Here is a 461373-nt window from a genome sequence, read left to right as displayed (position 1 = left end):
GTCTCGTTGAGAGATCACCCCAGCCTCGCGCAGGGTTTTGAAGTGGCCGCTTTGGGTGGACTTGCTGACCGGCAGCGCGAACGTGGTGCACGCCAGTTCACCCCCGGGTCCCGCATCGGCGAGCCGAGAGACGATCGCCAGTCGGATGGGATCGCTCAGCGCGGTCATCGCGGTCGTGAACTCCAACTCGTCGCGAGCCGGGTGCACGAGAGTGGTTGCGGTGCGGCTGGCCATGCCGTCTACTCTACCAAGCATGTTCGGAACACTCGAACATCTGTTATGTTCGGGATCGGCGAACATAATTGGACGGGGAGCGCATGCCGACCGACCCCAGCGCAACCGAAGTGCCCGTCTGTTCGCGCGGGCTGGCGGAGCCGTCCGGCCGCGGCACACGGGCGAGTAGGGCGAGCGGGCGGCGGTTCTGGGCCACGGCCTACACGCTGCTGATCCTGTTGACCGGAACGAACCTGCCGACGCCGCTGTATCGCAGCTACGCAACGAGGTTCGGCTTCTCGCCGTTCGTCGTCACGCTGATCTTCGCCGTCTACGTGGCCGTGCTCATCCCGTCTCTGCTGGTGGCCGGTCCGCTCTCGGATGCGATCGGGCGACGCCGCGTACTGCTGCCCGCCATCGTGCTGGCGGCCCTGGGATCGCTCGGGTTCGCGCTCGCAACCAGCACAGGGTGGCTGTTCGCTGCTCGGATACTGCAGGGCTTGGCCGTTGGCGCGGCATCTGGAGCGTTGACTGCCGCACTCAGCGAACTCGAACCCTCCGGCAGCCGCCGCAAAGCTGCTCTTGTCTCGACAGTGGCATCGGTGGGCGGACTGGGTCTCGGCCCAGTCCTCGCCGGACTACTCGCCCAGTGCGCACCGGCACCTGACGTGGTGCCCTTCGTCGTCGAAATCGTGCTGCTGATCCCAGCAGCCATCACCGTCATGCGGATGCCGGCCACGCAGCAGGGGGCCCGGTGGCGGCCTCGCCGCCCACAGATTCCGCGCGGGATGCGAGCGGTGTTCGCGACCAGCGGGACAGCCAACTTCTCCGCCTTCGCGGTGATCGGACTGTTCCTCACTCTCATTCCGACCTACGTCGTCGCACTCACGAACAGTACGAACCTGCTACTCGGCGGAGGAACGGCGGCACTGATGCTGGCCTGCTCAGCCGTCGTTCAGCTCCTCGCCTACGGACGACCACCGCGCCGCCTCCAGCTCGTTGGCCTGCCGGTCTTGGCGCTGGGCCTCGGACTTCTTGTGCTGGTCGGGAGCGCGCCCTCGCTCGCGCTGCTTCTGGGAGCGACGCTCCTGGCAGGCATCGGCCACGGGTTGGTGTTCCTCGGCGGACTCACCACGGTCAACAACGCGGCTCCTGACAGCAGCCGCGCCGAGGTGCTCTCGAGCTTCTACGTCATCGTCTACACCGGCGTCGGACTGCCCGTCCTCGGCGTCGGACTCCTCGCCACCACGATGAGCCTCACCACTGCTGTGAGCTGGTTCGCCGGAATCGTCGCAGTCCTGTCCCTGCTCGTGCTCATCGCGCTCAGCCGCACCAACCGCCACGCACCCACCGATCCCGGTAACTGACCACGAGTAACTGGCGCCGGCAACCCTCACAAGAGAAGGCCCCGTGGACACCACCCAACTTGAGGCTGCCTATCGCGGCCTACTGACCATTGCCGAGTCAATCCCGGACACGACCAGCTACCCGGCACCGGCACAAGACGACATCGACTGGACCCTCAGCCATCTGGCGCTCAGCGACCCGATCCTGCACTGCTGCAGCCCGCGACATCCTTCAAGGCCACCCAGCAGTCGTCGACAATCAGCACGCGATGGACGAGGGCGCCATCGCCGAACTCATCGCCTCGACCAGCCACCAGCATCGTGTTGCGATGATCCGGGCCCACGCACTTGAGCTCGGCGAGGTGCTCCGGGAAGTCCCCGACCGGGCCGCTGTGAGGCCGGTCTTGCTGCACCTCTTCAGCCGCGACGGCGAGTCCCTCCTCGAACGACGAATGCCCTGGCGCGACCTGATCGAACTCCGCGCCACGAGACACATCCCCGGCCACGCAGCCCGCATCGCCGCGTACGCCTCAGCCCATGACGAGAGGTCTCACCGTGCATAAGAACGCGCCGCTGACGCCAGAGGGCAGGTGCAGGCTCATCGACCGATGCCGCACCCAGCCGATCACGCACGAGGCCGACCGGTGCATCGGTCAGGCCCTAGCTGTATGGCCCGGTGAGTCCGGCTTCCAGTCCTGGACGAGAAGACCGAGCAGCACCTCGTCCAGGAACTCGCCCATCACCCAGGCCGAGGCGCGCAGCACCCCTTCGCGGACGAAGCCGTTGCGCTCGGCGGAGCGCAGCATCGCTGTGTTGTCCGACAGCGTCTCGATCTGCAGCCGGTGCAGGCCGCGCACGACGAAGCCGTAGTGGCACAGCGTCGCGACCACGTCGGCGCCGTAGCCCTTGCCGCGCGATGACGGCAGCAGCCCGACGCCGATGTGCGCGGACCGGTGGTGGGTGTCGATGCCCCACAGCACCGCGGCGCCGACCAAGGTGCCGCCGCCCAACTCCACCACGGAGAACGGGACGCTTCCCCGGTCCGTGTCGTCCACCACGAGCCGCGGGTCCTTCGAGCCCGGCGTGATCGGCCGCCACGGCCCGCTTTCCGCCCGCGAGGCGTTGACCACGTCGTCGTAGAGCTCAGCCCGCAGGATCGGGATGTCGTCGTCGTGCCGGGCCCTGAGCCCGACCTTTTCGCCCCGTAGCATGCAAGCTTCTTATCCGACCGGGCCCGGCGACGGCAATCCAATAAGTCACCCGCGGCACCGCCACCTCCGACACCGCTTCCTCGCGGAGTTCGTACTCACCAGGGTGGCCGGGGCGGCCGTGGCCGGTGCCCGGCGGTCGCGGACCGGGACCCGGCTATCGTTGGCCCGCATGACCCACGCCGACACGGAGATCACCGCGGAGCTGGTCCGGGAACTGCTCCGCGACCAGCACCCCGACCTGGCCCGTCACCCGATACGGCTCGGCGCGCGCGGTTGGGACAACCAACTGTGGCGGCTCGGCGACGACCTCGCCGTACGGCTGCCGTGGGCGACGGAGTCGGCGGACGAGTTGCTGCGCAAGGAGTACACCTGGCTGCCCTCGCTCGCCGAGGGCCTTCCGCTGCGGGTGCCCGTTCCGCAGCGCCTCGGTGAGCCCTCCGCGCTGTTTCCGCGGCCCTGGATCGTCACCACTTGGGTGCCGGGCGAGCCCGCCGACCGCGCTCCCGCCACGCGCGGGGAGGAGGCGGCCGACGCTCTGGCCGCCTTCCTGACGGCCCTTCACCGTCCTGCGCCCGAGGGCGCGCCCAGCGGACGGGGCCGCGGGGGAGCGCTGGCCGACAGTACGGAGGGCTTCGTGCGGGGGCTCGCCGCTGCCGTCGAGGAGGGACTGGTCTCCGACCCGGACAAGGTGCGCGCGGTCTGGGACGACGCGGCCGCCGCGCCCGAGTGGGACGGTCCGCCGCTCTGGCTCCACGGCGACCTGCATCCGGCCAACATCCTTACCACGGACGGCACTTTCTCCGGCGTGATCGATTTCGGCGACCTCTTCGCGGGCGACCCGGCCTTCGACCTCGCCGCGGCGTGGATTCTGCTGCCGGACGGCGCCGCCGACCGCTTCCACACCGCCTACCGGCCGGCTCCGGACGCCGCGACCTTGCGACGCGCCCGCGGTTGGGCGGTGGGCCGCGCCCTCGCCTGCATCTCCATCGGCAACGCCGGCGTGCACGGCCGCCCCGGCGGCAAGCCCACCTGGGGCCCACCCGGACACGCCTCGCTCCGGCGCCTCACCGCATAGCCGAACCGTTTCCCCGTTTCCCCGAAGCCCCCGGGCCCCGGGCCCCGGGCCCCAAGTCCGAAGCGGGAAGCGGGAAGCGGGAAGCCGGGTCGGCTCCCGACCTCGCCCCGGGCATACCTCGCGCCGCGAAGAGACATCCGACGTCTGCGGAGCGGGCCACGCCCATCCGTATGTGTGCGCTCGTGGTGGATCGTGGTGCGGTGCGGCGGAAAACGGGAGCTCGGCACCCGGCCCGTTCCCGGCCGCGCGACCGCCGCGCGATCGCCGAGCCCCGCCACGCGAAGAGGGCGCCGGCTCGCCCCCGGGCACCCCACCCCGGTGTGGCCGGCCCCCACCTGGGAAGAGTGCGCCCGATGAGACGCGTGTGCCGAAGGAGTCCGCACGGGGCCGGAGGGACCCGGGTGGACCCGCGCGAGTCCACCCGGGTCCCCTCCGGCGACTCCCGGCCGAACGGCGCCCCCACTTCGCACCCCCGCCCTATCCCCGGCCGAACGGCACCCCCGCCCCCGAGTGATCCGACCATCCGCGCGGGTTATTGACGCGCCCTCACCCGCTGGCTAGCTTCCGACGAGAGCGCTCTCCCCCCAGCGCCCCCCAAGTGGCGTGCCCCGTGCGCCAGGCCAAACGCTCAGGAGCCCCCCATGCGTGCAATGAGACCACTGCGCATCGCCGTCCTCGCGGCCGCCCTGACAACGATGTCAACCGCCGTGGCGCAAGGCTCGGCGCCACCGGCGGAGGTGGCGTCCGCGGCGCCCTCGGTGAGCGCGGCCAGCACGATCTGCAACACGTACTGCGACGCCCGCGACCCGGCGCTGAGCACGCAGGACCGGCAGCCGGTGAGCACGTCGGTCAACTCGCGTTCGATCGTGTTGCACGTCGACGACGCGGACGCGATGGCGTGGGCGTCGATCGACAACGGCGGCGCGGGCGACGAGGTGTGGCTGGACCGTTCGATGGACGGCGGCCGGACCTGGAGCGACGGCAGCAAGCTCGGCGACACCTCGGTGCCGTCCGGGTCGGGCGGCTGGCGCACCCTGATGTACAACGTCGACGACTGGAACAACGAGGGCGTCGGCGCGGTGCGGGCCTGCGGCCAGGCGTCCGGTTCGAGCGACATCGCGTGCACCTCGTGGGCGCGCACCACCTGGAACGCGTGGTCCCGGGGCACCGCCGCGGCGACCGCGCTGATGATGTCGTACGACCGCGGCACCAAGCTGTTCGGCGGCAACGGCTGGTGGACCAGCGCCAACGCGCTCACCGCGATCATCGACGACGCCCGGATCAGCGGCATGCCGAGTTACAAGTACGCGATCAGCGAGACGTACGACGCGAACATCAACGCGCAGGACGGGAACTTCACCAACAGCTATCTGGACGACACCGGTTGGTGGGGCCTGGCCTGGGTCGACGCCTACGACGCGACCGGTGACAGCCGCTACCTGAACACCGCGCGAGCCGACGCGGACCACATGTTCGACAACTGGAACGACACGTGCGGCGGCGGGGTGCGCTGGAACACCGACGGCGAGTACAAGAACGCGATCACCAACGAGCTGTACCTGTATCTGAACGCCGCGCTGCACAACCGGATTTCGGGTGACACCAGCTACCTCGGTCGGGCGAACACCGAGTGGTCGTGGTTCCAGAACAGCGGCATGATCAACGGCGACCACATGATCAACGACGGCCTGAACGACTCCTGCGTCAACAACGGCCAGACCACCTGGACGTACAACCAGGGTGTGGTGCTGGGCGGGTTGACCGAGCTGTACAAGGCGACCGGTGACTCGGGGCTGCTGGACACCGCGCGCACCCTCGCCGACGCGTCGACCGTCGACCTCCAGTCCGGCGGGGTGCTGCGCGAGCCCGGTGAGGGTGACGGCTGCACCGGCGACGGCCCGAGCTTCAAGGGCGCGTACGTGCGCGGGCTCGGCAAGCTGAACAACCAGCTGTCCGACCACCCTTACGCGGCGGATCTCACCGCGTGGGCGAACTCGGCGTACGACAACGACCGCAACTCCCTCGACCAGTACGGCCCGCACTGGGCCGGTGGCGCCGGCAGCAGCGACTACGGCTGCCAGCAGAGCGTGCTCGATCTGCTCAACGCGGCCGGCTGACCGGGCCGTTCGACCTTCGCACGCCCTGTTCCCCCCACTTCTCGTGAAGGAGCGTGGCACCACGATGAGACGACCTCCCTTACTGTTCGCGCTGGCGCTCGCCGCCGCGTTGGGTATCGGCGCCGGCACCGCGCTGCCGGCCGGCGCGGTCGGCAGCCAGCACCGGACCGCACCGGCCGCGCACGCGTCCGCCGCCGACGCGTCGAGCCTGCGGGTGATGCCGCTGGGTGACTCGATCACCTGGGGCGTCGGCAGCAGTACCGGCGACAGCTACCGGGCCGCGCTGGGGGACGAACTGTCCGCCGACGGGCACGCGTTGGACTTCGTCGGCACGGGCCGCAACGGCACGATGGCCGACCCGGACAACGAAGGCCACTCCGGCTGGCGGATCGACCAGATCGCCGGCATCGCGGACAGCGTGCTCGACCGCTACCGGCCCAACGTCATCACCCTGGAGATCGGCACCAACGACCTCAACCAGAACTACGAAGTGCCCACTGCCACCGACCGGTTGCACGCGCTGATCGACCAGATCACCGCGGACGCGCCGTACGCGACGGTGCTGGTCGGCTCGCTGATCGTGTCCACCAACCCGGTGGAGGAGCCCAACCGGCCGGCCTTCAACGCGGCCGTGCCCGGCATCGTGCAGGCCGAGCAGGCGGCGGGCAAGCACGTCGGGTTCGTCGACATGAGCGCCCTGACCGCCGACGACCTGTCCGACCAGCTCCACCCCAACGACGGCGGCTACCAGAAGATGGCCGACGCCTTCCACGCCGGCATCCAGGCCGCCGACGCCGCCGGTTGGATCACGCCCCCGGTGCCGGCCGGTGGCCCGGTGCAGTCCGGCATCGCGGGCAAGTGCCTGGACGACAACGGCGACAGCGCTACGAACGGCACCGCCGTGCAACTGTGGTCGTGCAACGGCAGCGACGCGCAGTGGTGGCAGTTGCGGACGGACGGAACCCTGCGGGCGGTGGGCAAGTGCCTCGACGCCGACGCCGGCGGCACCGCCGACGGCACGAAGGTGCAGATCTGGGACTGCAACGGAGGCGCCAACCAGGTCTGGCAGCCGTACGACGGCGGCTACCGCAACCCGGCGTCGGGCCGCTGCCTCGACGACCCGAGCTCCTCCACGGCCGACGGCACCCAGCTCCAACTGTGGGACTGCAACGGCACCGAAGCGCAGAAGTGGACCACGCTCAGCGCGATCTGACGCACTTGCGTGTGAGCGGCGGACGCGGAAGGACGACGGCGGCGCGCGCCGGCCACGGGGCACCCTCCCGTGGCCGGCACGCGCCGCTCGACGTCTGCGCGGGCCCTGACGGGCCTGACCGGTCGCTCAGACCCGGTCGGCCACGATCAGCAGGTACTGGAAGCTGCCGTTCTTGTAGGCCGTCAGAAACGGTTCTTCAACGCCGGTGACCAGGTGGTCGGCCTCCTTGCGCAGCTCCCAGTACGGGATGGCCGTCGCGGTGAGGTCCTCGACGTGGACCGGGACGAGCCGGTTGGCCGCCATCGCCCGGAAGTACGCCGAGCGCGGGTGGATGTCGCAGATGTAGTGGGCGTTGATGAGGGACACCTCGCGGGACGCCCGCCCGTAGGTGTCGTTGTAGCAGCCGGTGATGGTGACGTAGCGTCCGCCGCGGCGCAGCAGCCGGGCGTGCTCGGCGAAGAGCAGTTCCAACTCGACGTACATCGTGGACTCGTTGTTCCAGGAGGCCGCGTAGCCGCCGGTCTGGAAGCCCGTGTCGAGCATGTTGCGGTGGTGGTAGCGGACCTTGCCGTCGATGCCCCGGGCGCGGGCCTGCGCGTTGGCGAACGCGGCCTGCTTGGTGGAGAGCGTCACGCCGTCGGCGGAGCAGCCGTAGCGCAGGTGCGCCACGACGCTGCCGCCACCGCGCCCGCAACCGGCGTCGAAGACCCGGTCGGTGGGGGAGAGCGGCCCGAGGTGGGTGGCGAGCAGTTCGGCCTGGGCGTGCTCCAGCCGGTGGAGTTCCGCGGTGATCCGCTCCCGGCGCACGCCGGGGTCGGTCTCGTCGAGCACCGACCAGTCGGCGTCGCCGACGCCGTAGTGGTGGTGGTAGAGGTTGTCGATCTTTCCGAGTTCGAGGTTGACCGGGTTCTCCTCGGCGTTCCAGTAGTCCGCGACGCGGGTCTGGTACGAGGACTGGGCCGGCACCGGTGCTGTGGTGGTGCCGCGGTGGGTCGTGGTCAACGCTGACTCCTTTGGTACAGGGTGCTGTTGGTGGTGCGGGTGAAGCGAACTGCGCCTACCAGTAGTTCGGCAGGTGGTAACGGTGGGTGTTGGTGGCGTGCCACTCGTGGTTGCCGGCCACCCAGTCCGACAGCCCGCGGGCGTAGCGGCCGACGACGGGTGAGGTCGCCGACAGTGCGGCGGCCTCCTCCTCGAAGGACGCCATGATCTGGTTGTGGATCTCGACGCTGCGCAGATAGGCGGCCTTCAGCCCGCACCGCTCGTTGGCGGCCACGACCTGCGGCAGGTTGAGATGGTGCGGATCGGTCTCCAACTCCTTGGTGAACGAGTAGAGGTCGTTGACGATGGTCGTCGCGTTGCAGGCGAGCGCGGTGATCCGCTGGATCTCCGGGCGGGAGTAGACCGGTTCGGGCAGTTCGTAGCCGTCGACCGCGTCCACGATCGACAGGCAGGGGCGGAAGTTGTTGAACTGGCGCATCACCAGGTACTCCCACACCTTGGGCATGAACCGGGTCTCCGCCCAGGCGGCTTCGGCGAGGTAGCCCAGGTGCAGCCGGGCGATGTCGTGGACGAAGCGGGTGGTCTGGCTGGGCGTGGCGAAGCCGGCGTAGCCCTTCATCGCCCAGTGGTACGAGCGCAGTGGCCCGTCGGCCTGCATGCCCTGCCGCCAGTCCTCCTCGGCCTCCGGCGTGCCGTGGAAGGGGTCGATCGCCGACTGGGCCATGATCAGCGGGCCGCCGAGTCCGCGGTGCGACCCGCCGCGGTCCTCCTCTTCCTCGCAGTAGCAGTCGTCCACGAGGTTCTCGGCGAGCAGGAGTTGCCCCGCGACGGTCAGGCGGTCCAGATCCGCCGCGCCGGGGTGCTGGAGTACGACGGCCCGGCCGAACTGGAATCCGGCGAAGTCGCCGGTCCAGGCGGTGGGGAACAGGTCGAGTTCGCGTGCCCACGCCTCGAGACGGCGGTCGATCTCCTTGACCTTCTCCGGGTCGGCGGGCGTGGCCGGCTGGTACCTGAGTCCGGGGATCGCCCCGGTGGGGCGGGCGGACGCGGGACGCGGGAAGCTCGGCGGCCGGGGCAGCAGCGGGCGCGCGGGGGCGGCGTCGGGGGGAGTGGCCATCGCGAACTCCGCTCGGTCGCTCGGCGCGGTCACTCGACCCGGCCGAGCTGGACGTTCTCCAGGATGCCGACCGCGTCGGGCACCAGGATCGCCATCGAGTAGTAGGCGGTGACGAGGTAGCTGATGATCGCGGCGTTGTTGACGCCCATGAAGCGCACGTTCAGGCCGGGTTGGTACTCCTCGGGGATGCCGGTCGCGTGCAGGCCGACGACGCCCTGGTCGGCCTCGCCGGTGCGCAGCGCGATGATGCTGCTGGAGTGCTGCGGGCTGATCGGGATCTTGCCGCACGGGAAGATCGGGACTCCGCGCCAGGCGGGGACCTCGTGGCCGTCGACATTTGCGGTGCCGGGCACCAGACCGCGCTTGTTGCACTGCCGGAAGAACGCGGCGATCGCCTTCGGGTGGGCGATGAACAGCCGGGTCTTGCGGCGCATGGCGAGCAGGTCGTCGAGGTCGTCGGGGGTCGGCGGGCCCGAGAAGGTGCTGATCCGCTGGCCGTAGTCGGCGTTGTGCAGCAGGCCGAACTCGCGGTTGTTGACCAGCTCCCACTCCTGGCGCTCGCGGATCTCCTCGATGGTCAGCCGGAGTTGCTGCTGGGTCTGGTCCATCGGGTCGTTGTAGAGGTCGGCGACCCGGCTGTGCACCTTCAGGACGGTCTGGGTGAGCGACAACTCGTATTCGCGCGGCGCGAGTTCGTAGTCGACGAAGCCGCCGGCGATGGACGGCTCACCGGAGTGGCCGGCCTGCAGCGGGATGTCGGCCTCGCCGCGGCGGTTCGTGGGCAGCCGCTGCTGCTCCGCGTACGCCGCCAGGTGCTCGGCCAGCGACGGCTCGCGGGCGATCAGCTCGCGGGCCGTCTGCCAGGGCAGGACCAGCAGCACGCCCGCGGTGTCGGCGCGCACCGAGGTCGTCCACCGCGGGTCGGTCCGGCCGATGGCCTCGTCGCCCAGCTGGTCGCCGTCGGTGACGACCCCGACGATCCCCTCCTCGCCGTACATGCCGGCGGTGTAGCGGGTGAGCCGGCCGTGGACGACCAGATAGGTGTCCGTCACCGGCTGCCCGGCCTCGAACAGCACCTCGCCGGGGCGTACTTCCTTGACCTGGAAACGGGCGGCGAGTTCCGTGAGCACGCCGCCGGTGTCGGTGTAGCCGTGCAGCGGGGGCAGCTCGGTGAGGGTCTCGGGGATGACCCGGACGTCGTCGGCGCCGTTCTGCTCGAACTCCACCCGGCCGCGGCCGACGCGGAGTTGGCGGCGCCGGTTGACCCGGTAGGTGCCGCCCTTGATGTCCAACCAGGGCAGCATCCTGATCAGCCAGCGCGAGCTGATGCCCTGCATCTGCGGTTCGGACTTGGTGGTGGTGGCGAGTTGGCGCGCCGCCTGGGTGCTGAGACTGGTGAGCCGTGCGCCGCTCGCTGGTTCGGCGGCGGGGTCGTCGGTGGTGGCGCCGGTGGTGCGTACCGATTCGGGCACGTTTTCTCCCGGAAGATGAGCTGGACAAGCAGCGTGAGGAGAGGTGAGCAGGGGTGAACGGCGGTGGTGGACAAGGGCGTTGACGAACGCTGACGGTCTGGCGGACGTGGGCGGGCGCTGGTGGCAATGCGGCTGGATTCCGCGCAGGGACCAGCCAAGCAGCCCCGGACCGGCCCGCGGTATAGCGTGCGGGGGGCGGCTTCGCGCCCCCGGTGGTGTAAACCTCCGTGGTGAGGCGGGCCGCGGGAGTGCGCTCGCGTGCGTGCCGCCCGCGCACCCCGCGCTCCGGCGCGCGGAGGCACCCACCCGGCGCGCGAACCACCCCCACGCGCCGGGGAGAGAGGGCGCGGCCCGCACGCGTCGCCGGTAGGCCCACGAGAACGGTGCCTGCCACCGAACGGACGCCGCCCGGACGCTGACCTGAGCTGACCTGACCTGACCGGGACGGGCTGGGCTTCCCTGGCCTGACTCTCCGTCAGAAGGGTGGCGCGGCCGCGGTGGTGGCGAGTGCCTCGGCGCGCAGCGCGGCGGCGACGCGGCTGACGGACTGCTCCGGCGGGTGGGGGAGGCGGGCCAGCAGCAGCCGGCGCTGTTCCTGGGGGCCGCCGCGGACGGGCAGGACGCGCACGCCGGGCGGCGCGACGGGCGCGAGGGTGGCCGGCACCGTCGTCAGCCCGCAGCCGGCGGCGACGAGATGGAGCTTGGCGAGCCAGTCGCGGGCGGTGAGGGCGATCTCGGGCCGCTCGTCCAGGCCCGGCCAGACGCCCATCAGCCGTTCCTCTCCCGAGGAGGAACTGGCGATCCAGCGCTGTCCGCGCAGGTCGGCGACGTCGACGTACTCGCCGCGGGCCAGCGGGTGGGCGGCCGGCACCGCGAGGTACAGGGGGCGTTCGGTCAGGGTCTGCAGGGCGAGCGGGGGCGACTCGGTGTCCGGTGCGCGAAACGGCGGTCCGGAGGCGAGTAGGGCCAGGTCGATGCTGCCGGCTCGCAGGGCCCGAGCCAGTGCGGGGGTGCCGCCCTCACGCCCGACGACGTTCAGGTCGGGGTCGGTGCGCCGCAGCTCGGCCAGGGCGCGGGCAACCAGCACGGCGCCCGCGCTGGGCACCCATCCCAGGCGTACTGTCCCGCCCTGCGCCGGCAGGCCGGACAGCTCACGCGCGGTGGCCTCGATCTCGTCGAGTACGGTCGTGGCCCGGCGCATGACGATGCGGCCCGCGTCGGTGAGCCGGACGCCGTCGCGGCGCCGTTCCAGCAGTTCCGCGCCCGCGGCCCGCTCGATCGCGGCGATCTGCCGGGAGACCGCGGACTGGGTGTACCCGAGCGACGCGGCGGCCGCGGTGAAGGTTCCCTGCTCGGCCACGGCGCGGAAGACCCGCAGCGCGGTCAGCGACACTTCGGTGAAGTCCATGACGTCTACGCATACCACCAGTGCGGAACTCTCGTTGGACTCATGGACGCGGGGTTCCTAGCGTGGAGGCATGAACACTTCGCACATCGCCCTCGTCACGGGCGCCAACCAAGGGCTCGGCCGGGCCCTCGTCGAAGGGCTCGCGGCCCGCATGGACCAGGACGACCTGGTCCTGCTCACCGGCCGCGACCGGCAGCGGGTGACGGAGGCGGCACACGAGGTCGCACAGGCGCCCTCGACCCGGGCACGCGTCGAGGGCGAGGTCCTGGACGTCACGGACGCCGCCGCCGTCTCCCGCCTCGCCGAGGACCTGCGGGCCCGCCACGGCGGGGTCGACATCGTCGTCTCCAACGCGGTCGCCCGCCTGCTGCCCGGCGAGTCGCAGGCCGAGCGGGCCGACGAGTTCATCGACGTGTCCAACTCCGCCACCCACGCGGTCCTGCGCGCCTTCGGCCCCGTCCTGCGCCCCGGCGGCCGGCTGCTCGTCGTGGCCAGCAGCCTGGGCACCCTCGGCCACCTCGCTCCGCGGCTGCACCGCCTCTTCGACGGCGCGTCCCTGGACCAGGTCGAGTACGCCGTCGAGTCCTGGCGCAGCGCCGTCCACCACAGGACGGCCACGGAGGACGGCTGGCCGCTGTGGCTGAACGTGCCCTCGAAGGTGGCCCAGGTCGCCGCCGTGCGCGCGGTCGCCGCCGACCGCCGCGAGCGCGACCTGGCCGACGGCACCCTGGTCGCCGCCGTCTGCCCCGGCATGGTCGACACCCCCACCTCGCGCCCGTGGTTCGGCGACTTCAGCCAGGCCCAGTCGCCCGCGCAGGCCGCCGAAGCAGTGCTCGACCTGATCCTCGCCGACCGCGTCGACCCCGCCCTCTACGGCGAACTGGTCCGCTTCGGCAAGGCGCTGGACTGGCACGCGGGCACGCCGCCGACGGAGCAGGACCGCCTGCTCACGCCCTGACCGCACCGCAGCCACGCTCTACCGCACCCGCGAGGAGCCCACGCTGCCAGCACCCCCCTCACGAATGGTGCGGGTGCGTTCCGGCCCGCCGGACCGGATCTCCGCTCACGCGGGTCCGACGTGGAACGCTCCGCCCGGGCCGAACACCAGCCGGGCGAAGTTGTCGCCGATCCGTTGGTGGGCCTCGGGGGAGGGGTGCACCTCGTCGGGCAGCGGCAACTCCGCGTAGTCCGCCGCTCCGTAGAGCTCGCGACCGTCGAGGTAGTGCAGTTGGGGGTCGTCGGCGGCGCGCTGCTCGACGATCCGGGCGAGTTCGTCGCGGATGACGTGGAGCGTGAGGCGCCCTGCGGCGCGTTCGGCCGGGTCGCCGGTGGCCTTGAACCGGAAGACCCCGTCGCCGAAGTCGGGCGCGAGTGGACCGGGGGTGTCCTCCTGCACGGGGCACAGGATGGACGACACCACCAGCAGCGGCGTGTCCGGGTGCCCCTCGCGGATGGTGTCGAGGAACCCGTGCACGGCGGGGCCGAACGCGCGCAGCCGCATCAGATCGGCGTTCACGATGTTGATGCCGAGCTTGACGCTGATCAGGTCCGCGGGGATGTCCCGCATCGCGCGCGCGGTGAACGGGTCGAGCAGCGCGCTGCCGCTGAACCCGAGGTTGACCAGGTCGACTTCGCCTCGTGACGCGGCGAGCGCCGGCCAGATCCCCGTCGGGTGGGCGGCGTTCGAGCCGTGGCTGATCGAACTGCCGTGGTGCAGCCACACCTTGCGCCCACTCTCCGGCGCCGGTTCGAGCGGCGCGTCGGTGCGCAGCGCGACCAGCTCGGTGCCTTCGTTGTGCGGCAGCCAGATCTCGACGTCTTTGTCGTACGGCGGCAGGTCCGCGAAGTGGGCGGTTCCGGCGGGCCCTTCGCGCACCTCGGCGGCCTGGGTGGCCATGTCGATCATGCGGAGCCGCCCGCCGGGCACGGTGGCCTGGCCGGCGAGGACCCCGTCGACCAGCAGGTCGTACACGCCGTCCGGGGGGAGCGGCGCGCCGACGTACGCCCGCTTGGTGGGCAGCGCGTCCAGTTCGACGGTGGTCGCCCGGGTGCGGAAGACCAGCCGTACCCCGGACGGCTGCGCCTCGGCCATGGCCAGTTGCTCGTCGGGGAACTGGCGGCGCGCGGAGGCGGGCAGCCGGTGCGGGAGCAAGCCGTGCGGCGTGCGCTCCACCTCGACGGCGCCGCGCAGCATGCCGGCGGTGAGGGGGGTGGTGGTCCAGTCGTGCTCGGTGTTCATGGTCCTTGCCTGTCGATCACGGTCCCGGTGGCGGTCGTGTGCACGGGGGTGACGGTCACGGGGACGACGGTTGCGGGTGGGCGGGGAGGGTCCGGTTGCGCAGCAGGGCGTCGAGGGAGTCCACCATCCAGTCCCAGGACTCCTGGGGATCGACGGCGGTGTGGCTGAAGCCTCCGCTCATCTCCAGGCTGATGTAGCCGTGGAAGACGCTGCCCAGCATCCGGACCGCGTGGGTCTGGTCCGGCTCGGTCAGGTCGTACCCGCGCAGGAGCGCCCGGGTCATCTGGGCGTGCCGGACGCCCGCGCTGGAGGCCGCGGTCTGCGGGTCGAGCCGGAGCCGGGCGGCGTCGTACCGGCCCGGGTGCTCCCGGGCGTAGTCGCGGTACGCGTCGGCGAACGCGGCCAGCGCGTCCTTGCCCGCGCGGCCCGCGAGCGCGGCGGCGACCCGGTCCGCGAGTTCCGCGAGAGCGAACAGCGCGATCCTGGTCTTGAGGTCCTGTGAACTCTTCACGTGCGAGTACAGGCTCGCGACCTTGACGTCGAACCGCCGGGCGAGCGCCGAGACGGTGACCTGGTCGAAGCCGACCTCGTCGGCCAGCTCCGCACCCGCCCGGGTCAGCCGCTCAGCCGTCAACCCTGCGCGCACCATAAGCTTCCTCCCGTTTGCCGATACCCATCATGCACATACCTAAGACCTTTAGGCAAACACCTGAGCGTTGCAGGCGGCGATGGGCAGGCGGGACGGATCGGCGCGCGCGGAAGCGCCCCTGGAATCCGCCAGGCCGGGGGAGGGGCTCGGTGGACGCGTTCTAGAAGGAGTCGCCGTACCAGTGGAAGGCGCCCGGCGCGGTGACGGTCGCGAGGACCTCGCCCGCGGTGGCGAGCACCGGGCGGGCCATCCCGTAGTGGGTGGCCTCGGGAACGGTCTCGGCGAGGAGGTGGGGGAGCGCGCCGACGACGGCGGGCTCGGCGGGCAGCCGTACGGTCGCGGACGTGGCGCCCGCCGCGCGCGCCCCGACCGCGGCGGCCGACAGCAGGGCGCCGGCCGCGTCCTCCTCCCGGCCGGGGGCGAGGGCGATCTCCGCGAGCTCGACCTGATCGGGGGCGGGGCGGCGGAGCACGGCGAAGCCGAGCGGGCGGCCGGACGGCGCGAAGGGAGCGGCGGGGGAGGGGAGTTGGCCGGCCCGGTCGGGTTGGCCGGGTCCACCGGGTTCGCCGGGTCCACCGGGGAAGAGGGGCGCCCCGGGCTCCGGGTGCCTGCCGCTTCCCCCATGTCCGCTGTCCTCCGCGACCAGGATCTGCGCCGGGGCCGCGTACCAGACAGGCACCCGGTGCTCCCAGTCGTCCGCGCCGCGCACCGTGGTCAGCGGCCGGACCGCGTCGAAGCCGTCCCGCAGTGCCCGCAGGGCCGGCAGGTCGGCGCGGGTCGAGGGGCGTACGGCGGCGGCGCCGGGGTGCGGCGCGCGGTCGGTGAGCGGGCCCGACCAGCCGGGGGCGGCGAAGGACCGCCACCCCGCGCCCTCGTAGACCCGCGGGGTGGCGGTGAACAGCAGCGACCAGGCGCACCCGTCGGCCGTCATGGCGGCCACCGCCGCCGCGAGCAGGTGCCGGATATGGCCCTGGCCGCGCGCGTCGGGGTGGGTGGCGACGCTGCCGAGGCAGCCGACGCGCTGCGGGCGGCCGGTGGCCGAGCGGATCGGCCGCGGCAGGTAGTGGAGCACCGAGACCAGCCGCCCGCCGTCGTCCTCGGCGACGAACGTACGGCTGTGGCGGCCCGGGTCGCGGCCCCACAGCGCGACGACCGTCGCCGCGTCGGGGAAGGCCGCCGCCCACAGGGCGTGCAGCGCCGGCTCGTCCGCCGGGGCGGCGGTGCGATAGCGCATGGCGACGGCCTTCCCTTCGCTACGGTCACAGGGCCCCGCGGTCCTGCGGCTCCCTACGGTCTTGCGGTTCCTCACGGACTCGCGGTCCTACGGTGAAGGGCGGCGGCGGGCGCACGACGCACGACGCACGGCCGGCTCGGCAATGCCCAACCGGCCGCGCCCACCGCCTCGTTCGCTCGGCGCACCCAGCACTCGCCGCACCCGCCCCGCACGCCGCGAACTCAGAGGACGAGGTTGCCGGTTGTCGCGCTGATCCTCTTCCCGTCCGCAGGCAGCCCCTTCCGGGCGACACCGTCCTCGGTGCACGCGGTGTGCAGGAGTGACGACGTGTCGCCGAACGCGTCTGCCGCCAGAGCGAGTTGGCCCCCGGTAAGCCGGGCGCCGACCGCCGTGTAGCGGTTGTGGCCGTCCGCGACGCGCACATGCGCGGTGTCCGCGTCGGCCGCGCTGCTGCGCAGGTCGGCCAGGTCCCAGGTGACGGTGGCACCCGTTCCGGCGTCGCGGGAGAGCAGCGCCTTGGCGGTGTTGGTCCCGGACAGGGCGGTGCCGCCGCCGACGCTGATCCGCTGGTCGCGTACGGCGCTCAGCGCGATGCCGGTGTCGGTGAGGCTGCCGCCGTCCACGGTGACCTCGGACGCCCCGACCGCGAGCGGCGCCGCCTCGGGGCTGCCGACCAGCCGGCAGTCGGTGAAGTGGACCGGGCCGCTGCCGCGCAGCACGTTGCCGTCCAGCCCGGTGAACGTGGTGCGGACGAAGTGCACGGGCGCGGTGACCGGGGTCTGCACGAGCACGGACGCCTTCGGCAGGTCGAAGGTGCAGTCGGTGACGGTGGTCGGCCGGGTGGAGCGCGCCGACTGCTGGGCGACGGCGAAGAAGGAGGCGGTGCAGCCGCGCAGTTGGGCGCCGTCGGCGTTGATCACCAGGGTGCCGGCCGGGTCGAAGGTCGGCCGGGCGATGACCTTGACGTTCTCCAGTGTCAGGTCGGTGATCTTGGTGTTGGCGGTGAACCAGGAGCAGACGTGGTTGCGCACGGTGATCCGCTTGGCGGAATCGCCCCACTGGGCACCGGAGTTGGCGATGTCCATCAGGCCGGAGTTGCCGTCGAAGAGCAGGTCGTGCTCGTACTGCCCGTGGGTCGTGAAGGGGTTGCCGCCCTCGTCGTCGCCGTCGCCGTGGCAGTTGACGACCTGGCAGTAGGCCGACGCCGTCAGGTCGTTGAGGTGGCGGACGTTGCTGCTGGTGCAGTCCGCGACGTGGCCGTACAGACAGTAGATCTGCTGGGTGAGGTAGCCGGCGCCGCCGTACATCACGGTGGGCGGGTTCTTCAGCCCGCACTGGATCGTGCGGTAACGGGTGCACCAGCGCCGCATGATGACCGGCCAGAACGTGCCGGTGGCCTGGATGCCGGAGACGTCGCAGTCCGCCGCGTACTCGTACGCCACCGGGTGCGATCCGGTGTACTCGTCGTCGACCGCGCCGGTGTCCTGGCCGGCGCCGAGGAAGACGAGGTGGTCCACCCGGACGCCGACCACCGGTTCGACCCGGCGCCAGGTGAGCTTGCGGCCGGCCGCCAGCGGCCAGCCGTTGAGGTAGTCGACGCGGATGTGGGTGCCGTCGATGATCTCGGTGACCTCGACCATCTTCTGCAGCTCGCGCTCGTCGCTGCCGCCGCCGGCCACCTCGTCGCTCTGCACCGCCCACCACTGGCCGACCTTGAAGGCGCCGGAGTCCGGCACCGGGAAGGCGTCGGTGAGTTCGATGACCTCGGCGGACAGCGCATGGCTGACGGTGTCGCCGGTGACGGTGCCCTGGAAGAACAGGACGGCGCCGAAGGGGTTGTCGTGGGTGTTGCGCTCGATGCCGCCGGTGTGGACGGTGTGGCCGCCGAAGTCCAGCGCGAGCCGGGAGCGGTGGTAGGTGTGGCGGCGCTGGAAGAGCAGGTCGGTGTGGGCCTCCACCCGGTGCACCGACGGGTCGTCGACCATGGCGTCGAGCGCGTCGTCGGCCGGGGCGGAGGCGTCGAACAGGCCGAAGCCGCGGAAGTCCAGCACCCCGTCGTGCAGTCGGCGCCAACGGCCGTGCGCGGGGCGGTCGTTCGGGCGCAGCACGGTGCCGCCGTTGGGCGCGCGGGTGCTGCCGGCGTCCCACCGTACGGTCATGCCGCCGCCGTCGCCGGGGGCGCGGTAGCCGGCGACCACCGTCACCGTCCCGTCCCGCAGCGACTTCGACGGGGTGGCGAGCAGGTCGGCGACGGTGGCGGAGGTGGTGGCGGGCTGCCCCGCCGTACCGCCGCCCTTGCCGCCGCTCTTCCCGTCGCCGCCGGTGCCCTTGGCGCTGCCGGCGGGCGCGGCCGCCTGCGCCGGAACGGTGGTCAGCGCGCCGGCCGCGACGGCGGCCGCACCGATACCGCCGGAACGGAGCAGGTGTCTGCGGGTGGTGGTCATGGAGTGGTGCCGTCCTTCCGCTGGGGGCCGAGCGACGTGCGGTACGGGGGCATGAACGCGGTGCGCGGCATCTGGTCGGCCAGGACCCCGCCGTCCACCACGATCCGGGTGCCGGTCAGATAGGCGCCGTCGTCGCCGGCGAGCAGCAGCAGCGCGCCGGTGCACTCCTCGGGCCGCGCGTAGCGGCCCAGCGGGATGCGCTGACGGTACGCCGCCTCGAACGCCTCGCGGTCGAAGGGGAATTCGCCGTCGATCGGGGTGTCCACCATGCCGGGGGCGAGGCTGTTGACGGTGATGCCGTGCGGGGCCAGCTCGACCGCGAGGGTCTGGGTGAGCAGGTCCACCGCGGCCTTGGAGGCGTTGTAGTGCGCCAGCCCGGCCTCGGCGACCAGCGCGTTCTTGGAGGTGATGTTGACGATCCGGCCGGGCAGGCCGTCGGCGACCATGTGCTCGGCGACGCGCTGGGTCAGGAAGAACACCGCGTCGAGGTTGACCCGCATCACGCGGTACCAGCTGTCCGGGGTGATCTCGTTGAACCGTTCCAGGGCCGCGGTGCCGGCGTTGTTGACCAGGATGCGGATCGGTCCGGCCTGCGCGCGCACCCGGTCGGCGAAGTCGTGCAGCGCCGCGGTGTCGGACAGGTCCTGCTCGACGACGAGCGCCCCGCGCCCCGACGCGCGGACCAGCGCGGCGGTGTCGGCCAGCCCTTCGGCGCCGGGCAGGTCGGTGAGGACCAGGTCGGCGCCGGCCTCGGCCAGCGCCACCGCGAAGGCCCGGCCCAGGCCGCGGGCGGCCCCGGTGACCAGCGCGGTGCGACCGGTCAGGTCGAAGCGCGCCGCGGCGGGGCCGCCGGCGGAGGTCACGACTGCCCCAGCCCGAGCAGGTCCAGCGACGGGCGGTGGATCAGCGCCTCCACGGCGTCCTGGTCCAGCGGGTCCAGACCCGGGATGCCGGGGATGCGGGCGATCCGGCGCAGCCCTTCCACCGAGTCGTTCACCGTGGTGAAGGGGTAGTCGCTGCCGAACAGCAGCTTGTCCCACACGCCGTAGTCCTGCACCAGGCGCAGGCTGTGCCACAGCTGGAACGGCCGGTAGTGCAGCGCGCTGATGTCGGCGTAGACGTGCCGGTGCTTGCGGATCACCGCGATGCACTCGCCCTCGAAGGGGTGGCTGAGGTGCGCCAGCACCATCCGCAGCTCCGGGTGGCGCATGGCCACCCAGTCCAGGTGCCGCGGCATGGCGTACTCCAGCGGCGCCTGCGAGACGAAGGTGGTGCCGGTGTGCACCAGCAGCGGCAGGCCGTGCCGCTCGGCGTAGGCGTAGAGCGGTTCGTACGCCTCGTCGGCGGGATCGAACCCGGCGTACATCGGCATCAGTTTGATGCCGCGCAGGCCCAACTCCTCATGTCCGTAGCGGAGTTCGTCCTGCCAGCCGGGCTGGGTCGGGTCGATCGAGAGGTAGCCGATCAGCCGGTCGGGGTGGTGCGCGACGTAGGCGGCGACGGCCGCGTCCTCCACCCACAGCCCGCTGCGGCGGGCCTTGCCGCCGACCACCACGGTGCGGGTGTTCTCCGGCGCGCTCGCCGCGTAGTCCTCGTACCGGACGGTGAGGTCCACCTCCCCGGCGTGCGCACGGGCGGACTCGGTGCGGAAGGCGTCGTCGAAGTCGTGGCTGTGCCGGAAGAGATGGGAGTGCACGTCGACGATCATGTGCGGTTCCTCTTCTCCCAGCCGTCCGCGAACATGTTCCAGAAGCGGTGGGTGGGCGGGTGCTCCGCGAAGACCTCGTCGACCAGTTCGATGCCGAGCCCGGGCGCGGTCGGCAGCTCGATGTGGCCGTCGGTGATCGGGAGCGCGCCGCGGACCGCCTCGAAGACATACGGTTCGAGCAGCCCGTCGAAGGTCTCCAGGATCTTGAGGTTGCTGATCCCGAGCGTGGCGTGCACCGAAGCGGTGGTGCACAGCGGCGAGTTGGAGTTGTGCGGGGCGACCAGCATGCCGTGCGCGTCGGCCTGCGCGGCGATCTTCCGCAGCTCGGTGAAGCCGCCGGCCATCGACAGGTCGGGCTGCACGATGTCCACGGCGTTGGTCGCGAAGAGCTGCTTGTACTCGTAGCGGTTGTGGAAGTGCTCGCCGCCGGAGATCGGGAAGGTCGCGATCTGCCGCAGCTCGGCGTAGCGCTCGATGTGCGTCCACGGCAGCGGTTCCTCGAACCAGCCGATGTCGTACGGCGCCAGCTCGTGCACCAGCCGCCGTGCGGTGGCCATCGCGAACCGGGCGTGCCCCTCGACGAAGAGGTCCACCTCGGGGCCGACCGCCTCGCGCACCGCGGCGACCAGCGCCAGCGAGCGGCGCAGCTCGCTGCGTTCCAGCTCGTGCAGGCCGGCGCCGAACGGGTCGAACTTCAGGGCGGTGAAGCCCTTGGCGACGGTCTCCTTCGCCTTGGCGGCGAACTCGGCCGGCTCGCGCTCGCCGGTGTACCAGCCGTTGGCGTAGACCCGGACCCGGTCGCGGGTGGCGCCGCCGGTGAGCCGGTAGGCGGGCACGCCCAGCGCCTTGCCCATCAGGTCGTACAGCGCCTGGTCCACGCCGGAGACGACGACGCCGCCGATGTCGCCGCCGCGCAGGAAGTCGCCCTGGTACATGCGCAGCCAGAGCTCTTCGACGTCGAACGGGTCGGCGCCCAGCAGGTGCCGGTGGCCCATCGCCTCGGTGAGCCGGCAGGTCTCGTCCACCCGGTAGGGGTGGGTGATCTCGCCGACGCCGGTCAGGCCCTGGTCGGTGTGAATCCGGACGTAGCCGAAGTCGCGCCAGGCAGTGCCGAGTTGGAGCGTCTCGACCTTGCTGATCCGGCCGGCCGGGCCGGCCGGCCGGGTGGTGTTCACGGTCAGCATCAGCGGGCCCCCGTCGCGGTGCCGGCGCCGCCCATGGTGGAGACGTGCGCGAGGTCGCTGGGGCCGCCCTCGGCCAGGGTGCGGGTGACGGCCGCCTCGGTCGCCTCCAGCAGGCGGTCCACGTCGGCGTCGGTGTGCGCGTAGGACAGGTGGCTGCGCTTGAGGTTCAGCGGCAGCTCGAAGACGCCGTGCTCGATGAGGTGGCGGCGGTAGCCGACGAAGAGCGCGGTGTCGTTGGCGAGCAGGTCGTCGTAGCTGAGCGGCGCCGGGCCGGGCATGAAGTAGCTGACGAAGACCGAGCCGTAGCCGGTCACCACGGCGGGCACGCCGATCCGCTGGTAGAGCGCGGTGAGTTCGGTGCGCACCCGATCGCCGAGCCGGAAGACGTGCTCGTGCACCGGCTGCTCGCGCAGCTTGCCGATGGTGGCCAGGGCGGCGGCGACCGGCAGCGGGTGGCCGTTGTAGGTGCCGGCGAAGAACACCGGGCCGCCGGGACGGCTGCTGAACTGCTCCATCAGGTCGGCGCGGCCGCCGAGCGCGCCGATCGGGGCGCCGTTGGCGATGGCCTTGCCGAGGGTGGTCAGGTCCGGGGTGACGCCGGAGATCGCCTGGTAGCCGCCGAGGGCGTGCCGGAAGCCGGTGATCACCTCGTCGAAGACCAGCACGCTGCCGGCCGCGGTGCACTCCTCGCGCAGCGTGCGCAGGAACTCCTCGGTGGGCAGCAGCGCGCCCACGTTGTGCGGGATGGGCTCCACGATCACCGCGGCGATGTCGGTGCCGTGCTCGGCGAACGCCTGGCGGACGGCGGCGACGTCGTTGAAGCGCAACACCAGGGTGGCGTCGAGGACTTCGGGCAGGATGCCGGTGGAGGTCGGGTCGTGCCGGCCGACCCGGTCCGGGGCCGAGATGACGTTGAGGCTGACCGCGTCGTGCCAACCGTGGTAGCAGCCCTGGAACTTCACCACCAGGCGGCGCCCGGTGGCCGCGCGGGCCACCCGCAGCGCGTGGAAGGTCGCCTCGCTGCCGGTGCTGGTGAGCAGCACCTGCTCGATCGACGGGATCAGTTCGGCCAGTTGCTCCGCGAGGACCACCTCGGCCTCGGTGACCGCCACCCCGGTGAGCCCGAGCCGGCCGGACGCGTCCGCGACCGCGGCGGCCACGTCCGGGTCGTTGTGGCCGAGCAGCGGCGGCCCGAACGCGGCGTGGTAGTCGGTGAATTCCCTGCCGTCGCTGTCCCAGAACCGGGACCCCGCGGTGCGGGCGATCACCAGGTCGGTGAGGCCGGGAATGCTGCGCTGGCCGCTGTTGACACCGCCCGGTATCACCCGGCGGGCCCGCTCGGCGAGCGTCATGTGGTGCTCCTCGCGTCGATGCTGTGGGTGACGGTCCCGGCCCTGCCCGGCCGGGACCGCAGGACGCCATCCGCCCGGCAAGTCGTCGCAGGATTCGTTCGCTGCACTGAAGGAACGATTTTCAAGAACACTGTTCTGAATATCCGAACAGTGGGCTGATCTTAGATCCGGTTTAACCCTCGGTCAAGGGGGGTCCGGTGGTAACCTGTTTTGCTATGCAGAACAGTGTTGAGCGCGGCGCGGATGACGAGCGGGGCCGCGCGGCGGGGGCCGAGCCGAAATACCTGGTGAAGACCGTGGCGAGGGCCGCGGAGCTGCTGGAGGTGCTCGCCGCCGGAGGACCCGGAGCAGGACTCAGCGTGACGGAGGTCGCCCAGCGCAGCGGTGTCTCGAAGAGCGCCGCCTTCGGCCTGCTGCAGACCCTGCGGCACTACGGCCTGGTGGCCGACGAGGGCGAGGGGATGAACCGCCGCTACCGGCTGGGGATGTCGCTGGCCCGGCTCGGTGACCGGGCCCAGGCGCAGATCTCGCTGCGGGACGTGGCCCGCCCGCTGCTGCGCGAGCTGACCGCCGCCACCGGCATGGCCTCGCGGGTCGCGGTGCCGCAGGAAGGCCAGGCGGTGATCGTCGACCAGGTCGACTCCGGCGGCGGCCTGCGGCTCGACCTGCGGATGGGCGCCCGCGAACTGCCGCACTGCACCGGGATCGGCAAGGCGCTGCTGGCCGCGATGCCCGAGCAGGAGGCCAGGGAACTCGTCGCCCGCACCGGGCTGCCCCGCCGCACCTCGCGCACCATCACCGACGAGGCGACGCTCTTCGCCCACCTGTCCGACGTCCGCGCCACCGGCTACGCGCTGGACGACGAGGAGGACGCCGACGGGATCTTCTGCATCGGCAGCGTGGTCCGCGACCACCGGGACCGGTGCGTCGGCGCGATCAGCATCACCGGCCTCAAGCTCGATCTGCCCGGCTGGCGGTTCCGCGAACTCGGCCTCCAGGTAAGGGACTTCGCCGATCGGATCAGTCAGAGCCTGGGGCACGGCAACGCCCCGGCGACGTCCGGCGGCCGCACAACGGCCACCGCGGGGTCTTGACCGATTCACCGACGGCGGGCTAGCGTCTCGCCCCGTCGGACGGTGTCGCGCAAGCACCCTGCCCCTGGTCTGCGCTTTTCCCGCACCGGTCCGCACCGCCATCCGCACTTCCGGCAAGCGTCACGGTTTCGTCCTCACCCCAGGCCCATCGAAGGCTGAGGCACATCGTGAACGTTCCCCCTGGCCCCGTGCCGGGTTCCACCAACGACCAGAGCCCCGAGTCGAGCCCCGAGCAGAGCCGTACCGACACCTCCCGCCGCAGGCTGCTGCGGGCCGGCGGTATCGGCGGTCTGCTGCTCGCGGCCACCACCACGGCGGTCGCCGCCGGCACCGGCACCGCGTCCGCGGCCGGTTCCGGCTCCGGTGCCGCGAAGCCGGCCGGCCACCCGGCCGCGCCGCTCACCGCCGACTCCGTCGCCCGGCTGCTCGCGCTCGACCCCAGGTCGCTCGCGAACGGCACGGTCGCGCTGGTCTCCGGTTATCGCGCACCCGGCGACGGCGGCGGCCTGGTCGCCCGCTGGGACGCGACCGCGACCACCGCGCCCAACGGCGGCACCGTGCTGCGCCCGGCCGGCCGGACCGGCAAGGGCCGCTGGCGCATGGTCCACGACGGCCTGCTGGACTTCCGCCAGTTCGGCGTCTTCGACGCCTCCACCCCGGCCGACGCCGCGCTGGACGCCATGGTCGGCGACCCGGCCGTGTACCGGATCGAGGCGCACACCGACCTCAACTTCACCAAGCGCCACACCTTCACCCGCTCCCGGCTCGAACTCGACTTCGGTGGCAACAAGGTCACTACCACCGGGATCGAGAAGAACGCGTACAACAACCCGTTCGGCGCGGTGCTGTACTTCCTCGGCAAGGTGACCAGCACCACCGTCAAGTCCCAGCTGTCCGCCGCGATGCCCGACCTCGCCGACATCTTCGAGGTGCCGTCGAGCAAGTCCTTCACCGTCGGCCAGTGGTGGAGCGTGGAGATCGACGCGGCCGCCGGCACCGGGCTGTACGAGAAGGAGGTGCAGAAGCTCGTCCAGGTCACCGAGATCGTGGACGGCACGCACATCCGCGTCAACTACAAGATCGGCTGGGAGCTGGCCGCCGGGCGCACCTTCACCTGGACCCGGGTCGAGCCGGTCGAGCGCGTCCACGTGCGCAACATGGTCTTCGAGGGCGTGCCGGACGTCGCCGACGACGACACCGAGACCGGCTCGCACCCGCTCGCCTACGAGTACGCCGTCTCCTGCGACGTCTCCGGCATCGACGCCACCGGCACCTTCTGGCCGGTGATCATCCGCCGTTGGTGTACGTACTTCCGCACCTCCGAGTGCCAGTTGAAGAACCCGGCCTCGGTCACCTACGGCGGCGCCGGCTACCTCACCCAGCAGATCTACTGCCTGTACGGCCACGTCGAGGACTGCCACGTCGCCAACGCCCGGCACCTCAACGACTGGACGGCCTCCGCCTACGGCTACGTCACCAACTGCCACGGCGACGGCGACGACCAGGGCCCCTTCGTCACCCACGGCCAGTTCGAGCACGACCTCACCTACACCGGCAACTCCGGGCTGATGACCTTCGCCAACTCCGGTGCGGCCTGGGGCGGCGCGGCCAAGCGGATCACCGTCCGCAAGCACGCCTGCTCGTGGTTCGTGGCCAGGACCAACATCACCGACCTGACGCTGGAGGACATGCTGGTCATCGGCAACGCCCAGCCGAACTCGGGGATGATCTGGGTGAACTCCGACGGCGCCCAGCTGCGCGGCTGCGTCGCCTCGGGCCCGCTGGTGATCTCCCAGTCCTCCGCCAAGTCGAAGCGGCCCACCGTGATCGCCGACTCGGCCTTCACCCAGGGCAAGGCGTCCGAGGTCACCGCGGCCACCGTCAGCTCCGACGTGCACCTGCTGCGGGTCACCCTGAAGGACCTGGACGGCGCGCAGTTCAACGGCACCGGCGACCTCGTCCTCGACCACTGCACGTTCACCGGAACCGGCGCGGACGCCGGCCCCAGCACCGTCGCGCACGCCGACACCGCGGTGCACGGCGGCACCTTCACCGACACCGGCCTGGTGCTGAAGTCCGCCAAGGACCAGCGGCTGTGGATCGACGGCGGCGCCCGCTTCGGCGGCGGAAACAGCTCGGCGGCCTTCCTCGCCCGCAGCGGCGCGGACCGCACCGTCAGCTGGCAGCTCGACGGCGTCGACTCCCGCGCCGCGGACCAGAAGACCGCGCACCTGCTGATCACCGACGGCGTCAACCACTACCGCGCGGGCGGCTCGGCCTTCTCCGGCGGCCGTATCGAACTCGACCCGGCCGCCTTCACCGGGGACAGCCACCTGCTGCACACCGGCTGCACCGAGGACGGCGTGACCCGCACCAAGATGCCCGCCGAAGGCGACCGGGTGCGGCACACCGCCGGGAACCTGCTGATCTGAGAGCGCCGGCCGGGCCCGTCACGAGCCCGGCCGGCCCCGGCCCGACCGCCGCCCAACGCGGCGTCCGGGCAACGCCGTTGACCAACACCGGCACCGCGCAGGCCACTTGTGTTCCGCGGCCCCTTCCCGCCGATCCGTCCCGCCGACCCTTCGCGCCCACCGTGAGAGAGAGACCATGGCCACCGACCAGACCAGCACCGCCGGCACCCCGATCGAGGGGCGTCCGGTGCGGATCGCCCTCGTGGGCGCCGGCAACCGCGGGCTGACCTACGCCGCATGGATTCGCGACCACCCCGAGCGCGCCCGGATCGTCGCCGTCGCCGACCCCCGGCCCGAGGCACGCGCGCTCGTGCCGACGGCGACCGGGTACGGCGACTGGCGGGAACTGCTCGCCGCCACCGAGGCGAACGGCGGACCGCTGGCCGACGGCGTGATCGTGGCCACCCAGGACCGCGAGCACGCCGAACCGGTGCTCGCCCTGGCCCGGGCCGGGTACGGCGTGATGACCGAGAAGCCGCTCGCCCCCACGGAAGCCGAGTGCCGCACCATCGTGGAGGGCGTCGAGGCGGCCGGCGTGCCCTTCGCCGTCTGCCACGTGATGCGCTACACCCCCTACACCGACCTGGTGAAGAGCGTGGTGGACAGCGGTGTCCTCGGCACCGTCACCGGACTCGACCACCTGGAACCGGTCGGCTGGTGGCACTACGCGCACAGCTACGTCCGCGGCCCGTGGCGCCGCGAGGACCACTCCTCACCGATGATCCTCGCCAAGTCCAGCCACGACCTGGACTGGATCGCCTACGTCACCGGCCGCCGGATCGAGACCGTGGCGAGCTTCGGCTCGCTCGCCCACTTCCGCCCGGAGAACGCCCCGGCGGGCGCCGCCGCCAACTGCCTGGACTGCCCGGTCGAGCCGAGCTGCCCGTACTCCGCGCCCAAGCTGTACTACCCGGCGCTGCGCACCACCGGCGGCGCCTGGCCGATCGACCACGTGACCGCGCACGCCACCGGCCCGCAGGACGAGGCGGTCCTCACCGAGGCGCTGCGCACCGGCCCGTACGGACGGTGCGTGTACCGCGCGGACAACGACGTGGTCGACAACCAGGTGGTCGCCATGCAACTGTCCGGCGGCGCCACCGCGGTCTTCACCATGACCGCGTTCACCGAGCAGACCCACCGCCAGACCCGGATCTTCGGCAGCCACGGCTGGCTGCGCGGCGACGGCGAGCGGGTCACCGTGCACGACTTCCGCGACGACACCACCCAGGTGCACGAGGTCGGCGCGAGCGGCTCCAACGCCGCGGACGGCCACGGCGGCGGCGACTCGGTGCTGGTCGAGTCCTTCGTCACCGCGCTCGCCACCGGCGACCGCTCCCACATCCGCTCCGGCCCGGTCGAGTCCCTCGGCAGCCACCTCGCGGCCTTCGCGGCCGAGCGGTCCCGGCACCAGGGCACGGTCGAGACGGTGCCGCCCCGCTGACCGGCCGCACGCCGTACCCCGACCGCGCCCGCACCCGGCGCCACCAGCAGCACCCGCACCCGGCGCCACCAGCAGCACCCGCACCCCGCACCACCCGCACGCTTCGCCCGCACGGCACCGCGGCCCCACCCGCGCCCGTACCACCGACCACCGCCACGCACCACGCTCCGGAAAGCGAGAACCACCGTGAGACGCCGTAACACCGCCGCCCTCGCCGTCGCCGCCGCCCTTGCCGCCACCGCCGTGGCCGGCTGCGGTTCCAGCACCGGTTCCGGGTCCAGCTCGAAGAAGACCATCAACACCTGGGTGTACCCGGTGATCAACGACCCGAAGGCCAACTCCGCCTACTGGGACGGCCTGGTCAAGGGGTTCGAGAAGGAGAACCCCGGGGTGACCGTGAAGGTCTCCACCTACCCGTGGGCCAACCGGGACACCGCGCTGGCCACCGCGCTCGCGGCCGGCAAGGGCCCCGACGTGGCCTACCTGATCCCCGACCAGCTCTCCGCGTACCAGCGCAACCTGATCCCGGCCGACAAGTGGATGCCGGCCGCGGACAAGGCGGCCTACCGCCCGGCCGCGCTGAAGGCGGTCACCGTGGACGGCCAGCCGCTCGCCGCCCCCGTGCTGATGTCCAGCTACCCGCTGCTGTGCGACAAGAAGGTCTTCGACGCGATCGGCGAGACCTCCTACCCGGCCACCTGGGACCAGCTCGCCGCGCTCGCGCCCAAGCTGAAGGCCAAGGGCTTCTACGCGACCAGCTACAGCGGCGACACCACCGCCACCCTCAACATGACCTTCTACCCGCTGCTGTGGCAGGCCGGCGGCGACGTCTTCTCCGCCGACGGCAAGAAGGCCACCTTCAACAGCGCGGCCGGCGTCAAGGCGCTCACCTGGCTGAAGACCTTCGTGGACAACGGCTGGACGCCCAAGGACCTGGTCACCACCACCCCGCAGATCGAGCAGACCGACCTCGCCAAGAACAAGGTCGCCTGCACCTGGCAGAACACCGCGGCCGAGGTCGAGCCGTTCTGGGGCAAGGAGAACATCGAGGTCGGCCCGGCGCTGAGCAGCACCAAGTCGGTGGCGTACGGCACCGTCGGCACCCTCGCGGTCTTCAAGGGCGCCAACCAGAAGCTCTCCGGCAAGTGGATCTCGTACGTGTCGCAGCCGAAGAACACCGCGGGCCTGCAGAAGCCGGGCGGGTACTTCTCGCCGCGCGCCGACGCGACCGCGCTCTACCCCGGCGACAAGCTGCAGGAGGCGACCGAGAAGGTGCTGAGCAGCACCGACGTCGGCCCGCTCAACAAGTCCGCGCGTGACGTGATGGGCCTGCTCGCCCCGCAGATCCAGGCCGCGCTGCTCGGCAAGACCAGCCCGAAGAAGGCGCTCGACGACGCGGCCCAGGCCGCGGACCAGCTGATCGCCCGCAAGCGCTGACCGCGCGCGGGCGGTCGTCGCCGGCCGGCGCTGACCGCCCGCACGTTCTGACCGCCCGCACGTGCCGATCGTCCGCACGTGCTGACCGTCCGCACGTGCTGACCGTCCGCACGCTCTGATCGACCGTCCCACCAGCCGGCGAGGTCCGGCAGCACCCGTCGCTCCCGAAGGAGGTCCCGTGGCCGCAGTCGCGGAACGTACCACCCGCCCGCAGAAGAACCGACGCGGACCACACGCGCGCCGGGAGGCCCGGATCGGGCTGCTGTTCGTGCTGCCCTGCTTCCTGCTCTTCCTGGTCTTCCGGTTCGGACCGGGCATCGCCGGGCTGGTGCTCGGCTTCACCGACTACACCATCGGCGACAGCACCCACTTCACCGGACTGCAGAACTTCCAGCGGATGATGCACGACCCGCTGTTCTGGTCCTCGCTGCGGGTCACCGTCGTCTACAGCGTGATGGCGGTGCCGTTCACCATCCTCGCCTCGCTGGGGCTGGCGCTGCTCACCCGGCGGGCCTTCCGCGGCTCCCGGCTCTTCCGGTCGATCTTCTTCCTGCCGGTGGTCACCAGCCTGATCCTGGCGTCCACCGTCTTCATCTGGATCTTCTCCACCAAGGGCCCCTGGTCCGACATCATGGGCTGGCTCGGCCTGCCGGACCAGTCCTGGCTCACCGACTCGGCCCTGGTGCTGCCGGCGATCGCCCTGGTCGGCATCTGGTCGCGCTGCGGCTACGGCATGCTCATCCTGCTCGCCCGACTCCAGGACGTCCCAAGGGAGTTGGAGGAGGCCGCGCTGATGGACGGCGCGGGGCCCTTCCAGCGGTTCCGCTACATCGTGGCCCCGCAGCTGAAGCCGGCCTTCTTCTTCCTGGCGGTCATCGAGACCACCAACAGCTTCCAGATCTTCGACGCCATCTACGTGATGACCGGCGGCGGCCCGGCCAACGCCAGCTACAGCCTCGTGTACCAGCTCTACGACGCCGGCTTCAAATACAGCGACCTCGGCTACGCCAGCGCGATCGGCTGCGTGCTGTTCGTGATGACCGTGGTCGTGGCGCTCGTGCAGCGACTGGTGCTCGGAAAGGAGAAGTGACCATGGCGAACACGACCGCCCAGGCCGCCGAGGCGGGCGCGGGCTCCCACCCGGGCCCCGGAGTATTCGACCCGGCAGCCGCCGACGACCGTGCCGCGCGCGGCAGTCGGCCGCGCCGCTCCGGTCGCACCCGCGAGCCCCGCGAGCGCGACACCATACCCAGGGCGCTGCGGCCCAGCCCGGGCGGGCAGATCGTCCGCGGTGTGCTGCTCGCGGTGGCGGCCGTGGTGACGGTCTTCCCCTTCTACGCGATGCTCGTGCTGTCGCTGAAGCCCGGCGCCGCGGTCTCGCTCCCGGGCAGCCTCCTGCCCTGGCACCTCAGCGGGTCCTCCTACAGCGCCGTGCTCGACGCCCAGGACGTGCCGCGCTGGCTGCTCAACACCCTGATCTACTCGCTGGTGTCGGTGGTCGGCGTGCTGGTGCTGGCCGCGCTGGCCGGCTACGCCTTCGCGAAGAAGCGGTTCCGCGGCAGGGAGGCGATGTTCTGGTCCTTCCTGTCCATGGTCATGGTCCCGTACCACGTCACCATGATCCCGACCTTCATCATGATGGCGAAGCTCGGCGGCGTGGACACCTACTGGGGCCTGATCATCCCGACCCTCGCCAACGCCCAGGCGGTGTTCCTGATGCGGCAGTTCATCAAGGACCTCCCGGACGAGATGTTCGAGGCGGCCCGGCTGGACGGCTGCAGCGAACTGCGGATCTTCGTCAGCATCGTGCTGCCGCTGCTCAAGCCGATCCTCGCCACCCTCGGCACCTTCGTCTTCCTGTGGCACTGGAACGACTTCCTGTGGCCGCTGATCATGGGCCAGAGCAGCGGCATGCGCACCCTCACCGTCGGCATCGCGTCGCTGCAACAGCAGCAGGTGCCGCTCAGCCAGGTGCTCGCCGGTTCGGTGATCGCCTTCGTCCCCATCTTCGCCGCCTACCTGGCGGGCCAGCGGTACTTCACCGAGGGCGTCACCGGTTCGGCCGTCAAAGGATGACCACGCTCATGCCCCACAGCTCCCCGTCCACGCCCACGCCCGCGGCGCTCGCGTCCGTACGCCCCGGCCTGGCCGACTTCCCCGCCGGCGAGCAGCAGCTCGAAGACCTGCTCGCCACCCCTTCGCCCGCCCTGGTGGCCGACGTCGCCCGTCTCGAGGGCGACCTGGTCGTGCTCGGCGCGGGTGGCAAGATGGGCCCCAGCCTGTGCCGGCTCGCCCGCCGGGCGCTGGACGCGGCCGGCCGCACCGACGTCGCCGTGCACGCCGTCTCCCGCTGGTCGGACCGGGCTGCGGCCGACGCGCTCGCCGCCGAGGGGGTCCGTCCGGTCGCCTTCGACCTGCTCGACGGTGACCCGGCCGGGCTGCCCAACGCGGGCAACGCGGTCTTCATGGTCGGCGCCAAGTTCGGCTCCGCGGGCAACCCCGCCCACGCCTGGGCGGTCAACGCGGCGCTGCCGGACCGGATCGCGCGCCGGTACCGCGACGCGCGGATCTCCGCGTTCTCCACCGGCAACGTCTACCCGCTGGTCGACACCGCCTCGGCCGGCTCCACCGAGACGGACCCGGTCGGCCCGGTCGGCGAGTACGCCATGTCCTGCCTCGGCCGCGAACGGGTCTTCGGTTACCACGCGGCCGAACACGGCACCCGCGTCGCGCTCCTGCGGCTCAACTACGCGATCGACCTGCGCTACGGGGTGCTCGCCGACATCGCCTCGGCCGTGCACGCCGGGCAGCCGGTGGACGTCACCACCGGCCACGCCAACGTGGTCTGGCAGGGGTACGCCAACGAAGTGGCCCTGCGCGCGCTGCTGCACGCCGACGCGGAGGCGTTCACCGTCAACCTCACCGGGCCGGAGACCGCCTCGGTGCGGCGGCTGGCCCAGCTGTTCGGCGAGGAGTTCGGCCGGACCGGCGCCGCCGCGGGTTCGGTCACGTCCGCCGAAGCGGCCTCGGAACAGGCATCCTTGACGACGGGTCAGGAATCCGGCACGGCGCTGCTGTCCGACGCGAGCCGCTGCCACGCGCTGTTCGGCTATCCGCCGGTGCCGCTGCGCACGCTGGTCGGCTGGCAGGCCGAGTGGATTCGGCGCGGGCTGCCGCTGTCGGGCCGGCCCACCAAGTTCGACGTCCGCGACGGAAGGTTCTGACCCACCGTGTCCTCCCGCAACCACGAGACCGCCACCGTTCCGGCGGGCCTCTCCCCAGACGGCACCCCGGGCGAAGCGGCGAGCCCGCTCGACCTGCTCGCCGCCGGGACCGTCATACCGGCCCACCCGCTCGCCCTCGACGCCGAGCGCCGGCTGGACGAGCGGCGCCAGCGCGCGCTGACCCGCTACTACCTGGCGTCGGGCGCCGGCGGGATCGCGGTCGGCGTGCACACCACCCAGTTCGAGATCAGGGACGCCGCCGTCGGGCTGCTCCGCCCGGTGCTCGAACTCGCCGCCGAGACCGCCGACAAGGAGGCCGGCCGGCCCGTGGTGAAGGTCGCCGGCGCCTGCGGCTACACCGCGCAGGCCGTCGCCGAGGCCGAACTCGCCGCCGAACTCGGCTACGACGCGGTGCTGTTGAGCCCCGCGGTGCCCGGCGCCGACGAGACCGGGCTGCTGGACCGGGCCCGCGCGGTCGGCGAGGTGCTGCCCGTCGTCGGCTTCTACCTCCAGGAGGCCGTCGGGGGACGCTACCTGTCCGCCGACTACTGGCGGGCGTTCGCCGACATCCCGTCGGTGGTGGCGATCAAGGCCGCGCCCTTCGACCGGTACCGGACCGCCGAGGTGATCGCCGCCGTCGCCGCGAGCGACCGCGCCGGGGACGTCGCCCTCTACACCGGCAACGACGACGCGATCCTCACCGACCTGCTCACCCCCTACCGCACCTCCGGCGGCGACCTGCGCTGGTTCGCCGGCGGGCTGCTCGGCCAGTGGGCCGTGTGGACCTCCAGCGCGGTCGGGATGCTGGCCCAGGTGCGCGCGGCGCGCGCGGGCGACCAGCAGCTGATGACCGATCTGCTGCGCAGGGCACCGCAGTTGAGCGAGGCCAACGCGGCGGTCTTCGACGTGCGCAACGCGTTCCGCGGCTGCATCCCCGGCGTGCACGAAGTGCTGCGCCGCCAGGGCCTGCTGGCCGGCACCTGGTGCCTCGACCCCGCCGAACGGCTCTCGCCACGGCAGGCAGAGGAGATCGCCCGGGTCGCGGCGGCCTATCCGTGGCTGACCGACGACGCGTTCGTGGCGGAGCACCGTGATGACTGGCTCCGCTGACAGCGGGCCGCGTCCCGTCGCCGTGGTGGCGATGGCGCCCGCGCTGCGCGAGCAGTTGTTCACCGCGGACGCCTGGCAGCGGCTGACCCGCCTGGCCGACCCGGTGCTGCTCGACCGGCCCGCCGACCGGACCGCGCTGGCCGCCGCGGTGGCCGACGCCGACATCCTTGTCACCGGCTGGGGAACCGCCCAACTCGATGCCGAACTCCTCTCCGGCGCACCGCGGTTGGCGCTCCTGGCGCACACCGGCGGCGCGGTCAGCCCGTACGCGACCCAGGCCGTGTTCGACCGGGGGGTCCGCGTCACCCAGGCGGGCGCCGCGATGGCCCGCCCGGTCGCCGAGGTGGCCCTCGCCTTCACCCTCGCGCTGCTGCACCGCATCCACCGCTTCGACCACGCGCTGCGCGGCGGAGTGCCCTGGGAGCAGGCCGAGGAGGCGCCCGAGCGCCACCAGATCCTCGGCTGCCCGATCGGCGTGATCGGTGCCTCCCGCACCGGACGCGCCTACATCGCACTGGTCCGGGCGCTGGGCGCCGAGGTGACCGTGGCCGACCCCTACCTCGGGCCGGAGGACGCCGACGCGCTCGGCGTCCGGGTCGCCGGACTGGACGAGGTGCTGGCCACCAGCCGGATCACCGCGGTGCACGCGCCCGCGCTCGCCGAGACCCGGCACCTGCTGGGCCCGAGGGAGCTGGCCCTGCTCCCGGAGGGCGCCGGACTGGTCAACACCGCCAGGTCGTGGCTGGTCGACGAGGCCGCGCTGCTGGCCGAGCTGCGCACCGGCCGGATCGACGCCGCGCTCGACGTCTACGACGCCGAACCGCTGCCCGCCGAGCATCCGTTGCGCACCCTGCCCAACGTTCTCCTGACGCCTCATCAGGCCGCCGCGACGGTCGAGGGCCGCCAGGCGCTGGGCGACAGCACCGTGGCGGAGATCGAACGCCACCTGGACGGACTGGAGTTGCTGCACCAGGTGGGTCGCGACGCCCTGGAGAGGGTCGAATAGCCGCGCGGTCAGCTCAGTTGGGGAGGTCCGGTTGCCAACCGGCGACGGCCCGAACCTTTTTGACGAGCCGCGGTGTCTTCGTGACCCGCAGCCGCATTCGCGTGGCCCGAACCCTGAACCCCGAACTCCCGCACCCGCACCGTACTCACGAAGAGAGAGAACACCTATGCGCCTGATGCGCCTGGGGCCGCCCGGTGGCGAGCGCCCCGTCCTCGGCACCGCCGACGGCCGGACGTACGACCTGTCCGGCCTCACCGCCGACCTCGACCCCGCCTTCTTCGCGACCGACGGCGTCGCGCGGGCCCGGGAGGAGCTTGCCGCCGGCCGGCTGCCCGAGCTGTCCGCGGCCGATGTCGCCGGACAGCGCACCGGCGCCCCCGTGGCCCGGCCCGGCGCGGTGCTGTGCATCGGCCAGAACTACGCGGCCCACGCCCGCGAGTCGGGGGCCGAACCGCCCACCGAGCCGATCCTCTTCCACAAGAGCCCCAACACCGTGGTCGGTCCGAAGGACGCGGTGCTGATCCCGCGGGGCTCGAAGAAGACCGACTGGGAGGTGGAGCTGACCGTGGTGATCGGCCGCCGCGCCCGCTACCTCGCCGAGGACGACGACCCGCTGGCGTACGTCGCCGGGTACGCGGTCGGCAACGACGTCTCGGAGCGGGCCTTCCAGCTGGAGACTCCCGGCGGCCAGTGGTCCAAGGGCAAGAGCTGCGAGACGTTCAACCCGCTCGGCCCGTGGCTGCTGACCGCCGACGAGGTGCCCGACCCGCAGGCGCTGCGACTGCGTTCGTGGGTCAACGGCGAGCCCCGGCAGGACTCCTCGACCGCCGACATGATCTTCGGCGTCGCGGAGATCATCCGCCATCTGTCCCAGTACCTCGTCCTGGAGCCCGGCGATCTGGTCAACACCGGTACGCCCGAGGGCGTCGCGCTCTCCGGCCGCTTCCCGTACCTGTCCGCGGGCGACGTGATGGAGATGGAGATCGACGGCCTCGGCCGGCACCGCTCGGTGTGCGCCGATGCGTGAGCACGCGCGGCCGGCCGGGAGCGCGCCGCGCTCCGGCGCCGCCGTGAGGGCCACGGTCGGGGCCGTGCGGTGACGGGGTGCTGACGTACGACGCCCACCCGGTGCTGACCGGCGGCTTCCGGCTCGCCGAGGGCCCGGTCTGGGACGCCCCGCGCGAACGGCTGCTCTGGGTCGACATCGAGGCCGGCCAGGTCCACGAGGGGCGGCTGCGGCCCGACCGGGTGGAGGTCGTCCGGCGGCACCGCCTCCCGGGCCCGGCCGGCGCGGTGGCCTGCGCCGCCGACGGCGGCCTGCTCGTCGCCGGCCGGTACGGCGTGACCGTCCTCCGCCCGGACGGGACCCGCCGGGCCGGCGCCCGGGTGCTGCCGCACGGCACGCCCGGGCGGCTGAACGACGGCGGCTGCGATCCGGCGGGGCGGTTCCTGGTCGGGAGCACCGCGCTCGACGGCCGCCGCGGCCAGGACGTCCTGGTCCGGCTCGCCGGCGACGGGCGGCCCGCCGTCCTCGACACCGACCTGACCTGCTCCAACGGGCTGGCCTGGTCGCCCGACGGACGGCTGATGTACAGCGTGGACACCGGCGCCGGCCTGGTCCGGGTACGCGGATACGACCCCGCGGACGGCCAGGCCGGCGAGCGCCGCGACTTCCTCGCGGTCGACGGCGGGCTGCCGGACGGCCTGTGCGCCGACCGCGACGGCAATCTGTGGCTGGCGGTGTGGGGTGCCGGCGAGGTGCGCTGCTACTCGCCGGCGGCGCGGCATCTGGCCACCGTCCGGGTCCCCGCCGCGTACGCCGCCGGCGTGGCCTTCGCCGGTCCCGACCTCGCCACCTTGCTGATCACCGCGGGCGGCCCCGACGGCGGCCTGTTCGCCGCGCGCCCGGGCGCCCGCGGCGCGGCCGTCCCGGCGTGGAACGGCGTCAGCCGCTGAGCCGGGACGGCCGCGGGGCCCGGCGTCAGAAGGTGGTGGCCGGGTTGAGCTGGGAGGTGCTGATTCCGGTGCCGGGCACCCCCCACTTGGCGAAGATCCTGGCGTAGTCGCCGTCGGCGATCAGCTTGTTGACCGCGTCGCGCAGCGCCGGGGCCAGCGGCGACTTCTTCGCGGTGACGAAGCCGACCGTGGTGGTGCTGATCTCGCCGAGGAACTTGGTGCCCGGGATGCGGGTCGCGTCGTACTTCAGGCCCAGCGTCGGGCCGAACATGACGTCGACCTTGCCGTTGGACAGCCCGAGGAAGATCGGGGCGGAGTCGGCGAAGTACTGCACCTTGTAGGGCTTCTTGCCGATCTTGGCGCAGTCGCCGGCGCCGTCGGTGAGGATCTGCTGGAACGTCGAGCCGGGGGAGGTGGCGATGGTCAGGCCGCACAGGTCGGTGAGCTTCTTGACGGAGTCGACGGAGACGTTCCTGGAGCCGAGGAACGCCTGCCCGTCGTCGAGGTAGGAGGCGAAGTCCACCACCTGCTCGCGGGCCTTGGTGGCCCCGAAGTTGTCCTGACCGACGTCGTAACGGCCATTCTGCACACCGGGGATGACGGTGGGGAAGGTGCCGTACTGCACGTCCCACTTGACGCCGAGCACCTTGGCGACGGCGTTGCGCAGGTCGACGTCGAGGCCGACGGGAGTGCCGTTCTGCTCGCCGGCGTGCGGCAGGCCCTGCACGCCGGGCTGCCGGGTGGTGCCCAGCGTGAGGGTGCCGCTGCTGCGGATCTTGGCGGGCAGTTCCGCCTTCAGTTTCGGGTCGGCGGTGATCGCGGACACCACGTCCTGGGTGGGGATGGCGGTCGAACCCGCGCCGCCCGCGCTCGGCTTGGCGGCGGCCCCGGCACCCGTGGCGGCCGGCGCGCCGGAGGAGGAGTCGTCGGAGGAACCGCCGCAGGCGACGAGCAGGGCCAGCCCGGCGCCGGCGGCGACAGTGGCGACGGCGAGTCTCGGGGCGCGGCGGTGGGAACGGCGTTCGGTGGTCACGGGAGTGCCTTTCACAAGGGGGAGCTGCGGGGGACCTGGGGGAACCGGAGCGGGAGCGCTCACCCGCGGGCGCCGGCTCAGAGCACCGCGGCCAGGAAGGACCGGGCCCGTTCGTGGCGCGGATCGCTCAGCACGTCCGCGGGGGCACCGGACTCGATGATCCTTCCGCCGTCGAGGAAGACCACCGTGTCGGCGACCTTCCGGGCGAAGCCGATCTCGTGCGTGACGACGATCATCGTCATGCCGCTGAGCGCCAGGTCCTGGATCACCGCGAGGACCTCGCCGACGAGTTCGGGATCGAGCGCGCTGGTCGGCTCGTCGAAGAGCAGCAGGCGCGGCTCCATGGCCAGCGCGCGGGCGATCGCCACCCGCTGCTGCTGGCCACCGGACATCTGCCGGGGATAGGAGTCCTCCCGGCCGGCCAGGCCGACCCGTTCGAGCAGCTCACGGGCCCGCGCGGCGGCCTGCTTCCTCGGCACGCCGCGCACCGCGACCGGCGCCTCGGTGATGTTGTCGAGCACCGTCAGGTGCGGGAAGAGGTTGAACTGCTGGAAGACCATGCCGACATCGGCCCGCTGCCGGGTGATCGCCCGGGCCCGCAGTTCGTGCAGCCGCCCGCCGTCGTGCCGGTAGCCGACGAGGTCGCCGCCGATCTCCACGAAGCCGGCGTCCGGCTTCTCCAGGTGGTTCACGCAGCGCAGCAGCGTGGACTTGCCGGAGCCGGACGGGCCGAGCAGGACGGTCACCTCGCCCTCGCGCACGTCGAGGTCGACGCCGTCCAGCACGACGTTCGCGCCATAGCTCTTGCGCAGGCCCCGGACGCGCACCAGGGGCCGCTCGTCGTCGCTCATGACAGCCCCACCGCGGGGGACTTGGCCGGGCCGAACAGCGGGATGTTGGCGCGGGCCACCTGCCAGAACCCGCGCGGCGGCCTGCCGCCGGACCGGTTGTTGCCGCGGGCGTAGTGGCGCTCGACGTAGAACTGCCCGATCGACAGCAGCGTGGTCAGGATGATGTACCAGATGGTGGCGACCAGCAGCAGCGGCATGATCAGGAAGTTCTGGTTGTAGATCAACTGGCTGGAGTAGAGCAGGTCCTGTACGGCGATGACGCTGACGATCGAGGTCGCCTTGAGCATGCCGATCAGCAGGTTGCCGGAGGCCGGGATGATCGCCGGCATGGCCTGCGGCAGCACGATCCGGCGGAAGATCCGTCCCTCGCCCAGCCCCAACGCCCGTGCGGCCTCGCGCTGTCCGGGGTCGACCGACAGGATGCCGCCCCTGACGATCTCCGCGGAGAGCGCGGCCACGTCGAGGGTGAGCCCGACGTACGCGGCCAGGATGCCGCTGAACAGGTGCGCGGTCCTCACGTCCGCGAACTCCGGTCCGAACGGCACCCCCACCGACAACCGCGGGTAGAGCGAGGCCAGTTCGTACCAGAAGAGCAGTTGCACCAGCGGCGGGACCGAGCGCACCAGCCAGACGTAGCCGAAACTCAGGGTGCGCAGCACCGGGTTGCGCGACAGCCGCATCGCGGCGACGCCGACGCCGAGCAGGTAGCCGCTGGCCATCACCGCGCCGGTGAGCCACAAGGTGAGTTCGAGCCCGTGCAGGATCGAGCCGCTCAGGAAGTAGTGGCCGACCACGTGCCATTGGAAGCGGGGGTTGGTCACCAGGGTGTGGACGAGCATCGCGAACAGTACGAGCAGCACGGCCGCGGAGATCCACTGCCCCGGGCGGCGCAGCGGCACCAGCCGCGCGGCGAGCAACTCCCGGTCGGCCGGGCGGGTGTCCAGGTGCCGGGGCCGGGGCGCCCGAGCCGTGCCGTCGGTTACGGGCGGGGGATGGTCGGGCGCGGCCGTGGCCGGACCTGAGGTGTCGTGCTGGGGCATGTCGGTGTTCCCGTCTCGTCGGGGACCGCGGCGACGGCGCGTGCGGACGCGACGGCCCCACGCGGGGGCCGGTCTGCCGCAGCGGGCCACCGGGAGGGAGGGGAGGAAGCCGGGTGAAGTCGAGGGAGGTCGGGGAGAGTCGGGGAAGGTGCCGCCGCGAAGGAAGAAGGCGTACGCGGTCCGGCCGCGCGTCGATCACGGAGGCCACGTCATCCGCGGTGCATTGGAAGGGAGTTCGGGGTGGGGCAGGGCCGTGCGTCGGCCGGGCCGACCCGGATACGGGGGAGGGGCGCCGTACGCGGACGGACGGCGGTTCCGCGGGTCCACGCTCAGGCGGGCGGCGTTGCCTCGCCCGAGCGATCAGCGGATGTCAGCCGGCAGCGTTCAACCAGCGTTCGGACAGCGGTTTTCCGAGTGCCGGCAGCGGTCAGCGGACCGCGGGCGTTCCCGGACACAGCGCGCTGCAGACCCGGAGCAGATCGACGTGCCGCCGGACCACCCGGGTCTGGGCGAAGCCACGGGGGCAGAGTGCGAGGTCGCGTCGATGTGTGTCCATGCCCGTCCCCTCGCTCTCGCGGTGCGGCCGGCGTCGGGTGTCCCGGCCGGTCGTGTCGGTCGCATCGGGCCTGTTGACAGCACCCGTGTCCACAGCACGTTAACCGCAGGGCGGCGGTCAGACAATCCCCCTCGGTGCCGCACGCCGTCCGGAGCGACGGACGTCACTCCCGCCGGGAGGGGATTGTGTTCGACCGCGCGACGGAGTTACCGTGCTTGCAGGTCATGAGCGTCAGCAACCAAGGCCCTGGCCGGCTGACCGGCAACCCTCCTGTCGCGGTGGGGTGCTCCAGGTGACGACCCGGCGGAGCCGAAGACGGCTCGGCAAGCGCGAGCTCGAACAGGCGTGAGCCGATCGAGGTGGGAGGTGGCGAAGTGCGCGGCAGCAGCGAGCAGTTGATGTCCGGCAACGCCCCCGTCACCGCCTCCGGCATCGTCACGTACTCACGGCGCCACATCGACCTGCAACGTGTCGCCGGCGCCCTGTGTCCGGGCGCGTCGACGGTCCGGCCGCCGCGTCAGGCCGGCTGACCCTTCCGCACCCCGCGCTCCGCGCACCCCTCCCTTCCGCCGACCCACCCGGGGACCCCGTTCCCGGCGCGGGCCCCGTCCGGTACCCGTTCGGCCTGCCCTCGTCGTACGCGGCACACGGCACGACGCGCATGCCGTGCAGGCCGTACCCCGCACTCCGTACGCCCCGCACGGTCCCGTCGGCCCCGCGCATCACGTACTCCGTCCAGTGCCGTACGGCGTACACCCCCGTCGTACGCCCACGCCGTACGCCCCGCCCACCTCACGCCCCGACCTCCACGTCCCGGCCACGCGCCCGCGGCCGTCCGAGCAGGAAGCGGTACGTCCATGTCCCGATCCACCACCCCCCTCCACCTGGCCGTCGCCCTCGACGGCGCCGGCTGGCACCCCGCGGCCTGGCGGGAGCCCGAGGCCCGGCCCGCCGACCTGTTCACCGCGTCGTACTGGGCCGAGCTGGCCGCCGAGGCCGAACGCGGCCTGCTGGACCTGGTCACCATCGAGGACTCGCTCGGCCTGCAGTCCGCCCTGCCCACCGGCCCCGACGAGCGCACCGACCAGGTGCGCGGCCGGCTGGACGCCGTACTGACCGCGGCCCGGATCGCGCCGCTGACCCGGCACATCGGCCTGCTGCCGGTCGCGGTGGTCACCCACACCGAGCCGTTCCACCTGTCGAAGGCCGTCGCCACCCTCGACTACGTCAGCGGCGGCCGGGCCGGGGTGCAGGTGCGGGTCTCCGCCCGGGCGGACGAGGCCGCGCACTTCGGCCGGCGCAGCCTGCCGCGGCTGCCGGTCACCGAACTGGACTCGCCCGCCGGACGCGCGCTGCTGGCGGAACTGTTCGGCGAGGCCGCCGACTACGTCGAGGTGGTGCGCCGGCTGTGGGACAGCTGGGAGGACGACGCGGAGATCCGCGACGTGGCCACCGGCCGCTTCATCGACCGCGACAAGCTGCACTACATCGACTTCGAGGGCCCGCACTTCAGCGTCAAGGGCCCCTCCATCACGCCGCGCCCGCCGCAGGGCCAGCCGGTGGTGGCCGCGCTCGCGCACCGCACCGAGCCGTTCCGGCTGGTCGCCGGATCGGCCGACCTCGGCTTCACCACCCCGCACGACACCGGCCAGGCGACGGCGATCGTCACCGAGATCCGCGAGGCGCAGGAGCAGGCCGGCCGGGCCGGCGAGACCGTACACGTCTTCGCGGACCTGGTGGCGCTGCTCGACGAGGAACCCGGCCGCGCCGCCGAGCGCCGGGCCCGGCTGGACGCCCGGCTGGACGCGCCGTACGCCGGCGACGCCCTGGTCTTCGCCGGCACCTCCGCCGAACTCGCCGACCTGCTGGAGGAGTTCGCCCGGTCCGGGCTGACCGGGTTCCGGCTGCGGCCGGCCACCCTGCCGTACGACCTGGCGCGGATCAGCCGCGATCTGGTGCCCGAACTCCAGCGCCGCCGGGCCTTCCGCGAGGCGTACCAGGCCGACACCCTGCGCGGCCTGCTCGGACTGCCGCGCCCGGCCAACCGCTACGCCCCCGCCTGAGCCCCACCCCGCGCGAAGCCCCAGGAGGCAGACCCCGCATGAGCAGCACGCCCAAGCAGATCCATCTCGCCGCACACTTCCCCGGCGTCAACAACACCACCGTGTGGAGCGATCCGGCGGCCGGCAGCCAGATCGACTTCAGCTCCTTCGTCCATCTGGCGCAGACCGCGGAACGCGCCAAGTTCGACTTCCTGTTCCTGGCCGAGGGGCTGCGGCTGCGCGAGCAGGGCGGCCGCATCCACGACCTGGACGTGGTCGGCCGGCCGGACACGTTCACCGTGCTCGCGGCGCTCGCCGGTGTCACCGACCGGCTGGGGCTGGCCGGCACCATCAACTCCACCTTCAACGAACCGTATGAGGTGGCACGGCAGTTCGCCTCGCTCGACCACCTGTCCGCAGGCCGCGCCGCCTGGAACGTGGTCACCTCGTGGGACGAGTTCACCGGGCAGAACTTCCGCCGCGGCGGCTACCTGGCCCGCGAGGACCGCTACGAGCGCGCCCGCCAGTTCCTCGCCGCGGTAAGGGAGTTGCTGGACTCCTGGCAGGGCGACGAGATCGTCGCGGATCGGGCGGACGGCACCTTCCTCCGCGCGCCCGGGCCCGGCCGGTTCGACCACCGCGTCGACCAGTTCGACATCGGCGGCCACTTCAACGTGCCGCGCAGCCCGCAGGGCCACCCGGTCGTCTTCCAGGCCGGCGACTCCGAGCAGGGACGGGAGTTCGCGGCCTCGGCCGCCGACGCCATCTTCACCCGGCACGGCACTCTGGAGGCCGGCAAGGCGTTCTACGCCGACGTCAAGGGCCGGCTGGCGAAGTACGGCCGGACGCCCGAGCAGCTGCTGATCCTGCCCGGCGTGACCTTCGTGCTCGGCGACACCGAGGCCGACGCCCGCGAGAGGGCCGACGTGATCCGGCACCAGCAGGTCAGCGGGGCCACGGCGATCACCTTCGTGGAACGCCTGTGGAACCGCGACCTGAGCGCGTACGACCCGGACGGGCCGCTGCCGGAGGTGGAGCCGCGCTACGACGACAGCGCGGAGCCGATCGTGCGCGGCCGGGCCGACGCCAACCGGGACGACCGCCGGGAGACCGTCGCCCGCTGGCGGGCCGTCGCCGAGGAGAAGAAGCTCTCGCTGCGCGAGCTGGTCATCGAGCTGACCGGGCGGCAGTCCTTCATCGGCACCCCGTCCCACGTCGCCCAGGAACTCGACGCGTTCGTGCAGGCCGACGCGAGCGACGGCTTCATCCTCGCCCCGCACCTGACCCCCGGCGGCATCGACGAGTTCGCCGACACCGTGGTGCCGCTGCTGCAGGAACGCGGCGTCTTCCGCACCGAGTACGAGGGTGAGACGCTCCGCGACCACCTGGGCCTGGCCCACCCGGGCCGGCCGGCCGCGGCCGGCCGGACGAAGGCGGCGTCGTGAAGTTCCTCGCCATCACCCTGATCGTGCACGCGCCCCACCCGGTCACCGGCGTGCGCACCTCCACCCGCGACCGGTTCCGCGAGGTCGTCGACAACGCCCTACTGGCCGAGGAGTTGGGCTTCGACGGGTTCGGCGTCGGGGAACGCCACGAGCGCCCGTTCATCTCCTCCTCGCCGCCGGTGGTGCTCAGCCACCTCGCCGCCCTCACCTCCCGCATCCGGCTGTTCACCGCGGTCACGACGCTCAGTCTGCTCGACCCGGTGCGGGCCTACGAGGACTACGCGACGCTCGACCATCTCTCCGACGGACGGCTGGAGTTGATCGTCGGCAAGGGCAACGGCTCCGCCCAGCGCGAGCTGTTCCATGTCACCACCGACGACCAGTGGGACCGCAACGCCGAGAGCTACGAACTCTTCCGCACCATCTGGCGGCAGGACCGCACCACCGCCAGCCCGCGGTTCCGGCCCGAACTGGACGACGCCGAGGTGTGGCCGCGCCCCCTCCAGCAGCCGATCCGGGTCTGGCACGGCAGCGCCACCAGCCGGGAGTCGGTCGACCTGGCCGCCCGCTACGGCGACCCGCTCTTCTCCGCCAACGTCACCAACCCCATCGAGCCCTACGCCGAACTGGTCCGCTACTACCGGGAGCGGTGGCAGCACTACGGCCATGATCCGGCGCTGGCCACCGTCGGCGCGGGCAGCGCCGGCTACTACGCGGCCCGCACCTCGCAACAGGCGATCGCCGCGTACCGCCCGGTCTTCGAGGGCCGGCTCGCCTTCCAGAAGCAGCTCGGCGTGGAACCGGTCTTCCCCACCCTGGAGGACTTCGTCGAACGCAGCTCGGCGCTGATCGGCAGCCCGCAGCAGATCATCGACAAGGTCCACCGCTACCACGAGCAGTTCGGCCACTCCGTGCTCCACCTGCACGCCGACGCCGACGGCCTGACCGACACCCAGCACCGCGACGCGCTCGCCCTCTTCCAGTCCGACATCGCCCCCACCCTGCGCCGGGACATCCCCGACCCGCCGTGGACCTGGGGCCCGGTCGGCGTCGAGGCCGCTGCCGGCACTCCGGAAGCCACCCCGGAATCCACTTCGCCAGGCGCTCGGGAAGCCACTTCGGCAGCCGGCGCCGCAACCGGTACCGCAGCCTCCTCCGCCGCCACCGCCTGACAAGGAGCACCACCGTGGCACACACCCCGCTCGCGGTCCTGGACCTCGTGCCGATCTCCTCCGGTTCCACCGCAGGCCAGGCGCTGCGCAACAGCATCGACCTGGCCCAGCACGCCGAGCGCCTCGGCTACACCCGCTACTGGTTCGCCGAGCACCACCTCAACCCCGGAGTCGCGGGCACCTCCCCGGCCGTCGTGCTCGCCCTGACCGCCGCCGCCACCAGCACCATCCGGCTCGGCGCCGGCGCGGTGCAGCTCGGCCACCGCACCGCCCTGTCCACGGTCGAGGAGTTCGGGCTGCTGGACGCCCTGCACCCGGGCCGGTTCGACCTGGGCCTGGGCCGCTCCGGCGGGAAGACCCCGCCGGCCGCCGCCCGGCAGCCGGCGCTGACCGCCACCACCCCGGTGGTCGACGGCCGCACCCCGAACGGCCTGCGGATACCCGCCCGGTTCTCCTTCGAGCGGCTGCTCACCTCGCCCCGCTTCGTGCTCCACCAGAAGCTGCTGGCCCAGCCGGGCGCCGAACCGCAGCCGTACGACGAGCAGATCGCCGACATCCTCGCGCTGCTGGCCGGCAGCTACATCGCGGACAACGGGGCCGCCGCGCACATCGTGCCCGGCGAGGGCGCCGACCTCCAGGTGTGGATACTCGGCAGCAGCGCCGGGGTCAGCGCCCAGACCGCGGGCGCCAACGGCCTCCGGTTCGCGGCGAACTACCACGTCAGCCCGGCCACCGTACTGGAGGCGGCGGAGGGTTACCGGGCGGCGTTCGTGCCGTCGGCGGAGCTGGACCGGCCCTACGTGAGCGTGTCCGCCGACGTCGTGGTGGCCGAGGACGAGGGCACCGCAAGGGAGTTGGCCACCGGCTACGGCCCCTGGGTGCACAGCATCCGCACCGGCGCGGGCGCCATCCGGTTCCCCACCCCCGACGAGGCCCGGGCCCGCGCTTGGAGCGAGGAGGACCGGGCACTGGTGGCGGACCGGGTCGAGACGCAGTTCGTCGGCACCCCGCAGCAGGTCGCCGACCAGCTGGAGACGTTGCGCGACGCCACCGGCGCCGACGAGCTGGTGGTCACCACCATCACCCACGACCACGCCGACCGGGTGCGTTCCTACCAACTGCTGGCCGAGGAGTGGAAGCGACGATGACGACGACCAGGGCGCAGTGCAGGGACGAGCGGCGCGAGACGCACGGCCCGCGGCAGCCGGTCCGGCCGCCCGCCGCCGCGCACCGGGCCGAGGGCACCGGACGGACGCCGGTGCCCGCCCGGCCTGAGCGCCAACTGCCCTCCGAGGAAGGTGCGTTCGCCTCCACCGAACTCCGGCGGGTGTTCGGCGCGTTCCCGACCGGCGTGACCGCGATCGCCGCCCTGGTGGACGGCGCGCCCGTGGGCCTGGCGGCCAACTCCTTCACGACGGTCTCCCTCGACCCCCCGCTGCTGTCGGTCTGCGTGGCGCACACCTCCACCACCTGGCCTGCGCTGTCCGACCGCACCCGGATCGGCGTCACGGTGCTCGGCGCCGACCAGGAACGCGACTGCGCCCAGCTCGCCGCGCGGGGAGCCGACCGGTTCGCCGGCCTCGACTGGCACGCCACCGCCGACGGCGCCGTGCTGCTGGACCGCGGCAGCGCCTGGTTCGACTGCTCCATCGAGCAGCACATCCGGGCCGGCGACCACGACATCGTGCTGCTGCGGGTGCACGCGCTGGACGCCGACCACGACGCGCCGCCGCTGGTCTTCCACGCCAGCCGGTTCCGGCGGCTCGAAGAGGCCGCCGGCCGCGCCGAAGCCCCGGCCGGCGCCACGCCCCCGGCCGGCCCCGCCCCGCAGGCCCACCCGGGCCACCCCGCGCGCCCCCTTCCATCCGACCGCGCCGATCACCCCGACCGCGCCGCCCTCTCCGCCCTCCCCGTCGAAGCCAAGGAGCCGAAATGACCGCACAAACCGAAGAGACCGACCGCGCGAGCTTCGCCCAGGAGTGGGAGGAGTGGCACGCCGCACACGAGCGGGTGCTGGCCGACCCGCACGGCTTCCTCGCCATCACCAGCCTGCGCTGGCTGGACGCGACCCCCACCCGCTTCCCGGACGCCCCCGGCGCCTGGTCGAGCACCAATGACGGCGTGGTGGTGGAGCTGGACGACGGCGAGGAACTGACCCTCGACGGGCAAGTTCTGCGCGGCCGCCACGACTTCGGGGTGATCGCCGAGCGCGGCGGCCTGTTCCCCGCCGCCGGGGACGCGGTGATCGAGGTCGCCAAGCGCGGCGGCCACGACATCCTGCGCCCCCGCCACCCCGACAACGGCCTGCTGACCGCCTTCACCGGCACCCCCGCCTACGCCCCTGACCCGCGCTGGGCACGCACCGGCCGCTACCTGCCGTTCGACGCCCCGCGCCCGACGACCGTCGGCGCGGTCGTCGAGGGCCTCCAGCACGTCTACGACGCCCCGGGCGAGGTCGAGTTCGACCTGGACGGCACCACCCACCGGCTGACCGCCTTCAACGGCCGGACCCCCGGCAGCCTGCTCGTCCTGTTCACCGACGCCACCTCGGGGGTGACCACGTACGCGGCGAACCGCTCGCTGTCGGTGGCCGCGCCCGACGCCGACGGCACCGTGCTGGTCGACTTCAACCGGGCCGCCAACCTGCCCTGCGCCTACACCGACCTGGCCACCTGCCCGCTGCCGCCGGCCGAGAACCGGCTGCCGGTGGCGATCGAGGCCGGCGAGAAGACCCCGACCGGCGCGGCGCCCGGCCACGCCTCGTCCTGACCCGCGGCCGACCCGCCGGCGCCGCGCGGCGCCGGCGGCGGTCCCGCGGGCGGGGATACCACCGGCCGGCCCGCGCGCGGGGCAGCGTACGCTTCGTGCAGCGCGCCCCTGCCGGGTGCGTGACAGCCGCGGACCAGCGGCTTTTCGACCACCCACCTGGAAAGCCCGCAGATGAGCACGGAGCAGCGCCACCTCCTCGTCATCGGCATCGGAGCCGGCGACCCCGACCACCTGACGCTCGGGGCGGTGCGGGCCATCCGCCGTACCGACGTCTTCTTCCTCATCGGCAAGGGCCCGGCGAAGTCGTCGTTGACGGACTTCCGGCGCAGCGTGATCGACGAGCACACGGACGGGCCGTACCGCGTCGTCGAGCTGGACGACCCGCCGCGCGACCGGTCGGCGGCGGGACGCGAGGCGTACACGGCCGCGGTCCACGACTGGCGGACCCGGCGCGCCGACGCCTGCGAGCGCCTGATCCGGGACGAGTTGGCGCCCGGCCAGTCCGGCGCGTTCCTGGTCTGGGGCGACCCGGCGCTGTACGACGGCACACTGAGCATGCTCGACGAGATCGCCGCGCGCGGCACGGTCGGCTTCGACGTCGAGGTGGTGCCCGGGATCAGCAGCGTCTCCGCGCTGGCGGCCCGGCACCGCACCAGCCTCAACCAGGTCGGCCGGCCCGTCCACATCACGCCCGCGCGCCGGCTGGCCGAGCTCTTCCCGACCGGCGAAGGCGACGCGGTCGGCGACGGAGCCGGCGAGGGAACCGGCAGCGGCGGCGGTGACCGCCAGGGCGACGGCGACGTCGTGGTGATGCTCGACGCCCACGAGTCGTTCACCCGGATCGAGGGCGACGACGTGTGGATCTACTGGGGCGCCTACATCGGCACGCCCGACGAGCTCCTGGTCTCCGGCCGGCTCGCCGACGTCGCCGACCGCATCCGGCAGGTCCGCGCGGAGGCCCGCGCCCGGCACGGCTGGATCATGGACACCTACCTGCTGCGCCGCACCGGCCGCACCGAGGACGGCCGCGCCTGACCCACCGGGCCGCCCCTGACCCACCGGCCGCGGCCGAGCGACCGCCGCCCGCGACCGTGCCCGGCGACCGCCGCCCAGCACCGCCGCCCGGGTCCCGCCGCGGCCCCGGTATCACCACGTGGACGGTCCGCCGAAGGCCGCCGCCAGGCCGTTAACCTGCACGTATGGCTTACGGGGTGCCCAGCACGCAGGCGGAACACGCACCGTCCATCCGCGATCTCCTCGCGGCGGGCGGCCGTTCCTACTCGTTCGAGTTCATGCCCCCGCGCAGCGCCGCCGCGGAGGCCGGCCTGTGGACGGCGATCCGCCGGCTGGAGGCGCTGGCGCCGACCTTCGTGTCGGTGACCTACGGCGCGGGCGGCTCAACGCGCGGCCGTACCGTCAACATCACCGGGCGGATCGCGCAGGAGACCACGCTCACCCCGGTCGCCCACCTCACCGCCGTCGACCACAGCGTCGCCGAACTGCGCCACGTCCTGGGCCAGTACGCCGACCAGGGCGTCCGCAACGTGCTGGCGCTGCGCGGCGATCCGCCCGGCGCCCCGCTCGGCCCGTGGGTGCAGCACCCGCAGGGCGTGGCGTACGCGGCCGAACTGGTGGAACTGGTCAAGGAGTCCGGCAACTTCTGCGTCGGCGTCGCGGCCTTCCCCGAGCGGCACCCGCGCTCGCCCGACTGGGACAGCGACATCCGCCACTTCGTGGCCAAGTGCCGGGCCGGCGCCGACTACGCGATCACCCAGATGTTCTTCGACGTGGACGCCTACCTGCGCCTGCGCGACCGGGTGGCGGCCGCCGGGTGCGCGACGCCGATCATCCCGGAGATCATGCCGGTCACCACGATCCGCTCGCTGCGCCGCATCCCGAGCCTGAGCACCGCCGCCTTCCCGCCCGGGCTCGCCGAGCGGATGCTCGCGGCCGAGGACGACCCGCGGGCCGTCAGGGCGATCGGCATCGAGCACGCGACCGAGATGTGCCGCCGGCTGATCGCCGAGGACGTCCCGGGCCTGCACTTCATGACGATGAACTTCTCCAAGGCGACCACGGAGATCTACCAGAACCTCGACCTGCGCCCGTAGGGCCGGCGCCCGTAAGGCCGGAGCCCGTCAGGCCGGCACCTGTAAGGCCGGCACCCGTAGCCCGCGCCCTTCCGGTGGCCGCGGCGGCAACCCCCGCGCCGGGCGGGCCGGGAGGGAACCGCGCGGCTCCCTCCCGGCCCACCGGGGCTCAGGCGGTGGGCAGTTCCGCGCGGACCGTGCGGGCGGCGGCGACCAGGTTCTCCAGCGACGCCTTGGTCTCGGGCCAGCCGCGGGTCTTCAGCCCGCAGTCCGGGTTGACCCACAGGCGCTCCGCGGGGATCGCCTCCAGGCCCTTGCGCAGCAGCGTGGCCGCCTCGTCCGCGCCGGGCACCCGGGGGGAGTGGATGTCGTAGACGCCGGGACCGGCCTCCCGCGGGTAGCCGTGGCCGGCCAGTTCGTTGGCCACCTGCATGTGGGAGCGGGCGGCCTCCAGGCTGATCACGTCCGCGTCGAGGTCGTCGATGGCCTGCACGATGTCGCCGAACTCGGCGTAGCACATGTGGGTGTGGATCTGGGTGGCCGCGCCCACCGCGCCGGTGGTCAGCCGGAAGGACTCGGTGGCCCAGGCCAGGTACGCGGGACGGTCGGCGGCCCGCAGCGGCAGGGTCTCGCGCAGCGCGGGCTCGTCGACCTGGATCACCGAAGTGCCGGCCGCCTCCAGGTCGGTGACCTCGTCGCGCAGCGCGAGGGCGACCTGGCGGCCGGTGTCGCCGAGCGGCTGGTCGTCGCGGACGAAGGACCAGGCGAGCATGGTGACCGGCCCGGTGAGCATGCCCTTGACCGGGCGCGAGGTGAGCGACTGGGCGTAGCTCGTCCAGCGCACGGTCATCGGCTCGGGCCGGGAGATGTCGCCGGCCAGGATCGGCGGGCGGACGTAGCGGGTGCCGTAGGACTGCACCCAGCCGTGCTGGGTGGCGAGGTAGCCGGTGAGCTGCTCGGCGAAGTACTGCACCATGTCGTTGCGTTCGGGCTCGCCGTGCACCAGGACGTCGAGGCCGGTCTGCTCCTGGAAGGCGATCACCTCGCCGATCTCGGTCCTGATCCGCTCCTCGTAGCCGGACCGTTCGATCCGGCCGGCCCGCAGGTCGGCGCGGGCGGCGCGCAGTTCGCCGGTCTGCGGGAACGACCCGATGGTGGTCGTCGGCAGCAGCGGCAGCCCGAGGTGGGCGCGCTGGGCGGCGGCGCGCTGCGGGTACGCCTGGGCGCGGCGGCCGTCGGCGTCGGTGACGGCCGCGACCCTGGCGCGTACCGCCGGGTCGCGGGTGATCGGCGAGGCCGCGCGGGAGGCCAGGTCGGCCCGGTTGGCGGCGATCTGCGCGGCGATGGCGTCGGTGCCCTGCGCCAGGCCCTTGGCGAGCGTGACGATCTCGGCGGTCTTCTGCCGGGCGAAGGCGAGCCAGCGCAGCACCTGCGGGTCGATGTCCTGTTCGGGCGCGGTGTCCAGCGGCACGTGCAGCAGGGAGCAGGAGGCGGCCACGTCGACCTGGCCGGCGAGGCCGAGCAGGGTGGCCAGGGTGGACAGCGACTTCTCGTAGTCGTTGATCCAGATGTTGCGGCCGTTGACGACGCCGGCCACCAGCCGCTTGCCGGGCAGCCCGCCGACGGCGGCGAGGTCGTCGAGGTTGGCGGCGGCCGCGCCGGTGAAGTCGACGGCCAGGCCGTCGATCGGGGCCCTCACCAGGATCGGCAGCGCCTCGCCGAGCCGGTCGAAGTAGGAGGCGACGAGCAGCTTCGGCCGGTCGGTGAGGGTGCCCAGCTCGCGGTAGGCGCGGGCGGCGGCGTCCAGCTCCGCGGGCGTACGGTCCTGGACCAGGGCGGGCTCGTCGAGCTGCACCCACTGGGCGCCGGCGGCCCGCAGGTCGGCGAGCACCTCGGCGTACACCGGCAGCAGCCGGTCCAGCAGGGTCAGCGGTTCGAAGTCGGCCGGCACCCCGGGGGCGGGCTTGGCGAGCAGCAGGTAGGTGACGGGGCCGACGAGCACCGGCCGCGGGATGTGCCCGAGCGCGAGGGCCTCCCGCAGCTCGCCGACCTGCTTGGCGGAGTCGGCGGCGAAGACCGTGTTCGGGCCCAACTCGGGCACCAGGTAGTGGTAGTTGGTGTCGAACCACTTCGTCATCTCCAGCGGCGCCACGTCCTGGGTGCCGCGGGCCATCGCGAAGTAGCTGTTGAGCGGGTCGGCACCGACGGCGGCACGGTGCCGCTCGGGGACGGCGCCGACCATGACGCTGGTGTCCAGGACGTGGTCGTAGTACGAGAAGTCGCCGGTGGGCACCTCGCGGACGCCGGCGTCGGCGAGCTGCCGCCAGTTGGCGCGGCGCAGTCCGGCCGCGGTCTCCCGGAGGGCGTCCGCGGTGACACGGCCCTTCCAGTAGCCCTCGACGGCCTTCTTCAGTTCCCGGTGCTGTCCCTGGCGGGGGTAGCCGTACACGGTGGCCCGTGCTGCCGCGGCTGCGGGCTTTGCTGACACGGAAATCTCCTTCGCGAGATGTCTCCCTGGCATCCCGGAGACGGGACGCGGACGCGAAGGCGGCGAACAGGACGGACCGAACACGCCCGATTCGAGGACGCTCCACCGCCTGATATGTGCGCCGACCCGCCCACGAGGTCACCGGGACATCCGCACGCGATCGGTCGCGTACGGGCAACGGGCAGGTCTTCGGACTCGTGGGCACGCCTGCCGGGGCAGGCACCTACTGGCCGTCGCTTCCCAGGTCCGCGCCGCGGACCCAGTGCTGATGACGGCGATCGTTCCCACTTACCGCTGCGGGGCAGTCCCGGATTCCCACCGGGTTCCCTCTTACGACGCGCCTACCTGGCGGGCAGGGCGAACCAGCTGCACCCGCCAGCCTAGATCGCCCGCGTGCCTTTGGCTCGGCACTGCTCACATCCCGGAACGTGCCAGGGGTGATCCGGCCCGCTGGGCAGCAGGCACGGGCCGCCCCGGCCGAATGTCGGACTTTGCCGATCCCGTCGCACCCCCGACCGTACGCGGGCGATCCGCGCACAAGGGGTCAGCTACGCAAGGGAGCCCATACACGACCGATACGTGACCGACGCGTCACCGACCGTGTCCGCCCGGCCGCGGCGGGCCGTCGATGCCGGCTTCGTAGACCGTCAGCGGCATCGGCGCGCCCTCCAGCGCCGCCGGGCCGGCGGACTCGGTGAGCGGCCGTGGATCGGACGGCCGCACCCCCAACTCCTCGGCCAGTTCCCGGCGCAACGTCTCCCTCGGCTCCTCGCCGGGGTCGGGCTTTCCCCCGGGCAGATGGAAGACGTCGGGGGCCGCGCGCTTGCTCACCAGCAGAAGGCGCCCCTCCCGAAGCGCTGTCGCGGCCACCACGATCACCGGGGTCCTGTCCCTCGCGCACCGGCGGGCCCGGCGTGCCGTTCTCCTGCTTCATACGCCCCGGTTCTCGCTGCGGCCCCCAGTGCGGTGCCGCCGCCCCCTTCCGGGCGGCGCCGGTACCCGCAGACGGGTGAGTGCCTCGCACGTTCGGGTCAACACGGCGATTTATCCTAGTTGTTGGATATTGTGCGGCGTACGTTCGGCGGTGCCCATGCGTCTCCCCGCACATCTGGAACAGGAGAAGTCCTTTGGCGACATCCGCTGCTCTTCCCACCCTCCGCAGCCGCATCATCGTCGGCGCGAGCGCGCTGACCACCGCTGTGGCGCTCGGCACCACGCTGCTCGGCGCGACGGCCGCCCAGGCCGCCACCCCGGCCCGCCCGTACGGCACCGTCGTCGCCGGTGCCGGCGTCGTCCAGCGCCAGTTCCCCAGCACGGACTCGTCCGTGAAGGGCTCGCTCGCCTACCACCAGCAGGTCGGCCTGCGCTGCAAGGTCCACGCCCAGAACATCGAGGGCAACGACATCTGGTACCTGCTGCGCGACAACTCCAACTGGGTCTCGGCGAAGTACGTGGACAACACCGGCACCGTGGACCTGTGCAAGGACGTCCTGCGCAGCAGCACCGCCGTGATGAACGCGGTGCCGAAGGGCGCCAAGGGCTGACCGTCCTACGGTGTACGGGCATCCCGGAGCCGCGGCAGGTCCCGCGCGCGGCTCCGGGCCGCCACGTCGGGTTCCCCGCGTTCGCCGGGTTCCGCGCGTTCGCCGAGTTCCCCCGTTCCCCGCGTTCGGCGCGCGACCGGCGTACCCGAGCCCGCTGTCGGGAGCCCTGGCGGCGGCCGGTCAGTCGGAGTTCAGCCACACCAGCGTCGCGGGGCCGTCCGGTGTGATCACCGGTACCCATGCCTCGTCGGCCGCACCGAACCGGCTGTCGTCCAGCCGCAGGGGGTGCGGCTCCTCGCTGATCCCGTCGGACACCCAGTAGCGGAGGGCCCCGATGATGCCGCGAAGCCGCTCCCGTTGGGCCTCCGGCCAGGTGATGTGCCGGGTGCCCGCACCGCGGAAGTCCCGCTCGAACAGCTCGCGCAGCGCGTCCAGCCCGTCCGGCTCGAAGAGCGGCACCAGGAAACCCTCGACCTGCCCCTGCCGGCAGGCGGTCCCGCCGTACTGCTGCTGGTAGACCACTCCGGTCGCCGCCTCGACGACCGCGTACAGCCACCCGCCGGCGCTGCCGTCGGGGTCGAGGAAGACGAAGCGCCGGGGGCCCATGACGGCAGTCTCCCGGGCCGGCGCCCGCGCGCTCAACGGCGTTTCCCGCGAGGCGAGTCGGCACGGCCGCCGGGCGACGTACGTCAGAGCGTCCGGCCGGCGGGTCCGGCGAGTCCGGACAGGATCGGCAGCGTCAGCGCGAGCCACGCCGTGCCCAGCAGCCAGCCGCCCAGCTCGTCGGTGGGCCACTGCACGCCGAGGTAGATCCGGGTGGCGCTGATGGCGGCCGCCCACAGCAGGCAGGCCAGCACGTCGAACCGGACCGCCCCGCGGGGCGCGTCGCTGCGCAGGACCGCCCAGGCGAGAAGTCCCGCGGTGAGCACGGACGTCGTGGCGTATCCGGAGGGGAACGCCCAGTCGGTGCTGAGCACCGCCCAGTCGGTCACCGGCGGTCGGGGCCGGGCCAGCGCGAACACGACCGCGAGGCGGACCGCCTGCCCGGTCAGCAGGATGACGACCGCGCCGAGGGCCGCCGACACCTCCCGCCGCGAAGCCGTCCGGTGCGCGCACCCGGTCCAACCGGCCAGCATCACCGCGATGTACGGCAGCGGGCCGGCCCCGGTCGAGTCCAGCAGGTGGGCGACCGCGGTGAGATCGGCCGACCGATGGGCCACCGCCCAGTGGTGCAGGACCCGGTCGGGTCCGATCGGTGCGCCGTCGCGCGCGCTCAGCGCCCACAGCAGCAGCCCGAACAGGGCCGCGAACAGCGCGAACAGGGCGAGCGCCGGACCGACCCGGCGGACCCGACCGGGCCGCGGCCCGGAACCGGTCCGACCGCACGGCGAGCCGCCGCGGTGCGGGGCGCATCCGCACAGGGCGACCGCGACCCGCGTACGGCGTGGCCACAGGCCGCGCCGGTGCCGGGGCGAGGCCCCGCTGACGGTGGACGCTGGGATCATCGTGCTGCCGCTCCGCATCCGTTGCCGGGTCGGGCCGCTTCGGCGGACCCGAATGTCTACAGCACTGTAGACGTTCGGCGCGGCGGTGGACAGCGAGGGGCGCGCGTCAGGCGCCGAGAAGTCCGCGTCCGAGCCAGTCCTTCGCGTCGCGTACACCCGGCAGTGCGAAGAAGTACCCGCCGCCGACCGGGGAGATGTAGTCGACCAGCGGCTCGTCGACGAGCCTGGTCTGGGTGGCCTCGAACTGCCGGACCACGTCCTGCTGGTAGCAGCAGAAGACCAGGCCCATGTCGAGATCGCCCACCGCGTCGATGCCGCGGTCGTAGTTGAAGCCGCGGCGCAGGATGCGGGAGTCGTCGCTCCGCGCGGTGCGCGGGTTGGCCAGCCGGATGTGCGCGTCGAGCGGGATCGCGTTGCCGTGCGGGTCCTTGGCGTACTGCGGCGTGTCGCCTTCCTGGGCGCCGTCGAGCGGGGCGCCGGTGTCCTTGCGGCGGCCGAACATCTTCTCCTGCTCGGTGAGGGAGACCCGGTCCCAGAACTCGACCAGCATCCGGATGATCCGGATCACCTGGTAGCTGCCGCCGCGGGCCCAGGCGGGTTCGCCGAGCGCGTCGGTGACCCAGACGAGCCGGTCCATCTCGCGCCCGGACGCCACGTCGGGATTGGCGATGCCGTCCTTGAAGCCGAGCAGGTTGCGCGGGGTCCCGGTCGGCCGGGGCGCGCTGTGGAAGCCGTCGACGCGCCACTTGACCTGCATGGCGCCCCGCGTGTGCCGGGCGATGTCACGCAGGGCGTGCAGCACGGTGTCGGTGCTGCCGGCGCAGATCTGCAGGCTCAGGTCGCCGTGGCTCTCCGCCGCTTGGAGGTTGTCGTTGGGGAAGGTGCGCATGGGCGCGAGCCGGCCCGGCTTCGCGGCGGACAGGCCGTAGCGGTCGTCGAACAGGGACGAGCCGACGCCCACGGTCACCGTCAGCGCGTCCGCGGGGACCGTGGGGCCGAGGATGCCGTTGTCGGAGGGCGGGGCGCCGACGCCGAGGTCGGCCGGGGCGCCGCCGGCGGTCAGGAAACGCGCGCGGTCGGTGATCGTGCGGAACAGGCCGGCGAGTTCGGCCCTGGTGTCGGCGATGACGTCGAACGACACGAAGGCCGCGGCGGCCGGCGTCGGCGTGGTGATGCCGGCCTGGTGGGCACCGTGGAAGGCGACCGGTGCCGCCCGGCCGGGCTCGGCCGCGTGCGCGCTGTCGCCACCGAGCGCCGTGGTGACGGCGGCGCCGCCGCCGGCCAGGGCGGTGGCCCCGGCCCCGACACCGAGCGCCGTCCTCACGAACGACCGGCGGCCGGCGTCCCTCGGGCAGACCCCCTGGGAGGGTTCGGGGTGAGCGGAGTCGGGCATGGACGGCGTCCCTTCCGGACCTCCCGAGCGGCGCTGCCGGTCGAGCGGTCCACGGATGTGGTCATACGGGGGTGGTCGGTCCTACGGATGCGGTCGTGCGGACGCGGAGGTACGGACACGGTCGTGCCGACGGCGGTGCGCGGGTCGGCGGGACGCCGAAGTGGCCGCGGATCAGCCGGACTTGCGGACTTCGAGCAGATCGGGGATCGGGGCGAGGTCCTCCAGGAGCTGTCCGGTGGCTCCGTTGATCCTCGCCCGGGCGGTCGGGTCGAGCGACTCCACCGGAGTCCATCCGCCGCTGTTTCCGGAACCGCCCTTGCCCGAGGCGCCCTTGCCCGAGGCGCCCTGGTGGGCCGCGTCCAGCAGTGCCTGCAGGCGCGCGACATCGGCGTCCACGGTCGCCGGCAGCTGCGGATCGCGCGCGGAGACCAGCGGCCGCAGCACGCGCAGCAACTCCTTCGTGCCCGCGAGGTCGGCGTCCGCGGTGGCCAGGTTGGTCCCGCTGCCCTGGTCCGTGTCACCGGTCAGCTCGAACTGGAGGGTGTTCTCCAGGATCTCGTGGCAGCGCAGCGGCAGGTCCGACGGGTCGAAGTCCTGTCCGGGGAAGGCCGTGCGCAGCCCGCGGACGTCGCTGCCGAGCCGTTGCACGTACGGCATCAGGCCGGCCGCCGACTCGCCGTGCCACAGGCCGTACTCGATCCGGTGGAAACCGGTGAAGCGCGGGTCCCCGATCCCGCCCGACAGCCCGTCGGGACGGCCGTCGATCTTCCCGTCGAAGTCGGCGAACGTGCCGTACGCGGCGCCGAGGGACGCGTAGGTGCGGTGGGCGGTGAGCCAGTCCGCGCGTGCCGCGGCGAGCCGACCGCCCCGGACGTCGGCCGTGAGCGTGTCCGTCTGGCGGACGAGGGTGGTGAGACCGGCGGCCACGTACGCCTTGTAGGCCGCGAGGGGCGGTCGCAGGTCGGACTCGGCGAGCGGGAGCACGGCCCGGGCGGTACCGCTGCCGCCGACCCGTACCGAGGCCGAGGTGACGGCCTTGCCGCCGGTCGGCACGCAGCGCCAGGCGTAGGTGCCGGCGCCGACGGTGGCGACCAGGTCCCGGGTGGTGCCGGGGGCCAGCCCCTCGATCTCGCCGTAGACCGCGTTGGTGGCCGGGTCGACGAGGTAGACCTCGGACGTCCTGCCGCCGGTGTTGTGCATCTGGAACGTCCGGCGGCCGGTCCCGGGCGCGGTGAAGCCCTTGCCGCAGTCCGACTCGGAGACGGCGACGGTCTGCGCGCCGGCGGGCTTGCCGTCGCTGAGGGCGACGACCAGGCCGGCGACCAGCGCGGGCACGGCGATCACCGTGACGGGAACGGCCCAGGCGGGGCGCCGCCGTGTTCGGCCCGTGGCGGCGGGGGAGGGGCCGGCCGCTGGTGCGGGAGCGGGCCCGGCGGCGGGTGGCCGTTCGACCGGTGCGCGGGGCGCCCTGACACCCCGGACGAAGAGCGTCATCACCACCGCCAAGTACACGACGTAGGCGGCGACTTGGAGCCACGTCATGGTGGGGGTCAGATTCAGCACGCCCTGGACGAGGGTGGCGTACCAGGAACCGGCGTCGACGTGGCCGCTCAGGTCGACGGCGTACGCGGTGCGGCCCGGCAGGACCCGGCCCTCCTGGAGGTCGCGGAGGCCGTAGCCCAGCACCCCGGCGGCGATCACGATCAGGACGGCGCCGGTCGCGGTGAAGAACCGGGTGAGGTTGATCTTCAGCACCCGGCGGTACAGGCCCCAGCACAGGCCGGCGGCGATGACCAGGCCGATGCCGGCGCCCAGCATCGGCCCGGTGGACTCGCCCGCGGCGCGTGCCGTCGTCCACAGGAAGAGCGCGGTCTCCAGGCCCTCCCGGCCCACCGCGAGGAAGGAGGTGACCACCAGCATGCCCGAGCCCATGGCGAGCGCGGCGGTGACCTTCTCCCTGATCTCCCCGGACAGATGCCGTGCGGAGCGGCGCATCCAGAAGACCATCGCCGTGACGAACGCGACGGCCAGGACGCTCAGCGTGCCGCCGAACGCCTCCTGCGCGGTGGCCGACAGGCCGGCGGCGGTGAAGGTGAGGACCGCGCCGAAACTCATCGCCAGGGCGACCGCGGCCAGCACTCCCGTCCACACCTGCGGCAGCCGCGTTCTCGCGTCGGCGCGCACCAGGGTGGCGATCAGGATCGAGACGATCAGGCCCGCCTCAAGTCCCTCACGCAGCCCGATCAGAAAGCTCGGGAACGCGTCGTCCCACATGTGTCTCGCTCCTCGTAGCGGACCGGCGGGTCCGACCGTTCTTAGCGAAGGCATACCTTAGTCAGAACGAGGCGCTTACGTCTACACGCCTGTAGTCGGGTGGGTTCCGCGGTGCCGCGGAGTCCGGTCGGCCGGGTGGGCCGGTGCGCCGGGTGGGCCGGTGCGCCGGGTGAGCCCGGTCGGCCGGGTCGATCCGGTGGTCCGGTGGCCCCGACCGGACCGGTCCGACCTCCGATTCCGCGTCGCGTTCACGGGCGCCACTCCGGGGATTCCGCGGCGCGGCGCGCATGGCGTAACCACCCGCTTTCGCTGCGTGATCGATCTTGCGAGCAGAGCGGCTTCGAGTGTTATTCAATGGGTGTGCGGTAGGGGATCTCGGGGCTTCTTCGCACGTGGAAACTCGGGTATGCCTCCGGTCGTGCGCCGGGGGCTGGCGAGCGAGCTGAGAGAGCCGTATGGACTCGACACCATCCCCCTCGTCTTCGTTGCCGTCCGATCAGGTCAGCCGCGCCCTGGGGAACTACGGCCCGCAGGGCGGCCGGACGGCGGTCGGTCCTGCCGCTTCGCAGAGCGCGGGAGGGTCGGACGGTGCCGAGCCCGCCACCGAGAGCCAGGAGCAGATCCTCGGCTCCGTCGACGTCGACCGGGACCTGAACATCACCCGCTGCAACCTGGAGGCCCCCGCTTTCGAGGGGCTGACGGTCGCCGCCGGCCGGCCGTTCTCCGACCTGCTTCCCCCCGGGGACATCCCGACGGTCACCCGGCGGCTGCGGCAGGTGATGGAGACCCGGGAGCCGCACGTCGCCCGGGTCCAGCGGCTGCGCAGGGACGACGGCACGGAGCTGGTGGTCTCCATGAGCATCCTGCCCGCCGCGGCGCCCCAGGAGGGGCTCACCGTCTCCCTGATCGCCATGGCCAAACGGCTGCACCTGTACGTCTCGGAGACCGCCATCGGGACCTCGCTGGACATCGGCGAGACCGCGCAGTCCCTGGCCCAGTCCCTGCTGGCCTGGGCGGACGTCGCCGCGGTCGACCTCGACTACGCCGTGTGGACCGGCGAGGCCGTCACCGAGCAGCCGCTGGGGCGCATCCGGCTGCGGCGGGCGGCCCTGGTGCCGGACCGGGCGTGGCCGGACGGCTATCTGACGCCCGGCGACAACCTCCCCGGCGAGGCGAGCCGCCTGCTGGCCATCGCGGTCCGACGCCAGGACGTCGCGCGGCCGATCGTCATCCCCGACCGTGAGGTGATCGAGCGCGCGCTCCGCGATCCGCGGCTGGTGCGCGCCCTGGTGCCCGGCGACCGGCCCGCCAGCCTGGTGTGCATACCCCTGGTCCTGGAGGGCCAGGGCGGCAGGCCGCCCATCGTGCTGGGCGTGGCGGAGATATGGCGGCGGCCGGACCGGCCGTTCCGGGAGAGCGAACTGCTCGACCTGCAGGAACTGGCGGCCAGGACCGCCCACCACGTCGACCTGGCCCGCCAGCACCAGCGCGAGCACGCCCAGGTGCTGGCCCTGCAGCGCCGGCTGCTGCCGCGCGCCGGGAGCGACACCATCGAGGTCGCCAGCGTCTACCAGCCCACCACCCCGGACAGCGCGGGCGTCGGCGGCGACTGGGTGAACAGCTTTCCGCTGCCGGGCGGCCGTACCGCGCTGGTGGTCGGCGACGTCGTGGGGCACGGCCTGGCGGCCGCGGCGGCGATGGGACAGCTGAGCATGGAGGCCCGGGCGCTGCTGTCGGCGGGACTGGCGCCGGACGAGGTGCTGGAGCACCTGGACGAGACGGTCACGCTCCTGGACGACGCTGAGGCGGGCCTGGCAGCCGGCTACAGCGCCCTCGGGTCGACCTGCTGCATCGCCGTGTACGACCCGGTCGGCCACCAGGTGGTGATGTCCAGCGCGGGCCACCTCCCGCCGGTGCTCGTGCTGCCCGACGGGACCCCGGAGATCCTCTCGGTGCCGCCCCACCCCGGCCTGGGCACCGAGTTCGCCCTGCGCGAGCCGTTCGTCACGCACACGTTCGCCGCGCCCCCCGGATCACTGATCGCCCTCTACACCGACGGGCTGGTGGAGGACCCGGCGGTGTCGATCGACGAGGGCATCGAACGGCTGGCGGACACGGTCAGCAGGGTGCACCCGTGGGACGACCTCCAGCAGGCCACGCGGCGGCTGGTGACCGAGCTCACCACGCGCAGCCGGCTGCGCGACGACATGACGCTGCTGATCGCCCGGATGACCGGCCGTCGCAAGCGGGACATCGCGACCTGGCGGCTGCCGGCCCGCGCCGACGCCGCGGCCCAGGCCCGCGCCCTGGCCGCCACGCGGCTGCGGCAGTGGCAGGCCAAGGACGAGACCCGGGACAACGCGCTGCTGCTGATCAGCGAGCTGGTGACCAACGCCGGCCGCTTCGCCACCGGGCCCATCACCGTACGGCTGATCAAGGACGGTCACGGGCTCCTGTGCGAGGTGGGCGACACCGGCAACGGCCGGCCGCGGCTGGGCCGCACCGGGCTGCTCGACGACAGCGGCCGCGGCCTGTACGTCGTGCACAAGGTCACCACCCACTGGGGGGTGCGGTGGACCGACACCGGCAAGGTCGTCTGGGCCGAACTCGCCTGGTAGCGGGGGCGGTTGGTGCGGGGGCCGGGCGGCGCCGGACGCGCGGCTCGGTGCGGGGAGCGCCGCTCGTACGGGACAGGTGGCTCGGCAGCGGACCCGCGCCGCTCGGTGCCGGACCCGCGCGGGTCGGCAGCGGACCCGCGCGGAAGGCGTCCGCGCGCTACAGCCACTCGCCTTCCACGGCCGTGGCGGTGAGCCCCGGCGCCGCCGCGTACAGCACCGTACGGCTGCCCGGCTTCTGGCCGGCGTCGTGCGCGCGCCGAAGGATGTCGAACACGGCCGCGCCCCCGCGGTTGCCGGTGGTGTAGCTGTCCCGGCTGTAGGTCAGCATCCCCTCCGGCCACTCCTCGGGCATCGTCTGCTCCATGTACTCCAGCACCCGGGTCCCGCCGGGGTGCGCGAGCAGCAGGTCGGGGTGCCAGGGGGTGGCGTCGTTCTGGTGGCGGCGACCCAGCCACTCCCACATCGCGGTGACCGTGCTCTGCACCGCGCGCGGCCCGCGCCGGTCCATCACGAAGTGCGTGCCGTCGCTGCGCGTGTCCAGCCGGTGCAGGTCCTGGGTGCCGGGCAGCGTGTGGTGCCAGGTGGCGTCGAGCCGCAGTACGGACTGCGGCCGCTGCCGGCCGGTGACCACCACGGCGACGGCGGTGTCCGCGAACAGCAGGCGGACGATCAGGGATTCCAGTGTGTCGTCCGCGGGCTGGTAGGTGGTGCTCAGCGCCTCCGAGATCACGACCAGCACCACGCGCTCGGGGTCGGCGGCGACCAGGTCGGCGGCCAGCGCGAGCGAGCGGGTGCCGGCGATGCACGCCCACTGCGCGGCCGGGAGCAGCAGCACGTCGTCGCGCAGCGGCAGCCGGTTGGCCAGCGTGACGTCCAGGCCCGGGAGTGCCGGGGTGGTGGAGTTGCTGGTGATCAGGCAGTCGACGTCGGAGGCGTCGAGGCCGGCGCTCTGCAGGGCCCCGCGCGCGGCCCGCTCGCCGTACGCCTGCACGGCCTCCCAGGCGGGCGCGGTGCGCTCCTGCACGGTCTGCGGTGCCGGTATCGCTTCGAGCGCGGCGATCGCCCGGTCCACGTCCTGCTCGGCGAACCCGTCACGGGCCAGCGCCTCCCGGGCCGGGGCGACACCCGGCGTCCGCAGGCCGCCCTCGGCGCTGGGCGCGACCGCGGCGCTCAGCGGCAGCATCCACCCGCGGGAGGCGATCCCCGTGGAGTCCGCGATGCCCTCGATCCGCGACAGCCACGGTGCGTGGGGGTGCCGGTCGCGAACTTCGGCCAGGATCTGGCCGGTCTGCACGGCGTGCTCGCCGTGGATCACCGCGGGCGGGCAGAGGTAAGCGGCCACAATACGCACCTTTCTACGCAGGACGATGAAATGCCGCGAAGCATATGAAATCGGTCACTTCGCCAGTGATGATCAAGTAGCTCCCGTTGCGCACCACTTCGGAAGTTATAACCCGATTTCGAATGGATGGGCCCCAGAGGACGCCTTTCTGTGGCCGATGCCACTGCAATCACCGCGCCACGCCGAGCCCCATGTGAGCCGGGGCACACCACGGGCGGTTCGATTCATTCGCTCCGGACGCACGCGGGAAGGGGACTTCCGGGCTCGTCCAGCCAATACGACTGCCGGTCCCGGGTGATCGTGGCGCCGAAGCGGTCACGCGACGGGTGACCATGCTTCTCGTACCAGGCGTGGGCGAGTTCCAGCGTGTCCCAGAGCTTTCGCGGGCCTGCCTGCCTCACCTTGGCGCCCTCCACTCGGGCTACAGAGCCGTCTCCCGTCCAGACCCGGTACCTGACGGAGTTGCCGTCGTCGTCCAACTCCGTGGCTTCGCCGAACTCGCCCAGGACGAGGGACTGCACGAAGCGGAACATCTCGACGTCGAGAACGTTGTGATCGATCCCGGCAGTCCGACCCGTGAACGGGCCCGCGTCGCGGGGATAGGCGACGCTGCCGCTGCCGCCCTCGTCGCGGGCCTTCATGAAATACGAGCCATGGGCCAGGAATCGGCCATTCAAAACCCCGCCCGCGCCCATGACGAGACGGGCGTTGCCCCACCCCAGAGGGCACACCACGACGCCGCCGTGCTTTACGCCCCGCGCCAGGGCGTAAGGGAAGACATCGAAGCCGCACGTCACGATCAGGCGGTCGAGCATCGGATTGTCGGGGAAGCCCTTTCGTGCGTCTCCGGCCACCACACGAGGGGAGTACCCATCCGCGCGCAGTCGCTTCTCGGCGAGTCGGGAAAGCCTCGCATCGATCTCGATCGTGATGAAGTTTCTGTCGCCGACGCGATGACAGATCAGGCCGCCATTGTATCCAGTCCCCGTGGCGCCTTCGCCGACCCTGTCACCGTCCTCGATCCCGAGTGCTTCCAACATCTCGAGCATGAGGCCGGGTTGACTCGAAGACGACGTGGCGCGGCCGTTGACGACTTGAGTGGTCAGGGCCTCGTTTCCGTACACGGCGTCGAAGTAGCCAGGGGATTCCGCGGTGACTGGGTCCCAAGCGCCTTTCACCTGCCGGTAGAAGACCGGCACGTAGAGGTGGCGCGGAGTCTCCTCGACGGCCCGGCGCCATTCGGGAGACCGCAGCGAGCCGTCGTCGGCAAGCTGCTGCGCGAGCGCGGCACGCAGTGTTCTCGTGGCCTGGTGGTCCGGGCGGCTCAAGTGATCGCTCCTGTGAGAAGAGAGGCGTGGGCCTCGGCAATGGGAAGGCCGGTGGCCGCGGCGATGAACTGCCACTGGCCGGAGGGGTTGCACTCGTAGAACACCCACTGGCCGTCCGGTAGGACGGCGAAGTCGAACGCCCCGAGCGCTACTACCTCAAGGCCCTGGAGTTGGCCGGGGCCGCGCAGGACCACCTCACGTACTGCACCACGCTCCGAGGCATGTCCGTACAGTCCGTTGGTCTGGGTCACGGCCGGCACGCCATGCAGTTGGCAGATGCGGCCGCGGCAGCCTCACCCCAGGCAGGACCCCGAATGCGGGCCTTCCTGGCAGGGCAGCAGGCCCACTCCGCAGCCCGGGTCGGAAACGCCACCGAGGCCCTGCGCTTCATGAACGAGGCCGAGAAGGCCATGGATGTGGCGGAGTCCCAGTCGAAAGCCTTCGGCTCGTACGACCCGGCCGCACTGATGTATCACCTGTCGCAGGTATGCCACGAACTCGGTGACGACGTCGGGGCAGTTCACGCGATGCGGGAGTCGACGAAGCTTGCGTATCCGCAATACCGGCGGACCCGGGTGCGCCACAACAGCCTGACGGCTGAACGCCAGCTTGACATCGGGCACCTTGAAGCGGCCTGCGCGTCCTGGGATCGAGCGCTCGACGACTACCCCCTCGTCCAGTCGGGACGCTGCGACGCGAAGATGCGGACCATGGTCGCACGCCTCTCTCCGCATGCGAACAATTCCCACGTCAAGAAACTCTTCGAGCGAGCCAGGGCCAGCGGCGTCAACCTGCCGGCCTGAGATTCGCCTGCATCCGGCAACGGGCCGCGTCCGCGGGACCGCATCGGGTCCATCGCGCTCGCCTTGAACAAGATCGCCGACGGGTTGGCCGCCGCGTGTGGTCGCGCGGACCACCTGAAAGCAGAAATCCCCTGCTCGCAGGGGATTTCTGATGGTGTCCGAGGGGGGACTTGAACCCCCACGCCCGATAAAGGGCACTAGCACCTCAAGCTAGCGCGTCTGCCATTCCGCCACCCGGACGGGGTGTGTCACCGCGGCGACGGGGCCGGGGCGACGAGGTAAACCATAGCAAAGATCCAGACCGGGAAATCACGGCCGTAGGCCGGGGCCGGGAGGGCGCGTTGAGGGGGCGGTGCAGGGGCGGTGAGGGTGCGCGGGAGGGGGGAGCGCGAGGAGCGGGGGAAGGGGAGGGGAAGGCGCCGAGGCAGGCGGGGGTGGGAAGACGCCGGGCGGCGAGGGAGGATGGGAGACGCATCGGTCGCGGTCGCCGCGGCGGGGAACGAGCGAGGAGACAGCGTGAGTGAGTCGGGGCCCGCAAGGGCGGACAGCGGGAGGATCGCGGGCGAGGACGAGGTCGTCGACCTGTGTGCTGAGCTGATCCGGATCGACACGAGCAACTACGGCGACCACTCGGGCCCGGGGGAGCGCGCCGCCGCCGAGTACGTGGCGGAGAAGCTGGCCGACGTGGGCCTCGCGCCGGAGATCTTCGAGTCGCACCCGGGCCGGGCGTCCACCGTGGTGCGGATCGAGGGCGAGGACCGCAGCCGGCCCGGGCTGCTGATCCACGGCCACACGGACGTGGTCCCGGCGAACGCCGACGACTGGAGCCAGCACCCCTTCGGCGGCGAGGTGGTCGACGGCTGCGTGTGGGGACGCGGCGCGGTCGACATGAAGGACATGGACGCGATGACCCTCGCGGTCATCCGCGACCGGGTGCGCAGCGGGCGCAAGCCCCCGCGGGACATCGTGCTGGCGTTCCTCGCCGACGAGGAGGCCGGCGGCACCTACGGCGCCCGGCACCTGGTGGACAACCACCCCGGGCTCTTCGAGGGCGTCACCGAGGCGATCGGCGAGGTCGGCGGCTTCTCGTTCACCGTCAACGAGAACCTGCGGCTGTACCTGGTGGAGACCGCCGAGAAGGGCATGCACTGGATGCGGCTCACCGTGGACGGCACCGCCGGCCACGGCTCGATGACCAACAAGGACAACGCCATCACCGAGCTGTGCGAGGCGGTCGGGCGGCTGGGCCGGCACCAGTTCCCGGTCCGGCTGACCAAGTCGGTGCGCGGTTTCCTCGACGAGCTGTCCGACGCGTTCGGGGTCGAACTCGACCCGGAGGACATGGACGAGACCCTCGCCCGGCTCGGCGGCATCGCCAGGATGATCGGCACCACCCTGCGCAACACCGCCGCCCCGACCATGCTCGGCGCCGGCTACAAGGTGAACGTCATCCCCGGCCAGGCCACCGCCCACGTGGACGGGCGCTTCCTGCCCGGGTACGAGGAGGAGTTCCTCGCCGACCTCGACCGGGTGCTCGGCCCCCGGGTGAAGCGCGAGACGCTCCACACCGACAAGGCGCTGGAGACCGACTTCGACGGCGCGCTGGTCGACGCGATGCGGGCCGCGCTGAAGGCGGAGGACCCGATCTCCCACACCGTGCCGTACATGCTCTCCGGCGGCACCGACGCCAAGTCCTTCTCCGACCTGGGCATCCGCTGCTTCGGCTTCGCCCCGCTGCAGCTGCCGCCCGAGCTGGACTTCGCCGGGATGTTCCACGGCGTGGACGAGCGGGTCCCGACCGAGGGCCTGAAGTTCGGGGTGCGGGTGCTGGACCACTTCATCGACAACTGCTGAGCGACAGCGGGAGATCGAGCAGCGCGCGGGCGGGTGGCGGGCGGCGGCCGGTGGACACGGCCCCGCCCGCCGCCCGCCCGCGGCCGTACGGCGGCGGCCACCCGCCCGCGCCCACCTCACCCGCGCCCACCCTTGCCCGCGGTCGTACGCCCACGGCCGTACGGCGGTCGAACGCTCGCTCGTCTGTGCCCGTACCCCCGGCCCGGATCGCCAGTACGAGTGAATGACCGGGTTCGTTCGTTGCCGTGTTTCCTCCGCGTCGTTACGACGGGTGTGGTCCGCGGCTCTGGGGCCACGTTGGTCCCATCCAGGAGGAAGCAAATGCTCAAGAAGGTCGTCGCCACTGCGGCTGCCACCGGTGGTCTGGTGCTCGCGGGCGCGGGTCTGGCGTTCGCCGACGCCGGCGCGCAGGGTGCCGCCGTGCAGTCCCCGGGCGTGCTGTCGGGCAACGTCGTCCAGATCCCGGTGCACGTGCCGGTCAACCTGTGCGGCAACTCGGTCAACGTGGTCGGGCTGCTCAACCCCGCCTTCGGGAACACCTGCGTCAACAGCTAGCAGGACCCTCCGCGGCCGCCACCCGGCCGCGGTTCGGGAACCCTCCCACGCCCGGCGGCGTGGGGGAGGCCGGCCCCGGACGCCGCTCACGGCGCTCCGGGGCCGCTCGCCATTTCCGGGGGGTGCGGGGCATGGATGTTCCCTACCGCTCCGGTGAAGAGTCGCAAGAAGGTAGGAACGAATCCATGCGTCAGGTCACGAAGAAGGGCCTGCTCACCGCGGTCGCCACGGGCGGGGTGCTCGCCGCGGCCGGCGGGCTCGCCCACGCGGACGCGGGTGCGGGCGGCGCGGCGGTCGGCTCGCCCGGCGTGCTGTCGGGCAACACCGTCCAGGCCCCGGTGCAGGTGCCGGTGAACGTCTGCGGCAACACGGTCGACGTGCTGGCCCTGCTGAACCCGGCGTTCGGCAACGACTGCGGGAACAGCGACACGGGTACGGGCACGCCGGGCACCCCGGGTACGCCCGGTCACCCGGGTACGCCGAGTCACCCGGGGAAGCCGGGCCACCCCGGCACCCCCGGAAATCCCGGCACCCCCGGCACCCCGACGAACCCCGGCACCCCGACGAACCCCGGCACCCCGACGAACCCCGGCATCCCGGGCGGAGCCACCCCCGTGTCGCAGACCGGCAGCCCCGCCGGCGCCACCACCCCCACCCTCGCCCACACCGGCGCGGACGACATGGGAATGATCGCGGGCGCGGCCGGCGCGCTGCTCCTCGGCGGCGCCCTGCTCTTCCGCCGCGGACGCGCCGCGCGCTGAGCGGGGGACCTCAAGCCCAGCCCCTGTCAGCAGAGCCCGCACCTTGCGGTCCGTGGGTGGGTCGCTCGCCCCGTTCTCCCCCCAGGGCCTGACGGCCCCTGGGAGGTACCCCCGCGCGCCCCCTGATCACTGCGGGCGCCCCCGGCGCGAGCACTGCGGCGGGCCGCGGTTGCCCAGGGGCGGGGGGAGAACGAAGTGAACAACCGTCCGCGGACCGCAAGGTCCGGCAATCCACCGGGCGGGGCTACCCGGGCGGTCCCGTCACCCGACGCACCGGACTTCTCACCACGTGGCCCGCACCTGGCGGATGATCCGGCGGCGCAACCGCACTCTTCGGCTGCCGTCCGGGTACAACCGCACCCGGTCCAGCTCCCAGTGCCTGTACTCGGCTTCGTCGGTCAGCAGACGTGCCGCGTCCTTGCGCGAGGTACCGCGCGGCACGTACATCTCTCTGAATTCGTATTCCGGCATCGCAATCTATTGTGCGGGCAACGCCCCTGTGCGGATAGCGTCTGCTCCATGTCTGATGACGTGCAGCCCACCGTTGCCGAGGTCCGTGCCGCGGTTGAAGCGCTCAAAGCCGCGCTCGACCGCCACCTCGACGCGATCGAGAACCGTGCCGGGGACGACGACCCGTCCGTCTACACGGCGTTCGAAGCTCTGGCCTCGGCCGCCGAGTCGTACGACGAGCTGCTGTACGACAGGTACGACGAGGTGACCCCGTTCGAGGTGCCCGCGGGCGACGGGGCGCCGGAGTACCTCGGCCCCGAGGACCCGGAGGCGATCAGCGTCCTGATCCGGCGCGACTACACCGTGGTTGAGCCGGAGCGGCTGCTCGCCCAGGCCCGGCGGGCCGCGGAGGGCGACGCGGAGGCCGGTGAGTCGGTCAACGCGGCCGTCGCGGCGGTCTTCGGCGAGTACGAACCCGACGAGATCGCCCAGCGGCACAAGGAGTTCGGGCTGGAGGAGGGCGACTCGACGCTGTGGGTGTGCGCCGCCGAGCCCACCGAGCCGGGGGAGTGGCTGGACGCGCCGTTCGACCAGGCCGACCCGCAGCTCGCGCTGTGCCGCTTCGACATGAGCCTGGTCTTCGAGGACGAGCTGGGCGCGCTCGACCCGGAGTGAGCCGGGCGGCGGGGGCCGCCACACGGCCCCCGCCGCGGCTTGCGCAGCCGTACCGCCGCCCCGCCTACTCCGCCGCCAGCTCCCGCAGCACCGCCGCCAGCCGGGTCGTACGCTCCTTCGCCACCGGCCCGGCCACCGCGGCGGCCAGCGCCTGATCCGCGCCCTGCACGACCGACAGGTGCCGCTCACCGCGGCCGAAGGCGGTGTAGACCCAGCCGCGGGTGAGCAGCGGGCCGGCGTCGCCGGGCACCACCACGACCGCCGCGGGCCAGCGGATGCCGGCCGCCTGGTGGCCGGTGACCGCCCACCCGTGCCGTACGGTCGCCGCGACCTCCGCGCGCGGCACCAGCACCGGGCCGTCCTCGCCCGCGAGCCGCAGCCCGTCCGGCTCGGCGCCGACCACCGTGGCCGGGTGCGTACGGCCCGGGGCCGGCACGTGTACCACCCGGTCGCCGGGGTCGAAGCCGCCGAACCGGCCGGGGCCGGGGTTCAGCCGCTCCTTGAGGGCCGCGTTGAGCGCGCGGGTGCCGACCGGGCCGCCGTGCGCGAGCGTGATCACCTGGGTCTGCTCCGGCGGCACCCCGAACGCCCGCGGCACCGAGTCCGCGACCAGTTGCACCGCGCGGTGCACCGCCTCGCCCGGCGCGCGCACCGGGACCACCACGACCTCCTTGTCCGGCGCGTCGACCGGCGTGAGCTCGCCGATGGCCACGCAGGAGGTCAGCTCGCCGATCGGCCCCGGGTCGGGGGTGCGCGAGGTGACCCGGGGGCACGCCTTCGCGGCCAGCAGGTCGGCGAACGCGCGGCCGGGTCCGGCCGACCACAGCGCGTGCGGGTCGCCGCTGAGCACCAGCCGCGCGCCGTCCGGGACCGCCTCGACCAGCGTGGCGGCCTCCTCGACGGACAGTTGGGGCGCGTCCAGCACCGCGAGCAGGTCGAGCGGGAGGCTGCCGTCGGGGGCCCGGCCGCCCGCCAGCAGGCCCGCGACGGTCAGCGCGCCGTCCTCGCCGATCCCGGGGACCGCGGCCAGCCGCCGCCTGCCGCTGTCGGTGTAGGCGGCGGCGTACGCGCGCAGGCCCGCCGCACGGGCGGCCGCGACCAGCGCGGCCGGTTCGGCCCGGGCCGCCTCGCCGCCGGTGTGCAGCACCAGCCCGCTGCCGGCGGCCACGCGGATCAGCTCGGCGGCGGAGGGGGAAGGGGCGGCAGCCGCGGCGGCCTCCCAGTCGGGGGCCGAACTCCCCGCCGACCCGCCCGCCGAACCACCCGCAGCGTCCCCTGAGCCGTCCTCTGCGCCTTCAGCGCCGGCCGCGGCACCCGCGCCGCCCGGGGCGCCCTCGAAGGAGCGCAGCAGCCGTACACAGCCGTCCGCGAGGCTCTCCTCGGCCAGGGCGTACCGGTCCAGGCCGAACAGCAGGGGTACGGGCGCCGGTTCGTCGTCCTCGTCGTCCTCCGGGGCCCCGGCCGCGCCTTCGGGTTCCGCGCGGAAGACCAGCACCCGGCCCTCCTCGACGGCGGCGGCGATCGCGGTGTCCGGGTCGGGTACGGAGTAGCGCGCCAGGGCGGTCCGCAGCGCGTCCCCGTCGAGGGCGGTGTGGCCCTGCTCGGCGGCCCGGTCCAGTACGTGGCCCACCAGCGCCCGCACCCGCCGCTCGTCGCCCGGACCGACCGCCCCGCCCAGCACCGCCCGGGCGAACGCGTCCACCTGCTCCACCCCGACCCGCACCCCCGGCAGACCGAGCACCCCCCACGGGTCCTCCCGCACCAGCGCGGCCGCGCCCTCGCCCAGCGCGCGTACGACCGGCTCGGCCAGTTCCCCGGGCGCCCCGCCGCCCGCGAGCACCTGCCGGGCCGCGTCCACGGCGGCGGCGTCGAGCGGTGCCCGGGCGGCGCTCGCGGGCGCCGCGGCGGGGCGTTCCGCGCGGGCCGGACGCGCGCCGGCGGGCCCGCCTTGCGCCGAAGTCACCTGCTCGGCCGGGTCGTTGCCGGGTTCGGCGCCCGCCTCGCCGGTCGTACCCGCCGCGGTGGAGGGCAGATCGGCGTCGCCGGGCTCGGGCGCGTCACCGGGCTCCGGCACGTCGGTCGGCTCCGGCGCGTCTCCCGCCTCGCCGTCGCCCCCCGCGTCCGCCGGCTCGGCCGGCCCGTCGCCGGACCCGCCCTCGGACGCCGCCTCGCCCTGCTCCGCGGTCGCGCCCGGCGTGGTCCCGCCCACCATCTCGGCCGCTTCCAGGGCCTGGAGCCGGGCCGCCTCCTCCGCCATCGCCTCGCGGCGCTTGCGGCGGGCCTCGGCCGCGTCGCCGCGCGGGGCGGGCGCCGCCGGGTTGTCGCCGCGCTCGATGGACCGCATAGCCGCCGCCAGGCTCGCCAGATCCGGCTTCCCGGCCGGGCCGGGGCGCGCGGCGGGCACGGCGCCGCCGTCCGCGAGGGCCGCGGGAGTCCCGGCAGCCGTTGGAGCGGCGGCCTGCGCGGCGGGAGCGGTGGAGTCGTCGGGCGGGGTGGGGGTGGTCACGCTGGAAGCCTCCGTGGAGCGGAACGGCCGCGACTCGCAGGACTCAGAGAGTGGTCCAGTCGTGGTCCGGGTAGCGGTGCAACGGCGCCGAGACGTCGTCAAGGGCCGAGCAGATCTCTTCCGGCAGCGTAAGGCCCTCCACCGACAGAGCGGCGCCGAGCTGCGCGGCGTTGCGCGCGCCGAGAATGGGCGCGGTGACGCCCGGCCGGTCCCGCACCCAGGCGAGCGCGACGTGCAGCGGCGACACGGCCAGGCCGTCGGCCGCTATGGCCAGCGCGTCCACGATCAGGCGGGCGGTGTCGTCGAGGTACGGCGCGACGAAGGCGGCCATGCCGGAGGAGCCGCCGCGCGAGTCCGCGGGGACGCCGTGCCGGTACTTCCCGGTGAGTACCCCGCGCCCGAGCGGCGACGACGGAAGCAGCCCCACGCCGAGGTCGACGGCCGCGGGCAGCACCTCGCGTTCGATGCCGCGCTGGAGCAGCGAGTACTCCATCTGCGTGCTGGCCAGCGGGGTGCGGCCGGGCGTGGCGAGCTGCCAGGACGCGGCCTTGGCGAGCTGCCAGCCGCAGAAGTTGGAGACCCCGACATAGCGGGCCCGGCCGCTGCTGACCGCGATGTCCAGGGCCTGGAGTGTCTCCTCCATCGGCGTGCCCGGGTCGTACGCGTGCACCTGCCACAGGTCGACGTGGTCCGTGCCGAGCCGCTGGAGCGAGGCGTCGAGCGCGGCGAGCAGGTGCCCGCGGGAGGTGTCGAAGCGCCGGTCGGGGTCGGGCACGCTGCCCGCCTTCGTGGCGATCACCAGGTCGGAGCGCGGCACCAGGTCCTCGATCAGCCGCCCGAGCAGGTACTCCGCGCCTCCGTCCGCGTACACGTCCGCGGTGTCGACCAGCGAGCCGCCCGCCTCCCAGAAGGACTTGAGCTGGTCGGCGGCGTCCCGCTCGCCCGTGTCGCGCCCCCAGGTGAGCGTGCCGAGTCCGAGCCGGGACACGCGCAGGCCGGTGCGGCCGAGATGCCTGTGCTCCATGACCGCTGAGGCTAGCGCCCGGCCCTCCAAATGGGGAGCAGTGACGTACCCGACAGGCGCGTTCGGCCGGACAAGGCGCTAAAGTCCGGGGGGACAACGACGTTACTGGCCAGTACGTACTAAGGGGAGCGGTATGCGGCTCGGGATCAACCTCGGCTACTGGGGCGCCGGCATGGACGCGGACAACCTCGCCGTCGCCCAGGAGGCCGACCGCCTCGGCTACTCCGTCTGCTGGGCCGCCGAGGCGTACGGCTCCGACGCGCCGAGCGTGCTGTCGTGGGTGGCCGCGCAGACCGAGCGGATCGACGTGGGCTCGGCGATCCTCCAGATCCCGGCCCGCACCCCGGCGATGACCGCGATGACCGCCGCCACCCTGGACTCCCTGACCGGCGGCCGGTTCCGGCTGGGCCTCGGCGTGTCCGGGCCGCAGGTCTCCGAGGGCTGGTACGGCGTCAAGTTCGACAAGCCGCTGGCCCGCACCCGCGAGTACGTCGAGATCGTCCGCAAGGCGATGTCCCGCGAGCGGCTGTCGTACGAGGGCGAGCACTGGACGCTGCCGCTGCCCGGCGGCCCCGGGAAGGCGCTGCGGCTGACCGTGCACCCGCAGCGCGAGCACATCCCGCTGTACATCGCGGCGATCGGCCCGAAGAACCTGGAGCAGACCGGCGAGATCGCCGACGGCGCGCTGCTGATCTTCCCGTCCGCCGCGCACCTGGAGGACACCGCGATCCGCCCGCTGCGGGCCGGCCGGGAGAAGGCCGGGCTGACGATGGACGGGTTCGACGTGTGCCCGACGCTGCCGCTGGCGCTCGGCTCCGTGGCGGATCTGCCGAAGCTCGCGGACACCTTCCGGCCGTACACCGCGCTGTACGTCGGCGGGATGGGGAGCCGCAAGCAGAACTTCTACAACCAGCTGGCTCAGCGCATGGGGTACGAGCAGCAGGCCGCGGACATCCAGGACAAGTATCTGGCCGGGGAGAAGGACGCCGCCGCGGCGGCGGTGCCGCAGGAACTCATCGACTCCACGTGCCTGTTGGGGCCGGTGGAGCGGATCGCGGACCGCATGAAGGAGTACGCCGCCGCGGGCGTGACCACGCTCTCGCTGGCGCCTTCCGGGTTCAGCCTCGAGGAGCGGGTCGCGGGGTTGCGGGCGGGGATCGAGGCTCTTTCGCTGGCGGGGCTGGGGTAACGGGACCGCCCGGACCACCTGTCGGTGGGCGGCTGGACGCGCAGTTCTCCCCCAGTGCTTCGCCTGGGTGGGGGTGCCCCCGGCGGAGCCCGGGGGAGTGCCCCCACGCGCCCCTTGTCGGTTGCCGCTCTCCGTTGCCGTTACCCCGCCGGGACGAGGCGGCCCAGGAGGCGGCCGAAGTCGATCAGGCGGGCTATCTGGCCGGGGCCGCCGTCGTCGAGGGACTTGCTGAAGCGGAAGGACTCGGGCCGGATCTTCGCGGAGGCGACCGGCAGCGGAGAGTCCGGATCGGCCTGGGCCGCGCTGAGTTCGTGGGGCATCACAGTGGCGAGGACCAGGTAGACCCCGCGGTCGATGCGGCGCCCGCGCTCGTCGCGCCCGACGAGCGTGCGCATGCCGACGTGGCCGATCGCGTCCAGCGGGAGCACTTGCACCGAGGAGTCCAGCACCGTCCCTCCGGGCGCGTTCGCGTCGGCCAACTCCTCGCTGTGCCACAGGATCAGCCGCCGCCCGTCGCAGACCGCCGCCTCCTGCCACACCGACGCGCCGGCCTCGGTGAGGTCCACCACGCGCTCCAGCGTGAAACCCCGCACCCGGCGCCGGCCGAGCACCCCCGTGATCGCGTCCATCGCGATGTCCGGGTGCAGGAAGTACGCCCCCGCCGCGTCCTGCAGCCGGGCGTAAGGAGACCAGTCCGCTCCCGCGGTACCTACGCCCGGCTCGGTCATCGGGCGGCTCCTCGTCGCCTTGCTGAACATCTCCACCTGCTTCGCGGTCCCGACACATCGGGCCGTCTCGACTCGACCCCTGCTGCACCCTACCCACGGGGAGTGACAGGCCGGGACCTGACCGCAAGGACAAGCACACCGTAAGCGGCCGCCGGACGCACGGCTCTCGCCCTGCATGTAAAGCGGAGACAACGGGCCGTCAGGTACGAGCAAAACGCCGGAAGCGGTGAGCAAACGCGCTCGGAAAGCGGGACCCGGCAGGTGCGGCTGCCTCCCGGGGCCTTCCCGGCCCTTTCCGGGGCCCTCGCGCGGCCCGACCGCCGCCCTGACACCCGGCCCGGCACGTGGACCGGCCGGTGACGTTCGCGGCCGTGGTGGGGGCTCGGGGGGATCTTCCCCGCCACGGCCGTCACCCAGCACAACGCGCGTCCCCGGAAGGGGTTACGGTGGCGGACATGCCCACCGTGATCCTCGTCCGGCATGGCCGTTCGACCGCCAACACCGACGGAGTACTGGCCGGCTGGAGCCCCGGCGTCGCCCTCGACGACACCGGCCGTGCCCAGGCCACCGCGCTCGCCGCCCGGCTCGCCGCCCTCCCGCTCGCCGCCGTGGTGAGCAGCCCGCTGCAGCGCTGCCAGGAGACGGTCGGACCGCTGCTCGCCACCCGGCCCGAACTGCCCCTGCACACCGACGACCGGGTCGGCGAGTGCCACTACGGCGACTGGACCGGGCGGAAGATCCGCGAGTTGGCGGAGGAGCCGCTGTGGGCCACCGTCCAGCGGCACCCCTCCGCCGCCGTCTTCCCCGGCGCCGAGGGCGAGTCGCTGCGCGCGATGCAGGCCCGCGCGGTCGACGCCGTACGCGACTGGAACGCGCGGATCGAGGCCGAGCACGGCGCGGACGCGCTGTACCTGCTCTGCTCGCACGGCGACGTCATCAAGGCGCTGGTCGCCGACGCCCTCGGCACGCACCTCGACCTCTTCCAGCGGATCAACGCCGATCCCTGCTCGGTCACCGTCGTCCGCTACACCCCGCACCGCCCGTTCCTGCTGCGGCTCGGCGACACCGGCGACCTCACCGCGCTGATCCCCCCGCCGCCGGCCGAGGGCGCCGCGGACAGCGCGCCCGGCGGAGGCTCGGCCGACGCCGCCCGCTCCAAGGGCCGGCTGGACCCGGGGGACGCCGTGGTCGGCGGTTCGACCGGCACCTCGTGATCGGCTTCCGCAGTAGGGTGGATGCCCGGTGGCCCGTGCCCTGACACACCGCACGCGCGGCGCGGCACAGCCGTCACAGCAGCCGAGCAGCAGTCAAGCACCAGCACAGTCGATCAAGCCGAGCAAACGGAGCAGGACGTGCCCCGCCAGGTCTTCTTCTACGAACACCCGGAACGCTTCGTCGCCGGGACCGTCGGTCAGCCCGGACAGCGGACGTTCTTCCTCCAGGCCACCGCGTTGGGCCGGACCACGAGCGTGGCCCTGGAGAAGACGCAGGTGGCCGCGCTCGCCGAGCGGATCGACGAACTCCTCGACGAGGTGGTGCGCAGGACCGGTGGAAACGCCTCGGTCCCCGCCGTCGCCCCGACCGAGATGCTGGACGCCGGTCCGCTGGAGGTGCCGGTGGATGAGGAGTTCCGGGTCGGCACCATGGCGCTGGCGTGGGACGGCGCCCACGAGCGGATGGTCATCGAGGCGCAGGCCCTGGTCGAGCTGGCCGGCGAGGACGAGGAGGACCTGGAGGCCGCCGAGGAGGAACTGCTCCAGGACGACGAGAACGGCCCGCCGCTGCTGCGGGTGCTGCTGACCGGCGCCCAGGCCCGTTCCTTCGCCAAGCGCGCGCTCGACGTGGTCTCCGCCGGCCGCCCGCCCTGCCCGCTGTGCAGCCTCCCCCTGGACCCGGAAGGACACGTATGCCCGCGCCAGAACGGGTACCGGAGGTCGGCCTGAGCACCGGCACGGACCCGCGGGCCGCCGTGGGCGCGGACGCGGCCGCCGTCCCGGGTACGGACACCGGCACCGGGGTCGATCTGCGCGACGTCGAGGCGCTGCGCCACGGCGAACTGGCCGTACGCGGCCAGATCCGTGACGCCTCCAACGCCGTGCTGCTCTGCGAGAGCACGCACCAGGGCCGCACCGTCGCCTGCGTCTACAAGCCGGTCCGCGGTGAGCGGCCGCTGTGGGACTTCCCCGACGGCACCCTCGCCCAGCGCGAGGTCGCCACCTACCTCGTCTCCGAGGCCACCGGCTGGGGCCTGGTCCCGCCCACGGTGCTGCGCGACGGGCCGTACGGCGAGGGCATGGTGCAGCTGTGGATCGAGTCCGCGGCCGACGGCGGGAACGAGGAAGGCAACGGCGAGGACGGGGCCGGCGGCGAGGACGACGACGGCGAGGACGGGCCGGGCGCGCTGCTCGCGCTGACCGAGGACACCGAGCCGGCGCCGGGCTGGAAGGCCGTCGTCGAGGCCCAACTCGAAGGCGGCGGCACCGCGCTGCTCGTGCACGCCGACGACATACGCCTGCGCCGGCTGGCCGTCCTCGACGCGGTGGTGAACAACGCCGACCGCAAGGGCGGCCACCTCCTGCCCGCCGCCGACGGGCGGCTCTACGGCATCGACCACGGCGTGACCTTCCACACCGACGACAAGTTGCGGACGCTGCTGTGGGGATGGGCGGGCGAGCCCCTGCCGGCCGAGGCGGTCGCGGTCCTCACCCGGCTCGCCGCGGACCTCTCCGGCGCCCTCGGCGAGCGGCTGGGCACCCTGATCACCCCCGCGGAGACGGCCGCGCTGCGCTCCCGGGTCGACCGGCTGCTGGAATCCGGCGTCCACCCGGCCCCGTCCGGCGACTGGCCCTCGATCCCCTGGCCGCCGGTCTGACGACGCCCCACCCGGGGGCGCGCGGTCCCGCCCGGTGCGGCCGCGCCGGAAAGGCACCCATCCCACCGGAAGTGGTCGACCACCGGCCCGGTTACCCTCGTCTCATGCATGCCTGGCCAGCTTCCGACGTCCCCGCCCTTCCGGGCACCGGACGCCCTCTTCGTCTGCACGACACGTCGACCGGTGGACTCGTCCCCATCGAGCCCGGTCCGGTCGCCCGCCTCTATGTCTGCGGGATCACCCCGTACGACGCCACCCACATGGGGCACGCGGCGACCTACAACGCGTTCGACCTCGTGCAGCGGGTGTGGCTCGACACGAAGCGCCAGGTCGAGTACGTGCAGAACGTCACGGACGTGGACGATCCGCTGCTGGAGCGCGCGGCGGACACCGGCGACGACTGGACCGCGCTCGCCGAGCGCGAGACCGCGCTGTTCCGCGAGGACATGACCGCGCTGCGGCTGCTGCCCCCGGCCCACTACATCGGGGCCGTCGAGGCCATACCCGGCATCGTGCCGCTGATCGAGCGGCTGCGGGAGACCGGCGCCGCGTACGACGTGGACGGCGACGTGTACTTCTCGGTCGAGTGCGACCCGCACTTCGGCGCGGTGTCCGGGCTCGACGCCGCCGCGATGCGGCTGCTCGCCGCCGAGCGCGGCGGCGACCCGGAGCGGCCGGGCAAGAAGAACCCGCTCGACCCGATGCTGTGGCGTGCCGAGCGGGACGGCGAGCCGAGCTGGGACGGCGCGTCCCTCGGGCGCGGGCGCCCCGGCTGGCACATCGAGTGCGTCGCGATCGCGCTGGACCACCTCGGGATGGGCTTCGACGTCCAGGGCGGCGGCTCCGATCTCGCCTTCCCGCACCACGAGATGGGCGCGTCGCACGCCCAGGTGCTCACCGGGGAGTACCCGTACGCCAAGGCGTACGTCCACGCCGGGATGGTCGCCCTGGACGGCGAGAAGATGTCCAAGTCCAAGGGCAACCTCGTCTTCGTCTCCGCGCTGCGCCGGGCCGGCGTCGACCCGGCCGCGATCCGGCTGGCGCTCCTCGCGCACCACTACCGGGCGGACTGGGAGTGGACCGACGACGTCCTCGCCGACGCCGTGGCCCGCCTCGGCCGCTGGCGCGAGGCCGTCTCCCGCCCCGACGGGCCGGCCGCCGACGCGCTGCTCGACGAGGTGCGAGCCGCTCTCGCGGACGACCTCGACGCGCCGCGTGCGCTCGCCGCCGTCGACGCCTGGGCGGTCACCCAGGCGTCGGAGGGCGGCACGGACCCGGGCGCACCCGGGCTCGTCTCCCGCGCGGTGGACGCGCTGCTGGGCGTGGCCCTCTAGGACCGCGTGCGCGGGGGTGGCCGCCGTCCGGGAAGGCGGTCACCCCCCCAGGGGCGCGGCCCCTCTTACGCGCCGTCTGCCTCTTACTCGCTGTCGTCCTCGCCGTCGTCCTCGTCCTCGTCCGAGGAGGAGGGGTTCGGGTCCTCCCGGGGCGCGGGTTTGCCGCGGAAGTGGGGGACGCCGTCCGTGCCCTCGCTGGACGCGTAGTCCCCGGGGTCCCGCCGCCTCAGATACCGCTCGAACTCCTTCGCGATGGCCTCGCCGGACGCCTCCGGCAACTCCGCGGTGTCCCGCGCCTCCTCCAGCGTCTGGACGTACTCCGCGACCTCGCTGTCCTCCGAGGCGAGCTGGTCGACGCCGACCTGCCAGGCGCGGGCGTCCTCGGGGAGCTCGCCCTGCGGGATGCGCAGGTCGAGCAGGTCCTCCAGGCGGTTGAGCAGGGCCAGCGTGGCCTTGGGGTTGGGCGGCTGGGAGACGTAGTGCGGCACCGCGGCCCACAGGCTCACCGCGGGGATGCCGGCGTGCGTGCACGCCTCCTGGAGGATGCCGACGATGCCGGTGGGGCCCTCGTACCGGGACTCCTCCAGGTTCATGGTGGTGGCCAGTTCGGCGTCGGAGGTGACGCCGGAGACCGGGACCGGACGGGTGTGCGGGGTGTCGCCGAGCAGCGCGCCGAGGATGACGACCATCTCGACGCCGAGTTCGTGCGCGAAGCCCAGGATCTCGTTGCAGAACGAGCGCCACCGCATGCTGGGCTCGATCCCGCGCACCAGCACCAGGTCGCGCGGCTTGGGCGACTGGATGCGGACCACCGACAGCCGGGTGGTCGGCCAGGTGATCTTGCGGGTGCCGCCGTCCATCCAGACCGTGGGCCGGTTGACCTGGAAGTCGTAGTAGTCCTCGGCGTCGAGCGCGGCGAAGACCTCGCCCTTGAACTCCCGGTCGAGGTGGTCGACCGCGGTGGAGGCCGCGTCCCCGGCGTCGTTCCAGCCCTCGAACGCGGCCACCATGACCGGATCGATCAGCTCGGGAACACCCTCCAGCTCGATCACCCAGCTTCTCCTTCCGGCGTACTCCTGCGTGCGGGAACCAGCCTACGGCGTAACGGACGGTGCGCCGCAGCCCGCGCCGTGACCGCTGCTCCTCACGGCGTGCCCCAGCCGGCCCGGTACGCCGCCCAGTCGGCGGGGTCGGCGGCGAAGTCGACGTACAGCGCGAGACCGAAGGCGGCGCGGTCGCGGTCGGTGCGGGCGAGCGCGACGCGGGCGCCGCGCACCGCGGCCGGGACGGTCTCGGCGTAGCCGTGGTGGCCGAAGTTCTCGGTGTGGTAACCGGGCAGCCCGATCAGGAGGTTGGTGGCCTTCGGGGTGACCTGCAACGCGAGGGAGGTCTGCTGCGCGATGTAGCCGCCGAACAGGGACGAGGCGGGCAGCGCGGTGTCGTAGGCCATCAGCGCGATCTGGTCGACCCGCCGGGCGACCTGCCCGAAGTACCGCTGGGACCACCACTTCGGGTGGCTGAACGGCAGGTGGGAGACGGCGTGCAGGCCGGGCAGCGGGTCGATCTGGGGCACCGCGGCGGACAGCGGCACGCCGCGGGCGACGGTGAGCGCGCGCACCGTGTCGAGGGTGCGCAGAAAGCCGCCGTCGCCGGACGGCACCGGCTCCAGGTCGAGGTGGACGCCCGCGAAGCCGGCGTCGAGCACCTGCCGCGCCGAGCCGCGGATACGGGCGCGGACCGCGCTGTCGTCCAGACGCAGCCCGGGCGTGCCGCCGTGGGCGACGGTGTCGCCGAGCCACGCCTGGACGCGGACGCCGGGCAGTTCGCGGCGCACGTCGGCGAGGAACGCGGCCGCGGTGGGGTACAGGGCCGGGTCGAGGCTCCCGTCGGCCGAGAGCGGACCGGTGTGGACGTACAGGTCGCGGATGCCGCTGCCGCGCACCCGGTCGCGCAGCAGGGCGAGTTCGGCCGGTGTGCGGGTGCCGTCCACCCAGGCGTGGCCGAGCCAGACCGCGTCATTGCCGCGGGTGCGGCCGGCGGCGGACGGGTCGCCCGCGTACTGCGCCCGCAGCGCGCCGCCCGCGCCGAGCATCGCCAGTACGGTCAGCGCGGTGCCGCCGATCACCGCACGTCGGAGCCACCGCAGCGCCGTACGCCGGGTCGGCATGCGTCTCACCAGCCACGACGCCAGCGGCCGCCACCGTTGAGACATCCGATCTGTAATCGACAAAATTCGCGCTCCCCCCTGGACGAACCCCACCGCGCACGGCTATACATCGGATCATCGAAAAAAGATCCGATGTCTCGCGACGGGAGTGTGCATGAGTCCGACCATCACCGAGGTCGACGTGTACGACATCCGCTTTCCGACCTCGGAGCAGCTCGACGGCTCGGACGCCATGAACCCCGACCCCGACTACTCCGCCGCTTACGTGGTACTCCGTACCGACGCGCCCGGGGGCCTGGCGGGATACGGCCTGTGCTTCACGATCGGGCGCGGCAACGACGTCGTCGCCGCGGCGATCGCGACGCTCCGACCCTATGTGGTCGGGCGCACGGTGGACAGTGTCACCGGCGATCTCGGCGCCTTCTACCGGCTGCTCACCCACGACTCGCAACTGCGCTGGCTCGGCCCGGAGAAGGGCGTGATGCACATGGCGGCCGGCGCGGTCGTCAACGCCGCCTGGGACCTGGCCGCCCGCCAGGCCGGCCGCCCGGTCTGGGAGTTGCTGGCCGGGATGACCCCGGAGGAAATCGTCGACCTGGTCGACTTCCGGTATCTGAGCGACGCGCTGACCAGGGACGAGGCGCTGGAGATCCTCCGCCGCGCCGAACCCGGCCGCGCCGGGCGGGCGGAGGAGTTGCGCCGCCGCGGCTACCCCGCCTACACCACGGAGCCCGGCTGGCTCGGCTACTCCGACGAGAAGCTGACCCGGCTGGCGAAGGAGGCGGTCGCGGCCGGCTTCACCCAGATCAAGCTGAAGGTCGGCGCCGACCTCGACGACGACCTGCGGCGGATGCGGCTGGCCCGGGAGGCGGTCGGCCCCGGCATCCGGATCGCGGTCGACGCCAACCAGCGCTGGGACGTGGCCGAGGCCGTCCACTGGATGCGGGCGCTCGCGCCGTTCGAGCCGTACTGGATCGAGGAGCCCACCAGCCCCGACGACGTGCTCGCGCACGCCGCCGTGCGGGCCGGCCAGCCGATCCGGGTCGCCACCGGCGAACACGTCGCCAACCGGGTGGTGTTCAAGCAGCTGCTGCAGGCCGGCGCCGTGGACTTCGTGCAGATCGACGCGGCCCGGGTGGCCGGCGTCAACGAGAACGTGGCGATCCTGCTGCTCGCCGCCAAGTTCGGCGTGCCGGTCTGCCCGCACGCGGGCGGGGTCGGCCTGTGCGAACTCGTCCAGCACCTCTCGATGTTCGACTACGTCGCCGTCTCCGGCAGTTGGGACGACCGCATCATCGAGTACGTTCCCCACCTGCACGAGCACTTCACCGACCCGGTGGTGATGGAGAACGGCCGGTACCAGGCGCCCACCGCCCCCGGCTTCTCCGCCCGCATGGTCCCCGAGACCCTCACCGACTACCGCTACCCGGACGGCCCGGTCTGGGTGGCCCGACAGGAGCTCGCCCGATGACCGACACCCCCTCCCACGAGACCGCAACCGCCCTCCACCCGCAGGACCTGGCCGGGCTGACCGCCCTGGTCACCGGCGGCGCCTCCGGCATCGGGGCCGCCACCGCCCGGCTGCTGACCGCCCGCGGCGCGCGGGTCGCCGTCCTGGACCGCGACCCCTCCGGCGCGCCCGAGGGCACCGTCCCGGTCCGTGCCGACGTCACCTCCGACCAGGCGGTCCAGGCGGCGGTGGCCGAGGCGGTGGGGGAGCTGGGCAGCCTGCACATCCTCGTCGGCAACGCCGGGATCGGCGCCGTCGGCACCGTCGAGGACAACGCCGACGACGAGTGGCAGCGGGTCATGGACATCAACGTCCTCGGCCTGGTGCGGGCCGCGCGCGCCGCGCTGCCGCACCTGCGCAAGGCCGCCGTGGCGCGGCCCGGCAGCGCCTCGATCACCCACACCTGCTCCATCGCGGCCACCGCGGGCCTGCCCCAACGGGCCCTGTACAGCGCCAGCAAGGGCGCCGTGCTCTCGCTGACCCTGGCGATGGCCGCCGACCACGTGCGCGAGGGCGTACGGGTCAACTGCGTCAACCCCGGCACCGCGGACACCCCGTGGGTCGGCCGGCTGCTCGACCAGGCCGACGACCCGGGCGCCGAGCGGGCCGCTCTCAACGCCCGGCAGCCGATGGGCCGGCTGGTCAGCGCCGACGAGGTCGCCGCCGCGATCGTCTACCTGGCGAGCCCGGCGGCGGCGAGCGTCACCGGAGCCTCCCTCGCCGTGGACGGCGGCATGCAGGGGCTGCGGCTGCGCCCGGCGGCCGACTAGCGCCACCAGCACCACTCGCTCTACCCGCTCCGCCCGCTCCACCCTTCGCAGAGCCGACATCACCCACACCCGGAAGGGCAGGACTCGACGATGAGACTGCGCACGACGACCGTGGCCGCCTGTGCCGCGCTGCTCGCGGTCACCGCGCTCGCGGGCTGCAACAGAGGCAGCGAAAGCAAGGCCGGAGGAAGTTCGGGCAAGGTGGGTATCGACCTGCCGCGCTCGGACAGCGACTTCTGGAACTCGTACAACGGCTACATCGAGAAGGACATCAAGGCCGGCGCGGTCTCCGCGCTGCCGCGCACCAACTCGCAGAACGACATCGGCAAGCTCGTCGCCAACGTGCAGAGCTTCGCCAACGAGGGCGCCAAGGCGATCGTGATGGCTCCGCAGGACACCGGTGCGATCGCCTCCACCCTCGACCAGATGGCGAAGAAGAAGATACCGGTGATCAGCGTCGACACCCGCCCGGACAAGGGGCAGGTGTACATGGTGGTGCGTGCCGACAACAAGGCGTACGGCACGAACGCCTGCAAGTACCTGGGCGCGCAGCTCAAGGGCAAGGGCAAGGTGGCCGAGTTCGAGGGCGACCTGTCCTCCATCAACGGCCGGGACCGCTCGGAGGCGTTCGCCTCCTGCATGAAGACCAACTTCCCCGGCATCAAGGTGATCCCGCTCGTCACCAACTGGGACGGCGCCACCGCGTCGGCCAAGCTGCAGACCACGCTGGCCTCCAACCCGGACCTCAACGGCCTCTACATGCAGGCCGGCGGCGTCTTCCTGCAGCCCACCCTCGCGCTGCTGAAGCAGAAGGGCCTGCTCAAGCCGGCCGGTACCGCGGGCCACATCACCATCATCTCCAACGACGGCATCCCGGAGGAGTTCAAGGCGATCAAGGCCGGCCAGATCGACGCGACGATCTCCCAGCCCGCCGACACCTACGCCAAGTACGCGCTGTACTACGCGAAGGCGGCCATGGCGGGCAAGACCTTCAAGCCCGGCCCGACCGACCACGGCTCGAACATCATCAAGATCCCGAACGGCCTGGAGGACCAGCTGCCGGCGCCGCTGGTGACCAAGGCCAACGTGGACGATCCCAGCCTGTGGGCCAACCAGCTCGGGAAGAGCTGACCCATGGCCGAGGCCGTACCGCCCGCCGCGGTCCACGCGGAGGGCATCGTCAAACGGTTCGGGGCCACCGTGGCCCTCGACCGGGTGGGCATCACCGTCGCGGCCGGCGACTCGCACGCGCTCGTCGGCCGCAACGGCGCCGGGAAGTCCACCCTCGTGTCCGTGCTGACCGGGCTTCAGCACCCGGACGCCGGCCAGGTCCGGTTCCAGGGCGAGCCGGCGCCCGCGGCCGGCGACACCGCCGGCTGGCAGGCGAAGGTGGCGTGCGTCTACCAGAAGTCCATGGTGGTCCCGGACCTGACCGTCGCGGAGAACCTGTTCCTCAACCGCTTCGGCGGCGGGCGGATCAGGTGGTCGGCGCTGCGCACCCGGGCCCGCGACCTGCTGGGCGAGTACGGCGTCGACGTCGATCCCAACGCGCGGGCCGGCGATCTCACCGTGGAGCAGGGCCAGTTCGTGGAGATCGCCCGGGCGCTGTCCTTCGGCGCCCGCTTCATCATCCTCGACGAGCCCACCGCGCAGCTCGACGCGGCCGGCATCGACCGGCTCTTCACCAAGCTGCGGGAACTCCAGCGGCAGGGCGTGGCGTTCCTCTTCATCTCGCACCACCTGCAAGAGGTCTACGACCTGTGCACCACGGTCACCGTCTACCGCGACGCGCGGCACGTGCTGACCGCTCCGGTCGCGGAGCTCGGCAAGGACGCGCTGGTGGAGGCGATGACCGGGGAGGCATTCGGCGGCAACGCGGCGTCCTGGCATGCGAAGTCGGCACCGTCCGGGGCCATCTCCGGCAAGGACGGCCGCGGCGGCGAAGGCGGCGGTGACGGCGACGGTGCCGTGCTGCGGGCCGACGGGCTGTCCCTGGCGGACGCCTTCGAGCCGGTCGACTTCGCGGTGCGCCCGGGCGAGGTGCTGGGCCTGGCCGGGGCCACCGCGAGCGGCAACACCGCGCTCGGCGAGACCCTGGTCGGGCTGCGCAAGGCCACCACGGGCCGCACCCTGGTCGGCGGCAAGCCGGTCAAGCCAGGCAGCGTCCCGCACGCGCTGGGCGCCGGCATCGGCTACGTACCGGAGGACCGGCACCGCCAGGGCCTGGTCCTGAACCGCAGCGTCGCGGAGAACGCCACGCTGTCGGTGACCGACCAACTCGGCCCGTACGGAACGGTGTTGCCCGGCCGGACCAAGGCCTTCGCCCAGCGCATGATCAACTCGCTGGACATCAAGACCTCGGGGCCGGCCCAGCCGGTCTCCGACCTGTCCGGCGGCAACCAGCAGAAGGTCGTCATCGCCCGCGCGATGGCCCGCGAGCCGCGGGTGCTGGTGGCGATCCGGCCCACCGCCGGCGTCGACGTGAAGTCCAAGGACGCGCTGCTCGGCGTGGTGCGGGGGGTCGCCGACCGCGGTGACGCGGCCGTCATCGTCTCCGACGAACTGGACGACCTGCGGGTCTGCGACCGGGTGATCGCGCTCTTCCACGGGCGGGTGATCGCCGAGTTCGGCAGCGGATGGAGCGACCGGGACCTGGTCTCGGCGATGGAAGGGCTGCCCTCGGGCGGCCACGAGGAGACCGAGGAATGAGTGACGTGAGCCAGTTGACCGCGGAAGCGGCCGCCCCGGACCAGCCGAAGCGGGCCGTGGCGCGGCTCAGGGTCGCCAACTACCGCGACCTGTCCCTGATCCCGGTGATCTTCATCGTGGGCGTGGTCGGATTCATCGTCTCGCCCACCTTCCTGACCTCCGACAACCTGATCGGCGTCCTCCAGCAGTGCAGCGAGCTGAGCCTGCTGGTGCTCGGCGAGGCGATGATCCTGATCCTCGGCCGGATGGACCTGTCGCTGGAGTCCACCATCGGGGTGGCCCCGGTGATCGCCATGTGGCTGGTGATGCCCAGGACCGGCTCGGCGACCTACCACGGCATCGGGCTGCTGCCCGGCTGGACCTCGATCCCGATCTGCCTGCTGGTCGGCGTCGTGGTCGGCGGGTTCAACGGCTTCATGATCCTCAAACTGAGAGTCAACGGCTTCATCGCCACCCTCGGCATGCTCACCATGCTGCGCGGGCTGCAAGTCGGCATCTCCCAGGGCAAGTCCATCGTCGAGGTGCCCAAGTCCTTCTCGTACCTGGGCGGCGCGTCCTGGCTCGGCGCCCCTGCGGCGATCTGGATCTGCCTGGTGCTGTTCGTGGCCGGCGGACTCGCCCTCGGCTACCTGCGGCACGGCCGCGCGCTGTACGCCATCGGCGGCAACAAGGAGGCCGCCCGCGCGGCCGGCATCCGGGTCGACCTGATCACCTGGTCGGTGCTGGCCATCGCCTCGCTGCTCGCCGCCTTCGCCGGCATCCTCTACGTCGGCCACTACGGCGCGATCTCCTCCACCCAGGGCCAGAACTGGATCTTCCAGGTCTTCGCGGCCACCGTGATCGGCGGGATCAGCCTCAACGGCGGCCGCGGCACCCTCTTCGGCGCCCTCACCGGAGTGGTCGCCCTCCAACTCGTGGTGAACGTGATGACGCTCGGCGGGGTGCCGCCGCTGTGGAACCAGTTCCTCTACGGTGCGATCATCATCGTCGCCCTGATCATCTCCCGGTTCGCGAGCGGGGAACAGGAGGACTAGCCCGCAGTCAGCAGCCGGCCGGGGGCAGACCGCCCCCGGCCGCTTCCGGCCGTCCCCGGCACCGTACCGACGCACACCGCAAGGAGAGACCCACCCCATGCCCGTACCGGCACTGCCCCGGCTCGGCCTCGGCTGCGCCCCGCTGGCCAACCTCTACACCGCGATCACCGACGAGCAGGCCGAGGCCACGGTCTCGGCGGCGTTCGACACCTTCGGCGGGGAGGTGACGTACCTCGACACCGCGCCGCACTACGGCATGGGCCGCTCCGAGGAGCGGCTGGGCCAGGCGCTGGCCGGGCGGGACCGGGCGTCGTACCTGCTGTCGACCAAAGTCGGCCGGCGGCTGCGCGACCTCGGCCCCGGCGAGTCCCCGGACGAGCAGGGCTACGTCGACAGCCCCGCCCGGGCCCGGGAGTGGGACTTCACCGCGGACGGCATCAACGCCACCCTGGAGGGCTCGCTGAAGCGCCTCGGCGTGGACAGCGTGGACATCGTCTACCTGCACGACGTCGAGGACCACCTGCGCGAGGTCCGCACCAGCGGCTTCCCGGCGCTCGCCGCCCTGCGCGACCAGGGCGTGGTCAAGGCGATCGGCTTCGGCATGAACTACAGCGGGGTGATGGCCGGCCTCGTCGCCGACCTCGACGTCGACGTGGTGCTGTGCGCGGGCCGTTGGACGCTGCTGGAGCGCACCGCGTACGACGACCTGCTGCCGGTCTGCGAGCGGCGCGGCACCCAGGTGGTGGTCGGCGGCGTCTACAACTCCGGGCTGCTCGCCGACCCCAGGCCCGGCGCCCACTACAACTACGAGGCCGCGCCCACCGACCTGATCGAGCGGGCCCAGCACATCCAGCGGGTCTGCGCGGAGTTCGGGGTGCCGCTGCGGGCGGCCGCACTGCGCTACCCCTTCGCGCACCCCTCGGTGGTCTGCGCGGTGGTCGGCGCGGCCAACGAGGCCGAAGTCCGGGACAACGCCGCGCTGTTCGACCACGCGATCCCCGACGACCTGTGGCACGCGCTGGTCGAGCGGGGACTGCTCGACGCGGACGTGCCCCTGCCGCTGACGGGGAAGTGAGCGGACCCATGCGAATCGACGCGCACCACCACCTGTGGGACCTCGGCCGCCGCCCGCAGCCCTGGCTGAAGGGCGACGCCCTCGAACCCATCAACCGCACCTTCGCGCTGTCCGAGTTGGAGCCGCTGCTCGACGCGCACGACATCGCCGCGACCGTCGTCGTGCAGTCAAGCTCCTCGCTCGACGAGACCCGCGAACTGCTCGCCATCGCCCGTGGTTCGCACGGCCGGATCGCCGGGGTGGTCGGCTGGGCCGACCTCACCGACCCCGACGGGCTGCCCGCGGTGCTCACCGAACTCGCCGCGGCCGGACCGCTGGTCGGCATCCGCCACCAGATCCAGGACGAGGCCGACCCGCAGTGGCTGGACCGGCCCGACATCCGCGCCGGGCTGCGCGCCCTGGGCGCCGCCGGTCTCGCCTACGACCTGCTCGTCACCCCGCGCGAACTGCCCGCGGCGCTCGCCGCCGTCGAGGAACTGCCCGAGGTGCGCTTCGTGCTGGACCACGCCGGCAAGCCGCCGATCGCGGCGGGGGAGTGGGAGCCGTGGGCCGAGCAGATCGCCGGCATCGCCGACCACCCCAACGCGATGTGCAAGCTGTCCGGCCTGATCACCGAGGCCGACTGGGAGTCCTGGCGGCCCCAGGACGTCCTGCCCTACGCCCGGCACGTGCTGGCGGCCTTCGGCTCCGACCGGGTGCTGTTCGGCTCCGACTGGCCCGTCTGCACCCTCGCCGGCCGCTACTCCGACGTGTTCGCGCTCGCGGAGCAGGCGACGGCCTCCCTGGCCCCGGAGGAACGCGAGGCGGTGCTGGGCGGCAACGCCATCCGTGCGTACGGGTTGGCCTGACCCCCCGTGGTGGGTGGTTCCGTCGGTTGAGGAACCACCTGCCGGTGGTGGGCTGGTCGCGCAGTTCTCCCCTGGCTTCGCCGGGAGGTGCCCCCACGCGCCCCTGGTGTGGTGCGGCTCCTTCCGCGAAAGGAGCCGCACCACACCAGGGGCACCGTTCTTACAGGGTGGAGCGGAGCCACTGCTCGACGCTGGCGACGTGGACCGTCGCCCAGGACCGCGCCGCCTCGGCGTCGCGGTCGCGCAGCGCCGCAAGGATCGCCCGGTGCTCGTGCAGCGTGCGGCTGACCGCGTCCTCCTGGGTGAGCCCGCGCCAGACCCGGGCACGGGTGGTCGGACCGGAGAGCCCGTCGAGCAGCGAACAGAGCACGGAATTGCCGGAGCCCTGCACGATGCCGCGGTGGAAGTCCAGGTCAGAGGCGACCAGTTGCTCCACGGACGGGGTGGGGCCGAGGGCGTCCAGCTTGCCCTCCAGCGCGTCGAGGGCCTCCGGGGTGATCCGTACCGCCGCCATCGCGGTGGCCGCCGGTTCGAGGATGCGCCGCACCGCGAGGAACTCCAGCACCGTGTCGTCCCGGTGGAAGTCCACCACGAAGCTCAGCGCCTCCAGCAGCAACTGGGGGTCGAGGCTGGTGACGTAGGTGCCGTCGCCCTGGCGCACGTCGAGGATGCGGATCAGCGACAGCGCGCGCACCGCCTCGCGCAGGGAGTTGCGGGACAGGCCCAACTCGGCCGCGAGCTCGCTCTCCTTGGGCAACCGGTCTCCCGGCCGCAGCGCCCCCGAGACGATCATGTCCTTGATCTTCTCGATCGCCTCATCCGTGACCGCCATCCGGGCCCTCCCCAGTTCCACATCTCCTGGCACCACGCCGTGCCAGACCTCCGATGTATCTCCATTATGAGCCACAACCCCGCCGCCGACCTAACGGTCGCCCCCACCAGTTGCGCGGATCACCGCCCGGCGTAGTGCGTCGGCGGTACTCCGGTGGCAGCGGTGAAGTCGCGGATGAAGTGCGACTGGTCCGCGTAACCGAGCTCGGCGGCGAGCGCCGGCCAGTCGAGCCGGGTGCCCTCGTCGGCCCGCGCGGCGGCTTCGTGCAGCCGGGCCCGGCGCAGTACCCACTTCGGCGACGCTCCGACGTATTCGGCGAACAGCCGCTGGAGGCGCCGCACCGGCAGACCCGACTCGCGGGCCACCGCGTCCACCCGCAGGGTGCCGGGGTCGGCGGTGAGGCGCTCCACGAGCGCGCCCGCCCGCGCGACCCGGGGATCGGGCACCGCGGGCAGGAACCCGAGCAGGAAGCGGTCCACCGCCGCGGACATCGCGTCCAGGTCCTCCATCGCCAGCACCTCCCGGCCCAGCGCCTGCGCCTCGGCCCCGAAGTACTCGGCGGCGGGCACCGAGCGGTCCACCAGCTCCGCCACCGGCCCCCGGGCGAACGGCCGGAAGGCCCCCGCCCGGAACCGCACCCCGAACGCCTGCCCCCGTCCGTGCAGCACCCGCCGGTACAGCGCCCGCTGCACCCCGTACACCAGCGGCACCGGCTCCTCGAAGACCAGGTGCACGTTCGGGTGCGCGAGCACGTCCTGCACATGGTCGGGCCGGCCGCGCAGGTCCCAGCGCGGGTTCCAGTAGTACTCGACGTACGGCGCGAGGGCGGCGGCCGGCGGGTGCAGCGGGACCGTGAGGTGGGCCGCGGCCGTCGCCGGACGCAGCACCCCGCGCCCCATCCCGTGCCTGCTCATGGCCCCAGCCTAGGAAGCCGCGGGCCGCCTGTCGCGTTTGTTCAAGACCGGCCGCGCGCCGCGACCTAGCGTCGGAACCATGAACGCCATCGACTCGCACCGCACCCTCCACCCGCAGCTCGCCGACGCCGCCGCCGAGGCCGCCCGGATCACCGCGGCGGTCACGCCCGGGCAGCTCACCGGCCCCACGCCCTGCCCCGAGTTCGACACCCGCGCCCTGGTCAACCACCTCGTCGCGTACACCGGACTCGGCATGGAGCTGCGCGCCCGCCGCGAGCCGCACCCCGACGACCTGGCGACCCGCGACTTCACCGCGGAACCGGAGTGGGCCGCGGCCTACGCGCGGCAGCTCGACCGCGCGGTGGCCGCGTGGGCCGAACCCGCCGCGTGGGAGGGCGAGATCCCGATGGGCGAGGCGGCCATGCCGGCCGACGCCACCGCGCGCATGCTCTTCCTCGAACTCGCCCTGCACGGCTGGGACCTCGCCAGGGCCACCGGCCAGGACTACCGCGCCGACGACGCCACCGTGCGGCTGCTGCGCGACGTGGTCGGGGAGTTCGCCGACATGTACCGCCAGTACAAGGGGTTCGCCGAGCCGGCCACGGCCCGCCCCGGCGCCACCGCGCTGGAAATCGCTGTCGCGGCATCCGGCCGGGACCCATACTGGCGCGCGTGATCCAGTACGAACTGATCGACCGGGTGCGGGCGCTGTGCCGCGCCGACGAGACCATCCGCGCGGCCCTGATGTACGGCTCCTTCGCGGCGGGCGAGGGCGACGCGCACAGCGACGTCGAGTTCTGGCTGTTCCTCGACCCGAAGGCGCGCGCCGCCCTCGACCCCGCGGCCTGGTGCGCCGAGGTCGCCCCGGTCCACCTCGTGCTGCGCAACGAGTTCGGCACCCATGTGGCGCTCTTCCCCGGGCCGGTGCGCGGCGAGTTCCACTTCGCCACCACCGAGGACATCGCGTCGGTGGGGGAGTGGCCGGCCCGGGGCGCGGCGGTCGACGCGATGGTCGTGGTGGACCGGGACGGGGCGCTGACCCCGGTGCTCGCCGCGCTGCCCGAGCAGGCGGAACTGCCCGCCGGGGCCGACGAGATCGCCGACCTGTGCGGGCGGTTCGTGAACTGGATGGTGCTCGCCGCCCACGTCGCCGCCCGCGGCGAGCGGCTGCGCGCCCAGGACGCCCTCGCGCACGCCGCCCGCCACCTGCTGTGGATGGCCCGCCTCGCCGAGCACAGCACCGCGCACTGGCTCACCCCGTCCCGCGCCGCCGAGGCCGAACTGCCGCGCCGTACGGTCGACGCGGTCGCCGCCGGCACCCTCGCCGACCTGTGGCGGGAGGGCCGGGAGCGCTGGCTGGCCCTGCTGGAGCGGATCGGCCACCCGCGCCCCGCCGCCCTCCTGGCGGAACTCGACGCGCTGCTGATCCCCGGGCCCCCGCCCCCGCCCGCCAACGGCTGAACGAGGGCCGCGCGCTCAGTCCCTGCGCGCCCGCAGGATGCGCTCGACCCCTGCTCGTACCTCCGGGGTGTCCAGGCCGCGGATGGTGAGGGTGGTCCGGCGGCGCAGCACGTCGTCCACGTCGTACGCCCACTCGTGGTCGCGGGCGTAGACCACCTGCGCCCAGATCTCCGGGGCGTCCGGGTGGATGCGCGTCGCCAGCGCCGGGTCCTCGTTGGCGAGGCGGGCGATGTCGAAGGCGAGCGAGCCGTAGTGCCCGGCGAGGTGGCCCGCGGTGTCGCCGGCCATCCGCGGGCCGGGCGCGATGCCGTCCACGACCAGCCGGTGCGCGACCGCGCCGGGGCTGGCGAACCCGGGCAGCGGGGCGTGCCTGGGCAGCCGGTCCAGCGGCTCCATGTCGTCGGCGAGCGGGTGCCCGGGCAGTTCCGCGAGCTTCGCCAGCACCGTGCGGCCGATGTGCCGGAAGGTCGTCCACTTGCCGCCCGCGACCGACAGCATGCCGCCGCGGCCCTCGGTGACCACCGTCTCCCGCTTCGCCTTCGCGGTGTCGCCAGGACCGCCGGGCAGCACCCGAAGCCCGGCGAAGGAGTACGTGATCAGGTCCCGGGTGAGCTGCCGGTCCCGGACCGAGAAGGCCGCCTCGTCCAGGATCTGGGCGATGTCGGCCTCGGTGACCGCCACCTCGCCCGGATCACCTTCGTACGCCTCGTCGGTCGTGCCGAGCAGCAGCATGCCCTCCCACGGCAGCGCGAAGGTGATCCGGTACTTGTCGATCGGCGTGGCCAGAGCGGCCCGCCACGGCGAGGTCCGCTTCAGCACCAGGTGGGCGCCCTTGGACAGCCGGATCGACGGGTCCGCGGCCGCGTCCTCCATCCGCCGCAGGTGGTCCACCCACGGGCCGGTCGCGTTGAGCACCAGCCGGGCGTCCACGCCGAACTCGGTGCCGTCGGTGCGGTCGCGCAGATCCGCGCCGGTCACCCGGCCGCGGGTGAAGCGCAGCCCGGTGACCTCGGCGTGGTTGAGGACGGTCGCGCCCGCGCCGACCGCGGCCCGCACCGTCATCAGCGCCATCCGGGCGTCGTTCATCTGCCCGTCCTCGTAGACCGCGACCGCGCGCAGGTCGTCGGTGCGCAGCTCGGGCACGTCGCGGGCGGCCCTGGCCGGGCTGATGACGTGCCCGACGCCGTCGCGGAAGGCGGACAGCGCGGAGTACGCGAACACGCCCGCGCCGAGCTTGGCCGCACCGTGCGGACCGCCCTTGTACACCGGCAGGTAGAAGGTGAGCGGGTTGGCCAGGTGCGGCGCCACGTCGCGGGAGACCGCGCGCCGTTCGACGTGGTTCTCGGCGACCAGCCGCACCGCTCCGGTCTGGAGGTAGCGCAGGCCGCCGTGCAGCAGCTTGGAGGAGGCGGAGGAGGTGGCGCCGGCGAAGTCGCCGGCGTCCACCATCGCCACCCGCAGTCCCGACTGGGCGGCGTGCCAGGCGGTGGTGATGCCGAGGATGCCGCCGCCGATCACCAGCAGGTCGTACGTGGCGTGCCCGAGCAGGTCACGGGTCTGGGCCCGCCCGGGGTTCGCGCCGGCGGTCGGGTGCGTCCCCAGGGCGGGGACGCGTTGCAGGGTGGTCATGGCGTTTCTCAGTGCTCCTCTTCTTCGATCCAGCCCATGGTCCGGGTCACGGCCTTGCGCCAGTTGTGGTACTCGCGGTCCCGGTCGGCGTCGGCCATCCGGGGCGTCCACTCCGCTGCCCGCTTCCAGTTGGCGCGCAGCGCGTCGGTGTCCGGCCAGAAGCCGACCGCGAGGCCGGCGGCGTAGGCCGCGCCCAGGCAGGTGGTCTCGGCGACCATGGGGCGCACCACGGGTGCGGCCAGCACGTCGGCGAGGGTCTGCATGAGCAGGTTGTTGGAGGTCATGCCGCCGTCGACCTTCAGGGCCGCCAGCTCGACGCCGGAGTCCTTGGTCATCGCGTCGGCGATCTCGCGGGTCTGCCAGGCGGTCGCCTCCAGGACGGCGCGGGCGATGTGCGCCTTGGTGACGTAGCGGGTCAGCCCGGCGATCACCCCGCGGGCGTCGTCCTGCCAGTAGGGCGCGAACAGCCCGGAGAAGGCCGGCACGAAGTAGGCACCGCCGTTGTCCTCGACGGTCAGCGCCAGCGTCTCGATCTCGGCCGCCGTGCTGATCAGGCCCATCTGGTCGCGCATCCACTGCACCAGGGCGCCGGTGACCGCGATCGACCCCTCCAGCGCGTAGACCGGGGCGGCGTCGCCGATCCGGTAGCCGACCGTGGTGATCAGGCCGTTGCGGGAGTCGACCGGGGTCTCGCCGGTGTTGAGCAGCATGAACGTGCCGGTGCCGTAGGTGGACTTGGCCTCGCCCGGCGAGAAGCAGGTCTGGCCGAAGAGCGCGGCCTGCTGGTCGCCGAGCGCGGAGGCCACCGGGACGTCCGACAGGCCGCCGATGTCCGCGGTGCCGTAGACCTCGGAGGAGGAGCCGATCCGGGGCAGCACCGCGGCCGGCACGCCGATCGCGTCGAGGATGTCCTGGTCCCAGTCGAGGGTGCGCAGGTCCATCAGCAGCGTGCGGGAGGCGTTGGTGACGTCCGTGACGTGCACGCCGCCGTTCGCTCCGCCGGTGAGGTTCCAGATCACCCAGGAGTCCATGGTGCCGAAGAGGATGTCGCCGGCCTCGGCCCGCTCGCGCAGGCCGTCCACGTGGTCCAGCAGCCAGCGGATCTTGGGGCCGGCGAAGTACGACGCGAGCGGCAGCCCGGTGGTGGCGCGGAACCGGTCCTGGCCGACGTCCCGGCCCAGTTCGCGGCAGAGCGTGTCGGTGCGGGTGTCCTGCCAGACCAGCGCGTTGTGCACCGGCTCGCCGGTGTGCCGGTCCCACAGCAGCGTGGTCTCGCGCTGGTTGGTGATGCCGATCGCCTTGACGTCGGCGGGCTGGAAGCCGGGGATGTCCTGGGTGGCCTTGCGGATGGCGCCGGCCACCACCTCCTGGACGTTGGTCCAGATCTCGGCGGCGTCGTGCTCCACCCAGCCCGGCTTGGGGAAGATCTGCTCGTGTTCCTTCTGGTCGACGGCGACGATCCGGCCGTCCCGGTCGAAGACGATGCAGCGGCTGGACGTGGTGCCCTGGTCGATGGCCGCGATGAACGGCCCGGAGCCGTGGGAGGAGCCGGCGGAGCCGCCGGCGGCCTGAGTGGCGGAGGCGGTGCCGGCGGCGGTGTCGGTGCCGGTCGGGGTGTCGGTCACGGTGAGCTCCTGCTGGGTCTGGCGTCCTGTGCGGGCGGGGCTTGGCGAGGCGGTGGGCGAGGGCCGGCAGCGGTGCGCGGTGCGCGGCGGGTGGTGCGGGTCGGTACGGCGGCGCGGTACGTCCGTACGGCGCGGTCGCACCGTACGGACGCGGGTCCGCGCTACATGAAGGCCAGCCTGTACAGCCCGCCCGCGATCGCGGCGCCGACAAGCGGGCCGACCACCGGAATCCACGCGTATCCCCAGTCCGATCCGCCCTTGTTGGGCAGCGGCAGCAGCGCGTGCACGATCCGCGGGCCGAGGTCGCGCGCCGGGTTGATCGCGTACCCGGTGGGGCCGCCGAGCGACAGGCCGATGCCGACCACGAGCAGCGCGGTGAGCAGGATGCCCGTGCCGTTGAGGGCCAGGCCCTTGGTCATGCCCTGGGTGAGGATGAACAGCACCAGCACCGCGGTGGCGATGATCTCGGTGAGCAGGTTCTGCACCGGATTGCGGATCTCCGGGCCGGTGGAGAAGATGCCGAGCACCGGGCCGCCGGGCTGCGCCTGGTTGCCGGTGGTGGGCCCGGCCGGGTCGGCCTTCGGCGCGGACGCGGTGTCCACCGCGGTCGCGTGCGCGGTGCCGGACGCGTCGCCGGTCTCGCCCTCGGCCGGGGCGGCCGGCGCGCCCACCACCGCGGGGTCGGTCAGATGCGCGTGGAACTGCCCGAGGTAGGCCGCCCAGACCAGCACCGCGCCGATGATCGCACCGCCGAACTCGCCGATCAGGTAGTAGGGCATGGTGCTCCAGTCGCCGGTCTTGATGGCGATGCCCAAGGTGACGGCCGGGTTGAGCTGGCCGCCCGAGTAGCCGTTGGCGATGTAGGCGCCGCCCAGCACCGCGAGGCCCCAGCCGAAGGAGATCGCCACCCAGCCGGCGTCCTTGGCCTTGGATCTCTTGAGCGTCACCGCGGCGCAGACGCCGCCGCCGAGCAGGATGAGAACGGCGGTACCGAAGAGCTCGCCGATGACTATGTGGCCGTTGGACACGTCGACTCCTTTGTCCCAGTCCCTGAGCCGCGATCCGACTTCCGTCCGTTGTTCGACATTGTCGACCGCAGGTCGAAAGTCTCGCCCTCCGTGCTGACCAGGTCAAGAGTGCTGTGACGGAGCAGACGCCCGCCGTGCCGCCAGGAGGGCCGGGCGGGGTGATCGAACACCGCCCCGCGCCCAGGTCGCGGGCGGTTCAGAACCGCCCCGCGCCCAGGTCGCGGGAGACCGCCCGCGCGCAGTCCCGTACCGCCGCGACCAGCCGCGGCCTGATCCCGCTGTCGTCGCAGACCCGCTCCACCGCGCCGGTGATGCCCACCGCGCCGACCGGCATCCGCCGCCGGTCGTGCACCGGCGCGGCGACCGACGCCACGCCGTCCCAGGTCTCCTCCAGGTCCGCGGCCCACCCCCGGGCCCGGGTCAGGTCGAGCACCGCCTCGAAGTCCGCGGCGGACGTCACCGTGCGCCCGGTCAGCGCGGCCCGCTCGCCCTCGGCCGCCTCGCTGTGCGCGACCGGGTCGTACGCCGCCAGCACCTTGCCGAGCGCGGTGCTGTGCAGCGGCTGCATGGCGCCGACCTCCAGCACCTGGCGGCTGTCGTCCGGCCGGAAGACGTGGTGCACGATCAGCACGCCCTGCTGGTGCAGCACCCCCAGGTACGCGGCCTCGCCGCTCGACCTGGCCAGGTCGTCGGTCCACACCAGGGCGCGGGCCCGCAGCTCGTGCACGTCCAGGAAGCTGTTGCCCAGCCGCAGCAGCTCCGCGCCGAGCTGGTACTTCCCCGACACCGGCTCCTGCTCGACGAAGCCCTCCTGCTGGAGGGTGCGCAGGATGCCGTGCGCGGTGCCCTTGGCCAGGCCGAGCGAGGACGCCACGTCCGACAGCCCCAGCCGCCGCTCACCGCCCGCCAGCAGCCGCAGGATCGCCGCGGCGCGTTCCAGTGACTGGATGGGACCTGGCATGGCGGGCGCTCCAAGAAGTACGGGACGGTGCGGGTCGCCGACCGGTGCTCGCCGGCGGCCGGATGCGGCCGGGGCGGGCACGGTCGACGATGCTCCGGGTCGACAATGTCGACCTTCATCATTCTTCATCATGGCAGAGCGGGGTGGGCACCTCACCAGCGCCACCCGTCCGCTCCCTGGAATCGGCCGAGCCGTTCCGGCCGCGCCCGCTACCCTGGCGGAGTGCGTGCCGTGCAGGCGCGGCCTTTCCCGGGCCGGCCCGCGCGGCCAGCGCATAGCCGACAGCCGTCGCACTCCAGGGAGCAGTCCATGGCTTTGCCGTCCCCCTCGTCCAGCCACTCCTCGTCCGCGTACGACGCGGCCCGGGTCACCGCCTTCCGTGAGGCGCTGGCCTCCCGCATCGTCGTCGCCGACGGCGCGATGGGCACGATGCTCCAGGCGCAGGACCCGACGCTGGACGACTTCCAGCAGCTCGAAGGCTGCAACGAGATCCTCAACGTCACCCGCCCGGACATCGTCCGCTCCGTCCACGAGGCGTACTTCGAGGCCGGGGTCGACTGCGTCGAGACCAACACCTTCGGCGCCAACCACTCGGCGATGACCGAGTACGACATCCCCGAGCGGATCGAGGAGCTGTCCGAGGCCGGCGCCCGGCTGGCCCGCGAGGTCGCCGACGGCTTCGCAGCCGACGGCCGCCGCCGCTTCGTGCTCGGCTCGATCGGCCCCGGCACCAAGCTGCCCACCCTCGGCCACACCGACTACGCCACCCTGCGCGACGGCTACCAGGCCAACGCGGCCGGCCTGATCGCCGGCGGCGCCGACGCGCTGGTCGTGGAGACCATGCAGGACCTGCTCCAGGTCAAGGCCGCGCTGGTCGGCTCGCGCCGCGCGATGGCCGCCGCCGGCGCGAACGTCCCGCTGATCTGCTCGGTGGCCGTCGAGACCACCGGCACCATGCTGCTCGGCTCCGAGATCGGTGCCGCCCTGACCGCGCTCGAACCGCTCGGCATCGACCTGATCGGCCTGAACTGCTCCACCGGGCCGGCCGAGATGAGCGAGCACCTGCGCTACCTCGCCCGCCACTCCCGCATCCCGCTGACCTGCATGCCCAACGCGGGCCTGCCGGTGCTGACCAAGGACGGCGCGCACTACCCGCTGTCCCCGTCCGAACTCGCCGACGCGCACGAGACGTTCGCCCGCGAGTACGGCCTGTCCCTGGTCGGCGGCTGCTGCGGCACCACCCCCGAGCACCTGCGCCAGCTGGTGGACCGGATCGGCGGCCACGACATCGCGCCGCGCGACCCGCGTCCCGAGCCGGGCGCCGCCTCCCTCTACCAGACCGTGCCGTTCCGCCAGGACACCTCGTACCTGGCGATCGGCGAGCGGACCAACGCCAACGGCTCCAAGAAGTTCCGCGAGGCGATGCTGGAGGGCCGCTGGGAGGACTGCGTGGAGATGGCCCGCGACCAGATCCGCGAGGGCGCCCACCTGCTCGACCTGTGCGTGGACTACGTCGGCCGGGACGGCGTCGCCGACATGGCCGAGATCGCCGGCCGGTTCGCCACCGCCTCCACCCTGCCGATCGTGCTGGACTCCACCGAGGTGGACGTGCTGCGGGCCGGGCTGGAGAAGCTCGGCGGCCGCGCGGTGCTCAACTCGGTCAACTACGAGGACGGCGACGGCCCCGAGTCCCGCTTCGCCCGCGTCACCGCGCTCGCCGCCGAGCACGGTGCCGCCCTGATCGCGCTGACCATCGACGAGGAGGGGCAGGCGCGTACCGTCGAGAAGAAGGTCGAGATCGCCGAGCGGCTGATCGACGACCTCACCGGCAACTGGGGCATCCGCGAGTCCGACATCCTCATCGACTGCCTGACCTTCACCATCTGCACCGGCCAGGAGGAGTCCCGCAAGGACGGCATCGCCACCATCGAGGCGATCCGCGAACTCAAGCGCCGCCACCCCGACGTGCAGACCACGCTCGGCCTGTCCAACATCTCCTTCGGCCTCAACCCGGCCGCCCGTACCGCGCTGAACTCGGTCTTCCTCGACGAGTGCGTCAAGGCCGGGCTCGACTCCGCGATCGTGCACGCCGCCAAGATCCTGCCGATCGCCCGCATCCCCGAGGAGCAGCGCCAGGCCGCGTACGACCTGGTCTACGACAAGCGCGCCGAAGGGTACGACCCGCTGCAGAAGCTGATGGAGCTCTTCGAGGGCGTCGACTCCAAGTCGCTGAAGGCCGGCCGCGCCGAGGAGCTGATGGCGCTGCCGCTGGACGAGCGACTGCAGCGCCGGATCATCGACGGCGAGAAGAACGGCCTGTCCGCGGACCTGGACGAGGCACTGGCCGAGCGCTCCGCCCTGGACATCGTCAACGACACGCTGCTGGCCGGCATGAAGGTGGTCGGCGAGCTGTTCGGCTCCGGCCAGATGCAGCTGCCGTTCGTGCTCCAGTCCGCCGAGGTGATGAAGACCGCGGTCGCCTACCTGGAACCGCACATGGAGAAGGTTGCCGACGGCGAGGATGCCGGCAAGGGCACGATCGTGCTGGCCACCGTCCGCGGCGACGTGCACGACATCGGCAAGAACCTGGTCGACATCATCCTGTCCAACAACGGCTACAACGTGGTCAACCTGGGCATCAAGCAGCCGGTCTCCTCGATCCTGGAGGCAGCCCAGGAGAACCGCGCCGACGTGATCGGGATGTCCGGGCTGCTGGTGAAGTCCACCGTGATCATGAAGGAGAACCTGGAGGAGCTCAACCAGCGCGGCCTGTCGGCGAAGTACCCGGTGATCCTCGGCGGCGCCGCCCTCACCCGCGCCTACGTCGAGCAGGACCTGCACGAGATCTACGCCGGCGAGGTCCGCTACGCCCGCGACGCCTTCGAGGGGCTGCGGCTGATGGACGCGCTGATCGGCGTCAAGCGCGGGGTGCCCGGCGCGGCGCTGCCGGAGCTGAAGGCCCGCCGGGTGCCCAAGCGGGAGCAGCCCGAGCAGCCCGAAGAGCCCAACCTGGGCCAGGTCCGCTCCGACGTCGCCGTCGACAACCCGGTGCCGGCCCCGCCGTTCTGGGGCAGCCGGGTGGTCAAGGGCATCCAGCTCGCCGACTACTCCTCCTGGCTGGACGAGGGCGCCCTCTTCAAGGGCCAGTGGGGTCTGAAGCAGTCCCGCGCGGACGGCCCGAGCTACGAGGAACTGGTCGAGTCCGAGGGCCGCCCCCGGCTGCGCGGCCTGCTCACCAGACTCCAGTCCGAGCACCTGCTGGAGGCGGCCGTCACCTACGGCTACTTCCCGTGCGTCTCCAAGGGCGACGACCTGATCGTGCTGCACGAGGACGGCACCGAGCGCACCCGCTTCACCTTCCCGCGCCAGCGGCGCGGCCGGCGGCTGTGCCTGGCCGACTTCTTCCGCCCCGAGGACTCCGGCGAGACCGACGTGGTCGGCTTCCAGGTGGTCACCGTCGGCAACCGCGTCTCCGAGGCCGCCAACGAGCTGTTCGCCGCCGACTCCTACCGCGACTACCTGGAGCTGCACGGCCTGTCCGTGCAACTCGCCGAGGCGCTCGCCGAGTACTGGCACGCCCGGGTCAGGGCCGAACTCGGCTACGCCGGCGAGGACCCCTCCGCCGTCACCGACATGTTCGACCTGAAGTACCGCGGCGCCCGCTTCTCGCTGGGCTACGGCGCCTGCCCCGACCTGGAGGACCGGGCGAAGATCGCCGACCTGCTGGAGCCGGAGCGGATCGGCGTCAAGCTCTCCGAGGAGTTCCAGCTCCACCCCGAGCAGTCCACCGACGCGATCATCATCCACCACCCCGAGGCGAAGTACTTCAACGCCCGCTGACCAGCGGTTCATCTGTCGTTCAGCGGTCCGCAACGGCCCGACGTACACTGGTGGGTCCGGCAAAGGCCGGTCGCCTCCCCGCGCTGTCAGCGGGGTGCGGCGACCGGCCTCTGTGTCCCCCAGAACCGAGGAGTGGGGCCTATGACGAGCAGCATCCCGGTCGCCGACACCCGTGCGGCGAAGGGGCCCGGCGGGCCCTGGGCCGTGCTCCTGGACCTGGACGGCACCCTGGTGGACACCGAGGGCCTGTGGTGGGCGGCCGAGTCCGAGGTCTTCGCGGACCTCGGCCACGTGCTGGACGAGGCGCACCGCGCGGTGGTGGTCGGGGGCCCGATGGCCCGCAGCGTGGGCCACCTGATCGACGTCACCGGCACCACCGCTCCGGCGGCCGAGCTGATGACCGCCATCAACAGCCGCTTCGAGCACCTGGTCGCCCAGGGCGCGCCGCTGATGCCCGGTGCCCGCCGGCTGCTGACCGACCTGGTCGCGCACGCCGTGCCCACCGCGCTGGTGTCCGCGTCGCACCGCCGCACCATCGACGTCATGCTGCGCTCGCTCGGCCCCGAGCACTTCGCCTTCACCCTGGCCGGCGACGAGATCGGCCGCACCAAGCCGCACCCGGACCCGTATCTGGCCGCCGCCGCCCGGCTCGGTACCGACCCCGCGCACTGCGTGGTCGTCGAGGACACCCTCACCGGCGTCGCGTCCGCGGAGGCGGCCGGCTGCCGGGTGGTCGCGGTGCCGTCGGTGGTGCCGATCCCGCCCGCGCCGGGACGGACCGTCGTCCGGTCGCTGGAGGACCTCAACGTCCCTTTTCTGCGCTCCTTGCGCACGTCCCTTCACTGAGTGTGCCGCCGGGGCGGTTCCGCTCGTCGGGACCGCCAACTTTGGCCACCCGTTGGTGCTGATCACCGGCAACCTCGGTATCGTCGCCCCAGCGTGCCCCGCGCTGCCTCCAGCCCGTACACCTGCGATCCGGGTGCGCGGGCGGCCTTGTTGGGCCTTATGGGCGCGTCACGAGCCCCCGGCACATGCGCAAGAGGAGAACGACCAACGATGAACCGCAAGCTTCTGGTGCTGCCGGCCCTGCTCGGCGCGTTGGCACCCGCGATCACCGGGTGCGGCAGTTCCGGCGGCAGCGGCGGCAGTGGCAAACCCATCGTCGTCGGTACCACCGACAGCATCGAGCTGACCAAGGACAACCCGGCGCCGCTCGACCCGGCGACGTCGTACGACAGCGCGACCTGGAACGTGTTCTACAACACCTTCCAGATGCTGCTGACCTACCAGCGCGGCAGCACCACGCCTACCCCCGACGCCGCCAAGGAGTGCCACTACGCGGGCACTTCGGGTCTGACGTACCAGTGCACGATGCGGGACGGCGAGAAGTTCTCCACCGGCCGTTCCCTCACCTCCACCGACGTGAAGTTCTCCGTCGACCGGATGCAGAAGATCCACTGGTCCGACGGCCCGTCGTCGCTGATATCCGACGTCAAGAGCGTGGACGCGCCCGACCCGCAGACGGTGGTCTTCCACCTCAAGCATCCCGACGCGACGTTCCCGGCGAAGCTCGCCACCCCGGCCGCCGCGATCGTGGACAGCACGGTCTACCCGGCGAAGAAGCCGTACACCGGCTGGCGGCTGGTCGGCTCCGGCCCGTACAAGCTGGACTCCTGGACCGCGGGCAAGCAGGCGGTGTTCTCCAAGAACGCGCACTACGACGGCACGCTGAAGATGCACAACAGCGCCGTCACCCTCAAGATGTTCGCGGACTCCAACAAGATGGAGGACGCGATCAAGTCCGGCCAGCTGGACGTGATGAGCCGGCAGCTGTCGCCGGACCAGATCCAGGCTCTGCAGAGCAACCCGGACCCGGACTTCAAGCTCACCCAGTCCTCCGGCGGCGAGGCCCGCTACCTCTTCCTCAACACCGACGCGCCGTCGCTGAAGAAGGTCGCGGTCCGCCAGGCGATGGCCCAGATCATCGACCGGCAGGCGATCACCCGCGACGTCTACCAGCGCACCGCGGTGCCGCTGTACTCGGTGGTCCCGCAGGGCATCACCACGCACGTCAACTCGTTCTACGACACCTACGGCGAGCCGAGCGTCAAGAACGCGCAGAAGACGCTCACGGACGCCGGCATCACCAGCAAGGTGCCGCTGACCATCAACTTCCGCCGCGACAACGGCGGCACCATGAACAAGGCCGAGGCCGAGGCGATCGCGAAGCAGCTCGACGCGTCCGGGCTCTTCGACGTCCACGTCGAGGCCGAGCAGTGGAACGCCTTCCTGAAGGCCGCCGGTGAGGGCAAGTACCAGGTCTTCGCGCTGAGCTGGCTGCCGGACTTCCCGGACCCGGACAACTACATCGCCCCGTTCTTCGACAAGGAGACGTTCATCCCGCTGCCCTACAACCTGACGGAGATCCGGAACACGATCCTGCCGGAGACCCGCAGCCAGGCCCAGCGCAGCGCCACCACCGACGCGTTCGGCGCGGCGCAGAAGCTGGTCGCGGAGCAGGTGCCGATGCTCCCGCTGTGGCAGGCGAACCAGTACATCGCCGCCCGCGACGACATCACCGGCGCGGAGTGGGCGCTCAACGCCTCGACCACCACGCAGTTCTGGGAGCTGGGCCGCGGCGCCTCCGGCTGACCGCGCACCCGCCCCACGGCGAACGCCCCCGCGACGAGCCCGGAAGGGCCGCGCGGGGGCGTACGCGCGTGCGGGTGGCCGCCCGCGGGTGTACGGGGGACCCGGGCGCGCCCGGGTCGGGGCATCGGCTCAGCTCGCGCCGGGGCGCACCAGGCCGCTCTCGTACGCGTACACCGCCGCCTGCACCCGGTCGCGCAGGCCCAGCTTGGTGAGCACATGGCCGACGTGGGTCTTCACCGTGGTCTCGCTGACGAACAGCTCCGCGGCGATCTCCGCGTTCGACAGGCCGCGGGCGACCAGCTTGAGCACCTCGACCTCGCGCTCGGTCAGCGCGTGCAGCGGCTGCGGCACCGACTCCTCGCCCGACGGCAGCCGGCCGGCATACTTGTCCAGCAGCCGCCGGGTGATGCTCGGCGCGAGCATCGCCTCGCCGGCGGCCACCACCCGGATCGCCTGCACCAGTTCAGCGGCCGGTGCGTCCTTGAGCAGGAAGCCGCTGGCCCCGGCGCGCAGCGCCTCCACCACGTACTCGTCCAGGTCGAAGGTGGTCAGCACCAGCACCTTCGCCGGGCCCGACCGGTCCGGGCCGGTGATCTGCCGGGTCGCCTCGACGCCGTCCATCCGGGGCATGCGGATGTCCATCAGCACCACGTCGGGCTGCAACGCCCGCACCTGGTCCAGCGCCTGCTGGCCGTCACCCGCCTCACCGACCACGGCCAGGTCCGGCTCGGCCTCCAGGATCATCCGGAAGCCGGTGCGCAACAGGGGCTGGTCGTCCACCAACAGGACGCGGATCGCCACGAGTACTCCTTCGCTAGACCGGACCATTCTCGCCCACGGCGGGCCCGGTCCCGGCGATGCGCGCCAGCGGGTACGGCGGGGGAGTCCCGCCGAACTCCGGGCACAGCGCCTGGTGGTCGCACCAGCCGCACAGCGGGGTGCGCCGCGGCCGCCAGTCACCGCTGGCCGTCGCCTCCTGGATCGCCTCCCACAGCGACAGCAACCGCCGCTCGGTGCGCAGCAGGTCGGCCTCCGACGGGTCGTAGGTCCGTACGTCGCCGCTGCCGAGGTAGACCAGCTGGAGCCGGCGCGGCACCACCCCGCGCAGCCGCCACAGCACCAGGGCGTAGAAGCGCATCTGGAAGAGCGGCTCGTCGGCGTACTCGGGGCGGGGGGCCTTGCCGGTCTTGTAGTCCACCACCCGCAGGTCCCCGGTGGCCGGCGCCACGTCCAGCCGGTCGACGTAACCGCGCAGGGTCAGGCCGGACTCCAGCACCGTCTCCACGTACAGCTCGCGCTCGGCGGGCTCCAGGCGGGTCGGGTCCTCCAGGGTGAACCAGCGCTCCACCAGCCGCTCGGCGCTCTCCAGCCAGGCCGACAGCGCCGCCGCGTCGAGCGCGCCCTCGGCCGCGGTGAACAGCCCGGCCAGCTCGGGGCGGGCCGCCAGCAGCCGCTGCCACTCGCCGGGCACCATCGCCCGGGCCCGCTCGGGTGTGCGCTCCACCGCCGGGGCGTCGAACAGCCGCTCCAGCACCGCGTGGACGACGGTGCCGCGGGTCGCCGCCTCGCTCGGCTTCTCCGGCAGCCGGTCGATCACCCGCAGCCGGTACAGCAGCGGGCAGCGCATGAAGTCCGCGGCCCGCGACGGCGAGAGCGACACCGGCGGGCGCGGCGGCAGGCCACCGCGAGGCCCGCTTTCCGGGGGCACCGGCCCGCTGTCCGGCCCGCTCGGCCCGGCCTCCGGGGAGGTCCGCCCGGGCGGGACCAGCCCGGCCGCGAGGTCGGGCGGCGCGCCCTCGGGCGGGACGGGGCCGGGTGACGCGCTGTCGGGAGTTCGGGTGCTGTCGGCGGGGGTCCCCATGGCAGACGACCTTACGGCCTGGCACCGACACGGACACGCGCCGGTGTGCGCCGATCGGCTGGGCAATATCATGGGGGCGATGCCCCTCGTGCCGCATGATCGGCACGGGGGTCTGTTTTCAGAAGGGGAACCAGTGAGCGAGAGCGGCCGTCCGCCGTCCCAGAACACCCGCACCCCGGGCCGAGGTGGCGACGACGGCACCGACAAGCAGCCGAGGGAGCCCGGCGGCGGCATCCTGATGGGCCGGTTCCTCGGCGTCCCGATCTACGTCGCCCCGAGCTGGTTCCTGGTCGCCGCCCTGATCACCTGGGTCTTCGGCGGGCAGCTCGACACCGTGCTGCCCGAACTCGGCCGGGTCCGCTACCTCGTGTCGCTCTTCTTCGCGGTCGCCTTCTACGCCTCGGTGCTGGTGCACGAACTGGCCCACACCGTGGCCGCGATCCGCTTCGACCTGCCGGTGCGCCGCATCCAGCTCCAGTTCTTCGGCGGCGTCTCCGAGATCGAGAAGGACTCCGACACCCCTGGCCGCGAGTTCATACTCGCCTTCGTCGGGCCGCTGCTGTCGCTGGTGCTCGCCGGTGTCTTCTTCGGCGGGATGCAGCTCGTCGAGCGCGGCACCGTGCCCGGGGTGCTGCTCGCCGGGCTGATGATCAGCAACCTGATCGTGGCGATCTTCAACTTCCTGCCTGGGCTGCCGCTGGACGGCGGCCGCATGCTGCGGGCCGTGGTCTGGAAGTTCAGCGGCAACCCCATGAAGGGCACCGTCGCCGCCGCCTGGGCCGGCCGGGTGCTGGCCCTGGCCGTCCTGATCGGGCTGCCGATGCTCTCCTACGCCCGGGGCAACGGCGAGAGCGGCGCGGACTCCCTCACCGACGCGCTGCTCGCCGCGGTCCTCGCCGCGATCATGTGGACCGGCGCCGGCAACGGGCTGCGGATGGCCCGGCTGCGCGAGCGCCTGCCGGACCTGCGGGCCCGTACGCTCACCCGGCGGGCGGTCCCGGTCTCCTCCGACACCCCGCTGTCCGAGGCGCTGCGCCGCGCCAACGAGGCAGGCGCCCGCGCCCTGGTGGTGGTGGACGGCAAGGGCGACCCGACCGCGCTCGTCCGGGAGTCGGCGATCATCTCGGTGCCCGAGCACCGGCGCCCCTGGGTCGCGGTCAGCGGCCTGTCCAACGACCTGCGGCCCGGGATGCGGGTCTCCGCCGACCTCACCGGCGAGGAACTCCTCGACACCCTGCGGGCCAACCCCTCCACCGAGTACCTCGTGGTCGAGCCCACCGGAGAGATCTACGGCGTGCTGTCCACCGCCGACGTGGAACGCGCCTTCGTGGCCGCCATGTCCCGGGCGGCCTGAGCCGGGCGGCTCGACCCGAGCTGCTTGACCCGCACGGCTCGACCCGAGCCGCTTGACCCGCGCGGCCTGATCGGCCGCCCGGTTCGCCGGCGGGCCCCGGGCCCGTCCGGAGCGGCCCCGGTCAGCGACTAGGGTGGTCCCATGTCCGAACCGACTGGTGCAGCCCGCAGGCGCGGGCCTTTCAGAGTCGGGGACCAGGTCCAGCTCACCGACCCCAAGGGACGCCACTACACGTTCACGCTCGAAGCCGGAAAGCAGTTCCACACCCACAAGGGCGCTTTCCCGCACGACGAGCTGATCGGTGCCCCCGAGGGCAGTGTGGTGCGGACCACGGGAAACGTCGCCTACCTCGCGCTGCGCCCCCTGCTCCCCGACTACGTCCTGTCCATGCCCCGCGGCGCCGCCGTGGTCTACCCCAAGGACGCGGGGCAGATCCTGGCGATGGCCGACATCTTCCCCGGGGCCCGGGTGGTCGAGGCAGGCGTCGGCTCCGGCTCGCTGAGCAGCTTCCTGCTCCGCGCGATCGGCGACCACGGCATGCTGCACAGCTACGAACGCCGGGCGGACTTCGCCGAGATCGCCACCCAGAACGTCGAGCGCTACTTCGGCGGGCCGCACCCGGCCTGGCAGCTCACCGTCGGCGACCTCCAGGACCACCTCTCCGACACCGACGTCGACCGGGTCATCCTCGACATGCTCGCGCCCTGGGAGTGCCTGGAGCCCGTCGCCAAGGCGCTGGTGCCCGGCGGCATCCTGTGCGCCTACGTGGCCACCACCACCCAGCTCGCCCGCACCGTGGAGGCGATCCGCGAGCACGGCACGTTCAACGAGCCGGCCGCCTGGGAGTCGATGGTGCGCACCTGGCACGTCGAGGGACTCGCGGTGCGCCCGGACCACCGGATGATCGGCCACACCGGCTTCCTGCTCACCGCCCGCCGCCTCGCCGACGGCGTCGAGCCGCCGCTGCGCCGCCGCCGCCCCGCCAAGGGCGCCTACGGCGAGGACTACACCGGGCCGGGCAGCGGCAGTGGCGGCGGGAACGGCACAGCCGAAGCCGAGAGCTGAGGTCCGTTTTCGGCCAACTTCACCGCGCCGCCGCTGGTTTGTCCTTCCGGACACCGGCGGCGGCGCGCCACGTTTCCGGCCGCCCCGGCTCGCGCCCCACGGGAACCCCCACCGGATCGCCCCGGCACCCCGCCGTTCCGCGCCGATGTGACGTGTGGCACCATGCTGGCCACCCCCGCAGACCAGAACCCCCCAGGAGTCAGGCGAGTGCAGCCCTCCGCAGGTCCGGCCCTCCCGCACACGCACAGCCGCGCCGTGCACTGGATCACCACCGCCGCGGCCCTGGGCGCCCTGGTCGCGGCCGTGGCCGTGGTGCAGCCCGCCGACGCCAGCCCCAAGGCCGACGCCAGACCGCCGGCGCCGTCCGGGCCGCCGGTGCCCGCCCCCGACCCGCACGCCGCGACCTACCCGCTGACCTGCGCCCCCGGCGCCAAGGCCGAGGTGATCTCGCAGGTCAGCGCCGACTTCGACGGCGACGGGCGCCCCGAGACCGCCGTGGTGGTCCGCTGCCACTCCGACACCGGCACCCCGCCCAGCGGCGTGTACGTCCTGTCCGCGCCCGCCCACCCGGGCGGCGCCCCCACGATCGCGGTCACGCTGGTCAACCCCAAGGACGACCGGCAGATCTCCGACTTCCGGCTCGACGGCGACAGCGTCAAGGCCACCGTGCTCGGCTTCTCCAGCGACGACACCCCGCGCTGCTGCCCCGACCTGAAGCGCACCTACACCTGGGAGTGGCGCGACGGCCGCTACGTGGCGCTGCCCGGCCCGGCCTCCAACGCCATCTGACGGCGCCCTGGCCCACCGGCCGGCCCCGCCCGGGGCCGGCCCCCCGCTCAGTCCGCCGCCGGGCCGTACACCTCGACCTGGTCGGCGGCCCGCCGCACGTGGATGCACTCGCCCGGGCACTCCTTGGCCGAGTCCACGACATCCGTCAGCAGCGGCAGCGGTACGGGTACGGTGGCACCAGGGGACTGGAGCAGCTCGTCGTCCGAACCCTTGACGTACGCCAGGCCGTCGATGTCCAACTCGAAAACCTCGGGCGCGTACTGGACGCAGATCCCGTCGCCCGTACACAGGTCCTGGTCGATCCAGACCTCAAGCGCCTCGGCTGTGCCCTGGCCCTGGCTGTCGCTCACGGAACCCATCCCTGCCGTTCGTCGTTCGGGAATCATCGGGGAAGCAACAGCCCTCGGCGGCTGTTGACCGAAACGACGATACAACCGGCGGCTTTCGGATGGAGATCGGCGGGTATCTCAGTGGCGAAGGGACGTGCGCAAGGGTGAAGATCGGACACACCGCGATCGTCTTTGTGATCTAGGGGTTTCAACCCCTACCAGCCCAGGTAGGGTCTGGGAACGTCCAGCTCCCCTTGGAGGAGGTGAGGACCGTGGCGGCCCACGACGACGAATTCAACCGTGGCGGCCGACCCGCTCGTGGTTCGGAAGACCCCATGAGCCAGGTCGCCTTTCTTGAGCAGGAGATCGCCGTCCTGCGACGCAAGCTCGCCGACTCTCCGCGGCACACGAGGATTCTCGAGGAGAGGATCGTCGAGCTGCAGACCAACCTGGCCGGCGTCTCCGCACAGAACGAACGGCTTGCGAACACGCTCCGCGAGGCCCGCGACCAGATCGTGGCCCTCAAGGAGGAGGTCGACCGGCTCGCGCAGCCGCCGGCCGGCTTCGGAGTGTTCCTCCAGGCCAACGAGGACGGCACCGCCGACATCTTCACCGGCGGCCGCAAACTGCGGGTCAACGTCAGCCCGTCCGTCGAACTCGACGACGTCAAGCGCGGCCAGGAGCTGATGCTCAACGAGGCGCTGAACGTGGTCGAGGCGATGGAGTTCGAGCTGGTCGGCGACATCGTCACGCTCAAGGAGATCCTTGAGGACGGCGAGCGCGCCCTGGTGATCGGGCACACCGACGAGGAGCGTGTGGTCCGGCTCGCCGAGCCGCTGCTCGACGGCACCCTGCGCACCGGCGACGCGCTGCTGCTCGAACCCCGCTCGGGATACGTCTACGAACGCGTGCCCAAGAGCGAGGTCGAGGAGCTGGTCCTCGAAGAGGTCCCCGACATCGACTACCGGCAGATCGGCGGCCTCGGCAACCAGATCGAGCAGATCCGCGACGCGGTCGAACTGCCCTACCTGCACGCCGACCTCTTCAAGGAGTACGAACTCCGTCCGCCCAAGGGTGTGCTGCTGTACGGCCCGCCCGGCTGCGGCAAGACGCTCATCGCCAAGGCGGTCGCCAACTCGCTGGCCAAGAAGGTCGCCGAGGTCACCGGCCAGCCGCAGGGCAAGAGCTACTTCCTGAACATCAAGGGTCCCGAGCTGCTCAACAAGTACGTGGGCGAGACCGAGCGGCAGATCCGCCTGGTCTTCCAGCGGGCCCGGGAGAAGGCGTCCGAGGGCACCCCCGTCATCGTCTTCTTCGACGAGATGGAGTCCCTCTTCCGCACCCGCGGCTCCGGTGTCAGCTCCGACGTGGAGAACACCATCGTCCCCCAGCTCCTCGCCGAGATCGACGGCGTCGAGGGCCTGGAGAACGTCATCGTGATCGGCGCCTCCAACCGCGAGGACATGATCGACCCCGCCATCCTGCGGCCCGGCCGCCTGGATGTGAAGATCAAGATCGAGCGTCCGGACGCCGAGGCGGCCAAGGACATCTTCACCAAGTACCTCCTCGACACCCTCCCGCTGCACTCCGACGACCTGGCCGAGCACGGCCAGTCCCCGGCCGGCACCGTGGACGCCATGATCCAGTCGGTGGTCGAGCGGATGTACTCCGAGACCGAGGAGAACCGCTTCCTGGAGGTCACCTATGCCAACGGTGACAAGGAGGTCCTGTACTTCAAGGACTTCAACTCCGGGGCGATGATCCAGAACATCGTGGACCGTGCGAAGAAGATGGCCATCAAGGACTTCCTCGACCACGACCAGCGCGGGCTCCGCGTCAACCACCTGCTCGCCGCCTGTGTCGACGAGTTCAAGGAGAACGAGGACCTGCCGAACACCACCAACCCCGACGACTGGGCGCGGATCTCCGGTAAGAAGGGCGAGCGGATCGTCTTCATCCGCACCCTGGTGACCGGAAAGCAGGGGGCGGACACCGGACGCTCCATCGACACCGTGGCGAACACCGGACAGTATCTGTAGGCACTACCCTCCGGCTGCGGGTCCCGACCAGCGGGTACCCGCAGCCGGTGTGTTTTCGGCTCGGATGGGCCGGAGCAGGGCAAGGAGGGCCGCATGACCGTACGGCGAGTAATGGGCATCGAGACGGAGTACGGCATCTCCGTCCCCGGCCACCCCAACGCCAATGCCATGCTCACCTCGTCCCAGATCGTCAACGCCTACGCGGCGGCGATGCACCGGGCGCGGCGCGCCCGCTGGGACTTCGAGGAGGAGAACCCGCTGCGGGACGCCCGCGGCTTCGACCTCGCCCGGGAGGCGGCTGACTCCACCCAGCTCACCGACGAGGACATCGGCCTCGCCAACGTGATCCTCACCAACGGTGCCCGGCTCTACGTCGACCACGCCCATCCGGAGTACTCCTCGCCGGAGATCACCAATCCGCGCGACGCGGTGCTGTGGGACAAGGCCGGCGAGCGGATCATGGCCGAGGCGGCGGTGCGCGCCGCGCAGCTGCCCGGTGCCCAGCAGATCCTGCTCTACAAGAACAACACCGACAACAAGGGCGCCTCCTACGGCACCCACGAGAACTACCTGATGCGCCGGGAGACCCCGTTCTCGGACATCGTCCGGCACCTGACGCCGTTCTTCGTCTCCCGGCAGGTGGTCACCGGCGCGGGCCGGGTCGGCATCGGCCAGGACGGCCACGACGACGGGTTCCAGCTCAGCCAGCGCGCGGACTACTTCGAGGTCGAGGTCGGCCTGGAGACCACCCTCAAGCGCCCCATCATCAACACCCGCGACGAGCCGCACTCCGACGCAGAGAAGTACCGCCGGCTGCACGTCATCATCGGCGACGCCAACCTGTCGGAGATCTCCACCTACCTCAAGCTGGGCACCACCTCGCTGGTGCTGTCCATGATCGAGGAGGGGTTCATCAAGGTGGACCTCGCGGTGGACCAGCCGGTGCGGACCCTGCACGAGGTCTCCCACGACCCCGGGCTGCAACGGCTCGTCACGCTCCGCAACGGCCGGAAGTTGACCGCTGTACAACTTCAGATGGAGTACTTCGACCTCGCCCGCAAGTACGTCGAGGAGCGCTACGGCAGCGACGCCGACGAGCAGACCAGGGACGTGCTCGCCCGCTGGGAGGACGTCCTGGGCCGCCTGGAGAGCGACCCGATGAGCCTGGCCGGCGAGCTGGACTGGGTGGCCAAGCTGGAGCTGCTGGAGGGTTACCGGCGCCGCGACAACCTGGACTGGGACGCCGCCCGCCTGCACCTGGTCGACCTCCAGTACGCCGACGTGCGTCCCGACAAGGGCCTGTACAACCGCCTGGCGGCCCGCGGACGGATCAAGAGGCTGCTGACCGAGGAGGAGGTCCTGCGGGCCGTACAGCGGCCGCCGGAGGACACCAGGGCCTACTTCCGAGGCCGCTGCCTGGAGCAGTACGCCGACGACGTGGCCGCCGCGTCCTGGGACTCGGTGATCTTCGACCTGCCGGGCCACGACTCCCTGCAGCGCGTCCCCACCCTCGAACCGCTGCGGGGCACCCGCAACCACGTGAAAGAGCTGCTCGACCGCTGTCGTACGGCCGAGGAGCTGGTCCGCATCCTGTCCGGGGGATGATCCGCGGCTGAAACGGTCCAGAACCGGGAATCAAGTCCGTAGCACTCGGACGTTGTCGTATTCGAGGGCCGCAGTCGGACCCTCCTTGTAGGGTCTGATCTTGTACGCACGCAACCGAGCGGGGTGAGGGACATGGCTACCAAGGACACCGACGGCGGACAGCAGCGGGCTACGCGTTCCACGGACGAGGTCGAGGAGGTCCAGGAGGACGCCAAGGCCGCCGACGACCTCAAGGAACGCCAGGAGAAGCTTTCGGACGACGTGGACTCGGTTCTCGACGAGATCGACGACGTCCTGGAGGAGAACGCCGAGGACTTCGTGCGCTCCTTCGTCCAGAAGGGCGGCGAGTAGCCGCTCGCCGTCCGTCCGCCCCGCGTCCCTCGGACCGCGGGGCGGATGGACGCCGGGCCCATGGGTAGGGTCCGTAGCAAACACCATGATCGTGTGGAAGGAATCGCGTGGAAGCCAACACTCGTAAGCCCGGGCATCTGCCGGCTGCCTTCCTGACGCCCGGCTCGTCGTCGTTCCTCGACTTCCTGGGCGAGCACTCGCCCGAGCTGCTGCCGGGGAACCGCACGCTGCCCGCGGTCAAGGGAGCGGTCGAACTGCCGCACGGCACCACCATCGTGGCCGCCGTCTTCGACTCCGGCGTCGTGCTCGCCGGTGACCGCCGCGCCACCATGGGCAACGTCATCGCCCAGCGGGACATCGAGAAGGTCTTCCCGGCCGACGAGTTCTCCGCGGTCGGCATCGCCGGCACCGCCGGCCTCGCGGTCGAGATGGTCAAGCTCTTCCAGCTGGAGCTGGAGCACTACGAGAAGATCGAGGGCGCCACCCTCTCCCTGGAGGGCAAGGCCAACCGGCTGTCCACCATGATCCGCGGCAACCTCGCGATGGCCCTGCAGGGCCTCGCCGTGGTCCCGCTCTTCGCCGGCTACGACACGGACCGCGCCAAGGGCCGGATCTTCTCCTACGACGTCACCGGCGGCCGCAGCGAGGAGGCGAACTTCGCCTCCACCGGCTCCGGTTCGGTCTTCGCCCGCGGCGCCCTGAAGAAGCTCTACCGCAAGGACCTGACCGAGCAGCAGACCGTCACCGCCGTCATCCAGGCGCTGTACGACGCGGCCGACGACGACTCGGCCACCGGCGGCCCCGACCTGACCCGGCGGATCTACCCGATCGTCACCGTCATCACCGAGGACGGCTTCCGCCGGCTCGACGAGTCCGACGTCGCCGCGATCGCCCGCTCGGTGCTCGACGGCCGGCTCGAACACCCCGACGGCCCGCAGGCCGAGGTGCTGTGACGCCCGTTCACCCGCCGCGCCCCCCGCGCCCCTTGACCCACCACGCAGCGCCGACGACAGCAGAAAGGCACGGTTGAGCCGGTGTCCACGCCGTTTTACGTTTCGCCCCAGCAGGCAATGGCGGACCGCGCGGAGTACGCCCGCAAGGGCATCGCGCGCGGCCGCAGTGTCGTGGTCCTCCAGTACACCGACGGCATCGTCTTCGTCGCCGAGAACCCGTCCCGGGCGCTGCACAAGGTCAGCGAGATCTACGACCGGATCGCCTTCGCCGCCGTCGGCAAGTACAACGAGTTCGAGAACCTCCGGATCGGCGGAGTCCGCTACGCCGACCTGCGCGGCTACACCTACGACCGGAACGACGTCACCGCCCGAGGCCTCGCCAACGTCTACGCGCAGACCCTCGGCACCATCTTCTCCAGCGTCGGCGAGAAGCCGTACGAAGTGGAGCTGATCGTCGCGGAGGTGGGTGCCGCTCCCGAGGACGACCAGATCTACCGCCTGCCGCACGACGGTTCCATCGTCGACGAGCACGGCGCGGTCGCCGTCGGCGGGAACTCCGACCAGATCGGCAGCTACCTCGACCAGCGGCACCGCGACGGGATGACCCTCGCGGAGGCGCTGGCGCTGGCCGTCGAGTCGCTCGGGCGGGACTCCAACGGCAGCAGCGACCGGCAACTCACCGCCGAGCAGCTCGAAGTCGCGGTACTGGACCGGACCCGGCCGCAGCAGCGGAAGTTCAAGCGGATTCTGGGCCGCCAACTGTCCCGCCTGCTCGACACCGAAAGCGCGTCCACCACGAAGACGGACGAGCCCTCCGACGACGAGGAGTAGGGCGACTGACCCTCCGGGGTGGTGGGTTCTGTCGGTTCAGGGACCACCTGCTGGTGGTGGGTTGCGCGCGCGGTTCCCCGCGCCCCTTGGTGGTGACCCTCCCTTCGCGGAGGAGCCGCACCGACTCAGGGGCGCGTGGGGGCACCTCCCATTCGGCGGCGAACCCCTACGGCGCCGGCGGGAGCCCCGTAGAACCCCGGACCACAAGCTCGACCGGGAGCTCGACCGGGGCGACGGGTACCCCGTCGAGCGCCGCCAGCAACGCCGACATTCCGCGGGCACCCACATCCTCCGCGGGAAGCCGGACCGAGGTGAGCTCCGGGTCGAGCGCGGTCGCCAGCTCCAGATCGTCGAAGCCGGAAACGGACACCTCGTCCGGCACCCTCAACCCGAGCCCGCGGGCGGCCTTGCAGGCGCCCGCGGCGAGAACGTCGCCGTCGCACAGGAGAGCGGTGGGGCGGTCGCCGGAAGCCGTGAGCGCACGCACCGCGGCCTCACGCGCGGAGCGGACATCCAGCCCGCACCGCTCGGTCGCCAGGCGCGCGCCGTCCACTCCGCCCAGCTCCTCGCGGACCGTCTGCGCGCGGACCCGGAACGTCCAGGTGTCCACATCGGCGGCGAGATGGGTGATCCGGCGGTGGCCGAGGCCGACCAGGTGCCGTACCACCTGGCGGATGCCGTCCGCGACGGCGAGATCCACCGTCGGCGGTCCCCCCTCCGTACCGGGCCCGCTGTCCAGCATCACCAGCGGCAGCCCGCCGTCGGCGATCCCGGCAAGCGCGTCCGCCGCCATGGAGGAGGCGATCACCCCGTCGATCGCGGCGCGCGCGGAGCCGAACGGGTCGCGGGCCGGGCCGACCCCCTCGGGTGACGGGTACAGCACCACCCCGAAGCCGTGCGCGTCGGCCACCCGCGCCGCGCCCGCGTAGACCCGGGCGAAGTACTCGTGGGTGAGCGCGGGCACCACCAGCAGCGCGGTCCTGGTCCGGCCGAGCCGCAGGCTGCGCGCGGCCAGGTTCGGCCGGTAGTCCAGCTCGCCGGCCGCCGCGCGCACCGCCAGCGCGGTGCGCTCCGAGACCCGCCCGCGCCACTTCCCGCCGAGCACCAGCGACACCGTCGCCTGCGACACGCCGGCCACCCGCGCCACATCCCGTGAGGTGGGTCGATCGCTTCCGGCCACACCGCCCGCCACCTTCCGGAACCTGTCCCACGGCCTGGACCCGTGAGCTGCCGTCATGGTACGTATGACGCTGACGTTATACGTAACACTTGACTTGGGGAGGGGCAATGGCGAGCGGTTACGCCGACCTGCTGCGGGCCCGGCACGCGGTACGGCTGCTCGGCGGGACCCTGCTGGGACGGCTGCCCAACGGGATGTCCGCGCTGGCGATCGTGCTGTTCCTGCGCGCGCACGGCGCGGGCTACGGCCTGGCCGGCGCCCTGTCCGCGCTCTACGGGCTCGCGGTGGCCCTCGGCCAGCCGCTGCTCGGACGGGCGGTGGACCGCCGGGGGCAGCCGCGGGTGATGGCGTCGGCGGCGCTGCTGGCCGCGGCCGGCTTCGCGCTGCTGGCCGTCAACGGGCCGCGCCCGCTGCCGGTGGCGATCGCCGCGGTGCTGCTCGCCGGGGTCGCCACGCCGCCGCTGGAAGGCGGCCTGCGGGCGCTGTGGCCGATGGTGCTGGACCACGAGGAGCAGGTGCAGCGGGCCTACGCGCTGGACGCGGCGGCCCAGGAGGTGCTGTTCACGCTCGGCCCGCTGCTGGTCACCGCTGCGGTCGCGGTCGCCTCGCAGGCCGCCGCGCTGGTGCTCGCCGGGCTGCTCGGCGTGGCGGGCACCCTGATCGTCGTCACCTCCGGGCCGTCCCGGCAGTGGCGCGCCCAGGCACGCGAGCCGCACTGGCTGGGCGCGCTGCGCTCACCCGGGCTGCTGGCGCTGCTGGGTTCCTGCTTCTTCGTCGGCATCGCCCTGGGCGCCTTCTCGCTGGCCGCGGTCGCCTACGGGGACGACCACGGCGGCGGTTCCGCCGCGGCGTACCTGCTGGCCGCCAACGGGGCCGGCGCGCTGGTCGGCGGGCTCGTCTACGGCGGGCGCTCGTTCGCCGGCGCCCCCGAGCGGCGGCTGCGGCTGCTCGCGGTGGGCCTGGCGGCCTGCTACCCGCCGCTTCTGCTGGTCCCCGCGCTGGGCTGGATGCTGCCGCTCGCATCGCTGGCCGGGCTCTTCCTGGCGCCGACCCTCGCGTGCGGCTTCCTGGTGGTCGACCGACACGCCCCGCCGGGCACGGTGACGGAGGCGTTCTCCTGGGTGGTGACCGCGATGGGGGTCGGCGCGGCGCTCGGCACGGCGGTCGCCGGGGTGGTCGCGCAACACGTCGGAACCTCCGCGGGATTCGGTGTTTGCGCGGTGTGCGGTGCCGTGGCGCTGGGCGTACTGCTCTCGACCGGGCGAATCCTGACGGTGCGGGAGGTCGAAACCGATCGGGGCGTTGCGGAAAAAGATCCAAACCGTGGCCCCGATCCCCGTTTCAGCACGTCGCATCAGGCGTAATGTTCAGACATGGACCGCCGCATTTTCGGGCTGGAGAACGAGTACGGCGTCACATGCACGTTCAGGGGACAGCGGCGTCTGTCCCCTGACGAGGTGGCGCGGTACCTCTTCCGCCGTGTCGTGTCATGGGGCCGCAGCAGCAATGTTTTCCTCCGCAATGGGGCCCGCCTCTATCTCGACGTCGGCTCGCACCCGGAGTACGCCACTCCCGAGTGTGACAACGTCACCGAACTCGTCACGCACGACAAAGCCGGTGAACGCATCCTTGAGGGCCTTCTGGTGGACGCCGAGCGGCGCCTGCACGAGGAGGGCATCGCGGGTGATGTCTACCTGTTCAAGAACAACACCGACTCGGCCGGCAACTCCTACGGTTGCCACGAGAATTACCTGGTCGCCCGGCACGGCGAATTCTCCCGGCTGGCGGACATCCTCATTCCGTTCCTCGTCACCCGTCAGTTGCTGTGCGGCGCGGGCAAGGTGCTGCAGACCCCGCGCGGTGCGGTCTTCTGCGTGAGCCAGCGCGCCGAGCACATCTGGGAGGGCGTCAGCTCGGCGACCACCCGGTCCCGTCCGATCATCAACACCCGTGACGAGCCGCACGCCGACGCCGAGCGGTACCGCCGGCTGCACGTCATCGTCGGGGACTCCAACATGTCGGAGACCACGATGCTGCTCAAGGTCGGCGCCACCGACCTGGTGCTGCGGATGATCGAAGCCGGCACCGTGATGCGCGACCTGACACTGGAGAACCCGATCCGGGCCATCCGCGAGGTCAGCCACGACATCACCGGCCGCCGCAAGGTCCGGCTCGCCTCCGGCCGGGAGGCGTCCGCGCTCGACATCCAGCAGGAGTACTACTCCAAGGCCGTCGAGTTCTGCGAGCGCCGCGGCATCCGCAGCGGCGTCATCGACCAGGTCCTGGAGCTGTGGGGCCGCGCCCTGGAGTCGATCGGCAGCGGCGACCTGTCGAAGATCGGCACCGAGATCGACTGGGTGATGAAGTACCAGCTCATCGAGCGCTACCGGAACCGCGACAACATCACCATGTCCCACCCGCGGGTCGCGCAGATAGACCTCGCCTACCACGACATCCACCGCCGCCGCGGGTTGTACTACCTGCTGGAGCGGAAGGGCCAGGCCAAGCGGATCTGCAGCGACCTGAAGATCTTCGAGGCCAAGTCGGTGCCGCCGCAGACCACCCGGGCCCGGCTGCGCGGTGACTTCATCCGGCGCGCCCAGGAGCAGCGCCGCGACTTCACCGTCGACTGGGTGCACCTGAAGCTGAACGACCAGGCGCAGCGCACCGTGCTGTGCAAGGACCCGTTCCGGTCGGTGGACGACCGGGTGGAGAAGCTGATCGCCGGGATGTGACCCGGCGGGAGGTGACCCGGTGTGAGGTGACCGGGCGTATCCACCACAGCATCCACACAGGCCCCGTGCGTATCTCGTACGGGGCCTGTCGCACGCCGTAGGGTATGGGGCTGTACTTGTGTTCCCCCCATGATCCACCCGTCAGTCCCCAGCACGCCCCCCACCCCGACGACAGTAACGAGGAACTCCGTGCGCCGACGCTCAGCACTGCTCGCAGTCCCCGCGCTCATGCTCACCGCCGCCGGCTGCGGCAAAGACAGCAAGAGCGGGTCGGCGAAGCCCAGTTCGACGCCCTCGACGACGACCTCGACGACGCCGCCCACGTCGCCGACCACCTCCGCGACCCCGAAGGCGGAGATCGTCTCCGGCCCGGTGCCGGCGATCACCACGGGCACGGCCTTCGACCAGAAGCCGACCATCGCCAAGGGCACCGGCACCCCCTCCACCAAGCTCGCCGTCAAGACGGTGATCAAGGGCGACGGGCCGAAGATCGTCAGCGGCGACTATGTCCAGGTCAACTACCTGGGCCAGATCTGGAACACCGCGAAGGTCTTCGACACCTCCTTCGGCAAGAGCCCGTACACCAACGTGATCGGCCAGGGAAAGCTCATCCCGGGCTGGGACCAGGGCCTGGTCGGCCAGCAGGTGAAGAGCCGGGTGGAGATGGCGATCCCGCCGTCGCTGGGCTACGGCAGCAGCGGCAACTCGCAGGCCGGCATCAAGGGTACCGACACGCTGGTGTTCGTCATCGACGTGCTCAACCGCTTCAACGGGAAGAGCTCGTCGACCGGGAAGGTGGTGCCGCAGACCAACGCGGACCTGCCGAAGTCCGGCACCAACACCGACGGCAAGATCCCGTCGCTGACCATCCCGAAGGGCGTCAAGGCCCCCACCAAACTCGTCTCCGCGTACATCCTCGAAGGCGACGGCCCGGTGATCAAGTCCACCGACGCGGTGCTGGCGCAGTACCAGGGCAAGGTGTGGAGCACCGGCAAGGAGTTCGACTCCAGCTACAGCCGCGGCGAGCTGGCGGCCTTCGAGCTGAGCCAGCTCATCCAGGGCTGGCAGCAGGGCCTGGTCGGCAAGAAGGCCGGCAGCCGGGTGCTGCTGGTGACGCCGGGCTCGCTCGCCTACGGTGCCAACCCGCCCTCGGGCAGCGGCATCCCGAAGAACGCGACGCTGGTGTTCACGCTCGACGTGCTGGCCATCCTGTGAGGTCTGCAAGACTGTCCAGGTTGCCCGCAACAGCACAAGGAGCACCGCAGTGAGCATCGACAAGCCCGAGATCGACTTCCCGGGCGGCGAGCCGCCGGCCGACCTGGAGGTCAAGGACATCTGGGAGGGCGACGGCCCGGTCGCGAAGGCCGGCGACACCGTCTCCGTCCACTACGTCGGCGTGGCGTTCTCCACCGGCGAGGAGTTCGACGCGAGCTGGAACCGCGGTACGCCGCTTCAGTTCCAGCTCGGTGTCGGCCAGGTCATCGCCGGCTGGGACCAGGGCGTGCAGGGCATGAAGGTCGGCGGCCGCCGCCAGCTGACCATCCCCTCGCACCTCGCCTACGGCGACCGCGGCGCCGGCGCCGCGATCCGCCCGGGTGAGACCCTGATCTTCGTCTGCGACCTGGTCGCCGTCTGACCCCCCTTTTGTGTTCGCTCGCCTCCGGGTGCTTGAACCCGGTGCCGACGGTCGATCATGCTCAGCCCCTCCTTCTGGGCCTCCGCGTGTTCCTCCTTTCGACACCGGCGCGCCTTTGGCTCGCTCACCGGGGCGACCTGGATACGTTCACGTGTGAACCCAGGGCGCTGCCCGTGACCGCGGCCCCCGCCCACCGGCGGGGGCCGCGGTTTTGGGTCGACGCCCAGGAGCGGTACGGTCAGCGGGCGAGGGCGCAAACGGAGGGCTTGCAGATGGCGATTGCCAAGGCTGAGCGGTTGATGAACCTTGCGCTGTGCCTGATGAACACCCGGCGCCCGGTCAGCAAACGTGAGCTGCGCGCGTCGATCGAGGCGTACCACGAGGTCACCTCGGACGAGTCGTTCAACCGGATGTTCGAGCGCGACAAGGACGACCTGCGCGAACTCGGCCTGGTCATCGACACCGTGGAGAGCATCGACGGCGACTTCGGGTACCTCGCCCGTAGCGACCGCAACCGGCTGCCGGACATCGCCCTGGACCCGGAGGAGGCCGCCGCGCTCGCGCTGGCCGCGAAGGTCTGGCAGCAGGCGCGGCTCGCCGAGGCCGCCAGCGGGGCACTGCAGAAGCTGCGCGCGGCCGGTGTGCCGTACGAGGACGCCACCAGCGCGCTGGAGCCGCGGATTCCGGCCCCGGAACCGGCCTTCGAGGCGCTGATGGTCGCCACCCGTGAGCGCAAGGCGGTCGCCTTCGACTACCGCAAGGCGAACGCGGTACGGCCCGAGCCGCGGCTGGTCGAGCCGTGGGCGCTGGAGTGCTGGCGCGGCCACTGGTACCTGGCCGGCCACGACCGCGACCGCGGCGACGTCCGGGTCTTCCGGCTGTCGCGGATCTCCGGCCGGGTCAAGGTGCGCGGGGCGTTCACCGCCGAGGTGCCCGACCACATCGACGTCCGCGAGACCGTGGCCCGTTGGGCCGGCGAGGGCGCCACCGCCGCCACCGCGCGGATCAGGCTGCGCCGGGACAGCGGCTACCCGCTGCGCGCCCGCGCGGTCGCCACCACCCCGGTCGACGCGGACTGGGACGAGCTGGAAGTCCCGTACGGGCACGGCCTGGACGCATGGCTCGCGGAGTTCGGCCCCGACGTGGTCGTGGTGGCCCCCGAGGAGCTGCGCGCGGACCTGGTGGACCGGCTGCGCGCGGTGGCGAAGGGCTAGGCGATGGCCGAGACATCCCTTCAGCACCATGTGCGGACCCGGCCCGAGCGACCTGTGAGCCAGTGGGGGAGTGACCGATGAGCAACGCGATCGACCAGACCCGCAGGATGCTGTCCCTGGTGACGTATCTGCGCGAGCGGCCCGGGGCGCGGGTGAGCGAGGTGGCGCGGGCCTTCGGGGTCAGCGAGGCCGAGCTGATCGGCGACCTGAACGTGCTGCCGCTGTGCGGCACCAGCTTCAGGGGCGGCGACCTGCTGGACATCGACACCGACGGCGAGCGGATCTGGTGGCACAACCCGGGCACCGCCGACGACGTGGCGCAGCCGCTGCGGCTGGCCGCCGACGAGGCGACCGCGCTGCTGGTGGCCGCCCGGGCGGTGGCGAACCTGCCGGGGCTGCGCGAGGGCGACCGGCAGGCGTTGCAGCGGGCCGCCGCGAAGCTGGAGACGGCGGCCGGTGAGGCGGCCGGGGCGAGCGGGCGGCTGTCGGTGACGTTCGAGTCGGAGGGCAGCGTGTTCGCCACCGTGGACCGCGCGCTGACCGAGCGCCGCCGGCTGTGGATGCGCTACTACTCGCCGGCCCGCGACACCCTCACCGACCGCGAGGTGGACCCGATCCGGCTCTTCGCGGTCGGCCACACCTATGTGGAGGGCTGGTGCCGGCTGTCGGAGGACCGCCGCACCTTCCGGCTGGACCGGGTCGCCGAGATCCGGCTGCTCGACGAGCCGTCCGACCCGCCGCGGATGGAGCCGCGCGACCTGTCGCAGGGGCTGGTGCAGCCGGCCGGCGACGACCCCGAGGTGGTGGTCGAGGTGGGGCCCGGCGGCCGCTGGGTCGCGGAGTACTACCCGCACGACAGCGCCGAGGAGCTGCCCGACGGCGGACTGCGGATCACCCTGCGCACGCCCGACCCCGGTTCGCTGCGGCGGCTCGCGCTGCGGCTGGGCCGCGACGGCCGGATCGTCTCCCCGCCCGACCTCGCCGACGGCGCCCGCGAAGCGGCGGTGCGGGCCCTGGCCGCCTACGGTGAGTGAGGGGACGAGCGGCGGTACGGCCCCGGTGGAGTGCCCGCCGCAGAACGGCCCGCAGTCGCCGTCACAACCGCCGTCGGCGTCCGCGGTGCCCGCCGTGCCTGCCGTGCTGTTCCGCGCGAACTGCACGCACTGCCGCAGCAGCTTCGAACTGGACGCCGCGGCCCTGCGGCTGGCCATCGGCGCCTCGTCCCGCACCACCTTCTACTCCTTCACCTGCCCCGAGTGCGGCGAGGCGGTCCGCAAGCCGGCGGGGGAGCGGATCATCGAGCTGCTCACCGGCGGCGGGGTCCCCACGATGCGGCTGACCGGCCGCTGAGGCCCCGCACGGGGCGATCGCACCAGGCCGGGCGGTCCACCGATAGGCTCGCGGCCCATGTGGTGGCTTTTTCTCTACGTCGGCCTGTCGACCGCGGGACTCCTGGTGCTGGGGGTGCTGGCGGTACGCGTCTTCGCGGCCGTCCAGGCGCTCGCCCACCAGGTCGCCGCCAGCACCGAGGCGCTGACCGCGGCGAGCGAGCGGTTGCGGCGGGCGGCCCGGCCGTTGGCCGAACGGACCGGAGAGATCTCGCGGCCCTGAGCCCTGCCGCGATTCCGGCAGGTGAGGGTACTCTGGCCCGGGCGGCCCGCGAACGACGCGCGGCTCGGGCCGCAGCCGGATGGACGACGGTGCTCTCTCCGCCGTTCACCGCCGCGCGCTACGATCACTGCGCGGCACGGCTCCGGGCACCCGCCCGGCTCCGCACCGCGGACGCACGGACCACGCCGCCAAGGTGAGAAGGTAGACCTCTTATGCTCGGCAACCTCAAGCCCCTGGAAATCCTCCTCATCGTCGCCGTCATCGTCGTCCTGTTCGGTGCGAAGAAGCTTCCGGACCTGGCGCGTTCGGTCGGCAAGTCCGCCCGCATCCTCAAGAGCGAGGCCAAGGCGATGAAGAACGACCACGCGTCGTCCTCGGCCGAGGAGCCCGCCGCGCCGCAGACCGCCGCTCGTACCATCCAGTCCGCCCCCGGCGACACCGCCAGCGCCCGCCCGGTGAGCGAGCCGGAGCGCACCACCAGCCAGAGCTGATCCGAGACCGATTACCGCGTCCGGCCGTCCCCTGCGGCGGCCGGCGACAGGTGAAGGACCAAGCCGGGACCGGTCGCGCCGGTGACGGCTGCCGCACGAGACGAGGACGTGGGTGCTCAAGACTGCCCGCAAGCAGACCAAGGACCCCGAGGGCCGGATGCCCCTCGCGGACCATCTGCGTGAGCTGCGCAACAGGCTGTTCAAGTCGGTCTTGGCGATCCTCGTTGTCACGATCGTGGCAGCGGTGTTCTACAAGCACATCATCGAGCTGCTCCAGCACCGCATTCCGGCCGGTGTGCGCTGCGTGAACGGCGCGATGCCCGCGTCGCAGCAGAAGGAGCACACCGAGGCGTGCGCGCAGATGACCGTCAGCGGTCTGCTGGGCGGCTTCTCGATCGCGCTGAAGGTCTCGCTGATGGCCGGCGTGGTCGTCTCCTCCCCGGTGTGGCTCTACCAGTTGTGGGCGTTCCTGGCGCCCGGCCTGCACAAGAGCGAGAAGCGCTACACGCTGGGCTTCGTCGCCGCCGGTGTGCCGCTGTTCCTGGCGGGTGCGGTGCTCGCCTACGCGATCCTGCCGCAGACCGCGCGGATCATGATCGGCTTCGTGCCGAGCGACACCACCAACCTGCTGCCGCTCGACGACTTCCTGGACCTGGTGGCCCGGATGATCGTCGTGTTCGGCCTCGCCTTCGAGCTACCACTCGTGCTGGTGCTGCTGAACTTCACCGGGATAGTGACCGGGCGCCGGATGCTGGGCTGGTGGCGCGGGATGGTCATCGGCATCACCGTCTTCGCCGCGGTCGCCACGCCGACGGGTGACCCGCTGACCATGTCGCTGCTGGCCGCGCCGATCGTCCTGCTGTACTTCCTGGCGATGGGTGTCTGCTTCTTCAACGACCGGCGCCGTGACCGCCGCCGCGCGGCCGACCCCGATTTCGGGCTCGACCCCGATGAGGCTTCCGGCCTCGACTACGTGCCCGAGCAGATCGATGCGCAGGCGTTCGACGCGGACGCCGAGCGGCGGACCGCGGACGACGACTACGACGACGCGACCTGAGCGGATTCTTTTGCCGCCGTACGGTTCCCCGCCGTGAGGGTTCCGGTCCGCTGCCGGGTGCGCCCGGTGGGGGGCGCGTGCGGTTCCCCGCTGTGACGGTTCCGGTCCGTTGCCGGGCGCGCCCGGTGGTGGGCTGGTCGCTCCGTTCTCCCCCAGAGCTTCGCCTGGGAGGTATCCCCACGCGCCCCTGAGTACGTGCGGCTGCTCCGCAGCGTACCGCTGCGTACCCGGGCACGGGCCACCCGCGCTTGACGATGGCGAGCAGCCCAATCAGGGGCGGGTGGGGAACGGAGCTACCAGCTACGGCGGACCCGCGGACGGTAGGGCACCGTGGGGGGCATCTGGATGGTGCCTGGATCTACCGCGGGGGGTCCGCGGAACGATATCGTCGCGCCGGTGACCAGCGAGATCACCCTTTTCGTCAACCCGTCCGCCGGCCGCGGGCGGGGTGCCCGGGCGGCGCAGCCGGCCGCCCGGGAACTCAGGGCGGCCGGCTTCGCCGTCCGCACGGTGGTCGGCACCGACGCGGGGGACGCGCTCGTCCGGGCCCGGGCCGCGGTCACCCGCGGGACGGGGGCCCTCGTGGCGGTCGGCGGCGACGGCCTGGTGTCGCTGGCGCTGCAGGCCGTGGCGGGCACGGCCACCCCGCTGGGCGTGGTCGCGGTCGGCACCGGCAACGACTTCGCGCGGGTCAACGGCCTGCCGGTGCGGGACCCGGCCGCCGCGGGCAGGGTCGTCGCACGGGCGCTCACGGAGGGCCGTACGAGGTCGCTGGACCTCGGGCGGGTCGGCGGCGGGCCGGGCGGCCACCGCTGGTTCGGCACGGTGCTCGCCTCCGGCTTCGACTCGCGGGTCAACGACCGCGGCAACCGGATGCGCTTCCCCGGCGGCCGTTTCCGGTACGACGTGGCGATGCTCGCGGAACTGGCCGCGCTGCGCCCGATCCGCTACACCGTTGCCTTCGACGACACCGACGAGCGGGAACTGGAGGCGACCCTCATCGCGGTCGGCAACGGCTCCTCCTACGGCGGCGGCATGCGGATCTGCGCCGACGCGCAGATGGACGACGGGCTCTTCGACGTGTGCGTGGTCGGCCCGTGCAGCCGCACCACGCTGCTGCGGGTCTTCCCGCGGGTCTACCGCGGCACCCACCCCAGCCACCCGGTGGTCACCGTGCACCGTGCCGCGCGGGTGCGGCTGGCCGCGGTCGGTGTCACCGGTTACGCCGACGGGGAGCCGGTCGGGCCGCTCCCGCTGACCGCGCAGACCGTGCCGGGCGCGCTGCGGCTGCTGGTCTGAACGGCGCGCGGACCGGCCGCGGGGGTGCCGCGGCGGGCCCGGAACCGTATCCGGGAGGGCAGCCGGGCGGTAAAGGTCACGCACGGTGTCGGTGCCCCCGGGTAGGCTCGTGCGGGAGATGACCGAAGAGATGTCGCCAGCCGAGCGCTACGCCGCCAGCCGTCGCCGCGCTGAAGAGAACGCCACCGCGCTCGCGCAGTTCCGCGAGCTGTACGAGTTCGGCCTCGACCCGTTCCAGATAGACGCCTGCCGGGCCCTCGAGGGCGGCAGCGGTGTCCTGGTCGCCGCGCCCACCGGCTCGGGAAAGACCATCGTCGGCGAGTTCGCCGTCCACCTGGCCCTGGCCGAGGGCCGCAAGTGCTTCTACACCACGCCCATCAAGGCCCTGTCCAACCAGAAGTACAACGACCTGGCGAAACGCTACGGCGCCGACAAGGTCGGCCTGCTCACCGGCGACAACAGCGTCAACGGCGACGCGCCCGTGATCGTCATGACCACCGAAGTCCTGCGCAACATGCTCTACGCGGGCTCTCCCGCACTCGACGGCCTCGGCTACGTGGTGATGGACGAGGTGCACTACCTCTCCGACCGCTTCCGCGGCGCCGTGTGGGAAGAGGTGATCATCCACCTGCCGCAGTCGGTGACCCTGGTGTCGCTGTCCGCGACCGTCTCCAACGCCGAGGAGTTCGGCGACTGGCTGGACACCGTCCGCGGGGACACCAAGGTGATCGTCTCCGAGCACCGGCCGGTGCCGCTGTGGCAGCACGTCCTGGCCGGGCGGCGGATGTACGACCTGTTCGAGGAGAAGTCCGGGCCCGCCGACCCCGGCGGGCGCCGCGAGGTCAACACCGACCTCGAACGCCTGGCCCGGATGGAGAACCAGCGCACCTACCCGCGCGGCAAGCGCGGCCGGGAGGCGGACCGGGAGCGCGAGCGGCGTTCCCGCAGCCGGATCTGGACGCCCAGCCGGGCCGAGGTGATCGACCGGCTCGACAACGAGGGCCTGCTGCCCGCGATCACCTTCATCTTCAGCCGGGCCGGCTGCGAGGCCGCCGTCCAGCAGTGCCTGTACGCGGGCCTGCGGCTGAACAACGACGAGGCCAGGGCCCGGGTGAGGTCCATCGTCGAGGAGCGCACCCGCGCCATCCCCGACGAGGACCTGCACGTCCTGGGCTACTTCGAGTGGCTGGAGGGCCTGGAGCGCGGCATCGCCGCCCACCACGCCGGCATGCTGCCCACCTTCAAGGAGGTGGTCGAGGAACTGTTCGTCAAGGGCCTGGTCAAGGCGGTGTTCGCCACCGAGACACTGGCACTGGGCATCAACATGCCGGCCCGCTCGGTGGTGCTGGAGAAGCTGGTGAAGTGGAACGGCGAGACCCACGCCGACATCACCCCCGGCGAGTACACCCAGCTCACCGGCCGCGCCGGGCGGCGCGGCATCGATGTCGAGGGCCACGCGGTGGTGCTGTGGCAGCGCGGCTTCGACCCGACCGCCGTCGCCGGCCTGGCCGGCACCCGCACGTACCCGCTGCGCTCGTCCTTCAAGCCGTCGTACAACATGGCGGTCAACCTGGTCGGGCAGTTCGGGCGGCACCGCTCCCGGGAACTGCTGGAGACGTCGTTCGCGCAGTTCCAGGCGGACCGCTCGGTGGTCGGCATCTCCCGGCAGGTGCAGCGCAACGAGGAAGGGCTCGACGGCTACCAGGAGTCGATGACCTGCCACCTCGGCGACTTCGACGCCTACATGCGGCTGCGCCGCGAGCTGAAGGAGCGCGAGGCCGAACTGTCCCGGCAGGGCGCCGCGCAGCGCCGGGCGGCCGCCTCGGACGCGCTGGAGAAGCTGAAGCCCGGCGACATCATCCATGTGCCGGCCGGGAAGTACGCCGGCCTGGCGCTGGTGCTGGACCCGGGGGTGCCCGCCGGGCGGGCCGCCGGTCCCCGGCGCGGCGAGGAGTACCACGACGGGCCGCGCCCGCTGGTGCTCACCGCCGAACGCCAGGTCAAGCGGCTGGCGCAGATGGACTTCCCGGTGCCCGTCGAGGCGCTGGACCGGATGCGCATCCCCAAGTCGTTCAACCCGCGCAGCCCGCAGTCCCGGCGCGACCTCGCCTCGGCGATGCGCACCAAGGCCGGCACCGCCGGCTGGGCGGCGCCGGCCCGGCACCGCAAGCAGCGTTCGGCCGCCGCCGACGACACCGAGATCGCCCGGCTGCGCAGCGAGATCCGCGCGCATCCCTGCCACGGCTGCGCCGACCGTGAGGACCACGCCCGGTGGGCCGAGCGGTACCACCGACTGCGCCGCGACACCCAGCAGTTGGAGCGGCGGATCGAAGGCCGTACCAACACCATCGCGCGGACCTTCGACCGGGTCTGCGCGGTGCTGGCCGAGTTGGACTACCTCGACGGCGACACCGTCACCCCCGAGGGGCGCCGGCTGGCCCGGCTCTACGGCGAACTCGACCTGCTGGCCAGCGAATGCCTGCGGGATGGGGTGTGGGACGGCCTCGGCCCGGCCGAACTCGCCGCGTGCGCCTCGGCGTTGGTCTACGAGTCCCGGCAGTCCGACGACGCCGTGATGCCGAAACTCCCGACCGGCAACGCGAAGGCGGCGCTCGGCGAGATGGTGCGGATCTGGGGCCGGCTGGACGCGTTGGAGGAGGACCACCGGATCAACCAGACCGAGGGCGTGGGCCAGCGCGAGCCCGACCTCGGCTTCGCGTGGCCCGCGTACCGCTGGGCGTCCGGCCACGGCCTGGACGCGGTGCTCTCCGACGCCGACATGCCCGCGGGGGACTTCGTGCGCTGGTGCAAGCAGCTCATCGACGTGCTGGGCCAGATCGGCAACGCGGCGCCCGAGGGCAGCCCGGTGCGGCGCAACGCCCGCAGGGCGGTGGACGGACTGCTGCGCGGCGTGGTGGCGTACTCCTCGGTCGGGTGAACTTCGCCACGCCGCGTTGACGGCAGCGGCGGGCCGCCCGATCCGGGCCGGTCCGCCGCTGCCGTCCGGCGAGTCCTCGCCAACTCCCCGGCGGCCTGCCGCGACTTGGGTCCGCAACGGGTTTCCAGGACGCCGCCGTGACCTGCCACTCGGCGCGTGCCACCGGCTCTGAGCTGTGCGGATCGTGTGAGAACACGGTTCCGTTTTATGGGGCGTTTACCAGAACACTGCTTGGCTGAGGCGAATGTATTTGCCATCAATCAGCGATAGCAGGGAAGCGGTACCTGCGTGAGCAGTCAACCCCCCACCAGCACGCGCCAGGACAGCGGCCAACGAGAGGCGGCAACAAGAGGACCGGAGACCGCGCCCTTTCCCTCGGCGGTCAGGACCCCCGGCAAGCGGGTCAACGGCATCGACGGGCTGCGCACGCTGGCCGTGATGCTCGTCATCGTCTACCACTTCAACCCGGACAAGCTGCCCGGTGGCTCCATCGGTGTGGACGTCTTCTACACCATCAGCGGTTTCGTGATCACCCGGCTGCTCATCGCGGAGTTCGCCAGGACCGGCGACATCAGCCTGCGGCAGTTCTACCGCCGCCGCTGGCTGCGGCTGGTGCCCGCGCTCCTGGTGGTCTGCGCCGTGACCGCGCTGCTGAGCTTCGCGCCGGTGCAGTCCTTCCGGCACGGCGTGTCGGCGGCCCTGCTGGCCGCGTTCTCGCTGGTCAACCTGGTCCGCGCGGCCCAGTCCGGCGCCTACACCGGTGTGACCGCCCCCCTCGGGCACACCTGGTCGCTCGGCGTCGAGGAGCAGTTCTACCTGCTGTGGCCGCCGGTGCTCCTCCTGCTGCTGCGCCGGCTCAGGGCCCGTACGGTGCTGATCGCCGCGGCCGTGCTCACGCTGCTGCCCGTGCTGTGGCGCTTCCACCTGTGGAACGCCGAGGCCGCGCACCGCATCTACAACGGGCCCGACACCCGCGCCGACCAGCTGCTGGCCGGTGCGGTGCTGGCGATCGTGCTCGCCCGGCTCGCCCCGGACGACCCCTGGCGGGAGACGATGCGGACCTGGTCGGCGCGGCTGTGGGTGCCCGCGTTCGCGCTGCTGGGCCTGATGGCCTGGCAGCTGCAGATCACCGGCGACAGCGGGTGGATCGCGCCGGAGTACACCGTCGGCTTCCTCGTCACCGCGCTGCTCGCGGTGGTGCTGCTGACCTCGCTGGAACTCCTGCCGGGCTCGCCGCTGAACAAGGTGCTCTCGCTCGCCCCGCTCGCCTGGATCGGCCGCAACCTCAGCTACGGGCTCTACCTGTGGCACTACCCGCTGATGCACCTGCTGAGCGACCTGGGTGTCCAGCGCATGCTCTTCCCCTCCACGCTGCTCGCCACCTTCATCATGGCGCTGGCCTCCTACTTCCTCGTGGAGGAGCCGTGCCGGCGCATCAAGCAGCGCGGCCGCGGCACGCCGACCGGGCGGAGCGGGGGAGGGCTGCGCACACCGGAGCAGGTCCTGCCGACGTCGGTGGGCGCCCCGGGCCGGGCCCGGTAGCAACTCGCGCCCCGGGCGGCCCTGTTCTCGCCCCCGTCACTCGGGTTGCGGGCGGGCCCCCCGGCTTCGTCGCCGGGGGCCGGTGACTCGCGCGGATCGGGCCCGCGGGCCCGCGGGGTTCGCGTAGGTTCTGGCGCATGGCCACTACGGTGCGGCTCAGTCCGCTGCTTGAGGAGCATTCGAGGGCGCTCGGCATCGACCTCGGGTACTTCGTCGTCGTGTACGCGGTGGTGGCGTTCTCCACGCACACGGACGTGCGCGGCTGGTGGGCGTTGGCGGTGCTGGGGTCGGTGGTGGTCTTCCACTGGCTCCAGATGCGGTTCCTGGTGAAGCTGGTCTTCGACGACCAGGGCGTCACCATCCAGCGGGTGGTGCGCCGCCGGCGCTTCCCCTGGGCGGACATCGCCGGCCTGGTCTACTCCGAGCGCGGGTCGGGCACCGCGAACACCCCTTCCACGTACCAGTTGCGGCTGGTGCTGCGGGGGCAGGAACCTCCGCTGGGCCGGTTCCTGACCCAGGTGCAGCGCCAGGACTACTGCGGGGGACCGGTGTTGATGGCGCTGGCGACCCTCGACGACGACGGCGAGAGCAAGGGCGACCACCAACGGCGCCTGATCCTCAAGGAGTTGGAGAGGCACGGCTTCCCTCCTCCGGCGATGAAGCCGTGGGAGTTCCGCACCCCGCGGTTCAGCGCCCGGGCGCTGACCGCGGCCGTCGCGATGGACCTGCGCGGCACCCATGCGGTGGCCGTACGGCACGGCGCGGGGGTCTCCGCGGAGGAACGGCCTTTGCTGGCCCGTACGTTGCCGGAACTGGCCGAGGCGAACGGCGGGGCGGACACCACGTTGCGCGAACCGGACTTCGTCAGCTTCTTCTTCGAGGGCCCGGCGGCGGCCGATCGCGCGGCGGCGTTCCTGGCCGCGGCGCGCGAGGTGGTGCCCGCGCACTGGGGGGTGACGGCGGGGACGCTGCCGGCGGAGGAGGAGCCGTCGGGAGCGGTGGCGCCCGGTGCGGTGGGGCCCGCGGGGACCAGGGCCGCGGTGCGCGCGCCCGTCTCCGCAGCGGCCGAGCGCGAAAAGGGCGCCCGATGAACCGCCGTCTTCCGTGGTGGAGTTGGGGCTTCGTGGTGGGCGGGGTGGCCGGCTTCCTCGGGCTGGTCACCCACTGGTTCAGCACGGTGCCGCCGAGCGGGGCGCCACTCGGTACCGGTGGCCATGGCTACGGCGCGTTCTCGGTCCACTGGCTGGGGGCGCTCGGGCCGGTGTTCATGCTGCTGGAGGGCGGGCGCTGGTTCGGGGCGCTGCGCGGCTGGTGGCGGGTCCCTGCGCTGTCCGACTGGCGGCGCGGCGGCTCCCGCCCGGCGGATCGGACGGCTCCGGTGGCTTCGGCCGCGTCCCCAGCGTCTCCCGCGTCCCCCACGTCCCCCGCCTCCTCGGCGGACTCCGCTCCCCAGGACGACGGTGACCCGGGCGAGGGCGCCGGCCCCGGCGGGCTGATCGGCCTGGCTGCCCTCATCCTGCTCGGGATCAGCCGCGCGGCCGTACCGACCCACCTCACCGTCTTCGCCATCGGCGGCACCGACCCCGGCCGCCGGGACATGGCGTACGCCGTCCACGTCGACTTCGGCTTCTGGTGCATGCTGGTCGGCTCGCTGCTCTTCGTCGCCTGCGGCGCGCTCGGCTGGTTCACCCGCGAACGGATCTTCCGCCCCTCGTCCGTGCCCGTCCCGGACTAGGCCCCGACCAGGGCCGGATCAGGGCCCGGACCAGAGCCCGGCCCTGGGGCGGCGAGGCGTTCACGCGGGCGCGGGCCTGGCAAGGGTGCGTCGCGGGGGACGGTCCGGTTCCGGTCAGCTTCGATAATGCTCCGGGGAAGGGCGGCGGAAGGAGCGGGGATGGCGGAGACGTTCAAGCGGCGCACACCGAGCCAGTGGGGTGAGGGGGCCGCGCTGAAGACGGAGATCCTGTCGGCGGCGGCGCGGCTGCTGGCGGCGGCCGGGCGCGAGGACGCGGTGTCGCTGCGCGCGGTCGCCAGGGAGGTCGGGATCTCCGCCCCCAGCATCTACCTGCACTTCAAGGACCGTTCCGACCTGGTGGCGGCCGTGACGCAGCAGGCGTACGAGACGCTGGTCGCCGACCTGCACGCGACGTGGGACCGGCAGGAGCACTCCGGGCCGCCGGCGGCGCTGCGCGCGATGGCCCACCGGTACTGCGGGTTCGCGCTGGAGAACCCGACGCGCTACCGGCTGATGTTCGGTCTGGAGCGGGTCACGGCGCCCCGCGAGCAGTCCCCGCAGCACCCGGTGTGGCTGCTGTACGGGGTGTGGCAGGACGCGGTGGCCGCCTGCCGCACCGCCCGGCCAGGTGCGGAGCGGGACCGCAAGGACGCGCTGCTGCTGTGGTCCGCCCTGCACGGGATCGTGGCCATCACGATGGCCCTGCCCTTCGAGGCGGACCTGGAGAGCATCGCGCACCGGGCGGACGACCTGCTCGACCGTGTGATGGCCGAATAGCGACGACGGTGCCCTGCGTGGTGTTGATGTGACGCACGGTGTCGATATCGTTGCCCATGGCACCTAACGCCGTTAGGGATGTTGGGTGGCCACTCCTGCCGAGGAGGCACGTATGGCCGAGATCTCGACGGTCACGCCGTCCGAACACCTCGAACACCCCGACTACCCGATGCCCCGAGCGGCCGGGTGTCCCTTCGACCCGCCGCCCGCACTGCTGACCCTGCAAGAGCAGAAGCCGCTCGCCCGGGTGCGCATCTGGGACGGCACCAGCCCCTGGCTCGTCACCCGGTACGACCACATGCGCGCCCTGCTCGGCGATGCGCGGCTGAGCGCCGACACCACGAACCCCGGCTATCCGTACCGCAACGCGGCGGGTCGGGCCGGCGACCAGATCCGGCGGACCTTCCTCACGATGGACGACCCGGAGCACGCGCGGCTGCGGCGCATGGTGACCGCTCCCTTCGCCATCAAGAACGTCGAGGCGCTGCGATGGTCCGTGCAGACCATCGTCGACGGGCTGATCGACCGCCTGCTCGACGGTCCGCGGCCGGTCGACCTCGTCGAGGCGTTCGCGACGCCGGTGCCCAGCCTGGTCATCTGTGAACTGCTCGGAGTGCCGTACGACGACCACGACTTCTTCCAGCGCAACACCAGGGTCATCGTCCGCCGCACCTCGACGCCCGAGGAGGTCGTCGCCGCGCAGAACGCCCTCGTCGACTACCTGGACGACCTCCTGGGCGACAAGCAGGCCCGGCCCGGCGAGGACCTGCTCTCCACGCTCGCCGGGCAGCGCGTGGACGCCGGGCAGATGACGCGGCGCGAGGCGGCGCAGATGGGTGTCCTCCTGCTCAGCGCGGGGCACGAGACGACGGCGAACATGATCGCGCTCGGCACGGTCGCGCTGCTGCGGCACCCGGACCAACTCGCCCTGCTGCGCGACACCGACGACCCCAAGGTGGTCGCCGCGGCGGTGGAGGAACTGCTGCGCTACCTCACCATCGCGCACTCCGGGCGCCGCCGCGTGGCGCTTGAGGACATCGAGATCGACGGCGAGGTGATCCGCGCCGGCGACGGCGTCATCCTGGCCGGCGAGGCCGCCAACCGCGACCCGCGGGTCTTCCCCGACCCGGACCGCCTCGACGTCACCCGCGACGCCCGGCAGCACGTCGCCTTCGGCTTCGGCGTCCACCAGTGCCTGGGCCAGCCGCTGGCCCGGGTCGAGCTCCAGGTCGTCTACAGCACCCTCTACTCCCGCATCCGGACGCTGGAGTTGGCCGTGGACGAGGACCAACTGGACTACAAGCACGACGGACTGGTCTACGGCGTTTACGAACTCCCGGTCACCTGGTAGCAGTTGCCCTTTCGAAAGCGAGGCATCCCATGCGTGTCGAAGTGGAACAGCCCAAGTGCGTGGCGTCCGGGCAGTGCGTGCTGGCGGCGCCCGACGTGTTCGACCAGGACGACGAGGGCATCGTGGAGATGCTGACGGACCGGCCGGGAGCCGACCGGTACGAGGACGTGAAGGAGGCGGCCGCGCTCTGCCCCGCCGCGGCGATCCGGCTGGTGAGTGAGTGACCAGCGGTCCCCCGCGCCGCGTGGTGGTCGTCGGGGCCTCGGCCGCCGGGCTGGCGGCGACCGAGACCCTGCGCCGCGACGGGTACGACGGCGCCCTGACCCTCGTCGGGTCGGAGAAGCACCTTCCGTACGATCGGCCGCCGCTGTCCAAGCAGGTCCTCACCGGGCAGTGGCCGGTCGAGCGCACCGCCCTGCGCGGGCCGGCCGATCTGGACGCCCTCGACGTGGTCCTGCGGCTCGGCGTGCCGGCCGCGGCCCTCTCGGCGGCCGGCCGCACGCTGACCCTGGCGGACGGCGCCGAACTCGCCTACGACGGACTGGTCGTCTGCACCGGAGTCCGTCCGCGCCGCCTGGCCCCGTCCGGCACCGCCGGCCTCCACGTCCTGCGTGACCTGGAGGACGCCGTGGTCCTGCGGGACCGGCTGGCCGCCGGGCGGCGCCTGGTCGTGGTGGGCGGCGGGTTCCTCGGCACCGAGGTGTCCGCCGCCGCCCGCGCCCTGGGCGCCGCCGTCACGCTCGTCGAGCCGTCCGCCGTGCTCCTCGCCGACGCGCTCGGGCACCAGGTCGGCGCCCACCTGGCGCAGGTGCACCGCGAGCAGGGCGTGGACCTGCGGACCGCGACGGCGGTCGCGGGGATCACCGCGGAGGAGGGCCGGGTGACCGGAGTGCGGCTGGCGGACGGAACCGTCCTCCCGGCCGACGACGTGGTCACCGCGATCGGCTCGCTCCCCAACACCGAATGGCTGCGCGGCAGCGGACTGGGCGTGGCCGACGGGGTCGAATGCGACGAGTACAGCGCCGCCGCACCCGGTGTGTACGCCGCCGGGGACGTCGCGCGATGGCTCAACCCGCTCTTCGGCACCCGGATGCGGATCGAGCACCGCACCAACGCGGCCGAGCAGGGCATGGCCGCCGCCCGCAACCTCCTGCACCCGCAGGAAAGCCGGCCCTTCGCCCCGATCCCGTACTTCTGGTCCGACCAGTACGACGTCAAGATCCAGGCGTACGGCATGCTGCGCGGCAGCAGCCAGGCGCAGGTGGTGGAGGGCGACCCCACGGACGGCCGCTTCCTCGTCGCCTACCGCTCCGGTGAGACGTTGACGGGGGTGCTGGCGATCGGCATCCCGCCGCGCACCCTGCGCCGGTGGCGTACCGCCGTGGCCGACCGCACCGCATGGCAGGACGCGCTGACCATGGCGTGAGCGGGTGACCGGGGGCTTGGTCGCCCGGCTGCCCGGCCGCCCGACTACACGGCCGCCCGGCTGATCCGCGAGCGCCGGGACCCGGCGCGGCGTGCGCGCAGCCCGGGACGAGCCCGGCTCCGCTCGGCACCTCCAACGTGCCGAGCGGAGCCGGGCTTTCGCGTTCCCGTGCGCGGGGCGGACGAGGGCGAGCCGGGAGCGGCGGCCGGGGCCGAGCCGGGAGCGGGAGGGCCACATCGCCGGCCCGCGAAACTCGCGATACATCGCACTTGTCGGATGCTGACAGTCGCGATATATTCGTACCCGGATATACGGCGACGAGTGAGGAGGTGGGTACCGGTGGCGCGGCGCCGCAAGCTGACGAATCCGCTGGCCCTCGCGGTGATGGTGACCCTCGCCGAGCGCCCGATGCACCCGTACGAGATCGCGCGGCTGCTGCGTCAACGCGGCAAGGAAAACAGCATCAAGATCAACTTCGGTTCGCTCTACACCGTGGTGCAGAACCTCGAAAAGCACGGCTTGGTCGAGGTCGCGGGCGTGCAGCGGGACGGCAACCGCCCCGAGCGGACCGTCTACGGGCTCACCGATGACGGCCGGATCGAGATGCACGACTGGCTCGCCGACCTGGTCGCCGTGCCGGCGCAGGAGTACCCGCTCTTCGAGACCGCGCTCTCGCTGATGGGCGCCCTGCACCCGGACGAGGCGACCGACCTGCTCAGGGACCGGCTGCGCGCGCTGGAGGTCCAGGCGGCCGGGCTGCGCGGGGTGCTGGACGCGCTGGACGGCGAACTCCCGCGGATGTTCGTCATCGAGATCGACTACCAACTCCACATGGTGCGGGCGCAGATCGCCTGGCTGCGCGCGACATACCAGGAGTTCGCCGACGGCACCCTCGACGGGATCGGGCAGTGGCGCAGCTGGCACGAGACCGGCGAAATGCCGGACGAGTGGTCCCGTCTGGAGGAACGGCTGGAGGGCTTCGACCCGGCCGAGGCGGCCGGGGCGGCCCAGGCGGCCGACCCGCCCGGGGAGCACAAGGAGAGCGGGTGACCCCGAACCCGACCTGACCAGACGCGACTTGGCTCTCTGACCCTGACGCTCTGATCGGACCCACCCCCTGGCCCGCGGCGCTGCCCGCGGGTCGGAGCCGGCCACCCCGTCGGTACGGCATGACGGCACCGGGGGAGAGGACCCGCCGGTGCCCCCTCGCGCACGACCGTGCGGGGCCCGGGGGCAGGCCGGCCCGGGAGCAAGACCGGCGCCCGCTGCTGCAACAGCGGACGCCGGAACACCAACCACGACCGTCCCCAGAGCCTTCTGGGGGCACTCCGCGCATGAGCGGGTGCCAGGTGATCGAGGTGCGGCACACCCACGATAGCCCGGCTCCTCCTTCGGGAGCCGCTCATGCCTCCGCCGACCGGCGGCGCCCTCGCGCGCCCCGGCCACCCTTCCCACGGAGGAACCCTCATGAGCACGCACCCGCCCGCCGTGGCGGCCACCGACCTGGTCAAGACCTACCCGGGCGACGTCCGGGCCCTGGACGGCATGTCCGTCACCGTCGCGCCCGGCACCGTCTTCGGCCTGCTCGGCCCGAACGGCGCCGGAAAGTCCACCACCGTCCGGGTCCTGACCACCCTCGCCCGCCCCGACTCCGGCGCCGTCCTGGTCGCCGGGCACGACGCGCTGCGCCACCCGGAGCGGGTACGGCGCGCCATCGGCGTCGTCGCCCAGCATTCCGGCGCCGACCCGGTCGCCACCGGCCGGGAGAACCTGCTGCTGCAAGGCCGGCTGTACGGGCTGCGCGGCGCCGCCCTGGCGCGGCGCGCCGACGAACTGCTGGACCGGTTCGACCTGGCCGGCGCAGGGCGCCGCAAGGTCAACACCTACTCCGGCGGCATGCAGCGCCGGCTCGATGTCGCGCTCGGCCTGGTGCACCGCCCCGAGGTGCTCTTCCTGGACGAGCCCACCACCGGGCTCGACCCGGAGGCGCGCACCGCGATGTGGGCCGAGATCGCCCGGCTGGCCGGCGACGACGGCCTGACCATCCTGCTCACCACGCACTACCTCGACGAGGCCGACCGGCTCGCCGAGCGGATCGCCATCGTGGACCGCGGCCGGGTCGTCGCCGAGGGCACCCCGGACGCGCTCAAGGGCGAACTGCGCGGCGACGCGGTCCATGTGGAGCTGCGCGACGCGCCCGGCCCGGTCGACGCCGGGCTGCTGCGTACCGCGCTCGACACCTTCGCCGGGGTGCGGGAGGTGGACGTCGACGGCCGCCGGGTCAGCGCCCGTGCCGACGACGGGCCCGCCGCCGTACCGCACGTGCTGGCCGCGCTGGAGCGGCAGGGCGCGGCGGTCGCGGCCGTCACCGTCGCCCGGCCGTCGCTCGACGACGTGTATCTGCGGTACGCCGGGCGGCGGTTCGCCGAGGCCGGCGCCGACGCGGGCGCGGGCCCCGGCGGGACCCGAGCCCTCGCCGACGCCCGTACCACCGCCACGAACCCGCCCGCCGACTCCCGTACCGCCGCCACGACTTCCGGAGACGCCCGATGAGCACCGCGACCCCGCACACCTCGGCGCCCGGCGGGTCCGCCGGCTCATCCGCCGCCTCCGCTGCGACCGACGCAGGAAGGGTCCGGCGCGGGGGTGAAGTCCTGGCCCAGACCTGGTACATGACGCAGCGTCAGATCGTCGCGATCGTTCGCCAGCCGGTCGTGGTCGTCATCACGCTGGTCCAACCCGTCATCTGGCTCTTCCTGTTCGGCTCGCTCTTCCGCAAGGTCGTCGAACTGCCGGGCTTCGGCGGCGGTTCCTACCTGGACTACCTCGTGCCCGGGGTGGTGGTGATGAGCGCGGTGTCCTCCAACATGTGGGCGGGCATGGGCATGTTGGAGGAGATCGAGCGCGGCACCCTCAACCGCTTCCTGATCACCCCGGTCAGCCGGGCCGCCCTGATGAACGCCGGCGTGGTCCAGCAGGGTCTGAGCACCGCGCTCCAGTCGGTGGTGATCATCCTGCTCGGCAAGGCGGGCGGGGCGCACTACCCGGGCGGCGTCGGCGGGTTGGCGCTGCTCGTCGTGGCGTCCGTCCTGCTCGGCACGGTCTTCGGCGCGTTCTCCAACGCGTTGGGCATGCTGGTCAGGCAGCGCGAGAGCATCATCGGCATCAACACCTTCCTGCTGCTGCCGCTGACCTTCCTCTCCTCGGCCTTCATGGCCCCTGGCCTGATGCCCTCCTGGATGCGGCACGTCGCTGCCGTCAACCCCGTCAACTGGGCGCTGGTCGCCGGGCGTTCGGCCATGGCCGCGCACCCGGACGGTTCGCTGGTCCTCACCCGCGGCGGCGCCCTGGTCGCGCTCGCCCTGGCCGCGGTCTGGCTCTCCACCCGCACTCTGCGGTCGTACCAGAAGGCCGTCTGATCCTCCGGGACCGGGCGGGAGGCGGCACCCTTCGGCGGGTGCCGCCTCCCGTACGTCCTGCCGTTACGAGGCGGCCGGTGCGCCCTCCTGCTCGCGCTCGACCTCCGCGTTCCACTCCCGCTTGGAGGACTGCCAGCCGTCCTCGTCCTTGCCGCGGCGCCAGTAACCCGAGATGGACAGGTCCTCGCGCGGGATGCCGCGGTCCAGGCGCAGGTGGCGGCGCAGGTCGCGGACGAACGTGGCCTCGCCGTGCACGAAGACGTGCACGCGGCCGGCCGGGAAGTCGAGCGCGGTGACCGCGTCGACCAGTGCGGCGCCGACCTGGCCGGTGCCGCGGTGCAGCCACACCACCTCGGTGCCGGGGCCGACGTCGAACTTCTGCTCCTCCTCGGGCCCGGAGACCTCGATGAAGACCTTCGCGGTCGCGTCGGCCGGCAGTCGGTCGAGCGCGGCGCCGATCGCGGGCAGCGCGCTCTCGTCGCCGGCGAGCAGATGCCAGTCGGCGGCCGGGTCGGGGGCGTACCCGCCGCCCGGACCACTGAAGTACAGCACCTCGCCGGCCTGCGCCCGGGCCGCCCAGGGACCGGCGACGCCCTCGTCGCCGTGGACCACGAAGTCCAGCGCCATCTCGCGGGTGCCCGGGTCGTAGGACCGGACGGTGTAGGTGCGGGTCCGGGGCCAGCGCTCCCGGGGCTGGTCGCGGCGGATCGCCTCGATGTCCAGCGGCTCGGGGAAGGTCTCGCCCTCGGCGGGGAAGAGCAGTTTGACGTAGTGGTCGGTGTACTCCCCGATGTCCAGGGCGGCGGCCGGGTCCACGGCCAGCACCACCCGGACCATGTGCGGGGTGATCCTCTCGCCGCGCAGTACGGTCGCGCGCTTCGGGGTGGGGGTCCTGCGTTGCGGTCGTTCCGCCATCGATGCGCCCGCTTCCTCGCGCTGTCTCGCGCGCTCGGCTGTCCGTGTGCCTCGTGCATGCCGTGCGCACGCTCCGGGCGGCCTCCGCGATGCACGCCCGGGCCGCCAGGCACTTAGGTAAGCCTAACCGACGACGCTGTGCGGTCGCGTGGCGAACGGTGCCGGGGTGGCCCGGATTTCGTGCCGGGGCGGTCCGCGCGTGCGCAGCCCGGGGCGTTCCACGTGTGCCGGGCCGGCATGTCCGCGCGCGGCGCCGCGCCCTCGCCGCGGGGTCCGGTGCTGAGACCGGTGGGCCCGCATGTCGAGTGTCACGTATCCGAGGCTGAAGCCGGCCGGTCATCACGTTCAGAGAGCATCTTCGGTCGCCGCCGCACCGGCGCGGCGGTCATCCGGGGGCTGACTGCGAAGCGAGGCGCTCGGCCGGCGCTCGTCCCTGCCGCTGAGAGCGGTCACCTGCCGCTCCTGGCCGAGCGGCAGGTGACGGAAATTCAGCTTCTCCTTGCTCACGCAGGTCCCGCTCCGTCCGGCTCCGGTGCGCCGTCCGGTTGCCGGGCCGTGGCTGCGCGCCGTGGCTGCGCGGGTGTCAGCAGCGCGGCGAGCCGGTGGGTGTCGGCGAGGTAGCGCTCGTAGGGGAAGCCGGCCTGCAGGAGGGCGGTGCGGAGTTCCTCCTCCAGGGGCTTGCCCTCGGCCAGGAAGGTGTCCTGGCCGATCGGGGTGAGGGTGACCAGGCGCCGGCGCCGGTGGGCGGGGTCGACGGTGATCGTCACGTACCCCTGCGCCTCCAGTGGGCGCAGGGCGCGGCTGATGGCGGGGTCGGACAGGGCCAGGGCCTCGGCGAGCTGGTGCTGGGTGGCGGGTTGGATCTCCTCAAGGGTGCCCAGCAGCCGCAGTTGGCTGTGGGAGAGGCGCTGGTTCGGGCCGGAGCGGCGCCGGGCCGCCTCGCCCATCAGCATGACCACGCGGTACAGGAGCTCTGCCAGTCCTTCGTCCATGCGCCTACTCTACCGGACTCTTGCGCCGTTAATATTAACCATGCAACACTCAAGTCATGGACGCCCTCCCTTATGCCGTTCGGACCACGTTTCCGCTCCTCTTCATGCTGGTGCCCGCGCTCGGGGCGCTGCTGAGCTGCCGTCGCCGCGCCCCGGGCCGGCCGGCGGCGGAGATCTGGCAGCGCTGGTGGGCCGTCGGCGCCGTCGGCATCGGAAGCCTGTGGATCACGATCTCGTTCCTGGCGGTCCCGAAGGACATGGCCGACACCATCGGCTTCGCGCACTCGCCGTTCCAGTTCGAGATCGCCTTCGCCAACCTCGGCCTCGCCGTGCTGGGCTTCCGTGCCGCGTCCGCGTCGCCCCGCGAGCGCCTCACCAGCGGGCTGGCGGCCGCTGCGTTCCTCTGGGGAGCCACGATCGGCCACGTCTACCAGTGGTTCGCCAACGGCGACCACGCCGCCGGAAACACGGGCGGCATCCTCGCCAACGACATCCTCATTCCCGCCGTCATGATCGCCCTGGCCGCCCGGGACATCCACCGCACCGGGCCGGGCCGCGGCCACACCGCCCGGTCGTCGCGGAGCCTCTGAGCTACCTCCGGTTGACCATGGCCAAGCCGGTCTTCGAGGCGGCCCACCAGCGATCTGCCGTGGTCGGCGCCGCACCCTCAGTCGGGCCTGCTCGGCAGAAGGTCGGTGTCGTCCAAGGCGGTGCGAGCAGCCGACGTGAAGCCGCCGAGGCGCTCGGAGACCGTGGTCACCTCGACGGCGTGACGCTCGACGAAGTTGACGTTCCGATCCGGGGCGGCCGAGGAGTCACGCCAGGCGAGAAGAGTCGTATGCATCGAGTGGAGCCCCAGGTGGACGCTGTGGGCCGCCTGCTCCACGGACTCGGGCCCCTCGACCGCGAGGCCGGCCCAAGCCGCCTGCACCAGAGCCAACTGATCCTGCCCGACCTGGAGCCGCCGATCGGCCTCGGCGACATCCGGGGCATCGCCGACCAGCGCTCGTGCGGCCATCTTCAGAGCGGTGCGCGACTTGTTGGCCGGGGCCAGGAAGGCGATTTACGCGTCTCGCCGCAGTTGCCTGCGCCACTGGGAGTGCTCGACCTTGGCCTGTCCCTCCAGCTGCCGCCGTGTCGCCCCACTGGAGATCGCCGATGCCGCGACCGTCCCGACGACACCTACCGTCGCACCCAGTAACGCAGCAAGTCCCTGGTCCATGCGGGGCATTATTCACCCCGGTGCGCACACACGGTCACCGGTAGGGCCGGCTTCACGGAGACGGACGCGGGCGCGGCCGGTCGGACCCGCGCAGCCGGGCCCACCCGTTCGCCCCGGCCCGGGCATTCCGCCAACTCCCCTCTGCGCTTCACCTCTTGAACCCTGCGCGGCCCCTTGACGGCCGAAGCCCAACCTCGCTTCCATACAGGGTGGCGCGGCTTGGGAGCGCTCCCACAGCTCACCGCTCCTCCGCCGCGCCCTCCCCCCACCGAGAGGAATCACCACCGTGGTCCCCTACCCGGGCTCCCCGAGCCCCGAGACCTCCCCGAGTCCCACGAGAACGCGCGTGACGCCCGCCCGGCTGCGGGCCGTGCTCGCCGGCCTCGTCGCCGCCGCGCTGATGGCGCTGTTCGCGGTGGCCGGCCAGCCGTCCGCGACGGCCGCCGCCGACCCCGCCGCGGCCGACGGGCGCGCCACGACCGCCGACGCCGGCACCGGCTACTGGCACACCAGTGGCCGGCAGATCCTCGACGCGAACGACCAGCCGGTCCGGATCGCGGGCGTCAACTGGTTCGGCTTCGAGACCGACAACCATGTGGCGCACGGCCTTTGGGCGCGCGACTACAAGAGCATGATCGACCAGATGAAGTCGCTCGGGTACAACACCATCCGGCTGCCGTACAGCGATGACATCTTCAAGCCGGGCACGATGCCGGACAGCATCAACTTCTACAACATGAACGCCGACCTGCAGGGCCTGGACTCGCTCCAGGTGATGGACAAGATCATCGACTACGCCGGGTCGATCGGCCTGCGGGTGATCCTGGACCGGCACCGGCCGGACGCGAGCGGGCAGTCGGCGCTCTGGTACACCGCGTCGGTCCCGGAGAGCACCTGGATCACCGACCTCAAGGCGCTCGCCACCCGCTACCAGGGCAACCCGGCGGTGATCGGCATCGACCTGCACAACGAGCCGCACGATCCGGCCTGTTGGGGCTGCGGTGACACCAGTATCGACTGGCGGCTGGCCGCCGAGCGCGCGGGCGACGCGGTCCTCGGCGTCAACCCGGACCTGCTGATCTTCGTCGAGGGCATCCAGACCTACAACGGCACCTCGGGGTGGTGGGGCGGCAACCTGATGGGCGCCGGCCAGTACCCGGTCGAACTCGACGTGCCGAACCGGGTGGTGTACTCCGCGCACGACTACGCCACCAGCGTCGCGCAGCAGAGCTGGTTCGACGACCCGACCTTCCCGGCCAACATGCCCGGGATCTGGTCGAAGTACTGGGGCTACCTCTTCGAGCAGAACATCGCCCCGGTGTGGGTCGGCGAGTTCGGCACCACGCTCCAGTCGACCACCGACCAGCAGTGGCTCAAGGCGCTGGTGACCTACCTGCGTCCGACGTCCACGTACGGCGGGGACAGCTTCAACTGGACCTTCTGGTCGTGGAATCCGGACTCCGGTGACACCGGCGGCATCCTGGAGGGCGACTGGCAGACGGTGGACACGGTCAAGGACGGGTATCTCGCGAGCATCAAGGCACCCGCCTTCGACGGCGGCGGTACGTCCGGCGGCGCGTCGTCGGGTACCTCCTCGGGCGCGTCGTCCGGTACGTCGAGCGGCGCCAGCGCGGGTACGTCGTCGGGCACCTCGTCGGGGACGTCCGCGGGCTCGACCGGCGGTGACACCGGCGGGGCCGGGAGCGGCGGGTGTACCGCCGCCCTGCACGTGGACAACCAGTGGGACGCCGGCTTCACCGCGACCGTGACCGTCACCGCGGGTGCGGCGGCGGTCAACGGGTGGACGGTGAAGTGGAGTTGGCCCGGTGGCCAGCAGGAGACCAGCGGCTGGGGCGCGGACCTCGCGCAGTCCGGCAGCGCCGTGACGGCGACGAACCTGTCGTACAACGGCGCGTTGCCGGCGGCGGGTTCGACCACCTTCGGCCTGCAGGGCACCGCCACCGGCGCGTTCACGGTGCCCACGCTCAGCTGCACCGCCTCGTGAGGGGCGCGGGCAGTCGCTGAGCTTGATCCGTACGGTGGTTCACCCGGCGCCGAGCGTCGGGAGCCGGCGGACGGGCCGGCCGCTCCTCGGAACGGCCGGCCCGGGTGCGTGCCGTCAGGGGCCGCGGGTCAGGCGGACGCTGGGGGAGAGGACCACCGGCCGAACCACTGTGCGGCGCCCCACTCCTCGAACCGTTGCACCTCGACGAACCCCAGCTTCGCCGCGAGGCGTATCGAGCGGTCGTTGGCGGTCTGGGTGACGAGCGCCACCGGTTCGCCGGGAAGCGCGGCGGCGAACCAGTCGAGTGCCGCCGCGCACGCTTCGGCGGCGTACCCGTGCCCCCACGCCCGCGGCAGGAAGAGGTAGCCGAGTTCGGCCTCGCCGTCATCCGGGCGGACCTGGCTGCGATGGTCCGCGTCGCGGCGGTTGAGTTCGATGGTGCCGATCATCGCTCCGTCGAGGTCGACCACGAAGAGCCCGGGGCGCCGTTTCGGCACCTCGGGCACCACGCGCTCGAGTTCCTCGCGGGGCCGGGCGCCGCCGGTGTAGGTGCCCACCTCCGGTGCGGAGAACAGCTCGACGATCGCCGTACGGTCCCGGGCCTCGGGCTCGCGGAGCACGAGCCGCTCGGTCCTGATCGGGGCGGGCGGCCAGACATCTGGTCCAAGCTCGGTCATGGCGGGGAACATAGCGCACGCCCCGTGACGAGGCCGATTCGAGGAAGCGGCGCGCGGGAATCCGAGCCGGTGCGGGGCACGGCCCGGGGGTGTTTCACCGGGGGCGGTTCAACAGTCTGCCGCGGCTTCGTGCAGCGGCCGCTTGTAGTAGCGCCAGGGGAACCAGCCCGCGCCGACCGGGACCCACCCTTCGGCCTCCATGCGCCGGCGCCGGGCGGCGGCCGCGATCGTGACCCGGCAGTGCTCCCAGCGGCGGTCGGATGCCTCGACCTCGTGGTACAGGGCGCCGTAGCCGACCAACTGCCAACCTTCCGCGCCGGCTTGGGCGAGCGCCGCCATTTCGTTGAACGCGGTCAGCGGGGTCAGGACGCGTCGCTCCGGACCGTCGGGGCTGTGGGTGCCGGGGCTGCGGGTGCCGGGGTCGGCGGAGACGGCGTCGGCTGCCTTGCCGGCGAACCTCTGCTGGGCGGCCTGCCGGCTCACGCCCAGCACCCGGCCCACGGTGTCCCAACTGTGGCCCGCGGCCCGGGCGCCCTGGACCGCCTCGCGCAGCAGCCGGTTCGTCTCCTCGGCGCCGATCCGGGTGGCGTCCACCAGGCGCAGGAAGCCCGTCGCGTCGTCCTCCAGGGACTCGGCCAGCCCTTCGGGGGCCCGTAGGACGGCCTCCGCGACTCCCTCACGGACCCGAGCGGTCTCCTGGGCGTCGAGCAGTTCTTCGCCGTTCATCGCGTCTGCCTCCGGGGGAGTCGTGCCGCGGCGGTCCGAGGCCGCCGGGTACCCGTCGGCGGGAAACGGCGGGGCCGGCTCCGTGTCAAGGAGACCTTGACGCGCCCGCGTTGTCAAGGTTCCCTTGACGTCTGGTGGGGCGGGGCGCCTTGGGGGCCTGGCGGAGCTGTGCGGGGATCGGCGCCCGATCGCCGTCGGGTCAGCCCTTGCCGGCGTAGCTCCACCGCTGCGCGGCGTCCGTGGAGTCACAGGCGGTCACCTCCGCGGAGGCGGCCAACTGCATGCACTGCCAGTAGGTGGTGTTCTCCAGCGTGCTGCCGGAGGACTTCGTGGCGCCGATCCGCCAGTACTGGCCGGAGTTGGAGCCGCACGCGTCCATGTTGATCCAGCCGCTGGCCATGAACGCGGTGAGGCAGTCACCGGTGCCCTTGTTGATCACCTTGAAGGTGCCGTTCGGGCCGGGCGAGAAGGTCCATTCGTAGTATGGGCTGTACTCCGACCCGCAAGAGCCGCTCACCGCGTATGCACTGGGGCCGCCGCTGCTGGTGTCCTGCGTGAGGCAGCCGCCGTCGGCCGCGTCCTTGATGCGATAGGTCCCCGCCGAGCCGATCTTGGTCGTGCCCCCACCGGACCCGCCGGAGGAGGACCCGCCCGAGGACGAGGACGAGCCCCCCGACGAGGACGACCCGCCCCCGGACGTGCCCCCGCTTCCCCCGCTGGTGCCGCTGGTGCCGCTGTGCGAGCCGCCGGTTCCGCCCGCCGACCCCGTTCCCGACTTCTTCGAGCCCGAGCCCGAGCCCGACTTCGCGCCCGCGGCGGAGGAGTGCCCCGAGGCCGACGCGGACGCCGACGTCGAGTGGCCGGGGTGCGCCGAGGACGACGGCCCGCCGGGGTCGGCGGACGGCGACACGGACAGCCCCGACGAGGAAGCGGCGGACGGCTTCCCGTTGGTGTGCGAGAACGCGTACGGCAGGAGGGTGACGGCGGAGACCCCGCCCGCCGCCAGGACGATCGGGATGATCAGGACGAGCTTGCGGGAGCGCCGCTTGGGCGCTTCGGGCGGGCGTACGCGCTTCTCGGGGTCGCCGCCGACTTCCGGGGGGCCGGCGGGTGGCGGCTCCGCCGACGTGCCTTCCTGCCCGGCCGCCGCGGCGCCCGCGATCGCAGCAGCCGGCGCGGCGGGAGGCGCCGGTTTCAAGTCCACCGTGGCGGAGGTGAGTTCATCGAGTGCGGGCACGGCGGCGGCGAACGCGGCGCGCCGCTCCAGCTGTTCGGCGACCGCGGCCGGCCAGGCCGCGGCGGCGGGAGCGGCGCCTTCCGCGACGCGGTCGAGCAGGTCCGCCGCGGTGGGCCGGGCGGCGGGGGACTTGTCGAGGCACGCGGCGACCAGGTCGGCGAGTTCGCGGTCCAGGCCGCGCAGCGCGGACAGGTCCGGCTCGGTGTGCACGATGCGGTAGAGCACTTCGAGGCCGGAGCCCGTGCCGAAGGGCGAGGCGCCGGTCGCCGCGAAGTAGAGCAGGCTGCCGAGCGCGAACACGTCGGCGGCCGCGGTCAACGGGCGTACGGCTTGGGCCTGTTCGGGTGCCATGTACTCGGGCGTGCCGAGCACCATCCCGGTCTTGGTGAGCCGGCTCTGGTCGGCGGCCCGCGCGATGCCGAAGTCGATGAGGGCGAGCCCGTCGAGCGTCAGCATCACGTTGGACGGCTTGACGTCCCGGTGCAGCATATCCAGGGCGTGCAACGCCTTGAGCCGGGCGGCCAGTTCACGCAGCAGGTACCACAGCGCCGCCCGGGGCAGTGGTCCGCCGTGCAGGCGTACCGCCTCGGTGAGGGTGACCCCGGGGATGTACTCCGTGGCGAACCACGGCGGGTTCGCGGTGCGGTCGGTGGCCAGCAGCGGGACGCTGACGCCCGCGGGAAGCCTGGCCAGGTTGTCGAGTTCGTGCTTGAAGTGCCGCAGGAAGTCCGGGTCCTGGGCCAGCACCGGATGGACCCGCTTGACCGCGGTGTAGCGGTCCTCCGCGACCCCGAGGTACACCCGGCCCATCCCGCCGACGCCGAGCAGCCCGACCACCGGGAACGCGCCGATCCGGCGCGGGTCCTCCGAGGTCAGCGGTGTCGCACCGCTCCCGTCGAGATCGAAGCTCCGGCCCTCGTCCTGCCCCCCGTGCGCAACCATGCCGGCACCGTATCCGAGATCGGTCGGCGCCGGCCATCGTGAACCAGCAGTCCCACAGGGCTTGTTACGACCCTTCCACAAAGTCCGTGGGCGGTAACGGGCGCGCGGCCCGGACCGGCGCACCTTCCCCGTCACGCTCGACGTCCTTTCCCCCGTCCGCCCGACGCGCTTCCCCCCCGTTCCGGATGCGCGCACCCCCTAGGCATACCGACTGGTCGGTACTACCCTCACCGCAACCTCGGCCGTGGTCCCGCGGCACGTGTGCCCGGGGTCCAGCACTCCAGGAGGAGCCGTATGTCCGCCACCCCGACCTCGTTCGAAGCCGACAGACCCGGCCCCGGCGCACCCGGCGCCGGCCCCCGCGGCGCACTCACCCGGCTCTACCGGCGCGACCTGGTCGGCTACCCGCCCACCGCGCGCCGGATCGGCTGCCTGGCGATCGTGGTGCTCACCACGATCGTGCTCTACTACATGCTCTACGTGCAGTACGCCGTGGCGACGTCGATCATCACGCACTTCGGGATGACGTACCGCTACTTCGTGTGGGTGTCGGTGATCGGCAACGCGGTCGGCGCGTTCGCGTCGCTGCTGGCCGGGCTCGCCGACCGGTGGGGCCGGGCGAACATGGTGGTCTACGGGCTGCTGGTCGCGTCGGGGCTGGTCTTCTTCGGGCTGCCGCACGCGGGCGGCAAGGCCACCTACCTGGTGCTCTTCGCGCTGGTCAGCTTTGTCGAGGGCATCGTGCTGGTGGCCACGCCCGCGCTGATCAGGGACTTCTCGCCGCAGCTCGGGCGGGCCACGGCGATGGGGTACTGGACGATGGGGCCGGTGATCGGCAGCCTCGTGGTCACCATGGTCACCAGCCACACGCTGGACAGCGCGAGCTGGCAGGACGAGCTGCGCTACTCGGCGATCGCGGGCTTCGCGGTGTTCGTGGTCGCGCTCGTGGCGCTGCGCGAGCTGGCGCCGGCGGTCCGCGACCAGATCATGGTCAGCCTGCGGGACCGGGCGCTGGTCGAGGCGCGCGCCAAGGGCATCGAGCCCGCCGTCTCCCGGCGCGGCGAGTGGCGCGGGATGCTGCGGCTGGACGTGGCGGGCTCGGCACTGGCCATCGCGCTGTTCCTGCTGCTGTACTACGCGGCCGTCGGCAACTTCGTGGTCTACTTCGCGACCACCTTCGGCTACAGCGAGCAGCGCGCGAACGCCCTTGCCAACTGGTACTGGGCGGCGAACGCGATCGCCCTGGTCGCGGTCGGGCTGCTCTCGGACCGGCTGAAGGTCCGCAAGCCGTTCATGGTGGTCGGCGCGGTCGGATCGATCGCGGTCACCGCGGTGTTCGCCTCCCGGGCCACCCACCAGAGCACCGGCTACTACACCTTCGCCTGGCTCTTCATCGGCATCGGGGTCTTCAGCGGCATCGCCTACGGGCCGTGGATGGCGGGCTTCACCGAGACCGTGGAGAAGCGCAACCCGGCGGCGACCGCGACCGGACTGGCGGTGTGGGGCTGGACGGTACGGATCGTGGTGGCCGTGTCGGCCGCGTTCATCCCGGTGCTGGTCACCTCGGTCACGCCGCTGGTCGACCACGGCACGCAGGTCACCGCGGCCTCGCAGGCGGCCGGGCCCGCGCTGGCGATCGTCAAGCAGCACCCGCAACTGTTCGCGGAACTCGGCAAGTACCCGCCCGGCAAGGCCCCGGCGGCCCTGACCGCGCAGGCCGTTCAGCAGGTCGGGCCGGACGGCCTGGCCGTGGTGGCGAAGGCGCAGCCGCAGCTCGCGGTGCTCGACTCCTATGGTGCGAAGGTGCAGAAGGCGTCCGCGGACGGGCCCGGGCAGTGGCGCGACTGGTGGTGGATCTGTGTCGGTGGCCAGGTGCTGTTCGTGCCGTTCGTGTTTGTGATGGCCGGGCGGTGGAGCCCGAAGCGGGCCCGCGAGGACGCCGAGGCGCACGAGCGGGCGGTGGAACGGGAGCTGGCGTCGCTCTCGGCCGAGCGGGAGTGAGTCGAGCGGGATTGGGTCGAGCGGGGGTGAACGGCCCGGCCGCGGCGGGCACTTGGGTCCGCCGCGGCCGGGTGGACACGGTCGGTGACCTGTCGGTCACGTATCGGTCGTGTATGGGCTCCCTTGCGTAGCTGACCCCTTGTGCGCGGATCGCCCGCGTACGGCCGGGGGTGCGACGGGATCGGCAAAGTCCGACATTCGGCCGGGGGCCGGGGACTACAGTTCACGATCATGACCGAACGCCCGTTTGAAGCACTCGGGTTGAGTGCCCACGCGGACCGGGCCTATCCGCTGCTGGTGGCGACCAGGGGAGTGGCGGTCGCCGAACTGGCCCGGCAGGCGGGGCTGTCCGAGGAGGCCGCGCGGGCCGCGTGCGTGGAACTGGCCGCACGCGGCCTGGCCCGGCTGGGCCTGGACGACCGCTGGTACCCGCTGCCGCCGCACGAGGGGCTGCTCCCGCTGCTGTCCCGCGTACAGGAGCAACTGGTGCGCGGCCGGGCGCTGTTCGACCGGCTCGCGGTGGAGTACCAGCGGGTGCACGAGGGCCACCGGGCCGAGGAGGTGGTCCAGGCCGTAGAGGGCGCCGAGGCGGTACGGGTCCGGCTGGGCGCCGTACTGCGGCAGGCCCGGGGGGAGTTGCTGGTCTTCGCACCCGGGGGCACGGAGGTGGTGGAGCCGGAGTTGCCCGGCGGGCAGGGTGATCCGGATGATCCGGATGATCCGGGTGAGCTGGGCGCGTCGGGTGGGCCGGGTGAGCTGGGCGCTGCGGGTGGCCCGGGCGCGTCGGACGGCCCGGACCGGGCGGGCGGGCAGGCGGGCGCGGCGGATTTCGCCGGAGCGGGCGGGCCGGCCGGGTTCCTCCAGGCCATCGGATCGGGGGTGTCCACGGTCCGCCGCCGGGTCGTCGTCGAGCGCGCCGCGGTGCAGAAGGAGCCCGACGGCGTGGACGGCGCCCTCGACAGCCTGCCAGCGGGTGCGGACGTCCGCGTGGTCGACCGGCTGCCGATCCGGATGTGCGTCGCGGACCGCTCGGTGGCCCTCGTCCTGCTCGGCGCCGACACCCTGCCGCCCGAACCGGTCATGCTGGTGATCGGTGCGAGCGGCCTGCTCGACGCCCTGGTGATGCTCTTCGAGAGCGTCTGGTCCGGCGGGGTGCCGCTGGCCCGCCCCGGCACGGGCGACGGCACCCTCCAGCAGCGCATCCTCGCGATGCTCGTGATGGGCAGCACCGACGCCGCCATGGCCCGCTCGCTCGGCGTCGCGATCCGCACCGTCCAGCGCCGGATCGCGGCGATGCAGCGTACGGCGGGAGTCGACAACCGCATCCAGCTCGTCTGGCACGCGGCGCGCAACGGCTGGCTGGACTGACCGGAAAGGCCGCCGGGTCCGGGTCGAGGGGTCCGGGTCCGGGCGTACGCGACCTCGCGGCCGGAACTCGACTGCGACGTCCTGGCCACCCACCGGGGCACCTTGCGGATCGTGGTCCACACGACTGCGCCCGGCGGCGAGGCGGACAGCGAGCTCGCCCTGCTCGCGGGGGTGGGCACGCAGGAACCGGCCTGATCCGAGGGCGGGTTCACCGCAGGTCGGCGGCCTGCGTCAAGAGGCGTGTGGTGTGGGTGCGGTGGTGATCCGCTGCGGGTGTGGTGAGGGTGCCGTGTGGGCGCGGTGAGCCGGGTGGCGTAAACGTGACGGTCCGGCGCGTGGCAACGATGTCAGGTATCCGTCAATGCGTAAAGGATTCCCATGGGGTCGGTGATGCACAGGTATACGCCAGCGGTTCGATCGGGCCGCAGCCGGCGAACACCCGGCATCAGGTCACGCCCAAGGGAGACCCACCTTGCGCATACCCTTCCTCAGACGCGGCGTGGTCGCCGCGCTCACGACCGCCGCGCTTGCCGCGCTGGGGCTGCAAGTGCCCCTGGCGGCAACGGCATCGGCCGCGCCCGCGGCCACCAAGTCCCACACCGGCGCGGTCCGTGCGTGCGGCACCCCCAAGCCCGGCCAGTTCTCCTGCTTCGCGCTGCGGCGTACCGACGTGCCCGCCAAGAAGGGGGTCCAGCCGCACGCCGCCACCCCGGCCGGCTTCGGGGCCGGCGACCTGCAGAGCGCCTACGCGCTTCCCGCGGACGGCGGTGCGGGCCAGACGGTCGCCATCGTCGACGCGTACGACGACCCGAACGCGGCGGCCGACCTGGCCGTCTACCGCGACCAGTTCGGGCTGCCCGCGTGCACCGTGGACAGCGGCTGCTTCACCAAGGTGAGCCAGCGCGGCGGCACCGACGACCTGCCCTCGCCCGACCCCGACTGGTCCGGCGAGATCTCCCTCGACATCGACATGGTCTCCGCGGCCGCACCGAACGCCCACATCCTGCTGGTCGAGGCGGACACGGCGAACTTCGAGGACCTCGGCGCCGCGGTGGACGAGGCGGTCGCGCTCGGCGCGAAGTACGTCTCCAACTCCTACGGCACCGGCTACGACTCCACCCCCGGCAGCGGCGAGGACCCCTCCGAGGCGACCTCGATGGACCCGTACTACAACCACCCGGGCGTGGCGGTCGTGGCCTCCTCCGGTGACGGCGACTACGGGGTGAGCTACCCGGCCGCCTCGCAGTACGTCACCTCCGTCGGCGGCACCGCACTCACCAAGGACACCGGCACCAGCCGCGGTTGGTCCGAGTCGGTGTGGAACAACGCCTACGGCGGCCCCGGTTCCGGCTGCTCGCTCTACGAGCCCAAGCCGGCCTTCCAGACCGACACCGCCTGCGACAACCGCACGGTCGCCGACGTCTCCGCGGTCGCCGACCCCGAGACCGGCGTCTCGGTCTACCAGACCTACGGTGGCGGCGGCTGGTCGGTGTACGGCGGCACCAGCGCGTCGTCCCCGCTCATCGCGGGCGTCTACGCGTCGGCCGGCACCCCCGGCGACGGCACGTACCCGAACGCGTACCCCTACGCCCAGGCCGGCGCGCTCAACGACGTGACCACCGGCAACAACGGCAGCTGCACCCCGGCTGCCCTGTGCACCGCCGGTCCCGGCTACGACGGCCCGACCGGGCTCGGCACGCCCAACGGCCTGGCCGCGTTCCGCAGCGGCCCGCACGGCGTGATCAGCGGCAAGGTCACCGACCACGCCACCGGCGACCCGATCTCCGGCGCGATCGTCAAGGCCGGTGACCACAGCGCCACTTCGGGCGCCGACGGCAGCTACAAGCTGGACATCCCGCCGGGCGCCTACGACCTGACCGCCTCCGCGTACGGCTACGCGGACGGCTCGGCCACCGGCGTGCAGCTCGACGACGGGGCCACCGTCACCGAGTCGTTCGCGCTGGACTCGGTGCCGCAGCAGACCGTCTCCGGCAAGGTCACCGACGGCTCCGGCCACGGCTGGCCGCTGTACGCGAAGATCACCGCGGCCGGCGTGCCCGGCGGTCCGGTCTTCACCGACCCGACCACCGGCGACTTCTCCCTGAAGCTGCCCCAGGGCAGCTCGTACACGCTGCACGTGACCGCGGACTACCCCGGCTACCAGGCCGTGGACAAGACGGTCACCGTGGGCACCGCCGACCAGACCGCCAACGTCACGGTGCCGGTCGACCCGGCCTCCACCGACGCGCCCGGCTACTCGGTCTCGCTGAGCGGACCGACCGAGCCGTTCACCTCCACCACCGGCCCGCCGGACGGCTGGACCGTCTCCAACGCCGACGGCAGCAACGGCGGTTGGACCTTCGACGACCCGGGCTCCCGCGGCAACCTCACCGGCGGTGACGGCGGCTTCGCCATCGTCGACAGCGACCACATCGGGCAGGGGGCGAGCCAGGACACCTCGCTCGTGTCGCCGTCCTTCGACCTCAGTTCCGCCAGCGGCCCGCTGCTGAGCTTCGACACCGACTACAAGTCGTACACCGGCTCCGTCGCCGACGTCGACGTCTCCACCGACGGCGGCGGCACCTGGTCCACCGTGTGGCACAAGACCACCACGGCCGTGAACGGCCATGTCGAGGTGCCGCTGACCGACTACGCGGGCAAGAGCGACGTCAAGGTGCGCTTCCACTACACCGGCGACTGGGCCTACTGGTGGGAGCTGGACAACGTCTTCGTCGGCCAGCGCAGTTACGACCCGGTGGCCGGCGGCATCGTGGTCGGCAACGTCACCGACGCCAACACGGGTGCCGGCGTCAACGGTGCCACCGTCACCAGCGGTGACGCCCCCGCCGACCACACCACCACCGTGGCCACGCCGGACGACCCCAACGTGGGCGACGGCTTCTACTGGCTCTTCTCGCACAAGACCGGCAAGCACCCGCTGACGGCGGCGGCCTCGCACTACACCTCCGCCACCGCCACCTCCAACGTGCCGTCCAACGGCGCCGTGGACACCGATCTCACCCTCAAGGCCGGGCAGTTGAGCGTGACGCCGGCCTCGATCGACAAGACCGTCGCCTGGGGCAAGAGCGCCACGCAGAAGGTCACCGTGAAGAACACCGGCACCGCTCCGGCCACCGTCACGGTGGGCGAGAACCCCGGCGGGGTCACGGTGCAGGCCAAGGGCGCGCCGCTCAACCTCGTCAAGGGCGACTACTCGCCGCTGGCCCTCGCCAAGCACGGCAGCGCCGCAGCCAAGCCCGGTGCGGGCAAGGCGGGTTCGGGCAAGGCCGGTGCCACGCCCCAGGCCGCGACCGCGGCGCAGGGCGCGGCCGGTGACGCCTGGCAGACCGTCCCCGACCTGCCGGTCGCGACCGGTGACAACACGGTCGACACCTGGCAGGGCACCGTCTACTCGGCGTTCGGCTTCACGGGCGCCACCGACACCAGCGACCTGTACGCGTACAGCGCGGACAGCGGCGCGTGGACGAAGCTGGCCTCGGCCGCCGACACCCGCGAGTCGCCCGCGCACGGGATCATCGACGGCAAGCTCTACGCCGCCGGTGGCTGGGGCCCCGACGGCTCGCCCGACGCCAAGCTGGAGATCTACGACATCGCCGGCAACACCTGGTCGACGGGTGCGAACTCGCCCAAGCCGTACGCCGGTTCGGGCACGGCCGTACTCGACGGCAAGCTGTACTCGGTCGGTGGCTGCACCGCCACCGCCTGCGGCACCACCGACGTGACCGTGTACGACCCGGCCAGCGACTCCTGGTCGACGGCCGCGGCCTACCCGGAGTCGGTGGCGTGGGAGTCCTGCGGCGCGGTCGCGGGCAAGCTCTACTGCGCGGGCGGCACCACCGACGCCGGCAGCATCACCCACGGCTACGTCTACGACCCCGCCGCGGACTCCTGGTCGCCGATCGCCGACCAGCCCACCGACGCGTGGGGCTCCGCGTACACCGCCGCGAACGGCCTGCTGCTGGTCGAGGGCGGCGCCGTCAACAACGCCGCCGCGCTGACCAACCAGACCTGGGCGTACGACCCGACCGCCAACTCCTGGAGTGCGCTGCCCAACGCGAACTCCTCGCTCTACCGGGGTGGCGGCTCGGCCGGCTTCTACGCCGTCGGCGGTCTGGTCGGCAGCACGCCGGACGGCAGCGCCGAGGTGCTGCCCGGCTACGACCAGGTCGGCTCCACCGACGTCACGTGGCTGTCGGAGAGCACGGACACGGTGACCGTGCAGCCCGGCAAGAGCGCGAGCTTCACGGTCACGCTCGACGCGTCGGTGCCCGAGATCACCCAACCCGGCACCTACACCGCGTCGTTGAACCTCGCCAGTGACACGCCGTACCGGGTCGCCCCGCTCGGCGTCTCGTTCACCGTCAAGCCCCCGGCCACCTGGGGGAAGATCACCGGCGTCGTCTCAGCCTCCGGGGGCGCGCCGCTCGCCGGCGCGACGGTCCAGATCGACACCTGGGCCACGCACTACACCCTGAAGACGGCCACCGACGGGAGTTACGCGCTCTGGCTCGACACGCGTAACAACCCGCTCCAGCTCATCGTGGCGAAGGACGGCTACCAGCCGACCGTGGCCACGGTGAAGATCATCAAGGGGGCCACCACGACGACGAACTTCGCGCTGCTGAAGGACTAGCCGCTGAAGGACTTGCGGCTCCCCGCGGCCCCCGTCGCCCGCCTTGCTGGTGGGCGACGGGGGCTCGCGCCGTTCCTCCGGGGCCGCTGAGTCATCCGGGGAGACCGGTGACCCGCAGCGTCAGGTTCAATCGCCCTGAGGCGAGGCCCGTTGCCGGATCTCCGGTACGGGGGCGGACCTTGGGGACACCGTGGTGGGCGTAGCGCGAGGCGCCGCCGAAGACGAAGAGGTCCCCGGACTCCAACTCGACGTCGGTGTAGGGCTTCGTGCGGGTGCGGGTGTTGCCGAAGCGGAAGACGCAGGTGTCGCCGATGCTCAGGGAGACCACGGGGGCGTCGGAGCGCTCGTCCTTGTCCTGGTGCATCCCCATCGTGGCGGCGCCGTCGTAGAAGTTGACCAGCGCCGTGTCGGGTGCGTACCCGGTGCCCGCCGCCGGGTCCTGGTAGGCGTCGACCACCGCCGCACGTCCCAACTCCGCAAGCCAGGAGGGGAATGCGGCCACCTGGGCACCGTTCACGTCGGGCGCGGTGCGGGAGTAGGCATAAGGGTGCCAGTGCCAGCCGACACAGACGGTCTGTACGGACATCACCCCGCCGCGCGGCAGGCGGGTGTGCCGCATCTGTACCGGCCCGCTCGCCCATTCCCGGCAGGCGGCGACCAGTTCGCGCTGACGGTCCGGGCCGAGCCAGCCGGGCACGTGGACCGCGCCGGGTGCCGGGCTGCTGCGCGGTCGTGGCAGCAACGCGGTCACGACGGGTCGTCCTCGCCGTGCGGGTGACGATCCCTCAGGTGGGCCTGGGTGGTGGAGAGTTCGTCACGCAGCACGCGCGCCGCGAGATCGGGTTCGCCCGCGGCGATCGCCTCCACCAGTGCCGCGTGCGCGGCCTCTCCGTGCTCCTCGTCGTGGGTGCGCACGTCCATCAGGTCGAGAAGCGCCAGCATGTTCTCCCGCAGCACGGGCGCGAACTCGGCGAACAGGTCGGTGAGCACGGGGTTGTACGCGGCGGCGACCACGGCGGTGTGCAGCGCGATGTCCGCGTCGATGAAGGCGGCGCCCGGCCCACCGGCCGCCCGGCCGCGGTTTCCGTTTCCGCCGCCTCCGTTTCCGCTGCCGTCCCCGTCCCCGCCCTCGTCCGTACGGTCCGTGCCGTCCGCGCCGTAGACGTCGTCGGCCGCCGCGGTCCGCACCGTGAGGGCCGTCCGCAGCGCCGCCACGTCCTCCGGTCTGCGCCGGACCGCCGCCAGCCGCGCGGCCTGGACCTCCAGCATCGCGCGCACCTCGTAGACGTCGGCCAGGGCGGCGCGCCGCAGCCGGGCCGGCCAGTCCTGGACCGGGCGGTCGGCGATGACGAAGACCCCCGCGCCCTGCCGGGTCCGCACCATCCCCGCGCCCGCCAGCGCCCGCAGCGCCTCGCGCACGGTGGAGCGGCCCACCCCCAGCAGGGTGGCGAGCGTGGTCTCACCCGGCAGCTTCGTGCCGACCGGCCACTGCCCGCCGGTGATCTGCTCCCGCAGCCGCTCCGCCGCCTGCTCGACCAGCGGGCTGGGCCGTAGCGAACCGAGCGCCATTGCCGTCTCCACCTCTCCGTCCACCCCTCGGGGCCCCGACTCTATCGGCTGGGATGACCTCTCAGCTTGTCTGAGGACCTGAGATGTGGCTAAGGTGTCCGCCATGACGCAGCGGAGCCTTCTTCTCGGCCGCCGCGGCGGGGCCTGAGGAGACCGGCACCCCGCCGCGGGGTTTGGTGCTGCCGGTCGACCAACCGGCGACCACGAACGGATCGGCCCCACCATGACCACGCACCCCGCACACCACCCGGCCGGCGGCGCCTGCCCGGGCGACTCGCGCCCCGCCCAGCGACCGGCCGGCGCCGTACCCGCCGCCCGGCCCGACGCCTCCACCGGCAGCGCCCCCGGCGACGCCGCGGTGCCCGCGCTGCGCACCCCGGCCGGCCCGGTTCCCGCCGGCGCCCCCTGGTGGAACCCGCAGCGCGGCAGCGCGATGCCGTACCACCGCTACCGCCCCGCGCGGGAGCGCGTCGAGGTGCGGACCACCGGCGGACGGTACTGGCCCTCCCAGCGGATCGAGCACGCGCCGCTGTGGGTCCCGGTGGACCTGCGGGACGGCAACCAGGCGCTCGCCGAGCCGATGGACCCGGCCCGCAAGCGCCGGATGTTCGACGTCCAGGTCGCGATGGGCTTCAAGGAGATCGAGGTCGGCTACCCCTCGGCGAGCCGCGCCGACTTCGACTTCGTCCGCCACCTCGCCACCTCAGGCGCCGTACCCGACGACGTGACCGTGGTCGTGTTCACCGCGGCCCGGGCCGACCTGATCGAGCGGACCTTCGCCTCGATCGCCGGCCTGCCGCGCGCGGTGGTGCACCTGTACACCGCGACCGCGCCGGTCTGGCGCGAGGTCGTCATCGGCCGGGAGCGGGCCGAACTGCGCGCGCTCATCGAGGAGTCGGCCACCTTGATGGCCCGGCTCGGGGACGGGCGGCCCGGCGTGCGCTTCCAGTTCTCGCCCGAGGTCTTCAACCTCACCGAGCCCGACTACGTCCTGGAGGTCTGCAACGGCCTGACCGCGCTGTGGGACGCCGCCCCGGACCGCCCGGTGATCCACAACCTCCCGGCCACCGTGGAGATCGCCACACCCAACATCTACGCCGACCAGATCGAGTACATGCACCGCCACCTCGACCGCAGGGACGCGGTGATCCTGTCGGTGCACCCGCACAACGACCGCGGCACCGGCGTGGCCTGCGCCGAACTCGCCCTGCTCGCCGGGGCGCAGCGCGTCGAGGGCTGCCTGTTCGGCAACGGCGAGCGCACCGGCAACGTGGACCTGGTCACCCTCGCGCTGAACCTGCACACCCAAGGCGTCGACCCCATGCTGGACTTCTCCGACATCGACGCGATCCGCGCCACCGTCGAGTACTGCAACCGCCTGCCGGTGCCCGGCCGCCACCCCTACGTCGGGGACCTGGTGCACACCGCCTTCTCCGGCACCCACCAGGACGCCATCAAGAAGGGCTTCGAGCACCACGCCCGCCGCGCCGCCGAGTTGGGCCTGCCGCCGGCCCAGGCGCCCTGGGACGTGCCCTACCTGCCGATCGACCCCGCCGACCTCGGCCGCGACTACGAAGCGGTGATCCGCGTCAACAGCCAGTCCGGCAAGGGCGGTATCGCCTACCTGCTCAAGGACCGGTACGGCCTGGACCTGCCGCCGGCCCTGCGCGCCGACTTCTCCCGGATCGTGCAGGCCGCCGCCGACGACAGCGGTGAGGAGGTCACCGCGAAGGCCCTGTGGGACCTCTTCCAGGCGGCCTACCTCATGCCCGCCGACCGCGGCCCGCTCACCCTGACCGGCTGGCACGCCGCCGAAGTCGCCCCGGGCCGGCACGAGTTCACCGGCACCCTGCACGACGCCACCGGGGCTGACCCGGCGGACCCGGACCGCGGCCGTACGGTCACGGGCGCCGGCAACGGGCCGCTGTCCGCGCTCACCGACGCGCTGGCGACCGCGGGCGTCCCCGTGCACATCGAGCACTACGCCGAACACGCCACCGGCCCCGGCCCCGACAGCGCGGCGGTCGCGTACGTCCGGATCAGGTCGGGCGAGGACACCTGGTGGGGCGCGGGGCAGGACACCTCGGTGCTCACCGCCTCGGTCCGCTCGGTGCTCGCCGCCGTCAACCGGGCGCGCGGGAAAGCGTCCTGACGGTCGCCAACGCGACCTCTGAGAAACAGAAGTGACGCCGTGTCACATCGCTTGGCCCCGCCGCGCACACCGCGTGGCGGGGCCGAACGGGCCACGGGTAATACGGACTTCGGGGTTCCTGGTGACGCGGATCGCGGTCGGCGGGAGCATGGCGCCATGCAGTACGTGGGATCGTCGAGCTGGCTGATAAGAATCGACACGCCTGTCGGTCTCCTGATGGGGTTGTACCTCCGTGATGCCGCCGGTCTGCAGCCGGTCGTGGCGGTCGAGGTGCCAGCCGTGGTGCCCGCCGTCGCGATCCGGGCGGACCTCGCTCCGCTCGCCGTTCCGGCGGCGTCGGTGCAGTGGGCCCGGTGGTGGGACCAGGAGTTGGCGAGGCAGGACGGACCCGGGCGAGGTTTCTTCCGGCCGGACCGCGGGTTCAAGGGCGCGGAACTCGGCGCGCTGGTGGACGCGTGCCATGACGACGCCGCGCGGTGGAGCGCCGACCGGCACCACGAAGCCTCGCCGCTCAGGACACCCGGCAGCGAGAACGGCCTCGTGGCCGCGGTGGAGGCGGAGATCGGCCGCAGGGCCCGCCCGTTCGAGCTGACGATCACCGTGTTGCCGGTCGCGGGATCGGCCGGCTGGCGGGTGTCCGCGGGCCATGTCGTGGTCAGCCGCGCCTTCCGCACGGACCAGGCGGCCTACCGCCCGTGGCTCACCCAGGTCCTCCGCGAGTTGGCCTGAGCGCCAGGGCGCGCGCCTCTGCGCCCCTCGAAGGGCGAGCGCCGGGGCGGTGGACCCGAGGGCTCAGGTCGTGCCGCTTCCGGGTGGGGCCGCGGCTCAGCCCAGTGCCGCGAGCAGGCGGGAGAGCGGGTTGGCCAGTCCCCAGCGCTCGGTGAGGGCCGCGAGGGCGGCCGGGTCCGCGGGCCGGGACGGAAGCGTGGCGTCGAACGCGGGAAGCGGAACGTCGGTGGCGACGCGCACCACCTTGGGGGCCACGTCGAGATACCCGGAGGCCGCGAGGATGTTCCGGCGGCGGGCCGGAGTGAGCTTGGAGAACGGCTCGTCGGCGGCGGAGCGGACACCGGCCAGGTCGCCGTAGAGGGTGACCAGTTCGGCCGCGGTCTTCTCGCCGATGCCCTTGACCCCCGGCAGTCCGTCGCTCGGGTCACCGCGCAGCGCGGCGAAGTCGGCGTACTGGTCCGCCCGGACCCCGTAGCGGGTCGCGATGGCCTCCGCGTCGATCACGTCGCAGTCGCCGACGCCCTTGCGCGGGTAGAGCACGCGCACCCCGCGGTCGTCGTCGACGAGCTGGAAGAGGTCGCGGTCGCCGGTGACGATGGCCACGGGCCCGGTGGAGGCGGTGGCGAGGGTGCCGATCACGTCGTCCGCCTCGTAGTCCGGCACGCCGACCCGGGCGATGCCGACCGCGTCAAGCACCGCCTCGATCACCGGGACCTGCGGGGAGAGCGTGTCGGGCACCTCCTCGCTGCCCGCCTCGGGGTCGGCGACGCGGTGCGCCTTGTAGGAGGGGATGAGGTCGACCCGCCACTGGGGCCGCCAGTCCGCGTCCATGCACGCCACCAGCGCGGTGGGGGAGTGGTCGGTGACGAGCCGCGCGATGAAGTCGATCAGGCCGCGCACCGCGTTGACCGGGGTGCCGTCGGGCGCCCGCACCGACTCCGGCACCCCGAAGTACGCGCGGAAGTAGAGGCTGGCGGTGTCGAGCAGCAGCAGCTCCCCGCCGGTGCGGTCGCCGCCGCCTGGCTTCTCGTTCGTCACGCGGCCAGCATCGCACGCCCCACCGACAGGCCGCCGTACCGTGGGGTGATGACCGAACAGGAGCCCGTCCGGCCGGCGGTACGGCGGGTGGTGTCCCTGGTGCCGTCGCTGACCGAGGCGGTCGCCGCGACCGCGCCCGGTCTGCTCGTCGGCGCCACCGACTGGTGCACCCACCCGGCCGACCTGGACGTGGTGCGGATCGGCGGCACCAAGAACCCCGACACGGCCGCCGTCGCCGCCCTCGCCCCCGACCTGGTGATCGCCAACGAGGAGGAGAACCGCGCGCCGGACCTGGCCGACCTGCGGGCGGCCGGGCTGCGGGTGCTGGTCACCGAGGTCCGCTCGCTGCCGCAGGCGTTCGCCGAGCTCCACCGGGTGCTGGTCGACGGCTGCGGCCTGCGCCGGCCCGGCTGGCTGGACGCCGCCGAGTCCGCGTGGCGCGACCTGCCGCCCGTGCGGACGGACGAGCAGGACGGCCCGCGGCCGGACGGGCACGACAACGTACGCGCGCCCGCGTCCCGCGACGTACCGGCCGGCGTACCCGCCGACGGGCCGCAGCACGTACGCCCCGGCGGGCCCGCTCCGGCGGCAGGGCGGCGGCTGCGCGCGGTCGTCCCGATCTGGCGGCGCCCCTGGATGGCGCTCGGCCGCGACACCTTCGCCGGCGACCTGCTCGCCCGCCTCGGCATCGACCACGTCCTCGCCGGCCACGACGAGCGCTACCCGCGCTTCGACCCGGCCGACCTGCCCGCCACCGACCTCGTCGTGCTGCCCGACGAGCCTTACCGCTTCACCGCGGACGACGGCCCCGAGTCGTTCCCGGGGCTGCCCGCCGCGCTGGTCAGCGGACGGCACCTGACCTGGTACGGACCCTCGCTCGTGGAGGCGCCCGCGGTCCTCGGGGCGGCGCTGCGCGGCGCCCGGGCGTACCCCGCGCCGCCGGCCGGCGGCAGGCGCCCGCGGCGCACGCGCGACCCCGGCGGCACCGGACCCGGGGCGTGACCGGGATGTGACCCCCGTCCTTACAGGATTCTCATGCTGGGGCCATAAGGTGACGCCGTGACGACGACGACCCCGCCCGGCTGGTACCCAGAGCCCGGGCACACAGGCAACGGCCCGGCCATGGAACGCTGGTGGGACGGGACCACGTGGACGGAGTACACCAGGACGGCGCCCGTGCCGACCGGTGCCCCCGCGAACGGGCAGCAGCCCTACGGCGGCCAGCCCTCGTACGCGCCGTACCCCTCGGGCGACGTCATAGGCTCGCCGGGCGGCGGCAACCGGCGGCCGCGCACCGTGGCGATCGCCATCGTGGTCGCGCTCGTCGTCATCGGCGGCATCGTCGCCGCGGTCGTCGCGGTGGGCAACAACGGCAGTGACAGCGCCGACAAGAAGAACAGCCCGACGCCGAGCGCCACCCTGCCGCAGCACACCGGCGGACCGCAGGACCCGCAGTCGCAGAACCCGGACGACCCGACGGACCCCGGCGCCCCCTCCGACGGCGGCCCGGCCGTGGACCTCCTCGACGGCATCAGCCTGCCCGTCCTCGACGGCTGGACCGGCGGCACCTCCCAGGACGGCAGCGCAAGCGTCTCCACCGGCAGCTACGACTGCCCCAACGACACCACCGGCCAGCAGTCCTGCTCGCTCGGCGGCGCCTACTCGGAACCCGCGAAGTCGCTGAAGATCACCGCGACCACGGCCGAGGCCGCCGCCAAGCAGGACATCGCGGGCAACGCGTCCTCGTCCTACAACTCCGACACCTACGGCGCGACGACCTCGCACCAGCAGCTCCAGTCCAAGGCGGTCACCGTCGCCGGACAGCAGGGCTACCTGGTCCGCTGGAAGATCAGCACCAAGTCGGGCACCGGCGGCTACGTCGAGTCGCTCGCGTTCCCTTCACCGAGCCACAGCAGCCAGATCGTCATCGTCCGCTTCGGCTTCGACATCACCGCCAAGGCGCCCGGTCAGGACGTCATCGACCAGATCACCCAGGGCATCAAGGCCGACAGCAGCGCCGGCTCCGGCGGGAGCACCGGCGGCACCGGCGTCTGACCGGCGGCCCGGGCGCCTGACAGCCCCGGCCGCCGCCGATCCGGCAACGAGGTGGCGGCTCCCCGACCGTTCGGGGGTCGCCACCGCGCCGCTCACAGGAACGTTTTCCCCTCGCCCCGGTACGTCGGCACCTCTGCCACCACCCGGTCGCCCTCGATCAGCCGCAACCGGTCGAAGCGCTCGCACAGTTCGCCCGCCTTCGCGTGCCGGAACCACACCTTGTCGCCGATCAGCAGGTCGTCGGCGGCCGAGCCGAGCAGCGGGGTCTGCACCTCGCCCGGCCCCTCCTGCGCGTCGTAGCGCAGCCCCTCCGGCAGGTACGGCACCGGCAGCCGGTCGGCGCCCGCCGCGCCCGAGGCCGGGTAGCCGCCGCCGAGCACCGTGACCACGCCGACGCCGGGGCGGCGCACCACGGGCAGGCCGAACAGCGCGGCCGGGCGGCCCCGGAAGGACGTGTAGTTGTCGAACAGCCGCGGCACGTAGAGGCCGGAGCCGGCCGCGATCTCGGTGACCGCGTTCTCCGCCGCGGTGGACTGCACGCTGCCGGTGCCGCCGCCGTTGACGAACTCCAGGTCGGGCACGACCGCGCGGACCGCCCGTACCGCCTCCGCGCGCCGCGCCGCCAGCTCCCGGCGTGCCGCGGACTGCATCAGCCGGATCGCCAACGACCGTGCGGGGCGGCCCTTCAGCGTGTCACCGACCCCCGCGATGTGCCCTTCGTAGGCCATGATGCCGACCACCCGGAACCCCGGCCGGGCGCCGATCGCGCGGGCCGTGTCGGCTATGCGCTCCGGCGAGTGCAACGGCGAGCGCAGCGCGCCGATACGCAACCGGCCGCCCAACTTCCGCAGACTGGTGTCGAGTTCGAGACAAACGCGGACCGTCTCGGTGCCGCCCGCGCCGCGCGCCGCGTCGATCAGGTCGAGCTGCGCGAGGTCGTCGACCATCACCGTGACCGTACGGGCCAGCTTCGGGTCGGCGGTCAGCTCGGCGAAGCCGTCCCGGTCGGCGGACGGGTAGGCCAGCAGCACGTCGGTGAAACCGGTGCGGGCCAGCCACAGCGACTCGGCGAGGGTGAAGGACATGATGCCCTCGAAACCCTCACGGGCCAGGGCGCGTTCGAGCAACGCGCGGCAGCGCACCGACTTCGACGCGATCCTGATCGGCTTCCCGCCCGCCCGCCGGACCAGGTCCGCGGCGTTCGCGTCGAAGGCATCGAGATCGACGATCGCCAGCGGCGCGTCGAGGTGCGCGGTGGCCCGGTCGTACCGGACCCGGTCGGCAGTGCGGTGGGCCATGGACGCAGCCTGCCAGACACACCTACCGAGCGGTAGACCCCTCGGCTCCGCCCAGTGGCAACCGCACCCCGCAGCAACCCCGTAGAGTGACGCGCACATCGACGGGAACGGTCACGAGGGAGCGCCGGGTGAGCACCGGAGTGGACAACGGAAGCACCCCGCCTGCTTCCTTCCCCACCCTCCATCCCACCGCCGGCCGATCGCCGGCCGGGCCGCCCCCGCCACCACTCGGCCCACCCGGCCCATCCGACCCACCCGGCCCACCGGAACGGGAGCGCTCAACTCCCGTGCCCCCGCCGCCTTCCGCGCCGCCCCGGCCCGCCGCGCAACCGCTGCCGGCGGAGCAGCCGCACCCGGCGCCGCCGTCCGCGGTCCCGCCCTCGGCGTTTCCGCCCCCGCCGGCCGGACCACCGGCCACGGCGACCCCGCGCACCTCTCCCACGACGCCCCCGGCGCCGCCGTCCCGCCGCCCGGCGACCGCGGCGGCCCCCCTCATACCGCCGCCGCCGGCATCCCCGCCGCCCGCACGGGCCGTTCCCCCGGCGCCCGTTGAGCCGCCTGCCGCGGCCGCGTCCGTGCCGCCGCCGGCGCCGCCCGCGCCTCCGTACACGCACCCGGCCGTCCCCGCGTCATCCGCCAGGGCCGCCTCCACCCGCAGCCGGCGGGTGCTCGCCGCCGCGTGCCTGGTGGTCGGGCTCGGCCTGGTCGGCGGGGCCGTCGCGGGCGCCGTGATCACGCACACCCCGCACCCGCCCGCGCCGGTCGCGGACGGCAGCCCGCAGGCGTTCGCGCAGGCCCGCGACGTGTGGCGCAACACCCCGGTGGACAAGCTGTTCCCGCCATCCGTCGACGGCAAGAACGGCGGGCCCGGCGGCGCCGACCGCTCCTGGACCCGGATCGGCGTGGCCGCGCCCGCGAGGTGCACGGGAGCCTTCGACCCGCTGCTCCAGCAGGTGCTGGCGCCGGCCGGCTGCGCACGCCTGCTGCGCGCCACGTACGTCGACAGCACCTCGACCACCGTCACCACGGTCGGCCTGCTCGTCGGCTCCGGCCAGGCCCCGGCGATGAACGCGCTCGCCAAGCGGTGGACCGACCAGCACCTCGGCGAGCGGATCGACCTGCTGCCGAAGCCCGTCGCGTTCCCGGGCACCCCCGCCGCCCGCTTCGGGGACCGCCAGCGCGGGAGTTGGGACGTCCAGGTCTCCGCCGACCTGCCGTTCGTGGTCTACGCCGTCAGCGGTTTCGCCGACGGCCGCACCGTCCCCCAGCCACAGCCCGCGGACAAGGCCGACGCGCAAGGCGCCACCACCGCGCCCGCGCAGGCCGGGCTCGGCTTCGACGCCACCGGGCTCGCCTCCGCCGTCGACGACCACCTGCAGACGGCCGTCGCCGCGCTGCGCCACCCGCCGACCACCGGCTCGGAGCACCACGGATGACCCCCGCCCAGCGCGCGCGCAGCGCAGCGACTCCGGCCGCCACCGCGCCCTCCGCCACGCCCGCTCGTCGCCGCGCACGCGCCACCAGCGCCGCCGTCCGCGCCCTCGCCGCGCTGGTGGCGGCCGGTGCGACGGTCGCGCTCGCCGCCGCTCCCGCCGCCGCCGACAACGCACGCGCCTCCGACTGGGCGCTGTCCGCGCTGCACGCGCAAGCCGCGTGGCGGACCACCAAGGGCGCCGGCGTCACCGTGGCGGTGCTGGACACCGGGGTCGACCCGACCCACCCCGACCTCACCGGCCAGGTGCTCAAGGGCAAGGACGAGGTCGGGTTCGGCGCGAAACCCGGTGACAAGGCGTGGGCCAAGCACGGCACCGGGATGGCGGCGATCATCGCCGGACACGGCCACGGCCCGGGGCACGGCGACGGCGTGCTCGGCATCGCCCCGCAGGCCCGCATCCTGCCGGTCCGGGTGATCCTGGAGGACAAGGACCCGCAGCGGCAGAAGGCCAGGACCGACCGCGGCGACGCCCTGCCCGCCGGCATCCGCTGGGCCGTCGACCACGGCGCCGACGTCATCAACCTCTCGCTCGGCGACGACAGCGCCACCGCGGCGCCGGTCGCCGCCGAGGACGACGCGATCCGCTACGCGCTGAGCAAGGGCGTCGTGGTCGTCGCGTCCGCGGGCAACGGCGGCGACGCCGCCGACCGCTCCTCCTACCCCGCCGCCTATCCCGGGGTGATCGCCGTGGCGGCGGTCGACCGGCACGGCGAGCACGCCTCCTTCTCCACCCACCGCTGGTACGCGTCCGTCTCCGCGCCCGGCGTCGAGGTCGTCATCGCCGACCCCGACCGGACCTACTACAACGGATGGGGCACCAGCGCGGCCTCCGCGTACGCCTCGGGGGCCGCCGCGCTGATCCGCTCCGCGAACCCGAAGCTCAGCCCGGCACAGGTCAAGCAGGTGCTGGAGGACACCACGCTGGACAAGCCCCCGGGCGGGCGGAACGACGAGGTCGGCACCGGGCTGATCGACCCCGCGGCCGCGCTCGCCGCGGCGAAGAAGCTCAGGCCGGCCCCGGTGCTGCCCACGCCCGCGGCCTACCCGCACGCGTACTTCGCGCCCGGCCCGACCGCCCCGCCCGCGGCCGCCTCCTCGTCCCAGCTCCTCGCCAACGGCGCGGCCACCGCCTTCGCCGCGGTCGGCGCCGCACTCATCGCCGTGGCGGGCCTGCTCTACTTCCGGGTCCGCCGGCGGGCCTGAGAGCGGGTTCGCACCGCGCGGCACGGCGGAAGGCGCGGGGCGTCGGTGGGCGGCCCGGGCTGTTCGGTGGGCGGTCCGGGCTGTGGTGTGGCGGCGCCGGCGGTACCGCGCCGGGGTGCGCCGGGCACGGCGGATAGGGTGCCTTCGTGGCGTTGAAGAATATTCCGGACTCCGGGTTCGCGGAGGACGACGGGTCGGCGGACGTGGCGCTGGCCGAAGCACTCGCGGCCTACGCGGCGGGGCGGGCCTCGGACGCGGACGTGGTGGCGGCGCTGCACGGGGCACGGCTGCTCGTCCCGGTCGTGGCGGTGCTCGGCGAGGCGGAGACCGGACCCGACGGGCTGACCCGGGAGAAGAGCAGCGACATGGCGGTGCCGACCATCCAGGCGCCGGACGGGCGGCGCGCGCTGCCCGCCTTCACCTCGACCCGGTCGCTGGCGAGTTGGCGCGCGGACGCCCGCCCGGTGGCGGTGCCGCTGCACCAGGCCCTCCAGGCGCTCGCCCACGAGCAGGCGGACACGCTGCTGATCGACCTGGCCGGACCGGTGACGTACGAACTGACCGGTGCCGCGCTGCGCGCCGCCGCGGCCGGACCGGCCCGTACCGACCCGCTGACCGACCCCGAGGTGCGGTCCGCGCTGCGAGCCGCCGTCGCCGCCGAGCCGGGCATCGCCCGCGCCCACCTCACCCCCGGCGGCCCGGGCACCGACGGCACCTTGACCCTGGTGCTCGCCGAGGGCGCCGACGTGACGGCGGCCGCGAACCGGCTGGCCGGGGCGCTGGCCGGCGACGAGACGCTGCGTGCCGCACTGGTCCAGGGCCTGGACCTGGCCCTCCTCCCGCCGACGGCGAGCCTCCCGGGAGAGCCGCTCTTCACCCGCTGATCGCCTGCCGGGCGCCGCCGCTCCGCCGCGCCCGCGTTCCAGCCGGGCCCGTCCGCAGCCCCGCGCCCACCGCCCCCGCGCCGAGGCCCGGCGTCGGTCAGCCGCCAACCGGCCCCGAGCTGGGGCCCCGCGCCGCTCACCCGTCCGTTCCCCACACCGGACGGGCGCCGCATATGCCCCGAGATGTGCGATTCACCCGTTGTGCCGACAATGCAGAGGCAGGTTTGATCATTTCGAGGAGGCGCGATGGATCGGCCAACCTTCACCGCCGCGGACGTGATGAACTACCGCCCCACCGACACCCGCGCTGTCATCTGTGAATTCGTGGGCACGCTCGCGCTCGTCTTCTTCGCGGTCGGCGCCGCGGTGCTGTCCGGCTCGTACATCGGCACCCTCGGCATCGCGCTGGCCTTCGGTTTCGTGCTGCTGGCCATCGCCTACGCGATCGGACCCATCTCCGGCAGCCATGTCAACCCGGCGGTCACGCTCGGCATGCTGCTGGCCGGGCGGATCGAACTGCGCCGGGCGGTGGAGTACTGGGTCGCCCAGTTCGTCGGCGCGATCGTGGGCGCCGCACTCCTGCTGCTGGTCGCCGAGCAGGTGCCCGGCTTCAGGCGGTACGGCGCGTTCGGCACCAACGGCTACGGCACCCGCTCGGCGGTCGGCATCAACATCTTCGGCGCCTTCGTCGCCGAGGTGATCCTGACCTTCCTGCTGGTCTTCGTGGTGCTCGCGGTGACGCACAAGATCGCCGTGGTCGGCTTCGACGGCCTGCCGATCGGTCTCGCGCTGGCGGTGATCCACCTGGTCGGCATCCCGCTGACCGGTACCGGCGTCAACCCTGCCCGCAGCCTCGCCCCGGCGCTGTTCGCCGGCAGCCCCGCGCTCACCCAGGTGTGGCTCTTCCTGGTCGCCCCGCTGGTCGGCGCCGCGATCGCCGCGCTCGTGCACCAGACCACCCACCCGGCGATGGCCGCCGCCAAGGCCGCCCGCGCCGCCGCCGTCGAGGCGGAGAACGCCGCCCGCACCCAGGAGGGCGGGGCGGCGTAGAAGCGCGGCGGTCAGCCGTAGACCGGTCCGGTGAACTTCTCGCCCGGGCCCTGGCCGGGCTCGTCGGGCACCACCGACGCCTCGCGGAAGGCGAGCTGGAGCGACTTCAGCCCGTCCCGCAGCGGGGCGGCGTGGAAGGAGCTGATCTCGGTGGCGCTGGCGCTGACCAGCCCGGCGAGCGCCTGGATGAGCTTGCGGGCCTCGTCGAGGTCCTTGTGCTGCTCGCCCTCCTCGGCCAGCCCCAGGTTCACCGCGGCGGCGCTCATCAGATGGACCGCTACCGTGGTGATCACCTCCACCGCCGGGACGTCCGCGATGTCGCGGGTCAGGTCGTCGAAGTCGGGTGCCGCGGCGGGGGCCGAGGCGTGAGTGGGGGCCGGTGCGTCGCTCATGGCGGCCACGATATGCCCCGTCCGGCCGATTACTGCCTTGGGGTCCGCGCTGCTATGCTTGGTTAACGACCGGTCGGACATCATCGTGTCCGGCCACCAAGTGGAGGCTCCGATCTCCCACCTGTTCGGCCCGTCGGCCGACGGGTCCCCGGTCAGACGGCTTCGGTCGGCGTGTCGCGCGCCCGGCTCCCGCCGTCCGATGCGCCCCGCGGAATAACGCGGCGGTGCTCCCGGTTGTGAGGAGCCCGCCTGTGTGCCGTACGGGGCGTTTTTGACGTTCGGGCACGACGCACAGGGTAGTAGCAGAAGACGACCCAAAGCGCGGCTGTCGGCCAGTCAGTCGCGTCGTGCAACCGAGGAGGCCCCATCAGCGCCGAGCCCCGCATCAACGACCGGATTCGCGTTCCCGAGGTGCGACTTGTCGGTCCCAGTGGCGAGCAGGTAGGCATCGTGCCGCTTGCCAAGGCACTGGAGCTTGCGCAGGAGTATGACCTCGACCTGGTCGAGGTCGCGGCGAACGCCCGTCCGCCCGTGTGCAAGCTCATGGACTACGGGAAGTTCAAGTACGAGTCGGCCATGAAGGCCCGTGAGGCGCGCAAGAACCAGGCGCACACGGTCATCAAGGAGATGAAGCTCCGGCCGAAGATCGACCCGCACGACTATGACACCAAGAAGGGTCACGTCGTCCGGTTCCTCAAGCAGGGCGACAAGGTCAAGATCACGATCATGTTCCGTGGCCGTGAGCAGTCCCGCCCGGAGCTGGGCTACCGCCTGCTCCAGCGGCTCGCGGAGGACGTCCAGGACCTCGGGTTCATCGAGTCGAACCCGAAGCAGGACGGCCGCAACATGATCATGGTCCTCGGTCCGCACAAGAAGAAGACCGAGGCCATGGCCGAGGCCCGCGAGGCCCAGGCAGCCCGCAAGGCGGAGCGCCAGGGCGACGCCGGCCACGACGGTGACGACGGCGAGATCGCCGAGGCGGAGGAGCAGGTCGAGGCTCCGGCCGACGCCGGCTGACACCGCGGCTCGAGTAGTACCCCGCAAGCACCGCCCGCAGAAAGCGGGCGGCTTCGGGTGGTAATAGCAGGACTGACGCTCCCCGTACGCCCTTGACCGGGCGCCCGGGAGGGCCAGCGACGAGGAGACCACGGCGCCATGCCGAAGAACAAGACCCACAGTGGTGCGAGCAAGCGCTTCAAGATCACCGGTTCCGGCAAGGTGGTCCGTGAGCGCGCCGGCGTTCGCCACTACCTGGAGCACAAGCCGTCCAGCAAGACGCGCGCCCTGAGCGGCACCGTCGAGGTGGCCCCGGCCGACGCCAAGAAGATCAAGAAGCTTCTCGGCAAGTGACCAGCGCGCCCCCGAGCGGGGCGCGCGGTCCGATCCGGGACCCCCATCGCTTTCGGACCGCGTGACCAGTACCGCGGTCCCCTAGAAGGAGTTATCAAGTGGCACGCGTCAAGCGGGCAGTCAACGCCCAGAAGAAGCGCCGGGCGATTCTTGAGCAGGCCAGCGGCTACCGCGGTCAGCGTTCGCGCCTGTACCGCAAGGCCAAGGAGCAGGTCACCCACTCCCTGGTCTACAACTACAACGACCGCAAGAAGCGCAAGGGCGACTTCCGCCAGCTCTGGATTCAGCGGATCAACGCCGCGGCCCGTGCGAACGGCATCACCTACAACCGCTTCATCCAGGGTCTGAAGGCCGCCAACGTCGAGGTGGACCGCAAGATCCTCGCGGAGCTGGCCGTCACCGACGCGCCCGCGTTCGCCGCGCTCGTCGAGGTCGCCCAGAAGGCGCTGCCCTCCGACGTCAACGCGCCGAAGGCCGCGTGACGCTGCGCTGGGCTCAGCCGGTTTAACGGTGCTTTACGGGGTGCCCCGGTTCCTCTGGGGTGCCCCGTTCTGTCGGTTGAGGGACCACTCACCGGTCGGCATCCGGCAGCGAACGCGGGCCTCCACGGCGCAGGCCGAACCCCCGCACGACGACCGCACGACGACCGCACGACGAAGAGAAGGCCAAGCCCGTGACCAGCCCACCCGCGGATCTGACCTCGTTGCGCTCGGCGCGGGTGACCGCCGCGCGGAAGCTGGCCAAGCGGTCGTTCCGGGCGAAGGAGCGCCGGTTCCTGGCGGAGGGCCCGCAGGCGGTACGCGAAGCCGTCGCACACCAGGGTGGCCCGGAAGGGCGGACACTCGTCGAGTTGTACGTCACGCCGGAGGCGGAGGAGCGGCACGCCGAACTGATCGCGGCTGCCCGCGCGGCAGGGGCGTCCCTGCTGCGAGCCACACCGCAGGTGATCGCGGAGATGTCGGACACCGTCACCCCGCAGGGGCTGATCGGGGTCTGCCGGTTCCTGGACACGCCGTTCGAGCAGGTGCTGGCCGCGCGGCCGCGGCTGGTCGCGGTCCTGGCGCACGTCCGCGACCCCGGCAACGCCGGCACGGTGCTGCGCTGCGCCGACGCGGCAGGCGCGGACGCCGTGGTGCTCACCGACGCCTCCGTGGACCTGTACAACCCCAAGGCGGTACGGGCCTCCGCCGGCAGCCTCTTCCACCTGCCGGTCGCGGTGGGCGTGCCGGTGGAGACCGCCGTCGCGGGGCTGCGGGCCCAGGGCGTCCGGGTGCTGGCCGCCGACGGCGCGGGGGAGCACGACCTGGACGCGGAACTCGACGAGGGCCAGATGCTCGGCCCGACCGCCTGGGTGTTCGGCAACGAGGCGTGGGGACTTCCCGAGGAGACCAGGGCGCTCACCGACGCGGTGGTGCGGGTGCCGATCCACGGCCGGGCCGAGAGCCTGAACCTCGCGACGGCCGCCGCGGTGTGCCTGTACGCCTCCGCCCGGGCGCAGCGCTCGCCCGCGGGGTGCCGCAGCGTCACTTCAAGCTAGTAGGGTGGCCGCCCGGGGGCCCTGAGAGGGGGGTGGCGGGGTTGGACGTAATGCCGCAGAACGGCATGCGCGGTGTGCCGGCGGGATGGGCCGCCTCCGCACCCGCGCCCGGTCAGGAGCCGCCCGCGGTACCGGCGGCCGGATCGGCCACCGACCCGTACCAGCTGGGCATCGACCCCGACGACCTGCCCGACGGCCTGGTGGTCGCCGACGAACACGGCCGGGTGATCTGCTTCAACGCCGCGGCCGCCCGGATCACCGCGCTGCGTCCCGCCGACGTGCTCGGCCGCCCGATGGAGCAGGCGCTGCCGCTGGAGGACCTGGACGGGCGCCGCTGGTGGCAGCTCACCGACCCGTACGGGGGACTCGCCATCCGTGTCGCGCAGCCCGAGCGGAACCTGCTGCTGCCCGGCGGGCGCGAGGTGCTGGTCTCGGCGCGGTACGTCCGGCAGCGGCCGCGCGGGCCGGTGCGGCGGCTGGTGGTCACGCTGCGCGGCACCGAGGCGCGGCGCCGTACCGAGCGCTCGCACGCCGAGCTGATCGCGACCGTCGCCCACGAACTGCGCTCCCCGCTGACCTCGGTCAAGGGCTTCACCGCCACGCTGCTGGCGAAGTGGGAGCGGTTCACCGAGGACCAGAAGAAGCTGATGCTGGAGACCGTGGACGCCGACGCCAACCGGGTCACCCGGTTGATCGCCGAACTCCTCGACATCTCCCGGATCGACTCCGGCCGGCTGGAGCTGCGCCGCCAGCCGGTGGACATCGCCGCGGCCGTCCGGCACCACGTCGAGGCGCATGTCGCGGCCGGGCAGAGCGCCGAGCGGTTCGCGGTGCGGGTGCCCGGGCCGCTGCCGGCGCTGTGGGCCGACCCGGACAAGATCGACCAGATCCTGGGCAACCTGCTGGAAAACGCGGTGCGGCACGGTGACGGGACTGTCACCATCGAGGTGACCCGCGCCGCCGGCATCGGCGGCGACGACCGTACGACGGAGGGCACGGCAGTCACCGTGAGCGACGAAGGCCCCGGCATCCCCGAGGAGTCGATGGGCCGCGTCTTCACCCGCTTCTGGCGGGGGAGCAAGCGCGGCGGCACCGGCCTGGGGCTGTACATCGTCAAGGGCATCGTCGAGGCGCACGGCGGCACCATCCGCGTCGGGCGCGCGCCCGGCGGCGGCGCCGAGTTCCGATTTATCCTGCCCGTCGGGGCCCCCGCGTATCTGTCCTAGCCGCACCGGTGAGTCCACCGGCCCGGGCGGACCGCGGAGAAGCCGTCCCGACGGGCGCCACCGCCGGTAGCCGAGCGGAACCGCCATGGCCGATAGACTCGGCCTTTGGCATGGGTCCGGTCGGGCAGATCCTCCCCCGGAGGCACCGCCTCGGGGTCACCGCCAAGAGCATCCGAATTCGGAACGGGAAGAGATGTCGGCACCGAACAAGTCGTACGACCCAGTCGAGGTCGAGGCGTTGCAGCCGGAGCGGATCGAGCGGATGCGCGACGACGCGCTCGCCGCGATCGCGGCCGCCGCCGATCTGGACGCGCTCACCCACGTCAAGACCGCGCACGCCGGTGGCGGTTCGCCGCTCGCGCTGGCCAACCGCGAGATCGGCGCGCTGCCTCCGCAGGCCAAGGCCGAGGCGGGCAAGCGGGTCGGCCAGGCCCGCGGCCAGGTGAACAAGGCGCTCGCCGCCCGCCAGACCGAGCTGGAAGCCGAGCGCGACGCGCGGGTGCTGGTCGAGGAGGCGGTCGATGTCACGCTGCCCTACGGCCGGGTCCCGGCGGGCGCCCGCCACCCGCTGACCACCCTGGGCGACCGCATCGAGGACATCTTCGTGGCCATGGGCTACGAGGTCGCCGAGGGGCCCGAGGTCGAGTCCGAATGGCTCAACTTCGACGCGCTGAACTTCCCGCCGGACCACCCGGCCCGCGACGCCCAGGACACCTTCTTCGTGGCCGGCCCCGACGGCGCCGAGCCGTCCGGGATGGTGCTGCGCACCCACACCTCGCCGGTGCAGATCCGCGCCCTGCTGGCGCGCGAGCTGCCGGTGTACGTGATCGCGCCCGGCCGGGTCTACCGCTCCGACGAGCTGGACGCCACCCACACCCCGGTGTTCGCCCAGGTCGAGCTGCTGGCCGTCGACGAGGGCCTGACCATGGCGGACCTCAAGGGCACGCTGGACCACATGGTGGTCGCGCTCTTCGGCGAGGGGATGACGACCCGGCTGCGGCCGAACTTCTTCCCGTTCACCGAGCCGTCCGCCGAGATGGACATGCTCTGCTACGTCTGCCGCGGCGCGTCCGTCGGCAACCCCGACCGTCCCTGCCGCACCTGCTCCTCCGAGGGCTGGATCGAGCTGGGCGGCTGCGGCATGGTCAACCCCAAGGTGCTCATCGCCTGCGGTGTCGACCCCCAGAAGTACAGCGGCTTCGCGTTCGGCTTCGGCATCGAGCGGATGATGATGTTCCGCCACAACGTCGAGGACATGCGAGACATCGTCGAGGGTGACGTGCGTTTCACCCTTCCGTTCGGGATGGAGATCTGATGCGGGTCCCGCTTTCTTGGCTGCGGGAGTACGTCGACCTGCCGGCCGGCACCACCGGCCGCGACGTCCAGGCCAAGCTCATCTCCGCCGGTCTTGAGGTCGAGGCCGTCGAGCACGTGGGCGCCGGGCTGCAAGGGCCGCTGATCGTCGGCCAGGTGCTGACCATCGAGGAGCTGGAGGGCTTCAAGAAGCCGATCCGGTTCTGCACCGTGGACGTCGGCAAGGCTGGGGGCGCCTCCCAGGCCGACGGCTCTGGGGGAGGGTCCGGCGAGCCGCAGGAGATCGTCTGCGGCGCGCGGAACTTCGCGGTCGGCGACAAGGTCGTGGTGATCCTGCCCGGCGGGGTGCTGCCCGGCGACTTCCGGATCTCCGCCCGCAAGACGTACGGCAAGACCTCGCACGGCATGATCTGCTCGGCCCGCGAGCTCGGCATGGGCGACGACCACGACGGCATCGTGGTCCTCCCGCCCGAGCACGAGGTCGGCACCGACGCGATCGGCCTGCTCGAACTCGTCGACGACGTCCTGGACATCGCGGTCACCCCCGACCGCAGCTACTGCCTGTCGCTGCGCGGCGTGGCCCGCGAGGTCGCGACCGCGTTCGGGCTGCCGCTGAGTGACCCCGCGCTGATCGACGTGCCCGGCCCCAAGGAGGGCGGCTACCCGGTGCAGGTCTCCGACCCGGCCGGCTGCGACCGCTTCACCGCCCGCACCGTCACCGGCGTCAACCACGAGGCCCGCTCGCCGATCTGGCTCCAGCGCCGGCTGCAGAAGGTCGGCATGCGGCCGATCTCGCTCGCCGTGGACATCACCAACTACGTGATGTTCGAGGTCGGGCAGCCGCTGCACGCCTACGACCGGACCCGGCTGACCGGCCCGATCGGGGTGCGCCGCGCCGAGGCCGGCGAGAAGCTGACCACCCTCGACGGCGTCGAGCGGGTGCTGGACGCCGAGGACCTGGTGATCACCGACGCGACCGGGCCGATCGGCCTGGCCGGCGTGATGGGCGGCGCGCACACCGAGATCGCCGACTCCGGGGTCGACTCCGGCACCAGCGAGATCGTCATCGAGGCCGCGCACTTCGACCCGGTGTCGATCGCCCGCACCGCCCGCCGGCACAAGCTGAGCTCCGAGGCGGCCCGCCGCTTCGAGCGCGGCACCGACCCGCAGGCCACCGCCGCCGCCGCGCAGCGCGCGGTGGACCTGCTGGTGCTGCTCGCCGGCGGCGCCGCGGAGCCCGGCGTCACCGACGTCGCGGTGCCCTCCGAGCCGCGCACCGTCGCGATGCCCGCCGACCACCCGGACCGGGTGGCCGGCACCGCGTACGGCCGCGAGACCGTGGTGCGCCGCCTCCAGCAGGTCGGCTGCCACGTCACCGGCTCGGACGACCTGGTCGTCAGCGTGCCGAGCTGGCGGCCCGACCTCGCCTTCCCCAACGACCTCGCGGAAGAGGTCATCCGGCTGGAGGGCTACGAGAACCTGCCCTCCACCCTGCCCAAGGTGCCCTCGCAGCGCGGCCTGACCGACTCCCAGCTGCTGCGCCGCCGGATCGGCCGCGCGCTGGCCGGCATCGGGTACGTGGAAGCGCCGACCTACCCCTTCCTCGGCGCCGAGGTCTTCGACGCGCTCGGTCTCGACGCGGACGACCCGCGCCGCCGCACCGTCCGCCTCGCCAACCCGCTGTACGACAACGAGCCGGCGCTGCGCACCACCCTGCTGCCCGGGCTGCTCGGGGCGCTGCGCCGCAACGACGGGCGCGGCACCCACGACCTCGCGCTCTTCGAGACCGGCCTGGTCTTCCACCCCAAGGACGGCGCCGGCAGCCCGCCGCGGCTGCCGGTCGACCGCCGGCCCACCGCGGAGGAGATCGCCGCGCTGGAGGCCGCGCTGCCGGACCAGCCGCGGCACGTCGCCGTCGTGCTGGCCGGCGCCCGCGAGCCCGCCGGCTGGTGGGGCCCGGGGCACCCGGCCGGCTGGGCCGACGCGATCGAGGCGGCCCGTACGGTCGCCCGCGAGGCCGGGGTCGAGCTGATCCTGCGTCAGGACCGCCACGCGCCCTACCACCCCGGCCGGTGCGCCGCCCTCTACTCCGTCGCCCCCGACGGCACGGAGCTGCTCATCGGGCACGGCGGTGAACTCCACCCGCGCGTTACCAAGGCGCTCGGCGTGCCCGAGCGCACCTCGGCGATGGAGGTCGACCTCGACCTGATCGAGTTCGCCGGGGCCGGGCACCGCCCGGCGGGGCCGCGGGTGTCCACGTTCCCCGTCGCGACGCAGGACGTCGCGCTCGTCGTCGCGGCCGACGTGCCCGCCGCAGAGGTCGAGACGGCGCTCCGTGAGGGTGCCGGTGAACTCCTCGAGTCCCTACGGCTCTTCGACGTCTTCACCGGGTCGCAGATCGGGGAGGGGCGCAAGTCCCTGGCGTATGCGCTGCGCTTCCGTGCGCACGATCGGACGCTCACCGCGGAGGAGGCGTCCGCCGCGCGCGATGCGGCGGTCGCCCGCGCGGCAGAGCGCACCGATGCGGTGCTGCGGAGCTAGCGGGACCCTCCCGGGTGCCCCCGTCCTGTGGGGTCCCGGGACCACCCGCCGGTGGGGGGTTGCTCGCTCCGTCCTCCCCCCGAGCTTCGCCTGGGTGGTACCCCCACGCGCCCCTTCGGCTGTGCGCCGTTGGGGCGCGGTGCGTTCCCGGCCTCGGGCGGTGGTCTGCTGAGCGCACAGTTGCCCGCGCCCCTTGGTAGGTGACCCTCCTTTCGGGGGGAGCCACATAACTCCGGGGCGCGCGGGGCTACTTCCCCTGGCTTCGCCGGGGAACCTCACCCAGGCGGGGCTCCGGGGGAGAACGGAGCAAGCAGCCCACCACCGGCAGGTGGTCTCGGGGCCGGCGGAGCGGGGGAACTCGGGGGGTCAGGGGCGCCCTGGGTCGCGGAGGTATTGGAGGACTGCCAGGACTCGGCGGTTGTCGTCGGGGGCTGTCGGTAGATCCAGCTTCGTGAAGATGTTGTTGATGTGCTTGCTGACGGCGTTCTCGGTGATGACGAGGGCGGAGCCGATCCCGGCGTTGGAACGGCCCTGCGCCATCAGGGAAAGCACCTCGCGTTCACGGGGGGTGAGCCGGGTGAGGGGTTCGTGGCCGCCGAGGCGGGTGACCATCGCGGCCACCACCTTGGGGTCGAGCACCGTCGCTCCGCCGGCCACTTGTCGTACGGTCTGCACGAAGTCCGGGACGTTGCCCACCCGGTCCTTGAGGAGGTAGCCGATGGCGCCCTCGCCGGACTGCAGCAACTCGCGGGCGTAGAGCTGCTCGACGTACTGGCTCAGCACGACCACCGGCAGGCCGGGGCGCCGTTCACGCGCCTCCAGCGCCGCGACCAGCCCCTCGTTGGTGAAGCTCGGCGGCATCCGGACATCGACGATCGCGACGTCGACCTTCTCGCGGGCCAGGACCTCCGCCAGTGCCTCGGGATCGCCTACGGCTCCGGCGATCTCGAAGCCGTGGGCGCCCAGCAGCCGGGTCAGGCCGTCCCGGAGGAGGGCGAGGTCTTCGGCGATGACAACGCGCAAGGTACCTCCATCGCCACCCGGGTCGGGCCACCGGGCGGGCTGTCCACTGTGACGGTGCCGTCGAAGACTTCCAGCCGGCGGGCCACCCCGCTCAGCCCCGTGCCGGCGCCGGGTGCGGCGCCGCCGACCCCGTCGTCACCGACGACGACCGACAGGGTATCGGCGCGGTGGTCGAGTTGGACCCACGCGCCGGCGGCCCGGCTGTGCTTGACGACGTTGGCCAGGCATTCGTTGATCGCGAAGTAGACCGCCGACTCGACCGGCGCTTCGAGTCGCCCGGGTACGTCGGCGGTGACCTCCACCGGCAGTGCCAGGTCGAGCGCGACCGCCTCGACCGCGCCGACCAGGCCCCGGTCGGCGAGGACCGGGGGCTGGATGCCCTCCATGACGGTGCGCAATTCCTCCAGCGCGGTCAGGGTGGTGCCGCGGGCCTCGACGAGGAGTTCGGCCACGGCGTCCGGGTCGCGCGACAGCAACTCGCCGGCCAACCCCAGGTTCATCGCCAGCGACACCATCCGGGCCTGCGCCCCGTCGTGCAGGTCCCGCTCGATCCGCTTGAGTTCGGCCGCCTGCACGTCCAGCACGCCGCTGCGGGTACGGCGCAGCGCGGCGACCCGCTCGGTCAGTTCCCGCTCCCGCTCCCGGGCCAGCGGCAACCACCAGGCGTGCGCGAGCAGTGCCAGCGTCACCACCGGGATGGTGAACACCGGCCAGAAGAATCCGCGGCCGGACAGCGCCCACACGGTGACGTCGAGCGCGATGTACACGGCGCTCAGTGCGGCCTGCACCGTGAACGCCCGGCTGCGGCCCGGTGGCCGGTCCAGCGCCCACCGCAGCGCGCACTGCGTCACGAGGTTCAGCCCCAGGCCGAACCACACCCAGCGCGGCCAGAAGTAGTGCGACGGGCCCGCCATCCACACGATGGTGGGGGCGAGTCCGAGGGGCACGGAGGCCGCCGCCTGCCACCACAGCAGCGCACCCCAGCCGGGCCGGCGCCGCCGCTCGCCCGCCCGGAGCGCACCGGGGTCGGTGGTCACGACGCCACCGCTCCCCGCAGCACGGCGGTGGCCGGGACGCGGGTGGTACGGCGGGCCGACCCCAGCCCGGCGGCGAGCGTCAGAACGGCGACACCGGCCACCACGGCGACGTAGATCCCCGGTGAGGTGTCGGGCACTGCCTTGTCGGTCACGGCCAGACTGTAGGGCACGATCGACAGCAGCGCGGCGAGCGAGCCGAACAGCACCCCGGTGACCAGCGTCAGTACGGTCTCCGCACCGACCAGCCGGAGGATCTGCTGCGGTGTCGCTCCGGTCAGCCGCAGCTGTGCGAACTCTCGGTGCCGCGCGCTGGTGTCGGCCACGATCAGGTTCACCAGCATCACGGCGGCGAACACCGCGAGCATGCCGACCACCACGTAGTTGAGGGTCGCGGTGCTCTTGTCGTCGGCGTTCATCACCGGGTGCGCGGAATTCCAGATCGCCTGCATGTAGAGGGTGCCGACGGAGATCGCCGTGCACACCACGATCGGCATCATCGGGGTCGCTGCCCGCTGGAGCCGCCGGCGCACCCCCAGCACGCCGAGCTGGCCGCCGGCGCCCAGGGTTTCCAGCAGTGGCCCGAGCACGGCGACCGCCGCGCGCAGGATCACCGGTGCCAGCAGCGCGAAGCCGATCGAGGAGAGGATCGCGCCCTCGCCCGCGACGGACTGGCTCTGGAGCTGCTTGCCGTCGAGCACGGTCGCGGTCAGCACCGCGCAGTTCGCACCGGCCAGGACCAGCACCACTCCGGCGACCAGGCGGAACCGGCTGGTGCGGTGCCCGCCGCCGGCGGCGTCGAGCTGGGCGTCCCGCACCCGGCGGCGGGCCGTGCGGCGCGCGGTGATCCAGGCCGCGGCCAGCGCCGCCAGCAGGCAGCCGCCGGCACCGACCGCGAGCGCGGCCGTGCCGAAGCGGTAGCCGATGCCGTGGTGCACCTGGTCGGTGTCCTGGAGTATGCGCAGCAGTCCGTATCCGCCGCCGTATCCGAACGGGATCGCGAGCAGCGCGCCGGCCGCGCCGACCAGTGCCACCTCGCCCACCACCAGCCGCACCGCCTGTCCGGGCGTGGCGCCCAGGCTGCGCAGCAGCGCCAGTTCGGCGGCGCGCTGCCGGGAGGCGACCGCCAGGGTGGTGCCGACGGCGGAGGCCACCACGATCGCGCCCCAGCCGCCGACCACCATCGCCATGATCGTCAGTGTGGTCCGGTCGGTGCCGTGCACGCCCGGGCCGCCCGCGGTGTCGAGCATCGAGGCGAACGCCATAAGGATCGCCGCGCCGAGGAAGACGGAGAGGAAGCCCGCCAGGAAGCCGCTGCGCCGGTGTCGGACGGAGGCACGCGCCAGTCCGGTCGCCATCACGCCACCGCCTTCGGGGCGAGGCCGGTCACGCGGGTCCCCACGGTCGCGGCAGCGGAGTGGGGAGGGGTGCCGGTGGTCCGGCCGGCGGCGGCCGTCGCGGCCCGCGCGTCCAGGTGCGCCATCCGCCGGGCCACCTCGTCCGCGTCCGGGTTCGGCAGTTCGTCCACCAGCGCGCCGTCGGCGAGGAAGAGCACCCGGTCCGCGTACGACGCGGCGACCGGGTCGTGGGTGACCATGACCACGGTCTGCCCGAACTGCTGGACGCTCTCCCGCAGCAGCGCCAGCACCTGCCGCCCGCTCGCGGTGTCCAGGGCGCCGGTGGGCTCGTCGGCGAAGAGCACCGCCGGGCGGCTGACCAGGGCCCGGGCGATCGCGACGCGCTGCTGCTGGCCGCCGGACAGTTCGGCGGGCTGCCGGTCGGCGAGGTCGGCGATGCTCAGCCGCGCAAGGACCGCAGCCACTTCGCCGCGGCGCGCCCGTCGACCCGCCAGCCGCTGCGGCAGCATCACGTTCTGCGCCACCGTCAGGTACGGGATCAGGTTGTAGTGCTGGAACACGAAGCCTATCCGGGACCTGCGGAACCTGGTCAGTTCCGCCTCGCCGCCGCCGGGCAGTTCGTCGCCGGCCACCAGGACCCGGCCCTCGGTCGGCCGGTCCAGTCCGGCCGCGCACTGGAGCAGGGTGCTCTTGCCGGAGCCCGAGGGGCCCATCACCGAGGTGAAGGTGCCGCTTGCCAGGGTGAGCGAGACGCCGTCCAGAGCGGTGACGGGGTGACCCGCGCCTTCGTACACCTTCGTCACCGATGAGAGGCGCAGTGCCTCCCGGGTGGTTCCTCCTGTGCCCTGCGAGCTGGCGGTTTTCGACCCGACCCCGTTGCCGCGCATTGTTCCGACCTCTCCTCGAATCCGTTTTCCCGTCGAGTTCGACGCTACGGATTGCGGGGGCGCGGCAACATGAAGTCAGCATCCCGCTTTCGTACTACAGCTAACCCCACCCCCCGGGTGCCCCCGTCCTGTCCGTCCCGGGACCACCGGCCGGTGGGTGGTTGTTCGCGGCGTTCTCCCCCAAAGCTTCGCCTGGGTGGGGGTGCCCCCGGCGGAGCCAGGGGGAGTGCCCCCACGCGCCCCTGGGTTGGTGCGGCCATTCCGGGGCCGGCTGTGGTGGTTGCTCGTCGTTGTCGGGTGCGGGTGGGGCGTACGTATTTCGGGGCGCGAGGTATTGGTCTTCGGAGGTGGGTCCGGGTGGGTGGGTGTGGCAGCTGGGTGGAGTCGGGCGTTGTGGGGGGTACGTAAGAGGGCGAAATGCGCGAAGGTGGTGAATGGTGGCTCACGGAGGAGTGGAAACGTGGCGGATGAGGGCGCTGGGCGTGGGGGCGGGGATGCGGGTGAGGTGGAGCGGATGGCGCGGATCGAGCGGATGGAGGAGTTGGAGCGGGCGGAGTCCGAAGAGGCGCGGGCGGAGATGGATGAGGCCGCGCCGACGCGGTTGGCGGCTGAGGAGGGGGCGGAGGCGGAGGCCGACGGGTCGGCCGAGGGCGGGAGGGAACGCGGGGGGCCGGTGCTTCCGCTCGTTCCGACGGTCGTGGTGGACGATTTGCACGTGGTGTACCGCATCCACACCGCGGGATCGGGCCACAGCAACGCGGCCACGGCGCTGGCCCGTATGGTGCTGCGGCGCGGCTCGCCCAACATCCACTTGGTGCACGCGGTGCGCGGCGTGTCGTTCACCGCGTATCGGGGCGAGGCCATCGGCATCATCGGGTCGAACGGCTCCGGCAAGTCCACGCTGCTCAAGGCGATCGCCGGACTGCTGCCGGCCGAGCGCGGCCGGGTCTACACCGAGGGCCAGCCGTCGCTGCTGGGGGTGAACGCCGCGCTGATGAACGACCTGACCGGGGGTACCAACGTGGTCCTCGGCGGTCTGGCGATGGGCATGACCCAGGAGGAGGTCCAGGCCCGCTACCAGCAGATCGTCGACTTCTCCGGCATCAACGACAAGGGCGACTTCATCACGCTGCCGATGCGCACGTACTCCTCCGGCATGGCGGCCAGGCTGCGCTTCTCGATCGCCGCCGCCAAGAACCACGACGTGCTGATGATCGACGAGGCACTGGCCACCGGCGACCGCGCGTTCCAGAAGCGCTCGGAGGAACGCATCCGGGAACTGCGCGAGGAGGCCGGCACCGTCTTCCTCGTGTCGCACAACAACAAGTCCATCCGTGACACCTGCGACCGGGTGCTGTGGATCGAGAAGGGCGAACTCCTCATGGACGGACCCACGGACGAGGTCGTGGACGCGTACGAGAGGAGCTGACCGGTGAAGGGAAAGGGAGCCGGCCGGGGATGAGCGGGAAGGCGGCTCAGTCCTGGAGCAGGCCGGCGAGTTCGGTCAGCGAGTCGACCCGGAAGTCCGCCGCCGCGACCACCCGCGGGTCGTCCGCCCACAGGTGCCCCCACGGGCCGCGCCTCAAGTGCGCGGTGCGCAGGCCCGCTTCCTTGGCCGGGTGGATGTCGTTGGCCGGGTGGTCGCCGACGTAGAGGGTCTCGGCGGCCGGTGTGCGGGTGGTCTCCAGCAGGCGGACGAAGAACGCCGGGTCGGGCTTGGCCACGCCCCACTCGCCCGACGTCGCGACGCCGTCCGCCGGCAGGTCGAGGTCGCGGAGCAACTGCCCTGCCCTGGCGGTCTGGTTGCCCGCCACCACCACCCGGACGCCGGCCTGCCGCAGCGCGGCGAGCGAGGGCCGTACGTCCGGGTAGAGGTCCGTCTCGTCGAGGTGTTCGCCCCGCCCGGCGGCTTCGCGGGCCGCGTAGGCGGCGTCCATGTCCAGGCCGGGTCGCAACAGCCTTATGGCGTCCGCGTTGTCGTCGCCGCGTGACACCACCGCTCCCACCAGCGCGGAGACGGTGTGCCGGGGCACGCCGAGCCAGTCGGCCCACCCGGCCCAGAAACGGCTGTCGGACACGAGGGTTTCGCCGATGTCGAGGGCGACGGCTTTGATCACGTTGCCACATTAGGCGCATACGGTCGGTAGTCACGCAAGACCGCGCCGCCCGCGCGCCCGGGACCGGGGGAGTGCACGCAGCCACGTCACAGCCGTATCGGTCACGCCGTGCCGGTCACGCCTTGGCGGCCGGCGGGCGCGAGGCGTTCCAGGTGTCGAGCCGCTGCCGGTAGGCCGCTTCGACGACGGGATAGGGGCAGGTGCCGAGGAAGAGCCGGAGCGGCGGTTCGCCGGTGTCGACGAGTTCGAGGGTGACGTCGGCGCTCGCCCCGATGTACGAGCCCGGGCGCAACCTGGTCCGCGACGTGTGCCTCGCCCGCGAGATCCGCCGGCTGTTCCCGAAGTGGCCGGAGGTCGCCGCGCAGACCGCCGCCGCACTGCGCGCGGAGGGCGACCCGCGCGACCCCGAAACCGCCCGGCTCGTCGACGAGTTGACGGCGGACGCCGACTTCCGGCGGCTGTGGGCGCGGCACGAGGTCCGCCCGTCGCGCGACGAGCTCAAACGGTTCGCGCATCCGGTGGCCGGGGAGTTGGCGGTACGGCGGCAGGCGCTCACGGTCGCGGGCGCCGAGGGGCAGGTGGTCATCGTCCACCAGACGGCCCCGGGCAGCCCGTCCGCAGACGCCCTCAAGCGGCTGAGCGGCGCGGCGGGCACTCGCTGAGCGGCGGAGCGGGCGCCGAATAATCGGGCTGGCGTGCTATGGGTGAATCCCCGCCGATCTTCCTGTGCCCGGGCCCCGGGGTGGGCACTCTGCTGAGTGCCGAACCGATCGCGGTCGGGCCCTGCCGGGCCGGTCCGCGGCGGGGGGAGTGTGCGCGGACAGCGGGGGGCACATGTGACGGTCGACGAACGAGACGGTGCGGCCCCGATTCCGGCCCCAGTTCCGGCCCCGGACTCAGCCTCAGCCCCGGTCGCCGCGCCGCCGGCGGACCCGGCCGCCTCCGCGCTCCCGGCGCAGGCCCGTCCGCATCCGTCCCGCCCGCCCGACTCTCCCCGTCCCCCCGGCGCGGGGCGGCCGAGGGCCGTACCGCGGCACGTCGCCTGCGTGATGGACGGCAACGGCCGATGGGCCGAACAGCGGTCCCTGCCAAGGACGTCGGGCCACCGGGCGGCCGAGACGCCGGTGATCGAGGTCATCGAGGCGGCGCGGTCGGCCGGGGTGAAGTGGCTGAGCCTGTACGCGTTCTCCACGGAGAACTGGCGCCGCCCGAGCAGCGAGGTCGACTTCCTCATGCGGCTGGTGCGCCGGGTCGTGCGCAAGCACGCCGCGCTCCTGCACGCGCGCGGCATCCGCTGCCGGTTCCTGGGCGTCACGGACCCGAGGATTCCGGCGCCACTGGCCCGCGACTTCGCCGACCTGATGACGCTGACCGCGCCGAACCGGGGCATGACGCTGACCGTGGCGTTCGACCACGGCGGCCGCCGGGACATCGTCGAGGCGGCGCGCTCCCTCATCCGCAGCGCGACCCCGGCCGAGGACGTCGACGAGCGGCACTTCGCCGCCCATCTGCCGTTCCCCGACACCCCGGACGTGGACCTCGTGATCCGTACGTCCGGCGAGCAGCGCATCTCCAACTTCATGCTCTGGCAGGTCGCCTACGCCGAGTGGATCTTCCCGCCGGTGCTCTGGCCCGACTTCCGCGCGCCGCACTTCCTGGAGTGCGTACGCGCCTACCAGCACCGCGATCGCCGCTTCGGCGGCGTGACCCCGCACCCGAACGGAGAGACCCACCTGTGACGGACGTTGGCAGCAGCAGCGGCGCGAGGCGCACCGGCCCCAGGAGCGGCGGCCCGACGAACACCGGTCCGGGCGGCGCCCCTTCGGCGCCCCGACCCGAAGTCCCTGCGGACGAGTCCCTGTTCGGCCCCGACTCGCAGTTCCACCGGTTCTTCGACGACCCGCGCTGGGCGCTGGCCGTGGTCAGGGCCACCGTGCTGGAGGCAGCCCACCCGCAGGTGGGTGCCGCCCTGATCGACAACTCGACGTTCGTCGCCCATCCGTGGCGGCGGCTGCGCAACACCCTCGTCAGCCTGCAGCGGATGTTCGGCCCCGACGAGCACATCCGGCAGCGGGAGGCCGCGCGCCTCAACCGCCTGCACGCCAGGCTGTCCGGCACCGACGCCCAGAACCGCGCCTACGACGCCATGGACCCCGAGGTCCGCGCCTGGGTGGTCGCCACGCTCTTCGAGAGCTCGGTCACCATGTGCCGGCTGAGCGGACAGCCGCTCGACCAGGCCACGATGGCGCGGCTGTACGCCGAATTCCTCGCGTACCTGGCCGCGTTGGGTGACACGGGCGGTCATCTGCCGCCCACCCTGCCGGAGTTCTGGCGGTACTACGACCGCGTGGTCGAGGAGGAGCTGGAGAGCACGGACGCGGTGCGCGTCATCCTCTACAAGCTCTTCGACCACCTTCCGGCGCCGCCCCTGCTGGACGCGCTGCCCACCGTGTGGGCCGCGGGCCGCGCGCTCGCCGGACCGGTGATCGGCACGATCACCGTGGCGTCCCTGCCGGAGCCGTTCCGCCGCCGGGCCGGGCTGCCCGAGACGCCGGGCGCCCAGACGCTGATGCAGGGTGCGTACATGGCGGCCGGCCTGGCCCGTTTCCTGCCCGAGGGCTGGGTGCGGACCGAGAGCGTCACCAACCTCCTCTACCTCACCCCGGACAGCGACGACCCCCAGGCGGCGACGCTCAACGCGCTGCGCGACCAGGTGAAGCGGGCCGGAGCGCTGTTCCGGCTGGTCGTGCCGCTGCCCGGGCCGCGCGGCCACGAGCACGACGAGGACCTCGGTCCCGCACGGGGAAGCGAGCAGGACCGGGACCGGGAGCGCGGTCCCGTACGGGGGGAGGCCGGGACCAGGAGCGCCGCCGAGTTCTTCACCGAGGTGCTGGACCAGACCGGCGACGGCTATCTGGACTGGCCCGATCTCGCCGCGATGGCACGGGAGTTGTCCTCCCGGCTCGATCTGGACGAGCCGGAGGAGACCCGGCTCTACAACGCCTTCGCCGCCTGGTGGAAGGAACTCCAGTCCGACCTCGACATCGACGGCGACGGCCGGATCAGCGCGGAGGAGTACGCCGCCGCGGTGCCGTCCCTCGCCGGGCCCGCGCTGATCCGTGTCGCCGAGGTGCTCTTCGACGTCACCGACGCGGACGGCAACCAGGTCATCGACGCGGAGGAGTACCGGGCGCTGTTCCGTACCGGATTCCGCCGCACCATGACGGACGGTGAAGTCCGGTACTCCCGAAGCGCGTTCGTGCAGGATTTCCTCTCCTTCATGGCGGGCCGGGCCCGCTCCACCGCCTACGACCCGCTCCTCAGCGAGGCGTAGGGCACAGGCCGGGGAGCGGAACAGGGACCGGGTAGGGACCGGTACAAGGAACAGGGCAGGGACAGGAAACTCCCCGGCCCGCGGCGGGTCTGCCGTTCGTTGGAAGGTCCCGCCCGCGGCGGATCTGCGGCTCGTTGCAACCACGGCTACCCGTGTGTCGTCTGGCAGAGTGAAGATCATCCTCACTCGCCACAGCCGACACACCCGTACCGACAACGCAAGCGGAGTCCCGTCGTGCCTTCTCGATCCACCGGTGCCAAGCGCCGCTCCCTCGTCGTGGCGGCCGCCGCGGTTGCCCTCGCCTCGACCGTGTTCGCGTCGGGCTCGGCGGGCGCCGCCCCGGCGACCGCCCTGCCCGCGCCCGACTACACGGGCCTGCAACAGGCGTTGCAGAACGTCGTCACCGCCGGCGCGCCCGGCGCGTTCGCGCTCGTGAGCGACCGCGGGGGAGCCGGCGGCACGGCCAGTGCCGGGACCGGCGACCTCGCCGCCCAGACGCCGGTCGACCCCGCGGGGGAGTTCCGTATCGGCAGCATCACCAAGAACTTCGACGCCGTGCTCACCCTGCAACTCGTTGCCGCGCACCAGGTCGACCTCGACGCCCCCGCCGCCGGATACCTGCCCAGCGGGGTGCTGCCGGCCGACTCGCCGATCACGGTGCGCGAACTGCTCGACCACACCAGCGGGTTGTACGACTACACCAACGACCTGCCGGGCATTCTCGTGGGCGACACCGTCACCGGCTTCCAGCAGTTCCGCGACGAGACCTTCGACCCGGCCGACCAGGTCGCGGACGCGCTCACCCACGGGCTGCAGTTCACCCCCGGCACCCAGTACCAGTACTCCAACACGAACTTCGTGGTGCTCGGCCTGCTGATCGAGCACGTCACCGGCAAGCCCTTCGCCGAGAACCTCCAGCAGCGCGTGCTGCGGCCGGCCGGTATGACCGACACGCGGTACGTCGTGCCCGCAACGGGCCTCGGCGGCCCGCACGCCACCGGCTACCTCACCCAGGACGACCGCTCCAAGCCGCTCTTCGACGCGACCGAGCAGACCGCGTCGTGGATCGGGACCGCCGGCGCCGCCATCTCCGACACCGCGGACCTCAACAAGTACTGGCGGGCGCTGACCGGCGGCACCCTGCTGCCCGCGACGCAGCTCGCGCAGATGGAGACCATGCACCCGGAGAACACCGCCGGGACCTCGTCGTACGGCCTCGGCATGCGCGAGTACACCCTGTCCTGCGGCACCCAGGTGTACGGCCACGACGGCATCGTGCAGGGCTACCAGACCTACTCCTACACCACGGTCGACGGTGCGCGGCAGGTCACCATCTCGGCGAACGCGTCCAACAACTCGACGGTCTTCGCCGCCGAACGGGCCGCCCTGGACCCGGTGTTCTGCGGCACTCCGGCGAACTCCGCGGCGACGCGGCAGGCGTCCGCGGACTCCGCGCACGTCGCCCAGGAGGAGACCACCGGTGTCGCGCCGGAGGCGATCCGCGAGTAGCGCCGCTTCCGCAGGCCGAGCAGGCGTATCCCCGCACGTGAAGCGGCGGGAGCCGCCACGCGTCACCGTCCGCCCCGCCGGGTTCGCCCGAGCGGGGCGGTCGCGCGTCCGAGGGGCGAGCGGGACGGCGGAACATCCGTGCGCGGCCGGTGACTTGGGCGGCTGGGGACCCGCATGTCGCGGGTTGCCGCAGGGGGTTGACGGTCTGACACGGGCGCCCCTAGGGTCACCGGTACACATAAGACATCAGATGTCGGTTGTCCTATCCGGTGGGCCAAAGGGTGTCCCCGATGCCGCCGGCCCCGCCCCGCCTTTCGCCCGGCGCGCCGTCCCGAGGGAGCCCCCCATGAGCCGTTCCGACGCAAGCGCCCCGTCCCGCCGCCGGGCCCTGACCGGGCTCGGCCTGGCCGCGGGCGCGGCACTGACCACCACGCTGGCCGCCACCTCCGCCCCGGCCGCCACGCCGACCGGGGCGCTCCCCGTGCTGCAACCCGGCGACGACTGGGCGGCGGTCCTCGCCGCGACCCCGCAGATCCAGCTCCTGCCCGGCGCGACCTACACCCTCGCCGCCGCCGTCGCACTCCCCGACGGTTGCCACATCCAGGGCAACGGCGCCACGGTCACGGTCGCCGACGACACCACCGGCGCGCTCACCGCCACCGGCAGGAGCACGATCACCGTCACCGGCGTGCGCTTCCTCGGCCGCGCCGGCAACCCCCTCGACACCGCGCCGTCCTTCCACCACGTCGCCGTCGCGCTGACCCGCAGCACCGACATACGCATCAGCGACTGCGACTTCACCAACTGGCGCGGCGCCGGCGTCACCGTCGACGGGTCCAGCGCCGACGACTACTTCGCCTACCGGGTCAAGCTCACCGGCAACGCCTTCCTCAACTGCTACTTCGGCGTGTCCGCGGCCGACCGCAGCGAGTACTCCCAGCTGACCGCGAACAGCTTTGCCTACTGCCGGCTGGCCATCTGGAACTCCTCCGGCAACTGGACCATCCACGGCAACAGCGTCGTCGGCTGCCACGGCGCCTACTACTCCTTCGCCCGGACCAGCCCCTACGGCGCCCTGACCTCCGACAACTGGGCGCACGGCAGCCTGACCGGCAACACCTTCAACCACTCCAACGGCGGTGCCGGGGAACTGTGGAACGCCGGCACCGCCTTCCCGATCGGCGGCACCAGCCAGGACCCCGGCAGCGGCGTCGTCGTCAGCGGCGTGCTGCCGCCCACCTTCACCGGCAACACCCTCTGGTACACCGACGTCTCCGCCACCGACCTCGCCGGCACCCGCTGGCTGCTGTCCGGCAACACCTTCTCCAACCTCACGATCACCTGCACCGGCACCACCCCCGTCGCGCTCGCCGGCACCCAGTCCAACGGCGCCGCCAACGCCCCCACCCTGACCGGCAACGTCAAGGACCTCTTCGCCGCCCTCTACTGACGGCGCCGCACTTTACTGACGCGGCGAAGAGGCCCGCTCACCACGGCTGGGCTTTGAGGTGCGCGGCCGGTACGTGACGGCGTGCCCCGATCGGTCACGGATAGGGCGATGAGTTTTCCCGGCCGGAGGAGTCTCATCACCGAGACACCCACCAAAGCAGGAGGAAACCCATGGCCCAGTTGCTTCGCGTGCAGAACTTCACCGTCTCCGCCGACGGGGTCGCCGCCGGGGAGGACCAGACCCTGGAGCGGCCGTTCGGCCATGTCGATCCCGGGAAGATGTTCTCCTGGGCCGGCGCCACGGCGAGCTGGCCGATGCGCACCGACTCCGGGGGCAGCCGCGGGCTGGACGACTACCTCACCCGGGACTTCAGCCACAACATCGGCGCCGAGATCATGGGCCGTAACAAGTTCGGGCCCCAGCGCGGGCCCTGGCAGGACCACGAGTGGCAGGGCTGGTGGGGCGACGAACCCCCGTTCCACACCCCGGTGTTCGTCATGACCCACCACGAGCGTCCCTCGTTCACCCTCTCCGACACCACGTTCCACTTCGTCGACGCCGACCCGGCCACGGTCCTCGCGCGGGCCCGCGAGGCGGCGGGGGACAGGGACGTCCGGCTCGGCGGCGGGGTCACCACCATCCGGGAGTTCCTCGACGCCGACCTCGTCGACACCCTGCACGTCGCCGTCTCGCCGGTGAAGTTCGGGACCGGGCTGCGCCTCTGGGAGTCGCCCGACGAACTCCTCGACCGCTTCCACCTGGACGTCGTCCCCAGCCCGAGCGGGGTGACGCACCATCTCTTCTGGCACAAGTAGGCCCGTGGAGAGGCGCCCGTCGGGGCACGCGTCGAGGGCGCCCCGAGGAGCGACCCGAAGCGTGCCCGGACGGGCCACCCGCAACGCGCCCTCGATGTCATCCGGACGTCATCCGGCGTGGTCCGCAGCCGCACTCCACCCGGCTTCGCGCAGCGGCGTCCAGGTGGAGCCGGCAAGGGCGGGCGTCGAGCCCGCGGGCGGGGTGACCCCCTCGATCGTGCCGTCCCAGGCGGTGACCTGGAGCGTGAGGTCGGCGAGGGCGGTGTCGTCGAGGTCCATCAGGTCGAGGGACCACGTCTCACCGTGGTAGAGGTCGTCGGCGATCGCCGTCCCTCCGGACAGGAGGGTGGCGTCGCCGCCCCGGTAGTCGAGTTCCAGGCGGGCTTCCGCCAGGCCGGCGAACGTCGAGGGGTCGGCGCTGATCCGCCACCGGCCGGTGCCCGTGGCGGTGATCCGCGGCGCGGGCGGCGCCGCGGCGAGCCGGTAGGTGAAGCGGGCGAACGGCGTGGCCTGGCCGCCGGCGCTCTCCCAGCCGGCGGCCGGCGCCAGCCCGCCGGCCGGGAGGACGTCGGCACTGATCGTCGCATCCGCGGCAGCGGCGAAGCGTACGGTCGGCTGCACGCCGGTCACCTGGCCCGCGGTGGTGATGATCAGCCGGTCGCGGCCGTTCAGCGGCGCGACGGTCGCGTCGAGCGACTCGGCCTCGGTCAGCACGACGATCCGGGCGCAGGGAGCGGCGGTCGCGGACGCGTGCACCAGCAGCGAGGTGCGCCGGCCGGCCGGGACGGTGACGACGAGTTCGGTGCCGGTGATCTGCCGGGTCGTGGTGCCCCACTCGTCGGTGAGGGCGACGGACCGGTCGAAGGCGAGGGCGCGGTCGGTCCAGTCGGGGGCCCAGTAGACCCAGGTGGGGAGGTCGTCGCCGGCGAGCTTGGCCAGGGGTTCGACGGTGGCCCAGCGCAGGTCGACACCGCCGAGGTCGGTCATGACGGGGAAGAAGGTGCTGCGGTCCGGTGGCATGGTCAGCGGCGCGGCGGGGAGGGAGACGGTGCCGCCCGCGGTGTGGATCTGGAGCTGGACGTCGCTTCGGCTGGGCATGGTGACGTTGCGCTGGGTGTTGTTGACGAACACGAAGCCGCGGCCGTCGGTGTCGAACCGGCCGATGTAGCGCAGCCGCCGGGTCTGCGTGGGGTCGAGGAGCTGTCCGGGGTCCCGGCTGATCCTGGTGCGGACCAGTTCGGTGGCGCAGGTGGTGACGAACGTGTGCAGTCGCCGGTAGCGGCGGTAGGAGTCCCTGGTCCGCCCGAACTCGCCCAGCGGTGCCTGGAAGTCGTAGGTGAGCGGCCAGGTCCCGGACAGGCCCGCGACCTGGGTGCCGCCGTGGAACATGTAGTAGCCGAGGTAGTTGGCCCCGCGGCCGACGCTGTCGTACGCCTGTCCCACGACGTGGTCGGGCTCGACCAGGAAGCGGTCGGTGCCGCGCATCGGGCTGCCGGTGCCCAACTCGCAGAAGCCGCGCGGGTAGGCGAGCGTGTCGTAGGTGGCGCCGCCGAGGTCGGTGTCGGCGGTCCACTCGTCGGTGCCGTAGACGAAGCCGGAGACCGCCTCGGTGCCGGCGCCGGTCTCCCAGCCGCGGTAGCAGTACGAACCCTGCAGCGGGATCGCGGTGTCCGGCGCGAACACCGAGTTGGCGGTGACCGAGTAGTAGGGGACCACCATGCCGTGGTCGGCGCACATCGTGCGCAGCGTGGTGATGTGGGCGGGGTCGCCGGAGGCGTACTCGTTCTCCAGCTGGATGCCGACGATCGGGCCGCCGTCCTTCGCGAACAGTCCGTCGGCCTGCGCGGCGAGCTGGGCGAAGTACGCGTCCACCTTGGCCAGGTAGCCGGGGTCGTTGCTGCGCGCACCGGGCAGGGCGAAGTCGGGGATGCCGCCGTTGGTGGTCTCGGCGTTGATGTAGGGGCCGACGCGCAGCCAGACCAGCAGGCCCTGGCGCTGGGCGGCGGTGAGGAAGGCGCGCAGGTTCCTGCGCCCGGTCCAGTCCCAGGTTCCTTCCGGCTGCTCGTGGTGGTTCCAGAACACGTAGGTCGACACGATGCCGAGGCCGGCGGCACGCAGCTTGCCCAGCTCGCGTTCCCAGCGCTGGTCGGAGCAGCGGACGTAGTGGAGTTCGCCGCTGACGGGATACCAGGCGGCCGCGTTCCTGGACCAGCCGTTGCGCGTCACGCCGTAGCTGACACCGGCGGCGACACCGCCGGCGCCGGCCAGCGGGTCGTCGGTGCGCGCTTCGGTGGTCGTGGCGTCGAGCCGGTACGGGGCCGTGGCGACGGTCCACCACTGGCCGGGGTCGCCGGCGTCGGAGCGGATCTCGACCGTGGCCCCGGGGGCGGTGGCGTCGCCCGTGACGGTCAGCAGTTTTCCGCTGGGCCTGCTGACGATCTTGAACCGCCCCTGGCCCGCGTCGTCCAGCCGCCATTCCTGGTTGGGGCCTCCGGTGGGGTGCCACTGGATGACCTGCGCGCCGTCGTCCGTCGATCCGCCGCTGACATCGAGCCTCGTGCCCGAGTGCATGGGGCTGAGGGCGGTCCATCCGTCGCCCTGGTCGAGCAGGGTCCACTGCTGGTTGGCCGCGCCACTGGCCGTCCACTGGATGACCTGCGCGCCGTCCGCCGTCGATCCGCCGTAGACGTCGAGCAGGCAGCCGCTGCCGACGTTCGTCAGCGTCACCGGCGCGCCCACGGTGCCCGTCGCCGCCACCGCCCGGGACGGCCACAGCAGGGCCCCGGCGATCTGGGCGCTCATGACCGCCGCGGCACCGCCGCCCAGCAGTCTGATCGCGCCGCGGCGGCTCAGCCCGCCGCTTCCTGGCGTTGCCGGCTGGTCCATCTCTACTCCCGCGGGTCGGAAGGTTGACCGGAGAACCAACGCAGTCAACCGAAAACACTCACAATCGAACGTGGCGGGCTCAGGGAACTGCGTCGGCGGACGCGCGTCAAGTGTTTACGCAAACTTCGCCCGCACTCTGCGACAACCCTTGACTGCTACGACGTCTCGGCGCTACCAATGGCGCACTCACAGCCCGTGTTCGGTCACGGCTTGTTGTGATCGATCTTGTTTGAAGACGAACGGGGTGCCGCCCTCGCCTGCCCGCGTGCCCCTCGTTCGTCTTGTGCGCCTCGGACGTCCCGCGCTTCGCCAGGTGCTCCGCGCCGAGCGCTTCCGTCGCAGGCGGCACCACCAGGACCCGGCATTGGAGAGCCATGTCATGACCCCTCGCACGATCGTTCTCGGCACCGCGTTCGGCCTCGTCCTGGCCCTGCTGGGCGCCTTCGGACCCGCCGGGATCGCCCCAGGCCGGTTCACCGCCCACGCCGCCTCCGGTAGCGCCGCCTCCGGTACCACCGCCTGGCAGGCCGGGCGATTCACGGTGGACACGCCCGACGTGGTGCGCCGGTCCGATGTGGTCCTCGGGCGTCCCAACACCACCCCCGCGCAGGCGATGCCGCTCGGCAACGGCACGATGGGCGCGGCGGTCTGGGCGGCGGGCGGCTTCACCGCGCAGCTCAACCGCTCCGACACCCTCCCCGACCGCAAGTCCCCGGGCCGGGTGACCGTCCCGGGCCTGTCCCGGCTGACCGACGCCGCCGACTTCTCCGCCCACCTCGACCTGTACGACGGCACCCTGGTCGAGTCCGGCGGCGGCATGACCGCCACCATCTACACCCGCGCGGACAAGGACGAACTCGTCGTCGAGGTGACCGGCGCCGATCCCGCGGTCACCCAGACCGCGCGGCTGGGCCTGTGGTCGGGGCGTTCCCCCCAGGCGCAGGCGGGCGGTGGGATCGGCACGCTCGCCGAGACCTGGAAGGACACCGGCCGGCCCGGGTCGGGCGGCGCCACCTTCGGCTCGCTCGGCGGCATCACGGCCGGCGGCCAGGGCGTGAGCGCGAGCGTCGTCGACGACCGGACGGTCCAGGTCTCCTTCACACCGCACCCGGACGGCTCGTTCCGGGTGATCGCCGCCGCGCCGCACTGGGCCGGCGGCGACGCCCAGGCCACCGCCTCGGCACTCCTGGGCGGCGATGCGACCGCCGGCGCCGCCACCCTCAGCGCCGGACACCTGTCGTGGTGGCACACCTTCTGGAACGGAGTGGGCCTGACCGAGTTCTCCTCGGCGGACGGCAGCGCGGACTACATGGAGAACCTGCGCACCCTGGACCTGTACGACGCCGCCGCCGAGAGCCGGGACACCTATCCCGGCTCGCAGGCAGGCGTCGCGGACCTGTTCTCCCCGTACCAGGACTCCCACCAGTGGGACCCGAGCGCGTACTGGCAGTGGAACCTGCGGATGCAGGTCCAGGCGAACCTGTCCGCCGGGGCGTTCGCGCTCAACGACCCCTACTTCCGCCTCTACCGGGACAACCTCCCCGCCATCCAGACCTGGACCACGGCGCACATGGGCGGCCGTGCCGGCGCGTGCGTGCCGGAGACGATGCGGTTCAACGGGCAGGGCTACGAGTACGAGACCTGGCTGTCCTCGCCGGGCCTGAACTGCGACGCCGGCTCGGGCCCGTACTACAACGCCCGGACGATCAGCACCGGTGCCGAGGTCGGGCTGTGGGTGTGGCAGCAGTACCGGATGACCGGCGACCGGTCGTTCCTCACCGCGAACTACCCGCTGATGGCGCAGGCGGCCCGCTTCCTGCTGGCGTACGCGACCACGGGCTCCGACGGTGACCTGCACACCTATCCGTCCAACGCCCACGAGACGCAGTGGGACGTCCACGACCCGACCACCGACATCGCCGCGATGCAGGCGCTGTTCCCCGCGACGGTGCAGGCCGCCCGGCTGCTCGGCCAGGACGCCGACCTCGTCACCCGACTCGACGCCGCCATCCCCGAGATCCGCCCCTACGCCCGCACCGACGCCGCCACCCGGACCCAACTGCTCACCCCCGCCGACGACGCCGCCGGCGCGGATGTCATCGCCCCCTCCTACGACCCGGCCGCGAGCGCGCACAACTCGGAGAACGTCGGCCTGGAACCGGTCTGGCCCTACGGCCTGATCGGTGACGCGAGCCCGCTCACCGACCTCGCCAAGCGCACCTACGCCGACCGGCCCGACAAGCTGACGAACGACTGGTCCAACGATCCGCTCCAGGCCGCCCGGCTCGGCCTGGGCAGCGAGGTCGCGAGCACCCTCACCGGCATCACCGAGGCATACCAGAAGCTGCCCTCGGGGCTCGCGACCTTCGTCGGGAACGAGCCGTACGCCGAACAGCAGGGCGTGGTGGCGGCGACGCTGGACGAGGCGCTGGTCCAGGACTACGACGGCCTGGTGCGCATCGCGCCCGCGCTGCCGCCCGGTTGGGACGCCGACGGCACCGTCTTCATCCAGGGCGGCAGCAAGGTCTCCGTCCAGGCCCATGGCGGCGTCGTCACCACGGTGGGGATCAACGCCGGCTCCACCGGAGCCATCAAGGTCCGCAACCCCTGGCCAGGACACCAGATCCAGGTGGTCGACGGCACGGACGAGAAGACCGTCGTCGTCGCCTCGACCGGAAACGCGCAGATCTCCGTTCCGGCCGTCGCCGGCTCCTCCTACCTGGTCCAGCAGGTCGCCGACCCGGTCGGCGCCAGGCCCGTCGCCGCGGTCACCGGGACCCCCGCCACCCAGGCGCGCACCCTCGGCCCGGTCACCATCGGCCTGCTTCCCGGCGGCCCTGTCGTCGGCGCCGCCTCGGGCCGCTGCCTCGATGATCCGGGTGCCGTCACCGCCCCCGGCACCAAGGTCGACATCTGGGACTGCGACGGAAGCGTCAACCAGACCTGGACCCGCGAGCGCCACGGCACCCTCACCGTGCAGGGCATGTGCCTCGACGCCTCCGACGGCGGCACCGCGCCGGGCACCGCGGTCGTCCTGTGGACCTGCACCGCGGGCGCCGCCGACCAGCAGTGGACGCTCGGCCCGGACGGCACGATCCGCAACACCGCCTCGGGCCTGTGCCTGGACGTCACCAACGCCGGCACCGCGAACGGCACGCCCGCGGAGCTGTGGACCTGCAACGGAGGTGGCAACCAGCAATGGGCCACCGGCTGAGCCGTGTTCCGGCGGCGGCGCCGCCCGTGCGGGCCGGGCCGGGCGGCCATCCCTGACGTTCTGCCAGCGAACGAATCCCCTCACCCACCCGCGGTCCCCCCGGACCGCCGACCCTTCCCGAGGACCCCTCATGCTCCCCTTGCGACATGCCCGAACCGGACGTGCCGGAACCCGACATGCCCGAACCGGCGGGCCGCGCAGAGGCCGCGCCGCGACCTTCACCGCCGCCCTCGTCACCTGGCTGGCCGCGGTGCTGGCCTTCGCGCTGCCCTCGACCGCCGCCCACGCGGCGGCGACCGCGCAGTTCAACCCCGGCCAGACGTGGCAGGACAGCGCCGGCGGGGTGCTGCAACTGCACGGACTGGGCATCGTCAAGTCCGGCTCGACCTGGTACGGCTTCGGCGAGGACAAGACCGGCGAGAACTCCGGCGACGCGTCCTTCCAGGACATCCCCTGCTACAGCAGCACCGACCTGGCGCACTGGACGAAGAAGGGCCAGGCGCTGACCCGGCAGGCCGACGGCGACCTGGGCCCGAACCGGGTGGTCGAGCGCCCCAAGGTGATCTACAACGCCTCGACCCACACCTACGTGATGTACCTGCACATCGACTCCTCCTCCTACGGCGACGCCAAGGTGGGCGTGGCCACCAGCAGCACGCCCTGCGGGCCGTACACGTACCGCGGCAGCTTCCGGCCGCTCGGCTTCGAGAGCCGTGACCTGAACATCTTCCAGGACACCGACGGCACCGCCTACCTGCTCAGCGAGGACCGCTCCAACGGCCTGCGGATCGACAAGCTGTCGGCCGACTACCTCTCCGTGACGTCCGCGGTCGCCGTCCTGCCCGACTACGAAGCCCCCGCGATGGCCAAGGTCGGCGGCCGGTACTTCCTGCTCGGCTCGCACCTGAGCGGCTGGAGCACCAACGACAACGACTACGCCACCGCCACCTCGCTCGCCGGCCCCTGGTCCGGCTGGCGCCCCTTCGCCGCGGCCGGCACCAGCACCTACGACAGCCAGACCGCGAACATCATCCCCGTCCAGGGCTCGTCCGGGACGACGTACATCTACGCCGGCGACCGCTGGAACACCTCCGATCTGGGGTCCTCCGCGCTGGTCTGGCTGCCCATGACGATCAGCGGCAGCACCCTGTCGGTCGGCTGGCAGAACTCCTGGACGCTGGACTCCGCGGCCGGCACCTGGTCCAACGGCTCCTCCAACCCCGCCGACGGCACCATGACCCTGGCCAACGCCAACAGTTCGCTGCTGATGGACGTCAGCGGCGGCTCCACCGCGGACGGCGCCGCCGTGATCCAGTGGGGCGCCGACGGCGGCGCCAACCAGCAGTGGACGATGTCCAGGGTGGACGGCAACGTCTACACCCTGGCGAGTGCGGCCAGCGGCAAGTGCCTTGAGGTGCCGGGCAGTTCGGCCGACCAGGGCACGCAGCTCGACCAGCGGACGTGTGACGGCGGCAGCAACCAGCGCTGGGCGGTGGAAGCCGCGGGGACGTACACCTCGCCCACCGACTCCTGGTTCGTGCTGGTGAACCTGGCGACCGGCTGGGTCGCCGATGTCGCCAACCAGTCCACCACGGCGGGCGACCCGGTCGTCCAGTGGGTGGGCAACGGCGGCTACAACCAGATCTGGGCGCTCGGCTGAGCACCTGACGGCGCCACCACCGCTCCGGCCGCCACCCCGGCCGCCACCCCGGCCGCCACCCGGTCAGCCGGGCTGGTGGCCGGGGTGAGGCTCGTGCCCGAGGTGCGGTTCGTGCCCGGGGTGCGGTTCGTGCCCGGGGTGCGGCTCGTGTTCGGCGGACGCCTGGGACGCCGTCATGTCGAGCAGCTGCATCGCGTCGTGGTCGGGGGTGCCGGGGCCGGCGGAGTAGACGCCCATCCGGTGCCCGGGGGTGCCTTCGAGCGCCATGCCCTGGAAGGCGAGCGTGATCTCCCCGACCTGGGGGTGCAGAAAGGTCTTGGTGAGGTGCTTGCGGCCGGTGACCTCGTAGCGCTCCCACAGACCCGCGAAGTCCGGGCTCTTCAGCAGGAGTTCGCCGACGAGCTGGGCGAGGTCGGGCGCGTCGGGGTCGGTGCCGGCCAGCGCGCGCAGCCGGGCCACGCAGCCGCGGACCTGGTTGCCCCAGTCGGGGAAGAGCTCGCGCGCGGTCGGGTGGAGGAAGAGGTAGCGGGCGAGGTTGCGCTGGGTGGCGGGCCAGTCGTCCATGCCGCAGTAGAGGGCGAGCCCACCGGGGTTGTGGGCGAGCAGGTCCATGCTGCGGCTCAGGACGTACGCGGGGTTCGGACGTACCGTCTCCAGCAGCAGCTTCACCGGGGAGCGCACCGCGCGGGTCGGGGCCGGGACGGGCTGCGGCGCGTAGCGGGCGGCGCGCACCGCGAGTTCGCGCAGGTGCTGGTGCTCCGCGTCGTCCAGTTGCAGGGCGCGGGCGAGGGCGTCGACCACCGCGGGACTCGGGCGGGTCTCCTTGCCGCGTTCCAGGCGGGTGTAGTAGTCGATGCTGACGCCGGCGAGCGTGGCCAGCTCCTCGCGGCGCAGGCCGGGGGTGCGGCGGATGCCGGGCCCCGGGGTCAGGCCGACGGCCTGCGGGCTGGTCTGGGTACGGCGGGCGCGCAGGAAGCGGCCCAACTGCTCGCCGCCGCTGTGGCCGCCGCCGTGCTGCTCGGGTGCCATGGCTCCAGTCTCCCGCCGCCGTCAGCCCGACACGCCCGAGGTGGGGGGCCCTGTCACACCCCTGCTGGCCGTTCCCCGGCAGATCCCGCCCTGCCGGAAGCGCCCGCGCGGGTGCACGCTCGTAGGTGTGGAGCGATATCCGTACGGGACCGCGGCCGGCCCCGTCGTCCGTGCGCGGCGGGTTCCGCCCTCCGTGCGGGACGACCCCGCGATCCGTGCCGGGCGGCCTCCGCCACCCCGGAATTCCCCGCCCGCCACCGACCGTTCGTACCACCGAGATCATCAGGAGAATCGAGAAGCGATGAAGCACATCAAGCTGCGTGACCTGGACGTCTCCCGCATCGGCCTGGGCGCGATGGGCATGTCCCACGGCTACGTCGGCGCGGGGACCGACGACGCCGGGTCGATCCGTACCATCCACCGGGCCCTGGAACTGGGCCTGACGTTCATCGACACCGCGGAGGTCTACGGCCCCTACGTCAACGAGGAACTCGTCGGGCGGGCGCTGAAGGGCCACCGGGACGAGGTGGTGCTGGCGACGAAGTTCGGGCTGATCTCGCACACCGGCCGCCAGGACGGCACCGACAGCAGCCCGGCGAGCATCCGCACCGCGGTCGAGGGCTCCCTGAAGCGGCTGGACACCGACTACATCGATCTGTACTACCAGCACCGTGTCGACCCGGGCACGCCGATCGAGGAGACGGTCGGGACGCTCGCCGAGCTGGTCACCGAGGGCAAGATCCGCGCCATCGGCCTGTCCGAGGCCGGACCCGACACGATCCGCCGCGCCCACGCCGTCCACCCGGTCACCGCGCTCCAGTCGGAGTACTCGCTGTTCACCCGTGACCCCGAGGCCCACGTGCTGCCGGTGCTGCGCGAGCTGAACATCGGCTTCGTACCGTTCTCGCCGCTCGGCCGCGGTTTCCTGACCGGTACCATCCGCTCCACCCACCAGATCGACCCGGCGGACTTCCGCGCCGACAACCCCCGGTTCACGGAGGAGAACTTCCAGCACAACCTCCGGCTGGCCGACGCGGTCGCCGCCGTCGCCACCGAGATCGGCGCCACCCCGGCCCAGGTCGCGCTCGCCTGGCTGCTGGCCCAGGGCGACGACATCGCCCCCATCCCCGGCACCCGTCGCGTGGCCCGGGTGGAGGAGAACATCGGCGCTGACGAGGTGCGCCTCGACGAGGAGCAGCTCGCGCGGCTCAGCAGCCTGCCCCCGGCCGCGGGGGACACCCACAACGAGGCCCAGATGCGCCTGCTGGAGCGCTGACCGACCTCTCGCCCCACGGGCCCGGCGGCATCCGTCGCCGGGCCCGTCCGTGCGACCCGATGCCGCCGGGCCCGTGCGACCCGATGCCTGGCGCGTCGGTGCGACGCAGCGGCGCGGACCACCGCGCGGTGCACCAGGTTGTTACCTCTCGGCTGCCCTCCTCGTCCAAGGAGGCGGAACGCGGCGGGCCGGGGACGTCCGACCGTCCCCGGCCCGCTACCGCCCACCCGCTCAGCACCCGCCTGAGGACACGTCGAGGAGAGATCACGTGAACACCGCTCTGTGGATCGTCGCCGGGCTGCTGGCCGCGGCCTTCCTGGTCGCCGGCGCCAACAAGCTGTTCATCCCCCGGGAGAAGCTGGCCAAGGCCCCCGGCGGGGGATGGGCCCTGGACTTCGACGCCGGGTTCGTCAAGGCCCTCGGCGCCGTCGAGGTCCTGGGCGCCGCCGGCCTGGTGCTGCCCGGCTGGCTCGGCATCGCGCAGATCCTGGCGCCGAGCGCCGCGGTCGGCCTGGGCCTGATCATGATCGGCGCGGCGGTCGTGGAGTCCCGCCGCCGGGAGTTCGTGCACGTCCTGGTGAACGTGGTCTACCTCGCCCTGATCCTGTTCGTGGCGGTCGGCCGCTTCGGCCCCGAGTCCTTCACCAAGTAGCGGGCCCTGAGCGCCGGTCGGGGCTCAGTGGGGCTCTTCCTCGGGGAGGTCCTGTTCGACCCAGATCGTCTTCCCCTCCTCCCCGTAGCGGGTGCCCCAGCGGCTGGCCAGGGTGGCGGCGATCAGCAGGCCCCTGCCGCCCTCGTCCTGCGCCCGCGCGTGCCGCAGGTGGGGGGAGGTGGTGGAGTCGTCCGAGACCTCCACGGTGAGGTGTTCGTCCCGGATGAGGCGGACCCGCGGTTTCCCGCCCGCGTGCTGGAGCACGTTGGTCACGAGTTCGCTGACCACCATCTCGGTGGCGAAGACCTGGTCCTCCAGCCGCCATGCCTCCAACTGCTCGCGGGCGCGGGCCCGGCAGTCGGCGACGGCGGCGCGCTCCCGGGGCGACGTCCACGACACGTGGTCGTCCGGGGCGAGCCGTCTGACCTCCGCGGTCAGCACCGCACCGCCGTCGCGGGCGCCGCCGACCCGGTCGCCCATGAGGGCGTAGACGATGTTGTCGCAGGCCACTTGGGCGTCGCCGGCCGACCTGCCGGCCGCGCGCCGGAGCAGCGCGAGGGCGTCGTCGTCGCCGGGCGGGTGCAGCATCGAGGCCGAGTAGAAGGTCAGCAGCGTGTCCGGCGCGAGTGTGGTGCGGGCCGTCTCGTAGCTGGAGTGGTGGCCAAGCGCGGGGCCCAGCGGCACCTCGATCGGGGTGGTGACGCCGTCCGCGGTGGTCACCAGCGGTGCGGGCCAGTCCGCGGAGGCGAGCGCGAGGCCACCCGCGATCGGGTCGTAGATCGCGTACAGGCAGCGGGTTTCCCCCGCGGCGGGGCCGGCGGCGCTGCCGTTGTCCGCTCGCGCCTCGGGCGACGCCGCGTCCTCCTGCTGGATCGTGTGGGCCACGTCGTCCAGGTGCGCCAGCAGTTCGTCGGGGGTCAGGTCCATCCGGGCGAGCGTGGCGAACGCGGTCCGGAACCGCCCGATGTCCACCGAGGCGCGCAGGCCGTGCTGCGGGATCTGGCCCATGGCCAGGCCCACCCGGGCGCCGGACAGCGGGATCACGTCGAACCAGTGGGTCTGGTGGCTGCTCGGGTTCCAGAAGTACGCCGTGCGGACGGCGGGCACCTCGGGCAGGCGCTGCGGCAGCAGCCTGCGCTGCAAGGTCGTCGCCGCGTTGAGCTCGCGGGTGTAGCGGCGCGCGTTCTCCATGTGGACGGCCGCCCGGGCGGTGATCTGCTCGGCCAGCGCCAGGTCGTGCCGATCGAACGGCGTGGTGTCCCGCCCGGCCCGGTAGAAGCAGGCCAGCCCCAGCACGCGGCCCCGCTGCACCAGGGGCGCCAGGATCATCGAGTGCACACCCGCCGAACGCAGGATTCCCGCGCGGGCGGCGTCGTGCATGTGCCAGTCCGACGGGCTGCTGCGCGGGTCCACCAGCCGCGGCTTCGTGTCCGCCAGCGCCTGGCTGTACGGGGTGGGGAACGCGAAGCGGCTCGGCTCACCGACCGCGTACAGGCTGGTGAACTCCGTGACGGAGACGAACGCGGCCCGGCGCAGCGGGGAAGTGGCGCTCAGCGGCGGCAGCGGGGCCTCCTCGCCGTGGAAGAGGGCCTCCGCCAGGTCGACGGAGACGACGTCGGCGAACTCCTCGGTGGCCGCCGACGCCAGCTCCTGCGCGGTCTGCATCACGCCCAGTTCCGTGCCCAGCTTCTTGTGCATCGTGACGAGCAGTCGCTCCGCGTCCCGGGACCGGACGCTCTCCGTCACGTTGTGCATGATCGTCGCCGCCCCGACGACATCCGTGCCCTCGCGCAGCGGAAGAGCCAGCACGGAGTAGACCTCCGGCCCCTTCCGGACGTCCTGGACGACGACCGGGCTCGCGCCGGCGGCCCGCTCCTGCGACATGGCCCGGGCGACCAGCGGGCTCAGCGGCAGCGTGGAGTCGAGCTCTTCCACACGGTGACCGACGACGTCGTCGGCCGGCAGGCCGCGCACGGCCAGGCAGGCCGCGTTGCTGCGCACGACCGTCTGCCCGATGTCGTACAACTCCAGGCCCGCGACGGCGTTCTCGAACGCCGACGGCATGTAGGCGCTCTGCACCCGGGCCGTTCCCGGGCTCGCCGCCGATCCGACCGCGGACAGCACGGTGCCCTCGTCGCTCCGCCAGGCGTCGAACTGGACGACCGGCGTGCCGTCCGTCTCGCTCGCTTCCAGCAGGTCCCGCAGCACGTGCAGGGCGGACTCGCCGACGGCGCCGGCCAGGGCGGTCGGCGGGATCTGCGCGGAGCTGCGTACGGCCGTCACCCGCCCCCGGGCATCGAAGCTGAAGGAACCGCTGTCGGGCATCTCGGACCTCTCCTTGCGTGAGGTGCGCGGCCGATCCCCCCACCGGCTCACCACCATTGTCCCATCAAGGCCCTTGCCCACAACCTCGACGAGTCCGTCGGCTGCACGAACCAGAAGACCGACGGCATGGGCGACCTCACCTGCACCACCGGCAGCAAAGTCGACCACGCCCCCCACTGCGCCACCCTCGCTCTCTACGGCACCACCGCACGCAACGACGCCCTCCGCAACGCCACCGCCTGGAAAGGCGGCCCCGCCTACCTCGTCACCGCGGCCAACTGGACCGTCAACCTCTGCGACTACAACCTCGCCGACACCGTAGCCACCGAGGCCCTGCCCCCACACCGCAGATTCGGGGGAACCGGGACAGCGAAAGACCGCGTCTGGCACAGTGCAGCAACAGGCAAAGCACGATGCGGTGCGGTGCCTGCTGCGGCAACCCGACCCGATGGGGGATCATGCGAAGCGGTGACGTAGGGAGCGAGAGCGGCTACTGGGACCCTGCCCACCCTGTCCTCGAGGTCTTACGGGCCCGCCGAGCCGAGGGCAGCCTGCCCGGGCACCGGAGCGACGGTGCGAAGGTGGCGCTCGCCATCGAGGGCGGCGGCATGCGTGGCGTCATCTCGGCAGCCATGCTCACCCAACTCGAGGACTACGGCTTCAAGAACGCCTTCGACACGGTCTACGGCTGCTCCTCGGGCGGGATCAACGCCGCGTACTTCCTCGCCGGCGAGACCTGGTACCCGCTGTCCATCTACTACGACGATCTGACGACCAAGCACTTCGTGGACTTCGCCCGGGTCTTCCGGCGGCTGCCGATCCTGGGCCTGGACTACGCCTTCGACCACGTGATGGAGCAGCTGAAGCCGCTGGACTACGAGGCGGTGCTCCGTTCGGACATCCCCCTGGTCGTCCCGGTCACGGATGTCGATGCCCTCAAGACCGTACCCCTGCGGGACTTCTCCACCCGCGCGGAGCTCAAAGCCGCGCTGCGCGCCTCCGCGTGGCTGCCCATCGCCCTTCCCGGCACGGTTCAGATGGCCGACGGGCGCCGCACGCTGGACGGCGGAGTTCTCACCGCGCTTCCGTTCCGGCTGGCGGTCAAGGACGGCTGCACCCACGTCCTCTCCCTCAGTACGCGGCCGATGCGCCCGGCGAGCAGCGGCTTCTCGCTCCTGCACCGCTACACCTACCTGTACCTCGAACGCATCAGGCGGGGTCTGGGCCGGGGCTATCTGACCGCGATCCGCCAAAAGCACCGGGACCAGGACTGGCTCCACCGCGTGCGCACCGCTCCTACGCAGGACGCGCCCCATGTGCTCGATCTGGCGCCGCTGCCGTGGATGACCGAACTGAAGCGCCACGAACTGGACAAGCACCTCCTGCTGGAGAATGCGCGGACCGCCTACGAAGTGGCGTTCTGCGCGACGGAGGGGCGGCCGGTCGAACTCATCCGCCAGGGAAGCGTCCGGGCCATGCCCAGATTGACGATAGTGGACTCCACTGATGACCACTCAGAGCGTGACGCTGGACCAACTGATCCTGGCAATCAGGGACGTGACGGCGTATAGCGACGCGCAGACCGCGGGCCCGGTCGCACTGCTGGGCCTGACCGACACCGGCCGGCCGGAGACGTCCAGGGACCGGAACCGGCGGCTCCGCTCCTGGCGCCGCCTGCTCCAGGAGATCCCGCTGGACGAGCGTTCGTTCGACGACCGCTTCGGGCTCGCCGGGAGGGCGGCCCTCATCACCGCCCTGTCGGACTGGTGCCGCGGCTACCGTGCACAGAGCGACGAATGCCGGGCGAGATTGGCCGGGCTCTTCGGCTTCACCGGCCTGCTGCTGGTCACCCTGCTCAGCCTCGCCGAGTCAGAGGCGCAGCGCTCCGTGCCGCATGCCTCCACGGTGCCCGCCCAGCAGGGCCGCGCGCTGACCCACGACTGCGCGGACACCTGCGGTGCCCTGGTCACCGAGCCCGCCGTGGCAAGGGCCATTGCGGAGGTCTACCGGCCGGACCCCCCGACCGGGGGGCGCCGCTCCGCGGCGGCCGGGCCGGCGGAGCAGGAGTGGGGCGCCGTGGAGCACGAGCCGCTGAGCTTCCACCGGCACGGCAGCACCTCGCTGATCCTGCGCGGCGTGACCTCCCGGGCCGTGCACGGGAACCGCTCCCCGTTCGCCCTCAAGCTGATCATCTACCCCTTCACCAAGTTCCAGACCATCGCGCATGCCACCCGCGAGTACGCCCAGCGGTACGGAACCTCGGCCGCCGGCGCCCGGCACCTGGTGCACGTCTGGGCCAGCTTCGACAGCTGGATACTGATGGACTTCGTCGCGGGGAAGACCCTCGCGGAGACTGTCAGGGAGGAGCAGGCGCAAGAGGCGGCGGACGGTGAGGAGTTACGGTCGCTGCGGCTGGACCGGCTCAAGGCGCGCGGCCTACGCCTGTTCGAGGCGATGGAGGAACTGCAGAGTGTCGCGCGGGCCGACCCGTTGCCCGACCGGTTCACGGGCGTGCACGCGGACCTGTCGCCGTCCAACATCATCGTGTCCGACACGGACGACACCTTCAAACTCATCGATCTCGGGCGCAACTATCTCTACACGCACACCGTCACCGGGACGACGGGCGCGGACTCCTCGTACATCGCGCCGGAGGTCAGGGCGGGTGACAGCGAGATCGGGCGGGCCGACCTGTACTCGGTCGGCCAACTGCTCGTCCTGATCGGCTGCGGCCGGACGAGCACCGACGGCGTGGTACCGGACATCTTCTACATGCGGGCGATGCTGCTGGCGCGCTTCGTCGAGGATCTGATCGACGCCGATCCCGCCCGCCGATTACTCATCTTCCCCGCGGGCCCGGGGACGACGTTCTCGTTCACCGAACTCAAGAACAGCTTCCTGGCCGAGTTCGAGATGGCGCAAGCAGCAGAGCGAGGAGCCGACACGCTGCGGGTCGAGTCGGGTTGGCGGATGTCACGCGAACTGCTCCGCCCGCTGGCCGGGGACCCGGGCCGGGAGTGGCGGCTGTGGCGCATGCGCAGGCAGCAGAGCGCGCGTCCCGCCGCCAACCGCGGCCTGTTCTCCAACTGGCTGCTGGCCTGGTCCTTCGTCGCCGCCGTGGTGTGGGCGGTCACCAACACGGTCGTCATCACCTGGCTGTTGCGGGACCTGAACCTCGGCTGGGGGAACCGTACCGTCGAGCTGGTGCAGCACCTCACCCACGACCCCACTGGGCTGCCCGTCGTCGACGCGTGGCGGCGCGGCGACTACCACGTCCCCGACTGGCGGGCGAACCTCCCGGCACGGATCGTCGGCTTCTCCTACGCGCTGGCGGCGCCGAAGTACTACGAGATCATCTCCTCGGGCCTGACGCCCCTGGTGGTCGGTCGCCGGGCCGGCGCGATGAGCTGGCTGGCCCTGGCCACCGAGGCGGTGATGCGCATGATGGCCTTGCTGCCGTGCGGACTCGTGCTGGCGTGCACGCTGGTCGAACCGCGATGGTGGCCGATCAACTCGGCGATCGGCCAGTTGTCGCTCTGCCTGACGAACTACACGACGCTTTTCTTCGCCCGTACAGTGATTGCCCGCTCCCGGCGCCTCAAACTCAGTACCGTCCCCACCGACGACAGCAAAATCACGGGGCTGTCCTCCTTCACCCAGTGGGCGCCCACCTCGCTCTTCTACGCCACGGCCGTCCTGACCATCGGTGTCCTCCTCTACACGCACGTCCTGGAGGACACCTACGTCTACGCGCTGGGCGCCGCGGCGACCAACATCTTCGTCTTCTACGTGATCAAGACCGGCACCGGCGGCCCGATGATCCGCGTGGCGATCGTCCGCACCCACCTGGCCGCCGAACGCGTGGCAAGAGCCACCGCCCTCCCGCCCCCACCAGCAGCGCCGCCAACGCCGCCACCACCTCCTCCCTGAGCCCTCCCCAGCTCCGGCGCCCCACCCCGCCGTCGCCGTACCCGGCAGCGGCGCACAAGCCGAACGCGCACCAGGAAGGCGGTGGCCGACGCGGACGATCCCGGAACGGCGGCCCGGAAACTGGCCGACCTCCTGGCCCGCGCCCAAACCGGTCTCACCGACGCCACCCCCACCCAACCGTGAGACCGGGCGCGGCGGTTCACCTTGGTTGATCGGGCGTGGCCGGGGGGCGGAGGCGGCCGTCGTGGATTTCGGCGATCCGGTCGGCCGCGGTCAGGTGGGCGTGGTCGTGGGTGACCAGGACGGTCGCGGTGGACCGGTGGCGGGTGAGGCGGGCGATCAGGTCGATGACGGCGGCGCCGCGTTCCTGGTCGAGGGCGCTGGTGGGTTCGTCGACCAGGAGCACGGTGGGGTCGTTCATCAGGGCGCGGGCGATGTTGACGCGCTGGCGCTGGCCGCCGGAGAGCTGGTGGGGGCGGCGTGCGGCCTGGTCGGCCAGACCGACGGCATCGAGCAGGTCCATGGCCCGGTTCCTGGCCGTACGGGGCCGGCGGCCGTCGATCCGCGCCATGACCTGGAGCTGTTCGGCGGCGGTGAGGGCGGGCAGGAGGTTGGGCTGCTGGAAGACGATGCCGATCCTGCGGCGGCGCAGGCCGGCGAGTTCGCCGCGGGTCAGGGCCTCGGTGGGCGTGCCGTCGATCGTGACGGTGCCGGCGTCGGGGGTGACGAGGGTCGCGGCCACCGCGAGGAGGCTGGACTTCCCGCTGCCGGAGGGGCCGATGACGGCGGTCAGCGTGCCCTTGGGGACCTGAAGGGTGACCTGGTCGAGGGCGGTCAGGCGTGACCCTCCGTCGGGGTAGGTGAGGGTGACGCCGGTGACGTCGAGGCTCATCGGGCGCTCCCCAGGGCGGTCAGCGGGTCGACGGAGGTGATGCGCCGGACGGACAGGGCGGCGCCGAGCGCGCCGAGCGCGATCATCACGGCGGCCGGGACCAGGACGGTGGCGGGTTCGAGGAGGAAGGGCACGGCCGAGCCGGCCACGAGGGCGCCGACGCCGGCGGCGATACCGGTGCCTGCCAGGGTGCCGCCGACCAGCAGGACCAGGGCCTGTCCGAGGGCGTCCCCGAGCAGGCCGGCGGTGGACGCGCCCAGCGCCTTGAGGACCGCGACGTCTCCGCTGCGCTGGATGGTCCACACGGTGAAGAAGGCGCCGATGACCAGCGCGGAGATCGCGAACAGGAAGCCGCGCATCAGCTGCAGGGAGCCGTTCTCGGAGGTGTAGGAGCCGATCGCGGACAGCGAGTCGTCCTTGCCGACCGTCCTCGTGCCCGCGGCCGCGTCGGCCGCCTTCACGTCGACACCGGGAGAGGTCGTCAACGCGATGACCGTGGCGGTCGGCCCGCCGGCCCTGCCCGTTGGGGGTGCGGCCTTCCGCCAGGTGTCGAGGCTGGTCCACAGGACGGGGACGTGGCTGAAGGAGGCGTTCCCGCGCACCGCCGCGACGGTGACCTGCCGGCCGGCGAGGGCGATGCTGTCGCCCGTGGAGACGCCGAGGTGGTCGGCGGCGGCCGTGGACAGGACCACCGCGTGGTCGTCGATCTCGTCGCTGTCGGGGGCCAGCGGGGAGCGCGGCCGTACCCCGAAGGCCGACACCCCGGTGCTCCGGTCGCCCGCGGTCGCCCTGGTGGTGGTGATGCCCAGCGGTTCCGCGCTGCTCACGCCGGGCGTCCCGGCCCACCGCCGCCACTGCTCCTCCGTGACGGTGGAGTCGGCGTACGACAGCGCTTCGCCCGTGGCCGGCACGCCGAAGGCGATCCGGTCCGCGGGCAGGCCGGTGATCGCGGAGATGTTCTGCCGGCCCAGCCCGGCGGTCAGCCCCGACAGCAGCCCGACCAGCAGGGTGATCAGCACGATGACGGCCCCCATCAGGGCAAAGCGCCCCTTGGCGAACCTGAGGTCTCTCCAGGCGACGAACACGGCTGGGGCCTGCCTTTTCATGGGGTGCCGCGGCGGTGGAAGCGAGGTGCGTCACGTTCGCCGGGCGGGTGGACGCGGTGTGCCGCCGCCGGCGGGGTGGACGCGGTGTGCGCCTCCACCGTCGCCGTCAGGACCGCACCCGGGCATCTGGCCCAGGGCAGCACTTGGCGCACCGAAAGGCCGCACCCGGTCTGTAACTTTCGACGGAGGCCGGGAGCGGCCGCGTCTGCTTAGCCTGGAGGGACTGTGAACATCACCGCCCCCGCGAACGTCACCGCCCCCGCCTTGACCCCGACCACCCGCGCCCTGGCCTGGTGCCTGCATCTGCTGGTCGTCGCCCTGCTCGCCCTGGCCGCCGGCCAGGCCGTGATCGACCACCGCCCGCACGCCGGAGCGGTCATCGCGGCGGCCGCGGCGTGCGCCGTGACGTACGCGGCCGGACCCGTGCTGCCCCGGGTGCACAGCTCGCGCCGGGCCGCCGCACTGTGGCTGGCCGCGATGGGCGCCGTCTGGCTGGTGCTGCTGGCCCTGTCCTCCGACGGGGTGTGGCTGGCGTTCCCGCTGTACTTCCTCCAGCTCCACCTGCTGCCCCGCCGCGCCGGACTCGCCGCGGTCGCGGCCACCGCGGTACTGGCCATCGCCGGCTTCTCCGCACACCAGGGCTCCTTCAGCGCGGCCATGGCGATCGGACCGGCCCTCGGCGCCGCCGTGGCGGTGGCAGTGGTCTGGGGCTACCAGGCCCTGTACCGCGAGAGCGAACACCGCAGGCGCCTGGTCGAAGAGCTCACCGCCACCCGTGCCGACCTGGCCGCCGCGCAGCACGCCGCCGGTGTGCTGGCCGAACGCGAGCGCCTGGCCCGCGAGATCCACGACACCCTCGCCCAGGGCCTGTCCAGCATCCAGTTGCTGCTGCGCGCCGCGGAACGGGCCCTGCCGCACCGGCCGGACACCGCCGCGCGCTACGTCGACCAGGCACGGAACGCCGCCGTGGACAACCTCGCCGAGGCGCGGCGTTTCGTCGTCGCCCTCGCCCCGCCCGCTCTGGAGGGCACCACCCTCGCCTGCGCCCTGGAACGCCTGTGCACCGCCACCAGCACCCGGCACCAGCTCACCGCGCGCTTCCAGCTCGTCGGCGACCCCGTGACGCTGCCGACCGCGCACGAGGTCGCCCTGCTGCGCATCGCCCAGTCCGCCCTCGCCAACACCGTCCGCCACGCCGCGGCCACCACCGCCGAGGTCACCCTCAGCTACCTGGACGACCGCATCGCCGTGGACGTCGTCGACGACGGGCACGGTTTCGACCCCGGGCGGCTGCCCGTCCAGGACCCGGAGGCCGGAGGGTTCGGGCTGGCGGCGATGCGGGCCCGCGTGCACGCCCTCGGCGGCGCCCTCGCCGTCGAGTCCGCTCCCGGCCACGGCGCTTCCGTGGCCGCCCGCCTTCCGCTCGCACCCGCAGCCGAGGCCCGCTCGTGACCGACCGCCCCATCCGCCTGCTCCTGGCCGACGACCACCCCGTCGTACGGGCGGGGCTCCGCGCCGTGCTGGAGACCGAACCCGGCCTCGTCGTGGTGGCCGAAGCCGCCACCGCCGAGGAGGCCGTCACCCGCGCCGTCCGAGGAGACATCGACGTCGTCCTCATGGACCTCCAGTTCGGCAAGGGGATGAACGGCGCCGAGGCCACCGCCGCCATCACCGCCCGCCCCGGCGCGCCCCGCGTGCTGGTCGTCACCACCTACGACACCGACGCCGACACTCTGCCCGCCATCGAGGCCGGCGCGACCGGCTACCTGCTCAAGGACGCCCCGCCCGAGGAGCTGGCCGCCGCCGTACGCACGGCCGCCGCGGGCCGTACCACCCTGGCGGCCACCGTCGCGGACCGCCTGATGCACCGGCTGCGCACCCCCGGTGCCACTCTGACCCGGCGCGAGACCGAAGTCCTGGCCCTGGTCGCCAAGGGCCTGTCCAACGGGGCCGTCGGCGACCGGCTCCACCTCACGGAAGGAACCGTCAAGTCCCACCTGGCGCACATCTACGCCAAGCTCGACGTCGACTCCCGCACCGCCGCCGTCGCCACCGCGACCGAACTCGGCCTCATCCGCAGGCGGTAGCGAGCGCGGCACTCCAGCGCCTGCCTCAACGCCTCGGTGACTTGACGCCTCACTGCCTCACTGCCTCACCGCGTCATCGCCTCACCGTGTCAGCCGGTCCGGACGGGGAGGGACACCAGTCCGCGCATCAGGCGGGTGCGGCGCCACTCCAACCGGTCGACCGCTTCCCGTCCGAACCGGCCTCCCGGTCCGAACCGGCTTCCCCGTCCGAGCCGGCGGGCACGGCCTGGACCGGGTACGCGGAGCGCATGGCCGCGTACGTCGGGTACGGGTCGCGGGTGGGGGCGGTCATGTGATCACGCTCCAACAGGCGTCTCGCGGCCGGCACCCCCGCACGACGGCGGCCTCGACGGTCGCCGCCGGCTCCTCCTTCGTCCCCCTCGTCACGGCGTCGGCGGCGCGCTGGACCGTCTCCCGGACCTGCCCGGAGCGGCAGGGGCGAAGAGCGAGACTACCGCCGCTGGTCTCGCCGACCCGGTGTTGGCACAGGCGGGTCGAGCGTGTCGAATGCTCGTCGAGGCACCGGGATCGCTGTTCGCGCGGCAACCGGGGGAGTACGTCGCGACGTACAAGCCGGCGATGGTCGGCGGCACCGTCGCGCTCACTGCGACGGTTCCTGGTGCGACGGTTGCCCGCAGGCTCACCGACGCAGTATGTATTAACCAGATAGTTCATTCGTGCGATCGGAGTGGGACGATGCGCCGAACCCTAGCGACTGTATGCCTGAGCGGGACGCTCCCGGCGAAGCTGGCGGCAGCCGCCGCGGCGGGGTTCGACGCTGTGGAGCTCTTCGAACCGGACCTGGTCTCCACGCCGTTGGGCCCGGCGCAGGTTCGGGAACGCTGCGCCGACCTCGGTCTGGGGATCGATCTCTATCAGCCGTTCCGGGATGCCGAAGGGCTCACCCCGCCGGTGTTCGAGCGCGTGCTGCACCGCCTGGACGCGAAGTTGGCGGTCATGCGGCAACTCGGCACGGATCTGCTGCTGGTGTGCTCCAACGTCGGCCGGGACAGCATCGCCGACGATTCGCTGATCGCCGAACAGCTGGTCCGGATGGCCGACCGTGCGCAGCAGGCCGGTGTCCGTCTGGCTTACGAGGCCCTGGCCTGGGGCCACCACGTGAACACCGTCGATCACGCCTGGCGAATCGTCAAAAGCTGCGACCATCCCGCTTTGGGCCTGTGTCTGGACAGCTTCCACATCCTGGCTCGCGGCACCGACCCGGCGCTGCTCGCCTCGGTTCCGGGCGAGAAGATGTTCTTCCTCCAACTCGCCGACGCGCCCCACATCGGCGTGGACATGCTGCAGTGGAGCCGCCACTGGCGATCCTTCCCCGGACAGGGCGACTTCGACCTGACCGGGTTCATGACACGGGTCCTCGAAGCCGGCTACCGCGGACCGTGGTCCCTGGAGGTCTTCAACGACGTCTTCCGGCAGGCCGACACCACCAGTACGGCCGTCGACGCCATGCGTTCGCTGCTGGCCCTGGAGGACCAGGTTCGTCCCGGGACCCTGCCCGCGGCCGCGCCGCCGCACGAGGTCTGCTTCGCCGAACTCGCGGCGGCGGACCCCGAGCCGTTGGTCGGTCTGATGAGGGGGCTCGGGTTCACCCGCGCCGGCCGGCACCGGGACAAGCCGGTGGACTTGTGGGAACGGGGCCGGGCCCGGATCTTGCTGAACACCGCCGGGTACCGGCGCCGGGACGGCGCCGCCGTGGCCGCAATCGGGCTGGAGACGCCACAGCCGCAGTCCCTTGCCGCTCGTGCCGAGGCCCTCAAGGTCCCCGCGGCATTGCGCCGGCAGGCACCCGGCGAAAGCGAGGTCCCCTGCGTGGAAGCCCCTGACGGTACCCAGATCTTCCTGTGCACCACCGACCGCTCCGACCTCGGGAGCTGGATCGCGGACTTCCCGCCGCCGCGCCACAGCGCCCCGAGCACGGACGCCTCAGCCGCGGCCGGGGAATCGCCCCCGCAGATCATCGGTATCGACCATCTGGCGCTGACCCAGCCATGGCACCGCTTCGACGAAGCCGTCCTGTTCCACCGTGCCGTCCTGGGGCTGGCCGTCCACCCGCAGTTCGACCTGGCCGACCCGCACGGTCTCTTCCGCAGCCGCGCCATGACCAGCGCCGGCCGGCGGGAGCAGCAAGGCGTCCGTATCGCGCTCAACGTCGCCCCCGCACCTGACCAGCACGTCGCGGCCGACCAGCACGTCGCCCTGGCCTGTCGGGACGTGCGGGCGGCAGTCCGTGATGCCAGGGCCCGTGGTGTCGTCTTCCTGCGGATTCCCGAGAACTACTACGCCGATCTCGCCGCACGGTTCGACCTGGACGAGGCGGTGCTGGGCGAACTGCGCGACCTGCGGCTGCTGTACGACCGTGACGAGGGAGGAGAACTGCTGCACTGCTATACGGCTTCGGTCGGCCGGGTCTGTATCGAGTTGCTGGAGCGGGTGTCCGACTACCGGGGTTTCGGCGCCGTCAACGCGCCGGTGCGCCTGGCTGTCCAGCACACCGGCTGAACGCCGGCGCTGCCGCCGTCTAAACTGGCCGCGCTTTCCGCGGGTATTCCCCCGATCGAGTTTTGGAGCCGCATGCCTGCCGTCGATGCTGACAGCCCCCGGCCGCGACGTACCCGAGACCCGGCAGGCACCCAGGCGGAGATTCTGCGAGTGGCTCGCCGGGAGTTCGCCAGACTCGGCTTCCACGGGGCCCGTGTGGACGAGATCGCCGCGCAGACCCGCACCACCAAGCGGATGATCTACTACTACTTCGGCAGCAAAGAAGCGCTGTTCGTGAAGGTCCTGGAGACCGCGTACGAGCAGATCCGCATGGCCGAGAGCAACCTCGACATCGAGCACCTCGATCCCGAGGCCGCGATTCGCCGGCTCGCCGCGCTCACGATGCAGCACCACGAGGACAACGAGGACTTCGTCCGTCTGGTGGCGCTGGAGAACATCTACGAGGCTGCCCACATGCAGGCCGTCCCGGAGTTCGCCGCGTCCAACTCGCCGGCTCTGACGGTGGTGGAACGCATCCTGGAGGCCGGTTGCGCGTCCGGCGTGTTCCGCAAGGACGCGGACGCGGTGGACGTGCACGCGATGATCAGCAGCTTCTGCTTCTTCCGCGTCGCCAACCGGCACACCTTCGCCGCCCTGTTCGGCCGGGACCTCGCGGCGCCGGCGCTGCGGGAGCACCACAGCACTCTGCTCGGGGACATGGTCGTCGCCTACCTGACGTCCGCTCCCTCCGCGGAGCCGGTGGCGACGACCGGAGCAGGGACGTTGCGGTAGGAGCGTGGCACCGGCGCCTCGTCGCCGGTGTCGTGGAGCACCTCGCGGAGAAGGCCGTGGTCGGGGGAGAGGGAGCAGGCCGGATCGGTCCGCCCGGCATCCGCGGTCAGTGCGAAGGCCTGGCAGCGGCATCCGCCGAAGTCCTCCTCCTTGCGTGGACAGCTCCGGCACGGCGACGGCAGCCAGTCCGTGCCGCGGTAGGCGGTGAACGCGGGCGAGCGGTTCCAGATGTCCGCCAGGGCCAGCTCCCGGACGTTGTCGAACGTCAGCGTGGTGATGGACGCGGCCGCGGGGCAGGGCAGGACCGTTCCGTCCGGGGCGACCGTCATCGAGACCGCGCCCCAGCCGCCCATGCACGGTTTGGGCGTGCCGTCGAGGTAGTCCGGCACCACCCACACCAGTTCGAGCCGGGACCCGAGCCGGTTACGCCAGGCGTCGACCTGAGCGGCTGCCCGGCGCAACTGCGCCACGGTGGGCAGCAGTGTGCGGCGGTTGAGCTGCGCCCAGCCGTAGAACTGGGCGTTGGCCAGCTCCACCCGGTCGGCTCCCCACTCCAGGGCGAGTTCGATGATGCGGTCGAGGGCTTCGATGTTCCGGCGGTGCAGGACGACGTTGAGGCCGAAGGGGAGGCCGGCGGCGCGGATGACCGCGGCCGCGGCCTGCTTCTCCGTGAAGGCACGACGCCCCGCGATGGAGTCGTTGGCGTCCGCGTCGGGATGCTGCACGGACAGTTGCACGCAGCCCAGGCCGACAGCGGTGAGCTCGCTCAGCCGCCGCTCGGTCAGCCCGACGCCGCTGGTGACCAGCTGGGTGTAGATGCCGGCCTCGCCGGCGGCCCGGGCGATCGGTACCAGATCGGGGCGCAGCAGCGGCTCGCCGCCGGAGAGGTGGGCCTGGACGACGCCCATGGCACCGGCCTCGCCCATCACCCGGCACCACTGATCAGTGGTCAGCTCCGAGTGCGGGCGGACGAGTTGCAGGGGGTTGGAGCAGTACCCGCACTGGAGCGGGCAGGCATGGGTCAGTTCGGCCAGCAGCGCCCAGGGCGGGGGCACGGGAGTCATGTCAGCCATCCTCGGATGCGGACCCGCTCCAGGAAGGCGGGGACCTCGCGGTCGATGGGGGCGTCGGGGTGCGCGGCGCTGAGTTCGCCCACGATCACGTCGACGCTGCGGATGCCGTCGCACAGCCGCAGGATCTCGGCGGCGCTGCCTCGCAGCACCACGACCCGCTCGGGCAGGAGCAGCAGGTCGGCGTCTCGCACCGGGTCGTGGCGCAGGCGGACGTGGCGGGCGAGGGACGGGTTCCAGGTACTCAGCACGGCGATCCGTCCGGGCCGAGGGCGACGGCGTCGAGCAGGCTCCACAGGACCTCGCACTTGTAGGCCAGGGCGTCGAGGGCGGCCTGCTGCCGGCCGCGGGTTCGCGCCCAGGACAGGACGAGGGCGAGAGCTTCGCGTCCGTCGCGGGTGCCCTGGTCGACGCGGCGCTCGAAGTAGGCCAGGCCCTCGGGCTCGATCCAGGAGTAGTGGTCCTGGAAGGCACCGATGCGGGTGACCATGATCGTCGGGGCGACCAGCTCGGTGAGGGAGGAGGCGACCGCCTCCAGCACGGGCCGGTTGCGGCACAGGTCGACATAGCCCTGGACGGCGAAGCGGACGCCGGGCAGGACGTGTTCGGCGGACCACAGGTCTTCGCGGGCCAGGCCGGCAGCCTCGCCGAGGCGGAGCCAGCGTTCGATGCCGCCGTCGTCTCCTTCGCGTCCGTCGTGGTCCTGGATGCGCCGCAGCCAGGCGCGGCGCAGGTCCGGACGGTCGAGTTTGGCCAGGATCAGGGCGTCCTTGACGGGGATGTGGCGCTGGTAGTGGAAGCGGTTGACGATCCAGCGGCGTAGTTCGTCCGGGCTGAGCCGGCCTTGGTGCATGCGCTGGTTGAAGGGGTGGCGGTCGTGGTAGCGGCTGGTCGCGAGTTCGCGCAGACGCGCTTCGAACTCCGGCTCGGGCCAGGGAAGCCGATCGCCGGTGGAAAGGTCCGGCAGGGTGGGCGCGGTCACAGGTCGATCACCATTCCCTCCGCTGCCACGTGGAGTCCGGCTTCGGCGAGCACGCGGTTCTCCTCGGAGGCGGGGTCGTTGAGGGGGTTCGTGTTGTTGAGGTGGGTGTAGTAGACGCTGCCCCGCGCGGATCGGGCCAGACGGACGGCGGACCCGTCGGCCCCGGTGACCGGCAGGTGTCCCATGCCGGTGGAGGTGGCGGGGCTCATGCCGTTGCGGCCGGGCTCGTCCTCGTCCCAGAACGTGCCGTCGAGGATGACGCAGTCGGCTTCCGCGACGGCGTCGCCCAAAGCCGGTGTCCACGCTGCCACGGACGGGGCGTACAGCAGAGTGCGGCCGGTGGCGGTGTCGTGCAGGCGCAGGGCAACCACCCAGTCCTGGCCGTCGAGGTCCAAGGTCCGGGCGTAGCGCGGTCGTTTGCTGCTGACGGGTACGGCGGAGACGTCGACGGTTCCGGCCAGGTCCGGGTCCATTCGGACCGGTCGGGGGCCGATCGGCCGGTGGCGCAGTTCGGTGTAGGGGGACAGGACGCGGTCCAGCCCCAGCCCGTCGGTCACCGCACGGTAGGTGGTGGGGGAGGACCAGATCTCGACGGCCTCGCCTTCGCGAAGCCGGGCGATTCCGAGGGTGTGGTCGAGTTCGGCGTCGGTCAGGACGACGCCGGCGAGAGGGGTGTGGCGCCGGGCCGGCCCGGGATGGAGTTCGGGGTGGGCCTCGATCTGCTCTCCCAGGTCGGGAGTGGCGTTGACGAGGTACCACCGGCCGGGTGAGGTCTTGAAAGCCAGGGAGGCGTGGCGCCGGCGGAGCTCGGGGTGGGCGCGTGCCCCGGCGCAGCCGGGGCACGCGCAGTTCCACTGAGGCAGTCCGCCGCCGGCCGCGGTCCCCAGGACACGCAGTCGCACGGCGCGCCTGTCAGCGGGTGCTGAGCGAGTAGGCGGTGACCTCCAACGCGGTGTCGACGACCTCGAAGTCGGGGGTCTGCCAGGTGGAGGTGGTGGTGTCGGTCATGAGATTCCTTTCGAGCGGGTTGTCCGCGGGGAGGGATGGGGCGTTCGCCGGCTGTCAGCCGACGACGATCTTTCCGGTGGCCTGCGGGTATTCGGGATCGTTGAAGAAGTACTCGCCGGCCTTGGTGAAGGTGTGGGTGAAGGACTGGCCCGGCGTCAGTTGTCCGCTGTCGAACTCGTTCTCGAAGAACGAGACCGCGCCGTGGGCCTGCGCGTTGCCGGACGGGTTGAGGAACGTCACGGTGGTGCCGACCGGCACCGTCAGCGACTGGGGGGCCATCGCGCCGGTGGAGACGAGGTTCTCGGTGGTGCTCGGCGCCTTGGTGGTCGAGGACCAGGTCCGTCCCAGGGTGATCGTGTTGTTGACGGAGCTGCCCGCGACCGGGGTGGTGGTGATGTCGTTGCGGGGGTTCGGCGGTTCGGGGGTCGGCGCGGGGGCGACCTTCCCGCCCAGCTTGAACGCCCACAGGTGGTCGCCCTTGGGGATGTCGGGGTAGGGCAGGCCGTTGCCGCCGGCCAGGATCGCGACGTACTGCTCGCCGTCGATCTCGTAGGTGACCGGGCAGGTGTTGGCTCCGGCCCCGCACTGGAAGGTCCACAGCTCCTGGCCGGTGGCGTCGTCCAGCGCGCTGAGGACACCGTCGAGGCTGCCGCGGAACAGCAGCCGCCCGGCCGTGCTGAGGAAGCCGGTGCCGTGGGACAGGGCGGTGGGGTGGTCGCGTTGCCAGACCACGGTGTTGGTGCGCGGGTCGACTGCGGCGAAGCCGCCGCTGTTGTACTGGCCGAGCGGGCGGGCGGTGTTGACACGCCCGCCGTGGGTGTTGGAGTAGGAGGAGTTGATCAGGCCGTAGCCGACGTAGACGTAGCCCGTGGACTCGCTGAAGGAGTGGGCGGCCCAGTCGGCCCCGCCACCCGCGCCCGGATAGACGATGGTCGCCCGGTCCCAGAACGGGGTGAAGCGCCCGCCGTTGGGGTAGAACGGCACCGGCCGGGTGGTGTTCTCCGGGGTGGGGAAGGACGCTGGGATGAACGGCTCGCCGCCCGGGTAGGGCTGGGTGGGCCAGGTCAGCTGCTCGGCCTGCTGCGGGACCGGCCGCTCCTCGATGCCGTGGATTCCCTCGCCGGTGTGACGATCCAGGATGTAGAACATCCCGACCTTGCTGCCGTAGACCACGACCTTGCGGGTCTTCCCGGAGATCCGCAGATCCAGCAGCAGCGGGGACATGACGTTGTCGTAGTCCCAGATGTCGTGGTGCACGGACTGGAAGTGCCACTTGCGTTTACCGCTCTTGGCGTCCAGTGCCAGAAGGCAGTTGGCGAACAGGTTGGTGCCCATGCGGCTGGAACCGTCGGTCCTCGGGTAGGGGTTGCCGAACGCCCAGTAGACGGTGGAGGTGTCGGGGTCGACGGCAGGGTGCAGCCAGCACACCGCGCCACCGGTCTGCCAGCTGTCCCCGGCCCAGGTGTCGTTGCCGTACTCGCCGGTGCCGGGGCAGCTCCAGAAGGTCCAGGCGACCTTGCCGGTCCTGGCGTTCAGGGCGTAGGCGCGCCCGCGGGCGCCGGCGGTGCTGCCCTGCATGCCGACGTAGATCAGACCGTCCCAGTGGACGACCGCGCCGGCCAGGGTGCCGACCGTGCCGCCGCACTCGCCGCCGGGGTCGCAGCCGCCGGTGTCGCCGCCGCCGCTGCTGGCGTCCTCGTTCATCAGCTGCGTCTTCCAGACCACCTTGCCGGTGGTCTGGTCGAGGGCGTGGAGGATGTTGGCGCCGGATATCGAGAAGACCAGGCCGTCCCCCAGGGCGACGCCGCGCATGTTGGTCCTGGACGTGCCCACGTTGGTCTTCCACAGCACCGTCCCGGTGCGGCCGTTGACGGCGAAGACGTTCTGCTGGGTGGTCTGGACGTACAGGACGCCGTTCTGGGCCACCACCGTGGACTGCTGGCCCTGGGAGGTGTCCCCGCCTTCCAGGTTCGTGTGCCAGGCACCGCCGAGCTTGGTGACATTGCGGCGGTCGATGCGGGCGAGGGTCGAGTAGTTCTTGTTGCCCAGGTCGCCCCCGACCTTGGGCCAGTTCTGCCGCGGGGCCGCCAGGCTGACGGGCTGCTGTGGGACGGGCAGCGCCAGGTTGTCGGCGGATGCGGCTCGTGCGTCAGTCGCCAGCGTCACGCTCGTGGTGGCGACCGCGGCCGTGGCCGCTGCTCCTGTCAAGAACCTGCGTCTCTCCATCGGTGCCGTGCCCTTCTGGATGGGGGTGCGCGATCGATGGTCTGTCTGGTGGACCAATCGATCCGTTAGATGGATGGAAGTTAGTCCTCCTCGCCGCGAACAACAAGACTTCCGCACCTGGTTGGTGTTCGGTTAGCGTTGCTGTCAGATTTCGCCCAGAAAAACGGGCTCACTGGTCCGCTCTACGGACCTCACTCATGAGAGGGCTGTACAAGGGTGTCCACACCATTCAGCAAGATCCGGGACCGCCTGCGGTCCAGACGGCTCACCGCCCTGGTGGCCGCGGTGCTCGCGTCCCTGGCGGTCTTCACCGTGATGACCGCCGGCGGCGCCAACGCCAACCAGGGCGGCAACGGCCTGCCGTACTACGCCAACGGCGTCGACCCGCAGTTCGGGGTGTGCCGGGGCATCGACCCGTCGTGCTACCACAAGTGGGTCAACTTCAACCCGGCCAAGAACGGGTACCACGTCCTGGTCTTCACCAAGACCGCCGGGCCGCGCCACGCCGACCTCGGCCCCGCGCTGGGCCCGGGCCTGGACCCGCCGCTGACCGCCGCCAACGCGGTGCAGAACGGGATGGTCGCGCTCGGCAAGGCCAACGGCTTCTCCGTGGACTGGACCGAGGACACCAGCGTGTTCGCCAATCCCGCGACGCTGGAGAAGTACAACGCGATCCTGTTCTTCACCTCCCGGACCGCGCTCGACGACGCCGCCCAGACCTCGCTGCGCATCTACATGGAAGCCGGCGGTGCGTTCATCGGGGTCCACAACGCCTTCGGCACCGAATACAACTGGAACTGGTACCTGGGCCTGCTCGGCAACGCCCAACTCTTCGACCACGGGCCGCTGCAGACCGGCACGGTCAGCGTGACGGCCAAGGACAGCTCCACCCGGAGCCTTCCGCACTCCTGGACCGGTGAGGACGAGTGGTACAACCTCTCCAGCCGCCCGACCGGAGTGAAGATCCTGGCCACCGTCAGCGAGAAGTCGATGCCGACGAACCCGCCGGCCGGCTACAACGGCAGCCCGGGCATGGGCAGTTTCCACCCGGTCGCCTGGTGCCAGTACTACGACGGCGGCCGAGCGTTCCTGACCACCCTCGGCCACGACGCGCAGGACTGGACGATCGGCTCCAGCTACCCCGGAGCCGCCCAGTTCCAGAGCCTGCTGGTCAACGGCATCAAGTCCGCCATGGGCCAGACCCCCTTCTGCACCGCCTGACCTCCTTGCGGCGACGCGATCACCGGTGGCGTTCCCTCCCGGCTCGGGAGGGAACGCCACCGGCGCGCGGGCGGCAGGCGCCGCGCCGTTCACCTCCCGGCCGACGCCAGCAAGGCGACATCGGCGAGCATCAGTTCCCGGTGCGGTTCCAGGCCGGTGAACAGCTGGAACGCGTCCGCCGCCTGCAAGGCCACCATGCCGCCACCCCCCAGAGTCCGGGCTCCGACCGCGCGCGCCGCCGTCAACAGCTCGGTCAGCATGGGCCGGTAGACGATGTCGGCCACCCACAGCCCGTTCCGCAACAAGGCGGCGGGCAGCGGCATGCCGGGGTGGCCGACCATTCCGGTAGGGGTGGCGTGGACCAGCCCGTCGGCGTCGGCGAGCAGCCGGGCCAGTTCCGCGCTGCCGGCGCTGGTCACCTGGGCGGTACCGGCGCGGGCGGCAAGAGCCTTCGCCAGGCCGGCGGCGCGCCGGATGTCGGTGTCGACGATGTACAGGTGCTCGGTCCCCATGCGCAGCATCGCGTGGGCGACGGCGGCGCCCGCGCCGCCGGCGCCCAACTGGACGACTCTGCGCCGTGGGGCGTCGGGCAAAGCGCGGACGAACGAGGAGCCGAAGCCGGTGACGTCGGTGTTGTGGCCGACCGTGCGGCCGTCGGAGAAGACGACGGTGTTGACCGCTCCCAGCGCGGCCGCGTCCTCGGAGAGCCGGTCCAGGTGGGGAACGACCAGCTGCTTGCACGGGTGGGTGATGTTCAGGCCGTCGAAGCCGCTGTCCTGTGCGGCGTGCAGCAAGCCGACCAGGGCGTCGGCCGGGTCGCCGTGCCCGTCGATGTCGAGTATCCGGTACACCAGCCGGATGTGGTGGCGGTCGGCCTCGCGGTGATGGAGCTCCGGGCTGAACGACGTGCCGATCCCGGAGCCGATCAGCCCGATCAGATAGGTGGAGCGCTCTGCCATGGGGTCATGCCTCCTCAAGCGGGGGAGAAGGGCCCGGGCCCGGCACCCGGACGTGGGCAGCCCGGAACCCGACCGGGCGCTGAGGGTGCGCGCCCGGCCGGCGGTCATGCAGGGGGGACGGAACGGTCAGCCGTCCTGGCCGAGATGGGTGGGCAGCACGTCACGGGGGATGGGCCCCTTGTTCCGCAGCCCGGACTGGCTCTCCTCCCAGGCGTGGGCGAGGATGCCCACGCTGCGACTGAGCACGAAGAGGCCCCGGGCCAAAGGCGCCGGGAAGCCGAGTTCGGCGTAGATGACGGCGGTGGCGCCGTCGATGTTCATGGGGATCGGCCGGGCCCGGCCCCGGTTGATCTCCGCCTCGACGGCAAGGGCCGCGGTCGCGTGCAGCCCTTCGACCTCTCCTGCGGCCACTGCCGTGTCGACGAGCGAGAGCAGAGGCGCACGGCGGGGATCGACGGGGTGGAAGCGATGCCCGAACCCGGGCAGGTACCGCGTGTGCTCGCGCCACCGGGCCACCACAGCGGCCGCGGCCGCCTCGGGGGACTCACCCTGCGAGGTGAGGGCGACGACCTCGTGGAGCAGTTCCACGCACTGCTGGCCGGCGCCGCCATGTGAGTCGCCGAGCACGTTGATGCCGCTGGCCATCGCGCTGTTGAGGCCGACACCGCAGGTGGCGGCCATGCGGGCGATGGCCACCGAGGGCGCCTGCGGACCGTGGTCGACTCCGGCGACCAGCGCCGCCTCCAGCAGACGGGCCTGACCCGCGGTGGGCTCGGTACCCAACAGCATCATCCAGATCAGCGCGGGGAAGGAGGACGAGCCGATGAGGTCCTGCACCGGGCGTCCGCGCAGTTCCACCACACCCGGCGCCATCCGGATCACCGAAGTGGCCCACCAGTCGGCCGCCTTGCGGTCCCCCTGCTCCACTGCCGTCGCGGTCATGAGCGCAACCACCTTTCCGTGAGCTCGGCCAACTGGTCGTTGTGCTCACCCAGCAGCGGAGCCGGACTGAGCGGGCGGAGGGCTTCACCGTCGAACTGGACGCCGGTGCCGCACACCCGCACCGAGCGCTGCGACCCGTCGGGGAACGGGACTTCGGAGACGAACCCGCGGTCGACCAGCTGCTCCAGGGCCAACGTCTGGGCGACCGTGGTGATCCGGGCCGCGGGAACACCGACGGCGCCCAACTCGCGCTCCCAGTACAGGCAGTCCTTGCGTTTGAGGGCGACGTTGATCTCGGCGTTGAGCTCTTCGCGGTGGACCTTGCGTGACTCGCGGTCGGCGAACCTGAAGTCGGTGACCAGGTCCACCCGGTCGATCGCCCGGCACAGGTTCTCGTACTGCCGCTGCTGGTTGGCGGCGATGTTCAGCGGGCCGTCCGCGGCGGTGAACGTCCCCGACGGCGCGGCGGTGGCGTTCTGGTCGCCCATCGGCTCCGGCTCCACACCGCACACCAGGTAGTTGGAGACCGGCCAGCCCATCGCGGACACCGACGCCTCCAGCATGGAGACGTCGATGAACCGGCCCGCGCCGCCGCCGGCCCGGGAGGCCAGGGCCGCGCAGATGGACATCGCCCCCATCAGGCCGCCGAGCGTGTCGGCGACCGGAAAGCCCACCCGCAGGGGAGCCGTGTCGGGGGTGCCGGTGATGCTCATCATCCCCGACAGCCCCTGGATGACCTGGTCATAGGCGGGAGCGTCGCTCATCGGTCCGCTCTGCCCGAACCCGGAGATCGCGCAGTAGACCAGGCTGGGGTTCAGCACCCGCAAGCGCTCCCAGCCGTACCCCAGGCGCCCCATCACGCCGGCCCGGAAGTTCTCGACCAGCACGTCGGCCCCGCGGACCAGGTCCTCGAAGCGTGCGCGGTCGCCGGGTTCCTTGAGGTTGAGTTCCACGGACTTCTTGCCCGCGTTCTGGGCCAGGAACGACGCGCCGATCCCTTGCCGGTTCAAGGCAGGGTCCGCGCCCAGCCGCCGGGCCAGGTCACCCTGCCCCGGATTCTCGATCTTGAGTACTTCCGCACCCAAAAGGGCGAGCTGATAGCTACAGTACGGACCGGATAGTACATTCGTCAGGTCGAGGACGCTGATGCCACTCAACGGTCGGGGCTGCACTTGGCGTGCTCCTTCCTTACGTCGCTGCCGCGAAGGGGTGGTCGAACCCGCGCTCTGAGACGTGCTGGGCGGCCCGGGTGAGTTCGCCGGCGAAGCGCGTCACCGCTTCGTCGGTGAACCTCACGGACGGGCCGCTCAGCGACAGCGCGGCGACCACCGAACCCGATCTGCCGCGGATCGGCACCGCCACCGCGGACAGTCCCTGGTCACGCTCGCCGTGACTGACGGCCCAGCCGGTGTGCGCGGCCTCGTCGATCCACTCCGTCAACCGCCTGACATGGCTCGGGCCGTACGGCGAGGTGGCGGCGACTCTGGCCAACTGATCCTCGGAGGCGCTTTGCAGCAGAATCTTCGACGCCGCGCCCATCCACAGCGGCAACTCGTCGCCGACGTGCACGACATGCCGCAGCGGCTCGGGGCTCTCCTGCTGCGCGACCACCACCCGGTGGACGCCGCGGACCATGTACAGGTTCACGGTCTCGCGCAGATCGGCGGCCAGGTCGCGGATGACCTTGCGCGTCTCCGGCGGCAACTCCCAGCTGAAGCGCGCCAGATGGGCCCAGCGCCATAGCCCGGGCCCGGCCATGTAGCCGCCGTCGGTCGCCCAGAGCATGCCGTTCTGCTCCAGGGTCTGCACGATCCGCAGCACCGTGGTCTTGGGCAGGCCGGTCGCGTCGGTGATCTCCCGCAGCGTGACCGATGGTCGTTCCTCCGTCAAGAGTCCCATGATGTCGAGCGCCCGCTGGACACTTCGGACTCCTTGTGTGTCTTCCGTGGTCAAACTTCCGTCACCTGCCCCTAACTTCTCGGCGCCCTTGGCTTGTCGGCCGCCTTCTCGGTCAGTACCGTACTCGGAGTCTGCACAGCGGTCCACTTGTTCCGCCTAGCGGTTCTATGGAGGATGCATGATCGATCCGAAGAACACCGAAGACGCCCTCCCTGTCGATGCACCCGCGCTGATAGCCGGCGAATGGAGGGAGGATGGGGACCGGTTCGAGCGAACCGGTCCCTATCTCCGCCGGACCGTCAGCCGGGCACGATCGACCACTTTGAAAGAGGTCGACGAGGCACTTGAGTACGCCCGTGGAGCGCGCGCCAGGATCGCCGCCCTCGCTCCCGCCACACGGGCCTCCATTCTGGAGCGCGCCGCGGCCCTGGCGATGGAGCGCCGCCCGGAACTGGCGAGGCTGCTGGGTTGGGAGCTGGGCAAACCCGTCAAGGACGGCTCCGGAGAGATCCTCCGCGTCGCGGACACCTTCAGGGTCTGTGCCGCCGAGGCCCGCCGCCTGTCCGGCGAGGTCCTGCCGGTGGCCGGCTGGGAGCGCGGCGTCGGCAACACCTCCCTGACCTACCGGGCACCGGTCGGTGTCGTGCTGGCCATCACCCCCTTCAACGCTCCCGCCAACCTGCTCGCCCACAAGCTCGGAGCCGCGTTCGCCGCCGGCAACACCACGGTCGTCAAGCCCCCGCCGCAGGCTCCGGCCACCTCCGCCGCCGTGGTCCGGCTGCTTCTGGACGCCGGCATGCCGCTGGAGGCCGTGCAACTCCTGCACGGTGGGGCCGACATCGGGGCCGGCCTCTCCTCGGACCCGCGGATCGACGCCATCAGCTTCACCGGGTCCTCCACGGCGGGCGCCGCGGTCGCCCGCGCGGCCGGACCGCGCCGCACCGTCCTGGAGCTGGGCGGCAACGCCGCCACCATCGTCTGCGAGGACGCCGACATCGCGGCCGCCGCCGCGGTGTGCGCCCGTACCGGTTACAGCAACTCCGGCCAGAGCTGCATCTCGGTGCAGCGTGTCTACGTCCACTCCTCGCGCTACGAGGAGTTCCTCGACGCCTTCACCACCCAGGTCAAGGCGCTCAAGGTCGGAGATCCCCTCGACGAGGCCACCGACGTCGGCGCCATGGTCACCGAGGACGCCGCCGAGCGGGTGGTGAGCTGGGCGGAAGAGGCTCGCGCCGCCGGCGCACGGCTCCTTGCCGGAGGCACCCGCGACGGCGCCACCGCCGCACCCACCATCGTCGCAGGACCGCCCGCCGACGCCCGCGTCATCACCGAGGAGGTCTTCGGCGCGCTGGTCGCCGTCACCCCCTTCGACGACTTCGCCGCCGTGCTGGTCCAGTGCAACACGAGCCGCTTCGGGCTCCAGGCCGGCCTGTTCACCCATGACCTGACCAAGGTCTTCACCGCATGGCGGGAACTGGAAGTCGGCGGCCTGATCGTCAACGGCTCCTCCAACTACCGCCTGGACCACATTCCCTTCGGCGGTGTGAAGGACTCCGGCATCGGCCGCGAGTCCCCCCGCTGGATGCTCGACGACTTCACCGTCACCAAGACCCTGACACTGCGCCAGCTCTCGATCTGGGGTGAGGACTAGCCCATGACCGACACCGAGACCACCACCCCCGCGGCGATCTCCGCCGCCGACGCGCTCACCCGGCAACTGGAGTCCTTCGGCGTCGACACCATCTTCGGCACCTGCGGACACACCAACATCGCCCTGCTGGACGCCCTGTCACGCTCCAGCATCAGGTTCGTCATCGCCCGCCACGAGCAGGCCGCCGCCCACGCCGCCGACGGTTACGCCCGCGCCTCGGGCAAACCCGGCGTGGTCCTCGTCCACGTCGGCCCCGGCATGATGAACGCCGTCACCGGTGTCGCCTCCGCCGGCTTCGACTCCGTGCCGCTCATCGCGATCAGCGGCGACATCCCCACCTACTACCACGGCCGCCACCCGCACCAGGAGGTCAACCTCCACCAGGACGCGGACCAGGGCTCCATCTACCGGCCCTTCGTCAAGCGGGTGTGGAACGCGCACCGAGCCGAGGACCTGCCGAGGTTCCTCGAGCGCGCGTTCTGGACCGCCACCAGCGGCCGCCCCGGGGCCGTGCTGCTGAACATCCCCATGGACCTGTTCAACCGCGAGATCCCCGCCGCTCTCGCCGACGCCCACCCCCTGGTCCGTGAGCGCGCGATCCCCGACCTGCCCGCCGACACCGCCCGCCGTATCGCCGGTCTGCTGGTCGAGGCCGAACACCCGCTGGTGTACGTCGGCGGCGGCCTGCGCGGACCGGCCGGCCGCGCGGCCATGATCTCGCTGGCCGAACACCTGGACCTGCCCGTCGCCCACTCGCTGATGGGCAAGGGCACCCTCCCCGACCAGCACCCCCTGCTGCTCGGCATCACCGGCTTCTGGGGCAGCGAGCAGGCCAACCGCAGCACCCGCGAGGCGGACGTCGTCCTGGCGCTTGGCACCCGTTTCGCGGAGACCGACTCCAGCTCCTGGGAACCGGAGTACACCTGGGCCTTCCCGCCCGCCAAGCTCATCCAGATCGACATCGACACCGACGAGATCGGCCGCAACTACCCGGTGGAGATCGGCGCGGTGGCGGACGCCGCCGCCGCGGTCGCCGCCGTCGACCGGGCGGTCCGTGAGATCCAGCCGGAGCCCGTACGGCGCGAGGGCCTTCGCGAGCGGATCACCGCCTCCCGGCGCGAGGTCTTCGACGGAGCCCGCGAACGCGGCCGCAGCGACGCCTTCCCGCTGGCTCCCGAGCGGATACTGGCCGACCTGCGCGACACCCTGCCCGCCGACACGATCCTGGTCACCGACGTCGGCTGGAACAAGAACGGCGTGGCCCAGTGCTACGACCTGCCCGAAGAGGGCCGCTTCATCACTCCCGGCGGCTCCTCCACCATGGGCTTCGGCCCGGCCGCGGCCGTCGGAGTCCAACTCGCCCAGCCCCACCGCACCGTCGTCGCGCTCATCGGAGACGGCGGGATGAGCGCGCAACTGCCCGCGTTGCCCATGGCCGCGGAACAGGGCGCTCCCGTGCTGTTCGTCGTCATGAACAACAGCGCCCACGGCACCATCGCCGACCTGCAGGCCGCGAACTTCAGTACCGGCTTCGGCTGCGAGTTCCTCGACGCCGACGGCAACCCGTACAGCCCGGACTTCGCCGCGCTCGGCGAGGCATGCGGCCTGGACGGCTACCGCATCGGCTCGGCCGACGACCTGGCCAAGTCGCTGCGCACCGCCATCGAGCGCCGCCGCCCCGCCGTGCTGGACGTGCCGATGGTCAACACCCCGGTGCCCACCCCCGGCCACTGGAACATCAAGGACATCTACCACGGCAGATTCGCGTGACCCTGCTGCCGGACCCACAACGAGGTGAACCCATGCGTACCACCCGCACCACCCTCGCCGTCGCTTCCGCCGTACTGTGCCTGGCGGCCGCCAGTGCCTGCTCCGCCCCGTCCGACAAGAACAAGTCCTCCTCCGGCAGCGACTCCTCCGCTCCCATCAAGATCGCGGTCGTGGACGCACAGAGCGGTGAGAACAGCGCGCTGGGCGCCTGGGAGTACAAGGGCGCCAAGCTCGCCGTGGACGAGTGGAACGCCAAGGGCGGCGTCGACGGCCGCAAGATCCAGTTGCACCTGTTCGACGACAAGGGCGATCCGACCACCGGCACCAACATCGCCAGCAAGCTGGCCAGCCAGGGCTACACCGCCATGATCGGCACCGCGGAGAGCGGTGTGACGGTGGCGATGGAGCCGACGCTGCAGTCCGCCCGGATACCCAACATCACCTCCGGGCAGTCTCCCCAGATCATCGCTTCCAAGGACCCGTTCGTCTTCCTCAACGGTCCCACCAGCACCACCTACGACGCCACGCTGGCCAAGTACGTGATCGACACCAAGGGCCTGAAGAAGGTCGCGATGATCAGCAACAACGGCTCCTACGGCAAGGGCGAGCACGACGCCTTCCTCGCCGAACTGAAGAAGCGCGGCCTGTCCCCGACCACCGACCAGGTCGTCACCACCAGCCAGATCGACTTCTCCGCCGCCCTGACCACCATCAAGAAGACCAACCCGCAGGTGGTCTTCATCGGCTCCGAGGAGGTCGAGGCCGGCCTCATCGTCAAGCAGGCGCGATCCCTGGGCATCACCGCCCCCTTCGCCGGAGCCGCCCCCCAGGGCACCCCGGTCTACATCAGCACCGCCGGCGGCACCCACGCCGACGGCACCATCGTCTCCTCGCCCTACCTCAGCAACGACGCCAACGCCCAGACCAAGGCATTCGCCACCGCCTACAAGGCCGCCTACCAGCAGACAGCCGAACTGCACGGAGCCAAGGCGTACGACGGCACCTCGATCGTGCTGACCGCCCTGAAGAACAGCCATGGCGCCACCGGCAAGAAGCTCGCCGACGCCATCCGAGCCACCAGGTACGACGGCCTGCTGGGCGACTTCTCCTTCGACGACACCGGCGTCGGCATCTTCGCCACCAAGATCGGCGTCATCAAGGGCGGCCAACTCACCGCCGCCGCCAGCTGACTCCAGCCACCGCCCCGCGCCGGCCGGCCCGCAAGGGCCGGGCGGTCCACCGAAAGGGAAGCCATGCAAGTCTTCCTGCAGACGCTGGTGGGCGGCCTGAGCCTGGGAGCCGTCTACGCGCTCGTCGCACTCGGCTTCGCGCTCGTCTACCGCACCATGGGCCTGGTCAACTTCGCCCACGCCGACGTCCTCATGATCGGCGCCTACGTCGCCTCCACCTTCACCATGTCCGAGCACCTGCCCTTCGCCGTGGCCGTCATCGCCGCCATCGTGATCACCGGGCTGATCGGCCTGGTCATCGAGCGCATGCTCCGCCCCCTGGAGGGCAAGGACTTCGACCTCATGCTCATCGGCACCATCGGCTTCGGCATCGTTCTCGAAGCCCTGGCCACCCTCATCTGGGGAGCCACCGGCCGCGCCGTCCCCTCTCCCGTCTCCTCCGGGCCGCTCCACTTCCTGGGCGCTTCCATCCCCACCTACGACCTCGTCGTCGTCGGCATCGCCGTCGCCGCCATGGTCGCGCTCACCCTCTTCCTCGAACGCACCCGCCACGGCATCGCCATGCAGGCAGTGGCCATGGACTACGACGCCGCCTCCGCGGCCGGCATCAACGTCGGCCGCAGCAACGCCATCGCCTTCGCCATCGGCGCGGGCCTCGCCGCCCTCGCCGGGGCACTGGTCGGCCCCCTGCTCTACGTCAGCCCCTCCATGGGAGGGACCATCGGCGTCGACGGTTTCGCCGCCGCCATCCTCGGCGGCTTCGGCTCCATCCCCGGAGCCGTCATCGGCGGCGTCGTCATGGGCCTGCTCAGCTCCTTCTCCGCCGGCCACTTCCACGGCTACTCCGACCTCGTGACGTTCATCGTCTTCGCCGCCCTGGTCATGATCCGGCCCACCGGCGTGTTCGGAGAAAGGACGGTCAGCCGCGCATGAACTCCCTGTTCCGCCACCGCCTGACCCGTCCCGGCGGCTACTTTCTCCTGCTCGTCGTCGCCTGGTTCGTTCCGTACGGCGTCGGCAGCTACGAGATGCACATCCTGGACACCGCACTCGTCTACGCCGTCCTCGCCATCGGCCAGGGCCTGGTCATGGGCATCGCCGGACAGATCAACCTCGCCCAGGTCGCCTTCCTGGGCGTCGGCGCCTACACCACCGCCATCCTCACCACGCACAACCACCTCGGCTTCTGGACCGCCGCCGTTCTCGCCGTCCTGGCCGCCGCCGTGATCGGCCTGATCGTCGGACTGCCCGCCCTGCGCGTGCAGTCCCACTACCTCGGCATCGTCACCCTCGGCCTGTCCCTGGCCTTCCTCAACTGGGTCACCAACGCCTCCATCGCCGGCAGCGGCTCGGGCATCCCCGGCATCCCCGTCCCCCCGCTCGGCGGCGTCGACCTCTCCAGCGACTACCTCTACTACTACCTGGAGCTGATCGTCTTCGTCCTCGGCCTGGCGTTCGGACTGTTCGTCGTCCGTACCCGCCTCGGCCGCCGCCTTCGCGCCATGCGCGACGACTCGCTGGCCGCCGGATCACTCGGCGCCCGCATCCCCGTCCTGCGCATGACCTCCTTCCTCCTGGCCGGCATCTACGGCGGCGTGGCGGGAGTCCTGTACGCCGGCCTGATCAGGTTCGTCGCACCCGAGACCTTCAGCACGGCCAACATGTTCCTGCTGCTGGCCATGGTCGTGATCGGTGGCCGCCAGAGCCTGTGGGGATGCGTCGTCGGCGCCCTGGTCCTGTCCGTCGTCCAGAACGAGCTCACGGACCTGTCCACCTACTCCCAGCTCGGCTACGGCTCCGTCGTCGTCCTCATGGTCGTCTTCCTGCCCACCGGACTGGCCGGGCTCCCCGCCCAGATCCGCCGCCTGGCCCGACGCGGCGCGGGCGGATCACCCGTCGTCCTGGGGGACTTCCGCCCCTACCCGGCAGCCGGCGCGACCGCGGCGGCACAAGCCACGCTGCTGGACCTCGACGGCGTCACCATGCGCTTCAAAGGTCTGACCGCACTGGACGACGTCTCCCTGACCGTCCACGAAGGCGAGATCCGCGGCATCGTCGGGCCCAACGGATCAGGAAAGACCACCCTGTTCAACGTCATCAGCGGCCTGTACCACGCCTCCGCCGGCACCGCGCACTTCGGCGGCACGCAGATCGTGGGCATGCAGCCGAACCGGCTCGCCCACCTCGGCATGGCCCGCACCTTCCAGAACCTGCGGCTCTTCCGCAATCTGACGGTCCGCGAGCACCTCCTGACCTCGCTCGACCGGACCCCCACCCGCTGGGCCTGGCGGTACGTCCTGTGGCCCTTCGGTGTCCAGCACGGCGAGAAGGTGCTGCGTGCCGACGCCGAGGATCTTCTGGAGCGCTTCGGTCTGGCCGCCCTGGCCGACGCGATCCCCTACTCCCTGCCCTACGGCATCCAGCGCCGCGTCGAGCTCGCCCGGGCGATGGCGGCCCGACCGCGCCTGCTGCTCCTGGACGAACCCGCGGCCGGTCTCAACGGCGCCGAGAAGGCCCAACTCGCCGAGATCGTCAGCTCCATCCGCGACAGCGGCACCACGGTGGTGATCATCGAGCACGACATGAGCCTGGTGATGTCCCTGTGCGGTCACGTCACCGTTCTGGCCGCCGGCCGGGTCATCGCCGACGGCCTGCCCGCCGAGGTGGCAGCCGACCCCCAGGTCATCGAGGCGTACCTCGGCCGAGCCGCCACCCACCCCGCCGCACCGAAGGACGAGCCCGCCGCGCTCCGATCGGAGGAACACGCGTGAGCACCACCCTTTCGCCCACCTCCACCCGGGCGGCGACCACGCTCCAGGTCGAGGACCTCTGCGTGCGCTACGGCGGCGTCCAAGCCGTCCGATCCGTCAGCTTCACCGTGGAACCGGGCGAGGCCGTCGGCATCATCGGAGCCAACGGTGCCGGCAAGACCTCCACCCTGCGTGCCCTCATGGGGCTCACCGCGCGCACCGCGACCACCCTGCGCCTCGGCGAGACCGACCTGCGCCGAACCCCGGCCCGCAACATGGTCCGCCACGGCATCGGCTACGTCCCCGAGGGCCGCCACGTCTTCGCCGGCCTGTCCGTCGAGAAGAACCTCATGCTCGGCGCCTACAGCAAAGGGTGGGGGCGCGGCCGGACCGCCGAACTCGACAGCATCTACCAGGAGTTCCCCGTCCTCGGCGAGATGCGCGGGCGGACGGCAGGAGCGCTGTCCGGAGGCCAGCAGCAGATGCTCGCCATCGGCAGGGCCCTGATGTCCAAACCCGACCTCATCCTCCTCGACGAGCCCTCCATGGGCTTGTCACCCAAGCTCGTCGACGACATCCTCGCCATCCTGCTGCGCCTGCGCGGCGCCGGCCTGAGCCTGCTGCTCGTCGAGCAGAACGCCGAGCTCGCCTTCGGGGCGACCAGCCGCTGCCTGGTCGTGGAGAACGGAGAAGTCGTCACCCAGGGAAGCACCGAGGAGTTGCGTGCCGATCCCCAGGTGAGGCGGAGCTACCTCGGTATCTAGAACCCGTCGTTGCGGACCGACGTGCCCTGGAGCGCGTCTCCCGGGGGCGCCGGTGCGCCCGCGCGCGCCGGCGCCCCCGAAGGGCTCCGCGTCGCGCGCTCGGGATGGGACACTGGCGGAGCCGGACCCGGGGGGATCGCCGTGCATGGCCCAGGAGTTGAGCCATGCCGGCGACTACGGTGGCATCGGCATCGGCACTGGCATCAGGATCTGGTGCCGGTGTCCTGGCCGCGCTCTCGCGTACGGGTGTCCGTGCCGCGCGGTCCGAACGGCCCGGCAGGGCGGATGGAAGGAATGGGAGGACGGCGTTGACCGATCAGGGGTTCTCCGTGGAGGAGATCGACACCGGCAGGCCCCACCCGGCCCGCATGTACGACTACTACCTCGGTGGCAAGGACAACTACGAGGTCGACCGCGAGGCCGCGCAGCGCGTCATCGACCTGTTTCCGGACATCGTGACGATGGCGCAGGGCAACCGGCAGTTCATGCACCGGGCGGTGCGGTACATGGTGGACAGCGGTATCCGGCAGATCATCGACATCGGTACCGGCATACCCACCGTGCCCAACACCCACCAGGTGGCGCACGAGGTGTCGCCCGAGGTGCGGGTCGCGTACGTGGACAACGACCCGATCGTGGCGACGTACGCGGGGGCGCATCTGCTGGGTGCGGGGAACACCGGATTCCTCCTCGGTGATCTGCGCGACCCGCAGAGCATCCTGGGCCATCCGACCATCAGGGAGCTGATCGACCTCGACCAGCCGGTCGGGTTGATGCTGGTGGCGATCCTGCACTTCATCCGGGACGACGAGGACCCCGCGGGGTTGGTGGCCGCCTACCGGGACGCGCTGCCCGCCGGCAGCCACCTGCTGCTCAGCCACACGACCGGCGACTTCCACCGGCTGGACGGCGACGCGGGGGAGGCCCGGGACGTCTACCGGGACAAGGGGGCCACCGCCACCCTCACCCTGCGCTCCCACGAAGAGGTGCTGGGCTTCTTCGACGGCTTCGCGCTGGTCGAGCCAGGGCTGGTCCAACCGCCGCTCTGGCGCCCTGACGAACCGGTGCCGACGGAGGAGGAGCTGGCGCATGTCGGCTTCTACGGCGGCGTCGGCATCAAGCGCTGACTCCCCGGCCGCACCTGGTGCGCGGCGCCGGCGGTCCGTACCCGGGCCGCCGCGCGCCCGCCGCCGCGCGCCCGCCGCCGCACCGTACCGGCGCGGCGGCGGTCCGCTCCGGCGCACTCGCACCGCACCGCGAGGCGCCACGCTGCCGGACCGCACCGCCGTGCGCCCGCCGTGCCGCGTGCCGAGGTGTGGCGTTAGTCCAGACTATTGACGCGTGCATGCCGCCTGGTTAATTTCGGTGAGCGCTCTCCTCATGGCCCGCGTCCGCCTCCACCGTCACGGCCGCCCCGGCGGTCTCTCCGTTCCATGCGCGAACTCCCGGACTCCGGGGACGATTTGGCAACGTTGTCAAGTGCTTCGGCAACGTTGTCGGATGGTGTCCGTCCGCCCGGTCCAGCCGCGCGCCCCGCACTTCGGACGCCACCCGCGGGAGAGCGTTCCCGGCACGTCGGCGGTTCTTGCCCGTCCCCGCCGCCGCGTCGGGACCCTCGCCACCCCCACACAAGCAGGTGACAGCATGAAGAGATTGGTCCAGTGGGTGCTGACGCTGGCCGCCGCGACGGGGCTCGCCGCCGCGTCGCCGGCCGCGGCCCACGCCCTCGCCCCGGCCGGCGCAGCCGGCTCATCCGGCCAGGTGAAGACCGCACACGCGTGTTCCGCGCCGCTGCACCCCGGTGCCCCGGTCTGCTACGCGCTGGTCCGCACCGATCTGCACGCGCTCCATGACGACGCGCTGTCCCCGCGGGCGAACCCGTCCGGCTACGGCCCCTCGGACCTCCAGCAGGCGTACAACCTGGCCTCCGCCGCCGCGTCGAGCGGCAGCGGGGCGACCGTGGCCGTCACGGAACTGGCGGACAACCCGAACCTCGAGTCGGACCTGGCGACGTACCGCTCGCAGTACGGCCTGCCCGCGTGCACCACGGCCAACGGGTGCTTCCGGAAGGTCAACGGGAGCGGTCAGCAGGGCGACTACCCCGGCGGGGACACGGGTTGGGGCACGGAGGCGTCGCTGGACGTCGACATGGTCTCCGCGGTGTGCCCGCTGTGCCACATCCTGGTGATCGAGGCCGGCGACCTGGACGCGGCGCAGAACCTGGCGGTGTCGCTCGGCGCCCACTTCATCTCCAACAGCTGGGGGACCGGCGACGGTTCGGGCGACGCCGGCGCCGACGCGGACTTCGACCACGCCGGGGTGGTGGACGTCGCCAGCTCCGGCGACGGCGGCTACGGAGTGAGCTTCCCCGCCACCTCGAAGTACGTCGTCGCGGCCGGCGGCACCAGCCTGCACCAGGACTCCGGTACCTCGCGCGGCTGGACGGAGTCGGCCTGGTCCGGCTCCGGGGCGGGCTGCTCGTCGTGGGAGTCCAAGCCGACCTGGCAGACCGACACCGGCTGCGGCGGCAACCGGACCGTCGCCGACGTCTCGGCGGTCGCCGACCCGGGCACGGGCGTGGCCGTCTACGACACCTACGGGCAGGGCGGCTGGTTCGTGGTCGGCGGCACCAGCGCCTCCTCGCCGATCATCGCCTCGACCTTCGCGCTCGCCGGCGCGCCCGCCACGACCGCCGCGTCCGTGCTCTACGGCCACGCGTCCGCGCTCAACGACGTGACGTCGGGCTCCGACGGCTCCTGCAGCCCCTCCTACCTGTGCACCGCGACCGCCGGCTACGACGGCCCCACCGGCCTGGGCACCCCCAACGGCCTCGGCGCCTTCGACGGCAGCGGAAGCACCAGCCCGCAGGGGACCGGGCCGATCGTCTCGGGCGTCTCCTCCTCGCTGTGCGTGGACGACCGCTCCTCCGACACCACCAACCTCAACCCCGTGCAGATCTGGAACTGCAACGGCAGCTCCGCCCAGCAGTGGACCGTCGCCGCCGGCAACACCCTCCAGGCGCTGGGCAAATGCCTGGACGTGGACAACTCCGGCACCGCGGACGGCACCACCGTCGACCTCTACGACTGCAACAGCACCTCCGCCCAGGTCTGGCAGCCCCAGTCCAACGGCTCGCTGCTCAACCCCAACTCCGGCAAGTGCCTGGACGACCCGAACAGTTCGACGTCCGAGGGCACCCAACTCCAGATCTGGGACTGCAACGGCACCGGCGCGCAGCACTGGGGCCTGCCCAACTGACCGTTGACCGCTGATCTCTGAGCGCTGAGCGTGTGGCGTGCCCGACGGAGACGTGGGGCACGCCGCACGCCGTTCGATCCCGGTCGCAACCTTGACACCGCCTGTCGGCTGGTCAGGTCTATCTGCGGCTTTCCCGGTGACCGATCCGGCGTCGCTACGGTGTGTCACCGTCGGCGCCCTCCATGATCCCGGTGAAGGCCGCACACGGCAGCCGAGCCTGCACGGAGGAGACCGATGAAACGCGCCATGAAGATGCTGGGCACCCTCGCCGCCGCCGCGAGCATCGCGGTGGCCGTCCCCGCGTTCGCCCACGCGGCCGGGGGCTCGTTGATCATCAACGGACGTGCGTACCAGGACCCCAAGGGCTGCTACAACTCGGACCAGTGGCCGCTGCGCGTGGACAACAAGACCGACCAGCCGGTCGTCATCTTCAGCGGCCCGGACTGCTCGGGCGACCAGCTCCGTGTCCTCTTCCCGGGCCAGTACGCCATCGACGAGTTCGGCCAGAGCGTCTCGGTTCCCGACTCGAACGACGACTGAGCCGGCTGCCCGAGATGCGGCGACGGGGAAGCGGGAAACGGCAGACGGGAAGGGCTGGATCATGATTCCGGAGCACGATGACGTCGCTCCGCTGGTTCTTCTCGCGAACTTCGCTTCCCCGGTGCCGGCGAGTCTGGACGCGAGCGAGGCGGTGCGGGGGTGGTCGGAGCAGGCGCCCCGGAAGGTCTGGCTGACCCGGCCCGGTGACGTGCTGGTCAGCCCTGTCCCGATCCCGGAGGACTTCAGGCGCTACGCCGGAGGTCTGCTCGGGTTCCCCCACGAGACGGTGGAGGTCGTCGTCGTTCCGGACCTGCCGGGAACCGGCATGCCGGAGGCCGTCCGGCGGCACGGACTCGGCGGAATCCTCCAGGACCTGGCCCGCCGGCATCCCGGGACGCGGCTGCTTCCCCTCGTGCTGGACGGCGCGTCGGTCGAGCTGGCCGCCGAACTCGGCATCCAGGTCTTCCCGTTCGGGTCCGGCCGGCCCGGCGCCGGCGTGCTGAGCGCGGTGGACCGGCTCAACACGAAGACCGGGTTCCGCGCCGTCGCGCGGGAGCGGGGCATCCGGACGCCGGAAGGCCAGGTGTGCCAAGGCGCCGAAGTGCCGGGTGTGGTGGCGCGGATGGTGTCCAGGTTCGGGCGGGTGGTGGTCAAGGCGGACCGCTCCGCGGGCGGCGTCGGCATGCGGTTCGTCTCCCGCGGCGACCCGGCCGCCGGAGCGGAACCGGACGGGACCGGACTGTGGGTCGTGGAGCGCTGCGTCCACTACACGAAGGAGGTCAGCGTGCAGTGCGTCGTCGAGGCGGCCGGGCCACGGGTCGTGTTCAGCGGCGAGATGCTCACCCACGACGGCTCGTTCACCGGCTACCGCTCACCGCTGCGCGACGTGCCCTCCGAGGTGATCGCGGAACTGCACGCGTGGGGCGCCGCCCTCGGGCAGCACCTCGCCGACCACGGGTACGCCGGGCCGTACAGCATCGACGCCCTCCTGGACGACGACGGAACGCTCTACGCCACCGAGAGCAACGTACGGCGCACGGCCACCACCACACCGCAGGCCATGGTCACCCGCCTCGGCCACGCCGCCGGACGCCCCGCACCCGCCTGGCTCATCGCCAAACGGACCACCCGCACCCCGCACACGCTCACCCAGGCCGTCCGGCGCCTCGACACCACCGGACTGGCCTACGGCTCCACGCACGGCGAGGGCGTCGTCCTGTACGCCGGCGGAGCCGCCCGCCCCACCGGGGCCGGGACCCACTGGCGCTACGCGGTGATGGGCCCCGACCGCCCGCGGATCGAGGAACTGGAACGCGAACTCGCCGCGGTACTGGACCTGGTCGAGCCCTGACAGCTCCCGGCAAGCCGTCGAACGTGCCGGTGCTCCGCCCCCGCCCCCTCTCCGCCCATGGACTCGGAACCGCTGCCGGGCCGACCGGCGCTCAGGTCACCAGCGCGGCTTGGCCGGGTCGAAGTCCGGGTGGAAGCGCCGCATGTAGCCCGTGTCGTCGCGGCCGGTGATGCCCTGCCGCAGGTAGTTCTCGTGCAGCCGGGCGAGCGCGTCCCGGTCCAGCCGGACGCCCAGCCCTGGCGACGTCGGCACCGGCACGGCACCGTTCACGAAGGTCAGCGGATGCTCCACCACGTCGACGCCGAGCTGCCACGGCGTGTGGGTGTCCGCGGCGTACGCCATCTGCGGCAGGGCCGCGCCGAGATGGGTCATCGCGGCGAGGCTGATGCCGAGGTGGCTGTTGGAGTGCATCGACAGGCCGAGCCCCCACGTCTCGCAGATGCCCGCCAGCCGCACGGACTGCCGCAGCCCGCCCCAGTAGTGGTGATCGGAGAGGATGACCTGGACGGAGCCGCGTTCGACGGCCTCGGGAAGGTGGTCGAAGGAGACCACGCACATGTTCGTGGCCAGCGGCATCCCCGCCGTTTCGGCGACGGCGGCCATTCCGGCCAGACCCTCGGTGGGGTCCTCCAGATACTCCAGCAGGCCCTGCGTCTCGGCGGCGACCCGGCGCGAAGTCGCCACGCTCCAGGCGGCGTTGGGGTCGATGCGCAGCGGCAGCGTGGGGAACTCCGCGCGCAACGCGCGGAGGGCGTCGAGCTCTTCGTCGGGAGCGAAGACGCCACCCTTCAGCTTGATCGACTGGAAGCCGTACGTCCGCACCATCGTCCGGGCCTGCGCCACGATCCCGTCCGGGTCGAGCGCGGCGCCGTAGAGGTCCGCGTCGTCGCCGGGATGCCGCGCCCACTTGTAGAACAGGTAGGCCGAGAAGGGCACTTCGTCGCGCACCCGGCCACCGAGCAGGTCGTGCACCGGACGGCCGATCGCCTGGCCCTGGATGTCCAGGCAGGCGACCTCGAACGCGGAGAAGACCCGCAGCGCCGTCTTCTCCGGGCCCATCCCGCCGGCGGGCCCGAGCTTCTCCGCCGGTGCCTCCGCGGTGCCGAGCAACTGGTCCACCACGGACCTGAGATGTTCGGTCCGGAACGGGTCCAGCCCGATGAGCAGCGGTGCCACCGTACGCAGCACCGTCAGGTGCGAGGCGTCACCGTAGGTCTCGCCGAGCCCGACCAGGCCGTCCCCGCAGTCCACTTCGACGATCGCGCGCAACGCCCACGGCTCGTGGCAGCCCACGGCGTTGAGCAACGGCGGATCGGGGAACGCGATGGGCGTGATGCGGACGTCGATGATCGTGGCGCGCCCCGAAGGGCTCTGCGCCCCGGCGAGGTCGCTCTCGGTGGGGAAATCGGTCGTCATACCCGGGACTCCTCAAGTCGATGACGTGCGGCGCGGCCACGCGCCACGATGGCGGCGAGCTCCGCGACATGTTCCGGCGTGGCCGCCACCAGCGGCGGGCGGACTGTGCCGACGGCCAGCCCGGCCAGCTCCGCACCTGCCTTGACCAGCGAGACCGCGTAGCCGGGAACGAGGTCACGCAGCGCGGCGAACGGCTGGTAGAACTCCGTCAGCAGGACCTGCTGCGCCTCCTCGTCGCCGGCCCGCACGGCCCGGTGGAACGCGGTGGCGATGTCGGGGGCGAAGCAGTGCACCGCCGAGGAGTAGCTCTCCACGCCGATCGCCGCGTAGGTCCGGGCGCTGAGCTCCGCGGTCGGCAGGCCGTTGAGGAACGCGAACTCGGCGGCGCGGGGGTGCCGGCTGGTGCGCACCGCGGTGACCAGGCGCAGCATCGCGTCGACGTCGCCGCGGCCGTCCTTGATGCCGGCGACGGTCGGGATGTCGAGCAGTTCCACCGCGGAAGCCGGGTCCAGGACCGCGTTGGCCCGCTGGTAGATGATGATCGGCAGGGGCGTGGCCTCGGCGACGTAGCGGATGTGCCGCACCAGCCCCTGCGGAGTGGGCGTCAGCAGGTAGGGCGGCAACAGCAGCAGTCCGTCGACGCCGCATTCCCGTGCGACCCGCGCGAACTCCCGCGCGATGCGCGGGCCGCCGCCCGCTCCGGCGAACACCGGCAGGCGTCCGGCGGTCCGTGTCACCGCGGTGTTCACGACCTGCCGGTACTCGTCGAGCCCGAGCGCGGTGAACTCGCCGGTGCCGCACGCCACGAACAGCCCGCTGGGGCCGGCCGCGATCTGCGCTTCGAGGTGGTCGGCGAAGACGTCCAGGTCGACGTTGTCGTCATCGTCGAACGGAGTCAGCGGGAAGGAGAGCAGTCCGGAGAGTCGCATCATCGCACCTCGCATTTCATGACGTTCATGGATAAATCTCCGATTCGGGGGTGGCGCCGGCCCAGGTGGTGCTCGGCCGACGGTCACGGGCGGGCGGTGGTCACGGACGGACGGGGGTCATGGGTGGACGGGGGTCAGCCGGGCCGGCCCAGCGGAACGGCGCACCAGGAGCCCCCGAGGCGCGGCGCACCCGGGTCGGCAGGGCCCGATCGGCGGATCACCTCGGGCGCGAACTGCTCGGCGTCGTCGAGCGGGTGGTAGCCGATCGCCTCACCTTCGGCCAGGCTCACCCAGCCGCGGGTGTTGCGGCTGACCCCCCAGACGATCCGGTAGCCGGGATCGGGGCAGCTCAGGCAGGCTTCGACGAGCCGGTGGCCGTCGGCCGGCGACAGCCAGGTGGACAGCCCGCGGATGCCGACCGGCGTCGGGAACCAGCTGCCGATGCGCACGCAGATGACGTCCATGCCGAAGCGGTCGTGGTAGAGCCGCCCGGCCGACTCGATCGCGGCCTTGCTCCAGCCGTAGAGCGTGTCCGGGCGGGCCGGCACGTCGGCGGCGACCGGAGCGCCGTCGTAGCGGTGGAAGCCGACGGCGTGGGTCGAGGAGGCGAGCACGACGCGCGGGACACCGGCCAGTCGGGCCGCCTGAAGGAGGTTCAGCGTCCCGCGCACGTTGCGGTCCAGCACGTCGTCCAGGGTGGACTCGACACTCTGGCCGCCGAGATGGACGACAGCGCTGACGCCCCGGCATGCCTCCAGCAGCGCCTGGGCGTCGGTGAGGGAGGCCAGCACGGTCTCCTCGGCGCCGGTCCCCTCGATGGCGGGGGGCGCGGTGATGTCGAGGAGCCGCAGGGTGCGGCCCGCACGCGCCGCCGGCGGCCGCAACTGCGTGCCGACCCGGCCCGCGGCGCCCGTGAGCAGAATCCGGGTGCTGTCGGCGCCGCCGGTGGAGTGCGCGCCTTGCCGGGTCATACGGAACCTCCGATACGGGTTGGTGCGCGGCTGGGCGTGTCGACGGCAGGCAGCGGCCGACGCCGCCGGGCAGCCGGAGCAGGGGACTTCGCCACCCGGACGTGCCGTGGCGGCGGGACAGGGGCACCGGCCGCAGGCAGGCCGCTCGGCCGGCCCGGGGCAGGCCGCAGCGCCGGCCGACCGCGAAACCGGTGCTCGTGCCCGCCGGTTCGACGCACCTCCCGGAGTGATTCGGTGCACCGCCGAGGGCGCCAAGTGCCGTCGACCGCGGACGCGGACACCCGCGCGCGGCACGGGTCACGCCCGCGCCGGACGGATCAGCCCGCGCCGGACGGATCACGCCCTGCCGCGGAAGGCGGGCGCTCTTACGACGTGGGGAGCTGTCCGTCGTCCTCCGGCGGCGGCTTGGAGCCGATCTGGGCCTCGCCGGTCGCGTGCAGGCGGAAGGCCAGTGCGGCCTCCTCCACCCGGCCGTCGGCCAGCATCTCGACCAGGCGCGCGTGTTCGGCGACCAGCGTGTTGAGACCGCCGGTGTAGAACGGGTTGGAGACCACCCGAAGGCTCCAGAGGCTGGGTTCCATTACTTCCCACAGCCGGGGCAGCAGGTGGTCGCCGCTGGCCTGGCAGACCAGGCGGTGGAAGGCCATGTCGCTGTCGCGGAAGCTGGTCGGATCGTCCTGCCGGTCCGCCCGCCGCATGTCGTCGACCACGGCGCGCAGCTGGTCGACGTACCCCTCGGCGCGGCGCTTGGCGGCGGCTCGGGCGGCGAACTCCTCCAGCAGGCCGCGCAGTTCGCGGGCCTGCTCGGCCTGCTCGACCGAGATGCTGGCAACCCGGCTGCCCAGCCGCGGCACGTGCGTGACCAGGCTCTCGTGGACCAGCCGCTTGACCGCCTCGCGCACAGGGGCCTGGCTGATGCCCAGGCGCTTGGCGATGTCCGACTCCACGATCCGCTGGTCCGGGACCATCTCGCCGCTGAGGATGGCCGAGCGCAGCAGCCGGTACACCCGGTCGGACAGCAGGCCGCCGGATGCCATGCCCTTGCTCTGTTCGAGCAGATCATTCAGCCCAGTCATGGGTTCTCCCCCTGCAAGAGTGTCGTCATTCTATTCGCGATACCGGCGGTGCCCGGCGGTCCGAGGCCGTAGGCAGCGGCAGCCGTACCACCCCAGACCGCGGCGGTCTCGTCCGCGGTCAGCCCGCCCAGCGCGCGGGCCGTGGCGCGGGCCACGTCCCCGTACGGCGCCCACAGCGTGCTGACCGGCCAGTCGGAGCCGAACATCAGCCGGTGCGGGCCGAACACGTCGAGTGCCACCCGGGCCACGTCGGGCAGCCGCACCCCGCCCGGTTCCGCGGTGGCTTTGCCGAGTCCGGACAGCTTGGCCACCACGTTCGGCAGGGTGCCCAGCGGTGCCAGCCGCGCGGCCCATCCGCGCAGGCCGTCCCGCCGCACGTCGACGGCCGAGACGGCGGCGTGGTCGACGGTGAACCGCACCTGCGGCAGATCCCTGGCGACCTGGTACGCGTCGTCCAGGGTGCCGTGGCCCAGCAACAGGTCCACGGTCAGGCCGCGTTCGGCCAACGCCGCCATCGAGCGCCGTACCTGGGCCCGGCCGAGGCGGGCGCCTTCGCCTGCCCCGACCGGGTCGCGAAGCCCGACCAGCGCCGGACCCCCGTCGCTCGCACGCAGCGCGTCGATGGTGTCCACGACGGCGGCGTCGCCCAGATCACCGTGGACGACGACACCTGCGATCCGCGCGGACCGCGCCGCCAGGCCCAGCAGCCAACGGCTCTCCGCGACCGTCCGCCCGGCCTGCACCACGATGTGCGTCGAGGAAGGCGCCGCGGCCGCCACGAGGTCGTCGAGGCCGAAGGAGCGCCGCAGTTCGGCGTCACCGGCGGCCCGCAGCCACGCGTGGTCGTGCAGGTCGGGGTCCCACAGGTGGACATGTGCGTCGACGGTGATCACGGCGTCGGCACCGCCTCTTCGAGCAGGCCCGCCGCCCGCAGTTCGGACCAGACCTCCGCGGGGACCGCGACGTCCAGCATCGCCTGGTTCTCCCGCACTTCGGCGGCGGTCCTGGCGCCGACGACCAGAGCGGCGACGGCGGGGTGCCCGAGAGCGAACCGCAGGGCCGCCGCCTTCATCGGCACCCCGTGACGCGCGCAGATCTCCTGGACGGCCAGGGCGCCGGCGAGCCGGTCGGGCGACACCGTCCGGTAGTCGTACCGCGCGTCCGGCCGCGGGTCGGCCAGCAGGCCGGAGTTGTACACCCCGCCGAGAATAACGGCGACGCCACGGGCCTCGCACGAGGGCAGCAGGCCGGACAGGGCGCCCTGGTCGAGCAGGGTGTACCGGCCGGCCAGCAGCACGCAGTCCACGTCGACCCGGGCGACGATCCGTTCGAGCATGTCGCTCTGGTTCATGCCCGCGCCGATCGCGGCCACCACGCCCTGTTCCCGCAGGTCGGCCAGCGCGCGGAAGGCCCCCGCGAGTGCCTCCTGCTCGTGATCGTCGGGATCGTGCACGTGCGCGATGTCCACGCGATCCAGGCCGAGCCGGGTCAGGCTCTCCTCCAGGGAGCGCATGGTGCCGTCGTAGGAGAAGTCCGGCTCCATCCTGCTCGGGTCGCCGGCGGCCGAGCGGTAACCGACCTTGGTGGCGACGACCACCCGCGACCTGGACACCTCGGCCAGCTCGTGACCCAGGCGCCGTTCGGACACGCCGTCGCCGTACCTGGGGGCGGTGTCGAACAGGCGGGTCCCACCGTCGAGTGCGGCACGCACCGTGCCCGCGGCGTCGGCTTCGGACACCGGCTCGTAGAGATTGCCCAGCGGCGCGCACCCCAGGCCGAGCGTGCCGATCGTGAGGCCGGTGCGGCCCAGCAGGGTCTGGCCCGAGACGCGGTTCATGACCGCCCCGCCCGGGTCTGGTCGCGCCACTGCTCGTACTCGGCGCGCGACTCCGACGTCAGCGGGTAGTAGTTGCCGAGCCGGGCGCCCTGGTCCAGGCGCATCCGGCTGAACGCCTCCCAGTCCTGGTGGTCCTGGGCGTGGGCCGCCACCTGCGGCGCGGTGCGCTGCGGAACGACCACGGCGCCGTCGTCGTCGGCGACCACGATGTCGCCCGGCATGCACAGCACTCCGCCGGCCGCGATCGGCACGTCGTACGCCCAGGGGAAGAGCTCCGACTGGGAGGCGTAGTGAGGCGTGGTGCCGGTGCACCAGATCGGCACGCCGAGTTCGCGGACCCGCGGCGCGTCCCTGATCCGTCCGTCGACGACGATCCCGGCGCCGCCCTTGCGCTTGAAGTAGCGCACCAGCATGTCGCCGAGGCAGCCGCTGAACGCCGAGCCGTACGCCTGGATGACCAGGACGTCGCCGGGCTGCACCTCCTCCAGCACCGCCCACAGGGCGGTCTGGCGTTCGACGGCCTCCTGGGCCAGGCCGCTGGCGATGTCCTCGCGCTGCGGCATGAACTGGAGGGTCAGCGCCGACCCGGTGATCCGCTGCCCGGCGTCGAGGGGCCGCGGCCCTTCCATCCAGGTGCGCCTGATCCCCAGGGCGTGGAGCTTCGCGCACGCGGTGGCGCTGCTGACCTGGCCCATCTGCGCCACCGTCGCCGCGTCGGCGCGCTGGTAGGCGTCGCCGCGCACCGGAAGGGGGAACACCGGCTGGGCCTGCTCACCATGCGTCATTTCTGCTTCTCCTGGTATCGGTCGAACGTCGGGTGGCTCGGGGTGAACTGGCGGCGGCTGACCGACAGGGTCAGGTGCAGCCGGGTTCCCGGTGGCAGGATCACCAGCAGGTGGTCGTCCGCCACGTCGATGCGCCGGGTGCTGGTGGTGAACCGGTCGGCCCGGTAGGCGCGGCTCCGGCCGGGGTAGCCGGCTTCGAGTTCCTCCACGACAACCTGGTCGATGCGGTCCTCGGCGAACGCGCCGGCCTGCACCGTGACGCGCCGCTCGCCGGTGTTGCTCAGGTTCACCAGGTGGACGACGATCCGGACGGGGTCGATGTCCTCGACGAGGGCGGCGACGTCGGGCGGCAGGCCGGGCCGGGCGCGGTCGGCGTCCCAGTAGCGCACCCCTGCCTGCTGGAGCCCGCCGTTGTAGAGGGCGGCGGGAGCGCCGGTGGTCAGTTGCACCAGGATCTCCGTCACCACCGGGTTGAGCCGCTGCCAGCGGTGGATGTCATCGGGGTCCACCGCCGGGTCGTCCGCCCGGATCAGCGCCATCCTGCGGGCGACCTGCCCGAGCGCCATGGCCAGGGCCCGGGCCGGGTAGTCGGGGTTGCGGCCGGCGAGGTACGACAGCCACGGCGCCTCGTGGCCGGCCTCCTCCTTGTCGCGGAAGGCGTGCACGGTCGTCCAGTCGTAGCCGCACTCGGCCTCCACCCTGCTGAGCCGGCGCTGGTCCCGCGCTTCGCCCGAGCACCACCAGATCCAGGCCGGGAAGGCGAGTTGCAGGGGCTGGCGGTCGAACCAGCCGTGCAGGCCGCGCCGGTACGGCACCAGTTGCAGGTCGCCGTCGGCCTCGGCCCCCAGGCGCTGGCGCCAGGTCATGGCCATGCTGGAGTCCCCGTCACGGATCGGCCCGCGGGTCGCCTCGGCCAGCACCTGGTCCAGCGGGGCCCGGGCCAGGTCGAACCACGCGCCGTTCTCGCCGGTGACCAGAGCGGCGTTCATGGCGGCGATGACCGCGACCGCGCCGACGCTGTGCAGACCGTGCGGCCAGGTCCAGCCGTACGCCCCGCCGTACCAGCGGCCGCCGTGCAGCTCACCGACCTGTCCGGCCGGTCCCACGTTGTCGGGGACCGCGCCGCCGCAGCCGGCCGTCCTCTCCTGCCAGGCCCGTACGTACTCCACGAGCCAGTCGCGGTAGCGGGCTTCGTGCGAGTAGAGCCACGCGTTGGCGATCAGCGAGGTCGAGGCGAGGTTCACCGCGACGTCGCCGTCGCCGAGCCGCCGGTCCATCTCCTCGCCCATGCGCCGCGCGTTGACGGGGTCGGCGAGGTCGTCCCAGGTGTCGATGCCGGGCAGGTCCTCCAGGGGCAGGCCGTAGGGCCGCATGGTGGCCAGTTCGGCGCCGTAGCCCGCCGCCCACTCCTCGTTCACGCCCCGCCGTGGTCCGTCGCTTCCGGTGTGCGGGGCCCGGATCATCCGCCGCGGCCCGTCCACGTTGCCCGCGGGCGAGGCGGGCAGGTAGAGGTCGGCGAAGCGCAGCGCCCGTCGGCGGAACTCCTCGTCGGACGGGTCGGCCGCGCAGATCCCGTAGAACATGAGCAGCGACTCGCCCTGGTGGAACCAGTCGTACCCGCGCTCGTACTCGTCGACCAGGAAGCCGGCGTCGGTCAGTTGCCGGGTGACGCCGTTCCAGTGCCTCTTGCACGCGTCGAGCAGGTCGTCCGCCCCGCCGAGCAGGTAGAGCATGGGCCAGTTGAAGAACGGCTCGTAGAAGTCGTCCGCCCCGTCGCGTCCTTGGAGCGTCCCGTCGAAGCGGAGCCCGCCGTCGGGGTCGCAGTACTTCTCCTCGAAGACCCTCCACACCTCGTCCAACGCGGAGAACAGCCGCCGCTGCAGCACGGCCCAGGCCGGCGGCTCGCCGACCGGCACGGAGGCGGTCACGGTCACCGGTTGCTCGGATACCGGTTGCCCGGCTGCCGGATGCTCGGTCATGGTCAGCCCTTCGTCGCGCCGGCGGTGAGGCCGCCGACGATCTTGCGCTGCATGATCACGAAGAAGATCAGCACCGGCGCGATCGCCAGCAGCAGCGTCGGATAGACCACGGACAGGTCGGTGGTGTGCAGACCGATCGCGGCGTAGACGCCGGTCATCACGGTGTAGACGCCCGAGGTGGGGCCCAGCACGATCTGCGGGTTCACGAAGTCCGTCCAGACGCCGATGGTGTGCAGGACCACGGCCGTGATCACGACCGGGCGCATCAGCGGGAAGACGACCTGCCAGAAGATCCGCAGCCGGCCGGCGCCGTCGATCTGCGCCGCCTCGTCGAGCTGACGCGGGATGGTCTTGATGTAGCCGACGTAGAGGAACATCGACAGGGGCACGGTCAGCGTCGTCTCGTACAGGACGAAGCCGGGGATGGTGCCCATCAGACCCGTGTAGCGCAGGACGTAGATCACCGGGATGACCAGCACCTGCCCGGGGATGAACAGTCCGGCCAGGAACACCAGCAGCAGCAGCTTGTGCCACAGCCGAGTCCCTCGGGCGACGACGTAGGCGGCCGGGCCGGCCAGTACCAGCGACAGCGCGTTGACCAGCACCACGAACAGCACCGTGATGCCGAACGCCTTGGCGACGTTGTAGTCCGGCGAGGACAGCGCTGCCCGCAGGTAGTGCGTGGACAGCCCACCCGGGCCGGCGGCGAACGGCTTCTCCCTGATCACCGCGTCCGACTTGAAGGCGTTGACCACCACGAGGTACAGCGGCACCAGCATCACCAGCGCGCACAGGCCGAGCACGCCCGCGGCAGTCCAGCTGCCGATCCTGCGGTTCATGCCTCCACCGCCTTCTCGCTGCGTTGGCGCAGCAGCACGATCACGATGGCGAGGACCGCCGTGGCGACCATGAGCACGACGCTCTGGGCCAGGGCGTAGCCGATCTGCCCGTTGCGGAAGGACGACGCCAGCACCATGTAGGCGTACGTCTGGGTGTGGCCGGCCGGACCGCCGTCCGTCATGGCGAGCACCAGGTCGTAGACCCGCAGCAACTGCACGAGCACCAGGACCACGTTGATCGTCACGGTGGGCGCGAGCATCGGCAGCACGACATGGCGGAAGGTCTGCCAGCGTGACGCGCCGTCGAGGCGGGCCGCCTCCAGCAGCGACTCCGGAATGGTCTGCAGGCCGGAGAGGTAGAGCACCACGTTCACGCCGAACGTCGACCAGACCACCACGAAGACGACCGCGGCGAGCGCCCAGTGCGGATCGGCCAGGAACGGGATCGTCCCGTGGTGCGCCGCGGTCAGCACCGCGTTGACCGCGCCGTCGCTGCTGAGCACCGCCGACCACAGGAAGCCGATGATCACCGCGCCCAGCACGTGCGGGTAGAAGAACAGGCCGCGCAGGACCGCCTTGAGCCGGCCCGTGCCGTTGAGCATCATCGCCAGGCCCAGGCCGAGCACGTTGCAGGCCACGGTGCCGACGACCGCGATCACCAGCGTGACGTGCGTCGCGCTCGCCACGCCCGGGTCGGAGAAGAGCCGCCGGTAGTTGGCCAGGCCCAGGAAATCCGGGTGCGGGGAGTAGCCGTCCCAGTTGGTGAGGCTGAGCTTGGCGGCCACCACGATGGGGATGAGCACGAAGACCACGACGGCCAGCAGTGCGGGGCCGACCATCACCATGTCGGTCAGGCCGCCGACGGCGCGCAGCCGCAGCGGGCGGCGGTTCCTGGGCAGGTCGGTGTGACGGGTGGACCGCGTCGCCGGGGGGTCGTCCGCCGGTCCCGGAGCGGTGGCGGTCAGCTCACTTGGGCGCATTCGACGTCCACCACTTGTCCATCGCGGCCGCGACCGCGGCGGGCTTCGTGCCGAGATACAGGCTCTGGATCTGCGTGTTGATCTCGTCCTCGAATCCGGCCGGGGCGGAGTTGTCGCCCAGGCCCGGACCGATGGCGACGACCTTGCCGTGGGCCGCGTCCAGGATCTTCCCGACCTCGTCGGTCAGCGGGGAGGCGTCGTAGCTGTACCCGGTACGGAAGTTGCCCTCGGCCTTGAGCGAGGTGGTGATCGCGGCCTTGTCGCTGACCAGGTACTTCACCAGGCCCATGGCCGCGGTCTGCTGGTTGGACGCCTTGAGCACCGAGTACGTCATGGCCGGGTTGCTCGCCTGCGGCGGCTCGGAGCCGTCGAACGTCGGGACCGGGAACACCCCGACGTCGAAGGACGGCTTCGCGCTGTCGACCGAGGCCACCAGCCAGCTGCCCATCACCATGGTCGCCGACTTGCCGGTCGTGAAGTCGGTGATCATGTCCTGGTACTTGGTGCCGTCGGCGTCCTTGGGGACGAGGCCCTGCTTGATCCAGGACTGGTAGACGTCGAGGTACTTGGCGTAGTTGCTGTCGGCGAACGAGACGGCGTTCTTGTTGCGCTGCGCGTACCAGTCCGGTGCGGTGTTCATCACGTTGGGGTTGGCGAGCATGAGGAACTGCGAGCCGGTGGTCCACTCGCCGCCGGTCTGCAGCGGCGTGTAGCCGGCGGTCTTGAGCTTGCGCAGATCCGCCGTGTACTGGTCGACCGTCTTGGGCGGGTCGGTGATGCCGGCCTTCTGGAAGGCGGCCTTGTTGTAGAACACCAGCGACTGGATCTGCACGCCGGTGCCGACCATCCAGACCTTGCCCTTGAGCTTGGAGGACTGGGAGAACGGCGCGTTCTTCACCCACGGCTCGTCCGGCAGGGGTGCCATCTGGTCGGCGAACTGGGTGTTCTGCCCACCGGCGATGATGGCCGGCGGCCTGCCCGCGGCCAGATCCTGCTGGAGTGAGTCCGTGACGCCCTTGCCGGTGGGTGCCTCGATCGTGACCTTCACGCCCGGGTGGGCGGCGACGTACGGCGCCACCAGGTCTTTGTAGAACTGCTTGGTCAGCACGGGTGTGGTGTTGACCAGCATCCGGATGTCGGTGCCGCCCTTGCCCGAGCCGGTACCGCTCGAACAGGCCGTCAGCATCGCGGCGGATACGGCGATGGCACCCAGCTTGGCCAGGCGCCGGTGAGAACCCGAAACCATCGAACCCTCCCTCAGTTCCTATCGGTTATCGATAGCCCGCTCACTTTCGGGGGCGAACTGGGCGGGAGTCAAGGGCCGTTGACGCCAGCGTTACCTATTCGCAACATCCGGACTGCCGATATAGCCCCAGGTACGGCGGGTTCTGCTGGATTACGCAAGAACTCTTGACAACTCTCGTCGGCCACAGACTACTTGTCTCTCGGTCATTATCGATAGGAAGCCGCATCGTGCAACGAGGGCCGGTGGGGGGAGGCGCGCTGCGCCCGAACCGGCGCCCGGTTCCAGCAGGTACCCACGAAAGGCACGACATGTCCCAGTTCTCTCGACGCGATCTGCTCAAGGCCGCCGGGGCCACCGCGGCGGCCGTCTCGGCAGCCGTCGTCACCGGGCCGGCCGCCCATGCCGAGCCGGTCCACGGGCGAGGCCGACAGCGCGAGCCCGTCCGGCAGTTCTTCGTGGCACCGGGTGGGAACGACACCGCCCCGGGCACCCAGGCCGCGCCGCTCGCGACGCTCGAAGGAGCGCGTGACGCGATCCGGAGATGGCGGAAGGGGTCGAAGGACCGCGCGACCGCCTCGGTGACCGTCCAACTCCGGGGCGGCGTGTACCGGCGGACGCAGAGCTTCACTCTCGACGCGCGGGACTCCGGTTCACCGGGCCGACCGGTCACCTACACCGCGTACAACGGCGAGGAGGTACGGCTCGTCGGCGGCGTGGAACTGCCCGGTGCGAGCTTCGCGCCGGTCACCGACCAGGCGGTCGTCGACCGGCTCCCCGCCGCCGTCCGCGACCTCGTCCAGGAGGTCGATCTGGCCGCGCTCGGGATCAGCGACTACGGCCGGATCGTGCAGACCGGCTACGGCCTGCCCGCCGCGGTGACCGCGCCCGAACTCTTCTTCAACGGCTCGGCGATGACGCTGGCGCGCTATCCGAGCGCCGACTTCCTCACCGTCGGCAAGGTCGTCGACCCCGGCGGGAACCCCCGCAGCGTCCTCGGCGACCCCGCGAAGATGGCGGCGGAGTTCGCCAAGGGCGCGACCTTCGCGTACACCGACCCCCGGCCGTCGACCTGGGCCGACACCAGCGACGTGTGGATGTACGGCTACTGGTTCTACGACTGGGCCGACGGGAACCTCCGGATCAAGGCGATCGACCAGGCGGCGCAGCAGATCTCCACCGAGACCGCGAGCATGTACAGCGTCAAGGCCGGTCAGCGGTACTACTACTACAACGTCCTGGAGGAACTCGACACGCCGGGGGAGTGGTATCTCGACCGGGACACCGGGAAGTTGTACCTGTACCCGCCGGACGCGATGTCCGGCGCGACCGTGCTGCTGTCGCTGCTCGCCGACCCGATGGCGGTGCTCGACGGCTGCTCGAACGTGACGTTCGCGAACCTGGTGTTCGAAGGAGCGCGAGGCGACGGCGTCGTCGTCACCGACGGCACCGCCAACGCCGTCCGCGACTGCACGCTGCAACTCCTGGGCGGGCGGGCGGTCAGGTTCGGCGACGCGAGCACGCCGGACGGACCGGGCGGCGGTTCGCACAACGAGGTCCGCGGCTGCCACATCCTGGCCACCGGCCAGGGCGGCATCTCCCTCGCCGGCGGTGACCGGGCCACCCTCACCCCGGCGAGGAACCAGGCGGTCGGCAACGAGATCCACGACTACAGCCGGCTCCAGGCGACGTACAGCCCCGCGGTCGAACTCGCCGGCGTGGGCAACCGCGCGGCCAACAACCACATCTACGACGCGCCGCACGTCGCGGTCCTGTTCCGCGGCAACGACCACCTGATCGAGTACAACGAGATCAACGACGTGGTGAAGCAGACCAACGACGCCGGCGCCATCTACGCGGGACGCGACTGGACCGGACGCGGCACCGTCATCCGCTACAACTTCCTGCACGACATCGTCGGCACCCCCGGCGGCGACCTCGCCTCGGGCGTCTACCTCGACGACTGCTACTGCGGCACGACGGTGTCCGGCAACATCTTCTACCAGGTCCACACCGGCTTCCAGATCGGCGGCGGCCGGGACAACGTCATCACCAACAACGTCATGCTGTCGGGCATGCACTCGGTGATGCTCGACGAGCGCGGACTCAACTGGGCCGCCGCGGACCTGGCACCCGGCGGCGCCTGGGGAATGTACGACCTGCTGGCCGCCGTCCCCTACCAGGACGAGCCCTGGCGGTCGCGCTATCCGCACCTCGCGACCATCACCGACGACGATCCGGCGTACCCGAAGTACAACACCGTCGAGTACAACGCGCTGTACGGCATCCCCGCGCTGAGCATCGCCCCGTCCGCGCTCACCTACGGAACCGTCGACCACAACCTGACCCTCACCGCCGACCCAGGGGTGGTGACGGTCACCGACGGGACGGTGCGGCTGAGCGGTGACGACCGGATCGCCGCGCAACTTCCCGGCTACCACCGGATTCCCGTCGACCGCATCGGGCTGAAGTGACCACCCGGAAGGCGGCGCGATAGCCGAAAGGAGCGGGCCCGTGTCCCTGACACGGGCCCGCTCCTCCATCCGCCTGTCCGGCTACCGCACGTCGTAGGCGCGGGTGACGGTCTGGGTGACCGCGTTGCCGTTCGCGTCGGTGAGGGAGACCTTCAGCGTGACCTGCTTGCCGGCGGCGCCGGTGTGGTCGAGGACAGCGGTCCACTTCCCGTGCTGCTGACGGGTCGGCGCCTGGGTCCAGGTGGCGCCGTCGTCGTAGGAGTAGGACAGCGCGGCCGCGGTGATCGCGCCCGGGGTGTACCCGGCGTGGCCCTCCGCCGACAGGCCGACCGTGATGCCGCTCCGCGCGGGCAGCGTGTTCGTACCGTCCACCGGCAGGTCGTACGCCGGGAACAGGATCGGCAGGCCACGGGAGTAGACGTCCGGCTCCAGGTGCGAGCGGAAGCTCCAGGTGGTGGTGACGGCGGTGGAGCGCAGCCAGTTCGGGTCCGAGGTCGGGATCTTGGACAGGTACTGGGTGAGCTCGTACGCGGAGTCCTCGGGCGGCACCGTGAACACGTCGTACGGATACTCGCTGGTGGCGATCTGCTCGCCGTCGCGCTTCAGCACCAGGCTGCCGAGGTCGCCGAACGACGCGCCGCCGGACCAGTGGTCACCGGAGGCGTCGAGCCACAGCGCGCTCTGGAAGCCGATCAGGTCGCCCTGCCGCTCGGCGGCCAGTACCGGCTTGCCGTCCGTGTCGCGCGGCGCCGCCGGCCGCAGGAGACCGCGGTACCACTCCTCGGTACGGCGCTCGCCGGCCCGGTAGGTGCGGTTCTGGTCGCCCATGTACGCGGCGAACGGGAAGCTGGTCATCGCGCCGTGCTGCCAGACGTCGTCGCCGGTCGTGTAGTAGGCGGTCCGCGTCCCCGGTACGTGGACCGGGTCGAACAGGCTCACCGTGATGGTGGTGCCGCTGTCCCAGGAGGGGATGAGGAACAGCCCGTCCATGTAGTCGGCTTCCTTGCCGAGGGCGTACCACTTCTCGGTGACCTGGGCCAGCTTGGTGTCCCGCGGCCGGTAGACCTGGTCGGACGTCAGCGGGCCCTGGGTCGGGAACGAGAGGTTGTAGACGTACGGCGAGCCGTTCTGCGCACCGGTCGCACGCCAGGTGGGCCGGAACTCGAAGGTGCCCTTCTTCGCGCGGCCGTCGACGGAGGCGTAGAAGTTCTGCACGTCGCTGCCGGCCATCAGCGAGCCGCTCAGCTGCCAGGTGTCGTCCCAGGTGCGGCCGTAGCTGAAGGTGGTGTGGCTCACCGTCGAGGGGCGGTCGGTGCGCACGCTCAACCGGTGCGCCGTGCGGGCGTCCAGGACGATGGTGGTGTCCCGGGTGAGGTGCACCTGCGGATGCGCGAGGTAGCCGATGGATTCGACGGCGTTGTCCGCGTCGTAGGTGGCCACGAAGCCGGAGAGGGCGTAGTCGCCCGGCCGCACGCTGTACGTCTGGTCGCTCGCGCCGTCGTTGCTGCGGCGCTCGCCCTTGGCGGTGTCGAGGCTGACCAGGTCCACGGACGAAGCGCCGGTCGCGGGCGCGCCGTTGCGGTCGACGACCTTGACCCGCAGGGTGAGCGTCTCCGGCTGGACGTAGAGCGTGACCGGCACGGAGACGTGCGCGCCGCCGCCGGTGGCCGTGATCCGGCCGGTGACCGCTCCGTACTGGGCGGCGGTGAGACGGGCGGTCGGATCGATCCGCACCGGCACCTGGACGGTGGCCCCCGCGGGAACGCTCACCTTGCCCTGCGCCGGCTTGATGACGGGGGAGTCGACGTCGCTGCCGTCGTTGCCGTGCACGCCGCTGACCTTGAGACCCAGGGTGACCGCGGCCGTGCCGGTGTTGGTGAAGGGCACCTGCACGGTGGTGCGGTCCGAGGCGTCCTGCGGCCAGTTGTAGCTGCCGCCTTGCACGGCCGGCGCGGAGAGCACCTTCTGGTGCACTGCCGCGTACACGTCGAGGACACCGCCCCCGGTCTGGTCGGCGCCCGCGACCTTGCCGCCGGTACGGGCGGAGGAGACCAGCGCGGCCTTGATCTGCTGGGCGGTCCAGGTCGGGTGGGCCTGGCGGACGATGGCCGCCGCGCCGGCGACGTGCGGGGTGGCCATGGAGGTGCCCGACATCGTCTGGTAGGCGTAGACACCCCGCCCGCCCGCCTTGGCCGCGAGGATGTCGACGCCGGGGGCGGCGATCTCGGGCTTGAGGGTGTGGGTGACAGCCACCGGCCCGCGGCTGGAGAAGGACGCGGTGGCGTCCTTCTGGTCGACGGCGCCGACGGTCAGCACGCCGGGCGCGCAACCGGGCGAGGAGACGGTCTCGGTGCCGGGACCGGAGTTGCCGGCGGCGACGACGAACAGGGTGTGCGTGTTCTGCGAGAGATCCTGCGCGGCCTGGGCCAGCGGGTCGGAGCAGTCGCCGATCTCGGGGTTGCCCAGGCTCATGGAGACGACGTCGGCCTGCTGGTCGACGGCCCACTGCATGCCCGCGATGATCCAGGAGGTGTCGCCGGAGCCGCTGTCGTCGAGGACCTTGCCGATGAGCAGGGAGGTTCCGGGGGCGACGCCCTTCTCGCGGCCGTCGCTCGCGGCTCCGGAGCCGCCGACGGTGGAGGCGGTGTGCGTGCCGTGGCCCTGCCGGTCGTCGGTGCTGTCGGAGTCCGTGAAGTTCTTCGACTCGGCGATCCGGTTGACCAGGTCCGGGTGTTCGGCGTCCACACCCGTGTCCAGCACGGCGACCTTGGTGCCCTTGCCGTCGTAGCCCTCGGCCCAGGCCTGCGGCGCGCGCACCTGCTGGGTGGACTGCTCCAGCGTCGCCTTGACCTTGCTGTCCAGCCACAGCTTCTTCAGCGAGGTGGCGGAACGCGACCGGGTGCCGGTGATGTCCTGCCAGAAAGTGGCGGCGGTGGACTTGTCGGCCTTGAGCGCGACGCCGTCCACGGCCGGGAGGCTCAGGCCCTGCTCGGCGCCCCGCGGGGCGGCCGGCGCGCTGGCGGCGACATTCACCCCGTTCTGGTAGGTGGCGATGAGGGGCAGCGTGCTGCTGTGGGCGTCGTCGTACCCCTGGCGGATGAGCCCGGTGACGTTGAACAGCTGCTGGTCCACCTTGCCCTCGGCGATCGCCTGGGCGGCGTCCGCCGGGTAGACATAGAGGTCCTTGCCCGACTGGAAGGTCTCCACCAGCGGCTGGGTGCCGTCCTCGCGGGGCAGTACGGCTGCCGAGCTGTGGCCCGACGGGTCCGTGGTCACCACGACCTTGTCGCCGGTGACGAGGGTGACGGTGACCTGCTTGCCGCCCGTTGCCGCGGTTCCGCTGCCGGTGAGGGGATGTTGCCCGGAGGCACCGTCAGGGGATGCGGCCGCTGCCCCGGACGGCGCGCCGGCGGTGACGGCCAGGACGGCGGCGGTCGCCGCGCCCAGGGCCATCCGCGCTATTGGATGCATGAGTCTCCCTACTCGAAGCCGTGGACATGCCATGCTCGGCTGCATCCTGGCAGGGATACGGATCGCTGAGAGGCGCCGCGGGTGACGGGTCTCCCGCGTGACGGCATTCCGACAATCGGCCGTGTCCGCCGGGTCGTTCCGCCGCGCGGGGTCGGTTTCGCGGACGGATTCCGCGGACGGATTCCCCGCGGACGGCCGCTACGGCGGTGATCCGCTCAGAGCCAGCCCGCGCGTGCGGCGTGCCATCCGAGTTGGAGGCGCGACCCTCCGCCGGCGAGGTCCGTCAGCCGGCGCACCCGTCGCTCCACGGTGCGGATGGAGAGGCCGAGTTGGGATGCCGCCCGGCGGTCGGAGACCCCGGCCAGCAGCAGGGCGAGGACCTCCAGTTCCTCCGCGGTCGGTTGCGGGTCGCCGGCCGGGTCCTCCAGGGTCCCCGTGCCGGTGAACACCGGCCGGGCCTGGGCCCACTCCTTCTCGAAGAGGTGCACCAGGGCCGTCAGCAGGCCGCTGCGGTGGACGACGACCGCGCTCGGCACACCGCCGGAGTCCGTCATCTCCAGTGGCACCATGGCGCGTTCCCGGTCCGAGATGACCATCTTCAGCGGCAGCGAGTCGACCAGGCGGAACGCGACACCCGCCATGACGGACTCCCGCACGTCCCGCACCACGTCGTCACCGTCGAGATAGTCCTTGGCGGCCACCACCCGGAAGTCGACCCCCCGGCCCAGGGCGGAGCTCTCCGACGAGTCGGCATCCTCCCTCGCCACCGCGACGGCCTCGCCGACGAGGAAGACGAGCAGTTCCCGCTGGGCGCCGCACTGCAGTTGGTGGAACCGGTGCGCGACCTGCTCCGCGCCGACGACCACCTCCACGACACCGCCGTCCGTGTGCGCGGCGGTGTGGCGGTACCGCTCGGTCAGCTTCGCGTACGCGGTCTCGGCCAGGTGCAGGGCGTTGCGCTGCTCGACGAGGAGGGGGGCCAGGGCCACCGACGGTGGGGTGAGCCGGTAGCGGGTGGGCCGGGGGGCCTCGGGCCCGGGCTTTTCGGGTGCGGGTGCGGGTGTAGGCCCGGCTACGGGTGCAGGTCCGGGTTCGGCTACGGGCGCGGGTCCGGCTTCGAGCCCGGCCGGGCCCGAAGTCCGGGTGTCGGTGGCGACGGCCACCAAGCCGCGTCCCGTGAGGTCCCGCAGTATCCGCTCGCTGGTGGCCTCTTCGAGGCCGGTCTGCCAGGCGAGGTCCTGCGCGGAGGCTGCCGGCCCGGCCAACAGCGCCATGTACACGGCCTCTTCGGGCGCGCCCAGCCCCAGAGCCTCCAGCATCGGGTCCCTCCTCGAGCGGCCACCGTGTCCGGCCCCGGTACGACTCGCCTGCGCCAAGTGGATCTTCTGGACCGAACCCTATCCCGCCGTCAGGAAGCCTCCGTTCGGGCGTTGTTGCTGCCGGCGCGGTCCACCGGATGGGCGTTCGTGAGCGCTTGGATGGGCGTTCTTGATCGCTCGCCGCCGGGCGTTCCCGGTGCGGTCGGCGGCTTCGCTGCCATGCGCGGGCCGTGGCGAGCGAGTCCGTACAGACGTCGAACGCCGCTCGGCGCGACCGTGTCCTCCCGTTCTGCCCCGATCGGTCCACTCTCTCAAGTGCCCAGCAGGGCAGTGCCGTTGGCGATGATCACCGCGCCTCGTCACGTGCAAGTTACCGGAGTGAAACCTTGACGCGCTGCGGGGGCCTGTCTAGCCTCTGGCCGCTGAGTGAATCTGGTCGGTTGAGTTCGATTCGGTTGGATTCCTTGCTCGCCCCTTCCCGCTTCGCTCCACCGAGTCGGTTGTCATCCGCGTGACGAGGACGCGGTCCTCCAGGAGGCAGGCACATGGACACGTACAGGCAACGACGATGGACAGGCGGTGAGAGCCGCTTCGTGGCGCTGGCCGCGGTCCTGGCCGTGATCATGGCCTCGGTGGCGGTGCTGCTGGCCCCGGCCAGAGCCGGTGCGGCCACCACGACGTCGATCACCGTGGACGGCACGTCGCCCGGCCGCACCTTCGACGGCATCGGCACGGTCAGCGGTGGCGGGGCGAACTCCCGTGCGCTGATCGACTATCCGGAGCCGCAGCGCAGCCAGATCCTGGACTATCTGTTCAAGCCGGACTACGGCGCGAGCATGCAGATCCTGAAGGTGGAGATCGGCGGTGACGCCAACTCCACCGACGGACCCGAACCCAGCATCGAGCGCACCAAGGGCAAGGTGAACTGCGACGCCGGCTACGAGTGGTGGATCATGGAGCAGGCCGCCGCCCGCAACCCGAACATCACGTTCGTCGGCCTGGAATGGGCCGCACCGGGCTGGATCGGGGTCGACGACCCCGGCAACCCCTCGCCCGGGCAGCCCTACATGTGGTCCAAGGACAACATGGACTACCTCACCACGTGGCTCGGCTGCGCGAAGTCCCACCATCTGAAGGTCGGTTACCTCGGCGGGTGGAACGAGAACCCCACCGACAAGACGTACTTCGAGGCCCTGCGCAAGCACCTCGACGCCACCGGCGACTCGGCCGTCAAGCTGGTGGCGCCGGACGAGGACAACACCGGTGGGAGCTGGTCGATCGCCGACGACCTCGCCGGCGACAGCGCGTTCGACAACGCGGTCGGGGTCGTCGGACTGCACGGCGTGTGCTGGCACTCCAGTCCCTCGTACACCGGCTGCCCCGGCAGCACGGTCGCGGAGGGACTCGACAAGCCGCTGTGGGTCTCCGAGGACGACAACGACAGCGACGGCGCGAACCCGCAGGCGCTGGCCCGCAACCTCAACCGCGAGTACATCGACGCCAAGGTCACCGCGGACATCAAGTGGCCGCTGGTCGGCTCCTGGCCGTCCAACGAGCCGTTCTACGGCGCCGCCCCGCTGATGGCCGACCAGCCCTGGTCCGGGTCCTACACGGTCGGCCGGGACATCTGGGTCATGGCGCACACCACGCAGTTCGCCCAGCCGGGATGGAAGTACCTCGACGGTGCCGGCGGTTACCTCGCCGGCAGCGGCAGCGGCGGCGATCCGCACAGCGGCAGCTACGTGACGCTGAAGTCCGGGCGGGACTACAGCACGGTCATCGAGACCACCGACGCCCAAGCGCCCCAGACCGTCAGCCTCACCGTGAAGGGCGGCCTGTCCACCAAGGCCGTGCAGGTCTGGCACAGCAACGTCGCCTCCACCGATCCCGCCCAGTGGTTCGACCAGGAAGCGAGCATCACCCCCCACGACGGCACCTACTCGCTCACCCTCCAGCCCGGCTCCGTCTACACCCTCACCACCACGCGCCACCAGGCCAAGGGCGCCGCCGTCCCGCCGCCCTCGCAGACCCAGCCGCTGCCCTACCGGAACGACTTCTCCACCTACCCCGCCGGAACCTCACCCCGGTACTTCCACGACTGGGCCGGCGCGTTCGAGACCGCGACGTGCCCCGGCGACTCCGGAACGCGGGGGTGCCTGCGCCAGGTCCTCACCCATGCCCCGCTGCCGTGGCACACGGACATGAACTACACCCCCACCACCTTCCTCGGTGACCCCGCGTGGAAGGACTACCAGGCCAGCGCCGACGTCCGGTTCGAACAGCCGTCGACCTCGGCGGAACTGCTCGGCCGCGTCGACCACGCCGACCACGACCGCTCCGCGTACCACCTCAAGCTCGGCACCGACGGCGCCTGGAGCCTCTACACCGAGAACCAGAGCGCGACCGACACCACCCTGGCGAGCGGCACCGTCCCCGCGCCCGGCACCGGGAGCTGGCACAACCTGGCGCTGAGCATGAACGGTTCGACCATCGAGGCGTCCATCGACCACACCCGCGTCGCGACCCTCACCGACACCAGCCACGCCACCGGGCAGACCGGCTTCGAGGTCGGCAGCTTCGCCAAGGTCGACTTCACCGACGTCGCCGTCACCGCTCCGGCCGGCACCACCCACGCCACGGCCACGGCCACCAGCCAGCGCGCCGGAAGCGGAGCCCGCAACGCCGTCGACGGCGACCCGGCGACCGCCTGGAGCAGCGAGACGTCCCGCAGGCCCCAGTCCGTCACCGTCGACCTCGGCGCGGTGAAGAAGGCCGGCGCCCTGTCCTACCTGCCTCCGCAGGGACGCGGCGCCAAGGGAACGATCACGCGGTACACCGTCTACACCAGCACCGACGGCACCACCTTCCACCAAGCGGCCACCGGAAAGTGGCGGGCGGACCGCACCCCCAAGACCGCCGTCTTCCCGGCCCGGGCGGCTCGCTATGTCCGCCTCGAAGCCGACACCACCACCGGAGGCTACGCGTCCGCGGCGGAGATCAGCGTCGACTCCACCGACCGGGGCCCGATCACCGACGTGAACAGCGGCAAGTGCGTGGATGTGTCCGGCGGGTCCACCAGCGACGGAGGGTCGATCATCCAGTGGCCCTGCGGCACCAACAAGCCGAACCAGACATGGCAGTTCGTCCAGGCTCCCGGAAACAGCGGCGCCTTCCGGCTGGTGTCGGGCAGCAGCGGCAAGTGCCTCGACGTGACCGCGGCGTCCACGGGCGACGGAGCACCGATCGTCCAGTGGGCCTGCGACGCCACCAGGCCGAGCCAGCAGTGGACGTTCGTCCAGCTCCCCGGCGGCAGCGCCTACCAGGTGGTCTCGGTGAACAGCGGGAAGTGCCTCGACCTGGACGGATCGTCCACGAGCGACGGAGCACCGCTCGTGCAGCTGACCTGCGACGCCACCAAGCCCAGCCAGCAGTGGAACTACCCGGCGCTCGCCCAGTAGGCGACCGCGCCATCACCGACAACGGAGGTTTCCATGAGATTGAGGGGCGTCAGACGCCGGCTCCTGCACCGGTTCCTGGCCACCGCCACGGTCGTCGCGCTGCTCTGCGGCCTGGGACTTGGCGTGGCCGGCGGCGCGACGGCGGCACCACGGCCGGACGCAGCGCAGTCCGGGCGGTCCGCGAGTTCCGCGGGCACCCGGCATTCGGTGACGTACGACGGCTACTCGTACCTGATCGACGGCAAGCGCACCTACCTGTGGTCCGGTGAGTTCCACTACTTCCGGCTGCCCAGCCAGGGCGAGTGGCTGGACGTGCTGCAGAAGATGAAGGCGGCCGGGTTCAACGCCGTGTCGGTGTACTTCGACTGGGGCTACCACTCGCCCGCGCCGGGGGTCTACGACTTCACCGGTGTGCGGGACGTGGACAAGCTGCTGGACATGGCGGACCAGCTGGGCATGTACGTGATCGCCCGGCCTGGCCCGTACATCAACGCCGAAGTCGACGGCGGGGGATTCCCGGCCTGGCTGCACAACGAGGTCACCTCCACCCGCACCACCGACCCGACCTGGCTGAAGTACTCCGACCAGTGGCAGACGCAGATCGACCGCATCCTCGCCCGCCACCAGCTCACCAACGGCACCGGCACGGTGATCCAGTACCAGGTCGAGAACGAGTTCTACGACAGCGGCTCGGACGCCCGGGCGTACATGCAGCACCTGGAGGACAAGGCCAGGGCGGACGGCATCAGCGTGCCGCTGGTCGGCAACAACAACGGCACCTTCAACTCCGGCACGGGCGCCCTGGACGTGGACGGCGTCGACTCCTACCCCGGGGGATTCTGCGCCGACGCGTCGCAGTGCGGCGTCCCGGACATCAGCTACGACCACCCGGCCGGAAAGCCACTGGTGACCGCGGAATACCAGGGCGGCTGGTTCGACAACTGGGGCGGGCCCGGCTACGACGTCTACGCGCAGCAGTACAACGACCAGTTCGCCGACGTGTACTACAAGCAGAACATCGCCGTCGGCGCCACCATGCAGAACTTCTACATGGCCTACGGCGGCACCAACTGGGGCTGGCTCGGCATGATGAGCCACTACACGTCCTACGACTACGGCGCCGCGATCCGCGAGACACGCCAACTCGACCCGAAGTACGATCAGGACAAGCTGATCGGCTACTTCACGCAGGCCGTCGCCCCGCTCACCAAGACCGACGCCCTGCCCTCGGTCACGACCGACAACACCAAGATCGTGGACACCGCGCGGGTCAACCCCGACACCGGCACCCAGTTCCACGTGCTGCGGCACGCCGACTCGAACGCGACGAGCACCGACAGCGCGCACCTGACGCTCGACCTCGGCGCGCGGACGTACACCGTTCCGCAGCAGCCCGGCACGTCGCTGACCCTGAACGGCCGCGAGTCCTCGATCGTCGTCGCGAACTACGACCTCGGCCAGAAGAACCTGCTGCGCTACTCGACCTCGCAGATCATGACCGACGACACCATCGGCGGCCGGGACGTCGCGGTCCTCTACGGCGACCACGGCACCGACGGCGAGACGGTCCTGCACTACGACAAGAAGCCCACCGTCGCCTCCACCGGCGGCACCGTGACCTCCACCTGGGACGCGACCACCGGCGACCTGCGACTGAACTACCAGCACACCGGCCTGACCCAGGTCCGGATCAGCGGCGGCGGCCACCCGCTCCTGCTGCTGCTCGCCGACACCGCGACCGCCAAGACCTTCTGGCGGCAGGACACCGCCGCCGGCCCGGTCCTGGTCCGCGGCACCCACCTGCTGCGCGGCGCCTCGTCCCACGGCACCGCGTTCGCCCTCACCGGCGACACCGGCACCGACGGCTCCATCGAGGTCTGGTCCGCGGCCAAGTCCCTGACCTGGAACGGCCTGCCGGTCCACACCCGCACGGCGGAGGACGGCAGCCTCACCGGCACGCTCCCGACCGCCGCGGCGGTCACCCTGCCCGCGCTCACCGACTGGAAGCACATCCAGGAGTCGCCGGAGTCGCAGCCCGGCTTCGACGACTCGTCCTGGCAGGTGGCCGACAAGACCACCTCGAAGATCACCACGCCGGCCACCCTTCCGGTGCTGTCCGCCGACGACTACGGCTTCCACACCGGGTCCGTCTGGTACCGCGGCCGCTTCACCGGCGACAGCAAGACGACCGGCATCACCCTGTCCACCACGAGCGGCGGCGGCGCGGCGGCCTCCTCGGTGTGGCTCAACGGCACCTTCCTGGGCAGTTCCACCGCCGACGGCCAGAAGACTTACACCTTCCCCGCGGGCCTGGTGAAACTCGGCGGCGACAACGTCGTCTCCGTGCTGACCGTGAACATGGGACACGACGAGAACTGGGGACGGTCCGACGCCAGCACCGTCCGCGGCCTGACCGGCGCCAACCTGGTGGGCGACCCGCTGAGCACCATCACCTGGCGGCTGCAGGGCAACCGCGGTGGTCAGACCCCCGTCGACCCCGTCCGCGGCCCGCTGGCCACCGGCGGCCTGTACGGCGAGCGCGCCGGCTACATGCTGCCCGGCTACCCGACGAAGGGCTGGACCCCGACCACCCTGCCCGCCACCGACACCACCCCCGGCGTCTCCTGGTACACCACCGACGTCAACCTGCGCCTGCCCAAGGGGCAGGACACCTCCCTCGGGCTCACCCTCACCGACGACCCGTCCCGCAAGTACCGCGCCGAGATCTACGTCAACGGCTGGGACATGGGCAACTACGTCAACTACCTCGGCCCCCAGCACAGCTTCCCCGTCCCCAACGGGGTGCTGGACCCGCAGGGCAGGAACACCATCGCCATCGCCGTGTGGAACCTCGACGGCAGCACCGGCGGCCTCGGCAAGGTCCAGCTCACCGACTACGGCAGCTACGCCTCCGCCCTGAAGGTCGCGCAGAACGACAGCCCCGGGTACGACGCGAAGAAGTACGCCATGCCCGCCCCGCACCAGCCGTCGGCCGCCCTCCAGGTGCCCGGATCGGTCCAGGGCGGCACGTCCTTCACCGCGACCACGATGGTCAGCGTGCCGGCCGGCACCCCCGAAGCCACCCACGTGACCGCCACGATCGCGGCCCCCGACGGCTGGACCGTCACCCGAAAGACCTCGGCAACGAACCCCGTCCGGGTGCGCGGCGGAACCTCCGCCACCTTCACCTGGACCGTCACCCCGCCGGCCACCCCCGGCAAGGTGAACCCGCTCACCACCACCGTGCGGTTCCGGCAAGGCGGCCGCTCCCGGACCGTCACCGACGAGCGGATCATCGGTTCGGTCCCCGCCCCGCCGCCCGCGGGCACCGACCAGGTCAGCGACCTGACGTTCCTGTCGGCCAGCAACGGCTGGGGCCCGGTCGAACGCGACCAGAGCGTCGGCGGGCAGGCCGCGGACGACGGCACTCCGCTCACGCTGGGCGGCACCGTCTACGCCAAGGGACTGGGCACCAACGCGCCCAGCGACGTGCAGATCTACCTCGGCGGACAGTGCAGCAGGTTCACCGCCACCGTCGGGATCGACAACGGCGACCCGGGCTCGTCCACCTTCTCCGTCATCCTCGACGGCAAGGTCCTCACCACCACCCCGGTCCTCACCGGGCAGTCGACACCGGTCAGCATCGACGTCCCCGTCACCGACGGCCAGATCCTCGACCTGGACGTCGGCGACGGCGGCAACGGCAACGGCAACGACCACGCCGACTGGGCCGCCCCCGTCCTCACCTGTAGGTAGGGCCGGTCCGACAGATCCCGCCCGACCCGAGGCGATCGACCACACGGGCCCGCACCACCCGTCGGGTGGTGCGGGCCCGCGGGACCCGTCAGATCCCTTGCGTGCTCGATCGTCCCCCCGGCAGCGGGGGGACGGGCCCTGACGTGCGCGCCGAAGGCAGAGCCTCGGCCCCCGGCTACCCCAGGTCCGGGGCGTCGCGGATGTCGAGGGTGGGGCCTGCCCGGTGGAGTTCCAGGACCACGATCTCGTTGCGGCCGGCGGTCCAGACCGGGGCCGGCGCGTAGAGGGTGCGCTGAGGGCCGCGATCCCAGTAGCGGCCCAGGGCGAAGCCGTTGACCCACACCATGCCCTTGGTCCAGCCGGGCAGCGCGAGGAACCCGTCGGCGGGCGCGTCGAGGTCGGCCTCGACGAGGTGGAAGGCCGGGTGCCGGTCCGCGGGTCGGGGGCTGAACCGGAGCCCGGTCAGGTCGGAGAGGGGCAGCGTGCGGATGTCCCAGCCGAACTGGAAGCGGGTGTCCAGGCGGACCCCGCCGGTGATGCCCTTGCGATCGCCGAGCAGGGGGCCGTAGTTGATCCGGCCCATGTTCTCCACCAGCACTTCCAGATCGGCGCCCTCCGCCGGCACCTCGACCGGCAGTCCGGCCTGCGGGTCGTTGCGATCGAGGACGCCGATGGCGACGCCGTCGAGGAAGACCTGCGCGCGGTCGGCGAGGCCGTCGACGCGCAGCATCGCCGTGGGCACGGGTCCGCTCAGGCGGGTGCGGTAGTGGATCAGTCCGGTGTTCTGTCCGAGTGCCTCCATGGGTTCGGGTGACAGGCGGCGCACCGGGGTGGAGAGGACGTCCAGCGACTCTCGCAGCGTCGTGCTGCCGGTGACGTGCAGCGACCGCGGGGTCAGCCGGTCGGACGGTGGGGGCGGCTCGTGCACGATCCCGCCGGTGTGCCGGGCGATGACGTCCCGGAAGGCGTGGAACTTCGCGGTCAACTCGCCCGCCTCGCCCACCGGGGCCCCGTAGTCGTAGCTGGTGCAGGTGGGTTGGTAAGCGTTCCCGTCGTGGTTGGCGCCGTTCCACCAGCCGAAGTTGGTGCCGCCGTGGCCCATGTAGATGTTGACGGAGGCGCCTCGGGCGAGCATGCGGTCCAGGTCGTCGGCGGCTTCCTCGGGGGCGCGGGTGTGGTGCTTCTCGCCCCAGTGGTCGAACCAGCCGTTCCAGTACTCCATGCACATGAGCGGGCCGGTCGGTCGGTGCCGGCGGAGCGCCGCGAGTGCTTCGTCGGGGTCGGAACCGAAGGTGGCGGTGGCGAGGACTCCGGGGAGGGTGCCGGCGCGCAGGACGGGGTCGGTGGCGCCGTCGGCGGTGAACAGCAGGCAGCCGGCGCCCCGGCGCACCAGCCCCTGCCGCAGGTGTTCGAGGTAGGCGGTGTCGTTGCCGTAGCTTCCGTACTCGTTCTCGATCTGCAGGGCCACCACCGGTCCGCCGTTGCCGGCCAGCAGAGGCACGAGGACGGGCAGCAGCACGTCGAACCAGGCGTCCACGGCCTTCAGATACCGTTCGTCGCCGCGGCGCAGGCGCAGGGCGGGATCGGCCAGGAGCCAGCCGGGCAGACCGCCGAACTCCCATTCCGCGCAGATGTAAGGGCCCGGCCGGACGATGACGTCCAGACCGAGCCGGCCGGCGAGGGTGACGAAGGCGGCGATGTCGGCCGGCCCGGTGAAGTCGTGCTGCCCCGGGGCGGGTTCGTGGACGTTCCAGGCGACATAGGTCTCGACGGTGTTGACGCCCATGGCGCGCAGCCGCCGCAGCCGGTCGTCCCACAGCTGCGGGTGGACCCGGAAGTAGTGGATGGCCGCGGACACGATCTGATGCGGCGCTCCCGCGCGCAGCAGACCGGAATCGGTGAGGGTCAGCTCCGCGCCGGCGGGTGGAGTGGCGGTCACAGCTCTCCTAGGCGAACGAGCGGAAGGGGGAACGCCGGGCGGGCGGCAGGGGAGTGCCGCCCGCCCGGAGGTGCCGGGAGGCGTCGATCACGCGGTCCCGGCGTGCGGCCGCCGGTCAGGAGGCCGGCCGCAGGTGCTGGAGCGTCAGCGTGGTGTCCGGGCCGGCGGAGGTGTACGGGGTGTACTGCGCGCTGTCGGGGGTCGGCCAGCCGGTCCAGCGGGAGGTGTTGATGTCGGCGAACGACGCCGAGGCGCCGATCGGCAGGTAGGGCGCCTGCTGGGCGAGGATGTCCAGGGCCGGCCCGGTGAGCCGCGCCAGCTTCGCCGTGTCGGCGGGGTCCACGGCGGCCATCTCCTTGATCAGCTTGGTGTAGGCGGGGTCGTCGAAGCGGCCGAAGTCGGCGGTGGCGGGCTTCCCGAGCGGCTTCGCGTTGTCGCCGCTGAACGCCGCCAGGGCGCCGTAGATGCTGCCGTCGCCGGACGGCGGGGTGAACGCGGTCTCCATGTCGAAGTCGCCGACCGGTTCCTTCTGCACGAAGGTGGCGTCGGGCATGTTCGTCACGGTCACGTCGAGACCCAGGGCCCTCTTCCACTGGTCCTTGAGCGCCGCGCCCATGTCCACCCAGTTGGCGTACGGCTGGTAGACGTCGAGGGTGAGCGGGTAGCTCTTGCCGGCCTTGGTGAGCCGGCCGCCCCGCACGCTCCAACCACCGGCGGCCAGCTCGTTCCTGGCGCCGGCCACGTCCTGCTCCAGGACCTTGCCGGCCAGATCGGACGGAATCCAGGTCCGCCCCAGGGTGTTGTTGAGGCCGGACGGGTTGACGGCCGGCTGCCCGGTGCCCATCACCTTCAGGACGTCGTCCACCTTGAGGGCCTTGGTGAGGGCCTGCCGTACGTGGACATCGCTCGTGGGGCCACGCCGCGTGTTGAACAGCACGCCTTCCGAGCCGATGAGGGCGTACACCTGGTACTGGTGGTGCGCGGCGTCCGGCGCCACGAAGTTCTGCTGCGCGCCCTGCCAGGACATGGTGCTCCAGTCCAGCTGGTTCTTCAGCAGCAGGCTCCTCGTGCTGGACTCCTGGGCCGCGACGATCGCCACCTTCTTCACGTGCGGGAAGGCGCCGTTCCAGTAGTCGCCGCGGATCTTCAGGGTGATCTGCTGGGGGCTGAAGGAGTCGAGCGACACCGGGCCGGTGCCGACCGGATCGGGGTTGGTGTACGTCTTCAGGTTCCGGGTCGCCCAGATGTGCTCCGGATAGATGTCCCGTCTGCCGAACGCGCTCAGGTCGGTGAAGGCGGGCTTGGGGTAGTGCACCACGACCGTCGACGCGTCGGGCGCGTCGACGGACGTGTACTGGGCCCCGGTCACGTTCAGCTCGGGGTGTTCGAGGGGGACGTCGAGGCTGAACTTCACGTCGTTCGCGGTGAACGCCCGGCCGTCGGACCACTTGACCCCGCCGTGCAGGTGGAAGGTGAGGGTCCTGCCGCCGTCGCTGAACGCCCAGGAGTCGGCGAGCCACTTCTGCGGTGTGGTGTGCTGCGGGTCCACCCGGAGCAGGGGCTCGTAGAAGAACGACACACCGGCGTTGGGCGCGGGGGCGAACGGGTTCCAGCCCTTCTGGAACGACTGGGTGGGTCCGGTGGTCAGCCGCACCGTGTCCGTCGCCGAGGACGACGTGCTGTGGGTGGTGCTGCACGCGGACAGCACGCAGCAGGTGGCGGCCATCGCGATCCCGGCACTCAGCAGGCGCTTCATGGGCGGTCCTTTCCGATGGGGTGCTCTTCGAGTTCGGCCGAACGGCCGTGTTGGTGCAGCCAGCAGTGCGCCCACTGGCCGTCGTCGAACGTGGTGCGCTCCGGGAACGAGCGCCGGCAGTCGTCCATCGCGAACGGGCAGCGGGGATGGAACCGGCAGCCGGCGGGCGGGTCGGTCAGGTCCGGTGGTTCCCCCGGGTCCGCGGTGCCCGGCTGGTCCCGCAGCCCGCCACCCGGCCGGTCAGGATCGGGGGAGGCGTCGACGAGCAGCCGGGTGTAGGGGTGTTTGGGCGACTGGATCACCGCCTCCTTGGGCCCGCCCTCGACCATCTGCCCCGCGTACATCACCCGGACCTCGTCGCACAGGTAGCGGGCGCCGGCGATGTCGTGGGTGATGTAGAGCAGTGCGAGGCCGTCCTCGTCACGCAGCTTCGCCAGCAGGTTGAGTACGTCCAGCCGGATGGAGACGTCCAGCATGCTGATGGGCTCGTCGCCGAGCAGGACGGTCGGCCGCACGGCCAGCGCTCTGGCGATGGAGATCCGCTGGAGCTGCCCGCCGGACATCTCGTGCGGGCGCTTGTCGATGAACTCCTCGGCGGGGGTCAGATTGACCTTCCGCAGCAACTCCAGTACCTGCCGCTCGACTTCGGCGCGGGTGCGGGCGTGGCCGTGGATCTGCAGGGCGCGTCCCAGGATGTGCCGCACCCGGTGCAGCCGGTTCAGCGACGAGAAGGGGTCCTGGAAGATCAGCTGGACCTGGCGGAAGTAGCCGGGCCCGGCTTTGGGCGCCGGCCGGCCGGCCAGCCGGATCTCCCCGGAGGTGACGGGATGGAACTGGGCCAGCAGCCTGGCCAGCGTGGTCTTGCCGCTGCCGCTCTCGCCCACCAGGGCCACGACCCGCCCTTGACGCAAGGTGACGCTCGCGTGCTCGACGGCGTGCACGGTGGACTTGCGGCCGAGGGAGTCCCGCACGGTGAAGTGCTTGGTGACGTCGACCGCTTCCAGCACGGTGGCGGCGTCGTCGTGGCGGGACCCTGCGTCCGGTGTCGTGGAGGTCATGGAGTCATCACCTGTCCGTCGGGGTGCTGGTGCAGCACGCAGGCCACCTGCCGGTCGCCGGTGTCGGAGGGGACGGCCCGCAGTTCGGGCAGGACGTGCGTGCAGGCGTCCCTGCGATGGGCACACCGGGGCGCGAAGGCGCACCCCGGTGGCGGGTTGCGCAGGTCGGGTGGGCTGCCGGGAATGCTGGACAGCCGTGACAAAGGAGCGTGCAGCGGCGGGAAGGCGTCACGCAGCCCGCGCGTGTAGGGGTGCTTCGGATCGGAGTAGAGCTGCCGTGCCGGGCCGGTCTCCACGACGCGCCCGCCGTACATGATGGCGATCCGGTCGGCGAGTTCGATGAGCAGGGACAGATCGTGGGTCACGAAGATCACGGCGAAGCCCAGCTCCCGCTGGAGGCGGAGGATCTGGATCAGGATCTGCCGCTGCATCACCACGTCCACGGCCGTGGTCGGTTCGTCCATCACGACGAGTTCCGGATCGCAGGCCAGGGCGAGGGCGATCAGGGCGCGCTGCCGCATCCCGCCGGACAGCTCGTGGGGGTAGGAGCGGGCGCGGTCGGGTGCGATGCCGACCATGCGCAGCAGCCGGGCGGTGCGTGCGTCGGTCTCCGCGCGGCTGATGCCCTTGTGATGCTCGGCGATGACGTCGGCGAACTGCGCGCCCAGCCGCATGACCGGGTTGAACGCGGCCATCGCGCTCTGCAGGACGATCGACAGCTCCGTCCACCGCAGGCGCCGCAGCCCGCGCTCGTCCAGCGTGACCAGGTCCACCGGCTCCCGGCCCGGCGGGTGGTAGCGGATCTGGCCGCCGGTGGTGAGTGCCGGCGGGCGCTGCAGGCGGGTGAGGGCCGTGACCAGGGTGCTCTTGCCCGAACCGGACTCCCCGGCGATACCCAGGATCTCGCCGCGCCGCAAGGTGAGCGACACGTCCTGGCAAGCAGGCACGGGGCCCTTGTCGGTGACGTACTCGACCGTCAGGGCCGACACCTCCATGAGGAGTTCGCTGCCCGTCGACGCGGGAGCCGGCGAGGGCTGCGGTGTCTGCGAGGACCGCGGTGTCCGCGAGGTGTTCACGCCGCCTCCCGGACGGTACGGCCGGAGCGTCGCGATGCCAGATACGCCGCCGACCGGCGACGAGCGGCGCCGCTGTGGTACTTGAGGGTGGGGTTGCCGATCTCGTCCACCCCGAAGTTCACCAGGGCGGTGGCGGTGCCGATGAGCGCGATGCACAGTCCGGGCGGTGCGAACCACCACCACATGCCCCGCAGCACGCCTTCCTGCTGCTGGGCCAGGGCGATCATCGTTCCCCAGGTGATGGTGTCGCCGCCGCCGATGCCCAGGAAGCGCAGACCCGCTTCCGAGAAGACCCCGATCACCACCGCGCGCAGGAACAGCGACGACAGGAGTCCGGTCAGGTGCGGCATGATCTCCACGAAGATCATCCGCCGGCGGCTCTCGCCGATCATGCGCAGGGCGACGGCGAAGTCGCGGGTGCGCAGCGAGAGCGTCTGCGCCCGCAGGTAGCGGGCGGAGACCGGCCACTCGAAGACCGCGATCAGCACGGCGATCGTGAGGGAGCTGACCTTGCTGAGGTAGCCGGCCACGACGAGCATCAACGGAAAGCTCGGCAGCGTGGCGAAGACGTTGGTGAAGGAGGTCAGGACCTGGTCGGTCCTGCCACCCAGGAAGCCGCCGGTGACCCCGATCAGCATCGCCAGGGCGGTGGCCAGCAGTCCGGAGACCAAGCCCACCACCACCGAACCGCGGCAGCCGGTGATCAGTTGGGCCAGCACGTCCTGCCCCGACGTGGTGGTGCCCAGCAGATGGCGGCCGGAGGGCGCGGCGCCCAGGGCGGAGTAGTCGATACGGTGCGGATCGGTTCCGAACACGCTGCCGACCAGCCACGGCCCGATGAGGGCGAGCAGGACGAAGGCGCCGAAGACGACCAGCCCGGTGCGGACCTTGCCGCTGGCCAGGAACTCCCTCACCGCTCCTCCCTGGTCCTCGGGTCCAGCAGGACGTAGACCGAGTCGGCGATGAGGTTCGCCACGAGAACGCCCAGCGTGATCATGAGGAAGATCGTCTGCATGAGCAGGTAGTCGTGACTGGTGACGGCCTGGTAGAGCAGGTAGCCGAGGCCCGGATAGGTGAAGACGATCTCGGCGAAGACGACTCCGCCGAAGATCGAGCCCAACGCCAGGGCGAGCCCGCTCACATTGGGCAGCAGGGCGTTGCGCGCGGCGTAGCGCAGCATCACCCGGCGCCGGCTCAGGCCCTTGGCCCGGGCGAGCAGTACGTAGTCCTCACTGACCGTGGTGACCATGACATTGCGCATGGAGAACGACCATCCGTTGACGCCGATGAAGATCAGGGTGAACGCCGGCAGGGCGCCGTAGCGGAGCACGCTGAGCAGGAACCAGAAGTTGTTGAGCTGGAAGGGGACGTTCGGGTCGTAGCCACCGGAGATCGGGAACCAGCCCAGCGAGAACCCGAAGACGTACACCACCAGCAGGGCGAGCCAGAAGGGCGGAAGGGAGTACAGAAAGGTGGTGACGGGGGTGAAGACCGAGTCGAAGCGGCCGCCCGGCCGCCAGCCGGTGTAGGCGCCGGCGAGCGTGCCGAGCAGCCACCCGAGAACGGTCGTGCTGCCGGCCAGCAGCAGGGTCCAGGGGAGCGCCTGGGCCACCAGGCTCGACACCGGTGTCGGGTAGTGGCTGGTCGACAGCCCGAAGTCCAGGTGGGCGAGGCTGTCCCAGTAGCTGAGGTACTGGTGGAAGAGGTCGTGGGTCGGGTCACCGTAGAACAGCCGCACCGCCTTGACGCTCGCGGCGTTGGGCGCCGCGCCCGTGGTCTGCTGGAGGCTCTTCAGCAGTGACGCCGCGGGGTCGCCCGGCATGAACCGCGGAATCAGGAAGTTCAAGGTGATGGCGGCCCACGCCGTCACGAGGTAGAACCCCAGCCGGCGCAGCAGGAACATCCATCGCGCCGGGGAGCCCGACGGTGTCCGGCGCCCTCTCAGGACAGCGGGCGGCGCCTCGGCCGCCTGGGTCAGTGCATCAGCCATCCCCGCTCCGTTTCGTTCGTCGACGTCTCGAAGTGCCCGTGGCACAAGGTGAGTTCGATGAGAGGGGCGGCCGGCGCCTTCGAGGGCGCCGGCCGCCGGGGCGTCAGCCGGTCGCGGCGGCGAAGATGTGCAGGCCGCTCGCGTCGGGCAGGGTCAGGTAGGCGACGGTCTTGCCCGCCTTGAGGCCGACGGTGGCGCCGTAGATGTTGACGGGGATGTCGGTGCTGCCGCCCCGGCCGGCGTTGCGGTGGGGGAGGGTGGCGAGGATGTCGGTGCCGGTCGCGGGGCTGGTGCGGGTCCAGTCGTTGACGGTGAGGGAGTAGGTCTGGGTGGTGCCGTCGGTGTAGGTGACGGTGCCGGTGCCCGAGACGTCGCCGGTGCCGGTGGCCAGGAAGCCGAGCGTGGCGCCGGTGCCGGTGAGCGCGATGGTCTGGCCGTTGGCGTTGACGTTGTCGGGTGCGCCGGATGCGGCATCCGGCCAGGTGAAGGTGACGCCGTCGTGGGTGACCTGGGCTCCGGGGGTGAGGCCGGCCGCGGTGAGGGTCTGTGCCGACAGGCTTCGGCCGCCGCCGTCCAGGTCGCCCGCCGCGGGGTTGCTGTCGTCGCTGATGCCGGCGTTGTCGAACGCGGCCCGGACGGAGCCGTAGGGGACGGCGATCTGGCCGTCGGCCTCGTCGGTGACGGGTGAGCCGCGGTAAGTGGCCTTGGCGGTCAGGGTGTTGGCGCCGGGCTTGGCGTCGGCGGGCGGGGTGACCTGCCAGGTGGTCGTGGCGGTCTGTCCGGCCTTGAGGGAGGGGAACGTCGCCGGGGTGGTCGCTTTGGCGGTCCAGCCCGCGGGTGTCGTCAGGGCGACGGTGGCGTCGGGCAGGTCACGGGTGCTGCCGTTGGTGTAGGTGGTGGTCACGGTGCCGGTTCCACCGGCCTTGACGAGCGCGGGCGTGGTGATCGCCACGGGGTCGGGCACCGTGATCTGTGCGGTGGTCTCGGTGCTGGTCCGGGCGCCGTCGTAGGTGGCTTGTGTCACCAGGGGGTTGGCGCCCGGCTTGGCATCGGCGGGGGGTGTGAGGTGCCAGGTGGCGGTCATGGTCCTGCCGGGGGCGAGGGTGTGGGTGCCGGCGCCGTGGGTGGCTTTGGCGGTCCAGCCCTTGGGCACGACCAGGGACAGGGTGGTGTGGTGGAGGGTGGTGGTGCCGGTGTTGGTGTAGGTCGAGGTGACCGTGGCGGTGCTGCCGCGCTGGACGGTGGTCGGGGCGTCCATCGTGACCGGGGCTTTGACGTGTTGGGGTGCGCTGTAGGTGAGGAAGCGGATCTTGGCGGTGGAGCCGTTGGTGCCGGTCGCGGTGTAGCTGATGTTCTGGTCGCCGGTGGTGTAGGTGGCGGCGCCTTGGGCGGTGACGGTGGTGAGTTGGTGCCAGGTTTTGTCGTAGACCTTGGCGGTGCTGGTGCCGTCGGCGACGAGGTAGCCGTCGGTGGGCACGGTGGCGGGGAAGGTGACGGTCTTGCCGTTGAGGGTGACCGACGGGTTCGTCACGCTGCCGCCGGAAGCCTGCAACTGGAACTGCAGCGGCTGCGCGTCATGCGTGTTCGTGTACGTCCATGTGCTGGTGGTGCCGTCGCTCGGCGCGCTCAGTGCGGTTGCCGGGTATTCGACGTTGGAGAGGTTCCACTCCTTGCCCGGTCGCACGGTCTCCAGGTGCCAGTAGGAACTCATGTCCTGCATGGCCGTCATCTGCTGCTGGGTGAAGGCGTGCGCGTTGCGGGCGGCCTCCCATTCCTTCCAGGCGCCCAGGACCTGGTCGGTGTTGCCGCTCGCCTTGAGCGCCGCGACGCTGGTCTGCATGCCGGCGCCGGCGTTGAAGGCCGCCATCTTCGACAGCTCCCATTCCTGGGACAGCACGGAATCGCCGGGACCGTAGCCGCGCCAGCCCATCATGTGGGGCATGTAGTTCCGGTCGTAGTACGGCTGGAACTGCATCGCGGTGGGTGGCCAGCCGGTCCCGCCCAGGTCGCCGTTCTCCGCGCCCCAGCCCACCCGGGTGGTCGCGTCCCACGTGCCCGGCAGCAGGTTGCTGGCCTCGGAGATGAAGTCGTCGCCGCTGTCGAGCTTGCGGTACGTGCCGTTGACCAGCTTGGTGGTGCCGAACAGCCCGTAGCCGGCCAACGAGGCGGTCTCCAGGCCGTCGTAGGACATGGCCTTGACACCGGTGGTGTTGGAGATCTGGGCGAGCCGGCCGGCTATCTGGTCCATCAGGGGCATGCCCCCGACGAACTGGCCGTAGGCGTACCGCTGGATGCGGGTCAGGTCGCTGCCGGCCGGCTCGGCGGCCGCGGTGGTCCCCCACATGGCGCGGGAGTCGAGGGTGACCTGGTATTCGGTGGCGGAGCCGGGGACCTTGGTCACGGCGCCGTAGCTCAGGAGTTCGTCGCCGACGCGCAGGATGTTCTCGTTGCCGCCGGTGAAGATGGCGTTGCCGTCGACGTAGGCGGTCTTGGCGTCCGCGGCCAGCGGGCGGGTGAGCTTGACCGAACCCATGGTGGCGAGCCCGTCGCTGGGCACCGGGGTGGCATAGGGGTCGTTGGTGTCGATCAGGTTCGACAGCGTGTGGACCCCGACCTTGAGCCCGTAGTCGGCCGCGGTGTCGACCAGGCCGGCGGCGCCGGCGTCCGAGCCGCCGAAGGCGGAGTCGAACTGGTAGTGACCGGACGACTGCCACGGTCCGTTGACGCCCGGCAGCGAGTAGAGGTAGCGAATCCCGGCCTTGTTGGCGTACTTGCTGGCGTCCGTGACGTCGGCGGTGCCGAGGTCGCTCAGCACCAGGAAGGACTGGGAGGCGCCCTGCGAGGTCTTCTCCCACTGGCCGTCGACCTTGGTGTGCGGAAGGCCCTGCCCGGTCTCGATGTGCGAGAGGGTGTTGAGGACGTCGCCGGGCGCGGTGCCGAACAGCGCGATCTTCGAGCCCTTGATCTGCGCGTCGCCGCCGCTCAACGGGGGGATGGGCTCGTTCGACTCGTGCTCGTCGTCCCACCCCACGTAGCGGTGGCGGGTCTTGGTGTAGTCGTACGTGTACGCCTGCAGGATGCTGCCCCAGGTCGTCTGGTGCGCGGCGAACCAGCCGTACGGCCAGTTGAAGAGCGGCTCCTGGGTTCCCTCGGTGTAGCTCATGCTCTTGAACTCGTCCGGCCAGCCGGCGGGGGTCTTGTCGTTGAGCCCGTGGATGCCGATCGCGAAGTCGCTGTCGTGGACCACCCCGACGGTCTCACCGACGGTCTGGGTGATGCTGGTGGTGATCGGCCCCCACAGCAGGGTCTCCACGTCCACCCCGGACGGGGCGTCGAGGCTGGTCACCTCGAACGTCGAATAGCCGGCGCCGGCGGCGACGCGGACGCCGACCTTGATGTTCTTCCCGCCGAAGGTGAAGGTGTACGTCGACTTCGCCGCGTTGTACGACAGGGCAGTGGGCTTCTGCTCGGCTCCGCCGACGACGAGCCTGATCAGCGGGGTCTTGTGCTGGGGATCGGCGTAGTTCCGGTCGTGTGCGGGGTCGATCAGGCTGGTGACCGTGCCCGTGGAGTCCAGCCCGATGCGCAGCGCACCGGCCTGGATGGTGAACCGGCTCCCGGTGGACGCGGCGTGCGCGGCGGGCGCGAAGCCTGCCGCCATGGCGAGCACCAGTACCGGTGCCGCTGCTCTCAGGGTCGTGCTTCGGCGCTTTCTCACGAGTTCTCCTCTTCTGGGTGGATGAGTGCGGGTGTGGTGACCTGCCGTGTGGACATGACGGACTGCCCGGGGGCGACGCGGTCGGTGAGGTCGCCCGACCATGAACCCGTCGGCGCGCGGCAGAGCTACCGAGGTGTTGCGGACAGCGCGGAGCCGGTGCCGGCGGACATCGTGGTCACCGGCGTGCTGGAACCGGCCTCGCGCTGCCCGCGGCCGGGTCGTGCTGACGGTGGGTCAGTGGTGCACGGTGATGGCCACGGAACCGGTGACGCCGTTGACGGTCGCGGCCATGACCTGGCCCGGACGCTCATGCGTACTCGCCGATGTGCAGGGGGCATCCGAGGCCGGCTCCCCGTCGCGGGTCAGCCGATCGCGGTGGCGAAGACGTGCAGGCTCGGCGCGTCGGGGAGGGTCAGGTAGGCGACCGTCTTGCCGGGCTGGAGGGCGACGGTGGTGCCGTAGACGTGGACGGGGATGTCGGTACTGCCGCCTCCGCTGGCGTTGCGGTGGGGGAGGGTGGCGAGGATGTCGCTGCCGGGGGCGGGGGCGTTGTTGTCGGTCCAGTCGTTGACGGCGAGGGAGTAGGCCTGGGTGGTGCCGTCGGTGTAGGTGACGGTGCCGGTGCCCGAGGCGTCGCCCGCGCCGGTGGCCAGGAAGCCGAGCGTGCCGCCGGTTCCGGTGAGCGGGAAGGACTGGCCGCCGGCGATGACGTTGTCGGGTGTGCCGGGTGCGGAGTTCGGCCAGGTGAAGGTCACGCCGTCATGGGTGACCTGGGCCCCGGGGGTGAGCCCGGCCGCGGCGAGGGTCTGGGCCGAGAAGCTCCGGCCGCCGCCGTCGAAGTCACCCTCGCCGGGGGAGGCGTCGTCGCTGATCCCGACGTTGTCGAACGTGGCGCTCACCGAGGGATAGGCCACCACGACCTGGCCGACCGTTTCGTCGTCGCTCCGCGCACCGGCGTAGGTGGCCCGCGCCGACAGCGGGTAGCTGCCGGGCTTGGCGTCCGCGGGTGCGGTGATCTGCCAGGTGGACGTGACGGACCGCCCGGGGGCGATCGCGGCGAAGGCGGTCGGCGAGGTCGCCCGCACGGTGAGTCCGCTCGCAGGCGTCAGGGCCACCGAGGCGTTCCGCAGCGTGCGGGAGCCGGAGTTGGTGTACGTCGTGGTCACCGTCGTGGTGGAGCCGGCCTTCGCGATCTGCGGCGCGGTGACGGCGAGCGTGTGGTGCACGGTGATCGGCACGGAACCGGTGACGCCGTCGACGGTCGCCTTGATCGTGGCGACGCCGTTGCCGACGGCGGTGACGAGGCCCTTGCCGTCGACCGTGGCCACGGAGGGGTCGCTGCTGCTGTAGCGGACGTGTGCCTTGGCCAGGTCGAGGAACGAGCCGTCGTTGGCGACCGCCTCCACGACGTGGTCGGCCTGGACGCTCATATTGCGGTCCGGTTCATTGGCAGGCGTGGTGTCGTCCTTGATCCACTGGTTCCTGCCGGTGAGGTCGAGGGTCTCGCCCGCCGTGTACTCCACGTTCTCCGGCTGCACCGTGACGGTCTGCACCTTCGGTGTCCAGGTGCCGTGCACGTCCACCGTGGCGGCACCGGCGATGTCGGCGGCGTCCGGGCCGACCTGGAACCGGTAGGGGCCGTCGTGGACGACGTTCTTCGCCGCCTTGCTGTCCCACAGGGCCAGGTCGGAGACCTTGACCTGGAGCACGACGTGCTGGCCGGTGCCCGGTTGCAGTACCCGGGTCTTCTCGAATCCCGCCAGCCGCTCCTTGGGGAGTTCCACTCCCGGCACGCTGAACGGCGTCGAAGCGTACAGCTGGGCGACCGTCGCCCCCGGCACGCTGCCGGTGTTCCGCACGTCGAAGCCGACCTTCACCGTGCCGTCGGCCGACACCGAGGACCTGTCGGCCTTGATGTGGGAGTAGGCGAAGGTGCTGTAGCTCAGCCCGTAGCCGAACGGGTACGTCGGTGTCCCGGTGAAGTACTGGTAGGTGCGGCCCAGCCCGCCCGTGGCGGCCGGTGTCAGACCGTAGTCGCTCATCGCCGGCAGCTGCGAGGCGTCCTTGTACCAGGTGAAGTCCAGGTGCCCGCTGGGGTTCTGCTTGCCGAACAGCACGTCCGCCAGCGCATCGCCCTGGCTCTCCCCGTTGTAGGAGCTGTAGACCACGGCGGGGAACTCGCCCTGGACGTCGTCGATTCTGACCGGACCGTCCGACTGGATCGCCAGCGCGGTACGGGGGTTCCCGATCGCCGTCACCTGGCTGATCAGGGAGTCGTAGTTGCCCGGCATGTTCAGGTTGCCGCGATCGAGGCCCTCGTTCGTGTTGTCCGTCGTGGTGCCGACGAACACCACGACCAGGTCGGCGCTCTTGATGTCCGCGGTGGTCCGCGCGGACAGCACCGCGGGTGTGCCGGAGTTCGCGGTGGAGGAGGTGTTCGCCGCGTCGAAGACCACGTCGGCGCCCGGGTGGGCGGCCTTGACCTGGTCGGTGATGCCCTGCACGGCACTGACCTGGAGCTTGGGGGAGCTGGAGTAGCCGCCGAGGGTCACCTGGTCGGCCAGGTTCCCGAGGATGACGACCTTGCCGAGCTTGGCGGGGTCCGCCGGCAGCAGCGGCGCGTTCGTCCCGGCCACCTTGTCGTTCTTCAGCAGCACCAGCGAGTTGTCCGCGACCTTCCGCGCCAGCGACTGGTGCGCCGGAGACTGGATCACGTCCTTGGTGATCTTCGTGTAGGGGTTCTCGCTCGGGGGGTCGAACTCGCCGGTCTCCATGCGGACGGTGAACATGTGCACCAGCGCGTTGTCGATCACCCCCTCGCTGAGCACACCGTCCTTGATCGCCTCCCCGATGTTCTGCGGGGTCGCCTCGGGGCCGCCGCAGTTGGAGTCGGTGCCGGCCCGCAGCGCCCAGGCCTGCCCGCCCGCCATGGCAGGGATCTTCTGCCCGGTGGCGGTGTCGGTCCAGGTGCCGCCGCGGCCCTGCTTGTCGGTGGTCCACCCGGGCGGAGCCCAGTTGGCGCCGGACCCGCCGTTTCCGTACACCGTCTCCACGCCGCCGCAGTCGGAGGTGGTGTACCCGTCGAAACCGTAACTGCGCTGGGCGATCTGGTTGTCCAGGTACGTGTTCGCCACCGTCGGGGTGCCGTTGACCTCGTCGTACGCGGTCATCAGTCCGGCGACGTGGGAGTTCTCGATCAGGCTCTTGAACGGCGCGGTGTAGTAGTCGTGGATGTCCGCGTCGCCGGCGACCGAGTCGCTGGCGAACCGGTTGTCCTCCACGTTGTAGAGGGAGTAGTGCTTGGCCGTCGCGGCGACCTTCAGGTACTTCCCGGTCGGCTTGCCGTCCGGTGTCTGGCCCTGGTCGCCGTTGACGTAGGCGCCGGCCATCTGCGCGACCAGGTACGGGTCCTCGCCGAAGGCCTCGTTGGTGCGGCCCCATCGCGGGTCGCGGTCCATGTTGACGTTGGGCGCCCAGTAGGACAGCGCGCCGTAGTTCGCCGCCGACAGTCCCAGGTCGTTCTGCGCGACGCCCCACAGGGACTTGTCCAGGAAACCGCGTGCCTCGTCCGAGATCGCGGTGGTCTCCTGGTACATCAGGCTCTTGTCCCAGCTCATCGTGGCGGCGAAGTTGCTGGGGAAGCTCGTCGCGTGCACCGGCTTGTGGGCGCCGCCGTCGGTCGGTCCCGGGTCGGTGTCGTTCCCGAGGTCGTTGACGCCGTGCTGGCCTTCACTGCCGTAGGAGTAGTCCTGCACTCCGAGCCGGGGGATGCCGCCGATGCCGTCGGAGTTCAGCTGCTGGACCTTCTCGTCGAGCGTCATCCGCGAGACCAGGTCGGCGGCGCGCTCCTGGAAGGAGTAGTGGGTGTCCAGGTAGATCGGTTCGGTGTCCGCTGCCGCCGCCGGTCGCGAGAATCCGGCCAGGCCGCTCACACAGACCAGCGACGAGAGCACGGCCAGGAGAACGCGCCGGCGCGGGGAACTGCGGTGTGCCATCAGCTGACTCCTCGATCGCGTGACTGAGCGGGCACCGTGATCTGTGCGGTGGTCTCGGTGCTGGTCCGGGCGCCGTCGTAGGTGGCTTGTGTCACCAGGGGGTTGGCGCCCGGCTTGGCATCGGCGGGGGGTGTGAGGTGCCAGGTGGCGGTCATGGTCCTGCCGGGGGCGAGGGTGTGGGTGCCGGCGCCGTGGGTGGCTTTGGCGGTCCAGCCCTTGGGCACGACCAGGGACAGGGTGGTGTGGTGGAGGGTGGTGGTGCCGGTGTTGGTGTAGGTCGAGGTGACCGTGGCGGTGCTGCCGCGCTGGACGGTGGTCGGGGCGTCCATCGTGACCGGGGCTTTGACGTGTTGGGGTGCGCTGTAGGTGAGGAAGCGGATCTTGGCGGTGGAGCCGTTGGTGCCGGTCGCGGTGTAGCTGATGTTCTGGTCGCCGGTGGTGTAGGTGGCGGCGCCTTGGGCGGTGACGGTGGTGAGTTGGTGCCAGGTTTTGTCGTAGACCTTGGCGGTGCTGGTGCCGTCGGCGACGAGGTAGCCGTCGGTGGGCACGGTGGTGGGGAAGGTGACGGTCTTGCCGTTGAGGGTGACCGACGGGTTCGTCACGCTGCCGCCGGAAGCCTGCAACTGGAACTGCAGCGGCTGCGCGTCATGCGTGTTCGTGTACGTCCATGTGCTGGTGGTGCCGTCGCTCGGCGCGCTCAGTGCGGTTGCCGGGTATTCGACGTTGGAGAGGTTCCACTCCTTGCCCGGTCGCACGGTCGCCAGGTGCCAGTAGGAGTTCGGGTCCCGCATGGCCGTCATCTGGGTCTGGGTGAAGGCGTGGGCGTTGCGGGCGGCCTCCCACTCCTTCCAGGCGCCCAGGACCTGGTCGGTGTTGCCGCTCGACTTGAGGGCGGAGACGCTGGCCTGTAGTCCGGCGCCGGCGTTGAAGGCGGCCATCTTGGAGAGCTGCCACTCCTGGGAGAGGACCGAGTCGCTCGGACTGTAGGAGACCCAGCCCATCATCTGGGGCAGGTAGTTGCGCTGGTAGTAGGACTGGTGGTCGTAGCGCTCCTGCAGGCTGGTGCAACAGGTCTCGCCCCAGCTCGCCCGGCCGGTCGCGTCCCAGGTGCCCGGAAGGACGTTGCTGGCCTCGGAGATGAAGTCGTCGGTGGAGTCGATCTTCCGGTACATGCCGTTGACCAGCTTGTTGGTCGCGAAGGTTCCGTACCCGGTGAGGGTGGCGGTCTCCAGGCCGTCGAAGGACATGGCCTTGATCCCGGTGGTGTTGAAGATCTGCGCGAGCCGGCCGGCGACCTCGGGGATCTGCGGCATGCCGGCGACGAACTCGCCGTAGGCGTAGCGCTGCATCCGGGTCAGGTCGGTGCCGGCCGGGTACGAGGCCGCGGTCGTCCCCCACAGGGCGCGGGAGTCGATGGCGACCTGGTACTCGCTCGCGGAGCCCGGCACCTTGGTCACCGCGCCGAAGTTCAGCAGTTCGTCCCCGACCCGCAGGACGTTCTCGTTCCCGCCGGTGAACACGGAGTCCGAGTCGACGTACACCGTCTTCGACGTCGCATCCAGTGGCCTGGTCAGCTTGACCGAGCCCATCGTCGCCAGCCCCTGATCGGGAACCGGCGTCACATACGGGTCGTTGGTGTCGACCAGATTGGACAGGGTGTGCACGCCCACTCGTTCCCCGCCGGTCGCCGCCGTGGCGGCCAGCCGGGTCGCGCCGGCGTCCGAGCCACCGAAGGCGGAGTCGAACCGGTAGTGCCCGGCGGACTGCCACGGCCCGTCCGCGCCCGGCAGCGAGTAGACGTAGCGCATCCCCGCCTGGGTGGCGTACTTGTCGGCGTCCGTGACGTCGGCGGTGTCGAGGTCGCTCAGGACCAGGAAGGACTGGGACGCGCCCTGTGAGGTCTTCTCCCACTGGCCGTCCACTTTCGTGTGTGGCAGGCCCTGCCCGGTCTCGATGTGCGAGAGGGTGTTGAGGACGTCGCCGGGCGCGGTGCCGAACAGCGCGATCTTGGAGCCCTTGATCTGCGCGTCGTCGCCGCTCAACGCGGTGACCGGCTCGTTCGGTTCGTGGCTGTCCCCCCATCCCACGTACCGGTGGCGGGTCTTGGTGTAGTCGTACGTGTACGCCTGCAGGATGCTGCCCCAGTCGGTCTGGGACGCGCTGAACCAGCCGAAGGCCCAACTGGACGAAACGCCGACCTTCGGGGGCCCGTCGGGGTAGGTCAGGTTGTCGTACTCGTCGGGCCAGCCGCCGACCGTCTTGTCGTTGAGTTCGTGGATGCCGATCGCGAAGTCGCCGTCGTGGACCACCCCGACGGTCTCACCGACGGTCTGGGTGATGCTGGTGGTGATCGGGCCCCACAGCAGGGTCTGCACGTCCACTCCGGTGGGGGCGTCGACGCTGGTCGCTTCGAGCGTGGAGTAGCCGGCGTCGGCGGTGACGCGGACGCCGACCGTGACGCCCTTCCCGCCGAAGGTGAAGGTGTACGTCGACTTCGCCGCGTCGTACGACAGGGCGGTGGGCCTCTGCTCGGCGCCGTCGACGACGAGCCTGATCAGCGGGGTCCGATGCTGGGCGTCGGCGTAGTCCCGGTGGTGGGCCGGGTCGATCAGGCTGGTGACCGTGCCCGTGGAGTCCAGGCCGATGCGCAGCGCACCGGCCTGGATGGTGAACTGGCGTGCGGTGGAGGCGGCCTGCGCGGCAGGCGCGAAACCGGCCGCCATGACGAGGACCAGCACCGGTACCGCTGCTCTCAGGGTCGTGCTTCGTCGCTTTCCCACGAGATCGTCCCTTTCGGGTGGGATGAGTGCGTCAGTGTGTGAAGCGCGGGCGTGCCGGAGCGGGGCCGAACGCCCGCGCGGGGCGTCGCGGCCGGGTGCTCCGGTTCAGCTCCGGATGGTCGGACCCCCGGTGCGCGGCCGGCTCGTGCGGGGCCCGGCCTGGACACCGTCGAAGTACGCGGCCGTCGCGCGGTCGGGTGGCGGCACCTCGACCACCTGGCCCCCGTTGCGCAGGGAGACGGTGGCGGCGTACCCGGCGGCGACCGCCTCGCGGGCGGCGACAGGGGAGGTGACGGTGGTGCCGCCGTCGGTGAGGAACCGCAGGAACTCCTCGATGAGGACGGGGTCCGCGCCCCCGTGCGTGCCGGGCGGCGTGTGGACGGGCACGGTGATGTCGGCGTCCACCCGGTAGTCCGACCGGCGGTTCCACACCTTGACGACCGCCCCCTCGGCGTCGCCGAAGTTCTCCAGCCGCCCCTCGGTGCCGATGACGGTGTAGTTGCGCCAGTAGTCCGGTGTGAAGTGGCACTGCTGGTAACTGGCGAACACGCCGTTGTCCAGCTGCATCTGCATCATGCTCAGGTCCTCGACGTCGACGACCGGATTGAGGTCGCGCAGGCTGAGCGGCGGCCAGTTCGCGTCGGGCGCGAGCCAGTCCGTCATGCGCTCCCCGGTGCGCTCCCGGCGCGAGCCGATGGTCCCGTAGACCGTCAGCCCGCCCATGGCGTTCACCCGACGGGAGTACCCGCCGGCGAGCCAGTGGATGACGTCGATGTCGTGGGCTCCCTTCTGCAGCAGCAGACCGGTGGTGTTGCGCCGGTCGGCGTGCCAGTCCCTGAAGTAGAAGTCCCCGCCGTGGCCGACGAAGTGGCGGCACCAGATCGCCTTCACCGCGCCGATGTGTCCTTCCGCGATGACCTGGCGGATGGCGGTGACGACCGGCATGTGCCGCATGTTGTGGCCGACATAGAGCGGTGTCCCGCTCTCCCGGGCGGTGGCCAGCAGCCGGTCGCACCCCGCGGTGGTGATGGCGAGCGGCTTGTCCAGGAACACCGGGACCCCGGCCCGTAGGAAGTCCAGGCCGATCGCCTCGTGGGTGTGGTCCGGGGTGAGGACGAAGACGCCGTCGAGGTCCGCTCGCAGCAGATCGCGGTGGTTCGACACGGCGAGCACGCCGGGAGCGAATCGGTCCCGGGCCTGGCGGAGTTGGACCGGATCGCGGTCGCAACAGGCCACCAGCCGAGCCCCCGATCCCGGTCGGTGGGCGAGGCCGACGAGATCGCTGCGGATGCCCAGGCCGATCACGCCGAGCCTGAGGTCGTTCATGCCCGGAGTCCTTTCGTCAGGCCGCCCGCCGTGCCCGTGAGCAGGCCGGGGACCGCGAGAGGAGTTCCCCAAGGGGTCGCGGACCACCGGCCGCACCACGGACTTCTGGCTGATCGACTACGCATGGCAAGCGCCTCTCCTGCGAAGTGCGTCGACATGTATCGGAAATACCGCTGTGGCACTCTGTCGTCACCGGCCGCGAGCGGTCCGGACGTGCGAGGTACTCACGCCTGGGCGAGATCGACTTCCAGTGGCGAGACCGCAGGGGTGGGACGGTGTACAGCCCACCCGGAGCGAGACGAGTCTGAGCGCGCCCGACCTCTCGCGTCAAGGGCTTGGTTATGATTAACTGAGGCACTGAGCGGATGAATAGATATGAAACATGCACGGGGTGAGGCGGGCGCGTCAGGCCGGTTCCGCAGGCAGCCCAGGTGATGTGAGAGGGATACGACGTGACGCTTGAACCGCCATCCAGGAGTCGTCCGGCGTCCGGTGCGGGCGGCTACCGGCCCGGTTACGAGATCGCGGCCGAACGCATCCTTGAGTACATCGTCAAGGAGCAACTGGCCCCCGGTACCCGCCTGCCCACCGAGAAGGATCTGGCCGACGCGGTCGAGATGAGCCGGACCGTGGTGAGGGAAGCGGTGAAGATCCTCTCGGCGGTGGGCCGCCTTTCCGTGCAGAAGGGCCGCGGCATCTACGTCGCCGAACCCGAGGGTGCGCGCTGGCAGGAGTCGTTCTCGAAGTTCCTGCCCGCCGACCTGCGGCAGGTGGACGAGATGTTCGAGTTCCGCCGGCACGTGGAGACCGCGACGGCGGGACTGGCCGCGCAGCGGGCAACTCCCGCGCAGGTCAAGGCGATCCGCGAGGCGGCCACCCGGTCGATGGAGGCGGCGACCGAGGGCGACATCGAGGTCTTCAACCAGGCCGATGAGGTGTTCCACGCCGCCGTCGGCGCAGCGGCGACGAACACGTTCTTCGCCGCGACGGTCGACTCCGTGCAACGTCTGCAGCGGCAGGTCAGTGTCATAGGGCTGGCCGGCGCCGCGGGCGGCTCCCTCGTCGTGGCCGCCGAGCAGCACCAGGCGATCGGGGTGGCCATCGCTTCGGGAGACGACGAGCGGGCGGCCTCTCTGATGGCCGCGCACATCGACATGACGGTCAGCCAGTTCCAGCGGGAGATCCGCAAGCGGCTGCTTCCCGGCGACGACGCTTCTTCCTGATCCACACGATTCCAGGGACCCGAAGGACGGTCATGCGTATCACTGACATCACGGTGGAACTCGTCGATCTGCCCGCGCAACCGCCGTTCCGCTGGCGCGACGGGCTGCCGGGCTCCGAGAGTCCGGTGACCGGGGGCATCCTGCGCATCCGTACCGATGACGGCCTGGAGGGGGAGGCGCACACCCGGCGCGGCATCATCGTGGCCGACCTGGTGGAGCGCCGAATCCGTGCGGACCTGCTGGGCCAGGACCCGCTCGCCCGGGAACTGCTCTGGCACCGCCTGTGGGAACTGGACCGGATAGAAGAGTTTCCGATCTATGCGCTCGGACTGGTCGACGTCGCCTTGTGGGACCTCGCGGCGAAGGCCGCGGGAATGCCGCTGTACCGTCTGCTCGGTTCCTACCGCGACGCGTTGCCCGCCTATGCGAGCACGGTCACCTTCTCCAGCGTGGCGGAGTATCTCGATGTCGCCGACCAGTGCCTGGAGGCGGGCTACTCCGCGATCAAGCTGCACGCCTGGGGAGACCCCCGGGCGGACGCCGAGCTGTGCCAGAAGCTACGCGCCCACGTCGGTGACGCGGTGCCGCTGATGTACGACGGCTCGGCCGGCTTCGACCTGGCCGACGCCGTCTACGTGGGCCAGGCGCTCACCGAGGCCGGGTACACCTGGTACGAGGAACCGATGCGGGAGTTCAGCGTCACCGCGTACCGATGGCTCAGCGAACGAGTGCGCGTCCCCCTGCTCGTCGCGGAGACCTCGGACGGCGCGCACCTGAACGCGGCGGACTTCATCGCGGCCGGCACCGCGGGCTACGTGCGGACGAGTGCGCAGTACAAGGGCGGCGTCACCGGTGCGCTCAGGATCGCCCACCTCGCCGACAGCTTTCAACTCCGGGCCGAGGTGCACGGATCGGGCATCGTCAACGCCCACCTGTGCATGGCCATCTCGAACACCACGTACTACGAGTCGCTCGTGTACTCCAATCCCGTCGTACGCGAGGCCGCGGTGAGTTCCGACGGGATGCTGCACGCCCCCACTGCCCCGGGTGTCGGCTACGGCCAAGAAGGTTGGTGACGCGGAGTCAGCGCTCCACCGCTGCCGCGGCATCACGGTGTGTCGGGCATCGCGAAGGGGCTGTCGTGGGGCCCTCCGCCGGCAGCGGGCGGGAGCCCTCGACCTGCCGCTCGCCGTCCGGTGTGCGGACGGTCGGCCGCATCCTCCTGCTGCGCGGTTCCTGGCTTCGCTCACGCTTCGGCGACGTCGCGGGGCATCGGTGCTCGCCAGGCAGCTGTGTTCGCGCAGATGCGGGGCCGACGGAAGCGCGGCGGGCGCGCTGCCGTGGCCGATCACCGGGGGAGCGGTGCTCTGTCAGGTGGCGGCCCGCGGGGTGCCCGGCTCCGGTCGGGCGGCCTCCGCCACCTTGGTGGCCGCCCGGACGAACGCGGCGACGGCCGGGCGGCGGGAGTGCTCCGGCCAGACCACGGACAGGGTGGCCGGCGCATGGTCCTCGACCGGCCGGTAGGCGATCTCGGGGCTGGATAGCGCCGGGTGAGCGAGGCGGGGAAGAAGCAGACGATGCTGCCGAGTTCGATGAGCTTGAAGGTCTGCGGCAGGTCCGAGGAGTCCTGCGCCGCCGCGGACGGCTGGTCCCGGTCCTGGCCTTGGTCCGGGTCCCGATCCGGCCCGGATGGGCGGGTGCGCGCCTCGCCGAGCCCGCCGTGGGCAGCGACCGGCCCCTGGTCCGCGGGGGACCCGTCGGGCAGCTCCCAGCCCGCCAGGTCGGCGAGGCGAACGGACGTACGGGCGGCCGGCGGGGCGTCGGCCGCGACGGCGATCAGGTACGGCTCGGTGACCAGCTGCTCGGAGTCCAGCCCGCGCTCGTCGAAGGGGCCGAGCAGCACCGCGGCGTCCGCACGGTCGTCGCGTACCGCCTGAACCTGCTCGCCGTAGCGGCCGAGCACCAGCGCGACCGGTAGGGCCGCCTCCTCGCGGGCGTACGCGTGGAGGATGGCAGGCAGCAGGCCGCCATCGACGTCGGCCTTGAGCGCGAGCCGCAGCTTCTGCGTGGGTTCGCCGGCGTGCCGGGCCCGCCGGCCGGCGGCACTGACCGCGTCGAGTGCCGTGCGTGCGTCCCCCAGCAGGACCTCGCCGGCGGGCGTCAACGTGACCTGGCGCGTGGTGCGGTGGAAGAGTTGCACCGTGCTCGCCGCCCAACTCGGCATGCACTGAATCAACCTCGGCCTCCAGCCCGGCTGGAACACCTCCCAGGCATCCGAGAACGACCTCAACCGGCTCGGCTTCCACCTCGGTGCCGCCGCCCAGACGAACGTCGACCAGGGCGCCGAGGCAGTCCACAAAGCCGACATCGCCACCGCGGAACACCTCGGCCGCCGCGTGGCCCGAACCGCCGCCATCTTCCGCGCCGGCCAGCCCGCCCCCGGCGCGGCGGTGGGTCGGGGGCGGGCTGGGTGACTAGAGCTGGGTGGTGCCGCCGTCGACGAAGAGTTCCGCGCCGGTGGTGAAGGAACTCTGGTCCCCGGCCAGGTAGAGGGCGGTGGACGCGACCTCGTCGGGGCGGCCCGCCCGGCCGAGGGGAGTGGGTGCGGGGGGCTCGGCGGCGTCGCCGTCCTGCGGGAGTGCGGCTCGCAGTTCGTCGGCGCCGGGGGTCGTGACGGGGCCGGGGGTGAGGGCGTTGACGCGGATGCCGCGGTCGGCGAGTTCGGCGGCCCAGGTGCGGGCGAGGCTGCGGATCGCGGCCTTGGTGGCGGCGTAGACGCCCAGGCCCGGGACCCCGCGCAGGGCCGCGCTGGAGGAGAGCAGGATCACCGAGGCGCCGGCCGACAGCAGCGGAAGCGCCTTCTGGACGGTGAAGATCGTGCCCTTGAGGTTGACGGAGGTGGTGCGGTCGTACTCCTCCTCGGTGATCGAGCCGAGCGGGCCGAATTCGCCGACGCCGGCGTTGGCCACGACGATGTCGAGACGTCCGCCGCCGCGCTCGGTGATCTCGGCGAAGAGCCGGTCGAGGTCGTCGAGTTCCGATACGTCGCTCCGGATGCCGATGGCGCGGTCGCCGACCTGTTCGACGGCGTGATCCAGTTCGGCCTTGCGGCGGCCGGTGAGGTAGACGGTGGCTCCCTCGGCGGCGAACCGGCGGGCGATGGCCAGGCCGATGCCGGTGGAGGCCCCGGTCACGAGGGCGGTCTTGTCGTCCAGCTGTCCCATGGCATTCTCCGAATGAGTTGATGTAACGATTATGGTTACATTGGGGGCCGAGAAAAGCGCCCTGCCGCCGCGGCCCGGTGGGGCTGGTGGTCGAAGCTAGGTGGCTTTCAGTACGTCGTGCAGCACATCTTCCAGCGTGGTTCTCGCCAGTTCCGCGCGGAGAGTGGTCTCGACCCCGTCGTAGACGACGCTCAGCACCGGCGCTATGCCGTGGCCCACGACGCACTCGGGGTCGGGTGTGGCGGGGTGCAGGGCGAAGATCGGCCCCGGCTCCACCGCTTCGTAGACGTCGAGCAGGGTGATCGTCGGCAGGTCCCTCGACAGCGTCCAGCCGGCGCCGGCGCCTCTGCGCGAGTCGACCAGGCCGGCCTTGCGCAGTTGCGCCAGCAGGCGGCGGATCACCACGGGGTTGGTGTTGACGCTCGTCGCGATCTGCTCGGAGGTGGCGACCTCGTGGCCGCGGCGCTGGTACAGCCCGATCCAGGTCAGGGCGTGCGCGGCGACGGTCAGCCTGCTGTTGGCTCCCATGTCGTCCCTCACCTCCCGTCCTGTTGTAACCGTAACAGTTATGACTGCCCACGGCGAGGTCCCGAGCCGGCTCCGCGAGCGGACGACCCGAGCGGAGGCCCAAGCGGAGGACCCGAGCGGACGACCCGAGCGGAGGCCCGGCGTCACCGCCGGTGTGCCGCGCCGCTCCGTTCGCCCGCGGCGCAGTGAGCGCCGAGCGAGGCCAGGCCGCGGGCGTCGGGGCTCCCGGGCTCGGCGGCGCCGACCAGGAGGCACTGGCCGGAAGCGCCCTGGACCTCGAACGTCTGGTACACGAGGGTCAGTTGTCCGGCCCGCGGGTGGTGGAAGGTCTTGGTCTTGCTGCCCAGGCGGCTGACGTCCTGACGGCTCCAGAGCGCCGCGAACTCCTCGCTCTGCGCGAACAGGCCGTCGATCAGGGCGAGCATGCGCGGGTCGTTCCGGTCGTGGCCCTGGGCCAGCCGCAGCGCTGCGACGGTGTCACGGGCCACGGTGTGCCAGTCGGCGAACAGTTCGCGGGCCGCGGGGTCGCAGAACAGGGAACGGGCCATGCCGCGCGGGTCCGTGAGCGGGGAGAGCAGGGCGTCGGCGAGCGCGTTCGAGGCGAGGACGTCGAGACGCCGGTTGACCACGTAGGCCACGGCCGCCGGGAAGGCGTCCATCAGCCGCAGCAGTTCGGGGGAGACCCGCTCCTCGTCCGAGGCGTGGGTGTGGGCTCGGTCCCTCGGTACGAGCCCGGCCAGGCGGTAGGCGTGCCAGCAGGCGTCGGAGTCCAGCCGCAGGGCCCGCGCGAGGGCGTCGACGACCTGGCCGGAGGGATGCCGCTCGCGGCCCTGTTCCAGACGGGTGTAGTAGTCGGCGCTCACTCCGGCCAGTACGGCGACCTCTTCGCGCCGCAGCCCGCTGACCCGGCGGCTTCGCGAGCGGGGCAGACCCACGTCCGTCGGGCTGAGCCGGGAGCGCCGTGCCAGCAGGAATTCCCCCAGTTCATTGCCGCTCATGCCGGGATCGTACGTCGCCGGTTCCTGGGAGTGGCGCACCCAGGAAAGCCCGTCCTGCCGCATGCGCGCGATCGGACACATCCTGGCGGCACCGGTCGTCGCAGTCGCATGCGCGGCCGACCGCACTTCGCACTCCGAAGGGAAGAACATGCCCACCCGGCCCGCCCAGTCCGCCCCGGCCACCCCCTCCACCCCGGTCGCCCCGCTCACCCCGCCCGCCCCGAAGGTCGTCCTGATCACCGGAGCCAGCAGCGGCATCGGAGCGGCCACCGCCAGACGGCTCGCCGCCGCGGGGCACCACGTGGTCCTCGGGGCGCGGCGCACCGACCGCCTCACCGCCCTCGCCCAGGAGATCGAGGCCCGGGCGGGCAGCGTCTTCCCGCACGTCCTGGACGTGACGGACCAGGCCGGCGTGCGGTCCTTCGTCGCGGCCGCCCACGACCGGTACGGGCGCGTCGACGTCCTGGTCAACAACGCCGGCGTCATGCCGTTGTCGCGTCTGGACGCTCTGAGGGTCGACGAGTGGAACCGCATGATCGACGTGAACCTGCGCGGGGTCCTGCACGGCATCGCCGCAGTCCTGCCGCTCATGCGGGCCCAGCGCCGCGGGCACATCGTGAACATCTCCTCCGTCTCAGGGCTGCGGGTCGACCCGACCGCGGCCGTCTACAGCGCCACCAAACACGCGGTCCGCGCCCTGTCGGAGGGCCTGCGCCAGGAGAGCCGGGAACTGCGGGTCACCGTGATCAGCCCGGGCCTGACCCGGAGCGAACTCACCGCCTCCATCGGCGACAGCGGGATCAAGGACGCGGTGGAGACGCAGATGAGCATCGCGATCCCCGCCACCGCGATCGGCGAAGCCGTCCGCTACGCCATCGACCAGCCCGCCGACGTGGACGTCAACGAACTCGTCGTCCGGCCCACCGTCCAAGGATGAACGGCGCGCACACGCGGCACGGAGACGGCAGGGCGGCGCCGATGGCGACCGAAGAGCACGCGCGGGACCGGGTCGGCGGCGAGACGACGGGGTCGGCCGCGGGGCGGCCCGGCCTCAGGAGTCCGTCCGCTGCGGGGCCGGCACGGGAAACGTCACCCCGGTGAGTTCCTCGGAGACGGTCCACAACCGCTGCTGCGTGGCCTGGTCGTGGGAGTCGGGGCTGGACTCGACCAGCTTCGGGTAGCCGCGGATCTCCCCCCGGTTGCCGGGACCGTAGTACTGGCCGCCGATGACGGCCGGATCGGTGGCGGCGCGCAGGGTGGGCAGGGCGCCCCTCTCGGGTTTCTGGGTGAGCAGCGGCGCGAGCCAGGCGATGGGCACCCGAAGCGCGGCGGGTGTGTTGCGGATGAGCTCGGTGTTGGACACGCCGGGATGGGCGGCCACCGCGAGCGTGGTGCCGTGCGGACCGAGCCGGCGCTGCAGTTCGTACGTGAACATCAGGTTGGCGAGCTTGGACTGGCCGTAGGCGGCGGCGCGGCCGTACGAGCGCTCCCACTGCAGGTCGTCGAAGTGGATGGCGGCCCGAATGCGGTGGCCGGTACTGCTGACCGTGACGACGCGTGAGCCGGGGACGGGCAGGAGCCGGTCCAGCAGCAGGCCGGTGAGGGCGAAGTGGCCGAGGTGGTTGGTGCCGAACTGCAGCTCGAAGCCGTCGGCGGTGGTCTGCTTCGGGGTGTACATCACGCCCGCGTTGTTGATCAGGAGGTCGATGCGCGGGTGGGTGGCGCGCAGGTCGGCCGCCGCGGACCGGACCGAGTCCAGGGAGGTCAGGTCGAGGGCCTGGACGGTGACGTCGCCGGTGATGCGCGCGGCTGCCCGTTCGCCCTTCTCGACGTCGCGGACGGCCAGGACCACCGCCGCCCCGCGCGCGGCGAGCATCCGGGCGGTCTCGAAGCCCAGCCCGGTGTTGGCGCCGGTCACGATCGCCACCCGCCCGTGCTGATCGGGGATGTGCTGCTCGGTCCAGTCGCCGCTCATGGCGCACTCCTAAAAAACCGTCGGTCTGTTAAGGCCTCCAACGTAAGAGACCGCAGGTCTCATGTCAAGGAACCGGCGGTCTTTAAGCTAGGCTGAGGGCGTGACATTCCAGCGGGCGCGAAGCGAGGAGCAGCGGGAGATCCGCCGCCGGGCGATCCTGGACACGGCGGCGGCGATGCTCGACGAGATGCCCGTGGCCGAGGTGAGCCTCAACGAACTCAGCCGGCGGGTGGGCCTGGCCAAGTCGAACGTCCTGCGGTACTTCGAGTCCCGCGAGGCGGTGCTGCTCGAACTCCTGGACGTCTTTCTGGGGAACTGGCTCGCCGAGGTGGCGGACGAGCTGGCCGCGGGCATCGAGGCGCACGCGGCCCCGGAAGTGCGGGCGGCCCAACTGGCCGAGATCCTCAGCCGGTCACTGGCCGGCCGGGTGGTGCTGTGCGACCTCTTCGGCGCGCAGGGCGGCGTCCTGGAGCACAACGTCTCGGTCGAGGTGGTCAAGCGCCACAAGCGCTCCTCCCTCGCGCGGCTCGCGGACATGGTCGAGCTCGTGCGCCGCCACGTGCCCGAACTCGGCGACGGCACACAACTGTTCTGCCTGATGAGCCTGGTCTCGGCGGGCGCCTTGTCCGCGTACGTCCCGCCGCCGCCCAGCCTCCTTGCCGCCTACGCGGACGAGCCCGCCCTCGGCGTGCTCAACCTGGAACTGCGTGACGCGCTGCGGTTCTCCTTCACCTCGGCGCTTCTGGGTGTGCTGCCCCGCGTCGAGTAACCGTCGACCGGCCGGTCAGGGGGGGCCGTCGCAGGGGGACGACGTCGGTGCGGTGGCGTGGCATCGTCGGCCGGGCTGCCCCCGGGGTGGCCGGTAGCGCGACGACGGTGACGGGCTGCTGACAGTGCGGGCGGTTCCGGGTCGCGGTCGGCTTCAGCGGATCACGGACCTGGGCGGGTTGCCGCGAGTTGGTGCGGACCGGTGGCGCGAGATCAACGACGGGGTCCAGGTCGTGGAGAACTGGAACTCCGCGGACCGGCGGGCCCTGTCCCCGCTGTTCTGGACCCACGGGAACCCCTACGGCCGGTTCGAGCTGGACATGAACTCCCACCTCGAACTGGCCGCCGCCGCAGCCGCGGCCACGGTTCCCGGCCCCCGCACCGCGCCCGGAGCCACCATCCATGGCTACATGATCATTCGCTGCGGCTATACGGGCGTTGCTCGGGAAGTGCCCGCGCCGAGGACGCCCGGGGGTCTCCCGGCGTCGCGAGCCTTACGTCGTCGATCTTCTCGATGCCACCGGCTCCGAAGCGCGTCCGCAGCCGCTCGGTCGGTGAGCGACCGCTCGGCGTGCGGGGACGGACCACCACGCCCAGTATGAGTGCTATGTCTCTGACGCCCAAGCCTGTCTCGCCGACCGTCGTCAGCCGGAACCAGGCCCTGCTGAACAGCCTGCCGTTCTCCGACACCCAGGACTTCGATGACGCGCAACGCGGCTTCCTCGGGAAGCGGGCCCCGAGCGCCATCACCAACGCCGAGGGCGCGGTGGTCTGGGACAACGACACGTACGACTTCCTGCGGGGCGACGCGCCGGACACCGCGAACCCGAGCCTGTGGCGCCAGTCGACGCTCAACGCGATCCAAGGGCTGTTCGAGGTCGTGCCCGGTATCTACCAGGTGCGCGGGTTCGACCTGTCGAACGTGACGTTCATCGAGGGCGAGACCGGGGTCCTGGTGCTGGACCCGCTGGTGACGCAGGAGACGGCGGCGGCCGCGCTCGCGCTGTACCGCGAGCACCGCGGCGAGCGGCCCGTCACCGGCGTGCTGTACACCCACCCGCATGTGGACCACTTCGGTGGCGTCCGCGGGATCACCACGCAGGAAGACGTCGACGCAGGCCGCGTGCCCGTCATCGCCCCGGCGGAGTTCACCGAGCACGCGGTGTCGGAGAACGTCTACGCCGGAACCGCGATGTCGCGGCGCTCGGCGTACATGTTCGGTGCGGCACTGGCTCGCAGCCCGCACGGCGCCCTCGGCACCGGGCTGGCGCAGACCGTGGCGACCGGCAACATCACGCTCATCGCCCCGACGCTGGACATCACCGAGACCGGGCAGACCGAGACGGTCGACGGCGTCCGGATGATCTTCCAGATGGCCCCGGGAACCGAGGCACCGGCCGAGTACCTCGTGTACTTCCCGGAGCACAAGGCGCTGTGCGCCGCGGAGGACGCGACCCACACGCTGCACAATCTCCTGACCCTGCGCGGGGCGCTGGTCCGCGACCCGCACGCCTGGTCGAACTACCTCACCGAGACCATCGACCTCTTCGGTGCGGAGGCGGAGGTGGTCTTCGCGTCCCACCACTGGCCCACCTGGGGCAATGACCAGGTCACGAAGTTCCTCTCCGAGCAGCGCGACCTGTACGCCTACCTGCACGACCAGTGCCTGCGCCTGATCAACAAGGGCTGGACCGGCATCGAGATCGCGGAGGAGCTCAAGCTCCCGCCCGTGCTCGAACACGCCTGGCACGCCCGCGGCTACTACGGCTCGGTGAGCCACAACCTCAAGGCGATCTACCAGCGCTACATGGGCTGGTACGACGGCAACCCCGCGCACCTGTGGCAGCACCCGCCCGTCGAGCAGGGCAAACGGTACGTCGAACTCGGCGGCGGCGCGGACGCCGTCGTCGAAAAGGCGCGCGCCGCGTTCGAGGCGGGCGACTTCCGCTGGAGTGCGGAGGTCCTCAGCCATGTCGTGTTCGCCCAGCCCGACCACGCGGCGGCACGCGAACTGCTGGCCGACACCTTCGAGCAGCTCGGCTACGGCGCGGAGAACGGCGTGTGGCGCAACATCTACCTGTCGGGCGCGACCGAACTGCGCGAGGGGAAGTTCGGCACGCCGACCGTATCGGCGTCCGCGGATGTCGTCTCCGCCCTCACCCCGGAGATGCTCTTCGACGCCATCGCCATCCAGGTCAACGGCCCTGAGGCGTGGGACGAGAAACTGACCATCGACGTCGTCCTGACCGACACCGACCAGCGGTACCGCCTGCGGCTGGCCAACGGCGCGCTCACCTACAGCGCAGCGGCCCAGACGGGCGACGCGGACGTCACCCTCGCGACGACGGCACGGGCCCTCCCTGCGCTCGCGGCAGGAGGGCTCACCGCCGACGCCCTCGCGAAGGCGGGCATCAAGGTCACCGGCGACGCATCGGCCCTGTCCCGTCTCGCCGGCGTCCTCGACCCAGGCGACCCGGACTTCTCCATCGTCACCCCCTGACCTGGGCTTCTCCAGGCGGTCCGAGGTCGGGCCGGGTCGGTAGCGGAACCTCAGCCCCGGCCAGGACCGTGCAGGTAGCGGGCGCCTCGTCATGGACGGCGCTGCCGCGGTGCGTCCGCCGGCCCGTGGGAGGTTCGCGTCTCGTGGTCGTGAAGCGCTCAGAGGGCGGGAAGCGAGCCCTTGTCCGGTTTATCTTTGAATGTGGTTCAGGGCTGCTGGTCAGCGATGTTGCATGAGTTCACTGGCGGTGTAGGGCGAACAGTCCCGGCTCGGTCTCGGTGATCAGCCCGAGGCTGACCAGGCGCTTGAGCTTGGAGCGCATGCCCTCGATGTGCTTGGGTTCGAAGCCGGTATCCAGGGCCCGGCACAGGTCTTTCGCGCGCACGGGTCGGTCGGTGTCGGCCAGCGCGGTGAGGATGTGCTGGTAGACGGGGTTGTCGGGTAGGTTCGCCGGTCCTGTGCGCTCGGTCTCGCGGGTTTCGAGGGCGAGTAGGACCTTGCGGGTGGTGGCCAGGTCGGCGAGTTCGGCCTCGAGTTCGTTCACCTGGCCGGTGAGCTGCTCGAGTTGCACGCGAAGGTACTCGGCGTGGGTGCGTACGGCCTGCTCGCGCTCGGTGAGCAGGTCCAGGATCGATCTCGTGGTCATCGCCGTGTCCTCCTACGCTCCGCGCCAGGTCGGGGTGGAGGTGCCGGTCAGCCGGCGGGCCATCACATCGGTTATCGCCCAGTACACCCGGGCTTCGCTGGTGGCCGGGTTGATCGCGTAGTCGCGCACCAGGCGTCGGTGGAGCATCAGGGTGCCGAGAGTCTGCTCGACCCGCCAGCGGATCGGCTGGGGCACGAACCCCTTCTCCTGCGGGTTGCGCTGCACAATCTCGACATCGATGCCCACTGCGAGGCCGTGCTCGACGACCTCGGTCTTGAAGCCCTGGTCGACCAGGGCTTTGGTGACCGTTGGGGTGCGGGCAGCGACCCGGTCGAGCAGCGCGGTGCCGATCGTGTTCTCGTGCACACTCGCGGCCAGCACCACCACCGCAATGATCAGCCCCAGGACATCGACCGCGATCCCGTGCTTGCGGCCCGGGACCTTCTTACCCGCGTCCTTGCCGGTGGTGGCCGCGGGGACATTGACCGCCGCGTGCACGCTCTGGGAGTCGAGCACCACCAGGGACGGGTCCTCGGCGCGGCCGACCGCCTCGCGCACCTGGCAGCGCAGGATCTCGTGGATCGTCTCGGTCGTGCCATCGTCACGCCACTTGTAGAAGTAGTACTTCACCGCGCCGGGCGGGGGTAGGTCGCCGGGCAGGTAGGCCCACTGGCAGCCGGTCCGGGACTGGTAGAAGATCGCGTTGATGATCTCGCGCATCGCGTAACGGCCCTGATGGCTGCTGACCGAGGGATGCGCCGCCTTCCACGCCGTGATCATCGGCTCGATCAGCGCCCACCGCTCGTCGGTCAGATCACTCGGATAGCCCCTGCGTTCAACCACCCCGCCAGCCCAACACAGCCAAACGCGCTGTACAGCCGCTTCCCACCCATACCCACACGAACGAGCGATCTGAATACGGTCAGACAGTCACTTCCCGCCCTCTGACTTGTTCTTTATCTACCAGGATCTTCCGGGCTTGCCGATGGCCTTGAGGGTCTCGGGGCGTTTGACGGTCTTGCCGACGTCGTAACGGGGAGCCCGGTGCTTGTTCTTGGCGCCGGGTGGCCGTCCGGGGCCGGTTCCTCGGGGTTGGGGAACATGGGTCGGGCATGCGAGGTGAGCGCGGATGTTCCTGAACCCTCGGCGGACCCGGGCCGGGGTGAGCCGGTTGGAGGTGGTGGGTTTCTCCCACGGCCGGCGGAAGTCTTCGGCGAGCGGCCGGGCGAGCCGGAGCTGGGTGTGGGCGACGATCAGAATCCAGGTCCAGCGGTCCGCCGCTTCGGGAGTGCGGAGTTTCGGGGTGGTCCAGCCCAGGGTCTGTTTCGCGAAGGGGAAGGTGTGCTCCAGGTCGAAGCGGCGGAGGAATGCCTGCCAGAAGCGGTCAACGTCGTCCGGGGTGGCACCGGTCTTGGAGGACCATAACCACAGCGGCGGGGCATCCCGGTCCTTCGACCGGTGCTTGACCTTCAACCGCATCAACGTCCCCTCGATAATGGGTAGTTCGCCGTCGTGGTCGAGCCATGAGGAGCGGTGGGTGAGCCGGGGGTGGACCCGGTCCCACGCCTGGGTTTCGGCCTTGCCGTAGTTGGTGGTGTCGGTGACCGTGGTGATCGCGGGCTCGGGCCAGGTCTCCGGCTTGGTGAACCGGAATTCCGGGCTGTGCTTGGGCGGCCGGCCGTTGACGCCGTGCGTCCTCGGTGGTTTCGGCAGACGCATCACGCGGTCGGAGCGAACCCGGCCGACCAGCTCGACGGGGAGGTCGCGCAGGACCCAGGCCAGGCGGGTGACGTCGTAGCCGGCGTCGCTGACAATCACGATGTCCGGGTCCCCGACGTGCCACTGACCAGCGGTGATGAGCCGTTCGACGACCCCCCGGAGTTGGTCGGCGGTGATGACGGTCGCGTCGTTCATTGGGCCGAGCCGGACCGCGTCCAGGATCGCGGTCCAGGACGTGGACCCCGGCTCCAGCACAGCGACGAAGGAGTAGGGCCAGCCCGGAATGAACTGCGACGCCGTCTTCGCGCGGCCGTAGACGTGGCAGAACAGCCGGTCCGCCGAGCACGGCGCGTCCGAGCGGAGCCACGGCGACACATCGACCGCCAGGACCAGGCGCCCGCCGTCGAACCGCGGCAGCGACAGCCCGGCCAGCACCGTCCGCAGCCGAGCATTGTCCATCCGGCCGTGGTTCAGGCGCCGTACATCGCGCCGTGCCCACGACGATGCTCGGGCAACAACGTCAAGACCACCGGGGACTTCACGGCACCGTCCGCACACAGCACCACCCTCACGGCCTTCGTCCTGGTCACGTGCATTCCTTGGTCGGAACACACGATCAGACGAAGGCCGCCCACGTGTCCGGCGAATCCCCAGGTGAGCGACTCAGTTCGAGATGCCATTCGAGGCCGGTAGATAGAACAAGGCTTAGGGCAGGGGAGCGGTCACGACGGCGCCGGCGCGGCCGTGCTCCTGCGCGGACTCGCTGCCGAAGGAGCCCGGCCCGCAACCGCTGACGGTCGCTCCTGAAGGCATCAGCCCTGCGTCGCTCCTGTCGCTCCCTGAAATTCGGCTGTTTGCCGGTGCTTGTGGTCGCGGTACCACTCCCGACCCCACCAGGCCGCCGTGAAAGCGAAGGCGGCACAACAGACGAGCAAAAGCAACCTGACGGCGTCCTGCTGAGATGTGGAATTCCCGTTGAACCGCCGACCGGGAAACTCGGCGTAGCCGGGGCCTTTCGGATCGACCAGGACCCGAACCGCCGCGCCAGGCTTCAGGGACGTGAGGGAGGGGTCGTGCACGGTGGTCGTCGCCTGGCCGTCGACCGGCTCCCCCAGTCGGACCTCGATGTCGGCGAACGGGACCTTGCCATGGTGGTTCGTCACTCTGGTCACGATCCCGCTTCGTGCCAGGCCATGGGCTTGCGTGTAGCCCGACTTACCGACCGCTTCGGCGGCGACCTTCGGCACGAATATGAGAGCCCCTAAGGAACCTAGGGCGAGTACCAGGGACATCAGGAACACCATCTTGGGGTTCCCGCGCCTGGTGTTCTTGCCGCCCCTATTCCGGGAGCCGGACTTGTTCATAAACGCTGAGGCTACTCGCACCGAGGTTTCGCTACCAGCCTTTATCGTTCATGAGTCCGTCAAACCACTGGCAGGAAGTCCGGGTTCCCGTAGTGGGATTTTTCGGTATTGGAGCAGGTTGAGGGCCGGACTGTCGTGTCGAGTGGACGCTCTCCGGGTCGGCCTTGTCGCCGCGGCCCCCGCTCCCTGGCGTGCCGCTCGGCCGTGCCACACCCAGCTCCGGCTCGCCCGGCCGCTCGCCGAAGACTTCCGCCGGCCGTGGGAGAAACCCACCACCTCCAACCGGCTCACCCCGGCCCGGGTCCGCCGAGGGTTCAGGAACATCCGCGCTCACCTCGCATGCCCGACCCATGTTCCCCAACCCCGAGGAACCGGCCCCGGACGGCCACCCGGCGCCAAGAACAAGCACCGGGCTCCCCGTTACGACGTCGGCAAGACCGTCAAACGCCCCGAGACCCTCAAGGCCATCGGCAAGCCCGGAAGATCCTGGTAGATAAAGAACAAGCTGAGTGCTGTTCCTGCCGGCAGGACGGAGCCAGGGACTTTTCGGGGACTTTCAGCTCTGTCGGAGGGACATCCGAGGGACTTTCCTCCGTGCATGCACGGAAGGCTCGGACAGCGCTGAAAGGCTCCGGGGGCCGGGGCACCAGCTGCTTGCCGGACCGCTCCCCGGAGCCGCTGCGCCGCCGCGGCCCGGCGCGGGCGAGGCGCCATTGGGCCGTCCGCACGTCGTCTGACCTCGGGGGATACGCCACGACGGGCCCGGCCGCACGCGCGGCCGTCACGACGTCAGGGGGCCGTCAGTACGCGTAGAAGCCCGCGCCCGACTTACGGCCGAGGCGGCCCGCGTCGACCATGCGCTGGAGGATCGGCGGAGCCGCGTACAGGGGCTCCTTGTACTCCGCGTACATGGAGTCGGCAATCGCGGCGACGGTGTCGAGGCCGATCAGGTCGGAGAGCTTGAGCGGGCCCATCGGGTGGGCGCAGCCCATCTCCATGCCGTTGTCGATGTCCTCGCGGGTGGCGATGCCGGACTCGTACATGCGGATCGCGGAGAGCAGGTACGGCACCAGGAGGGCGTTGACGACGAAACCGGAGCGGTCCTGGGCGCGGATGGGGTGCTTGCCGAGGATGTCGGTGACCAGGGCCTCGGCCCGCTTCACGGTCTCGCTGCCGGTGGTGAGCGCCGGGATCACCTCGACCAGGCGCTGCACGGGCGCCGGGTTGAAGAAGTGGATGCCCACCACCTGGTCGGGCCGCGAGGTGGCCACCGCGAGCCGGACCAGCGGGATGGAGGAGGTGTTGGAGGCGAGGATGGCGTCGGGGCGGGTGACGACCTGGTCGAGGGTCTTGAAGATGTCCAGCTTGACCTGCTCGTTCTCCACCACCGCCTCGATCACCAGGTCGCGGTCGGCGAACTCGGCGAGGTCGGTGGTGTAGCTGAGCCGGTCCAGCGCCGCGTCCCGCTCCTGCTCGGTGAGCTTGCCGCGCTCGGCGGCCTTGCCGAGGGAGTTCGCCAGGCGGGCGCGGCCCAACTCCAGTGCCTCGCCGGTGGTCTCGGCGACCCGGACGTCGAGCCCGGCCTTCGCGCACACCTCGGCGATGCCCGAACCCATCTGGCCCGCGCCCACCACTCCGACGCGCTGGATGTCACTCACTCGTCAGCCTCCCGACCGTCGGCCGTGTCCGGCCTGCCGCTGCCTGCACCCGGCAGGCGCTTGATCGCATACCTGGCTCGTACCTGATCGTGTACCGGACAGACGTTACCGCCCACCGGAGCCGCCGGGCCCGGCGCCCTGCCCCTTCAGAGGACTGGACCATTCGGCGGTTGCCGCCACTGCCCCGGACCACCATCATCGGCGGATCTGGACGGTAGATCAGGAGGACGGTATGGACCCACTCTCCCGTAGAACCTTCACCGTGGCGGCGGCCGGCACGCTGGCCTCGGCCGCGGCGATCGGCACCGCGCAGGCCACCGCGCCCACCCCGACCGCCGCCGCGCGCCTCGCGCCGGGCACCGCCGGGGCCGCCCGCCCGGCGGGCACCGCGCACCGGCCGCCCACCGCCCGCCGCGAGCTGCGCGGCATGTGGATCGCCACCGTCGCCAACACCGACTGGCCGTCCGCGCCGGGCCTGTCCCCGCGGGAGCAGCGCGCCGAACTGATCGCCCTGCTCGACACCGCGGTCGAACGCCGGCTCAACGCCGTGATGTTCCAGGTCCGCCCGACCGCCGACGCGTTCTGGCCGTCGCCGTACGAGCCGTGGTCGCAGTACCTCACCGGCACCCAGGGCCGCGACCCGGGCTGGGACCCGCTGGGCACCGCCGTGCACGAGGCGCACCGCCGGGGCCTCGAACTGCACGCCTGGTTCAACCCGTACCGGGTCGCGATGACCGACGACCCCGGCACGCTCGCCCCCACCCACCCGGCCCGGCTGCACCCGGAGTGGGTGCTGCCCTACGGCGGCAAGCTGTACTACGACCCCGGGCAGCCGGCCGTCCGCCGCTTCGTCGAGGACGCGATGCTCGACGCGGTGCGCCGCTACCCGATCGACGCCGTGCACTGGGACGACTACTTCTACCCGTACCCGGTGGCCGGCCAGACCTTCGCCGACGACGCCAGCTACGCCCGCTACGGCGCCGGCTTCCCCGACCGCGACGCCTGGCGCCGGCACAACACCGACCTGCTGGTCAGCGAGATGGCGGCGCGGATCAAGCAGATCCGGCCCAGCACCCAGTACGGCATCAGCCCGTTCGGGGTCTGGCGCAACGCCGCCACCGACCCGCTCGGCTCGGCCACCCAGGCCGGCGTGCAGACCTACGACGACCTGCACGCCGACACCCGCGGCTGGGTCAAGCGCGGCTGGCTGGACTACATCGCCCCGCAGGTCTACTGGAACATCGGCTTCGCCGCCGCCGACTACGGGGTGCTGGTGCCCTGGTGGTCCGACGTCGTGGCCGGCACGCGGGCGAAGCTCTACGTGGGGGAGGCGCTCTACAAGGTCGGCGTCGCCGGCCAGCCCGCGCAGTGGCAGGACCCGGCCGAGCTGTCCCGCCACCTCACCTTCGACGCGGACCACCCGCAGGTGCGCGGCAACATCTACTTCTCCGCCACCCAGGTCACCGCCGACCCGCTGGGCGCGATGACCGAGGTGGTGGCCGAGCACTACCCGACCCGGGTGCGCACGCCATGACCTGACGGTCCGCCAATTGCCGTACGGTGCGCCGCTGCCGTACGGCATGTCGCGGCCGGGTCGTGGCCCTGTCACGGCCCGGTCGTGATCGGATAAACCGTTCGTACGTCGATCGGCTCCGCTGTTACGTTCTTCCCGTGGCGAAACTCAACCAGATCATCGCAGTCGAGAAGGGCGTCAAGTCCAAGGCGCAGCAGGAGCTGACCGCGGCTCATCACGACCTGCAGAAGCCCGCGTTGCTCTCCGGCATCGCCAGGACCTACCAGCCCAAGGACGAGGAAGGCGAGCAACTGCCGCCCGAGTCCACCCGGGTGCAGCTGCAGGCCGAGCAGGTGCTGAAGTCCACCGCTGCCGTCCTGACCCGGCTGTTCGACGTGACCGCCACCAAGGACTGGGCCAACTGCGAGGCGCGCGCCCACGTCACCGTCGACGGTCGCGAGCTGGTCCGCGACGTGCCGGTGTCGTACCTGCTCTTCCTGGAGAAGCAGCTCGTCGACCTGCACACCTTCATCCGCAAGCTGCCGGTGCTCGACGGCGCCGAGGCGTGGAATCTCGATGCCTCCACCGACGCGTGGAAGACCGAGCCGGTGCGGACGATCCGCACCCGCAAGGTGCCGCGCAACCACGTGAAGGCCGAGGCGACCGAGAAGCACCCCGCGCAGGTGGAGGTGTACTACGAGGACGTGGCGGTCGGGTACTGGACCACCGTGAAGTTCTCCGGCGCCCTGCCCGCCCGCCGGGTCAACGAACTGCTGGAGCGGGTGGAGAAACTCCAGCAGGCCGTCAAGTTCGCCCGCGAGGAGGCGAACGGCGCCGAGGTGACCGACCAGCGGGTCGGGGACGCGGTGTTCGGCTTCCTGTTCGGGTCGTAGCGGCCCGTACCCAAGACTCCCTCCGCTTCGATGCGGAGGGGCCCTTCGCCCCAGTGCGGAGGGAGCGCGAGGAGCGCAAAGCTGAAGCTGAAGCTTGTCGTGACTCACGCGGTTCCAGTGGGGGTTCGAATCCCTCTCCCGGCACCACGCGCCGGGGTAGCCCAATCGGTAGAGGCAGACCGCGGTAAACCTCAGACTCTCGCTCCAGACTCAGCATTCGCCGCCGATCGCCGGATCGACCGGCCACGGGCTGCGTCGTCAGGTGCCGGTTCGAATCCGGTCCGCCGCTCTCCTCCCGCACCGCGCGGACCACGCGCGGTGCGGACCGTGCGGCGGTAGCTCAATGGCAGAGCGCGACGACATCAAGGTGACCTGTGGCCTCAAGCGTGCCGGCGTGGGCATGTGGCGGCATCGAGGGGCCCGGGGTCTGGACACGCCCCCGGGTCCCGCTCCTTTTCCCGGATACGCTGGTCGCACGATGCACCGATTCAGCTCGCCGTGGGGCGACCTCGACCTGACCCGTTTCCCGGCCGACCCGCGCGAGCAGTTGCGGGCCTGGGACGCCGCCGACGCGTACGCGCTCCAGCACCTCGCCGACACCGGAGGCCCGGCCTCGCCCGGCGCGACCGTCGTCCTCGGCGACCGCTGGGGCGCCCTGACCACCGCGCTCGCCGCGCACGGCGCCACCCGCCCCACCCTCGTCACCGACTCCTTCCTCGGCCGGCAGGCCACCGAGGCGAACCTGCGGCGCAACGCCCCGGCCGCCGGCGCCGACCTGCGCACCACCCGGGACGACCCGCCCGGCCGGGTGGACCTGCTGATCGTCCGCGTGCCCAAGAGCCTCGCCCTGCTGGAGGACCAGCTGCACCGGCTCGCGCCCGCCGTGCACTCCGGCACCACCGTGCTCGGCACCGGCATGGTCAGCGAGATCCACACCTCCACGCTCCGGCTCTTCGAGCGGATCATCGGCCCCACCACCACGTCACTGGCGGTCCGCAAGTCCCGGCTGATCTTCTGCACGCCCGAACCGGGCCTGGCCCGCGGCACGAACCCGTGGCCCGTGCGGTACGCCCTGCCCGACGACATCGGGCCGATGTCCGGGCATACGGTCGTCAACCACGCCGGGGTGTTCTGCGCGGACCGGCTCGACCTCGGCACCCGGCTGCTGCTCGCGCACCTGCCGCAGCGCACCGGGCCGGACCGGGTGGTCGACCTCGGCTGCGGCAACGGCGTCGTCGGCACCGCCGCCGCGCTCGCCAACCCGGCCGCCGAGGTGCTCTTCACCGACGAGTCCTACCAGGCGGTCGCCTCCGCCGAGGAGACGTTCCGGGCGAATGCCCTGCCGGGGGCGAAGGCCGAGTTCGCGGTCGGTGACGCGCTCACCGCGCTGCCGCCCGAGAGCGTCGACCTCGTCCTGCTCAACCCGCCCTTCCACTCCCACCGCGCCACCACCGACGCCGCCGCCCGCCGCATGTTCACCACGGCGAGGGCCGCACTACGGCCGGGGGGCGAACTCCGCGTCGTCGGCAACCGTCACCTCGGCTACCACGCCCGCCTGCGCCGCCTCTTCGGCAACTGCGACGTCGTCGCCTCCCACCCGAAATTCGTGGTCCTCCGCAGCACCAAGTAACACCGCGCCCCGGGGGCGTGAGGGGTGCTGTCGCGGAAGACGGCAACAGTCAGGGGCGCGTGGGGGCGCTCCCCCTGGCTCCGCCGGGGGCACCCCCACCCAGGCGGAACTCCGGGGGAGAACCGCGCGTCCGGCACGACAGCAACAGCCCCCGCAGGTCGTCACCGACCTACGGGGGCTGTTGCTGTCGTGTCCGGACCACCTGCCGGTGGCCGGTCGCTCGCGCGGCGCCCGCGCCCCCCGGGGCACCGCCGCCCGCACGGGCGAGCGGCACCCCGGGAACGGCTCAACCGAGGGACGCCACCGCCGCGTTGAACGTGGCGGACGGCCGCATGACGGCCGTCGCCTTCTCCGCGTCGGGCTGGTAGTACCCACCGATGTCCACCGGCGACCCCTGCACCGCGATCAGCTCGGCGACGATCGCCTCCTCCTGCTCCGCCAGCGTCTTGGCCAGCGGCCCGAACGCCTCGGCGAGCTTCGCGTCGTCGGACTGCCCGGCCAGCTCCTGCGCCCAGTACAGCGCCAGGTAGAAGTGGCTGCCGCGGTTGTCGATCCCGCCGACCCGCCGGGACGGCGACTTGTCCTCGTTGAGGAACGTGCCGGTGGCGCGGTCGAGCGTGTCCGCGAGGATCTGGGCGCGGGCGTTCCCGGTGGTCTGCGCGAGGTGCTCGAAGCTCACCGCCAGCGCGAGGAACTCGCCGAGGCTGTCCCAGCGCAGGTAGTCCTCCTTGACCAGCTGCTGCACGTGCTTGGGCGCGGAGCCGCCGGCGCCGGTCTCGAAGAGGCCGCCGCCGTTGATCAGCGGAACCACCGACAGCATCTTGGCGCTGGTGCCCAGCTCCAGGATCGGGAAGAGGTCGGTGAGGTAGTCGCGCAGCACGTTGCCGGTCACGGAGATGGTGTTCTCACCGCGCCGGATGCGCTCCAGCGACAGCTTCGTCGCCTCGACCGGCGACAGCACGCGGATGTCCAGGCCCTCGGTGTCGTGCTCGGGCAGGTACGCCTCGACCTTGGCGATCAGCGCCGCGTCGTGCGCGCGGGTCTCGTCCAGCCAGAAGACGGCCGGGTCGCCGGTGGCGCGGGCGCGGGTGACCGCGAGCTTCACCCAGTCGCGGATCGGCAGGTCCTTGGTCTGGCACATCCGGAAGATGTCACCGGCGCCGACCGCCTGCTCCAGCACGGCCTCGCCGTTGCCGTCGACGACCCGGACCGTACCGGTGGTCGGGATCTCGAAGGTCTTGTCGTGGCTGCCGTACTCCTCGGCCTTCTGCGCCATCAGGCCGACGTTGGGCACCGAGCCCATGGTGGCCGGGTCGAAGGCGCCGTGCGCGCGGCAGTCGTCGAGGACGACCTGGTAGACGCCGGCGTAACTGCTGTCGGGCAGCACCGCGAGGGTGTCGGCCTCCTTGCCGTCCGGGCCCCACATGTGGCCGGAGGTGCGGATCATGGCCGGCATCGAGGCGTCCACGATGACGTCGCTGGGCACGTGCAGGTTGGTGATGCCGCGGTCGGAGTCGACCATCGCCAGCGCCGGGCCGTCGGCCAGCTCGGCGGCGAAGGAGGCCTTGATCGCGTCGCCCTCCGGCAGCTTCTCCACGCCGGCCAGGATCGCGCCGAGGCCGTCGTTGGGTGTCAGCCCGGCCGCGGCGAGCGTGGCGCCGTGCTCCGCGAAGGTGTTCGGGAAGAAGGCGCGCACCGCGTGGCCGAAGATGATCGGGTCGGAGACCTTCATCATGGTGGCCTTGAGGTGCACCGAGAACAGCACGTCCTCGGCCTTCGCCCGGGCCACCTGCGCGGTGAGGAACTCGCGCAGCGCGCCGACCCGCATCACTGACGCGTCCACGACCTCGCCGGCCAGCACCGGTACGGACTCGCGCAGCACGCTGGTGCTGCCGTCGTCGCCGTGCAGCTCGATCCGCAGGGTGCCGGCCTCGGAGACCACCGCGGACTTCTCGGTGGAGCGGAAGTCGTCGGCGGACATCGTCGCCACGTTCGTCTTCGAGTCGGCGGTCCAGGCGCCCATCCGGTGCGGGTGGGCCTTGGCGTAGTTCTTCACCGCGGCGGCCGCGCGGCGGTCGGAGTTGCCCTCGCGCAGCACCGGGTTCACCGCGCTGCCCTTGACCTTGTCGTAGCGGGCGCGGATGTCGCGCTCCTCGTCGGTCTTCGGGTCGTCCGGGTACTCCGGCAGCGCGTAGCCCTGCTCGCGCAGCTCGGCGACGGCCGCCTTCAGCTGCGGGATCGACGCCGAGATGTTCGGCAGCTTGATGATGTTCGCCTCAGGCCGCTGCGCCAGCTCGCCCAGCTCGGCCAGCGCGTCGTCGATCCGCTGGCCCTCCTCCAGGTACTCGGGGAAGCCGGCGATGATCCGACCCGCCAGCGAGATGTCCCGGCTCTCGACGGTGACCCCGGCGGTCGAGGCGTACGCCTGGATCACGGGCAAGAACGAGTACGTCGCCAGGGCCGGGGCCTCGTCGGTGTGTGTGTAGATGATGGTCGAGTCAGCCACCGGTTGGTCTCCGTTCCAGTCTCCAACATTGCTTGATATCAAGATATCCCGTTGCCCTCGCTTCCTCGAACAAGCCCCCGGTTTGACGGCGGCGGGGGCGGGGTGGGGCCTCGCGGCGGGCCGTACCCGTGTGCGAGGCTGCGAGGCGCGGAAGCGTACGGAGGGGGTGGAGGGATGGGGCGGAGAGCGCTCTCGACCAGGGGAGTGCCGGGCGACGCGCGTACGGCGCTGGTCGTCGTGGTCGTCGCCGGGACCGTGCTGGCGGCGCTGGTCCTGCGGCCCGGCTCCGTCGGACGCGGCGCGGGAGCGGTCCGCAGCGGGCCGGCCGTCGCGCTGCTCGCGATCGGATGGGCGGTCGGCTGCCTGACGCTGTTTGCCCGGTACCGGGTCCGGCCGCGGATCGACACCCGGCTGAGCCCGGTCGAGCAGCGGCTCGCGGCCGTCGTGCGCGCCACGCTGCTGGTCGCCGCCGCCGCCGTACCGGCCGCGGTCCTGGTCCTGCACCGGTTCGGACCGCCCTTCAAACCGGCGCCGTTGGGCCCCGGCGAGTTCGGCGTCGGCCGCTCGCGTCCCGCACGCGATCTCGGGCACGACACGCCGCACAACCCGCCGCCCTGGCTGATCGTCACCTTGCTGGTGGTCGCGGGTGTGGCGCTCGTGGCCGCGTTCGTCGTCGCGTACCGGCGGCTGCGGGCGGAGTACGTCCGCAGGCCGCGACGTGCCCGGAGGGACCCGCACGAGGACGCCTGGCTGCTCGCCGACGCGGTGGAGTCCGGCCGGCGCGCCCTGGGCGACAACGGCGACGCCCGGACCGCGGTGATCGCCTGCTACGTCGCCATGGAGACCTCGCTGGCCGGCTCGGGCGTGTCCCGGCACGTCTCGGACAGCCCGAACGACCTGCTGGTACGCGCCGCCGCGAGTGGCCTGCGCACCGGGGGCAGCGCCTCCGTGCTCACCGAGTTGTTCCGCGAGGCCCGCTACTCCAGCCACCCGATGGGCGACACCCACCGCGCGCAGGCGGCCGACGCACTCGCGGACCTCGCGGAACGGCTCGCCGCGCCGCGCACCGGAGCCAGGGCAGAGGAGGGGGTGTGAAGGCAACGGACTCGCCGGACACGGGCGGACCGGTGTCGGGCCCGAGGCCGTCCACGGACGCGGCTCGGGATACGGACGTGGCTCGGAATGCGGGCACGGCTCGGGATACGGGCGCGGATGCGGGACCGGGTCCGGGCACGGCGCCGGGGGGCCGCACCGCGGGGGCGGCCCTGCTCGAACTGCCCGGAGTTCTCGGCAACCCCGGCAGGTCCGCCGGGGGCCGCAGGTCCGGTCGCTCGGGCACTGTCGGCGGGCCCGGAGAACCGGACACCCGCGGACCGGAGCACCACCCGGGTCCGGACACGGCGGCCCGCACCCGGGTGCGGGCCGCGCCGGGCTCGGCCCGCCACTCCGTCACGCTGCTGGTCGCCGTCGCGTCCGCCGGCGTGCTGCTGCTCGGCGTCACCGACGGCTTCGCGGTGGCCCTGCTGGGGCTGGCCGTGGCCGCCGCGGCCGGGTTCTGCGTCACCCGCTACGTCGCGGGGGCCGGCGCCCGCGACGGCGACTACCGCAGGCCCGTAAGGCTGCTGGGCAGCAGCGAGCCCGCGCTCGGCGGCTGGGAGTGGCTGGTGCACAACGCGCTCGGCCCCGACGGGGAGGCGTACTTCGCCCAGCGGCTGCGCCCGCACCTGCAACGGCTCTTCGCCGCCCGACTTGCCGCCCGGCACGGCACGGACCTGCACCGCGCCCCCGAACGGGCCCGCGCGCTGGTCGGTGCGGAGCTGTGGCCGTGGATCGACCCGGCCGAGCTACCGCCGCGGCCGTCCGTGCCCGAGGGGGTGCTGCGCGCGCTCCTGGAGCGGCTCGAAGTGCTGGGCGATCCGGAGCAGCCCGCAGACCCGGGGCAGCCCGCACCCGGCGACGTCCCGGCGCCGCGGACCGCGCCCGGCACCGGCACCGGCACCGCGTCATGAAGGAGCAACCCGTGCCTGCGTCCGCACCGGGGCCGATCCCGCCCGAGCCCGCGCCCGCGTCCGTACCGGGGCCCGGCGACATCGTCGTGGAGGGTGCGACCGGCTCAGGGGCGGTCGAACGCGCCCTCGGCGGGCGGCAGTCGGAGTCCGGCCGGCCCACCGAGGCGCCGCCCGAGCCGCCGGACGGCTGGCGGGCCGGCGAACGTGCCCTGCGCTACGGCACGGTGGCCGCGCTCGCGCTGGGCGCCGCCCTCGTCACCGGCCGGCCGTGGCTGCTGGCGCTGGCCGCCGGTCCGCTGGTGCTGCTCGCGCTGGCACTGCCCCGGACGCCGCGGGCCAGGCATCTCACCGCGACCGTCGAGGTGGCTGTGCGGCGCTGCTTCGAGGGCGAGCAGGTCGTCGCGAGGATCGCCGTCGTCCACGACGGAGGCGAGGGCCGGCTCGACCCCGGGGTCATGCTCGGCCCGGGGGTGCGGCTGGACGCGCTGACCGTGGGTGCGGCCCATCTGGAACTGCGGTTCACCGCCGAGCGGTGGGGGCGGTGGACGTTGGGCACGGTGGACGTCGATCTCTATGACGCGGGGGGTGTGGCGCGGCGCACGGTGCGGGTGGATCTGGGTGAGGTGGCGGTCTTTCCGTTGCCGGCGGCGGCGGGGCTCACGCCGATTCCGGTGCGGTTGCCGACCCGGCTGGGGGAGCACGCGTCGCCGCAGCGGGGGGAGGGGATCGAGGTGATCGGGGTGCATCCGTACGTGCGCGGGGAGCGGCAGCGGCGGATCAACTGGCCTGCGACGACGCGGCGCGGGTCGCTGCAACTGCATCAGTTCGCCGCGGAGCGTGCCGCTGACACCGTGGTGATGCTCGACGTCCTGGGCGACATCCGTGATCCCGCGACGGGGCTGTCGTCGCTGGACGAGACGTTCCGTGCGGCGGCCGGCCTGGTCCGGGCGTATTTGCGGACGCACGACCGGGTCGGGGTGGTGGCGGTCGGCGGGACCACGCGGTGGCTGCAACCCGGCAGTGGCGACGGGTACTTCTACCGGATCGTGGAGAGCGTGCTGGAGGTCCGCAAGGACCTGGTCCAGCGCGACCCGGAACTCAGCCGGCTGCCGCCGCCCGCGCTGCCGGAGGGCGCGCTCGTCTACGTTTTCACCCCGCTCACCGACCAGCGCATTCTGGACGTACTCGACCAGGTGCGCTCCCGCGCCAACCCGATGGTCGTCGTGGAGATCCCCTCCGGCGACCCGCCCGCGCCGCGCGGCGACACCACCGCGGAACTCGCGCTACGGCTGTGGCGGGCCGACCGCGACGCGATGCGCTTCGCGCTGACCGAGCGCGGCATCGCGCTGATCGCCCACCAGCCGGGCCAGACCCTCGACCTGGCGCTGGCGCCGCTGCTGCGCACCCGTATCCACGGAGGTTCCCGATGAGCGGTGCGACGGCGGACCATAAGCCGCGTCCCCACCGTCCCGCCCGGCCGGCGGCGGGGCCGGGCACCTCCGGCGAAGTCCGGGAGAGCGTCTTGAGCGTTGTCGGGGAGGTCCGGGCAGCCGCACGACCAGGACGGCTCTCCGCCCTGCGCGCGCATGCGCCAGGCGCATCGGGCCGTGCGGGCCACGGCACGGTCGTCACCGTGCCCGTCCCCGTGCCTGTATCCGTATCCGTATTCGGAGGCCGCTGATGACGCCGATGACGCCGAGGGAGCCGGGGCCGGGCACGCCGGTCGGGGTGGGCAGGCCGGGTGCGCAGACGGAGCGGACGGCAGGGACGCGGAGGAGCCCGGGTGCCCTTCGCCTGCTCACCCGCGCCGTCGCCGCGCTGCTGGTGGCCGCCGCGTGCGACGTGCCCGCCGCGTTCCGGGTCGGGGTCCCGGTGGGACTGTTGGCCGTGGCCGCCGCCGGGTTCGCCTGGTGGCTGGCGCCCGCGGCCGACGACCGCCCGCCGGCCGCGTCTGTGGGCCGGCCCGCCCTCGCCCGCCGGCGCGCCCCCACGGTGCTCGCGGCCGCCGCGGTGGTGCTGGCCGCCGTGACGGGGCCGCCGCTGTGGCTCGGCGCGTGCGTGACCGCCCTCCTGATCGGCTACCTGCTCCTCACCGACCCCTGGATCTCCGGCGCCACCGGCCCCCGGGCGCCTCGCGCGGCCCGCCCGCTCGCCCCGGTGCTCCTCGCGCTCGGCGCCTGCGCCGCCGTCTTCGCCGCCGCCGTGCTGCCGCTGTCCCACCACCGCTGGACCCGCCTGCTCGCGGTCCTCGTCCTCGCGGCCACCGCCGCGCTGCTCCTGCTCGCCCTGCTGCACCCCGCCCGCCCCGGTGGCGACGAGGGAGGGCCGCGGCCCTGACGGATCGGCCCGTGCTCCCGCCCGGCCCCGTCCCCGCGTACGGGCGCCGCGCAGGGCGGTGACCTGCGTCGAACATTGCATAAAAGTGCGCCCAGCCGTATAGTCATGCTGTCGAAGGAGGAGTCGATGACGGTGCGGGTGGCGGTGGCCGGAGCCAGCGGGTATGCCGGCGGGGAAGTGCTCAGACTGCTGGTCGGGCACCCCGAGGTCGAGATCGGGGCGCTGACCGGGAACAGCAACGCCGGGCAGCCGCTGGGGGCGCTTCAGCCGCACCTGGTGCCGCTGGCCGGGCGCGTGCTCGCGGAGACCTCCGCGGAGGTGCTGGCCGGCCACGACGTGGTCTTCCTCGCGCTGCCGCACGGCCAGTCCGCGGCCGTCGCGGAGCAGCTGGGCGACGACGTGCTCGTGATCGACATGGGCGCGGACTTCCGGCTCAAGGACGCCGCCGACTGGGAGCGGTTCTACGGGTCGGAGCATGCGGGCAGCTGGCCGTACGGGCTGCCCGAGCTGCCGGGTGGCCGCGCCGCGCTGGAGGGGTCCAAGCGCGTCGCGGTGCCCGGCTGCTACCCGACGGCGGTCTCGCTCGCGCTGTTCCCGGCGTACGGCGCCGCCCTCGTCGAACCCGAGGCGGTGATCGTCGCCGCGTCCGGCACGTCCGGCGCGGGCAAGGCGCCCAAGCCGCACCTGCTCGGCTCCGAGGTGATGGGGTCGATGACCCCGTACGGTGTCGGCGGCGGCCACCGGCACACCCCCGAGATGATCCAGAACCTGAGCGCGGTCGCCGGGCAGCGGGTCGGCGTGTCCTTCACGCCCACCCTCGCGCCCATGCCGCGCGGCATCCTCGCGACCTGCTCCGCGAAGGCGCGGCCGGGCGTGGGGGCGGTGGACGTACGCGCCGCGTACGAGAAGGCGTACGCCGAAGAACCGTTCGTCCACCTGCTGCCCGAGGGCCAGTGGCCGGCGACCGCCTCCGTCTACGGCTCCAACGCCGTGCACGTCCAGGTCGCCTACGACGAGGACGCCGGCCGGGTCATCGCGATCAGCGCGATCGACAACCTGGCGAAGGGCACGGCGGGCGGCGCCGTACAGAGCATGAACATCGCCCTCGGGATTCCTGAGGCGACGGGACTTTCCACGATCGGAGTGGCGCCTTGAGCGTGACGGCAGCGAAAGGGTTCACGGCGGCGGGAATTGCCGCCGGGATCAAGGAGAACGGCAACCCGGACCTGGCCCTCGTGGTCAACGCCGGGCCGCGCCGGGCCGCCGCGGGCGTCTTCACGTCGAACCGGGTGAAGGCCGCCCCGGTGCTGTGGTCGGAGCAGGTCCTCAAGGGCGGCGCGGTGACCGCGGTGGTGCTCAACTCCGGTGGCGCCAACGCCTGTACGGGCCCGAAGGGCTTCCAGGACACGCACGCGACCGCCGAACGCGTCGCGGAGGTGCTGGGGCACAGCGCGGGCGAGGTCGCGGTCGCGTCGACCGGGCTGATCGGCCTGCCGCTCCCGATGGACAAGCTGCTGCCGGGCATCGGCACCGCCGCGGCCGAACTGTCCGCGCACGGCGGCGAGAAGGCCGCCATCGCGATCAAGACCACCGACAGCGTGCACAAGACCGCCGTGGCCACCGGCCCGTCCGGCTTCACCGTCGGCGGTATGGCCAAGGGCGCGGGCATGCTCGCGCCGGGCCTGGCCACCATGCTCGTGGTGCTCACCACGGACGCCGACGTCGACCAGGGCACCCTGGACAAGGCGCTGCGGGACGCCACCCGGCAGACCTTCGACCGGATCGACTCCGACGGCTGCATGTCCACCAACGACACGGTGCTGCTGCTCGCCTCCGGCGCGTCCGAAGTCGCCCCGGAGTACACCGAGTTCGCCGACACGGTGCGCGCGGTCTGCGCCGACCTGGCCCGCCGGCTGATCGGCGACGCCGAGGGCGCGAGCAAGGACATCCGGATCGAGGTGGTGCACGCCGCGACCGAGGACGACGCCGTCGAGGTGGGCCGCTCCATCGCCCGCAACAACCTGCTCAAGTGCGCCGTGCACGGCGAGGACCCCAACTGGGGCCGGGTGCTGTCCGCGATCGGCACCACCTCCGCCGTGTTCGAGCCCGACGCGCTCGACGTCGCGATCAACGGCGTGTGGGTGTGCCGGGGCGGCTCGGTCGGCGACGACCGCGACCTGGTCGACATGCGCTTCCGCGAGGTCGTCATCACCGCCGACCTCGCCGCCGGAGACGCGTCCGCAGTGATCTGGACCAACGACCTCACGGCCGACTACGTCCACGAGAACAGCGCGTACAGCTCATGACCGACGCCGACCCCCGTCCCGGGGGAACCCCGCGCAAGCACACCGCGCTGCCCAAGGCCCGGGTCCTGGTCGAGGCGCTGCCGTGGCTGACCCGGCACCACGGCAAGACCGTGGTGGTGAAGTTCGGCGGCAACGCCATGGTGGACGAGGCGCTCAAGGCCGCGTTCGCCCAGGACGTGGTGTTCCTGCGGCACGCCGGGCTCAAGCCGGTCGTCGTGCACGGCGGCGGCCCGCAGATCAGCGCGCAACTCGACCGGCACGGCCTGGTCAGCGAGTTCAAGGCGGGCCTGCGGGTCACCACGCCCGAGGCGATGGACGTGGTCCGGATGGTGCTCGCCGGCCAGGTGCAGCGCGAACTCGTCGGCCTGCTCAACCGGCACGGCCCGCTCGCGGTCGGCCTGACCGGCGAGGACGCGCACACCATCAGCGCCGTCAAGCACCGCCCCACGATCGACGGCGAGTCGGTGGACATCGGGCGGGTCGGCGAGATCACCGCGATCGACACCGGCGCCATCGAGGCGCTGCTGGCCGACGGCCGTATCCCGGTGGTCTCCTCGATCGCCCGCGCCGCCGACGACGGCCACATCTACAACGTCAACGCCGACACCGCCGCGGCCGCGCTGGCCGCCGCGCTCGGCGCCGAGACGCTGATGGTGCTCACCGACGTCGAGGGCCTGTACGAGGACTGGCCGAACAGCGACGACGTGATCAGCAGGCTGACCGCCACCGAGCTGGAGAAGCTGCTGCCCGACCTGTCCAGCGGCATGGTGCCGAAGATGGAGGGCTGCCTGCACGCGGTGCGCAACGGCGTGACCACCGCCCGCGTCATCGACGGCCGGGTGCAGCACTCGATCCTGCTGGAGATCTTCACCGACGAGGGCATCGGCACGATGGTCGTGCCCGACCCGGAGCCCGGGTCGGAGCCCGAGCCCGGTTCCGATTTCCAGCCGGGGCTCGATCCCGCGCCGGGGCTCGACCCCGCGCTCGACTCCACGCTCGACCCCGCGCTCGACTCCACGCTCGACCCCGCGCCCGATTCCGACGGCGCGGCGACTTCCGATGGCACGGCGACCGCGGACACGTCCGCAGAAGGGGGAGCACGGTGACCGGCAACAAGGAGCTGGCCCAGCGCTGGCAGGGCGCGCTGATGAACAGCTACGGCGTCCCCCGGCTGCCCCTGGCCCGCGGTGAGGGCGTCCGGTTCTGGGACGCCGACGGCAAGGAGTACCTCGACTTCGTCGGCGGCATCGCCACCAACGCGCTGGGCACCGCCCACCCGGCCGTGGTCGAGGCGGTCACCCGGCAGATCGGGTCGCTCGGCCACATCTCCAACCTCTTCCTCGCCGAGCCGACCGTCCAGCTCGCCGAGCGGCTGCTCCAGCACTTCGGGCGCCCGGGCCGGGTGTTCTTCGCCAACTCCGGCACCGAGGCCAACGAGGCCGCCTTCAAGATCGGCCGGCTCACCGGCCGCACCCACGTGGTGGCCGCCCAGGGCGCCTTCCACGGCCGCACCATGGGCTCCCTCGCGCTCACCGGCCAGCCCGCCAAGCGCACCGCCTTCGAGCCGCTGCCCGGCGACGTCACCCACGTGCCGTACGGCGACGTGGCCGCGCTGCGCGCCGCGGTGACCACCGACACCGCGATGGTGATCCTCGAACCCATCCTCGGCGAGTACGGCGTCGTGGTGCCGCCGGTCGGCTACCTCCAGGCGGCCCGGGAGATCACCGCGGCCACCGGGACGCTGCTGGTGCTCGACGAGGTGCAGACCGGCGTCGGGCGGACCGGCCACTGGTTCGAGTGCCTGGCGCAGGGCGTCGAGCCCGATGTCGTCACCCTCGCCAAGGGGCTCGGCGGCGGCCTGCCGCTCGGCGCCGCGGTCGCCTTCGGCCCGGCCGCCGACCTGATCACCCCCGGCAGCCACGGCACCACCTTCGGCGGCAACCCGGTCGCCTGCGCCGCCGCGCTGGCCGTGCTGGACACCATCGCGGCCGAGGATCTGCTCGACAACGTCAAGCGGCAGGGCGAGAAGCTGCGGCAGGGCGTGGAGGCGCTGAACCACCCGCTGGTCGATCACGTGCGCGGTTCCGGGCTGCTGATCGGTATCGTGCTCACCGAGCCGCTGTCCGCCAAGGTCGAACGGGCGGCGCAGGATGCCGGACTCCTGGTGAACGCGGCCGTGCCCGACGTGGTGCGGCTGGCGCCTCCGCTCGTCGTGGGCGACGCGGAGACCGACGCGTTCCTCCAGGCGCTGCCGGGTGTGCTCGACGAGGTGTACCGGGCCGCACAGGCCGACCGACCGGGAGAATGACGGAGATCCGTACGCGATGACCGAGCCGCAAGCGCATGGCGGGGGCCAGGCAGTCCCGCAGACCCGTACCGCACGCCACCGCAGGATCGTGGACCTGCTCGGGCGGCAACCGGTGCGGTCGCAGAGCCAGCTCGCGAAGCTGCTCGCCGACGACGGGCTGAGCGTCACCCAGGCGACGCTCAGCCGGGACCTCGACGAACTCGGCGCGGTCAAGATCCGTACGAACGACGGTGAGTTGATCTACGCGGTGCCCTCCGAGGGAGGGTTCCGCACGCCGCAGGCGCCGCTGGGGGAGTCGGTCAAGGAGGAGCGGATGCGGCGGCTCGCCGCGGAGCTGCTGATCTCCGCGGAGGCGTCGGCGAACCTGGTGGTGGTCCGCACTCCGCCGGGCGCGGCCCAGTTCCTCGCGTCCGCGATGGACCAGGCCGAGGTGTACGACATCCTCGGGACGATCGCCGGCGACGACACGGTCGTGTTGATCTCGCGGGACCCCGCGGGAGGGCAGAAGCTGGCGGATCACCTGCTGCGGCTCGCCCAGGGCGAGGCGTAGCGGCTTCCCGCCGCCGCGGTCCCGGTCCGCTCCCTGGCGCCGCCCGGTGGAGGGCTGGTCGCGCAGTTCCCCGCGCCCCTTCGGGGGCGCGGGTTTTTCCGTGTTCGGGACCCTGACCTGGCACTTTGACGTTTCATGCGGGGGAGTGCATACTTATACCAGTCAGAGGATGCATCGTAAGGAGAGACCCGTGACCGAGCGCGTCGTACTCGCCTACTCAGGCGGCCTGGACACCTCCGTCGCCATCGGCTGGATCGCCGAGGAGACCGGCGCCGAGGTCATCGCCGTCGCGGTCGACGTCGGCCAGGGCGGCGAGGACCTGGACGTGATCCGCAAGCGCGCGATCGCCTGCGGTGCCGTCGAGGCCGAGGTCGCCGACGCCAAGGACGAGTTCGCCGAGGAGTACTGCCTCCCGGCGATCCAGGCGAACGCGCTGTACATGGACCGCTACCCGCTGGTCTCCGCGCTGTCCCGGCCGGCCATCGTCAAGCACCTGGTCGCCGCCGCCCGCAAGCACGGCGCCGACACCGTCGCCCACGGCTGCACCGGCAAGGGCAACGACCAGGTCCGCTTCGAGGCCGGTATCGCCTCGCTCGCGCCGAGCCTGAACTGCATCGCCCCGGTCCGGGACTACGCGATGACCCGGGACAAGGCCATCGCGTTCTGCGAGGCGAAGAACCTCCCGATCGCCACCACCAAGAAGTCCCCGTACTCCATCGACCAGAACGTCTTCGGGCGGGCGGTCGAGACCGGCTTCCTCGAGGACATCTGGAACGCGCCGATCGAGGACATCTACGAGTACACCCAGGACCCGGCCGCCCCCCGGGAGGCCGACGAGGTCGTCATCACTTTCAAGCAGGGCGTCCCGGTCGCGATCGACGGCCAGGAAGTCACCGTCCTGGAGGCGATCCAGCAGCTCAACGTGCGGGCCGGCGCCCAGGGCATCGGCCGGATCGACATGGTCGAGGACCGGCTGGTCGGCATCAAGTCCCGGGAGATCTACGAGGCCCCCGGCGCGATCGCCCTGATCACCGCCCACCAGGAGCTGGAGAACGTCACCGTCGAGCGCGAACTCGCCCGCTACAAGCGGCAGGTCGAGCAGCGCTGGGGCGAACTGGTCTACGACGGCCTGTGGTTCTCCCCGCTCAAGCGGGCGCTGGACGGCTTCATCGCCGAGGCCAACAGCCACGTCTCGGGCGACATCCGGATGACCCTGCACGGCGGCCGGGCCGTCGTCAGCGGCCGGCGGTCGGACCAGTCGCTCTACGACTTCAACCTCGCCACCTACGACACCGGCGACAGCTTCGACCAGTCCCTGTCCAAGGGCTTCATCGAGCTGTTCGGCATGTCCAGCAAGATCGCCGCCAAGCGGGACCTCGACCAGTGAGCGCGGGGGCCGGTACCGGCAAACTGTGGAGCTCGCGGTTCGCCGACGGGCCGTCCGCCGCGCTGGAGAAGCTGTCGGCGTCCGTGCACTTCGACTTCAGGCTCGCGCCGTACGACATCGCCGGCTCCCGGGCGCACGCCCGGGCGCTGTGCCGGGCGGAGCTGCTGACCGCCGACGAGCTGGACCGGATGATCGCCGGCCTCGACGCCCTGGAGGCCGACGTGGCCGCGGGCGCCTTCACCGGCACCATCGCCGACGAGGACGTGCACACCGCGCTGGAGCGCGGCCTGCTGGAACGGATCGGCCCCGACCTCGGCGGCAAGCTGCGGGCCGGCCGGTCCCGGAACGACCAGATCGCCACGCTCTTCCGGATGTACCTGCGTGACCACGCCCGGATCGTCGGCGGCCTGGTCGCCGACCTCCAGGACGCGCTGGTCGGCCTCGCCGAGGCGCACCCGGACGCGGCGATGCCCGGCCGCACCCACCTCCAGCACGCGCAGCCGGTGCTCTTCGCCCACCACGTGCTCGCCCACGCCCAGGCGCTGTCCCGGGACGCGGAGCGGCTGCGGCAGTGGGACGAGCGCACCGCGGTCTCGCCGTACGGCTCCGGCGCGCTCGCCGGGTCCACGCTCGGCCTGGACCCGGAGGCGGTCGCCCGCGACCTCGGCTTCGAGCACGGCAGCGCCGGCAACTCCATCGACGGCACCGCCTCGCGGGACTTCGTCGCCGAGTTCGCCTTCATCACCGCGATGATCGGGATCAACGTGTCCCGGATCGCGGAGGAGATCATCATCTGGAACACGAAGGAGTTCTCCTTCGTGACCCTGCACGACGCCTTCTCCACCGGCTCCTCGATCATGCCGCAGAAGAAGAACCCGGACATCGCCGAGCTGGCCCGCGGCAAGTCCGGCCGGCTGATCGGCAACCTCACCGGCCTGATGGCCACTCTCAAGGCGCTGCCGCTGGCCTACAACCGGGACCTCCAGGAGGACAAGGAGTCGGTCTTCGACTCCTGCGACCAACTGGAGGTGCTGCTCCCGGCGTTCACCGGCATGATGGCCACCCTCACCGTGCACGAGGAACGGATGGCGGAACTGGCCCCGGCCGGTTTCTCGCTGGCCACCGACATCGCCGAGTGGCTGGTCCGGCAGGGCGTCCCGTTCCGGGTCGCGCACGAGGTGGCCGGCGAGTGCGTCAAGGTGTGCGAGGCCGAGGGCATCGAACTCGACCAGCTCACCGACGAGCAGTTCGCCAAGATCTCCCCGCATCTGACCCCGCGGGTCCGTGACGTGCTGCACGTGCCGGGGGCGCTCGCCGCCCGCAGCGGCCGCGGCGGCACCGCGCCCTCGGCGGTCGCCGTACAACTCGCCGAGGTCAAGGCCGATCTGGCCGTGCAGCACGCCTGGGCGACGGCCAAGGAAGGCACCGGGCCGGGCGGCTCCGGCGCGTAGTCCGGGTCACTCGGGTTTGTAGGCGGGGCTGGGCGGCGGCACGAAGGAACTCGCGTTCGCCCCCAGCCACTGCTTCTCCAGCGCGGTCAGCGAACCGTCCTGCCGCATCCGCTCCAGCACTCCGTTGACGAAGCGCACGAAGTCCGTCTGGTCCTGGCGCATCGCGATGCCGTGCGGCTCCTTGGTGAAGCGCGGGCCGATCAGCTTGGTGTCCGGGTCCTGCGCGGCCAGCCCGATCAGGATCGTGTCGTCGGTGGAGACCGCGTCCACCTGGCCGAGCTGCATCAGCATCAGGCAGTCCGTCCAGTCCTTGACCGCCACCGGCACCACCGGGTGCTTCTTCAGCCCCTTCAGCGTGTCGATCGACGTGGTGCCCGAGGCCGCGCACACCCGCTTCCCGCCGAGGTCGTCGATGGACTTCGCGGTCGACGACTTCGGCACCAGCACGCGCTGGCCCGCGTCCAGGTAGTCGGTGGAGAACGCCACGGACTTCCACCGGTCGCAGTTGATCGTCATCGAGTCGATGACGATGTCCACCGACGACTGATGGGTCTTCGGGTCCGGCTGGAGCACGGAGAGCCGGGCATCGGAGGAGATCGTCTTGAACTGGATACGGTTCGGCGAGCCGAACAGCGCGGTCGAGATCCGCTTCAGCAGCTCGATCTCGAAGCCGTCCAACTGCCCGGTGAGCGGGTTCCGGTAGCCGAACAGGTACGAGTTCTGGTCCACGCCCGCGATCAGCCGGCCGCGCTTGACGATCGCGGCCATCGTGGAACCGGCCGGCATGTGCCCGGGCTGCGGCAGCGTGCCCTGGGGACGGTAGCTCTCCAGCGGGTGGCAGGACTGGTCGTCGGCCGGTGCCTGCGCGGGAACGTCGGCGGGTACTGCTCGTTCGGTGCTGTGCGCCCGTCTTCCGGTGGTGCCCGGCCCCGGGGGAGCGGCGCAGCCGCCCACGCCCAGGACGCCCACCACCAGCAGTAACCCGGCGGCCGTGGCCGCCCCCGTTCCACGCCGTACCGCACCGACGACCACAGGGCCTCCTCCGCGTCACGTCACCCCTGCCGCAAGTGACGTTCCCCGCGCCCCGACGGTTCCTGTCCTGGCGCCTGCCCCCGCCGCGGGTACTCAGGGGCGCGTGGGGGTACTCCCGCTCCGCCGGGGGCACCCCCACCCAGGCGAAGCCCTGGGGGAGAACCGCGCGCGTGACCCCCCACCGGCAGGTGGTCCCTCAACCGGCGGACGGGGACACCCCGGAGGGTCAGGGGCACCCGATTACGCGGCCTTGGCCTTGGTGGCGTAGATGTCGACGTACTCCTGGCCGCCGAGGTGCATCACCTGGGACATCACCTCGTCGGTGACCGCGCGCAGCACGTAGCGGTCGCGGTCCATGCCGTCGTAGCGGGAGAAGTCCAGCGGGGTGCCGAAGCGGACCTTCACCGGGGCGAGGCGCGGCATGCCGTTGCCGCCGGGCTGCACCTTGTCGGTGCCGATCATCGCGAACGGGACCACCGGGGCGCCGGTCATCAGCGCGAGCCGGGCGATGCCGGTACGGCCGCGGTAGAGGCGGCCGTCGGGGGAGCGGGTGCCCTCGGGGTAGATGCCGAAGATCTTGCCCTCGTCCAGCACCCGGCGCCCGGTCATCAGGGCCGCCACACCGCCGTGGGCGCTGTTGCGGTCGACCGGGATCATGCCGCAGGTGGTGAAGAACCACGCCACCAGCCGGCCCTTGACGCCCTTGCCCGTGACGTACTCGTCCTTGCCGATGAAGTAGACCTGCCGGTCGACCACCAGGGACAGGAACAGCGAGTCGATGAAGGTGACGTGGTTGCCCGCCAGGATCACCGGGCCGTCGGCCGGGATGTGCTCCACGCCCTCCACCACCGGGCGGTACAGCACACGCATCAGCACCAGCAGAATCGCCTTCAGCACGCTGCGGGACATGCGGGACAACGGACCCCTCCGGGCTCGTACGGACGTCAACCTGCGGACCGACCCTACCGGCCCGTACGTCTTGACGATACTTCCGCGCGGGGCCCCCGCGCACGCCGGGTTCACCCACCGGAGACCGCAGGTCCGCGCAGGCCGCGACGAGTGCGCGCGGCGCCGGCGGGGCCCGGCCGTCTTCCCGCGCACGCGACGGGAGTTGGGAATCTCACAGGCGGGTACCGCCCAGGTCGCACCCCGGCGGCCGGAACGAGCCGGGGCCGGTGGTGAATCGGAGGGTTGAATCCCCGGTGGGACGGGGTAATGCACGGTAAACAGCCGACGTCCCGGTGTGCCTCCGGCCCGCCCCGGCGGCGCTGTGCCGGACACCGCAGCAGCGGTACCCGGCCGGTTCGTTTGTGCGATCATCGGCGCCAGCGGAGGCGACATCGAGCGCACATTCGTATCAACTCCGCACAGGCACACGTTCCGGGCGCGCACCACACCCTCACCCGCCCGGACGGATTTCGAAGGGGAGGCCCGCGCGACATGGGCATGAGCGTGACCATCTCTACGGCGAACCACGATGACGCCGAGAAGATCCTGAAACTCCAGTACCTGTGCTATCAGGGCGAAGCCGAGCTCTACGGCGACTACACCATCGAACCGCTCACCCAGACCCTCGACGAACTGCGCGCCGAACTCGCCGGAGGCACCGTCCTCGTGGCGCGGCTCGGCGAGGAGGTCGTCGGTTCCGTCCGCGGTGCCGTCGACGACGACGGCACCGCCCGCATCGGCAAGCTGATCGTCCACCCGCGCCTGCAGCGGCACGGACTCGGCGGGCGCCTGCTCGCCGCACTCGAAGACCGCCTCGCCGCCGAAGCCGAGGCCAAGCGCTACCGCCTCTTCACCGGGCACCGCAGCCAGGTGCACCAGCGGATGTACCGCAAGCTGGGCTACGAGCAGGTGGGCGTCGCGGAACCGGTCAACCGCCGGCTCAGCCTGGTGCACATGGAGAAGTCCGCACCGCAGCCGCCGGCCCCCGCCGGGAGCTACGCGGCCACCGCCTGACCCGCGCCGCCGCGGTCGGGCGCGCTACTCGCCGCCGGACTCGCCGCCGGTCCCGGTCTGCCGTACAAGCGCCGTCTCCGCCCCCTGCCGGGCGGAGCGGCGCAGCCACAGCAGACCGGCGACCGGCAGCGCGATCGGCAGGAAGACATAGCCGATCCCGAAGTCGGACCACACGGTCGCGTCGGGGAACGCCGAGGAGTCGGCGACGGTCAGGATGCCCACGGTGATCACCCCGAGCAGCTCCGCCGAGCAGGAGACCAGGGCCACCTTGCGGGCCGACTCGCCGCCCCGCCACAGCGCCACGGTGATCACCGCGTAGACGACTCCGGCCACCCCGGACAGCACGTACGCCAGCGGCGCCTCGTGGAACTTCGTGCTGAGCTGCACGATCGAGCGGGAGAGCGCGGCCACCGTGAAGACTCCGTACAGCGACAGCAGCAGCCGCCCGGGTCCGGTGCCGATCTTCGCCTTCTCCGCCGGCGCCGCTGCCGGCGCTGCCGCCTGCGGAGCCGTTTGCGGGGCTGCCTGCGGGGTCGTCCGCGCTGCCGCCGTCTCGGCCGCCGGCTGGGGTGACGTCACGTCGCTGCCTTCCACTGTGTTCCCGGTGGTGTTACCGGTGCTGCCCTCAGCCATGTCCCGCTCCCCAGATCTGGTCCAGCCGCAGCTCCAGCACGGCCAGGATCACCCCGCCCGCCGCGACGATCGCCGAGCCCCAACGGGTGCGCTCCGCGAGCGACATGACCGCCGCCGCCGGAATCGCGCAGACCGCGCCGATCAGGTACGGCACGAACACCGCCAGCCCGTGCGCCGGCCGGTCCCCCCGGGTGAGCTGGACGATGGAGATCACCAGCTGGACCAGGACCGCGAGGGTGACCACGGCCATCCCGGCGAAGTGCCAGTCCTTCGTCGCCGAGTCGCGGTACGCGGCCCAGCCGCACCACGCCGCGAGCAGCAGCGCGAGCACGGAGACCGTCCAGATGACCCAATCGAGCATGCGACGACTGTATTACGGGCGCCGAACCGCTCTCGCTCCCGGGTGACCGGGTACCCTGCCACCTGCTCCGCCCCTGCTCAGCGGTGCCGCGCCCAGTACACGTCCGTGGTGTACGGCATCTCGATCGCGCCACTGCCCCGCGTCGCGTCGTGCGCGCTCAGCACCGCCTGGAGCTCCGCCCGCACCCGCTCCTGCCGGGCCGGGTCGAGCACGGCTATGTGGCTGGACGACATCATCCGCTCCACCACGTCGGCCACGGTCGTGGAGTGCGGGTTCGGCCAGTGCCGCTCCTCGATCGCGCCCCAGCCCGGCCGGGCGGCGAACGCCTCGCGCCAGGCGCGGGCGGGGTCGCCGGGCGCCTCCAGGCCGGCCCCCGCGGCCGGAACCGGACCGGAGGGCGTAGGCGTACCCGCACCTGTACCGCCCGGGCCCGAGGCCAGCGGGGGGCTGGGCAGGTCGCGCGGGGCGAGCCGGAAGTAGATGTCCTGGTAGTCCCGCACCCACGGCACCGACGTGTCGTAGGTGTTCCACACCAGCACCAGCGCGCCGCCCGGCCGCAGCAGCCGCTCGACCTCCGCCAGCGCCCGGTCCGCCTCGAACCAGTGCCAGGACTGCGCCGCCACCACCGCGTCCGCGCACCCCGTCCGCAACCCGCTGTCCTCCGCGGTGCCCGCGGTCACCGCCACCCCGGGCAGCAGCTCCGCCAGCCGCTCACGCATCTCCGCGACCGGCTCCACCGCGAGCACCTCGGCCCCGGTCAGCGCCAGCAGCCGGGTGAACTTGCCGGTGCCCGCCCCCAGATCGACCACGGTACGGCCCCGCTCCAGCGGCAGCGCGTCCGCGAGGGCGGCGAGCGCCGCGAGCGGGTAGGAGGGCCGGGAGCGCTCGTAGACCCCCGCGGCCCGCTGATAGCCGACTCCTGCTGCGTGGTGCACTCTCACGCGGGCTGACGGTAGCAGGATCGGATGACGTTCACGGATACCAGGACCGAACGGCAGGACACCCGGTCGCCCGCCCATTCCCCCTACCCTGGAAGCGAGTTCACCCGCGCCGCCCGCGCCACGCCGCCGCACCGCGCCCACCCTGCCCGGCGCGCGCCGGGCGCGATACTGCATGCTGTGCAATCCACCCATGCCCTGGTTACGGAGCACGAATGACCTCCACCTTTCCGGACATCTCACTCAGTACGGACCGGCTGGTGCTGCGCCCGTACGACGAGGACGACATCCCCGCACTTGTGGAGATGATGAACGACGACCTGATCGCGGCGTGGACGAACATGCCCCAGCCGTACACCGCCGCGGACGCGCGGGATTTCGTCACCCGGACCGCGCCCGCCGAACGCGAGCACGGCCGCGGGCTGGTGCTGGCCGTCACCGAGATGCTCACCCAGCGGCTGGTCGGCACCGTCACGCTCCAGCACACGGACTGGCGTATCCGCGGCACCGAGGCCGGGTACCTCACCGCCCACTGGGCCCGCGGTGAGGGATACGCCTGCGAGTCCGTGCTCACCGTGTGCCGCTGGCTCTTCCGGGAGCAGGGCTTCGAACGGGTCGAGCTGCGCACCGCCGCGGACAACACCGCGTCGCAGCAGGTCGCCCAGAAGATCGGGTGCGTCAGCGAAGGGGTGCTGCGCAGCGCGGGGATCGTCCGGGCCCGGCCCGACGCGGACCCCGCCGGGGCGTGGACCGAGGTCCGTACCGACCTGCTGGTGTGGAGCTTGCTCCGGGAGGACCTCGACTACCCGGGGGACCTGGGCGGGTCGGCCGGCGCCGGGCGCCGTGCGGATGCCGGTGCGGCGAACTACGCGGACGACTACACCGCCTTCGCGGATTGGCGCTGACGCTTCAACGGGACCGCCCGGGTTGCCCGTCGGCGTCTCTGCCCGGACCTGGCGGTAAGTGGGGGTTTGCCGCACCCTTCCCCGCGCCCCTGAGGATGTGCGGCCCCTTCCGCGAAAAGACGCCTACAACTCGGGGGCGAGGGGAAGGGTGCGAAGCGTGGGACCGACCACCCTGGAGGGTCGGGGGCGGGTTAAGGTTTGGCGGGACCCTCACACGCCATGGAGGCAGACGACGATGGCCGACCGGGTCACCGTGATCGGATGGGACGGCTCGCCGCTGTCCGGCGCGGCGCGGGCCGCGCTCGACGCCGCCACGCTCGTGGCCGGCACCCGCCACCACCTCGCGCTGCCGTACGTCCCGAAGGGCGCCGAGCAGATCGTGCTCGGCAGTATCGACATCGCGGCCCGCCGGGTCGCCGGGCACCGCGGCACCGCGGTGGTGCTCGCCGACGGCGACCCGGGGTTCTTCGGCGTCGTCCGGGCGCTGCGGGCACCTGAACTCGGCCTGGAGGTCGAGGTCGTCCCCGCCGTCTCCGCGGTCGCGCGCGCCTTCGCCCGGGCCGGGATGCCCTGGGACGACGCGCGCGTGGTCGTCGCGACCAGCCGCACCCTGCGCCGGGCGGTGAACGTCTGCCGGGCCAGCGCGAAGGTCGCCGTGCTCACCGCGCCGGGCGCCGGCCCCGCCGAACTCGCCCTGATGCTCAACGGAGTCCACCGCACCTTCGTGATCTGCGAGGCACTGGGCACCGAGCACGAAGAGGTCTCCGTCCTCACCTCCGACAAGGTCGCCGACCACATATGGCGCGACCCGAACGTGGTGCTGGTGGTCGGCGGGATCTCCGCCCAGGGACAGGGCATCGCCGCGCTGGGCGGCCCCGCCACGCACTCCGGCGGCGGCTGGATCGCCGGCCGCGACCCCGGTTTCCCCGGCGCCGCGCGCGGCTGGGCGCTGCCCGCGGCCGAGTACGGCGGCCACCTCCCGGCGGAGCTGCGCGCCTTCCAACTCGCCCGGCTCGGCCCGCGGGCAGGGGACCTGGTGTGGGACATCGGCGCCGCCGACGGCTCGCTCGCGGTGGAGGCGGCCGGTTTCGGCGCCGCCGTCATCGCGGTGGACCGCGACGCCGACGCGTGCGACTGGATCACCGCGACCGCCCGCCGAACCGGGGTGCAACTCCAGGTCGTGCACGGCACCGCGCCGACCGCGCTGGAGGACCTGCCCGAGCCCGACGTGGTCCGGATCGGCACCGCCGACCCCGAGGTCGCCGCCGCCTGCGCGGCCCGCCGGCCCGAGCGGATCGTCACCGCGGCCGGCAACCGGGACCAGGCCGAGGCGATCACCCGGGCGCTGTCCGAAGGCGGTTACGACGTGGAGCGCACCCTGCTCCAATCGGTCGAACTGGACAGCGACTGGGCCGAGCGTGAGCGATCGGTGAGCTTCGCGCTGTGTGGTTCCCGGCGCTGACCGCGAGCCGCCAACAAGCCGTCCGCAGGCCCCTGTTCGGGGGCTCCCCGCAACCCCCGCGACAAGGTCGACGAGACGGGTGCGAAAGACGTTTCCCCTGGTGGCAGCGGTACTTACCAGGCAGGTGTGAGATACGTCCCGAGGTGCGGACTACCGGCCTGACCGAGGCCGTGCCCAAGGTAGGCTGACGGATCGTTGTGCCGTCATCACACGTTGACGGGCCGTCGAGCTGTGCGGGCGCCCGTGTCCGACGTGCCGCATACCGGACCCGCTCGTTGTTGTAGGGAGAGGGTCGGGTCGGGCAGGGCGCAGCGGCTGGAAGGAGCGAAACCGATGGGCGAGGGGCACGCATGACGGACACCGGTCAGATCCCCGGCGAGGGGCTGCCGGAGAACGCTGGCGCGGACACAGGCGCCGAAGCGCTTCTCCCGCCGCACACGGCCTTCCCCGGCAACGGCGCGCCGCCGCAGCCGGATTGGGGGACCGCGCCCGCGAGCGAGCAGCCCGCGCCCGGATACGCGTACCTCGACCACCCGGCGCCGCCCGGCGCGGTGCTCGACGACGAGGACGACGTGCTGCTGATGCCCGGGCCGCAGGGCTCCTGGAGCGACCCGCAGCCGGTGCCGGCGCCCGCGCCCGTACCGGCGCAGCAGCCCGCGCACTTCCAGAACGGGCAGCACCCGCAGGCGGTCTCCTTGCAGCAGCCGTCGATGGATCTGCCGATCTCCGTGGAGGTGCCGGTCGAGGTGCCGCTGGAGACGATGGCGCCGCCGGTGCTCGGGAACGGCGCGCAGGTCTTCGTCGCCCAGCAGCCACAGCAAGCCCAGTACGTCCAGCCGCAGCAGGGCGGTCCCGGACTGGACCTCACCGCGTACCCCGACCCCGCCGCCGCGCAGGCCGGCGACGGCGAAGGGGCCGCGGGCGTACCGCCGGTGGCGGCCCAGGCCGAACCCGCCGACGGCGACGCGGCACAGCAGCAGCCCGCCGCACCCGGGTGGAACGCGCCCCACGAGGCGCCCGCGGTGCCCCAGCAGGCCGCCGTGCCCCGCCGTCCTCTGCACATGGGTCCGCCGGTGACCGACACGCCCAGCGGCGGCGTCTCCGTACGGTCGCTCGCCGACCGCGGACCCGCGGTGACCGTGGCCGGGCCGCCGACGTCCGGCCCGGAGTACCTCGACGTGCCGCGCGACGACGTGAACGGCATCCCCGCGCAGCAGACCGGTGAACCCGGTGCCGCCGCGGTCGTCACCCCGGGCAGCCCGTGGCCCGCCGCACCCGGCGATGCCTCGCAGCAGTCGTTGATCCCGCGCGCGGACAGCGTGCCGCGTCCGGCCGATGCCGCGATCCCGGTGCAGGGCGCGGTCGCCGCGCCGCAGGCGCCCGAGGCGGTCGCGCAGCAGCCGCAGCAGGAACAGCCCCAACAGCCGGAACAGCCGCAGAGCGAGGGGGCCCAGAGCGTGGTGGCCGCCGCCGAGCCGGTTCCGGCCGAGGTGGCTGAGGCCGACGCGGCTCAGGCCGAACCGCCGGTCGAGGCGCCGGCCGAACCGCGGACGGAGGCGGTCGCGCAGGAGCAGGCACAGCCGCAGGCACCGGCGGCGGTCGTCGCGCCGCAGGTCGTGGCCGAGGCCGAACCGGCCGCGGCAGCGCAGCCCGTGGCGGAGGCGCCCGCCCCTGCCCCCGCTCCCGCCGAGCAGGCCGTCCCGGTCGCGCCCGAGCCGGTCGTACCCGCGCAGGGCGGCCCGGTCGCCTCGCAGGGTGGCGGCTTCACGGTGCCCCAGCCGCCGGAGCAGGCCGAGCAGGCCGCCGTGCAGGTAGCCGCCGCGCCGGTCCCGGTGGCGGTCGCGACCGCCACCCAGGCCGCACCCGAGGCCGTCGCGGAACCCGCGCCGCAGGTCGTGGCCGAGGCCGAACCGGTCCCGGCCGCACCGGAGGTGACCCCGACGGCGGAGGCGCCCGCGCCCGCCGCCGCACCCGCACCCGAATCCGCACCGGCAGCTGTCGCCGAGGCGGACGCCGAAGCCCCCACCGAGCCGGAGCAAGGGCAGGAGCAGGAGCCCGCGCCCGCCGCGGACCCCGCCGCCGCTGAGCAGGCCGCGGCTGTCGCCCCCGGCCGAGGCCGCCGCGGCAAGCGCCGGGCCGCCCCGGCGGCGGAGGAAGCCGCGCCGGTCCAGCAGCCCGAACCGCAGCCGGTGGCAGCGCAGTCCGCGCCGGAGGCCGCACCGGAGACCGCACCCGAGGTCGTGGTCGTCCCGGCCCCGGCTCCCGTCGCCGAAGTGGAACCCGAGGCCGAAGCCGTCGCCGAGCCCGTTGCCGTACCGGCCGCGGCGCCCGTCGCCGCCGAGGACGTACCCGCCGCGCAGGCGGACCAGGGCGAGGAGCCCGCGGCGCCCGCAGAGCCGGACGCGTCCGAAGCACCCGAGCCCGCGCAGGCCGAGGAGCCCGGGGAGCCCGAGGAGGCCCCGGCCGCCGCCGCGCCCGCGTCGCAGGGGTCCGCCGCGGAGCCGTACGACCCGGCCGTGCGCGACGCCGTCCACCGGGTGATCCGGGAGCGGCGCGACATCCGCAACGGTTTCCGGTCCGACCCGATCCCGCACGACGTGCTGCTGCGGGTGCTGGAGGCGGCGCACACCGCGCCCAGCGTCGGCCACTCCCAGCCGTGGGACTTCGTGGTGATCCGCTCGGAGAAGACCCGCGAGAAGATGCACGAGCTGGCGATGGCCCAGCGCGAGGCGTACGCCAAGTCCCTGCCCAAGGCGCGGGCCCGGCAGTTCCGCGAGCTGAAGATCGAGGCGATCCTCGACACCCCGGTGAACATCGTGGTCACCGCCGACCCGACCCGCGGCGGCCGGCACACCCTCGGCCGGCACACCCAGCCGCAGATGGCGCCGTACTCCTCCGCGCTCGCCGTGGAGAACCTCTGGATCGCCGCCCGCGCGGAAGGGCTCGGCGTCGGCTGGGTCAGCTTCTTCGACGAGCGCCAGATGGTCGCCGAACTCGGCCTGCCCGAGCACCTGGAGGTCGTCGCCTACCTGTGCGTCGGGTATGTCGACGAGTTCCCGGAGGACCCCGAGCTGATGCAGGCGGGCTGGTCGCAGCGCCGCCCGCTGTCGTGGGTCGTCCACGACGAGGAGTACGGCAACCGCGCGCTGCCCGGCGAGGAGCCGCACGACCTGCTGGAGGAGACCCTGCGGGGTATCCGCCCGCTGGACGCGAAGGCGCTCGGCGAGGCGTGGGAGCGGCAGAAGCGGATGACCAAGCCGGCCGGCGCGCTGGGCATGCTGGAGATCATCTCCGCGCAGCTCAGCGGGTTGTCCCGGCAGTGCCCGCCGCCGATCCCCGAGCCCGCCGCGGTCGCGGTGTTCGCCGGTGACCACGGGGTGCACGCCCAGGGCGTGACCGCCTGGCCGCAGGAGGTCACCGGCCAGATGGTGGCCAACATCCTCGGCGGCGGAGCGGTCTGCAACGCCTTCGCCAACCAGGTCGGCGCCGAGGTCTGCGTCATCGACGTCGGTGTCGCCTCCGAACTGCCCGCCACCCCGGGGCTGTTGCCGCGCAAGGTACGGCCCGGCACCGACGACTTCACCGCCGGTCCGGCGATGAGCCGCGAGGACGTGCTCAAGGCGATCGAGGTCGGCATCGAGACCGCGCGCGACCTGGTGGCCGCGGGCAACAAGGCGCTGCTGACCGGCGAGATGGGCATCGCCAACACCACCGCGTCCGCCGCGATCGTCTCCGTCTACACCGGTGCGGACCCCGCGGAGGTCACCGGGCGCGGCACCGGCATCAACGACGAGATGCACGCCCGCAAGATCGACGTCGTCCGGCGCGCGCTCGACCTGCACCGGCCCGACCCGGGCGACCCCGTCGCCGTCCTCACGGCCGTCGGCGGGCTCGAACACGCCGCGATGGTCGGGCTGTTGCTCGGTGCCGCCGCCCTGCGTACGCCCGTCATCCTCGACGGGGTCAGTGCCGGCGCGGCCGCGCTGGTCGCCCGCGCGATCGCCCCCGAGGTGCTCGCCGCGTGCATCGCCGGCCACCGCAGCGCCGAGCCCGGGCATGTCGCCGCGCTCACCACGCTCGGGTTGCGGCCCCTGGTCGACCTCGATCTGCGGCTGGGTGAGGGGACGGGTGCGCTGCTCGCGCTTCCGCTGGTCCAGAGCGCGGCCCGGGTGATGCACGAGGTCGCCACGTTCGACGCCGCGGGCGTCACCGAAAAGGGGTAATCGGGTCCCCGTCGCTACGGTCCCGGCCCGTCCCCGGGCCCCTGAACACGGGCCGCTCCCCGCTGCGCCCCTGCCCTTGCCCTTGCCAGGGCGAGGAGTTCCGCAGGTGGCAGCGGTGATCAGCCACGCCAGGGGCGCGGGGACGTCCCCTAGCAGGTCATCGGCCTGCGGTCGGCAGTGCACCGCAACCGTAACGGCGCTGAACCGTAAAGTAAGAAGCCCGCACAGCAAGGAGCCCTCATGCCGCACGACGACGCCCCCGCGTACCCCGTTGGGCTGCGGCTCGCCGGCAGGCGGGTCGTGGTGATCGGCGGTGGCCAGGTCGCTCAGCGGCGGCTTCCCGCACTGGTCTCCGCGGGAGCCGACATCGTGCTGGTGTCACCGTCGGCCACCGCTTCGGTCGAGGCGATGGTGACGGCGGGCGAGTTGCGGTGGGAGCGCCGCAAGTACCGTGCGGGCGACCTCGCGGACGCCTGGTACGCGCTGATCGCGAGCACGGACGAGGCGGCCAACGCCGCTGCGGGCGCGGAGGCGGAAGAGCGCCGGGTGTGGTGCGTACGCAGCGACGACGCGGACGCGGCGACCGCGTGGACCCCGGCGACCGGCCGGACCGAGGGCGTGACCGTGGCGGTGCTGACCGGCCAGGACCCGCGGCGCTCGGCGGCGGTACGTGACGCGGTGGTCGCGGGGCTGCGGGACGGCACGCTGGTGGCGCCGTACCACCGGGCCCGCACCGCCGGGGTCGCCCTGGTGGGCGGCGGCCCGGGGGACCCCGACCTGATCACGGTGCGCGGCCGCCGGCTCCTCGCGGAGGCCGACGTGGTGGTGGCCGACCGGCTCGGCCCGCGCGACCTGCTCGACGAACTCGGCCCGCACGTCGAGGTGATCGACGCGGCGAAGATCCCCTACGGCCGGGCGATGGCGCAGGAGGCGATCAACGCGGCACTGATCGAGCACGCGAAGGCGGGCAAGGCCGTGGTCCGGCTCAAGGGCGGCGACCCGTACGTGTTCGGGCGCGGCATGGAGGAGGCGGAGGCGCTGGCCCGGGAGGGCATCCCGGTGACGGTGGTGCCCGGCATCTCCAGCGCGATCAGCGTGCCGGCCGCCGCCGGTATCCCGGTCACCCACCGGGGAGTGGCCCACGAGTTCACCGTGGTCAGCGGGCACGTCGCGCCGGAGGACCCGCGCTCGCTGGTGGACTGGGCGGCGCTGGCGAAACTGCGCGGCACCCTGGTGCTGCTGATGGCGGTGGAGCGGATCGAGCCGATCGCGGCGGCCCTGGTCGCGCAGGGCCGGTCGGCCGACACCCCGGTCGCCGTCGTCCAGGAGGGCACCACTGCCGCGCAGCGCCGGGTGGACGCCACGCTCGGCACGGTCGGCCGCCGGGTCGCCGAGGAGGGGGTGCGGCCGCCGGCGGTGATCGTGATCGGCGATGTGGTGGCCGTGGGCGGGGCGGTCGCCGATGCGGCGCGGGCGGCGGGGACTTCGGGGCCCGCCGCGGACCCGATCGGGGGAGCGCGTGGCGTGGCGGGGAGCACAGCGGGTGGCGTAACGGGTGGCGTACCGGGTGGGGGAGCTGCTGGGGAAGCCGCTGGGGGAGCGCGTGGCTGAACCGGTCGCCGTCGAGGACCCCGCCGACCCGCGCCTGGCCGACTACACCTCCCTCACCGACGTCGAACTGCGCCGCCGCCGCGAACCCGCCGAAGGGCTGTTCATCGCCGAGGGCGAGAAGGTGATCCGGCGTGCCCTGGCCGCCGGCTACCCGATGCGCTCGATGCTGCTCTCCCCGAAGTGGCTCGGCCCGATGCGCGACGTGATCGACGCGGCGACCGCCCCGGTGTACGAAGTGACACCCGCGCTCGCCGAACAGGTCACCGGCTACCACGTGCACCGCGGCGCGCTCGCTTCGATGGCCCGTACCCCGCTGCCCTCCGTGGACGCGCTGCTGGCCGGGCTCGGCCCCGGCCCGCGCCGGGTCGCCGTCTTCGAGGACACCGTCGACCACGCCAACCTCGGTGCCGGGTTCCGCTCCGCCGCCGCGCTCGGCGTGGACGCGGTCCTGCTCAGCCCGCGCTGCGCCGACCCGTTCTACCGGCGCGCGGTCAAGGTCTCCATGGGCGCGGTCTTCTCCGTGCCGTGGACCCGGCTCGACGACTGGCCGCACGACCTCGAACTCCTGCGCGCCCACGGCTTCCTGCTCGCCGCCCTCTGCCTCGCCGACGACGCGATACCGCTCGACGCGCTCGCGGCCCGCCGCCCGCCCCGGCTCGCCCTCCTGCTCGGCACCGAGGGCGACGGCCTCACCCCCGCGGCCCTCCGCGCCGCCGACACCCGCGTCACCATCCCCATGGCCGCGGGCGTCGACTCCCTCAACGTAGCCGCCGCCTCCGCGGTCGCCTTCTACACCACCCGCACCTGACCCCCGGGTGCCGCAGTGTTGTTGGGGGTGACTACGGCGCCGTGGTCGGGCCGGTCGGGACGGGGTGCGGGGTGGTCTTCGTCGGCTGGTAGAGGTCCACCGAGTCGCCCGGAGCGTACGTGGCCAGGATGCTCTTCTGGTCCTTGCCGAGCTTGGCGCAGCCGCTGTACAGGTCCATGAAGCCGCCCGCCTGGACGTCGGACGTCCGCTCCTGGATCAGCAGTTGCAGCTGCATGCCGTCCTTGTTCGCCACGTAGCCCGTGGTCTTGGACATGGTGGCGCTCTCGGTCGGACTCGGCTGCACCTTGTCCAAGGTGATCTTCCAGCCCTGCGGGGCCAGTGCCGTCTTCACCTGCGCCAGAAGCTGGGCCGCCGTCGTCGAGTCGTCCTTGGCGTCGATCATGTTCTCGATCTGGTAGACGGCCAACTTCGGTTTGTCGGCCGAGCACTTGATGAACTTGCCGCGGCCGGCATCCATGTCGATCGCCGCAGGCATCGCGGCATTGACCTTCCAGTACGTCTTCGCCAGCGAGGACCGTATGGACTCGGGGCTCCGCGAAGGGCCGGAACCACCCCCGCACCCGCTCACCGCGAAGGTGAGGGCGACGGCCGGCAGCGCGGCCCAAGTGGTGGCGCGGCCATGGAGTTTCATGCCTTCCCACCTTTCCTGTGATGGCCGCGACACGACCGTGGGCGCGCTTGAGGAATATCGCGCGTGCGGTGTTCCGAGGGGGCCGCCGCCCGCGGGTCAGCCCATCCGGCCGGCGAGCACGCGGCGTTCGGTGTCGGCCTCGGCCTGGGTGACTTCCTTGGGGTGGGCGGCCAGTTCGCGGCTGACGTACTCGGCGAAGCCGTTGGCCTGCGTGGTGACGTCGTTGGCCGCTCCGGCCAGGTCGCTCGCCCAGGCGCGTGCGGTGGCGCCCACCCACACGTCGCCCTTGCCGCCGGCCATCCGCTTGTCGGCGTCCTTCAGCGAGCCGTTGACGGTCGCGAGGTCCTTCTGGACCTCGGTGTGCAGGTCGCTGAGTGCCTGCCACATGGGGCTGGGCACCTTCTTGTCTGCCATGGCGCTGCTTCCTCCCGTTGGTGGTGCGTACTGTCGGTCCGGGGGTTCACATCGAGGTCGGGAACCCGGTGGGAATGGGTGTGGGGTCGGCGGTGGACGTAGGCCGGTAATCGTCCCGGCTGTCTCCGCCGGCGTAGTCGGCGAGCAGTTTCTTCTGGGCGCCGCCGTACTTCTTGCAGTCGGTGAGGACATCGAAGTTCCCAGCGGCGGACGCGCCGCTCCGTGCTTCGTGCAGGGTGAGGTTGATCGTCTGGTCGCCCTTGTGAGCCCGCCAGCCGTGGAGTTCCTCGTTCTCCGGGTCCGGCATGGCCGAGCGAGGAATGGTGTAGGGGGTGAAGGTCCACCCCTGCGGCTTCAAGCCGCTCTCCACGCCTGACAGCAACTGCGCCATCGTCAGCTTGGCCTTCACCGGGACCAGATAGTCAAAGAGGTCGTACTTCACCGCTCCCTTGCCGTTCTTCTCGGTCGTGGTGCACGTGACGAAGCGGCCCTTCCCGTAAGGCTCGTCGAGGTGGAGCGACGCCGGCAGCGCGGTGCGGGCCTTCCAGTACGTCTGCGCGGCCGATATCCGTACCTTCTTGGCCTGCTTGATCCCGTCCGCCGAACTCGTCCCGCCGCCGCAGGCGCTCGTGGCGCAGGCGACGGCCACCAAGGGACCGGCCCAGACGGCGGCGCGGGGGAGCTTCATACGTCCTCGGTTTCGGTCGGGGCGTGCGGCGTCGCAGGACCCGTCGTCGTCCTCGCCGTTCCCGACGGGGAATCCTCTCACCATGGACGCGGCCCTGCCATCGACCGGTTGCGGCCGGACGAAGAAGGAACCGTGCGGGGCAGCGCTCAACGCGCCCGGGTGGGGGGTCAGTTGGGCGGGGGGAGTTTCACCAGGGTGGCGAGGGTGGCGCGGTGGCGGCCCGGGGTGCCCAGTGCGATCTCGTCGGCCTTCGCCCGCTTGAGATAGAGGTGCGCGGGGTGCTCCCAGGTCATCCCGATCCCGCCGTGCAACTGCACCGCCTCCTCGGCCGCGTGCACCGCGACGCCGGCCGCGTAGGACTGGGCGACGGCCACGGCCACCGGGGCATCGGGGGAGCCGGTCGCGAGCGCGTCGGCCGCGGCCCGCGCCGCCGCCCGTGCGGAGACGACCTCCAGCCACAGGTCGGCCAGCCGGTGCTTGAGCGACTGGAACGAGCCGACCACCCGCCCGAACTGGTGCCGCTGCCCGAGGTAGCGGACCGTCTCGTCGAGACACCACTGCGCCACCCCCAGCTGTTCCGAGGCGAGCAGGCCCGCAGCGGTCAGCAGGGCCGCGTCCAGTGCGGCGGGCGCGTCGGCGGAGGGCAGCGGGCGCGCGGCGCTGCCGGTGAAGGACACGTCGGCGAGCGGTCGGGTGAGGTCCAGCGAACTGAACGGCTCGACCCCGACCGAGGCGTCCGCCGCGGCCACTTCGTACAGCCCCGGGCCGTCCGGGCCGACCGCGGGCACCACCAGCACGCCCGCGCCGGGAGTGTCCGCGACGCTGGTCACCCGCCCGGTCAGCCGGCCCTCGGCGTCGGCCCGTACGGTCGCGGGGAAGTCGCCACCGGGTGCCGCCGACAGCGGTACGGCCAGGGTCGCGGTCGTGGTCCCTGCGGCCAGCCGCCCCAGCAGGCCGACGACCGCCTCGTCCGCGAGATCGCAGCGGAGCAGTGCCGAGGTGGCCAGCACCGCGCTGCCGAGGAACGGTGTCGGGACCACCGCGCCGCCCAACTCCTCCAGTACGACGGCCGCTTCGCGCGCGGTCGCGCCCTGGCCGCCCAGTTCCTCGGGCACCAGCAGCCCGGCGAGGCCGAGTTCGGCCGCGAGCAGCCGCCACAGCTCGGGGTCGTACGGCTGCTCGCCCTCCACCCGGGTGAGCACCGCGCCGGGCGGGCAGCGGTCGGCGAGCAGGTCGCGCACCGCGGCGCGCAGGTCGTCCTCGACGTCGGAGTAGAGCAGGTCCGGGGCCGCGGGGCGGACTTGGGCCGCGGGGTGGGCCTGGGAACGGTCGGCGGGCTGGGTCGGCGCGGTCATCGGGGCAGGTCCTTCCAGGCGGCGTCCTTGTCGGTACGGGGTTCCGCGGGCAGCTCCAGCACCCGCTCGGCGATGATGTTGCGCAGGATCTCCGAGGTGCCGCCCTCGATGGAGTTGCCCTTCGCCCGCAGATAGCGGTAGCCCGCGTCGCGGCCGTAGAAGTCGACGCTGCGTGGGCGGACCATCGTCCAGTCGCCGTAGCGCAGGCCGTCCTCGCCGAGCAGTTCGACCTCCAGGCCGCTGATCCGCTGGTTGAGCCGGGCGAAGGCGAGCTTCAGGCCCGCGCCCTCCGGCCCGGGCGAGCCGACCGCGAGCTGCTGCCGGACCCGCTCCGCGGACAGCCGCGCCACCTCCGCGTCGATCCACGCGGACAGCAGCCGGTCGTGCAGCTCGGGGGTGCGCAGCTCCGGCCGCTCCCGCCAGGTGGCCGCGGCAGCCGCGACCATGCCCGCCTCGCGCGGCAGCACCCGGCCGCCGATCGCGACCCGCTCGTTCATCAAGGTGGCCTGCGCGACCCGCCAGCCGTCGCCGATCGCGCCGAGCCGGTGCGCGTCGGGTATGCGCACCCCGGTCAAGAAGACCTCGTTGAACTCCGCCTCGCCGGTGAGCTGGCGCAGCGGCCTGACCTCCACGCCCGGGTCGGTCATGTCGCACACGAAGTACGTGATGCCCTGGTGCTTGGGCACGTCCGGGTCGGTACGGGCGATGAGGATCGCCCAGCGCGCGGTGTGGGCGCTGGACGTCCAGACCTTCTGGCCGTCCACGATCCAGTCTCCGCCGGGTTCGCGGACCGCCCGGGTGCGCAGCCCCGCCAGGTCCGAGCCGGCGCCCGGCTCGGAGAACAGCTGGCACCACGGCTCCTCGCCGGTCCACAACGGGCGCAGGAAGCGCTGCTTCTGCTCCTCGGTGCCGTAGCGGAGGATGGTCGGCGCGGCCATGCCCAGGCCGATGCCGATGCGGCGCGGGTCGTTGTCGGGCGCGTCGGCGGCGGCGAGTTCCGCGTCCACCACGGGCTGGAGCGAGCGCGGGGCGCCGAGGCCGCCCAGGCCCCGCGGGAAGTGCACCCACGCCAGGCCCGCGTCGAACCGGGCCCGTAGGAACTCCTCGGGGGAGACGGCTCCCGGTGGGTGCGCGGCCAGCAGCTCCCGCACCCGTCCGCGCAGCTCCGCCGCGTCCACGGCGCCGCCCTCCGCGCGGTCCTCCCCGCCGTCCTCCGCCTCCCGGCCCTTCGCCATCGCGCTGCCGCCCTTCCCGTCTTCCCGGCCACCCACATCTCTAAGCAAGCGCTTGTTAACGTAGCGGACATCCGCGCTCGTGCCTAGGGCTGTTCGAACCCCAGCGCGACCTGACCGATGCTCCCCCCGGAGCCACCCCGGTGCCACCCGGCCGGTGCTACTCCGGTGCTGCCCGCGGCGCTACACCCGTGCCGCCCATGGGCACTACCCGGCCGGGCTCGCTCCGAGCAGCTCGCGAAACCCCCGCGCCGGCCCGCCCGTGACGCGCCGGACGGTGTCGGTGACGCGGTTCTCCGCTCCCTCGGCGATGGCGCGGTCCATCTGCGCCAGCATCGTGGCGAACTCCAGCGGCATCTCCCGAGCGTGGCGGTCGCGCATCTGCTCGGGGGTCAGCCGCTGATGGACCACGCGTCGGCCGGTGGTCTCGGTGACGATCGCGGCGATGTCGTCATAGCCGAGCGCCTCGGGGCCGGTGAGGACGAGGTCGGTGTTCGGGGCGTGCGCGTTGGTCAGGGCGCGCACGGCGACGGCCGCGATGTCCCCGGCATCGACGAAGCCGACCCGGCCGCTCCCGGTCGCGCTCCGGATGACGCCCTCCGTGCGGATGCTCACCGCGTGGGCGTGCGTGCCGGTGAAGTTCTGCATGAACCACGACGGTCGCAACACCGCCCACTGGTCGAACAGTTCGGGCAGTACCCGGTGCACGGCGCCGACCGCCGGGCCGCCCTCGGGGATGGCCGAGGAACTGAGCAGCACCGCGCGCCGGACGCCGCCGACGCGCGCCTGCCGGAGGAACGGCAGCATCACCGCCGCCGGGTCGGCGTCACCCAGGGGCGGCAGGAGGTACACGCGGTCCACCCCGTCGAGCGCGGCGGCATGGGTGGCCGGGTCGTACCAGTCGAACGCGACCGGCTCCGCGCCGGGAACCGCGGTGGCCTGCCGGCCGGCGGCCTTGACGCGGTGGCCTTCGGCGGTCAGCCGCGCGATGGTACGGCTGCCGGTGGTGCCGGTCGCTCCGATGACCAGCGTGGCGGCGGAGTTCATCGCCCGCTCCCGGCGAAGTCGGTGCCGGGTTCGAGAAGGGCGAGCGGGTTCCAGTAGTCGCGGTAGGAGGTAATGCGACCGCCCTTGACGGTCACGACGGCGATGTACGTCATGTCGAACGGCGCGCCGGTCCGCACCAGTCGGCCGACGCCCCGCATCTCGACCACGATGGTCTCCGGGTCGGTGGTCTCGTGGATCTGCAGGGCGGGGAAGTCGTGCAGGTCGATGTGGTCGGGGTACGGGCGCATGTACGCGGCCACGGCGGCCTTGCCCTCCAGGCGCCGGGGCCGGTCGTCGGGGGCGAACGGGAACTCCATGACCCCGTCGTCGGCCCACAGGTCGACCCAGCCGGGAACGTTCCCGTCCAGCAGCAGCCGCAGACTGTGGCGGTAGAGATCCGCCGGGGACGTCGGTGCGGACATGGTCGCCCTCCATCGGTAGAATCCGGACCCTGGGTCCGCTTCATCGGTCCCGACGATACGGACCGAGGGTCCGGTTCGCAAACGGAGGTGCAGCAGCATGCCCGAGCGCAAGCCCCGCAAGGACGCCGCCCGCAATCGTGAGGCCGTCCTCGCGGCCGCCGATGCCCTCTTCGCCCGCCGTGAGAGCCCCGAGGACGTCACCATGGCCGACGTCGCGGCGGCGGCCGGCGTCGGCAAGGGCACGCTCTTCCGTGCGTTCGGCGACCGGCCCGGGCTGCTCCGCGCGCTCTACGAGGCCCGGCTCGAACCCGTCAGGGCAGCCGTCGAGAGCGGCCCACCGCCGCTCGGGCCCGCCACCCCGCCCCGCCAACGCGTCCCCGCCCTCCTCGACGCCGTCCTCTGCTTCAAACTCGACAACCGCCGCCTCGCACTCGCCCTGGAGGACTCCGGCACCGGCAGCCCCTACCAGGCCGACCACTACGAGCGCTGGCACGATCTGCTCCGCGCCGTACTCCAGGAGATCCCCGGCCTCACCGACCCCGCCTTCACCGCCCACGCCCTCCTCGCCGCCACCCGCGCCGACCTCATCGAGCACCTCTCCAGCCACGACCACCAGCCCCGCGAAGCCCTCCGCGCCCAACTCGCCACCTTCACCACCCGCCTCCTGCCCCCCGCCCACTGAACGCCCGCGCACCCGCATGGACCGCAAGGGACGGTCCCGTCAGGGGCGCGCTCAACCACATGGGGCGGTCGGTTGAACGCGGGCCGCAAGGGGCACCCCCTGGGGGCGCGTGGGGGTACAACACCGGCGAACCTCTGGTGGAGAGCGGAGCGCCGAGCCACCCACCGGGCGGCACCCGGGAGCGAAACACGGCGCACCGCGGCGCGACCCTGCGGCTCAACCCGCGGAGCGACCTGCGGAGCGCTATGCCGCCTGAAGCACCGCGATGCACACAGCCGCGATCAGCGTGACGATCACGAACACGAACACCCGTTGACGGAGCAGCCGCCGCCGGGATTCGGGAGCGCCGGGCCTGCGCTGCGCGGGGGTCCGGTTCGCGGGGGTCCGCGTCCCCGTCGTCCGCCCCGTGGGAGTCCCCTGCGCCCGCGCCGCGGGCGTCCGCGCGGCGGGGGTACGCGCCGGAGTCCTCGCCGGGGTCCGCTGCGCCCCCCGCCCCGCCCGCTCAGCTCGCTCGACCCGCTCGCTTCCCCCGCCGCCGGTCGAACCTCCCGCCGTACGCCCCCCGTTGGAGACCGCCGCGCCCCGCTCCGTCCGCTGCTGCGCGTACTCCTCGGCGCGCCGCCCGGTGGGCCGCTCCGGACGCGGCGGCCGGACCGTCGCCAGCCCCCGCGCCTCCCGCGTCGCGATCTCCGACAGCCGCTCGGAGAGCTGCACGGTGCTCGGCCGCTCCTCCGGGTCCTTCGCGAGACACGCGTACACCAGCGGCGCGAGCGCGTCGGGCACCCCGACGAGATCGGGCTCCTCGTGCACCACCCGGTAGAGCATCACCTCGGAGCTGCCCTGCCCGAACGGCGAGTCCGCGGTCGCCGCGTACGCCAGCGTCGCCCCGAACGCGAACACGTCCGTGGCCGGCGTGACCGCCGCGCCCCGCACCTGCTCGGGCGCGAGGAATCCGGGCGAGCCGACCGCCGTCCCGACGTGGGTCAGGGTGCTCGCCCCGGTCGCCCAGGCGATCCCGAAGTCGATGATCCGCGGGCCCTTGGGCGACAGCAGGATGTTCGACGGCTTCAGGTCGCGGTGCACGACGCCGGCCTCGTGCACGGCCACCAGACCCTCCGCGAGCGCCGCCCCGATCGCGGCGACCTCGGCGGCCGGCAGGATGCCGCCTTCCGCGACCTTGTCGTGCAGCGACGGCCCGGGGACGTACTGCGTGGCGAACCAGGGCCGTTCGGCCTCCAGGTCCGCGGCGACCAGCCGGGCGGTGCAGCCGCCCCTGATCCGCCGCGCCGCCGACACCTCACGGGCGAACCGGGACCGGAACTCCTGGTCCTCGGCCAGTTCCGGCCTGATCACCTTCAGCGCCACCCGCTGCCCGCGCTTGTCCGCGCCCAGGTACACCACACCCATGCCGCCCGCGCCCAGCCGCCGATGCAGCCGGAACGAGCCGACGACCCGCGGGTCCTCGCGCCGGAGCCGCATCATCGCCATGTCTGTCCGTCCCCTACCTCCGGTGGTGGGGGAGAGGGCCCCACTCCGCGTCGCTGGCCGGTCGGCCGCCCACAGCTTACGTACTCAAGTCCCGCCGCGCGTTGATGCCTCGCAGGCGACGGGCAGTGAATTGTCAGTGCCTGGTGGCATTCTGAGGGGACGGGAGATGACGCGGGACGCGGACGCCGGCCGGGAGAGGCGGTCGGGCGGCAGGTCGCGGCACTCCCGGGGAAGTCGCCAACGGGCAGTCCACCAAGGGGGAGTGACGCCGTGAAAGGTGATCGTGTGGAGATAGTCGTCGACGCGGGTGACACCACCCGCACCTATGAGGTGACCGCGACCCGCGCAGGCCGCAGGGTCGAGACCGCGGTGCGGCGCGGGGTCGTGGAGGTGAGCGAGGTCACCCGCAGTGGCACCGCGGTGCGCACCGCCCGTTTCATGGCCACGCGCGTGCTCGCGCTCGTCGAGCACCCCGTGCCCCGCGAGGACCCGGTCCCCGGGCCCGCCGCGCCCGTGCCCGCCCAGCCACCCGCGCCCTGATCAGCCACGGACGGCCTCCGGGACACCCCTGAGGCGGCCATGGCCGACGTCCACCCTGGGGAGTATGCGACGGATGGGACGTCATCCTCCGGGAGGCCGGAAAGGGGTCCGGAGGCATGACGACCCGGGCGGCCGCGGCCCATAGATTTGAGGTCAAGCGGCGGGCGACGTACTCGTCCCCCGAGGTCAAGCGTCCGCCGCCCAGACGTGAACAACACGGATTCGATCACCGCCGCACCCTGCGGCGGGGTCGCGCAGACGTCGTCCGTGATCGGCCTGTTGAGGCGTCACACCACGCTTCAGGCCCGGAAGAGCGGTCCGGGTCGGGGATCACCGGTCTCAACCCCGTGGGGACGGGGGTAGGGCGGACGGCAGCGGTTGCCCGGGTATCAGCCGATACCCGGGCACAGCGCTGTTTCCGGGCCGCGTCAACCCATGGACGTGTCGGTTCGCGGACGCGCCCGCCCACCACCGCGCCCGCCCACGGCTACTTCGGCCCATGCGAAAGGGCCGGAGAAGCTTTCGTCTCCGGCCCTCGCCGAGTGTGGACGATACTGGGATTGAACCAGTGACCTCTTCCGTGTCAGGGAAGCGCTCTCCCGCTGAGCTAATCGTCCGGGATGGTGCTGCTGCACAAGATGCTGCGGTGGTGCTGGTGATTCAGGTGATGCCGATGACGCGTGCGCGATACTGGGATTGAACCAGTGACCTCTTCCGTGTCAGGGAAGCGCTCTCCCGCTGAGCTAATCGCGCGGGGGTCCAGCAAGGTGCGGCAAAGGCCCCGGTCGGGGGCCAGTGGACGATACTGGGATTGAACCAGTGACCTCTTCCGTGTCAGGGAAGCGCTCTCCCGCTGAGCTAATCGTCCTTGGAGGTGGAGACGGGATTTGAACCCGTGTAGACGGCTTTGCAGGCCGTTGCCTCGCCTCTCGGCCACTCCACCAACAGCAGGGGTTCGGGTGATCCCCCACATCGAGCGGACGACGAGATTCGAACTCGCGACCCTCACCTTGGCAAGGTGATGCTCTACCAACTGAGCCACGTCCGCAGGTGCCGCCACCGTAGACTGCTCGGCGACGAGTTGAACTCTAGCGGATTCCCGGTCCAGCTCAAAAACCGGTTTCCGCAGCGTGCCGGGCCAATGACAAGCTGTTGACGGCGAAGCGGCCCGCTCCGGCCGGCCGACGACCCCTTCGGCACCTCGCCCGGCACCCCGCTCACCTGCGCGGTCCGGTCCGCCTCCGGTACTCCGCCCGACCCCCAGGAATCCCCGTGCGCGACCCCTCCGCCCTGCCCCCGATAGCCCGGTTCGGCTCGCTCGTCGCCTCCGACCTCCGCGATGTCACCGACGACGTGGCCGCGCTGGACTCCGCGGGTTTCTGGGCGGTCGCGGCCGACTTCGACGGCCGTACGGTCTGCGCCCGGTTCGGCGACGTACGGCAGCAGCCGCGGCCCGCGCCACCGCCCGGCGCCACCCCGGCCGCCGTCGCCGCGGACGTCGGCTGGCGCGGCCCCGACCCGCGCGCCTGGACCTCCTCGATGGACCAGGCGGCATACGAGGACGGCGTCCGCGAGATCCGGGCCAGGATCGCGACCGGCGAGGTCTACCAGGTCAACCTCTGCCGGGTGCTGACCGCGCCCCTGCCCACGGGCCCCGGTCCCGGCGCCGGCCCCGGCACCCCTCCCGACGCTGACGCCGACATCGACGCGCTCGGCGCCGTCCTCGCACACGGCAACCCCGCCCCGTACGCCGGCACGATCCGGCTGCCCGCGCACGGCGTCGAGATCGCGACCGCGTCCCCCGAACTGTTCCTGCGCCGCCACGGCTCCACCGTCGAGTCCGGCCCGATCAAGGGCACCGCCCGCACCGCCGCGGACTTCCTCACCAAGGACCACGCGGAGAACGTGATGATCGTCGACCTGGTCCGCAACGACCTCGGCCGGATCTGCGCCACCGGCACGGTCACCGTGCCGGCCCTGTGCGCGGTCGAGCCGCACCCCGGCCTGGTGCACCTGGTCTCCACCGTCCGGGGCGAGCTGCGCCCCGACGCCGGCTGGCCGCAGCTGTTCGCCGCCGTGTTCCCGCCCGGTTCGGTCACCGGCGCCCCCAAGTCCAGCGCGCTGCGGGTCGTCTCCGAGCTGGAGACCGCCCCGCGCGGCCCGTACTGCGGCGCGATCGGCTGGGTCGACGCCGACCGGCGCACGGCCGAACTCGCCGTCGGTATCCGCACGTTCTGGATCGACCGGAGCCCGCCGGGCGGCCCCGTGCTGCGCTTCGGCGCCGGCGCCGGGATCACCTGGGGCTCCGACCCGCACGGCGAGTGGGCCGAGACCGCATTGAAGGCCGCGCGGTTGCTGGCGGTAGCGTCGGGAGAGTACCCCGGTGAGCGCGAGGCCCCGGCGGAGCGCGAAGGGTACGCAGGGAACGAACAGGCGGCCCCGGGTTCGGGCGCCGCGCGCGGCGGTGAAAGGACAGTACGGTGAGGATCTGGGTGGACGGCGGGCTGCGCGACGCGGCCGACGCCACGGTGTCCGTGCTCGACCACGGCCTGACGGTCGGCGACGGCGTCTTCGAGACCCTCAAGGCCGAGCACGGCCGGGCCTTCGCGATCACCCGCCACCTGGACCGGCTGGCCCGCTCCGCGAGCGGCCTCGGCCTGCCCGAGCCCGACCTCGACGAGGTGGCCCGCGCCTGCGAGGCGGTGCTCGCCGCCAACCCGATGCCGCTGGGCCGGCTGCGCGTCACCTACACCGGCGGCCCCTCCCCGCTCGGCTCCGACCGCGGCGACGCGGGCGCCACCCTCGTGGTAGCCCTCGGCACCGCGAGCTCCCGCCCCGACACCACCGCCACGGTCACCGTGCCCTGGACCCGCAACGAGAAGGGCGCGCTGACCGGACTGAAGACCACCTCCTACGGGGAGAACGTGGTCGCGCTGGCCCGCGCGCACGCCGCCGGCGCCTCCGAGGCGCTGTTCGCCAACACCCAGGGGCAGTTGTGCGAGGGCACCGGCTCCAACGTGTTCGTGGTGATCGGCGGCCGGCTGCTCACCCCGCCGCTGGAGTCGGGCTGCCTGGCCGGCATCACCCGCGCGCTCGTCGCGGACTGGGCCGGCGCCGAGGAGGCCGAACTGCCGCTCGGCGCCCTCGCGGAGGCCGGCGAGGTGTTCCTGACCTCCACCCTGCGCGACGTCCAGGCGGTGCACCGCGTCGACGACCGTACGCTGTCCGGCGCTCCCGGGCCGGTCACCGCCAAGGCGATGCGGGTCTTCGCCGAGCGCGCCGCCGCCGACCCCAACCCGTAGGGAGCGCCCGCTGTGACCACCACCCTGCGCCCGACCCGGCCGGTGCGCACCGAGGACGACGGCACCCGCTCCGCCACCTACGCCGTGTGCGTCAACAGCCGCCCCGTCGGCGCCATCGCGATCGGCACCGACCGGCGCTACGGACCGACCGTCGGCCGGATCAACGCGCTGACGATCGACGAGCCCGACCGGCACCGCGGCCGCGGCACCGTGGCCGCGCTCGCCGCCGAGGAAGTGCTGCGGCAGTGGGGCTGCACCCGGGTGGAGACCACGGCCGGCGCGGGCATGCCGTACGCCCTGCGGATGGCCGCGGCCCTCGGCTACACCGAGCGCAACCGCGGCATGCTGCTCGCCCTGCCGGAACCGCCGCCCGGCGGCCACCACGCGCTGCCGCCCGGCACCGCCCTGCGCCCGATGCGCGAGGACGAGTACGGCGGCTGGCGCGGGTACGAACGCGACGGCTACGTCGCCGCCCTCACCGGCTCGGGCGTGCCGCGCGAGCAGGCGGCGACGGAGGAGGCCGCCGGCTTCGACCGCGCCTTCCCCGACGGCCTGGCCACCCCAGGCAGCACGGTCCTCGTCCTCGAACTGGACGGCGCCCCCGCCGGCCACCTCGCCTGGATACGGCTGGCCGACCCGTCGTGGGTGGCCTCCGTCGAGGTCGACCGGGAGCACCGCGGCCGCGGCTACGGCCGCGCCCTCATGCACGTGGCGGAGGACCTCACCCGCGACGCCGGCGCCACCTCGCTCGGGCTCAACGTCTTCGCCGCGAACACCACCGCGGTCCGCCTCTACACATCCCTCGGCTACCTCCCGACCGACCACCACTTCAGCAAGCCCCTGCTCTGAGGGCACGAAGGCCGGCGGGGCACACGGCCGCCGCGTGCCTTGCCGTATACGACCGGCGTACACGAGCGTCGTGTACGCCGGGCGTATACGAAAACGGGCCCGCCACCGGGGAGCCGGAGTGGCGGGCCGAGGTGCCGGCGCGGCGGCTCACGGGGCCGGGCAGGGCCTGGCCACCGGTCAGGTCAGGCCAGCAGGCGGTCCGCGGTCTCCTCGATCCGCTCGCGCAGCCCCTCCTGGGTCTTGGAACCGTCGAGCAGTTCGTCGCCGATCACGTACGTCGGCGTGCCGGTCACGCCGATCGCCTTGCCCTCGGCGACGTCGGCGTCCACCACCAGCAGATGCCGGCCGTCGATGAGCGCGGTGTCCACCTCGTCGGCGTCCAGGCCGAGTTCGGCCGCCGTCTCGACCAGCACCGGCTCGCCGCGGCGGGTCAGTTCCTCCGTCCGCGCGAGCACCGCCTCGGCGTATGCCTGGCCCTTCCCCTGCGCGTGCGCCTCCTCGTACGCCTGTGCCGCCGCCTGCGCGTGCTGGTGCTTGGCCAGCGGGAAGTGCCGGAACCGGATGTCGAGCGCGGCGCCGTACCGCTCGCGCAGCGCCCGCAGGTCGGCCATGGCGGTGTGGCAGTCCGGGCACTGCAGCTCGCACCAGACGTCGAGCACAACAGGGGTGGAGGTGTCGATCATACCGCCAGTCTCCCACCGCTCCGGAGGGCCGCGCGCCGGGCTCCGCCTCCCCCTCACGACCTACCGCTCACGGAGGAGGGACCCCGATTCGCCCCCCAGATTCCGCGGAACCCGGCGCCTCGTCGTGGCCGCCGGGGGCCCGGGCGAGGCAGGATGGGGGAGACCACTCTCGCGGGGCCCGGCCGGACCCCCGGGCCGACCCGCAGCCGCAGGAGCCGCCGGATGCTGACCGACACGCTGTGCGCCGCCCTGTCCGCGGGCGGCCTGGCCATCGCGATCGTGACCGCCTACCGCCGCAGATTCCTGGCCGCGACCCGGATCGCCGCGGTCTCGCTGCTGCCGGTCGGCCTGGCGCTGGCCGGCCTGGTCACCCTCGGCCGCAAGGTCGGCACCGCCACCGGCGACTGGGCCGTCGACCTGGTCTTCAAGCCGACGGTGTGGCTCGGCTTCGGCGTCATCGCCTGCTCCGCGGCGCTCTTCGGCATCACACGGCTGATCTCCGGCCGCCGCCGGCGGCGCGGTGGTGGCGCCGACTCCGCCGGCGCCCCGGCCGGGCCCGCGGCCGTGGCCGGCGCCCCCGGCCCCGCGGCCGAGCCGGCCCCGGCGCTCAGCGCGGGCAAGCGGCGCTCGCGCGCCTCGGCGGACAGCGGCCTGTCGGACTTCGCGGACATCGAGGAGATCTTGAAGCGGCGCGGGATCTGAGCCGACCCGGGGCCCTCCGCGCAAGTCGGTCCCGGCATCCGAGACGCAGGTAAACACCCTTGTAAAGTCCGCGTGTTGGGCGGCGCGGGATGCTGCGCTGCGCGATCATCGCGGTGTGCTGCCCACCCCCGGGGACGTCATCGCCCCTCCGCGGCCGGACCGTGCCGAACTGCCCGTTTCCGCCCTCGCCGCCCTCGTCACCCTCACCGCCGTCGGCTGCGCGCGACCGCTGCTCGCCGTCAGGCCCGTCCCCGTACTTCCCGCCCCGCCGGTGCGCGCGGCGCTGCCTCCCGCGCCGCCCCGTCCGGTACTCCCGGTGCAACCGGTTGGACCGGTTGCACCCGGCCGACCTGTCCACCCCGGTTTCCCGGTCCGGCCCGGATTGCCCGGCTCGCCCGAAGTGTCAGGGGTGTCCGGCCTGTCGGGCCTGTCCGGAGCACCGGCCTTGCCCACCGCTCCCGCCGTCCCCGAGAAGGCGCCCACCGGGCGTGCGGCCCGGCGCGCGGCCCTGCGCCGGGGCGAGTTCGTCGAGCCGCAGGGGTGCTTGTACGCCCTGTCGCAGCCGCCGCTGATGCTGTTCCTGTGCGTGATCGGGGGGCTGCTCGGTGTGGGTGCCGGGTGGGACCTGCTCGTGCTGTAGCCGGGGCGGGTCGAGCCGGGGCCGAGCAGGGCCGGGGCGAGTCGGGGTCGGGCCGCGGGCGGGGGTCGAGGCGCCCGGCCGCGGGTCAGGCCCCCGCGCCGTCCGGGCCGCCGGGCCGCGCTGTCCCCGCGTGCTCGGCGGTGGGCCCGCCGGATTGCCCGGCGTGGTCCGTCCGCGGCCCGTGGCCGCCGTCCGGGCCCGCGTCCCCGGTTTCCTCCGCCTCGCGCCTGCGGGCCCGGTACGCGGCGACGTGCAGCCGGTTCCCGCAGGTGCGGCTGTCGCAGTAGCGGCGGGAGCGGTTGCGGGACAGGTCCACGAAGGCGCGGCGGCAGGCCGGTGCGTCGCAGCGGCGCAGCCGCTCCCGCTCGCCGGCCAGCACCAGGAAGGCGATCGCCATCCCGCAGTCCGCGGCGACGTGGGTGGCCAGTGAGGCACCCGGCGAGAAGTAGTGCATATGCCAGTCGTAGCCGTCGTGGTCGGTGAGCCGGGGGGTGGTGCCCGCCTCGGCGATCATCTCGTTGAGCACGGCGACGGCGGTGGGGTCGTCGGGGGCGGCGAACACCTGGGTGAACCGGGCGCGGACCGCGTGGACGGCCCCGATGTCCTCATGGTCGAGGCGGGCGACGTCGCTGACCTTGTGCCGCTCGACGAAGGCCCGCAGGCGGGCGACATCGCCTAGGCCCTCACGGCCCTCGATCTGCGGCGCGGAGTTGACCAGTTCCACCACGCAGTCGAGCGCGCACCTGGTGTCGTGGTTGATGAGCACGGGATTCGCTCCTGCCGGCGTGTCTGGCGGCTGAGTCCCGGTGACTCTAGCGCGGGAGCCGCCGCCGTGGGGGTCTGCTCCCACGGCGGCGGCTCCGTTGCCTGCGGCGTCGGACCGCTGGTGGTGGTCCGACGCGGCCGGTGGTCCGGGCGTCCCCCCGAGTAGGACGGCCGCGGACGGTATGGGATACGGGGATCAGCTCTCCGCGAGGATGTGCGAGAGCTCCGTATCCAGATCGAAATGGCGGTGCTCGGTGCCCGGTGGGACCGCGGCGTCCGTCCGCTTCAGGAAGGACTCCAGGGCCCGCGCCGGGGCTTCGAGCAGGGCTTCGCCCTCGGGGGAGCTGAGGGCGATGCACACGACGCCCTGACCGTGGCTGCGGGACGGCCAGACTCGGACGTCGCCGGTGCCGGTGGGGCGGTGCAGCCCCTCGGCGAGCAGGTCGCGGGCGAACACCCATTCGACCGTCTCTTCGGCTCCGGTGTGGAAGGTGGCGTGCACGGCATACGGATCGGCCGTGTCGTACCGCAAGCCCGCGGGTACAGGCAGTGAGGATTCGCTCGACACAACGAGGCGCAGGTGCAGCTCGCAGCTGACCGTGGTGTTCATAAGCGCCAGGGCCTTTCGCTCAGTGTGCGCTCGGGGATTCGCACGTCGGCGAAATCGACATGCCACCTGCGGCGACGTTGTAAACCCCTCTGAGGTGTTTGTGAGGCTTCTGGTACCTCGTCCGGCTTAGCGGGAAGACCCGGACGGAGCCGTTTCAGGACGGTTTGGCCAGTCGATCGAAGTGGCGCTGTCACTGCGGAGAGTGACGGTCGTGGGGGTGCGCTGTCGGATGCGCCGTTCCGGGGGGTGGCGCTCGCGCGGCGCGCGGCTCCCGGGGTGGTCCGAAGCGGTCCGCAGGGTGCGGTAATGTTGTGCACGCGCCGGGGCGATTAGCTCAGCGGGAGAGCACTTCGTTCACACCGAAGGGGTCACTGGTTCGATCCCAGTATCGCCCACCCGGAAAAGGGTCCCGGGCCGTCCGTGAGACGGTCCGGGACCTTTTGCGTTCGGCGCCGTTCGCGGAGTGCGGCGCCTTTCGCAAGGCGCGGTGCTGTTCGCGACGTGCGGTGCTTCCCGGGTGCGGCGCCCCTCGCATACGGTGCCCGGCTCCCGGGGTGCCGCGTTCCCCCAACTCCGGGCGCACACTGGTGCCATGGACTGGAGCCACTACCGATTCCGTAGCTCCTGGCGGCTCGACGCGGGGCCCGACGCCGTCTACCGCGTGCTGGAACGCCCCGACCAGTACCCCGACTGGTGGCCCCAGGTCCGCGAGGTCCGGCAGACCGGCGACACCAGCGGCGTGCTGCGCTTCCGCTCCGCGCTGCCGTACGACCTCGTCGTCACCGCCCGCTCCACCCGCCACGACCCCGGCGCCCGCGTGCTCGAAGTCGCCATGACCGGGGACCTCGACGGTTGGGTGCGCTGGACCGTCCAACCCGATCCCGGCGGTGCCGCCCGGCTCCTCTTCGAGCAGGACGTCACGGTTCGCAAGCGCCTGATGCGGCTGCTCGCCGTGCCCTGCCGCCCGCTCTTCCGCGCCAACCACGCCGCCATGATGCGGTCCTGCCGCCGCGGCCTGCGTGCCCGCCTCTCCGCCGCCCGTCTTCCCGTTTGAACCCGCCCCGGCCCGCCCTGTATTGTTCACGTCGTCGGGGCGATTAGCTCAGCGGGAGAGCACTTCGTTCACACCGAAGGGGTCACTGGTTCGATCCCAGTATCGCCCACCGATCGAGCACCACCAGCACCACGCATCTCCTCAGGGCCGCCCACCAGGGCGGCCCTTTCAGTTGCCCGGCCCCACCCGTTCCGAGTCGGCGTGGAGGTCGACGACGCGGTAGTCCGTGAGCCGCATGATGAGTTGGCCGGCGCGCAGCCAGGCGGTGCGTGTGTCGTCGAGGGCGAGGGTTTCCGTGTCGATGACCCTTGGTTCCGGGAACCCGGCGACGTGGAGAGCGCCGTGGACGCCGGAGAGGTGGAAGCGCCGGGCGCGTACGGCGATGTAGTGGTGGCGCAGGTGGGGGCAGAGCCGCACGGCCTGGACGGTGCAGTTCAGGCACACCGGCGGGTGCGGTGACTCGATCGGGGCGGGCCACGGCTCGCGTTCGTACTCGGCGCGGCCCATGAGCCACAGCACGCCGTCGCACGTCCTGTCGGCGGGGCCGCCGCAGACCTGGCACAGCACGCGGAGCATCGTGCGGCGCTGCCGCAGGCCGTGCACCCTTCCGTACTCGGGCTTGCCGACCCCCGGGCTGACCCCCAGTCGGCGCCACAGAATGCCGAACCGGTCCCGGTCGAGCGGATGTTCATCGGCGTAGCTGAGTCGGCCGCGGCGGACAACGAGCGTGCCGTGCTGTTCCGTCTCCGACGACCAGGCGGTGATGTAAGGGACGACGCCACGAAGGGGAAAGGTTCCAAGGGGGCGCATGGGGGCGGAATCTGCCGGGGCCATGGGGAGGGATCCTTAGAGATCGGCTTCTACTGGTAATTCCAGCATTGCCGCTGGGTCTTTCTCGTGCCATGGCTTCGCTGTCACCAAATCCCCCTTGTGGACAGCCGATTGAAGGTACGTTCGAGCAATGGAACTTCATGATGAGGACGGTGCGGCCACCCCACGAGCCATGCTCGGCCGTCGTCTCCGCCGCCTGCGTGAGGCATCGGGGCTTTCGCAGCGTGCGTTGGCGAACGTCGTAGGGTATCCGCACACGTATATCAGCCGGGTCGAGCGCGGTGAGCAGTTGCCGTCGGAAGCGCTCGCGGAGGCGTTCGACAGCTATTTCCGGTCCGACGACTTGTTCGTCGAGTTGTTGGCCATGGCTCACGACAGCCTTATCGCCGACTACAGCCGGAAGATCGTCGCCAAGGAGGGCGACGCCGTACGCATCCAGGTGTTCACGAGCAGCACCGTTCCCGGGCTCCTGCAGATCGAGGCGTACACACGGGAGTCGTTCACGGTCGGCGTCGCCGGAGACCGCGTGCCGGAAGCGGAGACAAGGGCCGAGGCCCGGAAACGGCGGGCCGCCATCTTCGAGCGTGAGAACCCGCCGCTGTACTGGGCCATCATGGATGAGGCGGTGCTGGCGCGCGGCAGCCTGCGCCGGGAGACCACGGTTCAGCAGTTGGAGCATCTGATCCGGATGGCCGCTCGTCCGAACATCACGCTCCAAGTACTGCCCTTTCCCAAGGGGCTCCATCCGATGATGGGCGGCAGCCTGACGCTACTGACGTTGGGGGACGGCACTGTGGGTCTGGTCGAAAGCTTCGCTTCAGGCAACGGTGTAGAGTCCCCGAGCGGGGTACTGGCGCTCGTCCAGCGGTTCGATGTGGCTCGCTCCCAGGCCCTGCCGGAGAACGAATCTCTCGACGTGATCCATCGTTACCTGAAAGGGTGCGCCGAATGAATGCTTGCCGTATACCCGACGCGTCGGTTCTCACGGGCTGGCGCAAGTCGTCCTACAGCGGCTCGGAGAACCAGGACTGCATCGAGGTGGCGCACGCGGAAGACCGCGTCGCTACCCGCGACAGCAAGAACCCGACCGGTCCGGCACTCTCGTTCACCCGGGAAGCGTGGGTGGCGTTCCTTGGCGGCGTCGAGGCCGGAGACTTCGGGGACGTGTAGGCGCGGTATTCGGCGAATGACGAGTGCCCATGTCCGACCGGACGGGGCACTCTTTGCGGTCCGGGTCTGAACGCGGCTACCTGGCGTGTCCGCTCCGTGGCACCAGGAGACCCGAAGTCATGGCGAGGGCCGGTGTGTCGATGTCCGATGGAGTTCCGCCCCGCCTGCAGGGCCGACGAATATGACGGTGTTGCCCACCAGGTGCTGCCAGAGATGCTGGACGCGGACATGCCGGCCCGGCTGCCCCATGGCGAGATCACCCGGCCTGACGTCGACAGTCCGCCGCACATGGCACCCGGCTCCGAACCCACTCGGTGACGCCCCGAGTGCCCGCGGCGCATCCCTCCCCGCAGCCCAGCCGCCTCACCGGAAATTCCGCGGGTCGGTTTCGTTGTTCGACTGCATGATCCGAACAGCTCCTCAAGTCTCTGTCCACAGAATGTGTTTGGTGACAGACGCAGCATGGTTCAGGTGCCTCCGCGTGGCCGATCATATGGCTACGAATCACGCGGTATCCGACAAGGGGAGTGCACCGTGAACAGCATTGACGAGTTACCGAGCCGGCCGCGCCCACCGCGGCTTCTGTGGCTCGACCTGACCAGGCGCTGCCAACTCGCCTGCATCCACTGCTACAACGAGTCGGGGCCGCAGGGCGGCCATGGGACGATGAGTCGCGAGGGCTGGCTTCGTGTGCTCGACCAGGCGGCCGACTACGGGGTGCGGAACGTCCAGTTCATCGGCGGTGAGCCGACCATGCACCCCCACTTCGCCGAGTTGGTGGACCACGCCCTGAACATCGGCCTGCATGTCGAGGTGTACAGCAACCTCGTTCATGTTTCCCGGCGGTGCTGGGAGTTGTTCCAGCGCCAGGGCCTGACGCTCGCTACGTCGTACTACTCCGACCGAGCAACGGAGCATGACACGGTGACACGTCGCCCGTCGCACCGTCGCACCCGGGCCAACATCAGCCAGGCCGTCGGCCTTGGCATCCCCGTACGCGTCGGAATCGTCACGACTGAGGGCGACTGCCAGACCGACGCCGCGCGGCGCGACCTGGCCCGCTTGGGCGTGACGCGGATCAGCGTTGATCGCGTGCGTCCCTTCGGTCGGGGCGGCGAAGGCGAGGGCCAGGAACCGGAGTTGTCGCACCTCTGCGGAGGATGCGGTGACGGTACGGCGGCCGTGGGCCCTGACGGTACCGTCTCGCCGTGTGTGTTCTCGGGGCACCTCGGTGTCGGCAACGTCGAGAAGACCGACCTCGCCGATATTCTCGGTGGGAGTGCCATGGCGGAGATCAGCGCGAAGATCCGGGCGGTCACGGTCGGCGGCGATCCGTGCGATCCCACGGAGACCGAGTGCACCCCGGGCTTTCCGGGAAGTGAGTGCACCCCGAGGACCTGAAGGATGACGTGAACGACAGCCTTCCCGGAGCGGGTTTCTGGGCACTGCTCAACCCGCATACAGGGGACCTGGGCGACGTACACCGAACGGCCCGGGGGTTCAGTTCGGACCTGACGGCCATCGTCGAGTGCGAAAAGGGGCCCTTCTTCGTCAAGGCCATGCGCAACCGCCTCGGCGGTCGCCGAGACTCCCTCATCCGGGAGGCGCGGGTCAATCCCTTCGTCGTCCCTCTCGCGCCTCCTCTGAAGTGGCAAGCGGAGAACGACGAATGGATCGTCCTCGGTTTCGAGGCGGTCGAGGCCCGGGGGGCGAAGTTCGATGTGGGCTCGCCTGACCTCCGCGCGGTCGTCGGACTGCTGGGGCGGATCGGCGAACTCCCCCTGCCCGGGGTCGCCGAGGGATGGGCGGAGACGCGATGGAATCGCTTCGCCGATGACGCGGTGGATGCGGCCCTCTTCGAGGGTGGGGCGTTGCTCTACAGCGACATCAATCCGAGCAACTTCATGATCGGTGAGGGACGGACATGGGCCGTTGACTGGTCGTGGCCCACGCGGGGCGCGGCCTTCATCGACCCCGCTTGCCTGGTGGTTCAGCTCGTCGCGGCAGGGCACTCTCCGGAGGACGCGGAGGCATGGGCCGGCCGGTGCCCGGCATGGGTTGACGCCGATCCGCGCGCGATCGACGCCTTCGCATCGGCGAACCTCCGTATGTACCGGAGCTTCGCGGAGCGACGGCCTGACGCCGCATGGCTCAAGGCCATGGAGACCACGGCCCGGTCGTGGGCGGCGCACCGTGGGGCTGCGGTATGACGGACGGGCCGCGCAACCGGTCGACCATCCGCTTTCGCGCGTCATGGCGCCGTTCCAGGCTGGCCCGACCGAGGTGTGTCGGCGTCCGGCGGGAAGCGCTGGGCTACGTCAACTCTGTTGGGGCGGGCCGGTGTTCGGGCTGATCGTGGTGGTCCAGCCGTGGTCGAGCAGGCGGCATGCCTGGTCGACGGCGGCGGCGGGGTCGGGGTGGGAACCGGCGAACGGGATGGTCTCCAGGGTGAAGCGGGCGTAGGCGGCGCAGAGGAGGTCGTCGTGCGGGCGGCCGGCCTGGTCGGCGAGCGCGCGGGCCAGCGCGTGTTCGTGGCGCAGCCACATCGCACGGGAGTACTCGCGCAGGGCCGGGGTCTGCCGGATGAGTTTCTGGAGGCCGGCGAAGCGGGGGTCCTGGGCGTGGCCGGTCACCACGAAGCCGACGAGGTAGGCGCGCAGGGCCTGGGGGAGGGTCTGGCCGGGCGGGCGGTCGGTGACCGCGCGGACCAGGGTTTCCTCGTTACGGGCGTCCTCGTCGAAGACCAGGGCCTCTTTGCCGTGCGGGAAGTAGTTGAACAGGGTCGACACCGACACGTCGGCGCCCTCGGCGATCTCGCGGACGCTCACCTGCTCGTAGCCGCGCTCCAGGAACAGCCGCAGTGCCGTGTCGGCGATCGCCTGGCGGGTGGCGGCCTTCTTGCGCTCGCGCCGCCCGCCCGCTCCTGCCTGCTCGATCGTCTCCGCCATGCCCGCAAGACTATCCGACCCGAGAAATAATTGGAGTGGTTGTATATTTGGAGTCGTTGCAAATATCGTGGCGTCCGGTGGGCTCCCGCCGGGTGCCCACGAGCCCGCGGCACAGCGCCGCGGCTGTGATCCGGCGCCGACGAAAGGACCCCCATGGACCGCACGAACCCTCCGAACCCGCTCACCCCCGCGAAGTCCCTGCCGCCCGCCCATGCCAGGATCGGCGTCATCGGCGCCGGACCCGGCGGCCTGACCTGCGCCCGTATCCTCCAGCGGCGCGGTATCCCGGTCGCCGTGTACGACCGCGCGGAGGGCCCCGACACGCACAACCAGGGCGGCACCCTCGACCTGCACGCCGACAACGGCCAGATCGCCCTGCGCGAGGCCGGCCTGCTCGACGAGTTCTTCGAACTGGCCCGCCCCGAAGGGCAGGAAATGCGCCAACTGGACCTGACCGGCGCCCTCACGTCCCATCAACTCCCGGACGAGGGCGAGCTGTTCAAGCCGGAGATCGACCGCGGACAGCTCCGCGACCTGCTGCTCGGCTCCCTGGAGCCGGGAACCGTGCGCTGGGGCCGGTCCCTCGACCGGATCGGCGGGCCCGCCGACGGGCCGCGGCAACTCCACTTCGCGGACGGCACGACCGTCGAGACCGACCTGGTCATCGGCGCCGACGGCGCCTTCTCCCGGGTTCGCCCGGCCGTGTCCGCCGCCCGTCCCGGCTACACCGGGGTGAGCTTCCTGGAGGCGTGGTACTCGGATGTCGAGCGCCGCCACCCCGACATCGCCGAACTGGTCGGCCAGGGCGGTGCTCACGCGGCCGACGGCGACCGCGCCCTGTTCGCCCAGCGCAACAGCGGCGACCACATCCGCGTCTACGTCATCCGGCGGGTCCCGGTGGACTGGATCGCCCGCAGCGGCCTGACCGTCGCCGACACCGAGGCCGTCCGCGCCCTGCTCCTCGACGAGTACGCCCACTGGTCGCCCCGGATGCGCCGGCTGATCACCGACAACGACGGTCCCTACGTGGACCGCCCGATTTTCGCCCTTCCCGTCCCGCACACCTGGGACCACCACCCGACCGTGACCCTGCTCGGCGACGCCGCCCACGTCATGCCGCCGCTCGGCGTCGGCGTCAACCTCGCGATGCTCGACGCCACCGAGCTCGCGCTGGCCCTGGCGAACGAGCCCACCGTCGACGACGCCGTCCGCGCCTACGAGACGACGATGCTCCCGCGCTCCGCCGAGACCGCCAAGCTCCTCGAAGGAGGCGCCGAGCACCTCCTGTCCACCGAACTCCCCGACCTCGGCGACGGCGACGCCCCCCGGCACTGAGTTCCTCTCACGCCCCGGCCCAGGCTCTCGTCACAACCGGGCGTGGCGGGAGATGTCCTCCTCGAAGTCGGAGAGGGCCTGGGCGGTGAGGGTGGGGCGGGTGTCGGCGATCGCGGTGAGGTAGTCCTCGGTGCCGGCGGGCGTCCCGCGGCGGTCGGCGACCTCGCGTTCGAACGCGGCGTGCGAGCCCTTGCGAGCGGCGAACTCGATGTCCGCGGGCGTGAACATCTCACTCGCGGCCACCAGGCGGGGCAACTCCACCGTTTCGGCGGCTGCCCCGAGATAGCGGCGCCAGATCGCCTCGCGGGCCAACGGGTCGGGTGGGCCGACCGGGATCACGTAGTCGAACCGCCCGGGGCGCAGGAACGCCGGGTCCAGCGAACGTACGGAGTTGGTGGCGCAGATCAGCAGGCGGTCGTCGTGGTCGCGGAAGCCCGGAATCAGCTTGAGCAGTTCGTTGGTGACGCCGTGCCCGGGGTCGGCGGCCAGGCCGGACCGTACGCCCGCGATCTCCTCGACCTCGTCGACGAAGAGGAGCACCGCCTCCAACTCGGCGAGGTCGGCGAAGGCGTCCCTGAGCGACGCGGCCAGGCCGCCGGTGTCGCCTGCGGCGAGCCGGGACGGGAACAACTCCACGAAGGGCCAGTCCAGACGGGAGGCGACGGCCCTGGCGAAACTGGTCTTCCCGGTGCCGGGCGGACCGAAGAGGATCACCGCTTTCGGCGGCGTCACCTCGTAGCGCTCGGCGAGCGCGGGCTCGGTCAGCGGCAGCACGATCCGGCGCTCGATGGCAGCCTTCTCACGGTCCATGCCCGCGAGGGCGCTCCACAGTCCGGGAGGCTGCACCCGGCCGCCGAGTTCCGCCAGCAGCCCGGCGTCGCCGGAGCCGAGGCGCTCGACCTTCTCGTAGAAGACCAGTCCGGTGCGGGCACGGTACCCGGAGTTCTCCAGGGCCGCGGTGCCGGTGGTCCGCGGGTCGAGCAGCGCGCCGATCCTTCGCACCCCCTGGCCGCGCAGCCGCCGCTCCAGCTCGGCGATCAGGGCGCTGCCGATGCCGCGGTTGCGCCAGTTCGCGGCGAGGGCGACCAGCGTGATCCAGGCCCGCTCGCCCTGCGCCCGGGCCACGGCCATGCCGACGACCTCCTCGCCGACCACCGCGACCACGGCGGGCTCGCCCGACCTGGCCGCGGCCATCACCTCGGAGACCGGGAACACCGGGTGGGCGTCGTCCGCCTGCCGGTCCTGGTCCCAGATCTGGATCGCCCGGTCCAGGTCGTCGTCGTGGTAGTCGCGCAGTCGCCACGTCGGCATCGTCGCCACCTCGCCCGCGGGGAGTGGGGGAAACCGGGTGGTCCGGCAGGGCGGGCCGCATGCCCGACCCCTCCTCTCATTCTCCGTGCGGACCAGGCCCACGGCGACCGGGCGCCGGCGCGCCTGCGGAAGGTGGGCCCCGCGAAGGTGGGTGGAGGCGCATCGGCGGAGGAGGTGTACGGCGCTCCGGGCTCGGACCAGCTGTCGCCGGACCTCGGCCCGGCCGCGCAGGGCGCTGTCCAGGCCCACCGGATGACGGCGCCATAGCGGCGACCCCTCATCCGGTGGGCGCCGGCCCGACCCCCTCGTCGCCCCCTCTCGCCCGACCTGAAGGGGCAGACGGACCAGGAGGAACGGATCGCCCGCGGCCCGGAAGTCGGCGAGACCGTCGAGGTCGGCAAGGCCGTCATGACCGTCGAGGCGAGGAAACGAGCAAACGTGGAAACGAGTGAACGGCCCCCGCCACCGACCGTACGCGTCACCGCCATTGACCCGAAGATCACGCGGGTCTACATTCGCTCGCGCCCGGACGAACATGTCGATGCCGCGTACGCGGAGGTGCTGACAACGATGTCAAGCGAAGACCAGCGTGAATCGGGGACGAGCCGGCGGGCGTTCGGCAAGGCCGCGGCGGTGGCGGGCGGTTCCCTCGTCCTCGGGCTCGCCGCGACACCGGCGATCGCGAGCCCGGCGCGGCCGGACACGGGCCGGAGCGGCTACGCGCGACGCGCGGTCGCGGCGTACGACGCGCTCCAGCGCTTCTACTACGCGCCCGACGTCAAGCTCTACGCGCCGAACCACCCCGCCCAGCCCGGCGACAACCCGTACGCCTACGTCTATCCGTTCTCCGGGGTCATCACGGCCACCCTCGGCCTGCTCCGGCTCGACCGCCGCTACGCCTCGGCCGTACGGGACCGGGACGAGGCGCTGGCCGGCTACTACAACCCCTCGCCCGTGTCGGCCAACCCGCTGAGCCCGCCCGCCCCGGCCAGCCCGCCCGGCTACGCGTCCTACCTGCTGCCCCCGCTGGGCCAGGGCGGCGACCTCTTCTACGACGACAACGAGTGGCTCGGCCTCGCCGCGCTCCAGCAGTACCGGATCACCGGTGACCGGGCGGCCCTCCAACGCGCCCGGCTGATCTTCGCGTTGATCCGCTACGGCTGGGACGACGACCCCGGCCACCCCGATCCCGGCGGAACGTTCTGGACCCAGGCCACCTACAACCACGACCGCAACACCGTCTCCAACGCCCTCGGCGTGGAGATCGGCGCCCGGCTGTACCTGCTCACCGGGAACCGGGACATACTCCGGCACTCCATCGAGATGTTCGACTGGGTCGACCGCCACCTCAAGGCCCCCAACGGCCTGTACTGGGACCACGTCGACCTCCAGGGCACCGTGGACACCGCGCAACTGGCCTACAACCAGGGCAACATGCTCGGCGCCGCGGCGCTGCTGCACCTGGCCACCGGCGAGCGCGGCTACCTCGAAGAGGCGCGGGACATCGCCGAACGGGCGCTGGGGACCTACGACTTCGCGAACAGCTTCGCCTCCGACGTCCCCGGCGCCGTGGTGCTGTTCAAGAACATGCTGCTGCTGCACTCGATCGACCCCGACGAGCGCTACCGCGGCGCGCAGCGCGCCTGCGCGGACGCCCTGTGGGGGACGGTCGACCCGTCCACCCGCCTGTTGCCGGCGAAGGCGGGGCTCGCCGTCAACACCCAGGCCGCGCTGGTGGAGATGCAGACACTGGCGGCGTGGAGCCCGCGCGACTACCACCTGCTCCTGTGAGCCGTGCCGCCGCGGATAATTCGTACGACAGCGCGCCGCGGACCTGGCACGATGCGCGGTGCGCGCCGTACGGGCGGCGGCGGGACGAGGGGGTGGGTGGTGGCCGTGGGCTTCACGTTGGACGGGCCGGTGCTGGAGGGCGAGTTGGTGCGGCTGGAGCCGTTGGAGCACCGGCACGTGCCGGAGCTGGCCGCGGCCGCCGAGGAGGACCGCGGGTCGTACGGCTTCACGTGGGTGCCCCGGGCCGAGGAGGTCGGGCGCTACGTCGACGAGCAACTCGGGCGTGCAGCGTCCGGTCGGCTCGCGCCGTACGCCCAGGTGCTCAGGTCCTCCGGGCGGGCGGTCGGCGCCACTTCCTTCTGGGAGCCGCGCTTCGCGCTCACCCCCGACCGGCTCTCCGCGATCGAGGTCGGCTTCACCTGGCTGGCGAGCTCCGCGCAGGGCACCGGCGTCAACACCGAGGCGAAGTACCTGCTCTTCCGGCACGCCTTCGAGACCTGGCAGGTCGGCCGGGTCGACCTCAAGACCGATGCCCGCAACCTCCGTTCGCGCGCCGCCATCGAGTCCGTCGGCGCCACCTTCGAGGGCGTGCTCCGCAACTGGTCCCGGTCCTGGGCGCCCGGTGAGGACGGGCGGCTGCGCGACTCCGCGATCTTCTCCATCACCGCCGACGAGTGGCCCGAGCGCCGCGCCCACCTCGAACGCCGCCTCGCCGCCGCCACCGCCCGCGCGGGTGCCGGCGTCCGGACCCGCAGCCGCTTGGCCGCGGTGCCGGAGGTGCGGAGCTGACCGGAGGGGCGAAGCCGAGGGCGCCGCAGCCCTTCTCGTGCGAGCACGCCAACACCCCTGGGTGCAAGGGACTTCGGCGGTGACCTCCAGCGTCTTGCGGTCGGGCCCGGTTGGCTGGATCTGCTCGCCACCGGTGCCGGCCGGGTTTGGAGCGGCGCCTTAACTCCATGCAGTGAACATCCTGGTGACGCGACGGTCTCTCTCCGTCTTCCGCTGACCATGGTGCTGGGCGGTGGCCGTCCGGCCGTGCCCGCCGGAGCGGCAAGCTCCCGCGTCACTTCCGCGAGCGCCCGTTCCTCGGGGCTTCGCGTCCGTCATGGAAAAGGTGGATCGTATGACTGCTGCCGGCGGAGAACCGATCGCGTCGATCACCGACGCAACGCTCACCGACATCGCCACCAACGGTGTCTGGGACTCCGGACTCACCTTCACCCCCTCCGTCATCGATCTGGCCAACGCCCTGGTCGCCGCACTCCAGGGCAGCCCCGGGGGCGCGCTCCCACCGGAACTGGCGGAGCTGGCGAACGCCGTCCGGCGGCGCGCCTCCATCGGCTTCCCGCGCATCGTCGCGTCGGACGGAGTCCGCCTGTCGGCCTTCTCCATCGAACTCAGCGACCCGACGCCCCACCCCGTCGTGATCGTGCCCGCCGGCTGGAGCCCGTACGGCTGGCTGCCCTTCCTGTACGCCTACCTCACGCTGGCGCACCGCGGCTACCACGTGCTGGCCTACACCCCGCGAGGAATCGGCGACCCGGCGCTGCCGTCCACGTCCGAGGGCACCGTCGATGTCGCCGGGCCCAAGGACTGGGCCGACGGGTCGACGGTGATCGACTACGCGCAGGAGCACTTCAACCCGAGCAAGATCGGCCTTCTCGGCGAGTCCTACGGTTCCGGGATCAGCCAGCTCATCGCCGCGCACGACCCGGACGACCGGGTCTCCGTGGTCGTCGCGCTGAGTACCTGGGGCAACCTGGCCACCAGCCTGTACCACCACCACACCCGTCATCTCGCCGCCGCCCAGGCGCTGATCGACTTCACCGGCGGCCCGATGGAGGAGAAGTTCGACGAGGAGACCCGGCAGGTCCTCACCGACTTCCTGGGCGGCCACCACCTCGATGACGTGGTGGCCTGGGGCACGGAACGCTCCCCGGAAGCGTATGTGCGCCTCACCAACGAGCGGGGCACCCCGACCTTCTTCTCGAACACCTGGCACGAGAGCCTCTTCCCGGCCGGCCAGGTGATCGAGACGTTCACGCAGCTCACCGTGCCGAAGCGGCTGAACATGTGGATCGGCGACCACGGCGCGCCCGAAGGTCCCGGCCTCGCCGGGCTGTTGACCGGTCTGCCGTTCCCCGGCCTGCGCGTCCCGATGCGGGAAGCCTACGACTGGCTGGACCACTACCTGCTCGACGCCGACAACGACGTGCCGACGTGGGCGGAGGTGGACAACCAGGTCATGTTCACCTACCGGACCATCCCGATCCCCGGCGGCACCCACCTGATCACCGTTCCGGCGCACCGTGAACAGCGTCCGGTGTGGGACGACGTCACCACCGGCAGCGAGATCTGGTATCTCACGGCCACCCGCGGCAACGGCGACGGCGCGCTGGCCGAGACGCCGACCGACGGATGGGCCCGGGACTTCACCGCCGGCGAGTTGACCTCCGCCACCGCGATGGGCGCCATCCTGCAGACCGGGCAGCAGGAGTGGTTCGGCAACCCCAAGATCTACGACCCGGCGAAGTTCGAAAGGTCGCAGCTGCTGGTCTGGGCGACCGAGCCGCTCGCCGGCCAGGACGGTGTGGCCCGGCGCATCCGGGGCACCGCGGCCGTGCGGTTCACCGTACGCAGCACCTCGGACGCCACCACCATGGTGGCCTACCTGTTCGACGCCGCCCCGGACGGCACGGCCCGGATCATCACCCACGAGCCGTACACCGTCAGCGACTTGACCCCCAACCTGGACCGCTCGGTCAGCTGGCAACTCCAGCCCGCCGCCTACGACCTGCCGGACCGCCACCGGCTCGTCCTGGTCGTCAACAGCCGCGACAAGCTGTACTCCTTCGCCGGCGAGGACGGCAGCACCACCACGATCAGCTCGCCGAAGGGAGAGGAAGCCAGCCTGGAACTCCCGCTCGGCTGAGCCATGTGACGCGCGCGGACCGGGTCGGCACGGTGGGCGGGTGACACGGTGACACCTCACCCGCCCACCACCGTCCGGGCGGTGGCGCCCATGGCGACGGTACGGCGGGCGGTGGACGGGAAGCAGTAGGGCGCGGCGGCGGGCCCTAGGGCTGCGCCGGGGCCAGGCCGTCCGCGACCAGTCCGGCCAGGACCGCTTCGCCGAGGGTGTGGACCGCGGACTGCGGGCGGACCATGACCGTGAACTCGCGGATGAGGCCGGCCGGATCGAGGTGGATCAGGTCGATGCCGTTGATCTCGCGGCCGTTGACGGTGGCGCGGAAGAGCAGCACCGCGGCGGGGGTCTCGGCGCCGTCGGCGAGTGTCTGGGCGGCGCCGTCGAGCCGGCCGACGTAGCGGAAGTCCTCGAAGGTGCGCAGCAGGACGTTGAACAGGCCGAGCACCAGGGGCCGGCCCTCGAAGGGGCGGAACTTCACCGGGCTGTAGACGCGGATGTCCTCCGTGAACAGCCCCTCCATCGCGCCGAGGTCACGCTGCTCGACGGCGGTGCGGAAACGGTCCACGGCGGTTTCGGTCGCGGTCATGACGGCAGCGCTCCCCTCCGATACTCAACGATGTGAGTACTCAGTTTCTTGAGTATGATGATGCACGGATGCGGGCCCGGGGACAACCCCGCCGAGCGGCCGAGGACAACCCTGGCCGACCCGCTCCGCGACCGGGGAGGAGGCCGACCGGATGGCGCTGCGCCACGCCGTTCTCGCGGCGCTGCTCGACGAGGAGCTGAGCGGGTACCAGCTCGCGAAGGCGTTCGACCTGGGCGTGGCCAACTTCTGGCAGGCCGCCCCGCAGCAGCTCTACGCGGAACTGCCCAAGCTGGAGCGGGCCGGCCTGGTCACCGGCCGCAAGGTGGTGCAGGAGGGCCGCCCCGACAAACGCGTCTACGAGGTCACCGACCTCGGTCTCGCCGAGTTGGAACGCTTCGCCGCCACCACCGGCAAGCCGTCCCTGATCCGCGACGACCTCATGGTCAAGGTGCAGGCCGCCGACCACGTCGACGCCGACGTCCTCACCGCCCGCCTCGCCGAGCGGATCGCCTTCGCACAGGCCCGAATCGAGCTGTTCGACGGGCTGCTGCGCCGGATGCGCGGCGACGCCACCGAAGAGGAGTACCTGCGGCACGGCGCCCGGATCGGCCCCTACCTCACCTGCCTGCGCGGTCTCGCCTTCGAGCGCGGCAACCGCGAGTGGTACGAGCGCACCGCCGAGGTCCTGCGCGCACGGCAGGCGGCCCGCGGGTAGCGGCCCGCGCACAGCTCCCGGCTCCGCGCGCGGTTCCTGCCCCCGCGCACAGCTCCCGACCCCGCGGCTTCGCGATCGCCCGCCCCGGCTCGGTACGATTCAGCGCAGCGGCGGAAGACGACCCGCCCGCGCTCGTGAGCCTCAAGTCGCTCGTAAGCCTCAAGTCAGGAGCAGACCGGTGTCAGACCTCCGTGTGATCATCAAACGCGATTCCGCCGAACCGGAAGCGCGGGTGGTCACGACGGGCACGACCGCGGCGGATCTGTTCGAGGGCGAGCGGGCCGTGGTCGCCGCCCGCGTCGGCGGCGCGCTCAAGGACCTCGCCTACCCGGTCGCCGACGGCGACGAGGTCGAGGCCGTGGAGATCACCAGCCCCGACGGGCTGAACATCCTGCGGCACTCCACCGCCCACGTGATGGCCCAGGCGGTGCAGGACCTCTTCCCGCTGGCCAAGCTCGGCATCGGCCCGCCGATCAAGGACGGCTTCTACTACGACTTCGACGTCCCGCAGCCCTTCACCCCCGATGACCTCAAGGCCATCGAGAAGCGGATGCAGGAGATCCAGAAGCGCGGCCAGCGCTTCTCCCGCCGCGCGATCACCGACGACGCGGCCCGCGAGGAGCTGGCCGACGAGCCGTACAAGCTGGAGCTGATCGGCCTCAAGGGCTCCGCGGCGAACTCCGAGGACGGCGCGGACGTCGAGGTGGGCGGCGGCGAGCTGACCATCTACGACAACCTCGACGCGAAGACCGGCGAGCTGTGCTGGAAGGACCTGTGCCGCGGCCCGCACCTGCCCACCACCCGCGCCATCCCGGCCTTCAAGCTGATGCGCAACGCCGCCGCGTACTGGCGCGGCAGCGAGAAGAACCCGCAGCTCCAGCGGATCTACGGCACCGCGTGGCCCACCAAGGACGAGCTCAAGGCCCACCTGGACTTCCTCGCCGAGGCGGAGAAGCGCGACCACCGCAAGCTCGGCGCCGAACTCGACCTCTTCTCCTTCCCCGACGAGCTGGGCTCGGGCCTCGCCGTCTTCCACCCCAAGGGCGGGGTGATCCGCAAGGAGATGGAGGAGTACTCCCGCAGGCGCCACGAGGAGGCGGGGTACGAGTTCGTCAACACCCCGCACATCACCAAGGCGAAGCTCTACGAGACCTCCGGCCACCTGCCGCACTACGCCGAGGGCATGTTCCCCCCCATGGAGTTCGAGGGGCAGGACTACTACCTCAAGGCCATGAACTGCCCGATGCACAACCTGATCTTCGACGCCCGCGGCCGCTCCTACCGCGAACTGCCCTTGCGGTTGTTCGAGTTCGGCACGGTGTACCGGTACGAGAAGTCGGGCGTCGTGCACGGCCTGACCCGGGCCCGCGGCTTCACCCAGGACGACTCGCACATCTACTGCACGAAGGAGCAGGTGCCCGACGAGCTGGACTCCCTGCTCACCTTCGTGCTGAACCTGCTGCGGGACTACGGCCTCAGCGACTTCTACCTGGAGCTGTCCACCCGCGGCGAGGGCGACAAGTTCATCGGCGAGGACCACGAATGGGCCGAGGCCACCGAGCAGTTGCGGCAGGCCGCCGAGAAGCAGGGCCTGGAACTGGTGATGGACCCGGGCGGCGCCGCCTTCTACGGCCCGAAGATCTCGGTCCAGGCGCGTGACGCGATCGGCCGGACCTGGCAGATGTCCACGATCCAGGTCGACTTCCAGCAGCCGGCCCGCTTCAAGCTGGAGTACACCGCGGCCGACGGCACCCGGCAGCAGCCGGTGATGATCCACCGGGCGCTCTTCGGCTCCATCGAGCGGTTCTTCGCGGTGCTGCTGGAGCACTACGCGGGCGCCTTCCCGGCCTGGCTCGCCCCCGTGCAGGCGGTCGGCATCCCGGTCGGCGACGCCCACGTGCCCTACCTCCAGGAGTTCGCGGACGAGGCCAAGCGCAAGGGCCTGCGGGTCGAGGTCGACGCCTCCTCGGACCGGATGCAGAAGAAGATCAGGACCTGGCAGCGGCAGAAGCCGCCGTTCATGATCATCGTCGGTGACGACGACATGTCGCACGGCACGGTGTCCTTCCGCTACCGCGACGGCTCGCAGGAGAACAACGTCCCGCGCGACGAGGCGCTGGCGAAGCTCGTGGACGTGGTGGAGCGCCGCGTGCAGGTCTGAGCCGGTCCCCGCGCACGCGAGAAGCCCCCGTTCCGCCGTACCTCAGCGGAGCGGGGGCTTCTCGCCCTCGCGGGCGAAGACCTGGAACAGCCACGACGAGAACGCGCCGGTCACCGCGCCCAGCAGCGCCATGCCGCACACCATCAGCCCGACCGCGATGGTGCGGCCGGCCGGCGTGACCGGGGTGGTGTCGCCGTAGCCGACCGTGGTGATCGTGGAGCACATCCACCACACCGAGTCGCCGAACGTGCGGATCGTCGCGCCCGGCGCGTCCCGCTCCACCTGGTAGACCGCCAGCGCGGCCGCGAAACCGAGCAGCACCGCGGAGAGCCCGGCGTACGCGATCACCCGCCCGTACAGGCTCAGCCGCGGCTCGTCGCGGCGCCGCTGGACCGCCTGGTACATGCTGACGAAGCGCAGCGGGCGCAGCAGCGGCAGCACCAGCACGACCGTGTCGAGCGGGTGGTGGCGCACGTGCGCGAGGAGCGAGCGCCGCGGGCCCAGCCGCCACCGCACCAGGTAGTCGACGAGGAACACCGCCCAGGCGCCGTACACCACCGCCAGGCACGCGTCGTGCCCGGCGGAGGGCATCCCGCGGGCCAGCACGTGCACGGCGTACGCGGTCAGGAAGAGCAGCGACACGGCGAACAGGGGCCGTTCGCTGCGGGTCTTCCACCGGGCGAGGCGGGGGTCGTCGGCCATCCGGCCAGGATCGCGGGCCTCGGTCGGCGACGGCCCCGGCGACACGCGGGACGGGGGGTTGGCCATATGCTGATCGGCATGACGAGTGAGCCGGAGCAGCGGGGTGGGGCGGGGGGTCCGGACGCGTTCCAGCGGCTGTGGACCCCGCACCGGATGGCGTACATCCAGGGCGAGAACAAGCCGACCGGGCCCGGCGCGGGTGACGGGTGTCCCTTCTGCGCGATCCCGTCGAAGTCGGACGAGGACGGGCTGGTCATCGCGCGCGGGGAGCGGGCGTACGCCGTGCTCAACCTGTACCCGTACAACAGCGGGCACCTCATGCTCGTGCCCTACCGGCACGTCGCGGACTACACGGACCTCGACGACGGCGAGACGGCGGAGGTCGCGCTGCTCACGAAGCAGGCGATGACCGCGCTGCGGGCCGCGTCCGGGGCGCAGGGGTTCAACATCGGGATGAACCAGGGGGATGTGGCCGGGGCCGGGATCGCGGCGCACCTGCACCAGCACGTGGTGCCCCGCTGGGGCGGGGACGTCAACTTCATGCCGGTGGTCGGCAATACGAAGGTGCTGCCGCAGCTTCTGGCCGACACCCGTAAGTTGCTCGCGGACGCCTGGCCGAACTGACCCTCCGGGGTGGTGGGTCCTGCCGGTTGAGGGACCACCTGCCGGTGGTGGGTTGCTCGCGCGGTTCTCCCCCCGAGCTTCGCCCGGGTGCGGGTGCCCCCGGCGGAGCCAGGGGCAGTGCCCCCACGCGCCCCTGAGCACGTGCGGCTCCCTCCGCGAAGAGAGCCGCACAAGACCCGAGGCACCGCCCTACGCGTCGTAGGCGTCGGCCTTCTTGGGCTCGACGCCCTGGACCATGCCGCCGAGCGCCATGGAGCGGCTGGTGAACTGGGTGATGTCGACACCGTTCTCGTCCATCACCTGGATCGCGGCGGCGTGCACCGCGCGGAGGACGGGGGTGGCGGCGCGGAGCGCGTCGTCGGCCATGAAGCGGTGCTGCCAGGGCTTGTCGGCCCAGGTGTGGCGCAGGCCGAACGGCTCGGGGAGCTTGAGGGAGCCGCCGAGGTGGTCGAGGATCGACGGGAACCGGGTCAGCGGCGCGCGGGCGGTGAGGCGGACCACCTCGGACGGATTGACGACCGGCAGCGAGACGGTCCTGGTCTCCCAGAACTTCACGGACTTGCTGACCGTCTTGGTCGGCGCGGACGGCTTGGAGGTGAACAGGCCCTTGATCGGGCCGAGCGCGTATCCGGTGACCTCGACGCGGAGGGTCTGCGCGAGGACGGTCACGGTGACCATGAGGGTGATCACGAGGTTGCCGTCCCACAGCACGAACTGGATGCCCAGGTAGTGCCGGTTGCCCTTGCCGAACTGCTGGGTGTTGCAGATCCGCTGGATCTCGAAGTCCTTGACGGTGTACGCCTCGACCTCGGTCCCGGTGGGGCGGGAGATGCTGCCGGCTCCCTCGCTGATGGGGGCCACCACCCAGTGCCGTATCGACGGCTTGGGGAAGCCGCCGGTGTGCAGGGGGCCGCGCTCCAGCATCCGCAGCCGGTCGTGGATCGCCCGGATCACATCCCAGCTGCGGAACGGGTTGATCTCCTTCATGTCCTCGCGCGGCACCAGCTCCTCGGCCATCTGCCAGCTGCCCCAGCGGCTGCCCATGCCGAGTATCCCGCGCGGGCCCGCGTAGAAGACGACGTTGCTGCTCTGCTCGGCGGCGAGCTTCGCCAGGCTCTGCCGGAGGCTTTCGGCACGCAGCTGGTTGGGGTTGCGCGGCACCGCCTCGGGGATCTTCGCGCCGACCCCGGAGCCGCCGGCCAGCTCGCCCCACCGGTCGCGCAGGTCCTTGGCGGTGCGCTCGCAGATCCGGCGGGCGAGGAACCAGCCGATCACCGGCACGATCATCACCACGCGGAAGTACAGCGCCCAGAACCCGCTGAACGGCGGCCGGATCGCCAGCAGGACCGCCAGCACGGCCGCGACCGCGAGCACCGCCCCGCCCAGCACGCCCGCCTTGTTGCCCTTCTCCTTCAGGCCGGTCAGCGAGCGGCGGAGCTGGAAGGCGCCGAGCCACAGCAAGGTGCCCGGCAGGAACAGCAGCCCGCACACCCCCATCACGACGCTCAGCCGGTTGTCGCGCTCCTGCCTGATCCGGGTGGCCGCCAGGCAGTGCTCGACGACGGTCTGCGGCTCGATGCCGAAGGACTGCACGAGTTCGCCGCGGGCCGCGCCCAGCATCCGGACCTGCACCGCCCGGGCGAACGCCTCGCCGAGGTTCGGCTCGAACAGCGACAGCCGGGGCGGCGTCACCTTGGCGCCGTCACTGATGCTGATCAGGTCCTCCATCGTGGAGTCCCGGTACGCGGCCGAGGCGAGCGCCTGTGTCGCCGCCGTCTCGCCGTCGGTACCCAGGAGCGGGACCTGCGCTCCCGGGCTGAAGTCGAACCCGTCTGTCACCGCAGCCCCCACTCGCCATCCGACCGCACCCTGAAAGGCAGGCTCCGACCAGCCCATTCCCCGCACAGGGCCGCATCACACGTTCGGAGCACTTTCCACATTACCGGCGCGGCGTCACCTGGCGCGCGCCGTCTGCTGTTCCGCCTCTTCCAAGTAGTGCATTTTCGCGGCGAGTTGCGCCGGCATCGGCTCGTGACGGGCGTAGTGGCGGCTGAACCGGCCGGTGCCGTGCGACAGGGAGCGCAGGTCGATGGCGTACCGGCCGATCTCGATCTCGGGCACCTCGGCCCGCACCATCGAGCGGCCCTCGCCGGCCGGTTCGGAGCCCAGGACGCGGCCGCGCCGGCTGGACAGGTCGCTCATCACCGGGCCGACGTAGGCGTCCGGCACCAACACCCCGACCTCGTCCACGGGTTCGAGCAGGTGGATCGGGCACTCGGCGGCGGCCTCCCGCAGTGCCAGCGCGCCCGCGGTCTGGAAGGCGGCGTCGGAGGAGTCCACCGAGTGCGCCTTGCCGTCGGAGAGCGTGACCCGGATGTCGACCACCGGGAAGCCGAGCGCGACCCCGCGGGCGGCCTGGGCGCGGATGCCCTTCTCCACCGACGGGATGAACTGGCGCGGCACCGCCCCGCCGATCACCTTGTCGACGAACTCGATGCCCGAGCCCACCGGCAGCGGCTCCACCTCGATCTCGCAGATCGCGAACTGCCCGTGCCCGCCGGACTGTTTGACGTGCCGGCCGCGGGCGGTCGCGGGCTGCCCGAACGTCTCGCGCAGCGGCACCTTGTGCGCGACCGCGTCGACCTGCACCCCGTAGCGGCTGCGCAGCCGCTCCAGCGCCACGTCGGCGTGCGCCTCGCCCATGCACCACAGCACCACCTGGTGGGTGTCGGGGTTCTGCTCCAGCCGCATGGTGGGGTCCTCGGCGACCAGCCGGGCCAGGCCCTGGGAGAGCTTGTCCTCGTCGGCGTTGCTGTGCGCCTCGATCGCGATCGGCAGCAGCGGGTCGGGCATCCGCCACGGCGCCATCAGCAGCGGGTGGTCCTGGTCGGAGAGGGTGTCACCGGTCTCGGCGCGGGTCAGCTTCGCCACGCACACCAGGTCGCCGGCGGACGCGGACGGCACCGGGCGCTGCTGCTTGCCGAACGGCGACGACAGCGCGCCGACCCGCTCGTCCACGTCGTGGTCCTCGTGCCCGCGGTCCTCCATGCCGTGCCCGGACACGTGCACCGTCTCGTCGGGCCGCAGCGTGCCGGAGAAGACCCGTACCAGGCTGAGCCGGCCGACGTAGGGGTCGGAGGTGGTCTTGACCACCTCGGCGGCCAGCGGGCCGTCCGGGTCGCAGGTCACCGGCGGGCGGGGGCGGCCGTCGGGGTCGGTGACCGGCGGGGCGGCGCGCTCCAGCGGGGTGGGGAAGCCGCCGGTGACCAGTTCGAGGAGTTCCACGGTGCCCAGGCCCTGGCGGGAGCCCTCGGCGGCGGGGGCGGCGGCCAGCACCGGGTGGAAGGTGCCGCGGGCCACGGCCCGCTCCAGGTCGGTGACGAGGGTCCCGACGTCGATCGACTCGCCGCCGAGGTAGCGGTCCATCAGCGTCTCGTCCTCGCTCTCGGCGATGATCCCCTCGATCAGCCGGTCGCGGGCCTCGGCGAGCCGCGGGGCCAGTTCGGCGTCGGGGTCGGCCTCCACCCGCTCACCGGTGGAGTAGTCGTAGACCCGGCCGGTGAGCAGCCCGACCAGGCCGGTGACCGGGGCGTGGCCGTCGGGTCCCGCCGCGCCGTGCACCGGCAGGTACAGCGGCAGCACCGCGTCCGGGTCGTCGCCGCCGAGCTCGCTCGCGCACTGCGCGGCGGTCTCCTCGAAGCCGGCCCGCGCGGACTCCAGGTGCGTGACCACCACGGCCCGCGGCATGCCGACCGCGGCACACTCGTCCCACACCATCCGGGTCGCGCCGCCGATGCCCTCGCCGTCCTGCGCGGCCGAGACGACGAAGAGGGCCGCGTCCGCTGCTCGCAGACCGGCCCTCAACTCCCCGACGAAATCGACGTATCCGGGGGTGTCCAGTACGTTGACCCGGACTCCGCCCCATTCCACCGGCACCAGGGACAACTGCACCGAGCGCTGCTGGCGCTGCTCGATCTCGTCGTGGTCCGACAGCGAACCGCCGTCCTCCACCCGTCCGGCCCGGCCCACTGCCCCGGTGGCCTGGGCCAGCGCCTCCACCAGCGTGGTCTTGCCCGCGCCGCTGTGGCCGACCAGCACCACGTTGCGCACCGCCTCGGGGCGACTCCCGGCGGGAGCCGCCGTGGATACGCCTCCGGCGGCCCCTGGAACCGCGTCCTTCCTACCGCCACCACTCATGTTTCCCGCCTCCCGGGGGTCACTCCGCGGGTGCGTACAGGTTCCCTTCGACGGTACGCCCGAAATGGGGCGCGCGAACCCTTGAGGACGGAGGGAGCCGCACATACACAGGGGCGCCGGGAACTGCGCGACCAGCCCACCACCGACAGGTGGTCCCTGAGCCGACAGAACACACCACCCTGGAGGGTCAGGGGCACCCACATCCGCGTCTGACTACGATGGGGCATCCGGCGGCCGCACCGGCCGCCGTGTTCGGCCGCTTCGTACACCCTTGCTCCGAACTCCACCGACCTGTCGGGAAGGCCATGCTGAACAAGTACGCGCGTGCGTTTTTCACGCGTGTTCTCACGCCGTTCGCCGGATTCCTCCTGCGCAAGGGGGTGTCACCGGACACGGTGACCCTGATCGGCACCGCGGGTGTCGTCGCCGGCGCACTGGCCTTCTACCCCCGGGGCGAGTTCTTCTGGGGCACTGTCGTCATCACCCTGTTCGTCTTCTCGGACCTGGTCGACGGCAACATGGCCCGGCAGGCCGGCCGCTCCAGCCGCTGGGGCGCGTTCCTGGACTCCACCCTCGACCGCGTCGCCGACGGCGCCGTCTTCGGCGGCCTCGCGCTCTGGTACGCCGGCGGCGGTGACAACCTCGTGCTGTGCGCGGTCACCATCTTCTGCCTCGCCAGCGGGCAGGTGGTCTCGTACACCAAGGCGCGCGGCGAGGCGATCGGCCTCAAGGTCGCGGTCAACGGCCTGGTCGAGCGCTCCGAGCGGCTGGTCATCACGCTGGTGCTGTGCGGCCTCGCCGGCTTCCACCGCACCTTCGGCGTCCCCGGCATCCAGTGGCTGCTGCCGATCGCCCTGTGGGTGGTCGCCGTCGGCAGCCTCATCACGCTGATCCAGCGGGTCGTCACGGTGCGCCGGGAAGCCGCCGAGGCCGAGGCCGCCGAGCAGGCGGTCGGCCAGGGGAGCGGCGTGTGAAGGAACGCCTCACCGACGGCCTGTACGGGCTCGGTTGGAGCGCGGTGAAGACGCTGCCGGAACCGGCGGCCAGGGCGCTCGGCCGGACCATCGCCGACGCCGCCTGGCGGCAGCGCGGCAAGGGCGTCCAGCGGCTGGAGGCGAACCTTTCGCGCGTGGTGCCCGGCGCGGGGCCCGACCGGTTGCGCGAGCTGTCCCGGCAGGGCATGCGCTCCTACCTGCGGTACTGGATGGAGTCCTTCCGGCTGCCGGCCTGGAGCAAGGACCGCATCCGCGGCGGCTTCGCCCCGCAGGACGTGCACTGGCTCACCGACGGGCTCGCCGCGGGCCGCGGGGTCATCCTCGCGCTGCCGCACATGGGCAACTACGACCTGGCCGGGGCGTGGGTCACCACCAAGCTGGAGACGCCGTTCGCGACCGTCGCCGAGCGGCTGAAGCCGGAGACCCTCTACGACCGGTTCGTCGCCTACCGCGAGAGCCTGGGCATGGAGGTCCTGCCGCACACCGGCGGCGCCGCCTTCGGCACCCTGGCGCGGCGGCTGCGCGCGGGCGGCCTGGTCTGCCTGGTCGCGGACCGCGACCTGTCCAGGGGCGGCGTCGAGGTCGACTTCTTCGGCGAGAAGACCCGGATGCCCGCGGGCCCGGCGATGCTCGCCCAGCAGACCGGCGCGCTGCTGCTGCCGGTCACCCTCTGGTACGACGACTCGCCCGTCATGCAGGGCAAGGTGCACCCCCCGGTCGAGGTCCCGGCCGAGGGCGACCGCGCGAGCCGCACGGCGGTGATGACGCAGGTGCTGGCGAACGTGTACGAGGCCGGGATCGCCGAGCACCCGCAGGACTGGCACATGCTGCAACGGCTCTGGCTGAGCGACCTGCCGCAGCGGGCGGCCGACGCGGGGCAACCCGCGGGGCCGGGGGAGGCGTCCCCCTCGGCGGAGGCGCCGGAATCCGCCGGCGCGCCGGAGCCGGCCGACATACCCGCTTCGAGTGACGAGTCCGCTGCGACGGACGTACCCGCGTCGACGGACGTCTCCGCGCCGGACGACGGGTCGCGGTCCGCCGCATCCACCGCGCCCACCGAATCCACCGCGCCCACCGAGCGCCCCGGGACGGAGAGAACTTGAGGATCGGGATCGTCTGCCCGTACTCCTGGGACGTCCCCGGCGGCGTCCAGTACCACATCCGCGATCTGGCCGAGCATCTGATCTCCCTCGGCCACCACGTGTCCGTGCTGGCCCCGGCCGACGACGAGACGCCGCTTCCGCCCTACGCGGTCTCCGCCGGCCGCGCGGTGCCCGTGCCGTACAACGGCTCCGTGGCACGGCTGAACTTCGGCTTCCTGTCGGCCGCGAGGGTGCGCCGCTGGCTGCACGACGGCGGGTTCGACGTCATCCACATCCACGAACCGACCTCCCCGTCGCTCGGGTTGCTCGCCTGCTGGGCGGCCCGCGGCCCGATCGTGGCGACCTTCCACACCTCCAACCCCCGCTCGCGCGCCATGATCGCGGCCTACCCGATCCTCCAGCCCGCGCTGGAGAAGATCAGCGCGCGGATCGCGGTCAGCGAGTACGCCCGGCGCACCCTGGTCGAACACCTCGGCGGCGACGCGGTCGTCATCCCCAACGGCGTGGACGTCGGGTTCTTCGCGCGCGCGCAGCCGCGGCCCGAGTGGCAGGGCGACACGATCGGGTTCATCGGGCGCATCGACGAGCCCCGCAAGGGGTTGCAGGTCCTCATGCGGGCGCTGCCCGGCATCCTCCGGGAGCGGCCCGGTGCCCGGCTGCTCGTCGCCGGGCGCGGCGACCAGCGGGAGGCGCTGGAGCCGCTCCCGGCCGAACTCCACGACCGGGTCGAGTTCCTGGGGATGGTCAGCGACGAGGACAAGGCGCGGCTGCTGCGCAGCGTCGACCTCTACGTCGCGCCGAACCTCGGCGGAGAGAGTTTCGGGATCATCCTGGTGGAGGCGATGTCCGCGGGGGCGGTCGTGCTCGCCTCCGACCTCGACGCGTTCGCGCAGGTGCTGGCGCAGGGCAGTGCGGGGGAGTTGTTCCCCAACGGGGACGCCGACGCGCTCGCGGCGGCCGCCGTGCGGATGCTCGGGGATGCGGAGGGCCGCGAGCGGCTGCGTACCCGCGCGTCCGCGCATGTACGGCGCTTTGACTGGGCCGTGGTCGCCGCGGAGATCTTGTCGGTCTACGAGACGGTCACCGTTGGTGCGGAGGCCGTTCGGCCGGCGCCCTGACCCTCCGGGGTGGTGCGTTCTGACGGTTCAGGGACCACCGACCGGGCGCGAGGTCCCGCGGGGACCGGGACGGGCATTCCGGGGGAATAGGGTGCCGCGTTGACTCCTCCCCCTTGTAAACAAGGGGGATTCCTAGCTCACGTCGCCTGGCCCCCGGCGGGGGTACAGGTCTTACACGATCAGCACTAGCCGGGACAGAGACCAGCCCGGACCAGCATTACGCGGGCGGAGTTCTTGTCCCGAGGCCGGGACACTCCGCATGCGGTGCAGGTATACGTTCGTTCCGAGAGAGGCAGCGCGTGCTTGGTTCTCGCTCCGCAGTCTGCGCAATCCATGGTGGTGTGCGCCGGGTGCACCAGGTGCACGATCCGGCCGTGCTTACGTGCCATCTCGACCAGCGCCGCTTTGGTGGCGCCGATCGCCGCATCGGCGGCCTTACGAGCCATGGTCGATTTCGCCAGGAACGTCGGCTTGAAGTCTTCAACCGCCAAAGCGTCATGGTCGCGGACCACGCGCCGAGCCCACTTACGGGCGGTGTCCTGTCGCTGCCGGGCGACCTTCTTATGCAGCTTCGCGGTCTGCTGCTTGGCCTGCCGGTAACCCTTCGATCCGGCCTGCCCCTTCGGCGGGCGGCGGCGGGCCATCATCCGCTGGTAGCGGGCAAGCTTGGTCGCCGCGACGCGCCCGTGCTGGGCGTGCGACAGGTCGTGGGCGTCGGAGGTGGTGGTGGCGCTTTCCTTCACGCCCCAGTCGATACCGATCACACGGCCGGTAGCAGGCAGCTCCTTGCTGGTCGCAGTGACAACAAACGAGCAGTACCAATGCCCGATGCTGTCGCGGTAGACGCGCACGCTGGACGGCTGCTCGGGCAGCTCACGCGACCACACCGGACGCACGACGATGCCGCCCGCCAGATGCAGACGCCCGTCGTTCAACCGGAACCCACGCCGCGTGTAGTTGAGCGTCGGCAACGCCTCGCGCTTCTTCTTGTACCGAGGCATCCCGGCACACTGCCGCATCGGCAACCCGGCCTTGATGTCCTTCAAAGCCTTGGCGCGGGACTTCGCGAAGTCTCGTATCAACTGCTGCTGCGGAACGCTCGCCCCGTCCGCGAGCCATGGCGTACGGCCACGGGCTTCGGTCAGCATCCTGTCCAGCTGCGCCGGACCGCACGTCAGCCTCTCGCCCGTCTTGCGGCTCTCGGCGTGCACGGCTTTGGCCTTGGCGACCGACTCATTCCATACCCAGCGGCACCGGTCCCACTCCGCCTCAAGCGCCGTGCGGGCAGTGGACGACATGCGTAGGCGAAACGTCCACCGGGCATGCCCATGGGTCTTCGTCTTCGCTTCCGTCGTCATACATCTGAACCTATCCGGGAGGACTGACAGTTGAGAACGCTTGATCTTGGTGGGCATGCTCACCGCCACGGTGGTGGACGCCGGATCACCCGGCGGCGATCCGGCTTTCCCTGCCCTGCCCCGCAGGAGCATCGATTCCTCCCCCACCCAAGGGTCGGGGCATCCTCGAAGGAGACAGGGTGACCACCCTGATTTGCGTCGTAGCCGCACTGATCGTGCTCGGGCTGTACCTGAGCTGGACCGCGGGCCGCCTGGACCGCCTCCACGCGCGGATCGACGCGGCGCGGGCCGCGCTGGACGCGCAGCTGCTGCGCCGCGCCTCGGTCGCGCAGGAGTTGGCGACCTCGGGCGTACTGGACCCGGCCGCGTCCATCGTGCTGTACGAGGCCGCGCACGCGGCCCGGCAGGCCGAGCCGGACCAACGCGAGGTGGCCGAGAGTGAGTTGAGCCAGGCGCTGCGCGTGGTGTTCGCCGAGCCGGACGCGGTCGCGGAGATCGGGGCGGCGCCCGGCGGGACGGAGGCGGTCGGCGAGCTGACCCGGGCGGTGCGCCGGGTGCCGATGGCCCGGCGGTTCCACAACGACGCGGTGCGCGCCGCGCGGGCGGTCCGCCGGCACCGGGTGGTGCGCTGGCTGCGACTGGCCGGCCACGCCCCGTTCCCGCTCGCCTTCGAGATGGACGACGAGCCGCCGGCGGTGCTGACCGCCGAGGGGGGCGCCACCACCTCGTAGGCGTGTCGGGGGAGCCACCTGCGCCGAATTGGCCCTTTCCGGTGGTCCGGGCGCCGCCGGACGATGGAGCCAATGACATCCGTCGCCAGGAGTGAGGTCACTGTGTCCACCGCTTCCCCGTCCGCTTCCCCGTCCCCCGAGACCGGCACCGCCCGCGTCAAGCGCGGCATGGCCGAGCAGCTCAAGGGCGGCGTGATCATGGACGTCGTCACCCCCGAGCAGGCGAAGATCGCCGAGGACGCCGGCGCCGTCGCCGTGATGGCGCTGGAGCGGGTGCCCGCCGACATCCGCAAGGACGGCGGTGTGGCCCGCATGTCGGACCCGGACATGATCGACGGCATCATCGGCGCCGTGTCCATCCCGGTGATGGCCAAGTCCCGGATCGGCCACGTCGTCGAGGCCCAGGTGCTCCAGGCGCTCGGCGTGGACTACATCGACGAGTCCGAGGTGCTGACCCCGGCCGACGAGGTCAACCACTCCGACAAGTGGGCCTTCACCACCCCGTTCGTGTGCGGTGCCACCAACCTGGGCGAGGCGCTGCGGCGGATCGCCGAGGGCGCCGCGATGATCCGCTCCAAGGGCGAGGCCGGCACCGGCAACGTGGTCGAGGCGGTCCGCCACCTGCGGCAGATCAAGGGCGAGATCTCCCGGCTGCGCGGCCTGGACAACAACGAGCTGTTCGCCGCCGCCAAGGAACTGCGCGCCCCGTACGAGCTGGTCCGCGAGGTCGCCGAGCTCGGCAAGCTGCCGGTCGTGCTCTTCTCCGCCGGCGGCGTGGCCACCCCCGCCGACGCCGCGCTGATGCGCCAGCTCGGTGCCGAGGGCGTCTTCGTCGGCTCGGGCATCTTCAAGTCCGGCGACCCCGCCAAGCGCGCCGCGGCCATCGTCCGCGCCACCACCTTCTTCGACGACCCGAAGGTCATCGCGGACGCCTCCCGCAACCTCGGCGAGGCCATGGTCGGCATCAACATCGACACCCTGCCGGAGTCCGAGCACTACGCGAACCGCGGCTGGTAAGGCGACGATGACGAGTTCTCCCACCATCGGCGTCCTGGCCCTTCAGGGCGACGTCCGGGAGCACCTGACAGCCCTGGCCGCGGCGGACGCCGCGGCCACGGCCGTCCGGCGCCCCGAGGAACTGGCCGCTCTGGACGGGCTGGTGATACCCGGCGGCGAGTCCACCACCATCTCCAAGCTCGCCGCGCTGTTCGGGCTGACCGGGCCGCTGCGCGCCGCGATCCGTGACGGGCTGCCGGTCTACGGCACCTGCGCCGGCCTGATCATGCTCGCCGACAAGATCCTCGACCCCCGCTCGGGGCAGGAGACGTTCGGCGGTATCGACATGATCGTGCGCCGCAACGCCTTCGGCCGGCAGAACGAGTCCTTCGAGGCGTTCGTCGACGTGCGGGGCGTGCCCGGCGGCCCGGTCGAGGGTGTCTTCATCCGCGCGCCGTGGGTGGAGTCGGTCGGCGCGAACACCGAGGTACTCGCCGAGTACGACGGCCACATCGTCGCCGTACGGCAGGGAAACGTGCTGGCCACGTCGTTCCACCCGGAGCTGACCGGTGACCACCGGGTGCATGAACTCTTCGTGTCCGCCGTGCGCGCGGGGAGCTGACCGTATCCCGGTAGGATCGAGCGCGCGACGAAGAACACGCGACGAAGAACAGCACTGGTGACGCGAAGGAGACTGTCGGATGTCCGGCCACTCTAAATGGGCTACGACGAAGCACAAGAAGGCCGTGATCGATGCCAAGCGCGGCAAGCTCTTCGCGAAGCTGATCAAGAACATCGAGGTCGCGGCGCGCACCGGCGGCGCTGACCCGGACGGCAACCCGACCCTCTTCGACGCCATCCAGAAGGCCAAGAAGAGCTCGGTCCCGAACAAGAACATCGACAGCGCGGTGAAGCGCGGCGCGGGCCTGGAGGCCGGCGGCGCGGACTACCAGACGATCATGTACGAGGGCTACGGGCCGAACGGCGTCGCCGTCCTCATCGAGTGCCTGACCGACAACCGCAACCGCGCCGCCTCCGACGTGCGCGTGGCGATGACCCGCAACGGCGGCTCGATGGCCGACCCGGGCTCGGTGTCGTACCTGTTCAACCGCAAGGGCGTGGTGATCGTCCCCAAGGGCGAGCTGGGCGAGGACGACGTCCTGGGCGCGGTCTTGGACGCCGGCGCCGAGGAGGTCAACGACCTCGGCGAGTCCTACGAGGTGATCAGCGAGGCCACCGACCTGGTGCCGGTCCGCAAGGCCCTCCAGGAGGCCGGTATCGACTACGACTCCGCCGACGCCAACTTCCTGCCCACCATGCAGGTCGAGTTGGACGAGGACGGGGCCCGCAGGATCTTCAAGCTGATCGACGCGCTGGAGGACAGCGACGACGTGCAGAACGTCTTCGCCAACTTCGACGTCTCCGACGAGGTCATGGAGAAGGTCGACGCCTGAGCCGCCGCTGACGGACGGTCAGGAGGGGCCGACGGGACACACCCCGTCGGCCCCTCCGCTGTTTGTCGGTGCCAACCGATAACCTGCACGAACAGGTTGGCGAGTGGCGCCGACGGCGGTGGACGCGCGCGGGAAGGGGGCGGCATGCGGGTGCTCGGCGTGGACCCGGGGCTGACCCGGTGCGGTGTCGGCGTGGTCGACGGCGTGCCCGGCCGGGCGCTGACGATGGCCGGCGTCGGGGTGATCCGCACGCCCGCCGACGCGGACATCGGCCACCGGCTGGTGTTGATCGAGCGGGGCCTGGAAGCGTGGCTGGACGAGCACCGCCCCGAGGCCGTGGCCGTCGAGCGCGTCTTCAGCCAGCACAACGTCCGCACCGTGATGGGCACCGCCCAGGCCAGCGCGGTCGCCATCCTGTGCGCGTCCCGGCGCGGCCTGCCGGTGCACTTGCACACTCCCAGCGAGGTCAAGGCGGCCGTCACCGGCAGCGGCCGGGCCGGGAAGGACCAGGTCGGCGCCATGGTGACCAGGCTGCTGCGGCTGGACGCCCCGCCCAAGCCCGCCGACGCCGCCGACGCGCTGGCGCTGGCCATCTGCCACATCTGGCGTTCCCCGGCCACCAACCGCCTCCAGCAGGCCGTCGCCGGCAACCGTCTCCAGCAGGCGGCCGCCGCCCAGCGCGCCGCCGCCACCCACCGCGGCACCGCCCGCCGCGCCCCCGCCCGGCCGCCCGTACCCACTCAGGAGCCCACCCCGTGATCGCCTTCGTCAGCGGCCCGGTGGCCGCGCTCGCCCCGGACACCGCGGTCATCGAGGTCGGCGGGATCGGCATGGCCGTGCAGTGCGCACCCGGCACCCTGGCCGCCCTGCGGCTGGGCGAGCCCGCCCGGCTGGCCACCTCCCTGGTGGTCCGGGAGGACTCCCTCACCCTCTACGGCTTCGCCGACGACGACGAGCGGCAGGTCTTCGAGCTGCTCCAGACCGTCAGCGGGGTCGGCCCGCGGCTGGCCCAGACGATGCTCGCCGTGCACGCCCCCGACGCCCTGCGCGCCGCTGTCGCGGCCGGCGACGAGAAAGCCCTCACCGCGGTGCCCGGCATCGGCAAGAAGGGCGCCCAGCGGCTGCTGCTGGAGCTGAAGGACCGGCTGGGGGCGCCGCTGGGCACCGGCACCGCAGCCGGCCGCGGTGCCGGAGCCGCGGTGCCGCCGTCCTGGTCCGAGCAGCTGCTGGCCGCGCTCGTCGGGCTCGGCTACGCGCCGCGCGAGGCGGAGGAGGCGGTCGCGGCGGTCACCCCGCAGGCCGAGGCCGCCGCGGAGCCCCATGTCGGCACCCTGCTGCGCGCGGCCCTGCAGACCCTCAACCGCGCCCGCTGACGCCGCACCGCCGTCGCATCAGCCGATACCGTCCGCGCACCCCGTACCCTCCGCCCCAGCCCGCACCGCCGACCGGTTCCCCGTCCACCCGGAGCCGTTCATCCGAAGCCGTTCATCCGAAACCACCCGCCCGACCGTGTCCGACCTCCGCCCGCCCGACCCGAGAGACCTGCCATGAACTGGGACGACGCCCCCGCCGATACGCCCGACCGGCTGGTCGGGTCGGCCGCCGACCGTGAGGACCAGGCGGTCGAGGCGGCGCTGCGGCCCAAGGAGCTGGACGAGTTCATCGGGCAGGAGCGGGTGCGCCAGCAGCTCGACCTGGTGCTCAAGGCCGCCCGCCAGCGGGGCGCCACCGCCGACCACGTCCTGCTCTCGGGGGCCCCCGGGCTCGGCAAGACCACCCTGTCGATGATCATCGCGGCCGAGATGTCCGCGCCGATCCGGATCACCTCGGGCCCGGCCATCCAGCACGCCGGCGACCTCGCCGCGATCCTCTCCTCGCTCACCGAGGGTGAGGTGCTCTTCCTCGACGAGATCCACCGGATGTCCCGGCCGGCCGAGGAGATGCTCTACATGGCGATGGAGGACTTCCGGGTCGACGTGATCGTCGGCAAGGGCCCGGGCGCGACCGCGATCCCGCTGGAGCTGCCGCCCTTCACCCTGGTCGGCGCCACCACCAGGGCCGGACTGCTGCCGCCACCGCTGCGCGACCGGTTCGGTTTCACCGGTCACATGGAGTTCTACGCCCCCGCCGAGCTGGAGCGGGTGATCCACCGCTCGGCCGGGCTGCTGGACGTGAGGATCGACACCGACGGCGCCGCCGAGATCGCCGGCCGCTCCCGCGGTACCCCGCGGATCGCCAACCGGCTGCTGCGCCGGGTGCGGGACTACGCCCAGGTACGGGCCGACGGCGCGGTCGACCGCGAGATCGCCGCCCAGGCCCTGGAGGTCTACGAAGTCGACGCCCGCGGCCTGGACCGGCTGGACCGGGCGGTCCTGCACGCGCTGCTGAAGCTCTTCGGGGGCGGCCCGGTCGGCCTGTCCACGCTCGCCGTCGCGGTGGGGGAGGAGCGGGAGACCGTCGAGGAGGTCGCGGAGCCGTTCCTGGTGCGGGAAGGGCTGCTCGCAAGGACGCCCAGGGGCCGGGTGGCGACCCCCGCGGCCTGGTCCCACCTGGGCCTCGTACCGCCCCAGCAGGGCGGTGGGACGAGTCAGGGCGGAACCGGACAGACCGGCCTGTTCGGAACCTGACCTCGGTTAGACTCTTCCGATTAGGAACCCCCATGCAATGCTGGGCGTTGTTCCATCGGCGAGCCAGCGCTTAGACTCCGCCGACGCCCTTCCTCTGGATCGGCACCCACATCCCGAAATCCAGGCCATCCCCCACGTTGGCCGTGCGAAGGAATGTCCACACCGTGAGCATCGGAATTCTCCTCCCCCTGATCCTGATCGTCGGCGTCATGTTCATGATGACCCGGTCGCAGAAGACCAAGCAGCGCCAGGCGTTGGAGATGCGCAACAAGATGGAGCCCGGCACCGGCGTGCGCACCATCGGTGGCATGTACGCCGTGGTGAAGGAGGTGAACGACGAGACCGTCCTCCTGGAGATCACGGACGGTGTTCACGCCCACTTCACCAAGTCCGCCATCGGCACGGTGCTCTCCGAGGAGGAGTTCAACCGGATCGTGCACGGCATCGAGCCCGAGGAGCCCACCGGGCTCGACGAGGAGGCCGAGGACGGCGCCGACGCGGCCGCGGGGGACGCCGCATCGGCCGATGGTGTGACGGACGCGGACAAGGCGGCCGACGGCGACGAGGAGCCCATCAGCCTCGACAAGTCCGACGCTGACGCGGAGCAGGACGGCTCCGCCGCCAAGGACGACGCCGCCAAGGAGCAGAACGGCTCCGCCTCCAAGTAAGCGTCCGGCTTCATCCACTCGTGGCCACCCCTGGGCACGCATGCCCGGGGGCGGTAGGACAGGGAGAGACAACAAGGTGGCAGCAGCCAAGAAGGGCCGCAGGTCCTCGGGGAGCCAGGGATACCCCGGACGCGCTCTGGCCGTGATCCTCGTCGCTCTGGTGGCGCTGACCGGAGGGATCTTCCTCTCCGGCCACAAGACCCCGCGGCTCGGCATCGACCTCGCCGGCGGCGTGGAGATCACGCTGACCGCCAAGCCCGACCAGGGCAAGGCCGTCTCCAAGGCGAACATGAACACCGCGGTCAACATCATCAACAACCGCGTCAACGGCCTGGGCGTCTCCGAGGCGGAGGTGCAGACCCAGGGGAGCGACAACATCATCGTCGACATCCCCAAGAGCACCAACGCCGACCAGGCCGAGCAGCAGGTGGGCACCACCGCTCAGCTCTACTTCCGGCCGGTCCTCGCCGACGGCGCCGGCGCCCCCACGCCGACGACGACGCCGACTCCCTCCGGCAGCACCACCCCGAAGTCGTCCGGCTCCGCCACCCCGAAGTCGAGCACGACGCCGTCGAGCTCGTCGAAGTCCACCGCGAGCCCGTCGTCCACCAGCAGCCAGGGCCGCGCGGTCACCGACGCCCTGAAGTCGAGCACGGACAAGGCCCCCACCCCGAAGCCGACCGCGACGACGCCGAGCACCACCTCGCCCGATCCGACCGACACCAGCGGCGCGACCAGCGACCCGACGGCCAACGTGCCGGCCGCTCTCCAGGCCAAGTACGCGGCCATCGACTGCACCAAGGCGGCCGAGCGGGCCAAGGCGGCCGAGGGCACCAAGGGCACCGACCCGGTCGTCGCCTGCGGCCAGGAGGGCAAGCAGTGGGTGAAGTACCTGCTCGGCCCCTCCGAGATCGACGGCAAGCACGTCACCAGCGCCAACGCCAACTTCGACACCCAGGGCGGCAACGGCTGGGTGGTGAACCTGAGCTTCGACAGCAAGGGCTCCTCGCAGTTCACCTCCGTCACCAAGGCGCTGTCCGCGCAGCAGTCGCCGAACAACCAGTTCGCCATCGACCTCGACGGCAACGTGGTGTCGGCCCCCTCGGTCTCCTCGACCCTCTCCGGCGGCACCGCCCAGATCTCCGGTGACTTCACCCAGCAGTCCGCCACCGACCTGGCGAACGTGCTGAAGTACGGCTCGCTGCCGCTGGCCTTCAACATCTCCGACAAGACCACCGTCTCGGCCGCGCTCGGCGGCGAGCAGCTGCACGGCGGCATGATCGCCGGTGCCGTCGGCCTCGCGCTGGTCGTGCTCTACCTGCTGGCGTACTACCGCGGCCTCAGCTTCGTCGCCGTGCTCAGCCTGCTGGTCTCCGCCGGGCTCACCTACACGATCATGTGCCTGCTGGGTGAGGCGGTCGGATTCGCGCTGAACCTGCCGGCGGTCTGTGGCGCCATCGTCGCCATCGGTATCACCGCGGACTCGTTCATCGTCTTCTTCGAGAGAATCCGGGACGAGCTACGCGACGGCAGGTCGCTGCAACCGGCGGTGGCCCGCGGCTGGCCGCGCGCCCGGCGCACCATCCTGGTGTCGGACTTCGTGTCCTTCCTCGCCGCGGCCGTGCTGTACGTCGTGTCGGTCGGCAAGGTTCGGGGCTTCGCGTTCACCCTCGGCCTGACCACCCTGCTCGACGTCGCCGTGGTGTTCCTGTTCACCAAGCCGCTGATGACGATCCTCGCCCGCAAGGCCTTCTACGCCAAGGGCCACAAGTGGTCCGGCCTCAACGCGGAGAGCCTGGGCGTCACTCCGCCGCTGCGCCGTATCCGCCGCCAGTCCTCCGAGACGAAGGAAGCCTGATGTCCAAGCTCGGCACCCTCGGTCACCGGTTGCACCGCGGTGAGGTCAGCTACGACTTCGTCGGCAAGCGGAAGATCTGGTACACGGTCTCCATCATCGTCACGATCGTCGCGATCGTCGGCCTGGTGGTGAACGGCCTGAAGGAGAGCATCGACTTCTCCGGCGGCGCGGTCTTCAACACCCCGAAGACGTCCATGTCCGTCTCCGACGTGCAGAGCAAGATCTCCGGGGACACCGACGGCCGCGACGCCACCGTGCAGAAGCTCGGCAACGGCAGCATGCGCGTCCAGGTCGCCGGACTCTCCACGGACGAGTCGAAGAAGGTCCAGCAGGAGATCGCCAAGGACCTCGACCTCCCGGCGTCGAAGATCGACGCGGAGATCGTCGGCCCGAGCTGGGGCAAGGAGATCACCCACAAGGCAGTCGAAGGTCTGATCATCTTCCTCGTGCTGGTGGTCATCTACCTCGCCATCGCCTTCGAGTGGCGGATGGCCGTGGCCGCGCTCGTCGCCCTGCTGCACGACCTCACCATCACCGTCGGCGTCTACGCGATCGTCGGCTTCGAGGTCTCGCCCGGTACGGTGATCGGCCTGCTGACCATCCTCGGTTACTCGCTCTACGACACGGTCGTGGTGTTCGACGGGCTGAAGGAAGCCAGCAAGGACATCACCAAGAAGAACACCGCCACCTACAGCGAGGTCGCCAACCGCAGCCTCAACAGCACCCTGGTCCGGTCGATCAACACCACCGTGGTGGCGCTGCTGCCGGTCGCCGCGCTGCTGTTCATCGGTGGCGGCATCCTCGGCGCCGGCATGCTCAACGACATCGCGCTCGCGCTGTTCGTCGGCCTCACCGCCGGTGCGTACTCCTCGATCTTCATCGCCACCCCGATCGTGGCGGAGCTGAAGGAGCACGAGCCGCAGATGAAGTCGCTGCGCAAGCGGGTGCTCGCCAAGCGGGCCTCCGAGGCGGCGAAGGCGAAGGCCAGGCTCGCCGCCGGCGAGTCCCCGGCCGACCCCGACGACAGCGACGACCGGCCCGAGGACGACGAGGACGGCGCCGCACCCGCGGTCGTCGGCCCCGGCGCCCAGCGCACCGGCGGCAGCGACTCCGCCTCCCGCCCGACCCGCAACCAGCCCTCCAACCGGGGCACCCGCGGCCGCAACCGCCCCTCCGGCAAGCGCCACTGATCCGCCGCCCGCCGCCGCCCGGAAGCACCTCACCGGGCGGCGGCGGGCGTTTTCACGTCCTCGTACCGCCCGGCGCCCGGACGGCGGGCCCGCGCGCTCCTCGTACCGGACCCCGTACCGAAAGAAGCACCATGACCACGACGGAAGCCGCCTCCTCCGAGCTGCGGGACCTGCTGCTGTCCCGGATTCGCGACGTGCCGGACTATCCGCAGCCCGGGGTGATGTTCAAGGACATCACGCCGCTGCTCGCCGACCCGGTGGCGTTCAACGCCCTCGTGGACGCGCTCGCCGGGCTGTGCAGCCGGCACGCGGCCACCAAGGTCGTCGGCCTGGAGGCGAGAGGCTTCATCCTGGCCGCGCCCGCCGCCGCCCGCGCCCGGCTCGGCTTCGTACCGGTCCGCAAGGCGGGCAAGCTGCCCGGCCCGACCCTCGCGCAGGGCTACGCGCTGGAGTACGGCACCGCCGAGATCGAGGTGCACACCGACGCCTTCGGCCCCGGCGACCGGGTGATCGTGATCGACGACGTGCTCGCCACCGGTGGCACCGCCGAGGCCGCGCTCGACCTGATCGGCCGCACCGGCGCGAGCGTCGTCGGCCTGGCGGTGCTGCTGGAGCTGGCCGTGCTCGGTGGCCGGGAGCGGCTCGCCCCGGCGCTGAAGGGCGTGCCGCTCGACGCGCTCGTGGTGGTCTGAGTCCGTAACGGGGCCGCCGGAGCCGCTGGGGCGCCGAGCGGCGGGCCGGGCCACCCTGGCGGCCCCAGGGGGCGTACACCGGCGCGCACCGGTGTACGCCCGCGCTCCGCGCCTTCCGGGGCCCGCGGAGGTCCGGCCGGGGCCGCCTTGCCCCTGGCGGGCCGCCCGCCGGGCGCCGCCGCTCGTTACCATGGGACTTCCACCGCGTGAGGAGTGCCGTTGCCAGACCAGGCCCAGCCGCTCAACGCCGCTGACGGGACCGCCCAGGGGAGGGGTCCGGCCGACGGCGGGGAGGGCACGCCCGCGCCTGTCACGCCGGCGCCCGCGTCCGCCTCCTCGTCCGCGGGCCCACCTCCGTCCGCGCCCCGGTCCGCGCCCGCGCCCGACACGGCGGAGACGGCGCAGCCGGAGAGCGACAGGGAGCGTGACGGGGAGCGCGACGGCGCCACACTCGCGCCCAAGCCCGCCCCGGCCGCCATCCGGCCGGTCCGCACCCCCGGGAGCGTCGCGCCGACCCGCCCCGGTCCGTCCTCCAGCCGGGTCCGCGCCCGGCTCGCCCGGCTCGGCGTGCAGCGCTCCAGCGCGTACAACCCGGTGCTCGAACCGCTGCTGCGGGTCGTGCGGGGCAACGACCCCAAGGGCGACAGCGCGCAACTGCGGCAGATCGAGGCCGCCTACCAGGTCGCCGAGCGCTGGCACCGCGGCCAGAAGCGCAAGAGCGGCGACCCGTACATCACCCACCCGCTGGCGGTCACCACCATCCTCGCCGAGCTGGGCATGGACCCCGCCACCTTGATGGCCGGGCTGCTGCACGACACCGTCGAGGACACCGAGTACGGCCTGGAGCAGTTGCGCCGCGACTTCGGCGACCGGGTCGCCCTGCTCGTCGACGGCGTCACCAAGCTGGACAAGGTCAAGTTCGGCGAGGCCGCGCAGGCCGAGACGGTCCGCAAGATGGTCGTCGCGATGGCCAAGGACCCCCGGGTCCTGGTCATCAAGCTCGCCGACCGGCTGCACAACATGCGCACCATGCGCTATCTGAAGCGGGAGAAGCAGGAGAAGAAGGCCCGCGAGACGCTGGAGATCTACGCCCCGCTCGCCCACCGGCTGGGCATGAACACCATCAAGTGGGAGCTGGAGGACCTCGCCTTCGCGATCCTCTACCCGAAGATGTACGACGAGATCGTCCGCCTCGTCGCCGAGCGCGCTCCCAAGCGCGACGAGTACCTCGCCGTGGTCACCGACCAGGTCCAGCAGGACCTGCGCGCGGCCCGGATCAAGGCCACCGTCACCGGCCGGCCGAAGCACTACTACAGCGTCTACCAGAAGATGATCGTTCGCGGCCGGGACTTCGCGGAGATCTACGACCTGGTCGGCATCCGGGTGCTGGTCGACACCGTCAGGGACTGCTACGCGGCACTCGGCACCATTCACGCGCGATGGAACCCGGTCCCCGGCCGGTTCAAGGACTACATCGCGATGCCGAAGTTCAACATGTACCAGTCGCTGCACACCACCGTGATCGGCCCCAGCGGCAAGCCCGTCGAGCTGCAGATCCGCACCTTCGACATGCACCGCCGCGCCGAGTACGGCATCGCCGCGCACTGGAAGTACAAGCAGGAAGCGGTGGCCGGCGCCTCCAAGGTGCGTACCGACAGCCCGCGTTCGGACAAGAAGGACGACGCTGTCAACGACATGGCGTGGCTGCGCCAGTTGCTCGACTGGCAGAAGGAGACCGAGGACCCGGGCGAGTTCCTGGAGTCGCTGCGGTTCGACCTGTCGCAGAGCGAGGTCTTCGTCTTCACCCCCAAGGGTGACGTGATAGCGCTGCCGGCCGGCGCCACCCCGGTCGACTTCGCCTACGCGGTGCACACCGAGGTCGGCCACCGCACCATCGGTGCCCGCGTCAACGGGCGGTTGGTGCCGCTGGAGTCCACCCTCGACAACGGCGACACCGTGGAGGTGTTCACCTCCAAGGCGTCCGGTGCCGGGCCGTCCCAGGACTGGCTGGGCTTCGTCAAGTCGCCCCGGGCCCGCAACAAGATCCGCGCCTGGTTCTCCAAGGAGCGCCGCGAGGAGGCGGTCGAGCAGGGCAAGGAAGCCATCGCCCGCGCGATGCGCAAGCAGAACCTGCCGATCCAGCGGGTGCTCACCGGCGACTCGCTGGTCACCCTCGCCCACGAGATGCGCTACCCCGACATCTCCGCGCTGTACGCGGCGATCGGCGAGGGGCACATCACCGCGCAGTCCGTAGTGCAGAAGCTGGTCGACGCGCTCGGCGGGGAGGACGGCGCCACCGAGGACATCGCCGAGATCACCACGCCCACCCAGGGCCGTACGAAGCGGCGGAAGAACGCCGACCCGGGCGTCATCGTCAAGGGCGAGAGCGATGTGTGGGTGAAGCTCTCCCGCTGCTGCACCCCCGTGCCGGGCGATCCGATCATCGGCTTCGTCACCCGGGGCAACGGCGTCTCGGTGCACCGCGCCGACTGCGTCAACGTCGACTCGCTCTCCCAGCAGCCCGAGCGGATCATCGACGTCGAGTGGGCGCCCACCCAGTCCTCGGTCTTCCTGGTCGCCATCCAGGTCGAGGCGCTGGACCGGGCCCGGCTGCTCTCCGACGTCACACGCGTGCTGTCCGACCAGCACGTCAACATCCTGTCGGCGGCGGTGCAGACGTCGCGCGACCGGGTGGCGATCTCCCGGTTCACCTTCGAGATGGGCGACCCGAAGCACCTCGGCCACGTCCTGAAGGCCGTCCGCGGTGTCGAGGGCGTCTACGACGTCTACCGGGTGACCTCCGGCCGGCAGCGGTAGCCCCGCCCGGCGGCATAGGATCGTCCTCATCGTGGGCCATGTCGGGGACGGGGAGGCGGGGATGGCGACGGCAGGGGGCGGCGTACTCGGCGACCGCTACCGGTTACTCCGGCCGCTCGGGGCAGGCGGCACCAGCCGCGTCTACGAGGCGGAGGACCTGACGCTGGGCCGCCGGGTGGCGGTCAAGGTCCTCGCCGCCGGCGGACTGAACGCCGATCCCGTCGTCTTCGAGCGCTTCCGGCGCGAGGCCGAGACGCTGGCCAGGATCAGCTCCGCCTCGGTGGTCCGGGTCCAGGACGCCGGCGCGGACTCCGGGGGCACCCCCTTCCTGGTGATGGAACTCCTCGACGGCGTCGAGCTGTTGACCCTCGTCGAGCGCGAGGGAGCGCTGCCCGTCGAGGTGGTCGAGACCGTCGCGGTGAGCATCTGCAGGGGCCTCGAAGCAGTCCACGAGGCAGGTGTGGTGCACCGCGACGTCAAACCGTCGAATGTGATGGTCACCCGGTCCGGCCGGGTCGTGCTCCATGATTTCGGGCTGTCCCGGGTCCTCGACAACACCCCGCTCACCGGGGTCGGCGACGTCGTGGGCACCCCGCGGCACCTGCCGCCGGAGACCATGCGCGGCGCCTCGCCCCGGCCCACCGCCGACCTGTACGGGCTGGGCACCTGCATGTACACGATGCTCACCGGGCGGGAGCCGTTCACCGACGAGGAAGAGGTCGCGGGCATCGTCTTCCAGGTCGTGGACGTCGGGGTGCCGCGGCTCGCGGGCACACCCGGCATACCCGAGCGACTGGCCGCGCTCGTGGACGCGCTGACCGAGCGGGACGTTGTTCGACGGCCTGCGAGCGCGGCCGAGGTGCTGGACGCGCTTCCGCTCGGCTCCGCACCGGAGACCACGCAGCTGGTACGGGACATGGTCGCCAGGTGCGTACGGGACCAGGCGGTGGCCAGCGTTCACCAGGTCGCGCCCGCGCTCGTACCGGACGGGTTCACCGTGCCGGACGTGCCGGACGTTCCTGAATCGCCGGCAGCGCCTGACGCGGTGGGCGCGCCTGACGCGGCGGCCGCACCGGCCGAGACCCCCGAGTATCTGGGTAACCCGCAGGTCACCCTCGGGGGGCCGCGGTCCACCGCCGAGCAGGAGGCCGCGCAGTGGCCCACGACGGGAGCTTCCGACCGGCTCGCGCTCAGCGGTACCACCCAGCAGATGGTGATGAGCGGCATGACGGAGCCGAAGGCGACGTCCCGGCTGCGCGAGGCCGTCACCCTCGTGCACCGCGGCGACCTTCAGGAGGCGGTGCGCATTCTCGGCACGCTCGCCCGGGTCTGCCCGACCTCCCTCGGCCGCGACCACCCCACGACGCTGGCCGCCCAGTTCTGGCAGGCGATGTGCCTGTCCCGGCTGGGCGCGGGCGGAGAGGCCGTGGCGCTGTTCTCCGCGGTGAGCGAGCGATGCGAAGCGGAAAGGGGCACCGGACGTGGTTGAGATCGATGTGAGGACGGCCGGCGACCCGGGGGACAGCGCGGAGGACGACCTGCGCTCCCTGCTGCGCTGGGTGCGCGCCGACGAGAACCTGGCAGGCCGCGCGGACGGCCGGGTCCGCGACGGCACGCCGCCCCAACCCGGCAGGATGGGCGGCGCCTTCGACATCCTGCAACTCTCCATCGGTTCCGGCCTGTCCGCCGGGGCTCTGTTGGTCTCCCTCCTCCAGTGGCGTGACGCCCGGCATCGGCCGCCGGCCATCACGCTGCGGCGGGGCCGGATGACGGTGGAGATTCCGGCGACGCCGGAGGTCGACGCGGCGACGCTCGCCCGCGCCGTCGAACTCCTGACGGCGGAGCGTCCCGACGGGGCGGAGGCACGAGGACCGGTTCCGGCGGATCAGATGGCGATCGCGGCCGCCGCCCCTCCACCACCGCCCATGCCCTCGACACCTCCGAGAATCCCCGCGCCTCCGGCTCCGTCCCCGCCTCCGTCCCCGCCTCCGCCTCCGTTCCCGTCCCCGCCGTCTGCCGCTCCCGTGCCTGCGCCTGCGCCCGCTCCCGCGTCTTCCCTTGCCGCGCACACCCCGGCGCCCCGCCCGGACGAGAACATCCCCGCCCGCCTCACGGAAGAGCCGGAAGGTGATGGAACGCCTTCCTGACCCGATGGCCTCGCGTGCCGTGCTCATCGGCACCGCCGCCTACCTCCAGTTGGAGCAGTTGCCCGCGGTCAACGCCAACCTGCGCGACCTCGCACAGGCACTGGGCGATCCGATGCTGTGGGGCCTGCCCGACCCGCACTGCCTGGTGGTCACCGACCCGCAGGACTCCTCGGCGCTGCTCGACCCGGTGCACCGCGCCGGGGACGAGGCCGCCGACACGCTGCTGGTGTACTACGCGGGCCACGGCCTGCGGGACGCGGAATCCGCGGACCTGTACCTCGCCCTGTCCGGGTCGCGGGCCAACACCGGCTACACCGCCGTCGCCTACCAGCATCTGCGCACGGCCGTACGCCAGTCCCGGGCCCGCCGCAAGATCATCGTCCTCGACTGCTGCTTCAGCGGCCGCGCCGCGCGGGCCCTGGACGGCGGCATCGCCGACGAGACCGCGGTGGACGGCGCCTACGTGCTCGCGGCCTCGCCCCGGGACCGGGTGGCACTGGCGCCCGACGGCGAGAGGTACACCGCCTTCACCGGCGAACTCCTGGACATCATGCGCCTGGGCATCGACGACGGCCCCGAACTCATCGACCTGGAGACGATCTACCAGCTGCTGGACGTGCGGCTGCGGGCCAAGAACCGCCCGCGTCCGCAGCGCCACCAGGAGAACAACACCGGCCGCCTGCCGCTGGTCCGCAACCGCGCCGCCGCCACCGAACCCGTCCCCGCGGGACCGGTGCTGCGCGAGGAGGTGCGGGCGGCCATGCTCGCCGCCGGGCTCAACCTCGCCCGCCTGCTGCGGTCCGTGGGCCGCAGCAGGGACGCGCTGCCGGTGCTGCGGCTCGCGTTGCAGGAAGGCGCGCCCGGCACCGGGGCGAACAACTTCGCCGTCCAGCTCGAACTGGCGGAACTGCTCGCCGACACCGGGCGGAGCCGGGAGGCCGTCGAGGTGCTGGAGCAGGCGTTCATGGAGACCCACAAGTCGTTCGGGCCCGAGGCGGTCCAGGTCTGCCGGCGCCTCGCCGACCTGCTCCAGGAGTCCGGCAACCACATCCAGGCATGCGAGGTGCTCAAGCACGCCCTGGACCTGACCGAACTCGGCCCCGGCGAACGCGGGCGGTAGCCCGCCGGCCGGCAGCGGTAGGCGGCAACGGGACCGCCCGGGCGCCTGGGCTGCCTGGTTGCGGATATGCCCGGACCTCGCGGTTCGCGGACGGTTGCTCGCGCGGTTCCCCGCGCCCCTTGCTGCTGACGGCTCACCCCTGTTGCGGGAGGAGCCGCACCAGCAGAGGCGCGGGGAACCGGTGGGCGGGGTCAGCCCCCGAACTCGCCCATGCCCTTCAGGGCCGCGTCCAGGAGGGCCTGGCGGCCGTCGAGCTCGGCTTGGAGCTTGTCGGCCTTCGCGGAGTTCCCCGCGGCGCGCGCCGTGTCGATCTGGCCGCGCAACTTCTCCACGGCGGACTGGAGTTGGCCGGTCAGGCCGGCGGCACGAGCCCGGACCTCCGGGTTGGTGCGCCGCCACTCGGCTTCCTCCGAGTCCTGCAGCGCCCGCTCCACGGTGTGCATGCGCCCCTCGATCCGCGGCCGGGCGTCGCGCGGCACATGGCCGATCGCCTCCCACCGCTCGTTGATCGAACGGAACGCCGCCCGCGCGGACTTGAGATCGGTTACCGGCAGCAGCTTCTCCGCCTCGGTGACCAACTCCTCCTTGCGGGCGAGGTTGTCCCGCTGCTCGCTGTCCCGCTCGGCGAACACCTCGGAACGGGCGGCGAAGAAGACGTCCTGCGCACCGCGGAACCGGTTCCACAGGTCGTCCTCGGCCTCGCGCTGGGCGCGGCCGGCCGCCTTCCACTCCGTCATCAACTCGCGGTAGCGGGCCGCGGTGGGCCCCCAGTCCGTCGAACCTGACAGCGACTGCGCCTCGGTGACCAGCTTCTCCTTGGTCCGCCGGGCCTCCTCGCGCTGCGCGTCCAGCGACGCGAAGTGCGCCTTGCGCCGCTTGGAGAAGACCGAACGGGCGTGGCTGAAGCGGTGCCACAACTCGTCGTCGGCCTTGCGGTCCAGTCGGGGCAGGCCCTTCCAGGTGTCCACCAGAGCCCGCAGCCGCTCACCCGCGGTGCGCCACTGCTCGCTCTCGGCCAACTCCTCGGCCTCGGCGACCAGTTTCTCCTTGGCGGTCTTCGCCTCCTCGCTCTGCTTCGCCCGGACCGCCCTGCGCTCCTCGCGCCGGGTGTCCACCAGCGCCACCAGCGCGTCCAGCCGGGTGCCCAGCGCCGCCAGGTCGCCGACCGCATGCGCCTCGGTCACCGCGGTACGCAGGTGCTCGATCGCGGCCAGCGCCTCCTTGGGCGCCAGATCGGTGGTCCGCACCCGCCGTTCGAGGAGGCCGATCTCCACGACGAGCCCCTCGTACTTGCGCTCGTAGTAGGCGAGCGCCTCGTCAGGGGAGCCCGCCTGCCACGAACCGACCTCCTTCTCACCGTCGGCCGTACGCACGTACACGGTCCCCGTCTCATCGACGCGGCCCCACGGGTCGCTGCTCACAGCGCCTCCCTCATGTGATGCCCACTTACGTCACCGCCGGCGGGCATCGTCCACAGTGTCTCTCCGGCCGGGCCGCACGCCCTGACCGGTCCCAACGCCAACATAGGCGACCGGCGCCCCGGCTGTCCGCATCCGATGCGCGCCCAATCGCGAATTCGGATACCGATCAGGACTCGGTCCGATCATGGTCAGGTAGCGGTCGCGGCCCGGCCGGGGGTCAGGACTTCTCCACCGTCGCCTTGTTGATCACCACGGTCGCGTTCGGCGCGCCGTCGCCCTGGCCGGTGCTCTCGCCGTCGGCGGCGATCTTGTCGAGCACCTTCAGGCCGGCCTTGGAGATCGTGCCGAACGGGGTGTACTGCGGGGGCAGCGGGCTGTCCTTGTAGACCAGGAAGAACTGGCTGCCGCCGGTGTGCGCCTGGCCGGTGTTGGCCATCGCGACGGTGCCCGCCGGGTACGTGACCGAACCGGAGGTCGCGTCGGCCTTGCCGAACGCCTTCAGGTTCTCGTCGGGGATGGTGTATCCCGGACCGCCGGAGCCCTGGCCGGTCGGGTCGCCGCACTGGAGGACGTAGATCCCGGTGGTGGTCAGCCGGTGGCAGACGGTGTGGTCGAAGAAGCCCTGGTCGGCCAGGAACTTGAACGAGTTGACGGTGTGCGGGGCCTTGGCCGTCTCCAGCGCCATCGAGATGTCGCCGCAGGTGGTCTGGAGGTCGAAGGTGTAGGCGGCGGACTTGTCGATGGACATCGCCGGCTCCTTCTTCCACTGCTTGGTGCCGGGCTTGCCCGCCGCGGCCTTCTTGCAGGGGTCCGGTCCCTTGGGCGCCGCGGAGGTGGTCGGCGCCGCGGACGGGGTCGGGCTGGTCGCAGCCGCGTCGTCCTTCTTCTTGCTGCTGCCGTCGAACGCGCCTGCCGCGTAAGCCCCGCCGAGCGAGGCGACCACCACGGCGACCACCACGGCGATCACCGAGTTGCGCACCCGCGTCTTGCGCTGTGCACTCACCCGGCGCTGCTGCTGGCGCGCGAACTTGTCCCGGGCGAGCTGCCGCCGCCGCTGATCTCTGGTGGTCACTTCGCCGTCTCCGTCGTCTGAGTGTCGGTTGTCCGCCAGGTGCCGCGCACCGACGCTTTGCGTTGTATGTTTCCTGTGCGCCGGCTGTATCCGAGGAGACACAGCCGGTGCCGAAGCTGCCGTATGCGAATGTACGTGCCGCAGATCTTCGCGTCACGCCACACCTGCCGTCCAGTCCGCGCACCGCCCGACAACCGGTTCGCAGCCGCGCCCCGCTCGCCGGTAGGCTCAAGGCAGCCGACCGCGGACGACAGAAGGACGAACGTGCTCATTGCCGGGTTCCCCGCCGGGGCGTGGGGCACGAACTGCTACGTGGTCGCGCCCGCCGCCGGCGAAGAGTGCGTGATCATCGACCCGGGCGTCGACGCGACCCAGGGCGTCGAGGACGTCCTCGCCAAGCACCGGCTCAAGCCCGTGGCCGTCATCCTCAGCCACGGCCACGTCGACCACGTCGCCTCGGTGCTGCCGGTCTGCGGCGCGCACGACGTGCCCGCCTGGCTGCACCCCGCCGACCGCTACATGCTCAGCGAACCGGAGAAGGCGATCGGCATGGCCGTCGGCGCCCCGCTGTTCGCGGATCTGACCGTCGGCGAGCCCGACGACCTCAGGGAACTGACCGACGGCGAGACCCTCGCCCTGGCCGGTCTGGAGTTCGGCGTCGCGCACGCGCCCGGCCATACCAAGGGGTCGGTGACCTACCGGCTGCCCCCGACCACCGACATCCCGTCGGTGTTCTTCTCGGGCGACCTGTTGTTCGCCGGCTCCGTCGGACGCACCGACCTGCCCGGTGGCGACACCGCCGAGCTCTACGAGTCGCTGGCCCGCGTGTGCCTGCCGCTCGACGACTCGACGGTGGTGCTCTCCGGGCACGGCCCCCAGACGACCATCGGCCGCGAACGCGCCACCAACCCCTATCTGGGCAAGGTGGCCGGCGGCCACGGAACCGGCGACGACCCGGCTCCACGACGAGGATTGTGACTGTCACTGCCGTGAGCACGTTCCAGGCCCCCAAGGGCACGTACGACCTTCTGCCGCCCGACTCCGCGGCGTTCCTCGCGGTGCGCGAGGCGATCGCCGCCCCGGCCCGCCGGGCCGGCTACGGATACGTCGAGACCCCCGGCTTCGAGCACGTCGAACTGTTCGCCCGCGGTGTCGGCGAGTCCACCGACATCGTCACCAAGGAGATGTACGCCTTCTCCACCAAGGGCGGGACCGAACTCGCGCTGCGCCCCGAAGGCACCGCGTCGGTGCTGCGCGCCGCTCTCCAGGCCAACCTGCACAAGGCCGGCAACCTGCCGGTGAAGCTCTGGTACTCCGGCTCCTACTACCGCTACGAGCGCCCGCAGGCAGGCCGGTACCGGCACTTCTCGCAGGTCGGCGCCGAGGCGATCGGCGCCGAGGACCCGGCGCTGGACGCCGAGTTGATCATCCTGGCGGTCGACGCGTACCGCTCGCTCGGCCTGCGCGACTTCCGGCTGCTGCTCAACTCGCTCGGCGACAAGGAGTGCCGCCCGGCCTACCGGGCCGCCCTCCAGGACTTCCTGCGCGGCCTCGACCTCGACGACGACACCCGCAAGCGGATCGAGATCAACCCGCTGCGGGTGCTGGACGACAAGCGGGAGGCCGTGCAGCGTCAACTCGCCGGCGCGCCGCTCATCATTGATCACCTGTGCGAGGCGTGCAAGGAGTACCACGAGCAGGTCCGCGACCTGCTGACCGCGGCCGGCGTGACGTACGAGGACGACCCGCGCCTGGTCAGGGGCCTGGACTACTACACCCGCACCACCTTCGAGTTCGTCCACGACGCCCTCGGCTCGCAGTCCGCGGTCGGCGGCGGCGGGCGGTACGACGGCCTGTCCGAGATGATCGGCGGCCCGTCGCTGCCGTCGGTCGGCTGGGCGCTGGGCGTGGACCGCACCGTGCTCGCGCTCAAGGCCGAGGGAGTGGAACTCGCGCTGCCCGCGGCCACCGACGTGTACGCGGTGCCGCTCGGCGAGCAGGCCAGGCGCGCGCTGTTCGCGCTGGTCACGGAGTTGCGGCGGGCCGGGATCGCGGCGGACTTCGCGTTCGGCGGCAAGGGCATCAAGAACGCGATGAAGTCCGCGGACCGCTCCGGTGCCCGTCTCGCGATCGTCGCGGGGGAGCGGGACCTGGCCGAGGGCGTGGTCCAGCTCAAGGACCTCGCCAGCGGCGAGCAGGGCCCGGTCACGCTCGCCGAGGTGGCGGAAACCGTCAAGGAACGGCTGGTTTAAACCGCTCGTCCGTGTACCAGGGCGGCAGACCTTACGCCGTTCTCACCGCCCTGGTGCACAATGTTTGGTGCCCGCCCCACGGACCTGAGAGATCGGCGATCATGACGACTTCCGCGTTGGACGAGACGCGAACGGACGGCGACCGCGAACCGCAGGAACCGGGCGGGATTGCGCCGACGAAGGCATTCACCTGGCTGCTGCTGATCTCCGGCGTGCTCGGCCTGGTCGCGTCCTTCGTCATCACCAACGACAAGTTCGTCCTGCTGCAGAACACCGTCGAGGGCAAGCCCACACACTTCTCGTGCAGCCTGAACCCGGTCATCGCCTGCGGCAGCGTGATGGAGAGCAAGCAGGCGCACGCCTTCGGTTTCCAGAACCCGATCATCGGCCTGGTCGCCTACGGCGTGGTGATCTGCGTCGCCATGGGTGTGCTCGCCGGCGGCCGCGGCTACAAGCCGTGGTTCTGGTACGGCCTGCAGGCCGGCGGCCTGTTCGGCGTCGGCTTCATCAGCTGGCTCCAGTACCAGACGATCTACAACATCCACGCGGTCTGCCTGTGGTGCTGCCTCGCCTGGGTCGTCACCATCCTGATCTTCTGGTACACGGCCGTGCACAACATCAGGCACGGCCTGATCAAGGTGCCGGGCAAGGTCCGCTCGGCCGTGCTGGAGTTCCACTGGGTGGTGCCGGTGGTCTGGTACGCGGTGATCGGCCTGCTGATCCTGACCCACTTCTGGTACTACTGGAAGACCGTCATCTGACCGCCTGACCTGCGACGACGGCGAAACATCCGTCCCCGCGACGGTGCTTCGGCGGCGCGCGGTCGGGGAGTGTCACAGGGGTGGCATACGCTGCACGGGTGGAGCCAGATCTGTTCAGTGCGGCGGCCGAGGAGCGGCGGGAGCGGGACCCGGGCAGCAGCCCGCTCGCGGTGCGGATGCGCCCGCGCACCTTGGAGGAGGTGGTGGGCCAGCAGCACCTGCTGCGCCCGGGCTCACCACTGCGGCGGTTGGTCGGTGACGACGGCACCGGACCCGCGGGCGCCTCCTCGGTGATCCTGTGGGGCCCGCCCGGCACCGGAAAGACCACGCTCGCGTACGTGGTCAGCAAGGCCACCAACAAGCGGTTCGTGGAACTCTCGGCGATCACCGCGGGCGTGAAGGAGGTCCGCGCGGTCATCGAGAGCGCCAAGCGCCAAGCCGGTGGGTACAACCGCGAGACCGTGCTGTTCCTCGACGAGATCCACCGCTTCAGCAAGGCCCAGCAGGACTCGCTGCTGCCCGCCGTGGAGAACCGCTGGGTCACCCTGATCGCGGCGACCACGGAGAACCCGTACTTCTCGGTGATCTCGCCGCTGCTGAGCCGCTCCCTGCTGCTGACCCTCGAATCCCTCACCGACGACGACATCCGCGGGGTGCTGCGCCGCGCGCTCACCGAGGAGCGGGGGCTCGACGGCGCGGTCACCCTTCCGCAGGACGCCGAGGACCACCTGCTGCGGATCGCCGGCGGTGACGCCCGGCGCGCGCTGACCGCCCTGGAGGCAGGCGCCGGCGCCGCCCTCGCCAAGGGCGAGGACACCATCACCCTCGCCACCGTCGAGGAGGCCGTCGACCGCGCCGCGGTGGCCTACGACCGCGACGGCGACCAGCACTACGACGTGGCGAGCGCCCTGATCAAGTCGATCCGCGGCTCCGACGTGGACGCGGCGCTGCACTACCTGGCACGGATGATCGTGGCCGGGGAGGACCCCCGTTTCATCGCCCGCCGGCTGATGATCTCGGCGAGCGAGGACATCGGACTGGCCGACCCGACCGCCCTGCCCACGGCGGTCGCCGCGGCGCAGGCGGTCGCGATGATCGGGTTCCCCGAGGCGTCGCTCATCCTCAGCCACGCCACGATCGCGCTCGCCCTCGCGCCGAAGTCCAACGCGGCGACCACCGCGATCGGGGCGGCCCTGGAGGATGTCCGGGCGGGCAAGGCCGGCCCGGTGCCCATGCATCTGCGGGACGGGCACTACAAGGGCGCGGCCAAGCTCGGCCACGCCCAGGGCTACCTCTACCCGCACGACGTACCCGGCGCGATCGCGGCGCAGCAGTACCTGCCGGACGAGATCGCCGACCGCCGCTACTACGAACCGACCCGCTACGGAGCCGAAGCCCGCGTTGCCGATGTCCTCGACCGCGTCCGGGAACGCCTCTCCGGCGGCAACTGACCCTCCGGGGCGGTCGGTCCGCGTGGTTCCGGGACCTTGTGGTCCGCGGAGGTTGTTCGCGCAGTTCTCCGTGCCCCTGGTGTTGTGCGACTTCTTCCGCGAGAAGAGGGTCGCCAACGAGGGGCGCGTGGGGGCACCCCCGGAAGGTCAGGCCCGCGCGGAAGCGAAAAGGTGCCGTAGGGCGCGGCGGGCGGCCGCCGGCCCGTCCACCGGGCTCGGAAAATCAAAGCGGGCGTCGTACGTACCGGCGGACCCGGTGAAGCGGACCCGGAGGCCGAACCGGTCGAGTGCCAGGGGCACCGCGCCGGCGGTGCCGCCCGCACAGGGCTCGCCGACGAGCCCGCACAGCAGCGCGACCTCCTCGGGGTGGGCGGCCGCGAGGTGCTGGAGGACATCGGTCTCGAAGGGCGCGAGCGGATCGGGCCCGGCGGCGGCGAACTCGTCCGGCTCGACGAGAGCCGCACCCCACAGGTCGTCCACGGAGATCTCCCCGGGTTCCAGGCGCAGCAGCTCCGCGTCGGACTCGAAGCCGCCGCCGGGTACGTGGGTGAGCCACCCGGCGATCCAGGCGCGGCCGCGGATGCGGTGCGGGACGGCGACCGGCGCCACGTCGGTGACTTCCAGCACAGCCGGCACCTCGTCGTCGGTGGCGTGCCGGACCGCCCGCACCGCGGGGTGGTCACGGGGGAAGAGCAGGAAGACGTCGCCTTCGGGCCCCACGGAGCGGCGCAGCGGCACCATCGGCTCGTCCGGTGCCGGGCGCAGCGCGGGAATGGCCAGCGCGAGGGACGGGTTACCCTCGACAAGAGTGCGCGCGCGTTCGGCGGCCGAGGGCTGCCGGGGCGCCTCTTCCACTTCGGGACGCGGCTGACCGTTCTCCTGCTGTCGCGACGGCAGTTCGGGTGCGGGGTTCCCGGGTCGAATCATGCGTACTCCTCAGCTAAGGTAAGCCTTACCTAATCTACACGGAGGTTCGACGCACGTGAATCAGTCGCGTCCCAAGGTCAAGAAGTCCCGGGCGCTCGGCATCGCGCTCACCCCGAAGGCCGTCAAGTACTTCGAGGCCCGCCCCTACCCGCCGGGCGAGCACGGCCGTGGTCGCAAGCAGAACAGCGACTACAAGACCCGTCTGCTGGAGAAGCAGCGGCTGCGCGCGCAGTACGACATCAGCGAGCGGCAGATGCAGCGCGCGTACGACCGCGCGAAGAAGGTCGAGGGCAAGACCGGCGAGGCGCTGATCGTCGAGCTGGAGCGGCGCCTCGACGCGCTGGTGCTCCGCTCCGGGCTGGCCCGCACGATCTACCAGTCCCGGCAGATGGTCGTGCACGGCCACATCGAGGTCAACGGGCGCAAGGTCGACAAGCCGTCGTTCCGGGTCAGCCCCGAAGACGTCGTGCAGGTGCGCGAGCGGTCCCGGGAGAAGACCCCGTTCCTGGTCGCGCGCGAGGGTGGCTGGGCGCCCGACGGAGAGACGCCCCGCTACCTCCAGGTGAACCTCCAGGCGCTGGCGTTCCGGCTGGACCGTGACCCCAACCGCCGTGAGATCCCGGTCATCTGCGACGAGCAGCTGGTCGTGGAGTACTACGCCCGCTGACCGCCTGCGGCGCTTCTCGGTAATGGGTTGCCGTTGCGCTTCTGGCTGCGCCGCGATGGAGGGGCTCGCCTTGTCGGGGGTGCGCCGCTGGAGTGCGGGTGTGGTGCCGGGTGACCGGTAGTGGGTGGCTTGTCGCGCAGTTCCCCGCGCCCCTTCGGGGGCGCGGCTGCGTTGTTGGGTGCACGTTCCGTCGGGGTGCGTCGCTGGGGTGCGGGTGTGGTGCCGGGTGCGCCTCCGTGGGTGGTTTCCGGCGCAGTTCTCCCCCAGAGCTTCACCTGGGTGGGGGTGCCCCCGGCGGAGCCAGGGGGAGTGCCCCCACGCGCCCCTTCGGGGGCGCGGTTGCGTTGGTGGGTGCCGGTTTCGTCAGGGGTTGTGGTTGGCGGCGGGGAGAGGGCGGCCCTTGGAGGGGTGTTGGCGGGGGAGTGCCAGGACGCGGAGGACCGCTTCGTCGAAGGAGAGACGGCTGCCTTCGTGGAGGGCGGCGGTGTAGGCGCGGTCGGAGAGGCGTTCGCGGAGGCGGCGCTCGCAGATGGCGTGGGGCGCGTTGAAGTGGCGGGAGCCGAAGAGCCGTAGGCCGACGGAGTCCCACAGCCGACCGGCCGCGCCCTGGATCACGGCGGCTTCGTGGGGCGCCCCCTCGTCCTCGGTGACCAGCGCCAGCAGCTCCAGCGCGAGGACGGCGCCCACCAGGTCGTGGAAGGCGTGGTTGATGGCGAGCGACTCCTCCGCGAGCCGCCGCGCCCGGCCCGGCTCGCCCGCCAGCCAGGCCGCGTATCCGAGGACGTACAAGGCGTATGCGAGCGTCCAGCGTTCGCCGTGGTCGCCGCAGATGTCCCGGACCTCTTCGGCGAGCCGGACCGCCTGGGGCACGTCGCCCTGGAAGGCCACCGCCATCGCCAGCTCCACCTGGCCCATGAGGACGTTGCTGTTCAGCTCGCCGATCTGCCGGTAGCGGCGGAGCGCGTCGCCGATGAACCGCTCGGCGACCGGCATGTCGTCCGAGACCAGCGCCAGGCAGCCGAGCCGGTGCACGGCGTACGCGGCCGCGGTGGCGTTCCCGCTCTCGTCGGCCTCGGCGCGGCACTCCTGGAGTACGGAAAGCGCCGCGGTCGAGTCGCCCTGCAGGAGCGCGACGTACCCGGCCACCCACATCGCCTTCGCCCGGGCGTCGCTGGGTTCGGCCGACGCCTCCAGCGCGCGGTCCAACCAGTGCCGGCCCTCGGCCAGCCGCCCGCAGCCGACCCAGCAGAACCACAGGGTGCCCGCGAGGTACTGGCCGACGACCGGGTCCTCGGCGGGTCCGTCGAGGCTGAAGTCGAGTGCCAGTCGCAGGTTGGGCAGGGCGTCGGACACCCGTGCGGCGACCTCCTCCTGCCGCGGGCTGAACCAGTCCAGCTCGCACCAGGTGGCGAGGCCCAGGTACCAGTCCCGGTGCCGGCGCCGCATCCGCTGCTCGTCGTCGAGTGCGGCGAGCCAGGAGGCGCCGTACTCCCGCACGCTCTCCAGCATCCGGTAGCGGGTGCCGTCGGACGGGTCGTCCGCCTCGCGGCTGACCACCGACTGCGCCACCAGCCCGGCCAGGGTCTCCGCGATGTCGGCCTCGGGCAGGTCGGTACCCGCGCAGACGTACTCCACCGCGTCCAGGTCGAACCGGCCGGCGAAGACCGACAGCCGTGCCCACAGCAGGCGTTCGGCGGGCGTGCACAGTTCGTGGCTCCAGCCGATCGCGGTGCGCAGCGCCCGGTGCCGGGCCGGCGCGGTCGGGTCGCCGCCGGTCAGCAGGCGGAAGCGGTCGTCCAGCCGGTGCAGGACGTCGGCCACCGACAGCGCGCGCAGCCGCACCGCCGCGAGTTCCAGGGCGAGCGGCAGGCCGTCCAGCCGCGTGCACAGCTCGGTCACGGTCGCGCTGTCCGCCTCGGTCACGGCGAAGCCCGGCACGACCTCGGCGGCGCGCTCGGTGAACAGCCGCACCCCGTCGCCCGGCACCGGCAGCGGCGCCAGCGGCAGCAGCCGCTCCCCGGTGATACCCAGGGGGCGGCGGCCCGCGGCGAGCACCCGCAGTCCCGGTGCCCGGCGCAGCAACTCGGCCGTCAGCACGGCGCACTCGGTACGGACCCGGTCGAAGCCGTCCACCACGAGCAGGAGTTCGCGGTCGGCGACGTACTCCGCGAGGGCCGTGCGCGGGCCGCGCGTGGTGTGGTCCGGTACCCGCAGCGCGTCGGCGACCGTGTGGTCGAGGAGTTCGGCGTCCCGCAGCGCCGACAGGTCCACCGCGCGCACGCCGTCGCGGAAACGGTTCTGTACGGCGCCTGCGGCGCGCAGGGCCAGACGGGTCTTGCCGACGCCACCGGTGCCGGTCACCGTGGTCAGCCGGCTGATCGCCAACAGTTCGGCCAGGTCGGCGAGTTCGCTGTCGCGGCCGACGAATCCGGTGAGTTCGGCCGGCAGGCATTCCGCGGAAGACATGGTCTACGGAGCGTACGTGCTCGCTAGCGCAACGTACAACCCGCTGTGTGCCCTTTCCCGGAAGACCCGGACAAACCAGGGGCGCGTGGGGGCACTCCCCTGGCTCCGCCGGGGGCACCCCCACCCAGGCGAAGCTCTGGGGGAGAACCGCGCGAGCAACCCCCCGCCGGCAGGTGGTCCCTGAACCGACGGTACGGGGCGGCCTGGAGGGTCCTGTCCCCGCGACGCGATAAGCTCGCAACAACAGTGGTGAGGGTCGGAAAAGGGAGTGCGGCAGCGTGTCCGGTGGAGAGGTGGCGGGCCTCATCGTCGCCGTGTTCTGGGCGATCCTCGTGTCGTTCCTGGCCGTCGCGCTGGCCCGGCTGGCGCAGACGCTGAGGCGCACCACGGAACTCGTCGCGGGCATCACCGAGCAGGCCGTGCCGCTGCTCGGCGAGGCGTCCGACGCGCTGCGCAGCGCGAACGCGCAACTCGACCGGGTCGACACCATCACCTCCGACGTCGCCGAGGTGACCGCGAACGCGTCGGCGCTGTCGTCCACCGTCGCCTCGACGTTCGGCGGCCCGCTGGTGAAGGTCGCCGCGTTCGGATACGGCGTGCGGCGCGCGGTCGGCATGCAGTCCGGCGACGCCGGCAAGGCGCGGGCCCGTACCCTCACCGGCAGGGTGCTGCCCGCCGCGCGCCGGGAACGCCGGGAACGCCGCGACCGCCGTAATAAGGACTGAGGCCATGTTCCGCCGTCTGTTCTGGTTCGTGACCGGCGCCGCCACCGGAGCGTGGGCCACCGTCAAGGTGGGCCGCGCGGTGCGCCGTCTCAACCCCGACAGCCTCGCCGTGACCGCCGCCGACCGCGCCCTGGAGACCGGTGCGCGGCTGCGGCTGTTCGCCCAGGACGTACGGGTCGGCATGGCCCAGCGCGAGACCGAACTGCACGACGCCCTGGGCCTGCGTACCCAGGGCGCACCCGAGTCACCCCAGCCGCTGCCCGCCCCGCGGGCCACCCTGCCCGGGAGCACCGCGGGCAGCGGCACCCCCGCCCTGCCCACGAAGGCCAGGCGCGGGGATCGCAAGCACAAGAACCGGAAGGACGAACACTGATGGAGTCGGCAGAAATCCGCCGCCGCTGGCTGCGCTTCTTCGAGGAGCGCGGGCACACCGTGGTGCCGTCGGCCTCCCTCATCGCGGACGACCCGACGCTGCTGCTCGTCCCGGCCGGCATGGTCCCGTTCAAGCCGTATTTCCTCGGCGAGGTCAAGCCGCCCTTCGACCGCGCCACCAGCGTCCAGAAGTGCGTGCGCACCCCGGACATCGAAGAGGTCGGCCGGACCACCCGGCACGGCACGTTCTTCCAGATGTGCGGCAACTTCTCCTTCGGCGACTACTTCAAGGAAGGCGCCATCACCTACGCCTGGGAGCTGCTGACCAGCTCGCAGGCCGACGGCGGCTACGGCCTGGAGCCGGAGAAGCTGTGGATCACCGTCTACGAGAAGGACGACGAGGCCGAGCGGATCTGGCGCGACGTCGTCGGCGTCCCCGCCGAGCGCATCCAGCGCCTCGGCATGGGCCCCAACTTCTGGTCCATGGGCGTCCCCGGCCCCTGCGGCCCCTGCTCCGAGATCAACTACGACCGCGGCCCCGAGTTCGGTGAAGAGGGCGGCCCCGCGGTCAACGACGAGCGGTACGTGGAGATCTGGAACCTGGTCTTCATGCAGTACGAACGCGGCCCCGGCCAGGGCAAGGACGGCTTCCAGATCCTCGGCGACCTGCCCGCCCAGAACATCGACACCGGCCTCGGCCTCGAACGCCTCGCGATGATCCTGCAGGGCGTGCAGAACATGTACGAGACCGACACCCTGCGCGTCGTCATCGACACGGCCACCGCTCTCACCGGCGTCCACTACGGCCGCGCCAAGGACTCCGATGTCTCGCTGCGGGTCGTCGCCGACCACATGCGCACCGCCGTCATGCTCATCGGCGACGGCGTCACGCCCGGCAACGAGGGCCGCGGCTACGTCCTGCGCCGGATCATGCGCCGCGCGATCCGCAACATGCGGATGCTGGGCGCCGACCGCCCGGTGGTCGCCGAGCTCGTGGACGTCGTCATCGGCACCATGGGCGAGCAGTACCCGGAACTGATCACCGACCGCAAGCGGATCGAGTCCGTCGCGCTCGCCGAGGAGTCCCGCTTCCTCAAGACCCTCTCGGCCGGCACCAACATCCTCGACTCCGCGGTCACCGAGACCAAGGCCCAGGGCGGCCGGGTGCTCCCCGGCGAGCAGGCGTTCCTGCTCCACGACACCTGGGGCTTCCCGATCGACCTCACCCTGGAGATGGCCTCCGAGCAGGGGCTGAGCGTCGACGAGGACGGCTTCCGGCGGCTGATGAAGGAGCAGCGCGACCGGGCGAAGGCGGACGCGCAGAAGAAGAAGACCGGCCACGCCGACCTGTCGGCCTACCGCGAGGTCGCCGACCGCTCCGGCGCCACCGAGTTCACCGGGTACCTCCACGACCAGGGCGAGGCCACCGTTGTCGGCCTGCTCGTCGACGGCCTGCCCTCGCCGGCCGCCACCGAGGGCGACGAGGTCGAGATCGTCCTCGACCGCACCCCCTTCTACGCCGAAGGCGGCGGCCAGCTCGCTGACACCGGCCGCATCCGGCTGGACAGCGGCGCCGTCGTGGAGATCCGCGACGTGCAGCGCCCGGTGCCCGGCGTCAGCGTGCACAAGGGCGTCGTCCAGGTCGGCGAGGTCACCCTCGGCGCGGCCGCGCACGCCCAGATCGACCTGACCCGGCGCCGCGCCATCGCCCGCGCGCACAGCGCCACCCACCTCACCCACCAGGCGCTGCGCGACGCGCTGGGCCCCACGGCGGCCCAGGCCGGCTCGGAGAACTCGCCCGGCCGCTTCCGCTTCGACTTCGGCTCCCCGGCCGCGGTGCCCGGCACCGTGCTGACCGACGTCGAGCAGAAGATCAACGAGGTGCTGGCCCGCGAACTCGACGTCACCGCCGAGGTGATGCCGATCGCGGAGGCCAAGCGGCAGGGCGCCATCGCGGAGTTCGGCGAGAAGTACGGCGAGCACGTCCGGGTGGTCACCATCGGCGACTTCTCCAAGGAGCTGTGCGGCGGCACCCACGTGCACAACACCGCCCAACTCGGCCTGGTGAAGCTGCTCGGCGAGTCCTCGATCGGGTCCGGCGTGCGCCGGGTGGAGGCGCTGGTCGGCGTCGACGCCTACAACTTCCTGGCCCGCGAGCACACCGTGGTCGCCCAGCTCACCGACCTGGTGAAGGGCCGTCCCGAGGAACTGCCGGACAAGATCTCCGGGATGCTCGCCAAGCTCAAGGACGCCGAGAAGGAGATCGAGCGGTTCCGCGCCGAGAAGGTGCTGCAGGCCGCGGCCGGGCTCGCCGAGGCCGCGGAGGACGTCAAGGGCGTCGCCCTGGTCACCGGCGCGGTGCCCGAGGGCACCGGGGCGGACGACCTGCGCAAGCTCGTGCTCGACGTGCGGCAGCGGATCAGCGGCGGCCGGCCCGCCGTCGTCGCGCTGTTCACCGTGGCGAACGGCCGTCCGCTGACCGTCATCGCGACCAACGAGGCGGGGCGCGAGCGCGGCCTCAAGGCCGGCGAACTCGTCCGCACCGCGGCGAAGACGCTCGGTGGTGGCGGCGGCGGCAAGGACGACGTCGCCCAGGGCGGCGGCCAGAACCCCGCGGCCGTGCCCGACGCGATCGAGGCCGTACGGCGGCTCGTCGGCGAGAAGGCGTGACATGACCGAGCGGCGGCGGGGCGCGGAGCGCGGTCGTGAGCGGCCGCGGGCCCGGCGCTCCGCCGCGGGCCGCGGCGGGGAGCGGGGTGCGCCCGGCGGCGCGGGAGGCGGTCACCCTGCGGCTTCTGGCGGTCCCGGCGGTCCCGGTGTCCAGGGCGGCCCGGAAGGCGCGGGCGGTCCCGAAGGCACGGGCGGCTCCCACGGCGCCGGCGGTCCCGGCGGGATCAGGCGTGGCCGGCGGCTGGCCGTGGACGTCGGGGACGCCCGGATCGGGGTGGCCTCGTGCGACCCGGACGGCATCCTCGCCACCCCGGTGGAGACCGTGCCCGGCCGCGATGTGCCCGCCGCGCAGCGCCGGTTGGCCGCCCTCGTCGCCGAGTACGACCCGATCGAGGTCGTCGTCGGGCTGCCCCGGTCGCTGAACGGCACCGAGGGCCCGGCCGCGGCCAAGGTCCGCGGCTTCGCCCTCGCTGTGGCGAAAATCATCGCCCCGGTGCCGGTCCGCCTCGTGGACGAGCGGATGAGCACCGTCACCGCCACCCACGGGCTGCGCGCGTCCGGAGTCAGTGCAAAAAAGGGACGCTCCGTAGTCGACCAGGCGGCCGCAGTCGTTATTCTGCAGAGCGCGCTGGAGACCGAGCGGGTGTCGGGCACTGCTCCGGGCGAGAACGTCGAAGTAGTCATCTGATCGCGATACGGTAACGTTCCGCGCGACACGGCGGTGCCTACGGGCGCCGCCCGTTTCGCAAGGTCGGCGGGCCTGATGCCGACCGCGTACCGACGGGACCGAGGGCTGACGCCCGAGCAGCCGGAGTGGAAGACCGAGGACCGGGGTCTGCCACGGAGGGTGCGAGCAGGAAGACCGACTGATGGATGCCGATGACTGACTATGGCCGGGGTTCCGGCTCCGAACCGTGGCACCCCGAGGACCCGCTCTTCGGCGATGTGTACGACCAGGGGTACCCGCAGCAGCAGCCCCAGCACCCTCAGCAGCAGGGCGACTGGCAGGACCCGTACGCCACCGGTCAGCAGCACCAGCAGTACCCGCAGCAGCCCCAGCAGGGCTACCCGCAGCAGCAGTACGGCCAGCAGCAGTACCCCGAGCAGTCGCAGTACCCCCAGCAGGGCCACCCGCAGCAGGGCTACCAGCAGGCCGGGTACGAGGGTTACGACGGCTACGAGGGCTACGACACCGGCTCGTACCAGACCGGCCAGGTCACCGGGTACAGCCAGGACCCGTACGGCGGTCAGCAGCCGCAGGACCCGTACGGGCAGCAGCCCGGCTACTACGGCCAGCAGCAACCCCAGCAGCCGCAGCAGCAGGGCTACCCGCAGCAGCAGCCCCAGCAGCCCCAGCAGCCGCAGTACCAGGGACAGCAGCAACAGACCCAGGGGCAGCAGCAGCCGCAGCAGCCCGGCATGGGCCGACCGGGCCAGCCCGGCGCCGGCCAGCCCGGTCCGGGTCAACCCGGCGCCGGCCAGCCGGGCATGGGGCAGTCCGGTGCCCGTCCCGGCACCGCCGCACCGGGCCACCCCCAGGAGCCCGGCGCCCACCCGCTGCGCACCGCCCCGGCCAACACCGGCGAGTGGGACGCGGACGAGGAGGGCGACCCCAGCGACCACGCCTTCTTCGCCGGCCGCGACGACGATGACGACGACCACGCGCCCGAGCCGACCAGGACCGGCGGCCGCAGATCCGGCAGGTCCCAGCCCCAGCCCGGCAAGAAGCGCCGCAGCGGCTGCGCCTGCGTGGTCGTGCTCGCCGTCCTGGTCGGCGGCGTCGGCGGCATCGGCTACGTCGGCTACAACATGTACGAGAGCCGCTTCGGCCCGCCGCCGGACTACTCGGGCCAGGGCAGCGGCGACGTCCAGGTGGACATCCCCTCGGGGTCGTCCGCGACCACCATGGGCAACATCCTGAAGAAGGCCGGCGTCGTGAAGAGCGTCGGCGCCTTCACCGCCGCGGCGGGCAAGAACCCCAAGGGCGGCTTCATCCAGGCCGGCGTCTACGACCTGCACAAGCAGATGTCCGGTTCCGCGGCGGTCACGATGATGCTCGACCCCAAGTCGCAGAACGCGCTGATCATCCCCGAGGGCATGCGCGACAAGCAGATCTACGCGGCCATCGACACCCGGCTCGGCCTGAAGGCGGGCACCACCCAGAAGACCGCGCACGACCAGGCGAAGAGCCTCGGGCTGCCGTCCTGGGCGAAGCCCGGCCCGAACGTCATGGACCCGCTGGAGGGCTTCCTCTTCCCCTCCCGCTACAGCGTCTCCAAGGGCGAGAAGCCCGAGGTGCTGCTCAAGCAGATGATCGACGAGGCGAACAAGCAGTACGCCCAGTTCGACATGGCCGGCGAGGCGAAGAAGCAGGGGCTGGACAACCCGCTCGAACTCGTCACGGTCGCCAGCCTCGTGCAGGCCGAGGGCAAGACCGACGACGACTTCAAGAAGATGGCCAAGGTCGTCTACAACCGGATGGTCCCCAACAACCCGGAGACCCTCGGGCTGCTCCAGTTCGACTCGACGTACAACTACGTCAAGAACACCAGCAAGACGAACATCTCGCACAACGAGATCAACTCGCTGGTCAGCCCGTACAACACCTACAAGCACCAGGGCCTGCCGCCCGGGCCGATCGGCAACCCCGGCATCGACGCGCTCAAGGCCGCGATGGCCCCGGACAGCGGCAACTGGTGGTACTTCATCTCGCTGGACGGCAAGACCACGAAGTTCACCGAGACGAAGGCCGAGTTCGACAAGCTCTACCAGCAGTACAACTCCCAGTAGCAGGGCGCTCTCCTTGGACACCACCGCTCGGCCGCACGGCGGCGCCTACCGCGCCGCCGTGCTCGGCTCCCCGATCGCGCATTCGCTCTCCCCGGTGCTGCACCGCGCCGCGTACGCCGCTCTCGGTCTCGACCGCCGGCGGTACGACCGCTTCGAGGTGGACGAGTTGGCGCTGCCCGGTTTCGTCGCGGGCCTGGACCCGGCGCAGTGGGCCGGGCTGTCGCTGACGATGCCGCTCAAGCGCGCGATCATCCCGCTGCTGGACGAGATCAGCGACACCGCGGCCTCGGTGGAGGCGGTCAACACCGTCGTCCTCGGCGCCGACGGGCGGCGGCACGGCGACAACACCGACATCCCCGGCATGGTCGCGGCACTGGCCGAACACGGCGTCACCTCCGTGCCGTCGGCGGCCGTGCTCGGCGCGGGCGCCACCGCGTCCTCCGCGCTGGCCGCGCTCGCCCGGGTCTGCACCGGCGAGGTCACCGCGTACGTGCGCGGCCCGGCCCGCGCCAAGGAGATGGCCCGCTGGGGCGAGCGGCTCGGCGTGGCCGTGCGCACCGCCGACTGGAGCGCCGCCGCCGAAGGGCTCCGCGCGCCGCTGGTGATCGCCACGACTCCCGCGGGCGCCGCCGACCACCTCGCCGAAGCGGTCCCGGCCGCCCCCGGCACCCTCTTCGACGTGCTCTACGAGCCCTGGCCGACCCCGCTCGCGGCCGCCTGGACCGCCCGCGGCGGCCGGGTCACGAGCGGCCTCGACCTCCTGGTCCACCAGGCCGTCCTCCAGGTCGAACAGCACACCGGCATCGCGCCCGCCCCGCTGAAGGCGATGCGCGTCGCCGGGGAGGTGGCACTCGCCGCCCGATGAGGCGGCCGCCACCGCCCGTGCCGGGCCCCGGTCCGCCCTCCGGACACCCGTCCTGGCAGGTACGGGAAACGTGGGAGGATCGGGCCATAGTGGCATGGTCGTTTTCCAGGGAGCACCGTTGAGCAGATTGCGCTGGCTGACCGCGGGGGAGTCGCACGGACCCGCACTTGTCGCGACGCTGGAAGGACTGCCCTCCGGGGTGCCCGTCACCACCGCGATGGTGGCGGACGCCCTGGCCCGGCGCCGGCTCGGCTACGGCCGCGGCGCCCGGATGAAGTTCGAGCAGGACCAGGTCACCTTCCTGGGCGGGGTGCGGCACGGCAGCACCATGGGCAGCCCGGTGGCGATCATGGTCGGCAACACCGAGTGGCCCAAGTGGGAGCAGGTGATGGCCGCGGACCCGGTCGACCCGGAGATCCTGGCCGGACTCGCCCGCAACGCGCCCCTGACCCGCCCCCGTCCCGGCCACGCCGACCTGGCCGGGATGCAGAAGTACGACCTGGACGAGGCCCGCCCGGTGCTGGAGCGGGCGAGCGCGCGGGAGACCGCGGCCCGGGTCGCGCTCGGCGCGGTCGCCCGCTCCTACCTCAAGGAGACCGCGGGCATCGAGATCGTCTCCCACGTGGTCGAACTGGCCGCGGCGAAGGCCCCGTACGGGGTCGTGCCGGTGCCGGCCGACCAGGAGCGGCTGGACGCCGACCCGGTGCGCTGCCTGGACGCCGACGCGAGCAAGGCGATGGTGGCCGAGATCGACCAGGCCCACAAGGACGGCGACACCCTCGGCGGCGTCGTCGAGGTCCTGATCTACGGCGCCCCGGTCGGCCTCGGTTCCCACGTGCACTGGGACCGGCGGCTCGACGCCCGCCTGGCCGGCGCCCTGATGGGCATCCAGGCCATCAAGGGCGTCGAGGTCGGCGACGGCTTCGACCTCGCCCGGGTGCCCGGGTCCAAGGCGCACGACGAGATCGTGGCCGGCCCCGACGGCATCCGCCGCGCCACCGGCCGCTCCGGCGGCACCGAGGGCGGCATGAGCACCGGCGAGGTGCTGCGGGTGCGCGCCGCGATGAAGCCGATCGCGACCGTGCCGCGCGCCCTGGCCACCGTGGACGTCACCACCGGCGAGGCCACCCAGGCACACCACCAGCGCTCCGACGTGTGCGCGGTGCCGGCCGCCGGGATCGTCGCCGAGGCGATGGTCGCCCTGGTGCTCGCCGATGCCGTCGCGGAGAAGTTCGGCGGCGACTCGGTCGCGCAGACCCGGCGCAACGTGCAGGACTTCCTCGACCACCTGGCGATCCGGTGACCGCCCCCGTCGTCGTGCTGGTCGGCCCGCCCGGCGCGGGCAAGACCACGGTCGGCCGCGCCGTCGCCGACCTGCTCGGCGTCACCTACCGCGACACCGACGAGGACATCGTGCGGACCGCGGGCAAGCCGATCGCCGAGATCTTCATCGACGACGGCGAGCCGCACTTCCGCGACCTGGAGCGGGCCGCCGTCGCCGCCGCCCTCGACGGGCACGACGGGGTGCTCTCGCTCGGCGGCGGCGCCGTCATGGACGCCGGCACCCGCGTACGCCTCGCCGGGCTGCCCGTCGTCTTCCTCGACGTCAGCCTGCACGACGCGGTGCGCCGGGTCGGCCTCGACGCCCCCCGCCCGCTGCTCGCGGTCAACCCGCGGCAGCGCTGGCGTGAACTGATGGAGCAGCGCCGCCCGTTGTACACGGAGGTGGCTCGCGCGGTGGTCGACACCGCCGACCGCGGCACGGACGAGGTGGCCGCGGCGGTACTGGACGCACTGGAACTGAAGGACGCATGAGCGACGCAGAGGCACGCGAGGCCGCCGGGCGGCACGACAGCGACGGCACGGGCACGGGTAGCGGCACCGGCCAGGGCAACGAGGCGTGGAGCGGGGCCGCGCCGCCCACCCGCATCCAGGTCGCCGGCACCGCCGGCACCGAACCGTACGAGGTGCTCGTCGGCCACCAACTCCTCGGCGAGCTGCCCGGGTTGATCGGCCCCAAGGCCCTCCGGGTGGCGGTGCTGCACCCCGAGGCGCTGGCCGGCACCGGCGAGGCGATCCGCGAGGACCTGGCCGAACAGGGCTACCAGGCCGTCGCGATCCAGATCCCGAACGCCGAGGAGGCGAAGACCGCCGAGGTCGCCGCCTACTGCTGGAAGGCGCTCGGCCAGACCGGCTTCACCCGCACCGACGTGGTGGTCGGCGTCGGCGGTGGCGCCACCACCGACCTGGCCGGGTTCGTCGCCGCGACCTGGCTGCGCGGGGTGCGCTGGATCGCGGTGCCCACCACGGTGCTCGGCATGGTCGACGCGGCCGTGGGCGGCAAGACCGGCATCAACACCGCCGAGGGCAAGAACCTCGTCGGCGCCTTCCACCCCCCGGCCGGCGTGCTGTGCGACCTGTCCGCGCTCGCCTCCCTGCCGCGCAACGACTACATCAGCGGCCTCGCCGAGGTGATCAAGGCCGGTTTCATCTCCGACCCGGCCATCCTCGACCTCGTCGAGTCCGACCCGCAGGCCGCGAGCGACCCCGCCGGCCCGCACACCGCCGAACTCGTCGAGCGCGCCATCCGCGTCAAGGCCGAGGTGGTCTCCGCCGACCTCAAGGAGTCCGGCCTGCGCGAGATCCTCAACTACGGCCACACCCTCGCGCACGCCATCGAGAAGAACGAGCGCTACAACTGGCGGCACGGCGCCGCCGTCTCCGTCGGCATGGTCTTCGCCGCCGAACTCGGCCGCCTCGCCGGGCGGTTGGACGACGCGACCGCCGACCGGCACCGCGCCGTGCTCGGCTCCGTCGGGCTGCCGCTCACCTACCGCGGCGACCAGTGGCCCCGCCTGCTGGAGACCATGAAGGTGGACAAGAAGTCCCGCGGTGACCTGCTGCGCTTCATCGTCCTGGACGGCCTCGCCAAGCCCACCGTCCTGGAGGGCCCGGACCCCGCGGTCCTGCTCGCCGCCTACGGTGAGGTGACCGAGTGACCCGCCCCGTCCTCGTCCTCAACGGCCCCAACCTCGGCCGCCTCGGCTCCCGCGAGCCCGACGTCTACGGCGCGACCTCCTACGCCGGCCTCGTCGAGTCCTGTACGAAGCTCGGGGCGGAACTCGGTCTGGACGTCGAGGTCCGCGAGACCAACGACGAGGCCGAGCTGATCCGCTGGCTCCACGAAGCGGCCGACGGCCGCCTGCCCGTCGTCCTCAACCCCGGCGCCTTCACGCACTACTCCTACGCGATGCGCGACGCCGCCGCCCAGCGCACCGCCCCCCTCATCGAGGTGCACATCTCCAACCCGCACGCTCGCGAGGAGTTCCGCCACACGTCCGTCCTCACCGCGGTCGCCTCCGGCGCGATCGCCGGCTTCGGCATCGGCTCCTACCACCTGGCCCTCCGCGCCCTATCGGAAAACCTGGCCACATAGCCCCGCCCCCCCGGCATGGTGCCGGCTCCGCGGGAGGGCGTTCCGCCCTTCAGAGGGGCGGGCAGCTGCTCCCCGGCGTGGGGCCCGCTTCGCGGGAGGCGTCCACCTTCAGGGGCGCTGGGGGTACTCCCCCTGGCTCCGCCGGGGGCACCCCCACCCAGGCGAAGCTCTGGGGGAGGAACTGCGCGGCCAATCGGCCACCGGCGGGTGGTCCGGGCACAGGTCGCGGGGGCTGGGCCTGCGGGTCGTTGTCGGGCTGTCGGTACGGGGCTCGCTTGGCGGGAGGCGTCCACCTTTCAGGGGCGCGAGGAACTGCGCGGCCAGCCGACCAGCGGCGGGTGGTCCGGGCACACGTCGCAGGGGCTGGGCCTGGGGGCCGTTGTCGGGTTGTCGGGATGGGGCTCGCTTGGCGGGGGGCGTCGACCTTTCAGGGGCGCGGGGAACTGCGCGGCCGACCGGTCACCGGCGGGTGGTCCGGGTACAGGTTGCAGGGGCTGGGCCTGCGGGCCCCGGGGCACCCCCATCCGCAAGGGCGCCCAAGGCCATGGGCAGGCATCGCCCGCCCGCGTGGGGCACCCCACCCCCGGGGGCGGGACGCCCAAGCGCCCAGGGGCGGTTGGGCGTGAGCCGAACCGCACGGTACCGTTCAAGCCGTGGCGCGCCCTGGTCACGCAGAGCGAACCGCACAGACCTCCGGTACGGGATGGAGTGGCCGACATGCAGCACGCCGTGGGGGCACCCCAGCCGCCCGGCCCGGGTCAGGGACCCGCGCCCGTGCCGGGCCAGGCGCCGAGCCAGAGCCAGAGCCAGAGCCAGGGCCAAGCGCCGGGCCAGGGTCAGGGCCAAGCGGCAGCCCCCGGCACCACCGGCCACTTCCCGATGCCCGCCCCCGCCCCGGTCCAGGTCCCGGCCGTACCCAGCGGGGGCTCACTCCCGGGCGCGGCGCACGGCCCGATAGCCGTGCTGCTGATCGGCGCGGCCGGCGCGGGAAAGACCACGATCGCGCGGCACTGGGCGGACCACCGCGGCGTCCCCACCGCCCACATCAGCCTGGACGACGTACGCGAATGGGTCCGCTCCGGCTTCGCCGACCCGCAGGCCGGGTGGAACGAGAACTCCGAGGCGCAGTACCGCCTGGCCCGCCGCACCTGCGGCTTCGCCGCCCGCAACTTCCTCGCCAACGGCGTGTCCTGCATCATCGACGACGCGGTCTTCCCGGACCGCCCCACGGTCGGCCTCGGCGGCTGGAAGCGGCACGTCGGCCCGGGGCTGCTGCCCGTCGTCCTGCTGCCCGGCCTGGACATCGTGCTCACCCGCAACGCCGAACGCTCCGGCAACCGCCGGCTGTCCGACGAGGAAGTCGCCCGTATTCACGGCCGGATGGCCGGCTGGTACGGCTCGGGCCTGCCCATCATCGACAACTCCCACCTCGACGTGGAAGCCGCCTCGGCCGCCCTCGACCGCGTGGTGGCCCGCAGCCTCCAGGGCCCGCCGATCTGGTAGCGCGCCGCCGTCTCAAGGCCGCTGGTCCCGCTCGTCGGGCAGGGGTACGGACGCGGCCAGCCCGTCCCCGAGCGCGGTGCGCCGATACAGCACCGAACGGCCCGAACGGGCCCGCGCCACCAGCCCCGCCCTGCGCAGCACCGCGAGATGGTCGCCCACCGCCCCGGGCGCGAACGCGAGTTGGCGGGCGAGCTGGGTCGTGCTCGCGGGAGCGTCCAGCGCCGCCAGCAGCCGGGCCCGGGAACGGCCGAGGAGGGCCGCGAGCGCGTCCGCGGCCGGGGGCGCGGGCGTCTCGTGCAGGACGGCGGTGCCGCGCGCGGGGTAGACGAGCGTCCGCGGCCACGGGTCCTCGAAGTACACGGCCAGACCCGGCCAGGTGAAGATCGACGGGATCAGCAGCAGCCCCTCGCCCCGCAACCGCACCGTGCCGCCGTCGATCGGCGCCAGCTCGATCCCGCCGTCGTGCCAGCGCACCCCGTCGTGCAGCTCGCCGATCGCCGCCGCCCAGCCGCGCTCGCCGATCACCCCGACCCGGTGCACCACGTCCCGTTCGCACAGCGCCCGCAGCCTCGGCCAGTCCGGTGCCACCAGCTCGTGCCAGGCCCGGTCCAGCGCCGCCGCGATCCGCTCCACCACATCCGGCGCGTCCAGCACGGCCCGCACCCGCGGGTCACGCACCGGCTGCCGCGCGCGTTGCCGGGTGATCTCCGCCCGCGCCTGCTCCGGGGCGGTGGCGCGGATCGCCGCCAGGTCGTCCGCCCAGCTCTGCGCGGGCCCGCGCGGCGGCACCGCGACGAAGTCCGCACCCGCCTTCGGCGTCTGCAGGGCCAGCACCGCGTCCAACTCGGTCTCCCGGCGCAGCCGTTCGAAGCCGGGCCGCAGCCGCGCCGCCCACGCCGCCGGCAGCCGCCCGTCCCCCCGGTTCAGTGCCCGCAGCACCGTGTTCAGCTCGAACGCCGGCGACAGCGCGAAGCGGCTGCGCAGCAGGTCCTCGGTGGCGACTTCGAGCCGGAGCATGCCGCCGACCCTACGTCCTCGGCGCCGCGACCTTACGTCCCTCGGCGAATCATTCGCGCTCTGCGGCCCGCCCCCGGGAGGCTGCCGGACATGGCCTCCACCGGCACCGCGCCCCTCACCCCGGCCCGTACGACCTACCGCGACGTGCTCGCCGAGCCCCGCTTCCGGGTGATCTTCGCGACCCGCGTGCTCGCGATCACCGCCGACTCGCTGCGGATCTCCACCTTCTCCGTCCTGGTCTACGCGACCACCTCCTCGCCGCTGCTGAGCGGTATCGCGTTCGGCGCGGGATTCCTGCCGCAGGCGTTCGGGGCCACCCTGCTCGGCTCGCTCGCCGACCGGCTGCCGCCCCGCGGCCTGATCACCGCCGGCTACCTGCTGGAGTGCGCCACCGCGCTGCTGCTCGCCCTCGCCGCGCTGCCGATCGCCGTGAGCCTGGTGCTGATCGCCCTGATCGCCTTCCTCACCCCGGTCTTCGGCGGCGCCGCCAACGCGCTGGTGGCCCGCTCCCTCACCGGCGACGCCTACGTGCTGGGCCGCTCCCTGAACAACATGGCCTCCTCCGCCGCGCAGCTCGCCGGCCTCGGCCTCAGCGGCGCCGCCGTCTCCCTGCTCGGCGCCCGCCACGCGCTGCTGGCGGGCGCCGCGCTGTACGCCGTCGCCGCCTGCCGCATACGGCTCGCGCTGCCCCGGCTCCCCGCGCAGGGTCCCACCGCGTCCCCCGCATCCCCGGTACGGGCCAGCCTCGCCGCCACCGCCGCGCTGCTACGGGCCCGCCGGCCGCGGCGGCTGCTGCTCGCGCAGTGGCTGCCGGGTGCGTGCGTGGCCGGGGCCGAGGGGCAGATCGTCGCGTACGCCGGTTCCCAGGGCTTCGCCTCCGGCGGGTACGCCGTGCTCATGGCGTGCCTGCCGGTCGGGATGCTCGTCGGGGACGTCCTCGTCGGCCGGATGCTGCGGCCGGCGACCCGTGAACGGCTGGTCGCCCCCCTCATGGCCCTGATGGGACTGCCCCTCCTGCTCTTCGCCGCCCGGCCCGGGCTCGCGGCCGGCGCGCTCCTCCTTCTCCTCGCCGGTGTCGGCTTCGCCTACGGACTCGGCCTCCAGCGGCCCTTCCTCGACGCCCTCCCCGCCGACGCCCACGGGCACGCCTTCGGGCTCCTCGGGTCCGGCACGATGACCCTCCAAGGAGTCGCCCCCGCCCTCTTCGGCGCCCTCGCGCTCCCCTTCGGCCCACCCCTTGCGATGTCCCTCGCGGGTGCGGCAACAGTCCTCACGGTGCCCCTTTCCCGCCGCGGACCCACCCGGGTGCCCCGGCGCGCCGCCTGAGGGACCACCCGCCGGTGGTGGGCTGGTCGCGCAGTTCCCCTCGCCCCTGTTTGGGCTGGCCGCCGCTGTTGGGTGCGGGTGCACGCAGGCTCTGGTCGCGGAGGAGCCGCACGTAATCAGGGGCGCTGGGGGTACTCCCCCTGGCTCCGCCGGGGGCACCCCCACCCGGGCGAAGCTCTGGGGGGGAGGAACTGCGCGACAAGCCACCCACCGGGCGGCAGCCGGGCGCGAGGGCGAAACCGTCGCGGCGGGGAACCGTAGCCCACGGCCAGGAGCAGCCGGGAGGAAATCCGTACCGTCGCGGCGGGACCCCGGAGCGCCGTCCACCGAGAGGTGGTCCCGAGAACGGGGGAGACGGCTGGACGGGGGGCCCGTTACCCCCGGAGGGACTCGTGGAGAGGCCAACCCGGGAGCGCCGTCGTAGGCTCGCCGCATGGCGGAGGTGCATACGGTACGCAGAGCACGGCTGCGCGAGCGCTGCGCCGCGGCGGGCGCTGCCGCCGCGCTGGTCACACAGCCCGCGAACGTCCGTTACCTGACCGGCTGCGCCCCCCCGGGCGCCGCCCTCCTGGTCGGGCCGGGCAGCGACGACACCCTCGTCCACCTGCGCCCGCCCCCGGACGACGCACCCCAGCCCACCGACGACCTGCGCAACGTCGTGCTGCCCTCGCCCGACGCGGACGCCGCGGTCGCCGCCGCTGACCTCGCCCGCCAGCAGCAGGCCGACGGCCTCGCGGTGGAGGAGCACCACCTCACCGTCACCCGCCACCGCGCCCTGCGCTCCGTGGCCCCGGGCGTACGCCTCACCGATCTGGCGGGCGCCGTCGAGCAGCTCCGGCTGATCAAGGACGAGCACGAGATCGCCAGCCTGCGCATCGCGGCGGAGATCTCCGACCAGGCACTGGGCGAACTGCTGGAGTCGATCCTGGTCGGCCGCACCGAGCGGCACCTCGCGCTGGAGCTGGAGCGCCGCCTCGTGGACCACGGCGCCGACGGCCCGGCCTTCTCCACCTGCATCGGCACCGGCCCGCACTCGGGCGTGGCCCGCCACGTTCCCACCGACCGCCGGGTGGAGGAGGGCGACTTCCTCACCGTACGGCTCGGCGCGTGCTACCACGGCTACCGCTGCGAGGTGGGCCGCACCTTCGTGATCGGCAGCGCCCCCGCGTCGTGGCAGATCGAGCTGTACGACCTCGTCTTCGCCGCCCAGCGGGCCGGCCGTGAGGCCCTCGCACCGGGCGTGGCCTGCCGCGACGTGGACCGTGCCACCCGCGAGCCGCTGCGTGCCGCGGGCCACGCCGAGGGCCTGGCGGCATGGACCGGACACGGCGTCGGCCTCGAAATCGACGAGGACCCTCAGTTGTCACCCGCGGCCGTGGGTAAACTGGACGCTTGCGTGCCGGTCACCGTCGAACCGGGAGTCCACCTTCCGGGCCGTGGCGGTGTCCGCATCGACGACACACTCGTCGTACGCCCCGTGGCGGACGGCGGACCCGAGCTACTCACCATCACGACCAAGGAACTCCTCGCGCTGTGACCACCTAGGGTGGTCGGGCCGGGCACGTCCTCGGTCCCGAAGCAGCACTTTCAGGAGATTCCGCAACCGTGGCCACCACGAACGACCTCAAGAACGGCCTCGTGCTCAAGCTCGACGGCGGCCAGCTCTGGACCGTAGTCGAGTTCCAGCACGTCAAGCCCGGCAAGGGCCCCGCCTTCGTGCGCACCAAGCTGAAGCACGTGCTCTCCGGGAAGGTCGTCGACAAGACCTTCAACGCCGGGCTGAAGGTCGAGACCGCCAACGTCGACAAGCGCGGCATGCAGTTCTCCTACAAGGACGGCAGCGACTTCGTCTTCATGGACTCGGAGACGTACGACCAGATCACCGTCAACCCCGAGGTGGTCGGCGACGCCGCGCACTACCTGCTGGAGGGCTTCGAGGCGGTCGTCGCGATGTACGAGGGCTCGCCGCTCTACATCGAGCTGCCGGCCGCCGTCGAGCTGGTCATCGAGTACACCGAGCCCGGTGTGCAGGGAGACCGCTCCACCGGTGGCTCGAAGCCCGCGCGCCTGGAGACCGGCTACGAGATCGGCGTCCCGCTCTTCATCACCACCGGTGAGAAGGTCAAGGTCGACACCCGCACCGGCGACTACCTCGGCCGGGTGAACAGCTAACCGTGGCTGCCCGCAACAAGGCCCGCAAGCGCGCCTTCCAGATCCTCTTCGAGGCCGAGCAGCGGGGTGCGGCTCCCACGATCGTGATGGCGGACTGGATTCGGCTCGCCCGGACCGACGACCGGCAGCCGCCGGTCACCGCGTACACGATGCAGCTCGTCGAGGGTTACACCGCGCACGCCCAGCGGATCGACGAGCTCCTCGCGGGGTATGCCGTCGGCTGGACCCTCGACCGGATGCCGGCCGTGGACCGCAACGTCCTGCGGCTCGGCGCGTACGAGCTGATCTGGGAGGACGACGTCCCCGACGCCGTCGTCCTCGACGAGGCGGTCCAGCTCGCGAAGGAGTTCTCCACCGACGAGTCGCCTTCGTTCATCAACGGCCTGCTGGGCCGCCTGATGGAGCTCAAGCCCACGCTCAAGCGGTAACGGGACCCCCCGGGGTGGTGGGTTCCGCCGGTTGAGGGACCACCTCCCGGTGGGTGGTTGCGCGCGCAGTTCCCCGCGCCCCTGCGTATGTGCGGCTCCTTTCGCGAAAAGAGGGCCACCGACCAGGCAGCGCGGGGAATTCCGTGACGGGCTGACCCGACGGTCGCGCGGCCGTAAGGTCTCCGCATGGACGATCAGGGCGCGGACATACTCACCCGGTTGGCCGAGCTGCGGGCGGAGGACCTGCCGGTGCGCGGCGGCCGGACGATGGCGTACGTGTACGACGCGGGGCTGCCGGAGCTGGTCGGGATCGCCGAGCGGGCGCACTCCGCCCTCACCGGTGTCAACGGCCTGGACATGACCGTCTTCCCCAGCGTGGTGACGCTGGAGAACGAGGTGGTGGCGCGGGCCGCCGCGCTGCTCGGCGGCGGCCAGGACAGCGGCACCGCGGGCACCTTCACCAGCGGCGGCACCGAGAGCTGCCTGCTGGCGGTGCTCACGGCACGCGAACACGCCCGCCGCACCAGGGGGGTGACCGCGCCGGAGATCGTGCTGCCGGCGACCGCGCACGCGGCCTTCCACAAGGCGGCGCACCTGTTCGGCCTGAGCGTGGTGACCGTGGGGGTGGACCCGGACTCGTACCGGGTGCGGGCCGAGGAGGTGGCGGCGGCCCTCACCGAGCGGACGGCGCTGGTGGTGGTGTCCGCGCCGTCGTACCCGCACGGGGTGGTCGACCCGGTGCCGGAGGTGGCCGCGGCGGCGGCCGCGCGGGGCGTGCTGTGCCATGTGGACGCCTGCATCGGCGGCTGGTACCTGGGGCACCGGCGGCTGGCCGCGGAGCTGCCCGCGCCGCCGCCGTTCGACCTCGCGGTGCCGGGCGTCACCTCGCTCTCCGTCGACCTGCACAAGTACGCGTACACGCCGAAGGGCGCGTCGGTGCTGCTCTTCCGCGACGCGGAACTACGGCGGCACGGGTGGTTCGCGCACGCGTCCTGGCCCGGCTACCCGGTGGTCAACGCGACCCTCCAGGGCACCAAGTCCGCCGGTCCGCTCGCCGCCGCGTGGGCGGTGCTGCGGCACGTCGGCACCGACGGGTACGTGGACCTCGCCCGGCGGGTGCACGCCGCGACCCGCCGACTCGCCGACGGGGTGCGGCGGATCGAGGGCCTGCGGGTGCTGGGCGAACCGGACGCCTCGCTGGTGGCGGTCGCCTCCACCGAGGCGGCGGTGGACCCGTTCGTGGTCGGCGACGAGATGCGGCTGCGCGGCTGGTACCTCCAGCCGCAGCCCGCGTTCGCGAACTCCCCGGCGAACCTGCACCTGACCGTGACGGCGGCCGTCGCCGACCCCGAGCGCATCGACGAACTGCTCGCCGAACTCGGCGCCGCGGTGGGGCGCGCCCGCGAACTCGGGCCGCCCGAGGTCGATCCGGCGCTGGTCGAGCTGGCCGGCACGCTGGACCCGGAGGCGCTGAGCCCGCAGGAGGCCGGCCTCGCGCTGGAGGCCGCCGGCGTCGGCGCCGACGGGGTGCTGCCCGCCCGGATGGCCCCGGTCCTCGCGGTGCTCCAGGCCCTTCCGCCCGCGCTGACCGAACGCCTCCTGCCCGAGGTCGTCTCCCGCCTCTACGTGGGCTGAACGCGCCCGGCGGGGCTCCGGATCAGGAGGCGGGAACCGGGCGGAAAACCGGGTGCCGCGGCGGGTGTGCTTCGCTAAGGTCGACCCGGTCGCTCGGCAACAGCCTTGCCGGGCGCGGCCGTTGACGTATCCGTCGCAGGACATGAGAGGGGAGCCCGCCGTGCGCCACCGCACCGCTGCAGTTGTTCCCCCGACCGGGCACCAGGTGCTCCTCGTGTCCACGTCCGCCCGGTGCCCGCTGCGCGCCCGGCACCGGAAGTCCGCGACGACAGCCTGACGTTCGCACCATCCGAGCCCCAACCCTCAACGGCCCTCTGGCTGTTGTGGTGCGGCTCGGCCATGTCGGCTGCTTCGGCCGCGATATCGCGCTGCCCTGACCAGGATCAGTCCCGAAAGGCCCGACGGCCATGCGCAGCAACCCCGTCCCACGCACCGCCGACCCGCTCGCCACCGTACGCAACCTGGGCATCCTCGCCCACGTCGACGCGGGCAAGACCACCGTCACCGAGCGGTTCCTCTACCTCACCGGCGCCACCCACAAGCGCGGCGAGGTACACGACGGCACGACCGTCACCGACTTCGACCCGCAGGAGCGCGACCGCGGCATCACCATCTTCGCCGCCGCGGCCAGTTGCGACTGGGCCGGCCACCGGATCAACCTGATCGACACCCCCGGGCACGTCGACTTCGCCGACGAGGTCGAGCGCTCGCTGCGGGTGCTGGATGGCGCGATCGCGGTGTTCGACGCGGTCGCCGGCGTGGAGCCGCAGAGCGAGTCGGTGTGGCGGCAGGCCGACCGGCACGGCGTGCCCCGGATCGCGTTCGTCAACAAGCTCGACCGGGCCGGCGCCGACCTCGACTCGGCGGTGGAGTCGATCCGGCGGCGTCTGCACACGGTGCCGCTGGTGGTCCAGCTCCCGATCGGGCGCGAGGACGGCTTCACCGGCGTGCTGGACCTGGTCGCGATGCGCGCGCTGACCTGGAGCGAGGGCGGCGACATGGCCGACGGCGAGGTGCCCGGCGGCCTGCTGGACGAGGCCCGGCGGCGGCGCCGGCTGCTGGAGGAGACGGTCGCCGAACTGCACCCGGCCGCGCTGGAGGAGTTCTGCGCGCACTCCGCGGTGCGCGACGCGACGCTCGTCGCGGCGCTGCGCGACCTCACCCGCAGCGGTGAGGCCGTCGTGGTGCTGTGCGGTTCCGCCTACCGCAACCGCGGGGTGGAGCCGCTGCTCGACGCGGCCGTGGCGTACCTGCCGTCGCCGCTGGACGTGCCGCCGGTGCGCGGCACCGCCACCGGGCGCGGGCTCGCGGCCGGCCAGGACCGGACCCGGGAACGCGCGGCCGACCCGCAAGCGCCGTTCGCCGGGCTGGTGTTCAAGGTGAACTCGACCGCGACCGGTCGGCTGACCTTCGTACGGGTGTACTCGGGCACGTTGCGGAAGGGGGACACGGTGCTGGACGCGGGCGCGGGGCGCACCGAGCGGGTCGGGCGCATCCTGCGGATGCGGGCCGACCGGCACACCGAGCTGGACCAGGCGGTGGCCGGCGACATCGTGGCCGTGGTCGGGGTGAAGTCCGCGCGCGCCGGGGCGACCTTGTGCGCGGCCTCGGACCCGCTGGTGCTCGAACCGCCCTCCGCGGCCGAGCCGGTGGTCTCCGTCGCCGTCGAGGCGCGCCGCAACACCGACACCGACCGGCTGGTCACCGCGCTGGCCCGGCTGGTGGAGGAGGACCCGTCGCTGGCGGTGCGGACCGACCCGGAGACCGGGCAGACCGTGCTGTCGGGGATGGGGGAGCTGCACCTGGAGGTGGCGGTGGAGAAGATCCGCCGCGCCCAGGGGCTGGAGATCGCCGTCGGCAGGCCGCAGGTCGCCTACCGCGAGACGGTCGCCCGCGGCGTGACCGGCCTGGTCTATCGGCACGTCAAACAGGACGGCGGCGCCGGGCAGTTCGCCCACGTCGTCATCGACGTCGAGCCGTTGCGGCCCGGCGCGCAGTCCACGGAAGGATGCGCGGAAGGAGGCGCGGGTGCGGAGCGTACGGCGGAGGTGTTCGCGTTCGACTCGACGGTGGTCGGCGGGCGGGTGCCGCGGGAGTACGTGCGCGCGGTCGAGGACGGCTGCCGTGACGCGCTCGCCGAGGGCCCGATCGGCGGGCACCCGGTGACGGGCGTGCGGGTCACGCTCACCGACGGGGCGACCCACTCCAAGGACTCCTCGGAGATGGCGTTCCGCACGGCGGGCCGGTTCGCGCTGCGCGAGGCGCTGCGGGCGTCCGCGATGGTGCTGCTGGAACCGGTGGTCGAGGTCACGGCCACGGTTCCGGACGACGCCGTCGGCGGCGTGCTCGGCGACCTCGCGGCCCGGCGCGGCCGCGTCACCGGTTCCACCGCCCGCGCGGGCACCACCGTGGTCACCGCCACGGTGCCCCTGGTCGAGCTCTTCGGCTACGCCACCCGGCTGCGCAGCCGCACCCAGGGCCGCGGCACCTTCACCACCCGCCCGGTCGGCTACGCCCCGGCCCCGGCCGGGGCGACCGGCGCAGGCTCGGCGCGGTAGCCCCGCGGGGAGCCGCACCTGCCGGGTGGTGCGGACCGATACGGCCCGCACCACCCGGCTCGCACCTCCGGCCGGTCCGCTGGGCGCCCTTCCGTGTCAGCTCGTGATCTTGAGCGTGACCCAGTCCGCGGAGCCGTCGTGCAGGGCGTCGCCGGCGTAGACGACCGTGTACAGCACGTTCCCCGCGCCGGCGGGCGGCACGTCGTGGACGGTGAAGCCGCCGTCGGCGGCGACGGCCGTGTCCGGCAGGTCGGTGGCGCCCCCGCTCGTCAGCCGCTGCACGTTGACGACCGTGCCGGCGGGCAGCGTCGCCCCGCTGCTGCTCAGGGTGCCGTGCAGGTCCACACCGTCGGGAGTCGCGGTGCCGGGCGGGTCGAGCGCCAGTTGTGTGGGCGCCTTGGCGACCTCCACGGTCACGGTCGCGTCCGGGGCGGGATCGTGTGCCGCGTCGCCGGCGAAGGAGACGGTGTAGACGGCCGTTCCTGTGGTCGACGGAGTGTCGGCCAGGGTGAAGGTGCCGTCCGCGCCGGCCGTCGCGGACGGCACGGTGTGGTCGCCGTCGGCGTCGTGGCGCACCGCGGTCACCCGCACCGGGTCGGACGGCGCCGGCCCGTTCAGCCGCAGCTTCCCGGCGATCCGGACGGACCCGCCCGCGTAGGGGTGGTCGGGCTGGACGGTCAGCGGGCCGTCGAAGGCGGAGTGCCAGCGTGCGTCCGGGTTGGTGATGACGTGCAGCCAGAACGCGTCCCCGGCGGCGTCGGTGGTCATCGCGAAGAGCCGTGAGCCGTCCGCGCTGAAGGCGAGACCGCGGTCGGCGATCCGGTCGCCGCCGTCCGCGCCGTCGGTGAAGGCGTACTGCCGGGGTGTGTCGCCCTCGGCGGGGTCGGCACCTTGGACCAGCAGGTCGGCCGCGGCGCCGTCGACGGCGCCGCCGCGGGCGACGAGCGAGCCGTCGGGGCTGAACGCGACCGCGGTGGAACTGGTGCCCGCGGGCAGCGAACCGTAGCCGGGCGAGGCGTCGGAGAGGTCGGCGGTGGACAGCACCTTGGTCCCGGCGGTGCCGGCGGCGACCGCGGTGACCGCGCCGTCCGGGCTGATCGCGACGTCCCGCGGCAGCGCCGAGGGGTCGGTGGCCGCGGCGTACGACCGCAGGGCCAGTTGCTGTGGACCGGTGGTGGTCGCGTCGTAGAGTCCGACGTACAGCTTCGGCGTGCCGTTGCTCGTGAAGGTCTCGACGAGCCGGTCCGGAACGCCCGGCGAGGTGGCGAACTTCGCGTCGACGTAGCTGAACACCCCCCGGACGAAACCCCCGCCGCCGTCGAAGCGGCCGGAGTTGAGCGCCTGGGGCTCGGTGGTGCAGTCCTTCGGATAGGCCTGGCTGGTCATGCGGGTGAACCACAACTTGCCCCCGGCGGTGCCGATGTCACCGGCGCACTCGCCCTGGAAGAAGTCGTGTCGCACCCAGCCGTTGCCCGTGAGGGCGAGGGTGTCGGCGTTGAAGATCAGCACGTCGCTGGCGGCGGTGAGATAGAGGATGCTGCCGTCGGCGGAGAGCATCATGGCGCTCGCGACGAACATCGAGCTGCCGATGTTGACGGTCTTCAACAGGTTTCCGTCGAAGTCGTACACGAGCAACTCGGCGGTGGCCGCGTTCACCCCGCTGCCGGTGGTCACGTACACGCGCCCGCGTGCCTGGTCCACCAGCATCCGCGAGTACGAGGCGGTCGGCAGTTTCACCGCGACGTCGTTCGGCTCACCCGGCTCCGCGGCCGCCTGCGCGGCCGGGACGGCGGTGGCGAGCAGGGAGCCGCCGAGCGCGAGCGCCGCCACCAGCCTCCCGCTGCGCCGGAAAAGGGCATGGCTGCGTCTGGTCAAGAGTTCCCCCCACAAGGACTTCGCTTTACCAACTGGGCGCAAACAACGGCCCATGACTCAGGGCCTGTTGAAATGTAACAGCGGGATGGAGGCGGTGTGGGGAAATGGTGTGCGCCGATGGGCGTTCGGGCTACGTGGCGTCGCCCGGACATACGACTCGCCCGGGGCGGCGGCCCATGACAGGGCGCCGCCCCGGGCGAGGGGACGTTTCTGCAGCAGAGCTGCCGCGAGAGCGGTCAGCCCTCGTCGTGCTGCACCGCGCGGCGGGCGTCCGCGTCGAGGACGCCCCACGAGATCAGCTGCTCGGTCAGCACCGAGGGCGACTGGTCGTAGATGACCGCGAGAGTGCGCAGGTCATCCTGGCGGATGGACAGCACCTTCCCGTTGTAGTCGCCGCGCTGGCTCTGGATGGTGGCCGCGTAGCGCTGCAGCGGGCCGGCCTTCTCCGGCGGGACCTGGGACAGCCGCTCCAGGTCGAGCACCAGCTTCGGCGGCGGCTCGGCGGCGCCACCGGGCGTGGTGCCCGGCAGCAGCTCCTGCACCGGGACGCCGTAGAAATCGGCGAGCTCGGCGAGGCGCTGGACGGTCACGGCACGGTCGCCGCGCTCGTAGGACCCCACGACCACTGCCTTCCAGCGGCCCTGGGACTTCTCCTCGACGCCGTGCAGGGACAGCCCCTGCTGCGTGCGGATGGCCCGGAGTTTGGCTCCGAGCTGCTTGGCGTAATCGCTGGACATATGGCTCCCCGGACGGAAACTCGGTGACTCACTGTGAGGTTACGCAGCGTAATCCGGGCTCGTCAAGCGGAAAGCCGCCGACCGGTGCCTGACCTGGGCCGTCCCGGTCGCCTGATACGGTGGACGGCGTACCCCCAGACGTCCTTTAAGACCCGTCCCGTGAGGCGGGGAAGGAGGTCCCCGACCCATGGTCGACGACCGCAGTACCAGCGCGAGCACCACGCTCGGCGCGCACGCCCGGGCCCAGGGCCCCGGCGCCGCCCGCCCCGTGCTCGAAGGCCCGGACATCGCCCGGGTGCTCACCCGCATCGCCCACGAGATCGTCGAACGCGCCAAGGGCGCCGACGACGTGGTGCTCCTCGGCATCCCCACCCGCGGGGTCTTCCTCGCCCGCCGGCTCGCGGACAAGCTCGCCGAGATCACCGGCCGGGCCACCGCCGTCGGCTCGCTGGACATCACCATGTACCGCGACGACCTGCGGCTGCACCCGCCGCGCGCGCTCGCCCGCACCGACATCCCCGGCGACGGCGTCGACGGACGCCTCGTCGTCCTCGTCGACGACGTGCTCTTCTCCGGCCGCACCATCCGCGCCGCGCTCGACGCGCTCGGCGACATCGGCCGCCCCCGCGCGGTCCAGCTCGCCGTCCTGGTCGACCGCGGCCACCGCGAGCTGCCGATCCGCGCGGACTACGTCGGCAAGAACCTCCCCACCTCGCTGCGCGAGACCGTCAAGGTGCTGCTCGCGGAGGAGGACGGCCGCGACAGCGTGCTGCTCGGCCAGAAGGACCCCGGCCCGCGCGCGGGCCACTCCGCGGACGGTTAGCGCACCCACCCCGCACCAGGCCCCCGCACGGGGCCCCTGGCGCCCTTGCGCCCCGGCCGGGCCGAAACGCCTGGCCGGCCCGCGCCCGGCGCGCCCTGCGACGCACCACGCGCCCCCGTCACCGCCCGCACCGCCCGAGCCCGCACGCCCGGCCGGCCGCCCGGGTGCGAACTCCCACCGCACCCGCCCGGTCCCGCCGCCCAGCCCCCGGAGTCTGTCCGCATGAAGCGCCACCTGATCTCGGCCGCCGACCTCACCCGCGACGACGCCATCCTCGTACTCGACACCGCCGAGGAGATGGCCCGCGTCGCCGACCGGCCGATCAAGAAGCTGCCCACCCTGCGCGGCCGCACCGTCGTGAACCTCTTCTTCGAGGACTCGACCCGCACCCGTATCTCCTTCGAGGCGGCCGCCAAGCGGCTGTCCGCCGACGTCATCAACTTCTCCGCCAAGGGCTCCTCGGTCTCCAAGGGCGAGTCCCTGAAGGACACCGCGCTCACGCTGGAGGCGATGGGCGCCGACGCGGTCGTCATCCGCCACCACTCCTCCGGCGCCCCGCACCGGCTGGCCACCTCCGGCTGGATCAACTCCTCGGTGGTCAACGCGGGCGACGGCACCCACGAGCACCCCACCCAGGCGCTGCTCGACGCGCTGACCATGCGCCGCCACCTGTCAGGCGTCGGCCGCGACCTCGACGGGCGCCGGATCACCATCGTCGGTGACGTGCTGCACAGCCGGGTGGCCCGCTCCAACGTGCTGCTGCTCACCACCCTGGGCGCCGAGGTCACCCTCGTCGCCCCGCCGACGCTGCTGCCGATCGGCGTCGAGACATGGCCCTGCCGGGTCTCCTACGACCTGGACGCGGTGCTCGCCAAGTCCGACGCGGTGATGATGCTGCGGGTGCAGCGCGAGCGGATGAACGCCGCGTTCTTCCCCACCGAGCGCGAGTACGCCCGCCGCTACGGCCTGGACGGGCTGCGGATGGCGGCCCTGCCGGAGCACGCCATCGTCATGCACCCCGGCCCGATGAACCGCGGCATGGAGATCACCGCCGAGGTCGCCGACTCGCCCCGCTGCACCGCCGTCGAGCAGGTCGCCAACGGCGTCAGCACGCGGATGGCCGTGCTCTACCTGCTGCTCGGCGGCTCCGAGCCGGCGATCGCCCCGGCCCGTACCGAGACCGCCGAGACCGCCGAGCCGGCCCGGCCCACCGACGCCCCCCGCCCCACCGAAGCCGCCCGTACCGAGGAGAGCAAGTAACCATGAGCAAGATCCTGATCCGCGGTGCTCGGCTGCTCGGCGGCGAGGCCCGGGACGTCCTGATCGACGCGGGGACCGTCGTCGCGGTCGGCACCGACCTCACCGCGGAGGGCGCCGACTTCGTGGAGGGCGAGGGCCGTATCCTGCTGCCCGGCCTGGTCGACCTGCACACGCACCTGCGGGAGCCGGGCCGTGAGGACTCCGAGACGGTGCTCACCGGCACTCGCGCGGCGGCTGTCGGCGGGTACACGGCGGTGCACGCGATGGCGAACACCTTCCCGGTCGCCGACACCGCCGGTGTGGTGGAGCAGGTGTGGCGGCTCGGCAAGGAGTCCGGGTACTGCGATGTGCAGCCGGTGGGCGCGGTCACCGTCGGGTTGGAGGGCAGGAAGCTCGCCGAACTGGGGGCGATGGCCGACTCCGCGGCCGGTGTGCGGGTCTTCTCCGACGACGGGAAGTGCGTGGACGACGCGGTGATCATGCGCCGCGCGCTGGAGTACGTGAAGGCGTTCGACGGGGTCGTGGCGCAGCACGCGCAGGAGCCGCGGCTGACCGAGGGCGCGCAGATGAACGAGGGCATCGTCTCGGGTGAGTTGGGCCTGACCGGGTGGCCGGCGGTCGCGGAGGAGTCGATCATCGCCCGGGACGTGCTGCTGGCCGCGCACGTCGGCTCGCGGGTGCACATCTGCCACCTGTCGACGGCCGGGTCGGTGGAGATCGTGCGGTGGGCGAAGTCCAAGGGCTGGGACGTCACCGCCGAGGTCACCCCGCACCACCTGCTGCTCACCGACGAGCTGGCGCGTACCTACGACCCGGTCTACAAGGTGAACCCGCCGTTGCGGACCGAGGCGGATGTGGTGGCGCTGCGGGAGGCGCTGGCCGACGGCACCATCGACTGCGTCGCCACCGACCACGCCCCGCATCCGCACGAGGACAAGGACTGCGAGTGGTCCGCGGCCGCGATGGGGATGGTGGGGCTGGAGACCGCGCTGTCGGTGGTGCAGCACACCATGGTCGACACCGGGCTGCTGGACTGGGCCGGGGTCGCGGACCGGATGTCGACCCGGCCTGCCGCGATCGGGCGGTTGGTGGGGCACGGTCGGCCGATCGCCGTCGGCGAGCCCGCGAACCTGGTCCTGCTCGACCCGGCATACCGTGGGACCGTCAACCCCGCGGGCTTCGCCTCCCGCAGCCGCAACACCCCCTACGAGGGCCGCGAGCTGCCCGGCCGGGTCATCGCGACCTTCCTACGGGGCCACGCCACGGTCATGGACGGGAAGCTCACGTGACGACTCTGACAGCGCTGGCGGCCACCGCCGCCGAGGGCGGCAAGCACTCCGCGAAGGTCACCCACTGGTCGGACCGGCTCGGCTGGATCATCGGGCTCGTCCTGGTGATCGGCCTGGTCTACTGGCTGATGCGGCAGGGCTGGCAGTGGCGCCGCACCCTCCAGGGCGGCCTGCCCGAGCTGCCGGCCGCCCCCGAGGACCCGGCCGAGCTGGGCGAGCCGCTGCTGGTGATGGACGGCCGCTACCACGGCTCCACCACCGCCGGGCAGTGGCTGGACCGGATCGTCGCGCACGGCCTCGGCGTACGCAGCAGGGCCCGGCTCACCCTGACCGCGCGCGGCCTGCTGGTCGAGCGCACCGGCGCACCCGGCTTCCTGGTGCCGACCGCCGCCCTGCGCGGCGCCCGGCTCGACCAGGCCATCGCCGGCAAGGTGCTGCCCGAGGGCGGCCTGCTCGTCGTCACCTGGGAGCACGGCGGCACCCTCATCGACTCCGGCTTCCGCTCCGAGCACGCCGCGCAGCACCCGGCGTGGGCCGAGGCCATCACCGAGCTGAGCGGCGACCGCGCCGTGGCATTCAGCACCGAGAAGACCGAAAAGGAAGGCGCACGATGACGACCTCCACCCGGGCGGCAACCGCGCCCGCCGTACTCGTCCTGGAGGACGGCCGCATCTTCCGCGGCCGCGCCTACGGGTCCGTGGGGGAGACCTTCGGCGAGGCCGTGTTCTCCACCGGTATGACCGGCTACCAGGAGACCCTGACCGACCCCTCGTACCACCGCCAGGTCGTCGTCATGACCGCCCCGCACGTCGGCAACACCGGCGTCAACGACGAGGACTCCGAGTCCCGCCGGATCTGGGTGGCCGGATACGTGGTGCGCGACCCCGCCCGCGTCCCGTCCAACTGGCGCTCCCGCCGCACCCTCGACGAGGAGCTGACCGCGCAGGGCGTGGTCGGCATCAGCGGCATCGACACCCGCGCGCTCACCCGCCATCTGCGCGAGCGCGGCGCCATGCGGGTCGGCATCTTCTCCGGCGACGCACTGTCCGACGACGGCACCCTGCTGGCCCGGGTCCGGCAGGCCCCCGAGATGGCCGGCGCCGACCTGTCCGCCGAGGTCGCCACCACCGAGGCGTACACCGTGCCCGCGATCGGCACCAAGCGCTTCACCGTCGCCGCCCTCGACCTCGGCATCAAGGGCATGACCCCGCACCGCATGGCCGAGCGCGGCATCGAGGTGCACGTGCTGCCCGCAAGCGCCACCGTCGAGGAGGTCTACGCGACCGCGCCCGACGGGGTGTTCCTGTCCAACGGCCCCGGCGACCCCGCCACCGCCGACCTCACCGTCATCCAGGCGGTCCTGGAGCGCGGCACCCCGCTGTTCGGGATCTGCTTCGGCAACCAGCTCCTCGGCCGCGCGCTGGGCTTCGGCACCTACAAGCTCAAGTACGGCCACCGCGGCATCAACCAGCCGGTGCAGGACCGTTCCACCGGCAAGGTCGAGGTCACCGCGCACAACCACGGCTTCGCCGTCGACGCCCCGCTCGACCGGATCAGCGACACCCCCTACGGGCGCGCCGAGGTCAGCCACGTCTGTCTCAACGACAACGTGGTGGAGGGGCTGCGGCTGCTCGACAAGCCGGCCTTCAGCGTCCAGTACCACCCGGAGGCGGCCGCGGGCCCGCACGACGCCGCGTACCTGTTCGACCGCTTCACGTCTTTGATGAACACAGTTCTGATGGAGGGCCAGCGTGCCTAAGCGCACCGATATCCAGTCCGTCCTGGTCATCGGCTCCGGCCCGATCGTCATCGGCCAGGCCGCGGAGTTCGACTACTCAGGCACGCAGGCGTGCCGGGTGCTCAAGGCCGAGGGCCTTCGGGTGATCCTGGTCAACTCCAACCCCGCCACGATCATGACCGACCCGGAGATCGCCGACGCCACCTACGTCGAGCCGATCACCCCCGAGTACGTCGAGAAGATCATCGCCAAGGAGCGCCCCGACGCGTTGCTGCCCACCCTCGGCGGCCAGACCGCGCTGAACACCGCGATCGCGCTGCACGAGAGCGGCGCGCTGGCCAAGCACGACGTGGAGCTGATCGGCGCCAACGTCGAGGCCATCCACAAGGGCGAGGACCGCGAACTGTTCAAGGGCGTGGTCGAGGCGGTCCGGGAGAAGATCGGGCACGGCGAGTCCGCCCGCTCGGTGATCTGCCACACCATGGACGACGTGCTGGCCGGCGTCGACACCCTCGGCGGCTACCCGGTCGTGGTCCGGCCCTCCTTCACCATGGGCGGCGCCGGCTCCGGCTTCGCCCACGACGAGACGGAACTGCGCCGGATCGCCGGCCAGGGCCTGACGCTCTCGCCGACCACCGAGGTGCTCCTGGAGGAGTCCATCCTCGGCTGGAAGGAGTACGAACTGGAGCTGATGCGCGACAAGCACGACAACGTGGTGGTCGTCTGCTCCATCGAGAACTTCGACCCGATGGGCGTGCACACCGGCGACTCCATCACCGTCGCGCCCGCGATGACGCTCACCGACCGTGAGTACCAGATCCTGCGCGACATCGGCATCGCGGTGATCCGCGAGGTCGGCGTCGACACCGGCGGCTGCAACATCCAGTTCGCGGTGAACCCCGAGGACGGCCGGGTCATCGTGATCGAGATGAACCCCCGGGTCTCCCGCTCGTCCGCGCTCGCCTCCAAGGCCACCGGCTTCCCGATCGCGAAGATCGCCGCCCGGCTCGCCGTCGGCTACACGCTCGACGAGATCCCCAACGACATCACCGAGCAGACCCCGGCGTCCTTCGAACCCACCCTGGACTACGTGGTGGTGAAGGTGCCGCGGTTCGCCTTCGAGAAGTTCCCGGCCGCCGACGCCGCGCTCACCACCACCATGAAGTCGGTGGGCGAGGCGATGGCGATCGGCCGCAACTTCACCGAGGCGCTGAACAAGGCGCTGCGCTCGCTGGAGAAGAAGGGCTCGCAGTTCGACTTCGCGAGCCCGGTCGACCCGGCCGCGAAGGACGCCCTGCTGGAGACGGCCGGCGTGCCCACCGACGGCCGGATCAACACCGTGATGGCCGCGATCCGGGCCGGCGCCACCGCCCAGGAGGTCTTCGACGCCACGAAGATCGACCCGTGGTTCGTCGACCAGCTCTTCCTGATCAAGGAGCACGCCGACGAGCTGGCCGCCGCCGACCGGCTCGACCCGGACCTGCTCGCCGACGCCAAGCGGCACGGCTTCTCCGACGCCCAGATCGCCAGCATCCGCGGCCTGCGCGAGGACGTCGTACGCGAGGTCCGGCACACCCTCGGCATCCGCCCGGTCTACAAGACCGTCGACACCTGCGCCGCCGAGTTCGCCGCCCGCACGCCGTACTTCTACTCCTCCTACGACGAGGAGTCCGAGGTCGCGCCGCGCGAGAAGCCCGCGGTGATCATCCTCGGCTCCGGGCCCAACCGGATCGGCCAGGGCATCGAGTTCGACTACTCCTGCGTGCACGCCTCCTTCGCGCTGCACGACGCCGGGTACGAGACCGTGATGGTCAACTGCAACCCGGAGACCGTCTCCACCGACTACGACACCTCCGACCGGCTCTACTTCGAGCCGCTCACCTTGGAGGACGTGCTGGAGATCGTGCACGCCGAGACCCTCGCGGGACCGGTCGCGGGTGTGATCGTCCAGCTCGGCGGGCAGACCCCGCTCGGCCTGGCACAGGCCCTGAAGGACAACGGCGTGCCGGTCGTCGGCACCTCGCCCGAGGCGATCCACCTCGCCGAGGACCGCGGCGCGTTCGGCCGGGTGCTCGCCGAGGCGGGCCTGCCCGCGCCCAAGCACGGCACCGCCACCTCCTTCCCCGGCGCCAAGGCCATCGCCGACGAGATCGGTTACCCGGTCCTGGTCCGCCCCTCCTACGTGCTCGGCGGGCGCGGCATGGAGATCGTCTACGACGAGACGCGGCTGGCGGCGTACATCGCCGAGTCCACCGAGATCAGCCCGACCCGCCCGGTGCTGGTCGACCGGTTCCTCGACGACGCCATCGAGATCGACGTCGACGCCCTCTACGACGGCCACGAGCTGTACCTCGGCGGCGTCATGGAGCACATCGAGGAGGCCGGCATCCACTCCGGCGACTCCGCGTGCGCGCTGCCGCCGATCACCCTCGGCGGCCACGACATCAAGCGGCTGCGCGCCTCCACCGAGGCGATCGCCGCGGGCGTCGGGGTGCGGGGCCTGATCAACATCCAGTTCGCGCTGGCCGGGGACATCCTCTACGTGCTGGAGGCCAATCCCCGCGCCTCGCGCACCGTGCCCTTCACCTCCAAGGCGACCGCCGTGCCGCTCGCCAAGGCCGCCGCGCGAATCTCGCTCGGCGCGACCGTGGCCGAACTGCGCGCCGAGGGGCTGCTGCCCGCCACCGGCGACGGCGGCACCCTGCCGCTGGACGCGCCGATCTCCGTCAAGGAGGCCGTGCTGCCCTGGAGCCGCTTCCGCGACGTCCAGGGCCGCGGGGTGGACACCATCCTCGGCCCGGAGATGCGCTCCACCGGCGAGGTGATGGGCATCGACGCGGTCTTCGGCACCGCCTACGCCAAGTCGCAGGCCGGCGCGTACGGCGCGCTGCCCACCAAGGGCCGGGCGTTCATCTCGGTCGCCAACCGCGACAAGCGGGCGCTGATCTTCCCGGCGCGGGCGCTGATCGAGCACGGCTTCGAGCTGCTGGCCACCTCCGGCACCGCGGAAGTGCTGCGCCGCAACGGCATCGAGGCGCGGGTGGTCCGCAAGCAGAGCGAGGGGACCGGGCCCGACGGCGAGCCCACCGTCGTCACCCTCATCCACGAGGGCGAGGTCGACCTCATCGTCAACACCCCGTTCGGCACCGGCGGCCGGCTCGACGGCTACGACATCCGTACGGCCGCCGTCGCGCGGGGCGTCCCGTGCCTGACCACGGTGCAGGCGCTGGCCGCGGCGGTCCAGGGCATCGACGCGTTGACGCGTGGCGACATCGGGGTGCGGTCCCTCCAGGACCACGCGGCGTCGCTGGCGCTGGCCCGGGCGGAATAAGGGCGCCTCCGGGGGTGCGGGCAACGGCGCGCGCGACCGTCGTCGTGGCGCGCCGTGCCCGCAGGCCCAGCCCCCGCGGCGATGTCCCCGGACCGACGGCCGGTGGACGGCTGGTCGCGCAGTTCCCCGCGCCCCTTCGGGGCGCCCACCTTCGGGGCACGATGCCCTACCCCGAGATGACAGGCGAGACGATGTACAAGCTGTTCTTCGAGCTGGTGTTCCGCAGGATGGACGCCGAGAAGGCGCACCACCTGGCCTTCCGGTGGATCAGGCTGGCCGTACGGGCGCCGGTGCTGCGGACGTTCCTCGCGGCGGCGCTGGCGCCGCGGTACGAGAGCCTGCGCACGGAGGCGCTCGGCCTGCGGATGCACGGCCCGTTCGGGCTGGCCGCCGGCTTCGACAAGAACGCGGTCGCCATCGACGGGATGGCGATGCTCGGCTTCGGCCATGTGGAGATCGGCACCGTCACCGGCCAGGCCCAGCCGGGCAACCCGAAGAAGCGGTTGTTCCGGCTGGTCGCCGACCGCGCGCTGATCAACCGGATGGGCTTCAACAACGACGGGTCGGCGGCGGTGGCCGCCCGGCTCGCCGCGCGCAGGCAGGTCTTCCGGACCACCGTCGGCGTCAACATCGGCAAGACCAAGGCCGTCGCCGAGCAGGACGCGATCGCGGACTACGTGACGTCGACCGAGCGGCTGGCCGCGCACGCCGACTACCTCGTGGTGAACGTGTCCTCGCCGAACACCCCGGGCCTGCGCGACCTCCAGGCCACCGCGGTGCTGCGCCCGCTGCTGACGGCGGTGCGCGAGGCCGCCGACCGCACGGTCACCACCCGCCGGGTGCCGCTGCTGGTGAAGATCGCCCCCGACCTCGCCGACGAGGACGTGGACGCCGTCGCCGACCTGGCGGTGGAACTGGGCCTGGACGGCATCATCGCCACCAACACCACGATCGGCCGGGACGGGTTGCGTTCGGACCCGGCGCTGACCGCGGAGACCGGCGGCCTGTCGGGCGCGCCGCTCAAGGCCCGCTCGCTGGAGGTGCTGAGCCGGCTGTACGGCCGCGTGGGCGACCGGGTCACCCTGGTCGGCGTCGGCGGCGTGGAGGACGCCGAGGACGCCTGGCAGCGCATCCTCGCCGGCGCCACCCTGGTCCAGGGGTACACCGCTTTCATCTACCGCGGTCCGTTCTGGATGCGCGGCATGCACAAGGGGCTGGCCGCCCGGCTGGCCGCGAGCCCGTACGCCACTCTCGCCGACGCGGTCGGCGCGCAGTCCCGGAAGGTGACCGCATGACCGGCAGCACGAACCCGCAGGCGGGCGCCCCCGGATCGGGGCCAGGGCAGCCCGAGCCCTTCGGCGCCCGGCTGCGCAGGGCGATGGACACCCGGGGCCCGCTGTGCGTCGGCATCGACCCGCACGCGCGGCTGCTGACCGACTGGGGCCTGAGCGACGACCCCGGCGGCCTGGAGCGCTTCGCGCTGACCGTGGTGGACGCGCTGGGCGAGCACACCGCGGTGTTCAAGCCGCAGTCCGCGTTCTTCGAGAGGTTCGGCTCGCGCGGAGTCGCGGTGCTGGAGAAGGCGGTGGCCCGGGCCCGGGAGGCGGGCGCGCTGGTGCTGATGGACGCCAAGCGCGGCGACATCGGCTCCACCATGGCGGCGTACGCGGCCACCTATCTCGACCAGGGCTCACCGCTGTTCAGCGACGCGCTCACGGTCAGCCCGTACCTGGGCTTCGAGTCGCTGCGCCCGGCACTGGACGCCGCCGCGGCGTCGGGCGCGGGCGTGTTCGTCCTCGCGCTGACCTCAAACCCGGAGGGCGGGCAGGTGCAGCGGGCGACCGCGGCCGACGGCCGGTCGGTGGCGCAGGTGATGCTGGACGCCATCGCGGCGGAGAACTCCGGTGTGCGGCCGCTGGGTTCGGTCGGCGCGGTGGTCGGGGCGACGCTCACCGAGGCGGGCGCGGACCTCGCGGTGAACGGCCCGCTGCTGGCCCCCGGTGTCGGCGCCCAGGGCGCGACCCCGGCCGACCTGCCCGCGCTCTTCGGGGCCGCGCTGCCGAATGTGCTGCCGAGCGTGAGCCGGGATGTGCTGCGGCACGGTCCCGACCCGGTTGCTTTGTTGAAATCGGTACGAGCTTATGTGGATCAGGTGCGGGAGGCCGTGACCGGCACGGGTGAATCGAGCGGTATTACCGGCGGGTAATAGGGTCGGGAAACGGTCAAAAAAAGGGCCGCTTTCAACAACCTGGCCCATTGACGCCGAAACCTGTTCCGGTTTGTCCCGTATATCCCGCTGGATCGAGTCTGACCAGGACTTTTCATCTGTTCTCGCTGACTTGGGCCGCCGGGACCGCTAGTCTCCGACAGGAGCGCGCCGCCCAGGTGCGCCGCAGGTCGACCGGTACCCCCGGTCGGCTCGTACTCCCTATCCGATTGCTCTACATCCGAGGTGACGTAGGCGTGGCTCTTCCGCCCCTTACCCCTGAACAGCGCGCTGCCGCGCTCGAAAAGGCCGCCGCGGCTCGCCGGGAGCGCGCCGAGGTCAAGAACCGGCTCAAGCACTCCGGCGCCAGCCTGCACGAGGTCATCAAGCAGGGCCAGGAGAACGATGTCATCGGCAAGATGAAGGTCTCCGCCCTCCTTGAGTCCCTTCCTGGCGTCGGGAAGGTCCGCGCCAAGCAGATCATGGAGCGGCTCGGCATCTCCGAGAGTCGCCGGGTGCGTGGCCTGGGTTCCAACCAGATCGCTTCCCTTGAACGCGAGTTCGGCGGCGCCCCCGCCTAGGCCCTGCCCGACGGATGCCGCCCGCCGTGCAGGCGGGACGGCGCTGTCCGTCGGACGTGGCCATGACTCCGGGTCCCGCCGCTCTCGGGAACCGGGGATAATCGCTGCATGAGTTCTCCAGCCTCACCGGGGGCGGCCAAGCCCCTCGCCTCGCAGGGGGCTTCCCCGGCCGCCCCGGTCAGACATCCGCGACTGACCGTGCTCTCCGGCCCCTCCGGGGTCGGGAAGAGCACGGTCGTCGCCCATCTGCGCGCGTCCCACCCCGAGGTATGGCTCTCGGTGTCCGCCACCACCCGCAGACCTCGCCCCGGTGAACGCGACGGGGTGCAGTACCACTTCGTCGACGACGACGAGTTCGACAAGCTCGTCGCCAACGGCGAACTGCTGGAGTGGGCGGAGTTCGCCGGCAACCGGTACGGCACTCCGCGTCGCGCCGTACTCGACCGGCTCGCCGCCGGTGCGCCGGTGCTGCTGGAGATCGACCTGCAGGGCGCGCGGCTGGTGCGTACCTCGATGCCCGAGGCGCACCTGGTCTTCCTCGCCCCGCCGAGCTGGGACGAACTGGTCCGCCGGCTCACCGGCCGGGGCACCGAGTCGCCCGAGGTGATCGAACGGCGGCTGGCGGCCGCGAGGGTTGAACTGGCCGCCGAGTCCGAGTTCGACGAGACGCTTGTCAACACCTCGGTCGAGGATGTAGCGCGTGAGCTGCTAGCCTTGATGAAAATCGGGTGACCTCGCGAGCACCGCGCGGTCACCCGGCAGCGAGCCCCCGGTCCGGGGGCGTCGCCCAGAAGTCCTTCCACAAGTAGGGGTAGGTAGAGCGTGTCCTCTTCCATCACCACGCCCGAGGGCATCATCAACCCGCCGATCGACGAGCTGCTCGAGGCCACCGACTCCAAGTACAGCCTGGTGATCTACGCGGCCAAGCGCGCCCGCCAGATCAACGCGTACTACTCCCAGCTCGGCGAGGGCCTGCTGGAGTACGTCGGCCCGCTCGTGGACACCCACGTCCACGAGAAGCCGCTGTCCATCGCGCTGCGCGAGATCAACGCCGGCCTGCTGACCTCCGAGGCCGTCGAGGCGCCGCCCACCCAGTGAGGTGAGCACCAGCACACATCCCGGGCCCGGCGGCGCGACCGCCGGGCCCGTGGTGTGTCATGGGGTGTGCGAGCGAGTGAGCACGGCAACGTGACGGCGCGGCGGAACGGAGCGGAGCGGGCATGAGCAGGCCACAGGTCGTACTGGGTGTCGGCGGCGGCATCGCCGCGTACAAGGCGTGCGAACTGCTGCGCCGCTTCACCGAGTCCGGGCACGACGTCCAGGTGGTGCCCACCGACGCGGCACTGCACTTCGTCGGCGAGGCGACCTGGGCCGCGCTGTCCGGCAAGCCCGTCTCCACCCGGGTCTGGGACGGCGTCCACGGCGTCCCGCACGTGCGGATCGGGCAGCACGCCGACCTCGTCGTGGTCGCCCCCGCCACCGCCGACCTGCTCGCCAAGGCCGCGCACGGCCTCGCCGACGACCTGCTCACCAACACCCTGCTCACCGCCCGCTGCCCGGTGGTCTTCGCGCCCGCCATGCACACCGAGATGTGGGAGCACCCCGCCACCCGGGAGAACGTCGCCACGCTGCGCCGCCGCGGCGCGGTGGTCATCGAGCCGGCCGTCGGCCGGCTCACCGGGGCCGACACCGGCAAGGGCCGGTTGCCCGACCCCGACGAGATCCACCAGGTCTGCCGCCGCGTCCTCGCCCGCGGGGTGACCGCGCCGGACCTCGCCGGCCGCCACGTCGTGGTCAGCGCCGGCGGCACCCGCGAACCGCTCGACCCCGTCCGCTACCTCGGCAACCGCTCCTCCGGCAAGCAGGGGTACGCCCTGGCGCGCACCGCCGTCGCCCGCGGCGCCCGGGTCACCCTGGTGGCCGCCAACACCGACGCGCTGGCCGACCCCGCGGGCGCCGACGTGGTGGCCGTGGGCACCGCCGAGCAGCTGCGCGAGGCCGTGCTGAAGGCCGCCGCCGACGCCGACGCGGTGGTGATGGCCGCGGCCGTCGCCGACTTCCGCCCGGCCGCGTACGCCACCAGCAAGATCAAGAAGAGCGACGACGGTGCCGGGCCCGCGCCGGTGGAGCTGGTCCGCAACCCCGACGTCCTCGCCGAGCTGTCGGCGCACCGCGCCCCCGGGCAGATCGTGGCCGGCTTCGCCGCCGAGACCGACGACGTGCTGGTCAACGGCCGGGCGAAGCTCACCCGAAAGGGATGCGACCTGCTGGTCGTCAACGAAGTCGGCGGCGGCAAGGCGTTCGGCACCGACGACAACGAAGCGGTGATCCTCGGCTCCGACGGCAGCGCCACGCCGGTGCCGCACGGTCCGAAGGAGGCGCTGGCCGATCAGGTGTGGGACCTGGTCGCCGCCCGGCTGGCCCAGAGCGCTCAGCACTGAGCCGTCCGCCGACCGCGAACGGTCGATTCGTGAACAGTCGGTGAAATGAGCCGGCGCCCGTCCGTTCCACCGGCCGGGACCGGCTGCACGTGCACAGCTGCGCGCAGGCCGGGCGGACCGCGCAGCTCACGGGCCGCGGCACCCTGCCGGGAGCGGTCGTCGGCGGTCACCGGAAGCGACACGATCGGCTGACGAACGGGCGGCGAGTGGCCGGTGAGTGGACATCGAGTCGCAGGTTGTGGCATATCCAAAGAACGAGATGCCTGGCCCGTCCCCGGGACGCTCACGCTAAGCTGACTGCGGAGCGCCGGGCGCAGCCCTGTGCACTCCACCAGCTTGAGCCAGCAGCCGCTGCAACCCCAGGGAGCGATGTGTCCCGCCGTCTGTTCACTTCGGAGTCCGTGACCGAAGGTCACCCCGACAAGATCGCTGACCAGATCAGCGACACCATCCTCGATGCCCTGCTGACCGCCGACCCGTCCTCGCGGGTGGCGGTCGAGACGCTGATCACCACCGGCCAGGTGCACGTCGCCGGTGAGGTCACCACGACCGCGTACGCGGACATCGCCTCGCTGGTGCGGGGGAAGATCCTCGAGATCGGTTACGACTCCTCGAAGAAGGGCTTCGACGGCGCGTCGTGCGGCGTCTCGGTGTCGATCGGCGCGCAGTCGCCGGACATCGCGCAGGGCGTCGACACCGCCTACGAGAAGCGGGTCGAGGGTGGCGAGACCGACGAGGACGAGCTGAACAAGCAGGGCGCGGGCGACCAGGGCCTGATGTTCGGGTACGCCTCCGACGAGACGCCCGAGCTGATGCCGCTGCCGATCACGCTGGCGCACCGGCTGTCCAAGCGGCTCACCGAGGTCCGCAAGAACGGCACCATCCCCTACCTGCGGCCCGACGGCAAGACCCAGGTCACCATCGAGTACGACGGCGACAAGGCGGTCCGGCTGGACACCGTCGTGGTCTCCTCCCAGCACGCCTCCGACATCGACCTGGAGTCGCTGCTCACCCCCGACATCCGCGAGTTCGTCGTGGAGGTGGAGCTGAAGGCCCTGCTCGACGAGGGCATCAAGCTCGACACCGACGGCTACCGGCTGCTGGTCAACCCGACCGGGCGTTTCGAGATCGGCGGCCCGATGGGCGACGCGGGTCTGACCGGCCGGAAGATCATCATCGACACGTACGGCGGCATGGCCCGGCACGGCGGCGGCGCCTTCTCGGGCAAGGACCCGTCCAAGGTGGACCGCTCGGCCGCGTACGCGATGCGCTGGGTCGCCAAGAACGTGGTGGCCGCGCGGCTGGCGTCGCGCTGCGAGGTCCAGGTCGCGTACGCGATCGGCAAGGCCGAGCCGGTCGGCCTGTTCGTCGAGACCTTCGGCACCGCCAACGTCGACGTCGAGAAGATCGAGCAGGCCATCGGTGAGGTCTTCGACCTCCGCCCGGCCGCGATCATCCGCGACCTGAACCTGCTGCGGCCGATCTACGCCCAGACCGCCGCGTACGGCCACTTCGGCCGTGAGCTGGACGACTTCACCTGGGAGAAGACCGACCGGGTCGACGCGCTCCGCGCCGCGGTGGGCCTGTAACGGGTCCGCCCGCCCAGCCTCTGGAGCAGGGTTCCCGGACCTTGCGGTAGCCGGTGGCTTGTCGTGTCCTCGCGCCCCTGGGGGTGCGCGCTCCTCCTTCGCGGAGGAGCCGCACCCGTCCAGGGGCGCGGTGCTGTCGTAGACGTCTGGTAAGAATCACAGGGTGAGCGGCGACAACGGACCCGAGCGGGGGGCCTCCGAGGAGGCGGCCGGGGGCGGCGAGCCCTCCGAGGCGGGGCGCAGCACCGGGGGCGGGGAGCAGCTCGCGCTGATCCGGGAGACGGTCCGCAAGTCCCAGCAGCCGCGGGCCAAGCCGCGCACCTGGCGCGGGGCCGCGCTCGCCGAGGGCCTGCCGGTGGCCCGGGTGCTGGTCGACAAGGGCCTGGTCCACCTCGACCAGTTCTTCGACTACGCGGTGCCCGCCGCCATGGACGCCGACGCCCAGCCCGGGGTGCGGGTCCGGGTCCGGTTCGGCGCGCGGGTGGTCAAGGGCCGCCGCGAGGGCGGCACCCTGCACGACGGCTTCGTGGTCGAGCGCCGTACCGACAGCGACTACGCGGGCCCGCTCGCCCCGCTGGCCCAGGTGCTGTCCACCGAGCCCGTGCTCACCGCGCCGCTGCTGCGGCTGTGCCGCCAGGTCGCCGACCGGTACGCGGGCGCGCTCGCCGACGTGGTGCAGCTCGCCGTGCCGCCCCGGATGGCCCGGGCCGAGCGCGACCCCTCGCCCGACCCCCGCCCCGATCCGGCGGTGCCGCCGCCCGCCACCTGGTCCCGGTACGCCACCGGCCCCGCCTACCTGCAGGCACTCGCGCGCGGCGACACCCCCCGCGCGGTGTGGCTGGCGCTGCCCGGGCCGCACTGGCCGCAGGAGCTGGCCACCGCGCTGGCCACCACCCTCGCCTCCGGGCGCGGCGCGCTCGCCGTGCTGCCCGACGGGCGCAGCGCCGCGCGCGTCGACGCGGCCCTCACCGAACTGCTCGGCGCCGGCTGCCATGTCCTGCTCACCGCGGACGCCGGTCCCGAGGAGCGCTACCGGCGCTGGCTCGCGGTCAGCCGCGGCACCGTCAAAGCGGTGGTCGGCACCCGCGCGGCGATGTTCGCACCCGTGGCCGACCTCGGCCTGGTCGCCCTGTGGGACGACGGCGACTCCAGCCACGCCGAGCCGCACGCCCCGCAGCCGCACGCCCGTGACGTGCTGCTGCTGCGGGCCCGCGAGGAGCGCACCGCGTTCCTGCTCGGCGGGGTCACCACCACCGTCGAGGGCGCGCAGCTCGTCGACAGCGGCTGGGCGCTGCCGCTGGCCGCCGCCCGCGAGCAGGTGCGGGCGGCCGCACCACTGGTCCGTACGGTCGGCGACCTGGACCAGGCGCGCGACGAGGCGGCCCGCGCGGCCCGGCTGCCGTCGCTGGCGTGGCAGGTCACCCGCGACGCGCTGGCCCGCGGCCCGGTGCTGGTCCAGGTGCCCCGGCGCGGCTACGTACCCCGGCTGGGCTGCGACACCTGCCGGGCGCCGGCCCGCTGCGCGGCCTGCGCCGGGCCGCTGGAGGTGCGCGAGGAGGGCGGCACCCCCGCGTGCGGGTGGTGCGGGCGGCCGGCGGCGGACTGGCACTGCCAGGAGTGCGGGGGGTTCCGGCTGCGGGCGCGGGTGGTGGGGGCGCGGCGGACGGCGGAGGAGCTGGGGCGGGCCTTCCCCCGGGTGCCGGTGCGGACGTCGGGGCGGGACACCGTGCTGGCCACGGTCGGCGGCGCTCCCGCGCTGGTGATCGCCACGCCCGGGGCCGAGCCGGTCGCGGACGAGGGTTACGCGGCGGCGCTCCTGCTGGACGGCTGGGCGCTGCTGGGCCGCCCGGACCTGCGCGCGGCCGAGGAGGCGCTGCGGCGATGGGCGCTGGCCGCGGCCCTGGTCCGGCCGGCGGGGGAGGGCGGCACCGTCGTGGTGCTGGCCGAGCCGACGCTGCGGCCGGTGCAGGCGCTGGTCCGGTGGGACCCGGCCGGGCATGCCGTGCGCGAGCTCTCCGAACGTGCCGAGCTGCGCTTTCCGCCGGTGGCCCGGATGGCGGCGGTCGCCGGGCCGCCTGCGGCGGTGGCCGAGTTCGCCGATCTCGTCCGCCTCCCCCCGGGCACCGATCTGCTCGGGCCCGTGCCCGTACGGCGCCCCGCCGGCACCGAGCCCTGGGAGCGCCTGCTCTTCCGGGTGCCCCCGGGCACCGGCGCCGCGCTCGCCGCCGCGCTCAAGGCCGCGCAGGTCGCGCGCGCGGCCCGCAGCGGGAACACGGCCCCCCTCCAACTCCGTATGGACCCCCCCGACATCGGATAAGCGCTGCGGCGCCGCGCGGAAGTCGTCCCTGGCGGGGTGCCGGGGTGGAAGACATCCATCAACAGGGGCGCGGGGAACTCCCCCAGAGGGGGGACCCCCAGCGACCAGCCGCGATGGTGGCGCGCGTCGCCACCGGTCCGAAGGGGCTGTTGCTGTCGTGTCCGGACCACCGGCCGGTGGTGGGCTTGTCGCGCAGTTCCTCCCCCAGAGCTTCGCCTGGGAGGTGCCCCCAGCGCCCCTGGGGCGCCGTCGTCCGTCAGGGCATCCGGGGCCCGGGGAAGGGGGCGCCGTGGGTCCGCTCAGGCCCCGTGCCAACGGACTGCACGGGCTGATCCTCCTCCACGGAGCGAGCCGCAGGAACCGTCGGCGCGGCGCCCTCCGCAGGAGCCCGCCGGGACCCGTACCGGCGGTGCACCGCCTGTTTCGTGACCCCCAGCGCGGACCCCACCGCGTCCCAGGAGAACCCGAGCGAGCGGTCGAACTCCACCGCGGCCGTCACCAGGGTCTCCACACTGTCCCGCAACTCCTGGGCGAGCCGCACCGTCGGAGCCGGCGCCCGCCCGTACACCACGAACCCGGCCGAGGGCCCGCCGCGCCGCGGTCGGTAGACGTTCCCGAGCTGGGCGGTCAGGGTCCGCAGCGCGTCCACCTGCCGGCGGACCCGTTCGATGTCCCGCACCAGCAGGTGCAGGCTGGCCCGTGCCTGAGCATCGGGAGTTGCGTGGTCGGGCATCAACAAGCCTCTCCAACCGACGATGACAAGGATCGGGCCGCACGTTGTAGCCGTGTGCGAGCCCGATTTCGGTCAAACTCTCTTGACCAACGCGCCACCGCCCCCAGGAGTCACGCCCGACCGGCGCGGCGGCCGCCCCGGGGGCGCGCGCCGTCCGCGTGCACTCCCTGTCGCGGACCGCCCTAGAATTGACCCCCGCCCGTCGTCCGCCCGTGGTGCGCCCGGCGCCCCGACCGCCCCAGGAGACCGTGCCCGTGTCCGTCAAGCCCATCCGCCTGTTCGGCGACCCGGTGCTGCGCATGACGGCGCAGCCGGTCACCACCTTCGACCTCGAACTGCGCAACCTCGTCAAGGACTTGACCGACACCATGCTGGAGGCCCCGGGCGCCGGCCTGGCCGCGCCCCAGCTCGGCGTGTCCCTGCGGGTGTTCACCTACAACGTCGAAGGCGAACTCGGCCATCTGATCAACCCCGAACTCACGCTCAGCGACGAGTTGCAGGACGGCCCCGAGGGCTGCCTGTCGCTGCCCGGCCTCACCTACGACTGCGAGCGCGCGTACGGCGTCGTGGCCCGGGGCTTCAACATGTACGGCGACCCGGTCACCCTCGACGGCACCCAGCGGCTGGCCCGCTGCATCCAGCACGAGACCGACCACCTCGACGGCATCATCTTCGTCGACCGGCTCGACGCCGAGCGGCGCAAGGAGGCGATGAAGGCGATCCGCGAGGCCGACTGGGGCGCGCAGGGCGCCCCGCAGGTGAAGATCTCGCCGCACGACACGTTCGGCCGCGCCCTGTGAGCCGTGCGGCAGCACACCGAGCCCCCGCCGGCCGAGCCGACACCCGCCGTACCGTCACCCGCCGAGCCGCCGCCCACCGAGAGGTACACCCCGCACGATGAAGCTCGTCTTCGCCGGCACCCCCGAGGTCGCCGTACCCGCACTGGACGCCCTGCTCGCCTCCGACCGGCACGAGGTCGTCGCCGTCGTCACCCGGCCGGACGCCGTCGCCGGCCGCGGCCGCAAGCTGCTGGCCAGCCCGGTCGCGCAGCGTGCCGAGGAGGCCGGGATCGAGGTGCTCAAGCCGGCCCGGCCGCGTGACGAGGACTTCCTGGCCCGGCTGCGGGAGATCGGCCCGGACTGCTGCCCGGTCGTCGCCTACGGCGCGCTCCTGCCGAAGGTGGCGCTCGACGTGCCCGCCCGCGGCTGGGTGAACCTGCACTTCTCGCTGCTGCCCGCCTGGCGCGGCGCCGCGCCCGTGCAGCACTCCGTGATGGCCGGGGACGAGGTGACCGGCGCGTCCACCTTCCTCATCGAGCAGGGACTGGACTCCGGGCCCGTCTACGGTGTCGTCACCGAGGAGATCCGGCCCCGCGACACCAGCGGTGACCTGCTGACGCGGCTCTCGCATAGCGGGGCGCGGCTGCTGGTCGCCACGATGGACGGCATCGACAGCGGCGACCTCGTCGGCCGGCCGCAGCCCGCCGACGGGATCACCGTCGCGCCCAAACTCACCGTCGAGGACGCGGCCGTCGACTGGACCGCGCCCGCGCTGCGCGTCGACCGGCTCATCCGGGGGTGCACGCCTGCCCCTGGGGCGTGGACGCTGCTTGCCGGTGAGCGGGTCAAGCTCGGGCCGGTCGTTCCCGAGCCCGACGCGGAGGCCCTCGCGCCCGGGGAGATCTCGGTCACCAAGAAGGCCGTCTTCGTGGGCACCGGCAGCCATCCGGTCCGGCTCGGCGACGTGCAGGCGGTCGGCAAGAAGATGATGGGGGCCGCGGACTGGGCCCGGGGCACCCGGATCGAACCCGGGAGCCGGTTCGGGGCCTGAGCCCCCGGGGCGCCTGTTCTGTAAGTGCGGCCCCTTACGCTTGTAGGCGAGCCGTACCCCCGTAAGACATGACCGGAGCACCTTTGAAGAGCACGCAGGGCAAGCCGTACCGTCGTCCGCAGAAGGACCCCGTCAGGGTGCTGGCGTTCGAGGCGTTGCGGGCGGTGGGGGAGCGGGACGCGTACGCGAACCTGGTGCTGCCGGGGTTGCTGCGCGCCGCGGAGCAGGACGCGGTGAAGAAGGGCCGCACCTTCGACCGCAGGGACGCGGCGCTCGCCACCGAGCTGGTGTACGGCACGCTCCGCCACCAGGGCACGTACGACGCGGTGATCGCGGCCTGCGTGGACCGCCCGCTGCGCGAGGTGGACCCGCCGGTCCTGGACGTACTGGCGCTGGGCGCCCACCAGTTGCTCGGCACCCGTATCCCCACGCATGCCGCGGTCTCCGCGAGCGTGGAGCTGGCCCGGGTGGTGCTGGGCGACGGGCGGGCGCGGTTCGTGAACGCGGTGCTGCGCCGGATCTCCGCGCAGGACCTGGACGGGTGGCTGGCACAGGTCGCCCCGCCGTACGACGAGGACCCGGAGGACCACCTGGCCGTGGTGCACTCGCACCCGCGCTGGGTGGTGACGGCGCTGTGGGACGCGCTCGGCGGCGGCCGGGCCGGCATCGAGGACCTGCTCGCGGCCGACAACGAGCGGCCCGAGGTCACGCTGGTGGCCCGCCCGGGCCGCAGCACCCCGCAGCAGATCGCCTCCTCGCTGCCCCCGGAGACGACCGAACCGGGCCGCTGGTCGCCCTACGCGCTCCGGCTCGCCGAGGGCGGCGACCCGGCCGCGGTGCCGGCGGTCCGCGACGGGGACGCCGGGGTCCAGGACGAGGGCAGCCAGCTGGTCGCCGCCGCGCTGGCCGCGGCGCCGCTGGACGGTCCCGACACGCGCTGGCTCGACGGCTGCGCGGGCCCCGGCGGGAAGGCGGCGCTCCTCGCGGCGCTGGCCGCCGAGCGCGGCGCGCTGCTGGTCGCCGCGGAGAAGCAGCCGCACCGGGCCCGGCTGGTCGGGCGCGCGCTGCACGGCAACCCGGGTCCCTACCAGGTGGTCGTCGCGGACGGCACCCGCCCGGTGTGGAGGCCCGGCTCCTTCGACCGGGTGCTGGTCGACGTGCCCTGCACCGGTCTGGGCGCGCTGCGCCGCCGCCCGGAAGCGCGCTGGCGGCGCCGCGCGGAGGACGTCGGCGGCTTTGGACCGCTCCAACGCGCCCTGCTCACCGAGGCGTTGACGGCGGTACGGCCCGGCGGCGTGGTCGCGTACGCGACCTGCTCCCCGCACCTGGCCGAGACCCGCGCGGTCGTCGACGACGTGCTGCGCTCCTCGCAGGCCCCCGACGCCGACCCCGTCGACGCCCGCCCCCTGCTCCCCGGCGTCCCCGCTCTCGGCGACGGCCCCGACATCCAGCTGTGGCCGCACCTCCACGGCACCGACGCGATGTACCTCTCCCTCCTCCGCCGCCGCTGACTCCGGACACGCGGTCGTCCGTGGGAGGGGGCGGCCCCCGGCGCGGGTGTGGTGCGCGCCGGGGGCCGCGGTTCGGAGGGGTGGGGTCAGGACAGGCTCCACTGCTGGTTGGCGCCGCCGTTGCAGGACCACAGCTCCAGCGCGGTGCCGTTGGTGTTGCCGGCCGGTTTGTCGCCGCCGGTGACGTCGAGGCACAGGCCGGACTGGGTGCCGGTGACGGTGCCGTCCGGGTTGAGGTGCCACTGCTGGTTGGCGCCGCCGTTGCAGGTCCACAGCTCGACCTTGGTGCCGGAGGTGGTCTGGTTGTCGTAGGCGTCCAGGCACTGGGTCCCGCCGTACAGCCGCAGTTCACCGGCCGAGGTGAGGGTGACGGCCTGGTTGCTGCCGCCGTCGCAGTCCCAGATGTCGATCGCGGTGCCGGGGGCGGTCGCGCCGCCGTTCGCGTCCAGGCAGCGGTGCGAGGAGGCGCCGAGCAGCGGGTGGGTGGTGCCGACGCTGCTGCCGCTGCCGGGGGAGACCCGGAACATCACGGTGCCGTGGCCGGGCACGGAGGCCGAGATCGCGCCACTGGTGGTGCTGACCTCGTTGGTCCACAGGTTGGTCAGCTTGTACGACGAGGCGGACGGTGCGGAGACCGCGGCGGCCGTGGTGCTGATGGTGGCCGTGCCGGAGTTCTCGTTGAACAGCGCCACCGACACGTCGCCGTTGGACAGCGGCTTGGTGAGCACGTCGAGCCCGCCGGAGGACGACACCTGGGTGCCCTGCTTGCCCAGCGAGTCCTGGTCGACCGCGATGACCGCCTTGTTGCCGTAGAGCGACAGCGTGGCCGGGGTGGCCGAGCGCAGGTCGGTGCCGGCGATCAGCGGCGCGGCCATTTCCGCCCACAGGCTGAACTCGCTGCGGTCCTCGGTGAAGGACATGCCGTTGCCGACCTCCAGCATGTCCGGGTCGTTCCAGGCGCCCGGCCCTGCGTACTGCGCGAGCTGCACGTTGCTGTGGTAGATCGACAGCATCGAACCGAACGACGCGTTGATGTCACCGGTGGTGCGCCACAGGTTGCCGGTGGCGGCCCCCCAGGTCCACACGTTGTCCTCGCCCCACTCGCACATGCTGAAGACGATGGGCCGGCCGGTACTGGCGAGCGCGTCCCGCATGGCGTCGTAGCGCTGCTCCCAGGGCACGCCCTGGTTGTTGCAGTTGTCGTACTTCAGGTAGTCCACGCCCCAGGACGCGAAGCTGTTCGCGTCCTGCTGCTCGTGGTCGAGGCTGCCGGGGTAGCCGGCGCAGGTCGCGGTGCCGGCGCTCTCGTAGATGCCGAGCTTGAGGCCCTTGGCGTGGACGTACGCCGCGGTGCCGCTGATCCCGTCGGGGAACTTCGCCGGGTCGGGCACGAGGTTCCCGGCCGAGTCGCGGTTCTTCGTCATCCAGCAGTCGTCGATGTTGACGTAGGTGTACCCGTCGTCCTTCAGGCCCGAGGAGACCAGGTAGTCCGCGGTCTGCTCGATGAGCTGCTCGCTGACGCTGCAGCCGAACGCGTTCCAGTCGTTGAAGCCCATCGGGGGCGTACGGGCCAGGCCGTTGTCCAGGGCGTGCGCCCGGGGGGTCGAGCCGAACAGGACGAGCAGGGAGAGCATCAGCAGGGCCGCGACCGCTGCCGCCAGCGGCCGGCGGAGCGGGCGCGCGTACCCGTGCGGGAGCGCTGGTCGTGCGGGTGCTGTGGGGCGCATCGTGCCGTCTCCTTCGGTGGGGGGAGGGGCGCGCGGGCACCGTGAATGGGGCGCGGAGCGGGCGGCGCCCACCGCCGCGTGTTGCAAAATGACCGACGGTGTTGGAAGTCGGCACGACGAAGTGTCGGCTTGTGTTGATACTCCGTCAAGAGTTCTGACGGGAGTGCGCTGCGGCGGGTTACCGGGAGGTACCACAGCCGCCGGCCACGCCCCTGCCCGCGCCCCTGCCGACGCCGTGCCCATGCCCTGCTCACGCCTCTGCCCACGGCGGCGCGCGCCTTCCGCGGCGCGCGCCCGGCCCCCGCCCGGCGCGCGCCCGGCCCCCGCCCGGCCCGGCGCCCGCCCCGTAGCGGCCCCGCGGACCGGCCGGCCGCACCCCGCGGTCACGGGCCGTCGCACACGCGCGCGTCGGATCTGGTTTGCTTGGGCACCATGACCGCGCAGATCAACCCCAGCATCCTGTCCGCCGACTTCGCCCGGCTCGCCGAGGCGGCCGACGCGGCCAAGGGTGCCGACTGGCTCCATGTCGACGTGATGGACAACCACTTCGTGCCGAACCTGACACTGGGCCTGCCGGTGGTCGAAGCGCTGGGCCGGGCCACGGACATCCCGCTCGACTGCCACCTGATGATCGACCAGCCCGACCGCTGGGCGCCGGGGTACGTCGAGGCCGGCGCGGGCTCCGTCACCTTCCACGTGGAGGCCGCCGCCGCGCCGGTCCGGCTGGCCCGCGAGATCCGCGCCAAGGGCGCCCGCGCCTCGATGGCGCTGAAGCCGGCCACCCCGATCGAGCCGTACGAGGACCTGCTGCCCGAGCTGGACATGCTGCTGGTGATGACGGTCGAGCCCGGCTTCGGCGGCCAGGCGTTCCTCGACATCATGCTGCCCAAGATCCGCCGTACCCGGGCACTGATCGACAAGTACGGCCTGGAGATGTGGCTCCAGGTCGACGGCGGGGTCTCCGCGGAGACCATCGAGCGCTGTGCCGAGGCCGGCGCCGACGTCTTCGTGGCCGGCTCCGCGGTCTACGGCACGGACGATCCGGCCGCCGCGATCCGGTCGCTGCGGGCGCAGGCCGACGCGGTCGGCGCGCACTGAGCGCCGGCGAGCCGTACGGTGCCGCCTCACGCGGCGGCGTCCGGTACGGCGGCGTTCCGTACGCCGGGGGAACGGCAGCGGACCGGCGGTCGAACGGTCGGAGCGGATCACTCCGTACGGCCGGATCGGCCCCGGACTACGCGCCCGTAACCCCCGGCGTCTGGGAAGATGGCAGCGGAGCTGATCAGATGGGTGACTGGGGAGAGCCGACGTGAGCACAGGCCGCGCACAGGTGCGCATGGGCCCGGGCGAGATGGTCCAGGCCGCGGCGATGGCACGTCGCTTCTACCTGGAGGGCAAGTCCAAGATCCAGATCGCGGAGGAGTTCGGGGTCAGCCGCTTCAAGGTGGCCCGGGTGCTGGAGACCGCGCTCGAACGCGACCTGGTGCGGATCGAGATCCGGGTGCCCGCGGAGCTCGACGCCGAGCGCTCCGACGCGCTGCGCGCCCACTACGGGCTGCGGCACGCGGTTGTCGTGGAGACCCCCGCCGACCAGGCCGACGCGCCCGACCCGGAGAACCTCGGCGCGGTCGCCGCCGACCTGCTCGGCGAGCTGGTCAGCGACGGCGACGTGCTCGGCCTCGCCTGGGGCCGCTCCATCATCACCATGGCCAACGCGCTGGACCGGCTCGCGCCCTGCACCGTCGTCCAGCTCACCGGGGTGTACGACGTCGGCACCGCCGAGCGCGGCTCGGTCGAGGCGGTCCGCACCGCCGCGGCCGTCTCCGGCGGCGAGGCCCACCCGCTGTACGCGCCCATGGTGCTCGCCGACCCCGCCACCGCCGCCGCGCTCCGCGCCCAGGGCCAGATCGCCGCCGCGATGAGCTACTTCGAGAAGGTCACCGTCGCGGTCGTCTCGATCGGCTCGTGGGAGGCCGGGATCTCCACGGTGTACGACGCCGTCTCCGGTGCCGAGCGCGAGCACTACGCGAGCCTCGGGGTGGCCGCGGAGATGTCGTCGCACCTCTTCGACGCCCGCGGGCGCCGGGTCGGACGGGATCTGCGGGATCGGTGCATCACGATCGACGCGGATCGGCTGCGCCGCATTCCGGAGGTGCTCGCCATCGCCGGGGGGATGCGGAAGGCCGAGGCGATCAACGCGGTGCTGCGGTCCGGGTTGGTGACGAGCCTCGTGACGGACACGGCCGCGGCGGATTTCCTGCTGCACTCCACCGGGCCGGCGCCCCGTCCCGCGCTGGACCGGGTCGACCCGGACGGTTCGCTGGCCACGGGTGGCTAGCGTGACCCTCCGGGGTGCGTGGTTCCGTCGGTTGAGGGACCACCCGCCGGTGGTGGGTTGCTCGCGCGGTCCCCGCGCCCCTTCGGGTCGCACCCTTCTTCCGGGGAAGAGGCCGCACCACCCCGGAGCAGCCCGCCAGTACGGTGGACGAGCCCCGGGTACGTCGTGTGTGTCTGACCGCCCCGGGTGATCGGGGTGAACCGCCGGAAGCCCGAGGGGCGTTGGCGGAGAGCGAACGGTGCGGCGCCCGCCCCGCGGGGCGGGCGCCGCACCGTTCGGTGTCGGTGACTACGCGATGTGGGACACCGCGTCCGCCTCGTTCTCGTCCATGCCGCGTTCCGGCAGCTGCTGCACGGTCAGGCTGATGTTGACATCGTGCAAGGGGCGTCCGCTCGCATGCCAGACGGACAGCGTGTACGGGCTGAAGGGGTAGCGCGCACGGAACTCGGGTACCTCGACACGGCCGTGCACGAGGCCGTCGGCCGACGAGGCCAGGCCGGACTGGGCGGGCACGTCGCCGTACGACCGCAGCACTTCGTACATCGGCGCCGGAACGGCGATGTCGTGCTGCTCCGCCTCGTGGGTGATCCCGGCCCGGAACACCGCCGCTGCGGCCATGTCCAGTTCGGTCACCCTGTCGAGTTCGGCGCGGTCCGGGAGCGGACGTCCCTGCTCGGCGAGCGCCTCGTACAGGAAGTCCACGGCGGCGCGGGCATGCCGGGCGGCGCGGCCCTCGTCGCTCACCATCCGGCGCAGTATCGCCTGGTAGTGGATCTCCTCCTGGATCATCGACCGCCCCGCGTGGCCGTAGATCGTCTTGGCGTCGAAGTTGTCCGGCTCGCGCCAGGCACGCTCGTAGTCGGCCATCAGCCAGGCCACGACCGGGTCCTCGACCTTCTCGCGCAGGAAGGTCTCGAGCAGTTGGAGCAGGTCGACCGTGCGCGCCCCGGAGGTTTCGGCGAGCACCCGCAGCGTGCAGCGCAGCAGGCACTTGTGGAAGAGCGTCAGCGGCAGCCGAAGGACGATCCCGGTGAGCCAGTCCTCGAACGGCATCCGCGAGTGCTCGGTCACCACATCGGAATACAGGTCCGTGCTGCCCGGGTCGCAGGGCATGTGCGTGGTCCTCAGACCGTGCTCGTCGCGGAACCGCTCGTGCGTGTAGTCGGTGTTGTTCAGCAGGAACAGCGGGTAGACGACGGGGGAGCCGCCGGAGGCTATCGCCTCCTCTATGCCCTCCAGGAGTGATACGAGGGTCTCACCGGGCAGGCCCCAGATGAGGTCGGTGTAGGTCGGGATGTCCAGGGCGCGGAACTGGGTCTGCATCCGGCGGTAGTGCGACACCCGGATGTTCTTCCGGTTCGCGATCTGCAGCACCTCGGCGTTGAAGGACTGCGCGGACAGCGTGATGGCGCCGGTCAGCCCCGCCTTGTACAGGATGCTGGCGATCTCCACGACGCGGCCGTTGGTGTTCTTCGCCCAGTTGGTCATCACCAGCAGCCGCTTGTTGTAGCGCTGGCACAGCTCCACCACGTGTTCGGCGATCTCGACGTCGCGGGCGAGCATGCCGAAGTTGGCGTCGGCGATGAACATCCGGGTGTTGTCGGCGCAGACCCGGATGATCCGCTCCAGTTCGGCCTTGATGCGTTCCATCGAGAACTGGCGGACCCTGGAGTTGGTGGCCCCGGTTCCCCAGTAGCAGAAGGAGCAGGAGTAGGGGCAGCCGCGGTTGGTCTCGTACACCAGCATCTGGGACCGCGCGATGTCCTCGTCGGACCAGACGTCGCCCTCGAACGGCGAGGGCAGTTCGTCGAAGTCGGCGATGCGCGGGGCCTCGGCGGTGGTCTCCACCTCGCCGTCGGTGCGCAGGAAGCTGATGCCGGGAACTTCGGCCAGTTCCTTCTCGGCAGCGGCCCGCTCCTCCTGGTGCAGGAAGACCCGCAGCAGGTCGCGGAAGCGGATCTCTCCTTCGCCGTGGACGAGGACGTCCACCCAGGGTGCTTCCGCGAACACGGCCTCCTGCTGGTGCGTCACGTCGTTGCCGCCGAGCACGATGCGGCAGCTCGGCCAGCGCTCCTTGACCCTGCGGGCCAACTCCGTGGAGCTGGCCCGGTTCCAGTAGTACACCGTGAAGGCGACGGCCAAGGGGTTGTCCAGGGCGTCCAGCACCTTGGCGCAGGCGCCCTCGAAGGCGTCCCCGGCCTTCATGTACACGTGCTTGGTGAAGGAGCAGCTCGCGGCGAGCTCCGGGTCGGCCTGGGCGGCTGCCTGCATGTAGCCGAGTACGGCGCTGTAGCGGACGCTTGGCATCACGGTCAGGTCGACCAGGTGCACTTGGCGCGGCTCATCGGTGGCAGGGCGCGGACCGGGCCTGGTCGACACGTCGGCTGACGTCATTTCACAATCCTTCTCGTAATTCGGGTGCTTGGCCGGTGGGGGAGAACCCGCCGGCCGGCCGGAGCAGGCGGGCCATGGAACTCCAGACCGTGCTGGGAGTCCGCCGGCCGTCGCCGGCCGGTGGGCCCGAAGCACTGGAAATCAGGTACAGGTGTGCAACTAGAGGTGCAGCAACAGTAGTTGGTGCACACGGTACGGCGGCCCGACCCCTGATCCCGGAGACACGACGACCCGGTCCCGAAGATCTGAGAGTGCGGTCGCGAGGGGAAGTCCGCATTGCCCTGCCGACCGGGATGGACACCTGCCGGGGCCCTCACCCGGCACGGCGGCCGGGATCGGAGGGGTGGCCAGTGGCGTGACCCTCCGGGGTGCGTGGTTCCGTCGGTTGGGGGATCACCCGCCGGTGGCGGGCTGCTCGCGCGGTTCTCCCGGAGCTTCGCCCGGGTGGGGGCGCCCCCGGCGGAGCCAGGGGGAGTACCCCCGCGCGCCCGTTCGGGGCGCCCCCTTCTTCCGGGGAAGAGGCCGCACCACCCCAGAGGGTCCGCTAGCCACCCGAAGCCGCGGTGTCGGTGGGGTCCTCGCCTTCCACGATGACGGCCAGTTCGCTGTCGGTGTGGCGCCAGAAGAGTTCGGCGTCCCGGAGGATGTCCTTGACGATCCGCCACTCCCGCGGGAGTTCCGCGGCGAAACCCTGCCAGTTGCGCACGTGCAGCCGCCGGCCGCCGGGCTCGACCGGCCACCAGGACAGGTCGGTGAGGCAGTCCGCGAGCGCGTCCCAGTTGCGCCCGAACCAGTCGGGCAACCGCAGGTCGGCGGAGACCCGGTCCATGAACTCCTGCCGGTCGCCCACTCCGGCCAGATCGAGCACGAGCATGCGCCGATGCTGCCACAGCCCGGCGCGAAGTCCCTGGTGATCGCGGGTGCGCCGCGCCGTGTCCCCCGATACGGCGGCGCGCATCTTCCTGTGGCATGCCTGTGACCGGAAGGCGACCGTCCGCCGCGCCGCGCCCCCTACGATCGACGCCATGCATCTCGGGGGACTGACACGCGTACACGGCCACAGCTACCACCATCACCACAGCTACGGCAGCGGCAGCGGTAGCGGCGGGGGCTCGGGGGGCCTGTCGACGGTCTTCGTGGTGCTGCTGGTCATCGTGGCCGTCGTCGCGCTCGCGGTGTGGGCGGGCAAGCGCCGGGGCGGCGACAGTTGAGCGGCGACGGCTGAGCGGCCCGCCCCCGGACCAAGGGGAGCGGGGGCACCCAGATCCGGGTCAGGCGCCGGGCAGGCGGTCGCGGACGTCGACGGCGAACTCCTTCACCTCGTCGGCGAGGTCCTTCACACCGTCGGTGACGCTCTCGACCGCGTGGTGCAGGGAGTCGCCCGCGTCGGAGGCGGCATGGCGGGTGCGGTAGGCCAGCGACGGCTTGCCGTGCGTGTCGGCCGCGGCCAGCAGCAGACCGCCGAGCAGCGAGACGTCCTGGAAGAAGCGGGCCCGCTCGCGGGCGCGCTCCCGCGGGTCCTCAAGTCGCCAGTACGGCTGCTCGGTGAGCACGGTCGGCACGAGCGTCGCCGCGAGCGCGGCCGCCGACACGCGCGGGAAGCGGCCCAGGGCGAGCAGCACGCCCGCGCCGAGCCGTACCGAGCCGGTGACCAGGGCGACCTGCCGCGGGTCCTGGGCGATCCGCCGGAGCCGGTCGGCCGGCGAGAGCCCGTCGTCGGGCGCCGGAGCGCCCCGCGGGTCGTACCGGTCGTGCGGGGCGGACGGCCCGACCGGGGCGGCTGCCGCCGACTCGCGCAGAGTGGCGAAGCCGCCGCCGACGAACGTGGTGGCGAGCAGCGGGCGGGCGAATCTCCTCAGTACGGCCATGACGCCCACCTGCCCCGAGTCGCCCGGCCCACTCCTGGCGGGGCCGATCACGGTCGCCACCGCCGACGGCGCGCCCACCGGCGCGCCGGGTTCACGCCCCCCGGCCGACCGTCCCCCGGCCGGCTGTCCCTTGGGCGGCGTCCCCCGCTCGCGGACGGCGGTGCGCCCACGGCCGCGCCACCTCGTACGCCGCGGCGACCCGCAGGACGGTGCCGTCGGCGAGGTGGCGGCCGACCACTTGGAGGCCGACCGGAAGGCCGTCGCGGGTCCGGCCGGCCGGCAGGCTCACCGCGGGCTGCCCGGTCAGCGACGCGGGGTAGTTGAAGCCGATCCACGCCATGTCGGCCACCGCGCGGCCGTCGATCCGCTCCGGCCCCTGGACGCCGACCGGAAACGGCGCCACGGCCGCGGTCGGCGTGACCAGCAGGTCGTAGCGGGACATCAGCCCGGCCATCCGGTTGGCCAGCGCCTTGCGGGCGATGTTCGCGTCCGTCAGCTCCCGCGCCGTCCACGCGCGGGTCATCCAGGCGACGAGGTGCGGTGACATCTCGGTGCCGTACCGGTCCACGAGGGCGCGCATCCCGCTCAGGTCGGTCTCGGCGGTGATCACCGCCTGGAACGCCTCCGCCGGGTCCGCCCAGCCGGGCACGACCTCCTCCACCACGCAGCCCAGGTCCGTGAAGGCGCCGACCGCCTCACCGACCACCCGGCGCACCTCCGGGTCCACCGGCAGGTAGCCCAGGTCCGGGCTGTAGGCGACCCGCAGGCCCGCGCACCCCTCGGCGGCCCCGGCCCGCGCGGCCGCGCGCCAGTCCACGTCGCCGCAGGGAACGGAGTGCCGGTCGCGCGGATCGGGCCCGGCGAGCACCGACAGCAGCAGCGCGGTGTCGGCGACGGTCCGGGTCAGCGCTCCCAGGTGCTCGACGCTCTCCCATCCGGACATGCCGGGGAAGCGCTCGTCGCGACAGCCGGGCCAGACCGGTACCCGGCCCATCGAGGGCTTCATGCCGACCAGTTCGCAGAAGGAGGCCGGCACGCGCAGCGAGCACCCGCCGTCGCTGCCCAGCGCCACCGGACCGAGCCCGGCGGCCACCGCGGCGGCCGAGCCCGCGCTGGAGCCGCCCGGGGTGAGGGACGGGGCCCAGGGATTGCGCGTGGGCGGGAAGAGCGGGTTGTGTCCTGCCGGGCTGTAGCCGAACTCGGTCGTGTTCGTCTTCCCGAGCACCACCCCTCCCGCGCCCCTCACCCGCTCCACCACGATGTCGTCCTGGTCGGGCACGTGGTCGCGGTAGGCGGGCGAGCCCGAGGTGGTGCGGATGCCGGCCGTCGCGATCAGGTCCTTCACCCCCAGCGGCACGCCCGCCAGCGGGCCGGCCGCCTCCCCACGGGCGAGGCGGTCCGCGAGGTCCGCCGCCTCCGCCCTGGCCCGGTCGGGCACCGGCGTGCAGAAGGCCCCCAACTCCGGGTCCACCGCCTCGATCCGCTCCAGCACGGCGTCCACCACCTCGACCGGCGACAACCGCCGGGCCGCCACGGCGGCGGCCACCTCCGTGGCAGGCAGGAAGCACAGCGCGTCGCGCTCGGCGGGCGTCACCGCCGCGCCGCCCCGGCGGCGACCGCGGCGGCGGCAGGCCCGCCCGGCGCGTGCGGACGGACCCTGGCCGTCACCAGGTGGTGGCCGCCGAAGGCGCACGCGGCGACGCAGAAGCCCAGCAGGGCGTCGAGCGAGCCGGGCTCC

The 461373-nt window shown here is 72.3% G+C and carries 378 protein-coding genes, 8 tRNA genes, 8 pseudogenes and 2 riboswitches (2 of these 396 only partly in view); of the genes and pseudogenes, 239 read left to right on the top strand and 155 right to left on the bottom strand.

Going from position 1 to position 461373, the window contains the following annotated elements; translation table 11 throughout:
- On the bottom strand, positions 1 to 234 hold the 5' portion of the coding sequence (locus OG370_RS08230; RefSeq protein ID WP_328462107.1) for an ArsR/SmtB family transcription factor. The gene continues 114 nt to the left of window position 1, outside the view; only the first 234 of its 348 coding nucleotides appear in the window; it begins with the start codon at positions 232 to 234; the stop codon falls past the left edge of the window.
- 83 nt (positions 235 to 317) lie between these two features.
- Between OG370_RS08230 and OG370_RS08225 the strand changes: the two genes are divergently transcribed.
- Positions 318 to 1580: an MFS transporter gene (locus OG370_RS08225; protein WP_328462105.1), complete on the top strand. Its 1263-nt coding sequence runs from the start codon at positions 318 to 320 to the stop codon at positions 1578 to 1580.
- 170 nt (positions 1581 to 1750) lie between these two features.
- On the opposite strand, the gene OG370_RS08220 is transcribed toward OG370_RS08225, so the two are convergent.
- Positions 1751 to 2065, bottom strand: coding sequence for a hypothetical protein (locus OG370_RS08220; RefSeq protein WP_328462103.1), 315 nt, complete (start codon positions 2063 to 2065; stop codon positions 1751 to 1753).
- A gap of 147 nt (positions 2066 to 2212) precedes the next feature.
- Positions 2213 to 2770 (bottom strand): GNAT family N-acetyltransferase, encoded by a 558-nt coding sequence (locus tag OG370_RS08215; RefSeq protein WP_328462101.1) that lies wholly within the window; start codon positions 2768 to 2770, stop codon positions 2213 to 2215.
- 169 nt (positions 2771 to 2939) lie between these two features.
- Between OG370_RS08215 and OG370_RS08210 the strand changes: the two genes are divergently transcribed.
- The 3 genes from OG370_RS08210 to OG370_RS08200 all read left to right on the top strand — a co-directional run bounded on the left by OG370_RS08210 (position 2940) and on the right by OG370_RS08200 (position 7175).
- Entirely contained in the window at positions 2940 to 3845 is a 906-nt protein-coding gene (locus OG370_RS08210; protein WP_328462099.1) for an aminoglycoside phosphotransferase family protein, read from the top strand.
- Between the two features lie 641 nt (positions 3846 to 4486).
- Positions 4487 to 5962, top strand: a complete 1476-nt coding sequence (locus tag OG370_RS08205; protein ID WP_328462097.1) for a glycoside hydrolase family 76 protein — start codon at positions 4487 to 4489, stop codon at positions 5960 to 5962.
- Between the two features lie 64 nt (positions 5963 to 6026).
- Positions 6027 to 7175 (top strand): ricin-type beta-trefoil lectin domain protein, encoded by a 1149-nt coding sequence (locus tag OG370_RS08200; RefSeq protein ID WP_328462095.1) that lies wholly within the window; start codon positions 6027 to 6029, stop codon positions 7173 to 7175.
- A gap of 126 nt (positions 7176 to 7301) precedes the next feature.
- Here OG370_RS08200 and OG370_RS08195 read toward each other — a convergent pair whose 3' ends face one another.
- From OG370_RS08195 to OG370_RS08180, 4 genes are all read right to left on the bottom strand, one after another.
- Positions 7302 to 8177, bottom strand: coding sequence for a geranyl diphosphate 2-C-methyltransferase (locus OG370_RS08195; protein ID WP_328462093.1), 876 nt, complete (start codon positions 8175 to 8177; stop codon positions 7302 to 7304).
- A 55-nt stretch (positions 8178 to 8232) separates the two neighbouring features.
- Positions 8233 to 9294, bottom strand: a complete 1062-nt coding sequence (locus tag OG370_RS08190; protein WP_328462091.1) for a family 2 encapsulin nanocompartment cargo protein terpene cyclase — start codon at positions 9292 to 9294, stop codon at positions 8233 to 8235.
- A 29-nt stretch (positions 9295 to 9323) separates the two neighbouring features.
- Positions 9324 to 10766 carry a family 2B encapsulin nanocompartment shell protein gene (locus OG370_RS08185; RefSeq protein ID WP_328462089.1) on the bottom strand — a complete coding sequence of 481 codons (1443 nt, stop codon included), beginning with the start codon at positions 10764 to 10766 and terminating at the stop codon, positions 9324 to 9326.
- A 475-nt stretch (positions 10767 to 11241) separates the two neighbouring features.
- Positions 11242 to 12174, bottom strand: coding sequence for a LysR family transcriptional regulator (locus OG370_RS08180; protein ID WP_328462087.1), 933 nt, complete (start codon positions 12172 to 12174; stop codon positions 11242 to 11244).
- Between the two features lie 70 nt (positions 12175 to 12244).
- Between OG370_RS08180 and OG370_RS08175 the strand changes: the two genes are divergently transcribed.
- Positions 12245 to 13132 carry an SDR family NAD(P)-dependent oxidoreductase gene (locus OG370_RS08175; RefSeq protein ID WP_328462085.1) on the top strand — a complete coding sequence of 296 codons (888 nt, stop codon included), beginning with the start codon at positions 12245 to 12247 and terminating at the stop codon, positions 13130 to 13132.
- Between the two features lie 105 nt (positions 13133 to 13237).
- Here the strand turns inward: OG370_RS08175 and OG370_RS08170 are convergent, their stop codons facing one another.
- From OG370_RS08170 to OG370_RS08135, 8 genes are all read right to left on the bottom strand, one after another.
- Positions 13238 to 14413 (bottom strand): GDSL-type esterase/lipase family protein, encoded by a 1176-nt coding sequence (locus tag OG370_RS08170; RefSeq protein WP_328462083.1) that lies wholly within the window; start codon positions 14411 to 14413, stop codon positions 13238 to 13240.
- 55 nt (positions 14414 to 14468) lie between these two features.
- Positions 14469 to 15062 (bottom strand): TetR/AcrR family transcriptional regulator, encoded by a 594-nt coding sequence (locus OG370_RS08165; RefSeq protein ID WP_328462081.1) that lies wholly within the window; start codon positions 15060 to 15062, stop codon positions 14469 to 14471.
- A gap of 160 nt (positions 15063 to 15222) precedes the next feature.
- Positions 15223 to 16296 (bottom strand): GNAT family N-acetyltransferase, encoded by a 1074-nt coding sequence (locus tag OG370_RS08160; protein ID WP_328462079.1) that lies wholly within the window; start codon positions 16294 to 16296, stop codon positions 15223 to 15225.
- Positions 16297 to 16517: 221 nt separating this feature from the next.
- A complete protein-coding gene (locus OG370_RS08155) occupies positions 16518 to 18740 on the bottom strand; it encodes a peptidase C14 (RefSeq protein ID WP_328462077.1) in 2223 nt (740 codons plus the stop codon).
- Positions 18737 to 19603, bottom strand: coding sequence for an SDR family NAD(P)-dependent oxidoreductase (locus OG370_RS08150; RefSeq protein ID WP_328462075.1), 867 nt, complete (start codon positions 19601 to 19603; stop codon positions 18737 to 18739). Before OG370_RS08150 ends, OG370_RS08155 begins: the two co-directional genes overlap by 4 nt.
- Complete coding sequence (locus OG370_RS08145; protein ID WP_328462073.1) at positions 19600 to 20448, bottom strand: amidohydrolase family protein; 849 nt, start codon at positions 20446 to 20448, stop codon at positions 19600 to 19602. Before OG370_RS08145 ends, OG370_RS08150 begins: the two co-directional genes overlap by 4 nt.
- Complete coding sequence (locus OG370_RS08140) at positions 20445 to 21632, bottom strand: mandelate racemase/muconate lactonizing enzyme family protein (protein WP_328462071.1); 1188 nt, start codon at positions 21630 to 21632, stop codon at positions 20445 to 20447. Before OG370_RS08140 ends, OG370_RS08145 begins: the two co-directional genes overlap by 4 nt.
- Complete coding sequence (locus tag OG370_RS08135) at positions 21632 to 22984, bottom strand: aspartate aminotransferase family protein (protein WP_328462069.1); 1353 nt, start codon at positions 22982 to 22984, stop codon at positions 21632 to 21634. Before OG370_RS08135 ends, OG370_RS08140 begins: the two co-directional genes overlap by 1 nt.
- Positions 22985 to 23199: 215 nt before the next feature.
- Here OG370_RS08135 and OG370_RS08130 point away from each other — a divergent pair, with 215 nt between their 5' ends.
- The 11 genes from OG370_RS08130 to OG370_RS08080 all read left to right on the top strand — a co-directional run bounded on the left by OG370_RS08130 (position 23200) and on the right by OG370_RS08080 (position 36723).
- Positions 23200 to 24078: an IclR family transcriptional regulator gene (locus OG370_RS08130; protein ID WP_328462067.1), complete on the top strand. Its 879-nt coding sequence runs from the start codon at positions 23200 to 23202 to the stop codon at positions 24076 to 24078.
- Positions 24079 to 24677: 599 nt separating this feature from the next.
- The gene (locus OG370_RS08125) at positions 24678 to 26510 is read left to right on the top strand and encodes a peptidase C14 (protein WP_328473891.1); all 1833 of its coding nucleotides are present in this window, start codon (positions 24678 to 24680) and stop codon (positions 26508 to 26510) included.
- A gap of 175 nt (positions 26511 to 26685) precedes the next feature.
- Entirely contained in the window at positions 26686 to 27990 is a 1305-nt protein-coding gene (locus OG370_RS08120; protein ID WP_328462065.1) for a Gfo/Idh/MocA family protein, read from the top strand.
- Positions 27991 to 28176: 186 nt separating this feature from the next.
- Complete coding sequence (locus OG370_RS08115) at positions 28177 to 29427, top strand: ABC transporter substrate-binding protein (RefSeq protein ID WP_328462063.1); 1251 nt, start codon at positions 28177 to 28179, stop codon at positions 29425 to 29427.
- A gap of 178 nt (positions 29428 to 29605) precedes the next feature.
- Positions 29606 to 30517: a carbohydrate ABC transporter permease gene (locus OG370_RS08110; protein ID WP_328462061.1), complete on the top strand. Its 912-nt coding sequence runs from the start codon at positions 29606 to 29608 to the stop codon at positions 30515 to 30517.
- 2 nt (positions 30518 to 30519) lie between these two features.
- Complete coding sequence (locus tag OG370_RS08105; protein WP_328462059.1) at positions 30520 to 31503, top strand: carbohydrate ABC transporter permease; 984 nt, start codon at positions 30520 to 30522, stop codon at positions 31501 to 31503.
- Between the two features lie 8 nt (positions 31504 to 31511).
- A complete protein-coding gene (locus OG370_RS08100) occupies positions 31512 to 32651 on the top strand; it encodes an NAD-dependent epimerase/dehydratase family protein (RefSeq protein WP_328462057.1) in 1140 nt (379 codons plus the stop codon).
- Positions 32652 to 32744: 93 nt separating this feature from the next.
- Positions 32745 to 33761, top strand: coding sequence for a dihydrodipicolinate synthase family protein (locus OG370_RS08095; protein WP_443060852.1), 1017 nt, complete (start codon positions 32745 to 32747; stop codon positions 33759 to 33761).
- A complete protein-coding gene (locus OG370_RS08090) occupies positions 33745 to 34767 on the top strand; it encodes a hydroxyacid dehydrogenase (RefSeq protein WP_328462055.1) in 1023 nt (340 codons plus the stop codon). The genes OG370_RS08095 and OG370_RS08090 overlap by 17 nt, the downstream gene beginning before the upstream one ends.
- Before the next feature lie 166 nt (positions 34768 to 34933).
- On the top strand, positions 34934 to 35794 hold the full coding sequence (locus tag OG370_RS08085) for a fumarylacetoacetate hydrolase family protein (protein ID WP_328462053.1): 861 nt from the start codon (positions 34934 to 34936) through the stop codon (positions 35792 to 35794).
- A 77-nt stretch (positions 35795 to 35871) separates the two neighbouring features.
- On the top strand, positions 35872 to 36723 hold the full coding sequence (locus tag OG370_RS08080; RefSeq protein ID WP_328462051.1) for an SMP-30/gluconolactonase/LRE family protein: 852 nt from the start codon (positions 35872 to 35874) through the stop codon (positions 36721 to 36723).
- Positions 36724 to 36748: 25 nt separating this feature from the next.
- On the opposite strand, the gene OG370_RS08075 is transcribed toward OG370_RS08080, so the two are convergent.
- From OG370_RS08075 to OG370_RS08065, 3 genes are all read right to left on the bottom strand, one after another.
- Positions 36749 to 37756, bottom strand: coding sequence for a transporter substrate-binding domain-containing protein (locus tag OG370_RS08075; protein ID WP_328462049.1), 1008 nt, complete (start codon positions 37754 to 37756; stop codon positions 36749 to 36751).
- 77 nt (positions 37757 to 37833) lie between these two features.
- Positions 37834 to 38607 (bottom strand): amino acid ABC transporter ATP-binding protein, encoded by a 774-nt coding sequence (locus tag OG370_RS08070; protein WP_402451716.1) that lies wholly within the window; start codon positions 38605 to 38607, stop codon positions 37834 to 37836.
- Positions 38604 to 39647 (bottom strand): amino acid ABC transporter permease, encoded by a 1044-nt coding sequence (locus tag OG370_RS08065; protein WP_328462047.1) that lies wholly within the window; start codon positions 39645 to 39647, stop codon positions 38604 to 38606. The genes OG370_RS08070 and OG370_RS08065 overlap by 4 nt, the downstream gene beginning before the upstream one ends.
- A 776-nt stretch (positions 39648 to 40423) precedes the next feature.
- Positions 40424 to 40539: riboswitch (SAM riboswitch) on the top strand.
- 38 nt (positions 40540 to 40577) lie between these two features.
- Between OG370_RS08065 and OG370_RS08060 the strand changes: the two genes are divergently transcribed.
- The 9 genes from OG370_RS08060 to metF all read left to right on the top strand — a co-directional run bounded on the left by OG370_RS08060 (position 40578) and on the right by metF (position 49742).
- Positions 40578 to 40733: a putative leader peptide gene (locus OG370_RS08060; protein WP_328462045.1), complete on the top strand. Its 156-nt coding sequence runs from the start codon at positions 40578 to 40580 to the stop codon at positions 40731 to 40733.
- 327 nt (positions 40734 to 41060) lie between these two features.
- On the top strand, positions 41061 to 42266 hold the full coding sequence (locus OG370_RS08055; protein WP_328462043.1) for an LLM class flavin-dependent oxidoreductase: 1206 nt from the start codon (positions 41061 to 41063) through the stop codon (positions 42264 to 42266).
- Between the two features lie 38 nt (positions 42267 to 42304).
- Positions 42305 to 43690 (top strand): NtaA/DmoA family FMN-dependent monooxygenase, encoded by a 1386-nt coding sequence (locus OG370_RS08050; RefSeq protein ID WP_328462041.1) that lies wholly within the window; start codon positions 42305 to 42307, stop codon positions 43688 to 43690.
- Complete coding sequence (locus tag OG370_RS08045) at positions 43687 to 44862, top strand: LLM class flavin-dependent oxidoreductase (protein ID WP_328462039.1); 1176 nt, start codon at positions 43687 to 43689, stop codon at positions 44860 to 44862. The genes OG370_RS08050 and OG370_RS08045 overlap by 4 nt, the downstream gene beginning before the upstream one ends.
- Positions 44863 to 44876: 14 nt before the next feature.
- Positions 44877 to 46010: an LLM class flavin-dependent oxidoreductase gene (locus OG370_RS08040; protein ID WP_328462037.1), complete on the top strand. Its 1134-nt coding sequence runs from the start codon at positions 44877 to 44879 to the stop codon at positions 46008 to 46010.
- Positions 46007 to 46798 carry a flavin reductase family protein gene (locus OG370_RS08035; RefSeq protein ID WP_328462035.1) on the top strand — a complete coding sequence of 264 codons (792 nt, stop codon included), beginning with the start codon at positions 46007 to 46009 and terminating at the stop codon, positions 46796 to 46798. The genes OG370_RS08040 and OG370_RS08035 overlap by 4 nt, the downstream gene beginning before the upstream one ends.
- Positions 46795 to 47631: a DUF1684 domain-containing protein gene (locus tag OG370_RS08030; RefSeq protein ID WP_328462033.1), complete on the top strand. Its 837-nt coding sequence runs from the start codon at positions 46795 to 46797 to the stop codon at positions 47629 to 47631. The genes OG370_RS08035 and OG370_RS08030 overlap by 4 nt, the downstream gene beginning before the upstream one ends.
- Positions 47632 to 47802: 171 nt before the next feature.
- Positions 47803 to 48666 carry a precorrin-6A synthase (deacetylating) gene (cobF, locus tag OG370_RS08025; protein WP_328462031.1) on the top strand — a complete coding sequence of 288 codons (864 nt, stop codon included), beginning with the start codon at positions 47803 to 47805 and terminating at the stop codon, positions 48664 to 48666.
- Positions 48667 to 48830: 164 nt separating this feature from the next.
- Entirely contained in the window at positions 48831 to 49742 is a 912-nt protein-coding gene (gene metF, locus OG370_RS08020) for a methylenetetrahydrofolate reductase [NAD(P)H] (RefSeq protein ID WP_328462029.1), read from the top strand.
- Between the two features lie 148 nt (positions 49743 to 49890).
- On the opposite strand, the gene metE is transcribed toward metF, so the two are convergent.
- Positions 49891 to 52209, bottom strand: coding sequence for a 5-methyltetrahydropteroyltriglutamate--homocysteine S-methyltransferase (gene metE / locus OG370_RS08015; protein ID WP_328462027.1), 2319 nt, complete (start codon positions 52207 to 52209; stop codon positions 49891 to 49893).
- 163 nt (positions 52210 to 52372) lie between these two features.
- Positions 52373 to 52591, bottom strand: a riboswitch (cobalamin riboswitch).
- 209 nt (positions 52592 to 52800) lie between these two features.
- Positions 52801 to 53079, bottom strand: coding sequence for an NUDIX domain-containing protein (locus tag OG370_RS08010; protein WP_328473885.1), 279 nt, complete (start codon positions 53077 to 53079; stop codon positions 52801 to 52803).
- A 257-nt stretch (positions 53080 to 53336) separates the two neighbouring features.
- Here OG370_RS08010 and OG370_RS08005 point away from each other — a divergent pair, with 257 nt between their 5' ends.
- Positions 53337 to 53753 (top strand): SH3 domain-containing protein, encoded by a 417-nt coding sequence (locus OG370_RS08005; RefSeq protein ID WP_328462025.1) that lies wholly within the window; start codon positions 53337 to 53339, stop codon positions 53751 to 53753.
- A gap of 180 nt (positions 53754 to 53933) precedes the next feature.
- On the opposite strand, the gene OG370_RS08000 is transcribed toward OG370_RS08005, so the two are convergent.
- From OG370_RS08000 to efeU, 4 genes are all read right to left on the bottom strand, one after another.
- Positions 53934 to 54359, bottom strand: a complete 426-nt coding sequence (locus OG370_RS08000) for a DUF6210 family protein (RefSeq protein ID WP_328462024.1) — start codon at positions 54357 to 54359, stop codon at positions 53934 to 53936.
- Between the two features lie 83 nt (positions 54360 to 54442).
- On the bottom strand, positions 54443 to 55258 hold the full coding sequence (locus OG370_RS07995; protein WP_328462022.1) for a phosphatase PAP2 family protein: 816 nt from the start codon (positions 55256 to 55258) through the stop codon (positions 54443 to 54445).
- 106 nt (positions 55259 to 55364) lie between these two features.
- Entirely contained in the window at positions 55365 to 56651 is a 1287-nt protein-coding gene (gene efeB / locus OG370_RS07990) for an iron uptake transporter deferrochelatase/peroxidase subunit (RefSeq protein WP_328462020.1), read from the bottom strand.
- 171 nt (positions 56652 to 56822) lie between these two features.
- Entirely contained in the window at positions 56823 to 58925 is a 2103-nt protein-coding gene (gene efeU / locus OG370_RS07985) for an iron uptake transporter permease EfeU (RefSeq protein WP_328462018.1), read from the bottom strand.
- Between the two features lie 455 nt (positions 58926 to 59380).
- Between efeU and OG370_RS07980 the strand changes: the two genes are divergently transcribed.
- Complete coding sequence (locus tag OG370_RS07980) at positions 59381 to 61543, top strand: SpoIIE family protein phosphatase (protein ID WP_328462016.1); 2163 nt, start codon at positions 59381 to 59383, stop codon at positions 61541 to 61543.
- Between the two features lie 157 nt (positions 61544 to 61700).
- On the opposite strand, the gene OG370_RS07975 is transcribed toward OG370_RS07980, so the two are convergent.
- The 3 genes from OG370_RS07975 to OG370_RS07965 form a co-directional block, all read right to left on the bottom strand.
- On the bottom strand, positions 61701 to 62885 hold the full coding sequence (locus OG370_RS07975) for a type III polyketide synthase (protein ID WP_328462014.1): 1185 nt from the start codon (positions 62883 to 62885) through the stop codon (positions 61701 to 61703).
- Between the two features lie 224 nt (positions 62886 to 63109).
- The gene (locus OG370_RS07970) at positions 63110 to 64213 is read right to left on the bottom strand and encodes a protein-L-isoaspartate(D-aspartate) O-methyltransferase (protein WP_328462012.1); all 1104 of its coding nucleotides are present in this window, start codon (positions 64211 to 64213) and stop codon (positions 63110 to 63112) included.
- On the bottom strand, positions 64210 to 64464 hold the full coding sequence (locus OG370_RS07965; protein WP_328462010.1) for a hypothetical protein: 255 nt from the start codon (positions 64462 to 64464) through the stop codon (positions 64210 to 64212). The genes OG370_RS07970 and OG370_RS07965 overlap by 4 nt, the downstream gene beginning before the upstream one ends.
- Here OG370_RS07965 and OG370_RS07960 point away from each other — a divergent pair.
- Positions 64357 to 65016: pseudogene (locus OG370_RS07960) on the top strand (transcriptional regulator); the annotation flags it as partial. The gene OG370_RS07965 and the pseudogene OG370_RS07960 sit on opposite strands and share 108 nt — an antisense overlap.
- Before the next feature lie 152 nt (positions 65017 to 65168).
- Here the strand turns inward: OG370_RS07960 and OG370_RS07955 are convergent.
- Positions 65169 to 65256 (bottom strand) — tRNA-Leu (locus OG370_RS07955).
- A gap of 276 nt (positions 65257 to 65532) precedes the next feature.
- On the opposite strand from OG370_RS07955, the gene OG370_RS07950 reads away from it, so the two are divergent.
- The 3 genes from OG370_RS07950 to OG370_RS07940 all read left to right on the top strand — a co-directional run bounded on the left by OG370_RS07950 (position 65533) and on the right by OG370_RS07940 (position 68186).
- Positions 65533 to 66870 (top strand): M20/M25/M40 family metallo-hydrolase, encoded by a 1338-nt coding sequence (locus OG370_RS07950; protein WP_328462006.1) that lies wholly within the window; start codon positions 65533 to 65535, stop codon positions 66868 to 66870.
- Between the two features lie 321 nt (positions 66871 to 67191).
- On the top strand, positions 67192 to 67425 hold the full coding sequence (locus OG370_RS07945; protein ID WP_328462004.1) for a chaplin: 234 nt from the start codon (positions 67192 to 67194) through the stop codon (positions 67423 to 67425).
- Between the two features lie 185 nt (positions 67426 to 67610).
- Positions 67611 to 68186, top strand: coding sequence for a chaplin (locus tag OG370_RS07940; RefSeq protein WP_328462002.1), 576 nt, complete (start codon positions 67611 to 67613; stop codon positions 68184 to 68186).
- 282 nt (positions 68187 to 68468) lie between these two features.
- Here OG370_RS07940 and OG370_RS07935 read toward each other — a convergent pair whose 3' ends face one another.
- Positions 68469 to 68657 (bottom strand): DUF5703 family protein, encoded by a 189-nt coding sequence (locus OG370_RS07935; protein WP_328462000.1) that lies wholly within the window; start codon positions 68655 to 68657, stop codon positions 68469 to 68471.
- A gap of 48 nt (positions 68658 to 68705) precedes the next feature.
- Here OG370_RS07935 and OG370_RS07930 point away from each other — a divergent pair, with 48 nt between their 5' ends.
- On the top strand, positions 68706 to 69311 hold the full coding sequence (locus OG370_RS07930; RefSeq protein WP_328461998.1) for a hypothetical protein: 606 nt from the start codon (positions 68706 to 68708) through the stop codon (positions 69309 to 69311).
- A gap of 64 nt (positions 69312 to 69375) precedes the next feature.
- Here OG370_RS07930 and OG370_RS07925 read toward each other — a convergent pair whose 3' ends face one another.
- Both OG370_RS07925 and OG370_RS07920 read right to left on the bottom strand, forming a co-directional pair.
- Positions 69376 to 71817 carry a helix-hairpin-helix domain-containing protein gene (locus OG370_RS07925; RefSeq protein WP_443060629.1) on the bottom strand — a complete coding sequence of 814 codons (2442 nt, stop codon included), beginning with the start codon at positions 71815 to 71817 and terminating at the stop codon, positions 69376 to 69378.
- A gap of 43 nt (positions 71818 to 71860) precedes the next feature.
- Positions 71861 to 72841, bottom strand: coding sequence for an aldo/keto reductase (locus OG370_RS07920; protein WP_328461996.1), 981 nt, complete (start codon positions 72839 to 72841; stop codon positions 71861 to 71863).
- Between the two features lie 133 nt (positions 72842 to 72974).
- Between OG370_RS07920 and OG370_RS07915 the strand changes: the two genes are divergently transcribed.
- Positions 72975 to 74030 (top strand): LLM class F420-dependent oxidoreductase, encoded by a 1056-nt coding sequence (locus OG370_RS07915; RefSeq protein WP_328461994.1) that lies wholly within the window; start codon positions 72975 to 72977, stop codon positions 74028 to 74030.
- A 140-nt stretch (positions 74031 to 74170) separates the two neighbouring features.
- Here the strand turns inward: OG370_RS07915 and OG370_RS07910 are convergent, their stop codons facing one another.
- Positions 74171 to 74758 (bottom strand): hypothetical protein, encoded by a 588-nt coding sequence (locus tag OG370_RS07910; protein WP_328461992.1) that lies wholly within the window; start codon positions 74756 to 74758, stop codon positions 74171 to 74173.
- A 455-nt stretch (positions 74759 to 75213) separates the two neighbouring features.
- On the opposite strand from OG370_RS07910, the gene OG370_RS07905 reads away from it, so the two are divergent.
- From OG370_RS07905 to mshC, 4 genes are all read left to right on the top strand, one after another.
- The gene (locus OG370_RS07905; RefSeq protein ID WP_328461990.1) at positions 75214 to 75972 is read left to right on the top strand and encodes a histidine phosphatase family protein; all 759 of its coding nucleotides are present in this window, start codon (positions 75214 to 75216) and stop codon (positions 75970 to 75972) included.
- 138 nt (positions 75973 to 76110) lie between these two features.
- On the top strand, positions 76111 to 76701 hold the full coding sequence (locus OG370_RS07900) for a DUF3090 domain-containing protein (protein ID WP_328461988.1): 591 nt from the start codon (positions 76111 to 76113) through the stop codon (positions 76699 to 76701).
- Complete coding sequence (locus OG370_RS07895) at positions 76665 to 77630, top strand: SCO1664 family protein (protein WP_328461987.1); 966 nt, start codon at positions 76665 to 76667, stop codon at positions 77628 to 77630. The genes OG370_RS07900 and OG370_RS07895 overlap by 37 nt, the downstream gene beginning before the upstream one ends.
- 104 nt (positions 77631 to 77734) lie before the next feature.
- Positions 77735 to 78964 carry a cysteine--1-D-myo-inosityl 2-amino-2-deoxy-alpha-D-glucopyranoside ligase gene (gene mshC / locus OG370_RS07890; RefSeq protein WP_328461985.1) on the top strand — a complete coding sequence of 410 codons (1230 nt, stop codon included), beginning with the start codon at positions 77735 to 77737 and terminating at the stop codon, positions 78962 to 78964.
- Between the two features lie 83 nt (positions 78965 to 79047).
- Here mshC and OG370_RS07885 read toward each other — a convergent pair whose 3' ends face one another.
- Together OG370_RS07885 and OG370_RS07880 are read right to left on the bottom strand one after the other, a co-directional pair.
- Positions 79048 to 80016: a PAC2 family protein gene (locus OG370_RS07885; protein ID WP_328461984.1), complete on the bottom strand. Its 969-nt coding sequence runs from the start codon at positions 80014 to 80016 to the stop codon at positions 79048 to 79050.
- 92 nt (positions 80017 to 80108) lie between these two features.
- The gene (locus tag OG370_RS07880) at positions 80109 to 81131 is read right to left on the bottom strand and encodes a hypothetical protein (RefSeq protein WP_328461983.1); all 1023 of its coding nucleotides are present in this window, start codon (positions 81129 to 81131) and stop codon (positions 80109 to 80111) included.
- A gap of 154 nt (positions 81132 to 81285) precedes the next feature.
- Here OG370_RS07880 and OG370_RS07875 point away from each other — a divergent pair, with 154 nt between their 5' ends.
- The 7 genes from OG370_RS07875 to OG370_RS07845 all read left to right on the top strand — a co-directional run bounded on the left by OG370_RS07875 (position 81286) and on the right by OG370_RS07845 (position 89077).
- On the top strand, positions 81286 to 82602 hold the full coding sequence (locus tag OG370_RS07875) for an L-fuconate dehydratase (protein ID WP_328461982.1): 1317 nt from the start codon (positions 81286 to 81288) through the stop codon (positions 82600 to 82602).
- Positions 82599 to 83411, top strand: coding sequence for an SDR family NAD(P)-dependent oxidoreductase (locus OG370_RS07870; RefSeq protein WP_328461981.1), 813 nt, complete (start codon positions 82599 to 82601; stop codon positions 83409 to 83411). The genes OG370_RS07875 and OG370_RS07870 overlap by 4 nt, the downstream gene beginning before the upstream one ends.
- Before the next feature lie 90 nt (positions 83412 to 83501).
- A complete protein-coding gene (locus OG370_RS07865; RefSeq protein WP_328461980.1) occupies positions 83502 to 84542 on the top strand; it encodes a sugar ABC transporter substrate-binding protein in 1041 nt (346 codons plus the stop codon).
- Between the two features lie 3 nt (positions 84543 to 84545).
- Positions 84546 to 86120, top strand: a complete 1575-nt coding sequence (locus OG370_RS07860; RefSeq protein ID WP_328461979.1) for a sugar ABC transporter ATP-binding protein — start codon at positions 84546 to 84548, stop codon at positions 86118 to 86120.
- Positions 86117 to 87154 carry an ABC transporter permease gene (locus OG370_RS07855; RefSeq protein ID WP_328461978.1) on the top strand — a complete coding sequence of 346 codons (1038 nt, stop codon included), beginning with the start codon at positions 86117 to 86119 and terminating at the stop codon, positions 87152 to 87154. Before OG370_RS07860 ends, OG370_RS07855 begins: the two co-directional genes overlap by 4 nt.
- A gap of 97 nt (positions 87155 to 87251) precedes the next feature.
- Positions 87252 to 88229: an aldo/keto reductase gene (locus OG370_RS07850; protein WP_328461977.1), complete on the top strand. Its 978-nt coding sequence runs from the start codon at positions 87252 to 87254 to the stop codon at positions 88227 to 88229.
- A gap of 8 nt (positions 88230 to 88237) precedes the next feature.
- Entirely contained in the window at positions 88238 to 89077 is an 840-nt protein-coding gene (locus tag OG370_RS07845) for an amidohydrolase family protein (RefSeq protein WP_328461976.1), read from the top strand.
- Between the two features lie 160 nt (positions 89078 to 89237).
- Here OG370_RS07845 and OG370_RS07840 read toward each other — a convergent pair whose 3' ends face one another.
- Positions 89238 to 89909, bottom strand: coding sequence for a FadR/GntR family transcriptional regulator (locus OG370_RS07840; RefSeq protein ID WP_328461975.1), 672 nt, complete (start codon positions 89907 to 89909; stop codon positions 89238 to 89240).
- A 119-nt stretch (positions 89910 to 90028) separates the two neighbouring features.
- On the bottom strand, positions 90029 to 90823 hold the full coding sequence (locus OG370_RS07835) for an AraC family transcriptional regulator (RefSeq protein ID WP_328461974.1): 795 nt from the start codon (positions 90821 to 90823) through the stop codon (positions 90029 to 90031).
- Between the two features lie 79 nt (positions 90824 to 90902).
- Between OG370_RS07835 and OG370_RS07830 the strand changes: the two genes are divergently transcribed.
- Together OG370_RS07830 and OG370_RS07825 are read left to right on the top strand one after the other, a co-directional pair.
- The gene (locus OG370_RS07830) at positions 90903 to 91499 is read left to right on the top strand and encodes a TIGR03086 family metal-binding protein (protein WP_328461973.1); all 597 of its coding nucleotides are present in this window, start codon (positions 90903 to 90905) and stop codon (positions 91497 to 91499) included.
- Positions 91496 to 92284, top strand: coding sequence for a hypothetical protein (locus OG370_RS07825; RefSeq protein WP_328461972.1), 789 nt, complete (start codon positions 91496 to 91498; stop codon positions 92282 to 92284). Before OG370_RS07830 ends, OG370_RS07825 begins: the two co-directional genes overlap by 4 nt.
- A gap of 15 nt (positions 92285 to 92299) precedes the next feature.
- Here the strand turns inward: OG370_RS07825 and OG370_RS07820 are convergent, their stop codons facing one another.
- The 4 genes from OG370_RS07820 to OG370_RS07805 form a co-directional block, all read right to left on the bottom strand.
- Positions 92300 to 93913, bottom strand: a complete 1614-nt coding sequence (locus tag OG370_RS07820) for a glycerol-3-phosphate dehydrogenase/oxidase (RefSeq protein ID WP_328461971.1) — start codon at positions 93911 to 93913, stop codon at positions 92300 to 92302.
- Between the two features lie 8 nt (positions 93914 to 93921).
- Positions 93922 to 95436 (bottom strand): glycerol kinase GlpK, encoded by a 1515-nt coding sequence (gene glpK, locus OG370_RS07815; protein ID WP_328473881.1) that lies wholly within the window; start codon positions 95434 to 95436, stop codon positions 93922 to 93924.
- Positions 95437 to 95699: 263 nt separating this feature from the next.
- A complete protein-coding gene (locus OG370_RS07810) occupies positions 95700 to 96566 on the bottom strand; it encodes an MIP/aquaporin family protein (RefSeq protein WP_328461970.1) in 867 nt (288 codons plus the stop codon).
- Between the two features lie 196 nt (positions 96567 to 96762).
- A complete protein-coding gene (locus OG370_RS07805; RefSeq protein WP_328461969.1) occupies positions 96763 to 97527 on the bottom strand; it encodes an IclR family transcriptional regulator in 765 nt (254 codons plus the stop codon).
- A 309-nt stretch (positions 97528 to 97836) separates the two neighbouring features.
- On the opposite strand from OG370_RS07805, the gene metH reads away from it, so the two are divergent.
- From metH to OG370_RS07790, 3 genes are all read left to right on the top strand, one after another.
- Positions 97837 to 101367 (top strand): methionine synthase, encoded by a 3531-nt coding sequence (gene metH / locus OG370_RS07800; RefSeq protein WP_328461968.1) that lies wholly within the window; start codon positions 97837 to 97839, stop codon positions 101365 to 101367.
- Positions 101368 to 101508: 141 nt separating this feature from the next.
- Positions 101509 to 102213, top strand: coding sequence for an HAD family hydrolase (locus OG370_RS07795; RefSeq protein ID WP_328461967.1), 705 nt, complete (start codon positions 101509 to 101511; stop codon positions 102211 to 102213).
- A gap of 210 nt (positions 102214 to 102423) precedes the next feature.
- A complete protein-coding gene (locus OG370_RS07790; protein WP_328461966.1) occupies positions 102424 to 104019 on the top strand; it encodes an ABC transporter substrate-binding protein in 1596 nt (531 codons plus the stop codon).
- A 129-nt stretch (positions 104020 to 104148) separates the two neighbouring features.
- Here the strand turns inward: OG370_RS07790 and OG370_RS07785 are convergent, their stop codons facing one another.
- Both OG370_RS07785 and OG370_RS07780 read right to left on the bottom strand, forming a co-directional pair.
- Positions 104149 to 104820 carry a response regulator transcription factor gene (locus OG370_RS07785; RefSeq protein WP_328461965.1) on the bottom strand — a complete coding sequence of 224 codons (672 nt, stop codon included), beginning with the start codon at positions 104818 to 104820 and terminating at the stop codon, positions 104149 to 104151.
- Between the two features lie 13 nt (positions 104821 to 104833).
- Positions 104834 to 105880, bottom strand: coding sequence for a RecB family exonuclease (locus OG370_RS07780; RefSeq protein ID WP_328461964.1), 1047 nt, complete (start codon positions 105878 to 105880; stop codon positions 104834 to 104836).
- 133 nt (positions 105881 to 106013) lie between these two features.
- Here OG370_RS07780 and OG370_RS07775 point away from each other — a divergent pair, with 133 nt between their 5' ends.
- The 3 genes from OG370_RS07775 (at position 106014) to OG370_RS07765 (ending at position 109088) form a co-directional block, all read left to right on the top strand.
- Positions 106014 to 107234 carry a site-2 protease family protein gene (locus OG370_RS07775; RefSeq protein ID WP_328461963.1) on the top strand — a complete coding sequence of 407 codons (1221 nt, stop codon included), beginning with the start codon at positions 106014 to 106016 and terminating at the stop codon, positions 107232 to 107234.
- Positions 107235 to 107375: 141 nt separating this feature from the next.
- Positions 107376 to 108299, top strand: a complete 924-nt coding sequence (locus OG370_RS07770) for a tRNA (adenine-N1)-methyltransferase (RefSeq protein WP_328461962.1) — start codon at positions 107376 to 107378, stop codon at positions 108297 to 108299.
- Positions 108300 to 108506: 207 nt separating this feature from the next.
- The gene (locus OG370_RS07765; protein ID WP_328461961.1) at positions 108507 to 109088 is read left to right on the top strand and encodes a hypothetical protein; all 582 of its coding nucleotides are present in this window, start codon (positions 108507 to 108509) and stop codon (positions 109086 to 109088) included.
- A 47-nt stretch (positions 109089 to 109135) separates the two neighbouring features.
- Here OG370_RS07765 and OG370_RS07760 read toward each other — a convergent pair whose 3' ends face one another.
- The gene (locus tag OG370_RS07760; RefSeq protein ID WP_328461960.1) at positions 109136 to 109438 is read right to left on the bottom strand and encodes a ferredoxin; all 303 of its coding nucleotides are present in this window, start codon (positions 109436 to 109438) and stop codon (positions 109136 to 109138) included.
- Positions 109439 to 109689: 251 nt separating this feature from the next.
- Here OG370_RS07760 and arc point away from each other — a divergent pair, with 251 nt between their 5' ends.
- From arc to prcA, 5 genes are all read left to right on the top strand, one after another.
- The gene (gene arc, locus OG370_RS07755; protein ID WP_328461959.1) at positions 109690 to 111456 is read left to right on the top strand and encodes a proteasome ATPase; all 1767 of its coding nucleotides are present in this window, start codon (positions 109690 to 109692) and stop codon (positions 111454 to 111456) included.
- Positions 111457 to 111549: 93 nt separating this feature from the next.
- Entirely contained in the window at positions 111550 to 113061 is a 1512-nt protein-coding gene (gene dop / locus OG370_RS07750; RefSeq protein ID WP_328461958.1) for a depupylase/deamidase Dop, read from the top strand.
- A 132-nt stretch (positions 113062 to 113193) separates the two neighbouring features.
- Entirely contained in the window at positions 113194 to 113412 is a 219-nt protein-coding gene (locus tag OG370_RS07745; protein WP_328461957.1) for a ubiquitin-like protein Pup, read from the top strand.
- 107 nt (positions 113413 to 113519) lie between these two features.
- On the top strand, positions 113520 to 114365 hold the full coding sequence (prcB, locus tag OG370_RS07740; RefSeq protein WP_328461956.1) for a proteasome subunit beta: 846 nt from the start codon (positions 113520 to 113522) through the stop codon (positions 114363 to 114365).
- A gap of 81 nt (positions 114366 to 114446) precedes the next feature.
- Complete coding sequence (prcA, locus tag OG370_RS07735; protein WP_328461955.1) at positions 114447 to 115196, top strand: proteasome subunit alpha; 750 nt, start codon at positions 114447 to 114449, stop codon at positions 115194 to 115196.
- Positions 115197 to 115362: 166 nt separating this feature from the next.
- Here the strand turns inward: prcA and OG370_RS07730 are convergent, their stop codons facing one another.
- Positions 115363 to 116433, bottom strand: coding sequence for a LacI family DNA-binding transcriptional regulator (locus OG370_RS07730; RefSeq protein ID WP_443060628.1), 1071 nt, complete (start codon positions 116431 to 116433; stop codon positions 115363 to 115365).
- Positions 116434 to 116483: 50 nt separating this feature from the next.
- Here OG370_RS07730 and OG370_RS07725 point away from each other — a divergent pair, with 50 nt between their 5' ends.
- From OG370_RS07725 to OG370_RS07620, 22 genes are all read left to right on the top strand, one after another.
- Entirely contained in the window at positions 116484 to 117740 is a 1257-nt protein-coding gene (locus tag OG370_RS07725) for an MFS transporter (protein ID WP_328461951.1), read from the top strand.
- A 9-nt stretch (positions 117741 to 117749) separates the two neighbouring features.
- On the top strand, positions 117750 to 119111 hold the full coding sequence (pafA, locus tag OG370_RS07720) for a Pup--protein ligase (protein WP_328461949.1): 1362 nt from the start codon (positions 117750 to 117752) through the stop codon (positions 119109 to 119111).
- 189 nt (positions 119112 to 119300) lie between these two features.
- Positions 119301 to 120326, top strand: a complete 1026-nt coding sequence (locus OG370_RS07715) for an FKBP-type peptidyl-prolyl cis-trans isomerase (RefSeq protein ID WP_328461947.1) — start codon at positions 119301 to 119303, stop codon at positions 120324 to 120326.
- 49 nt (positions 120327 to 120375) lie between these two features.
- Positions 120376 to 120747, top strand: a complete 372-nt coding sequence (locus OG370_RS07710; protein ID WP_328461945.1) for an FKBP-type peptidyl-prolyl cis-trans isomerase — start codon at positions 120376 to 120378, stop codon at positions 120745 to 120747.
- A 272-nt stretch (positions 120748 to 121019) separates the two neighbouring features.
- Positions 121020 to 121961, top strand: coding sequence for a helix-turn-helix transcriptional regulator (locus OG370_RS07705; RefSeq protein WP_328461943.1), 942 nt, complete (start codon positions 121020 to 121022; stop codon positions 121959 to 121961).
- 77 nt (positions 121962 to 122038) lie between these two features.
- Entirely contained in the window at positions 122039 to 122995 is a 957-nt protein-coding gene (locus OG370_RS07700; protein ID WP_328461941.1) for a helix-turn-helix transcriptional regulator, read from the top strand.
- Between the two features lie 85 nt (positions 122996 to 123080).
- The gene (locus OG370_RS07695; RefSeq protein ID WP_328461939.1) at positions 123081 to 123311 is read left to right on the top strand and encodes a hypothetical protein; all 231 of its coding nucleotides are present in this window, start codon (positions 123081 to 123083) and stop codon (positions 123309 to 123311) included.
- 57 nt (positions 123312 to 123368) lie between these two features.
- Positions 123369 to 123572, top strand: coding sequence for a hypothetical protein (locus tag OG370_RS07690; RefSeq protein WP_328461937.1), 204 nt, complete (start codon positions 123369 to 123371; stop codon positions 123570 to 123572).
- Positions 123573 to 123784: 212 nt separating this feature from the next.
- Positions 123785 to 124063: a Sec-independent protein translocase subunit TatA gene (tatA, locus tag OG370_RS07685; protein WP_328461935.1), complete on the top strand. Its 279-nt coding sequence runs from the start codon at positions 123785 to 123787 to the stop codon at positions 124061 to 124063.
- Between the two features lie 112 nt (positions 124064 to 124175).
- Positions 124176 to 125120, top strand: a complete 945-nt coding sequence (tatC, locus tag OG370_RS07680; protein ID WP_328461933.1) for a twin-arginine translocase subunit TatC — start codon at positions 124176 to 124178, stop codon at positions 125118 to 125120.
- Positions 125121 to 125516: 396 nt separating this feature from the next.
- Positions 125517 to 126419, top strand: coding sequence for a diacylglycerol kinase (locus tag OG370_RS07675; protein WP_328461931.1), 903 nt, complete (start codon positions 125517 to 125519; stop codon positions 126417 to 126419).
- A 118-nt stretch (positions 126420 to 126537) separates the two neighbouring features.
- Positions 126538 to 129357 (top strand): DEAD/DEAH box helicase, encoded by a 2820-nt coding sequence (locus OG370_RS07670; RefSeq protein WP_328461929.1) that lies wholly within the window; start codon positions 126538 to 126540, stop codon positions 129355 to 129357.
- Positions 129358 to 129645: 288 nt separating this feature from the next.
- Positions 129646 to 130899 carry an acyltransferase family protein gene (locus tag OG370_RS07665; protein ID WP_328461927.1) on the top strand — a complete coding sequence of 418 codons (1254 nt, stop codon included), beginning with the start codon at positions 129646 to 129648 and terminating at the stop codon, positions 130897 to 130899.
- Between the two features lie 137 nt (positions 130900 to 131036).
- Entirely contained in the window at positions 131037 to 131990 is a 954-nt protein-coding gene (locus OG370_RS07660; protein ID WP_328461925.1) for a PH domain-containing protein, read from the top strand.
- A complete protein-coding gene (locus OG370_RS07655) occupies positions 131987 to 132634 on the top strand; it encodes a hypothetical protein (RefSeq protein ID WP_328461923.1) in 648 nt (215 codons plus the stop codon). The genes OG370_RS07660 and OG370_RS07655 overlap by 4 nt, the downstream gene beginning before the upstream one ends.
- Before the next feature lie 159 nt (positions 132635 to 132793).
- Positions 132794 to 133411, top strand: a complete 618-nt coding sequence (locus tag OG370_RS07650) for a TetR/AcrR family transcriptional regulator (RefSeq protein WP_328461921.1) — start codon at positions 132794 to 132796, stop codon at positions 133409 to 133411.
- 112 nt (positions 133412 to 133523) lie between these two features.
- Complete coding sequence (locus OG370_RS07645; protein WP_328461919.1) at positions 133524 to 134762, top strand: cytochrome P450; 1239 nt, start codon at positions 133524 to 133526, stop codon at positions 134760 to 134762.
- A gap of 29 nt (positions 134763 to 134791) precedes the next feature.
- Positions 134792 to 134986: a ferredoxin gene (locus OG370_RS07640; protein WP_328461917.1), complete on the top strand. Its 195-nt coding sequence runs from the start codon at positions 134792 to 134794 to the stop codon at positions 134984 to 134986.
- Positions 134983 to 136188, top strand: coding sequence for an NAD(P)/FAD-dependent oxidoreductase (locus tag OG370_RS07635; protein WP_328461915.1), 1206 nt, complete (start codon positions 134983 to 134985; stop codon positions 136186 to 136188). The genes OG370_RS07640 and OG370_RS07635 overlap by 4 nt, the downstream gene beginning before the upstream one ends.
- A gap of 339 nt (positions 136189 to 136527) precedes the next feature.
- The gene (locus OG370_RS07630) at positions 136528 to 137238 is read left to right on the top strand and encodes a PadR family transcriptional regulator (RefSeq protein ID WP_328461913.1); all 711 of its coding nucleotides are present in this window, start codon (positions 136528 to 136530) and stop codon (positions 137236 to 137238) included.
- A gap of 417 nt (positions 137239 to 137655) precedes the next feature.
- Positions 137656 to 138741 (top strand): ATP-binding cassette domain-containing protein, encoded by a 1086-nt coding sequence (locus OG370_RS07625; RefSeq protein WP_328461911.1) that lies wholly within the window; start codon positions 137656 to 137658, stop codon positions 138739 to 138741.
- A 119-nt stretch (positions 138742 to 138860) separates the two neighbouring features.
- Complete coding sequence (locus OG370_RS07620; RefSeq protein WP_328473879.1) at positions 138861 to 139607, top strand: ABC transporter permease; 747 nt, start codon at positions 138861 to 138863, stop codon at positions 139605 to 139607.
- Positions 139608 to 139670: 63 nt separating this feature from the next.
- Here OG370_RS07620 and OG370_RS07615 read toward each other — a convergent pair whose 3' ends face one another.
- The 3 genes from OG370_RS07615 to OG370_RS07605 all read right to left on the bottom strand — a co-directional run bounded on the left by OG370_RS07615 (position 139671) and on the right by OG370_RS07605 (position 141514).
- Positions 139671 to 140522: a siderophore-interacting protein gene (locus tag OG370_RS07615; RefSeq protein ID WP_328461909.1), complete on the bottom strand. Its 852-nt coding sequence runs from the start codon at positions 140520 to 140522 to the stop codon at positions 139671 to 139673.
- Between the two features lie 345 nt (positions 140523 to 140867).
- Complete coding sequence (locus OG370_RS07610) at positions 140868 to 141029, bottom strand: hypothetical protein (protein ID WP_328461907.1); 162 nt, start codon at positions 141027 to 141029, stop codon at positions 140868 to 140870.
- Positions 141026 to 141514 carry a MarR family winged helix-turn-helix transcriptional regulator gene (locus OG370_RS07605; protein ID WP_328461905.1) on the bottom strand — a complete coding sequence of 163 codons (489 nt, stop codon included), beginning with the start codon at positions 141512 to 141514 and terminating at the stop codon, positions 141026 to 141028. The genes OG370_RS07610 and OG370_RS07605 overlap by 4 nt, the downstream gene beginning before the upstream one ends.
- Before the next feature lie 56 nt (positions 141515 to 141570).
- Between OG370_RS07605 and OG370_RS07600 the strand changes: the two genes are divergently transcribed.
- Positions 141571 to 142104, top strand: coding sequence for a DUF6790 family protein (locus OG370_RS07600; RefSeq protein WP_328461903.1), 534 nt, complete (start codon positions 141571 to 141573; stop codon positions 142102 to 142104).
- 77 nt (positions 142105 to 142181) lie between these two features.
- On the opposite strand, the gene OG370_RS07595 is transcribed toward OG370_RS07600, so the two are convergent.
- Entirely contained in the window at positions 142182 to 142532 is a 351-nt protein-coding gene (locus tag OG370_RS07595; protein ID WP_328461901.1) for a hypothetical protein, read from the bottom strand.
- Positions 142533 to 143136: 604 nt separating this feature from the next.
- Here OG370_RS07595 and OG370_RS07590 point away from each other — a divergent pair.
- Positions 143137 to 144741 (top strand): cellulase family glycosylhydrolase, encoded by a 1605-nt coding sequence (locus OG370_RS07590; RefSeq protein WP_328473877.1) that lies wholly within the window; start codon positions 143137 to 143139, stop codon positions 144739 to 144741.
- A gap of 128 nt (positions 144742 to 144869) precedes the next feature.
- Here the strand turns inward: OG370_RS07590 and OG370_RS07585 are convergent, their stop codons facing one another.
- From OG370_RS07585 to OG370_RS07575, 3 genes are all read right to left on the bottom strand, one after another.
- Positions 144870 to 145418, bottom strand: a complete 549-nt coding sequence (locus OG370_RS07585) for a GNAT family N-acetyltransferase (RefSeq protein WP_328461899.1) — start codon at positions 145416 to 145418, stop codon at positions 144870 to 144872.
- A gap of 108 nt (positions 145419 to 145526) precedes the next feature.
- A complete protein-coding gene (locus OG370_RS07580; RefSeq protein ID WP_328461897.1) occupies positions 145527 to 146144 on the bottom strand; it encodes a hypothetical protein in 618 nt (205 codons plus the stop codon).
- Between the two features lie 199 nt (positions 146145 to 146343).
- Positions 146344 to 148323, bottom strand: coding sequence for a serine/threonine-protein kinase (locus OG370_RS07575; protein WP_328461895.1), 1980 nt, complete (start codon positions 148321 to 148323; stop codon positions 146344 to 146346).
- Positions 148324 to 148617: 294 nt separating this feature from the next.
- Here OG370_RS07575 and OG370_RS07570 point away from each other — a divergent pair, with 294 nt between their 5' ends.
- From OG370_RS07570 to OG370_RS07560, 3 genes are all read left to right on the top strand, one after another.
- On the top strand, positions 148618 to 150324 hold the full coding sequence (locus tag OG370_RS07570) for an MFS transporter (RefSeq protein WP_328461893.1): 1707 nt from the start codon (positions 148618 to 148620) through the stop codon (positions 150322 to 150324).
- A 231-nt stretch (positions 150325 to 150555) separates the two neighbouring features.
- Entirely contained in the window at positions 150556 to 151692 is a 1137-nt protein-coding gene (locus tag OG370_RS07565) for a hypothetical protein (protein WP_328461891.1), read from the top strand.
- A 472-nt stretch (positions 151693 to 152164) separates the two neighbouring features.
- Positions 152165 to 156346, top strand: coding sequence for a carboxypeptidase regulatory-like domain-containing protein (locus OG370_RS07560; protein ID WP_328461889.1), 4182 nt, complete (start codon positions 152165 to 152167; stop codon positions 156344 to 156346).
- Positions 156347 to 156437: 91 nt separating this feature from the next.
- Here the strand turns inward: OG370_RS07560 and OG370_RS07555 are convergent, their stop codons facing one another.
- Entirely contained in the window at positions 156438 to 157097 is a 660-nt protein-coding gene (locus OG370_RS07555; RefSeq protein ID WP_328461887.1) for an alpha-ketoglutarate-dependent dioxygenase AlkB family protein, read from the bottom strand.
- Positions 157094 to 157915: a FadR/GntR family transcriptional regulator gene (locus OG370_RS07550; protein WP_328461885.1), complete on the bottom strand. Its 822-nt coding sequence runs from the start codon at positions 157913 to 157915 to the stop codon at positions 157094 to 157096. Before OG370_RS07550 ends, OG370_RS07555 begins: the two co-directional genes overlap by 4 nt.
- A gap of 433 nt (positions 157916 to 158348) precedes the next feature.
- Between OG370_RS07550 and OG370_RS07545 the strand changes: the two genes are divergently transcribed.
- Both OG370_RS07545 and OG370_RS07540 read left to right on the top strand, forming a co-directional pair.
- Complete coding sequence (locus OG370_RS07545; protein WP_328473875.1) at positions 158349 to 160067, top strand: 2-isopropylmalate synthase; 1719 nt, start codon at positions 158349 to 158351, stop codon at positions 160065 to 160067.
- A 216-nt stretch (positions 160068 to 160283) separates the two neighbouring features.
- A complete protein-coding gene (locus tag OG370_RS07540; RefSeq protein WP_328461883.1) occupies positions 160284 to 160796 on the top strand; it encodes a hypothetical protein in 513 nt (170 codons plus the stop codon).
- A 96-nt stretch (positions 160797 to 160892) separates the two neighbouring features.
- On the opposite strand, the gene OG370_RS07535 is transcribed toward OG370_RS07540, so the two are convergent.
- Complete coding sequence (locus OG370_RS07535; RefSeq protein ID WP_328473873.1) at positions 160893 to 161786, bottom strand: 5'-3' exonuclease; 894 nt, start codon at positions 161784 to 161786, stop codon at positions 160893 to 160895.
- Positions 161787 to 161882: 96 nt separating this feature from the next.
- Between OG370_RS07535 and OG370_RS07530 the strand changes: the two genes are divergently transcribed.
- Together OG370_RS07530 and OG370_RS07525 are read left to right on the top strand one after the other, a co-directional pair.
- Complete coding sequence (locus OG370_RS07530) at positions 161883 to 162836, top strand: helical backbone metal receptor (protein ID WP_328461881.1); 954 nt, start codon at positions 161883 to 161885, stop codon at positions 162834 to 162836.
- A 57-nt stretch (positions 162837 to 162893) separates the two neighbouring features.
- Complete coding sequence (locus OG370_RS07525) at positions 162894 to 163889, top strand: DUF2510 domain-containing protein (protein WP_328461879.1); 996 nt, start codon at positions 162894 to 162896, stop codon at positions 163887 to 163889.
- Between the two features lie 92 nt (positions 163890 to 163981).
- Here the strand turns inward: OG370_RS07525 and OG370_RS07520 are convergent, their stop codons facing one another.
- Entirely contained in the window at positions 163982 to 165187 is a 1206-nt protein-coding gene (locus OG370_RS07520) for an amino acid deaminase/aldolase (protein ID WP_328461877.1), read from the bottom strand.
- 665 nt (positions 165188 to 165852) lie between these two features.
- On the opposite strand from OG370_RS07520, the gene OG370_RS07515 reads away from it, so the two are divergent.
- The 4 genes from OG370_RS07515 to OG370_RS07500 all read left to right on the top strand — a co-directional run bounded on the left by OG370_RS07515 (position 165853) and on the right by OG370_RS07500 (position 169819).
- Positions 165853 to 166623, top strand: a complete 771-nt coding sequence (locus OG370_RS07515; RefSeq protein WP_328461875.1) for a hypothetical protein — start codon at positions 165853 to 165855, stop codon at positions 166621 to 166623.
- Positions 166620 to 167885: a type VII secretion-associated serine protease mycosin gene (mycP, locus tag OG370_RS07510; RefSeq protein ID WP_328461873.1), complete on the top strand. Its 1266-nt coding sequence runs from the start codon at positions 166620 to 166622 to the stop codon at positions 167883 to 167885. Before OG370_RS07515 ends, mycP begins: the two co-directional genes overlap by 4 nt.
- Positions 167886 to 168031: 146 nt before the next feature.
- Positions 168032 to 168769: an SseB family protein gene (locus OG370_RS07505; protein WP_328461871.1), complete on the top strand. Its 738-nt coding sequence runs from the start codon at positions 168032 to 168034 to the stop codon at positions 168767 to 168769.
- Between the two features lie 246 nt (positions 168770 to 169015).
- Positions 169016 to 169819 carry an MIP family channel protein gene (locus OG370_RS07500; protein ID WP_443060627.1) on the top strand — a complete coding sequence of 268 codons (804 nt, stop codon included), beginning with the start codon at positions 169016 to 169018 and terminating at the stop codon, positions 169817 to 169819.
- A gap of 11 nt (positions 169820 to 169830) precedes the next feature.
- Here OG370_RS07500 and OG370_RS07495 read toward each other — a convergent pair whose 3' ends face one another.
- Positions 169831 to 170211, bottom strand: a complete 381-nt coding sequence (locus tag OG370_RS07495; RefSeq protein ID WP_328461869.1) for a DUF1844 domain-containing protein — start codon at positions 170209 to 170211, stop codon at positions 169831 to 169833.
- Positions 170212 to 170577: 366 nt separating this feature from the next.
- Here OG370_RS07495 and infC point away from each other — a divergent pair, with 366 nt between their 5' ends.
- From infC to pheT, 7 genes are all read left to right on the top strand, one after another.
- Entirely contained in the window at positions 170578 to 171228 is a 651-nt protein-coding gene (gene infC, locus OG370_RS07490) for a translation initiation factor IF-3 (RefSeq protein WP_328473869.1), read from the top strand.
- Between the two features lie 138 nt (positions 171229 to 171366).
- Complete coding sequence (gene rpmI, locus OG370_RS07485) at positions 171367 to 171561, top strand: 50S ribosomal protein L35 (protein ID WP_328461867.1); 195 nt, start codon at positions 171367 to 171369, stop codon at positions 171559 to 171561.
- A 98-nt stretch (positions 171562 to 171659) separates the two neighbouring features.
- Complete coding sequence (rplT, locus tag OG370_RS07480; RefSeq protein WP_103886373.1) at positions 171660 to 172043, top strand: 50S ribosomal protein L20; 384 nt, start codon at positions 171660 to 171662, stop codon at positions 172041 to 172043.
- Between the two features lie 191 nt (positions 172044 to 172234).
- A complete protein-coding gene (locus OG370_RS07475) occupies positions 172235 to 173098 on the top strand; it encodes a TrmH family RNA methyltransferase (protein WP_328461862.1) in 864 nt (287 codons plus the stop codon).
- Positions 173099 to 173148: 50 nt separating this feature from the next.
- A complete protein-coding gene (locus OG370_RS07470) occupies positions 173149 to 174324 on the top strand; it encodes a sensor histidine kinase (protein WP_328461860.1) in 1176 nt (391 codons plus the stop codon).
- A gap of 193 nt (positions 174325 to 174517) precedes the next feature.
- On the top strand, positions 174518 to 175639 hold the full coding sequence (pheS, locus tag OG370_RS07465) for a phenylalanine--tRNA ligase subunit alpha (protein ID WP_328461858.1): 1122 nt from the start codon (positions 174518 to 174520) through the stop codon (positions 175637 to 175639).
- Entirely contained in the window at positions 175639 to 178179 is a 2541-nt protein-coding gene (pheT, locus tag OG370_RS07460; RefSeq protein ID WP_328461856.1) for a phenylalanine--tRNA ligase subunit beta, read from the top strand. The genes pheS and pheT overlap by 1 nt, the downstream gene beginning before the upstream one ends.
- A gap of 366 nt (positions 178180 to 178545) precedes the next feature.
- Here pheT and OG370_RS07455 read toward each other — a convergent pair whose 3' ends face one another.
- Genes OG370_RS07455 through OG370_RS07440 form a run of 4 tightly spaced genes read right to left on the bottom strand, consistent with a single transcriptional unit; the run spans position 178546 to position 182481 of the window.
- Positions 178546 to 179202, bottom strand: a complete 657-nt coding sequence (locus OG370_RS07455) for a response regulator transcription factor (protein ID WP_328461854.1) — start codon at positions 179200 to 179202, stop codon at positions 178546 to 178548.
- Positions 179154 to 180239: a sensor histidine kinase gene (locus OG370_RS07450; protein ID WP_328461852.1), complete on the bottom strand. Its 1086-nt coding sequence runs from the start codon at positions 180237 to 180239 to the stop codon at positions 179154 to 179156. Before OG370_RS07450 ends, OG370_RS07455 begins: the two co-directional genes overlap by 49 nt.
- Positions 180236 to 181594 (bottom strand): FtsX-like permease family protein, encoded by a 1359-nt coding sequence (locus OG370_RS07445; protein ID WP_328461850.1) that lies wholly within the window; start codon positions 181592 to 181594, stop codon positions 180236 to 180238. The genes OG370_RS07450 and OG370_RS07445 overlap by 4 nt, the downstream gene beginning before the upstream one ends.
- Positions 181594 to 182481 carry an ABC transporter ATP-binding protein gene (locus OG370_RS07440; RefSeq protein WP_328461848.1) on the bottom strand — a complete coding sequence of 296 codons (888 nt, stop codon included), beginning with the start codon at positions 182479 to 182481 and terminating at the stop codon, positions 181594 to 181596. Before OG370_RS07440 ends, OG370_RS07445 begins: the two co-directional genes overlap by 1 nt.
- A 577-nt stretch (positions 182482 to 183058) precedes the next feature.
- Here OG370_RS07440 and OG370_RS07435 point away from each other — a divergent pair.
- The gene (locus OG370_RS07435) at positions 183059 to 183910 is read left to right on the top strand and encodes an ABC transporter ATP-binding protein (protein ID WP_443060851.1); all 852 of its coding nucleotides are present in this window, start codon (positions 183059 to 183061) and stop codon (positions 183908 to 183910) included.
- 46 nt (positions 183911 to 183956) lie between these two features.
- Here OG370_RS07435 and OG370_RS07430 read toward each other — a convergent pair whose 3' ends face one another.
- Positions 183957 to 184598: an HAD family hydrolase gene (locus OG370_RS07430; protein ID WP_328461845.1), complete on the bottom strand. Its 642-nt coding sequence runs from the start codon at positions 184596 to 184598 to the stop codon at positions 183957 to 183959.
- Positions 184599 to 184713: 115 nt separating this feature from the next.
- Positions 184714 to 184890, bottom strand: a complete 177-nt coding sequence (locus OG370_RS07425) for a hypothetical protein (RefSeq protein ID WP_328461844.1) — start codon at positions 184888 to 184890, stop codon at positions 184714 to 184716.
- Here OG370_RS07425 and OG370_RS07420 point away from each other — a divergent pair.
- The 6 genes and pseudogenes from OG370_RS07420 (at position 184871) to OG370_RS07395 (ending at position 191706) form a co-directional block, all read left to right on the top strand.
- Positions 184871 to 185260: an MmyB family transcriptional regulator gene (locus tag OG370_RS07420; protein ID WP_328461843.1), complete on the top strand. Its 390-nt coding sequence runs from the start codon at positions 184871 to 184873 to the stop codon at positions 185258 to 185260. The two genes, OG370_RS07425 and OG370_RS07420, sit on opposite strands and share 20 nt — an antisense overlap.
- A 357-nt stretch (positions 185261 to 185617) precedes the next feature.
- A pseudogene (uppS, locus tag OG370_RS07415) lies at positions 185618 to 186337 on the top strand (polyprenyl diphosphate synthase); the annotation flags it as partial.
- Positions 186338 to 186456: 119 nt separating this feature from the next.
- A complete protein-coding gene (locus OG370_RS07410; RefSeq protein WP_328473867.1) occupies positions 186457 to 187932 on the top strand; it encodes an oxygenase MpaB family protein in 1476 nt (491 codons plus the stop codon).
- Between the two features lie 234 nt (positions 187933 to 188166).
- Positions 188167 to 189441: a serine hydrolase domain-containing protein gene (locus OG370_RS07405; protein ID WP_328461842.1), complete on the top strand. Its 1275-nt coding sequence runs from the start codon at positions 188167 to 188169 to the stop codon at positions 189439 to 189441.
- 346 nt (positions 189442 to 189787) lie between these two features.
- A complete protein-coding gene (locus OG370_RS07400) occupies positions 189788 to 190891 on the top strand; it encodes a right-handed parallel beta-helix repeat-containing protein (protein WP_328461840.1) in 1104 nt (367 codons plus the stop codon).
- 170 nt (positions 190892 to 191061) lie between these two features.
- Positions 191062 to 191706: a dihydrofolate reductase family protein gene (locus OG370_RS07395; RefSeq protein WP_328461838.1), complete on the top strand. Its 645-nt coding sequence runs from the start codon at positions 191062 to 191064 to the stop codon at positions 191704 to 191706.
- Positions 191707 to 191814: 108 nt separating this feature from the next.
- Here the strand turns inward: OG370_RS07395 and OG370_RS07390 are convergent, their stop codons facing one another.
- Positions 191815 to 194592, bottom strand: a complete 2778-nt coding sequence (locus OG370_RS07390; RefSeq protein WP_328461836.1) for a beta-galactosidase — start codon at positions 194590 to 194592, stop codon at positions 191815 to 191817.
- A 379-nt stretch (positions 194593 to 194971) separates the two neighbouring features.
- Between OG370_RS07390 and OG370_RS07385 the strand changes: the two genes are divergently transcribed.
- Together OG370_RS07385 and OG370_RS07380 are read left to right on the top strand one after the other, a co-directional pair.
- Complete coding sequence (locus OG370_RS07385) at positions 194972 to 197806, top strand: RICIN domain-containing protein (RefSeq protein WP_328461834.1); 2835 nt, start codon at positions 194972 to 194974, stop codon at positions 197804 to 197806.
- A gap of 130 nt (positions 197807 to 197936) precedes the next feature.
- A complete protein-coding gene (locus OG370_RS07380; protein WP_328461832.1) occupies positions 197937 to 199466 on the top strand; it encodes an RICIN domain-containing protein in 1530 nt (509 codons plus the stop codon).
- 63 nt (positions 199467 to 199529) lie between these two features.
- On the opposite strand, the gene OG370_RS07375 is transcribed toward OG370_RS07380, so the two are convergent.
- Positions 199530 to 200495, bottom strand: coding sequence for a helix-turn-helix transcriptional regulator (locus tag OG370_RS07375; RefSeq protein ID WP_328461830.1), 966 nt, complete (start codon positions 200493 to 200495; stop codon positions 199530 to 199532).
- A gap of 301 nt (positions 200496 to 200796) precedes the next feature.
- Here OG370_RS07375 and OG370_RS07370 point away from each other — a divergent pair, with 301 nt between their 5' ends.
- Together OG370_RS07370 and OG370_RS07365 are read left to right on the top strand one after the other, a co-directional pair.
- Positions 200797 to 201771, top strand: coding sequence for an aldo/keto reductase (locus OG370_RS07370; protein ID WP_328461828.1), 975 nt, complete (start codon positions 200797 to 200799; stop codon positions 201769 to 201771).
- Positions 201772 to 202039: 268 nt separating this feature from the next.
- A complete protein-coding gene (locus OG370_RS07365; protein ID WP_328461826.1) occupies positions 202040 to 202423 on the top strand; it encodes a DoxX family protein in 384 nt (127 codons plus the stop codon).
- A 24-nt stretch (positions 202424 to 202447) separates the two neighbouring features.
- On the opposite strand, the gene OG370_RS07360 is transcribed toward OG370_RS07365, so the two are convergent.
- The gene (locus OG370_RS07360; protein WP_328461824.1) at positions 202448 to 204748 is read right to left on the bottom strand and encodes a SpoIIE family protein phosphatase; all 2301 of its coding nucleotides are present in this window, start codon (positions 204746 to 204748) and stop codon (positions 202448 to 202450) included.
- Positions 204749 to 204874: 126 nt separating this feature from the next.
- On the opposite strand from OG370_RS07360, the gene OG370_RS07355 reads away from it, so the two are divergent.
- The 3 genes from OG370_RS07355 to OG370_RS07345 all read left to right on the top strand — a co-directional run bounded on the left by OG370_RS07355 (position 204875) and on the right by OG370_RS07345 (position 208678).
- Positions 204875 to 205225 (top strand): hypothetical protein, encoded by a 351-nt coding sequence (locus OG370_RS07355; protein ID WP_328461822.1) that lies wholly within the window; start codon positions 204875 to 204877, stop codon positions 205223 to 205225.
- 104 nt (positions 205226 to 205329) lie between these two features.
- Entirely contained in the window at positions 205330 to 206319 is a 990-nt protein-coding gene (locus OG370_RS07350) for a patatin-like phospholipase family protein (RefSeq protein ID WP_328461820.1), read from the top strand.
- The gene (locus OG370_RS07345) at positions 206255 to 208678 is read left to right on the top strand and encodes a protein kinase domain-containing protein (protein WP_328461818.1); all 2424 of its coding nucleotides are present in this window, start codon (positions 206255 to 206257) and stop codon (positions 208676 to 208678) included. The genes OG370_RS07350 and OG370_RS07345 overlap by 65 nt, the downstream gene beginning before the upstream one ends.
- A gap of 199 nt (positions 208679 to 208877) precedes the next feature.
- Here OG370_RS07345 and OG370_RS07340 read toward each other — a convergent pair whose 3' ends face one another.
- Positions 208878 to 209570, bottom strand: coding sequence for an ABC transporter ATP-binding protein (locus OG370_RS07340; RefSeq protein WP_328461816.1), 693 nt, complete (start codon positions 209568 to 209570; stop codon positions 208878 to 208880).
- Complete coding sequence (locus tag OG370_RS07335) at positions 209567 to 210655, bottom strand: ABC transporter permease (RefSeq protein ID WP_328461815.1); 1089 nt, start codon at positions 210653 to 210655, stop codon at positions 209567 to 209569. Before OG370_RS07335 ends, OG370_RS07340 begins: the two co-directional genes overlap by 4 nt.
- Positions 210656 to 210907: 252 nt before the next feature.
- On the opposite strand from OG370_RS07335, the gene OG370_RS07330 reads away from it, so the two are divergent.
- Positions 210908 to 212128, top strand: a complete 1221-nt coding sequence (locus tag OG370_RS07330; RefSeq protein WP_328473865.1) for a sensor histidine kinase — start codon at positions 210908 to 210910, stop codon at positions 212126 to 212128.
- Entirely contained in the window at positions 212125 to 212763 is a 639-nt protein-coding gene (locus tag OG370_RS07325) for a response regulator transcription factor (protein WP_328461813.1), read from the top strand. Before OG370_RS07330 ends, OG370_RS07325 begins: the two co-directional genes overlap by 4 nt.
- Positions 212764 to 212890: 127 nt before the next feature.
- Here the strand turns inward: OG370_RS07325 and OG370_RS07320 are convergent, their stop codons facing one another.
- Positions 212891 to 213055, bottom strand: coding sequence for a hypothetical protein (locus OG370_RS07320; RefSeq protein WP_328461811.1), 165 nt, complete (start codon positions 213053 to 213055; stop codon positions 212891 to 212893).
- 215 nt (positions 213056 to 213270) lie between these two features.
- On the opposite strand from OG370_RS07320, the gene OG370_RS07315 reads away from it, so the two are divergent.
- Positions 213271 to 215283, top strand: coding sequence for a sugar phosphate isomerase/epimerase and 4-hydroxyphenylpyruvate domain-containing protein (locus OG370_RS07315; RefSeq protein WP_328461809.1), 2013 nt, complete (start codon positions 213271 to 213273; stop codon positions 215281 to 215283).
- A gap of 72 nt (positions 215284 to 215355) precedes the next feature.
- Entirely contained in the window at positions 215356 to 216054 is a 699-nt protein-coding gene (locus OG370_RS07310) for a TetR family transcriptional regulator (RefSeq protein ID WP_328461807.1), read from the top strand.
- Here the strand turns inward: OG370_RS07310 and pqqE are convergent.
- The 6 genes and pseudogenes from pqqE to OG370_RS07280 form a co-directional block, all read right to left on the bottom strand.
- Positions 215991 to 217118: a pyrroloquinoline quinone biosynthesis protein PqqE gene (gene pqqE / locus OG370_RS07305; RefSeq protein ID WP_328461804.1), complete on the bottom strand. Its 1128-nt coding sequence runs from the start codon at positions 217116 to 217118 to the stop codon at positions 215991 to 215993. The two genes, OG370_RS07310 and pqqE, sit on opposite strands and share 64 nt — an antisense overlap.
- Complete coding sequence (pqqD, locus tag OG370_RS07300; protein ID WP_328461802.1) at positions 217115 to 217375, bottom strand: pyrroloquinoline quinone biosynthesis peptide chaperone PqqD; 261 nt, start codon at positions 217373 to 217375, stop codon at positions 217115 to 217117. Before pqqD ends, pqqE begins: the two co-directional genes overlap by 4 nt.
- Positions 217369 to 218106 carry a pyrroloquinoline-quinone synthase PqqC gene (gene pqqC / locus OG370_RS07295; RefSeq protein ID WP_328461800.1) on the bottom strand — a complete coding sequence of 246 codons (738 nt, stop codon included), beginning with the start codon at positions 218104 to 218106 and terminating at the stop codon, positions 217369 to 217371. The genes pqqD and pqqC overlap by 7 nt, the downstream gene beginning before the upstream one ends.
- Positions 218103 to 219008 carry a pyrroloquinoline quinone biosynthesis protein PqqB gene (gene pqqB / locus OG370_RS07290; protein ID WP_328461798.1) on the bottom strand — a complete coding sequence of 302 codons (906 nt, stop codon included), beginning with the start codon at positions 219006 to 219008 and terminating at the stop codon, positions 218103 to 218105. The genes pqqC and pqqB overlap by 4 nt, the downstream gene beginning before the upstream one ends.
- 10 nt (positions 219009 to 219018) lie before the next feature.
- Positions 219019 to 219096, bottom strand: a pseudogene (gene pqqA, locus OG370_RS07285) (pyrroloquinoline quinone precursor peptide PqqA); the annotation flags it as partial.
- Between the two features lie 72 nt (positions 219097 to 219168).
- The gene (locus tag OG370_RS07280; protein ID WP_328461796.1) at positions 219169 to 221322 is read right to left on the bottom strand and encodes an outer membrane protein assembly factor BamB family protein; all 2154 of its coding nucleotides are present in this window, start codon (positions 221320 to 221322) and stop codon (positions 219169 to 219171) included.
- Positions 221323 to 221556: 234 nt separating this feature from the next.
- Here OG370_RS07280 and OG370_RS07275 point away from each other — a divergent pair, with 234 nt between their 5' ends.
- Positions 221557 to 222561 (top strand): ThuA domain-containing protein, encoded by a 1005-nt coding sequence (locus tag OG370_RS07275; protein ID WP_328461794.1) that lies wholly within the window; start codon positions 221557 to 221559, stop codon positions 222559 to 222561.
- A gap of 89 nt (positions 222562 to 222650) precedes the next feature.
- Here the strand turns inward: OG370_RS07275 and OG370_RS07270 are convergent, their stop codons facing one another.
- The 4 genes from OG370_RS07270 to OG370_RS07255 form a co-directional block, all read right to left on the bottom strand.
- Positions 222651 to 223520 (bottom strand): shikimate dehydrogenase, encoded by an 870-nt coding sequence (locus tag OG370_RS07270; protein ID WP_328461792.1) that lies wholly within the window; start codon positions 223518 to 223520, stop codon positions 222651 to 222653.
- Positions 223521 to 223646: 126 nt separating this feature from the next.
- On the bottom strand, positions 223647 to 224462 hold the full coding sequence (locus OG370_RS07265; protein ID WP_328461790.1) for a citryl-CoA lyase: 816 nt from the start codon (positions 224460 to 224462) through the stop codon (positions 223647 to 223649).
- A complete protein-coding gene (locus OG370_RS07260; protein WP_328461788.1) occupies positions 224459 to 225634 on the bottom strand; it encodes a CaiB/BaiF CoA transferase family protein in 1176 nt (391 codons plus the stop codon). Before OG370_RS07260 ends, OG370_RS07265 begins: the two co-directional genes overlap by 4 nt.
- Before the next feature lie 16 nt (positions 225635 to 225650).
- Positions 225651 to 226508 (bottom strand): IclR family transcriptional regulator, encoded by an 858-nt coding sequence (locus OG370_RS07255; RefSeq protein WP_443060626.1) that lies wholly within the window; start codon positions 226506 to 226508, stop codon positions 225651 to 225653.
- Positions 226509 to 226539: 31 nt separating this feature from the next.
- Here OG370_RS07255 and OG370_RS07250 point away from each other — a divergent pair, with 31 nt between their 5' ends.
- The 10 genes from OG370_RS07250 to OG370_RS07205 all read left to right on the top strand — a co-directional run bounded on the left by OG370_RS07250 (position 226540) and on the right by OG370_RS07205 (position 239635).
- Positions 226540 to 228012, top strand: coding sequence for an aldehyde dehydrogenase family protein (locus OG370_RS07250; protein WP_328461784.1), 1473 nt, complete (start codon positions 226540 to 226542; stop codon positions 228010 to 228012).
- 3 nt (positions 228013 to 228015) lie between these two features.
- Complete coding sequence (locus OG370_RS07245; protein ID WP_328461782.1) at positions 228016 to 229782, top strand: thiamine pyrophosphate-binding protein; 1767 nt, start codon at positions 228016 to 228018, stop codon at positions 229780 to 229782.
- Between the two features lie 32 nt (positions 229783 to 229814).
- Positions 229815 to 230972, top strand: coding sequence for an ABC transporter substrate-binding protein (locus OG370_RS07240; RefSeq protein WP_328461780.1), 1158 nt, complete (start codon positions 229815 to 229817; stop codon positions 230970 to 230972).
- Positions 230973 to 231035: 63 nt separating this feature from the next.
- A complete protein-coding gene (locus tag OG370_RS07235; protein ID WP_328461778.1) occupies positions 231036 to 231905 on the top strand; it encodes a branched-chain amino acid ABC transporter permease in 870 nt (289 codons plus the stop codon).
- Positions 231902 to 233743: a branched-chain amino acid ABC transporter ATP-binding protein/permease gene (locus OG370_RS07230; RefSeq protein WP_328461776.1), complete on the top strand. Its 1842-nt coding sequence runs from the start codon at positions 231902 to 231904 to the stop codon at positions 233741 to 233743. Before OG370_RS07235 ends, OG370_RS07230 begins: the two co-directional genes overlap by 4 nt.
- Complete coding sequence (locus tag OG370_RS07225; RefSeq protein ID WP_328461774.1) at positions 233740 to 234486, top strand: ABC transporter ATP-binding protein; 747 nt, start codon at positions 233740 to 233742, stop codon at positions 234484 to 234486. Before OG370_RS07230 ends, OG370_RS07225 begins: the two co-directional genes overlap by 4 nt.
- A gap of 308 nt (positions 234487 to 234794) precedes the next feature.
- Positions 234795 to 235613 carry an SAM-dependent methyltransferase gene (locus OG370_RS07220; RefSeq protein WP_328461772.1) on the top strand — a complete coding sequence of 273 codons (819 nt, stop codon included), beginning with the start codon at positions 234795 to 234797 and terminating at the stop codon, positions 235611 to 235613.
- A gap of 517 nt (positions 235614 to 236130) precedes the next feature.
- Complete coding sequence (locus OG370_RS07215; protein ID WP_328461770.1) at positions 236131 to 237744, top strand: ricin-type beta-trefoil lectin domain protein; 1614 nt, start codon at positions 236131 to 236133, stop codon at positions 237742 to 237744.
- 234 nt (positions 237745 to 237978) lie between these two features.
- Complete coding sequence (locus OG370_RS07210) at positions 237979 to 238284, top strand: hypothetical protein (protein WP_328461768.1); 306 nt, start codon at positions 237979 to 237981, stop codon at positions 238282 to 238284.
- Positions 238285 to 238405: 121 nt separating this feature from the next.
- Positions 238406 to 239635: a peptide ligase PGM1-related protein gene (locus tag OG370_RS07205; RefSeq protein ID WP_328461766.1), complete on the top strand. Its 1230-nt coding sequence runs from the start codon at positions 238406 to 238408 to the stop codon at positions 239633 to 239635.
- Between the two features lie 96 nt (positions 239636 to 239731).
- Here OG370_RS07205 and OG370_RS07200 read toward each other — a convergent pair whose 3' ends face one another.
- The 11 genes from OG370_RS07200 to OG370_RS07150 form a co-directional block, all read right to left on the bottom strand.
- Positions 239732 to 241051 (bottom strand): glucarate dehydratase family protein, encoded by a 1320-nt coding sequence (locus tag OG370_RS07200; protein WP_328461764.1) that lies wholly within the window; start codon positions 241049 to 241051, stop codon positions 239732 to 239734.
- Complete coding sequence (locus tag OG370_RS07195; protein WP_328461762.1) at positions 241048 to 241980, bottom strand: 5-dehydro-4-deoxyglucarate dehydratase; 933 nt, start codon at positions 241978 to 241980, stop codon at positions 241048 to 241050. The genes OG370_RS07200 and OG370_RS07195 overlap by 4 nt, the downstream gene beginning before the upstream one ends.
- Before the next feature lie 134 nt (positions 241981 to 242114).
- Positions 242115 to 242951 (bottom strand): NAD-dependent epimerase/dehydratase family protein, encoded by an 837-nt coding sequence (locus OG370_RS07190; protein WP_328461760.1) that lies wholly within the window; start codon positions 242949 to 242951, stop codon positions 242115 to 242117.
- Positions 242952 to 243316: 365 nt separating this feature from the next.
- Complete coding sequence (locus OG370_RS07185; protein WP_328461758.1) at positions 243317 to 244027, bottom strand: GntR family transcriptional regulator; 711 nt, start codon at positions 244025 to 244027, stop codon at positions 243317 to 243319.
- Positions 244024 to 244920 carry an amidohydrolase family protein gene (locus OG370_RS07180; RefSeq protein ID WP_328461756.1) on the bottom strand — a complete coding sequence of 299 codons (897 nt, stop codon included), beginning with the start codon at positions 244918 to 244920 and terminating at the stop codon, positions 244024 to 244026. Before OG370_RS07180 ends, OG370_RS07185 begins: the two co-directional genes overlap by 4 nt.
- Positions 244917 to 245864, bottom strand: a complete 948-nt coding sequence (locus OG370_RS07175) for an aldo/keto reductase (protein WP_328461754.1) — start codon at positions 245862 to 245864, stop codon at positions 244917 to 244919. Before OG370_RS07175 ends, OG370_RS07180 begins: the two co-directional genes overlap by 4 nt.
- Complete coding sequence (locus tag OG370_RS07170; RefSeq protein ID WP_328461752.1) at positions 245861 to 246649, bottom strand: ribonuclease activity regulator RraA; 789 nt, start codon at positions 246647 to 246649, stop codon at positions 245861 to 245863. The genes OG370_RS07175 and OG370_RS07170 overlap by 4 nt, the downstream gene beginning before the upstream one ends.
- A complete protein-coding gene (locus tag OG370_RS07165) occupies positions 246646 to 248628 on the bottom strand; it encodes a hypothetical protein (protein ID WP_328461750.1) in 1983 nt (660 codons plus the stop codon). The genes OG370_RS07170 and OG370_RS07165 overlap by 4 nt, the downstream gene beginning before the upstream one ends.
- 2 nt (positions 248629 to 248630) lie before the next feature.
- Positions 248631 to 249467: a carbohydrate ABC transporter permease gene (locus tag OG370_RS07160; protein ID WP_328461748.1), complete on the bottom strand. Its 837-nt coding sequence runs from the start codon at positions 249465 to 249467 to the stop codon at positions 248631 to 248633.
- Positions 249464 to 250447, bottom strand: coding sequence for a carbohydrate ABC transporter permease (locus tag OG370_RS07155; protein ID WP_328461746.1), 984 nt, complete (start codon positions 250445 to 250447; stop codon positions 249464 to 249466). Before OG370_RS07155 ends, OG370_RS07160 begins: the two co-directional genes overlap by 4 nt.
- Positions 250434 to 251693 (bottom strand): ABC transporter substrate-binding protein, encoded by a 1260-nt coding sequence (locus OG370_RS07150; protein WP_328461744.1) that lies wholly within the window; start codon positions 251691 to 251693, stop codon positions 250434 to 250436. Before OG370_RS07150 ends, OG370_RS07155 begins: the two co-directional genes overlap by 14 nt.
- A gap of 308 nt (positions 251694 to 252001) precedes the next feature.
- Between OG370_RS07150 and OG370_RS07145 the strand changes: the two genes are divergently transcribed.
- Complete coding sequence (locus tag OG370_RS07145; protein WP_328461742.1) at positions 252002 to 254164, top strand: right-handed parallel beta-helix repeat-containing protein; 2163 nt, start codon at positions 252002 to 252004, stop codon at positions 254162 to 254164.
- 81 nt (positions 254165 to 254245) lie between these two features.
- On the opposite strand, the gene OG370_RS07140 is transcribed toward OG370_RS07145, so the two are convergent.
- A complete protein-coding gene (locus OG370_RS07140) occupies positions 254246 to 257635 on the bottom strand; it encodes a S8 family peptidase (RefSeq protein ID WP_328461740.1) in 3390 nt (1129 codons plus the stop codon).
- A 215-nt stretch (positions 257636 to 257850) separates the two neighbouring features.
- Positions 257851 to 258954, bottom strand: coding sequence for a helix-turn-helix domain-containing protein (locus OG370_RS07135; protein WP_328461738.1), 1104 nt, complete (start codon positions 258952 to 258954; stop codon positions 257851 to 257853).
- Positions 258955 to 259499: 545 nt separating this feature from the next.
- Between OG370_RS07135 and OG370_RS07130 the strand changes: the two genes are divergently transcribed.
- Together OG370_RS07130 and OG370_RS07125 are read left to right on the top strand one after the other, a co-directional pair.
- On the top strand, positions 259500 to 262412 hold the full coding sequence (locus tag OG370_RS07130; protein WP_328461736.1) for an RICIN domain-containing protein: 2913 nt from the start codon (positions 259500 to 259502) through the stop codon (positions 262410 to 262412).
- A gap of 33 nt (positions 262413 to 262445) precedes the next feature.
- Positions 262446 to 266168, top strand: a complete 3723-nt coding sequence (locus OG370_RS07125) for a beta-galactosidase (RefSeq protein ID WP_328461734.1) — start codon at positions 262446 to 262448, stop codon at positions 266166 to 266168.
- Between the two features lie 175 nt (positions 266169 to 266343).
- Here the strand turns inward: OG370_RS07125 and OG370_RS07120 are convergent, their stop codons facing one another.
- The 10 genes from OG370_RS07120 to OG370_RS07075 form a co-directional block, all read right to left on the bottom strand.
- Positions 266344 to 268107, bottom strand: a complete 1764-nt coding sequence (locus OG370_RS07120) for a glycoside hydrolase family 35 protein (protein WP_328461732.1) — start codon at positions 268105 to 268107, stop codon at positions 266344 to 266346.
- Between the two features lie 115 nt (positions 268108 to 268222).
- Entirely contained in the window at positions 268223 to 269863 is a 1641-nt protein-coding gene (locus OG370_RS07115) for an ABC transporter substrate-binding protein (RefSeq protein WP_328461730.1), read from the bottom strand.
- Positions 269860 to 270921 carry an ABC transporter ATP-binding protein gene (locus OG370_RS07110; RefSeq protein WP_328461728.1) on the bottom strand — a complete coding sequence of 354 codons (1062 nt, stop codon included), beginning with the start codon at positions 270919 to 270921 and terminating at the stop codon, positions 269860 to 269862. The genes OG370_RS07115 and OG370_RS07110 overlap by 4 nt, the downstream gene beginning before the upstream one ends.
- On the bottom strand, positions 270918 to 271916 hold the full coding sequence (locus OG370_RS07105; RefSeq protein ID WP_328473863.1) for an ABC transporter ATP-binding protein: 999 nt from the start codon (positions 271914 to 271916) through the stop codon (positions 270918 to 270920). The genes OG370_RS07110 and OG370_RS07105 overlap by 4 nt, the downstream gene beginning before the upstream one ends.
- Positions 271917 to 271993: 77 nt before the next feature.
- Positions 271994 to 272911, bottom strand: a complete 918-nt coding sequence (locus tag OG370_RS07100; protein ID WP_328461727.1) for an ABC transporter permease — start codon at positions 272909 to 272911, stop codon at positions 271994 to 271996.
- On the bottom strand, positions 272908 to 273987 hold the full coding sequence (locus tag OG370_RS07095) for an ABC transporter permease (RefSeq protein ID WP_328461726.1): 1080 nt from the start codon (positions 273985 to 273987) through the stop codon (positions 272908 to 272910). The genes OG370_RS07100 and OG370_RS07095 overlap by 4 nt, the downstream gene beginning before the upstream one ends.
- Positions 273988 to 274090: 103 nt before the next feature.
- Positions 274091 to 277705, bottom strand: a complete 3615-nt coding sequence (locus OG370_RS07090; RefSeq protein WP_328461725.1) for a COG1470 family protein — start codon at positions 277703 to 277705, stop codon at positions 274091 to 274093.
- A gap of 362 nt (positions 277706 to 278067) precedes the next feature.
- A complete protein-coding gene (locus tag OG370_RS07085; protein ID WP_328461723.1) occupies positions 278068 to 281700 on the bottom strand; it encodes a glycoside hydrolase family 3 C-terminal domain-containing protein in 3633 nt (1210 codons plus the stop codon).
- Positions 281700 to 284480 (bottom strand): NEW3 domain-containing protein, encoded by a 2781-nt coding sequence (locus tag OG370_RS07080; RefSeq protein ID WP_328461721.1) that lies wholly within the window; start codon positions 284478 to 284480, stop codon positions 281700 to 281702. The genes OG370_RS07085 and OG370_RS07080 overlap by 1 nt, the downstream gene beginning before the upstream one ends.
- Positions 284481 to 284585: 105 nt before the next feature.
- Positions 284586 to 285806: a Gfo/Idh/MocA family protein gene (locus tag OG370_RS07075; RefSeq protein ID WP_328461719.1), complete on the bottom strand. Its 1221-nt coding sequence runs from the start codon at positions 285804 to 285806 to the stop codon at positions 284586 to 284588.
- Positions 285807 to 286258: 452 nt separating this feature from the next.
- Here OG370_RS07075 and OG370_RS07070 point away from each other — a divergent pair, with 452 nt between their 5' ends.
- Positions 286259 to 287029: a FadR/GntR family transcriptional regulator gene (locus OG370_RS07070; protein WP_328461717.1), complete on the top strand. Its 771-nt coding sequence runs from the start codon at positions 286259 to 286261 to the stop codon at positions 287027 to 287029.
- 32 nt (positions 287030 to 287061) lie between these two features.
- Positions 287062 to 288105: an enolase C-terminal domain-like protein gene (locus OG370_RS07065; protein ID WP_328461715.1), complete on the top strand. Its 1044-nt coding sequence runs from the start codon at positions 287062 to 287064 to the stop codon at positions 288103 to 288105.
- A 272-nt stretch (positions 288106 to 288377) separates the two neighbouring features.
- On the opposite strand, the gene OG370_RS07060 is transcribed toward OG370_RS07065, so the two are convergent.
- Positions 288378 to 289253 carry a LysR family transcriptional regulator gene (locus tag OG370_RS07060; RefSeq protein ID WP_328461713.1) on the bottom strand — a complete coding sequence of 292 codons (876 nt, stop codon included), beginning with the start codon at positions 289251 to 289253 and terminating at the stop codon, positions 288378 to 288380.
- Between OG370_RS07060 and OG370_RS07055 the strand changes: the two are divergent.
- Positions 289231 to 289503 (top strand): annotated as a pseudogene (locus tag OG370_RS07055) (NADPH-dependent FMN reductase); the annotation flags it as partial. The gene OG370_RS07060 and the pseudogene OG370_RS07055 overlap by 23 nt on opposite strands.
- On the opposite strand, the gene OG370_RS07050 reads toward OG370_RS07055, so the two are convergent.
- From OG370_RS07050 to OG370_RS07040, 3 genes are all read right to left on the bottom strand, one after another.
- Complete coding sequence (locus OG370_RS07050; RefSeq protein ID WP_328461711.1) at positions 289504 to 290253, bottom strand: SDR family NAD(P)-dependent oxidoreductase; 750 nt, start codon at positions 290251 to 290253, stop codon at positions 289504 to 289506. It lies immediately after the preceding pseudogene.
- 96 nt (positions 290254 to 290349) lie between these two features.
- Positions 290350 to 290781 (bottom strand): Rrf2 family transcriptional regulator, encoded by a 432-nt coding sequence (locus OG370_RS07045; protein WP_328461709.1) that lies wholly within the window; start codon positions 290779 to 290781, stop codon positions 290350 to 290352.
- A 143-nt stretch (positions 290782 to 290924) separates the two neighbouring features.
- Positions 290925 to 291779, bottom strand: coding sequence for a helix-turn-helix domain-containing protein (locus OG370_RS07040; RefSeq protein ID WP_328461707.1), 855 nt, complete (start codon positions 291777 to 291779; stop codon positions 290925 to 290927).
- A gap of 148 nt (positions 291780 to 291927) precedes the next feature.
- On the opposite strand from OG370_RS07040, the gene OG370_RS07035 reads away from it, so the two are divergent.
- Positions 291928 to 292716, top strand: coding sequence for an SDR family oxidoreductase (locus OG370_RS07035; protein WP_328461705.1), 789 nt, complete (start codon positions 291928 to 291930; stop codon positions 292714 to 292716).
- Between the two features lie 114 nt (positions 292717 to 292830).
- Here OG370_RS07035 and OG370_RS07030 read toward each other — a convergent pair whose 3' ends face one another.
- On the bottom strand, positions 292831 to 293754 hold the full coding sequence (locus OG370_RS07030) for an SDR family NAD(P)-dependent oxidoreductase (protein WP_328461703.1): 924 nt from the start codon (positions 293752 to 293754) through the stop codon (positions 292831 to 292833).
- Between the two features lie 100 nt (positions 293755 to 293854).
- Here OG370_RS07030 and OG370_RS07025 point away from each other — a divergent pair, with 100 nt between their 5' ends.
- Both OG370_RS07025 and OG370_RS07020 read left to right on the top strand, forming a co-directional pair.
- Positions 293855 to 294523 (top strand): TetR/AcrR family transcriptional regulator, encoded by a 669-nt coding sequence (locus tag OG370_RS07025; protein WP_328461701.1) that lies wholly within the window; start codon positions 293855 to 293857, stop codon positions 294521 to 294523.
- 606 nt (positions 294524 to 295129) lie between these two features.
- On the top strand, positions 295130 to 297022 hold the full coding sequence (locus OG370_RS07020) for an alkyl/aryl-sulfatase (protein ID WP_443057192.1): 1893 nt from the start codon (positions 295130 to 295132) through the stop codon (positions 297020 to 297022).
- Between the two features lie 238 nt (positions 297023 to 297260).
- Here OG370_RS07020 and OG370_RS07015 read toward each other — a convergent pair whose 3' ends face one another.
- The 4 genes and pseudogenes from OG370_RS07015 to OG370_RS07000 all read right to left on the bottom strand — a co-directional run bounded on the left by OG370_RS07015 (position 297261) and on the right by OG370_RS07000 (position 300751).
- A complete protein-coding gene (locus OG370_RS07015) occupies positions 297261 to 297668 on the bottom strand; it encodes a hypothetical protein (protein ID WP_328461697.1) in 408 nt (135 codons plus the stop codon).
- Positions 297669 to 297680: 12 nt separating this feature from the next.
- Positions 297681 to 298511 carry an IS5 family transposase gene (locus OG370_RS07010; RefSeq protein WP_328461696.1) on the bottom strand — a complete coding sequence of 277 codons (831 nt, stop codon included), beginning with the start codon at positions 298509 to 298511 and terminating at the stop codon, positions 297681 to 297683.
- 117 nt (positions 298512 to 298628) lie between these two features.
- Positions 298629 to 299950: pseudogene (locus tag OG370_RS07005) on the bottom strand (NF041680 family putative transposase); the annotation flags it as partial.
- Positions 299951 to 300199: 249 nt separating this feature from the next.
- Positions 300200 to 300751, bottom strand: coding sequence for a hypothetical protein (locus OG370_RS07000; RefSeq protein WP_328461695.1), 552 nt, complete (start codon positions 300749 to 300751; stop codon positions 300200 to 300202).
- Positions 300752 to 300959: 208 nt separating this feature from the next.
- Here OG370_RS07000 and OG370_RS06995 point away from each other — a divergent pair.
- Positions 300960 to 301244, top strand: a pseudogene (locus tag OG370_RS06995) (NF041680 family putative transposase); the annotation flags it as partial.
- Positions 301245 to 301551: 307 nt separating this feature from the next.
- Here OG370_RS06995 and OG370_RS06990 read toward each other — a convergent pair.
- Positions 301552 to 302409: a 3-hydroxybutyryl-CoA dehydrogenase gene (locus OG370_RS06990; protein ID WP_328461693.1), complete on the bottom strand. Its 858-nt coding sequence runs from the start codon at positions 302407 to 302409 to the stop codon at positions 301552 to 301554.
- Positions 302410 to 302641: 232 nt separating this feature from the next.
- Between OG370_RS06990 and OG370_RS06985 the strand changes: the two genes are divergently transcribed.
- The 3 genes from OG370_RS06985 to OG370_RS06975 all read left to right on the top strand — a co-directional run bounded on the left by OG370_RS06985 (position 302642) and on the right by OG370_RS06975 (position 306445).
- Entirely contained in the window at positions 302642 to 303943 is a 1302-nt protein-coding gene (locus OG370_RS06985; RefSeq protein ID WP_328461691.1) for a glycoside hydrolase family 10 protein, read from the top strand.
- A gap of 137 nt (positions 303944 to 304080) precedes the next feature.
- A complete protein-coding gene (locus OG370_RS06980) occupies positions 304081 to 304815 on the top strand; it encodes a DUF7873 family protein (protein ID WP_328461689.1) in 735 nt (244 codons plus the stop codon).
- 478 nt (positions 304816 to 305293) lie between these two features.
- The gene (locus OG370_RS06975; RefSeq protein ID WP_328461687.1) at positions 305294 to 306445 is read left to right on the top strand and encodes a methyltransferase; all 1152 of its coding nucleotides are present in this window, start codon (positions 305294 to 305296) and stop codon (positions 306443 to 306445) included.
- Between the two features lie 286 nt (positions 306446 to 306731).
- Here the strand turns inward: OG370_RS06975 and OG370_RS06970 are convergent, their stop codons facing one another.
- On the bottom strand, positions 306732 to 308951 hold the full coding sequence (locus tag OG370_RS06970) for an NADP-dependent isocitrate dehydrogenase (protein ID WP_328461685.1): 2220 nt from the start codon (positions 308949 to 308951) through the stop codon (positions 306732 to 306734).
- 174 nt (positions 308952 to 309125) lie between these two features.
- Between OG370_RS06970 and OG370_RS06965 the strand changes: the two genes are divergently transcribed.
- From OG370_RS06965 to argH, 11 genes and pseudogenes are all read left to right on the top strand, one after another.
- Positions 309126 to 310046 (top strand): DUF4129 domain-containing protein, encoded by a 921-nt coding sequence (locus tag OG370_RS06965; protein WP_328461683.1) that lies wholly within the window; start codon positions 309126 to 309128, stop codon positions 310044 to 310046.
- A 77-nt stretch (positions 310047 to 310123) separates the two neighbouring features.
- Complete coding sequence (locus tag OG370_RS06960) at positions 310124 to 310960, top strand: hypothetical protein (protein WP_328461681.1); 837 nt, start codon at positions 310124 to 310126, stop codon at positions 310958 to 310960.
- 11 nt (positions 310961 to 310971) lie between these two features.
- The gene (locus tag OG370_RS06955) at positions 310972 to 312390 is read left to right on the top strand and encodes a DUF58 domain-containing protein (protein WP_328461676.1); all 1419 of its coding nucleotides are present in this window, start codon (positions 310972 to 310974) and stop codon (positions 312388 to 312390) included.
- A gap of 250 nt (positions 312391 to 312640) precedes the next feature.
- A complete protein-coding gene (locus OG370_RS06950) occupies positions 312641 to 313297 on the top strand; it encodes a hypothetical protein (protein ID WP_328461674.1) in 657 nt (218 codons plus the stop codon).
- A 126-nt stretch (positions 313298 to 313423) separates the two neighbouring features.
- A complete protein-coding gene (gene argC, locus OG370_RS06945) occupies positions 313424 to 314452 on the top strand; it encodes an N-acetyl-gamma-glutamyl-phosphate reductase (protein WP_328461672.1) in 1029 nt (342 codons plus the stop codon).
- Positions 314449 to 315603 (top strand): bifunctional glutamate N-acetyltransferase/amino-acid acetyltransferase ArgJ, encoded by a 1155-nt coding sequence (argJ, locus tag OG370_RS06940; RefSeq protein ID WP_328461670.1) that lies wholly within the window; start codon positions 314449 to 314451, stop codon positions 315601 to 315603. Before argC ends, argJ begins: the two co-directional genes overlap by 4 nt.
- Positions 315600 to 316508: pseudogene (gene argB / locus OG370_RS06935) on the top strand (acetylglutamate kinase); the annotation flags it as partial. The gene argJ and the pseudogene argB, both read left to right, overlap by 4 nt.
- A 197-nt stretch (positions 316509 to 316705) precedes the next feature.
- On the top strand, positions 316706 to 317911 hold the full coding sequence (locus OG370_RS06930) for an acetylornithine transaminase (RefSeq protein ID WP_328461668.1): 1206 nt from the start codon (positions 316706 to 316708) through the stop codon (positions 317909 to 317911).
- A 16-nt stretch (positions 317912 to 317927) separates the two neighbouring features.
- Positions 317928 to 318461: an arginine repressor gene (locus tag OG370_RS06925; protein ID WP_328461666.1), complete on the top strand. Its 534-nt coding sequence runs from the start codon at positions 317928 to 317930 to the stop codon at positions 318459 to 318461.
- Between the two features lie 190 nt (positions 318462 to 318651).
- Entirely contained in the window at positions 318652 to 319848 is a 1197-nt protein-coding gene (locus tag OG370_RS06920) for an argininosuccinate synthase (RefSeq protein WP_328461664.1), read from the top strand.
- On the top strand, positions 319845 to 321299 hold the full coding sequence (argH, locus tag OG370_RS06915) for an argininosuccinate lyase (RefSeq protein ID WP_328461661.1): 1455 nt from the start codon (positions 319845 to 319847) through the stop codon (positions 321297 to 321299). The genes OG370_RS06920 and argH overlap by 4 nt, the downstream gene beginning before the upstream one ends.
- A gap of 6 nt (positions 321300 to 321305) precedes the next feature.
- On the opposite strand, the gene OG370_RS06910 is transcribed toward argH, so the two are convergent.
- Both OG370_RS06910 and OG370_RS06905 read right to left on the bottom strand, forming a co-directional pair.
- Positions 321306 to 322331 (bottom strand): glutamate ABC transporter substrate-binding protein, encoded by a 1026-nt coding sequence (locus OG370_RS06910; RefSeq protein ID WP_328461659.1) that lies wholly within the window; start codon positions 322329 to 322331, stop codon positions 321306 to 321308.
- 240 nt (positions 322332 to 322571) lie between these two features.
- Positions 322572 to 323240 (bottom strand): lysophospholipid acyltransferase family protein, encoded by a 669-nt coding sequence (locus OG370_RS06905; RefSeq protein ID WP_328461657.1) that lies wholly within the window; start codon positions 323238 to 323240, stop codon positions 322572 to 322574.
- Positions 323241 to 323771: 531 nt separating this feature from the next.
- Between OG370_RS06905 and OG370_RS06900 the strand changes: the two genes are divergently transcribed.
- Complete coding sequence (locus OG370_RS06900; RefSeq protein ID WP_328461655.1) at positions 323772 to 324293, top strand: GNAT family N-acetyltransferase; 522 nt, start codon at positions 323772 to 323774, stop codon at positions 324291 to 324293.
- 24 nt (positions 324294 to 324317) lie between these two features.
- On the opposite strand, the gene OG370_RS06895 is transcribed toward OG370_RS06900, so the two are convergent.
- From OG370_RS06895 to OG370_RS06885, 3 genes are all read right to left on the bottom strand, one after another.
- Positions 324318 to 324755 (bottom strand): hypothetical protein, encoded by a 438-nt coding sequence (locus OG370_RS06895; protein WP_328473861.1) that lies wholly within the window; start codon positions 324753 to 324755, stop codon positions 324318 to 324320.
- A gap of 163 nt (positions 324756 to 324918) precedes the next feature.
- Positions 324919 to 325287: a hypothetical protein gene (locus tag OG370_RS06890; protein WP_328461653.1), complete on the bottom strand. Its 369-nt coding sequence runs from the start codon at positions 325285 to 325287 to the stop codon at positions 324919 to 324921.
- 77 nt (positions 325288 to 325364) lie between these two features.
- Entirely contained in the window at positions 325365 to 326228 is an 864-nt protein-coding gene (locus tag OG370_RS06885) for a class I SAM-dependent methyltransferase (RefSeq protein WP_328461651.1), read from the bottom strand.
- 212 nt (positions 326229 to 326440) lie between these two features.
- Here OG370_RS06885 and OG370_RS06880 point away from each other — a divergent pair, with 212 nt between their 5' ends.
- The 5 genes from OG370_RS06880 (at position 326441) to OG370_RS06860 (ending at position 335234) form a co-directional block, all read left to right on the top strand.
- Positions 326441 to 327130 carry a GNAT family N-acetyltransferase gene (locus OG370_RS06880; protein WP_328461649.1) on the top strand — a complete coding sequence of 230 codons (690 nt, stop codon included), beginning with the start codon at positions 326441 to 326443 and terminating at the stop codon, positions 327128 to 327130.
- A gap of 235 nt (positions 327131 to 327365) precedes the next feature.
- Positions 327366 to 328592, top strand: a complete 1227-nt coding sequence (cbiE, locus tag OG370_RS06875) for a precorrin-6y C5,15-methyltransferase (decarboxylating) subunit CbiE (protein ID WP_328461646.1) — start codon at positions 327366 to 327368, stop codon at positions 328590 to 328592.
- Positions 328593 to 328942: 350 nt separating this feature from the next.
- On the top strand, positions 328943 to 332815 hold the full coding sequence (gene cobT, locus OG370_RS06870) for a nicotinate-nucleotide--dimethylbenzimidazole phosphoribosyltransferase (protein WP_328461644.1): 3873 nt from the start codon (positions 328943 to 328945) through the stop codon (positions 332813 to 332815).
- A 240-nt stretch (positions 332816 to 333055) separates the two neighbouring features.
- The gene (gene cobA, locus OG370_RS06865) at positions 333056 to 334426 is read left to right on the top strand and encodes a uroporphyrinogen-III C-methyltransferase (protein ID WP_328461642.1); all 1371 of its coding nucleotides are present in this window, start codon (positions 333056 to 333058) and stop codon (positions 334424 to 334426) included.
- Positions 334419 to 335234, top strand: coding sequence for a TrmH family RNA methyltransferase (locus tag OG370_RS06860; RefSeq protein WP_328461640.1), 816 nt, complete (start codon positions 334419 to 334421; stop codon positions 335232 to 335234). The genes cobA and OG370_RS06860 overlap by 8 nt, the downstream gene beginning before the upstream one ends.
- Before the next feature lie 31 nt (positions 335235 to 335265).
- On the opposite strand, the gene OG370_RS06855 is transcribed toward OG370_RS06860, so the two are convergent.
- The 7 genes from OG370_RS06855 to OG370_RS06825 all read right to left on the bottom strand — a co-directional run bounded on the left by OG370_RS06855 (position 335266) and on the right by OG370_RS06825 (position 341044).
- A complete protein-coding gene (locus OG370_RS06855; RefSeq protein WP_328461638.1) occupies positions 335266 to 335886 on the bottom strand; it encodes a hypothetical protein in 621 nt (206 codons plus the stop codon).
- 96 nt (positions 335887 to 335982) lie between these two features.
- A complete protein-coding gene (locus tag OG370_RS06850) occupies positions 335983 to 336300 on the bottom strand; it encodes a hypothetical protein (protein WP_328461636.1) in 318 nt (105 codons plus the stop codon).
- Positions 336301 to 336346: 46 nt separating this feature from the next.
- Positions 336347 to 336988, bottom strand: a complete 642-nt coding sequence (locus tag OG370_RS06845) for a hypothetical protein (protein WP_328461634.1) — start codon at positions 336986 to 336988, stop codon at positions 336347 to 336349.
- 167 nt (positions 336989 to 337155) lie between these two features.
- Complete coding sequence (locus OG370_RS06840) at positions 337156 to 338343, bottom strand: acyl-CoA dehydrogenase family protein (RefSeq protein WP_328461632.1); 1188 nt, start codon at positions 338341 to 338343, stop codon at positions 337156 to 337158.
- Positions 338340 to 339578 carry an acyl-CoA dehydrogenase family protein gene (locus OG370_RS06835; RefSeq protein ID WP_328473859.1) on the bottom strand — a complete coding sequence of 413 codons (1239 nt, stop codon included), beginning with the start codon at positions 339576 to 339578 and terminating at the stop codon, positions 338340 to 338342. The genes OG370_RS06840 and OG370_RS06835 overlap by 4 nt, the downstream gene beginning before the upstream one ends.
- Positions 339579 to 339782: 204 nt before the next feature.
- Positions 339783 to 340622, bottom strand: a complete 840-nt coding sequence (locus OG370_RS06830) for an NAD(P)H-binding protein (protein WP_328461629.1) — start codon at positions 340620 to 340622, stop codon at positions 339783 to 339785.
- Positions 340619 to 341044 carry a nuclear transport factor 2 family protein gene (locus OG370_RS06825; protein WP_328461627.1) on the bottom strand — a complete coding sequence of 142 codons (426 nt, stop codon included), beginning with the start codon at positions 341042 to 341044 and terminating at the stop codon, positions 340619 to 340621. The genes OG370_RS06830 and OG370_RS06825 overlap by 4 nt, the downstream gene beginning before the upstream one ends.
- A 97-nt stretch (positions 341045 to 341141) precedes the next feature.
- On the opposite strand from OG370_RS06825, the gene OG370_RS06820 reads away from it, so the two are divergent.
- Entirely contained in the window at positions 341142 to 341726 is a 585-nt protein-coding gene (locus OG370_RS06820; protein WP_328461625.1) for a TetR/AcrR family transcriptional regulator, read from the top strand.
- 243 nt (positions 341727 to 341969) lie between these two features.
- On the opposite strand, the gene OG370_RS06815 is transcribed toward OG370_RS06820, so the two are convergent.
- On the bottom strand, positions 341970 to 343214 hold the full coding sequence (locus OG370_RS06815; protein WP_328461623.1) for a serine/threonine-protein kinase: 1245 nt from the start codon (positions 343212 to 343214) through the stop codon (positions 341970 to 341972).
- Between the two features lie 270 nt (positions 343215 to 343484).
- Between OG370_RS06815 and OG370_RS06810 the strand changes: the two genes are divergently transcribed.
- On the top strand, positions 343485 to 343754 hold the full coding sequence (locus tag OG370_RS06810; protein ID WP_328461621.1) for a hypothetical protein: 270 nt from the start codon (positions 343485 to 343487) through the stop codon (positions 343752 to 343754).
- Between the two features lie 545 nt (positions 343755 to 344299).
- Here OG370_RS06810 and OG370_RS06805 read toward each other — a convergent pair.
- From OG370_RS06805 to OG370_RS06785, 5 genes are all read right to left on the bottom strand, one after another.
- Positions 344300 to 344371 (bottom strand) — tRNA-Val (locus OG370_RS06805).
- Between the two features lie 64 nt (positions 344372 to 344435).
- A tRNA-Val gene (locus tag OG370_RS06800) sits at positions 344436 to 344507 on the bottom strand.
- 43 nt (positions 344508 to 344550) lie between these two features.
- Positions 344551 to 344622: transfer RNA gene (locus tag OG370_RS06795), tRNA-Val, on the bottom strand.
- A gap of 1 nt (position 344623) precedes the next feature.
- A tRNA-Cys gene (locus tag OG370_RS06790) sits at positions 344624 to 344697 on the bottom strand.
- Positions 344698 to 344729: 32 nt separating this feature from the next.
- Positions 344730 to 344802 (bottom strand) — tRNA-Gly (locus OG370_RS06785).
- Positions 344803 to 345026: 224 nt separating this feature from the next.
- Here OG370_RS06785 and OG370_RS06780 point away from each other — a divergent pair.
- From OG370_RS06780 to OG370_RS06770, 3 genes are read left to right on the top strand one after another with little or no spacing between them, the layout of a single operon-like run.
- Positions 345027 to 346238 (top strand): chorismate-binding protein, encoded by a 1212-nt coding sequence (locus tag OG370_RS06780; RefSeq protein ID WP_328461619.1) that lies wholly within the window; start codon positions 345027 to 345029, stop codon positions 346236 to 346238.
- Entirely contained in the window at positions 346235 to 347056 is an 822-nt protein-coding gene (locus tag OG370_RS06775; RefSeq protein WP_328461617.1) for an aminotransferase class IV, read from the top strand. Before OG370_RS06780 ends, OG370_RS06775 begins: the two co-directional genes overlap by 4 nt.
- A gap of 12 nt (positions 347057 to 347068) precedes the next feature.
- Positions 347069 to 347905, top strand: coding sequence for a GNAT family N-acetyltransferase (locus OG370_RS06770; protein WP_328461615.1), 837 nt, complete (start codon positions 347069 to 347071; stop codon positions 347903 to 347905).
- A 182-nt stretch (positions 347906 to 348087) separates the two neighbouring features.
- On the opposite strand, the gene OG370_RS06765 is transcribed toward OG370_RS06770, so the two are convergent.
- Positions 348088 to 348588, bottom strand: a complete 501-nt coding sequence (locus tag OG370_RS06765) for a DsbA family protein (protein WP_328461613.1) — start codon at positions 348586 to 348588, stop codon at positions 348088 to 348090.
- 222 nt (positions 348589 to 348810) lie between these two features.
- Here OG370_RS06765 and OG370_RS06760 point away from each other — a divergent pair, with 222 nt between their 5' ends.
- Together OG370_RS06760 and OG370_RS06755 are read left to right on the top strand one after the other, a co-directional pair.
- Positions 348811 to 349290 (top strand): hypothetical protein, encoded by a 480-nt coding sequence (locus OG370_RS06760; RefSeq protein WP_328461612.1) that lies wholly within the window; start codon positions 348811 to 348813, stop codon positions 349288 to 349290.
- Positions 349291 to 349735: 445 nt separating this feature from the next.
- A complete protein-coding gene (locus tag OG370_RS06755) occupies positions 349736 to 349930 on the top strand; it encodes a hypothetical protein (RefSeq protein WP_328461611.1) in 195 nt (64 codons plus the stop codon).
- Positions 349931 to 350015: 85 nt separating this feature from the next.
- Here OG370_RS06755 and OG370_RS06750 read toward each other — a convergent pair whose 3' ends face one another.
- Together OG370_RS06750 and OG370_RS06745 are read right to left on the bottom strand one after the other, a co-directional pair.
- Positions 350016 to 350696 (bottom strand): CGNR zinc finger domain-containing protein, encoded by a 681-nt coding sequence (locus OG370_RS06750; protein WP_328461610.1) that lies wholly within the window; start codon positions 350694 to 350696, stop codon positions 350016 to 350018.
- Between the two features lie 195 nt (positions 350697 to 350891).
- Entirely contained in the window at positions 350892 to 351305 is a 414-nt protein-coding gene (locus OG370_RS06745) for an SsgA family sporulation/cell division regulator (RefSeq protein WP_003959770.1), read from the bottom strand.
- 323 nt (positions 351306 to 351628) lie between these two features.
- On the opposite strand from OG370_RS06745, the gene OG370_RS06740 reads away from it, so the two are divergent.
- The 3 genes from OG370_RS06740 to OG370_RS06730 all read left to right on the top strand — a co-directional run bounded on the left by OG370_RS06740 (position 351629) and on the right by OG370_RS06730 (position 352468).
- Positions 351629 to 351700: transfer RNA gene (locus OG370_RS06740), tRNA-Val, on the top strand.
- A 197-nt stretch (positions 351701 to 351897) separates the two neighbouring features.
- Positions 351898 to 352359 (top strand): SRPBCC family protein, encoded by a 462-nt coding sequence (locus tag OG370_RS06735; RefSeq protein WP_328461609.1) that lies wholly within the window; start codon positions 351898 to 351900, stop codon positions 352357 to 352359.
- A gap of 37 nt (positions 352360 to 352396) precedes the next feature.
- Positions 352397 to 352468: transfer RNA gene (locus OG370_RS06730), tRNA-Val, on the top strand.
- A 59-nt stretch (positions 352469 to 352527) separates the two neighbouring features.
- On the opposite strand, the gene OG370_RS06725 is transcribed toward OG370_RS06730, so the two are convergent.
- Positions 352528 to 353169, bottom strand: a complete 642-nt coding sequence (locus tag OG370_RS06725; protein ID WP_328461608.1) for a hypothetical protein — start codon at positions 353167 to 353169, stop codon at positions 352528 to 352530.
- Positions 353170 to 353320: 151 nt separating this feature from the next.
- Between OG370_RS06725 and OG370_RS06720 the strand changes: the two genes are divergently transcribed.
- From OG370_RS06720 to OG370_RS06705, 4 genes are all read left to right on the top strand, one after another.
- Positions 353321 to 354142, top strand: coding sequence for a helix-turn-helix domain-containing protein (locus tag OG370_RS06720; RefSeq protein WP_328461607.1), 822 nt, complete (start codon positions 353321 to 353323; stop codon positions 354140 to 354142).
- Positions 354139 to 354360: a DUF397 domain-containing protein gene (locus OG370_RS06715; protein WP_328461606.1), complete on the top strand. Its 222-nt coding sequence runs from the start codon at positions 354139 to 354141 to the stop codon at positions 354358 to 354360. Before OG370_RS06720 ends, OG370_RS06715 begins: the two co-directional genes overlap by 4 nt.
- A 534-nt stretch (positions 354361 to 354894) precedes the next feature.
- Entirely contained in the window at positions 354895 to 355761 is an 867-nt protein-coding gene (locus OG370_RS06710; protein WP_328461604.1) for a radical SAM/SPASM domain-containing protein, read from the top strand.
- 8 nt (positions 355762 to 355769) lie between these two features.
- Complete coding sequence (locus OG370_RS06705; protein WP_328461602.1) at positions 355770 to 356570, top strand: hypothetical protein; 801 nt, start codon at positions 355770 to 355772, stop codon at positions 356568 to 356570.
- 108 nt (positions 356571 to 356678) lie between these two features.
- On the opposite strand, the gene OG370_RS06700 is transcribed toward OG370_RS06705, so the two are convergent.
- Positions 356679 to 357308: a TetR/AcrR family transcriptional regulator gene (locus OG370_RS06700; protein ID WP_328461600.1), complete on the bottom strand. Its 630-nt coding sequence runs from the start codon at positions 357306 to 357308 to the stop codon at positions 356679 to 356681.
- A gap of 153 nt (positions 357309 to 357461) precedes the next feature.
- On the opposite strand from OG370_RS06700, the gene OG370_RS06695 reads away from it, so the two are divergent.
- Complete coding sequence (locus tag OG370_RS06695) at positions 357462 to 358643, top strand: FAD-dependent oxidoreductase (protein WP_328461597.1); 1182 nt, start codon at positions 357462 to 357464, stop codon at positions 358641 to 358643.
- 30 nt (positions 358644 to 358673) lie between these two features.
- Here OG370_RS06695 and OG370_RS06690 read toward each other — a convergent pair whose 3' ends face one another.
- Positions 358674 to 359954 carry an ATP-binding protein gene (locus OG370_RS06690; RefSeq protein ID WP_328461595.1) on the bottom strand — a complete coding sequence of 427 codons (1281 nt, stop codon included), beginning with the start codon at positions 359952 to 359954 and terminating at the stop codon, positions 358674 to 358676.
- Between the two features lie 570 nt (positions 359955 to 360524).
- Here OG370_RS06690 and OG370_RS06685 point away from each other — a divergent pair.
- The 3 genes from OG370_RS06685 (at position 360525) to OG370_RS06675 (ending at position 364677) form a co-directional block, all read left to right on the top strand.
- On the top strand, positions 360525 to 361745 hold the full coding sequence (locus OG370_RS06685) for a glycoside hydrolase family 76 protein (protein ID WP_328461593.1): 1221 nt from the start codon (positions 360525 to 360527) through the stop codon (positions 361743 to 361745).
- Between the two features lie 105 nt (positions 361746 to 361850).
- Positions 361851 to 362534: a GNAT family N-acetyltransferase gene (locus tag OG370_RS06680; protein WP_328461591.1), complete on the top strand. Its 684-nt coding sequence runs from the start codon at positions 361851 to 361853 to the stop codon at positions 362532 to 362534.
- A 334-nt stretch (positions 362535 to 362868) separates the two neighbouring features.
- Positions 362869 to 364677, top strand: coding sequence for an alpha/beta fold hydrolase (locus tag OG370_RS06675; protein ID WP_328461589.1), 1809 nt, complete (start codon positions 362869 to 362871; stop codon positions 364675 to 364677).
- 145 nt (positions 364678 to 364822) lie between these two features.
- Here the strand turns inward: OG370_RS06675 and OG370_RS06670 are convergent, their stop codons facing one another.
- Entirely contained in the window at positions 364823 to 365260 is a 438-nt protein-coding gene (locus OG370_RS06670) for a nuclear transport factor 2 family protein (protein WP_328461587.1), read from the bottom strand.
- A gap of 151 nt (positions 365261 to 365411) precedes the next feature.
- On the opposite strand from OG370_RS06670, the gene OG370_RS06665 reads away from it, so the two are divergent.
- Together OG370_RS06665 and thrS are read left to right on the top strand one after the other, a co-directional pair.
- Positions 365412 to 365975: a PadR family transcriptional regulator gene (locus OG370_RS06665; RefSeq protein ID WP_328461585.1), complete on the top strand. Its 564-nt coding sequence runs from the start codon at positions 365412 to 365414 to the stop codon at positions 365973 to 365975.
- 178 nt (positions 365976 to 366153) lie between these two features.
- Entirely contained in the window at positions 366154 to 368136 is a 1983-nt protein-coding gene (gene thrS / locus OG370_RS06660; RefSeq protein ID WP_328461584.1) for a threonine--tRNA ligase, read from the top strand.
- Between the two features lie 42 nt (positions 368137 to 368178).
- Here the strand turns inward: thrS and OG370_RS06655 are convergent, their stop codons facing one another.
- Positions 368179 to 368838 (bottom strand): potassium channel family protein, encoded by a 660-nt coding sequence (locus OG370_RS06655; protein WP_328461582.1) that lies wholly within the window; start codon positions 368836 to 368838, stop codon positions 368179 to 368181.
- A 66-nt stretch (positions 368839 to 368904) separates the two neighbouring features.
- On the opposite strand from OG370_RS06655, the gene OG370_RS06650 reads away from it, so the two are divergent.
- Positions 368905 to 369462, top strand: a complete 558-nt coding sequence (locus OG370_RS06650; protein WP_328461580.1) for an HIT family protein — start codon at positions 368905 to 368907, stop codon at positions 369460 to 369462.
- Positions 369463 to 369651: 189 nt separating this feature from the next.
- Here the strand turns inward: OG370_RS06650 and OG370_RS06645 are convergent, their stop codons facing one another.
- Positions 369652 to 371358, bottom strand: a complete 1707-nt coding sequence (locus OG370_RS06645; protein ID WP_443060625.1) for a hypothetical protein — start codon at positions 371356 to 371358, stop codon at positions 369652 to 369654.
- A gap of 57 nt (positions 371359 to 371415) precedes the next feature.
- On the bottom strand, positions 371416 to 373659 hold the full coding sequence (locus OG370_RS06640; protein ID WP_328461576.1) for an elongation factor G-like protein EF-G2: 2244 nt from the start codon (positions 373657 to 373659) through the stop codon (positions 371416 to 371418).
- A gap of 305 nt (positions 373660 to 373964) precedes the next feature.
- Here OG370_RS06640 and pgsA point away from each other — a divergent pair, with 305 nt between their 5' ends.
- Genes pgsA through OG370_RS06625 form a run of 3 tightly spaced genes read left to right on the top strand, consistent with a single transcriptional unit; the run spans position 373965 to position 376875 of the window.
- Positions 373965 to 374633: a phosphatidylinositol phosphate synthase gene (gene pgsA / locus OG370_RS06635; protein WP_328461574.1), complete on the top strand. Its 669-nt coding sequence runs from the start codon at positions 373965 to 373967 to the stop codon at positions 374631 to 374633.
- Positions 374630 to 375757, top strand: coding sequence for a phosphatidylinositol mannoside acyltransferase (locus tag OG370_RS06630; RefSeq protein WP_328461572.1), 1128 nt, complete (start codon positions 374630 to 374632; stop codon positions 375755 to 375757). Before pgsA ends, OG370_RS06630 begins: the two co-directional genes overlap by 4 nt.
- A complete protein-coding gene (locus OG370_RS06625) occupies positions 375754 to 376875 on the top strand; it encodes a glycosyltransferase family 4 protein (protein ID WP_328461571.1) in 1122 nt (373 codons plus the stop codon). The genes OG370_RS06630 and OG370_RS06625 overlap by 4 nt, the downstream gene beginning before the upstream one ends.
- 145 nt (positions 376876 to 377020) lie before the next feature.
- Here the strand turns inward: OG370_RS06625 and OG370_RS06620 are convergent.
- Positions 377021 to 378233 (bottom strand): annotated as a pseudogene (locus tag OG370_RS06620) (RNA-guided endonuclease InsQ/TnpB family protein); the annotation flags it as partial.
- A gap of 179 nt (positions 378234 to 378412) precedes the next feature.
- Between OG370_RS06620 and OG370_RS06615 the strand changes: the two are divergent.
- The 15 genes from OG370_RS06615 to OG370_RS06545 all read left to right on the top strand — a co-directional run bounded on the left by OG370_RS06615 (position 378413) and on the right by OG370_RS06545 (position 394533).
- Entirely contained in the window at positions 378413 to 378964 is a 552-nt protein-coding gene (locus tag OG370_RS06615) for a hypothetical protein (RefSeq protein ID WP_328461569.1), read from the top strand.
- Positions 378965 to 379036: 72 nt separating this feature from the next.
- Entirely contained in the window at positions 379037 to 379981 is a 945-nt protein-coding gene (pdxS, locus tag OG370_RS06610; protein WP_328461567.1) for a pyridoxal 5'-phosphate synthase lyase subunit PdxS, read from the top strand.
- Between the two features lie 7 nt (positions 379982 to 379988).
- Positions 379989 to 380582: a pyridoxal 5'-phosphate synthase glutaminase subunit PdxT gene (gene pdxT / locus OG370_RS06605; RefSeq protein ID WP_328461565.1), complete on the top strand. Its 594-nt coding sequence runs from the start codon at positions 379989 to 379991 to the stop codon at positions 380580 to 380582.
- Positions 380583 to 380661: 79 nt separating this feature from the next.
- Positions 380662 to 381414, top strand: coding sequence for a YebC/PmpR family DNA-binding transcriptional regulator (locus tag OG370_RS06600; protein WP_328461563.1), 753 nt, complete (start codon positions 380662 to 380664; stop codon positions 381412 to 381414).
- Positions 381415 to 381558: 144 nt separating this feature from the next.
- Positions 381559 to 382173, top strand: a complete 615-nt coding sequence (ruvC, locus tag OG370_RS06595; protein WP_328461561.1) for a crossover junction endodeoxyribonuclease RuvC — start codon at positions 381559 to 381561, stop codon at positions 382171 to 382173.
- The gene (ruvA, locus tag OG370_RS06590) at positions 382170 to 382787 is read left to right on the top strand and encodes a Holliday junction branch migration protein RuvA (RefSeq protein WP_328461559.1); all 618 of its coding nucleotides are present in this window, start codon (positions 382170 to 382172) and stop codon (positions 382785 to 382787) included. The genes ruvC and ruvA overlap by 4 nt, the downstream gene beginning before the upstream one ends.
- A 174-nt stretch (positions 382788 to 382961) precedes the next feature.
- Complete coding sequence (ruvB, locus tag OG370_RS06585; protein WP_328461557.1) at positions 382962 to 384041, top strand: Holliday junction branch migration DNA helicase RuvB; 1080 nt, start codon at positions 382962 to 382964, stop codon at positions 384039 to 384041.
- A gap of 164 nt (positions 384042 to 384205) precedes the next feature.
- On the top strand, positions 384206 to 384709 hold the full coding sequence (gene yajC / locus OG370_RS06580; protein WP_328461555.1) for a preprotein translocase subunit YajC: 504 nt from the start codon (positions 384206 to 384208) through the stop codon (positions 384707 to 384709).
- A gap of 76 nt (positions 384710 to 384785) precedes the next feature.
- Positions 384786 to 386567 carry a protein translocase subunit SecD gene (gene secD, locus OG370_RS06575; protein ID WP_328461553.1) on the top strand — a complete coding sequence of 594 codons (1782 nt, stop codon included), beginning with the start codon at positions 384786 to 384788 and terminating at the stop codon, positions 386565 to 386567.
- Positions 386567 to 387757 (top strand): protein translocase subunit SecF, encoded by a 1191-nt coding sequence (gene secF, locus OG370_RS06570; protein ID WP_328461551.1) that lies wholly within the window; start codon positions 386567 to 386569, stop codon positions 387755 to 387757. The genes secD and secF overlap by 1 nt, the downstream gene beginning before the upstream one ends.
- Positions 387758 to 387888: 131 nt before the next feature.
- Complete coding sequence (locus tag OG370_RS06565; protein ID WP_328461549.1) at positions 387889 to 388449, top strand: adenine phosphoribosyltransferase; 561 nt, start codon at positions 387889 to 387891, stop codon at positions 388447 to 388449.
- Positions 388450 to 388668: 219 nt separating this feature from the next.
- On the top strand, positions 388669 to 391266 hold the full coding sequence (locus tag OG370_RS06560) for a RelA/SpoT family protein (RefSeq protein WP_443060624.1): 2598 nt from the start codon (positions 388669 to 388671) through the stop codon (positions 391264 to 391266).
- A gap of 61 nt (positions 391267 to 391327) precedes the next feature.
- Positions 391328 to 392755 carry a serine/threonine-protein kinase gene (locus tag OG370_RS06555; protein WP_328461547.1) on the top strand — a complete coding sequence of 476 codons (1428 nt, stop codon included), beginning with the start codon at positions 391328 to 391330 and terminating at the stop codon, positions 392753 to 392755.
- On the top strand, positions 392748 to 393413 hold the full coding sequence (locus OG370_RS06550; RefSeq protein WP_328461545.1) for an effector-associated constant component EACC1: 666 nt from the start codon (positions 392748 to 392750) through the stop codon (positions 393411 to 393413). The genes OG370_RS06555 and OG370_RS06550 overlap by 8 nt, the downstream gene beginning before the upstream one ends.
- A complete protein-coding gene (locus OG370_RS06545) occupies positions 393397 to 394533 on the top strand; it encodes a caspase family protein (RefSeq protein ID WP_328461543.1) in 1137 nt (378 codons plus the stop codon). Before OG370_RS06550 ends, OG370_RS06545 begins: the two co-directional genes overlap by 17 nt.
- Positions 394534 to 394724: 191 nt before the next feature.
- On the opposite strand, the gene OG370_RS06540 is transcribed toward OG370_RS06545, so the two are convergent.
- Positions 394725 to 395954 (bottom strand): DUF349 domain-containing protein, encoded by a 1230-nt coding sequence (locus OG370_RS06540; protein ID WP_328461541.1) that lies wholly within the window; start codon positions 395952 to 395954, stop codon positions 394725 to 394727.
- 217 nt (positions 395955 to 396171) lie between these two features.
- Entirely contained in the window at positions 396172 to 397026 is an 855-nt protein-coding gene (locus OG370_RS06535; RefSeq protein ID WP_328461539.1) for a peptidylprolyl isomerase, read from the bottom strand.
- A 264-nt stretch (positions 397027 to 397290) separates the two neighbouring features.
- On the opposite strand from OG370_RS06535, the gene OG370_RS06530 reads away from it, so the two are divergent.
- The 4 genes from OG370_RS06530 (at position 397291) to OG370_RS06515 (ending at position 401490) form a co-directional block, all read left to right on the top strand.
- Positions 397291 to 398004: an MBL fold metallo-hydrolase gene (locus OG370_RS06530; protein ID WP_328461537.1), complete on the top strand. Its 714-nt coding sequence runs from the start codon at positions 397291 to 397293 to the stop codon at positions 398002 to 398004.
- A gap of 11 nt (positions 398005 to 398015) precedes the next feature.
- Entirely contained in the window at positions 398016 to 399278 is a 1263-nt protein-coding gene (hisS, locus tag OG370_RS06525) for a histidine--tRNA ligase (RefSeq protein WP_328461535.1), read from the top strand.
- A gap of 101 nt (positions 399279 to 399379) precedes the next feature.
- Entirely contained in the window at positions 399380 to 400039 is a 660-nt protein-coding gene (locus OG370_RS06520) for a vitamin K epoxide reductase family protein (RefSeq protein WP_328461533.1), read from the top strand.
- Positions 400040 to 400137: 98 nt separating this feature from the next.
- Positions 400138 to 401490: a replication-associated recombination protein A gene (locus OG370_RS06515; RefSeq protein WP_328461531.1), complete on the top strand. Its 1353-nt coding sequence runs from the start codon at positions 400138 to 400140 to the stop codon at positions 401488 to 401490.
- 147 nt (positions 401491 to 401637) lie between these two features.
- Here the strand turns inward: OG370_RS06515 and OG370_RS06510 are convergent, their stop codons facing one another.
- Positions 401638 to 402417: a DUF2470 domain-containing protein gene (locus OG370_RS06510; protein ID WP_328461529.1), complete on the bottom strand. Its 780-nt coding sequence runs from the start codon at positions 402415 to 402417 to the stop codon at positions 401638 to 401640.
- 55 nt (positions 402418 to 402472) lie between these two features.
- Here OG370_RS06510 and rpsD point away from each other — a divergent pair, with 55 nt between their 5' ends.
- A complete protein-coding gene (rpsD, locus tag OG370_RS06505) occupies positions 402473 to 403084 on the top strand; it encodes a 30S ribosomal protein S4 (protein WP_328461527.1) in 612 nt (203 codons plus the stop codon).
- A gap of 363 nt (positions 403085 to 403447) precedes the next feature.
- Here rpsD and OG370_RS06500 read toward each other — a convergent pair whose 3' ends face one another.
- Positions 403448 to 405550, bottom strand: a complete 2103-nt coding sequence (locus tag OG370_RS06500; protein WP_328461525.1) for an ATP-binding protein — start codon at positions 405548 to 405550, stop codon at positions 403448 to 403450.
- Between the two features lie 278 nt (positions 405551 to 405828).
- On the opposite strand from OG370_RS06500, the gene OG370_RS06495 reads away from it, so the two are divergent.
- The 11 genes from OG370_RS06495 (at position 405829) to OG370_RS06445 (ending at position 417911) form a co-directional block, all read left to right on the top strand.
- The gene (locus tag OG370_RS06495; RefSeq protein ID WP_328461523.1) at positions 405829 to 406275 is read left to right on the top strand and encodes a DUF948 domain-containing protein; all 447 of its coding nucleotides are present in this window, start codon (positions 405829 to 405831) and stop codon (positions 406273 to 406275) included.
- 4 nt (positions 406276 to 406279) lie between these two features.
- Positions 406280 to 406648: a DUF6167 family protein gene (locus tag OG370_RS06490; protein ID WP_328461522.1), complete on the top strand. Its 369-nt coding sequence runs from the start codon at positions 406280 to 406282 to the stop codon at positions 406646 to 406648.
- The gene (gene alaS, locus OG370_RS06485) at positions 406648 to 409317 is read left to right on the top strand and encodes an alanine--tRNA ligase (RefSeq protein ID WP_328461520.1); all 2670 of its coding nucleotides are present in this window, start codon (positions 406648 to 406650) and stop codon (positions 409315 to 409317) included. The genes OG370_RS06490 and alaS overlap by 1 nt, the downstream gene beginning before the upstream one ends.
- 223 nt (positions 409318 to 409540) lie before the next feature.
- A complete protein-coding gene (gene ruvX, locus OG370_RS06480) occupies positions 409541 to 410005 on the top strand; it encodes a Holliday junction resolvase RuvX (RefSeq protein ID WP_328473855.1) in 465 nt (154 codons plus the stop codon).
- Positions 410006 to 410196: 191 nt separating this feature from the next.
- On the top strand, positions 410197 to 412107 hold the full coding sequence (gene mltG / locus OG370_RS06475; RefSeq protein ID WP_328461518.1) for an endolytic transglycosylase MltG: 1911 nt from the start codon (positions 410197 to 410199) through the stop codon (positions 412105 to 412107).
- 13 nt (positions 412108 to 412120) lie between these two features.
- A complete protein-coding gene (locus tag OG370_RS06470) occupies positions 412121 to 412972 on the top strand; it encodes a shikimate dehydrogenase (protein WP_328461516.1) in 852 nt (283 codons plus the stop codon).
- Between the two features lie 118 nt (positions 412973 to 413090).
- Entirely contained in the window at positions 413091 to 414275 is a 1185-nt protein-coding gene (aroC, locus tag OG370_RS06465; RefSeq protein ID WP_328461514.1) for a chorismate synthase, read from the top strand.
- Positions 414272 to 414787 carry a shikimate kinase gene (locus OG370_RS06460; protein ID WP_328461513.1) on the top strand — a complete coding sequence of 172 codons (516 nt, stop codon included), beginning with the start codon at positions 414272 to 414274 and terminating at the stop codon, positions 414785 to 414787. Before aroC ends, OG370_RS06460 begins: the two co-directional genes overlap by 4 nt.
- Positions 414784 to 415971: a 3-dehydroquinate synthase gene (gene aroB, locus OG370_RS06455; RefSeq protein WP_328461512.1), complete on the top strand. Its 1188-nt coding sequence runs from the start codon at positions 414784 to 414786 to the stop codon at positions 415969 to 415971. Before OG370_RS06460 ends, aroB begins: the two co-directional genes overlap by 4 nt.
- The gene (gene aroQ, locus OG370_RS06450) at positions 415968 to 416408 is read left to right on the top strand and encodes a type II 3-dehydroquinate dehydratase (protein WP_328461511.1); all 441 of its coding nucleotides are present in this window, start codon (positions 415968 to 415970) and stop codon (positions 416406 to 416408) included. The genes aroB and aroQ overlap by 4 nt, the downstream gene beginning before the upstream one ends.
- Positions 416409 to 417125: 717 nt before the next feature.
- Positions 417126 to 417911 carry an AAA family ATPase gene (locus OG370_RS06445; RefSeq protein WP_328461509.1) on the top strand — a complete coding sequence of 262 codons (786 nt, stop codon included), beginning with the start codon at positions 417126 to 417128 and terminating at the stop codon, positions 417909 to 417911.
- Positions 417912 to 417923: 12 nt separating this feature from the next.
- Here the strand turns inward: OG370_RS06445 and OG370_RS06440 are convergent, their stop codons facing one another.
- Positions 417924 to 418928 (bottom strand): ArsR/SmtB family transcription factor, encoded by a 1005-nt coding sequence (locus OG370_RS06440; protein ID WP_328461507.1) that lies wholly within the window; start codon positions 418926 to 418928, stop codon positions 417924 to 417926.
- Between the two features lie 90 nt (positions 418929 to 419018).
- Between OG370_RS06440 and OG370_RS06435 the strand changes: the two genes are divergently transcribed.
- From OG370_RS06435 to fusA, 6 genes are all read left to right on the top strand, one after another.
- Positions 419019 to 420254 (top strand): MFS transporter, encoded by a 1236-nt coding sequence (locus OG370_RS06435; protein WP_328461505.1) that lies wholly within the window; start codon positions 419019 to 419021, stop codon positions 420252 to 420254.
- A 433-nt stretch (positions 420255 to 420687) separates the two neighbouring features.
- The gene (locus OG370_RS06430) at positions 420688 to 421791 is read left to right on the top strand and encodes an aminopeptidase P family protein (RefSeq protein ID WP_328461503.1); all 1104 of its coding nucleotides are present in this window, start codon (positions 420688 to 420690) and stop codon (positions 421789 to 421791) included.
- Between the two features lie 68 nt (positions 421792 to 421859).
- Positions 421860 to 422426 carry an elongation factor P gene (efp, locus tag OG370_RS06425; RefSeq protein ID WP_328461501.1) on the top strand — a complete coding sequence of 189 codons (567 nt, stop codon included), beginning with the start codon at positions 421860 to 421862 and terminating at the stop codon, positions 422424 to 422426.
- Positions 422427 to 422428: 2 nt separating this feature from the next.
- A complete protein-coding gene (gene nusB, locus OG370_RS06420; protein ID WP_328461500.1) occupies positions 422429 to 422854 on the top strand; it encodes a transcription antitermination factor NusB in 426 nt (141 codons plus the stop codon).
- A gap of 186 nt (positions 422855 to 423040) precedes the next feature.
- Positions 423041 to 424489: a pyridoxal phosphate-dependent decarboxylase family protein gene (locus OG370_RS06415; RefSeq protein ID WP_328461499.1), complete on the top strand. Its 1449-nt coding sequence runs from the start codon at positions 423041 to 423043 to the stop codon at positions 424487 to 424489.
- Positions 424490 to 424896: 407 nt separating this feature from the next.
- Positions 424897 to 427047: an elongation factor G gene (gene fusA / locus OG370_RS06410; RefSeq protein ID WP_328461498.1), complete on the top strand. Its 2151-nt coding sequence runs from the start codon at positions 424897 to 424899 to the stop codon at positions 427045 to 427047.
- A 96-nt stretch (positions 427048 to 427143) separates the two neighbouring features.
- Here the strand turns inward: fusA and OG370_RS06405 are convergent, their stop codons facing one another.
- Together OG370_RS06405 and bldD are read right to left on the bottom strand one after the other, a co-directional pair.
- Positions 427144 to 428922, bottom strand: a complete 1779-nt coding sequence (locus OG370_RS06405; RefSeq protein ID WP_328461497.1) for an Ig-like domain repeat protein — start codon at positions 428920 to 428922, stop codon at positions 427144 to 427146.
- 236 nt (positions 428923 to 429158) lie between these two features.
- Positions 429159 to 429659: a transcriptional regulator BldD gene (bldD, locus tag OG370_RS06400; RefSeq protein WP_222964393.1), complete on the bottom strand. Its 501-nt coding sequence runs from the start codon at positions 429657 to 429659 to the stop codon at positions 429159 to 429161.
- Between the two features lie 187 nt (positions 429660 to 429846).
- On the opposite strand from bldD, the gene pyrR reads away from it, so the two are divergent.
- The 14 genes from pyrR to OG370_RS06330 all read left to right on the top strand — a co-directional run bounded on the left by pyrR (position 429847) and on the right by OG370_RS06330 (position 447234).
- On the top strand, positions 429847 to 430482 hold the full coding sequence (gene pyrR, locus OG370_RS06395; protein WP_328461492.1) for a bifunctional pyr operon transcriptional regulator/uracil phosphoribosyltransferase PyrR: 636 nt from the start codon (positions 429847 to 429849) through the stop codon (positions 430480 to 430482).
- A gap of 222 nt (positions 430483 to 430704) precedes the next feature.
- On the top strand, positions 430705 to 431742 hold the full coding sequence (locus tag OG370_RS06390) for an aspartate carbamoyltransferase catalytic subunit (protein ID WP_328461490.1): 1038 nt from the start codon (positions 430705 to 430707) through the stop codon (positions 431740 to 431742).
- Between the two features lie 2 nt (positions 431743 to 431744).
- Positions 431745 to 433031 carry a dihydroorotase gene (locus OG370_RS06385; RefSeq protein ID WP_328461488.1) on the top strand — a complete coding sequence of 429 codons (1287 nt, stop codon included), beginning with the start codon at positions 431745 to 431747 and terminating at the stop codon, positions 433029 to 433031.
- On the top strand, positions 433028 to 433645 hold the full coding sequence (locus OG370_RS06380) for a PH-like domain-containing protein (protein WP_328461486.1): 618 nt from the start codon (positions 433028 to 433030) through the stop codon (positions 433643 to 433645). The genes OG370_RS06385 and OG370_RS06380 overlap by 4 nt, the downstream gene beginning before the upstream one ends.
- Positions 433642 to 434790: a glutamine-hydrolyzing carbamoyl-phosphate synthase small subunit gene (gene carA / locus OG370_RS06375; protein WP_328461484.1), complete on the top strand. Its 1149-nt coding sequence runs from the start codon at positions 433642 to 433644 to the stop codon at positions 434788 to 434790. Before OG370_RS06380 ends, carA begins: the two co-directional genes overlap by 4 nt.
- On the top strand, positions 434783 to 438100 hold the full coding sequence (carB, locus tag OG370_RS06370; RefSeq protein WP_328461482.1) for a carbamoyl-phosphate synthase large subunit: 3318 nt from the start codon (positions 434783 to 434785) through the stop codon (positions 438098 to 438100). The genes carA and carB overlap by 8 nt, the downstream gene beginning before the upstream one ends.
- Before the next feature lie 191 nt (positions 438101 to 438291).
- Positions 438292 to 439395, top strand: a complete 1104-nt coding sequence (locus OG370_RS06365; RefSeq protein WP_328473853.1) for a quinone-dependent dihydroorotate dehydrogenase — start codon at positions 438292 to 438294, stop codon at positions 439393 to 439395.
- Positions 439392 to 440306 (top strand): orotidine-5'-phosphate decarboxylase, encoded by a 915-nt coding sequence (gene pyrF / locus OG370_RS06360; protein ID WP_328461478.1) that lies wholly within the window; start codon positions 439392 to 439394, stop codon positions 440304 to 440306. The genes OG370_RS06365 and pyrF overlap by 4 nt, the downstream gene beginning before the upstream one ends.
- A 257-nt stretch (positions 440307 to 440563) precedes the next feature.
- Positions 440564 to 440887, top strand: coding sequence for an integration host factor, actinobacterial type (locus OG370_RS06355; protein WP_202232479.1), 324 nt, complete (start codon positions 440564 to 440566; stop codon positions 440885 to 440887).
- A 108-nt stretch (positions 440888 to 440995) separates the two neighbouring features.
- On the top strand, positions 440996 to 441619 hold the full coding sequence (gmk, locus tag OG370_RS06350) for a guanylate kinase (RefSeq protein WP_328461473.1): 624 nt from the start codon (positions 440996 to 440998) through the stop codon (positions 441617 to 441619).
- Positions 441620 to 441709: 90 nt separating this feature from the next.
- Positions 441710 to 441985, top strand: coding sequence for a DNA-directed RNA polymerase subunit omega (gene rpoZ / locus OG370_RS06345; RefSeq protein WP_103887663.1), 276 nt, complete (start codon positions 441710 to 441712; stop codon positions 441983 to 441985).
- Between the two features lie 122 nt (positions 441986 to 442107).
- Positions 442108 to 443328 carry a bifunctional phosphopantothenoylcysteine decarboxylase/phosphopantothenate--cysteine ligase CoaBC gene (gene coaBC / locus OG370_RS06340; protein WP_328461471.1) on the top strand — a complete coding sequence of 407 codons (1221 nt, stop codon included), beginning with the start codon at positions 442108 to 442110 and terminating at the stop codon, positions 443326 to 443328.
- 371 nt (positions 443329 to 443699) lie between these two features.
- On the top strand, positions 443700 to 444917 hold the full coding sequence (gene metK / locus OG370_RS06335; protein ID WP_328461469.1) for a methionine adenosyltransferase: 1218 nt from the start codon (positions 443700 to 443702) through the stop codon (positions 444915 to 444917).
- A 163-nt stretch (positions 444918 to 445080) separates the two neighbouring features.
- Positions 445081 to 447234, top strand: coding sequence for a primosomal protein N' (locus OG370_RS06330; RefSeq protein ID WP_443060623.1), 2154 nt, complete (start codon positions 445081 to 445083; stop codon positions 447232 to 447234).
- Positions 447235 to 447490: 256 nt separating this feature from the next.
- On the opposite strand, the gene OG370_RS06325 is transcribed toward OG370_RS06330, so the two are convergent.
- The gene (locus tag OG370_RS06325) at positions 447491 to 447967 is read right to left on the bottom strand and encodes a hypothetical protein (RefSeq protein WP_328461467.1); all 477 of its coding nucleotides are present in this window, start codon (positions 447965 to 447967) and stop codon (positions 447491 to 447493) included.
- A 254-nt stretch (positions 447968 to 448221) separates the two neighbouring features.
- On the opposite strand from OG370_RS06325, the gene def reads away from it, so the two are divergent.
- The 3 genes from def (at position 448222) to OG370_RS06310 (ending at position 451308) form a co-directional block, all read left to right on the top strand.
- The gene (gene def / locus OG370_RS06320; protein ID WP_328461465.1) at positions 448222 to 448767 is read left to right on the top strand and encodes a peptide deformylase; all 546 of its coding nucleotides are present in this window, start codon (positions 448222 to 448224) and stop codon (positions 448765 to 448767) included.
- Positions 448768 to 448864: 97 nt separating this feature from the next.
- Complete coding sequence (gene fmt, locus OG370_RS06315) at positions 448865 to 449797, top strand: methionyl-tRNA formyltransferase (RefSeq protein ID WP_328461463.1); 933 nt, start codon at positions 448865 to 448867, stop codon at positions 449795 to 449797.
- A 68-nt stretch (positions 449798 to 449865) separates the two neighbouring features.
- The gene (locus OG370_RS06310; protein WP_328461461.1) at positions 449866 to 451308 is read left to right on the top strand and encodes an RsmB/NOP family class I SAM-dependent RNA methyltransferase; all 1443 of its coding nucleotides are present in this window, start codon (positions 449866 to 449868) and stop codon (positions 451306 to 451308) included.
- An 86-nt stretch (positions 451309 to 451394) separates the two neighbouring features.
- Here the strand turns inward: OG370_RS06310 and OG370_RS06305 are convergent, their stop codons facing one another.
- Complete coding sequence (locus OG370_RS06305; RefSeq protein WP_443060622.1) at positions 451395 to 453035, bottom strand: glycoside hydrolase family 27 protein; 1641 nt, start codon at positions 453033 to 453035, stop codon at positions 451395 to 451397.
- Positions 453036 to 453467: 432 nt separating this feature from the next.
- Here OG370_RS06305 and rpe point away from each other — a divergent pair, with 432 nt between their 5' ends.
- Positions 453468 to 454133, top strand: a complete 666-nt coding sequence (gene rpe, locus OG370_RS06300) for a ribulose-phosphate 3-epimerase (protein ID WP_328461459.1) — start codon at positions 453468 to 453470, stop codon at positions 454131 to 454133.
- A gap of 238 nt (positions 454134 to 454371) precedes the next feature.
- Complete coding sequence (locus tag OG370_RS06295) at positions 454372 to 455373, top strand: sugar-binding transcriptional regulator (protein ID WP_328473847.1); 1002 nt, start codon at positions 454372 to 454374, stop codon at positions 455371 to 455373.
- Between the two features lie 288 nt (positions 455374 to 455661).
- On the opposite strand, the gene OG370_RS06290 is transcribed toward OG370_RS06295, so the two are convergent.
- Positions 455662 to 457767: a radical SAM protein gene (locus OG370_RS06290; protein ID WP_328461457.1), complete on the bottom strand. Its 2106-nt coding sequence runs from the start codon at positions 457765 to 457767 to the stop codon at positions 455662 to 455664.
- 544 nt (positions 457768 to 458311) lie between these two features.
- Entirely contained in the window at positions 458312 to 458641 is a 330-nt protein-coding gene (locus tag OG370_RS06285; protein ID WP_328461455.1) for a barstar family protein, read from the bottom strand.
- Between the two features lie 151 nt (positions 458642 to 458792).
- Here OG370_RS06285 and OG370_RS06280 point away from each other — a divergent pair, with 151 nt between their 5' ends.
- Entirely contained in the window at positions 458793 to 458978 is a 186-nt protein-coding gene (locus OG370_RS06280) for a hypothetical protein (RefSeq protein ID WP_328461453.1), read from the top strand.
- 60 nt (positions 458979 to 459038) lie between these two features.
- Here OG370_RS06280 and OG370_RS06275 read toward each other — a convergent pair whose 3' ends face one another.
- From OG370_RS06275 to OG370_RS06265, 3 genes are all read right to left on the bottom strand, one after another.
- Positions 459039 to 459635: a DoxX family protein gene (locus OG370_RS06275; protein WP_328461451.1), complete on the bottom strand. Its 597-nt coding sequence runs from the start codon at positions 459633 to 459635 to the stop codon at positions 459039 to 459041.
- A gap of 91 nt (positions 459636 to 459726) precedes the next feature.
- A complete protein-coding gene (locus OG370_RS06270; protein WP_328461449.1) occupies positions 459727 to 461229 on the bottom strand; it encodes an amidase in 1503 nt (500 codons plus the stop codon).
- Positions 461226 to 461373, bottom strand: partial view of a cytosine permease gene (locus OG370_RS06265; RefSeq protein WP_328461447.1) — the end only. 1298 nt of this gene lie beyond the right edge of the window; the window shows 148 of its 1446 coding nt (coding positions 1299–1446); the start codon falls outside the window, past its right edge; the stop codon is at positions 461226 to 461228. Before OG370_RS06265 ends, OG370_RS06270 begins: the two co-directional genes overlap by 4 nt.

It is taken from the genome of Streptomyces sp. NBC_00448 (assembly GCF_036014115.1).
GTDB lineage: Bacteria > Actinomycetota > Actinomycetes > Streptomycetales > Streptomycetaceae > Actinacidiphila.
This window is presented reverse-complemented; position numbering and strand designations above follow the sequence as displayed.

Bases quoted from the DNA above. Each gene is read 5' to 3' on its own strand.
- OG370_RS07570 (WP_328461893.1), top strand. From the start codon at position 148,618: ATGTCCGCCACCCCGACCTCGTTCGAAGCCGACAGACCCGGCCCCGGC.
- OG370_RS06700 (WP_328461600.1), bottom strand. From the start codon at position 357,308: ATGGCGGAGACGATCGAGCAGGCAGGAGCGGGCGGGCGGCGCGAGCGC.
- OG370_RS06655 (WP_328461582.1), bottom strand. From the start codon at position 368,838: ATGGCCGACGACCCCCGCCTCGCCCGGTGGAAGACCCGCAGCGAACGG.
- OG370_RS06295 (WP_328473847.1), top strand. From the start codon at position 454,372: ATGGGCCCGGGCGAGATGGTCCAGGCCGCGGCGATGGCACGTCGCTTC.
- OG370_RS07125 (WP_328461734.1), top strand. From the start codon at position 262,446: ATGAGATTGAGGGGCGTCAGACGCCGGCTCCTGCACCGGTTCCTGGCC.
- OG370_RS07585 (WP_328461899.1), bottom strand. From the start codon at position 145,418: ATGACCGAGCTTGGACCAGATGTCTGGCCGCCCGCCCCGATCAGGACC.
- cobT (WP_328461644.1), top strand. From the start codon at position 328,943: ATGACGGACACCGGTCAGATCCCCGGCGAGGGGCTGCCGGAGAACGCT.
- OG370_RS07550 (WP_328461885.1), bottom strand. From the start codon at position 157,915: ATGGCGCTCGGTTCGCTACGGCCCAGCCCGCTGGTCGAGCAGGCGGCG.
- OG370_RS07435 (WP_443060851.1), top strand. From the start codon at position 183,059: ATGGATGAGGCCGCGCCGACGCGGTTGGCGGCTGAGGAGGGGGCGGAG.
- OG370_RS07085 (WP_328461723.1), bottom strand. From the start codon at position 281,700: ATGGCACACCGCAGTTCCCCGCGCCGGCGCGTTCTCCTGGCCGTGCTC.
- OG370_RS06565 (WP_328461549.1), top strand. From the start codon at position 387,889: ATGACCACGACGGAAGCCGCCTCCTCCGAGCTGCGGGACCTGCTGCTG.
- OG370_RS07660 (WP_328461925.1), top strand. From the start codon at position 131,037: ATGGCCACTACGGTGCGGCTCAGTCCGCTGCTTGAGGAGCATTCGAGG.
- OG370_RS06275 (WP_328461451.1), bottom strand. From the start codon at position 459,635: ATGGCCGTACTGAGGAGATTCGCCCGCCCGCTGCTCGCCACCACGTTC.
- OG370_RS07165 (WP_328461750.1), bottom strand. From the start codon at position 248,628: ATGACCGAGCATCCGGCAGCCGGGCAACCGGTATCCGAGCAACCGGTG.
- OG370_RS07445 (WP_328461850.1), bottom strand. From the start codon at position 181,594: ATGGCGACCGGACTGGCGCGTGCCTCCGTCCGACACCGGCGCAGCGGC.
- OG370_RS07820 (WP_328461971.1), bottom strand. From the start codon at position 93,913: ATGACCACCCTGCAACGCGTCCCCGCCCTGGGGACGCACCCGACCGCC.
- OG370_RS07830 (WP_328461973.1), top strand. From the start codon at position 90,903: ATGAACGCCATCGACTCGCACCGCACCCTCCACCCGCAGCTCGCCGAC.
- OG370_RS07215 (WP_328461770.1), top strand. From the start codon at position 236,131: ATGAAGAGATTGGTCCAGTGGGTGCTGACGCTGGCCGCCGCGACGGGG.
- pdxT (WP_328461565.1), top strand. From the start codon at position 379,989: ATGACGAGTTCTCCCACCATCGGCGTCCTGGCCCTTCAGGGCGACGTC.
- metH (WP_328461968.1), top strand. From the start codon at position 97,837: ATGGCTTTGCCGTCCCCCTCGTCCAGCCACTCCTCGTCCGCGTACGAC.
- OG370_RS06745 (WP_003959770.1), bottom strand. From the start codon at position 351,305: ATGAACACCACGGTCAGCTGCGAGCTGCACCTGCGCCTCGTTGTGTCG.
- OG370_RS07195 (WP_328461762.1), bottom strand. From the start codon at position 241,980: ATGCGACTCTCCGGACTGCTCTCCTTCCCGCTGACTCCGTTCGACGAT.
- OG370_RS07035 (WP_328461705.1), top strand. From the start codon at position 291,928: ATGCCCACCCGGCCCGCCCAGTCCGCCCCGGCCACCCCCTCCACCCCG.
- OG370_RS07935 (WP_328462000.1), bottom strand. From the start codon at position 68,657: ATGCCGGAATACGAATTCAGAGAGATGTACGTGCCGCGCGGTACCTCG.
- OG370_RS06305 (WP_443060622.1), bottom strand. From the start codon at position 453,035: ATGCGCCCCACAGCACCCGCACGACCAGCGCTCCCGCACGGGTACGCG.
- rpe (WP_328461459.1), top strand. From the start codon at position 453,468: ATGACCGCGCAGATCAACCCCAGCATCCTGTCCGCCGACTTCGCCCGG.
- OG370_RS06365 (WP_328473853.1), top strand. From the start codon at position 438,292: ATGTACAAGCTGTTCTTCGAGCTGGTGTTCCGCAGGATGGACGCCGAG.
- OG370_RS07155 (WP_328461746.1), bottom strand. From the start codon at position 250,447: ATGCGCCCAAGTGAGCTGACCGCCACCGCTCCGGGACCGGCGGACGAC.
- OG370_RS07645 (WP_328461919.1), top strand. From the start codon at position 133,524: ATGGCCGAGATCTCGACGGTCACGCCGTCCGAACACCTCGAACACCCC.
- OG370_RS06830 (WP_328461629.1), bottom strand. From the start codon at position 340,622: ATGAACTCCGCCGCCACGCTGGTCATCGGAGCGACCGGCACCACCGGC.
- OG370_RS07270 (WP_328461792.1), bottom strand. From the start codon at position 223,520: ATGGCAGAGCGCTCCACCTATCTGATCGGGCTGATCGGCTCCGGGATC.
- OG370_RS08210 (WP_328462099.1), top strand. From the start codon at position 2,940: ATGACCCACGCCGACACGGAGATCACCGCGGAGCTGGTCCGGGAACTG.
- OG370_RS06640 (WP_328461576.1), bottom strand. From the start codon at position 373,659: ATGAGTGGTGGCGGTAGGAAGGACGCGGTTCCAGGGGCCGCCGGAGGC.
- dop (WP_328461958.1), top strand. From the start codon at position 111,550: ATGACCGTACGGCGAGTAATGGGCATCGAGACGGAGTACGGCATCTCC.
- efeU (WP_328462018.1), bottom strand. From the start codon at position 58,925: ATGTGGGACGACGCGTTCCCGAGCTTTCTGATCGGGCTGCGTGAGGGA.
- OG370_RS07115 (WP_328461730.1), bottom strand. From the start codon at position 269,863: ATGAAGCGCCTGCTGAGTGCCGGGATCGCGATGGCCGCCACCTGCTGC.
- OG370_RS07140 (WP_328461740.1), bottom strand. From the start codon at position 257,635: ATGCATCCAATAGCGCGGATGGCCCTGGGCGCGGCGACCGCCGCCGTC.
- OG370_RS06325 (WP_328461467.1), bottom strand. From the start codon at position 447,967: ATGCCCGACCACGCAACTCCCGATGCTCAGGCACGGGCCAGCCTGCAC.
- OG370_RS06765 (WP_328461613.1), bottom strand. From the start codon at position 348,588: ATGATCGACACCTCCACCCCTGTTGTGCTCGACGTCTGGTGCGAGCTG.
- OG370_RS06845 (WP_328461634.1), bottom strand. From the start codon at position 336,988: ATGAAGCTCCCCCGCGCCGCCGTCTGGGCCGGTCCCTTGGTGGCCGTC.
- OG370_RS07500 (WP_443060627.1), top strand. From the start codon at position 169,016: ATGGATCGGCCAACCTTCACCGCCGCGGACGTGATGAACTACCGCCCC.
- OG370_RS06950 (WP_328461674.1), top strand. From the start codon at position 312,641: ATGACGCCGATGACGCCGAGGGAGCCGGGGCCGGGCACGCCGGTCGGG.
- OG370_RS07835 (WP_328461974.1), bottom strand. From the start codon at position 90,823: ATGAGCAGGCACGGGATGGGGCGCGGGGTGCTGCGTCCGGCGACGGCC.
- OG370_RS06445 (WP_328461509.1), top strand. From the start codon at position 417,126: ATGCAGCACGCCGTGGGGGCACCCCAGCCGCCCGGCCCGGGTCAGGGA.
- OG370_RS07095 (WP_328461726.1), bottom strand. From the start codon at position 273,987: ATGGCTGATGCACTGACCCAGGCGGCCGAGGCGCCGCCCGCTGTCCTG.
- OG370_RS06650 (WP_328461580.1), top strand. From the start codon at position 368,905: ATGCTGATCGGCATGACGAGTGAGCCGGAGCAGCGGGGTGGGGCGGGG.
- OG370_RS07170 (WP_328461752.1), bottom strand. From the start codon at position 246,649: ATGACGCATGGTGAGCAGGCCCAGCCGGTGTTCCCCCTTCCGGTGCGC.
- cobA (WP_328461642.1), top strand. From the start codon at position 333,056: ATGCCGCACGACGACGCCCCCGCGTACCCCGTTGGGCTGCGGCTCGCC.
- mshC (WP_328461985.1), top strand. From the start codon at position 77,735: ATGCATGCCTGGCCAGCTTCCGACGTCCCCGCCCTTCCGGGCACCGGA.
- tatA (WP_328461935.1), top strand. From the start codon at position 123,785: ATGCTCGGCAACCTCAAGCCCCTGGAAATCCTCCTCATCGTCGCCGTC.
- OG370_RS07910 (WP_328461992.1), bottom strand. From the start codon at position 74,758: ATGACCGAGCCGGGCGTAGGTACCGCGGGAGCGGACTGGTCTCCTTAC.
- gmk (WP_328461473.1), top strand. From the start codon at position 440,996: ATGAGTTCTCCAGCCTCACCGGGGGCGGCCAAGCCCCTCGCCTCGCAG.
- OG370_RS08130 (WP_328462067.1), top strand. From the start codon at position 23,200: ATGCAGAACAGTGTTGAGCGCGGCGCGGATGACGAGCGGGGCCGCGCG.
- OG370_RS07150 (WP_328461744.1), bottom strand. From the start codon at position 251,693: ATGGTTTCGGGTTCTCACCGGCGCCTGGCCAAGCTGGGTGCCATCGCC.
- OG370_RS07875 (WP_328461982.1), top strand. From the start codon at position 81,286: ATGAGTCCGACCATCACCGAGGTCGACGTGTACGACATCCGCTTTCCG.
- OG370_RS07105 (WP_328473863.1), bottom strand. From the start codon at position 271,916: ATGGAGGTGTCGGCCCTGACGGTCGAGTACGTCACCGACAAGGGCCCC.
- OG370_RS08055 (WP_328462043.1), top strand. From the start codon at position 41,061: ATGTCCCGATCCACCACCCCCCTCCACCTGGCCGTCGCCCTCGACGGC.
- OG370_RS07355 (WP_328461822.1), top strand. From the start codon at position 204,875: ATGGGCGACCTCACCTGCACCACCGGCAGCAAAGTCGACCACGCCCCC.
- OG370_RS06440 (WP_328461507.1), bottom strand. From the start codon at position 418,928: ATGCTCCGGCTCGAAGTCGCCACCGAGGACCTGCTGCGCAGCCGCTTC.
- OG370_RS07390 (WP_328461836.1), bottom strand. From the start codon at position 194,592: ATGGACCAGCCGGCAACGCCAGGAAGCGGCGGGCTGAGCCGCCGCGGC.
- OG370_RS07145 (WP_328461742.1), top strand. From the start codon at position 252,002: ATGTCCCAGTTCTCTCGACGCGATCTGCTCAAGGCCGCCGGGGCCACC.
- OG370_RS06415 (WP_328461499.1), top strand. From the start codon at position 423,041: ATGGACGATCAGGGCGCGGACATACTCACCCGGTTGGCCGAGCTGCGG.
- OG370_RS07345 (WP_328461818.1), top strand. From the start codon at position 206,255: ATGACCACTCAGAGCGTGACGCTGGACCAACTGATCCTGGCAATCAGG.
- OG370_RS06925 (WP_328461666.1), top strand. From the start codon at position 317,928: ATGACCGAGCCGCAAGCGCATGGCGGGGGCCAGGCAGTCCCGCAGACC.
- OG370_RS06985 (WP_328461691.1), top strand. From the start codon at position 302,642: ATGGACCCACTCTCCCGTAGAACCTTCACCGTGGCGGCGGCCGGCACG.
- OG370_RS06900 (WP_328461655.1), top strand. From the start codon at position 323,772: ATGGGCATGAGCGTGACCATCTCTACGGCGAACCACGATGACGCCGAG.
- OG370_RS07400 (WP_328461840.1), top strand. From the start codon at position 189,788: ATGAGCCGTTCCGACGCAAGCGCCCCGTCCCGCCGCCGGGCCCTGACC.
- OG370_RS06280 (WP_328461453.1), top strand. From the start codon at position 458,793: ATGCATCTCGGGGGACTGACACGCGTACACGGCCACAGCTACCACCAT.
- OG370_RS07235 (WP_328461778.1), top strand. From the start codon at position 231,036: ATGCAAGTCTTCCTGCAGACGCTGGTGGGCGGCCTGAGCCTGGGAGCC.
- OG370_RS07440 (WP_328461848.1), bottom strand. From the start codon at position 182,481: ATGCGCGGCAACGGGGTCGGGTCGAAAACCGCCAGCTCGCAGGGCACA.
- fusA (WP_328461498.1), top strand. From the start codon at position 424,897: ATGCGCAGCAACCCCGTCCCACGCACCGCCGACCCGCTCGCCACCGTA.
- cbiE (WP_328461646.1), top strand. From the start codon at position 327,366: ATGGCCGACCGGGTCACCGTGATCGGATGGGACGGCTCGCCGCTGTCC.
- pheT (WP_328461856.1), top strand. From the start codon at position 175,639: ATGCGGGTCCCGCTTTCTTGGCTGCGGGAGTACGTCGACCTGCCGGCC.
- mycP (WP_328461873.1), top strand. From the start codon at position 166,620: ATGACCCCCGCCCAGCGCGCGCGCAGCGCAGCGACTCCGGCCGCCACC.
- OG370_RS08175 (WP_328462085.1), top strand. From the start codon at position 12,245: ATGAACACTTCGCACATCGCCCTCGTCACGGGCGCCAACCAAGGGCTC.
- bldD (WP_222964393.1), bottom strand. From the start codon at position 429,659: ATGTCCAGCGATTACGCCAAGCAGCTCGGAGCCAAACTCCGGGCCATC.
- OG370_RS07230 (WP_328461776.1), top strand. From the start codon at position 231,902: ATGAACTCCCTGTTCCGCCACCGCCTGACCCGTCCCGGCGGCTACTTT.
- OG370_RS08145 (WP_328462073.1), bottom strand. From the start codon at position 20,448: ATGATCGTCGACGTGCACTCCCATCTCTTCCGGCACAGCCACGACTTC.
- OG370_RS07160 (WP_328461748.1), bottom strand. From the start codon at position 249,467: ATGAACCGCAGGATCGGCAGCTGGACTGCCGCGGGCGTGCTCGGCCTG.
- OG370_RS07600 (WP_328461903.1), top strand. From the start codon at position 141,571: ATGGACGCCCTCCCTTATGCCGTTCGGACCACGTTTCCGCTCCTCTTC.
- OG370_RS07640 (WP_328461917.1), top strand. From the start codon at position 134,792: ATGCGTGTCGAAGTGGAACAGCCCAAGTGCGTGGCGTCCGGGCAGTGC.
- coaBC (WP_328461471.1), top strand. From the start codon at position 442,108: ATGAGCAGGCCACAGGTCGTACTGGGTGTCGGCGGCGGCATCGCCGCG.
- OG370_RS06975 (WP_328461687.1), top strand. From the start codon at position 305,294: ATGCACCGATTCAGCTCGCCGTGGGGCGACCTCGACCTGACCCGTTTC.
- OG370_RS08215 (WP_328462101.1), bottom strand. From the start codon at position 2,770: ATGCTACGGGGCGAAAAGGTCGGGCTCAGGGCCCGGCACGACGACGAC.
- OG370_RS07945 (WP_328462004.1), top strand. From the start codon at position 67,192: ATGCTCAAGAAGGTCGTCGCCACTGCGGCTGCCACCGGTGGTCTGGTG.
- OG370_RS06880 (WP_328461649.1), top strand. From the start codon at position 326,441: ATGACCTCCACCTTTCCGGACATCTCACTCAGTACGGACCGGCTGGTG.
- OG370_RS07980 (WP_328462016.1), top strand. From the start codon at position 59,381: ATGGACTCGACACCATCCCCCTCGTCTTCGTTGCCGTCCGATCAGGTC.
- pqqE (WP_328461804.1), bottom strand. From the start codon at position 217,118: ATGACTCCCGTGCCCCCGCCCTGGGCGCTGCTGGCCGAACTGACCCAT.
- OG370_RS08135 (WP_328462069.1), bottom strand. From the start codon at position 22,984: ATGACGCTCGCCGAGCGGGCCCGCCGGGTGATACCGGGCGGTGTCAAC.
- OG370_RS07745 (WP_328461957.1), top strand. From the start codon at position 113,194: ATGGCTACCAAGGACACCGACGGCGGACAGCAGCGGGCTACGCGTTCC.
- OG370_RS07545 (WP_328473875.1), top strand. From the start codon at position 158,349: ATGCCGTACCACCGCTACCGCCCCGCGCGGGAGCGCGTCGAGGTGCGG.
- OG370_RS06725 (WP_328461608.1), bottom strand. From the start codon at position 353,169: ATGCGCCCCCTTGGAACCTTTCCCCTTCGTGGCGTCGTCCCTTACATC.
- ruvB (WP_328461557.1), top strand. From the start codon at position 382,962: ATGAACTGGGACGACGCCCCCGCCGATACGCCCGACCGGCTGGTCGGG.
- OG370_RS07915 (WP_328461994.1), top strand. From the start codon at position 72,975: ATGCGGCTCGGGATCAACCTCGGCTACTGGGGCGCCGGCATGGACGCG.
- OG370_RS08170 (WP_328462083.1), bottom strand. From the start codon at position 14,413: ATGAACACCGAGCACGACTGGACCACCACCCCCCTCACCGCCGGCATG.
- OG370_RS07650 (WP_328461921.1), top strand. From the start codon at position 132,794: ATGGCGGAGACGTTCAAGCGGCGCACACCGAGCCAGTGGGGTGAGGGG.
- OG370_RS07015 (WP_328461697.1), bottom strand. From the start codon at position 297,668: ATGACCACGAGATCGATCCTGGACCTGCTCACCGAGCGCGAGCAGGCC.
- OG370_RS06890 (WP_328461653.1), bottom strand. From the start codon at position 325,287: ATGCTCGATTGGGTCATCTGGACGGTCTCCGTGCTCGCGCTGCTGCTC.
- OG370_RS06685 (WP_328461593.1), top strand. From the start codon at position 360,525: ATGTCAAGCGAAGACCAGCGTGAATCGGGGACGAGCCGGCGGGCGTTC.
- OG370_RS06690 (WP_328461595.1), bottom strand. From the start codon at position 359,954: ATGCCGACGTGGCGACTGCGCGACTACCACGACGACGACCTGGACCGG.
- OG370_RS08200 (WP_328462095.1), top strand. From the start codon at position 6,027: ATGAGACGACCTCCCTTACTGTTCGCGCTGGCGCTCGCCGCCGCGTTG.
- alaS (WP_328461520.1), top strand. From the start codon at position 406,648: ATGGAGTCGGCAGAAATCCGCCGCCGCTGGCTGCGCTTCTTCGAGGAG.
- OG370_RS06835 (WP_328473859.1), bottom strand. From the start codon at position 339,578: ATGGCGAAGGGCCGGGAGGCGGAGGACGGCGGGGAGGACCGCGCGGAG.
- OG370_RS06510 (WP_328461529.1), bottom strand. From the start codon at position 402,417: ATGATTCGACCCGGGAACCCCGCACCCGAACTGCCGTCGCGACAGCAG.
- OG370_RS06490 (WP_328461522.1), top strand. From the start codon at position 406,280: ATGTTCCGCCGTCTGTTCTGGTTCGTGACCGGCGCCGCCACCGGAGCG.
- OG370_RS06520 (WP_328461533.1), top strand. From the start codon at position 399,380: ATGACGACTTCCGCGTTGGACGAGACGCGAACGGACGGCGACCGCGAA.
- OG370_RS06825 (WP_328461627.1), bottom strand. From the start codon at position 341,044: ATGTCCGCACCGACGTCCCCGGCGGATCTCTACCGCCACAGTCTGCGG.
- OG370_RS06290 (WP_328461457.1), bottom strand. From the start codon at position 457,767: ATGACGTCAGCCGACGTGTCGACCAGGCCCGGTCCGCGCCCTGCCACC.
- OG370_RS07265 (WP_328461790.1), bottom strand. From the start codon at position 224,462: ATGACCGCGACGGCAGTGGAGCAGGGGGACCGCAAGGCGGCCGACTGG.
- OG370_RS07580 (WP_328461897.1), bottom strand. From the start codon at position 146,144: ATGAACGGCGAAGAACTGCTCGACGCCCAGGAGACCGCTCGGGTCCGT.
- OG370_RS06850 (WP_328461636.1), bottom strand. From the start codon at position 336,300: ATGGCAGACAAGAAGGTGCCCAGCCCCATGTGGCAGGCACTCAGCGAC.
- OG370_RS07575 (WP_328461895.1), bottom strand. From the start codon at position 148,323: ATGGTTGCGCACGGGGGGCAGGACGAGGGCCGGAGCTTCGATCTCGAC.
- OG370_RS07060 (WP_328461713.1), bottom strand. From the start codon at position 289,253: ATGCCGAGTTGGGCGGCGAGCACGGTGCAACTCTTCCACCGCACCACG.
- OG370_RS07895 (WP_328461987.1), top strand. From the start codon at position 76,665: ATGCCCGCGCCAGAACGGGTACCGGAGGTCGGCCTGAGCACCGGCACG.
- OG370_RS07940 (WP_328462002.1), top strand. From the start codon at position 67,611: ATGCGTCAGGTCACGAAGAAGGGCCTGCTCACCGCGGTCGCCACGGGC.
- pdxS (WP_328461567.1), top strand. From the start codon at position 379,037: ATGACATCCGTCGCCAGGAGTGAGGTCACTGTGTCCACCGCTTCCCCG.
- OG370_RS07670 (WP_328461929.1), top strand. From the start codon at position 126,538: ATGACCGAAGAGATGTCGCCAGCCGAGCGCTACGCCGCCAGCCGTCGC.
- OG370_RS07620 (WP_328473879.1), top strand. From the start codon at position 138,861: ATGACGCAGCGTCAGATCGTCGCGATCGTTCGCCAGCCGGTCGTGGTC.
- OG370_RS07795 (WP_328461967.1), top strand. From the start codon at position 101,509: ATGACGAGCAGCATCCCGGTCGCCGACACCCGTGCGGCGAAGGGGCCC.
- argC (WP_328461672.1), top strand. From the start codon at position 313,424: ATGACGGTGCGGGTGGCGGTGGCCGGAGCCAGCGGGTATGCCGGCGGG.
- OG370_RS07625 (WP_328461911.1), top strand. From the start codon at position 137,656: ATGAGCACGCACCCGCCCGCCGTGGCGGCCACCGACCTGGTCAAGACC.
- OG370_RS06500 (WP_328461525.1), bottom strand. From the start codon at position 405,550: ATGTCTTCCGCGGAATGCCTGCCGGCCGAACTCACCGGATTCGTCGGC.
- OG370_RS07310 (WP_328461807.1), top strand. From the start codon at position 215,356: ATGCCTGCCGTCGATGCTGACAGCCCCCGGCCGCGACGTACCCGAGAC.
- OG370_RS07870 (WP_328461981.1), top strand. From the start codon at position 82,599: ATGACCGACACCCCCTCCCACGAGACCGCAACCGCCCTCCACCCGCAG.
- OG370_RS06735 (WP_328461609.1), top strand. From the start codon at position 351,898: ATGGACTGGAGCCACTACCGATTCCGTAGCTCCTGGCGGCTCGACGCG.
- OG370_RS07880 (WP_328461983.1), bottom strand. From the start codon at position 81,131: ATGCCGACCCGGCGTACGGCGCTGCGGTGGCTCCGACGTGCGGTGATC.
- OG370_RS06695 (WP_328461597.1), top strand. From the start codon at position 357,462: ATGGACCGCACGAACCCTCCGAACCCGCTCACCCCCGCGAAGTCCCTG.
- rpmI (WP_328461867.1), top strand. From the start codon at position 171,367: ATGCCGAAGAACAAGACCCACAGTGGTGCGAGCAAGCGCTTCAAGATC.
- fmt (WP_328461463.1), top strand. From the start codon at position 448,865: ATGAAGCTCGTCTTCGCCGGCACCCCCGAGGTCGCCGTACCCGCACTG.
- OG370_RS06675 (WP_328461589.1), top strand. From the start codon at position 362,869: ATGACTGCTGCCGGCGGAGAACCGATCGCGTCGATCACCGACGCAACG.
- OG370_RS07135 (WP_328461738.1), bottom strand. From the start codon at position 258,954: ATGCTGGAGGCTCTGGGGCTGGGCGCGCCCGAAGAGGCCGTGTACATG.
- OG370_RS07370 (WP_328461828.1), top strand. From the start codon at position 200,797: ATGAAGCACATCAAGCTGCGTGACCTGGACGTCTCCCGCATCGGCCTG.
- OG370_RS08100 (WP_328462057.1), top strand. From the start codon at position 31,512: ATGCCCCACAGCTCCCCGTCCACGCCCACGCCCGCGGCGCTCGCGTCC.
- OG370_RS07190 (WP_328461760.1), bottom strand. From the start codon at position 242,951: ATGACCCGGCAAGGCGCGCACTCCACCGGCGGCGCCGACAGCACCCGG.
- OG370_RS08160 (WP_328462079.1), bottom strand. From the start codon at position 16,296: ATGCGCTATCGCACCGCCGCCCCGGCGGACGAGCCGGCGCTGCACGCC.
- OG370_RS07045 (WP_328461709.1), bottom strand. From the start codon at position 290,781: ATGGGAGCCAACAGCAGGCTGACCGTCGCCGCGCACGCCCTGACCTGG.
- OG370_RS08190 (WP_328462091.1), bottom strand. From the start codon at position 9,294: ATGGCCACTCCCCCCGACGCCGCCCCCGCGCGCCCGCTGCTGCCCCGG.
- OG370_RS06545 (WP_328461543.1), top strand. From the start codon at position 393,397: ATGGAACGCCTTCCTGACCCGATGGCCTCGCGTGCCGTGCTCATCGGC.
- OG370_RS06820 (WP_328461625.1), top strand. From the start codon at position 341,142: ATGCCCGAGCGCAAGCCCCGCAAGGACGCCGCCCGCAATCGTGAGGCC.
- OG370_RS08155 (WP_328462077.1), bottom strand. From the start codon at position 18,740: ATGACCACCACCCGCAGACACCTGCTCCGTTCCGGCGGTATCGGTGCG.
- OG370_RS08000 (WP_328462024.1), bottom strand. From the start codon at position 54,359: ATGGGCCCCCGGCGCTTCGTCTTCCTCGACCCCGACGGCAGCGCCGGC.
- carA (WP_328461484.1), top strand. From the start codon at position 433,642: ATGACGACCTCCACCCGGGCGGCAACCGCGCCCGCCGTACTCGTCCTG.
- OG370_RS06670 (WP_328461587.1), bottom strand. From the start codon at position 365,260: ATGACCGCGACCGAAACCGCCGTGGACCGTTTCCGCACCGCCGTCGAG.
- OG370_RS07845 (WP_328461976.1), top strand. From the start codon at position 88,238: ATGCGAATCGACGCGCACCACCACCTGTGGGACCTCGGCCGCCGCCCG.
- OG370_RS06715 (WP_328461606.1), top strand. From the start codon at position 354,139: ATGAATGCTTGCCGTATACCCGACGCGTCGGTTCTCACGGGCTGGCGC.
- secF (WP_328461551.1), top strand. From the start codon at position 386,567: ATGTCCAAGCTCGGCACCCTCGGTCACCGGTTGCACCGCGGTGAGGTC.
- mltG (WP_328461518.1), top strand. From the start codon at position 410,197: ATGACTGACTATGGCCGGGGTTCCGGCTCCGAACCGTGGCACCCCGAG.
- OG370_RS07175 (WP_328461754.1), bottom strand. From the start codon at position 245,864: ATGAACCGCGTCTCGGGCCAGACCCTGCTGGGCCGCACCGGCCTCACG.
- OG370_RS07375 (WP_328461830.1), bottom strand. From the start codon at position 200,495: ATGGCACCCGAGCAGCACGGCGGCGGCCACAGCGGCGGCGAGCAGTTG.
- OG370_RS08225 (WP_328462105.1), top strand. From the start codon at position 318: ATGCCGACCGACCCCAGCGCAACCGAAGTGCCCGTCTGTTCGCGCGGG.
- OG370_RS08165 (WP_328462081.1), bottom strand. From the start codon at position 15,062: ATGGTGCGCGCAGGGTTGACGGCTGAGCGGCTGACCCGGGCGGGTGCG.
- OG370_RS07020 (WP_443057192.1), top strand. From the start codon at position 295,130: ATGTCTCTGACGCCCAAGCCTGTCTCGCCGACCGTCGTCAGCCGGAAC.
- OG370_RS08085 (WP_328462053.1), top strand. From the start codon at position 34,934: ATGCGCCTGATGCGCCTGGGGCCGCCCGGTGGCGAGCGCCCCGTCCTC.
- OG370_RS06430 (WP_328461503.1), top strand. From the start codon at position 420,688: ATGGCGGAGGTGCATACGGTACGCAGAGCACGGCTGCGCGAGCGCTGC.
- OG370_RS07200 (WP_328461764.1), bottom strand. From the start codon at position 241,051: ATGACGACCGATTTCCCCACCGAGAGCGACCTCGCCGGGGCGCAGAGC.
- OG370_RS07210 (WP_328461768.1), top strand. From the start codon at position 237,979: ATGAAACGCGCCATGAAGATGCTGGGCACCCTCGCCGCCGCCGCGAGC.
- OG370_RS06760 (WP_328461612.1), top strand. From the start codon at position 348,811: ATGCTGACCGACACGCTGTGCGCCGCCCTGTCCGCGGGCGGCCTGGCC.
- OG370_RS07040 (WP_328461707.1), bottom strand. From the start codon at position 291,779: ATGAGCGGCAATGAACTGGGGGAATTCCTGCTGGCACGGCGCTCCCGG.
- pafA (WP_328461949.1), top strand. From the start codon at position 117,750: ATGGACCGCCGCATTTTCGGGCTGGAGAACGAGTACGGCGTCACATGC.
- OG370_RS07495 (WP_328461869.1), bottom strand. From the start codon at position 170,211: ATGAGCGACGCACCGGCCCCCACTCACGCCTCGGCCCCCGCCGCGGCA.
- OG370_RS07470 (WP_328461860.1), top strand. From the start codon at position 173,149: ATGCCGCAGAACGGCATGCGCGGTGTGCCGGCGGGATGGGCCGCCTCC.
- OG370_RS07050 (WP_328461711.1), bottom strand. From the start codon at position 290,253: ATGGGACAGCTGGACGACAAGACCGCCCTCGTGACCGGGGCCTCCACC.
- OG370_RS08030 (WP_328462033.1), top strand. From the start codon at position 46,795: ATGACCGCACAAACCGAAGAGACCGACCGCGCGAGCTTCGCCCAGGAG.
- OG370_RS08065 (WP_328462047.1), bottom strand. From the start codon at position 39,647: ATGCCCCAGCACGACACCTCAGGTCCGGCCACGGCCGCGCCCGACCAT.
- OG370_RS07065 (WP_328461715.1), top strand. From the start codon at position 287,062: ATGCGTATCACTGACATCACGGTGGAACTCGTCGATCTGCCCGCGCAA.
- OG370_RS07700 (WP_328461941.1), top strand. From the start codon at position 122,039: ATGAGCAACGCGATCGACCAGACCCGCAGGATGCTGTCCCTGGTGACG.
- OG370_RS07250 (WP_328461784.1), top strand. From the start codon at position 226,540: ATGATCGATCCGAAGAACACCGAAGACGCCCTCCCTGTCGATGCACCC.
- OG370_RS06855 (WP_328461638.1), bottom strand. From the start codon at position 335,886: ATGAAACTCCATGGCCGCGCCACCACTTGGGCCGCGCTGCCGGCCGTC.
- OG370_RS07240 (WP_328461780.1), top strand. From the start codon at position 229,815: ATGCGTACCACCCGCACCACCCTCGCCGTCGCTTCCGCCGTACTGTGC.
- OG370_RS07520 (WP_328461877.1), bottom strand. From the start codon at position 165,187: ATGGCCCACCGCACTGCCGACCGGGTCCGGTACGACCGGGCCACCGCG.
- OG370_RS07185 (WP_328461758.1), bottom strand. From the start codon at position 244,027: ATGACTGGGCTGAATGATCTGCTCGAACAGAGCAAGGGCATGGCATCC.
- OG370_RS07770 (WP_328461962.1), top strand. From the start codon at position 107,376: ATGTCCGAACCGACTGGTGCAGCCCGCAGGCGCGGGCCTTTCAGAGTC.
- OG370_RS08070 (WP_402451716.1), bottom strand. From the start codon at position 38,607: ATGAGCGACGACGAGCGGCCCCTGGTGCGCGTCCGGGGCCTGCGCAAG.
- OG370_RS06840 (WP_328461632.1), bottom strand. From the start codon at position 338,343: ATGACCGCGCCGACCCAGCCCGCCGACCGTTCCCAGGCCCACCCCGCG.
- OG370_RS07690 (WP_328461937.1), top strand. From the start codon at position 123,369: ATGTGGTGGCTTTTTCTCTACGTCGGCCTGTCGACCGCGGGACTCCTG.
- OG370_RS07840 (WP_328461975.1), bottom strand. From the start codon at position 89,909: ATGGCGGTCACGGATGAGGCGATCGAGAAGATCAAGGACATGATCGTC.
- OG370_RS08140 (WP_328462071.1), bottom strand. From the start codon at position 21,632: ATGCTGACCGTGAACACCACCCGGCCGGCCGGCCCGGCCGGCCGGATC.
- ruvC (WP_328461561.1), top strand. From the start codon at position 381,559: ATGCGGGTGCTCGGCGTGGACCCGGGGCTGACCCGGTGCGGTGTCGGC.
- OG370_RS07790 (WP_328461966.1), top strand. From the start codon at position 102,424: ATGAACCGCAAGCTTCTGGTGCTGCCGGCCCTGCTCGGCGCGTTGGCA.
- OG370_RS07905 (WP_328461990.1), top strand. From the start codon at position 75,214: ATGCCCACCGTGATCCTCGTCCGGCATGGCCGTTCGACCGCCAACACC.
- aroB (WP_328461512.1), top strand. From the start codon at position 414,784: ATGAGCGACGCAGAGGCACGCGAGGCCGCCGGGCGGCACGACAGCGAC.
- OG370_RS07395 (WP_328461838.1), top strand. From the start codon at position 191,062: ATGGCCCAGTTGCTTCGCGTGCAGAACTTCACCGTCTCCGCCGACGGG.
- cobF (WP_328462031.1), top strand. From the start codon at position 47,803: ATGAGCACGGAGCAGCGCCACCTCCTCGTCATCGGCATCGGAGCCGGC.
- OG370_RS07705 (WP_328461943.1), top strand. From the start codon at position 121,020: ATGGCGATTGCCAAGGCTGAGCGGTTGATGAACCTTGCGCTGTGCCTG.
- OG370_RS07030 (WP_328461703.1), bottom strand. From the start codon at position 293,754: ATGAGCGGCGACTGGACCGAGCAGCACATCCCCGATCAGCACGGGCGG.
- OG370_RS07725 (WP_328461951.1), top strand. From the start codon at position 116,484: ATGGCGAGCGGTTACGCCGACCTGCTGCGGGCCCGGCACGCGGTACGG.
- metF (WP_328462029.1), top strand. From the start codon at position 48,831: ATGGCTTACGGGGTGCCCAGCACGCAGGCGGAACACGCACCGTCCATC.
- OG370_RS08125 (WP_328473891.1), top strand. From the start codon at position 24,678: ATGGTCCACGACGGCCTGCTGGACTTCCGCCAGTTCGGCGTCTTCGAC.
- efeB (WP_328462020.1), bottom strand. From the start codon at position 56,651: ATGCCCGACTCCGCTCACCCCGAACCCTCCCAGGGGGTCTGCCCGAGG.
- OG370_RS07315 (WP_328461809.1), top strand. From the start codon at position 213,271: ATGCTCGTCGAGGCACCGGGATCGCTGTTCGCGCGGCAACCGGGGGAG.
- OG370_RS07855 (WP_328461978.1), top strand. From the start codon at position 86,117: ATGAGTGACGTGAGCCAGTTGACCGCGGAAGCGGCCGCCCCGGACCAG.
- OG370_RS07850 (WP_328461977.1), top strand. From the start codon at position 87,252: ATGCCCGTACCGGCACTGCCCCGGCTCGGCCTCGGCTGCGCCCCGCTG.
- pgsA (WP_328461574.1), top strand. From the start codon at position 373,965: ATGCTGAACAAGTACGCGCGTGCGTTTTTCACGCGTGTTCTCACGCCG.
- OG370_RS06600 (WP_328461563.1), top strand. From the start codon at position 380,662: ATGTCCGGCCACTCTAAATGGGCTACGACGAAGCACAAGAAGGCCGTG.
- OG370_RS07360 (WP_328461824.1), bottom strand. From the start codon at position 204,748: ATGCCCGACAGCGGTTCCTTCAGCTTCGATGCCCGGGGGCGGGTGACG.
- OG370_RS07565 (WP_328461891.1), top strand. From the start codon at position 150,556: ATGACCGAACGCCCGTTTGAAGCACTCGGGTTGAGTGCCCACGCGGAC.
- OG370_RS07730 (WP_443060628.1), bottom strand. From the start codon at position 116,433: ATGACGGCAGCTCACGGGTCCAGGCCGTGGGACAGGTTCCGGAAGGTG.
- pyrF (WP_328461478.1), top strand. From the start codon at position 439,392: ATGACCGGCAGCACGAACCCGCAGGCGGGCGCCCCCGGATCGGGGCCA.
- OG370_RS07615 (WP_328461909.1), bottom strand. From the start codon at position 140,522: ATGGCGGAACGACCGCAACGCAGGACCCCCACCCCGAAGCGCGCGACC.
- OG370_RS07110 (WP_328461728.1), bottom strand. From the start codon at position 270,921: ATGACCTCCACGACACCGGACGCAGGGTCCCGCCACGACGACGCCGCC.
- OG370_RS07780 (WP_328461964.1), bottom strand. From the start codon at position 105,880: ATGGGGACCCCCGCCGACAGCACCCGAACTCCCGACAGCGCGTCACCC.
- OG370_RS07245 (WP_328461782.1), top strand. From the start codon at position 228,016: ATGACCGACACCGAGACCACCACCCCCGCGGCGATCTCCGCCGCCGAC.
- OG370_RS07385 (WP_328461834.1), top strand. From the start codon at position 194,972: ATGACCCCTCGCACGATCGTTCTCGGCACCGCGTTCGGCCTCGTCCTG.
- OG370_RS07920 (WP_328461996.1), bottom strand. From the start codon at position 72,841: ATGGAGCACAGGCATCTCGGCCGCACCGGCCTGCGCGTGTCCCGGCTC.
- OG370_RS08120 (WP_328462065.1), top strand. From the start codon at position 26,686: ATGGCCACCGACCAGACCAGCACCGCCGGCACCCCGATCGAGGGGCGT.
- OG370_RS06815 (WP_328461623.1), bottom strand. From the start codon at position 343,214: ATGGCGATGATGCGGCTCCGGCGCGAGGACCCGCGGGTCGTCGGCTCG.
- OG370_RS06385 (WP_328461488.1), top strand. From the start codon at position 431,745: ATGAGCAAGATCCTGATCCGCGGTGCTCGGCTGCTCGGCGGCGAGGCC.
- OG370_RS06555 (WP_328461547.1), top strand. From the start codon at position 391,328: ATGGCGACGGCAGGGGGCGGCGTACTCGGCGACCGCTACCGGTTACTC.
- OG370_RS07655 (WP_328461923.1), top strand. From the start codon at position 131,987: ATGAACCGCCGTCTTCCGTGGTGGAGTTGGGGCTTCGTGGTGGGCGGG.
- OG370_RS07995 (WP_328462022.1), bottom strand. From the start codon at position 55,258: ATGATCCCAGCGTCCACCGTCAGCGGGGCCTCGCCCCGGCACCGGCGC.
- OG370_RS08090 (WP_328462055.1), top strand. From the start codon at position 33,745: ATGACTGGCTCCGCTGACAGCGGGCCGCGTCCCGTCGCCGTGGTGGCG.
- OG370_RS06645 (WP_443060625.1), bottom strand. From the start codon at position 371,358: ATGGGCTGGTCGGAGCCTGCCTTTCAGGGTGCGGTCGGATGGCGAGTG.
- OG370_RS08105 (WP_328462059.1), top strand. From the start codon at position 30,520: ATGGCGAACACGACCGCCCAGGCCGCCGAGGCGGGCGCGGGCTCCCAC.
- OG370_RS08035 (WP_328462035.1), top strand. From the start codon at position 46,007: ATGACGACGACCAGGGCGCAGTGCAGGGACGAGCGGCGCGAGACGCAC.
- OG370_RS07340 (WP_328461816.1), bottom strand. From the start codon at position 209,570: ATGAGCCTCGACGTCACCGGCGTCACCCTCACCTACCCCGACGGAGGG.
- OG370_RS07605 (WP_328461905.1), bottom strand. From the start codon at position 141,514: ATGGACGAAGGACTGGCAGAGCTCCTGTACCGCGTGGTCATGCTGATG.
- OG370_RS06665 (WP_328461585.1), top strand. From the start codon at position 365,412: ATGGCGCTGCGCCACGCCGTTCTCGCGGCGCTGCTCGACGAGGAGCTG.
- OG370_RS06390 (WP_328461490.1), top strand. From the start codon at position 430,705: ATGAAGCGCCACCTGATCTCGGCCGCCGACCTCACCCGCGACGACGCC.
- OG370_RS07540 (WP_328461883.1), top strand. From the start codon at position 160,284: ATGGGGTTGTACCTCCGTGATGCCGCCGGTCTGCAGCCGGTCGTGGCG.
- OG370_RS07075 (WP_328461719.1), bottom strand. From the start codon at position 285,806: ATGAACGACCTCAGGCTCGGCGTGATCGGCCTGGGCATCCGCAGCGAT.
- OG370_RS07530 (WP_328461881.1), top strand. From the start codon at position 161,883: ATGACCGAACAGGAGCCCGTCCGGCCGGCGGTACGGCGGGTGGTGTCC.
- OG370_RS06905 (WP_328461657.1), bottom strand. From the start codon at position 323,240: ATGTCCCGCAGCGTGCTGAAGGCGATTCTGCTGGTGCTGATGCGTGTG.
- OG370_RS07000 (WP_328461695.1), bottom strand. From the start codon at position 300,751: ATGAACAAGTCCGGCTCCCGGAATAGGGGCGGCAAGAACACCAGGCGC.
- pyrR (WP_328461492.1), top strand. From the start codon at position 429,847: ATGGTCGACGACCGCAGTACCAGCGCGAGCACCACGCTCGGCGCGCAC.
- OG370_RS07420 (WP_328461843.1), top strand. From the start codon at position 184,871: ATGTACGAGCCCGGGCGCAACCTGGTCCGCGACGTGTGCCTCGCCCGC.
- pheS (WP_328461858.1), top strand. From the start codon at position 174,518: ATGTCGGCACCGAACAAGTCGTACGACCCAGTCGAGGTCGAGGCGTTG.
- OG370_RS06435 (WP_328461505.1), top strand. From the start codon at position 419,019: ATGGCCTCCACCGGCACCGCGCCCCTCACCCCGGCCCGTACGACCTAC.
- OG370_RS08180 (WP_328462087.1), bottom strand. From the start codon at position 12,174: ATGGACTTCACCGAAGTGTCGCTGACCGCGCTGCGGGTCTTCCGCGCC.
- OG370_RS07805 (WP_328461969.1), bottom strand. From the start codon at position 97,527: ATGCCAGGTCCCATCCAGTCACTGGAACGCGCCGCGGCGATCCTGCGG.
- OG370_RS06720 (WP_328461607.1), top strand. From the start codon at position 353,321: ATGGAACTTCATGATGAGGACGGTGCGGCCACCCCACGAGCCATGCTC.
- OG370_RS07130 (WP_328461736.1), top strand. From the start codon at position 259,500: ATGGACACGTACAGGCAACGACGATGGACAGGCGGTGAGAGCCGCTTC.
- OG370_RS07590 (WP_328473877.1), top strand. From the start codon at position 143,137: ATGGCGCTGTTCGCGGTGGCCGGCCAGCCGTCCGCGACGGCCGCCGCC.
- OG370_RS07595 (WP_328461901.1), bottom strand. From the start codon at position 142,532: ATGGCCGCACGAGCGCTGGTCGGCGATGCCCCGGATGTCGCCGAGGCC.
- OG370_RS06310 (WP_328461461.1), top strand. From the start codon at position 449,866: ATGACCGGAGCACCTTTGAAGAGCACGCAGGGCAAGCCGTACCGTCGT.
- OG370_RS07320 (WP_328461811.1), bottom strand. From the start codon at position 213,055: ATGACCGCCCCCACCCGCGACCCGTACCCGACGTACGCGGCCATGCGC.
- OG370_RS06965 (WP_328461683.1), top strand. From the start codon at position 309,126: ATGGGGCGGAGAGCGCTCTCGACCAGGGGAGTGCCGGGCGACGCGCGT.
- OG370_RS07860 (WP_328461979.1), top strand. From the start codon at position 84,546: ATGGCCGAGGCCGTACCGCCCGCCGCGGTCCACGCGGAGGGCATCGTC.
- OG370_RS07865 (WP_328461980.1), top strand. From the start codon at position 83,502: ATGAGACTGCGCACGACGACCGTGGCCGCCTGTGCCGCGCTGCTCGCG.
- OG370_RS06285 (WP_328461455.1), bottom strand. From the start codon at position 458,641: ATGCTCGTGCTCGATCTGGCCGGAGTGGGCGACCGGCAGGAGTTCATG.
- OG370_RS07380 (WP_328461832.1), top strand. From the start codon at position 197,937: ATGCTCCCCTTGCGACATGCCCGAACCGGACGTGCCGGAACCCGACAT.
- OG370_RS07930 (WP_328461998.1), top strand. From the start codon at position 68,706: ATGTCTGATGACGTGCAGCCCACCGTTGCCGAGGTCCGTGCCGCGGTT.
- OG370_RS08050 (WP_328462041.1), top strand. From the start codon at position 42,305: ATGAGCAGCACGCCCAAGCAGATCCATCTCGCCGCACACTTCCCCGGC.
- OG370_RS08205 (WP_328462097.1), top strand. From the start codon at position 4,487: ATGCGTGCAATGAGACCACTGCGCATCGCCGTCCTCGCGGCCGCCCTG.